This window comes from Pseudomonas sp. HN11 (genome assembly GCF_021390155.1).
Classification (GTDB): Bacteria; Pseudomonadota; Gammaproteobacteria; order Pseudomonadales; family Pseudomonadaceae; genus Aquipseudomonas.
Genome location: NZ_CP089985.1, coordinates 3,461,131 through 3,912,668, shown reverse-complemented (window position 1 = coordinate 3,912,668; position 451,538 = coordinate 3,461,131). Strand labels below are relative to the sequence as shown.

Sequence of the window (451,538 nt, the reverse complement as noted above, 5' to 3'; positions counted from 1 at the left end):
ACCGCACGGTGGCCGTCGACGCGCACAATGTTGGTCTGCGGCGGCGAGCCGTCACGCACGTGGGCGACTTGGCCGATGGTGATCAGCGCGCCGTCGACGGTCTTGATCGGCAGGTCATTCAGCTCATCGATGGCCTTGGGGCTGTTGTTGAGCAGGATCGTATATTCATTGGGACCGAGTTTGGCGGTGCCCACCGGTATGATCTGGTTCTGCAGGGCCAAGGCGTTGCCCACGTCCTGGGCCGACAAACCTTTAGCGGCCAGCGCCTGCGGGTCAAGGTCGAGAGTGATCTGGCGTTGCTTGCCGCCCATGGGCGTCGGCATGGCCAGGCCGGGCAAGGCGCTCAGGGGCAGGCGAATATTGTTTTGCACCAGGTCGCGGATTCTGGCTTCCGAGAGGCTGGGGCTGGAGAACGCCATTTCCAAAATCGGCACCGTGGAGGCGCTGTAGTTGAGAATCAGCGGCGGCGTGATACCCGGTGGCATCTGCTTGAGCACGGTTTGTGACACCGCCGTCACCTGGGCGTTGGCGGTGCGGATATCCACGCCAGGCTGGAAGAAGATTTTCACGATGCCCATGCCGGGCAGGGATTGCGATTCGATGTGTTCGATGTCGTTGACGGTGGTGCTCAGGGAGCGTTCGTAGGTGTAGATCACCCGACCGGCCATGGCGTCCGGCGACAGGCCGTTGTACTGCCAGACCACGGCGACCACGGGGATGCCGATATCCGGGAAAACGTCAGTGGGGGTACGCAGGGCCGCCATCGGCCCGATGATGCAGATGAATATGGCCAATACGATAAACGTGTACGGCTTTTGCAGTGCGGTCTTTACCAGCCCGAGCATGCGTGAAACCTCCGAAAGGAGCAGGATTGCAAACCCCGGCAGTCTCACGCGACCCACCTAACACGCACCTTTCAGCCAGGTGAAGGAACATTTAGGTAGGGGCTGAAGATCGTTTCATATGGATTCATTTGTTCTACAAAGGGGGGCTCCTCAAGCTTGGAGCCCATCAAACACATCGTCCCTATTGGAGCCCTGCCATGTCACTCAAACCTCTGTTATTGATCCCTGCCCTCGGTGCTGTGCTGTTGTTGTCGGCGTGCGCTGGTCCGATCCCGAAGGCGGATCCGAGCGAAGCGTGGATCGGCTTGAAAGAAGAAGCGCCCAACGACCTGATGGCCGAACGCGTGGACGGCAAGCGCGTGGATGACGGACGTTTCTTTGAGGTAACGCCAGGAGATCATCAGCTGGATGTGACGTTGTTCGAGGAAGAGCCCGGCGACGACAACCAGCAGGACTGCCAGGGCCGTGTCGAATACAAGAATTTCAAAGCGGGTGAACACTACACGCTGGTGGAGTCGAGCCTGGGCACCACCGTGCGCGCCTCCCTGGAGGATGGCCACGGTAAGGAAGTCGCGGCGACTCAGGACTTCAATTGCATGCCTGGCTAGGCGTGATGCACCACCGCCTTATGGGGTTTGGCGGGCGCAGCGGGCTTGACGTGGGGGTGATGGTGCCGACGGGTAACGCGCAACACCCCCCATAACATGGCGCCGGCTACCGCCAGCCAACCGCAGATCAACAGGAAAATCGTTGTTGCAAGGCTCATCTGGGCCTCCTTTCGCCCCGCAGGGGGCACACACAGTCTTCTCAATGGACAGTCTAGCTACCTGGCGGTTGCCTGATATTGACCAATGGTCGTGTCTGTCCAACTTCTTTGCTCTATCCGCGTCCTTTACTAAGCCTGCAGGCTATACCCGCGTGGCAGAGCGCCCTATGATCATGGCCCTTACCGGCAGTTGATCAAGAGAGTAGAAAATTGCGGTTACGGTCGAACCTGAAAACATCCTTGTTCCTCGCGTGTGCCCTGGGCCTTGCCGCGTGTTCCTCCACCCCGTCGAGACTGGCGGGCCTGCCGGAGCGCGTCGAGCTCAACGGCGTGCCGACCTTTCGCAGCGAGGCATATCAGGGCGGTCCTACGTCTTTAGCCAGCATGCTGTCGCAACAAGGCATTGTCATGACACCGGGACTATTGGATAAGCCGCTGCATTTGCCGGGAGGCGAAGCGGATCTTGAGCGCAATATGCAGGTACTGGCCCGCGAATACGGGCTGATGGTGTATCCGCTGGATGCCCAGCTAACGGCGGTGCTGGCCCAGGTGGCGGCGGGTTATCCGGTGATGGCGCGGATTGGCGGCGGGCTGTGGTCCGATGCGCACTACGTGGTCGTGGTGGGGTTCAACCAGCAGAAAAGCACGGTGTTGTTGCGCTCGGGGATGGAACGACGCCTGTTGATGAGCTTCAGCGACTTTGTGTCCAAATGGAAAAGCGCCGGCAACTGGGCAATCCTCACCCAGCGGCCGAGTCAGTTGCCGGCGAATGTGGATGCACAGCGTTGGCGGGATTCGGCTAATGCGACCGCCCAGGCCGGGCAGGAGCGGGCGGCGGCGCAGGCGCTGAAGGTGTTGGCGGAACGCAAATAAACAAAACACCAGCGCTCCCACATTAAGATAACTGTGCTTAGCGACGTACTTCGGCGGCGTTAGGTCGGTTCTTCAGGTTCTTGTCGGCCTTGTAGCGCAACGCCACATCCGGTACCGAACCACTCTTGCCGGTCTCGACCCAATTGCGGATACGGCTGGCATCGGCAAAGTGGGTGAATTTGCCGAAGGCATCCAGGATCACCAGCGACACCGGGCGGTTGCCCATGCTGGTCACCAGCACCAGGCAGTGACCGGCCTGGTTGGTGAAGCCGGTCTTGGTCAGCTTGATGTCCCAGTTGGCGCGGTTTATCAGGTGGTCAGTGTTGGAGAAGCCCAGGGTGTAGTTGGGCTTGCGGAACGACACGGTCTTTTCCTTGGTGGTGCTCAACTGGCTCAGCAAAGGGTAGTGACGCGCGGCAGCCAGCAGTTTGCTCAGGTCGCGGGCGGTAGACACGTTGTGGATCGACAGGCCGGTGGGTTCGACATAGTGCGTGCTGGTCATGCCCAGCGCCTTGGCCTTGGCGTTCATCGCGGCGATGAAGGCTGCGTAACCACCCGGATAGTGGTGGGCCAGGCTCGCGGCGGCGCGGTTTTCCGAGGACATCAGGGCGATCAGCAGCATTTCCTTGCGCGGCATCTGACTGCCGATCTTCACGCGCGAGAACACGCCTTTCATTTCTGGCGTGTCGGTGATGTTGATGTCGATGTACTCATCCATGTTCTGCTTGGCTTCGAGCACGATCAGGCCGGTCATCAACTTGCTCACCGAGGCGATGGGCACTACCACGTCCGGATTGCTGGAATAGATAACCTTGTTGGTTTGCAGGTCTACCAGCATGGCGCTGCCGGAAGCGATTTGCAGTTTGGAGGTGTCACGCGGGGCCAGGGTGGTTTCGGCGGCGTGCGCAAAGGTGCCCGTGAAAGCAAAAAATAGGCTGACAAGAGAAAGACGAATTTTCACGCGGATGAACTCGCTAAAAAGTAAGGAAATACCGTTCGGGAACGGTTTTTTGATAAATGCCGTTACATTTTAGGAGTATGGATCAGAAACTGTCGAATGTTCTTCCAGAACCCGATGAAAGTTCTTAAAAACTAAGAAAAAAGAGGGTTTATTGCGGGCAATAAAAAACCCTGCGATAAAGCAGGGCTTTTTCAGTACGTCTGGTTATTAAACGTGCAGGGTCTCTGCGGCGTACAGAGTGTTTTCCAACAGGCATGCCCGCGTCATCGGGCCGACGCCACCGGGTACCGGGGTGATCCAGCCTGCGCGGGGCAGGGCGGTTTCGTACACTACGTCGCCGACCAGCTTGCCGTCATCCTGGCGGTTGATGCCCACGTCGATGACGATCGCACCTTCCTTTATCCATTCACCTTTGACCAGGCCCGGCTTGCCGGCGGCCACCACAACCAGGTCGGCACGACCGACGTGGCCGGCGAGGTCTTTGGTGAAGCGATGGGTGACAGTCACCGTGCAACCGGCGAGCAGCAGTTCCATGGCCATCGGGCGGCCAACGATGTTGGAGGCGCCGACCACGACTGCATCGAGGCCGTACAGGTCGACACCGGTGCTTTCCAGCAGGGTCATGATGCCTTTGGGCGTGCATGGGCGCAGCAGCGGGATACGCTGGGCCAGGCGGCCGACGTTATAAGGGTGGAAGCCGTCGACGTCTTTGTCGGGGCGAATGCGCTCCAGCAATTTGGAGGCGTCGAGGTGTTCCGGCAATGGCAATTGGAGCAGGATGCCATCGATCTTCGGGTCGTCGTTGAGGCCGTCGATCAGGTCTGTAAGGGCCTGTTGGGTGGTCTCGGAAGGCAAGTCATAGGCCTTGGAAATAAAGCCGACCTCTTCACAGTCTTTACGCTTGTGCGAGACATAAACCTGAGAGGCAGGATCGCTGCCGACCAGGATCACCGCGAGGCCAGGCGTGCGCAGGCCTTGTTGGCTGCGCTCGTTGACCCGTTTGGCGATCTGCTGGCGCAGGCTGGCGGCGATTGATTTGCCGTCGATAAGTTGTGCAGTCATTACGCGTGATTAACCATCGAGAGGGGGAAGAAAAGTGCGCGCATTCTCGCATGCCAAGACGTGAGGGCAAAGGCGCTTGGTCTGCAAATTGCCCTAACCCCTTAAATAAAATCAGTTTTTTTCAAAAAAGATTTGACGGGTTTCGAGGGCGTCTATACTATTCGTCGCACTTGTCGGGCACAGCCTAGCACTGGTTAAGAAGGTCGAGCAGAATAGCGTGTTGTTCTGCAAGGCTGGAAGCACTTAGTTTGTAATCCTCCAAGAGTACAGATTAATAAGGCGCCCGTAGCTCAGCTGGATAGAGCATCCGCCTTCTAAGCGGATGGTCGCAGGTTCGAGTCCTGCCGGGTGCGCCATTAGGCAGCTTTGGCACAAGTAGCGCTATATGGTGGGCGTAGCTCAGTTGGTAGAGCACGGGATTGTGACTCCCGTTGTCGAGGGTTCGATCCCCTTCGTCCACCCCATATTTTAAAAAGGCGCCAGATTAATCGTCTGGCGCCTTTGCTTTAAGAGCTTCAAGCGCGGATGTGGTGGAATTGGTAGACACACTGGATTTAGGTTCCAGCGCCGCGAGGCGTAAGAGTTCGAGTCTCTTCATCCGCACCAAATAAAGCTTGGCCCCGTTGAAAAACAGGCTAGGCCTCAACAAAGAAGAAGTGGTTTGGTTTCTTTGTTAACGCAATATGGTGGGCGTAGCTCAGTTGGTAGAGCACGGGATTGTGACTCCCGTTGTCGAGGGTTCGATCCCCTTCGTCCACCCCATATTCGAAAGGCGCCAGATTTAACAGTCTGGCGCCTTTTTTGGTTTCAGCGGTTCGAAATATCCAGCGGCTGCAGGTAATGGGGCGCGACGGCAGGGCGTTTTGTCGTATTTGTGTATCTCGATGATGCTGCACTGCCTGCCCGCCCTGTTTGCAGGGTTGGCCGTCAGGGAGGTGGTTGGCGACTTCTTCTATATATAGAAGGGGCGGCGCAGAGCCCTGGCGTGATGGGTTGTATTTGTCACCGGGGCGAAGTGCATCAGTGCCTTCGTACCGATAAATTGCCGGCTGTTTTCGAGCGTATTTGCAGTAGGGTGACTTCTTGAGTTTGACCCACTAGAATGCATGCCCTTGATTGGGGTCGGAAATGGCCGGCTAACGTCTGTGCAACGAGGAATATCCATGCAAGTTTCTGTTGAAAATACTACTGCTATCGAGCGTCGCCTGAGCATCTCCGTGCCGGCTGAGCGCGTCGAGACTGCGGTCAACAAGCGTCTGCAGCAGACTGCCCAAAAGGCCAAGATCGCTGGTTTCCGTCCAGGCAAAGTGCCAATGAGCGAAATCAAGCGCCGTTTTGGTGCCGATGCGCGCCAGGAAGCTGTGGGTGACGTGATCCAGGCTTCTTTCTACGAAGCGGTCGTTGAGCACAAGCTGAACCCGGCTGGTTCGCCGTCGATCGAGCCTAAGTCGCTGGAAGCTGGCAAAGACCTGGAATACGTTGCCGTATTCGAAGTGTTCCCTGAGTTTGAAGTGGCCGGTTTCGACGGTATCGCCATCGAGCGCCTGAGCGCCGAAGTGGCTGATTCGGACCTGGACAACATGCTGGAAATCCTGCGCAAGCAGAACACTCGTTTCGAAGTGGCCGACCGTGCTGCCCAGAACGAAGACCAGCTGAACATCGATTTCGTTGGCAAGGTTGACGGCGAAGTGTTCGCTGGTGGCTCCGCCAAGGGCACTCAGCTGGTGCTGGGTTCCAACCGCATGATTCCGGGCTTCGAAGACGGCCTGGTTGGCGCCAAGGCTGGCGAAGAGCGCGTTCTGAACCTGACTTTCCCTGCTGACTACCAGAACCTGGACCTGGCTGGCAAAGCCGCCGAGTTCACCGTGACCGTCAACAGCGTGTCCGAGCCTAAGCTGCCAGAGCTGAACGAAGAATTCTTCGCCCAATTCGGCATCAAGGAAACCGGTATCGAAGGCTTCCGCACCGAAGTTCGCAAGAACATGGAGCGCGAGCTGCGTCAGGCCATCAAGTCCAAGGTCAAGAACCAGGTCATGGACGGTCTGCTGGCCGCCAACCCGATCGAAGTGCCTAAGGCTCTGCTGTCCAACGAAGTGGATCGCCTGCGCGTTCAAGCTGTTCAGCAGTTTGGTGGCAACATCAAGCCTGACCAACTGCCGGCCGAGCTGTTCGAAGAGCAAGCCAAGCGCCGCGTCGTGCTGGGCCTGATCGTGGCTGAAGTGGTCAAGCAGTTCGACCTCAAGCCTGACGAAGACCGCGTTCGCGAAATGATCCAGGAAATGGCTTCGGCCTACCAGGAGCCTGAGCAGGTCGTGGCTTGGTACTACAAGAACGATCAGCAACTGAACGAAGTGCGTTCGGTTGTGCTGGAAGAACAAGTTGTGGATACTGTTCTGCAGAAGGCTAAGGTGACCGATAAAGCGGTCTCTTACGAAGAAGCAGTCAAACCGGCGGAAGCAGCACAAGCCGACTGATTGTCCAACTCGTTGGAAATTCAACCATAAGCCAGCCTCGCGCTGGCTTATGCGTTTTCAAGACATGACTATTTGGGAGTAACTGCAGAGCATGTTCCGTAATTCCTATATTCAGCAGAACTCTGATATCCAGGCCGCTGGCGGCCTGGTCCCGATGGTTGTCGAGCAGTCCGCTCGTGGCGAACGCGCCTACGACATCTACTCGCGCCTGCTCAAGGAGCGAGTGATCTTTCTGGTGGGTCCCGTAGAGGACTACATGGCCAACCTGATCTGTGCGCAGCTGCTGTTCCTTGAAGCGGAAAACCCGGACAAGGACATCCATCTCTACATCAACTCGCCGGGTGGTTCGGTGACAGCAGGCATGTCGATCTACGACACCATGCAATTCATCAAGCCAAACGTGTCGACTACCTGTATCGGCCAAGCCTGCAGCATGGGCGCGTTCCTGTTGACCGCGGGTGCCGAAGGCAAGCGTTTCTGCCTGCCGAACTCGCGTGTGATGATTCACCAGCCACTGGGCGGTTTCCAGGGCCAGGCGTCGGATATTGAAATTCACGCCAAGGAAATCCTCTTCATCCGCGAGCGTCTCAACACGCTGATGGCCAAGCACAGCGGACGCACCCTGGAAGAAATCGAGCGCGATACCAACCGTGACAATTTCATGAGCGCTGAAGCCGCCAAGGAATACGGGTTGATCGACGCAGTGATCGACAAGCGCCCCGCTTAATATAAGCCGCTCAAAATAGGGCTGGTCGGCATGTCCGACCACTGGCGGGCTTGAAAAAGCCCGCATAAGCCTTCATCTTGTGTTGCAAGCCTATCGGATTTGGATCGAACGAATGACTGACACCCGCAACGGCGAGGACAACGGCAAGCTGCTCTATTGCTCCTTCTGTGGCAAAAGCCAGCATGAAGTACGCAAATTGATTGCCGGCCCCTCGGTCTTTATCTGCGACGAGTGCGTCGACCTGTGCAATGACATCATCCGTGAGGAGGTGCAGGAAGCCCAGGCCGAAAGCAGCGCGCATAAATTGCCTTCGCCTAAAGAAATCAGCGGTATCCTTGACCAGTATGTGATTGGTCAAGAGCGTGCAAAGAAGGTTCTGGCCGTAGCGGTGTATAACCACTACAAGCGCTTGAACCAGCGTGACAAGAAAGGCGACGAAGTTGAACTCGGCAAGAGTAATATCCTGCTGATCGGTCCTACAGGCTCGGGCAAGACCCTGCTTGCAGAAACCCTCGCCCGCCTGCTGAACGTTCCGTTCACCATCGCCGACGCTACCACCCTCACCGAGGCTGGCTACGTGGGTGAAGATGTCGAGAACATCATTCAGAAGCTGCTGCAGAAGTGCGACTACGACGTAGAGAAAGCCCAGATGGGTATTGTCTACATCGACGAAATCGACAAGATTTCGCGCAAGTCGGACAACCCGTCGATCACCCGGGACGTTTCCGGTGAGGGCGTGCAGCAAGCCCTGTTGAAACTGATCGAAGGCACGGTCGCTTCCGTACCGCCACAAGGCGGCCGCAAGCACCCGCAGCAGGAATTCCTTCAGGTTGATACGCGCAACATCCTGTTCATCTGTGGCGGTGCGTTCTCTGGTCTGGAAAAAGTTATTCAGCAGCGTTCGACCCGCGGCGGCATCGGCTTCAGTGCCGAAGTGCGCAGCAAGGAAGAGGGCAAGAAGGTGGGCGAGTCCCTGCGTGAAGTCGAGCCTGACGATCTGGTCAAGTTCGGTCTGATCCCGGAATTCGTTGGCCGTCTGCCGGTCTTGGCCACGTTGGACGAGCTGGATGAGGCTGCTCTGATTCAGATCCTCACCGAGCCAAAAAACGCCTTGACCAAGCAATATGCCAAATTGTTCGAGATGGAAGGTGTAGACCTCGAGTTCCGTACCGACGCACTCAAATCAGTGGCCAAGCGGGCACTGGAGCGCAAGACCGGTGCCCGTGGCCTGCGTTCGATTCTTGAAGGCGTCCTGCTCGACACCATGTACGAAATCCCCTCGCAGTCCGAGGTGAGTAAAGTGGTGATCGACGAAAGCGTCATAGAAGGTAAGTCCAAGCCACTGTATATCTACGAAAACAGTGAGCCGGCTGCCAAGGCTGCGCCCGACGCGTAAGCGTTTCGCAGTTTCGGTATAAACAAGGGGCCTCCAGGGGCCCCTTTGTTTTTACGGCGTTTTTTACCCTAAAGCGTTTACTGCGTTTAACTGCTGGCAATAAGCTTGTTTTTTTTGCATGCAGCCCCCATCTTGGTTTCAAGCTTATTTTTCATCTGTCATAGAGGCGAAATCATGAAGACCACCATCGAATTGCCTCTCCTGCCGTTGCGTGATGTCGTCGTCTATCCGCACATGGTTATCCCGCTGTTCGTGGGGCGCGAGAAGTCTATCGAAGCCCTCGAGGCCGCGATGACGGGCGACAAGCAAATCCTGCTGTTGGCCCAGAAGAATCCTGCTGACGATGATCCAGGCGAAGACGCCCTGTATCGTGTCGGCACCATTGCTACCGTACTGCAATTGCTCAAGCTGCCTGATGGCACCGTCAAGGTGCTGGTGGAAGGCGAGCAACGCGGTGCGGTTGAGCGTTTCATGGAGGTGGACGGCCACCTGCGTGCAGAAGTGGCGCTGATCGACGAAGTCGAAGCCCCGGAGCGCGAGTCCGAAGTGTTTGTGCGCAGCCTGCTCTCGCAGTTCGAGCAGTATGTGCAGTTGGGCAAGAAGGTCCCGGCTGAAGTGCTGTCCTCCCTCAACAGCATTGATGAGCCGAGCCGCCTGGTCGACACCATGGCCGCGCACATGGCGCTGAAGATCGAGCAGAAGCAGGACATTCTCGAAATCATCGACCTGCCGGCCCGTGTCGAGCATGTACTGGCACTGCTGGATGCCGAGATCGACCTGTTGCAGGTCGAGAAACGTATCCGTGGTCGTGTGAAGAAGCAAATGGAGCGCAGCCAGCGCGAGTACTACCTGAATGAGCAGATGAAGGCCATTCAGAAAGAGCTTGGCGACAGTGAGGAAGGCCACAACGAGATCGAAGAGCTGAAAAAGCGCATCGATGCTGCCGGTCTGCCGAAAGACGCCCTGGCCAAAGCCACCGCCGAGCTGAACAAGCTCAAGCAAATGTCGCCGATGTCGGCGGAAGCCACTGTGGTGCGCTCCTACATCGACTGGCTGGTGCAGGTGCCGTGGAAGGCTCAGACCAAAGTACGCCTGGACCTGGCGCGCGCTGAAGACATCCTCGATGCCGACCACTACGGCCTGGAAGAAGTCAAAGAACGCATCCTCGAATACCTCGCCGTGCAAAAGCGTGTGAAGAAGATTCGTGGTCCTGTGTTGTGCCTGGTAGGCCCGCCAGGTGTCGGTAAAACCTCTTTGGCCGAGTCGATTGCCAACGCGACCAACCGTAAATTCGTGCGTATGGCCCTCGGTGGCGTGCGCGATGAGGCGGAAATTCGTGGTCATCGCCGGACGTACATCGGTTCGATGCCAGGAAGATTGATTCAAAAGATGACGAAGGTGGGGGTGCGCAACCCGCTGTTCCTGCTCGATGAAATCGACAAAATGGGCAGCGACATGCGTGGCGATCCAGCCTCGGCCTTGCTGGAAGTGCTCGATCCTGAGCAAAACCATAATTTCAACGACCATTACCTGGAAGTCGACTACGACCTGTCCGACGTGATGTTCCTGTGCACCTCGAACTCCATGAATATCCCACCAGCGCTGCTGGACCGGATGGAGGTGATTCGTCTGCCGGGTTACACCGAAGACGAGAAGATCAACATCGCCGTCAAATACCTCGCGCCCAAGCAGATTTCGGCCAACGGCCTGAAGAAGGGTGAGATCGAATTCGAGGTCGAGACGATCCGCGATATCGTGCGTTATTACACTCGCGAGGCCGGTGTACGGGGCCTGGAGCGCCAGATCGCGAAGATCTGCCGCAAAGCGGTCAAGGAACATGCACTGGAAAAACGCTTCTCCGTGAAGGTCACTGCCGACTCGCTGGAGCACTTCCTGGGCGTGCGTAAGTTCCGTTACGGTCTGGCCGAGCAGCAGGATCAGGTAGGACAGGTGACTGGCCTGGCGTGGACTCAGGTGGGCGGCGAATTGCTGACCATCGAGGCTGCGGTTATCCCGGGCAAGGGCCAACTGATCAAGACCGGCTCTCTCGGTGACGTGATGGTCGAGTCCATCACTGCCGCACAGACCGTCGTGCGCAGCCGCGCCAGAAGCCTGGGGATCCCCCTGGACTTCCACGAGAAGCACGACACCCACATCCACATGCCGGAAGGGGCGACCCCGAAGGACGGCCCTAGCGCAGGCGTAGGCATGTGCACGGCCCTGGTGTCGGCACTGACCGGGATACCGGTGCGCGCCGATGTCGCCATGACCGGGGAAATCACCCTGCGTGGCCAAGTATTGGCTATCGGTGGTTTGAAGGAGAAATTGCTTGCCGCGCACCGGGGTGGTATCAAGACGGTGATCATTCCTGAAGAGAATGTTCGCGACTTGAAGGAAATTCCTGACAACATCAAGCAAGATCTGCAGATTAAACCCGTTAAATGGATTGACGAGGTCCTGCAAATTGCGCTGCAATACGCGCCGGAGCCCTTGCCGGATGTGGCTCCGGAGATAGTTGCAAAGGACGAAAAACGCGAGTCTGATTCCAAGGAAAGAATTAGCACGCATTAATGCGATTAAGCCTGGGGGCTTCCTTGACAGCTTTTTAGAGCCCTTGTTATAAAGCGGCTCTTAAGTGTCTGTAGGCCATTCAGCACTGGTTTTTGCTTTCACCAAAAAACTTAGAATCATACTCAATAGATATGTAAGGGGACTTAGAGTGAACAAGTCGGAACTGATTGATGCTATCGCTGCATCCGCTGATATCCCGAAAGCTGCTGCTGGCCGTGCGCTGGACGCAGTAATCGAATCCGTCACTGGCGCTCTGAAGGCCGGCGACTCCGTGGTACTGGTAGGCTTCGGTACTTTCTCTGTGACTGACCGCCCAGCTCGCACTGGCCGTAACCCACAGACTGGCAAAGCACTGCAAATCGCTGCTGCCAAGAAACCAGGTTTCAAAGCCGGTAAAGCCCTGAAAGAAGCCGTTAACTAAGCTTCGATCCAGCCTTTACCTACCCGGGCCGAACGCAGGTTCGACCTGGGAGCGGAGCGGCAGTTGACCCACGTATATCGGGTCGCCAAGCCGGGGAGAACTAGAGCCCCCATCCGCTCCGCCAGTTGCGAGAAGGCGCATCCTTGGATGCGCCTTTCTTATATCCGTACTCTACCCACGCTCCACGGTTGCCCATTCTTGAAGTTCAACCGTTTCTGGGGGACGCATGCTGCAAAATATCAGGGACAATTCACAAGGCTGGATTGCCAAGACCATTATCGGGATCATCGTCGCATTGATGGCGTTCACCGGTATCGAAGCCATTTTCCAGGCTTCGGGTAACAATAAGCAGGACGTGGCCAAGGTCAACGGTGAAGAAATCACCCAGACCGAGCTGAGCCAGGCCGTCGACATGCAACGTCGCCAGCTGATGCAACAGCTGGGCAAGGATTTCGATGCTTCCCTGCTGGACGAAAAACTATTGCGCGAAGCGGCCCTCAAAAGCCTGATCGATCGCAAGCTGCTGCTGCAAGGTGCTGCCGATTCCAAGTTTGGCTTCTCTGAAGCTGCACTCGACCAGGTGATTTTGCAGACGCCGGAATTCCAGGTGGAAGGCAAGTTCAACGCCGAGCGCTTTGATCAGGTGATCCGCCAGCTGGGCTACAGCCGTATGCAATTCCGTCAGATGCTGACTCAGGAAATGCTGATCGGCCAGATTCGCGCAGGTATCGCCGGCAGCGGTTTTGTCACCGACGCCGAAGTGCTGGCATTCGCTCGTCTGGAAAAACAGACCCGCGACTTTGCCACCGTCAACATCAAGGCCAACCCTGGCGCGGTGAAACTCACCGACGACGAAGTCAAGGCTTACTACGACCAGCACGCCAAAGAGTTCATGACCCCTGATCAAGTGGTCATCGACTACCTGGAACTGAAGAAGTCTTCTTTCTTCGACCAGGTTACCGTGAAGGACGATGAGCTGCAGGCTGCCTATCAGAAAGAAACCGCCAACCTCGCTGAACAGCGTCGTGCCGCGCACATCCTGATTGAAGTCAACGACAAGGTCACCGACGCGCAAGCCAAGGCCAAGATCGAAGAAATCCAGGCGCGCCTGGCCAAGGGTGAGAAGTTCGAAGCCCTGGCGAAGGAGTTCTCCCAGGATCCGGGCTCGGCCAACAGTGGCGGCGATCTCGGCTTTGCTGGCCCTGGCGTCTACGACCCGGACTTCGAAACCGCGTTGTACGCGTTGAACAAGGACCAGGTTTCGGCACCGGTACGCAGCACCTTCGGTTGGCACTTGATCAAGCTGTTGGGCGTTGAGGCACCGCAAGTGCCGACGTTTGCCAGCCTGAAAGACAAGCTGACCAAAGAGCTGAAGACCCAGCAGGTTGAGCAGCGTTTTGTCGAAGCGACCAAGCAATTGGAAGATGCTGCATTCGAAGCCTCCGACCTGGCCCAGCCGGCGTCCGACCTGAAGCTGACCGTGCACACCTCCGCGCCGTTTGGCCGTGAAGGTGGTGAAGGTGTTGCGGCCAACCGTGCCGTGGTCACCGCTGCGTTCAGCCCGGAAGTGCTGGATGAGGGGGCCAACAGCACCGCCATCGAGCTGGATCCGGAAACCATCATCGTGCTGCGTGCCAAAGAGCACCTGAAGCCTGCGCAACTGCCGCTGGAAAGCGTTTCAGCAGCGATTCGCACGCAGATGGCCAAGGAGCGCGCCAGCGCGGCTGCCAAGGCTCACGCTGACGAGTTGATCGCTAGCCTGCGTGATGGCAAGACCCCGCTGAACCAGCCGGTCGACGGCCAGGCGTGGAAGGTCACTGAAGCGGCTACCCGTAGCCAGGACGCGATCGATCCTGCCGTGCTGCAAGCCCTGTTCCGCATGCCCAAGCCTGCGGCCAAGGACAAGCCGACCTTCACCACTGTGACCCTGTCCGATGGTAGCCTGGTGATCGTGCGCTTGAACGGTGTCAACGAAGCCGCTGCTCCAACGGACGAAGAAAAGGCGCAATACCGCCGCTTCCTCGCTTCCCGTGTTGGTCAGCAGGATTTCGCGGCTTACCGTAAGCAGCTGGAAACCAAGGCTGACATCAAGAAGTTCTGATGTCGGTTTGAATGAAAAACCCCCGGGCTGAACAGGCCGGGGGTTTTTTTATGGGCGCTGGAGTGCGCTGCCCGGTGGTGTACGTATGACCCTGCTTCTTTTCAGGGCGCCGGCGGCGACCTTGAGCAAGCGCTGGAAATTCGGGCATTGCCCATGGTCAGGTGCCGGGCAGGCCGCGGCATGCCGCAAGCCCTGGCTCATCGCTTTCAAGCGCTTGATGGTCGCGTCGATGCTGTCGGCCTTGTCCAGCAACAGCTGTCTGTCCACCTGCAATGCGCCCTTAAAGGGCAGCATGCTGCGGATTTCATCCAGCGACAGGCCGCCGGCTTGTCCGAGGGCGATCAGCGCCAATCGATCGAGCACGTCGGGCCTGAAGTGGCGCCGTTCCCCTGGGGCACTGGTCGCGGTGATCAACCCGGCCTTCTCGTAAAACCGCACGGTGGAGGAGGGCAGTCCCGTACGCCGGGCCACTTCCGAGATATCCATGATGCCTCCCTTGACTTGAAGTTGACTTCAACTTCTATCCTGCCTGTGAACGAAGGTCTCATCAATCAGAGGACAGGCAATGTTGTCGATGGCAGAAGGCGTAAGGTTGGTATTGGTCGGGGTGGGTGCGACCGTCTTGATGGACGTGTGGTCAATGCTCCTGAAAGCGTTGGGTGTTGCAACGCTTGACTATGCGATGGTGGGTCGTTGGGCGGGCCACCTCTGTCGCGGCACGTTCACCCATGCCAGCATCGGCAAGGCGGCGCCGGTACGCGGGGAAGCTTCCCTGGGGTGGGCGATTCACTATGCCGTCGGGATTGCCTTTGCAGCGCTGCTGGTAAGCCTCTACGGTGTGCAATGGTTGCGGGGGCCGACGTGGTGGCCTGCGCTGGTGGTGGGAGCGGTCACGGTAGTTTTCCCTTACTTCGTGCTGCAGCCCGCCATGGGCGCGGGTGTGGCGGCGTCTCGTACGGCCACGCCCTGGAGAAATCGCCTGCGAAGTTTGGTGTCCCATTGCGTGTTTGGCGGCGGCTTGTACCTTTCGGCGGTGGCGCTTGCACGGGCAGTGGGTTAGGTAGGCGGCAGTATTGTGTGATGGGGACTTGTGTCAGTCGGGTTTGACACAGATGCTAGAGGACCACTGACGAAGGAGTGTCCAAACATGTGGATTCAAGGAAGCAACAGCCTGGTGATCCGTCGTGCCGGCGCGGGAGATGCTGCTGCTGTACTGCAGGTGTTCGACGAGGTGATTGCCTGGTTTGTCGCCATCGGCAACCACGGTCAATGGGGCACCGAGCCCTGGTCGACGTCACCCCGGCGGATCGTGCAGGTAACTGAAGCTTGCGCGATGCCCGACGCGTGGGTCGTAGAAGGCCCTGACGGGCGCATTCACGCGGCCTTGGTACTGGGTGAGCCCATGCCTTACGTTCCTCCGGCAACTGAGCCGGAGGTGTACGTGCGTCTGCTGATCGTTGCACGAGATGAACGTTTACGTGGCCTGGGTCGGCGTCTCATGGCGTTCGCCGATGAGCGCGCCGGCGCCCTGGCTGTGCAGCGCTTGCGTGTGGATTGCTACGGTGGTGGGAGCGGCGATCTGGTGCGGTTTTATGAGTCTTGTGGGTATGAACGCCTGTCAACGTTTGACGTGGAGGGGTGGCCGGGCCAGTTGTTGGGGCGCAGTCTTGAGCCCAGCGGCAAGGGCCAGCAGCATCAGCCGCATGACGGTCCAAGCAAATGCGGCGACGGCCCAGCCCTGCAGTAACACACCGCCCTGTCTCGGCCAAAGTGCGCGTTTTTATTGATCATATGTGTGCAAGGAGGTTTCCTACGGACGGTGTCGTGTAAGGCTGTGACGTTTTACCGACAGGAATGCGCGCGCCAAGGCAGCGTTCTGTTGCACAATACCGCCCGGACCGTTTTCCTCAGGATTTTCAATGTCGACATCATTTCACTTGCGTAGCCTCGGGCTGGCGCTGGTGCTGGCGGGCGCCGCGGGCTGCTCGTCACCCAAGACCGCCATTTATGAACATGAGAATTTCGACGACTCCGGTACGTTTTCCCGGGATTACCCGGTCACTGACGTCGCCGCGTGCGAAGCCGCACGGCGCGCCTTGCTGAGCCAGGGCTACATTATCACCAGCAGCGACCCGAAACTGGTGGTGGGTAACAAGAGCTTCCAGCAGACTGGCGAAACGCACCTGCAGATCAGCTTCAACGTGGTGTGTGCCGATGATGGCAAAGGCACCAACCATTCGACGATGTTCGCCAATGCCTTGCAGGATCGCTACGCGCTGAAGAAGGTCAACAACTCCGCGAGCCTGGGCGTGGGCGTACTGGGCTCGGTGTCGATGCCGATCGGGTCCACCGATGACTCCATGGTGAAAGTGGCGAGCGAGACCGTGTCTGCGCCGAAGTTCTACGAGCGTTACTTTGCACTGGTGGACGTGTTCCTGCCGCAAGAGGTGAAGAAGGCCGAGAACATCCCCGAGAAGCCCAAGGCTGACCTCGGCATGCCGGAACCCAAAGCTGCGCCCACTGCCGAAAAGGTCGAGCCACCGAAGGAAGAGCCTGCTGTGTCACAGCCGGTGGCACCTCCTGTCGAAGCTGCGCCGATTGCGCCGCAGGCCGAGCCTGCACCTGCGCCAACCAATCCCGAGCTGCCACCGCCGACAGAAGCCATTCCGCCGCTGCCGACGCCTGCGCAGTAACTCAGACCGCTACGGGATTCGCCTTGTCGACGTTGATCCCGTAGCGGCTGATGGCTTCGCTGACTTTTTCGCGACCCATCACGCCGTCATCCGCCAAGGCCTTCAAGGCCGCCAGCGCGATGAAATGCCGGTCCACTTCGAAGAATGCACGTAGGGTTTCACGGGTATCCGATTGCCCGAAACCGTCCGTGCCCAGCGTTACAAAACGCCGACCGGGAATGAAGGCGCGAATCTGATCGGCGAAGAGCTTCATGTAGTCGGTCGCCACCACCACCGGCCCGGTTTGCCCGGCCAGACATTGCTCCACATAGCTCATTCGTGGGTCGCTATCCGGGTGTAGCAGGTTCCAGCGTTCTACCTCATGCCCCTCACGGCGCAATTCGGTGAGGCTCGTTGCGCTCCATACATTGCTGCGCACGCCGAAGTCCTTTTCCAGCAGGTCAGCCGCAGCCATCACCTCGCGCAGGATTGAACCACTACCCATCAGTTGCACCTGCGCCTGGTTGCTTCCACTCATCCGGTACATGCCCTTGAGAATGCCTTCTTCAGCACCCTCTGGCATTGCCGGGTGCGGGTAGTTTTCGTTGAGCAAGGTGATGTAATAGTAAATGTCCTCCTGTTGCTCATACATCCGCCGCATGCCCTCGCGAATGATCACTGCCAGCTCGTAGGCAAACGTCGGGTCGTAGGACACGCAGCACGGGATCACCGACGACAGGATATGACTGTGCCCATCGTCGTGCTGCAAGCCTTCACCCATCAGCGTGGTGCGTCCGGCCGTAGCGCCCAGCAGGAAACCGCGCGCACGCGCATCGCCTGCCGCCCAGGCGAGGTCGCCGACCCGCTGGAAGCCGAACATCGAATAGAAAATATAGAACGGCACGGTCATCAGGCCGTGGTTGCTGTAGGACGTACTGGCCGCAATCCAGGAGGAAATGGCGCCGGACTCATTCAGACCTTCCTGCATGATCTGCCCGTCTTTGCTTTCCTTGTAGTAGCTCAGTTGCCCTGCATCCTGTGGGGTATAGAGCTGGCCCACGGCGGAGTGGATACCGATCTGACGGAACAGGCTTTCCATACCAAAGGTGCGTGACTCGTCTGGCACGATGGGCACGATCAGTTTGCCCAGTTGCGGATCTTTGAGTAGGGTGCCGAGGATACGCACAAAGGCCATGGTGGTGGAGATCGAGCGCTCGCCCGTGTCCTTGAGCTGGGTAGCAAAGGCGCTCAGCTCAGGGATTTGCAACGGTTCGACCGCACTGTGTCGTGCCGGTACATAGCCGCCCAAGGCCTGGCGGCGTGCAGCGAAGTAGCGGGCTTCTTCGCTGTCAGCGGCGGGTTTGATGTACGGAATGTCGGCAAGTTGGTCGTCGGCCACTTCCAGGCCGAAGCGGTCGCGGAAAGCTCTTACAGCCTCTGCACCCATCTTCTTGAGCTGGTGGTTGATGTTCTGACCTTCGCCGGCTTCACCCATGCCGAAGCCCTTGACGGTTTTTGCCAGGATTACGGTGGGCTGGCCGCTATGGCGCACGGCAGCCGCATAGGCGTTGTAGATCTTGTCCGGGTCATGTCCGCCCCGTGAAAGTTTCCAGATTTCGTCGTCGGACATATCCGCAACCAGCGCGAGTAATTCCGGGTATTTGCCGAAGAAATGTTCGCGCACATAGGCGCCGTTCTGTGACTTGTAGTTCTGATAATCGCCGTCCACGCATTCCATCATGCGCTGGCGCAGCAGGCCGCTCTGGTCTTTATCCAGCAAGGCATCCCAGCCACCGCCCCAGATTACTTTGATCACGTTCCAGCCGGCGGCGCGGTACAGGCTTTCGAACTCCTGGATCACCTTGGCGTTGCCGCGCACCGGGCCGTCCAGGCGTTGCAGGTTGCAGTTGACCACGAAGATCAGGTTGTCGAGTTTCTCGCGACCGGCCAGGGAGATGGCCGCCAGCGATTCCGGTTGGTCCATTTCGCCATCACCGAGGAAGGCCCACACCTTGCGTCCTTGGTGCGACTTGAGGCCACGCAATTCCAGATAACGCATGAAACGCGCCTGGTAAGCGGCAGTGATCGGGCCAAGGCCCATGGACACGGTGGGAAATTGCCAGAAGTCCGGCATCAGCCTGGGGTGCGGGTAGGATGAAATACCTTCGCCACCGGCTTCGCGACGGAAGTTGTCGAGTTGCGCTTCGCTGATGCGGCCTTCCAGATAGGCGCGGCCATAGATGCCAGGAGAAGAGTGGCCCTGGATGTACACCAGGTCGCCATCAAAGCTGTCAGTACGCCCACGGAAGAAGTGATCGAAGCCTACGTCATACAGCACCGCGGCTGACGCATAGGTCGCAATATGCCCGCCGACACCCGAGTGCTTGCCTGCGCGCAACACCATCGCCATGGCATTCCAGCGGATGTACGCGTTAGTGCGACGTTCGATGGCCAGGTTGCCGGGATAGGGGAGTTGGCGCTCCACCGGGATGGTGTTGACGTATGGGGTGGTGACCCGCCCGTAGAAATCGCCATGGCGCGCCACATCGAAATCCAGCAACTGATCGATCAGGTAATGCGCGCGCGGGCGGCCTTCGGTGGACAACACCGATTCGATGGACTCCAGCCATTCGCGGGTTTCCTGTGGATCATCGTCGCGTCTGACTGCGTTGTTCGGGGTCATGTGAGGCTCCAGGGTCGGCGGATTTCAAGTGGCGGACTCCTTGTGGGAGTACCGACTAAAGTGATTGCAATTGCAACTACATAGCCGAATCTAGCGCGAGATGAGCTACTATTGCAACCTTCTTGAAATTCCTCGGATGGTGTTGCATGTCGTCGAAAGAGCCTGATGTATGGTTCCGTTTTGTCAGGGCTCACAGGACGGTCATCCGTGAAATCGAGCGTCGTCTGGCCGAGGCGGACCTGCCGCCGTATGCCTGGTATGACGCACTGTGGGGCTTGGAAAGCGGCCCCGACGGCACTCGCCGCATGCACGAGTTGGCTGATGTGCTGGCCATTGAGCGCTACAACCTGACGCGTTTGGTCGACCGCCTGGAAAAGGACGGCCTGGTCGTGCGTTCCCGCTCCGACGGCGATGGCCGGGCGGCCTTTGCCTCGATCACCGATGCGGGGCGGGTGCTGCGTAAACAAATGTGGAAGATCTACGAAAGCACCGTGGATGAGTTGTTTTTGTCGCAGATCGAACCGGAGCAGCGCCAGGGGTTTGCGGATGCGCTGGAGCGCACGGCGGGGTTGGCGATGGAGGCCGGTGTGCAGGTCCGGGGGCGGCGCAAGGGCTGATTCATTTAAGCTGATAGCGCAACAGGGCGCGTTCGACATGCAAGGCATCCAAACGGCCTTCATCGGCCAACGCTCGCAGCGCCGCTACCACGATCCAACAGCAACTCGGCGTCGATGCCTGCACCGAGCCTGCACCCAACGCGACAAAGGGTGCGTCAATGTAGCCTGCCAACTGATCGACAATCGGCTGCGCGTAACCAGTGACGGCAATCACCGGCGTCGCATTCCCGGCCAGGCAATCCTGCAGATGGCAGCTGCGTTTGGCGGCGGTGGGGTGCAGACGATTCCAGCGCTCGGCGGTTGCTGCTTCGCGCGCCAACCGCGTGTAACTGGGGCAACTCCACACCTGTGCCGTCACGTCCCATTCCTGTTCCAGCCGTTGCGCCGCCTGGATGACTTGCGCGAGCGCCTGGCCGGCGCCGAGCAATCGCACATCACTCGTCCGATCGCGCTGTATCGCATACATGCCCTTGAGCGCGTCCTCACGATTTTCTTCACTCAACGCCACGGTGCAGATCTGGTCATGCAGCGCCAGGTAGTAAAAGCCGGGCTTGCCTTGCACATACAGCGCGTTCAAGCCAGCCATTACGATTGCTCTGGCTTCTGCGCCGGAGGCAGGGTCATACGGTGTGCAGTGTGGATGGGTCGTTAGCCATAACGGCAGAGAGGGTTGAGTGCCCTTGGGCCAGGGAGAGGGCTGATTTTCGATATCGTTGCAGAGGATGCCCCGCTGCTGCGTCGCGTCCGCCAGTGCTGACAATTGCGCGGACGATTGCGCGCTGTGTAAGTACAGCATGGGTTTTTCCCCCGTGTTACGGGCGAACCACGTGGGCCAGTTGCCCTTGCGCGTGGAGCGTGACTGACCGCGAATGACCCACGCCTGCCGACTGGATTCGAGGGTGTGGGCCATGGTCATGACGGTGTAAAGCGGCGAGCTTTGTGGGTGTTCGATAAGGTTCAGTGCATCGATGCAGCGTTGCGCGGAGTGCACGGTAGAGGCAGGCATGAGTCGATCCCCGGATAACGGATGCGCTCACCCTAAAGGAAATGACCATGTGATTGCAATTGCAACTATAAGTCCGGATGCTAAATCTCCACAACGCTGCTACGTTTAATTCTGGAGTGCAGGAACGTCGTGGCGCAGACATTTTTTCGTCATGACGGCACTTTAGGCTGGCTGTGCAGGTCATTTATCTGCAGCCACTCTTAACTCAAGAAGGAGTCCAGCATGGACGATTACCAGGAAGAACTGCTCGAGTACCACGCGATTGAGCTGGACCCGCTGGAACCGGCTGACGACGCTACAGAGCTGTAACACCGACTTCAGGCGGAATGCCGCTGACTGCGGCGAAATTCCCCTGGGGTCTGGTTGTTCCATCGCCTGAAGGCCCGTTGAAACGCCTGGGCCGAGGCAAAACCGAGCAAGTAGGCGATCTCGCCGAACGCCAGTTCCGTATCGCGAATGTAGGTCATGGCCAGGTCGCGGCGGGTATCGTTGAGAATCGCGCGGAACTGAGTGCCTTCTTCGGCCAGTTTGCGGCGCAGTGTCCAGGTGGGCAGTTTCAAGCGTGCCGCCACTTCTTCCAGGTCGGGTTCCCGGCCGCCATTGAGCATGGGCCCGAGCAACCGGGTAATGCGCTCGCGCAGGCTGCGGGTGCGGGTCAATTGCTCCAACTCTCGCTCACAGAGTTGTAACAACAGATTCCAGGTGCTGGGGCAATGCTGTGGATTGCGCAAGGCCAGGGTCTGCTGGTTGAGGCGCAATTGGTTGGCTTCGGCACCAAAGTGGATGTCTCCCAGCGCGCCGTACTGATCGATGTATTCCGGCGCCTCGAACTCGATGTCGATACGCTGCGCCTGCACGGGTTGCTGGGCGAGGCTCGACAGCTGGTGCAGCCAACCGGCGATGATCGAGTCCACCACAAAGCGGTTGTAGGCGTTGTAGGGGCTGATGGAGTAGAAGCGCAGCCAGGCGCCTTCGGCATCTTCGACAAAGCTCGACTGTCCACGATAATTGGAGCCGTACAGCGCTTCGAAGCGGGTGAGCGCGCGCGCGGCTTCGCGCACGTTGGGGGCCTGAGCGGCGGTGACGCCCGCCAGACCGCCTTGGCTCAAGCGGCTGAACTGGCCCATACGCAGACCCAGCCCCGGATCGCCGGTGAGTTGGATGGCGGCATGGCCAAGACGCATGTAGCGCGGGATCGACAAACGCGCACCGGCTTCGGCCAGGCGCGCCGGGTCGAGGCCGTATTGCAGCAGCAAGGGTTGTGGGTCCCGGCCGTGGCTGTGGACGGCGTCGGCCAGGGCGTGCACGAAACCCACCGACAGATCCCCCAGCCGTACGGGCTTCACAGCCAGATATTCAACAAACGCGCGCCACGGGCCTCGCCATCAGCGCTGATTTGCCCGTTGCTGCTGAGAAAGCTATGCCCGGCCGTGCCCAGGTCCCAGAACTGGCCACGCAGGAACACGCTCATGCCGGCGTTGGCCTGGCTGACGGGTTGTTGGCTGATCAGCGTGAGCCGACGCCAGGCTTCGCCCTCGCTGAGCTCTTCGGGCTTGAGGCTGATTTCGGTCGGTGTGGACACGCTTTTGAAGCCGCGCCAAGGACGGTCCCAGGTTTCGCGACCCAGCACAAAGGCCGGCACAGCAATCAGCTGCGCGCCGTGTTCGTTGAGCTTGCGGTAGTTGTCCGGATACCAGCTGTCGCTGCCGACCAGTACGCCCAATCGGCCAGCCGGGGTGTCGACCACGCTGACGACGTTTTCATCACCAGGTTCGATAAAACCGCGTTCGTCGTAGATTGGATAAAGCTGGCGCTGCGGATCACCGATCGGTAAGCCATCGGCGGCAAACACCACGCTGGCGTTATACAAAGCGCCATGGCCGATCTGCAGTTGGCCCTGGCTGACACTCGGGTTGGGCAGGGTGATGGAGCCGGCTACCAGCGTGACGCCGAACTCCTTGGCCAGGCCACCGAACAGGACTTGGTAGTCCCGCGCCATGCCATCGGCTTTCATGCGCAGGTAGGCGTCGTCGGTGCGGTTGTCGCCGGTGGCGCTGATCCAGGCGCGGACGAACAGCAGCGGGTTGCTCACCGACAGCCAATTCATCGCATCTTTGGCGTGGAGGGCCTGGTACACCTCGTTTTTTTCGCCGGTGAGCATCAGCCAGGTACCAATATGTTCTGGCAGCACCACGATGGTCTTGTCGTTGATCAGCCCCTGGTCGCGGGCTTTTTGCAGGTAGGCCGCGAGTTTCAGGTGCAGGCGTTCCAGGCTTTGGTAGTCGGCGGGAAACAGCTCCGGCTGGATGCCCAGCAGGTTGCCACGGTCGGCCGGAAGGCCTTCGTTGACGGCCAGGGTGATACGCAGGTCCGACAGGTAATGCGCCACGGGGCGCTCCTGGGTCCAGACCAGATACGCGGCGACGGCGGCAACCAGGGCCATGGTGACGGTAAAAGCTAGAAGTTTACGCATGGGGCAACAGACAACAGACCGTGTGCAGGGTTCGCCGACTAGGGTAGGGCCCATGGGCCTACTTGCCAAGGGGCGCTGTGCATTTGGATCAATAAGTTGTCAGTTTCAGTCATTGAGCCGTCGTCCACCGCCTCTTAGTCTGTGGGACATAAACCGATGGCAGGCCATTCGAGCCTTCCACGTCCCGTGATGATCCGTTGTGGAGCTTGACCATGACCGCTGTTGTTTATCCGCACCTGCTGGCCCCGTTGGACCTGGGTTTTACCACCTTGCGCAACCGTACCCTGATGGGTTCGATGCACACCGGCCTGGAAGAAAAAACCGGCGGTTTCGAGCGCATGGCGGCCTATTTTGCCGAGCGCGCCCTGGGTGGCGTTGGCCTGATGGTCACCGGCGGCATCGGCCCGAATGACGAGGGCGGTGTGTACGCTGGCGCGGCCAAGCTGACCACCGACGAAGAAGCGCAAAAGCACAAGATCGTGACCAGGGCCGTGCATGAAGCGGGCGGCAAGATCTGCATGCAGATCCTCCACGCCGGCCGGTATGCCTACAGTCCCAAACAGGTTGCGCCAAGCGCGATCCAGGCGCCGATCAATCCGTTCAAGCCCAAGGAATTGGATGAAGAGGGCATCGAAAAGCAGATCCAGGATTTCGTCACCTGCTCATTGCTGGCCCAGGTCGCCGAGTACGACGGCGTGGAAATCATGGGCTCCGAAGGCTACTTCATTAACCAATTCCTCGCGGCGCACACCAACCACCGCACCGACCGCTGGGGCGGCTGCTACGAAAACCGTATGCGCCTGGCCGTGGAAATCGTGCGTCGCGTGCGTGAAGCCGTGGGCCCGAACTTCATCATTATCTTCCGCCTGTCGATGCTCGACCTGGTGGAAGGCGGCAGCACCTGGGAAGAAATCGTACAGTTGGCCAAGGCGATCGAAGGCGCTGGTGCCACTATCATCAACACCGGGATCGGATGGCACGAAGCGCGTATCCCAACCATCGCCACCAAAGTGCCGCGTGGCGCGTTCAGCAAAGTCACCGCCAAGCTGCGCGGTGCGGTGAAGATTCCGCTGATCACCACCAACCGCATCAACACCCCGGAAATCGCCGAGCAGATCCTCGCGGAGGGCGATGCCGACATGGTGTCCATGGCACGCCCATTCCTGGCCGACCCGGACTTCGTCAACAAGGCTGCCGCCGGTCGGGCCGATGAGATCAACACCTGCATCGGTTGCAACCAGGCGTGCCTTGACCACACCTTCGGCGGCAAGTTGACCACGTGTCTGGTCAACCCACGAGCGTGCTACGAGACTGAACTCAATTACCTGCCCGTCAAACAGATCAAGAAGATTGCTGTGGTGGGCGCCGGCCCTGCAGGCTTGGCGGCTGCCACGGTGGCGGCAGAGCGCGGTCATCAAGTGACGCTGTTCGATTCCGCCAGCGAAATCGGCGGCCAGTTCAACATCGCCAAACGTGTGCCGGGAAAGGAAGAATTCTTCGAAACCCTGCGCTACTTCACACGCAAATTGCAGACCACCCACGTGGAACTGTGCCTCAACACCCGCGTCGACGTGGCGCAACTGACGGCAGGCGGTTACGACGAGATCATCCTCGCCACAGGTATCGCACCGCGTACCCCGGCGATTCCAGGCGTCGACAACGCCAAGGTGCTGAGCTACCTGGATGTGATCCTGGAACGCAAACCGGTGGGCAAGCGTGTGGCGGTGATCGGCGCGGGCGGTATCGGTTTCGACGTGTCGGAATTCCTCGTGCATCAGGGCGTTTCCACCAGCCTCGACCGTGAAGCGTTCTGGAAGGAATGGGGCATCGACAGTCAACTGCAAGCCCGTGGCGGCGTGGCGGGCATCAAGCCTCAGCCGCATGCTCCGGCGCGTGAAGTGTTCCTGCTGCAACGCAAGACTTCCAAGGTCGGTGACGGCCTGGGTAAAACTACCGGCTGGATCCACCGCACCGGTTTGAAGAACAAGCAGGTGCAGATGCTCAACAGCGTCGAGTACCTGAAGATCGATGATGAAGGCCTGCACATCCGCCTCGGCGCCGAGGGTGAACCTCAGGTGTTGGCGGTGGACAACATCGTCATCTGCGCCGGCCAGGACCCGCTGCGCGAATTGCAGGAAGGCCTGGTCGCGGCCGGCCAGAACGTGCACTTGATCGGCGGCGCCGATGTGGCGGCCGAGTTGGACGCCAAGCGCGCCATCAACCAGGGTTCGCGCCTCGCGGCCGAGCTGTAAGACCCGAAGCGGGGCGGTGTTAGACTACCGCCCCGTTTTTCATGCAGGTCCCCCCCCGATGGGTCCCTTCGAATGGCTTCCCTACGCACCGCTTGAACCTTTGCGCCTGGATTGGCTGAACGGTGTCGAGCTGGCCGTGTTGCGCCTGGACCGTATCGACCCGCTGATCAGCGGTAACAAGTGGTTCAAGTTGACCGGGCATCTGGCGCAGGCGCAAAACGCTCGCGGCATCATCAGCCTAGGCGGTGCTTATTCCAATCATCTGCATGCGTTAGCGGCGGCGGGGAAACGCTTCGGTTTTCCTACGGTTGGCCTGCTGCGCGGACATCCTCAAGACAATCCCACCGCCCACGATCTCAAAGCCTTCGGCATGCACCTGCATTGGCTGGGTTATGGCGACTATCGTGCGCGGCATGAGCCGGGTTTCTGGCAACCTTGGCGCGAGCAGTATCCCCACCTTCATCCTGTGCCCGAAGGCGGTGGCGGGCTTGCCGGTGCGTCAGGCTGTAGTGTGCTGGTGGAGCAGGCTCGCGCGCAGTTGCCCGCACTGGGCTGGGCTGACTACGACGCTTGGTGGTTGGCGGCGGGCACCGGCACCACTTTGGCGGGGTTGGTGCTGGCAGAGGCGGGCGCGCACCCGGTGTACGGCGCCCTGGCGGTGCCGGATGACCACGGCGTGGCCCAGAACGTCGACGCCATCGTGCAAGGCGGCTATGAACTGCTGGACGCCAGCCGAGGGGGCTTCGCCAAAGTCGACCCGGTGCTGCTCGACTTCATCGACACCACGCAACAGGCCTGTGGCCTGCCCTTGGAGCCGCTCTACACCGGCAAGGCGTTACTGGCCTTGAAGGCGCAGATCGAGGCCGGGCGTTTTACCCCCGGCACTCGCCTGATCTTCGTTCACACTGGCGGCCTTCAGGGCGGCCGAGGCTTCACGGGTTAGCGCGCTTGCCTGGCATCATGCGCAACGCCGTGTTGTCCCGCAGGATGTAATGGTGAGCAATCCCCGCCAGCGCATGCAGCCCGATCAGCCAATAACCGACCTTGCCGAACCACACATGCCAACCTTCGATCTGCTTGGCCAGCTCTTTGTTCTCCCCGATCAACGGTGGCAATTCCATCCCGTAGAACATCACTGAATGCCCCTCGGCACTGACGATCAGCCAGCCGGCGATCGGCATGCCGATCATCAACGCGTACAGCGCAATGTGCATCAGCGTCGCCAACAGGCTCTGCCATTGCGGCGGCGCCGGCACGATCTTTGGCGCCACCCCCAGGCTGCGGGCGAATAACCGCAGCCACACCAGCACAAACACGGTGAGGCCAAACATGAAATGCATCTCGACGATCAACGTTCGCGCTCCGCTGCCTTTGGGGAACTGGCCGCGTAACTCAATGCAGGCGTAAACCACCGCCAGCAGCACCACCATCAACCAGTGCAGCGCGATCGACATAGTGCTGTAGCGTGTATCGGAGTTTTTCCACGGCATCGCTGGGGTCCTCACTCATCAGGGCAAATCTCCATTCTTTGGTGACGGAGTCCTCTTACTGTATGCCGGTTTTGAGCGGTTTGCCTGACGTAAATGCCCTGGTTTTGACCTCGGTCAGTGGCTTTGCGGCATTTCCCCACGGGCCAGGCGCGCGTTGATGTCGGTGATGACCGCAGGCAGGTCATTGAGGGTGTCGATCAGGTAGTGCGGGCGCGAGCCTTCGAACATTGCCTCGATACGCTCGCGCTCGCTGGCTAAGGCGGCGGCGTCCAAGGCACGGAACTGCGCGTAGGTCAGGCCCAGCGCATTGCCGGAGCAGGTCAGGGCCACGGTCCACATGCCGGCGCGGCGGCCTTCGAGGATGCCCGGCACGGTGTCGTCGACCTTCAGGCACGCCGCCACATCGTCGATACCCAGTGCTATCACGTTGGCCAGGGCCTGGGCCGGCCATGGGCGACCGTTTGGCACCTCGTCGGTGGCGACCACGTGGTCGGCGATGTAGCCGTTAGTGGCGGCCAGGGCGACGACTTTATCCATGACTTGCTTGGGATAGCCGGAGCAGGAGCCGATCTTGATGCCTTGCACGCGCAGCCGGGCGATGGTGTCGAGGGCGCCGGGAATCAGCGCCGAGTGTTCGGCGATCTTCTCGATCTGCAACGGCATGAAGCGCTGGTAGATGGCAGTCACGTCGTCATCGGTCGGCGTACGCCCGAAGGCTTTGCGATAGCGTTCGGCAACTTGCGGCTGGTCGCACAGGGTTCGAATGTGATCCCACTTGCCCATGCCCATCGGGCCACGGGCTTCTTCGATGGAGACTTGCACGTCGAACTCGGCAAAGGCTTCGACAAAAATCTGAGTGGGAGCGAAAGAGCCGAAGTCGACCACGGTGCCGGCCCAATCGAGGATCACAGCCTGAAGGGTGTTGGGGTTCTGATAGTTCATGCGTGTGCTCCGGAAGCAGAAAGGGTGATGCCCATGGTTTGCAGTACGTCGGCAATGGCGGTGACGGCGGCGTGCATGTCGGCTGTGCCCACATGTCCGATGCAGCCCACGCGGAAGGTTTCCACCTGAGTCAATTTGCCCGGATACAGGATGAAACCCTTGGCCTTGACCTGTTCGTAGAAGTCCTTGAACCGATAGCGTGGGTCTTGTGGCGCGTGGAAAGTGACGATGATCGGTGCCTGGATGTCAGCCGGCAGGAAGCTGCGCAGGCCCAGTTCGGCCATGCCGTCCAGCAGCGCCTTACAGTTGCGGGCGTAACGCTCATGGCGGGCGGGTAGACCGCCTTCCTCGGCGTATTGCAGCAGTGCCTCGTGCAGCGCCGCGACCACATGCGTCGGCGGGGTGAAACGCCATTGGCCGGTCTTGGCCATGTAGGCGTGTTGATCGAACAGGTCCATGGCCAGGGAGTGGCAGTTGCCTTGGGCGGCGGCCAGCGCCTGTTTGTCGGCAAACACAAAGCCCATGCCCGGCACACCTTCCAGGCATTTGCCGGAGGCTGCAATCAGCGCGTCGAAGGGCACTTCGCGGGCATTGATCGGCAGCGCACCGAAAGAGCTCATGGCGTCGACGATCAGGCGCTTGCCATGGCGTTTTACGATCTGCGCGATTTCCGCCAGGGGGTTGAGAATGCCGGTGCTGGTTTCGCAGTGGATCAGCGCGACGTGGGTTATTGCCGGGTCCGCGTGCAAAAGGCGGTCAACATCGGTCGCCGTGGTGGGTTCGTCCTCGGCGGTTTCAAACGTGCTGAACTCGCGGCCAAGCACTTCACAGATTTTCGCCAGACGCTTGCCGTAGGCGCCGTTGATCAATACCAGCACCTTGCCATTGCGCGGTACCAGGGTGCCGATGGCGGCTTCGACGGCAAAGGTGCCGCTGCCTTGCAAGGGCACGCAGTGGTGGCTGGCGGCGCCCTCGATGATTGCCAGCAATTGCTCGCAGACGCTGGCGGTGAGCTGGTTGAAGGGGGCGTCCCATGAACCCCAGTCCACCAGCATCGCCTGGCGGGTGCGGGCGGACGTGGTCAGCGGACCGGGGGTGAGCAGGAGGGGCGTCGTCATTACAAATCCTCGCGAAGCATCGGTTGAATCTACGGCGCCTAAATTGCAGTTTGGCTTGTCATCAATCAAATTGTTTGTTGTTATGCGAGCTATCAGTGAGGCCGATAGCTATGAATCTATTCCAGTTGCGTGCATTCGATGCCGTAGCTCGCGAGGGCAGTTTTACCCGTGCGGCGGCGCGGTTGTTTATCAGTCAGCCGGCGGTGACTGGGCATATCAAGGCCCTAGAGGAGCACTACCAGATTCCACTGTTGCGCCGCACCGCCAGACGCGTGGAGTTGACGGAAGAGGGCGCGCGACTGGCGGCGATCACCCGGACCATCTTCGGCTTGGTTGACGAGGCGCAAACGATGCTGGAAGCCAACCGCCAATTGCTCACCGGGCGCCTGGAAGTCGCGGCCGACGGCCCACACCTGGTGATGCCGATGATCGCCAACCTGCGCGTGCGTTACCCCGGCATCACCGTTAACCTGCGCCTGGGCAATGCCCAGGAAACCTTGGCGGCGTTGCTATCGGAGCATGCAGATGTGGCAGTGCTGACGGAGGTGGAACCGCGCAACGGTTTGCATCTGCAGCCCCTGAGTGAGTCGCGGATCTGCGCGCTGCTGCCGGCCAGCCACCCGTGGGCGGCGCTGCCCAAAGGGATTCACCTGGCACAACTCAATGAGGTGATCATGGTGCTGCGCGAGCCGAGTTCCATCACCCGGCGCACCTTTGATGACGCCTGCCTGGCAGCCGGGGTGCAGCCCAAGGTGCTGCTGGAACTGGACAGCCGTGAGGCGGTAACTGAGGCTGTTGCCGCCGAATTGGGGGTGGGCGTGGTGTCGTCTATGGAGGTCAGCCCGGACCCTCGGGTGCGGGCGATTCCCTTGCAGGGCGACAAGCTGGTCAACCGGCATATGCTCGGCTGCATGGAGCGACGCCGCGCATTGCGCTTGATTCAGGCGTTTTTCGAGTTGGCGCCCTGAGGGTTTTTTGGTGGAACGTTGCGTTTTTGCCCTATAAACTCTGCCCCCAAAGCGCCGGCCAGTAGACGTTTCGGCGCGATGGACAAAAGAGAGTGAGTCATGGGCGCACAGTGGAAAGTCAAACATAAAGAAGCGGCAGCCAATGCCAAGGGCAAGATCTTCGGCAAGCTGGTGAAAGAAATCACCATCGCCGCGCGCAACGGCGCCGATACCTCCACCAACGCCCACCTGCGTCTAGTGGTGGAACAGGCCAAAAAGGCCTCGATGCCCAAGGAAACCCTGGACCGCGCCATCAAGAAAGGCGCCGGTCTGCTCGGCGAAACCGTGCAATACCACCGCGTGACCTATGAAGGGTTCGCGCCGCACCAGGTACCGCTGATCGTCGAGTGCGTGACCGACAACATCAACCGCACCGTGGCGGAAATCCGTGTGGCATTCCGCAAGGGCCAACTGGGCGCTTCCGGTTCCGTGGCCTGGGACTTCAACCACGTCGGCCTGATCGAAGCCTCGCCGGACAGCCCGGACGCCGATCCGGAAATGGCTGCCATTGAAGCCGGTGCCCAGGATTTCGAAGAGGGTGAAGAAGAAGGCACCACCCTGTTCATCACCGAGACCACCGACCTCGATGCCGTACAAAAAGCCTTGCCGGAGCAGGGCTTCACCGTGCTGTCGGCCAAGCTGGGCTACATCTCGAAGAACCCGGTAAGCGGTTTGAGCGATGAGCAGATGGCTGAGGTTGAAGCCTTCCTGGAAGGTTTGGACAACCATGATGACGTGCAGGATATGTTCGTCGGCCTGGCTGGCTGATATCCGGCAGAATATACGCGGTCAAAATGTGGGAGCGGGCTTGCCCGCTCCCACATTGGTTTAGTGGTGCTGGATAGAACCCAGCAAGGTTTCGATTTCGTCGAACCCCGGCCGCGCCAATACATCGGGCTGACAGCATCTTTGCTGCAGTGCCAGTAAGGTTGCGTCACTTGTCTCAACCCGCTCCAGCAACTCCCCCAACAACACCCCGAACGCCCTCACTTCAATCCGCTGCAACGCCCTGGTTTCCACGCTATCCGCCGTGGTATGGAACGACGCCGCGCCAAAATCCCCCAGCAAGCAATCGCCCGCTTCATTCCACAGAATATTGTGGCCGTAGAGGTCGCCGTGGGTAATGCCGTGCCGGTGTAGATGCGCCGCGACCGACGCGATGCCCCGCGCCATGCGCAGTGCCACTTCAAGGCTGAAGCGAGCACTCGGGTCATAGATGTCACGGGTGCACGAAGCGAGGCTCGGCAAGGCCGCGAGGTTGCGGTAGCTCGGGTCGATCAGGTCCATCACCAATGCAGCCTGATCATCCGGGTGGCCGACAACGCGGCCCTCGACCTTGATCAGGTTGGGGTGCAATCCGGCGGCGATGCAGGCCTGCATTTCGTGCAGCGGCGAGCCATCACTGGTGATGGTACCTTTATAGAGTTTGACCGCGACGGGTTTGCCTGACGGTTTCCACAGAGCCTTGCGGATAACGCCGGAAGCGCCTTCGCCGAGCACTTCGGCCAGTTCCAGTTCGGACCAGAGAACAGTTGCGGTGGTGTCATCGCCATTCACCTCTATGTCCATTTCCACCGGGTTACCAGCATAGGCCAGCCACGTCAGGCTCGGCAGTGTCAGCAGCCACTGCGGCAGGCGAGTGAAGCGGTTGGCCGCGATGCGAAGTAATTCAAGATTGTGGCAGTTGGCCAGGCTTTCCGGCAGGTCCGCCAGTTGGTTACCCGCGAGCATCAGTTTTTGCAGCAGCGGTCGTTTGCCCAGTTCGTCGGGCAACTGGCTGATGCGGTTATCGGTCAGGATCAACCAGCGCAACATCGGCGGCAGCGCGGCGGCAGGCACGTGGCTGATCTGGTTGGCCTTGAAGCCGATCATGCTCAGTTTGGCGCACTGGCCCAGGCAGGCCGGCAGCGCGGTGAACCGGTTGTCCGAGCAGAACAGCACGCGCAGGTGCGGCAGGCGGTGCAGGTCGTCTGGCAGATGGCTAAGGGCGTTACCGCTGAGGTTGAGGATTTCCAGGGAATCGGCCAGCTCGAAGATTTCCCGCGGGAATTCGGTCAGCCCGCAGGACAGGTCCAGGCGCGTGATACCGGCCAGTTGGCCGGCCTTGAGTTGGGCTAGGGTATGCATGAACGGCGCAGTCACTCGGCAAGGGGGCGTAAATGGCGCTCATGATAGCGGGTCGGGCGCGTGTTGCGGGTTGGCCTGTTGCAATTGTCCGAGACGGCTGGCGGTGCGGGCGAGGTCGATGGCCTGGCCGCCGAGGGCAATGTCGAGGGGTTGCTCGCCAATCAGGATCAGGTGCTTGTCCCGGTCGTAGAGCACATCCACCAGGTTGATAAGGCGTTGCTGCACGGCGATCGGGCAGGCCGCCAGTTGTGGCAGGCCGTCGATGATCCAGTGATCGTAGTCCTGGCACAGCAGCAGGTAGTCCATCACCGCGGTCAACTGCTCGCAAAGATCGTTGAAGGTGAAAACGATGGAACGGCCTACGTGGCGGCGGCAGCTTAACGTCCGATTGCCGACGGCCAGGGGTTGTGGCGGGCAGTCGGCAGCGGGAAGCCCCAAGGCTTCGCGCTGGCGCGCAGTCCCCGGCCAAACGTACTGACCGCTGGTAAAGCGTTGCGCGCTCTGGGACTGGGGCAGGCTGCGAAAATCCTGGGGCGAACTGACTTCCAGCACCTCCATGCGCGCATCGATCAGGTCGATCACCGGCTTGAAGCGCTCGTGGTACAGCGGGTTGGGCAGCAGCCCCTGCGGCGCATAGTTGGACGTCACCAGCACCAGCACGCCGCGTTCGAATAAGGCTTTGAACAGCCGCGTGATCAGCATGGCGTCGCCGATATCGTGGACGTGGAACTCGTCAAAACACAGAACGCGGCAGTCCGTCAGCAGTTCATCGAGGGTCACGGCCAGGGCATCGTTCTGCTCACGATGGGTGAACATGCCGCGATGCAGGCGCGCGAAAAAGTCATGGAAGTGCACGCGCTGTTTCTCGGCAATTGGCAACGCCTGGAAAAAACCGTCCAGCAACCAGCTTTTGCCGCGCCCCACCGGCCCGTGCAGGTACAGGCTACGGGTGGGCTGCCCGGCGAGCAGGTGCTGGGTTTCTCGGGCCAGGGCAGCGATGGCTCGGGTTTGGCCGGTGCTGAGGGTATAACCCTGACGGTCGGCTTTTTGCTGAAAGAAGGCGGGGATAGGCGAGGCGTCGAGGGTGTCGGGCTTTTTGCCGAGCAGGCGACGGATCAAGGAAAGCGCGGCCAATGCAAGTCACTCTATGTTCCAGTGGTCGCCCACTTTAGGGCGGCAGCGGCGTTTTGACCAATAGAGAAAGGCGCTGCCAGCTATCTCGCAAAGGCAGGTCACGGTGGTCAACCTGTCCAGACTGGCAGTTTCTCGCAGAGTGACTAGTCTTCTACACAGCAGTCACCCCTGTACAAGGATTTGGGGCAGTGAAGGAACGAGCAGTATTGGCAGTCATGGGCGCGATGCTCTGCAGCACGACTTACGGTGCACAGCTCCAGGTGGAGGTGCGTATCGATGTGCAGCGGGGCTGCCAGCTGGTGGGCACCACCCGCAGTGCTGGCATCGAGCAGCTTGGCGTATTGGATTTCGGCAGCGGCCCGCGTCTGGATGACCCGGCCGGGCCCCTCAGTGCGGCACTGATCAGCCAGCGCCAGCCGCGCCTGGAGTGTAACCCCGACACGCCGTACCAGGTGCGCGTGGATGGGGGCCTGCATGGCGGCACCGGTGAAGTACGCTACCTCAGTGCTACCCCTTCGACCCGACCCATTCCCTATCGTATTTATGCCGACGCTGCGCGGCGCGTGCCGCTGCCGGTGGACGTGCCGCTCAGTGGCCGCGTGCCGGATGCCGGTTTCGTCGACCTGCCGCTGTATGGCCGCATCGAGCCGCTCAAAGACATTCCCGCCGTCGGCCGCTACACCGACCTGCTCAAGGTGACGGTCACATGGTGAGCCGCTGTCTGGCCGTGGTGGCCATGGGTGGCCTGCTGGTGCTGGCGGATGACGTGCAGGCGGCTGTCGCCAGCGGGTTTATCCAGGCGCGGCTGGTGATCACCGCCAGTTGCGAAGTGAGCAAAGGCGTCGAGAGCGCCCCGGTCAACCCTACGGGCGGCACGGCGATGCTCGACTTCGGCAGCCAGGGCCCGACCTGGAGCAACACGCTGGGCGCAGCGGTTTCCAATGGCGACAAGGCGCCGCTGGCAGTGTCGTGCAACCCTTCGGTCTCAAGCTTTACCGTGACCATCGACGGCGGCGCCAATGGCGATGGCACTACGCGGCGCTTGAGCAACGGGCGTCAGATGATTCCGTATCGGCTATCCGCCGACCCACAGGGCCGCAGCTCCTACAGCATCGGCCAGCAACGCAATTTTGTCGTGGCCAAGGGCACCCAGATACCGATCCCGGTGTTTGGCTCCGTGGTGGCAAATACCAGTGCCTTACCGGCAGGGATCTACACCGACACGTTGACGGTGACACTGGACTGGTAACTCAAGAGGATGAAAACCATGCATGTACTTGTTTCGCGATTAGGCGCTTGTGCGCTGGGGCTGGCGATGGCTTCCAACCTCAATGCGGCAACCACGGTCACCGGCCAGATCACGTCCAGCCTGATACTGATCGCCAGTTGCCAGGTCAACGGCTCCGGCGCGGCGACCGGGCTGAACTTCGGTAGCTTGAACTTCGGCACCACCAACAGCCTGTTCACCAACGCCGATGCCCAGTTGCTCGGCGGTACTGGCACTGGTGGCGCATTGTCGATCCTGTGTTCCAGCGGCACCACGCCAGCGGTCAAGGTGCGTGCCGGCGCCCATGACGGTGCGTCTGCCGGTGGCAGTCGTGCATTGGCCGATGGTGCGGGCAACTTCGTGCCCTACGACTTCTATACCGACAGTGGCCACTCCGCGCTGCTGGCGATTGACGGTGTGATCACGCTTGCCACCAGTACCGGCGTAGCGCAGACCGTCAACCTCTACGGTCGGGCGGTGGGCAAGGCGGGGCTGCCAGCCGGTACTTACACCGACACCGTAGCCGTGGAACTGACGTTCTAGCGATGTGGCTCCGAGCGTTGCTGGCCTGTGGGCTGGCGGTGCCGCTGCCGTTGTCGGCGGTGACCAGCCAGAGCTTCCAGGTGAGCGCCACCATCACGCCGGGTTGCCTGATTGTGGGCGGGGGCTCCAATTACGGTGCGCTGACCTACGGCAGTTACTCGGCCCTGGCCACCAACACGGTTACGGCGGCGTTGACGGGAGGCGTCACGTTGCAGTGCACGCCTGGGGTGACGCTGAGCATGAGCGTCGACGGTGGCCTGCACAGCGGCACCGGGCGCAACCTGCAGCTCAACAGCGGCAGCGCGCGGGTGGCTTACCAGTTGTTTCGGGATGCGGCGTTCAGCCAGAGCCTGGGGATCGGCCAGAGCGTCAACGTGGCGTACAGCGATGCCAATAACATCAACCTGCCCATCTACGGGCGGGTGCAATTGCCGGGCAATCAGCCTGGGGGGACATACAGCGACACGCTGCAGGTGCAGCTGACGTGGTAAGGCTATCGGTATAAGGAGTGGGGGTTATGCGTTCACCTTTCCGGCGGCTGTGGGCCGCGGGTATTGCATTGAGTGCGGCATGCGCGGCGGGATTCGTGCAGGCGGCCAGCTCGGTGTTGATCTGGCCCATCGACCCGGTGCTGGAGGCCGATCAACAGGCCAGCGCATTGTGGCTGGAAAACCGTGGGAGCGAGACTGCAAGCCTGCAGATTCGCGTGTTCGCCTGGAGCCAGAGCGGCTTTGACGAGCAATACCAGAATCAGCGCGATGTGATCGGCAGCCCGCCCGTGGCGCGGATCGAGCCTGGCCAAAAGCAACTGGTGCGCCTGACCCGCACCCGCGAAGTACCGCCGGGGCAAGAGTTGGCCTACCGCATCATCATCGATGAAATCCCGTCGCCCCTGCAGGTGCCCACGCCGCCGGAAGGCAAGAACACCGCAGCGGCGATCCGCTTCCAGATGCGTTATTCGGTGCCGCTGTTCGCTTACGGCACGGGTTTGTGGAGCAAGGAAGACAGCACGCGTCAGCGCGATCCCAAGGGCGCCGGCAAGCCCGACCTGAGCTGGCACAAGGTCACGGTGGCGGGGCGTAATTACATCGAAGTGCGCAATCAGGGCGCTGTGCATGCACGCCTCACCGATGCAGCATTCAAGCAGGGCGGGCAGACGCGGCCATTGGTGGACGGCCTCTTGGGTTACGTATTGCCGGGCGCGACCATGCGCTGGCCGGTGCCGGATACGGTATCGGCTGATCAGCCGTTACAGGTCAGAATCAATGGTGCGCCGCAGTTGGAGAGCCTCGCGCCGAAACGTTAGCCGTGTAGCGGGGCGCGGACGGCCCGGGTTTTGAACGGATGGAGATGTCCATGGAGGGACACAACGCCAAGGTGAGCCGTGGTCGGGCTCGGAGTATTTGGCTGTCGGTGGTAAGCGGGCTTGGAGGCGCGATGATTACGCTTCCGGGCGTGGCGGGCGACCTGCCACCGCCCCCGAGCAGTATGGAGGCTGTCGCCGATGCACAGTTGTTTCTGGAATTGGTGGTCAACCAGATGGACACCGGCCGCGTTATTGCGGTCGATCAACGCGCTGGGCAACTCTACGTGCCTGCCAGTGCGTTGCAGGATGTGGACATGAAGCTGCCCGGTGAGCTGAGCGGTAGCGTGGCGCTGGACAAGATCCCAGGGCTGCACAGTGACTACGACAGCAATGGCCAGCGCCTGCTGCTGGATGTGCCGCCTGCATGGCTCAAGGAACAGTTCATTGGTAACCGCAACACCTACCCGCGTACCCAGGCAATGAGTAGTTTCGGCGCCTTGCTCAACTATGACCTGTACTTCAACGACACCGACGAAGGCGGCAGCTATCTCGCCGCCTGGAACGAAGTACGGCTGTTCGACACCTGGGGCACCTTGTCCAATACCGGGCAATACCGCCAGACCCTGGCCGATGGCGTCAGCAGCAGTACCTTCAACAACGGCTACCGACGCTACGACACGACGTGGCGTTTCTCTGATGATGAGCGGCTGCTCACCTACGAGGCCGGCGACGTGATCAGTGGCGCCTTGCCCTGGAGCAGTTCGGTACGCCTGGGGGGCGTGCAGTTTTCACGGGATTTTGCCGTGCGCCCGGACCTGGTGACTTACCCCTTGCCGCAATTTGCCGGTGAGGCCGCGGTGCCGTCGTCGGTGGACCTGTTTATCAACGGCTACAAGTCCGACAGTGCGCTGCTGCAACCGGGGCCCTACACCCTGACCAACGTGCCGTTCATCAACGGCGCAGGTGAAGCGGTGGTGGTGACCACCGACGCCCTGGGTCGCCAGGTGTCGACCACGGTGCCATTTTATGTAACGAGTACGTTACTGCAAAAAGGGTTGACGGATTTCTCGGTGGCCGCCGGTTCCTTGCGTCGGGAATACACCTTGAGGGATTTCGCCTATGGGCCTGGCGTTGCCAGCGGCACCTTCCGTTATGGTTATTCCGACAACCTGACCTTGGAGAGTCATGTCGAAGCCTCCAGTGACCTGACTCTCGGCGGCCTGGGGGGCAACCTGCGGCTGGGCAACTTCGGCGTGCTCAATACCGCCGTCAGCCAAAGCCGATTCGAAGGTCGCAGCGGCCAGCAACTGAGCCTGGGCTATCAATACAACAGCACGCGTTACAGCCTCTCATACCAGCGCGTGGAGCGACGCGACGAGTACGCCGACCTGACCCTGGTCGACACTCCTTATGCCAGCCTCAGCAAACGCAGCGAGCAGGTGACCTTGAGCCTCAACCTTGAGCGGTTCGGCAGTCTGGGCGTGGGTTATTTCGACGTGCAGGCGGCGGACGATTCGCGCACGCGTTTGCTCAACCTGAGTTGGAGCAAGCCGTTGTGGCACAACACCAGTTTCTACCTGTCGGCCAACCGCGAGATCGGCGACCGCAATTGGGCGATGCAGGCGCAGTTGGTCGTCCCGTTTGACCTCAACGGCAGCGTGGCCTTGAGCACCGAGCGCAGCAAGGATGGTGCCAGTCGCCAGCGTCTCAATTACAGCCGCGCGGTCCCCAGCGAAGGCGGGGTGGGCTACAACCTCGGTTATGCCCAGGGCGATGGCCCGGCGTACCGGCAGGCCGACCTGACCTGGCGCTTGCAGTCTGTGCAGTTGCAGGCGGGCGTGTATGGCAGCAGCGATGCCGAGACGCGTTGGGCAGATGCCAGCGGTTCATTGGTGTGGATGGGCGGCGATACCTTTGCCGCCAACCGTATCAATGATGCCTTTGTGGTGGTGAGTACTCAGGGCTTCGCCGGGATTGCGGTGCGCTATGAAAACCAGCTGGTGGGTGAAACCGACCGCAATGGGCACTTGCTGGTGCCGTGGAGCAGCGCCTACTACCGCGCCAAGTATGAAATTGATCCGCTGAACCTGCCGCTCAACGTGCAGAGCCCGAATGTTGAGCAGCGTGTGTCGGTGCGCCGTGGCAGCGGCTACCTGCTGGAGTTTCCATTGCGCCGGGTGCTCGCGGCCAGCGTCACCCTGGTGGACACTCAGCATCAGGAATTGCCCTTGGGCAGCCTGGTGGTGCACGAGCAAAGCAACCAGCAGGCGGTGGTCGGCTGGGACGGCCTGGTGTACCTGGAGAATCTCTCGGCGCATAACACCTTGCAAGTGACGCTGGGTGAGGGGCGCACGTGCCAGGCGCGTTTTGATATGGAAGAGCAGCAACAAGGCGTGCCGTTGATCGGGCCGTTGGTATGCCAATGAGAGGGAAAAGCTGGCTGGGTGTTCTGGGCGCATTGTTTGCGGGCCAGGCAATGGCGGCATGTTCAGTGGTGACCACGGCCCCCGTGAGTTTCGGTTCGATCAGTTCGATGACGGTGCGCACAGCGGCGCAAGCCAGTTCCACGGCCAACTCAGGGTTGAGTTGCACCTCGGCATTGATTTCCGTGTTGGTGTCCTCCGACCACTTTTACGCGACGATCACCTCATCCAAGACTGGAATGGTCGGGCCTACCGGGGATGTCATCGGCTACACACTCTATGGCACCAACAGCACCAGTTTTCCGATAACCAGAGGCACGCAATTCGACTTTGGCGGTGCCGGTGGCATTGCCCAGAGCATCGGGTTAATCGCCGGGCCCGGTTCAAAAAACGTACCGCTGTACGTGAGTAGCATCGCCGGCAGCAATGTGGCCGCGGGGTTGTACAGCGAGACCTTGAACATCGCCTGGAGCTGGAACTATTGCTCAGGGGTCGGCATTGGCGGTATCTGCCTGGGACGTGACATTGGCAGTGGTACAGCAGCGTTGACCGTGAGCATGACCGTCACCAACGACTGTCAGATCACGGCGCCCAATATCAGCTTTGGCAGTGCCCCGGTTGTCAGTGGTTTCGCCACGGTGACCGGCCAAACCAGTATTTCCTGCACCAAGGGCAGTGCCTACAGCGTGGGGTTGAGTGACGGCCAGAACCCGCTCGGCGTAGGCGGACGGCGGCGCATGGTGTCGGGTAGCAATTACCTGGCCTATGACATCTTCAAAAGCGCCGGCACGACCCGTTGGGGCAGCGTCGGTGCGGCGCGGCGCGCGAGCAGTACCGCCGAGGTCAACCCTGGCAATGGCCTGGGCATCGGCAGCCAGGTGTTCAACTACAACGCCCGGATCTACACCGACCAGCCCACGCCGTCCGCCGGCACTTACTTGGACAACGTGGTGCTCGACGTCGGCTTCTAGAACTTCAGCAGTGGCGGGGTGGGCTGATCCACCGGGCTGACCACCGCATAGTTGTAGCCGGCACCCGACCAGTATTGCGCCTGCAAGCCATCGGCGCTGCGGCTGCCCCTTGGCAGGAAGCCGTTTTCCGGGCCTGGTGGCCGGATGTAGAAACTGATACGCCGCCCTTGCGGGTCCTCGTACAACACCATGGCGGCAGCGCCTTGCTCAGTGGTGAGCAAACGCCCACTGACCGGTGTGAACCCGGAAGCGCTCAAGTCCGGCAGGCGGTGCGCCTGATTGAAGTAGCGATCGAGCCAGGCCTGCATCGTGCCGCTACCTTGCACCTTGTAGTCGGCGGGCATGATGCCGTCCTGGGCAAACAAGCGGAATGCCTGCATCGCATCGGCCATGGGCAGTTGGGTGGGGTGGGTGGTTTCACGGGCATGCCAGCCGCCGACACCGCCGAGGCTGACGGCGATCAGCAACACGGCCGCCGTGGCGAAGTGGCGGCGCGACTGGTGCTTGATGCGCTGGCGAATCAGCGCCGGGTCCAAGTCTGGGTTGGTCGGCTGTTGCAGGGCACCGCCCAGCGCGGCACGCAGCAACTGCGCGTCATGCTGCCAGGCGTGGACCTGCGCCGCGACGTCCGGGTGGGTCGCCAAGTAGGTTTCAAGCGCCCGCCGATCACTCTCCAGCAGTTGGTGATCGACGTAGGCATGCAAATCGCGTTCGCTGGGGGGCAGGCTGATCATTTGAGTATCCGCAGGGAAGGGCCGGTAATTTCGCCATCACTGAGTTGACGCAGGGCTTGGCGTGCCCGCGACAGGCGCGACATCACGGTGCCGAGGGGCACATCGAGGATTTCGGCGATTTCCTTGTAACTCAAGCCTTCGACCGAGACCCACAACAGCAGCGCGCGCTGTTCGGTGTTGAGTTGGTCGAAGGCTTGCAGGGTCGATTGGGCAATCACCGTACGTTCGACCGAAGGCTGCACATCGTCACGCCCGGTGAAGAACTCCAGCATGCGTGCATAGCGCCGGGTGCGGCGATGGGCATCGAGGAACTGTCGGTAGAGAATCGAGAACAACCAGGCGCGCAAGTCGCCTTCGACGCGTTTGTCGGCCCAACTGATGATCGCCCGTTCCAGGGTCGACTGCACCAGGTCGTCGGCGCTGCTGGCGTTACGGGTCAGGGACAGGGCAAAGCGCCGCAGCCTGGGGATGAGTTCACGTAACTGTTCGTCGAGTTCATGCATGGGAATCTGGCTGGTCACTACGCTGGGACTAGAGAGACGTGCGGCGTTGAGGGTTATTCCCCTCGCTTGAAAATAAATCCAAGGCCAGGGAATAGAGCCGACCGGCGTTCGTCTTAATGCTCCGACCTTATGTTCATCCCTAAGGCCTTTGGCCCTGGAGTTCCTTCATGGTAGATCACTCATCACCGCCCCGTCCCCCGTTGAGCACTGCGAGCCTGATCGCGCGCCTGGCGGGTATCGGTACCGTGGTTGCGGTTGTGGCGGGGGCATTTGCCTACGTCAATGGCACCCTCGACCCACAGCGCCTACGCCCTAAAACCCTGGTCAATGCCCTGGAAACCAACAATGGCGTGCACCTCGGCTTCCGACGTAACCATGCCAAGGGTGTATGTGTCGCGGGGTATTTCGAGAGCAGCCCCGAAGCCCGTGCCTACTCCAGCGCCCAGGTGTTCAGCGAGGCCAAGACCCCGCTGATCGGCCGGTTTGCCTTGCCCAGCGGCAACCCCTATGCGCCCGACAGCAGTGTGCCGATCCGCAGTTTTGCCGTGCAATTCACTCAGGCCAACGGCCAACAGTGGCGTACGGGCATGAACAGCATGCCGGTGTTCCCGGTGGGTACGCCTGAAGCGTTCTACCAGATGCTCAAGGCCGGTGCACCGGAGCCGGCCACTGGCAAACCGAACCCGGCGAGCATGCCGGCGTTCTTTGCCGCTCATCCCGAGACCGCGCCGTTTCTGGCGTGGGTCAAGACCGCCAAGCCATCGGCCAGTTATGCGACTGAAACCTACAACGGTATCAACGCGTTTTACTTGGTGGGTGCCGATGGCAAGCGTCAGGCAGTGCGTTGGGGGGTGGTACCGCAGCTTCAGGATGCGGCGGGCGATGTTGCGCCGGCCGGGAGTGACTTCCTCGAGAAAGACCTGATGCAGCGCCTGGCGGCAGGACCGTTGCGCTGGCAGTTGAACATGACCCTGGCCAACCCCGGCGACCCGCTGGACGATGCGAGCAAGGCCTGGGGCGGTGAGCATAAGGTCATCAACGCCGGCACCCTGGTGTTGCAAAGCAGCCAGCCGCAGGCAGACGGCGATTGTCGCGATATCAACTTCGACCCGCTGATTTTGCCCAGTGGCATCGAAGCTTCCAATGACCCCTTGCTGGCGGCACGTTCGGCGGCGTATGCCAGTTCTTATCTGCGCCGCGCCGGTGAAGTCAGCCCGTTGCACAGCGCCCCTCAGGAGTCGAAGCCATGAATGCCCAACCACGGTTTTTCGCGCCGCTGGCGCGCCTGTTGCACTGGCTGATGGCGCTGATGATCATCGCCATGCTGTTTATCGGTGCGGGCCTTGCGGCTTCTGTGTCGGAGCGGCATGAATGGCTGATTCACCTGCACAAACCCCTGGGGATCGCGATTCTGGCGTTGGTGATCGTGCGCCTGGCGGTGCGGTTCTCCACGCGCCAACCGCCGCTGCCCGTCGACTTGCCGTTGTGGCAAATGTTGGCGGCCAAGGCGTCCCATGTGGTGCTGTATGCCTTGATGCTGGTGTTGCCGCTGCTGGGCTGGGCGATGATTTCGGCGGCAGGCGACCCGGTGATGCTCAGCAGTTCGGTGCAACTGCCGGCGCTGGTAGGCGCGAATGCACCGTTGTTCGCGGTGCTGCGCAAGGCCCATGGCTATCTGGCCTACCTGCTTTTCCTGACGGTACTGTTGCACCTGGCGGCGGCGTTGTTCCATGGCCTGATCCGCCGCGATGGCGTATTGCAGAGCATGACCGGCACCCAAGAGTGATGCCAGTGGGCGAGGGCGTCAGCGCAGTACGGTGACGATATCGGCCAGCGTGCTCAGGACGTCCTTGCCCAATTGCTTGGAGCGCTCGCCTGACCAGCCGGTCTTTGGGTTGGGCGCGTCGTCGTTATCCTTGAAGGGCATCTCCAGGGTCAGTGACAGGCAGTCGTATTGCTGGCCGACCGCGTTGCACGCCAGGGTCATATTGGCCTCGCCGGGCAAGTCGCGGGTATAGCCGTAAGTGGTCTGGAAGTCGCGGGTCAGGGCGCTCAAGTGGCTGCGGAAGTGCTTTTCCAGCGCCTCGATGCGTGGGGTGTAGCCGGGGTTGCCTTCGCAGCCAGCTGTGAAAACGTAGGGGATTTCCTCGTCGCCGTGGATATCGAGGAACAGATCGACGCCGTACTTTTCCATCTGTTGCTGGACGAACATTACTTCCGGGCTGCTCTCCTGGCTGGCGCTTTGCCAGGCACGGTTGAGGTCCTGGCCCATGGCATTGGTGCGCAGGTGGCCGTGAAAGGCGCCGTCCGGGTTCATGTTGGGCACCAGGTACAAGTCGGCGACTTTCAGCAGTTTTTTCAGCTCGACGTCGCCGTCCTTTTGCAGGCGTTCGATGATGCCCTCCATGAACCATTCGGCCATGTGTTCGCCAGGATGCTGTTGGGCGATGATCCAGATCTTGCGCCGACCTTCGCCGCCTTTGCCGCGACGCAGCAGCTGGATGTCACGGCCTTCGGCACTTTTGCCGGTGGCCAGCAACCGGGTATTGGCGCAACTCAGGGCCTGCTCGATCAGCCAGTCGTGGCGCTCACGGCTATAGGGTTCGAAATAAGCGAACCAGGCATGCTTCTCTTGGGTTTCGAGGCTGATATGCAGGATTTCCCCATCAAAGCGTGTAGGCACCCGGAACCAATTGATATGGTCATAGGACGCCACAGCGTTGTAGCCGCTCCAGGCGTGTGGGTAGGAAGATTTGCCCGCGTTGCTCAGGCGGAAAGTGTGGGTATGGCCCACATGCATGCCTTCGGCCTTGAAGTGGAACCATTGGTAATGTTGGCTGCGGGTGTCGGGTTTGATTGCCAGCAGCAACTGATAGGCGTCGTGGGCGTCCAGTACCTGGATATTGCCACTGTCGAAATCGGTGCTGATCCTGATGGAGGTCAAGGCCGCGGTCATAGTCTGGTTGCCTGAATATGATTGTTATGGCGGCTATATTACACAGGAGTCTGGTAAAGACTGGATGCAAAATTGTTGCGCAAGGAAGGGGGGCGTCATCCATGACGCCGCCGCAGCTTAGAATCTATGAGATTGATTCTCAAGCGCTATTTCGCAAAGATGAGGGCTAGAGCGTTCGACTGGCTTTCTTTGGGCGATAGTCTTTTGCTACCATGCGCGCCATCGAGCAACACACAGTCTTCATTAGCCTGAAGCCATGCCAGGGAAACTGGCAAAAAAAGACCCGGCCAAAGAGCCGGGTCAAAAACCGTGATTAGCCTGATGAGGAGATATTCCAAGAGTCCGACCTAAGGTCTCTTGGTCTATCGACTGATCTTGCGATCAGCTGGGTCCAATAATAATCATTATCATTTGCAAGTCAAATGTTTTTATCCCTGAGATAGAAATATTTTCTCTGCGCGCCTGTTATCCGTTCGCGTGAGCCTCATGTGCTTGCGACGACCGCTCTACCATCGCCTTCGCCATATCGATCAAATACACCACTGAAAACGCCAGGTCACGGTGATTGCCCTGATGGCTGCTCGCTGATTCATAGGCTGTGGCTGCAGCGCAGCGTAACAGGTCCGAAGCGTGCACCAGGGCTTCTTCCTGGCTGATACCAGGGTTGATAACGAACAGGGCGTCGTCAGGCACCGATGCCGACATATCTTCTTTCAAGTAAAAGTCCAATGCGCGCTGGGCGGCTCTGCTGCTGCGCAGGTCGTGAAGTTCAGTCTCTTCGGTGATTTCAGGCGGGAGGTACGGGGTGGTCGTCATAAGGGCGGTACTCTGGCGTGGGTGTCGAAAACCTTATGTCCGATGATAGTACGTATCGTATTTATGTCGTTTTATGGATTACTACAAACTGTTTATTGCCCTGAAAACTGCGTGACGTATTGTTTGTGCCCATGGATAACTGGATTGCGTTGGTCAAGGCCAACATGGAAGACCGCAAGGTCACGCAGGGCGAACTGGCGGAGCGCTTGGGCATGTCCCAGGGCGGGGTGGGGCACTGGCTCAACAAGCGTCGTGCGCCAAGCCTGGTGGACATGAACCGGGTGCTGGCGGCGCTGGGGTTAGGTTACCTGGAAGTCGCGCTGGATATTCGCGAGCGCACCGATGACGCGCCTGTGGAGAAAAACTACAACCCGTATTTCCGCTACCCGGTCAGCGATTGGAAAGGGTTGTGCGAAGTCCGCGAAGAGCGAGCGTCCTATGGCGCATCCCGCTTCGAATTGACGGATTATCATGCTCAGGGCGACGCCTTCTGGCTGCCGGTGACAGGCGACGCCATGACCGCCCCAAGTGGCCTGAGTATCGGTGCTGGCATGATGATCCTGGTTGATCCGGCCATTGCCCCCAACCCCGGCAAGCTGGTGGTCGCACAATGGGCCGACAGCCCCCACGCGACCTTCCGCCAACTGAGGGAAGAGAGCGGCCAGCTCTACCTGGTGCCCCTCAATCCCACCTACCCAAAACAGTTGTTCACCGACAATTGCCGCATCCTCGGGGTTGTCGTTCAAGCCATGGCGAAGTTTTAGCCAGCCGTTTCCAGCTCTACCAATGCGCAACCCTCCGCAACCATTTCACCTTCCTGACAAAACAGCGCCTTGACCACCCCGGCTTGGGGCGCGCGGATGCTGTGTTCCATCTTCATGGCCTCCAGCACCACCAGTTGCGTGCCGACTTCGACGTGCTGGCCCACCTCTACCAGCACGCGCACGATGCTGCCGTTCATCGGCGCCGTCAGGCCGCCCTGGTGGGACTGGTTAGCCTCGACCGCGGCAATCGGGTCGAACAGCGTTACGCCATGCATTTCACCGTCCCAACGCAGGTACATCGTGCGGTCATGGCGTACCGCCAAATGGCTGCAGCGTACGCCCTGTTGCTCGATCAATAATTGCTCGCCTCGCAACTGTGGCGCCTCAGGCGCCAGCGTCACCAATCGATCCTGGCCATTGCAGCTCAAGTGCAACGACACCTCGACAGGTAACCCGGCACGAAAGCCTCGTTTGTCAGCCCAAGGCCCATCTTCCTCTGGCAAACTCTGTATGAATGCCGATCCCGCTGCCTGCCAGAAATCATCACTCAGCTCCCCAGGCACCGGCAGCAGCTCTTCTTGATAACGCGGAATAAAGCCGGTATCCAGCTCGGCCGCCGCAAACGCCGGATGACCGATAATGCGCCGCAAAAATCCCAGGTTGGTCTTGAGTCCACCGATGGCAAACTCATCGAGCATGGCCAGCAACCGCAGTCGTGCCTGTTCACGGTCCTCGCCCCAGGCAATCAGCTTGCCGAGCATGGGGTCATAAAACGGCGACACGCTGTCCCCTTGCGCGACACCGCTGTCCACGCGACGGCCCGGCCCCGGGTTGGATTCTCGATACAGCGCCAGGTGCCCGGTGGCGGGCAGGAAGTCATTGGCGGGGTCTTCGGCATACAGTCGCACTTCGATCGCATGGCCGGTCAACGGCACCTGCTCTTGGGTGATCGGCAGCGCCTGGCCCTGAGCGACACGAATCTGCCAGGCCACCAGGTCCAGGCCAGTAATCGCCTCGGTTACCGGATGCTCCACTTGCAGCCGCGTGTTCATTTCCATGAAGAAGAACTCACCACGCGCGTCGAGCAAAAACTCCACGGTGCCGGCACCGACATAACCGATGGCCTGGGCGGCACGCACGGCGGCTTCACCCATGGCTTTGCGCTGTTCAACACTCAACCCCGGTGCTGGCGCTTCCTCGACCACTTTTTGGTGGCGACGCTGGATCGAGCAGTCCCGTTCATTGAGGTACAGGCAATGCCCATGTTGATCGGCAAACACCTGGATCTCTACGTGACGCGGCTTGAGCAGGTACTTTTCCACCAGCATCTGCCCATTGCCGAAGGAAGACAGCGCCTCACGCTGCGCAGAAGCCAGGGACTCAGCCAGTTGATTGACGTTCTCCACCACCTTCATGCCTTTACCACCGCCACCGGCCGTGGCCTTGAGCAGCACGGGGTAGCCGATGCGCTCGCAGGCCGCGCGGAACGTTTCCAGGTCCTGGGCTTCCCCGTGATAACCCGGTACCAAAGGTACGCCGGCGGTTTCCATCAGTGCCTTGGCGGCCGATTTGCTGCCCATGGCATCAATTGCGGAGGCGGGCGGGCCGAGGAAGATCAACCCGGCGGCTTCAATAGCGCGGGCGAAAGCGGCGTTCTCCGACAAAAAGCCGTAACCCGGATGGATTGCCTGGGCGCCGCTGGCTTGAGCCGCGGCGATCAGTTTGTCGATTTGCAGGTAGCTGTCACTGGCCTTGCTGCCACCCAGGTCGACACGAATGTCCGCCTCACGGCTGTGGCGCGCATCGCGGTCGGTGGTGCTGTGCACCGCCACGGTGGTCAGGCCCATGGCCTTGGCGGTGCGCATCACCCGGCACGCTATCTCGCCACGGTTGGCCACCAGCAGGGTCGTCAATGTGCTCATGAACGTGGCTCCTGGGGCTGCCAGCTGGGTGGACGTTTTTGCAGGAAGGCGCGCAGGCCTTCCTGGCCTTCAGCGCTGACACGGATGCGCGCGATAGCATTTTCGCAATAGCGGCGCAGGGCCGGCGTGAGGGCACCATTGCCCACTTCACGTAGCAAGTCCTTGCTGGCGCGCATCGCCGCCGGGCTGTTTTGCAGCAAGTTGGCGAGCCATTGTTCGACTTGTTGATCCAGCTCGCCGATGGGATAGCTTTCCGCCAACAGACCGATCTCGCGTGCGCGCTGGCCGCCAAAGCGCTCAGCGGTCAGCGCATAGCGCCGTGCCGCACGTTCGCCGATTGCCTGCACCACGAACGGGCTGATCACCGCCGGAGCCAGGCCGATGCGCACTTCCGACAGGCAGAACTGCGCATCGTCCGCGCCAATCGCCATGTCACAGCAACTGATCAACCCCAGTGCGCCGCCATAGGCCGCGCCTTGCACCACCGCCAGGGTCGGGATCTTCAGCTTGGCCAGGTTGTACATCAACTCCGCCAACTCGCGCGCATCGTCCAGGTTGGTGTGGTAATCCAGCTCGGCGGATTGTTGCATCCAGGCCAGGTCGGCCCCGGCGCTGAAATGCTTGCCGCGTCCGCGCAGCACTAGAAAACGCAAGGCCGGGTCGCCCTGTACCTGGTCTAGGGCGATGATCAGTTCGCGGATCATCTCGGCGTTGAACGCGTTGTTCTTGGCTTCGCGACTGAGCCACAGCGTGGCAAAGCCACGGCTGTCGGTAACCAGTTCGAGGGTGTTGAAATCGCTCATGGGATACAGCTCCATTTACATGCGGAACACGCCGAAGCGGCTCGGCTCGATGGGGGCATTCAGCGAAGCGGACAAGGCCAGGGCCAGCACGTCGCGGGTCTGCAACGGGTCAATCACACCGTCGTCCCACAGGCGCGCGCTGGAATAGTAGGGGTGACCCTGGGTTTCGTACTGGTCGAGGATCGGCTGCTTGATCGCCGCCTCCTCCTCGACGCTGAATCCGTTGCCGGCCCGTTCAGCCTGTTCGCGCTTGACCTGCACCAGCACACCGGCCGCTTGTTCGGCGCCCATCACGCCAATGCGTGCATTCGGCCACATCCACAAGAAGCGCGGGTCATAGGCGCGGCCACACATACCGTAGTTACCGGCACCAAAGCTGCCGCCGATGATCACCGTGAACTTCGGCACCTTGGCGCAGGCCACTGCCGTGACCAGCTTGGCGCCGTGCTTGGCGATGCCGCCGGCTTCATATTTCTGGCCAACCATGAATCCGGTGATGTTCTGCAGGAACAACAGGGGAATCCCGCGCTGACAGGCCAACTCGATAAAGTGCGCGCCTTTTTGCGCGGCTTCGGCGAACAGGATGCCGTTGTTGGCCAGGATCGCAATCGGGTAGCCGTGCAGGTGCGCAAAACCGCACACCAGCGTGGTGCCGAACAGCGCCTTGAACTCATCGAACACCGAAGCGTCCACCAGGCGGGCGATCACTTCGCGCACATCAAAAGGTTGTTTGGTGTCGGTCGGAATGACGCCGTAAAGCTCTTCGCTGTTATACAGCGGCGCCACGGGCGGGCGTTGCAATAACTCGCCCTGTTTGCGCCAATTGAGGTTGGCCACGCTGCGTCGGGCCAGGGCCAGCGCGTGTTCATCGCTGTCGGCATAGTGGTCGGCCACGCCCGAGATCTTGCAATGCACATCGGCACCGCCAAGGTCTTCGGCACTCACCACTTCACCGGTCGCGGCCTTCACCAGCGGCGGCCCGGCGAGGAAGATGGTGGCTTGCTGGCGCACCATGATCGCTTCGTCGGCCATCGCCGGCACATAGGCACCACCGGCGGTGCACGAGCCCATCACCACCGCGATCTGCGGGATGCCCTGGGCGCTCATATTGGCCTGGTTGAAGAAGATCCTTCCGAAGTGCTCGCGGTCGGGGAACACCTCGTCCTGACGCGGCAAGTTGGCGCCGCCAGAGTCCACCAGGTAGATGCACGGCAGGCGGTTCTGCTCGGCAATGGTCTGAGCGCGCAGGTGTTTCTTTACGGTGAGTGGGTAGTACGAGCCGCCTTTCACTGTGGCGTCGTTGGCGACGATCATGCATTCGACGCCTTCCACCCGGCCGATCCCGGCAATCACCCCGGCGGCCGGCACATCTTCGCCATACACCTGATGGGCGGCCAGTTGGCTCAGTTCAAGAAACGGCGAGCCGGGATCGAGCAAACGATTGATGCGCTCGCGGGGCAGCAGTTTGCCGCGTGACGTATGCCGCTCCTGGGCCTTGGCGCCGCCGCCTTGCTGCACATGGGCAAGCAGGGTATGCAGGGCGTCGACATGTTGGCGCATGGCCGCGCTGTTGGCGGCAAACTCCGCCGAACGCGGGTTGAGCTGGGTGTGCAAGGTGGCCATGTTGCGCTCCTTCAGCGGGTTTCGTTGAAGAGTTCGCGACCGATCAGCATCCGGCGGATCTCACTGGTGCCGGCGCCGATTTCATACAGCTTGGCGTCCCGTAACAGGCGCCCGGCCGGGAACTCATTGATGTAGCCGTTACCGCCAAGAATCTGGATCGCGTCGAGGGCCATCTGCGTGGCACGTTCGGCGCTGTAGAGGATCACTCCGGCGGCGTCCTTGCGTGTGGTCTCGCCGCGTTCGCACGCCTGGGCCACTGCGTAAAGATAGGCGCGGCTGGCGTTGAGCTGGGTGTACATGTCCGCGACCTTGCCCTGGATCAGCTGGAATTCGCCGATGCTCTGGCCGAACTGCTTGCGGTCGTGGATGTAGGGCACGATCAGGTCCATGCAGGCCTGCATGATCCCTGTCGGGCCGCCGGAGAGCACAACGCGTTCGTAGTCCAGGCCACTCATCAGCACTTTTACGCCACCGTTGAGCACGCCGAGGATGTTTTCTTCCGGTACTTCGACGTCATCGAAGAACAGCTCACAGGTGTTGGAGCCGCGCATGCCCAGCTTGTCGAACTTGTTGCTGCGGCTGAAGCCCTTCCAGTCGCGCTCGACGATGAAGGCGGTGATGCCGTGAGGCCCCTTCTCCAGGTCAGTCTTGGCGTAGATCACGTAGGTGCTGGCGTCGGGGCCGTTGGTGATCCAGGTCTTGCTGCCGTTGAGCACGTAATGATCGCCGCGTTTATCGGCACGCAGTTTCATCGAGACCACATCGGAGCCGGCGTTCGGCTCGCTCATGGCCAGGGCGCCGACATGTTCGCCGCTGATGAGTTTGGGCAGGTACTTGAGTTTTTGCTCGTGGTTGCCGTTGCGATTGATCTGGTTCACACACAGGTTCGAGTGCGCGCCGTAGGACAACGCCACCGAGGCCGAGCCGCGGCTGATCTCTTCCATCGCCACCACATGGGCCAGGTAACCCAGGCCGGCACCGCCATATTCTTCCGGGACGGTGATGCCCAGCAGGCCCATGTCGCCGAACTTCTGCCACAGGTCGGCGGGGAACAGGTTGTCGCTGTCGATCTGTGCCGCGCGCGGCGCGATTTCCTTGCTCACGAAGGACTGCACCTGGTCGCGCAGCATGTCGATGGTTTCACCAAGGGCGAAGTTCAGGGACGGGTAACTCATGGACAGGCACCTTAATGTGAGCTTTGTTGTTGTGTGGAGGGCGAGCCAGGAGAGGGTGCTCACCTTTACGTTAACGTAAACTTGCGTTAAGGCGCTGTCAATCGTAGTTTACGTTTACGTCAACCTACAAAAAAGACAACAGGGGTCGTTATGGATCAGCCGAACCAGAGCTACAGCCGTGGCTCTCAGGACAAGACCTTGCTGGCGATGACGATTGGCCAAGCCTTTGACCGAACCGTCGCGCAATTCCCCGACGGCGAGGCCCTGGTGGTGCGCCACCAGCAGCGCCGCTACACCTGGCGCCAACTGGCCGAAACGGTCGATTTGCACGCCCGTGCGTTTATCGCCCTGGGCATGCAGAGTGGCGACCGCCTGGGGATCTGGGCCCCCAACTGCGCCGAGTGGTGTATCAGCCAGATCGCCAGCGCCAAGCTTGGCGTGATCCTGGTCAATATCAACCCGGCGTACCGCAGCAGTGAATTGGACTACGTGCTCAAGCAATCCGGCTGTCAGTGGCTGGTATGCGCAGGATCGTTCAAGACCTCCGATTACCACGCCATGTTGCAGGCGCTGAAGCCAGAAATGCGCGGCCTCATCAGCCTGGATTCCAACCCGCCAGAAGGCTTTATGCCCTGGTCGCAGCTATCAGCCCTCGGCGCAGGTATCCCGCCTGAACACCTGCACACCCGCCAAGCCAGCCTGCACTTCGACCAAGCCGTTAATATCCAGTACACCTCCGGCACCACCGGCTTCCCCAAGGGCGCCACCCTCAGCCACCACAACATTCTCAATAACGGTTACATGGTCGGCGAAAGCCTGGGCCTGACCGAGCAAGACCGCCTGGTGATCCCGGTGCCGCTCTATCACTGCTTTGGCATGGTCATGGGTAACCTTGGTTGCATCACCCACGGCACCACCATGATCTACCCGAATGATGGCTTCGACCCGCTGCTGACTCTCACTGCCGTCGCCGAAGAGCGCGCCACCGGCCTGTACGGCGTGCCCACGATGTTCATCGCCATGCTCGATTATCCGCAGCGTGGCGACTTTGATCTGTCCACCCTGCGCACCGGCATCATGGCCGGTGCCACGTGCCCCATCGAAGTGATGCGCCGGGTCATCAGCGAGATGCACATGAGCGAGGTGCAGATTGCCTACGGCATGACGGAGACCAGCCCGGTGTCGTTGCAAACCGGGGCGGATGACGACGTGGAACGCCGCGTGACCACCGTTGGGCGCACCCAGCCGCAATTGGAAAACAAGATCATCGACGCTGACGGCAACACCGTGGCACGCGGTGAAATCGGTGAGCTGTGCACCCGTGGCTACAGCGTGATGCTTGGCTACTGGAACAACCCCGACGCCACCCGCGAGGCCATCGACGACGCCGGCTGGATGCACACCGGCGACTTGGCAAGCATGGACGCCCACGGTTACGTGTGCATCGCCGGACGCAACAAGGACATGATCATTCGCGGCGGCGAGAATGTGTACCCGCGTGAGCTGGAGGAGTTTTTCTTCACCCATCCGGCGGTGGCGGATGTGCAGGTTATCGGTATACCGGACGAGCGTTACGGCGAAGCCATCGTCGCTTGGGTCAAGTTCCATCCGGGCCAGGTGGCCAATGAACTTGAGCTGCAAACCTGGTGCAAGGGGCGCATCGCACACTTCAAAACGCCCAAGCACTTCAAATTCGTGGATGAGTTCCCAATGACGGTGACGGGCAAAATCCAGAAATTCCGTATGCGCGAAATCAGCATCGAGGAGTTGCGCAAAGACGGCTGAAGTACAGTGCATGTCTACAGCTCTGTGTTGAACTGCGATGCCTAGAGTGGCGGATTATTTCGCCACTTGTAGGTCATGGCCATGACAAGCACCACCATTGATCCCCCCGCGCGTCCGGCGGTTGAGGACGAGCAGAGCCCACATGGGCGGGTGATCAAGGACAACACCCCCGACTGGTACACCGATGCGCTCGATGAGCGCAAAACCGAAATGGCGTCGTTGACGCTGAGCATTCCAGACTGGTTCAAACAGGCCTCGGCGGCTGCGAAAGAGCGTTTGAGAGCGGTCCATGTGCGCAGCAGAAGGTCCTTGAATCAGCTCGATGAGATGTTCAGGGATTTGAAAGGACCGGCGGCGTATGCCGAGCCGCTGTTGGTGGCTGCCATTGAAAATAAGTTCGGGCAACGCTTGGATACCAGGAAGGTATTTTATGCCCGCAAGATGGAACAGAAAGAGTGCGAAGTCGGTCCCTCGGAGCTCTCGACTACCCACACCAGCGCATTGGCGCCACAGTTCTATTTCTACAGAGGTATGAGCCTGCTGGAGGCAGCGCTGAACAACTTCACTCAGGACGAGGCGAGCACGCCGGTTTGCGGGGACTGCCACCTGATCACCGCTTACAACTTTTACCGCTATCCAGGCACAAGGCTGCATTCTCCAGGCAACGTTCAGTCGTTCGAGTTGAGTATTCAGGCGCATGAGTTCGCTACGCTGTGTCGGGAACTGGATCTGGGCAGTTCTTACTATGAGTATGTGCGAACCTTCATCAATAGCCGGATCCGGATAACTACCACGGAAGCGGGCATTGGCAAGCTTTACAGTCATCTGATTACCAGCCATCGAAACCAGTTGGAACTGGCCGCTGAGATTGCCTTGATGAAGGGCGACATTGCGTCTGATGGTCACCAGTTGATCGGTGATCTTTTGCGAAACCAGTCGCAGGGGAAGTGGGCAGGGGAGTCCGTGAGGTTCTCGCCATTGCGGTTATTCAGCTTTGATATCGAGAACATCCTGATCATCGGTCCGGTCAAGTGGCGGGAAAATGTGAGAAACGCCGAACTTGTCCCCCACCGGTGCATGGCCTATATCCCTGGTGACCCCATTCATCCGCTCAAGGCCTATGACAATATTGGCGCTTTTACTGACCACCTGACGACGCGCCTGTGTCGTGTCCAATATCGGAAATTCTTCAGCCAGTTTGTGCCGCTTGCCAGCCAGGATGCATTCTTCAGCCAGCTCAAAGCCTTGCTGGATCCAAACGGCCAGTACGCTGACGACCAGGATTTTGCCGTGGTACACAAAGGCCGGATTTATCGCCAGGGTACCTACGCACCGCCATGGCGGGATGTCTGGGCGGATTGCGCGATACGGCGCATGCGGTCGACCATGGAGAATGCTCGCACCAGCGTAGTGTCCACCCAGGATGTCGACGAACGTGTCTACAACGCCTGGCTCTGGTCGTTCGGCAGCACGGCGCTGGACATTCTGAATCTTGCCTCGTTCGTGGTGCCGTTTCTGGGTGACGTCATGCTGGTCGTCGCCGCTGTGCAGATGGCCTACGAGATAGGCGAAGGCATTGAGGCATGGTCGCACGACGATGCCCGGGTGGCGTGGGCGCATTTTTCGGCGGTGGGCCTCAACCTGGCAGGGTTGGCAGTGCCAAAAGTGCTGGCGGCAGCCAAAGACACCCCTTTCATCAAGCGCCTGGTGCATGTGCAATTTGGTGGGCAAACACGTTTGTATGATTTCAATCCGCGACACTACCTGCACCAGGTCGAGTTGGCCCAAGGGAGCCGGCCCAACGCACATGGGTTGTATGGTCATGACGGTGGGCTGTACCTGCCAGCAGAGGGCGGCGGTCACTACAAGGTTCAGGTCAGTCGTACTGAAAATGAATTCAAGCTTCTGCACCCCGAGGGCGATTCACGCTATGCGCCGTGGGTCCGACACAACGGTGAGGGCGCCTGGGTGCATGAGTTCGAACAACCTTTGACCTGGGACCGCAAGACGCTACTGCGCCGCATTGGCCATAGCGTCGATCACCTGAGCGACAGTCAGCTTGAGCAAGCCAGGGCGATCAGTGGTGTGACGGATGAGGAGCTACGCCGGGTATTCATTGAGCACAGAGCGCCTGCACCCCTGTTGAAAGACATGCTCCGCCGGTTTGAATGCGCCCAAAGGCACCAGGCGTTCGTCGATCAGCTCAGGCATCCGGACCCTGCGGTTTTTGGCGGTGTCGATTGGTTCATGCAGGTACAGTTATTGATGGAAAGCGGGATGTGGCCGAAGTCACGGGTATTGGTGGCGTTGGATGCGGAAGGCAATCAGATATGGCGTTCAGCTGTTCCGAAAGCTGATTCCCAAGTGGTCACGCTGGAGCATGGACAACTTGAAAGTGGCCTGCTGTTTCCGGCATTTACCCGGCAATTGACTGAGCCTGAGCTTCGTCAATTATTGAGCGAGCGTACGTTTACGGAGCGGGAGATGGTTGACCTTTACCTGCGCACCAGAGACGTTTCGGACGATGCTTCTTTTTCCTCTGTCTCCGAATCGGACGGCGAAGACTCTGATCCGATGTTGCAACATTTGCGCAGGCCTTATGCACGGATCGTGAGGTACCGGGACTGTTTGCTGGACGCTGCCAACAGCACCCTAGGCGAACTGTTCAATCGCGAGATCGCCGCCGGTGATGTTTCCAGCGACCCCCATGTACAACTGGTCCAGCGTCACTTTCGCGGGCTGCCTAAATTGGCGGCCGAAGACATAGTGGCCCATGCCAACAGCCAGGAGCTGGTGCGCATGCAATCCACGTCGAGTCTGCCGATGCGCTTGGGCGAGGAGGCGCGTGTCTACTTGCAGAAAGCACGTGTGATGCGGGCACATGCGGACTTGCTGTTCGATAATCAACTCACAAGGGACGGAGTGCGCTTGTCGCTGCACAAGATGGCTTCCCTGCCTGGGCTTCTGGAGGGTGTGTGTATAGAGCTTCGCGCGAATACGTACGATGGCCCTTTACTCGAGCGTGTAGGAGACGCAGGTGCACTCAGGCAACTGCGCCTTATCCAGACCGACATGAAAGAGTGGAAGTTATACCGCGTGCCCGAAACAGTAGAGTATTGGCGCAGAGATAAAGACGCCTTTTTCAACGCGCTCTGGATGGCCAGTAGCGGAAAATTTACCGGTTGGTCTGCGTTCAACGCGGCAGCACAACGCCTGAAGAACCAGCTTGCGCAACAACCTCTGGGTGAGCAGGCGAGCCGTCGCGCACTGGGATTGCAAGCGATTAAACCCGGCTTCAGATCACCCATGCGTCTGGCGGACGGACGCATAGGGTATCCCCTCAGCCCGGGGGGCAGCGATGCCGAGCGTCCTTCTGTTTGTAGAATGAAGGCCATGTCTCTTTATCCGTCAAAGTCCATGGATGAGGTCGAGATCATGCTTGAGCTTCGAGGCGCTGGCGACGCGGTGCTTCTGGCGAAGTTGATCCAGCTCGAAGAGGAGTTTTCAGAACTCGACAAGGCACTGGTCAACTGGCAGCAGGAGGGCGGATCAGGCTACGCACGCGCCAGGCGCAGAGTATCGGGTACCCTCAAGGCCGCTTGGCGTAGAGGTTCCGCACAGGTATTCGCGGGGGACCAGACACCCATCGGCCACGTCCTGGACTTATCGGATGAAGTGATCGGCGAATTACCCGCGATTACGGCAAATATGGACCACGTAGGCAGCCTGGTTTTACGTCGCATGGCGCTTTCGGACAGCTCACTGCCTTTTCTGAATGCATTCGGCGGCTTGCGCTGGCTGAACATGAGCGACAACAACCTCACGCAATTTCCGGAATTCGCCAATGGCGGGGCCGGGCTGACCAAACTCAATTTGAGTCGAAATGACATCCAACTGACCGAACCGAGTCGCCAGCGCCTGGAGGGCATGCAGAGTTTGAAGATTCTGAACCTGGCGGATAATCGTCGCCTGGGATGGCAGGCCGACCTGCGCCGCCTGCGCCACTTGAACCAGCTTTATCTGGCGGGCACCGACACCGCCACCTTTCCCGTCGGTGCAGAACAATTGCCAAACCTGGCCCGCATCGACCTGCATTCAAACCGGATCACGACCTTACCTGAGTACGCTTACCGGCATGTTGAACGCATTAATGTGCATGAAAATCCCTTGTCGGCAGCTACGGTTGCCCGACTGGGTGAGCCTTTCAATCCGGTGCAATGGGGTGAACATATTGCCGTGGACGAAGCGCGTGGCCTGTGGTTGGACGGGATGCCGCCCACGGATTTGGCGCGGCGCGGCGCGATCTGGGATGAGCTGAAGAGTAGTCCGGAATCGGCCGCTTTTTTCGCCGTCGTGGCTGATCTCACCCGAAGTGCCGAGTATGTCAGCGACGTAGCCCGCCCGGTATTGGCCGAGAGGGTGTGGGACATGCTCGAGGCCGTGAGCCAAAGCCAGGACATTCGTGAGGCATTATTTACAGCCGCCGATGATCGCGTAACCTGTGGTGACGGCAGCTCGGTCGAGTTCATGAACCTCGAGAGTGAATGGCTGGGTGCAAGGGCACTTGAGCTGGCAGGAACGGAAAATGCCGAGGGCGCACTGATTGCCACCGCAAGGAAACTATTTCGTCTCATGCTGGTGGACGCTATTGCCATGCAGGATGTTGCGGCGAGAGGGCCTGGATTCACCGAGCAGGCGGAAGTCGTCCTGGCCTACCGCACGCGGCTTGCAGACCGATTGGAGTTGCCGGTCAAATCCCGCGATATGGTGTTTCCCCAACAGGCAAATGTGGGCCAGGCGGCAATCGATGCCGCTTATGAGCAGGTGCTCAGGGACGAGGGCAACCCCGCTAATGAGGAGGCTTTTTTTGTCGGGCGCATGTTCTGGGAGAAGCACCTTCGTCAGCACTACCCACAGGAGCTCAGGGCGCTGATGGCGCCGGACCTTGAGCGAATTGATGAGAAAAGCGCTGCACTTTTCGAACTCTCGGATTTGCAAGGCCCGCATGGCGCAATAGCCGATTGGCAGACAAAGTATGATGCGGCCGTCGATCGGCTGGCAGGCCTGTTGGGCAAGCGCAAGGATGAAATCCTGGTGAACGGCTTGATGCAAAGTGCGTTTTACGAGCGGGAGCTCAATCAGCTGGGGGCCGAGCGGTATGCGCTGGAGCAGAGATCGCTGAAAGTGTTGACGCGCAGGGTGCTGAATAACTTCGCGGCTACAGGTGACACATTGGTCTAAACGGTAAGTGCAGACAGCACAAAGGGGACCCGAGGGTCCCCTTTAATTTGTCGTTGCGTGCTCTTTTTTATTATTGAGGGGCGGCCTATTGTTGTTTTTGGCAACCGTTACCCTTTACCGCTGTTTTTGGCGACCCCCATCCGAGGGTCAAGAGCAAACGTATTTTTTTGAGCGCTGATCTGCTTCTTCGTAATCGATCCAACCAGTGGGTAGCTACCTGAGGTAGTTTTATTTTTCTCTAACCGGTTGCGGGTTGCGGCATGCCGTACCCTGCGAAGCACATCTTCTCCAAAAAAATCTGTTAGCTGCGTCTCTGCCGTGTTGTTTTTGTTATGTCAGAGTCGTTTCGTCTTATTTTTATTAGGTTTGGCGCTTTTTATTCTTGTTATGCCATAGAGATAGCAGAAGCCATGCCAACTTTTAAAAGTCTTTTAAAATCAAAGTCTTAATTTTTATGTAGGATTTAAGCTGCAGAAAACACGACAAAATATGTTCCCGTGTTACTCGATGTGTAGGTGTGCGGTAACACATTGTCACGGCTAAGTGACTCAACCGGCGTTACGCGCCTTTGCCACACGCGATCCGGTAGCACGACCCAGCACATTGCTGATTTGCTGGCCCGCACGAATCAATGCCTCCAGGTCGATGCCTGTCTCGATGCCCAGGCCGTTGAGCAGGTACACCACGTCTTCGGTGGCGACGTTACCGCTGGCGCCCTTGGCATAGGGGCAACCGCCGAGGCCCGCGATTGAGCTGTCGAACACCCTGATCCCTTCCAACAGGCTGGCGTAGATATTCGCGATGGCCTGGCCATAGGTGTCATGGAAGTGCCCAGCCAGCTTGTCCAGTGGTACCTGAGCGCCAACCACCTCGAACAGCCTGCGCGTCGCGCCCGCCGTGCCGGTGCCGATGGTGTCGCCCAGGGATACCTCATAGCAGCCCATGGCATACAACTCCCGCGCGACCGCCGCCACTTGCGCCGGCGCGATCTCGCCTTCATACGGGCAACCCAACACGCACGACACATAGCCCCGCACGCTGATGCCGTGCTGCTTGGCCGCCGCCATGATCGGCGCGAAGCGCTCCAGGCTTTCATTGATGGAACAGTTGATATTGCGCTGGGAAAACGCCTCGGACGCGGCCGCAAACACCGCCACTTCTTTAACGCCGGCCGTCAGCGCGTCCTCGAAACCGCGCAGGTTCGGCGCCAGGGCGCCGTAGGTCACGCCGGGCTTGCGTTGAATCTGCGCAAATACTTCAGCGGAGCCAGCCATCTGCGGTACCCATTTGGGCGAGACAAAACTGCCGACTTCGATATAGCTCAAGCCAGCCGCGCTGAGCGCGTTTACCAAGTGGACTTTGTCCGCCACGCTGATGGGCTGGGCTTCGTTCTGCAAACCGTCGCGCGGGCCGACTTCCACCAGGCGTACGTGAGAGGGGAGGGACATGGCAGTTACCTTCTGATCAATGGCCGGCCTGGTGCATGGTATGGGTCAGGGCCTGGATGCAGCGCTCTTCGGCGGTGTCCAGTTCCAGCTTCATCTGTTCGATATCCAGCAATTGCTGCTCAAGCTGCTCGCGGCGTTCAGTGATCTTGGCCAGCATGCTGTTGAGTTGGACGTGGTTGCCGCTGGTGGGGTCGTAGAGTTCGATGAGTTCTCGGCATTCGGCCAGGGAAAAACCGATGCGCTTGCCACGCAGGATCAGCTTGAGGCTGACTTTGTCCCGTGCCGAGTAGATGCGCTCCTGGCCCCGGCGCTCCGGGGCCAGCAGGCCTTGTTCTTCATAGAAGCGAATGGCGCGGGTGGTGATGTCGAGCTCGCGGGCGAGGTCGGAGATGCTGTAGGTGGTACTCATGGTTGTGCCCGAGAAGAGGTCTTGGGCGCTAAGCTAATGGTTGGTTGACGTTAACGTCAAGTTGCGCGTCATTGTAGTGAGCGAGGTAAGCGCGCTCATCACAACAAGCTCCTCCACCATAGGTCAGGCCTGCTTGCCATCCAGCTTCTTCTCATGGGCCGTCACCTGCTGGCACAACTCGATCATCTGCTCGCGCATCCAGCGGTTGGCCGGGTCCTGGTCGGTGCTTTCGTGCCAGTACAGGTGGGTTTCCACCGGTGGCACGTCGTTGACAGGCAGGTTGAACCAGTGCAATTCGTGGCGCCGGGCGAAGCGCTCGGGCACGGTCATCACCATGTCGGTTTGCTGCAACACCTGCGAAGCCATCAGATAATGCTGAGAGCGCAAGGCGATTTTGCGTTGCAGGCCCATCTTGCCCAAGGCCAAGTCGACGTGGCCCAAACCGTTGCGCCGGCTGGAGATATGAATGTGGGTCAGCCCCAGATAGTCATCCAGGGTCAGCTTGTCCTTACCCGCCAGCGGATGACCCTTGCGCATCGCGCACACGTAGCGATCTTCCATCAGCTTGACGTGGCGCACCTGGGGGTCGGTGTTCAGCGGCGCATCCACGGCAAAGTCCAGGCGCCCGGCAGCCAGTTCTTTGGTGGTTTCGCGGCGTTTGGACAGGAAACTCTCGATCACCACGGTAGGTGCCAGGCGACGCAGGCGCTGGAACAACAGCGGCAGAATCACCGCTTCGGTGAGGTCGGTCATGCTGATGCGGTAAGTCTTGGCCGCCTGTTGCGGGTTGAAGATGCGGCTTTCCTGTACCGACACCCGCAGCAACGACAACGCATTGCGCACCGGCCCGATGATGTTCTGCGCCATCGGCGTGGGCACCATGCCTTGGGCGGTGCGCACGAACAGCGGGTCATTGAAGGTCTCGCGCAGGCGTGCCAGAGCGTTGGACACTGCCGGCTGGGTGATACCGACAATCTGCCCGGCGCGGGTCAGGTTGGCTTCGGTGTAAATCGCGTCAAAGACGATAAACAGGTTGAGGTCGACCTTGCTCAGATTCATTTCGTTGCGCTCTTATTGTTAGGTGGCCATACGTCGATCATATATCGGTGATGAATGTTAATACACGCCGAGAATAGGCTAGGTAAATTATCAACGCTGTTCTAGCATCGATCGCATGACCTAAACAACCTCTCAGAGAAGGGAGCTGCTCATGGATTTCGCCTATTCGCCCAAGGTTCAGGAACTGCGTGAACGCGTTACCGCGTTCATGGACGCTTACGTTTATCCGGCCGAACCGGTGTTCGAACGCCAGGTCAGCGAAGGCGACCGCTGGCAGCCCACCGCAATCATGGATGAACTGAAGGCCAAGGCTAAAGCCGAAGGCTTGTGGAACCTGTTCCTGCCGGAATCCGAGCTGGGCGCCGGCCTGACCAACCTTGAATACGCGCCACTCGCCGAAATCATGGGCCGCTCATTGCTTGGCCCGGAGCCGTTCAATTGCTCTGCCCCCGACACTGGCAACATGGAAGTGCTGGTGCGCTACGCCAACGAAGAACAGAAACAACGCTGGTTGCAGCCCCTGCTACGCGGCGAGATCCGTTCCGCGTTCGCCATGACTGAACCGGATGTCGCGTCTTCGGACGCCACCAACATGGCGGCCCGTGCCGAGCGTCAGGGTGAGGAGTGGGTGATCAACGGCAAGAAATGGTGGACCTCCGGCGCCTGCGACCCGCGCTGCAAGATCCTGATCTTCATGGGCCTGAGCAATCCGGACGCGCCGCGCCATCAGCAACACTCGATGATCCTGGTGCCGGTGGACACTCCCGGTGTGAAAATCGTGCGCCCGCTGCCAGTGTTCGGCTACGACGACGCGCCCCACGGCCATGCCGAAGTGCTATTCGACAATGTGCGCGTCCCTTACGAAAACGTGCTGCTGGGTGAGGGCCGTGGCTTTGAAATCGCCCAAGGCCGCCTTGGCCCAGGCCGTATCCACCACTGCATGCGGTCCATCGGCATGGCCGAGCGCGCGCTGGAGTTGATGTGCAAGCGTTCTGTCAGCCGGACTGCATTCGGCAAGCCGTTGGCGCGCCTGGGCGGTAACATCGACAAAATCGCCGACTCACGCATGGAAATCGATATGGCGCGCCTGCTGACCTTGAAGGCGGCGTACATGATGGACACCGTGGGTAACAAAGTGGCTAAAAGCGAAATCGCCCAGATCAAAGTGGTCGCGCCGAATGTGGCCTTGAAGGTGATCGACCGTGCGATCCAGATCCATGGCGGCGCGGGTGTTTCCAATGACTTCCCGTTGGCTTACATGTACGCCATGCAACGCACCCTGCGCCTGGCCGATGGCCCGGATGAAGTGCATCGGGCGGCGATCGGCAAGTTCGAGATTGGCAAGTATGTGCCTAAAGAGCTGATGCGCAGCGGGCAATAAATTGAAATAGGGGGAGGTTGGTTGTTCAGTACACCCAAACCTCCACCCGCCGATTCTTGATCCGGCCTTCATCCGCCGCATTCGTCGCCACCGGCATCTGCGCGCCAAACCCGCGAATATCCCGCAGTACCACGCCGTTCTTGACCAACTCCCGACGCACCGCCATCGCTCGCAACTTTGACAGCAACGCCGCCCGCTGCGGATCATTCTTGGCATCACCAAAGCCCACCAGCGTCACCTGTTTATCCAGCTTGTTGTGGCTTTTGAGATACGCCACCACCCGCTGCAGATCCTGGCGGGCCTTGTTGTCCAGGCTGGCACTGCCTTCCTCGAAACGAAAGTTAACCGTCAAACGCTGGGCCTCACGCGCGATAGCTTGATAGTCCCCAGGCATCGACGCGCGCGGCTCCACGGCCATCGCCTGTACCTGCTGGGCGATAAAGCCGTTGGCGGCCACAATCGCCTGACCCTTGCTGCTCTGGCTGAAATCCACCAGTGCCTTGGCCCACGGGTTGCGGCTCGATGGCGGCAGGTAGAAGAACAACCGACGTGACAGCGGATAATCCTCAGTGGCAATCAGGCTGTTCAACGGCAACATGGGCTGCGAGTCGCCATCCACAATCGCCACCGCCTTGACCCGGCGCACGTAGGGCAGGCCAATAAAGCCGATGCCCTGGGGATCCTGGCTGACCGCATCGGACAGTTGCTCGCTGGACTCGAAACGTTTGGCGCCCGAGGCGAGCGGCGTGCCACGCAGGCGCAGCACCAGTTCCTTGAAGGTGTCGTAAGTGCCGGACTGGTCATCCCGCGCGTATAAATGAATCGGCCCACCGACACCACCCAAGGCCTCCCACGTACTGATCTCGCCATTGAATATCTGCGCCAACTGCTCGGTATTCAGGCTGTTCAGCGGATTTTGCGGATGGAGGATGATGGCCAGCCCATCGATGGCGATGACCTGTTCGGCTTCGGGGCTTTTCAGGTCGCCGAGGGGCTCGAGGTCGACCAGTTCACTGTCCTTGATCGGGCGAGACGAGGCGGCCAGGTCCGCGGTGAGTTTTTTCAGTGCAGTGAAACCGGTACTGGAACCATGGGCTGCGACCTCGATAGTCACCGTTTTGCCCTGGCGCGTCTTGCCGATCACCCGCTGTTCATTGGCACCTTCCGCCGGTTCGCTGTGCGCTGCCTGCAAACCCTGATGCTCCATCAAACCCTTGACCAGTGCGGGCCCCAGCGCCGCGCCAATGGTATTGGAACCCTGGATGCGCAAAGCAGGGCCTTGATCAGGAATGGGAAGGGGGGCGCAAACAGCAAAAAGGGGGAAAAGCACCAGCAGGAACAGAACGCGCAGCCTCATGCCGCCACCTTCTCAAGCCAAAGGGAGTGCCGCGAGAATAAGTCAGGCAGGTTGCATGAATATGACGGGGCCGAGGGTTCGGCCCCGTCAGGCATATCAGCTCAATTCAAGCCAGATCGGCGCATGGTCCGAAGGCTTCTCCAGCCCACGCAGCTCGTAATCCACCCCGGCATCCTTGACCCGCGACAGCAGGCCATTGGAAGCCAGGATCACGTCAATCCGCAGCCCGCGCTTGGGCTCGTCTTCAAACCCACGGCTGCGGTAGTCGAACCAGCTGAAACGGTCGGCCACGGTCGGGTTGAGGTAACGGAAGCTGTCCACCAGGCCCCAGTTCTTCAGGCGGGCCATCCACTCGCGCTCTTCCGGCAGGAAGCTGCATTTGCCGGTCTTGAGCCAGCGCTTGGCGTTTTCGGCACCGATGCCGATGTCGATGTCTTCCGGGGAAATATTGATGTCGCCCATCACCACCAAGGCCTGATCATTGCTGAACTGGCTTTCCAGCAACTGTTGCAGGTCTTCATAGAAGCGCTGTTTGGCCGGAAACTTGGTAGGGTGGTCGCGACTTTCGCCTTGGGGGAAGTAACCGTTCATGAGGGTGACCGGCTGGCCGTTTTCATCGGCGAAGGTGCCCCAGATAAACCGGCGCTGGGCGTCTTCTTCGTCACTGGCGAAGCCTTTGTGCAGGCTCAATGCCGGCTGACGCGAGAGTAGGGCCACGCCGTAGTGACCTTTTTGACCGTGGTAGTACACGTGATAGCCGAGGGCCTGTACTTCGGCCAGCGGGAATTGGTCATCGTGGACCTTGGTTTCCTGCAGGCCGATCACGTCGGGCTGGTGCTTTTCAATCAGCGCCGCCAGCTGATGAGGGCGGGCGCGCAGCCCGTTGATATTGAAGGAGACGATTTTCATGGTCGGCGGTCCAGTCCTGGCAAAAGGGCGATGCTAGCGGACAAGTCGGACGGGGGCCAGCGTGGCGGTAGGGCAGTTGCACTGCTAATGTCTTGGAACGACTGGTGCTGCACAGGTTCGTACCCATAAGAACGCTGCCTTTTGAGCAGCGCCCAGGGAGATTGACGGTATGCCGGACACTTCAACTGCTAATGCTGAAATTCGCCTGCTCAACAGCGGTTATTCCCGCGAAGCGCGTTCCTTGCTGTACCAGGCTTATCGGCATGAGCCGACATTCGCCTACATCTTCGAAGCGGAACGCCCAGGCTATGAACAGCGGGTACGCGCCACTGTGCGTGAACTGGTCAAGCAGCACTTCTTTCAGAAACTTCCCGCCATCGGCCTGTTCGTCAACGACCGCCTGATTGGCATCGCCCTGATCGCGCCACCGCAGCGGCGCCTGGGAATTACCGAGAGCTGGGCCTGGCAGCTGCGCATGTGGCTGAGCACGGGCGTGCGCGGCACACGGCGTTACCTCGACTACCATCACGCGGTGCTGGCGTGCCTGCCCAGTGAGTCGGTGCATGTGCTGCCGCTGTTGGGCATTCACCCGCAGTTCCAGGGTAAACATTACGGCGAGCAGTTGTTGGAGGCCGTGCACAACTGGTGTGCCGAAGACCGGCATTCATCCGGTGTGGTGTTGGACACGGGGAATTCTCGCTATCTGGAATTCTATAAGCGTCAGGGCTATGAGGAGATTGGTGAGGTCGCTGTAGGACCTGTCCTGGAGCATGTGTTTTTTCACCCCAATCCCCAGTCGTTACATGTTGCAACGGCTTAACGCAGAATTTTTCAGAATCGTCTGAGTTCTAAGTTTCTCCCCAGCTCGTGTAGCATCCGCGCCTATGAAGTTTTCAGGAAGATTTACCAGCGGCTTGATTCTGCTGTTCACAAGCTGCGGCGCCTTGGCGCAAAGCGAATTGGACGTGCGGATCAAACCTTCAAACGACGCGTTGAAAGCCAACATCGAAGGCTATATCGGCGGGGTGGGCGATCGTGATGAAGAGGCCCTGCTGCGGTTCAGCCGTGGCGCCGAGGAGCAGGCGCGCAAAGCCGCCCAGGCCCTAGGCTTCTATCAGCCACAGATCGAGAGTGACGTGAAGGGCGGCAAGAACCCGCGCCTGATCCTCAACATCGACCCCGGCGAACCGGTGCATTTGCGTAACGTGACCATTCGGGTCGACGGCCAGGCCGCCGACCTCAAGGCCTTTCGCGTGCCCGTCAGCAACGACCTCAAATCCGGCGCCGTACTCAACCATGGCCATTACGAAGACGCCAAGCGTCTGATCCAGAACCAGGCCTCGCGCTACGGCTTTTTCAGCGGGCGCTTCAAAAGCCAGAAACTCGCGGTCGACCCCAAGGCCGGCGTCGCCGATATCGAACTCATCTACGACAGCGGCCCGCGCTACACCCTCGGCAAAGTCAGCTTTGCCGGTGATACGCCGTTTGACGAAGAACTGCTGCAACGCATGGTGCCGTTCAAAAGCGGCACTCCTTACGACTCCGAACTGATCGCCGAACTCAACCAGAACCTGCAAGCCAGTGGATTTTTCGAAGGCGTGCGCTTGGACGCAGCACCGGCAGCCTCGACCAATGACATCATTCCGGTGGCCGTGCGCCTGGAAACCCGCAAGCCGCGCACCATGGGGCTGGGCCTGGGTTTTTCCACCGACGTAGGCCCGCGCGGCAAAGCCAACTGGACCCGCCACTGGGTCAACCCCCAGGGCCACAGTTATGGCTGGGAAGCCGAGCTGTCGGCGCCCCGGCAGAACGTTGGCCTGTGGTATGACATCCCGCTCGATCCGCCGCTCACCGATAAGCTGCGTTTTGCGGGTGGCTACCAGAACGAAGAAATCGCCAACACCGATACAATCAGTAAATTGCTGACCCTCGGCCCTGAATGGCACAGCAAATTGCCCAGTGGCTGGACGCGGGTTATTTCGCTCAAGTACCAGCGCGAAGAGTATCGCCTGGGCAATGACTCCGGCCTGAGCAACCTGGTGATGCCGGGCGTCAGCTACTCCTACCTGCGCAGTGATAATCGCATCGACCCGCACAACGGCTACCGCCTGCAATTCGACACCAAGGTAGCGAAAGAAGGCCTGGGCTCCGATACCAACTTGCTTTACGGCACGGCCATGGTCAAAGGCCTGACCACCTTGTGGGACAACCACCGTTTCCTGGCCCGGGCACAGGTCGGCGGCAGTGCCACCAATGGCTACAAATCGGTGCCACCGTCGCTGCGCTTCTTTGCCGGTGGTGATCAAAGCGTGCGCGGTTACGAGTACCAGACGCTATCGCCCGAGAACGATCGGGGCGACCGCATCGGTGGCCGCTACATGGTCGCCCTGAGTGCCGAGTATCAATATTCCATTGCCGAAAAATGGCGGATCGCGACCTTTATCGACCAAGGCAACTCCTTTAACAATCTGGATCGGCCCAGCCTGAAAACCGGCGTCGGCGTCGGCATCCGCTGGGTCTCGCCGGTCGGCCCGATTCGTCTCGACCTGGCCCATGCCCTCGAAGATCCGGGCGGCATTCGATTGCACTTTTCCATGGGGCCTGAGCTGTGATGCGTGGTGTGAAAATAGCGGGGCTGGCTCTGGTGGCCGTTGTTGTCGTGTTGTTGCTGGCACTGTGGGCGGTGCTTGGCACCCAGACGGGCAGCCGTTGGGCCCTGGGCCGGGTCCCGGGTTTGAGCGTTGAAAATTTCCAGGGGCATTTGGGCGGTCAGTGGAGCGCCGATCATCTGCTGTGGCAGCAGGACAGCAGCCGTGTCGAACTCCGGGCGCCCCAGTTTGATTGGTCGCCGGCGTGCCTGTTGCGCATGACCCTGTGCATCGATCAAGTGGATGTGGAGCAAGTCAGCCTGCAATTTCCGCCAAGCGCCGAGGAAAGCAGCGGGCCGATCCAACTGCCCGATTTGAACCTGCCGGTCGCCATCCAGTTGGGCGACATTCGCGTTGGTCGCCTGCTGTTCAACGGCAGCGAAGAACTCAAGGGCCTGCAACTGGCGGCGCATTGGACGGCCGCCGGCATGCAGATCGACTCGGTGCACCTGCAACGCGACGACCTGGTGCTGGACCTCGTCGGCCTGCTGCAACCCACCGGCAACTGGCCGTTGAGCGCCACCGGTAACCTGAGCCTGCCCTACGCACCGGGCGGCGCGGCGTGGACGGTGGCGCTCAAGATTGACGGAGACCTGCTCAAGACCCTCAAGCTAGACGCTGACAGTACGGGCTACCTACCGGCCAAACTCACCGGTGAACTGCAACCCTTGGCGGAAAATCTTCCGGCCCGATTGCACATCACGGCAGACGGCTTCAAACCCAGCGCCGACCTGCCCGACACCCTGCAACTCAATCAACTGGACCTCACCGCCAACGGCGATTTGAACCGCGGCTACCAACTGCAAGGCAAAGCTGTATTGCCCGCGGAAAAAGGCCCGGTGGATTTGCTGCTGCAAGGCCGGGTCGATGCCAAGGGCGCGCAGATCGCCGGCCTGGATCTGAATGCCGGTGACAAACAAAGCCTCAAGCTGACAGCCCAGTTGGATTGGCAGCAGGGTTTCAGCGCCGACGCCAAGATCGATTGGCTGGACTTCCCTTGGCACCGGCTCTATCCGGTGATCGACGAGCCGCAAGTCGCGCTGCGTAGCTTCAATGGCGAGATTGCCTACAAGGACGGCAACTACCTGGGCAATCTCAAGGCCGACCTCGACGGCCCGGCGGGCAAGTTCAACGTGGTCACGCCGTTCAGTGGCGACCTCAAGCAGATCTTCCTTCCGGAGCTCAAACTCACCGCCGGCCAGGGCAAGGCCGAAGGGCACCTGAATGTGCAATTCGCCGACGGCATTGCCTGGGACACCGCGCTGGACCTGTCGGCGCTGAACCCGGCGTACTGGGTCGCTGAATTGCCCGGCACCCTGGCCGGACCGCTGCGCAGCAAAGGCGAGTTCAAGAATGAGCAACTCAAGCTCAATGCCGACCTCGACCTGAAAGGCCGGCTACGTGGGCAAACCGCCGTGTTGGCGGCCAAGGCTGAAGGCGCGGGCGAGCAGTGGACCCTGGCCAACCTGGATATCCGCCTGGGTGACAACCGCATCAACGGCAGTGGCAGCCTGCAACAGCGTTTGGCCGGGCAGATCGATATCAAGCTGGCGCGTCTGGCTCAGCTCTGGCCGCAATTGCGCGGGCAGGTCAACGGCCGACTTGACGTGGCCGGCAGCCTCAATGCCCCTCAAGGCAAAATCGGCCTCAAGGGCCAGCAACTGGCGTTTGCCGATAATCGCCTGCAAAGCCTCACCCTCGACGCCAACCTCGACAGTGCCCAGCGCGCCAAGATCGACTTAAAAGGCAGCGGCATCCAATCCGGCGACACCCAGGTCGGCACCCTGACCGTCAGCGCCCAGGGCAATATCAAGAATCAGAAAGTCCAACTGGATCTGGTCGGGCCGCTGGTCAAACTCGCCCTGGCGCTGGATGGCAACTTCGACAAAGGCAATTGGCGCGGGCGCCTGGCCAGCGGGGATGTCCAAGCCGGTGGCCAGGACTGGAAGCTGCAAGCTCCGGCGAAGATTGAACGCATGGCCGATGGCAAGCTGACATTTGCCGCGCATTGCTGGGTGTCCGGCCCTGCCAGCCTGTGCGGCGAAGACCAGCGCTTGATGCCCGAGCCGAAGCTGCGCTACCACCTCAAGCAATTCCCCATCGACAGTTTGGCGGCGTTCCTGCCCAAGGATTTCGCCTGGCAGGGCAAGCTCAACGCCGACCTGCAACTGGACCTGCCCGACAGCGGCCCCAAAGGCGTGATCGCGGTGGATGCCAGCGGCGGCACTTTGCGCGTCAGGGACAAGGACCAGTGGCTGGATTTCCCCTACGACACGCTCAAGCTGGAAACCACCCTCACCCCCAAACGAATCGACACGCAGCTGAATTTCCGTGGCGGCAAGCTTGGCGAATTGACAGTGCAGGCGCAGATCAACCCGTTGCCGAAGAACAAGCCGGTCACCGGCAACTTCAGCCTCGTCGGCCTCGACCTCGCGGTGGCGCGCCCGTTTGTGCCGATGGTGGAAACCCTCAGCGGCAAGCTCAATGGCAACGGGCGTATTTCTGGTGGCCTGTTGGCGCCTCAGGTCAACGGCGACGTGAATCTGGTGGGCGGCGAAATTTCTGGTCCGGAACTGCCGATCAGCCTGGAAGGCCTGAACGTGCAGGCTCTGATCGCCGGTGAAAGCGTGCAGCTCAACGGTGGCTGGCGCAGTGGCAAGGCTGGGCAGGGCAGCCTCAAGGGCCAGATCGACTGGGGCCAGGCGCTGGTGGTGGACCTGAGTTTGCAAGGCTCGCAACTGCCGGTCACGGTGGAGCCTTATGCCGTGCTGGAAGTGGCGCCTGACCTGAAAATCAGCCTGAAGAACGACAAGCTGGCCGTCGCTGGCAAAGTGCACATCCCGCGCGGTGATATCACCGTACGCGAGCTGCCGCCGTCCACCGTCAAGGTCTCGGATGACACGGTGATCATCGGCAGCCAGACCGAAGAGGGTAAGCCGCCGATGGCGATGGCCATGGACATCGACGTGGTGGTGGGCGAAGACAAGCTCAATTTCTCGGGCTTCGGCCTCACCGCCAAGGTGCAGGGCCAGGTGCATATCGGCGACAACATGGACACCCGTGGCGAGCTGTGGCTCAACGATGGCCGTTACCGCGCCTACGGGCAGAAGCTTGATGTGCGCCGTGCACGGTTGCTGTTCGCCGGGCCCCTCGACCAGCCGTACCTGGACATTGAAGCGATCCGCAAGACCGACGATGTGATCGCCGGGATCCGCCTGAGCGGTAGCGCCGAGCAGCCCACGACGCAAATTTTCTCCGAGCCGGCGATGGCCCAGGAGCAAGCCTTGTCTTACCTCGTGCTGGGGCGCCCGCTGAGCTCCACGGGGGAAGACAATAATATGCTGGCCCAAGCCGCGTTGGGCCTGGGGTTGATGGGCAGCGCCGGAGTGACGTCGGACCTGGCGAAGAACCTGGGCATCCAGGACTTCGAACTCGACACCCAGGGCAGCGGCAATAACACCGCCGTGGTGGCCAGCGGCAAGATCACCGAAAAACTCAGCCTGCGTTATGGGGTAGGCGTATTCGAGCCGGCCAGCACCATCGCCTTGCGTTATCTGTTGAGCAAAAGGGTGTACCTGGAAGTGGCCAGTGGCGTGGCCAGCTCACTGGATATCTTCTACAAGCGGGATTTCTAACCCCTTACTTGGTAATAACTGTGGGAGCGGGCTTGCTCCCACATTTGCCTGCATTCAAAACCGCTTATCGTGAAACTACCAAGCAAGCTAATAATTCCATTTGACATTCGCTGCCTAAGCAGTAACATCTTGTCATACATTCACTGCCTAGGCAGTAATAAGGTGACTTCCGATGCCCCATTTCACCCCTGACAGCTTTCGCAACTGCCACCTTGGCCTGCTTCTGGGCCGTGCGGCGCTGCTCAAAGACCGCATTATCGACACCCATATGGAGCCGCACGGCGTGACCGCCGCGCAGTTCAAGGTGTTGATCATCATTGCCCAGTTCGACGTCGATACCCCGGCGGAGCTGTGCCGCAACCTGTCTCTGGACAGCGGTTCCATGACCCGCATGCTCGACCGCCTGGAGCAGAAGGGTCTGCTGGCTCGCCAGCGTTCCGAGCAGGACCGGCGCCAGGTGCGGCTGGTGCTCACCGAAGACGGCCAGCGCCTGGCGGACATGCTGCCGCACATCGGCGCGCAGTCGATGAACGAGTTGGCCGGCGCCCTGGAGCCTGGCGAGTTGCAAACCCTGGAACGCATCCTCAAGAAAATTCTGGTAGCTGCCGGTGACGCCATCGTCATCCAGCGGGTAGGTAACCAATGAACACACGCGCACTTAGCCTGGTGCTGGTGGCCATGAGCATGGCCGGTTGCGCCAATTACAGCGGCCTCGACACCCAAGGCCAACGCCTTGATGCCAACACCCTGCAAACCGGTAAATCCCTGAGCGGCATGACCCTGTCGAACGCCGCCTGGCCCACCGCCGACTGGTGGAAAAGCCTCGGCGACCCACAGCTCGACGGCCTGATCCAGGAAGCCCTGCAAAACAGCCCCGACATGCAAGTCGCCAGCGCCCGTGCCCACCAGGCCGAAGCCGCTGCCTATGCCGCCAACGCCGAGCGCATGCCGACCCTGGATGCCAGCGCCGGTGTCAGCCGCTCGCGGCTGGCCAAAGACCAGGACCCACGGGGCGAAGGCGATGCCTATTCGACCGTGCGCAACATCGGCGCCAGCTTCAACTACAACTTTGACCTCTGGGGCGGCCAGCGAGCTGCCTGGGAAGCCGCGCTGGGTGAGGCGCGTGCTGCCCAAGTCGACCAGCAGGCGGCGCGTCTGACCCTGGCCGCCAACGTGGCCAAAGCCTACAGCGACCTCGGCCAGGCCCATATCGTGCGGGACCTGGCCAATGACGACCTCAAGCGCACCCGGCAGATGCTCGACCTGGGCAAGCGCCGTTTGAACTCGGGCATCGACAGCCACTACCAGTACCAGCAGACCGAAAGCCTGGAAGCCAGCGCCCAGTCGCAACTGATCGACGCGGAAAAACAGCTGCAAAGCGCCAAGATCGCCCTGGCAGTGTTGCTCGGCAAAGGCCCGGACCGGGGCAGTGAACTGGCCCGGCCCAACGTGCTGAAACCCAGCGCCGTCGCCGTGCCGTCGGTATTGCCCGCAGAGCTGCTGGGCCGCCGCCCGGACCTGATCGCCGCGCGCTGGCGCGTCGAGGCGGCCGGCAAAAACATCGATGCGAGCAAAACCCGCTTCTACCCCAATCTCAACCTGAGCGCGAGCGCTGGGGCCGAATCGTTGCTGGGGGATGCGATGTTTGGTTCGGCCAGCCGTTTCTTCAACATTGCGCCGACGATCTCGCTGCCGATCTTTGACGGCGGCCGCCTGCGCGCCGACCTTGATGCCCGCGACGCCGACTACGACCTGGCCGTGGCGCAATACAACAAAACCCTGGTGCAAGCCCTGGGCGATATCGGCAACACCCTTTCACAACTGCGCGACACCGGCCGGCAGATCCAGGCCCAGCAGCATGCCGCGGACATTGCCCAGCAGTCCTACGACACCGGCGTGCAGCGCTACAGCTCCGGCATCGGCAACTACCTGGATGTGCTCAGCATCGAGCAGCAACTGCTGCAGGCCCAGCGTCAGCTGGCGACGCTGAATGCCGCGCAGATCGATCTGTCGATTCAATTGATGCAGGCCCTGGGTGGCGGATACGACGCCAGGAACATGGCCGCGACCACCCCAGCCACACGCTCGGAATAATTTGAGGTATTTGTCATGGCCACTGCCGAAAACACCAACACAACTGAACAACCCCAAGACAACAACCCACGCAAACGCAAAGTGATGCTGATCGGCCTGGCGCTGATCGTCATCCTGGCGGTAGTGGGCGTGTGGGGCTGGTACGAACTCTATGGCCGCTTCAACGAAAGCACCGACGATGCCTACGTGAACGGCAACGTGGTGGAAATCACGCCGCTGGTCACCGGCACCGTGGTCAGCATCGGCGCCGACGATGGCGACCTGGTTCACGAAGGCCAGGTACTGGTCAACTTCGACCCGAACGACGCCGCGGTCGGCCTGCAAAGTGCCCAGGCCAACCTGGCCCGCACCGTGCGCCAGGTGCGGGGGTTGTACAGCAACGTCGATGGCATGAAGGCCCAGGTCAATGCGCAGAAAGCCGACGTGCAAACCGCTCAGGACAACTTCAACCGCCGTAAAACCCTGGCCCAGGGCGGGGCGATTTCTCAGGAAGAACTGTCCCACGCCCGTGACAGCCTGACGGCGGCGAAAAACGCGCTGACCAACCTTGAGCAGCAACTGAAAACCACCAACGCGTTGGTGGATGACACCGTGATCTCGTCCCACCCGGACGTGCAAGCCGCCGCCGCGCAGCTGCGCCAGGCCTACTTGACCAATGCGCGCAGCACCTTGATCGCTCCGGTCACCGGCTACGTGGCCAAGCGCACCGTGCAACTGGGCCAGCGCGTCCAGCCTGGCACCGCGTTGATGGCGGTGATCCCGCTGAACCAGCTGTGGATCGATGCCAACTTCAAGGAAACCCAACTGCGCGATATGCGTATCGGCCAACCGGTGGACATCGAGTCGGACATCTATGGCAGTGACGTGAAGTACAGCGGCACCATCGACAGCCTGGGCGCCGGTACCGGCAGCGCGTTTGCCCTGCTGCCGGCGCAGAACGCCACCGGTAACTGGATCAAGATCGTGCAACGGGTGCCGGTACGTATTCACATCAACGCCGACGAGTTGGCCAAGCATCCGCTGCGCGTGGGCTTGAGCACCCAGGTCAATGTCGACCTGCACGACCAGAGCGGCCCGGTACTGGCGCAACAGGCACCGCAGAAAGCCTCGTTCACCACCAACGTGTACGACCGTCAACTCGCCGAAGCCGACGCCATGATCAACCAGTTGATCCATGACAACAGCACCGCCGCGCCCAAGGCTGCGCAACGCTGATGAGCAATAACGCCTCCTTCACGCCACCCAGCCTGTTGATGGCCACCATCGGCCTGTCGCTGGCGACCTTCATGCAGGTGCTCGACACCACCATCGCCAACGTGGCGTTGCCGACCATTTCCGGCAACCTCGGCGTGAGTTCGGAGCAGGGCACCTGGGTAATTACCTCGTTTGCGGTGAGCAACGCCATTGCCTTGCCGTTGACCGGTTGGCTGAGCCGTCGTTTTGGCGAGGTGAAGCTGTTTTTGTGGGCGACTATGCTGTTTGTGCTGGCGTCGTTCCTCTGCGGTATTTCCACGTCGATGCCTGAGCTGATCGCCTTTCGGGTCATACAGGGCCTGGTGGCCGGACCGTTGTACCCGATGACCCAGACCCTGCTGATCGCGGTCTATCCACCGGCGAGGCGCGGCATGGCCCTGGCGTTGCTGGCGATGGTCACGGTGGTGGCGCCGATTGCCGGGCCGATCCTCGGCGGTTGGATCACCGACAGCTATAGCTGGCCGTGGATCTTCTTCATCAACGTACCGATCGGCATCTTTGCGGTGATGGTCGTGCGTTCGCAGTTGAAGAAACGCCCAGTGGTCACTAGCCATCAGCCGATGGACTACGTGGGACTGTTGAGCCTGATCGTCGGCGTCGGCGCCTTGCAGATCATCCTCGACAAGGGCAATGACCTGGACTGGTTCGAGTCCAACTTCATCATCATCGGCGCGGCGATTTCAGTGATTGCGCTGGCGGTGTTCATCATCTGGGAACTCACCGACAAACACCCGGTGGTCAACCTGAAACTGTTCGCCTACCGCAACTTCCGCATCGGCACCATTGTGTTGATCCTGGGTTACGCGGGCTTCTTCGGTATCAACCTGATCCTGCCGCAATGGCTGCAGACCCAGATGGGCTACACCGCCACCTGGGCGGGACTGGCGGTGGCGCCGATTGGTATCTTGCCGGTACTGATGTCGCCGTTTGTCGGCAAGTACGCGCACAAGTTTGACCTGCGCCTGCTGGCGGGCCTGGCGTTCCTGGCAATTGGCTTGAGCTGCTTTATGCGGGCGGGCTTTACCAACGAGGTGGACTTCCAGCATATCGCCTTGGTGCAGTTGTTCATGGGCATCGGCGTGGCGCTGTTCTTCATGCCGACCCTGAGCATTTTGATGTCCGACCTGCCACCGAACCAGATTGCCGACGGCGCGGGTTTGGCCACGTTCCTACGGACCCTGGGCGGTAGCTTTGCGGCGTCGCTGACCACCTGGATCTGGATCCGCCGGGCGGACCAGCACCATGCGTACATGAGCGAGAACATGACCACTTACGACTCCGCGACCCGCGATGCCTTGCAGGCGCTGGGCGGGGCGGGGCAAAAGGCCTACACGCAGTTGGACCAGATACTCACCAGCCAGGCGTACATGATGTCCACCGTGGATTATTTCACGTTACTGGGGTGGATGTTCATGGGGTTGATGTTGCTGGTGTGGTTGGCGAAGCCGCCGTTTGGGGCCAAGGCTGGGCCGGAGGCATCCGGGCACTGATTTCAGGATATGCGCGGTCAAAAATGTGGGAGCGGGCAAGCCCGCTCCCACATTTTGATCTCTGTTCACATTAAAACAGTGGTGTTTGAGGCTCAGGCGCCAGGCAACGCCAACTGTGGGTTCACAAAATCAAACGCCGCCAACTGAAACCCTTGCTCATCCACCTGCAACGCCCAACCCTGCTTGTCCCAATCCCCTAGCACAATGCGCTTGGCCGCCTGGTCACCAATCTGCAACTTATGAATGGCGGGGCGGTGGGTATGGCCGTGGACCAGGGTGCGCACGCCGAACTGCTGCATCACCCGCGGGACTTCTTCCGGGGTCACATCAACAATATCGTTGGCCTTCATGCGCGTCTGCGCACGGCTTTCGCTGCGCAACTTGCGCGCCAGCTTGTGGCGGGTACCCAAAGGAAGATGACGCAGGATAAACAGCACAATCGGGTGACGCAGGATACGCCGCAGCTTCATGTAGCCGACGTCGCGAGTACAGAGGCTGTCGCCGTGCATCAACAGCACGGGCTCGCCATGGAGCTGCACGACACTCGGGTCCTTGAGCAAGGTGGCACCTGCAGCTTTGCAGAACGCCTTGCCGATCAGGAAATCGCGGTTGCCGTGCATGATGAAAATCGGGGTGCCACTGTCGCTCAGCTCGCGCAGAGCCTCGCAAATCGAACGCTGGAAGGGGGTCATCCCATCGTCGCCAATCCAGGCTTCAAAGAAGTCCCCCAGAATGTACAACGCCTGGGCGCCACGAGCGCGGCCGTGGAGCAGATCCAGAAACGCCCGGGTGATATCCGGGCGCCCCTCTTCCAGATGCAAATCTGAAATCAGCAATATCACCCAACGATCTCGGCTTTCTCGACGATCACGTCTTCTACCGGAACGTCCTGGTGACCGGCTTTACCGGTGGTCTGTACGCCTTTGATCTTGTCGACGACGTCCTGGCCTTCGGTCACTTTACCGAACACCGCGTAGCCCCAACCTTGCACGTTCTTGCCGCTGTGGTTCAGGAAGGCGTTGTCGGCGACGTTGATGAAGAACTGCGCAGAGGCCGAATGCGGCTCCATGGTACGGGCCATGGCGACGGTATACTTGTCGTTGGAAAGGCCGTTGTCCGCTTCGTTCTGGATGCTTGGGCGCTTGTCTTTCTTTTCTTTCATGCCAGGTTCGAAACCGCCGCCCTGGATCATGAAGTTGCCGATGACACGGTGGAAAACAGTGTTTTCGTAGTGGCCGGCTTTCACGTATTCGATGAAGTTGGCGACGGTGATCGGCGCTTTCTCGGCGTTCAGCTCGATGACGATGTCACCGTGGTTGGTGGTCAGTTTGACTTGAGTCATGTTCACTACTCTTTTCAGGGAATTCGTGGGTTTGGGTGCCTGGGCACCACGACCGGTATGGCGAAACTGCGGCCAAGGCGCGCAGTTTAGCGTGCCCTGCAGGAATTTCGAGGTGGTTTTTTACCACTGGTGCGTTAAATGCACCTCAACCCTGTCAGCGGCTTGACAGCATCAGCTATGATAAGCCCTTTGTTTTGTCGGCCTAGCCCGGCCACGTACTTGTCTGTTCAAGGATCCTATGAGCAAGCCCACTGTCGACCCTACCTCGAATTCCAAGGCCGGACCTGCCGTCCCGGTCAATTTCCTGCGCCCGATCATCCAGGCGGACCTGGATTCGGGCAAGCACACGCAGATCGTCACCCGCTTCCCGCCAGAGCCCAACGGCTACCTGCACATCGGTCACGCCAAGTCGATCTGTGTGAACTTCGGCCTGGCCCAGGAATTCGGCGGCGTCACGCACCTGCGTTTCGACGACACCAACCCGGCCAAGGAAGACCAGGAATACATCGACGCCATCGAAAGCGACGTGAAATGGCTGGGCTTTGAATGGTCCGGTGAAGTGCGCTATGCCTCGCAGTACTTCGACCAACTGCACGACTGGGCCGTCGAGCTGATCAAGGCCGGCAAGGCCTACGTTGACGACCTGACCCCGGAACAGGCCAAGGAATACCGTGGCACCCTGACCGAGCCGGGCAAGAACAGCCCGTTCCGCGACCGCTCGGTGGAAGAGAACCTCGACTGGTTCGCCCGCATGCGCGCCGGTGAGTTCCCGGACGGTGCCCGCGTGCTGCGCGCCAAGATCGACATGGCCTCGCCGAACATGAACCTGCGCGACCCGATCATGTACCGCATCCGCCACGCCCATCACCACCAGACGGGCGACAAGTGGTGCATTTACCCGAACTACGACTTTACCCATGGTCAGTCGGACGCCATCGAAGGCATTACCCACTCCATCTGCACCCTGGAGTTCGAAAGCCATCGCCCGCTGTACGAATGGTTCCTGGACAGCCTGCCGGTGCCGGCACACCCGCGTCAGTATGAATTCAGCCGCCTGAACCTGAACTACACCATCACCAGCAAGCGCAAGCTCAAGCAACTGGTTGACGAGAAACACGTACACGGCTGGGACGACCCGCGCATGTCCACGCTGTCGGGCTTCCGTCGCCGTGGCTACACGCCTGCGTCGATCCGCAACTTCTGCGAGATGGTCGGCACCAACCGTTCCGACGGCGTGGTCGACTACGGCATGCTCGAATTCAGCATCCGTCAGGACCTCGACGCCAACGCTCCGCGCGCCATGTGCGTGCTGCGTCCGTTGAAAGTCGTGATCACCAACTACCCGGAGGACAAGGTCGACAACCTCGAACTGCCACGTCATCCGCAGAAAGAAGAACTCGGCGTGCGCAAGCTGCCGTTCGCCCGTGAAATCTACATCGACCGCGATGACTTCATGGAAGAGCCGCCAAAGGGCTACAAGCGCCTGGAGCCAAATGGCGAAGTGCGCCTGCGCGGCAGCTACGTGATCCGTGCCGATGAAGCGATCAAGGACGCCGATGGCAACATCGTCGAACTGCGTTGCTCGTACGATCCGGACACCCTGGGCAAGAACCCTGAAGGCCGCAAGGTCAAGGGCGTGATCCACTGGGTGCCGGCCGCTGCCAGCATCGAGTGCGAAGTGCGTCTGTACGATCGCCTGTTCCGCTCGCCGAACCCAGAAAAGGCCGAAGACAGCGCCAGCTTCCTGGACAACATCAACCCTGACTCCCTGCAAGTACTTACGGGTTGTCGTGCCGAGCCATCGCTTGGCGACGCACAGCCGGAAGACCGTTTCCAGTTCGAGCGCGAAGGTTATTTCTGCGCGGATATCAAGGACTCGAAACCTGGTCAGCCGGTATTCAACCGTACCGTGACCTTGCGTGATTCGTGGGGCCAGTGATTAAGTCTTAAGGGATTCATCGTGCTAACGATCTACAACACGCTCAGCAAGACCAAAGAAGTCTTCAAGCCGCTGGATGGCAACAAAGTGCGCATGTACGTGTGCGGCATGACTGTGTACGACTACTGCCACATCGGCCACGGCCGCAGCATGGTTGCCTTCGACCTGGTGACCCGTTGGTTGCGTTTCAGCGGCTATGACTTGACCTACGTGCGCAACATCACCGACATCGACGACAAGATCATCAACCGCGCCAACGAAAACGGCGAGTCGTTCGACGCGCTGACCGAGCGCATGATCGCCGCGATGCACGAGGACGAGGCCCGCCTCAATATCCTCAAGCCGGACATGGAACCGCGTGCCACGGACCACATCCCTGGCATGCACGCGATGATCCAGACCCTGATCGACAAGGGTTACGCCTACGCCCCAGGTAACGGCGACGTGTACTACCGCGTCGCCAAGTTCATGGGTTACGGCAAGTTGTCGCGCAAGAAGATCGAAGACCTGCGCATCGGCGCACGCATCGAAGTCGACGAAGCCAAGCAGGATCCGCTCGACTTCGTGCTGTGGAAGGCTACCAAGCCGGGCGAGCCAAGCTGGGAATCGCCGTGGGGCGCCGGGCGTCCGGGCTGGCACATCGAATGCTCGGTGATGTCCACCTGCTGCCTGGGCGAGACCTTCGACATTCATGGCGGCGGCAGCGACCTCGAGTTCCCGCACCACGAAAACGAAATCGCCCAGAGCGAAGCCGCCACCGGCAAGACCTACGCCAACGCCTGGATGCACTGCGGCATGATCCGCATCAATGGCGAGAAGATGTCCAAGTCCTTGAACAACTTCTTCACCATTCGCGACGTGCTGGAAAAGTACCATCCGGAGGTTGTGCGTTACCTGCTGGTGTCCAGCCACTACCGCAGCGCCATCAACTACTCGGAAGACAACCTCAAGGACGCCAAGGGCGCCCTGGAGCGGTTCTACCACGCGTTGAAAGGCTTACCTTCCGTGGCTCCGGCCGGCGGAGAAACCTTCGTGGCACGCTTTACTGAAGTCATGAACGACGACTTCGGCACGCCGGAAGCCTGCGCGGTGCTGTTCGAGATGGTGCGCGAAATCAACCGTTTGCGTGAGAGTGATCTCGATGCGGCGGCAGGCCTGGCGGCGCGCCTGAAAGAACTGGCCAGCGTGCTTGGGGTTCTGCAAATGAAACCTGAGGACTTCCTGCAAGCCGGCGCCGAAGGGCGCGTGGATGCGGCCGAGGTGGATGCGCTGATCCAGGCGCGTTTGACGGCGCGTGCCAACAAGGACTGGGCGGAATCCGACCGTATCCGCGATCAACTGACCGCGATGGGTGTGGTGTTGGAAGACGGGAAGGGTGGGACAACGTGGCGGTTGGCTGATCAGGCTTGATTGGTAAACGCTGAATGAAAAACGCCCCGACTGGTTTGGGGCGTTTTTTTGCAAAGCAAAATAGCGATACCCCCCTTAACGTTTCCACCACCAGTTCAAATCATTCTTTACCGGAAGCGCCAGTGTGTGCAGGAAGAAACACACGAGCGCGAACCAACCGATTGACGGGTAGGTATCAATGAGTTCGGGGCAACTTCCAAAATAGATGTAGTTATCAAATTTAACAGCCTCCAAGAGTGTGACCATGAAAAATATATTTATTGCAAAGCCTAAGTAGAACTTGGTGTATCCGAGGGTTTTGCTGGAAAGGATTACTTTTATGCTGTAAGCAAATAGCAGACCCAGAATTGAAAATGCTGGAAAGGCCCACAGAATCATTTCTTCAACTCTTGGTGTATTTGTTTGAGTGTCAGAGTGTCTACGGCCGCCTCAGTCGTCAATGAAATGGGATGCATGCGTTTATAGGCTCTAATACGGTCTGTATCGATGTATCTGAACAAACGCCAAGCGTCTGGTTTTAGTACACGCCTCGCAACGCTAAAGGCCGACAGTCCAATATCCACTGCACTATAGGTTATGTTCGCTTCTCGCTCGCCATGACCCATGGCGGATGCTGCTGCCTGGTAGGCGTTACGAACAGGGCCGGAAGCATCTGATTGCCCTGTCATCAGGTTACGCCCACCCTCATATACGTTGTTTGCACCATGCGCCATCAGCGGCACCCCCGCGATAAGGCAGAGCGTGCCAACGGATGCATAGCAAATTCCAGCCCCCGTGGCCATTTGAAATGCGCCAGCGACAACGCCTATTCCTTTTTGCCCGATTTCCATTGACTGATTCAGCAGGCTACGTTGCTCTTTCTTTATCTCAATCAGCCCCTCTGCGACTGTCTTTTTTCCCTGCTCCACATCGTTAACAATGCTACGAGCGTAATAGGCCACTTCCCTATTGAATATTGAGCGAGTAACACCATCCTGCAGATGACGAGCACTGATCGTGCAAGCCTGGCTGGTAAGGTTGCCTGCGGCTTGGCTGACTACCCATAAGTCATAAAAGCTCGGCGTTTGATTCTTGTTCTTTGATTTCATCGCCCGGTTTCCCATGAGCCATAGCCACTGGTGCCCGCGAGATGATGTGTCCAGATGATTTCCCGATAACGAATCGACAGATGTTCCTGTGCGTCTACATCGTTCAGCAGGACGGAGTGGGGGACCTCGACGGTCAGGCTGGCGATGATGCAACCCCTGATATCGACGGTGTAGTATTTTTGATGCTGGCCGAATTGTGAAATGCGATAAAAGTTGATCACGCAGTTCAGTTCTTCTCGGTTGGATAACGCTACGGCCAACAAGGGTGAGGATTTATCAATGTTTTTTGTGATGATCACCGGGCCATGGGTGGAAGCTCTGACATTGCCCGTGTTGAGCATATTGTGGTTGAAGGACATCACCATGATTTCGTCCCGATGCCTCTCCTGGCACTTGTTGCCGATGGAGTCTTGGGTTGAGCAGCCAGCCGAGATCAAACCTTGAGATTTTCCGTTAATGGACATGTAGCCGTGGTTAGCCATGGACGTTGGTATCCTGATTTATTCACCATAAACATACGGAGAAATGTAAATGGGAAATATCGGATGTTTCGTTTTTTGTCGTGTGAGCGGGATGTAGGATTATTCGATTTTGTGCGAGAAGAAAAACGCCCCGTTATGCCGGGGCGTTTTGCTGCGACGGTGAGAATGAATAGAGCGACGGAAGTCGCCTGCTACTTTCCAGTTTTTACGCAATGTTCATTGAGCGCTTCATTTACCAGAAGCTGAATAGCTTCCACCATTCGGCAGATCCCTAGAGCCACGCTGCGCGCGGTTCCATCAATCTCAAAGGCCTAAATGACTTGCCAGTGCTTGAACTGAAGCGAGGTCCTCCGAAGCATTGACCAGTAATGTCTCGGCATCCAATCCTTTACGTACAGTAAAAAGACCTTGCCCGTCATCAGGTGACCCAGGCGTTGAGGGCGGATTTAAATGATGGTTAATCGCTCGATCAGCACAAGCGTGAAGCGAAGATGAATCCAGCGGCGGATTCGAATTGTCTTTAATCATGGCGAAGCTCCAGAGTATTGGAGTCACCTAGAGTTTAATCGGGCTGCGAAACCCGGTCGCTGAGTTTTCAGCGACCACCGAAGATTAGGCAGCCATCTTCCGAGCGACAACCCTAAAACGCTGTCGGAAATTTCCTTGCTGCGTTTACCCACCTGAAGTTTGCAATACCTGTGCTAGGTAGGGGGGCCTTGTACTGACTTCATAGGCGTTACTAGCTGCGTCGTTATAGGCCGTCTCGTGGTACTTGCCGTCCTTGAAATGCAAAGCGACGCCATCATCGACCGCGTAGGCGGGTCGTATCCCCTCATGCTGAACAAGTTCGACAAACGACGTTTCCCTTCCTGCTTCTGAGCTGAAATGCGGACACAGTGCTCCTGGCAGCAAGCCCAGGCCGTGAACCAGCGCAAACACTCCCCCTGAATCGGAATGCCCATGCTCGAACCAGCAAATGGCGCCTGCACTGACACCACACAGGACTTTGCCGTTTTCCCAGGCCCTCTTCAGATGGTCCACTACAGCAAATTCGCGCCAGATCGCCAACATGGCGCGAGTATTTCCGCCTGGTACGTAAATAATGTCGGCTTGCTCAAAGAGTGATGAAACATGATTGGCGTTGGGGAAGGGTGAAATGAAAAATGCCAGCGTGGTTACACGGCAGCCAGCGCTTTCATATTTGGCGGTGAAATCGGAAATCTTGATTCGGTCATCGCCATTGGCGGTGGAGATGTAGAGCACAGTAGGGTGCGTTTTACCTGATAACGCGACGATGTGTTTATCGATACGCGTCATACGCTGCATGTCTTCGGTGGACTCGCCGCCGATAACAATAATGTGCTTGGTCATCCTGACATCCTGTCCGTCTTGCGCGATATGAGTGTCTGCCGCCGCTATGAAGATTGCATCACTTGATACCGACTTTGAACAAAGCCATTGTCCGACTCATGCGTGCCGATATGGCGAAGCTCAAGAGTTTCGTACTCTGGTCGGTGCAACCACTCGATATCACCGTCCGGACGGGCAATAAAACCGTCGATGCTGGTTGCGATAAAAACGGAACCTTGGATATCCATGGCGGAAACTCCTTTTAGTGCGCGTGGACGCTAATATTAATTTAATCCTCGCGTGCAACAACCGGGCGTCTAGACACAGTCCTGATGCCCCTTTCTGCCGTGCGAGGATGTATGCGAAGTTGGTTGATCCGTTACCGTTACGCAATCATTTTCTGGATGTGCTTCGGCGTTTTCCGTACGTCCCTGGCCGACTGGAACCCCATTCCCTCTGGCTCCATGCGCCCGACCTTGCTGGAGGGTGATGTGGTGTTGGTGAACCGGGTGGCCTACGACCTCAAGCTGCCGCTCACGGACATTTCCCTGGCGAAGCTCGATAACCCCCAACGTGGCGATGTGGTGACGTTTTCATCGCCCAAGGACGGCATGCGCCTGATCAAGCGCATCGTCGGCATTCCCGGTGACACCCTGGAAATGAAAGATGAGGTGTTGTGGGTCAACGGCGAGCCTGCCACCTACAGTGACGCGCAGGACATCAGCGAACCCATCCTGCCCGGCCATGCGGTGCCAGGAATCAAGCTGAACGAACGGGCGGCCAACCGTCAGCGCACGGTGCAGTTCATGCCGACGGTGCGGGCAATGCGCAATTTCGGGCCGGTGGTGGTGCCGGCCGAGAGTTACTTCATGCTGGGGGACAACCGTGATAACAGCGATGACTCACGGTATATCGGCGTTGTGCCACGCCGGCTGTTGATCGGGCGGGCGCATCATGTACTGGCGTCGGCGCAGATCCTGGATCACTGGATGCCACGCCTGAACAGATTTGGCGCGCCGATCCTGTAAGGACGAGCCCCCATTACCCCTGTGGAGCCGGCAAGCCGGCTCCTACAGTTGGGTGTGTTACGAGGGCCCCTGAATCCAGACACTCACTTTTGGGTTAGCCCATTACCTTTTCGTGCGTTCTTGTGGGCTGTCCGCCCGGTTCCTATCCTGCGGTCTTCGTTCATCCAGGAGTAGGTTTCATGAGCTTTGAACTCGGACTAAAAGGCCTTCGTGCGCTGGTAACCGGTGGCACCAAAGGTATCGGCGCCGCCGTGGTGGCGGTGTTGCGTGAACAAGGCGCCCAGGTGATTTCGGTCGCGCGTTCGGCGGCGGATTCGACGCCCGAAGGCGTGCATTTCATCGCTGCCGACCTAGGCACTGCCGCCGGTTGTGCGAGTGCTACTGAGGCGGTGAAGGCTCGGCTTGGCGGTGTCGATATCATCGTCAATGTCCTCGGCGGTTCCAGTGCGCCAGGTGGTGGTTTTGCGGTGCTCGATGATGAGCAGTGGATGAATGCGCTGGGCCAGAACCTGATGGCGGCGGTGAGGGTGGATCGGGCGTTGTTACCGGGGATGGTGGAGCGCGGCGCCGGGGTGATCATTCATGTCACGTCGATCCAGCGGGAGTTGCCGTTGCCGGAGTCGACCACGGCGTATGCCGCTGCCAAGGCGGCGTTGGCGACATACAGCAAGAGCCTGTCGAAAGAAGTGACGCCCAAGGGCGTGCGGGTGGTGCGGGTTTCGCCGGGCTGGGTGGAGACGGACGCGGCGGTCGCGCTGGCGCAGCGTCTGGCTGATGAGGCGGGCACGGATTACGAAGGCGGCAAGCAGATCATCATGCAAGCGCTGGGCGGCATTCCGCTGGGCCGGCCGGCCAAGCCTCAGGAAGTGGCGGACTTGATCGCGTTCCTGGTCTCGCCCCGCGCCGGGTCGATCAGTGGCACCGAGTACGTGATCGACGGCGGCACCGTGCCCACGGTCTAGATCACAGGCTTGGTGGCCTGCCATTTGAGCAGGCCATCCAGCACCGGGCACAGGCTCTGGCCCCATTCGGTCATGCGGTATTCCACTTTCGGCGGCACCACCGGGTAGACCGTGCGCTGCACCAATCCATCGGCTTCGAGCTGACGCAATTGTTGGGCGAGCATCTTTTGCGAGATCTCCGGGATCAGCCGCTCAAGGTCGGAATAACGCTGCACCTGGCCGCCGAACAGATGAAACAGGATGATCAATTTCCAGCGCCCGCCGAGCCAGGCGAGGGTGGTTTCGATGTCGGCTGCGGCGGTGGCGGGGGTGTAGATTTTGCTCATCGCATACGTCCTTAGGACATGTCTGAAAGTTTCCATTTGTTTTGACGCCCGCCCGATCCTGGCTTTAGATGGTCGCCACGACCCAACTGGCGGAGATTCAAATGGAATGTATTTTCTGCAGCATTGTTCGAAAAACTTCCCCGGCGCACATCTCGTGGGAAGACGACCAGCATATGGCATTTTTGTCGATCTTCCCCAACACGCCGGGTTTCACCCGATGTAGCGCGTACCGGGATGATCTTGGAGGGGTATGGCGTGGATCATCTGCATGCGAAGTTGTTTCCCATGCATGCGACGGGTTCAGACAGTGCGTTCAAGCCGTTGAGTTCGAAGGTGCACAAGTTCTTTGAGGCCTATGAAGGCTATATCTCATCCCATGATCATGTGCGGGCGGATGATGCCGAGCTGGCAGAGTTGGCAGCGCGAATCCGATCCTTCGCGAGCAAGCCCGCTCCCACACGTTTAAATGAGTTTGCCTGAGAGATCAGCGGCGGCTGCTGACTTCGGCCGGTACGTCATCACCCGCCATACGCTTGCGGAACAACGCCGTGCGCGCCAGCAGCAGCGTGGTCACCGGCACGGTGATCGACAGCAAAATCGGAATCAACCACCCGTGCAACACCGGCCCGGACTTGAGCACCGAAAAGTAGATGATCGACGCCAGCGCCACACACCACGCCCCCAACGTCGAAGCCAATGCCGGTGGGTGCATGCGCTGGAAGAAGTCCTTCATTCGCAGTAATCCAATCGCGCCAATCAGCGCAAATACACTGCTCAGCACCAGCAGCACCGCCACGACGATTTCCATCCATAACGGCATCATTCAATCACCTCCCCACGCAGCAGGAATTTGGCCAGGGCAAACGAGCCCACGAAGCCGAACAGCGCGATCAGCAGCGCCGCTTCAAAGTAGGTGTCACTGGCATAACGAATGCCCAGCACCAGCATCATCAGCATCGCCAGGATGTACAAGTAGTCCAGCGCCAGTACCCGGTCTTGCGCGGATGGGCCTTTGAACAGGCGGATCAGTGTCAGCACCATGGCCAGCGAGAACAGGAACAGGCTGAACAGGATCGCATTGGAGAGCAGGGCGCTCATTCGAAGATCTCCATCAGGGGCCGCTCGTAGGTGGTTTTGAAGTGCTCGATGAAAGGCGCTTCATCCTCCAGATCAAACACGTGCAAGAGCAGGATGCTTCGGTCCAGCGCCAGTTCCGACCAGATGGTTCCGGGCACCACGGTGGTGATCATTGACAGCGCAGCCAGGCCGTTGGGGTCGCGCAGGTCCAGAGGGATCTTGATAAAACGCGAACGCGGCGGGCGGGAGCCGCACGTCAACACGCCCCAAGCCACTTGCAGGTTGGAGATGATCACATCGCGACCGACCAGAAAGAACAGACGAATGATCACCCCTGGGCGGCGAATGCGGATTGGCAGGGGCCGCAGCGGCGCCATCATCAGTGGCGCGAGAAAGCCCAGCAGCGCGCCCAGCAGCAGGTTGCCGGGGCTCACGGACAGGTTGAGCAACAGCCATAACAGCCACAGCGCCAGCGACAACCACGGGGCAGGGAACAGGCGTTTCATGGCTGCACCTCCAGCGCGGCGGTCTTGGCTTCAGGGCTCGGCACTGGGCGCGTCGCCATCACCGCCATCACGTAGTGTTCCGGGTTGTTCAAGCTGACGGCGGTGTCCTGGGTGTAGCGCATCAGCGGCTCGGCCTTGAAGGTCAGCAGAATGCTCAAACCCAGCAGGAAGAAGATCGGCACGCACTCGTTGCGACGCAGCAGCGGCGAAGGGCGTTCCTCCGGGGTCCAGAAACGCTGGATGCCCAGGCGCGCGAAGGCGATCAACGAGGCCAGGCCCGAGAGGATCAGCAGCGCCACCAAACCCCAGGCCGCCGGGCGGATTGGCGCGTCAACGCTCACACCCAGGCCCAGCGGATTGACCAGCGCACTCAACAAACTGAGCTTGCCGATAAACCCGGAAAGCGGCGGCATGCCAATGATCAACAGGGCGCAGGCGATAAAGCTCAAGCCCAGGAAGGCCATGGTCCAGGGAATCACCTGGCCGACCACGGCTTGTTGCTCATCATCGAGGTTCACGCCGGGTCGTGGGTGCAAGGACTCCATGGCTTTTGGTAGTGCATCGATCTCTTCATCCAGTGGCAGATCGTTGGCTGAGCGCGAGCGTTCGATCAATTCAGCCAGCAGGAACAGCGCACTCAACGCCAGCGTCGAGCTGACCAGATAGAACAGCGCCCCCGCCGTCAGGCTCGGCTGAGCGAAACCGACGGCGGACAGCAAGATCCCCGCCGACACCAGAATGCTCAAGCTTGCCATGCGCTCCAGCCGCTGCGCGGCCACCATCGCCAACCCGGCGCCGATGATGGTCGCCATGCCGCCGTACACCAGCCAGTCACCGCCAAACAGCGCCGAAGCACCGGCCTGGCCGGAGAACAACAGGGTCCACAGGCGCAGCACGGTGTACACGCCGACCTTGGTCATGATCGCGAACATCGCCGCCACCGGCGCACTCGCCGAAGAGTAGGCGGGCGCCAGCCAGAAGTTCAGCGGCCACATGCCGGCTTTGGCCAGGAACGCGGTCGCGAGGATGGCCGCACCCGCGTGCAACAGCCCGCGATCCGCCTCCGGCACCAGCGGGATCTTCAACGCCAGGTCAGCGAAGTTCAGCGTGCCGGTGACGCCGTAGATCATCGCCGCGCCAATCAGGAACAGCGACGACGCCAACAGATTGATTGCGATGTAATGCAGCCCTGCCGACACCCGTGCCCGGCCCGAGCCGTGCAGCATCAAGCCATAGGACGCCGCCAGCAGTACCTCGAAAAACACAAACAGATTGAACAGGTCGGCGGTGAGGAAGGCGCCGTACAGGCCCATCATCTGGATCTGGAACAGTGCATGGAAACTGGTACCGGCACGGTCCCAACGGGCCATGGCGAACAGCAGCGCGCTCACGCCAATAATCCCGGTGAGCACCAGCATCAGCGCCGACAGTTGGTCCACCACCAGCACGATGCCGAACGGCACTTGCCAGTTGCCGGGCAGGTACACGCCAATCGATCCGGGACCGCCTTTTTGCGTCCAGTACAGCAGCAAAATGGCCACGCTCAGGCCGAGTATGCTGGAGACCAGGTTGATCTGCGCCTTCAACGGGCGACGTTTTTCGCCAAGCATCAGCATCAGCGCGGCGGTCAGCAATGGCAGCAGGATCGGCGCGACGATCAGTTGATTCATCCACGTCATTCCTTGGGCTCCCGGCCGTCCACATGGTCTGTGCCGGTCAGGCCCCGCGACGCCAGCAACACCACCAGGAACAAGGCGGTCATGGCGAAGCTGATCACGATGGCCGTCAGCACCAGCGCCTGGGGCAGTGGATCGGTGTAGTTGAGCAGGTCTTGCGGCACGCCGTCCTTGATGATCGGCTCCTTGCCGATAAACAGGCTGCCCATGCTGAAAATGAACAGGTTGACCCCATACGACAACAGGCACAGGCCCATCACCACCTGGAACGTCCGTGGCCGCAGGATCAGCCAGACGCCGGAGGCCGCCAGGACCCCAATGGCAATTGCGATGACTTCTTCCATCAGGCGGCTCCTTCCGTAGCGGCAACCACTTTGGCCTGGTTGCTCGGTTTATGGGCCCGCACGGACTGGTGACCGAGGGCGGTGAGCATCAGCAACGTCGAGCCGACGACCATGGCGTACACGCCGACGTCGAAGAACAGGGCGCTGGCGATGTGAATGTCGCCGAGCACCGGCAGGCTCAAATGCCAGGTGTGGGTGGTGAGGAATGGATACCCGGCAAACAGCGCGCCCAGACCGGTCAGGGTCGCCGAGAACAGCCCGAAGCCCATCCAGCGCATCGGCCGCAGGCTCATCTGTGCCTCGACCCACTGCGTGCCGGCAACCATGTATTGCAGGATAAACGCGACCGACATCACCAGACCGGCGACAAAGCCGCCGCCCGGCTGGTTATGGCCGCGCATGAATAGGTAGAACGACACCACCAGCGCAATCGGCAATAACAGGCGCACCAGCACCGCCGGCACCATCATGAAGCCCAGCGCGGTGTCGCTGGCCTGGCGTGGGTTGACCAGGTCGGTGGCCACGTCCGGCGCCAACTGACGCTGTTGCGCGGGCAGTTGCATGCTTTCCTTGGACGGGCGGAAGCGCCGCAGCAAGGCGTACACCGTCAGCGCCACGGCGCCGAGCACGGTGATTTCGCCGAGCGTATCGAAGCCCCGGAAGTCCACCAGCATCACGTTCACTACATTGCTGCCGCCGCCTTCGGGCAGGGCGCGGCTTAAGTAGAACGAGGAGATATCGTTGGGCGTCTGGCGCGTCAGCATCGCGTAGGACAACAGCGCCATGCCGCCACCCACCACGGTCGACAACAGGAAGTCGCGTACCCGTCGAATCCGCGCCTTACGCAAGGTGTTCGGCAATGGCGACACCTCTTCGATCCGCCGTGGCAGCCAGCGCAGACCCAGCAGGATCAGCACGGTGGTGACCACTTCGACCACCAATTGGGTCAGCGCCAGGTCCGGCGCCGAGAACCACACAAAGGTCACGCAGGTCATCAGGCCACACACGCTGACCATGGTCAGGGCTGCCAGCCGGTGGTACTTGGCTTGCCAGGCGGCACCGAGGGCACAGGCAATCGCCAGCAGCCACAGGGTCACGAACACGATGGAGCCGGGGATCTTCGGCCGGTCGCCCCAACTGAGGCCACTGTTGAGCATCGGGATCATGCCGCCGATCACCGCCACCAACACCAGCAAGAAGAGTTGCGTCTGCAGGCGCTTGGTGCTGATGCGTTTCTCGATCCGGCGCACGCCGCGCATCATTACCACCAGGCTGCGCTCGAAGCCGCGCTTGCCGTTGAAGTAGCTGATCACGGGCGGGTATTTGAAGCGGCCGCGCTTGAGTTGCTTGCGCAGCAACAGGTACAGCACCACGCCACCGGACATGGCCACCAGGCTCATGATCATCGGCGCGTTCCAGCCGTGCCAGATCGCCAGGCTGTACTCTGGCAGTACACCGCCGACCACTGGCAGCGCAGCGGCGGCGAGGATCGAACCGACGACTTGCGCCGGGAAGATCCCCACCAACAGACAGGTGAACACCAGCAGCTCGACCGGTGCGCGCATCCAGCGCGGCGGTTCATGTGGGGTGTGCGGCAGGTTGGTCGCCGTAGGGCCGAAGAACACATCGACCGTGAAACGCAGCGCGTAGGCCACGCTGAACGTACCGGCAATCGTCGCGATCAACGGCAGGGCAAACTCTACCCAAGCGGTCGACGTGATGAACACGGTTTCGGCGAAGAACATCTCTTTGGACAGGAATCCATTGAGCAACGGCACGCCCGCCATGGACGCACTGGCCACCATCGCCAGGGTCGCGGTAAACGGGATCAACCGCACCAGCCCGCTGAGCTTGCGGATATCCCGCGTGCCGCTTTCGTGGTCGATGATGCCCGCCGCCATGAACAGCGAGGCCTTGAACGTGGCGTGGTTGAGGATATGGAACACTGCCGCGACGGCGGCCAGCGGGCTGTTCAGACCAAGCAATAAGGTAATCAGCCCGAGGTGGCTGATGGTGGAGTAGGCCAGCAGGCCCTTGAGATCATTCTGGAACATGGCGCAGTAAGCGCCGAGGAGGAGGGTGAGCGCGCCGGCGCCGCCGACGATCCAGAACCATTCTTCGCTGCCGGACAGCGACGGCCACAGGCGGGCCAACAGGAACACGCCGGCCTTCACCATCGTTGCCGAATGCAGGTACGCCGACACTGGCGTGGGGGCCGCCATCGCGTGGGGCAGCCAAAAATGGAAGGGGAACTGGGCGCTTTTGCTCAGGGCGCCGATCAGCACCAAGGCCAGCATGACCGGGTACAGCGAGTGCGCGCGAATCTGATCGCCCGCCGCCAGCACCAGGTCCAGGTCATAGCTGCCGACGATATGCCCCAGCAGCATCACGCCCGCCAGCAGGCACAAGCCGCCGGCGCCGGTGACCATCAACGCCATATACGCGCCGCGTCGGGCATCGGCGCGGTGGTGCCAGTAGCCGATCAGCAGAAACGAGAACAGGCTGGTCAGTTCCCAGAAAAACACGATCTGGACCAGGTTGCCGGAGATCACCAGCCCGAGCATCGCGCCCATGAACGCCAGGAAAAACGCAAAGAAGCGCGGCACCGGATCATCCGGCGACATGTAGTAGCGCGCATACAGCGACACCAGCGTGCCGATGCCCAGCACCAGCATCGAGAACAGCCAGGCAAACCCGTCCATGCGCAACACGAAGTTCAGCCCGAGGCTGGGCAACCACATGAATTCTTCGCGGATCACGCCACCGTGGGCGATCTGGGGGTAGAGCAGGGCGACTTGAATGGTTGCGACCAAGGCCACAAGGCCGGCCAGCAGGGATTCGGTGTTACGTGCATTGTGCGGCAGCAAGGCCGCCAGACAGCTGCCAATGAACGGCAGAAGCAGTAGAACTATCAGGGACATAGGCTTCTAATCTGCGGGAGTTTGGGATGCATCATACGTGCCGCTTTCACGATCACCAAACGGCAAGATGTGGCAGGATCCTACAGCGGCAGTAGAAAGCAGCTACAGGTGGCTAGCTGCAAGAGAATAGCCGAGCGCATATTTCTTGCAGCTTGTGGCTGGCAGCTTAAGCATCAACCCTGATTTTCTGGCTCGACGGTGCTCTGCGTATCGACAACTTTCGAGCTGCTTCTCTTCATCTCACTGACAATCACCGCCGCCACAATCAACGCCGCCCCCAGCATCGCAATCGGCGGGAAGCGTTCCCCGGCGATCCGCCCGACCACGCCGGCCCACACTGGCTCACCGGCATAAATCAACGTGGCGCGGGTCGGCGAAACACTTTGCTGCGCCCAGTTCATCGCCACTTGTATGACCGCACTGGTCAAACCCAGGCCCACTGCACTGAACAGCAGCATCCACGAAAACCCCGGCAGCGCCTCGCCCATCGGCACCACCATCAGAAACGAAAGCAGCGACGCCGTGGCCAGTTGCACCACGGTCACCCGGCGCACATCCACCTGCCCGGCAAAGGCACTGATCAGGATGATTTCCGCCGCAATTGCCACCGCGCCGATCAACGTAGCGATTTCACCGGGACTGAAATTCAGCGAAGCCCCCGCCGGCCCGGTCAGCAGCATCAAGCCGGTAAACGCCAGCATAATACCGATGCTCGGCATCAACCCCGGGCGACGGCCCAGCACCAGCCATTGCAGCAACGGCACGAACGGCACATACAACGCGGTGATAAACGCCGACTGGCTGCTGAGGATCGTCTGCAGGCCGATGGTCTGCAAGCCGTAGCCAAACATGATCGCCACGCCGATAAATACCCCGGCTTTCAATTCGAACAGCGTCAGGTCGCGCAACGTGCGCAAGGAAAAGAACCCCACCACGATGGCCGCGGCGGCAAACCGCAAACCGACAAAAAACATCGGCCCGCTGACCGTCATCGCGTGCTGCACCAGCAAAAACGTGCCGCCCCAGATCATGGTGATCACCACCAGGATGCATTCGGCTTTGCTGAAACGGTTGAAACGAGGGGAGGCGGTCGGGGTGGTCATGGCGGCTCGGTCTTGCAAGGGAAAGGCACGGACCGCACAATGCGCCGCACGCTGGGCAGTATACTGCGCACACCCACCCATTGAGCAATATAGTGCACAAAGAAAATCCCCACCGGGCTTCGGTCCTGCAGCACGTCAGCCAGAATGTCCGTCGCCTGCGCCATGCCGCCGACCTGAGCCAGACCGCGCTCTCGGAAAAATCCGGAGTCAGCCGGCGCATGCTGGTGGCCATCGAGGCGGGGGAGAAGAACGTCAGCCTGTCTACTCTCGACCGCGTGGCCGAAGCGTTGGACGTGGCTTTCAGCGACTTGATCCAGGCGCCGGATGCGCGTGATCACAGCCGTATCAACGAATTGGCCTGGGCGGGGGAAATTGTTGGAAGTAAGGCGGTGTTGTTGGCCAAGGCCACGGCGCGGCGTGAAGTCGAACTCTGGGAGTGGCGCCTTGAACCCGGTGATCGGTACTGCCCGGACCCAGACCTTGAAGGCTGGAGCGAGCAGCTATTTGTCTTTGAGGGCTGCTTGACTCTGGTGTTGGCTGGTGAAGACAAGGCAATCGGCACGGGCGAATTTTTCATGTTTGCCAGCCATCAGCCTCACGCCTATCGCAATGATGGAGACGTCGCAGTAAAGTTTGTACGGAATGTCGTTATTTAGTTTGTCAACTGTCAAAGTTCACAGCTTACTTTTTTTGAGTGCCATGTTTATATTTTATGGGCGCTCTACTTTCGTTGCCTAAACTTTTTGTGCAACGATTTTAAAGTCCATATTCGTATCGAATACGGTCGGGGGTGCATCTTATACTTTAGTAAAAGAGGATTTACTGATGAACGGAATTCTAGTGTCTCGCTCAACCCTGCTTCCTGCACCCTCTATTGTGCCCTCTAGTAACAATGTTATTTCTCGCGCAGTAGTCGCGGGTAACAAAGCACGGCTCTGCATACCGCTGTATGCAGGGATTAAAGCTGGGGATGTGGTTGATGCTGAGGTCGCTACCGATGGCCAATGGATTTTCTTCGGGCAAGAGGTGGTCACTTCTATCGACATTATGATTGAATTTAAACTTTTTGATGCGCTATTTGCTTCTCCCGCAACCACCGCTACCGCCAGCTACAGCGTCAACAACGGTAACCGCTCAGAATTGGCGGTGTATACAATCGAGGATTAAGCCTTTGAAAAGGGTTAGTCCCACATTTTAATCAACAAGAGACTGTTGCTGGAGCAACACTTGTCGGGCAGTTTGTCGATTTTAGTTGTGTGTAGCTCCATTTTTTTGTCAGGCAATCAGCCGAGTTCACGGACTGTTACATTCAGGCACGACTCCTGCAATCACCCAGGTCACCCCCTCGGAGCCTGGAGTCGGCCATGTCAGCCCACCCTCAACACCCTGCCCATATCATCCGCTCGGACGCGGAAGCCATCGAGGTCGCCACGCGCCTGGCCGCGCGGTTTGCTGTCGAGGCCAGCGCGCGCGACCGTGAGCGTCGCCTGCCGGTGGCCGAGCTTGACGAGTTCTCCGCCAGCGGCCTGTGGGGCATCACCATTCCCAAAGCGTACGGTGGCGCTGGCGTGTCCTATGTGACCGTGGCCGAGGTGATCAAGCTGATCTCCGCCGCCGACCCGTCCCTGGGGCAGATTCCGCAGAACCACCTCGGTGTCGTCGACATCCTGTTGCAAACGGCGACCGAGGAACAAAAACAGCACTACTTCGGCAAAGTCCTCCAGGGCTACCGCTTCGGCAACGCCTTCTCCGAAGCCAAGAGCAAAAACGCCGGCACCTTCGACACGCAGATTCGCTTGCATGGCGATACCGCGCAAATCAACGGCGAGAAGTTCTACTGCACCGGCGCGCTGTTCGCCCATCTGGTGCCCACCGTCGGCAACAATGAAAACGGCCAGGCCTTTATTGCCTTTGTCGAACGCGACGCGCCCGGCCTGAACGTGATCGACAGCTGGGACGGTTTCGGCCAGCGCACCACTGCCAGCGGTGGTGTGACCCTGGATGGCGTCACCGTGCCCTTGAGCGCGGTAATCCCGGCCCACCTGGCCTTCGACCAGCCCACCGCCAACGGCCCGATCTCGCAGATCATCCAGGCGGCGGTCGATACCGGCATTGCTCTGGGCGCCCTTGAACAGGCCAAGATCTACGCCCGCCAGGCGCGACCCTGGATCGACAGCCAACAAGAGCACGGCTGGCAGGACCCATTCACCATCGCCGCCATCGGCGACCTGGAATGGCGCGTGCACGGCACCGAAGCCATCCTCGCCAAGGCCGGCCTGGCGGTAGACCGCGCCCTTGTCGAGCCAAACGAAGACACCGTCGCCAATGCTTCATTGGTGGTCGCCCAGGCCAAAGTCCTCTCTGCCGAAACCGCCTTGCTCGCCAGCAGCAAACTGTTCGAACTGGCCGGCACCCGCTCGGTCACCGGCAAGCACAACCTCGACCGCTTCTGGCGCAACGCGCGCACCCACACCCTGCATGACCCGGCCCGCTGGAAATACCACCTGATCGGCAACTACGTGCTCAACGGCGTAAAACCTGCGCGCCACGCCTGGAACTAAGGAACCTCACCCATGACTGCACTGAATCTTGCGCGCCAACTGCTGGACAGCACCCGCCGTCACGTTGAAAACAGCACTGACCCCTACGTGATCAGCCGTTTCGGCGACTTGCAGATTCGCGTCGATGTGGCCGCCGCTTTGTTTGAACGCGTCGACACCCACCCCAGCCCCGTCGCCGCCACCGAAGCGCAAATCGCCGCCGCCGAAGCCCTCATCGCCGCGAGCAACGCCGAGTTCGAACTCACCGGCCAACGCACCGTTCTGCCGTCGAGACTGGATGACCCCCTGCGTACGAAATACCAGGTCGTCGGCAACTACCATCTCAACGGAGTGCTTTGATGTCCCGTGAAATCCGCTTGAATGCCTTCGACATGAATTGTGTCGGCCACCAATCCCCGGGCCTGTGGGCGCATCCGCGTGACCGTTCGTGGCAGTACAAGGATCTGGAATATTGGACCGATCTAGCCAAGATCCTTGAACGCGGCAAGTTCGACGGCCTGTTTATCGCCGACGTGCTAGGCATTTATGACGTGTACAACGGCAACGGCAATGCGGCGATTCGCCAGGCGGCGCAAGTGCCGGTCAATGACCCGCTGTCGTTGATCGCACCGATGGCCTTGGTCACCGAACACCTGGGGTTTGGCCTGACCGCCTCGTTGTCGTTTGAGCATCCGTATCCATTTGCCCGTCGTCTTTCCACCCTGGACCACCTGACCAAAGGCCGCATGGGCTGGAACATCGTCACTTCCTACCTGGAAAGCGGCGCCAAGAACCTCGGCCAGAAGGCCCAGACCGAACACGATGCGCGCTACGACTACGCCGAGGAATACCTGGAGGTTTGCTACAAACTCTGGGAAGGCAGTTGGGAAGAGGGCGCCGTGCTGCGTGACCGCGAGCGGCGGATTTTCAGCGACCCGAGCAAGATCCACGAGATCCGCCATGTCGGCAAACACTTCCAGGTGCCCGGCATTCATCTGTGTGAGCCTTCGCCCCAGCGCACGCCGGTGTTGTATCAGGCCGGTGCGTCCAGCCGTGGCAAGCAGTTCGCCGCCGAACAGGCTGAGTGCGTGTTCGTCGCCGCGCCGTCCAAGGTGCTGCTGAAAAAGACCGTGGCCGACATCCGTCGGCGTGCTGCCGAGGCGGGGCGTGATCCGAAGAAAATCCTGATCTTCAACTTGCAGACGGTGATCGTCGGCGAGACCGACGCCAAGGCCAAAGCCAAGTTCGAGGAGTACAAATCCTACGTCAGCTACGAAGGCGCCATGGCGCTGATCTCCGGCTGGACCGGCATCGATTTCAGCCAGTTCAAGCCGGATGAGCCGCTCAAGCATGTGCACACCAACGCCATCCAATCGGCGGTGGAAGCCTTCTCCACGGCAGACCCGAACAAAGTCTGGACGCCCAACGAGCTGGCCGATTGGGTCGGCATCGGCGGCTTTGGCCCGTTGTTCGTTGGCGGGCCGGAAACCGTGGCGGACCTGCTGCAGGAGTGGGTCGAAGAAACCGATGTTGACGGCTTCAACCTGGCCTATGCACTGACCCATGAAACCTTCATCGACGCCGTGGACCTGCTGGTGCCGGAGTTGCAGAAGCGCGGGGTGTACAAGACTGAGTATGTCCAAGGCACGCTGCGCGAGAAGTTGTTTGGCGATGGCGCACGGTTGGGCGCCAATCACCCCGGCGCGGGCTACCGCGATTTGGCGGCCTTGCACTATTGCAATGTGGGAGCGGACTTGCTCGCGAATGCGGACTGACATTCAACATTAATGTCGCCTGATTCACCGCGTTCGCGAGCAAGTCGAATCGTCGCACCGTCGCTCCCACAGTTGATCGGTGTCGGTTCAAGTAATCCAGCCCAGCGGACCACCGCACGCACACAACCTGAATAGGAGAATCTCCCTATGAGCGTGCACGAACTCAAACGTCCGCTGGCCCTGGAATGGCCCGCCGAACTGCTCGGCAACCTACCCAAGGCGTTGGAACAACTGCATCACTGGGCGCAGGTCACGCCGTTGCACACCGCCTTGCGCCACAAACGCCAGGGCCAGTGGTACGCGTGGCGCTGGATCGACGCCTTGCGTGATGTGGAACGCCTGGCCGATGGCTTGCGCCAGCAAGGTTTCGACGAGCAGTCGCGGCTGGCCCTCTGCGGGTCGTTCGAGCCGAATCTGTTGCTGTTGGCGCTTGCGGCTCACGCCATTGGCGGGCAGGTCATGACCCTGGCTGACAATCTTGAAGTCGACGCGCTGCAACAATATTTGTGGCGCATTCGTCCCACTCATTCCTACACCCAGGACCGTCAGCAAGTGCGGCATTGGCAGTCCGCCAATCTGGTGGATTTCGCTCAGTTGCTCGGCCCGATCGACCCGGCGCAACACCTCGCGCGTTGGTGGCACTCCATGGGCGAAAACGCGTTGTGGAGCGAAGAGGGCACCCATTGGCAGGGCGGTCTGGCGATAGTCCTGAAGCAATGGCTGAACAGCGGCCATGGTCTGGCCTTCCCGGAAAGCCTGGCCTCGGCGCGGCGTGATCGCAGTGAAGTGGCGCCCACCGGCCTGCTGTTGTCGCCTGCGCGCTTGCAGCACCTGGCCGACGAGATTGAAAGCCGCCTGGCACCCCATGGCACCTGGCGTCGACGCCTGTGCGACTGGGCCATCGCCCACCCGCAAATCGGCCTGCGTCGCCTGTTGAAAAACCGTGTGCGCAAGCTGCTCGGCTTCCAGCGCCTGGCCTACATCTGGCAACCCCTCAAATCCACCCCTTCGCCGGTGTGGCTGGCGGAATTCAAACGGGACATCGCATGAGCCAGGCCATTCTCCAAGTGCGGGATATTTCGCTGTCGTTCAGGGGTGTCAAGGCGATCAACGCTTTGTCCTTCGACGTGGTGCGCGGCGAGATCTGCGCGCTGATCGGGCCAAATGGTGCCGGCAAGAGTTCGTTGCTCAACGTACTCAATGGCGTGTATCGCTTCGATGCCGGAGAGATCGTCTTTGAAGACCAGCACTTCCACCGCATCAACCCGTTGGGCGCTGCGCGCCGGGGCATTGGCCGCACCTTCCAGAACAACGCGCTGTTCAAGAAAATGAGCGTGCTCGACAACATCCTCACCGGCTTGTCGCGGCATATGCGCAGCTACTTTATCGAGCAGGCCCTGGGCCTGCCGCGCGCACGACGGGAAGCCGAGGCGTTCCGCCTGCGTGCCCAGGGCATTCTCGAATTCCTTGAACTGCAAGCCCACCGGGACATGTTGGTGGGCAACCTTTCTTACGGCCTGCAAAAGCGCGTGGAGCTGGGCCGGGCGCTGATCGCCGGTCCCAGTTTGTTGTTGCTCGACGAACCCATGGCCGGCATGAACGCCGAAGAAAAACAGGAAATGGCGCGCTTCGTCGCCGATGTGAACCGCGACCTCGGCACCACCGTGGTGCTGATCGAGCATGACATGGGCGTGGTCATGGGCCTGTCCGACCACGTGGTGGTGCTCGACTACGGGCGCAAAGTGGGCGATGGCACGCCCGCCGAAGTGCAGGCCAACCCCGAGGTGATCGCGGCTTACCTGGGAGTGGTGCACTGATGACGTTTTTCTTTGAAACCCTGCTCGGCGGCCTGCTCGCCGGCACCATGTACTCGTTGGTCGCCATCGGCTTCGTGCTGATCTACAAGGCCAGCGGAGTGTTCAATTTCGCCCAGGGCTCGATGCTGTTGTTCGCCGCGCTGACCTTCGTCAGCCTGCATGACCAAGACGTGCCGTTTGCCCTGGCGCTGATCTTGACCGTAATCGTGATGATCCTCGGCGCCTTGCTGATCGAGCGCCTGGTGCTGCGGCCGCTGGTAAACCGTTCGCAGATCACCTTGTTCATGGCGACGCTGGGTCTGTCGTTCATTATCGAAGGCCTGGCCCAGGGTTTGATGGGTTCGCAAGTGCGCGCCCTCGACCTGGGTATCGACGACGTGCCGCTGTTCGTTGGCCCGCTGATGCTCAGCCAGTTCGACCTTATCGCTGCCGCCGCTGCCGTGGTGCTGGTGACAGTGCTGGCGCTGCTGTTCAACAAGACCCGCATCGGTGTGTCGCTGCGTGCGGTGGCGGATGACACCACGGCGGCGCTGTCCATCGGCATCAACCTCAACCGCATCTGGCAGATCGTCTGGGCAGTGGCCGGCATCGTCGGGCTGGTGGCCGGGTTGCTGTGGGGCGCGCGCCAGGGCGTGCAGTTCTCCTTGTCGTTGGTGGTGCTCAAGGCCTTGCCGGTGCTGATCATCGGTGGCTTCACCTCGATTGGTGGGGCGATTGTCGGCGGCCTGATTGTCGGCGCGGCGGAGAACCTCGCGGAGGTGTACATCGGCCCGTTGATCGGCGGCGGTATCACGCCGTGGTTCGCCTACATATTGGCCCTGGCCTTCCTGTATATCCGTCCCGCCGGCCTGTTCGGCGAGCGTGCCATCGAGCGAGTCTGAAACCATGCCGATTCCTGTTGCTCAACAAACCGCGCCGTTGCTGCTGATTCAGCGGCGCATCCCCTGGGCCTGGATCGGCCTCCTGGCATTGGCCTTTATCGTGGTGCCGATGTGGGGCAATGACTATTGGCTGAACGCGATCCTGATCCCGTTCCTGGTGCTCTCCCTGGCCGGGCTGGGCCTGAACCTGCTCACCGGCTACACCGGGCAGACCTCGGTGGGGGCGGCCGGCTTCATGGCCGTCGGTGCGTTTGCCACCTATGGATTTTTGCTGCGCCTGCCGGAGTGGGGCTTGCCGGTCGCGCTATTGGGCGGCGGGATTATCAGCGCGTTGGTGGGGCTGCTGTTCGGTATGCCCAGTTCGCGGATCAAAGGCTTCTACCTGATGGTCACCACCTTGGCGGCGCAGTTTTTCCTGGAGTGGCTGTTCGTCAAATTCCCATGGTTCTACAACTATGGTTCGTCCGGGACCATCTCCGCGCCAAAGCTGGCGCTGTTCGGACATGACCTCAATACACCACTGGGGCGCTACCTGCTGACATTGGTTACAGTGCTGCTGCTGACGTGGACCGCGATCAACCTGGTGCGCAGCCAGGTCGGGCGCAACTGGATGGCGATCCGCGACATGGACACCGCCGCCGCCGTGGTCGGCATCCCGGTGGTGCGCTACAAGCGCCTGGCGTTTGCAGTCAGCTCGTTCTACTTAGGCATCGCCGGCGCGCTGTGGGCCTTTGCCTACCTGGGCACGGCCAGCGCCAGCAGCTTCGATATCAACCGCTCGTTCCAGATCCTGTTCATCATCATTATCGGCGGCATGGGCAGCATCGCCGGCAATTTTGTCGGCGCGGCCTTCATCAGTTTGCTGCCGATCTTTCTCAGTCATGCCGGGCAGGCGTTGTTCGGCGGCTCGGTGGATGCGGGGCAGTTGCAGAACCTGCAAAAAATCATTTTTGGCGTGTTGATCATCGTGTTCCTGATCAAGGAACCCGAGGGCTTGATTCGCCTGTTGCACAACCTGCGTGACCGTGTGCGGCAGTGGCCGCTGCGTTTCTGACATTCCCTTAAGAGAATCCCTATGCGTGCATCCTTGAAACGTTCCTTGATCGGCGCTGCGTTGACGCTGGCAACTCTGGCCGGCGCCGTACCCCAGGCGATGGCCTCGCCGGACCAGCAATTCATCCCCCTGGCGACCTATCGTGTGGGCGCGTATGCGTCCAGCGGCGTTCAAGTGTGGGCCGGGATGATCGACTACCTGCGTTACATCAACGAGGTCGAAGGCGGCATCAATGGCGTCAAGCTGGTGTGGCAGGAATGCGAGACCGAGTGGACGGCGGAGAAGGGCATCGAGTGCTACGAGCGCTTCAAGCATGGCCTGGATGGCGCGCCGGTTGCGGTGTACCAGCCCAACGGTGCACCCGCGGCGTATGCCTTGAGCGAGCGCGCCGAAGTGGACAAGATCCCGCTGATCACCCTCGGCTACGGCCGCACCGAAGCCACTGACGGCACAGTGTTCCCCTACAACTTCCCGGTAATGCTGACGTTCTACAGCGAGGCATCCACCCTGGTGAACTACATCGCCCAACGCGAGGGCGGTTTCGACAAGCTCAAGGGCAAGAAAATCGCCACGGTCTACCACGACTCGGCCTACGGGCGCGAAACCCTCGGCCCGCTGAAATTGCTGGCGGAAAAATACGGCTTCGAAAACATCCAGATCCCGGTGGCCGACCCCGGCAACGAGCAGTCCGCACAATGGCGCCAAGTGCGCCAGGCCAACCCGGACTGGGTATTCCTGCGCACCTGGGGCGTATCGACCCCGGTAGCGGTGAAGACCGCCGCGCGCTTCGGCTTCCCGGTCGACCACATCATCGGCGATATCTGGGCCAGCTCCAGCGAAGACGTATTGCCCGCTGGCGCCGCCGCCAAAGGCTACTTGGCCCTTACGCCGTACCCGGCCGGTGCGGACTTCGAGATCCACAAACGCCTCAAACAGTACATCCTCGACAAGGGCCACAGCGACCTGAAGGACCTGAAGAACTTCGGCAGCGTCTACTACAACTCCGGCCTGGTGAACGCCGCCGTGGCGGTGGAAGCGATCCGCACCGGCCAGGCCAGGTTCGGCAAGCGCCCACTCAATGGCGAGGAAGGCCGCTGGGGCCTGGAGCACCTGAATATCGACGACGCACGCTTGAAAGACATGGGCTACCTGGGCCTGATGCAGAACCTCAAGCTGTCGTGCCGCGACCACGAGGGTGGCGGTTCGGCGCGAGTGCAACAGTGGGACGGCGCCAACTGGACGCTGATCAGCGAGTGGATCGCCGCCGACCGTGCGTTGTTGCGCCCGTTGATCGATGAAAAGTCGGCAGCGTTCGCCAAGGAAAAAGGCCTGACGCCACGCACCTGCACCGGGGATGAATAAATCATGAGCCAGCCCGCCACCGATGCCGCGCATTCGTCGCTGCTGACGGTCAACGATATCGAAGTGATCTACGACGGCGCGATTCTTGCGGTGGCCGGGGTGTCGCTGAGCGTGCCCAAGGGCGCCATTGTGGCCTTGCTCGGTGCCAATGGCGCCGGCAAGAGCACCACGCTCAAGGCCATCTCCGGGCTGGTGCGTGCCGAGCGGGCGGAGGTCAGCCGAGGCACGATTGAATACGCAGGCGCCGACCTGGCCGGCATCGACCCCAGCCAGCGCGTGCGCCAGGGCATGGTGCATGTGCTGGAAGGTCGGCATGTGTTCGGCCAACTGAGCGTGGAAGACAACCTGCGCAGTGGCGGCTTCGTGCGACGCCTGAGTCGCCGGGACATGGAACACGATCTGGAGCGCCTCTACGCGTGGTTCCCACGGCTCAAGACCAAGCGCCACACCCGCGCCGGGCTCATTTCGGGCGGCGAGCAGCAGATGGTCGCCATCGGCCGGGCGTTGATGACGCGTCCTACTTTGGTACTGCTCGACGAGCCGTCCATGGGTCTGGCGCCTATGATCGTGCAAGAGATTTTCGCGATCATCGCGCAGCTCAACCGCGAGCAACAGGTGAGCTTCCTGATCGCCGAGCAGAACATCAACGTTGCACTGAACTATGCGTCCCACGGCTACGTATTGGATACTGGGCGCGTGGCCTTGAGTGGCAGCGCCGCTGAACTGCTGGCGCGGGGCGATTTGCACGACATTTACCTGGGCAAACAGTAAGGGCGACTCCGCATGACTGAATCCATCCGCAACGCTGATGTACTGATCATCGGCGGCGGCCTGAGCGGCACGATGCTGGCCGTGCAAATGCTGCGCCGGCCGGGGCGGCGCCGGGTGCTGGTGATCGAACCGCGTGCCGAGCTGGGCCGGGGCGAGGCCTACAGCGCCGTGGAACTGGGCCACACCCTGAACGGCAACGCGGCGCGCATGAGTGTCGACCCGGACAACCCTGACGACCTGACCCAATGGCTCACCGACTACATCGGTGCCGGCGGCTGGCCTGAGTCCGACCAGCAGCACGTGCCGGTCAGCGAATTGTTCCCGCCACGCGGGATATTCGGCTTGTATGTCCAGCAACGTTTGGCCGAGGCGAAGGCGCAGTCCGCGTCCAGCGTCGAGCATGTGCGTGGCGAAGTGGTCGACCTGCAAGTGGATGAAGGCTCAGCGCTGTTGACGCTCGATAACGGCCAGCAACTGCGCGGTGGGTTTGCGGTACTGGCCACCGGCATGTTCCCTGCGGCGCGTACGCCACAAACCGAATCCAGCGGGTTGAACGCGGCGGCGGTGGACCCGTGGGACGTGAGCGCGATGCGCCGTATCGACCCGCAGGCGCCGGTGCTGATCATCGGCTCCGGGCTCACCATGGTCGACGCCGTGGTGTCCCTGGAGCAGGCCGGGCATCGCGGGCCCATCGAGATTTTCTCGCGCCACGGGCTGCTGCCCCATGTGCGCCGACAACCGCCGAGCTGGGTGGATTTTCTCGGGGAAGACAATAGCCTGCGCAGCCCCTTGCAATTGCTGCGCGAGGTGCGTCGGCAATGCGGCGTCGCGCAAGCGCAGGGCATCGACTGGCAAGCGCCGTTGGACACCGTGCGTGCGCACATTGGCCGACTGTGGAGCCAGGCCAGTGAGCGTGAAAAGCGCCAGTTCGTGCGTCATGTACGGCCGTGGTGGGAAAGCCACCACCACCGCTCGCCGCCGTTGAGCGCGCAGTTGGTGGCGCGCTTGCACGAAGAGGGGCGGTTGCGGATCCGGGCGGCGTCGTTCAAGGGGCTGGAACCTTTGGATGAAGGGGTGACCATTCGTTTGCGTTATCGCGGCGAGCAAGGCATCACCCAGGTCTCGGGCGCAGCGCTGATCAACTCCAGCGGCATCGAATACGACTGGCGCCGCGTGGCCCGTCCGCTGCCGCAGCAATTGCTCAAGCGCGGACTGGTCCAGCCAGGGCCGCTGGCGTTGGGGATCGCGGTGGACGCGTCGGGCGCGGTGCTGGACGCGGAGGGCAATATCAGCCGGCGCCTGTTCGCCATGGGGCCGCCATTGCGTGGGATGTGGTGGGAAAGCACCGCAGTGACCGATGTAGCGCTGCAAGCCAAGGCACTGGCCGCACGACTCACCCTGTAGGCGCCGGCTTGCCGCCGAAAAACGTGAAAGCGCCGCATACCTTCTGGTTTTCCGCGTCATCGTTGACGACCATCGCCGGCAAGCCAGCTCCTACAAGGGGTTTGTCTTCACGAAACCCGGTTTAAGGCCGAACACTTCCACCCCTTGGGCCGTCGATTGCCCAGTGGTCACCTTCACCCGTTCCACCGGCTTATCCATGGCCTCGCGGTATTCGACTGTCTTGTCCGCCTGGATCGCCTGGCTCGGAATCACAATCGCCTGCGCATTGTTGTAGGTCACGATGGTCAACCGCGCGCTCATCCCCAGCCGCACCCGTTGCAACTGCTGCGGCGTGAGCTTGGGGATCGACAACGTCACCGGAAATTGCGCACTGCCCTGGCTGTCACTGGCAATCGCCAAGCCGCTCACCACGCTGACCGACCCGGTCAGTCGCTCGCCGTCAAAACCATCCCCCAGCACTTCCACCGCCTGGCCCTGATGCAACTGATTGATGTCCAGCTCCGAGACCTTGGCGACGATTTTAAGCCGTTCGATGTTCGCCAGGCCAAACAGCACCTGACCCTGGCTGACCTTGCTGCCGGCCTGTACCGGGGCCGTATTGTTGCCGCCCGCCTGGGGTGAGTTATTGCCAGGAGGCGGCACCACGATGCCGGAGAACGGCGCCTTGACTTCCTTGCCCTCGAGCAGCTTGTGCAGGGCGTCGTATTTCACCGTGGCATTGGTCAGTTCCATGTCGGCGATCTGGCGGTATTCACCCTTGCCCTGGTCGAGGGCCTGTTGCAGTTCGCTGCGCGCGGAGGCGAGGTCCAGTTGTTGCTGTTGGGTCTGTTGCCTGAGGTCGTCCAGTTCGTTGCGCGGGATGATGCCGCGCTTGAACAGGTTTTCGCTTTCGGTAAGTTTGCGTTGGGTGTTGCCGGCGGTCATTTCGGTGGTGCGCAGGCTGCGGCGCGCGCGGCTGACGGTGGGGCCGGAGTCCCAATCCTGCATCTCTTGCACAGTGCGCCGAGCCTTGAGTTGGGCGGAAAGGGCGTCGCGCAATTGCACCTCAAGCGTGGCTGGGTCCATGCGCAACAGCACTTGCCCGGCCTCGACCCGCTGGCCTTGCTCCACCAGGCTGGCTTGCACGTTGCCATCGAAAGGCGCAGTGAGGGTGATAGTGGTGTCGGGCTCGATCTTGCCCACCAGGCCGATCTGATGCACCAACGCCTCAGGCTTGACGGCCAGCCACTGTTCGGTGGTGCTCACCGGACTGGATGCCGGGCTGCGCAAGGCCAGGCCAACGCCGCCCAGCAATACGATCAATGCAGCACCCAGCAGGCGTTTCTGATTAGTAGTCATTGAGGGCGATTTCCCAACTTTCCAGCGTCATGCCCAGGGTCAAGTCGAGCTGGGTCTGGGCGTTCAAATAAGCGATCAGCGCATTGAGCTGCGCGTTTTCGGCGTTGCGCAGGTCGGTCTCGAAGCTCAGCACCTGGAAGTTGGTGGAGCGCCCGGCACTGAGTTTTTCCCGTTCGATCTCGATCTTGCGCCGCGACAGCTCTACGGCACGCTGGGAGATTTCATATTGGCGCCAGCGGGTACCGAGGTCGCGTATCACATCGTTGACGCTGCGTTCCAGCTCCTGGCGTGCGTCGGTGATGCGGATCTCTTGATCCTCCACATTCACCCGCGCACGCACTTCGGCCTGGCGCGTGCTGATGTCGCCGATGGGGATTTGCACTTGCACCCCAGCGTAGCTGTCCCAGGTGCGGTTGTTGGAGCGGCCGGCATCGTTATCGGTGTTGGCGCGTATCTGGTTGGCACCGGCCACCAGGTCTACCTGCCAGCGCCCGGAGTCCTTGGCGATCACCAGGTTGAGGTCGGCTTGCTGGCTGCCGAGCAGGGCGGCGAGGTATTCCGGCTGCTGGGTCTGCGCCAGGTTGAAGGCCTGGCGCTTGTCGATCTGCATCGGCCTGGCTTCCAGGGCTTCAGTGGCGCGAATCGGCGTGGACAGGTCCAGGGCCAGCAGGCGCAGGAGGGCCAGGCGGCTGATGTCCAACTGGTTCTGCGCTTCTTCCACGCCCAGTTGCTGAGTGGCGATATCGGCTTCGGTCTGCACGATTTCAAACTCAGCCATGCGCCCGGCACTGATCAGCGCCTTGTTCACCTCCAGCAAGGTGCTGGAGCGCTTGAGGGCCTCCTGCACGATGATGAGTTGCTCCTGGGCGCGCAGCAGTTCGCGGTAGGTGGTGATTATCTGGCTGATAGTCTGCGCCACCGTGGCCTTGAGGTTCAAGCGGTTGGCCTGCTCAGACAGACGCGACAGGCGCAGCGGCGCGGTGGTGGCGTCCCAGCCGGCGCCACGCAGCAGCGGTTGGATGATCGCCAGGTCCAGGCCGTCGCTGCGGTAGCGGCCGGCGCGGTCGGCGTTGTTCAACTGCTGGGTCCAGGCCATGCTCAGGCGTGTGCCGTACTCGCCGAGCAGGCTGGTGGCCGGCGCCACATTGGCATTGCGCGCGTTGTCGGCGGAGCCTCGGGTGGTGCGGTAATAACTGTTGAGGGTGAGCTTGGGGTTGAACACATCTTCGGCCACCCTCAGGTCGAACTTCTGCGCCACCCGTTGCAGGTACGCGCTGCGAATCGCCGGGTTGTTGCGCAGGCCCAGGTACACCGCATCGCCCAGGGTCAGGGTGGTGAGCTGGGCATTCAACGACACGCTCCGGTCGTAGCCGCTGCGCGTCGTACTCGGTGCCGACGGTTTGATCACCACGTCGGCGGCCACGCCCGGCAGGCTGATCAGTGCAAGCCATATGAACCATTTATTCATCGCGCAGGGCCTCCACCGGCTGCAACCGTGAGGCCGAGACCGCCGGGTAGATGCCAAAGAACAACCCCACCAGCAACGTACTGCCGACCCCCAACGGCAAGGCGGCGACCGCCAGGTCAAACGCCCAGCCCGACAGCCACGCATACAACCAGGCAGCGGTCATGCCCAGCACCGCGCCGCACAGCGCACCCACGGCCGTGAGGGTTACGGCTTCGAGCAGGAACAGGTTGCGGATGTCCCGTTGACGCGCCCCGAGAGCCATGCGAATGCCGATCTCGCGGCGGCGTTCCGAGACGTTCATCAGCATTACGTTCATCACCCCCACGCCGCCACCCACCAGGGAAATCGCCCCCAGCGCCAGCAGCAAGTAGGCGAAGGTGCGACTCTGGCGTGTCATGCCGTCGATCATTTGCTGGGGGACCTGGATGTCCACATCGTGGTCGGGCAGTTGGGGTTTCAAGACGGTGGCTGTGTCCTTGGCAATGCGTTCCATGTCCTGGCCGGACGTGGCGCGAATAATCACGTTGCCGATCTGCGGTGATGCATAGATGCGGCGCATGCCTTCGGCGGGGATGAACAGCGACTCGTTGGCTTGCACCGGCATCAGCATCGCTCGTGGCTGGCTGCGCAGGATGCCCACGATCAGGAACAGGTAGTCGTTGATGCGCACGCGGTCGCCCAGTTGCAGTGGGTCTCCTGGCGCTCCCAGGGCTTCGGCCACCTGGGCGCCGATCACACCGTAGGTTTCGTTGGCATCAAAGCCCGACAAAAAACGCCCCTGCTGCACCGCCAGGCGCATCGCGTCCTTTATACCCGGGGTGCTGCCGACGAAGTTGGCGTTGACGGTACGGCCATGGAACACGATGGGCCCGCTGAACAGGGTAAGGGCACCGATGTGGGCAATGCCTGGCACCGTCTGGCGCACGGCGTCCAGGTCGAGGCGGGCCGGCATCGGGGTACTGCTGCCGGCTTTGGGCGGAAACTGGGCGATCAGGGTGTCGGTGCCCATGTCCTTGAAAATCATCGCGGCATCCACCGCCGCGTTGTGTCCGATATTGATCAGCGCCACTACCGACGAGCTGCCGATCACGATCCCCAGCAGGGCCAGGATTGAACGCTTGCCCAAGGTGCGCAGGCTGATGAACGCTTCGTGCAGCAGTTGGCTCAGGCTCTGTTCGACCCGCAAGCTCATAGACCCGCGACCTCGCGCACCACGCCATTGCGCACCAGGATCTTGCGTTCCAGGCGTTCGGCGATGTGCGGGTCGTGGGTGACGATGATCAAGGTGACTTGTTGTTCGCGGTTCAGCGCCAATAGCAGGTCCATGATGTCCTGTGCCGTACTGCTGTCGAGGTTGCCGGTGGGTTCGTCCGCCAGTATTACCGAGGGTTTGCCCACCAGTGCCCGTGCAATGGCGACCCGTTGGCGCTGGCCGCCGGAGAGGTCGGCCGGGCGATGGTGCGCGCGGTCGGCCAGGCCGACCTGGTCGAGCATGCGCAGCGCCTGCTCCACCGATTCATGGCGTGAAACGCCGCGATAGCTCAAGGGCAAGGCGACGTTGTCCAGGGCACTTAGGCGCGGTAACAGGTTGAAGCTCTGGAATACGAAGCCGATCTGCTGATTGCGGATCGCCGCCAGTTCGTCCGGGGTGGCGTTGAAAATATCGTGGCCGGCGAAGTGGTACTGACCACAGTTGGGCAAGTCCAGCAGGCCGAGGATGTTGAGAAGGGTACTTTTGCCGGAGCCAGACGCGCCGAGAATGCCGCAACTGTCGCCGCTGGCGATGGACAGGCAGACATTATTGAGAATGGACAGCTGCTGACCGGCCAACTGATAGCGTTTGCCGATGCCTTGCAGGGCGATCAGCCCTGTATGCGCGGGGGTATCTGTCATCATGCCTACGCCTTCAGTCTCGACGGTGCCGCCATGCCCCGGTAAATCCTTGTAACAAGTTCGGGAGCTGCCTGGTAGGCGTCATGGACTGGTTTTATTTCTTGTTTTTAAAATATTGTTTGAATACTAACCGTGTTCCTGCGGCTTCGCCAGCCATGGATATAGAGCGGTTTCATCTTTTGAGATGATTTCCACCAGAGACCGGCAGGCCGGCAAAAAAACTTTCGGCAAGCCTTAGCGGGCCCGTCGGCAAAGGCTTTCGATAATATGGCGGTGTGTCACTACTTGCTTTCGGACGATGGCCCCGGTATAAAAAATCAAATTATTTTTTAAAACAATATTTCCCACGTGGAACTTCTATGGTCGCGAAGAAAGTCAGCGCTCCAAACATTACCAAGACTCGATTGCTGGATGCGACAGAGGCTCTCTTCATCAAGTACGGATACGACGCAGTTTTGTTGCGGCAGATTACCGAGCGTGCCCAGGTGAACCTGGCTGCGGTGAACTACCATTTCGGGGACAAGGATTCCCTGATGCAAACTCTGCTCAAGCAGCGCTTGGAGCCGCTCAACGAGCAGCGTCTGGAATTGCTCGCGCGCTGTGAGGCTGAGTCCGATGGCCCGCTGGACTGCGACACATTGCTAGGCGTGCTATTCGCCCCAGCCATGGGCCTGGAACGCAGCGACCCGGCCAGCGCCAGTGGGGAAGGGCGTTCGTTCATCCGCTTTCTGGGGCGGGTGTACAGCGACACGTCGCCATTTATCCAGGAATACCTCAAGGTGCATTATCAGCCGGTGTTTCAACGTTTCTTCGAAGCCTTTGCCTTGGCCTTGCCGGACCTGCCGCGCAATGAATTGGGCGTGCGCCTGCAATTTGCCCTCAAAGCGATTTCCGGAGTGATGGCCGGTACCGAGCTGCGCCTGTTGATGAACTCCATGAGCCTGGGCCGTCCGGCCACGGATGCCGAGGTGATGGCCAAGTTGATCACATTGGTGTCGGCGGCGATTCGTGTGCCGCAACAAAGCCCTGAGGCGGAACATGCCTTGGCCAAGGTGCTGGACACCCAGCGCGCCATTCGTGAGCAGGCCACGGCGCCTGCAAACAAGGCGGCGCGTTGACGCAAACCCCAGGCAAAAAAAAGCCCGCTGGGGCGGCGGGCTTGATGTGCAACATTTGTAACGGATGAGGCTTCACACTACGTTCCGGGATGTGAATAAAACGTGAAAACTTTGTAAGGGAAAGTGTGAAATTCTTGAAATCCGTAAATGCTTTGGAATTTGCCTTTTCCGCCCAAAAGATTCAGATTTTCCAACGGCCGGCGCTTTTGGCCAGGCGCTGGCGCATGGCATCCACATTCTGCGCCAATTGCAGCGTCAGCAGCCGATAACCGTCCAACGCGCTGTACACCGGAGCATCCAATGCAGGCTCGACGCCGGTATGGCTATGCCGCTCCAAGCGTTCGGTCACTCCCGACTTCAACGCCCGCGCCATCCCCACCAACTGCACGCGGATCTGCCGATGTTCGGCTTTCAACATCACCTGCATACGCGCCATCGCCTGTTCATCACGAGGGTCGGGCCGGGTGTTGCCGAGAATCTCCAGGGTGCTGATGCATAGGCGCAGATGCCGCTGGATCGCGTCCAGTTCGGTCATGGAGATGCGCACTTCCTTGGACACCGACGGCATCAGTGAACGCAACTGCAACATCGCCGCATTCAGGCGGTTGAGCAGCTTGAGGTGCTCATCACTGGTGACGGACTCGCCCTTGATGACCCGGCTATAGATCTCGGCGCAATCGCGTAACGCACTGGCCAGGTTGTAGCGCCAGGAGTACACCGCATACAACGGCAGGGCAAAGGAAAAGGCCAGGGCCAGGGCGATACCGATCAGGATGTCCACGGTACGCCACAACCCATCCGACAGCGGGTTGTCACCGTGGCCGGCAACGATAAACACTGTGATCGCTGACAACAGCGCGGTGTACCCCCCTTTGCCGATGGCGTGATAGGAAAAGAATCCGCACACCACCGACATCAACAGATAGGTCAGCAATGGCTGGCCCACGTACGCCTCCTGCACCACCAGCAACAAGCCGACACTGGCGCCGATCAAGGTGCCATAGGCGCGCTCCACGGCTTTCTTGCCGATATTGCCATGGTGCTGCAACCCGCCGATCACCACCAGCATGGTCACCGAGGCCCACTCACCGTGGGGCAGGTTGATGCCGGTGGTCAGCAGGATCGTCGCCAGCAAGCCGATGGACACGCGCACGGCGTGGATCAGCTTGGCATGGCGATAGCGGCGGTACGGGTCGAGCAGTGGGCGCAAGAGGCGCCGGGCAAACACAGGCAGATGCAGGTTGATCAACGACGAATCGTCCTCTAGAAAATGTAATCGGTGGTCAGGAAACTCGAATCGCGGTTACGCAGGATGTCGCTGACCAACGCCTTGTTACTCTCCTGGAACTTGGTCGCCACCAGGGTGCGGATCGAGAACACGCGCAATGCGTCATGTACCGACAGCGTGCCTTCGGCCGAGTTCTTGCGGCCGTTGAACGGGAACGTGTCCGGCCCGCGCTGGCACTGGGCGTTGATATTGATCCGGCCGACCTGGTTGGCGAAGGTGTCCACCAGGCGCCCGACTTGCACGGCGTTGGTGCCGAAAATGCTCAACTGCTGGCCGAAATCCGAGTCCAGCACGTAGTCGATCACGGTCTCCAGGTCGCGGTAGGGCACGATGGGTACCACTGGGCCGAACTGTTCTTCGTGGTACACCCGCATCTGCGGATTCACCGGGTACAGCACCGCCGGGTAGAAGAACGAACCGCGGCTTTCAGCGCCATGCTCATTCACCACCTTGGCGCCGTGTTGCGCGGCGTCAGCCACCAGGCCGTTGAGGTAATCCACCTTGCCCACTTCGGGCAATGGCGTCAGCGCCACGCCGTCATCCCACGGCATGCCGGGTTTGAGCGTGGCCAGCTTCTTGTTGAATTTTTCGATGAAACTGTCGACGACATCTTCATGCACGAAGAGGATTTTCAACGCGGTGCAGCGTTGGCCGTTGAACGACAAGGAGCCGGTGACGGCTTCATTGACGGCATTATCCAGATCCACTTCGGGCAGCACGATCCCTGGGTTTTTCGCATCCAGGCCCAATGCGGCGCGCAGGCGATGCGGCTTGGGGTGCAGTTTCTTCAAGTCACTGGCAGCTTTATTGGTACCAATAAACGCGAAGATATCGATCTTGCCGCTGGCCATCAGCGCGCTGACGGTTTCGCGGCCGCTGCCGTAGATCACATTGATAACCCCGGCCGGAAAGCTGTCGCGGAATGCTTCCAGCAATGGACGGATCAGCAGCACGCCAAGCTTGGCGGGTTTGAATACCACCGTGTTGCCCATGATCAGCGCCGGAATCAACGTGGTGAAGGTTTCGTTCAGCGGGTAGTTATAGGGGCCCATGCACAACGCCACGCCCAGCGGTACGCGGCGGATCTGGCCAAGGGTGTCCTGTTCCAGCTCGAAGCGGCTGGAGCGGCGGTCGAGTTCCTTGAGGGCGTTGATCGTGTCGGTGATGTAGTCGCAGGTGCGGTCGAACTCTTTCTGCGAGTCCTTGAGGTTTTTGCCGATCTCCCACATCAGCAGTTTGACCACTGCGTCGCGCTGATCACGCATGCGGCGCAGGAACGCTTCGACATGTTGGATACGTCCGGCCACGCGCATCGTCGGCCATTCGCCCTGGCCCCGATCATAGGCGCGCACTGCGGCATCCAGAGCGGTGAGGGCGGTGTCGGCATCCAGTAGCGGTGTGCTGCCGATATGCACACGTTCGTCGCCCAGTTGCACCGGGCTTTGCACCTTGGCCAAGGGGCCGTTCCATACCTGCAACTGGCCGTCGACCAGGTAATCACGCTGTTCAATGGGCGCTCCGAGTTGGAATTGCTCGGGAATCTCGGCGGCGGAGGCGGGAAACAGCTGGGTGAGCAGGTTGCTGGTGGTCATGTCGCTACCCCTGGAATAGTTGCAAAACATGACTAGAGAGTCACCCAACAACGGGCTCTATGGCAAGGCTTGCGCGCTTTCTTGTACGCAGCGCTGTGCCTGAAGGTTAAACTGCGCGGCTTTTCAGAAGGAGTTCACATGAGTCAGTACCAGCCGGGCATTCTTGCCGCACCGGTGCCGTTGCAGGCACGCCATCTGTTTTTTGCCGTGGACTCACTGGCAGCCGTGCCGGCTGCGTTGGACGCGCTGGTGCAGTTGGCCGATTCGGCGGCGGTGGTCGGTTTTGGCGAGCCGCTGGTAACCGCATTGAGTGCTCGGATTGATGGCCTGCGCGCATTCCCCACGGTCAGCGGGCCGGGCGCGCACAACCCATCTACGCAGCAGGCACTGTGGGTGTGGCTGCATGGCGTGGATCGCGGTGAATTGTTGTTGCGCAGCCGCGTATTCGAAAAGGCCCTGGCCCCGGCATTCCGCCTCGTGCAGATGACCGAAGGCTTCCGCTACAAGACCGGTTTCGACCTTACCGACTATGAAGACGGCACCGAAAACCCCCACGACGACGCAGCGGTTGAAGCGGCCCTGACCGACAGCGGCGCCAGCTTTGCCGCGATCCAGCAATGGCAGCATGACCTCGACGGCTTCGCCGCCTTGCCTGCGCAAGAGCGCGACCACATCATCGGCCGTCGCCATGGCGATAACGAAGAACTCGACGACGCCCCCGCATCCGCTCACACCAAACGTACCGCCCAGGAAAGTTTCACCCCGGAGGCCTTTGTGGTGCGCCGCTCCATGCCGTGGGCCGAGAACGGCCAGGCTGGGTTGATGTTTCTTGCGTTTGGCCATTCCTTCGATGCGTTTGAAGCGCAATTGCGCCGCATGAGCGGGTTGGAAGATGGGATTGTCGATGGCCTGTATCGCATCAGCACACCGTTGACCGGCGGTTACTACTGGTGCCCGCCGATCAAGGATGGGCACCTGGACCTGAGCGCGCTGGCTTAAATCACGCCGCACACCAGTCGCTCACCGCCACCGCCCAATGGCTTGGGCATGTCGGAATGGTTGTCGCCACCGGCGTGGATCATCAGCGCATGGCCCTTGATCTGCGCCAGGCTGTTCAAGCGGGGCGCCAGCACCGGGTTGTTCGAGGTGCCGTCCATGTTCACGTAGAGCGCCGGCAGGTCACCCAAGTGGCCGTCGGCGTAAGGGCCCAGGTGCTTGCCGGTCTTCTCCGGGTCGAAGTGCCCGCCGGCAGCCAGCGCCGCGACTTTCACACCATCTTTCACACCGGCTTCACAGCTGCCGTTTTCATGGATATGAAAGCCGTGCACGCCCATCGGCAGGGATTTGAGATCAGGGGTGAAGATCAGGCCGTAGGCCGATTCGCTGATGGTGATGCTACCGACCGGCTGCGGGGCGCCATCGGCACTCACCAGGTTGACCGGGACTTGCAGCGAAGCCGCTTGGGCGGAGCCGACCGCAAGGACACTGAGCAGGCCGAGCAGAAGAGAGCGATTCATAAAAGCGTTCCTGAGGGTTATGGATGTTGGGCAGTCTCAGGAATAACAACGATTGGGTCACGCCAAACATTCCGTTGGAAAAAACATTTTTTTCCAACGGAATAACCTCAAGTCATCAGCTGTTCTGCATACCCATCTGCGCAAACAGCGGCACGCTCCCGCCACCACGACAATGGCGGCAGCCGTACACACCCAGCACTACCGGTTCCTTCACCCGCGGTTGCGGTGTTCGTTCAAACCAGGTCGGCGCAACAAAGCGATAACCCAGGCCTGGTGCCGTGGCGATATACCGCGCCTCATCGTCACCCAGTGTACGGCGCAGGGTCTTGATCTGCGTGCGCAGGTTGCATTCCTCCACCACCAGTTTCGGCCAGGCGATGTCGAGCAATTCGGTTTTCTGCAGCAATTCGCCGGGTCTTGAGGCAAGGGCAATCAGCAGCGTCAGTGCACGGTTGCCCAGGCTCACGGGCTGCCCATGCTTGAGCAGTTGATGGCGCTTGGGCAGTAGTCGATAAGGGCCGAAGTGAATCTCAGCGCAACCGTCGTCTTCGAGGAGAGTTGTGGGTGAATAATTCATGTCGGTCATAGATCACCTGGAAGTTTATATATAGCCGGCCTGTGAGCTAGTCCTTTGGTTATTAGTGCAGTTGCACTAACAGGCGCGGAGGAAAGTTGGTCACCCAGCAATAAGGCTGCTTGGGAGGGGCTATCAAACGCGATGATTAAGTCGCTTCTGTTACAAGTTGAAATATTTGGGAAGTTGGGCGAAAGGCTACTAGTGAAAAATGTGAAGGCGTCGCGAAAATAAAGCGCAGTGCAGGCACGTAGACGATGTAAAGGGAGACTTACTATTCACCATTTTTCAGGTGATAAGTGTCAGGAACCCTGTAAACATTGGGCTGTGGCGTGTTTTTGTTTTTGTCTAAAAGTTCCGTGCCCTATGGTCGATGAGTTTTTTTCAACGCCAGGTTGAGCCAGTCTTTCACAGCGTCTCCTTGAAACGTTTCACAAGCTTTCACAGCGGAGGCGTTTTGATCCTGAGTAGTATGGATTCCATGCAAACCAACGGCAGTTCGAACGCTCACTGTCTGACGTTTTGGGCATTCACCGGTTTGCATACTTTCAGCTTGCTGTTGCGCAACTGAATAACTTCCCTATCGATGCAAGGAGATGAACATGGCTGATGTCCCACCAGTAAAAGCAGGCGGCGCCGACGACGCTATCGCGAAGATGGAAGCGACCTTCAACATGGCTATCGAGAAGTCGGCCAAGATCACCGAGATCAGCACCGCGAAAAAAGCGGAGCTCGACGCCACCAAACAGCGTCCGCAGAACTGATTCGCCAAACGGGCGGCGCCGGCGCTGCCCGTTTACCTTTCCAGGTCCGTTTTTATCCTGATTCTTGACCCCGTTGCACATGCTCAAGGGGGCAAACCCAACCATGACAGCCTTGATTTCCTTGGGGCCGGTCGCCGGCACTGGCGCACCGACCTTGACCGTGACCAGTGGCTTGCATCAGGGCAGTTCCCTGGTGCTCGACCAACCGGTCTACACCCTCGGCGCCGACCTGGTTGCCGATCTGGTACTTAGCGATCCCGGCATTGCCGGCCTGCACCTGCGCCTGCGGTTTGAAGGGGGGCAGGTAGCGGTTGAAGCGCTGGGCGGTGATGTACTGCTCGCCGGCAACGTGCGCATTCCCCACGGCAGTGGCCATCGCGCGCGACTGCCGCTGCAATTGCGGATCGGCACGGCGGGTGTGAGCCTGGCACTGCCTGGTGGCGCTGAAAAAACCTCGGACGCCCCACGCAAATTCACCCCCTGGATTGTCACAACCGTCCTGCTGTTTATCTGTGCAGGGGCGCTGGCGTTTCGTAACGAAGCGCCACTTCTCCCCGCAACGGTTGCGGCCGACGAGGTTACGCCGCTGAAAAAGCCGTCCCGTGAGCAAGCCAAAGCCTGGCTGGAACAGCAACTGCAAGCCGCCCATCTGGACACCGTGAAGGTCAGCGACAGCAACGGCCAATTCAGCGCCATCGGCACCTTTGAACAGTCGCAAAAACCCCAGTGGCTGGCCCTGCAGCAGGCCTTCGACCAGCGCTACGGCCAGCAGATCGTGCTCAACCCGCATGTGGCCGTCCGCGCCGACGCCGCTGCGCCGCGCGTGCGTTTTCAGGCGGTGTGGTTCGGCGCCCAGCCCTATGTGATCAACGACAGCGGCAAACGCCTGTACCCCGGCGCCGCCCTGGCGGACAACTGGGTGCTGGAACGCATCGAAAACAACCAAGTGATCCTCGCCCGTGGCGAGGAGCGCTTCACCTTCACGCTGTGATTACGCTTTTAAGCTAAGGCCCTGGGATGAAAGTCGAACCCCGCCCGTTGGTTCCCAGTGATGTGCGCAGTGCGCCGATCGAAGCGGTTCGCCCGGTCAACTCACGTCAGGCCACCGCCTTCGAAGCGGTGCTCAAGACCCGCAAGACCCAGACCCGCCGCTCTCTGCGCAGTGACCTCGAAGCACTCACCGCGGCCGCCGGCGTTGACTCGCTGCTGTTCGGCGGCGCTCGCTCCCTGGAGCTGCTGGAGCATGTGATGGAACACATCCTGCCCGGCCTGGACGCGGAGCCGCACATCAAGGCACTGGCGGTCGAGCTGATCGGCGAAGAGATCCAGATGCGCCGCACCCTCGAACAGCAACGCTCGGAGGTCCATACCTGATGGCCCGCAATAACGACGACGCCGTGCAACTGCTCAAGGGCATTGGCGAACTGTACCGGCGCAACGGCCAGTCCCAGCGTGCCCTGGTGATGTTGCTGATCGCTGTCAGCGTCGCGCCCCATGACGGCGTGTTGCTGCGCTCGCTGGTGCTGGCCTTCACCGACAGCGGCGATGCCGCTCGCGCCCTGAGTGCCCTGGACCGCCTGGTGACGCTGGAAGGCGAATCCGCCAGCCTGTTGCTGCTGCGCGCCCGCGCCTTGTGGTACGGCGAGCGCAAAGACGAAGCGCGCCAATGCTTCAAACGCTACCTGGCCGCACGCAGGGCCGGCGCATGAGTGCACTCAACCGTCTGAACAACCTGGCGCGCCTGGCTGCGCAGCGTACCGACGTGATTATTGTCGCGTTCATGCTGATGGCGATTGTGATGATGATCATCCCGCTGCCCACCTACCTGGTGGATGCGCTGATCGGCCTCAACATCGCCTTGAGCATCCTGATCCTGATCGTGGCGTTCTACATCGGCCACTCGGTGGAGTTCTCCGCGCTGCCGCCGCTGATCCTGCTCAGCACATTGTTTCGCTTATCCCTGTCGATCACCACCACCCGTTTGATCCTGCTGCACGGTGACGCCGGGCATATCGTCAAGGCCTTCGGCGACTTCGTGATCGCCGGGCAAGTGGTGGTCGGCATGGTGGTGTTTTTGATCATCACCGTGGCGCAGTTCGTGGTGATCACCAAGGGTGCCGAGCGCGTCGCAGAAGTGGCCGCGCGCTTCACCCTGGACGCGATGCCCGGCAAACAGATGAGTATCGACAACGACTTGCGCAACGGCGATATCGACCAGAGCGAGGCCCGTCGCCGGCGCTCGCGCCTGGAGCGCGAAAGCCAGATGTTCGGCGCGATGGACGGCGCCATGAAGTTCGTCAAAGGCGATGCCATCGCTGGCCTGGTGATCCTCGCGGTCAACCTGCTCGGCGGCATGCTGATCGGCATGATCGAACGCGACATGCCCTTCGGCGTGGCGGTGCACACCTACTCGTTGCTGACCGTAGGTGATGGCCTGATCGCGCAGATTCCGGCGCTGCTGATTTCCGTGGCGGCGGGCACCGTGGTCACTCGCGTCAACAGCGACGGTGAAGCGGGAGACCTGGGCAGCGAGATCATCAAGCAATTGGGCGCCAGTTACCGGGCGCTGGGTTTGACCGCGCTGATCATGATTGGCGTGAGCCTGTTGCCGGGGTTTCCGACCTGGGTCTTTCTCGGTCTGTCCCTGGTGTTTGGCGGTGCGGCGTTCATGATGTATCGCCGCCATAACCGTCAGCCAGAACTCGAAGTGCTGGTCGAGACGCCGGAGCCAGTGGTCGAAGTGCAGGCCGAACTGGATGACAACCTGCTGCCCGATACCCGTGTGTTGCTGACCCTCGGCAGCGGCGTATCCCAGAGCGCGCCACGCCAACTCCTGCGTCAGCGCATCGAAGCGCTGTGTCACGACCTGCGTACCGAGCTCGGTGTGGACGTGCCGGTGCCAGGCATCTACATGGAGGCCAAGGCCACTCCGGGCAGTTTCCGCGTGTCCCTGGAAGGCGTGCCGGTGAGCGAAGGCGAATTGCCGATCAACTGCCTGCTGGTGCAGGACGATCCTGTGCATGTGCAGTTGCTGGATATCGCCACGGTGCAGGCCGATTCACCCCTCAATGGTCGCAGTGCCCACTGGATCGAACGCCAGCACGAAGACGCGCTGCGCAACGCCGGCATCGGCTTCCTGCTGCCCGACGAGGTTTTACGCGGCGTGCTGGAACGCAGCCTGCGTCGCTACGCGGCCGACTTTCTCGGCATCCAGGAGACCCGCCTGCTATTGGAACGTACCGAGGCCACCTATGGCGAACTGGTCAAGGAAGCCTTGCGCCTGGTGCCGTTGCAACGCGTGGCCGAAACCTTGCGCCTGCTGGTTGGCGAAGGTGTGTCGATCCGCAACCAGCGCGCTTTGCTCGAAGCCATGGTGGAGTGGGGGGCGCGCGAAACCGACGCCGGGCGTCTGGCCGAACATTTGCGTGCAGCGCTGGCGCGGCAAATCAGCCATCAATACGCCGACCGCAATCGGGTAATCGGCGCGCTGGTGCTGGCGCCAGGTCTGGAAGACCAATTGCGCGCATCCCTGCGTCGCCAGGAGCCGCAGCGCGAATTGATCCCCGAAGAAGTCAGCCGCGCCTTGCTTGCCCAACTGCGTCAGGCCTGTGACAACACCCGTGAGGTCAACAGCGTGGTGTTGCTGGTGCACCCCGAACTGCGCCGCAGCCTGCGCCGCCTGGTACTGCGCGGTGAGCTGGAACTGGCGGTGTTGTCGTTCCGCGAGTTGGCCACCGAGTACAACCTGCAAGCGCTGGTGACCATCAGCCTCACCGAAATCTCCAACCGCCGCGCGCCTGCCGCGGCTTCCGTCACTCCCCTGGCGTCTGCCTCATGATGCGTTTTTGTGTGCTGCTGCTGACTGTGTTTTCGTGCGTGAGCCAGGCTCAGGAAATCGCTTCCGGCGCCGGGGGCTCGATTGCCCTCGCCTCCGGTGAAGGGCGCATCCTGCATTTTGTCGCACCGGTGGATTCGGTGCTGGTGGCCGAGCCGAATGTGGCCGACCTGCAAGTGGTGTCACCGGGCACCATTTATATCTTCGGCAAGGCGCCTGGCAATACCAGCCTGATCGCCCTGGGCAGCGACGGCAAACAACTGGCAAGCCTGACCCTGGCCGTCAGCAGTGGCAGCCAGGCGGTGACTACGCCGATGCAGGCACTGCACCCCGGCAACGGCGCGCAGATCAGCGGCGCCGGTAACCGCCTGGTCGCCAAAGGCACCCTGGGTTCGGTGGCGGAAGCGACCGACCTGAACGCCTTGCTTAACCCCCAGGGCCAGGGCTTCCAGAGCGCGATCAACACCACCGAATACGCAGGCTCCGCCCAAGTGAACCTGCGCGTGCGGTTTGCCGAGGTGTCCCGCTCGGAGTTGCTGCACTACGGTGTGAACTGGAATGCCATGTTCAACAACGGCACGTTCTCCTTCGGCCTGATCACCGGCGGGCCGCTGGCCGCCGCCACGGCGGGGGGATTGGCGGCGGCGGGCGCCGGCTCGGGTAATGTGAATATCGATGGCATGCTCGATGCGCTGCAGGCCAACGGCGTGCTGCAGATCCTCGCCGAACCGAATATCACCGCCATGACCGGCCAGACCGCCAGCTTCCTCGCCGGTGGTGAAGTGGCGATCCCGGTGCCGGTCAACCGTGACCTGGTGGGCATCGAGTACAAGTCGTTCGGTGTGTCGTTGCTGTTCAACCCGACCCTGCTGCCCAACGGCCGCATCGCTCTGCAAGTGCGCCCGGAAGTCAGTAGCGTGGTGAGTGGCGGCACGGTGGATTTCGGCAATTTCCATGTGCCGTCCTTCAGCGTGCGCCGCGCCGATACACGGGTGGAAGTCGGCAGTGGGCAGACCTTCGCCATTGCCGGGCTGTTCCAGCGTGAAAGCAGCCAGGACATCGAGAAGTTGCCGCTGCTGGGCGACCTGCCGATTCTTGGCAACCTGTTCCGCTCCAAGCGCTTCCAGCGCAATGAAACCGAATTGGTGATCCTCATTACGCCGTACCTGGTGGAGCCGGTGCGCGGTCGCACCCTCGCCACGCCCCTCGACGCACAACCGGCGACCGCAGCGGCCACCGGACCGCGCAGCGGCGGGGCGTTCGGTTTCTACATGAATTGATCAGGGGGACTGCCATGACTGCTTTACGCGTATTGATGCTGTTGCCCCTCGCGCTGATGGGTTGCCAGACCCACTTGGCGCCGATGTATTACTCGTCCGAATACCGTGCGGATGGCTTGCCGACCCAATGCCAACAACGATCAGCGACGGACACCATCGGATTGGGCGAGGATTTCAAGCCGACCCTGGCGTTGGGCTGCGCGAATAACCTGAACCTGATGCAGATGGTCGAGCGCAAGCAAGACCTGACCCAAGGCCGCACGACCGGCCCGGTGATGGCTGCGCCCGTGGGGCGTGCGGCGCAGGTGTACATCGAAGGGTTCGACCGCGAGCAATTGCAGCGGCGCAAGGATCAGCAAGAAGCCAAGGCCGGCGCCGCAGGAGGCCAGCAATGAACGGAAGTACGCCGATTCATTGTGGGAGCTGGCTTGCCTGCGATGGGGGCCTCAATGGCAACCCATCCCACGGATCAGGGCGCCCTTCAGCGCGGATCCACCAACCCCAGCTCCCGTGCCTGCACCACCGGATCACTGATGCCCTTGATGCGCTTGGCCTCGCTCACCAATCGCTCCCGCTCGGCAGCTGGAATGTCATCCAGAGGCAACCCCGCCGCCCGTTGCTCATACCCCGCCAACACCATCACCAACAACTCATTGCGCTGGTGTCGGGGCAATGCACGTGGCGACTGCGCGACCGGGGCGATGGTGTCCAGCGCCTGCTGCGACTGCCCACCCAACGCGTAAGCCAGGGCGAGGTTGCAACGGTTGTCGAGGTCGTCGGGCTTGAGGTTCAGGCTCTTGGCGAAAGTACTCTGCGCCGCAGCCGCCTGGCCATTGAGGATCTGCGCGACACCCAGGCGGGTGTAGGCGACTGGCAAGCCGCTGATATCGGCGGCCTGTCCGAGGGCGGTGACAGCGCGCGGGGTCTTGCCCAACTGCAATTGCGCGGTACCCAGGCCGAGCAGGGCGTCGGCATTGCGTGCATCGAAACCCAGGGCTTGCTGGAAGGCTCGTTCGGCACCCTGCGCATCCCTGGCATCAAGCTTGGTTTGGCCCAGCTTGAGCCACAACTCGATGCCTGCACCGGGTTGCTGCGCCGCTCGCTCGTACAGCGCTGCCGCACTGGCATAGTCACCGCGTTTGCTCAGGTCATTGGCCAGTTGCAGGGACTTGTCGGAATCGGTCGCGGGTTTGCTGGCGCAGGCGGCCAGCAGCAGGGTACTGGCGAGCAGAAAATTCTTGGACATCGTCACAACTCGTCTGGCGAAGGCGGACGCCATGTAAGCATATTTTTGTTGGCTGTCCTATGCCTGTTCGGCAGCTGTTTTGCCAACGCCGCCGAAGAACCCGCATGGTTCTCCCAACCCTACGCCTACGTGCTGGTGGACCAGGATGTGCGCAGCGCCCTGGAAGAATTCGGCCACAACCTCGACGTGCCCCTGGTGCTCTCCGACAAGGTGCGCGGCAAGGCGCGCAGCACGATTCGCGGCGCCACCGCCGGTGAGTTCCTGCAGACCCTGTGCAGCACCAACGGCCTCACTTGGTACTTCGACGGCAACCTGCTGTACCTCAACGCCAGCGACGAGATCGCTACCCGGCTGTTCAAGGCCAGTGCCCTGGACCTCGACCAGTTGCAGGCCTACCTCAGCAACCTCGATGTGTTCGGCCAGCAGCTGTCCATGCGCAACGGACCCGAGGGCGACGAAGTGTTTGTGTCCGGCCCACCGCCGTACCTGGCGCTGGTGCAGCAACATGTGGATCACCTGCAACCCAAGGTCGTGGCCGCCCCGGTGGCACGCGAGCGCGGGGTACGGGTGTTCCGTGGCGCGCAAGTCAGTACCGAAACCCCAACCCAGTAAAGGAGCAGCACCATGTCCGTAACGGCCGTAGACAGCAATCTCGCCCCTGGTGGCGCCAGCCCTGAAGCCAAGTTCAATGCCGCGGTGGATAATGCCAAGGCCGCTAACAAACCCAACGAAGCCGATGACCCCGAGTTCACCGATGCGTTGATCACCCAGGCCGTCACCATCGGCGGTCAGTTCATCATCATGCCGAAGATGCAGGAACTGCTGAACGACGCCATGTCCGATGACGACGAAGAGTAGGAAGCGCCTATGACTATCAGTCTCGCCGCCGGCGCTTCGGCGTTGCCGCCGTCTGCCGGCGCGGGGCCCGCCGGGGCCTCGCAGAACCTGTTCGAGCACATGGCCAACACCGCCAAGGGCATGCCCGAAGGCGCCAGCCCGCACCAGATCGGCACGGGTCTGATGGAGCGCATGAACAGTTTCATCGATCGTACGCGGGCGTTTTCCGAGCGCGCCGACCTGCTCACCAATAACCCGTCGGCGCCGCCACCGGCCTCGGCAGAAATCCGCACCGCCAGTGCCTCGCCTCAAGGTGAGCCGGGGAAAAAAGTCGGCGAGCAGCAGGTCGACCAGATCGTCCACTCCCTGGGCAAGATGTTCGACTACTCCATCGAAACCCAGATGGTGGTGCGCGGTGCGACGCAGATTTCCGGTTCCGCCAACACACTGCTCAAGGGCCAATAACGCCATGCCAAGCCCCAACCGCGCCCTGCGCCTGCTGCTGATCGGCCTGCTGGCCAGCCTGTTGCAAGCGTGCAACACCGACCTCTATACCAACCTCAGCGAGCGCGACGCCAACGCCATGGTCGCGGTGCTGCTGCGCGGTGGCATCCCGGCGGAACGCAAGGCCCAGGACAACGGCCAGCTCAAGGTGGTGGTTGATGAGTCGCGCTTTGCCGAAGCCATGACCCTGCTTGATAACGCCGGCCTGCCGCAGCAGAGCTTTTCCAACATGGGCGAGGTGTTCAAGGGCAATGGCCTGGTGTCGTCGCCGGTGCAGGAGCGGGCGCAGATGATCTATGCGCTGAGCGAAGAGCTGTCCCACTCGGTGTCGCAGATCGATGGCATCGTCGCCGCCCGCGTGCATGTGGTACTGCCGGATAACGATTTGCTCAAGCGCGTGATCTCGCCGTCTTCGGCCTCAGTACTGGTGCGCTACGACCCAGGTACCGACATCAATACGCTGATCCCGCAGATCAAGACCCTGGTGGCCAACGGTATTTCCGGGCTGAGCTATGACGGCGTATCGGTGACCGCTATCAAGGCCGCAGTCGCCATCAGCCAAAACCCCGCGCAACCGCGTCTGGCCCGCTTCATGGGCCTGTGGCTGCTGGAAGACAACCTGCCCCAGGCGCGGCTGATGTTTGGTGCCTTGTTATTGATCGCGCTTGGCGCCCTGGGTGTGCTGGCCCGTCAGCAATGGGCACGTCGCCAGTCTCAGGCGCTGTATGTGCTCAAGGAGGGTGAATGAGCTTGTTCGAACGCTTGCAGGGGCTGATCGCCGAGCCCTTGCAGTTCGTGCGCGGGCCTAGCCTGGGCGCGTGTTTTGCCGATGAATTGCCCGACGCCGTGCTGCAGGCGATGCAGGGCCAGCCGCGTTTTCAACAGCGCCTGGAGCAGTTGCTCGTCAGCCATTATCAACTGGCTCCCATGGACCAATTGGTCACGCCGTTGGCGGCTGATCTGTCGGTACTGCTGCTGTCGCCCGCGCAGTTTGCTCGCTTGCCAAGGCTGTGCGGGGCGATCTGGCATGCCGCGACCCTGAGCCGGGAGATCCGTCGCGAAGTGGTCAACGAGCTGCGTGAAGGGCTTGGCGAAGAAGTCTTCGTTTCGGCACTGTCCCTGCGCCCACTCGGAGGCGCAGCGGATTTACTGCGTGATCCTGCCGAATTGATCGAGGCCATCGACCGCGATGGCCAAGGCTGTGTCGCCGCCTGGCTGCACGCCCAGCATGCCGACTGGCAAGGCTGGTTGCATTTGCGGTTCGCCTTCCCCCAGGACCACAGCGCCCGAGTGCCCCGTGATCTGGAAATCGTCCAGGCCGCCGCCGCGTGCCTGCTGGCCGAGGACATTGCCTCATGAGTGAATTGCCGAGCCGTCCCACTGCACGCATCCTGCGCGCTGAAGAAGCCGCGTTATGGAGCGACGGTTTTGCCTTCCTGCAAGCGGCCAAGCACCAGGCCGAGCAGATCAAAGCCGACGGCGAGCAATGGCTGAACAGCGCCCGCGCCGAAGGCTTCGAAAGCGCCCGGCAAGCCGGGGCTGAACAGGTGGCGCAATTGCTGCTGAACACCCAGTCCCAGGTGCAGCACTACTTGAGCAGCCTGGAGGCGTCCCTGGCCGACCTGGCCCTGGGCATCGTGCGTGAAGTACTGGGCGAGCTGGACAACGCCGACCGTGTGGTGCGCAGTACCCGCCAGGCCTTGAGCGCGTTCCGCCAGGACCAGGCGTTGACCCTGTGGGTGCCGCCGGCGGAGGTCGATGCGCTGCGCCAACGCCTCAAGCTGGAGGGACTGGCGATTGCGGTGGACGCGGATGAGCAACTGAGCGCCGGCCAGGCTCGCCTGAGCAGCCCGGCGGGCTCCGTGGAGTTGGGCCTCGAAGCCCAATTGCAAAACCTGCGGCGCAGCCTGTTGCCCTTCGCCGAAGAGGGTGTGGCATGAACCTGGACCAGCTATTGCCACGCCTCTGCGGGCGCCTGGCCCAGGCACGCTTGCGACCCATGCACGGCACGGTGTTGAGCATTCGCGGTGTGCTGTTGCGGGCCAGTGTGGCCGGGGCGAGCATCGGTGAGCTGTGCCAACTGCGTGATCCCGGCAGCGCCCGCAGCCTGAGTGCCGAGGTGATCGGCTTTGACGGTGACGAGGCGATTCTGTCGCCCATCGGCTCCATGGAAGGGCTGTCCACGCGCACTCAAATTACCGCCACCGGCGAGACCCTGGGCGTAGCAGTGGGTGATGCGCAGCTGGGGAGGGTGATCAGCCCCATGGGCGATTTCCTCGACGGCGACGGCATCCCGCCGACCGTGGCGCTGCAGCATTACCCGCTGCACGCCGAACCCCCGGCACCGTTTTCCCGGCAGTTGATCGTGCGTTCCATGGCCCTTGGCATTCGCTCCATCGATGGCCTGCTGAGCCTGGCCCAGGGCCAACGCATGGGCATCTTTGGTGAGCCTGGCGTGGGCAAGTCTTCGTTGCTCGCCAGCATCATTCGCAACAGCGAAGCCGATGTCATCGTGATCGGGCTGATCGGTGAGCGGGGCCGGGAAGTGCGCGAATTGCTCGACGTCCAACTCGACGCCCTGGCCCGTGCACGCACCGTGGCGGTGGTTGCCACCTCGGACCGCCCGGCGGCCGAGCGGGTGCGCGCGGCGTTCGTTGCCACCGCCCTGGCCGAATACCACCGCGATCAGGGCCGCAACGTGTTGTTGTTGATGGACAGCCTGACCCGCTTCGCCCGCGCCCAGCGCGAGATCGGTCTGGCCGTGGGCGAACCGCCGACCCGCCGTGGTTATCCGCCGTCGTTCTTCTCGGCTTTGCCGCGCCTACTGGAACGCGCCGGCCCCGGCCCCACCGGCAGCATCACCGCGTTGTACACGGTGCTCACCGAGGGCGATGCCGCCAGTGATCCGGTGGCCGAGGAGGCCCGTTCAATCCTCGACGGGCACATTGCCCTCAGCGCCGAACTGGCCCAGCGCAACTACTTCCCGGCGGTGGATGTATTGCGCAGCCGCAGCCGTTTGATGGAGCAGGTGGCCGGTGATGAACACAAGCGCCTGGCGATGCGCATCCGCGAATTGATGGCGCGGTATGGCGAGATCGAAATGTTGATCCGCGTCGGCGAATACTCCGCCGGCAGCGACCCGCTGGCCGACGAAGCGATCAACCGCCACGCCGCCATCGAAGCCTTCCTGCGCCAGAACGCAGGCGAGCCGAGCAACCTGGAACAGACCCTGGCCCATATGCGCCGGGTGTTGGCATGAACAAGGAGAACATCGGATGAAAACCGAGCAACTGCGTACCCTGCAAACCCTGCGGGTCTTGCGTGAACAACGCGCCGCCAGCCAACTGGCCGCGCAGCAACAGCGCTGCGAACAGACTCATGGCGTGCTCACCGATGCCAAGGAGCAACTGCGCCTGCACCGTGAAGCCATCGCCGAGGAAGCGCGCCAGGTGTATGCCTCGCTCACCGAAGGCCTGTCGGTAGCCAGCTGGCAGGCAGCCCAGGACCGTTTGCGCGGGCTGTCGGACGATCAGCAGCAACTGGAAAACGACGTGACCCATGTGTCCACCACGCTCGAAAGCCAGGAGCGCGAGCGCGACCTGTTCCGCCAGGAACGCCTGAGCCGCCAGCGTCAGTCCGACGCCTGGAAAAGCCTGCTGGAAGGCCGTGAATGCGATGAACGTCGCGTCGGCGAGCTGCGTGATGAAGGCACCGGCACATGATTCCAGCCCTTGCCGATCCATTGTCGCCGTGGCTGACCCACTACGACCCGGCGTTACTGACGCTGCATAACCAATTGCACCGCCGCCGCCGAGCCTGGCAAGGCCGTTGCGCCGGGCAGGAGCTGCGTGTGAGCTGGGCTGGCGAACCCCAAGCCCTCGCGGCACCGCGCGATGTGCTGTTGTTAATCGGCCGCGCCCCGGTACGCCTGCGTTTGTCCGCTGCTGCGCTGGAGCAACTGCTGCTGCCGCTGGCGTTGCCTTTTGACGTGCAGCAACTGCCCGCGTTGCCACGTTCGCTGTTGTTGGAATTGGCGCTGCTGGACCTGATCGAGACCCTGGAGCCATTGCTCGGCCAGCCGGTGCAGTTGCTCGATGCGGGCGAGAGCCATGACCTGTTCGCCGTGCAGTTGGCGCTGCAGCTGACCTTCGCCAACCAGCCCCCAATGAGCGCCCAACTAGACCTGAGCGAAAGCGCAGCCGTATTGGTGGCGCAGTTACTCGCGCAGTACGCCCAACCCGAACCCGCCCCGTTGCTGGCCCTGCACCAGACCCTGACGGTTACAGCGGGGTGGCAGTGGTTGAGCCTTGGCGAACTGCGCAGCCTGCGCTGGGGCGATGTGCTGATGTTGGAACAAGGCCCCGGCCTGTTGCTCGACCTCGACGGCCGCCTGCAGGCTCGCTGCCAATACCAGGGCGAAGTCCTGCGCCTGCAGGAAGCCTTGAAAGCCCCCTTTCTGGAACCGGAGAACACCATGACCGATGTTGATGCCGCCACGGCGCTGGATGACCTGCCATTGAAACTGGTGTGCCAGGTAGGCAGCCTGGAGTTGACCCTGGCGCAACTGCGCGAATTGGGCGCGGGCAGCCTGTTGCAGCTCAGTACGCCGGGCGTGGACAGCGTCGACCTGATGGTCAACGGGCGCCGCGTGGGCCAGGGCCAACTGGTCAAGATCGGTGACGGCCTGGGTGTGCGCCTGCTGAGTTTCGCCACCCCATGACCGGTTATCAGCCGAACCTGATCGAGATCATCCTGGTCGTTGCAACGATCGGGCTGATCCCGTTGGCGGTGGTGACCCTCACCGGGTTCATGAAGATCTCGGTGGTGTTGTTCCTGATCCGCAACGCCCTCGGCGTGCAACAGACCCCACCGAACCTGGTGCTGTATGGCATCGCGCTGATCCTCTCGGTGTACGTGACCACGCCGTTGATTGGCGACATGTACCGGCAGGTGGAGGGGCGTGACCTCAACATTGAGCATGTGGAGCAACTCAAGGATTTGGGCGACGCCTTGCGGCCACCGCTGCAGGCGCACCTCAAGCGTTTCGCGAATGAATCCGAGCGCGGCTTTTTCGTGCAGGCCACCGAGACCATCTGGTCGCCGGAGGCCCGCGCCGACCTGCGTGATGACGACCTGGTGGTGTTGATTCCGGCATTCGTCAGTTCGGAACTGACTCGCGCCTTCGAGATCGGCTTCCTGCTGTACATCCCGTTCCTGGTGGTGGACTTGCTGGTGTCCAACGTGCTGATGGCGATGGGCATGTCGATGGTCTCGCCAAACCTTATATCCATTCCGCTGAAGATTTTTTTATTCGTGTCTTTGAGCGGCTGGTCGCGCTTGATGCACGGTTTGATTCTGAGTTACGGCTGAGGCACGCCCCATGGGCCAGGACGTATTCCTGTCATTGATGAAACAGGCACTGATGACGGTGCTGATGCTCTCCGCGCCGGCGCTGGGGGTGGCAATTGTCGTGGGGTTGAGCGTGGGCCTGTTCCAGGCGCTGACGCAGATCCAGGACCAGACCCTGCCCCAGGTAGTGAAGCTGGTGGCGGTGCTGCTGACCATCGTGTTCCTGGGCCCGGTGCTGGCTGGGCAGGTGGCGGAACTCGGTGGCCAGGTGCTGGACAATTTTCCGATGTGGACGCGCTGACCGCCCATGGACGCCAGCCTGACCGCGCAATTCCTGGAGGTCGCCTACCCGGTGATCAGTTCCGCTTCGCTTGCCGCCTGCCGCGCCATGGGCGTGGTGGTGATCACCCCGGTGTTCAATCGACTCGGTCTCACCGGCATGATTCGCGGCTGCGTGGCCGTGGCCATTTCCATCCCGATGTTCTTCCCGGTGTTCGAAGCGCTGACCTCGATGCCCGAACACGGCAGCGTGTTTATCGCTGGGTTGCTGATCAAGGAATTCCTCATCGGCATTTTGATCGGCCTGCTGTTCGGCATTCCGTTCTGGGCCGCCGAGGTGGCGGGGGAGTTGATCGACCTGCAACGTGGTTCGACGATGGCCCAACTGGTGGACCCGCTGTCTTCCGGGGAATCCAGCGTGATGGCGACGTTGCTCACGGTGATGCTGATCACGCTGTTCTTCATGTCCGGCGGGTTCATCCTGATGGTTGACGGGTATTACCATAGCTACCAGCTGTGGCCGGTCACCTCGTTCACCCCGGTGTTCGCCAGCTCGGCGTTATTGGCGGTATTGTCGATCCTCGACCAGATCATGCGCGTCGGCGTGCTGATGGTCTCGCCGTTGCTGATCGCGCTGTTGGTGACGGACCTCATGCTTGCCTATTTGTCGCGCATGGCGCCGAACCTGCACATCTTCGACCTTTCGCTACCGGTGAAGAACCTTTTTTTCACGATCCTGATGGTGATCTACATCGGCTTTCTGATCCCGCTGATGCTCGACCAACTGGCGGAATTTCGCGGCACCGTCGAACTGCTCAAGACCCTGGCCGGCATGGAGTAGCCCATGGCTGATACCAGCGAAGAGAAATCCCAGCCGGCCACGGACAAAAAACTCCAGGACGCGCGCAAAAAAGGCCAGGTCGCCAAAAGTCAGGACCTGGTGTCGGGTATGGTCATCCTGTTCTGCACCCTGTGCATCTCGATCCTCGCGCCGCGGGCCAAGGCCCAGGTCACGGCGCTGATCGACCTCACCGCGCAGATCTATATCGAACCGTTTGCCACGGTGTGGCCACGGGTGCTCGACCATGCCGAGCAATTGGTGATCGGCATCACCCTGCCGGTGATGGCCGTGACCACCGGCGTGGTGATCCTGACCAATATCATCACCATGCGTGGTTTTGTGTTTTCGGTGGACCCGATCAAACCCGAGTTCAAGCGCATCAACCCGGCGGAGGGCATGAAAAAGATCTTTGCCCTGCGCAACCTGGTGGAATTCATCAAGGGCCTGATCAAGGTGCAAGTGCTGGCAATCGCGTTCTATGTGGTGGGCAAGCATGCGTTGCAGGCGCTGATGGAGTCGTCGCGCTGCGGTGCCGAGTGCATGGAATCGACGTTTTTTCTGGTACTCAAGCCGCTGGTGTTCACCGTGCTTTGCGCATTCATTCTGGTGGGCGGGGTGGACGTGATGATGCAGCGCTGGCTGTTCGGTCGCGACATGAAGATGACCCGCAGCGAAACCAAGCGTGAACGCAAGGACATCGACGGCGACCCGCTGATCAAGAGCGAACGCCGGCGCCAGCGCAACGAAATGCAGGCGCTGGCCACCAAACTGGGTTTGAACCGCGCCTCGATGATGATCGGCACCACCGATGGCTGGGTGATTGGCGTGCGCTATGTGCGCGGGGAAACGCCGGTGCCGGTGATCGTGTGCCGGGCATCGCCGGAGGAGGCATTGTTGATGTTGCAGGAGGCGTATGACCTGGGGATTCCCCATGCGCCGGACAAGGCCCTGGCGGCGGAAATTGCACGCAAAACCGTGCCTGGCGACCCGGTGCCGGATGCCTCCTTCCAGGCTGTGGCGGATTGGCTGGTGGCTGCACGCCTGATCTGATCCAGCACCTGTCGAATAGTGGGAGCGGGCTTGCTCGCGAAGGCGGTTTGTCAGTCAACGGATTTATCGACTGATCTACTGCATTCGCGAGCAAGCCCGTTTCCACGTTGGTTTTGGGGTGTGTCAGTGCGTCATGGTTTGTCTACATCGTGGTATTCGCCACCGTAACCATCCCCCACCCGCCAGATAATGTCGTGGTTGTCATTGGTCCACTCCGACGGTTTCAATGAGTATTTGTAGTCCTCTGAATTGCGGTTGTTTCCGTCGCCGATGTAATCCGGGTGAGCACGCCGATGATCGCCACCACGAATACTCGAGCGCGCATCCCATTCCTCCTTGCGAAAATCAAAGATGCTCTGGTCCTGCGGCGCATCGCGCTGGCCCCAGTCGGACAGGTAGGTCTGCAGCCACACATAGGCTTCATCACCGTTTGGCTTGAGCAGCCCGTCCTGCTTGAAGTCCTGGATCTGGTTCCAGTTCTGCATCGAGATCTTGTGCAGCTTGTGCGACTGCACGGTGCTGAGGATTGCGCCGACGAACGATAGCGCGCCGGAGATCAGGAACCCTACGGGCCCCAGGAATGGAATGATGCGACCGGTGACGCCGAGAGTGGTAAGCACGCCGCCACCTGCCGCCACCAGGCTGCTGACACCGCCGGCCATGGACAGCGAGCCGGAGGCGATTTTCACCGGGTCTTTTTCACGCACACCATCGCGCAGGGTAAAGGCGGCCTGGACCACGCTGATCACACCGCCCACGACGTCGGTGGCCGCGCCGATGACCTTGATCGCACTGCTGGCGAACTTGGCGCCAAAGCCGGCACCGGCCACGCCACCACGGCTGGCGATGCCTTTTTCGATGCCTTCCTGGACCTTCTTCGCGCCTTCATCACTCCAGCCGCCGCTGTTGAGCACTTTGCCCACGTCCTTGCCGTCGTCCATGGCCTGGTCGACGATCTCGAAGTACTTCTTCTGCACCGCCTCGGCGTCCTTGGGCAGGGCGTGGTAACCCTCGCCGGGCTTGGCCCACAGGTCGGGCAGCGAGCGGTCGAAGCCCATCAGTTTGTAGGCGTTGGTGCCGCGCAGCTTGTCGTAGACCTTCAGGCCCAGGGTGGCGAAGTGCGAGCCGGTGCCGAGGAAACCGAGGAAGTCGTTGGCTATCCCCAGGCGCTTCATCGGCGTGTCGGCCAATTTGCCGCCCTGGCCCGCCAGTTGGTAGACGATGCGGCCCATGCCGATGGCACCGCCCACCGAGCCGAGCACACCGTTGTCCTTGAGGAAGGTCAAGTTCTTCACGAACGCGCTGCGGTTCTCTTCGCTGAGGCTTGGCATGATCTCCTTGCTTACCGCGTGTTCGATGTCGCTGAAGCTGATCACGCCGTTTTTCTGCCAGGTGTCGCCCAGGGAAATCATCGCTTTGCCGAAGTCGGCAGCGGCTCCCTTGTCCTTGAGCAACTGGTCGACGAACTTGGAATACACCCCGAGCGCCTGGCGCGGTAGGCCATCGGCACCGCCCTTGAGCATCGAGAGGATGGCCAGGGTGTTGTCGGTGGTCGCCAGGGCGGTGTTGTCGTCGCTGATCTTGCTCGGGTCATCCATCAGCTTTTCAACGGCATCGGTGTAGCCGTCGATCTGCAGGTTCTGCAGGAAGTTGTCGGCCTTGGCCGGGTCGATATCCGCCAGCGCGGCGTAGGCGCTCTGGATTTCCTGGGTGGCCAGTTCGGTCTTGCCGTCGTCCTGCAAGGTCTTGATGTATTTGGTGAAATTCTCCGAGGAGGTGCTGTCGATCAGCTTCTGGTGCACCTCGTCGACCTTGGCCTGTCCTCCATCGACTTTACCCAGGGCCGCATCGTGGTTGGCCTTGATGTCGGCCTGGATGGTCGAATCGCCCAGCAGCTCGCTGATGGTCTTGTCGATGGACTGGGTGTCGAAGATGTTGTCGCGCACATCCCGCGAGGTTACGTCGATAGGCGTGGTGGCGATGCCGTGGTTGCCGAAGCCATGCTCGGGAATGATCGACATGCCGTTGTCAGCCATGCTCTTGGCTTCCACCGCGCGCAGGAATTTGGCGCGCGGATCGTCCTTGCCGATGCTGCCGTCCTTGACCCCGGCGCGGTAGCTGTCCACCAGGGTTTTCATCGACAGGTCCTGCACGCTCAACGGGTTGCCGCTTTCGTCTTTTTCGGTGGTGGCGAGGTTGTCGACGGATACGTCCTTGAGCGGCGGCAAGCCGTTGTCGGCGCGCAGTTTGTCGACGTCGGTGGTCTGCTGGGCGATGTCGGTGCGATAGCCGGAGATCTGTTCGAACATCTGCGGATTGGTGTCTTCGCTGACGACGATTTTTTCTTCCGCGCCACCCGGTTTGTGTTGGGTGAAGGCGATCAATCCAGGGCCGTAATCGCCCGCGCCGCCAACGCTCATGATGTCTTCGGTGGACGCCAGGTAGGCATCCGGCCCGGCCAGGCTGTAGCCGTCGCCCTTGGCCTTCTCGATACCGGCCAGGGTCTGGCCCTTGGTGGTGTAGGCCGCGAAGGCGTCGGGGGTGATGTCCTTGGACACCACCAGCAGTTTGCCGTCAGTTCCATTGACCACCAGGATGCCGTCCATGGGCGCATCGACCTTGCTGATATCGCTGAGCTTGAGGCTGGCTTCGTCTTTGCGCAGCAGTTCCTGGCCGGGCAGGGATTGGGCATTCTTGATGTAGTCGAAGGCCTGTGAACCTTCGCTTTTGTGTACCGCATGCAGGAAGTTGTAGAGGCTGCTGCCGGCGTTGGGGTTGGGGTTGCTCAGGTCCGCGCCGGGCTGCGGCAACGCGGCTTCGGACTGGCTGATCATGTATTTCTTGCCTTGGTGCTCGAACAGGATTACCCCGGATTTGGGGTCTTCGGACACCACGTTGAGCTGGCTGAAATCCAGGTCGCCGGGTAGGCTGGTGACTTCCTCAAAGCCCTTGGCCTTACCGTCGTCAAGTGCCTCTTTGGTCACGCCGGCGCTGTTGTAGCTGGCAAAGGCCTCGGGCGTGAGCGTCTCTGAAATGACCAGAGTCTGGCCGTTTTCCAGGGTGACCTTGACCACGCCGTCCTTGGCTTCGCCCACCGACTTGATGTTAGCCAGGCGCACGGTAGGGTCATCTTCGCGCAGCAGCTGTTGGTCGGGGTTGCCAAGGGCCTCGCGGATGGCCTTGCCGGCCGGTGTGTTCTGGGTTTCGGCGAGCGTGTGCAGCAGGTCGTACAGCGGCGTGCCTTCATCCGGCCCGCCCTGATTGACCGGCGCCACGGCGTGGCCGAAGTGCAGGCCCTTGAGCAGATCGAAGCCTTCCTGGACCTTTTCCGCGCCTTCGCGGGTGATCTTGAATTTGCTGCCGTCCTGCTCGAAATAGATCACCCCGGCGTCCTTGTCTTCGGACACTACTTTGAGCGTGTCGATATCCAGCTTGGCGGGCAGGGCGGTGACCTCCTTGTAGTCGTCCGGCTTGGGCTGTTTGTCGCCGGCCCCAGTGGCTGCCAGGGTCTTGGCCTTGTTCAGCGCAGCATCAAAAATACGTTCCGGCGCACGGGTTTCAGCTACGCGGGGCGAGGCGGCTTTCTCGGGTCGGTTGATCATTCTTCAGTCCATGTGAGTGGGGGCGCACGAGGACTCGATATTAGACGTTGGCGCGGGATGAAAAGGCGGTTTTTGGCAAGATCGCACAAGCTTTCACAGCTGTGAAATGACCTTGTCACTTTCTGTAGTGAGCGGGGCAAGCCCGCTCACCATAACAGTCGGTTATTTCAGATCTACGTTTCTATCGGTGCTGGAAGCGGGGCAGGGAAGCAATGCGCAATTTGGGTTCCTGCAATCGCGCCAGATCCGTCGCAATCTGTGCCCGCCAGAAGTGCGCGCCCGCCAATTGCGCGTCCACCCACGCTTGGCGCAGCAGCACTTTGGCTTTGTCCACCGAGCCATAGTGAGCCTGGCGCAGGGTCAGTTGCGCCTTGATCCGCAGCATTTGCGGCACGAACCAACGTTCATGCCGGCCGAGGGCCAGTTGCAGGGTGTCCTCCAGCACTTCCAGGGCGAGTTTTTCCAGGCCCAGGCGCGCCAGGCCGAGGGCGTACTCACAGCGCAGCAGGCTGTAGAGCTGACTGTCGCCTTGGCCTTGCAGGTGGTGCAGGGCTTCGCCCAGTTGCGGCACACCGGTTTCCGGCGAGCCTTCGCGGATCAGCAGGATGCTCTCGAAACACAGGCGAAATTGCCGCCAGATGTGCAGGTCCTGGCCGGTGGTGCTGTCTTGCAGCAGCCCCAGGTAATAGCGCACTTTCGGCAGGTTGGACGCCAGCAGGGCCAGGGGAATTGCGCCCAGGCACAGGGTGTACCAGAGGGTGGCGGGATGGTCGAGGGAGATGGCTTCGTCGACGCAATGGCCGATCAGGCCCAGCGCCGGTTCGACATCGCCTTCAAGCAGTTGCACCTTGGCCTTGAGGCAGCGAGCGGCGATGCGTTGGTCGAAGTGAACGTCGATGATGTGCGAGCGCGGCGCCGACGGCGAGCCGAGGGCTTCGTCGATGTTCAGTCGTGCGCCAAACAGGTCGCCCATATGGAACAGCGACACGGCGCGCATGCGTTTGCCGAGCAGTTGGTGGCTGCTGTTGCTGCTCAAGGCGATGTAGCGTTCGGCCAGTTCCAGCGCTTCGGCATACTGGTTGCAGCCGCAGCGGTCGGTCCACAAGCCCCACAGGGCACGCAACTTGTGCTCGGCGTCGCCCAGGTCACGTGCGTCTTCGCGCACCTGGCGCCAGGCTTCACGCATTGCGACGCCGGTGCCATACGTGAGCATCAGCACGCTGGCCAGGGCGGTCTGCAACAGCATGCGCTGACGCAACGGTAGCGGGATAAGGGCGTCGCTGGCCAGGCCTTTGTCGACCCAGGTACGGCACTCGCTTACCAGGGACACACGCAACCACAATGGCACGCCGCCCAGGGTCAGCTCGATGGCCAGGGGCAGGTCGCCGGAGGGTGAGTAGGCCCAGTCGAGTGCCGTACGGATGGTGTTGATCTCCGGGCCGTAGAGGGCCAGCCACGTTTGCGGGGACAGCCCGTCCAGAGTCTGCCCGGCTTCCTGCAACACGCCGAGGGCATAGCGTGCATGCCGTTGGCAGGTGGAGGTGGTTTCGCCCTGTTCGCTGAGTTTTTCCAGGGCGTAGGCACGCGTGGTTTCCAGCAGGCGATAACGCTTGAGCGCCTTGGATTCACCGGCGATCAGCAGCGACTTGTCCATCAGGCTTTCAAGCAAGGGCAGGGCGTTGCGTGGGTCGAGGCTGCTGCTGGCGGTCATGGCCTTGACCGCATCCAGGGTGAAGGAGCCGGTGAACACCGCCAGTTGGCGCAGCATCGCTTGCTCGTCGCCACTGAGCATGGCGTAGGTCCAATCCAGGGTCGCGCTCAATGAGCGATGCCGGGCGAGGGCGGTACGGCGGCCGGTCATTTGCAGGCGGAAGCTGCCATCGAGCAGGCCCACCAGGTCCTGGATGCCAAAGGTGCGCACCCGTGCGGCGGCAATCTCGATGGCCAGGGCGTTGCTGTCGAGTTTGCGGCAGATCGCGCAGACCGCTGCAACATCGGCATCACCGAACACAAAGTCGGGGTCAAGCGCACGCACGCGGTCCACAAACAGCCGCACACCAGACCAGGCCAGGGCTTCGCTGGCGCTGAGGCTGGCGCGTTCGTCGGGCACCTCCAGCGGCGCCAGGTCGTGCACCCGTTCGCCTTCAGCGCGCAGCGGTTCTCGGCTGGTGGTGAGCACATGGCATTGGGGGGCGCTGCGCAGCAGGATTTCCACGGCGGCGGCGGTGGCCGGCAGCACGTGTTCGCAGTTATCCAGTACCAGCAGCAAACGCTTGTTGGCCAGGCTGGCGGCCACGCAATGCAGCGGGTCTTCGCTGACGGTTTGAATACCCAGAGCGCTGGCAAGCATACCGGCTACCCATTGCCCGCTCGTGGCCGGGGCCAGGTCGACAAAACAGCTGCTCAGGTTGAGCTCTGCGGTCAAGCGTTGCGCAACGGCTATGACCACGGTGGTCTTGCCGATACCGCCGGGGCCTGTAAGGGTGACGAAGCGCTGGCTCATGACCTGGTCGGCCAGGCTGGCGATCAAGGTATCGCGGCCGATGACCTCGGCTGTCGGCGTCGGCAGGCTGGGCTCTTCCACTCGCACATAGGGCCCCGGCAGGTTCTCTTCACCGGCCACCTGCACGGTCACCGGCGCGACGAAGCGATAGCCTCGCCCAGGCACGGTGACGATATAGCTGAAGTTGCCATCGTCGCCCAAGGCTCGGCGCAACGCGACGATCTGCGCGCGCAGGTTGCATTCCTCCACGACCACCTTGGGCCATGCGAAGGAGATCAGTTCGGACTTTTCCAGCAATTCGCCGGCACGGGTCACCAGCGCAATCAACAGGTAGAGCGCGCGGCTGCCCAGGTTCACGGGCTCGCCATTGCGCAACAACACATGCTGCCTTGCCAGTAATAGAAAGGGACCAAAGCCAATGGTGCTGTCGGGGGTGGCCGGCGCGGGGTGGTCTGCGTCCAGGAAGGACACTGCGTGGTTCTTGCTCGAGCTCATCAAATCGTCCTTTTTATAGTCGGGCTTGTTATCGGCGATCTGGCCGTTCGCCCTTTTTGGGGTGCAGATGTGCAGCAGCAGTCTTGGAAAGTTGATGTCGATCAAAGGCCTGAATGGCCGCCCTCCTTTGGGGCATGGTCGTTTTTATGGTGAGGTCGCGAATCTTGTTTCAGGGGATGAGACTGTCTCAGAGCTGAAACATTTTATTACTAGAAATAGGGATAAAGCAGAATGTATGCCAGTTGGCATGTAACAAACATGACAACAACCGCATGAAATTTATGGTGATTTTTGCGGTCGCCGGCGACCTGAAACAACCTGCGTTCGGAAAGGCGAATATTTCTAATTGTGTCGTTCGGGATGCCGAATAAATCGCCGGGGTTTTGGCATTGTTTTATTGACTGTGTATCGAACTGTATCCCCGCACCATTCTGATACACCCGCATGATGTTCTATCGCGTTCGCGACACAGACCGGATACACGCCTGGCTTTAACTCTGTTCACCAGCTGGCGCAGGCGGTCACGGACCCCAAGGCGCCCTGGCCACAATCAGTCAAGCCAGGAGACTCACCCCATGAAGCGTCCTTACGCAGCCCTCGCGGCAACCCTCGCACTGTCCCTCAGCGCCTTCGCGGCCGTGGCCCATGCCGATGAACCCAAGCCCCAGGAAAAATGCTTCGGCGTGGCCCTGGCCGGTGCCAACGATTGCGCCGCAGGCGCTGGCACCTCGTGCGCCGCCACCTCCACCACCGACTACCAGGGCAACGCCTGGGTGCTGGTGGACAAAGGCACCTGCACCCAGATCAAGACCCCTAAAGGCTTCGGCAGCCTCACGGAGCAGCCGTGATCCAGCGCCTGCTCCCCGAAGCCCTGCTGTTGCTGGTGGCTCGGGTGGCGATCGCGGCGGTGTTCTTCCTGTCGGGGCGCACCAAGGTCACGGGGTTTCTTGAACTCAAGCCGTCGACCTACACGCTGTTCCGTTCGGAATACGCCTTGCCGCTGATCCCGCCGGACTGGGCCGCGCACCTGGCGACTTACGCCGAACACCTGTTCCCGTTGTTGCTGGTGCTGGGCCTGCTGACCCGTCCGGCCGCGGCTGCGCTGCTGGGCATGACCCTGGTGATCGAGGTGTTTGTGTACCCCGCCGCCTGGCCGGTGCACCTGACCTGGGCGGGCCTGTTGTTGCCGCTGTTGGCGTACGGCGGTGGGGCCTGGTCGTTGGACCGCCTGATCTTGGGCAAACGTTCTTAACTTTGATGGAGTTTTCCAATGCGTATGCTTTCTTCCCTGGCCATTGCCGTGGCCCTGACGGTTCCGATGCTGGCCCAGGCGGCAGATACCCCGCAGCCCGGCACCGGTAAAAGCGTGGTGATCGTGCCCGGTTCGTTTGTCGACGGTTCCGGCTGGCGTGTGGTGCACGACATCCTGATTCACAAGGGCTACAAGGTCACCGTGGTGCATCAGGGCCACGAAAGCCTGGCCGCCGATGTGGCCGAGGCGCGTGAAGTGCTGGAGCAGCAGGTCGGCCCGGTGGTGCTGGTGGGCCACAGTTCCGGTGGCGGGGTGATCTCGATTGCCGGCGACCGCGACAAGGTCAAGTCGCTGGTTTACGTCTCGGCGCTGCAGCCGGAAGTGGGCGAGAACATGGCCCAGTTGATCGGCTCCATGCCGGCGCCCAGCGATGACATCAAGGCCAGCCGCGACGGTCACCTGTTCTTCGACCGCACCAAGTTCAACGCCGACTTTGCCGCTGACCTGACCACCAATCGCACCGACTTCATGGCCGCCTCCCAAGTGCCGGCCACCACTGCCTTGTTCGGCGGCACCGTGTGGGCTGCGGCCTGGCACAAAAAGCCGACTTACGCGGTGGTCTCCACCGAAGACCGTGCCCTGAGCCCGGACCTGCAGCGCTGGATGTACAAGCGTGCCGGTTCCAAGGTCACCGAAATCAAAGCCAGCCACTCGGTGTACATCTCCCAGCCTGAGGCTGTGGCGAAAGTCATCGAAGACGCTGCTTCTGTCATCAAGTAATTCACCCCAACCCCCGGAGAAACACCCATGAACACTGCACTCAAATCCCGTCTGAGCCTCGCTGCCGCTGCTGCCCTGATCGCCATGGCCTCCGCTTCGTTCGCCACGGCCGCCAGCGCCGCCGACCAGCAGGAAAAACCCGGCCGTTGCTACGGCGTCAACACCTGCAAAGGCACCAGCCTGTGCGCCACCGCCAAGAACGACTGCAAAGGCCTCAACAGCTGCAAGGCCGAAGGCGTGATCGTCAAGACCCCGTCCGAGTGCCTGAAGGCCGGCGGCACCTTGACTGAGCCGAAGTAATCTACCCGGCGAGCCCCTTGCGGGCTCGCCACTTATTCTTTGCGGAGATCCGTCATGTCGACATCCAACCCTCACTTTTCAGGCTACGGCCTGGGGCTGCGCAAGGAGCACTATTGCGACTTCCTGGAGACCTTGGTGCCCGTGGATTTCGTCGAAGTGATCTCCGAAAACTTTATGGTCGCGGGCGGCCAGCCCCGACACATCCTGCGTCAGGTCCGCGAGCGCTACCCAGTGGCGCTGCACGGTGTGTCCATGTCCATCGGCACCGCCGAAGGGCTGGATGCGGATTACTTGAAGCGACTCAAGTCGCTGGTGGATGAAATTGACCCTCTGTTTGTCTCTGACCACCTGAGTTGGTCGCGCAGTGGGGGCTTCAATTCCCATGACTTGTTGCCAGTGCCGTACACCGACGAAGCACTGGACCGGGTCTGCGCCAATATCCACCAGGCCCAGGATGTGTTGGGCCGCACGATGCTGTTTGAAAATCCGTCGAGCTACCTGGCGTTTGAGGGCGCCTCCATGACCGAGTGGGAGTTTATTGCGGCGATGACCAGGCGCACCGGCTGCGAATTGCTGCTGGACGTCAACAATGTGTTTGTCAGTGCCAGCAACCACGGTTTCGATGCCCTGGCGTTTCTTGATGGCCTCCCTGCTGAACGCGTACGCCAGGTGCATTTGGCTGGCCATAGTCAGGGCCGGGACATCTTGATCGACAGTCATGACAGTCCGGTGTGCACGGGCGTCTGGGAGCTGTACGCCCAGGCCATGACCCGGCTGGGCCCGGTGGCGACCATGATCGAGCGCGATGATGAGATTCCGCCGCTTGCCGAGTTGCTCAAGGAATTGGCGATGGCCCGAACCCTGGGAGCGCAGCGATGAACCTGGCCGAATTGCAGCAGACGTTTCGCAGCTGGTTGGTCAGCGCGTCGGACGAATCCGCGCAGTTGCTCGGCAATCACCACGCAGGTCTGGCGGTGTACCAGAACAACTACCGCGCGCAGTTGGTGGGCTGCCTGGAACAGGCGTTTCCTAACCTGCGCCGTTGGATCGGTGAGGAAGCCTTCCTGGCCGCGAGCATCACCCACATAGACAGTCATCCGCCCCACGCGTGGACGCTGGACGCGTATCCGGAGGGGTTTTACGCCACGTTGAAAAACGTGTTCCCGCGCAACCCGGATGTGCATGAGCTGGCCTGGATCGAGTCGGCCTTGAATGAAGCCTTTGTCGCCGCCGACGCACAGCCTTTGGCGCTGGAGGCGTTGGCCGAGCTGGATTGGGACGCTGCGGTGCTGCAACTGACGCCTTCATTGCGCTGCCACGGCCTGACCACCAATGCTGAAGCCATCTGGTCGGCGTTGTGGCAGGAAACGCCTGCGCCCGAAGCGGTGATGCTGGAACACCCGGGCGGCGTGCTGGTATGGCGGCGCCAGTTCACTTCGCGCTTGCGCGAGGTGGATGCGCTGGAGTTTCAGGCATTGCAACGTCTGCAGGTCGACGGCAGTTTCGCCGGGCTGTGTGAGTTCCTGGTGCTGCGCCTGGGGGAAGAAGCGGGCGTGATGCAGGCAGGTGAATACCTGGCCAGTTGGCTGGGCAGTGAATTAATTGTGGGGGTAAGTCATGTTTGATCGTCGTGGTTTTTTGCTGTTGGCCTCGGTTGTGATAGCCGCGCCGGCGTTTGCAGTGCAGCAGGTGAGCATCGATGATGGGGAGCTGCGTTATGAAGCGTTCGGGCCGGAGGACGGCCGCGCAATCATTTTATTGGCGGCGCAGGTCAACGCGTTTGCAGCGGTCAGCGGACCGTTGGCAGCCCAGGGTTTCCGGGTGATCGTCCCGTACCTGCGCGAGCAGGATGAGGCGGTGCAGGGCCAGGATGTGCTGGAACTGATGAACGCGCTGCATATCCCCGAGGCTGTTCTGGCGGGTGTGGAGGCGGGTGGGCGAGTGGCCACGCGTACAGCGGCGTTAAAGCCGAGCCGCTGTGTGGGTCTGGTCACTTTGAACACTGCACCCCAGGCCGGTTTTGCCGATGCGGTGGGCGTCATGGCGAAAACCGGACACTGGCGAACATGAAAATCCTGACAGCCAGCCAATCCACCCCTGAAAAAAACCGTCGCAGCCTTTAATCTAAACGCCTTTGTCACCTGCGCGGACCGTCCATGTCTTCTGTTGCCGATGGGTTACCCCCCAATAAACGCCTGCCGGCCGTGATCGCGATCTCCCTGGGGATCGGCATGGCGACCCTGGACACGGCCATTGTCAACACGGCGTTGCCGACCCTGGCCGAGGGGATTGGCACCGATTCCGCCTCGGTGATCTGGGTGGTCAATGCCTACCAGTTGGCGATTATCGCCACGGTGCTGCCGTTTGCGTCCCTCAGTGATGTGCTGGGGCATCGTCGGGTGTATCTCGGCGGGTTGTTGCTGTTTATCGTGTCGTCGCTGTTTTGCGGCTTGGCCGGTTCGCTGCTGACCCTGACGGCGGCGCGGGTGGTGCAGGGGCTGGGCGCGGCGGCGATCATGAGCGTGAATACGGCGCTGCTGAGGCACATCTACCCGTCAAAAATGCTGGGGCGGGGCCTGGGTTATAACTCACTGGTGGTGGGGCTGGCGTTCACGCTCGGGCCGACCGCCGCGTCGGCGATTCTGTCGGTGGCGACCTGGCACTGGCTGTACCTGATCAACGTGCCGTTGGGTTTGCTGGCGCTGGGGTTGGGCCTGCGCTCGTTGCCGACCCTGCCGATGACCGGGCATGCCTTCGACCGTCTCGCCGCCGTGTTATGCGCTGGGTTGTTTGCCTTGCTGGTGCTGGGTTTGGGTACGGCGGTGCACGGCGCCCAGGGCGCGCTGACCTTGGGCCTGATCGCCGTGGCCTTGGTGTGTGGTGCAATGTTGCTGCGGCGCCAGGCCGGGCACCCGGCGCCGATGCTGGCGCTGGACCTGTTCAAGCGCCCCGTGTTTGCTTTGTCCTCGCTCACTGCGATTTGCGCGTTCAGCGCTCAGGGCTTGGCGTTTGTGTCGCTGCCGTTTTTGCTACAGGCGGTGCTTGGCCATAGCCAGGTGGAAACCGGCTTTCTAATGACGCCGTGGCCGGCCGTGGTAGCAGTGATGGCGCTGGTGGCGGGGCGCCTGGCTGACCGAGTGAACCTCGGTGTGCTGTGCGGCATCGGCCTGCTGATGCTCAGCGTGGGCATGGCCGCGCTGGCGACATTGGGCAGCGGCGCTTCGGCGTTTGATATTGGTTGGCGCATGGCATTGTGCGGGGCCGGGTTCGGGTTCTTCCAGTCACCCAACCTCAAGGCGTTGATGACCAGCGCGCCGTTGGCCCGTAGCGGCGGGGCCAGCGGTATCGTGGCGATTTCGCGCTTGCTGGGGCAGACGTTGGGCGCATCGTTAGTGGCCTTATGCTTCCATCTGTCCATGGGCAGCGGGCCGTACTATGCACTGTGGCTGGGGTGTGGATTTGCCTTGGTAGGCGCCGTGGCCAGTGTTTTACGGTTGTTACCCTATGGGAAAAAGAGCTGATTAACGCTACCGTGGCGGCCTGAGTATTTCGGGATGTTTCAGATTTATGTCCAGCCTGGCCCTCCGCACTGCTGATACCCACTCCCGTCGCGCCGCACTGACCTTGGCTTTATGCCTGCCCAGTGACGTGTTGCTCTATCTGCTGCTGCCCATGGAATCCCAGGCCTTCGGTATCACCCTGGTTCAGGCCGGGGTGTTGCTGGCAGCCAATCGCCTGGTGCGGATTTTCGGCTACCGGCATGTGCTTAACTTCTACGCGCGCAATGGCGATCGCCTGACCTGCATGATTGCTGCCGGCGCTGCAACGCTGTGCGCGCTGGGCAACTCGTTAGTGTCCGGCTTCGCCGCCTTGCTCTGCCTGCGTCTGGTGTGGGGCTTGTGTTTTGCCGCGCTGAACCTGTCGACCCAAGTGTTGGCCACTTCGGAACCGGCCGGTGCCGCACGCCGGGCCGGGCGTTCCCGCGCATTGATCGCCCTGGGGCCGATGCTGGCGTTGCCGTTGGGCGGCTGGCTGACGCTGTGGGCCGGGCCGCGTCCGATCTTTCTGATTCTTGCAGGCGCGTGCCTGGTGGGCTTGTGGATGGCGCGCGGCCTGCCTACGGTAGGGCATGATTTGCACAGCACGCCAGGGCGCCGCTTCAAATGGCCGGACAGTGTGGCGCTGTGGTCGTTTATCGAGGGTGTGGCGCTGGACGGTCTGTTTATCTTCGGCCTGTCGATCCAGACGCAGAAGCTGCTGGGCGGTAACGCGGTGCTGATTGCCGGCGGCCTGATGGCGCTGCGGTATGTCTCGGAAATGCTCTTGAGCCCGTTGGGTGGTCGTGCGGCCCAGCGCTTTGGCGCCACCTCGATGCTGTTGCTGTTTTCGTTTTTAAGTGCCGTGGCCCTGACCGCGTTCGGCAGTCACTGGGTGATTATCGGCGCGGCGGCGGTGCTGGTGCTGCGCGCGCTGCAGTTGCCGCTGGTGACCACCCTGGTGGCGGAGCGCAATCCAGGATCGACGCGCGTGTCGGCCCTGGCCTCGAATGCCGTGTGGCGGGATATCGGCGCCGGCCTCGGGCCGTTGCTTGCTGGCCTGCTGCTGCCGATCGCCTCGGCGCCCTGGGTGTTTGGCCTGGCCGGTGCGGCCATTGCGGTGAGCGCGGTGTTCTGCTGGCGGGCAAAGATTTCCAACTGACGATGTGAGGCTGTGTGTGTCCCTTCAAGAAGACTTCGTAAGCGTACTGGATGAAGCGTATCGACATTGGACCGGCCAGGGACTGCCGGCCCCCGAACACCTTGACCCGCAACAGCGCCTGGCCTGGCTGCACAGTGAAGCGCCCTACAGCCTGCTCGCCCATGACGGCGCCGCAGACCCGCGCTTTACCTACGTGAACGACTGCGCGTTGCAGTGCTTCAAATACCCGCGCGAACGCTTCATCGGCATGCCCTCACGCTTCAGCGCCTCGGAACTCGACCGCGCCGCGCGCCAAGTGCTGCTGGAACACGTTACCGCCAACGGCATTGCCAGCGGCTACAGCGGCTGGCGCGTAGATGCCCACGACCAAGCCTTCATGATCCACGCCGGCGTGGTGTGGACCCTGCTCGACGATGCAGGCCAGCCGTGCGGCCAGGCCGCGCTGTTCTGGCCCGACGAGCAGCGCATCGGCGTATTGGCTTAAGCGGTTTCAAGGGCCTTCAGCCAGATGGGATCGAACCGGGCCTGCTCGGTGTCGATCCCCAGCGCCTGCATTTTCGCCTTGTGCGCCTCCATCTCAGCGACCAGTTGCACCTGCGCGCTGGAGTTGGCATCCAGCTCATGCATCTGCGTCAGGCCCAAGTGATAAAAGCGCAGCACCTTGACCGCCGTCGGGTCATTGGCTTGCACCCGCTCGGTGACCTTGTGCATCACATTGGTCACGCTCATCAGGTTGCGCTTGAGTTGCCAGCCATACACCGCCGACGCCAGCCAAGGCTGAGTCCAGAACGGGCCGCGCACCAGCGCCACCGTGATCAGCACCCCGGCGAACACGCCGCCGACATTGAAGCGGAAATTATCACCACCGGGCTCGCCAAATAGCACCACCGCCAGGCTCGACAGCAACATGGCCAGGGCGAGGAACAGCACCGCCACGATCAACGTGCTGCGCCGGGTCTGTTGGCGGAAGGTGACAGGATCGCAGGGTTTGAGCTCGAACATCCGGGTCATGCCTCCAGAAGGGGCCGGCATCATCTCATGTCTGGGTAAACAAGTTGAACGATGGCGCACAGCGGTTTCTCTAAACCTGTGTCGACCCTTTGAGGTAAGCCATCATGTCCGACTACAACCAACCACCCCCCGGTACCCCGAACCCTGACCGCACACCCGGTGAAGAGGAGCGCGACAATGATGCGTTGCGCCCCAACGACCCGGCGGAGCGTCAGGACGATGACGTTGAACGCGTCGATGAAGACCTGGAAAACCTGCATGACAAGGCCCGTCCGCTTTGAATAAGGAGAACGCCATGAGTAATACGCCGAAAGGCCCGGCTTCGGGCGAGCATTCCAGTGGTAAGGATGAATTGGGGTTTGACCCGGATTCGCCGGATGTGGCAGATCCGCAGGTTGACCCTATTGGACCGGCCATTGCGCCGTTGGATAAGGAAAAGAAAGACAAGGATGAAAAGAAGCCGCCCTATGATCCGTTGGGCGACTTGAAGCCATAAGTCGGGTGTTTTTGGTTTGAAGAAGAGGTGCCAGGGAGCAGTGGTATGGCGCGTGAGTGTCTCGAGTTTTCAAACTTCCAAATCTATTCAGGTAAGGCACAGCGCAATGGATAAGACAATCACGGTTGATCAACTGGCTACCACAGACCTTGGGGCAATCAACGAAATATGGCTCGGCGGGACTCATACCGATCTATGCCTATGGCGTGGCGAACAAGTCTTCAGCCACGAGATGATGAGCGAGGGCACTCACGATCAGAATGTCCAACGCCTGTGCTTGCAGTTGGTCAACGCTGACAATCAATCCACAGTGGCCCGTGTTGAGGTGATCCTGCGCGAACGGCTGAAAAAGATAGGCAAGGAGGGTGAGTTTTATCCCGCTGAGGAGGCGGACACTCATCAGACGGAAAAGCAGGCCAGCGCCGCCGTGTCACCCCCGAAAACAAATATAAACACCCCGATCTAGACGTGCATAAGCATAAAAAGTGCAAGTAAGCCATAAAGCCCCGCTTCAGCCAGCGGGGCTTTCCCCCCTCACTTAGGCGCTACCCACTTCACCTCGGTAATCCCATACTTTTCCGCCCAAGGCCGGGTCGTCTTCTTTACCTGCTCATGCCCGACCCGGCCCACGCGACTCACGTGTGCAATGTCGGCATCGACCGCTGCCCAATGCCAGGCCTCGGCGTTGTTCATCACTTCGGCACGCACCACAAAGGACTTCGGTTTGCCATGCAGCTGGTAGTGGATGGTGTAGATTTTTGCGGTACTCATGTTGCCTCCCTGTGTTGTTATAGATGGATACGGGAGCGTTCAAAAAGGTTCATTCAAAATGACAATCTGCACGGTGGCGCGGCATAGTGTCGCCTTCACTCAGCGCCCAAGGATTGCGCCATGCCTCTGTTGACCCATAGCCGTCTGTATCTGCAACGCCTGGGCTATGACACGCCGCCCGCGCCGACCCTGCAAACCTTGCAGGCGCTGCAACTGCGCCACGTGTGCACCTTTGCTTTCGAGAGCCTGTCGACCTTGATGCATTGGCCGGTGCCTATCGACCTGGCCAGCGTCGAGCAAAAAGTGCTGCTGGAGGGGCGTGGCGGGTATTGCTATGAGTTGAACCAGATGTTTTTGGCGCTGTTGCAGGAACTCGGCTTCGACGCGCGCGGTATCACCGGTCGGGTGGTGATGGGGGGGCCGCCAGATGCGCACACGGCGCGTACCCATCGTTTGAGCCTGGTGACGCTGGATGGCGTGCGCTATATCACCGATGTCGGCTTTGGTGGAATGGTGCCCAGCAGCCCGTTGCAGTTGGACACTGAGACGGCGCAGGCCACGGCACACGAGCCGTATCGCCTGAGCTTCGACGGGCAGGGCAGTTACACCCTGTGGGCGCAGGCGGCCGGGGAGTGGCGTGGTTTGTATGTGTTCGACCTGCAAGAACAGGCGACCATCGACTATGAAATCGGCAATTGGTATGTCTCCACGCACCCCGATTCGCCCTTCGTTGGCCAACTGAAAGTCGCACGCTTGGCGCCGGGCAAACGCTATACCTTGAACAACGCCCACTACGCGGTTCATTCGCTGGATCGCCCGAGCGAAAAGCGCATGCTCGACAATGCCGATGAGCTGTTGCAGGTGTTGACCGAAACCTTCGGGATTCGTGTGCCGGCCACGCTGGAGCTGCGGGCAGTCGTTGATGGCTTGGTAGTGGCTAATTCATAAGCGTATCGGGGTAGAGCCTTCGCTGAACCGTTTTATCTCCAAATCAACGCAAATTAATTCGAACCTTTGGCGCCCGCTGAGGTTCGAACCGGTTCCTGAATAATTTGCTCACCAGACAAGGAGATGTAAAACGATGTCCAAGCTATTCGGAAAATTCCTCAAGGGTTCCTCGCTGCTGGCGCTGGTCGCTGCGCCTGCCGCGGTGTTCGCCGCACCGTCCACTGACCCGATTTCCACCTTCGGGATCCTGGGCAGCTATAACGATTTCAAATTCGAAGGCGGCAGCGAAAGCGACAAGAGCCACATGCCTGAAGCGGGCCTGTTCTATAACTTCGGCAACAAGCTCACCGCCGAATCCGGCTTTATCTACCAGGCCGGTATCGAAGCCAAGTACGGTGAAAAGAGCGACAACAAGCTCAAGGAAGGCCAGGCTGACCTGGACCTCGGCTGGCGTGCCGCGCTGGATGCGCGCAACTTTGTCGACGTGATCGTCGGTGGTGGTTACAGCTGGACCCGCTACGAGCCAGAGATCAACGACCTCGATGTGAAGCTCACCAACAAATCGCCGTTCGCCAAGGCGGCCCTAGGCTATAACCACCAGTTCGATGACATGACCCTGCGTGTCGAAGCTGGCGCCCGTCGTACTATCGATGGCCGCACCAAGCTCAAGGTCGATGATTTTGGCAGCGACACCGTGGACCTCAAGGACCGCACCAATCCCTACGCTGAAGTCAGCCTGCTGATGAATCAGAAGGGTGAGCTGCCGGTGGTCGCAAGCCTGTACTACACTCGCACCGAGTATAAGCTCGACGGTGATTCCGAAGTGGCCGACAACACCAAGCTCAAGCGTGACGAGTACGGGTTCAAGGTCGGTATCGCGTTCTAAGCGCATCGCCCGGACGTGGGTGGCCAACGCCCACGTTCAACTGTCCGTAACAGCTCCCTTTGTGTCCGCCAAAACCTTAACTGCGCGCCCGCATCGCCTGTCTATTGGTTGCACTCGGCCTGCTCACGGCCTGTGACGCCCCCCCAGACACTCCCCCGAACGCGCCACGGCCGCTAATGCTATGCCCGCTGACGCGCCGATGTCGCGCATGGGCCCGGCGCTCAAAAAGATGGGTTACAGCGATGTGCGCGGTTTGCGGCGGGCGTTCAAGCGGTGGACGGAGCAGGGTCCCAGTGCATTTCGCGGGGAGGGGTTGCGTAGTCCTCGGGGGGCATTCAGGAGGCCGTTTCAGAGCAGTTTCAGTTCGCCGATGAGCTTTGCGGTCGAGCGCGCAAAGGTTTGCTTTTCGGCGAATCAAAAAGCGCGCCGATCGCCTGACGCGCACGAGACAGTCGGCTCATGATGGTGCCGATCGGCAAATCGAGCATTTCGGCCGCTTCCTTGTAGCTGAAGCGCTCCACGCCCACCAGCAGCATCACTTCGCGCTGGCCGTCGGGGAGTTTTTCCACTGCTTCGATAATCTGCCGGTGCATCAGGTCGGACTCCGGGTTGGGTGCCTCGGGGTCGCTGACGGTTTCGAGGAATTCGTCGTTCCAGTCCATACGCGAACGGCTGCGCACTTTGCGTGAGCGCAGTTCGTTGATCCAGGTGGAGTGCACAATCGAGAACATCCAGCTCAGTACCGACGTATCGGGCTGCAGCTGATGGGCGCGTTCCAGCGCGCGGACACAGGCGAGCTGAACCAGGTCCTCGGCATCATGCTTGTCGCCAGAGATGCGCAACGCAAAGGCCCACAGGCGTGGCAACAGGTCTGGAAGCAGTGCGGGTAAATCAGCACCGGTGATCGACATATTTCCTCTTATTATTTCTTGATGCCTAAAATGGAGCGGTCAGGCTACGAGGTCGATACCGTAGCGGATGCCTGTGTCGCGGCGTCCTTTTTGCGGTGCTGAGGGTCCTGGGTGACGAAGAATTGTATCAATATGCTGACAAGTGTATCGATTTGGCGCGTTATTGAAAGGTTAACGACAGCATATGCAGGTTACAGGCCAATGATTCTGACAGCAGTGCCAGGAAAAATACCCTGACACGGAGTGAAACATATAAGATTTATCAGGCCCTGGGAATATTTTCGATTCCAGCGTGTTCTCTTAAAGTATTTGTGCGTGTCACTGAGTGTTCGTCGCTTGCTTTAAAGTTTTTTGACCTGTTGCAACAATTTAGATGATATCAATATGATGGCTTGCCGCTACCCGCTGGCTCGCCGCTTCGGCCCACAAGGCTGAGAATCAACCAGCAGAACTTGATGAATACAAACGGAGAGAAAAACCCATGGTAGCGGATGATGCCTTGCTAATGGCCTATGTTGACGGCGAGCTTTCGTCGCAACAGAACCAAGAGCTAGAGCGGCTCATAGACGCTTCACCGGACCTGGCTGAAAGAGTCTCCCGGTTGATGGCTTCGTGCCTGCCTTATGAGGAAGCCTTTGCCCGGCAGAATCTGCCGCCGGTCCCAGAAAGTCTCAAGCTCAGCATCGCGGCGTTGGCGGCTCAGCACACGGTTGAACCTGCTCGTGCCAGCAACGCTAAAGTTTCCGACGAAAAGACAGACAGCGTTTTCTCCCGACTGTTCGCATTCTTCCAACCTAAATTTGCATGGCCCGCGCTGACGTTCGTTGCGGGTGCAGCATGTTATGCCCTGGTGCTTCAAGTTGGTGCGTTCAATGGAGCCCTCAAGCCCGGTATCGATACCGCCGCGCCAGCCGTTGCCCAGGCCTCGCCATGGGTTCAACAGGCCGCTGCCTACCAGCATTTGTACACCCGTGAAACCGTGGCCTACGGCGCGCAGCCTACGGATGCAATCACCAAGACCCTCGCCGATATCCGTGATATCGACGGCCTGGCCTTGCGCGTTCCTGACCTCAGTTCCGCTGGCCTGACGTTCAAGCGTGTGCAGCGCTTGCGTTTCAACAACAAGGCGCTGATCCAACTCGTGTACCTGCCGGCCAATGGTGCGCCAGTCGCGCTGTGCGTGATGAAAGAGCCCAAGCCCGATCAGTCGATTACTCAGCAAAGCGTTGCGCAAATGAACGTAGTGACGTGGCGCCAGTCTGAACTGGGCTACGCCCTGATCGGCGAGCCCGAAGGTGTGGACCTCAACGCCGTTGCCCGACTTGTCGCCGACCGAAGTGCCGCCCAGTTGTTCACCGGGGCGCCGTCACCGATGTGGATCGCCGCTCTCCAGAAATAACCGTGCTGGGGTCGGGCATTGGTTCCCGATGCCGTGATCCCAGATAGCGTGATGAAAAGAACTTTTCCGCTGCAAAAACACCTCCTTTTATCCCTCGCCCTGGCGGCTGCCGTCATCGTCGGCACTTGCGTGTGGCTGCTGTATTCGCCGTCACCCTCCGCTGTGCAGATCGTCGATGCAATGGAAGCGGCCGCGGGCGGTGTCCATCCCGGGTTTCGGCGTAACCACGCCAAGGGCCAGTGCATCAGCGGCCACTTTGAAAGCAACGGCAATGCGGCTGAGGTTTCCCTTGCCGCCGTATTGCAGCGTGGCACGGCGCCGTTCATTGGTCGCCTTTCCGCTGCCGGTGGTGACCCAGCCCAGGCCGATGTGCATGGCATGATCCGTAGCATGGCGCTGCGACTGGCGAGTACGGAGGGCGATGCCTGGTACATGGCGATGAATTCCGTGCCGGTGTTCCCGGTCAACACGCCCGAAGGTCTGTACCAGCAGTTGCGCGCCTCAATGCCGACCTATGGCGATAATGCTCCTGACCCGCAAAAGATGCTGGCCTTCAAGCGCGCCCATCCAGAGATGCGACCATTCGAACAATGGCTCGCTGACCATCCAGGCTCTTCCGGTTTTGATAACACCACCTACTACAGCGTCAACGCCTTTCGCATGATCAACGCCCAGGGCCAGGAGCGTTTCGTGCGCTGGAGCATGGTGCCCGAGGCGCCGTACAAGGCGATGACCGCCGCGCAGCGCAGCGACCCCGACTTCCTCGCGTTTGGCCTTGCCACGCAGCTTGAGAAGGGGCCGGTGCGCTGGCACCTGATCATCACCTTGGCGGACCCTGGCGATGTCACCACTGATGCCACTGTCCGTTGGCCCGAGGGGCGCCGGCAGATTGATGCAGGCGTGCTGGTGATCGATGACCAGCAAGCCCAGGTCGACGGTGCATGCCGCGATATCGACTTCAACCCGCTGGAGCTGCCACCGGGGATTGCCCCTTCGGATGATCCGCTGCTGCTGGCGCGTAAGGCGGCGTATGCCGAATCCCATCGTCGCCGTATCAGCGAAGGACACCTGCATTAAGAATTTTTCCAAACCTGCGGAATAAATCATTTCCCTCGCTTGTTCTATCTCCAGAACAACTTGAACGAGGGATATGCGATGGGCCTGCCCACCGACGCTCAGCCACTGGATTTCGCCACCTTTGCCTTGCCTCTGAACGAGGCGAACGGCGGTGGCCTGAACGTCGAATACGACCCCGAGTTCCTCGAGCTGGAAGAAGAAGCGCTGGGCAAGCCCGAAGTGCAATACGGCGACATCATCACCCAAGCCATCGAACCCAACTGGAAGCGCGTGATGCTGCTGGCCTTGCCGCTGCTGGAGCGCAGCCGCGACCTGCGCCTGGCGATCTGGTTGACCCGCGCCCAGCTCAACCTGCACGGTATTCCCGGCCTGGCCGCCGGCCTGCAATTGATCCATGGGTTGCTGGAACAGTGTTGGGATGGCCTGCACCCCCAACTCGACCCCGATGACGACAACGACCCGCTGCTGCGCATCAATATCCTGGCGTTTCTCTGCGAGCCATCCGGGCTGCTGCGCGATCTGTTGAGCGCGCCGCTGGTCAGTGCGCGCAGCCTGGGTACGTTGAATCTGCGCCAGATCGAGCAGGCCGCCACCGAGCAGGCCGGTGACGTGAGTCTGGCCGTGATCGAAGGTGCATTGGCCGAAGCCGATCCGCAGGAGCTGAGCGCTATCGAAGATGCGCTGGCACGAGCCCTGGTGCTGAGCGTACAGATCGAGCAGTTGCTCACGGAAAAAGTCGGCGTGGGCCGCGCCATTGACCTGAGCAGCCTGGCCACGCTTTTGCGACGCGCCGGTGAAGTGATCCGTCGCCCGCAGCTGGAAGTCGCAGCACCGGGTATTACGGTCAATGCCCCCGCGTCACAGCCGCAGCCCAGCCGGGGCGAGATCAACAGCCGTGAAGACGCGCGTCAAACCATCGAGCGCCTGTGCACTTACTTCCAGACCCACGAACCGGCCAGCCCCGTGCCGTTCTTGCTGCAACGGGCGAAGAAGCTGATCGACAAGAATTTCATGGAATTGCTGCAAGACCTTGCTCCCGATGGTCTTGCGCAACTGGCGCTGGTCAGCGGTATTCGCAACAGCGACAACTGACCCTTTTGTATCAACCTCACTCACCGGAGCTAGTCCTGTGGCCAAAGAAAGCAGTCAGAAGTTTATCGCTCGCAACCGGGCGCCACGTGTGCAGATCGAATATGACGTGGAGATCTACGGCTCGGAAAAAACCGTGCAGTTGCCCTTTGTGATGGGGGTGTTTTCCGACCTCTCCGGCAAGCCTGCCGAGCCGTTGCCACCGGTGGCCGAGCGCAAGTTCCTGGAAGTCGACATCGACAACTTCGACGAGCGCCTCAAGTCCATGAAGCCGCGCGTGGCATTCCAGGTGCCCAATACTCTGAGCGGCGAAGGTAACCTGCCGGTGGAGATCACCTTTGAAACCATGGACGACTTTAGCCCGGCCGCCATCGCTCGCAAGGTGCCGAGCCTCAACCAACTGCTCACCGCACGCAGCCAATTGTCCAACCTGCTGACCTACATGGACGGCAAGGTTGGTGCCGAGGAATTGCTGGCCAAGCTGCTCGCCGACCCGAGCGTGATGCAGGCCTTGAGCACTGCGCCCAAACAGCCTGAATAACTGAATAACCGCTGACTCTGCCGGTGCCTCGTTTGCCCCGGTACGGGGACGCTTTGCCCAAAATTCGAGGAAACCGTCATGTCCACTCCGCAATCGGAACAGGCCGGACAGCCGCTGGCCACCACCGCGTTCGACGCCGGCGACTTCGCCAGCCTGCTGCAAAAAGAGTTCAAGCCCAAGACCGACAAAGCCAAGGAGGCGGTGGAAACCGCCGTACGCACCCTGGCCGAGCAAGCGTTGCAAGGCACCCAACTGATGCCCCACGACGTGCTGGGCACCATCGAGGGCCTGATCGCCGCCCTCGACCAAAAGCTCACCGAGCAGGTCAACCACATCCTGCACCACGAGGAATTTCAGGGCGTGGAAAGCGCCTGGCGCGGCCTGCATTACCTGGTCAACAACACCGAGACCGACGAGTCGCTGAAGATCCGGGTCATGAACATCTCCAAGAACGAAGTGCACAAGACGTTGCGCAAGTTCAAGGGCGTGGCCTGGGACCAGAGCCCGATCTTCAAGAAACTCTACGAAGAGGAATACGGCCAGTTCGGCGGCGAGCCCTATGGGGCGTTCGTCGCCGACTACTACTTCAACAACAGCGCGCCGGACGTGGAACTGTTGACCCAGATGGCCCGCGTCAGCGCTGCGGCCCATTGCCCGTTGATCACTGCTGCCGATCCCAGCGTGATGCTGATGGAGTCGTGGCAGGAACTGGCCAACCCGCGTGACCTGACCAAGATCTTCCAAACCCCGGAACACGCGGCCTGGCGCAGCTTTCGCGCCAGTGAAGATTCGCGCTACGTGGGCCTGGCGATGCCGCGTTTCCTGTCCCGTGCGCCTTACGGTGCCAAGACCAACCCGGTGGAAGAATTCGACTTCGAAGAAACCACCGACGCTGCCGGCGCCAAGGACTTCACCTGGGCCAACGCCGCGTATGCCATGGCGGTGAACATCAACCGCTCGTTCAAACACTACGGCTGGTGCTCGCAGATTCGCGGCATCGAATCCGGCGGTGTGGTGGAAGGGCTGCCGGTACACACCTTCCCGACCGATGACGGCGGCGTCGACATGACCTGCCCGACCGAAATCGCCATCAGCGACCGCCGTGAAGCGGAGCTGGCGAAGAACGGTTTCATGCCTCTGGTGCACAAGAAGAACAGCGACCTGGCGGCCTTCATTGGCGCGCAGTCGATGCACAAACCGGCCGAATACGAAGACCCGGACGCCACCGCCAACGCCAATCTGGCTGCGCGCCTGCCGTACCTATTCGCTACTTGCCGCTTCGCTCACTACTTGAAGTGCATCGTGCGCGACAAGATTGGCTCGTTCAAAGAACGCGACGACATGCAGATCTGGCTCAACAACTGGATCGGCCGTTACGTGGAACACAACCCGGCCACCGCCACCGATGCCGACAAAGCGCGCAAGCCACTGGCTGGCGCCGAAGTGGTGGTGGAAGAAATCGAAGGCAACCCCGGCTACTACGGTGCCAAGTTTTTCCTGCGCCCGCACTACCAGCTCGAAGGTCTGACCGTGTCCCTGCGCCTGGTCTCCAAGCTGCCGTCCACCAAATCCAATTGATCAACCCTGAAAGGTAACCACCATGATTTTGCTGAACTTCAAAGGCACCCAGATCAAAGGCACCTCCACTGTCGATGGACACAAGGACTGGATCACCATCGACGCGATCCAGATGGGTGTCGGCCGGGCGATTTCCACCAGCGGTGGCGGCGCCGACCGCGACACCAGCAACCCGTCGTTCTCGGAAATCTCCATGACCAAGGTCACCGACCTGGCCTCCGCCGACCTGTTCATGCAGGCCGTGTGCGGCAAGAGCCTGGGCGATGCCGAGATCCACTTCATCCAGACCGGCGGCCCTGACAAGAAGCAACAGGTGTTCCTCACGTTGATCCTGGGCAGCGCGATCATCAGCTCCTACTCCGCCAGCAGTAACGGCGAGCGCCCGAGCGAAACCATCTCGATCAACTTCACCACCATCAGCTACGAGTTCGACTCCTTCACCGGCGACACCGTGATCACCGGTACGCCGAAGAAGTGGGACTTGGAAAAGAACCAGAAGATCTGATGCCGCCAGGCCCGGTTTGTCTGGAGAGTGGGCTTGTTGTGGTGAGCGGGCTTGCCGCGCGCTGGGCTGCGCAGCAGCCCCATCAAAGGTACCCCGTTCTGCCAGACAAAACGCGGCTGCAGTTTTGGGGCCGCTTCGCAGCCCAGCACGGGGCAAGCCCGCTCATTACAGAGGTCAATAACCTATGGCTGAACTCATCAGTCGCGAACGCCTGCAGCCGTCCTTGCTCGACCGCCTGAGCGATGACGACACCGAACATGCCGTGGAGCCACGGGACAAGCGCGTGCTCTCCATGCGCGGCTTGCGCCAGGCGGTGTTGCGGGACCTGGGGTGGCTGCTCAACAGCACCAGTCTGGGCAGTTTTCGCGACCTGAGCGCACATCCATTGGCAATGCAGTCGGTGGTCAATTTTGGTCTGCCGGACCTTGCCGGCAAGACCGCCGCCGGTTTGGACCGAGAAGAGCTGGGGCGGCGCATCCGTCAGGCGATCTGGGATTTCGAACCGCGGATTTTACGCAACAGCGTGCGGGTGGTGCCGGTGGCACCCTCGGGCACTACGGCCAGTCCCAACCAAATGGCCTTTGAAATTCATGGCGAACTCTGGGGCCAGCCGTTGCCCGAGCGCCTGTACCTGAAGACCGAACTCGACCTGGAAGCAGGCGAGGCCAGGGTCTTCGATATCGAGACAAGGGACGTGCGGTGAACGCGAAACTGCTGCGCTATTACGAACGTGAACTGGCTCACCTGCGGGAAGTTGGCGGTGAATTCGCCCGCGACTACCCCAAGGTCGCCGGACGCCTGGGGCTGGAAACCTATGCCTGCGCCGACCCCTATGTGGAGCGGTTGCTGGAGGGGTTCAGCTTTCTGGCCGCGCGGGTGCAGTTGAAGATCGACGCCGAGTTCCCACGTTTTACCAACCACTTGCTGGAGTTGGTCTACCCGCAATACCTGGCGCCCACGCCTTCGATGGCGGTGGTGCAGTTGCAGCCGGACATGGGTGAAGGCAGCCTGGCTGCCGGGTTCAAGGTGCCGCGCGACACTGCATTGCACAGCCAACTGGGTAAGGGCGACCAGACCGCCTGCGAGTTCCGTACCGCCCATGAGGTGACGCTGTGGCCGGTGGAGCTGGTTGAAGCGCGCTACTTCGCCTGCGGGGCACAAGTGGCGGGTGTTGACCTGTCGCGCCTCGGCGGGGTCAAGGCAGCCTTGCGTTTGCGTTTGCGAGTGGGCGCCGGCCTGACCTTCAGTGACCTGCCCCTCGACAATCTGCCGATGCATATCCGTGGTGGCGAAGCCATGCCGTCGCGCATCCTTGAACACCTGTTGGCCCAGTCGGCCGGGGTACTGGTGATGCCGGTGCAGGAGCATGTGGACTGGCACCAGTTTCTGCCCAAGAGCGCGATTCGCAGCCTCGGCTACAGCGACAGTGAAGCCTTGCTGCCCACCGGCCCGCGTCAGTTCCAGGGCTATCGGCTGCTGCAGGAATACTTTGCCATGCCGCAGCGCTTCATGTTCGCCGAGGTAGCGGGGCTGGCAAATAGCGTGAGCCGCTGCACCGCCGAACAGCTCGACGTCATCGTGCTGTTCAAGAAGCTCGACCCCGTGTTGGAACAAAGCCTCAGCGCGGCCAATTTCGGCCTGTACTGCACCCCGGCGATCAACCTGTTTCCGATGCGCGCCGAGCGTGTGCACCTGTCCGATCAGCAAGCCGAATACCACGTGATCCCCGACCGCACGCGGCCGATGGATTACGAGATCTACCAGATCGAAAACGTGACCGGCTACGGCAGTGGCGCCGAGGCCAGCCAGACCTTCGAATCGTTCTACCGCGCCAATGACCTGCATGCGCGCAAGCCACCGAACGCGTATTACCAGGTGCGCCGTGATGCGCGGGTGCTGTCCGAACAACAACGGCGCCAGGGCCCGCGCTCCAGCTACATCGGCAGCGAACTGTTCCTGTCCCTGGTGGACGCCCAGCAAGCTCCACACCGAAGTGACCTGCGCCAACTGGGCATCGACACCCTGTGCAGCAACCGTGACCTGGTGCTGAGCATGCCGGTGGGCAGTGGTCGTACCGACTTCAACGTCGAGTCCGGCGCGCCGGTGCAGGCGGTACGTTGCGTGGCCGGGCCCACCGTGCCGGCGCCATCCTTTGCCGAGGGCGAAACGGCGTGGCGGCTGGTCAGCCACTTGTCCCTCAACTACCTGTCGCTGTTGGATCAGGACAAGGAGCAAGGCGCCAGCGCGTTGCGCGACTTGCTGCGCCTGTACTGCCGTATCGACGACGAAGCCGCCCACAGGCAGATCGAAGGCCTGCGCTCGGTAACCGCCGAAAGCATCGTGCGGCGCCTGCCGCTGCCGGGGCCGATCACCTATGGCCGGGGCTTGCAGATCAGCGTGACCCTGGATGAAACGGCGTTCGAAGGCGCTGGGGTCTTTGTGCTGGGCTCGGTGTTGGAGCAGTTTTTTGCCAAGTACGTGTCGCTCAACTCATTCACCGAAACGGTGATCAAAAGCACCACGCGTGGCGTGATCATGCAGTGGCCGGCGCGGGTGGGCAGATGCGAGATCCTCTGACTTTGCTCGGCGCCCTTGAGGCGCATCCGGCACGCTTCGATTTCTATGCGGCGTTGCGTCAGCTGGAGTGCGCGTTCCCGCACTTGCCACGCATCGGCCAGGCAGCGCGCCCAGCCGATGAGGCGGTGCGTTTCGGGCAGCAGCCGTCGCTGGCATTCGAGCCGGCGATGGTCGCTGCGCTGACACCGGGTACCGCGCCCAAATTGCTGTTGAATTTCTTCGGCCTGATGGGCGCCAATGGCCCGTTGCCGATTCACCTCACCGAATACATCCGCGACCGCCAGCGCAACCGCAACGACCCGACGCTCGCGGCATTTTGCGATGTATTCCATCACCGCATGATCAGCCTGTTCTACCGCGCCTGGGCCAGCGCTCAACCAGCGGTGAGCCTGGACCGGCCGGGAGCGGACCGTTTTGCCCAGTACCTGGGCTCATTGATCGGCATCGGCCAGGCCTCGTTACTGGGGCGCAACGCGGTGCCGGATGTGGCCAAGCTGCACTTCGCCGGACGCCTGGGCCCACAGACGCGCAACGCCGAAGGCTTGGCGGCGTTATTGACCGACTACCTCGGCGTGCCGGTACGGGTGGAGCAGTTTGTGGGCCACTGGATGAAGTTGCCCAGCGACGGCCTGTGCACCCTGCGCAGCGGCCCCGCCGCCGCCGTGCTTGGCCAGACCACGGTGATGGGCAAGAAGGTCTGGAACACCCAGCACAAGTTCCGCCTGCTGATCGGCCCCCTGGACCTGGCGCAAACCCGTCGCCTGCTGCCAGGTGGCGACAGCCTGCAACGCGTGCAGGACTGGGTGCGCCAATACGTCGGCCTGGCGATGGACTGGGACGTCAACCTGATCGTCAAGAAAGAACAACTGCCTGGCTTGCGCCTGGGTTCTGCGCCCTTGGGCTGGACCAGTTGGCTGAGCAGCAAGGCCCCCGAGCAGGATGATCGCCAGTTGCTGATCAACCCGCGCATTTCTATTACTACACAAGGACCTGCCCATGGCTGATATCAGTCGCGTCGCGCTTTTCGGCAAACTCAACAGCCTGTGCTACCGGGCGATTGAAAGCTGTACCGTGTTCTGCAAGATGCGCGGCAATCCTTATGTGGAGCTAGTGCATTGGTTGCAGCAGATCCTGCAACTGACCGACTCGGACCTGCTGCGGCTGATCCGTCATTACGGCATCGACCCGGCCGTGCTGGCCCGTGACCTGACCGCTGCCCTTGATCGCTTGCCCCGTGGCTCGACCTCGGTCACCGATCTGTCTTCGCAAGTCGAAGAAGCCGTCGAACGTGCCTGGGTCTACGCCACGCTGATGCTCGGCGAATCCCAGGTGCGCTCTGGCCATTTACTGCTGGCATTGCTCAAAACCCCTGGTCTGCGCAACGGCCTGTACGGTGTCTCCCGCGAATTCAACAAAGTCGGTATCGATGATTTGAGCGAACAGTTCGACGCTTTGCTCAAGGATTCACCCGAAGCACGGATGGGCGCCAGCGACGGTTACCAGGCGCCCGGCGAAGACCTTGGCGCACTGGCCCCGACCCAACCGCAGGCAGCCCTGAAGCGCTTCACCGTCGACCTCACCGAGCAGGCGCGCACGAACAAGATGGACCCGATTGTTGGGCGCGATGAGGAGATCCGCCAGGTGATCGACATCCTTATGCGTCGCCGTCAGAACAACCCGATTCTGGTGGGCGAGGCGGGTGTCGGCAAGACCGCTGTGGTCGAAGGTTTTGCCCAGCGCATTGCCCGTGGTGACGTGCCGCCAAGCCTCAAGGACGTGCAATTGCTGGCCCTCGACGTGGGCCTGTTGCAGGCCGGCGCGAGCATGAAAGGCGAGTTTGAACAGCGCCTGCGTTCGGTGATCGACGAAGTGCAGGCCAGCGTCAAACCGGTGGTGCTGTTCATCGACGAGACCCACACCCTGGTGGGCGCGGGTGGTGCCGCCGGCACCGGCGATGCGGCCAACCTGCTCAAGCCGGCGCTGGCCCGTGGCACCTTGCGCACGGTGGGCGCCACCACCTTTGCTGAGTACAAAAAGCATATCGAGAAAGACCCGGCGCTGACCCGGCGTTTCCAGACCGTACAAGTGGATGAACCGGACGAAGCCCGCGCGCTGCTGATGCTGCGCGGCATTGCCGAAACCATGCAGAACCACCACCAGGTGCACATCCTCGATTCGGCGCTGGAAGCGGCGGTGCGCTTGTCCAACCGTTACATCCCGGCGCGGCAGTTGCCCGACAAGGCCGTCAGCCTGATCGACACCGCGTGCGCCCGCGTTGCCATCAGCCTGCACGCCACCCCGGCCGAGGTGGATGACAGCCGGCGGCGGATCGAGTCACTGGAAACCGAGTTGGCAATCATCGAGCGCGAAACGGCGATTGGTGTGGAAACCGCAAGCCGTCGCGTCTCGGTCGACGCGTTGCTGGCCAGTGAACGGGAGCGTCTGGATGAAGTGGAAGGGCGCTGGGATAACGAGCTGGCGCTGGTGGAGCAGATCCAGCGCCTGCGCAGCCAACTGGCGCAGTCCGATGACCATGAGGCCCGCCTGGCCGAGTTGCGCCAACTGCAGGACGAATTGACCGAGCTGCAGGGTGAACATCCGCTGGTATTGATCAGCGTCGACGAACAGGCGGTGGCCTCGGTGGTGCAGGACTGGACCGGCATCCCCGTGGGCCGCATGGTCAAGAACGAGATCGAAAACGTCCTGCGCCTGGCCGACCGTCTGGGCCAGCGCATCATCGGCCAGGACCACGCGCTGGAGATGATCGCACGGCGTATCCAGACCTCCCGCGCCGGCCTCGACAACCCTGGCAAGCCTGTAGGCGTGTTCATGCTTGCCGGTACTTCCGGGGTGGGCAAGACCGAAACCGCGTTGGCCCTTGCCGAGTCGCTGTATGGCGGCGAGCAGAACGTCATCACCATCAACATGAGCGAGTATCAGGAGGCGCATACCGTCTCCACGCTCAAAGGCGCGCCACCGGGTTACGTGGGCTATGGCGAAGGTGGCGTGCTGACCGAAGCGGTGCGGCGCAAACCCTACAGTGTGGTGCTGCTGGACGAGGTGGAGAAGGCCCATCCGGATGTGCACGAGCTGTTTTTCCAGGTGTTCGACAAGGGGTGGATGGAGGACGGCGAGGGCCGGATCATCGACTTCAAGAACACCCTGATTCTGCTCACCACCAACGCTGGCACTGCGCTGATCAGCCGCCTGTGCCGTGATCCGCAGAATACGCCCGCGCCGGATGACATCGCCAAGGCGCTGCGCGAACCCTTGCTGGACGTATTCCCGCCGGCCCTGCTCGGGCGTCTGGTGGTCATCCCGTATTACCCACTGAGCGACGCCATGCTCGGCAGCATCATCCGCCTGCAACTGGGGCGTATCGAGAAGCGCATCACCGACGGCCACAAGCTCCCGTTCACCTACAGCGAAGAGGTCGTGCAACTGATCGCCAGCCGTTGCACCGAGCTGGAAAGCGGCGGGCGGATGATCGACGCGATTCTGACCAATTCGGTCTTGCCGGCCATCAGCAGCGAATTTCTCAACCGTCTGTTGCGCGCCGAGCCGCTGCGGCGGGTGGACATCGGCGTCCACCAAGGCGAGTTCAGTTACCAATACGACTAAGCCGATGTTCCCGATTTCTCCACTAATCAGCCTGAAGGAAATAAGCCCATGCCCGCTGCACGAAACTACAGTCTTACTGAAGTCGACAATATTCTGATGGCCAGCGAAGGACGCTTGAGCCCGGTCAGCCTGCAGCCTGGGCATGCGATGAACCTGCATGTGAATGCACGGGGCGAGCAGATCTCCGACCGGCTGATGCGCACCGGCGCATCCAGCTCCCATGGTCGCGGTTTTATCGTCGGCGCCAACGGTGAAATTGCCAACGAGAACCAGACCAAAAAGTCTTGGGAGAACTTCGACAACCTTGCCTCGGTTTCTACCGGGGTCATCCCCACGCCGCAACAGCGCAATGCGACCTATCGCCAGAACGCGGGCTCGAGTGTGTCCACCTCGGGAGCGTTTGCCGATCGCCAGGATGCGGTGCAGGTGGCCCAGACCTTGCTCAACTCGGCGGTTGGCCAGGCGGAGCTGGCCAAGTTGGACAACGGCACCGAACGGCGCGTGGCGATCACACTGCCGATCCCTGCGCTGGCCAACGGGGCGCCGGCCACCATGTACGTCGCACGGCGCGCGGCCAGCCTGCCGGGCGCTGATATCTCCAGCCTCACCAATGTGACGTCGGCGACCATGATCGTGGATATGCAGTTGAACAATCAGATCCATATTCAGACGTTTTTCCCGGTCGCTTGAGCCATGGCGACTATTCAAGCTCACCGCGAAATCCAGCTCACCAGTGTGTTGGGCGCCGACGTCCTGCTGTTCCGGCGCATGCAGGCCCGTGAGGGCTTGTCCCAGCTCAGCGAATACCGGTTGGAGCTGTACAGCGAGCGCGCCGACCTGAATGTCGACGACCTGCTGGCTACCCAGATGACCATCGCGGTGGACCTGCCCAAGGGCGGCAGCCGCTATTTCAACGGGCATGTCAGCCACTTTGCGTTCACCGGTCGCCAGGGGCGCTACGCCACCTACACGGCGGTGCTGCGGCCGTGGCTGTGGTTCCTGACGTTGGCCAGCGACTGCCGGATTTTCCAGGAACTGAGCGTGCCGGACATCCTCAAGCAGGTGTTCGCGCCCTACAGCATCGCGGATATCGACACCTCGGGGCTGAGCGCCAGCTACAAGGCGCTGACTTACTGCGTGCAGTACCGCGAAAGCGATTTCAATTTTGTCAGCCGCCTCATGGAACAGGAGGGCATCTACTACTTCTTCAAGAGCGCGGCCGGGCGCCACACTCTGGTACTGGCCGATTCCTACGGTGCCCATTCACCGGCGCCCGGGTATGCCCAGATGCGCTTCATGCCCGCCGAAGACCACGCGATGCGCGAAAGTGAAGTGATCTACGACTGGCGCATGAGCGGCGAGGTGGAGCCGGGCGGCTACACCCTGCAGGACTTCGACTTCGAAAAGCCCAGCGCCAACTTGCTCGCCAAGTCAGTCCTGGCCGGCAGTTACCCGCAGTCACGTCATGAACGTTACGACTACCCCGGCAAATACACCGAGCGCAAACAGGGCGAAACCTATGCGCGCACGCTGATCGAAGCGCTGCACACCGGCACCCAGCGTGTCACCGGTGCCACGCGTGCGCGGGGGTTGTTTCCGGGCGCTCTGATGACCCTGACCGAGCATCCGCGCAGCGAGCAGAACGCGCAGTTCCTGTTGCTGGAGGCGCGCTACAGGTTGTCATCGGACACCTACGAACCGACGCCGCCGGACCATCCGGAGCCCGTGCTGACTTGCGAGTTCGTCGCCCTGTCGCGCCAGCAGCAATTCCGTGCGCCGTGTGTGTCACGCAAGCCGCTGATGCACGGTCCCCAGACCGCCATGGTGGTGGGCAAGCAAGGCGAGGAAATCTGGACCGACAAGTACGGGCGAATCAAGGTCCAGTTCCACTGGGACCGCGAAGGCAAACGCGATGAAAACAGTTCGTGCTGGATTCGCGTCGCCCAAGGCTGGGCCGGCAAACGCTGGGGTGCCCTGTACACGCCGCGCATCGGCCAGGAGGTGGTGGTCAGCTTTATTGAAGGTGATCCCGACCGACCGCTGGTGACCGGCAGCGTCTACAACGCCGAGACCATGCCGCCTTATGCGCTGCCGGAAAACGCTACGCGCTCGACTCTCAAAAGCAATTCGTCCAAGGGCGGCGGTGGCTACAACGAACTGCGTTTCGAAGACAAGAAGGGTGCGGAACAGGTGTTCCTTCACGCGCAGAAGAACCTCGACCAGCGGGTGCTCAAGGACTCCCTGGACTGGGTGGGCGGTGATCGCCATTCCAAGGTGGATAACGACCTGCGCGAGAAAGTCGGCGGTGACCGGCATTCCTCGGTGGGCGGTAATCGCAACGAGAAAGCCACGGGCGCCGTGTCGATGGCGGCCGGCACCAACATGATTATCGATGGCACGTTGAAGACCGGTGTGACCGCCGGCCTCGACGTGCACATCAAGGGCGGCATGAACGTGGTGATCGAGGCCGGGGCGACCATCACCATGAAGGTCGGCACGACCTTTCTCACCATCACCCCGGCGATGATCCTCGCCTCGACCATTCCCATCCCATTGCCCCAGGCCGGCACCGCCGCGACCGCGCTGGCGCTGTCGGCCGCCACGGGCCCTGCCGGCGTGCCGCTGCCGCCCAAGGAGGCCGACGATGGCAAATAACACGTACAGGAGCCCGCTATGAACCTGATCCTGCTGGTCAAAAGCTATCGTGACCAACCCATGCCCGGAGATGTGATCTGCCGGTTTACCGAGGTCGGTGGCTCCATCGGCCGAGGACCGGACAATGACCTGACCCTGGACGATCCAGGCAAATATATCTCGCGCGTGCATGCACGCATTGAACTGCGTGGCGGTGAGTTTTACCTGACCGACACCGGCAGCAACCCCAGCCTGGTCAATGAACGCCCGCTGGGCAATGGACGCGAGCGCGTGCTGGAGGAGGGGGATCGCTTGGTCATCGGTGATTACGGCCTGCAAGTGCGCCTGGAACAACCCGTTGCCGTCGAGCCGGAAGACGACGCCCTGGCCACGCGCATTCTACCGCCGTTGTTTGTACCACCACCGCCACCTGTGGCCGCGCCGTTGCCACCCCTGGAAGTGCCGCAGCCGTTGGTAAGCGATCCGGAAGTGGTGGTGCCGGTGTTGCTGCATGATGACCTGGCGGGAGCGCGCATCCTGGAGGGCGGTTCGTTGTTCGACGGGGCGATGCCGTTGTCGGATCCGCTGGGATTGAATCCGGCGCTGACGCCGGCGTTTCGAGGCACCGAGAGCGACCATGTCGCGCCGCAGTTGCAGGCGTTCAACAAGCCGTTGTGGCAGACGGAGCCTCAAGTCATCCCGGAGGATTACAACCCGCTGTTTGGCCTGTCCTCCCAACCCACGGTTGCCCCGCAACCCAATGTGGGACCGGGCTTGCTCGCGAAGAACGATAACGCGGTCCTCCAGGAGCAACCGGTTCTCCTGGAGACTTTCGCGAGCAAGCCCGCTCCCACATTGACCGCGCCCAACAGTGATGACGCGGTGTTGAATGCGTTGCTTCAAGGCCTTGGCCTCCCGGACCTGCACACTACCCGCCCGCCCACGGAACTCGCCCAACTCATCGGCGAAATGCTTCGCGCCACCACCGCCGGCACCATGGATGTGCTCATGGCACGTGCTCTGACCAAGCGCGAAAGTCATATCGACATGACCATGATCGGCGCCTATTCCAACAATCCGCTCAAATTCTTCCCCGACGCCGACAGCGCCCTGACCCAGATGCTCGGTGGTGATTCGCCGGCCTATATGCGCCCGGTCAAGGCGATGAACGCCTCGTTCGAAGACCTCAAGGCCCATGAACTGGCGGTGATCGCCGGCATGCGCGCGGCCCTCGGCGCAGTGGTGCAGCGCTTTGATCCGGCGCGGGTCGAGCAACGCCGCACCACCCATGGCGCGCTGGACAAATGGATGCCCGCGCGGCGCAAGGCGCGGCTGTGGGACCGCTTGGTGGAACGCTACGAAGACCTGGCACGGGATGCTGATGAGGATTTGCAGCGGTTGTTTGGTGAGCTGTTTTCCAAGGCTTATAAGGAACAGGTGGCGCGGATGCGCTCCTGACCCCAGGTCTCTGTAGTGAGCGGGCACCAGAAACGCATTCAATTGATGAGAATAATTCATGTCCTGGAATAACAAAGTAGTCTGGTCCGAAGGCATGCTGTTGCAGCCTCAGCACCTGCAACAACACGATCGTTTCCTGCAGACCCAACTGGAAGCCCGCGTCAGTGCCCTGCGTGCTTACGGCTGGGGCTTTTCGAGGTTGGAAATCGACCCGCAGCAGTTGGCCATGGGCAAGTTGTCCTTGCTGTCCTTCAGCGGCGTGTTGCCCGACGGCACGCCGGTTGGGTTGCCCTTTGGCGATGAAATGCCGTTGCCCCTGGAGATCCCCGGCGATGCCCGCGACCTGAAAGTGGTGCTCGCACTGCCCAGCCTGCGCCCCGGCGTATCGGAGGTGGACGACAATCCCAGCTTTGAAAACTTCGCCCGCCATCGCAGCAATGAGTACGAAGCCTGGGACAGCAATGGCCTGGACAGCAGCGCGTTGATGAGTATCGGCAAGCTGCGCCTGCGCCTGGCGTTTGAAGGCGATGTGGCAGATGCCTACACCACCCTGGGCATCGCCCATGTGGTGGAAAAACGTGCCGATAAAAGCGTGTTGCTTGATCGTGATTACTGCCCACCGTGCCTGGACATGCGCGCTGCTGAACGCCTGGGCGCATTTGTCGATGAACTGCTGGGGCTTATGCAGCAGCGCGTCGAAGCCCTGGCCTCGCGCCTGACCCAGCCCGATGGCAGCGGCGCGGCAGAAATCGCCGATTTCCTGCTGTTGCAGGTGCTCAATCGTAACCTGCCGTTGGTGCGTCACTTGGCGGCGATGACGGGGCTGCATCCGGAGCAGTTGTACCGCGACCTCGCGAGCCTGGCGGGTGAGTTGGCGACCTTTACCCGCGATGACAAACGCGCCGCCGTCTACCCGGCGTATCGCCACGCCGCGCTGGCAGAAACCTTCGCCCCGGTGATGCTCGACCTGCGCCGTGCACTGTCCACGGTGATGGACGCGCGCGCCATCGCCATCCCTTTGGAAGAGCGTCAGTACGGCATCCGCGTGGCGGTGCTGCCCGACCAGGAGCTGCTGCGTTCGGCCACCTTCATCCTCGCGGTACAGGCGCAAATGTCTACCGAGAGCGTGCGCAACGGCTTCCCTCCGCAGGTCAAGATCGGCTCGGTGGAGAAGATCCGCGACCTGGTCAACCTGCAACTGCCGGGTATCGGTCTGCGCCCGTTGCCGGTGGCGCCACGGCAATTGCCGTTCCATGCAGGCTTTACCTATTTCGAACTCGATCGCAGCAGCGAATATTGGCAATTGCTGAGCCAGTCGGCCGGGTTTGCCATGCATATCGCCGGGGTGTTTCCGGGATTGGACTTGCAGTTCTGGGCGATCCGCAACTAAAGCAGGGTGAACGACGTGAACGACACTTTTGAAGGCGACCCGGATCGCACCTTGCTGATCCCCACCCCGGGCGGGCGGCGCCCGGCTTCACCTGTTACGCCGGTACCGCGTGCGGCACTGGTGTTGCACGGGCAAGGGTTGAACCCGCTGGTGCGTGCGGCCAACCCGTTGCTCGACCTGGTGGTGCCGCTGCGCAGCCTCACCGCCATGCCGGACATGGAAAGCCTGCGCCAGCGCCTGATCCTGGCGGTGCAAGCCTTCGAATCCCAGGCCCGCGCCAGCCAGGTGGACGTGGAAACCGTGGCCGCGGCGCGCTACGCGTTGTGCACCCTGGTCGACGAAACCATCGCCAGCACTCCCTGGGGGGCGGGCGTGTGGGGCAGCCGCAGCCTGTTGGTGACCTTTCACAACGAGGCGTGGGGCGGCGAGAAGTTCTTCATGATCCTGCAGCGCCTGAGCCAGGATCTGCGCACCCATATTGACGTGCTGGAATTGATGTATCTGTGCATGGCCTTGGGCCTGGAAGGACGCTATCGCGTCCTGGATCGCGGCCTGGATCAGCTGGGGTTGCTGCGTGAACGCCTGCTGCAATTGATCAACCAGCAACGCGGCAACCGGGAACAGGACTTATCACCCCGCTGGCGCGGCGCGCAGGCGCCGCAAACGTCGATGTTACGACGAGTGCCATTGTGGGTATTGGCGTCAGTGGCGGCGGTGCTGCTGTTGAGTGTGCAGTTGACCTACAGTTGGCTGCTCAACCGCGCGTCCGATCCGGTATTTGCCCAGCTCGGCTCGATCCGTGTGGTCTCGCCGCTCAAAGTGGCGGTGCCGGCCACTCCTGCGCCCGTGCGCCTGGCCGGGTTCCTCGCGCCGGAAGTGGCCCAGGGGCTGGTAGCCGTGAAAGACAGCGCCGACCGTTCGGTGATCACCTTGCGTGGCGACGGTGTGTTTGCCTCCGGCAGCGCCGAAGTGTCGAGCAACTTTGACGGCCTGCTCGCGCGCATCGGCGATGCCCTGGCCACAGTGCCGGGGGATGTGGTGGTGGTCGGGCATACCGACAACATAAGGCCGTCAGCGACCTCGCGATTGGGTTCCAACTTCGACCTGTCCCAGGCACGGGCCAAGACCGTCGCGCGTTTGCTGGCGCAACGGGCCGGGCCGGTAGAGCGTTACCGCAGCGAAGGCCGTGGCGAAACCGAACCCCTGGTGCCCAACGATTCAGCGGCGAATCGTGCGCGTAACCGTCGCGTGGATATCACCGTATTGATCCCTTCCCAGGCGCAATAGCCATGAATTTATCGACGCTGCTTTCGTTGTTATGGTCCCCGGTGGAGCGCTTTATCCTGTGGCTGCTCAAGCCCTGGTTGCTGTCGCTGATCGGCGTGGCTTTGCTGTCGCTGCTGGTGTGGTACGAGGGCCCGCTACTGGCCTTCAATGGCAGTGAACCGTTGGCGCCGGAGTCGCGGCGCTGGGGGTTGATCGCGCTGTTTGTATTGATCTGGGCCGGTTATTTTGCCTGGCGTCTAGGGCGGGCCTGGCGTGCCAACCGTGGCTTGATGGCCGGCGTGGCTGAAGCGCCAGTGGTGGCGCCAGGTGTGCGTGAGTCCCAGGCCGAAGTGGCTGAACTGGGCGAGCGCATGCGTTCGGCCATGGCCGTGCTGCGCAAGGCCAATCCTGGCTGGAAAATGAGTGGGCAGTACCTGTATCAGTTGCCCTGGTACATGTTTGTCGGCGCGCCAGGCAGCGGCAAGACCACCGCGCTGACCCATTCCGGCCTGCAATTTCCTCTGCGTGAGGCCATGGGCAGTGGTGCCATCGGCGGCGTCGGCGGCACGCGACATTGCGACTGGTGGTTCACCGATGAGGCGGTACTGCTCGATACCGCCGGGCGCTACACCACCCAGGACAGTTACACCGAGGTGGACAAGGCCGCGTGGGGTGGCTTCCTCGACCTGCTGAAAAAGTACCGCCGCCAACGGCCGGTCAACGGCGTGATCGTGGCCTTGAGCGTCAGCGACCTGCTGCAACAGACCGAAGCCGAGCGCCAGGCCCAGGCGGTGGCGATTCGCGCGCGCATCAATGAGCTTTATGAGCGCCTTGGTTTGCGGTTTCCGGTGTATGTGATCATCACCAAGTGCGACTTGCTCGCGGGCTTCTCTGAGTTCTTTGAGACCTTCGGCCGAGATGAGCGGGCGCAGGTGTGGGGCGTGACCTTTCCGTTGGCACAGTCACCCCAGGCGGATGCTGGCCTGGCGTCGTTCCCGGGCGAGTTCGAGGCCCTGGAGCGCCAGTTGCAACAGCGTGTGCTGGAGCGCTTGCAACAGGAACGCGACCTGTCGCGGCGCGCCTTGCTCTACAGCTTCCCGCAACAGTTCGCCAGCCTGGGCGACGGCCTCACGCGTTTTCTCAATACGGTCTTCCAAGCCAACCGCTATCAGGAGCCGGCGCTGCTGCGCGGCGTGTATTTCACCAGCGGCACTCAGGAAGGCAGTCCGATTGATCGGGTGTTGACGTCGCTGGCGGCGTCCTTCGGTCTGGGCCGCAAGGTGCTGGCGCCGAATGTGGCCAGTGGGCGCAGTTACTTCATCACCCGACTGCTGCGCGAAGTGATCTTCAAGGAAGCCGGGCTGGCTGGGGTCAATCACCAGGAGCAACGGCGCCGTCGGTTGCTGGGCAGGACTGGACGGATCGCCGCGGGCGTGGCGTTCGTGCTGCTGCTGGCGGGCATGACCGTCAGCTATAACCGCAACCTGCAACTGATCGCTGATGCCTCCAGCGCTGCCACCAACGTCGCACAATTGGCCAAGACGCTGCCGGCCGAGGGCGATGTGCTGGTGACTTTACCGCTGCTCAATGCGGCGCGTGCGTTGCCCAGCGGCTACGGTGATGGCGACCGCAATGTGCCGCTGCTCAGTCGCATGGGGCTGTATCAGGGCAATAAGCTCGGTGCGGGTGCGGTGACCCTGTATCGACGCTTACTGCGCAGCACCTTGTTGCCGCATATTGTCGGCAACATGGAAAATGCATTGCGCCGTGGTGATGCGAGTAATCAGGAGTTTCTTTACGAAACCCTGCGCGCCTACCTGATGCTGGGTGAGCGACAATTCTTCGATGCACCGTCGGTGCAGGCGTGGGTCGATGTGGACTGGCGTCGTGAATTGCCCCAGGCCACCCCTGCGCAGTTGCAGCAGCTGTCGGATCACGTCGCGGCGCTGCTGGAGGCGGACGACGAGGCCGAGCCGGTGCAACTGGACAGCGCGCTGGTCGCCAAGGTGCGCCTGGCACTGGCCGGCATGCCGCTGTCCCAGCGCATCTATAACCGTGTGAAGCGCCAGGTCGATCAGCAGCACCTGCCGCAGCTGAGCGTGAACAGCGCGGTGGGGCGGGATGTCTCGTCGCTGTTTACCCGTGCCAGTGGTGAACCGTTGTCCCGCGGGGTGAGTGGTATCTACAGCCTCGCGGGTTACCGTGAACTGACCAAAAAAGCCCCCCAGGCCGTGGCCGACATGGCCAAGGACAGCTGGGTGCTCGACCGCCAGGAGTCGGCGCAGATTGCCGGCGCTAACCCAGCCATGCAGGCGGCGGTGCTGGAGCTGTACTACGCCGACTATATCCGCCAATGGGACACCTTCCTCGCGGATGTACACCTGGTGCCGTTGACCAGCCTGGGCCAGGCGTCGCTGGTGACCAATGCGCTCGCCGCCAGTGATTCACCGCTACGCGCGTTGCTGGTTGCGGTGTCGAAGGAGACCACCCTCGAAGGTGCCCTGACTTCGGCGACCAGCAAGGATGCCGATCAGCGTGTTCGCGACGAGATCGCAGCGGCCACGCAAAAGCTGCAGTCGGTCCTGGGCGGTGACAGCCCGGCGTCGGTGGCGGATGCGTCGGCCAATCCGGTGGATCAGCATTTTGCCGCGCTGCATCGCCTGGCGGGCAGCGGCACCGGCCCGCAACCGATGGACGAGGTGTTGACGTCGTTGAAGGACGCCGGGCAATTCTTCGATAGCGCTGACGCGGCGCGCCGCAGTGCTGCGCCGGCACCTTCCAATGAGGTGCTGGCGCGCTTGAAACGCTCGGGCGACACGCAGCCTGCGCCGTTGTCGGCGCTGCTGCGGGATGTGGAGTCGGGCGGTACAGCGCTCACTCTGGGCAATGAGAAAGCGCGCTTGAATGCATTATGGGAAGCGGCGGGTGCGCCGTTCTGCCGAGCGGCCATTGATGGGCGTTATCCGTTGGTGCGCAGTTCGGCCCGTGATGCCACCGCCGATGACTTCGGCAAGTTCTTCGGCCCCGGTGGGCTGATGGATGATTTCTTCAGCAAGAACCTCGCGGCTTATGTCGACATGAGCGCCAGCCAATGGCGCTGGCGTTCAACCGGCGTGACACCGCTGAACATCTCCCAGGATGTGCTTAATCAGTTCCAGCGCGGCGCCAGGTTGCGGGACATGTTTTTCGTGGCCGGTGCGCGTCAGCCTTCTATGCGCTTTGACCTGAAACCCCTGGGTGCCGACCCGGCGCTGAGCACCGTCACGCTGGATATCGACGGTCAACCGGTGGTGTTTGACGCCGGTACGGTGCCCGACTTCACCAGCCTCTCACTGCCCAGCGGCAAGTCCGGCGGCCTGGTGCGCCTGGACGCCACGCCAGGGCTGGCCAGCCCGCTGCGCACCGAGGGTCCTTGGGGCTGGCTGCGCATGATGGACAAGTCTGTTGTGAACACCCAGGGCGAACAGCTGCAACTGACCTTCAACCTGGAAGGCCATCGGGTGGCGTATCTGCTGCGGGCCAGTAGTGTGATCAACCCGTTCCGCCGCGACAGCCTCGAGCAATTCCATTGCCCGGGCAGCTTTTAGGAAACCGCCATGAATGGATTTTTCGGCAAGGTTCCCAGCCTGGGGGATTTTGTCAGCCGGCGTTTGCCGTTGGCGTTCTTGAACCCGTGGGACGCTTGGTTGCAGGTCGGCTTGCAGTGCAGTCGTGAGCGGTGGGGTGAGCAATGGCTGGAGGTGTACCTGTGCAGCCCGATCTGGCACTTTGCGCTGGCGGCGGGTGTGTGTGGTGAAGAGGGGTGGGCGGGGGTGATGATCCCCAGTGTGGATCGGGTGGGGCGTTATTTTCCGCTGACCGTTGCTGCGGCGCGTGGAGAGGTGCTGCTGTTGGATGCGGCCTGGCATAGCGAGGTGGAGCGCTTGGCGCTGTCTGCGTTGGGCGAGGCGTTATCACTGGAGGTTTTCGATGATTCGGTGCAGGCGTTGCCAATGCCGGCGCCTAACGAATGTATGGAACCCGGTTTGCGGGTATTGTTCTGGACCGATGGTTCACCCCGCGTTGCGCCGACGCGTTGGGAAGGGGAGGGATTGCCCGATGCTGAAACCTTTGCCGACATGCTCGGCGGCCCGTAGCACTGAATGAAAAAGCACCGGCAGGTACGGGGCTTTGCTGATCAACCTAATGCAGCGAGTTGCGCCACGGTTTCCGGGAAACGTGCCACCAGGCGAATCAGCGTGGCAGCCTGGGCATTCGGCTTGGCTCGGCCTTGCTCCCAGTTTTCCAGGGTGCGGGTGTTGGTGCGCAGGTACATGGCGAACACCGACCGGGAGAGGTTGAGTTGTTGGCGCACGGCGACCACTTCCTCAGCGGTGAGTGGCGCCAGGTTTTTGAGGTGAACCTTGAGGGTCCGCAGGGTGACTTTGCCTTGGCGTTCGTCTGCCAGGGCGTCGGAGCCCTCGACCAGTTCGGAAAAGATTTCACGTTTCATGATGTGTTCTCGCTTTGATTTCCCTGTCCAGCATGTGTTTTAGGGCTTTTTTGTGCTGTGGTGCCAGGTCATCCTGTTCGTGCTTGCCGTACAGGGTGAACAGCCAGAATTGCGTGCCGCCCGACCACCAGTAGTAAATGTCCCGCAGGCCACCGCGCTTGCCTTTGTTGCGTCGCTCATCGATGAAGCGAACTTTGCGCAGTCCGCCTGTTCCCTCGATCACCTCTCATGCTTCCGGGTTCTTCATCAACTCTTGTTGAAAACCCTGGAAAAGCTCGTCACTCAGATAGTCCTTGCGATGCCGCTCGAAGGCTGGCACTTCGATAAATAGAGCATCCATGTTCTGTACGTAGACTGCGTATAGTTTGGTGGCCCACTCGCGATGGGTCAAGTGACCCTGCCGTGGGAACTTTCCTAAAACGCAGACACCATACGGCGGCCTTCATCGAGTAGATGCCGGATGGGGAGGCAGGCGGGCGAGGAAATTTCGTAAGCGTCCCGCTAATACACGTTGATTTAAGATATAGCACGAGAAGCAGTGCTCGCTTCTTGATAGATGCTTAGTTCAAGAGATCAGTAGTTATCGTGTCGGTAATGCTGGCTCGGCGGGTCGTGTCACATTTCGCACGACTGATCTCTCCATCTCTTTGTTTTCAAGCATGATCCCGAATCGGCCAGACAGCTCCTTTCGCCCCTTGGATGTCAATGCAAGTGCCCGACTATCAAGGTCTTGGATAACCCACTTGCGGCTTATGACCGTCTGTAGAAAAGCCGCTCCGAGTGCTCCGGCAAGATGAGGGCGCCGCATGCTCCAGTCCAGGCATGAGCACGCGAAACGACGTCGCTGTGCCCTTACCTTTTCTATCTCGATACCGAGACCGGTCATCGCTTTTTCGCCGCTCACCGTAAGCTGATACATACCGTCCCCAGCGACCGGCACGGTTAACCAGCCTGACTCCATGAAATGGTCGTGTAGTTGTACAGCCAATGTTCCTGCCATGTGGTCATAACAGGTACGCGCGAACTGCAATCGGGTTGGGGTCGTTGAAACATACCGTGTATCCGCGTTTTGGCTGATCACCATGAGGGCCTCAATAGCCTGGGCCACTTGCGAGTCCGCCAGACTGTAGTAGCGATGCCTGCCCTGCGTGTGCAGCCTTACCAATCCGTCCTCTTTTAGTCTTGCCAGATGCGCGCTCGCCGTGGATGCACTCACGTCGGCGATGACGGCCATTTCGGTACTGGTACGGGCGTGGCCGTCCATCAGCGAACAAAGCATTTTCGTCCTCGCAGGTTCGGCAATAGCGCCGGCTACCCGAGAAATGGCGGTGTCATTGCTTTGAGCGTCCATATTTCGTTCCTGAGCGAATCGTCGGCATGAAGGGTGTTCGATAGTAGCCGTTCTTTGTGAACAGGACTCCCGGAATGACGCCGTTTGAAGCAGCTACCCATGCTGATCCCTACGTTTATTACTCAGGCCTCAGGCGACAAAACGACCTGTTATTCGATGCAGATCTTCGTTTATGGATTGCAAGTGGTGCCAAAGCTGTCGAAGCCATTCTGGGGCATCCCGACTGTCGGGTGCGTCCGCTAAACGAGCCGATTCCTCCTGCCATTGCACAAGGCGTCGCAGGAATGATTTACGGTCGTTTGATGCGCATGAACGAGGGCCCGCAGCACCTGTGCCCCAGGATGACTATCGAACCTGCCTTGGCCTCTATCGAGACAGAAAGTATCGCAGACATCGTGTCACGCGTGGCCGAGACCCTCGATAACCCGGTCGATAACCTGGATGAGTTGATGTTCACGTTACCGGTTTCCGTCATTGCAACCTTGATAGGCCTCCCATCCAGCCGGCTACAGGAAGTCGCGAGGCTGACACGGGACTTTGTCGCCTGCCTGTCGCCGTTAAGCGACGAAATTCAACTCGGTAAAGCCAATTCCGGGGCCACTCGGCTAAGCCAATTATTCAGCGCGCTGCTGAGTAACGACGATGAAAGTAGCCGCTTCTTGAGCCATATCTGGAGTGGATGCGAAGCCACCGCCTGGGGAGATCATGACGCGTTGATCGCTAACCTGATCGGCCTGTTGTCACAGACCTGCGAAGCCACCGCAGGCCTGATCGGAAATACCGTCGTAGCGCTCCATCGCAACCCTGATCTGATTGAAGACATGCAACCTACGCCGATGCTCGTCGCAGACCTGGTGGCAGAGGTAGCGCGCTACGACTCGCCAGTGCAAAACACCCGGCGATTCGTTGCAAAGCGATGCACTATTGGGGGCAGCGTCCTAGAGGCGGGCGATACTGTTCTATTGTTGCTTGCTTCAGCCAACAGGGATCCCTGCGCGAACCCAGACCCCGATAGCTTCTTGCTCAAACGAACTCAACGACGAACCTTCAGCTTCGGCTCAGGAAGACATGAATGTCCAGGCCAGCAACTCGCATTGACTATCGCCTCTGAGGCGATTTTGGCATGGCTGCATCGAAAGCCGGCTTCATCCGCTCGTCTTTATCGGTGGCATTATCTGCCCTCCCTGAATGGTCGCATCCCTCAGTTCTATCGTGATCGGGAAACTCAGCAATGATCGCAGTTATTTTTGAAGCATGGCCACACGAGGAGCAATACCAGCGCTATCTTGACCTTGCGGCTGAACTGAAACCATTACTAGCAGAGCTGGATGGCTTCATTTCAGTTGAGCGTTACCAAAGTCTAAGTGAACCAGGAAAGGTTCTATCACTGTCATTTTGGCGTGATGAGGAAGCTATCAAGCGGTGGCGCGGCCTTGAGCTGCATCGTGCGGCCCAATTAGCAGGCCGTAGGCAGGTTTTCGATGACTACCACCTGCGCATTGCCCAAGTAGTGCGAGATTATAGTCTTGAGGATCGTGTTCAAGCGCCGAGCGATAGCAAACAAGCTCATGAATGAAAGAACTACTTCGTGATTTTTTCCACTTCAAAGGCAGTGTGACGGAAGCCAGTTATGTGGCAGTAACTTTGCAATCTCACTCGCGCGCTGAGTTGGCAGACGCGTGAGTACATCCTTCAAATAGGCATACGGATCATGCCCATTCAACCGCGCAGACTGGATCAAGCTCATGATCGCCGCCGCCCGTTTTCCGCTGCGTGGCGACCCTGCAAAGAGCCAGTTCTTGCGTCCCAAAGCCCAGGGCCGGATCTGATTCTCGCACCAATTATTATCAATGGGTACGGCCCCGTCATCGGTCGGCCAGTTCACTTTGACGGTACCGCGTGAGTGTGGGATTTCGAGGCAGATCATGGCCGGGGTGATATCCGATCGTGACGCCGACGACGGTAATGCCACCTGGATAAATGCAGGTTGCAGGGCGACATTTTTCTGCGATTGCAACCGAATCCATTTGTGGACGAGGTTCGCGTTGAGGCTGTGGCTCAGCGCGCCTGGCAATCGACGCGCTGGGCTGGGCGCATTCTTGAATGACCTGGGCCTTGAAGGATTTGGAGTAGGAACGGCGTTGTGGCTGCATAAAATACCCGCTTAAAAGGCTAGAACTGGTGCCCACTTAAATTTAAGTGCACACCATGTCTTGGCTTTGGGGGGCTGCGTAGATGACTTGGCCGGACGGATACGAAATTTCCGTGAATAGGGGAGGGTAAAAGCCCCTGCCCCTGAAACGCAAAACGGCGCCCGAAGGCGCCGTGTTGTTTACTGCATCCAACTAAGCGATCAAACGCCCAGCACCGCGTGCTGCACCAGGGTGAGCAACGGCTGTGGGTACACGCCCAGGAAGAACGCGAGCAGGGCGATGGCCAGCAGCATCACGCCGCCTGCCTTCTGTTCCCAATGCAGCTCGGCATCCACACGGCGCAGGTTTGGCTCGATCAGGTACAGGGTAACCATCACGCGCAGGTAGTAGAACACGCCGATGGCGCTGCCCAGTACCAGGGAGGCAACCAACCACCATTCGTGGGCTTCAACACCGGTGGCGACGATGTAGAACTTGCCGATGAAACCTGCCGTCAGCGGGATACCAGCCAGCGACAGCATCATCACGGTGAGCACGGCGGTCAGGTACGGACGGCGCCAGAACAGGCCGCGATACTCGTACAGGGCGTCGGCGTCACGGCCTTTGAATGGTGAGGACATCAGCGTGATCACGCCGAATGCGCCAAGGCTGGTGATTACGTAGGTGACCAGGTACACGCCCATGGCTTCCACGGCCAGGCCTTTGCTCGCCACCAGGGCGATCAGCAGATAGCCGAAGTGCGCGATGGAGGAGTAACCCAGCAGACGCTTGAGGTTGTTCTGGGTCAGGGCCAGCAGGTTACCGAACAGGATCGACGCAATGGCGATCACGGTCAGAACGGTGCTCAGCACGCCGGTGTTGGCAGCAGGGGAGATCTGGAACAGACGCACCATCACCGCAAACACAGCAACCTTTGACGCGGTCGCCAGGAACGCCGCCACCGGCGCCGGGGCGCCTTCGTACACGTCCGGCGTCCACAAGTGGAACGGCACCAGGGAGAGCTTGAACGCCAGGCCGATCAACATCATCGCCAGGCCCAGTTGGGCAATCGGCGCAGGCATGTTGGTGCTGGCCAGGGCGTGACCGATACCGGTGAAGCTCAGGCTGCCGGCTTCGGCGTAGAGCAGGGCCATACCGAACAAGAGGAACGCCGAACCGGCCGCCGACAGCACCATGTACTTGATGCCGGCTTCCAGGGAGCGCTTGTTGAAGAAGGCGTAAGCCACCAGGCCGTAGGTCGGGATCGACAGCAGTTCCAGGCCGATGAACAGGCCCGCCAGGTGCTGTGCGCTGACCAGCACGATACCGCCGGCCGCAGCCAGCAGGATCAGCAGGTACAGCTCCTCCTTGTTGCCTGGGTAACCGGTGCCGCCTTCGCCCATGTAGGCGTGGGCGAGGGTGACGCAGGCCAGGGTCGCGACCAGGATCAGCGCGATGTACAGCAGCGCGAAGTCATCGACCATCATCAATGGCGTGACCGCCAATGGCGCGACCTTGAGGGCCGGGATGATCGACAGCAGGGCCAGGTTGAGACCGGCACAGGACAGCAGGAATGTTTGCGAATGATTGCGGCGCCAGGCGATTGCCAGCATCACCACCACGATGGTGAGGCTGGTAATCAGCAGCGGCGCAAGCGCGATAAAGTGTTGGATCGTGAATTCCATAGCGCTCTTACCGGGCCGAAGCGAGTTGAGAGAAGGCGGTGCCGAACCACTGCTGCACGCCATGCATCGTCGCGGCAGAAGTATCCAGGAACGGTTGCGGGTACACGCCGATGTAGATCAGCAGCACCGCAAGGCCGAGCACCATGATCAGTTCGCGAGCATCCATCCCTTGCAGGACGGTGTCGGACTTGGCCGGGCCGAAGTAGGCGCGGTGGATCATGATCAGCGAGTACACCGAACCGAACACCAGGCCGGAGGTAGCAATGGCGCTGATCCACGGCGTTTGCACGAAGGCACCCATCAGTATCAGGAACTCGCCGATGAAGTTGCCGGTGCCTGGCAAGCCTAGAGACGCGGCGGCGAAGAACAGGCTGATCGCCGGCAGGTACGCGATACGTGACCACACGCCACCCATTTCACGCATGTCACGGGTGTGCAGGCGCTCGTACAGCTGGCCACTCAGGATAAACAGGGCAGCGGCCGAAACACCGTGGGCCAGCATCTGGATCACTGCGCCTTGCAGCGCCAGTTGGCTGCCGGAGTAGATGCCGATCAGTACGAAACCCATGTGGGAAACGGACGAGAAGGCGATCAGGCGCTTGATGTCGGTTTGCGCGAACGCCAGGAACGCACCGTAGAAGATCCCGATCAGACCCAGGGTCATGGCGATCGGCGCGAACTCGGCCGAGGCATTCGGGAACAGCGGAAGGGCGAAACGCAGCAGGCCGTAGGCTGCCGTCTTCAGCAGGATACCGGCCAGGTCCACGGAACCGGCAGTCGGCGCCTGGGCGTGAGCGTCAGGCAACCAGGAGTGGAACGGCACCACCGGCAGCTTCACCGCGAAGGCGATGAAGAAGCCCAGCATCAGCACGTACTCGGTGGTCAGGGACATCTTGGTCTTCAACAGGTCGGCGTAGTTGAAGGTAATCACGCCGGTGTTGTTGAAGTTGACCAGTACCAGGCCCAGGATCGCCACCAACATGATCAGGCCGGAAGCCTGGGTGAAGATGAAGAACTTGGTCGCCGCGTAGATCCGGGTTTTCTTGCCGTCCGAAGAACTGTGACCCCAGAGCGCGATGAGGAAGTACATCGGCACCAGCATCATTTCCCAGAAGAAGAAGAACATGAACAGGTCGAGGGCGAGGAACACACCGACGACGCCGCCCAGGATCCACATCAGGTTCAGGTGGAAGAAGCCCACGTGACGCTGGATCTCTTTCCAGGAGCAGAGTACCGAGAGGATACCCAGCAGGCCGGTCAGCAGGATCATCAACAGCGACAGGCCGTCGAGGGCCAGGTGCACATTGATGCCGAAGCGCTGGATCCACACGTGCTTGAATTCAAGCGCGAAAGTGGGATCGACACCCGGTGCCGGAGCAAATGAATAATCGCCATGGGCCCACAGCCAGAGGCCGAGTGCGAGTTCCAGGGACATGGTCAGCAACGCAATCCAGCGGGGGAGGGTGGCGCCGAAGCGTTCACCCATCCAGCAGAGCAGGCCGCCGATAAAGGGGATCAGGATTAGCCAGGGCAGAATCATGACGGGCTCGTTTCCTTTCGCAAGTTCGCAAAGTACGCAGTGCACTTAAACATAGTCAGGCCGCAACCACGACGATGGCGCCGATCACCAGCACGGCACCAGCAGCCATGGAAGCTGCATACCAACGCAATTGGCCGGTCTCGCTGCGGCTAAGGGCGGTGTGACCGGCCTTGGCGGCACGCGGGATCAAACCGATGGTCTGGTCGAGCGGGTCTTTACGCAGAATGTGGCTGATGGCCAGGTAAGGCTTGACGAACAGTTTGTCGTAGAGCCAGTCGAAGCCCCAGGCGGCGAACCACCAGGCCGAAAGGAAACGGCCAATGCCACTGTTGGCCACGGCGGTCACGAAGCGACGCTTGCCAAGGAACAGCAAGGCTGCCAACAAGATACCGGCGATGGCAATGGCGCCCGAGGCGAGTTCCAGGCTGTGCTGGGCGTCGCCGCCGGCATGGCCGACGCTTTGTGGCAATACACCGTGCAGCGGCGGGGTGATCATGGCGCCGACGAAGGTCGACAGGATGATCAGTACCGACAAGGGCAACCAGTGCGAGATGCCATGGCCTGCGTGCGCTTCGGTCTTGGCTTCACCGTGGAAGGTGATGAAGATCAGGCGGAAGGTGTACAGCGAGGTCATGAACGCACCTACCAGGCCTGCGTACAGCAGGTTCTGGTTACCGCTGGCAAAAGCTTCCCAGAGGATTTCGTCTTTCGAGTAGAAACCGGCGGTCACCAATGGCAAGGCTGCGAGCGCGGCACCACCGACGATGAAGCTGGCGTAGGCCAGTGGCAGTTTCTTCCACAGGCCGCCCATCTTGAAGATGTTCTGCTCGTGGTGGCAGGCCACGATCACCGCACCGGAAGCGAGGAACAACAGGGCCTTGAAGAAAGCGTGGGTCATCAGGTGGAAAATCGCCGCGTCCCACGCACCCACGCCCAGGGCCAGGAACATGTAGCCGATCTGGCTCATGGTCGAGTAGGCGAGGATACGTTTGATGTCGGTCTGCACCAGGGCGGCAAAACCGGCCAGTACGAGAGTCACGCCACCGACGATGCCGACAAGATGCAGGATGTTCGGCGCCAGGGTGAACAGGCCGTGGGTACGGGCGATCAGGTAGACGCCGGCGGTAACCATGGTTGCGGCGTGGATCAGTGCGGAAACCGGGGTAGGACCGGCCATGGCATCCGCCAGCCAGGTTTGCAGTGGCAGTTGCGCGGATTTACCCACGGCGCCGCCCAGCAGCATCAGGGTCGCCAAGGTGATCCAGAAGTCACCGACCTGGAATTTCTGCGGCGCCAGCACCAGCAGTTCCTGGATGTTCAGCGTGCCCACCTGTTGGAACAGGATGAACAGGCCGATAGCCATGAACACGTCGCCGATGCGGGTCACGATGAAGGCCTTGAGTGCCGCGTTACCGTTGTTGCGGTTGCTGTAGTAGAAACCGATCAACAGGTACGAGCACAGGCCCACGCCTTCCCAGCCGAAGTACAGGAACAACAGGTTATCGCCCAGCACCAGGAACAGCATGCTGGCGATAAACAGGTTGGTGTACGAGAAGAAGCGCGAGTAACCGGCCTCACCGCGCATGTACCAGGACGCGAACAGGTGGATCAAAAAGCCCACACCCACTACCACGCCGAGCATGGTGATCGACAGGCCGTCGACGTAGAGGGCGAAGTTGGGCTTGAAGCCTTCCACCGACATCCACTGCCACAGCACCAGGGTGTAGTGGCCGCCTTCCGGCGGCGCCACGTTGAATTGCCAGATGACGTAGGCGGCAACGATCGCCGACAGGCCAATGGAACCCACGCCCACCAGGGCCGACAGGTTTTCCGACCAGCGTCCACGGGAGAACGACAGCAGCAGGAAACCGATCAGGGGGAATACGAAAGTCAGAAAGATCATGTTCATCCGCGCATCTCACTGGCAGCGTCGATATCAAGCGTGTGGAAGCGACGATACAGCTGCAGCAGGATCGCCAGGCCAATACTGGCTTCGGCGGCTGCCAGGCTGATCACCAGGATGAACATGACTTGTCCATCCGGCTGACCCCAACGTGCACCTGCAACGATGAATGCGAGTGCCGCGGCGTTCATCATGATTTCCAGGCTCATCAACACGAACAGAATGTTACGGCGCACCATCAGGCCGACCAGGCCAAGGCAGAACAGGATGCCGGCGACCGCCAGACCATGCTCCAAAGGGATAGCAGGCATCGTCATTGCTCCTTGGCTTCGTTGCGGCCCAAGTGGAAGGCGGTGATGGCTGCGGCGAGCAGCAACATCGAAGCCAGTTCGACCACCAGCAGGTACGGGCCGAACAGGCTGACGCCCACGGCTTTCGCGTCCACGGTGGTGTGGCCGATGGCCTGGCCGCTCTGGTGAGCGAACAGCACATACAGCAGTTCACCCAGCAGCAGCGCTGCGAGGACAACCGGGCCGAGCCAGATACCGGGCTTGAGCCAGACGCGCTCCTGGGCGACCGAAGCCGGCCCCAGGTTGAGCATCATCACCACAAACACGAACAGCACCATAATGGCGCCCGCGTAGGCGATCACTTCCAGCACGCCGGCGAACGGTGCGCCGAGTGCGAAGAAGGTCATGGCCACGGCGATCAGCGAAATGATCAGGTAGAGCAGGGCGTGCACGGGGTTGGTGTTGGTGATCACGCGAAGCGTGGACACAACCGCGATACCCGATGCGAAATAGAAAGCGAATTCCATCTTTCTTCCTTAAGGCAGCAAGCTCTTCACGTTGATCGGCTCGGCTTCGTTTTGTGCGGCGCCTTTCGGCTTACCGGCAACGGCCATACCTGCAACACGATAGAAGTTGTAATCAGGGTTTTTACCGGGACCAGAGATCAGCAGATCTTCTTTCTCGTACACCAGGTCCTGACGTTTGAACTCGGCCATCTCGAAATCCGGTGTGAGCTGGATCGCGGTGGTCGGGCAAGCTTCCTCGCAGAGGCCGCAGAAAATGCAGCGCGAGAAGTTGATGCGGAAGAAGTCCGGATACCAGCGACCGTCTTCGGTTTCAGCTTTCTGCAGGGAGATGCAACCCACCGGGCACGCCACGGCGCACAGGTTGCAGGCTACGCAACGCTCTTCGCCATCGGGGTCGCGGGTCAGTACGATGCGGCCGCGATAACGCGGCGGCAGGTACACCGCTTCTTCCGGGTATTGCAGGGTGTCGCGTTTGCGAAAGCCGTGACCGAACACCATCACCAGGCTTCGCAACTGGGTACCGGTACCCTTAACGATGTCGCCAATATATTTGAACATGGGTCAAATCCTCACTGAACCGCGCCGGCTGGCGTGTTCAACAACACAACGGCAGCCGTCACCAGCAAATTGATCAGGGTCAGCGGCAGGCAGAATCGCCAGCTGAAATCCATCACCTGGTCATATCGTGGACGCGGAATGGAAGCGCGCAGCAGGATAAACAACATGATGAAGAACGCGGTCTTCAGGAAGAACCAGAAGAACGCCAACTGCGGCAGGATGCCGAACGGACCGTGCCAGCCGCCAAAGAACAGCGTGACCAGCAGGGCCGAGATCAAGATGATGCCGATGTACTCACCGACGAAGAACATGCCCCATTTCATGCCGGCGTATTCGATGTGGTAACCGTCGGCCAGTTCCTGTTCCGCTTCCGGCTGGTCGAACGGGTGACGGTGAGTCACGGCGACGCCAGCGATGAAGAAGGTACAGAAACCGAAGAACTGCGGAATGATGAACCACAGGTTCTGCGCCTGGTACTCGACGATGTCGCGCATGTTGAACGAGCCGACCTGCACCACGATGCCCATCAGCGCCAGGCCCATGAACACTTCGTAGGACACGGTCTGGGCCGAGGCCCGCAAGCTGCCCAGCAGGGCGAACTTGTTGTTGCTCGACCAGCCGGCGAACAGCACCGCGTAGACCGACAAGCCGGCCATGGCGAAGAAGAACAGCAAGCCGATGTTCAGGTCCGCCACGCCCCAGGTCGGGGTGATCGGGATGATCGCGAAGGCGATCAGCAAGGCGCTCATGGCCACGACCGGTGCCAGGGTGAAGATCACCTTGTCGGCAAACGGCGGAGTCCAGTCTTCCTTGAAGAACATTTTCAGCATGTCGGCGGCGATCTGGAACATACCGAACGGGCCAACGCGGTTCGGACCGTAACGGTCCTGCCACCAGCCCAGCAGGCGACGTTCGACGAAGCTGAGCAGGGCGCCCGCAACGACTACCGCCAACAGGATCACGATGGCCTTGACGACCGAGATGATCACGTCGATCACTTCAGGGGTGAACCAGGTCATTGCGCTGCCTCCTGCAGACCGTCAACGGTTTTGCCAAAGATTGCAGGTGGAATGCCGGCGAAACCTTTCGGCAGTGCAACCAGGCCTGCGCCCAACTCTTCGTTGATGCGCAGCGGCAGACGCAGGGTCTGGCCGGCCACGTCCAGGCTGAGCAAGGCACCGTCGTTGACGCCCAGGCGGTCGGCTTCGGACTTGGCCAGGGAGACGTAGGCGGCTGGGATGCGCTCTTGAACCGGTGCGGCTTTCGAGGAATTCTCCTCGCTGCCGAACAGGTGGAAGAACGGAACAACCTGCCAGGTGCCCTGGGCCGGGTTGAACGGACGCGGTACGGCGGCGAACCAGTTCAGCGAGTCACCGGTGCTTTCGATCAGGCGGGTGCCTGGGTCGCCAGCGCGAATGTGACCGCCGACTTCGTCCTGGAACTTGTTCCAGGCCTGCGGCGAGTTCCAGCCCGGCGACCAGGCGAACGGCACCTGTTGGCGCGGTTCGGCAGAGCCCGAGTAACCTTCCATGGAGAAGGCGAACGCGGTGTCGATGTCTTGCGGGGTACGCGGTTCGTGCACGCTGATGTCGGCGCGCATGGCGGTACGCCCGGAATAACGCAGCGGTTCACGTGCCAGTTTCAGGCCCTTGATACGGAACGTTGCGGACGGCGCGGCATCGACGATGCGTGCCAGCTGCGGCGCGCTGGCGGCGGTGGCGGCGGTCACGTGATCAAGCTGGGTCCAGTCAATCGGCTGGTTCAGCAGGGTAGCGCGCAGGGCATGCAGCCAGCGCCAGCCTTCGTGAACCAGGATGCTGGCGTCCATGTACTTCGGATCGAACACCTGGAAGAAGCGCTGGGCGCGGCCTTCCTGGCTGACCAGGGTACCGTCGCCTTCGGCAAAGGTGGCGGCTGGCAGGACCAGGTCGGCACGCTCGCTGGTGGCGGTCTTCTGGTGGTCGGCAACGATCAGGACTTTGCTGGCGTCCAGTGCAGCGTCAACCTTGGCGGCATCGGTGCGGGTGTACAGGTCGTTTTCCAGTACCACGATGGCGTCGGCATTGCCGTCGATCACCGCTTGCAGGCCAGCGTCCAGGGACTCGCCACCGAGCATGGCCAGGCCAAGGCTGTTGGCCTCTGGCACGACCAGGCTGATGGAACCGTTCTTGTCGCGCAGCTTCAGGGCCTTGGCGATGTTGGCGGCGGCTTCGATCAGCGCCTTGGAAGCCAAGGAGGTGCCGGCAATGATCAAGGGGCGCTTGGCGGCCAGCAGGGCGTCGGCAATGCGCTGGGCCAGCTCACCGGCTTCAGCGTCCAGGCCGTCGACGGCCGGCGCGCTGGCGTCGAGGGCGTGGGCCACGGCGAAACCGAGGCGGGCCAGGTCATCCGGTGCCGCGTGCACACATTCTTCGGCGATGTCGTCGAGCTTGGTTTCAGCGATGCTTGCGATAAACAGCGGGTTCAGCGCGTGCTGGCCGATGTTTTTCACCGCTGCGTCGAGCCAAGGCTGCACGCGCATGGCGTCGGCCATGTCTTCGGCCTTGCCTTTGACCGACTGGCGCAGCGACAGGGCGATGCGCGCGGCGGTCTGGGTCAGGTCTTCACCGAGCACGAAGATGGCGTCGTGGTCTTCGATGTCGCGCATGTTCGGAACCGGCAGCGGGCTGTCGTTCAGCACTTGCAGGACCAGGCGGATGCGCTCCAGCTCACCGGCTTCGATGCCGGAGTAGAAGTGCTCGGCGCCGACCAGCTCGCGCAACGCGTAGTTGCTTTCGAGGCTGGCACGCGGCGAACCGATACCGACGATGTTGCGCCCGCGCAGCAGCTCGGCGGCTTTATCCAGCGCGGCGTCCAGGCTCAGCTTGGCGCCATCGGCCAACAGTGGCTGGCGAGGGCGGTCTTCGCGGTTGACGTAGCCATAGCCGAAACGGCCGCGGTCGCACAGGAAGTACTGGTTGACCGAACCGTTGAAGCGGTTTTCGATGCGGCGCAGTTCGCCGTAGCGCTCGCCCGGGGAGATGTTGCACCCGCTGGAGCAGCCATGGCAGATGCTTGGCGCGAACTGCATGTCCCACTTACGGTTGTAGCGCTCGGAGTGAGTCTTGTCGGTGAACACACCGGTCGGGCAGACCTCGGTGAGGTTGCCGGAGAACTCGCTTTCGAGCACGCCGTCTTCAACGCGACCGAAGTACACGTTGTCGTGGGCGCCGAAGACGCCCAGGTCGGTGCCGCCGGCGTAGTCTTTATAGAAGCGCACGCAGCGATAGCAGGCGATGCAGCGGTTCATCTCGTGGGAGATGAACGGGCCGAGGTCCTGATTCTGGTGGGTACGCTTGGTGAAGCGATAACGGCGCTCGTTGTGGCCGGTCATCACCGTCATGTCTTGCAAGTGGCAGTGACCGCCTTCCTCACAGACCGGGCAGTCGTGGGGGTGGTTGGTCATCAGCCATTCGACAACGCTGGCGCGGAACGCCTTGGATTCTTCATCGTCGATGGAGATCCAGGTGTTGTCGGTGGCTGGGGTCATGCACGACATGACGATACGACCACGGGTGTCGTTCTCGTCGGTGTATTGCTTGACCGCGCACTGGCGACAGGCACCGACGCTACCAAGCGCGGGGTGCCAGCAGAAATACGGGATGTCGAGGCCTAGTGAGAGACATGCCTGTAACAGGTTGTCTGCCCCATCGACTTCGAGCGCTTTGCCGTCTACGTGGATAGTGGCCATGGTTCAAAGTTCTTCGTTGGCCCGTTGTCAGCGGGCGTGGCTAATGGAATCTTGTTATTCATGGGCATCAACACAGCCTTTACGGCGTCAGCCCATGAGAAAGCGAAGGGCACGGACCCTTCGCCTTTTAAAGCGTTACGCGCCGACTACGATCGGCCTTGCCAGAGGCGGGACGGCGGCGCTGGTAGGCGCGATGCCGGCTTCGAACTCCGAGCGGAAGTATTTGATGGCGCTGCCCAATGGCTCCACGGCGCCCGGTGCGTGGGCACAGAAGGTCTTGCCTGGGCCGAGGAAACCGACCAGACCCAGCAGGGTTTCGATATCACCCTCGCGGCCTTCACCGTTTTCCAGGGCCATCAGCAGCTTGACGCTCCACGGCAAACCGTCGCGGCATGGGGTGCAGAAACCGCACGATTCACGGGCAAAGAACTGCTCCATGTTGCGCAGCAACGAGACCATGTTCACGGTGTTGTCGACCGCCATCGCCAGGCCGGTACCCATCCGGGTGCCCACCTTGCCGATGCCGCCGGCATACATTTGTGCGTCCAGATGCTCGGGCAGCAGGAAACCGGTGCCAGCGCCGCCTGGCTGCCAGGCTTTCAAGGTGTAGCCGTCGCGCATGCCGCCGGCGTAGTCCTCGAACAGCTCGCGTGCGGTCACGCCGAACGGCAGCTCCCACAGGCCAGGGTTCTTGACCTTGCCGGAGAAGCCCATGAGCTTGGTGCCCATGTCTTCGCTGCCTTCGCGGGCCAGCGATTTGTACCAGTCCACGCCGTCGGCGATGATCGCCGGCACGTTGCACAGGGTCTCGACGTTGTTCACGCAGGTCGGCTTGCCCCACACGCCGACGGCGGCAGGGAAGGGCGGCTTGGAGCGGGGGTTGGCGCGGCGGCCTTCGAGGGAGTTGATCAGTGCGGTTTCTTCACCGCAGATGTAACGCCCGGCGCCGGTGTGCACGAACAGTTCGAAGTCAAAACCCGAACCGAGGATGTTCTTGCCCAAAAGACCGGCGGCCTTGGCTTCTTCCACGGCACGGTTGAGGTGCTTGGCGGCGGTGGTGTATTCGCCACGCAGGAAGATGTAGCCCCGGTAGGTTTTCAGCGCGCGGGCGCTGATCAGCATGCCTTCGATCAGCAGATGGGGCAGTTGCTCCATCAGCATGCGGTCTTTCCAGGTGTTCGGCTCCATTTCATCCGCGTTGCACAGCAGGTAGCGGATGTTGATGGATTCGTCCTTGGGCATCAGGCCCCACTTCACGCCCGTGGGGAAGCCTGCGCCGCCGCGGCCTTTGAGGCCGGCGTCTTTCACGGTCTGGACGATGTCGTCCTGGGCCATGTCGGCGAAGGCTTTGCGCGCCGCGGCGTAACCGTTCTTGGCCTGGTACTCGTCGAACCATACGGGTTCGGCATCGTCACGCAGGCGCCAGGTCAGGGGATGGGTCTCGGGCGAACGCTTGATCAGGTTGGCCGGGCCGAAAGAAGTCAGGGTCATGGGTAGCCCTCGAGCAATTGGGTCACGCCAGCAGGCTGCACGTCACCGAATGTGTCGTCGTCGATCATCAACGCCGGCGCCTTGTCGCAGTTGCCCAGGCAGCACACCGGCAGCAGCGTGAAGCGGCCGTCCGGGGTAGTCTGGCCGAGGCCGATGCCCAGCTTGTCCTGGATTTCACTGACCACCGATTCGTGACCACCGATGTAGCAGACCATGCTGTCGCACACGCGAATGATGTGGCGGCCCACCGGCTGACGGAAGATCTGGCTGTAGAACGTGGCCACGCCTTCAACGTCGCTGGCGGGGATACCGAGGATCTCGCCGATGGCGTAGAGGGCGCCATCCGGCACCCAGCCACGTTCCTTCTGGACGATCTTCAAGGCTTCGATCGACGCCGCGCGTGGGTCTTCGTAGTGATGCAGCTCGTGCTCGATGGCCGAGCGCTCGGTTTCACTCAAGGTGAAACGGTCTGTCTGGATAAGCGTGCTGTTCATGCTTAGCGGTCCACGTCGGCCATAACGAAATCGATACTACCCAGGTACGCAATCAAGTCCGCGACCATCTCGCCTTTGATCACCGAAGGGATCTGCTGCAAGTGGGCAAAGCTTGGGGTACGAATCCGGGTACGGTAGCTCATGGTGCCGCCATCGCTCGTCAGGTAATAACTGTTGATACCCTTGGTCGCTTCAATCATCTGGAAGGACTCGTTGGCCGGCATGACCGGGCCCCACGAAACCTGCAGGAAGTGCGTGATCAGGGTTTCGATGTGCTGCAGCGTGCGCTCTTTGGGCGGCGGCGTGGTCAGCGGGTGATCCGCCTTGTACGGGCCTGCCGGCATGTTGCGCATGCACTGCTCGATGATCTTCAGGCTCTGGCGCATTTCTTCGACGCGCACGATGCAACGGTCGTAGGCATCGCCATTGGCCGCCAGCGGGACTTCGAATTCGAAGTTTTCGTAGCCCGAGTACGGACGCGCTTTACGCAGGTCGAAGTCGCAACCGGTGGACCGCAGGCCAGCACCGGTGACGCCCCATTCCAGGGCCTCTTTGGTGTTGTACTGGGCGACGCCGATGGTACGGCCCTTGAGGATGCTGTTGTCCAGCGCAGCCTTTTGGTACTCGTCCAGGCGCTTGGGCATCCAGTCGATGAACTCCTTGACCAGTCGCTCCCAACCATTGGGCAGGTCGTGGGCCACGCCGCCGATGCGGTACCAGGCCGGGTGCAGGCGGAAACCGGTGATGGCTTCGATGACCTTGTAGGCGCGCTGACGGTCGGTGAAGGTGAAGAACACCGGGGTCATGGCGCCGACGTCCTGGATATAGGTACCCAGGAACAGCAGGTGGCTGGTGATCCGGAAGAACTCGGCCATCATGATGCGGATGGTGTCGACGCGGTCCGGCACCTTGATGCCAGCCAGCTTCTCGACCGAGAGCACGTACGGCAGGTTGTTCATCACGCCGCCGAGGTAGTCGATACGGTCGGTGTACGGGATGAAGCTGTGCCACGACTGACGCTCGGCCATCTTCTCGGCACCACGGTGGTGGTAGCCGATGTCCGGCACGCAGTCGACGATTTCTTCGCCGTCCAATTGCAGGATGATACGGAAAGCACCGTGGGCCGAAGGGTGGTTCGGGCCCAGGTTGAGGAACATGTAGTCCTCGTTGGTGCCGGAGCGCTTCATGCCCCAGTCTTCCGGACGGAAGCGTGCAGCCTCTTCTTCAAGCTGTTGCTTGGCGAGGTTGAGGCTGAACGGATCGAATTCGGTGGCGCGGGCAGGGAAGTCCTTGCGCAGCGGATGACCTTCCCAGGTCGGCGGCATCATGATGCGCGTCAGGTGCGGGTGGCCCGGGAAGTCGATCCCGAACATGTCCCAGACTTCGCGTTCATACCAGCTGGCGTTCGGCCAGATACCGGTCACGGTCGGTACGCTCAGGTCGCTCTCGGACAGGGCGACCTTGATCATCACGTCGCTGTTACGTTCGATCGACAGCAGGTGGTAGAACACGGTGAAATCGGCGCCGCTCGGCAAGCCCTGGCGCTTGGTGCGCAGACGCTCGTCCACGCCATGCAGGTCATAGAGCATGACGTACGGCTTGGGCAGGTTGCGCAGGAAGGTCAGGACTTCGACAAGCTTGGCACGCGCCACCCACAGCACCGGCATACCGGTACGTGTGGCCTGGGCGGTGAAGGCGTCAGGGCCAAAACGGTTATTGAGTTCGACGACCACATCCTGGTCGTCTGCCTTATAAGGCGGGATGCGTCGAGCACTGCCTGTAGTCATGTTTTTTTATCGCTTTCGGTCAACGTAAAGAATGAAGCCAGGTTTTCGTTCTATAAAAGAAGCGGTGCTGGATCAGACTTCGTCGGGGCTGCGCAGATTGGTGACTGCGATTCGCTGTTCGCGACGCTCTTCCTTTTGCGAAGGCATCTCGGCGCGGTACACGCCTTGATCGCCGACGACCCAGGAAAGCGGGCGACGCTCCTTGCCAATCGATTCCTGCAACAGCATCAAGCCTTGCAGGAATGCTTCAGGGCGGGGCGGGCAGCCAGGCACGTAGACGTCCACGGGCAGGAACTTGTCCACCCCTTGAACGACGGAGTAGATGTCGTACATGCCACCGGAGTTGGCGCACGAACCCATGGAGATAACCCACTTTGGCTCGAGCATTTGCTCGTAGAGACGCTGAATGATCGGCGCCATCTTGATAAAGCAGGTTCCGGCGATAACCATGAAATCCGCCTGGCGCGGCGATGCCCGGATAACTTCGGCGCCAAAGCGCGCGATGTCGTGGGGCGCCGTGAAGGCGGTGGTCATTTCCACGTAGCAGCACGAAAGACCGAAGTTGTACGGCCACAGGGAGTTCTTACGTCCCCAGTTGACCGCGCCACTCAGCACGTCTTCGAGCTTGCCCATGTAGATGTTTTTGTGGACTTGGTCTTCTAACGGGTCGGAAACGGTTTCCCGTTCGCCGATGGGGTACTGCTCGTTAGGAGCATCCGGGTCGATCCTGGTGAGATTGTATTGCATCGCCAAAGCCTCATTGTTTCAGCTTCGCTTGCCGCTTACGACGAGCTTCCGGAGCCCAGTCAAGGGCGCCTACTCGGAATAGGTAGACAAGACCTGCCAACAGAATTGCTATGAAAACGAGGGCTTCGACGAATCCGGTCCAGCCGCTTTCGCGGACGGACACAGACCAGGCAAAGAGAAAAAGGGCTTCGATATCGAAGATCACGAACAGCATCGCGACCAGATAGAATTTGGCTGAGAGCCGCAAGCGGGCGCCACCTGTAGGCAGCATGCCGGACTCGAACGGTTCATTTTTGCTGCGGCCCCAGGCTTTTGACCCGAGGAGGCTGGAGACACCAAGCATGAAGGCGCAAAGGCCGACTACACCGAGAAGGAAAATGGCAAAGCCCCAGTTGTGGGCCATGAGTCCTGTCGCTTCGGTCATGCTGGAAATCCTTAACAGAGAGCAAAAGTCTCTGAGCTCGAAAAAGTAACGATGCAGTGACGATATGTCGCACTGCAATCAATCGCGGTGATTTTATGGCTAAACACCGGGCAAGTAAAATTCCCAGGGCGAAATTATTCGATGGAATAAGGACATAGTGCACCTTCGTGGGGCTGTAGCCCTTGTGTGACGGGCATTAGCGGGCATTTAATCAAATGTGTTTTGTTTGACCGGTAACGAAGTTTTTGTCGGCTAAATGATAATGAATATTGTTTGTGCGAGGTTTAAGCGAATGGTTCTCGTGTGGCGCGGGAAGTTGCCGTTACTTGCCTTGATTACCGCTAGTTGCTGGAACAGATCTTTTAACCGATTTGAATCAGGCGAATAGCGCTCTGGATCAACGTTTTGCGCAAAATCTTCAAGCTGCACGCATTACTCCTGCGGGAGCGTTGTGCCGATCAAATTTCCATCCGAGCAAAAAAATGCCCCGAACCAGTCGGGGCGTGATTGCTGTGCGGCACTGCGGTTAGGTCTTCCTTGGGGCCGCAGTGGCCGTGTACTCGATGCTACTTAGTGGAACTGCTCTTCTTCGGTCGAACCGGTCAGCGCGGTCACGGACGAGGTGCCGCCCTGGATCACGGTGGTCATGTCGTCGAAGTAGCCGGTGCCCACTTCCTGCTGGTGCGCCACGAAGGTGTAACCCTTGGCGGCGTCAGCGAACTCCTGCTCTTGCAGTTTCACGTAGGCAGTCATGTCGTTGCGGGCGTAGTCGTGCGCCAGGTTGAACATGCTGTGCCACATGTTGTGAATGCCGGCCAGGGTGATGAACTGGTGCTTGTAGCCCATGGCGGACAGCTCGCGCTGGAACTTGGCGATGGTTGCGTCGTCCAGGTTCTTCTTCCAGTTGAAGGACGGCGAGCAATTGTAGGACAGCAGCTGGTCCGGGTATTCCTTCTTGATCGCTTCGGCGAAACGACGGGCTTCGTCCAGGTCCGGCTTGGCGGTTTCGCACCAGATCAGGTCGGCATACGGTGCGTAGGCCAAGCCGCGAGCGATGGCCTGGTCGAGGCCGGCGCGTACTTTATAGAAGCCTTCCTGGGTGCGCTCGCCGGTCACAAATGGCTGGTCGTATGGGTCGCAGTCCGAGGTCAGCAGGTCAGCGGCGTTGGCGTCGGTACGGGCCAGAATGATGGTGGGTGTGCCGGCGACGTCGGCGGCCAGGCGGGCAGCGGTAAGCTTCTGTACGGCTTCCTGGGTAGGAACCAATACCTTGCCGCCCATATGGCCACATTTTTTCACCGAAGCCAGCTGATCTTCGAAGTGCACGCCGGCGGCGCCAGCTTCGATCATGCTCTTCATCAGCTCGTAGGCGTTCAGGACGCCGCCGAAACCGGCTTCGGCGTCAGCCACGATTGGCGCGAAGTAGTCGATGTAGCCTTCATCGCCCGGGCCTTTACCAGCTTTCCACTGGATCTGGTCGGCACGGCGGAACGAGTTGTTGATGCGCTTGACCACGGTTGGAACCGAATCCACCGGGTACAGCGATTGGTCGGGGTACATGGATTCAGCGGAGTTGTTGTCCGCCGCCACTTGCCAGCCGGACAGGTAGATCGCCTGGATACCGGCTTTCACCTGCTGGACTGCCTGGCCGCCAGTGAGGGCGCCCATGCAGTTGACGAAATCTTTGTCGGGGCGGAAAGAAGGCTTGGCACCTTGGGTCACCAGGTTCCACAGCTTCTCGGCGCCGAGTTTTGCAAAGGTGTGCTCAGGCTGAACCGAGCCACGCAGGCGGACGACGTCAGCAGCGGAATAAGCGCGGGTCACGCCTTTCCAGCGTGGGTTTTCAGCCCAGTCTTTCTCGAGGGCTGCAATTTGCTGTTCGCGTGTCAGTGCCATGGGAGTAAACCTCGTCGCGTCTTCTTGTGGTGGAAAAATCCATTTGCCAGCCCTGCATTCAAATGCGTGGGCAGGGCTGCTCGCTGACCAGAAGCGTAGGCGGTCATGTCGGGTCTGGCGGGGAATGCGACGGGATGAATGATTGGCGAGAGGGGCGGTAGGTAAAGGCAGGCCGCGAACAGTCTGAGGGCGTCGTGGGCCCTTGGGTGTTCAACAGCGTGTAGCCGGGTTACCTGGTTAGCTTCCGTCCCTCGGGACAACTTCGTTCCAGTCGCAACCTCGTCAAACACGCCTTGTGGGCGGTACAGACACGAATCGGCTCGGGTGGGTAGCTTGGAGCGGCGATCCGAAGGCCCTTGCCAGGGCCCCTGATTAGCGGGAGCGAGGCCATCATGCCCATGCTTTTTTAGATCGTCAAATGTTTTGTAGTGCTTTTTTTAAAGCACTACATCTTTAGTCTGATACGACTCATCAGTCAGTTTTTGGTGCTTCAGTTCAGGGTATCGACCTTAACCCGCAAAGTCAGGTCATCGCGGCCCTGAGTAGAGTAGCTGCGGGTTGTAGAGGATTTGTCGGCCTGGGTTTCGCGATTGATACCGGCCAGGGGAATCCACTCGCCCAGTCGCCCGCTGACGGTTGTGTCGGTACTTTGCACATTCACTACATCGGGACGTTCCTGGCTCATGCGGTCACGGTTGGTACTGATCGCCAGGTGCACAGTCTCGCCGGTGACGCTTGCAGTTACATAGAAACCCTGGGTGACGTTGCGGTATTGGGTCTGATTCTGCAGGCGGCCGTAACTGTCTTGCTGGGTGGTGGTCAGCGGTACGCTCTGGCCGACCTGGATCAGTGCGGGCACACCTTCGCTGGCCTGGATCTGCTGGATGCCGCCGTCGCGGCTGGCGGTGCCGTAGCTGATGATGCGGGTCTGGCTGTCGCCGCTGTTTTGTTGGTTGTTTTCGTTGGTGTCGACGGTGATCAGCAGACGTTTGGCGGGTATGTCCAGCTGAGACAGCAAGGCGCGCAGGTCCTGGATCTTGGCGGGGTCGGCGTTTACGATCAGCTGGTTGCCATAAGCACTGACAGTGCCGTCCTTGCCGATGAAGTTCTGCGCCACGGGCAGCAGGTCGGCACTGGTGCGGTTGCTCAGGTTGACGACTTCGGTGTCGGCCGCGGCTGAAACGCTGGCGGTCAGGAGGAGGGCGGTGAGCAGCGTGCGTAGGGACATTTCCGTTATCTCTGCGAGTCATTTAGGCTGGATAGTGCCAGTTTGTCGGCCTGGCAGGTCGCAAATTGAATCCTGGACGGCAAAACACCCTGACATCGGAAGATGGCAGGGTGCTTGTTTGCAGCAGATGGAAGGCTTAACCCTCGCGCACCATATCCACGTGCGGAATCCCGACTTCGAGGAATTCGTCACTGACGATCTTGAAGCCCAACCGCTCATAGAACGGCGCTGCATACACCTGTGCACTCAGGAACTGTTTGGCCTGGCCGCGCTTCTCGGCCACGCCGATAACGGCTTCCATCAGCTTATCGCCGACCTTCAGCCCGCGCCAGTCCTTGAGCACCGACACGCGCCCGATCTCGCCGCTGGGCAGCAGACGCGCGGTGCCGATCGGAAAGTCGCCCTCGAACGCGAGGAAATGTACGGCACCGGCGTCGTCCGCGTCCCACTCCAGCTCCGGTGGAACCGATTGCTCAGCGATAAACACCGCTTCACGAATGCGCCGAATATCGGCGATATCCTTTTGCCAGTCCGCGACACTTACGTGAATCTTATTCATCGGCAAATCCCAGGCTTCCTTGCTTGACCAGTTCGCACAGCAGGTCACGCCCGTCTTCGTCCGCCAGCCACGGGCCGAGGTTTTCGGCGTGCAGGGCGTCGGCAGCGCAGATCAGCTTGAGCAATTCGCGCAACTTGCCCGGTAGGTAACGGCTCTGGCCGCTGGCGAACAGCAGCACATCGTCGTCGACTTCCGACCAAGCCAGGCGTGCGCTTGGGTTACGCACCAGGATCGCGCCGTCTTGCAGACTGTTGACGAAATCTTCTTCCCCCAATTCTTCACCGGCTACCAATTCAGGGTAGCGTGGCTCGGTCATGAACTGACCGAACCAGGTCAGCAGCATGCGCTCGTCGCTCATGTGCTCGGCCAGCAGGCTCTTGAGGCGATCGAGGGCGTCGCCCTGGATTTGGTGCGGGTCGCTGACCGGCTGGGCGTCGGCGTCGGTGTAGCGCTCTTCGTCAGTCAGGTACTGGCTGAGGAAGTCGGTGAAGTGGGTCAGCACTTCAGCGGCGCTTGGCGCGCGGAAGCCGACGGAGTAGGTCATGCAGTCATCTTCGGCAATGCCGAAATGCGCCAGGCGCGGCGGCAGGTAGAGCATGTCGCCTGGTTCCAGGACCCATTCGGCGCTTTCTTCGAATTCAGCCAGGATGCGCAGGTCGGCGTGCTGCAGCAATGGGCTTTCCGAGCTGCACATCTGGCCGATCTTCCAGTTGCGCTTGCCCTGGGCCTGCAGCAGGAACACGTCGTAGTTGTCGAAGTGCGGACCGACGCTGCCGCCGGGTGCGGCAAAGCTGATCATCACATCATCGATGCGCCAGCTTGGTAGGAAGCGGAACTGCTCCAGCAGCTCGGCCACTTCCGGTACGAACTGGTCAACGGCCTGCACCAGCAGGGTCCACTCGCGCTCAGGCAGGGTGCTGAATGCATCTTCAGCAAATGGGCCGCGACGCAATTCCCACGGACGCTCGCCGTGTTCGATCACCAGGCGCGATTCGACTTCTTCTTCCAGGGCCAGGCCGGCCAGTTCGTCGGCGTCGATCGGGCTTTCGAAGTCAGGGATGGCCTGGCGGATCAGCAGCGGTTTTTTCTGCCAGTAGTCGCGCAGGAATTCCCGTGCCGTGATGCCGCCCAGAAGTTGAAGAGGGATATCAGGATTCATGTGTAACCTATTGAAAAAAAGCATTTTTCAGACTGAAATAAAAACGCCCGGCGCGGCCGGGCGTCTCAAAGGGTCGAGCGACGATCAGATGCGCTTGGCTTGCTCTACAGCGTTACCGATGTAGTTGGCCGGGGTCAGCAGTTTCAGCTCGGCCTTGGCCGCGGCTGGCATGTCCAGGCCGTCGATGAAATTTTGCAGCGCTTCTGGGCTGATGCCCTTGCCGCGCGTCAATTCTTTCAGCTTCTCGTACGGGTTTTCGATGTTGTAGCGGCGCATCACGGTCTGGATCGGCTCGGCCAACACTTCCCAGCACGCGTCCAGGTCAGCGGCAATCTTCTGCTCGTTGAGTTCCAGCTTGCTGATGCCTTTAAGACTGGCTTCGTACGCGATCACACTGTGGGCAAAGCCCACGCCGAGGTTGCGCAGTACGGTGGAGTCGGTCAGATCGCGCTGCCAGCGGGAAATCGGCAACTTGCTGGCCAGGTGTTGGAACAGGGCGTTGGCAATGCCGAGGTTGCCTTCGGAGTTTTCGAAGTCGATCGGGTTGACCTTGTGCGGCATGGTCGACGAACCGATTTCACCGGCAATGGTGCGCTGCTTGAAGTAGCCCAGGGAGATGTAGCCCCAGATATCGCGATCGAAGTCGATCAGGATGGTGTTGAAGCGCGCAATGGCGTCGAACAGCTCGGCGATGTAGTCGTGGGGTTCGATCTGCGTGGTGTACGGGTTGAAGCCCAGGCCCAGCTCGTCTTCGATGAAGGCGCGGGCGTTGGCTTCCCAGTCGATCTCAGGGTAGGCCGAGATGTGTGCGTTGTAGTTGCCCACGGCGCCGTTGATCTTGCCCAGCAGTGGTACGGCTGCGACTTGAGCGATTTGGCGCTCCAGGCGGTACACCACGTTGGCCAGCTCTTTACCCAGGGTGGTCGGCGACGCCGGCTGGCCGTGGGTGCGCGACAGCATTGGCACGTCGGCGAAGCGGGTGGCCAACTCGCGGATGGCATTGGCGGTCTGGCGCATCAGCGGCAGCATGACGTCATCACGGCCTTCGCGCAGCATCAGGGCGTGGGACAGGTTGTTGATGTCCTCGCTGGTGCAGGCAAAGTGGATGAACTCGCTGACCTGGGCCAGTTCCGGCAGCTTGGCCGCCTGCTCTTTGAGCAGGTATTCGATGGCTTTTACGTCGTGGTTGGTGGTGCGCTCGATCTCTTTCACACGCTCGGCGTGCTCCAGGGAGAAGTTTTCCGCCAGGGTGTTGAGCACAGCGTTGGCTTCGGCGGAAAACGCCGGTACTTCGCTGATAGCGGGGTGAGCGGCCAGGCGCTGGAGCCAGCGCACTTCAACCAGAACGCGAGCACGGATCAAGCCGTATTCGCTGAAAATAGGGCGCAGGGCCTGGGTTTTGCCGGCGTAGCGGCCGTCAACAGGGGAAACCGCAGTGAGCGAAGAGAGCTGCATGGGGTGTTCTCGGACAGTCGGGCAACGAAATGGGGCGCGTATCATACATGAAAAAATCCGCCGGTCCGTCGCCAACTGACCGGCGTATTACGCGTAACGCACGAAAAAATGCGGTTGCTGCGACTTATTCGTTGCGCATCAACGGGTAAAGCTCTTTGAGCAATTTGCGGCGGCTGATCACCAATTGCCAACGATGACCGCCCAACTGACGCCACAACCGCGCCGAACGAATACCGGCCAGCAGCAGGGCGCGGATTTTCGAGGCGTTGTTCGGTTGTTGCAGGTTGCGCATGTCGCCGTGCACCTGGATGCGCTGGCGCAAGGTGCTCAAGGTGTCCTGGTACAGCGCGCCACAGGCCGCGATCACGTTTTCGTGGGCCGGACCGAAGTGTTCCACCTGGGACTGGATCTGCGGCAGGCGCTTGCCGATGACCTCGAGCATGTCGTCACGCTTGGCCAGTTGACGCTCCAGGCCGAGCATCGACAGGGCGTAGCGCAACGGCTCGCGCTGCAAAGTGCTCGGATCACGCTCCAGAGCACCGATCAGGGCACGATAGCCTTCGCGCAGGGCGAGATCATCGCCGCCGTAGACTTCCAGGGTGTCCTTGGGGTCGCGGATCAACAAGCTGCCGAGCATGCAGGTCAGGCCCGCTTCAGTGACTTGGCCGGTCTTGGCAATTTTGTCCACCAGTACGGCGGCGAGGAAAACCCCGCCCAATGCCGTCAATTGCTCCTGGGTCGGGCTCATGCCGATTTGCTCCAGGCTTCTGCCACTTCAATCACGCCGCCGCCCAGGCAGATTTCGCCGTCATAGAACACTACGGACTGGCCAGGTGTGACCGCGCGTTGCGGATCATCAAACGTGGCGCGATAGCCTGTAGCGGTTTTTTCCAGCGTGCAGGGCTGGTCGCTCTGGCGATAACGCACCTTGGCGGTCAGGCGGCGCGGGGAGCTCAGGTCGATCGGGTTGACCCAATAGATCTCGGAGGCAAGCAGGGCGCCGGAGAACAGCAGCGGGTGCTCGTTGCCCTGGCCGACGATCAGCTCGTTGTTCTCAAGATCTTTGATCAGCACGTACCACGGCTCTTCACCAGCGTCTTTCAAACCGCCGATGCCCAGGCCCTGACGCTGGCCGATGGTGTGGTACATCAGGCCATGGTGGCGGCCAATGACGTCGCCTTCCGTGGTTTTGATTTCACCCGGTTGCGCCGGTAGGTACTGCTTGAGGAAGTCGCTGAATCGGCGCTCGCCGATAAAGCAGATTCCCGTGGAGTCCTTCTTCTTGGCAGTGGCCAGGCCGTGTTGCTCGGCGATCTTGCGCACTTCGGGTTTTTCCAGCTCGCCCACCGGGAACAACGTCTTGGCGATCTGTTCACCGCCGACGGCGTGCAGGAAGTAGCTCTGGTCCTTGTTCGGGTCCAGGCCCTTGAGCAGTTCGGTGCGACCATCGATATCGCGGCGGCGCACATAGTGGCCAGTGGCGATCAGGTCGGCGCCGAGCATCATGGCGTAGTCGAGGAATGCCTTGAACTTGATCTCGCGGTTGCACAGGATATCCGGGTTCGGCGTGCGGCCTGCCTTGTATTCGGCCAGGAAGTGCTCGAACACGTTGTCCCAGTACTCGGCGGCGAAGTTGGCGGTGTGCAGCTTGATACCGATCTTGTCGCACACGGCCTGGGCGTCAGCCAGGTCGTCCATGGCGGTGCAGTATTCCGTTCCATCGTCTTCTTCCCAGTTCTTCATGAACAGGCCTTCCACCTCATAACCCTGCTCCATGAGCAGAACGGCGGAAACGGAAGAATCCACGCCGCCGGACATGCCGACGATGACGCGCTTCTTTTGTATGTCAGAAGGGGCTGGATCACGCATAGGGTTTCAACGGGTGTCTTGAAAAAGGACGCGATTCTATCAGGCTCAGGCCTTCAAGGCTAAAGAGAAGGGCGGATCAATTCGAGGCTGTGGCAGTGGCCGGCCAGATAATCATCGATACAGCGGATGATCAGCTCGCTGCGCCAGTCGTCGCGCAGGTCCATCAGTTCGTCACGGGTCAGCCAGCGGGCACGCAGGATGCCTTCGTCGAGTGGGTAGTCCGAACGGTGTTTCAGGGCTTTGGCAATAAAGCAGACTCTTTGATAGGTCACGCCATTGCTGGGGGCGGTGTACAGGTAAATGCCGAGGATACCGGTGGCTTCGACGTCCCAGCCGGTTTCTTCGAGGGTCTCGCGCACGGCTGCTTCGGTCAGGGTTTCATTTGGATCCAGGTGGCCGGCGGGCTGGTTGAGCACGGCACGGCCGCCCTTGAGTTCCTCGACCATCAGGAAGCGGCCGTTGTCTTCGACAATGGTGGCGACGGTGATGTGGGGTTGCCAGGTCATGGAAAGCCTCAGTGAAGAATGCGACGCGGTCTTTGGGCAGGATTGCAGTCAATGTGGCAGCGGGCTTGCTCGCGAATGCAGGATGTCAGTCGCTGCAGGTGTAGGCCGACCCACCGCATTCGCGAGCAAGTCCGCTCCCACATTTAGATTCGGTTTTTTTGTTGAAAAGTAAAAACAGAAACCCCGGCACAAGGCCGGGGCTTCTTTGCATCCTTACAACCTTACTTCAACTTGGCAATCGCCGCATTGAGGGTGTTGCTCGGACGCATGGCCTTGCCTGTCAGCTCCGGGTTCGGCGCGTAGTAGCCGCCAATGTCCACTGGCTTGCCCTGGACGGCGTTGAGTTCGGCAACGATGGTTGCTTCGTTCGCGGTCAGGGTCTTGGCCAGTTCGCCGAACTGCGCTTGCAGTGCAGTGTCTTCAGTCTGGGCGGCCAGGGCTTGAGCCCAGTACAGCGCCAGGTAGAAGTGGCTGCCACGGTTGTCGATGTTGCCGACTTTGCGCGATGGCGACTTGTTGTTGTCGAGGAACTGGCCGGTGGCCTGGTCCAGGGTCTTGGACAGTACCAGGGCTTTCGGGTTGTTGTACGTCACACCCAGGTGCTCAAGGGAAGCGGCCAGGGCCAGGAACTCGCCCAGGGAATCCCAGCGCAGGAAGTTCTCTTCAACCAGTTGCTGCACGTGCTTCGGTGCCGAACCGCCGGCGCCGGTTTCGAACAGGCCACCGCCGTTCATCAGTGGCACGATGGACAGCATCTTGGCGCTGGTGCCCAGTTCCATGATCGGGAACAGGTCGGTCAGGTAGTCACGCAGCACGTTACCGGTCACCGAGATGGTGTCCAGGCCCTTGCGGGTGCGCTCCAGGGTGAACTTCATCGCTTCGACTGGCGACATGATGCGGATGTCCAGGCCTTCGGTGTTGTGATCTTTCAGATAAGCCTGAACTTTCTCGACCACGACCCCGTCGTGTGCACGCTTGGGGTCCAGCCAGAAAATGGCCGGGGTGTTGCTGGCGCGGGCGCGGTTGACGGCCAGTTTGACCCAGTCCTGGATCGGCGCGTCTTTGGTCTGGCACATGCGGAAGATGTCGCCGGCTTCAACTTTCTGTTCCATCAGCAGGTTGCCCTTGCTGTCGGTGACGCGCACTACGCCGTCAGCCTTGATCTGGAAGGTCTTGTCGTGGGAGCCGTACTCTTCGGCTTTCTTCGCCATCAGGCCAACGTTCGGCACGCTGCCCATGGTGGTCGGGTCGAAAGCGCCATTGGCCTTGCAGTCTTCGATGACCGCCTGATAGATGGTGGCGTAGCAGCGATCCGGGATCACGGCCTTGGTGTCGTGCAACTGGCCATCGGTGCCCCACATTTTGCCGGAGTCACGGATCATGGCCGGCATCGAGGCGTCGACGATCACGTCGCTCGGCACGTGCAGGTTGGTGATGCCTTTGTCGGAGTTGACCATCGCCAGGGAAGGGCGAGCCGCGTAAACGGCCTGGATGTCAGCTTCGATCTGCGCTTGCTGCTCGGCCGGCAGGGCCTTGATGCGCGCGTACAGATCGCCGATGCCGTTGTTCAGGTTGAAGCCGATCTGCTCCAGCACGGTGGCATGCTTGGTCAGGGCGTCTTTATAGAACTCGGCAACGATCTGGCCGAACATGATCGGGTCGGAGACCTTCATCATGGTGGCTTTCAGGTGAACCGACAGCAGCACGCCTTGTTTCTTGGCGTCTTCGATTTCAGCGGCGATGAACGCGCGCAGGGCTTTCTTGCTCAGTACAGCGGTGTCGATGATTTCGCCGGCCTGTACCGAAGTCTTTTCCTTAAGGACAGTGGCGGTGCCGTCCTGGGCGATCAGCTCGATTTTGACAGTGTCAGCCGCTTCGATCTGTACGGCTTTTTCGCTGCCGTAGAAATCGCCAGTGTTCATGTGGGCAATGTGCGACTTGGAGTCGGCAGCCCAGGCGCCCATTTTGTGCGGGTGCTTGCGTGCATAGTTCTTGACCGACAACGGTGCGCGGCGGTCGGAGTTGCCTTCGCGCAGTACCGGGTTCACGGCGCTGCCCTTGACCTTGTCGTAACGTGCACGGGTTTCTTTTTCCGCGTCGGTGGTTACGGTTTCCGGGTAGTCCGGCAGGGCGTAGCCCTGGGCCTGCAGTTCCTTGATCGCGGCTTGCAACTGCGGGGTCGAGGCGCTGATGTTAGGCAGCTTGATGATGTTGGCTTCAGGCGTAACGGCCAGGTCGCCCAGTTCGGCGAGGTGGTCCGGGATAGCCTTGGCGCCCAGTTGCTCGGGGAAGCTTGCGAGGATGCGCGCGGCGAGGGAGATGTCGCGGGTTTCCACGGCAATATCAGCGGAAGCGGTGAAGGCCTCTACGATAGGCAGCAGTGAATAGGTGGCGAGGGCCGGGGCTTCGTCGGTGAAGGTGTAGATGATCTTCGAGCGGGTGGGCATATTCGGATTAACTCTCTTCTTTGCTGAAAGCGTGCGCAGAAACTCGAGATGCGCCGGGTGGAGCGCGTTCGTTCAAAGTCATCCATGAGCGAAATGTCGAGGTTTCTTCGCGGTGATGTTGGGTTGCATCAGTCGAGCGTCAAGCGTTTGGACTATTGTAATAATCCTGCTTTCTGGCTGAAGGCTACTGTCTAGAGCGGTCAGCCGTCGTGACTCTTGGGTCAGCGGCGGCATTATACATAGGTCGCTATGCTTACGCCGAGCCTTCATACAAAAGGTGTGTCGTCCATTGGTCTAAAGGTCGCAGGGCCCAGGTTGCGACCAAGGTTGCACGATGTGCTCAAGATTGGCGATTTTGCCTTTGCTTTCAGGCTTGTAGACGACAAATTATGCTGTTTTCGATGCAAATGAGCATGGCGTGAGGTTTCAGTCGCCATTTATCTGGAGTAGGCTCGAACGCAGCCAGATGTTCAATCCATAGATGGAGTTCAGCATGGGATACAAGAAGATTCAGGTTCCGGCAGTCGGCGATAAAATCACCGTCAATGCAGACCATTCTCTCAATGTTCCTGACCAACCGATCATCCCTTACATCGAAGGTGACGGTATCGGCGTCGACATCAGCCCGGTGATGATCAAGGTGGTCGACGCAGCTGTTGAAAAGGCCTACGGCGGCAAGCGCAAAATCTCCTGGATGGAGGTGTATGCCGGCGAAAAGGCCACTCAAGTCTACGACCAAGACACCTGGTTGCCCCAGGAAACCCTGGATGCGGTCAAGGACTACGTGGTTTCAATCAAGGGTCCGCTGACCACTCCCGTCGGTGGCGGCATCCGTTCGCTGAACGTGGCCCTGCGCCAACAGCTCGATCTGTATGTGTGCCTGCGCCCGGTGCGCTGGTTCGAAGGCGTGCCCAGCCCAGTCAAAAAGCCTGGCGATGTGGACATGACCATCTTCCGTGAAAACTCCGAAGACATTTACGCCGGTATCGAGTGGAAGGCCGGTTCGCCCGAAGCGATCAAGGTGATCAAGTTCCTGAAGGAAGAAATGGGCGTCACCAAGATCCGTTTCGACCAGGATTGCGGGATTGGCGTGAAGCCGGTCTCCAAGGAAGGGACCAAGCGCCTGGCGCGTAAAGCCCTGCAATATGTAGTGGATAACGACCGCGACTCACTGACCATCGTGCACAAAGGCAACATCATGAAGTTCACCGAAGGTGCCTTCAAGGAATGGGCCTACGAAGTGGCGGCCGAAGAATTTGGCGCCACACTGCTCGACGGCGGCCCTTGGATGCAGTTCAAGAACCCGAAGACCGGCAAGAACGTGGTGGTCAAGGACGCCATTGCCGACGCCATGCTCCAGCAGATCCTGCTGCGCCCCGCTGAATATGACGTGATCGCGACCCTCAACCTGAACGGCGACTACCTGTCTGATGCCCTGGCGGCAGAAGTGGGCGGTATCGGTATTGCGCCGGGGGCCAACCTGTCGGACACCGTGGCGATGTTCGAGGCGACACACGGTACTGCGCCCAAGTATGCGGGCAAGGATCAGGTCAATCCGGGATCGTTGATTTTGTCGGCGGAGATGATGCTGCGTCACATGGGATGGACCGAAGCAGCGGATTTGATCATCAAGGGCACCAATGGCGCGATTTCTGCCAAGACCGTGACGTATGACTTCGAGCGTCTGATGGACGGTGCCACCTTGGTATCTTCGTCAGGCTTCGGTGATGCGCTGATTTCACACATGTAAACAATGGGTATAAAACCGGCCATACCGTAAACGAAATGGCCGGTTTTTATTGAGCGCCTGCTCGTCGGCCGCTTAGGCCAATTGCTCTTTTGATTTTTGAGCAGCGCCATCTTTTGCTGTGCCGATGGTGACTGGCGCACTGATTTCAACTGCGTGCTTGCCTTTGGGCCCCTGAATAATCTCAAAGGAGACCGGCTGCCCCGCCTTCAGCGTTTTATAACCTTCCATTTTGATCGCTGAGTAATGCGCAAAAAGGTCTTCATTCTCGCCGTCTGCATTAATGAAGCCGTACCCTTTGGCATTGTTGAACCACTTGACCTTACCGCTTGCCATACCCATATCCCTCTGCACCAGACTCCATCACTGGAGTATCATCCAGTTTATCCGTCCTAACCCGAATAAATAAGGTTGACTGCGCGGACCTTTTTTACCCACTGTGGGTTCTATTGGTTGTAACACCGTTTCGCCGATAGTCAAGGCGACCAGTCGGTCAGAGTTGAAATTCTGACAGGTCGCCCCCACCACTGTAATTGAACCACTGACGAACCTTTCTTTCCATGCATGCAAACAGCCAGATTCGACTAACATTCAATCAGGATCGACCGGATCAGGAACATGATGACGACGGTTCTGCAGGCATTGCTGTTCAGGAGGCCAAGCCTGCTCTACAGGCGCCGCCGATGTACAAGGTGGTTTTGTTCAATGATGACTACACACCGATGGATTTCGTGGTCGAAGTGCTCGAGGTGTTTTTTAACCTGAACCGCGAGTTGGCGACCAAGGTAATGCTGGCCGTTCACACAGAAGGACGGGCAGTATGTGGAGTGTTTACCCGCGACATCGCCGAGACAAAGGCCATGCAGGTCAACCAGTACGCCAGGGAAAGCCAGCATCCGCTACTCTGTGAAATCGAGAAGGACGGTTAACGCCGACCACTTGGGTATGAGGTGAAGCTATGTTAAACCGCGAGCTCGAAGTCACCCTCAATCTTGCCTTCAAGGAGGCTCGTTCGAAGCGTCATGAATTCATGACCGTCGAGCACCTGCTGCTGGCACTTTTGGACAATGAAGCTGCCGCCACCGTTTTGCGTGCGTGTGGCGCCAACCTCGACAAACTCAAGCATGACCTGCAGGAGTTTATCGACTCCACGACGCCACTTATTCCAGTCCACGATGAAGACCGTGAAACCCAGCCAACCCTGGGTTTCCAGCGGGTGCTTCAGCGTGCCGTGTTCCATGTTCAGAGCTCCGGTAAGCGTGAAGTCACAGGCGCCAATGTGCTTGTGGCGATTTTCAGCGAACAGGAAAGCCAGGCAGTGTTCCTGCTCAAACAGCAGAGCGTTGCCCGTATCGATGTCGTCAACTACATCGCCCACGGTATCTCCAAGGTGCCTGGGCACGGCGATCATTCGGAGGGTGAGCAGGATATGCAGGACGACGAAGGTGGTGAGTCTTCTTCTTCGGGCAATCCACTGGATGCCTATGCCAGCAACCTCAACGAACTGGCGCGCCAGGGGCGGATCGATCCGTTGGTGGGGCGTGAGCTTGAAGTTGAACGCGTGGCGCAGATCCTTGCACGTCGTCGCAAGAACAACCCGTTGCTGGTGGGTGAGGCTGGCGTGGGTAAGACCGCGATTGCCGAAGGCCTGGCCAAGCGCATCGTCGACAACCAGGTGCCGGACTTGCTGGCCAACAGCGTCGTCTACTCTCTTGACTTGGGCGCCTTGCTCGCCGGGACCAAGTACCGTGGCGATTTCGAGAAACGTTTCAAGGCGTTGCTCGGTGAGTTGAAGAAACGCCCGCAGGCGATCCTGTTCATTGATGAAATCCACACCATCATCGGTGCCGGTGCCGCGTCGGGTGGGGTGATGGATGCCTCCAACCTGCTCAAACCGCTGCTGTCGTCGGGTGATATCCGTTGCATTGGTTCGACTACGTTCCAGGAATTCCGTGGGATCTTTGAAAAAGACCGTGCCCTGGCGCGCCGCTTCCAGAAGGTTGACGTGTCCGAGCCTTCGGTTGAAGACACCATCGGCATCCTGCGCGGGCTCAAGGGGCGCTTTGAAGCGCACCATGGCATCGAGTACACCGATGAGGCCCTGCGTTCAGCCGCTGAGCTGGCGTCACGCTACATCAATGATCGTCACATGCCCGACAAGGCCATTGACGTGATTGACGAGGCGGGTGCCTATCAGCGTCTGCAGCCGGTTGAGAAGCGTGTGAAGCGCATCGACGTGCCTCAGGTCGAGGATATCGTGGCGAAGATCGCGCGGATTCCGCCTAAACACGTCAACAGTTCCGATAAGGAGCTGCTGCGTAACCTGGAGCGTGACCTCAAGCTCACCGTATTCGGCCAGGATGCGGCCATCGACGCGTTGTCCACCGCGATCAAGTTGTCGCGTGCGGGCCTCAAGTCGCCGGACAAGCCTGTCGGCTCGTTCCTGTTCGCAGGCCCGACCGGCGTCGGCAAGACCGAAGCGGCGCGGCAGTTGGCCAAGGCAATGGGTATTGAGCTGGTGCGTTTCGACATGTCCGAATACATGGAGCGTCACACCGTGTCGCGCCTGATCGGTGCGCCTCCGGGCTATGTCGGTTTCGACCAGGGCGGCCTGTTGACCGAGGCGATCACCAAGCAGCCGCATTGTGTATTGCTGCTTGATGAAATCGAGAAAGCGCATCCTGAAGTCTTCAACTTGCTGCTGCAGGTGATGGACCACGGAACCCTCACCGACAACAACGGGCGCAAGGCGGACTTCCGCAACGTGATCGTGATCATGACCACCAACGCGGGTGCCGAAACGGCCGCGCGGGCCTCGATCGGCTTCAGCCATCAGGATCACTCTTCCGATGCGATGGAAGTGATCAAGAAGAGCTTCACGCCAGAGTTCCGCAACCGCCTGGACACCATTATCCAGTTTGGTCGTCTCAGTCATGAGGTCATCAAAAGCGTGGTGGACAAGTTCCTCACCGAGCTTCAGGCGCAGCTGGAAGACAAGCGCGTGCAGTTGGATGTCACGGAAGCGGCGCGCAGTTGGATCGCCGAGGGCGGCTACGATGCGGCAATGGGCGCACGCCCAATGGCACGTCTGATCCAGGACAAGATCAAGCGGCCACTGGCCGAAGAGATCCTGTTTGGCGAGCTTTCCGACCATGGTGGCGTGGTACACATCGACCTGAAGGACGGCGAGCTGACCTTCGAGTTCGAAACCACGGCTGAAATGGCCTGATCGAGCTGCGATAAAGCAAAGGCGCCGAAAGGCGCCTTTTTGCTGCTTCGCAAACGAGGGGGATCAAGCCCGCTCCCGCAGGAGATTTGTGGTGCCAGGTAAATCGCACATACAAAAACGCCCGGCATAGCCGGGCGTTTTGTATTGACTTGCTTAGCGAGCGCGGTAAGTGATGCGCCCTTTGCTCAAGTCATAGGGCGTCAGCTCGACGCGCACTTTGTCACCGGTAAGAATACGAATGTAGTTCTTGCGCATCTTGCCGGAGATATGCGCGGTTACGACGTGCCCATTTTCCAACTCCACACGAAACATGGTGTTGGGCAGGGTGTCGACGACAGTGCCTTCCATTTCGAAGCTGTCTTCTTTCGACATGCAGTAAAGCCCTCGGTATCCAGTGAATGGCCCGGTGCAACTGCGCCAGGCAAAAGCGGCGTGCATTGTGCCCGAAAAAGGGTGTTCAAGCCAAGGGGTTCTAGTTAACCACGACCCATCTTTGATTAATCAGCAGTTCTATGGGCCGATATTGGGTCTTGTAGTTCATCTTTTTGCAGTTCTTGATCCAGTACCCGAGGTACACCGCTTCCAATTCCAGGCGCAAAGCTTCGCCAATTTGCCAGAGGATTGCGTAGCGTCCAAGGCTACGACGTTCTTCGGTCGGCTCATAGAAGGTGTAGACCGCCGACAAGCCATTAGGCAGCAAATCGGTTACGGCTACCGCCACCAACCGGCCGTCGGCGCGAAACTCATAGAAGCGCGAGAAGGGCAGGTCACGTACCAGGAATGTGGAAAACTGGTCGCGGCTGGGCGGGAACATATCGCCATCCGCGTGTCGCTCCTCGATATAGCGCTGGTAAAGGTCGAAGTATTCTTCGGTGAACCGTGGCTTGGTCGGCGTCACCGTCAGGTCGGCATTGCGCTTGAGGATGCGTTTCTGATTACGGTCCGGTAGAAACTGCGCCACGGGGATGCGTGCCGGTACGCAGGCATTGCAGTTCTGGCAATGGGGCCGGTACAGATGATCACCGCTGCGCCGAAAGCCCATCTCCGACAGGTCGGCATACACATGCACGTCCATAGGCTGGCTGGGGTCGAGGAACAGTGTGGTGGCCTGCTCGTCGGGCAGATAGCTGCAAGAGTGGGGTTGAGTGGCATAAAACTTCAAACGCGCCAACTCGGTCATGATCAACCCTCGGATAAGCTTTGAAATAAGTGTAAGCCAGGAGCGCGGAAGTCGCCTAGGAAACCCACGGTCCAGTGCTGGGTTGATCCAGATGGTCGCGCAGGAAACCTGCGAAGTCGTTGCGGGATATGGCGCGAGCGCCCAGGCTGTGCAGATGATCGTTGGGCATCTGGCAGTCGATCAGTACAAAGCCCCATTCTTGTAATTGGTGGGTCAGCGTGGCGAAGCCGAATTTCGAGGCATTGTCGGCGCGGCTGAACATGGACTCGCCAAAAAACAGCTGGCCCATCGCCAAGCCATACAAGCCCCCCACCAGATTGCCGTCTTCCCAAACCTCCACCGAATGCGCGTAGCCCCGCTGGTGCAGTTCCAGGTAGGCGCTTTGGATGCTTTCGGTGATCCAGGTGCCGTCGGCATAGGCACGCGGTGCGGCGCAGGCCTGGATGACGGCGGCGAAGTCCTGATCGAAGGTCACCGTGTAGCGCTGCTGGCGCAACAGCTTGCCCAGGCTGCGCGATACGTGCAGTTCGTCGGGGAATATGACGGTGCGCGGGTCGGGCGACCACCAGAGGATAGGCTGTCCCTCCGAAAACCACGGGAAGCAGCCATGGCGATAGGCTTGTACCAGCCGCTCGGCCGATAAATCGCCACCGGCGGCGAGTAGGCCATTGGGTTCACGCATGGCCTTGGCCAATGGAGGGAACGTCAGAGAATCGCGTTGTAACCAGGTCAGCATGGTATCCAGGCTTATGGAAGGGGAGGGGAGTGGCAGGTATGACACCTGCTGGCGCAGTGCTGATTATTGTCGACATGGCGCCATCGGGCCAGCCCGAATCAGCCATTGGGGTGGATTAGCGTGAGCAGGTGTTTCTGCAACTCTGTGCCAGGGAAGTGGTCGTAATCGGGTCTGTACCATGAAGGCCATTTGCCAAGTTGGCCTGGATTGATAAAAACAGCGCATAAGCCTTTGTCAGCAAAGACAATGCATGCTCAAATTGAACAGGGTATGACACTCTACTGGCTATGCTGCCGAGTGAAGGGCAAGGGCGTGGCATCGTCGGCACAAACCCGTACAATGCGGGCATTGTGGTGCTTTCGTCATTTCATCCAGCAATCGCCCGATGTTAAAAGTAGATTCAACGACGCACGTTCATTTTTCAGCTGCTCGGATTGGGCAGTATTTGCAGTCATTCAACAGATGGACGCGCTAACGGCGCAGGAAAAGACCCGTTTTGAAGAAATCCGCCGCAACACCTAAAGCAGCAGTCGTGCCGGCCTGGCGCCAGCACCTGCATTATCGTCTCAAGGAAGGTGCGCTGATCGCGATCGGCGCGCTGTGCCTGTTCCTGATGATGGCCTTGCTCACTTACGGCAAGGATGATCCGGGCTGGAGCCACAACAGCAAGATCGAAGACGTGCAGAACTTCGGCGGGCCTGCCGGTTCCTACAGCGCCGATATCCTGTTCATGGTGCTGGGTTACTTCGCCTATATCTTCCCCTTGCTGCTGGCGATCAAGACCTGGCAGATCTTCCGTCAGCGCCACGAGCCATGGCAGTGGAGCGGCTGGCTGTTCTCCTGGCGCCTGATCGGCCTGGTGTTCCTGGTGTTGTCCGGCGCTGCGCTGGCGCATATCCATTTTCATGCACCGACCGGCCTGCCGGCGGGCGCGGGCGGGGCGCTGGGCGAAAGCCTGGGCGACCTGGCGCGCAGGTCCCTGAATATCCAGGGCAGCACGCTGATGTTCATCGCACTGTTCCTGTTCGGCCTCACAGTGTTCACCGACCTGTCGTGGTTCAAGGTGATGGACGTGACCGGCAAGATCACCCTCGACCTGCTGGAGCTGTTCCAGGGTGCCGCCAACCGTTGGTGGGCAGCCCGAGTCGATCGCAAGCGTATGGTCGCCCAGTTGCGCGAGGTGGATACCCGCGTCAATGAGGTAGTGGCTCCGACCACACCGGATCGGCGCGAACAGGCTAAGGTCAAGGAACGCCTGATCGAGCGCGAGCAGGCCTTGAGCAAGCACATGTCGGACCGCGAGAAGCAGGTGCCGCCGGTGATCGCCCCGGCACCGCCCAAGGCCCCCGAGCCGAGCCATCGCGTGCAGAAAGAGAAACAGGCGCCGCTGTTCATCGACAGCGCCGTCGAAGGCACCTTGCCGCCGATCTCGATCCTCGATCCGGCCGAAAAGAAACAACTCAATTACTCACCGGAATCCCTGGCGGCCGTCGGCCATCTGCTGGAAATCAAGCTCAAGGAATTCGGCGTCGAAGTGTCGGTGGATTCCATCCATCCCGGCCCGGTGATCACCCGGTACGAAATCCAGCCGGCCGCCGGCGTGAAGGTCAGCCGCATCGCCAACCTGGCGAAGGACCTGGCCCGTTCCCTGGCCGTGACCAGCGTGCGTGTGGTCGAGGTCATCCCCGGCAAGACCACCGTGGGTATCGAGATTCCCAACGAAGACCGCCAGATCGTGCGCTTCTCCGAAGTACTGTCGACCCCGGAGTACGACAACTTCAAATCGCCGGTCACCCTGGCCCTGGGCCACGATATCGGCGGCAAGCCGGTGATCACCGACCTGGCGAAAATGCCGCACTTGCTGGTGGCCGGTACCACCGGTTCCGGTAAGTCGGTGGGTGTGAACGCGATGATCCTGTCGATCCTGTTCAAGTCCGGTCCGGACGACGCCAAGCTGATCATGATCGACCCGAAGATGTTGGAGTTGTCGATCTACGAAGGCATTCCACACCTGCTCTGCCCGGTCGTCACCGACATGAAGGACGCCGCCAACGCCCTGCGCTGGAGCGTCGCCGAGATGGAGCGCCGCTACAAGCTGATGGCGAAGATGGGCGTGCGGAACCTGTCGGGCTTCAATGCCAAGATCAAGGAAGCCCAAGAGCGCGGCGAGACGATCGATGACCCGTTGTACAAGCGCGAAAGCATTCACGACGAAGCGCCGAAACTGACCAAGCTGCCGACCATTGTGGTGGTGGTCGACGAATTCGCCGACATGATGATGATCGTCGGCAAGAAGGTCGAAGAGCTGATCGCGCGTATCGCCCAGAAGGCGCGGGCTGCGGGTATTCACTTGATCCTCGCCACCCAGCGTCCGTCGGTGGACGTGATCACGGGTTTGATCAAGGCCAACATTCCGACGCGCATGGCGTTCCAGGTGTCGAGCAAGATCGACTCGCGGACCATCATCGACCAGGGCGGCGCCGAACAACTGCTCGGCCACGGTGACATGCTCTACATGCCGCCGGGCACCAGCCTGCCGATCCGCGTCCACGGCGCGTTTGTTTCCGACGATGAAGTCCATCGTGTAGTAGAAGCGTGGAAGCTGCGTGGCGCGCCGGAATACAACGACGATATTCTCACGGGTGTTGAAGAGGCCGGCAGTGGCTTCGACGGCGGCAGCGGCGGCGGCGACGATGATGCCGAAACCGACGCGCTGTACGACGAGGCCGTGGCCTTCGTGCTGGAAAGCCGTCGCGCCTCCATTTCGGCAGTGCAGCGTAAACTGAAGATCGGCTACAACCGCGCCGCCCGTATGATCGAAGCCATGGAAAACGCCGGCGTCGTGACCGCAATGAACACCAACGGCTCGCGCGAAGTGATTGCCCCTGGGCAGATGCGCGACTGATCCCGTGCCGCGTGGCAGCACGTGGCGCGCCCTGAACACTCAATGAGGACTCCCATGCGCCTTATCCGCATGCTGTTGTTGCCGGCACTGGCCCTGACTGCTGTTTCGGCCCACGCTGACCCGGCCTCCGTGGCCAGCCTGAAGAACCTGTTGGACAAATCCCAGACCCTGACCGCGCGCTTCTCGCAGTTGACGCTCGATGCTGGTGGCACCCAGTTGCAGGAAACTGCAGGCGAAATGGCCGTGCAGCGTCCTGGCCTGTTCTACTGGCACACTGAAGGCAAGGCTGAACAGACCATCGTGTCTGATGGCCAGAAGGTCACGCTGTGGGACCCGGACCTGGAGCAGGCCACCATCAAGAAGCTCGACCCGCGCCTGAACCAGACCCCCGCGTTGTTGCTGTCGGGTGATGTGTCGAAGATCAACGACAGCTTCGACATCACCTCCAAGCAAACCAGCAACGTGATCGAGTTCACCCTCAAGCCGAAATCCAAGGACACGCTATTCGATACGCTGTCCCTGTCGTTCGGCAATGGCGTGATCAACAACATGCGCCTGGTCGACAGTGTCGGCCAACGCACCGATATCCTGTTCTCCGGGGTCAAGGCCAACCAGCCGGTGCCTGCCTCCAAGTTCAAGTTCGACATCCCCAAGGGTGCCGACGTGATCCAGGAATAACACGCTGCCCATGGACCTGTTTCGAAGTGACCCGATTGCCCAGCCATTGGCCGCGCGCTTGCGTTCGACCAACCTGGATGAGTACGTCGGTCAGGAACACCTGCTGGCTCGCGGCAAGCCTTTGCGCGAAGCCCTGGAGCAGGGTGCGCTGCACTCGATGATTTTCTGGGGGCCGCCGGGGGTGGGCAAGACCACCTTGGCGCGGTTGCTGGCAAAGGTCTCGGATGCGCACTTTGAAACAGTCTCGGCGGTCCTGGCAGGGGTCAAGGAGATCCGCCAGGCGGTGGAAGTTGCCAAGCAACAGGCCGGTCAATACGGCAAGCGCACTATCCTGTTTGTCGATGAAGTGCACCGCTTCAACAAATCGCAGCAGGATGCGTTTTTGCCCTATGTGGAAGATGGCACGCTGATCTTTATCGGCGCCACCACCGAAAACCCTTCGTTCGAACTGAACAACGCATTGCTCTCGCGGGCGCGGGTCTATGTGCTGAAAAGCCTGGACGAGGCCGCCATGCGGAAGCTGTTGCAGCGGGCCCTGAATGAAGACAAGGGCCTGGGTAAGCGGCAACTCAGCGTCAGCGAGGAGGGCTTCAAGATCCTGCTGGCCGCCGCCGATGGTGATGGTCGCCGCTTTCTCAACCTGGTGGAGAACGCCTCCGACCTGGCCGAAGACGGCAGCGAGATTGGCGTCGACCTCCTGCAAAGCCTGCTCGGCGACACGCGGCGGCGTTTCGACAAGGGCGGTGAAGCCTTCTACGACCAGATCTCGGCCCTGCATAAATCCGTGCGCGGCTCCAACCCGGACGGCGCGCTGTACTGGTTCGCGCGCATGATCGACGGTGGTTGCGACCCGCTGTACCTCGCCCGCCGCGTCGTACGCATGGCCAGCGAAGACATCGGCAACGCCGACCCGCGCGCATTGAGCCTGTGCCTTGCCGCCTGGGACGTGCAGGAGCGCCTCGGCAGCCCGGAAGGCGAGCTGGCGGTGGCCCAGGCCATCACCTATCTTGCCTGTGCGCCGAAGAGCAACGCGGTGTACATGGGCTTCAAGTCGGCCCTGCGTGCCGCCGCCGAATACGGCTCCCTCGAAGTGCCGATGCACCTGCGCAACGCGCCGACCAAGCTGATGAAACAACTGGGTTATGGTGATGAATATCGCTACGCCCATGATGAACCGGACGCCTATGCGGCCGGTGAAGACTACTTCCCCGATGAACTTGAGCCACTCCCGCTCTATCAGCCAGTGCCCCGTGGCCTGGAACTGAAGATTGGCGAAAAGCTCAGTCACCTCGCACAACTCGATCGACTCAGTCCCAAACAGCGGAGAAAGTAGTGTTCAAGACGATTCTTGCCGTGTCCGCAGCCGGCATCGCTGGTACATTATTGCGTTTCGCCGCCGGCACTTGGGTCAGCGCCCATTGGCCGAAGCATTTTTATGCGGCGACCCTGGCGGTCAACCTGGTGGGTTGCCTGATTATCGGCTTGCTGTACGGCTGGTTCCTGTTGCGCCCGGAAGTGCCGATTGAAATTCGCGCCGGCTTGATTGTCGGCTTTGTAGGCGGTCTGACGACCTTTTCATCCTTTTCACTGGATACGCTACGCCTGCTGGAAAGCGGGCAGGCCCTGACCGCCTTCGGGTACCTGGGCATCAGCGTGTTCGGCGGGCTGCTCGCCACCTGGGCCGGCCTGTCCTTGACCAAACTTTGATAAACGAGAGACCGACATGCTCGATTCCAAACTGTTACGTAGCAACCTTCAGGACGTAGCGGACCGCCTGGCATCCCGTGGCTTTGCCTTGGATGTCTCGCGCATCGAAGCGCTGGAAGAACAGCGCAAGACCGTCCAGACCCGCACCGAAGCACTGCAGGCTGAGCGTAATGCGCGTTCCAAATCCATCGGTCAGGCCAAGCAGCGCGGCGAAGACATCGCGCCGCTGATGGCAGATGTCGAGCGCATGGGCACCGAGCTGTCCGAAGGCAAGGTCGAGCTGGACAAGATCCAGACCGAGCTGGATTCGATCCTACTGGGCATCCCCAACATCCCCCACGAATCCGTGCCGATTGGCGCAGACGAAGACGGCAACGTCGAAGTGCGTCGTTGGGGCACGCCTAAAGCCTTCGATTTCGAGATCAAGGACCACGTCGCCCTGGGCGAATTGACCGGTGGCCTGGATTTCGAAACCGCCGCCAAGATGTCCGGCGCGCGCTTTGCCTTGCTGCGTGGCCCGATCGCGCGCATGCACCGTGCCCTGGCGCAGTTCATGATCAACCTGCACACCGGCGAACACGGTTACGAAGAAGCCTACACCCCTTATCTGGTGCAGGCGCCGGCGCTGATGGGTACCAGCCAGCTGCCGAAATTCGAAGAAGACCTGTTCAAGATCAGCCGCGACGGCGAAGCCGACCTTTACCTCATCCCCACCGCCGAAGTGTCGCTGACCAACATCGTCGCTGGTGAGATCCTCGACGCCAAGCAACTGCCGATCAAGTTCGTCGCCCATAGCCCGTGCTTTCGCAGTGAAGCCGGCGCGTCGGGTCGCGATACCCGCGGCATGATCCGCCAGCACCAGTTCGACAAGGTCGAGATGGTGCAGGTGGTCGAGCCGTCGATGTCCATGGAAGCCCTGGAAGGCCTGACCGCCAACGCCGAACGCGTCCTGCAACTGCTGGAGCTGCCATACCGCGTACTGGCGTTGTGCACTGGCGACATGGGTTTCAGCGCTGTGAAGACCTATGACCTTGAAGTGTGGGTGCCGAGCCAGGACAAGTACCGCGAGATTTCGTCGTGCTCCAACTGCGGTGATTTCCAGGCCCGTCGCATGCAGGCGCGCTTCCGTAACCCGGAAACCGGCAAGCCGGAGCTGGTGCACACCCTCAACGGTTCCGGCCTGGCTGTAGGCCGTACCCTGGTGGCGGTGCTGGAAAACTATCAGCAGGCCGACGGTTCGATCCGCGTACCGGAAGTGCTCAAGCCGTACATGGCGGGCGTTGAGGTCATCCGCTAAATGGAATTTCTGCCGCTGTTTCATAACCTGCGCGGCAGTCGTGTGTTGGTCGTCGGTGGTGGGGAGATTGCCTTGCGCAAATCCCGGCTGCTGGCCGACGCCGGTGCGTTGCTGCGGGTGGTTGCTCCCCAGATCGAAGACCAGCTCACGGCGCTGGTACTGGGCAGTGGCGGAGAACTGATATTGCGCGGTTATCAGGAGGCGGACCTTGACGGTTGCACCCTGATCATCGCGGCAACCGACGACGAGCCGCTGAACGCGCAAGTGTCCAGCGATGCCAAGCGCCGCTGCGTACCGGTCAATGTGGTGGATGCGCCAGCCTTGTGCAGCGTGATCTTCCCGGCGATTGTCGATCGCTCACCCTTGGTGATCGCGGTGTCCAGCGGCGGTGATGCGCCGGTGCTGGCGCGCTTGATCCGCGCCAAGCTAGAAACCTGGATTCCGTCCACTTACGGTCAATTGGCCGGGTTGGCGGCGCGTTTTCGTGCGCAGGTCAAAGGTTTGTATCCGGATGTGCAGCAACGTCGGGCGTTCTGGGAAGAGGTTTTCCAAGGCCCGATTGCCGACCGTCAATTGGCAGGTCAAGGCGATGAGGCTGAGCGTCTGTTGATCGAAAAGGTCAATGGCGCGCCGCCCTATGCGCCGGGTGAGGTTTACCTGGTAGGTGCGGGCCCCGGTGACCCGGACCTGCTGACTTTCCGTGCCTTGCGCCTGATGCAGCAGGCCGACGTGGTGCTCTACGACCGTCTGGTCGCCCCGGCGATCCTGGAGCTCTGCCGCCGTGACGCCGAGCGCGTGTATGTCGGCAAGCGCCGCGCCGACCATGCCGTGCCTCAGGACCAGATCAACCAGCAACTGGTGGACCTGGCCAAGCAGGGCAAGCGCGTGCTGCGCCTCAAGGGTGGCGATCCGTTCATCTTTGGCCGGGGTGGCGAAGAGATCGAAGAACTGGCGGCCCACGGCATCCCGTTCCAGGTGGTGCCGGGGATCACCGCGGCCAGCGGTTGCGCGGCGTATGCCGGGATTCCGCTGACCCATCGCGATTATGCGCAGTCGGTGCGGTTTATCACCGGGCATCTGAAGGACGGGACATCGGACCTGCCTTGGCATGATCTGGTGGGGCCTTCGCAGACCCTGGTGTTCTACATGGGGTTGATTGGCTTGCCGATCATCTGCGAGCAACTGATCAAGCATGGGCGTGCACCGGATACCCCAGCAGCGCTGATCCAGCAGGGCACCACGTCCAACCAGCGCGTGTTTACCGGCACGCTGGCGGACCTGCCGCGCATGGTGGCGGAGCATGAAGTGCATGCGCCGACGCTGGTAATCGTGGGTGAAGTGGTGGTGTTGCGCGAGAAGCTCAAGTGGTTTGAGGGCGCTCAGTCCCAAATCTGAACGTGTCGCCTGCTTTTGTGGTGAGCGAGCTTGCCTCGCGCGACGCAAGTCCGTTCACCACAAATACTACTGGGCGACAAATACAGATTTGCCGCTCAACCTTTCTCGATCATGCTTTTCATCAAACTTCTGCAACGGCCCCTTCGGCACAATTCCCGTCGGATTGATTGTCCGGTGGCTGGCATAGTAATGCCCCTTGATGTGCGCAAAATCCACCGTCTCGGCCACACCCGGCCATTGATACAGTTCCCTTAACCAGCTCGACAGGTTCGGATAATCCGCAATCCTGCGCAGGTTGCATTTGAAGTGGCTGTAATACACTGCATCAAAGCGGATCAGTGTGGTAAACAACCGCACATCGGCTTCGGTCAAGTACTCGCCGGCCAGGTAGCGATGGTCGCCCAGATGCTGTTCCAGTTGATCCAACTGCGCGAATACATCCTCAAATGCACTCTCATATGCCTGCTGCGACGTCGCGAAGCCCGCGCGGTACACGCCGTTGTTCACAGCAGGGTAGATGCGCTCGTTCAGCGTGTCGATGGTCGCGCGCAGCGGCTCGGGGTAGAAGTCGAGGGTATTGCCGGTCAACTCATTGAACGCACTGTTGAACATGCGGATGATCTCCGCCGATTCATTGCTGACGATGCGCTTGAGCTTCTTGTCCCACAGTACCGGGACGGTGACGCGCCCGGTGTAGTCGGCAGTGTCGGCGGTGTAACGCTGGTGCATGAAGGCAAAGTCGTCGAGTTTGTCGCCGGTCGAGCCGTGGGCCTTATCGAAGGTCCAGCCGTTTTCCAGCATCAGCCAACTGACCACGGACACATCGATCTGGCTTTCCAGGCCTTTGAGCTTGCGCAGGATCAGGGTGCGATGGGCCCAGGGGCAGGCGAGAGAAACATAGAGGTGGTAACGACCGGCTTCGGCTTTGAAACCACCCTCACCACTCGGGCCAGGCGCACCGTCGGCGGTCACCCAGTTCCGGCGTTGCGCCTGTTCCCGTTGGAATGCGCCGTCTGCGCTACTTTCGTACCACTGGTCTTTCCAGTGTCCTTCGATCAGCAAGCCCATGACTGGCTCCTCAACTAATAAGCATTGGAGGCCAGTCTAAAGGGCTGAGTTCGATTTAAAAGCGCAAAGACCGGGCGATAATGATCGATTAAATCGATTTGTCCCGCGCATCCCAATATTGCTGGGCCATGGCGAACGCTTGTTCCCGTGGATGGCCCAGGCCGCGCAAAGCCAGGGCCATGGTCGCGATCAATGCCAGTTGCGGGTAACTGTCTTCGACATCACCGCGCCACAGCGCCTTCAGGTGTTCCGGTTCGAGTGTGGCCGGTTTGACGTGGCGCTGGATGGAGAGGGCGGGCCACGCTTCGTCCCAGCTTTCGCCGCCGGTGGTGCCGTAGAGATGGCTGGCCGAGTCGGGGTTGATCTCGATCTCGCCGCCATCGCCCTTCACCACGATCACGTTGTCGCCGAGCAGGCCGCTGGCATCGCGGTGCACACCCTGATAACCCGGATGGAAGATACTCTGCAGGCCCAGGCGCGCACTCAAGGGATTGAGCAAACGCGCCAGGGAGTGAATCGGCGAGCGCAGGCCCAGGGTGTTGCGCAAGTCGATCATGCGTTGCAGTTGCGGCGCCCAATCGCCCAGCGGGATAAATGCCAGGTTGCCTTGCGCGTAAGCCGCCTCGACCTGTTGCCAGTTCCGGCACAGGGGGATCTGCAAGCCTTCCAGCAATTGTTCGGTGTACAACCGGCCTGCCGTGTGCGTGCCGCCGCCGTGCATAAGGATGCGCACGCCATTTTGCGCCAGGCACTTGGCGGCCAGCAGGTACCACGGCAAATGGCGCTTCTTGCCGGCATAGGTCGGCCAGTCGACGTCCACGTTCAGCGCCGGGGCATCCAGGCGTTCACGCACGGCTTCGGTGAAACCGGCGAGTTCTTCCGGGCTTTCTTCCTTGTGGCGCAGCAGCATCAGGAAAGCGCCGAGCTGGGTGTCTTCGACTTTTTCGTCGAGCAACATGCCCATGGCTTCGCGGGCCTCCTCGCGGGTTAGGTTGCGCGCGCCGCGCTTGCCTTTACCCAAGATGCGCACGAACTGCGCAAACGGGTGTTCGGCAGGGGGTTCGAGGGTCAGCGGGGCAAAGTCGGTCATAAGCAATTCGTCGGCCTGGGCAGGCCCGCCAGCTTGGCGGCGAGTTTGGCGGGAGTGCCGTTGAACAGTTTGTTGAGGTGCAGGCTGTTGCCCTTTTCCGGGCCGAGTTTCAAGGCGGTGTACTTGATCAGCGGACGCGTGGCCGGGGACAGCTGGAATTCGGCATAGAACTGGCGCAGCAGTTCGAGAATTTCCCAGTGGGCCGGGGTCAGCTCCAGCGCCTCGGCGGCAGCCAGGGCCTGCGCGACCTCAGTGGACCAGTCGTTCAGATCAGCCAAATAGCCGTCCTTGTCCAGTTCCAGGGTGCGTGCGCCTACGGTCAGGGTGTTCATAGCCAGGTGTTGACCTTGTCGTAGTCGATCGACAGCTGCACGAAACCTGGGTAGTCCACGCTGTCGGCCCAGTCCGGCAGCGGCAGGTTGCGCGCCTGCATGTCTTCGGCCAGCACAAACACCTTCACGCCCTTGGTGTGCAGGGCCGGGGCGTGCAGCCCATAGGCGCCGTCGCCGCACAGCAGGATCGCGTCCTCGGCGCCGCAGATACGCAGGCAGCTGTCGAGGCGACTGTCGGAAAACGGGGAGTGAGACACCACGTGTAAAGTCGACATCAGAGGGTAATCACCTGGTCGTAACGGTCAATCAATTGGGAAATAGCTTCGTTGCTCAACGGTTGCGCCTCGGTGGGCGGCGTCAAGCCACGCACGGCCATGCTGTGACGGCAGACAAATACATCGTCGATGCCGAACAGCCCCAGTGCCTGCAGGTTGGCACTGAGGTCCTTTTGTTGCACGGCCTTGGCGTTCTGGTGCGCAGCGAGCTGGAACACGCCGTCATCCATGAACAGCAAGCCGATGGGCAGATCGAACGCGCCACCGGCCAGCACGATGTCCAGCGCTTCCCGTGCGCTCGGCCCTGACCATGGAGCCTGGCGGCTGATCACCAATAAGGATTCAGACATCTCACGGCCCTCCAAAACAGATCAGGCGGTCGGCATCCTGGATCGCATCATGTAATTGCCCCAGGCCAGACAGCGCCCAGGGCGCCTCCAGATTCACCGCTGTACGCTGATACCGTGTGGCTTCCTCCTGGTTGAGTACGCCACGGCGTAACGCGGCGGCGATGCACACCACGCCATCAAGCTGGTGCTGGCTGACAAACTCACGCCATTGGCGGGCAATGTCTTGCTCATCCTGGGGCGCAACGATGTTGTTGGACGCGCTGTGCACGCCGTCCTGATAGAAAAACAGCCGCACAATCTCATGCCCGCCGGCCAGCGCCGCCTGGGCGAACAGCAGGGCGCGGCGCGAGGAGGGCGCGTGGGCGGCGGAAAACAGGGCAATCGCAAACTTCATGGAACACTCTGCAAGCAAACGTGAGCCAATGATAAAGCCGCCGCCACGAAAAAGCCCGCCGTGATCAAAACGGTCACCTTTGCTGACTGTTTCGGCGATTGCCGGCAAGCGTACTGCTGCCTAGTCTGTGGGCAGTCGAAACGAAAATGGAGTGCCCATGTCAGGTCCCTTGGCGTCCCTCAAAGTGCTGGACTTTTCCACCCTGCTGCCTGGCCCGTTTGCCTCTCTGATGCTGGCGGACATGGGCGCCGAGGTGCTGCGCATCGAGTCGCCCACGCGCCTGGACCTGTTGCGCGTGCTGCCGCCCCATGATCAGGGCACGTCGGCCAGCCACGCCTACCTCAATCGTAACAAACGCAGTCTGGCGCTGGACCTCAAGCAGGCCGAGGCGCTGGAGATTGTGCGGGCGCTGGTGAAGGGCTACGACATCCTGCTCGAACAATTCCGGCCGGGGGTGATGGAGCGCCTGGGTTTGGGCTATGAGGCACTGAAAGCGATCAATCCCCGGCTGATTTATGTGTCGATAACCGGTTACGGCCAGACGGGACCCTATAAGGACCGCGCCGGGCACGATATCAATTACCTGGCGCTGGCCGGGGTGGCCAGTTACACCGGGCGCCAGGACAGCGGGCCTGTGCCCCTCGGCGTGCAATTGGCGGATGTGGGCGGTGGTTCGCTGCATGCGGTGGTGGGGTTGCTGGCGGCGGTCATCGCCCGGCAGCAGAGCGGAGTCGGCCAATACCTGGATGTGAGCATGACTGACTGCTCGTTCAGCCTGAACGCCATGGCCGGCGCGGGCTACCTGGCGTGTGGGGTAGAACCGGAGCGGGAGGGGCATGTGCTCAATGGCGGCAGTTTTTACGATTACTACCGCTCGCGGGATGGGCGCTGGATGTCAGTGGGCAGCCTGGAGCCTGGGTTTATGCAGCAGCTCTGCGACGCGCTGGGACGGCCGGAGCTGGCGGCACTGGGGTTGTCGCCCAAGCTCAAGATTGCGCTGCAAGTCGAGTTTGAGAAGCGCAGCTTTGATGAGTTGTGCACGTTGTTCGCCGGAGCGGATGCCTGTGTGGAGCCGGTGTTGAGCCTAAGTGAAGCGATGGAGCATCCACAGCTCAAGGCGCGGGCACTGGTCAGCCAGGTGCCGCGCGGCGATGGTTCCACCCAACCGCAACTGGCCTGCCCGTTGAAGTTTTCGGAAGGTTTACCGGCACCGCGACATGTGGGTGTCGCGGTGGGGGCGCACAGTGATGAGGTGTTGACGGAGTTGGGCCTGAGCCGCCGGCGAATCAGCGAGCTGCGCACAGCTCGCGTGATTGCCTGAGGTCTATTCGACGCGGGTTTCGCCGGTAAACACCAAGGTCTGCCGACACCGCCTGCACAAATACCGCCGCCCTCGAGCCACCATGCCATGGCGTTGTGAGGAGAACGGAAAGTCACTGTCCGCGCACGGGCATCGGTAGATATAGCGAGTCACCTGGCGACGCTTCACCTCATAGGTGTGGCAACGGTCCGGCGGTAGTTCGTAGACCCCACGCATGATCAATTGCCATTCCTCGCCATGGGGCTGGATACGCTCGCCAAACAACTGGTGGGCAATCAGATGCGCCACCTCATGGGCCACGGTCTGTTTCAGGAAATGTTGGCTGTTTTCACGGTACAACTGTGGGTTGAAACGCAGCAGGTTCTCGTGCAAATGCGCGACACCGGCCTTCTGGCCCCGTAGCTTGAGGCTGACCTGGGGGCGTTTGAAGCTTCGTTTGAAAAAGGATTCGGCTTGCAGGAAACAATCTTCGACGCGGGTATTGAGTTGCTCGGGCATGCTGTACATATCTCCAGAGACGTCCAGTATGCCGCAAAGCTGGGTGTTTCCGAATCTGTCAGGCGCCGAATGGTCATGCATGATGCACAAAGCCACCTTGCGGTGGCTTTGCCCAAGGGTTAAGAGGTCAGTTGGTGTAGATCGGGCCCACGCCCAGGCCCCAGACGATCACGGTAAACGCCATGATTGCCACCAATACCACCAGGCCCACGGCCAGTACCGAGCTGGAAAACAGGAAACCTTCATCCGGGTCGATATTCATGAAGGTCGGCAGCCCCACATAGAGCAGGTACACCGTGTAACAGATGGCCGCCGTACCCACGACCATGCCCAGCCACATATGCGGATAGAGTGCGGCCAGCCCGCCGATAAACAGAGGCGTAGCGGTGTAGGTGGCAAAGGCCACGCAGCGCGCCATGCTGGGGTTGGCGTCGTAAGTGCGGGCCATCCAGTGGATGAACGCGCCCATCACCGCCACGCCGCCGAGCATGGCGGCGTAGGACATAAGAGTCATCCACAGGGCGCTTTCCTGGGTCAGCATCACCGGCGCGCGATTGCCGATGACCCAGCCGACCTGGGTGGTGCCGATAAAGGCGGAGACGGCAGGGATCGCCGCGAGAATCAGGGTGTGAGTGAGGTACATGTGGCCGATGCTTTCTTCTTTATCGCCACGGATTTCCCGCCATTCCTGGTCGGGATGGGTAAACAGCCCCACGACGTGATGGATCATGCCTGTCACTCCTGTCGTTGTTACCATCGCCCCCCATCGGAGCGCCCACGGGCCAAATGGCCTCAAAGGTCTGGATAGATGTGCGACCTCTAGTGGCAGTATAGAAAGTGATGACCTGAATAACTGTAGGGCCTTTAGAGCAAATTGCGCTGTAAACATTGGGCTTAATCGCGGTGGGGTCTTTTACCACTAGCCCTTTTGATGTTTTTTTTGCGTAAAATACCCGGCTTTTCGTCACACACCTCTAGCGGATCCAAGCGCCATGGGCACTCTTACGGTCAACCAGAACAAACTGCAAAAACGCCTGCGTCGCCTGGCCGGTGAAGCGGTCGCCGATTTCAACATGATCGAGGATGGCGACAAGGTCATGGTTTGCCTCTCCGGCGGCAAAGACAGCTACACCATGCTTGACGTGTTGCTGCACCTGCAAAAGGTCGCGCCGATCAAGTTCGAGATCGTCGCCGTCAACATGGACCAGAAGCAACCGGGCTTCCCCGAGCATGTGCTGCCGGCGTACCTCAAGGAGCTGGGCGTCGAGTACCACATCGTCGAAAAAGACACGTACTCGGTGGTCAAGGAGCTGATTCCGGAAGGCAAGACCACCTGCTCGCTGTGCTCACGTCTGCGCCGTGGCACGCTGTACACCTTCGCCGATGAGATCGGCGCGACCAAGATGGCCCTGGGTCACCACCGCGACGACATCGTCGAGACCTTCTTCCTCAATATGTTCTTCAACGGCTCGCTCAAGGCCATGCCGCCCAAGCTGCGCGCCGATGACGGACGCAACGTAGTGATCCGCCCGCTGGCGTATTGCAACGAGAAGGACATCCAGGCCTACTCCGACCTCAAGCAGTTCCCGATCATCCCGTGCAACCTGTGCGGCTCCCAGGAAAACCTGCAACGCCAGGTGGTCAAGGAAATGCTGGTGGACTGGGAGCGCAAGACCCCGGGCCGTACCGAAAGCATCTTCCGCAGCTTGCAGAATGTGCAGCCGTCGCAGTTGGCCGACCGCAACCTGTTTGACTTCACCAGCTTGAAAATCGATGAAACCGCCGCCCCGCGCTTCGTCAATGTGGTGAACCTCTGAGCCATTTCAACGCTCTGACATACGGCGCTTGCGGGCGCCGTTTTCAATTAAATTGCCAGGAGAGGGCATGCGCGATTACAAGTGGCTGCACGAATACTGTCTGAACCGCTTCGGTTCGGCAGCCGAGCTGGAAGCCCATTTGCCTGTACCCAAGACCCCAGCGCAATTGCGCAAGATCAAAGATGATCGCTACCTGTCGACCCTGGCGCTGCGCGTGTTTCGCGCGGGCTTGAAGCACAGCGTGGTGGATGCCAAGTGGCCGGCCTTCGAGCAAGTGTTCTTCGGCTTCGACCCGGAAAAGGTCGTGCTGATGGGCGCCGAGCACCTGGAGCGGCTGATGCAGGACACGCGCATCATCCGTCACCTGGGCAAGCTCAAGAGCGTGCCGCGCAATGCGCAGATGATCCTCGATATTGAGCAGGAGAAGGGCAGCTTTGGTGCCTTTGTCGCTGAATGGCCGGTGACCGATATCGTCGGGCTGTGGAAATACCTGAGCAAGCATGGCCATCAACTCGGCGGGTTATCAGCGCCGCGCTTCCTGCGCATGGTCGGCAAGGACACCTTTGTGCCGAGTTATGATGTGGTGGCGGCGCTGAATGCACAGAAGATCGTCGACAAGGCGCCGACCAGCCTGCGCGATCTGGCGACGGTGCAGGGCGCGTTCAACCAGTGGCACGCCGAGAGCGGGCGGCCGATGTGCCAGTTGTCGATGATGTTGGCTTACACCGTCAATCATTAAGACCGAGGTGAGGCCTTCGCGAGCAAGCCCCACATTTGGAATGCATTCCCCTGTGGGAGCGGGCTTGCTCGCGAAGACTGACTTTCAGGCGACCCGGGCTTCAGCCAGGCGGCGATTCAACTGATGCCGCCAGCGCACATACAGCAACGCGGTGCAAAACACCGCCAAGCTCGCCAGCATCTCCAACACCCCGAACCACTGCCGGTTCGGGTCATACGCCGCCAGCGCGCCCTTGATGAAATACAGGTTCACTACAAAGCACATCCACGAATGCCCGCGCGCGCTGCCCAGCAGCATGCCCGGCGCGAGCACCAGCAGCGGCACCAGTTCGATCAGCAGGATCACCCACGGCCGTGCGCCGTGCAGGTCGGCGACGAACAGGTAGTACACGCAGAGCAGCCCCACCAGCCCAAAAAACGCCAGCAGGCTCAGCACGCGTGCCAGCTTCACCCGTGGCTCCAGCCACGCCTGGGGTGGCAAGACCTTAGGCTTTCTGGCCACTGCCGCTCTCCAGCAAGGTCGCGGTAGTCGCTAGACGCAGACCAAGGGCACGGCACAGAGCGATTTCATGTGGATCGAGCATGCGCTTGCCATCGGGCCCGGCATGGTGGCTGGCGCCATACGGCGTGCCGCCACCCTGGGTATCCAGCAACGCCTGTTCGCTGTACGGCAGGCCGGTGATCAGCATGCCATGGTGCAGCAGCGGCAGCAGCATCGACATCAGCGTGGTTTCCTGACCGCCGTGGAGGCTGGCGGTGGAGGTGAACACCCCGGCCGGCTTGCCGACGAGGGCGCCGGTAAGCCACAGGTTGCTGGTGCCGTCGATGAAGTATTTGAGCGGCGCGGCCATGTTGCCGAAGCGGGTCGGGCTGCCCAGGGCCAGGCCTGAGCAGTGCTTCAGGTCATCCAGGCTGGCATACAGCGCGCCTTCGTCCGGGATGCTCGGCGCCACGGCTTCGCACTCGGTGGAGATCGCCGGCACGGTGCGCAAGCGCGCTTCCATGCCGCCTTGCTCGATGCCCCGGGCAATCTGCCGGGCCATTTCGCTCACCGAGCCATTGCGGCTGTAATACAACACCAGCACATAGGGCGACGTCACGGCAGGATCTCCAGTACGTTTTCCGGCGGTCGGCCAATGATGGCTTTGTCGGCGGTTTCCAGGATCGGGCGTTCCATCAGCTTCGGATGCTCAGCAATGGCGGCAATCAACTGTGCTTCGCTGAGGCTGGCGTCGGCCAGGTTGAGGGTCTTGTATTCGTCTTCGCCGGTGCGCAGCAGTTGGCGGGCGCTGAACCCCAGTTTGCCCAGCAACGCCTTCAATTGCGCAGCGTCCAGCGGGGTTTCCAGGTAGCGCACCACGTTGGGCGAAAGGCCGCGGGCTTCGAGCAGTTCCAGCGCACCGCGGGATTTCGAGCAGCGCGGGTTGTGATAAAGCGTCAGATCGGTCATGTGCGGGTCGCATCTTGCGTAAGGTGGCGGGTATTCTACCCGCGCAGCGACCTGTCCTTAAACCGTAAGAGGCGATAGGCCGCAGCCAACGTTCATTTTTGCGAAGGATTACCCCATGACAAGGCGACTGATCGGTGCATTGGCGATCATCACAACCCTGCTGCTCAGCGGCTGCGGTAACGATTACGGCGTTGACCAATACGGCAAGAAGGTAGCGTCCGAACGCTTGGACAAGCAGTGGTTGGTGGTCAACTACTGGGCCGAATGGTGTGGCCCGTGCCGCACGGAAATCCCCGAACTCAATGCCTTGGCCGAGCAGTTGAAGGCGCAGAACGTTGGCGTGTTCGGGGTCAACTTCGACAATGTGCAGGGTGAAGAGCTCAAAGCCGCCAGCGACAAGCTGGGCATCAAATTCACAGTGCTGGCGCAGAACCCGGAAGATATTTTCGATATTCCACGCAGCGAAGCCTTGCCGGTGACCTACATCATTGATGACAAGGGCAAGGTGCGCGAGCAGTTGATGGGTGAGCAAACGGCGGAAGGCGTATTGGCAAGACTCAAGGCCCTGCGCGGCTAAAGCAACAACTCAAAACAAATGCGGGAGCGGGCTTGCTCGCTCCCACACTTGGATCGCGAGAAGCCAGGGTTAACCCTCTTCGAGCCACAGGCGAATCGGCAGGCCCTCGGCCGGCCAGAAGCGCGTCTGTTCGATCGGCGAGATATCCCAGCGCTGCACCCCTTGCAAGGCCTGGAAGAAGCGATGTTCCTGCTCCATCAAGGCTTCGGCGCAGAGTTTGCGGGTGCTGCCGATTTTGCCGAAAGTGAGCGTATTGCCCTCGACGGTGTACGGCGCAAACCAGTGGTTGCACCCGCCATTGCCGTAGGCGCGGCCATCGGCACCGAGGGTGACGGTCAGGTGCGCGTAGTCCATCAGTGGCCGTTCACCAATCCATTCCACCACGTAGCTGTGATCCTGCTTGAGCTTGACCGAGTCCCCAGCGCAACCCGTCAAGGCCGCCCCGAGGGCGGCGAGCAGAAGCAGGCCTTTCATTGCGCGGCCTTCTGGCATGTCGGGCAACGGTGTTTGTCGCCCTCGCTGGCCCAGCCCAACTCGGCAATGCGCGCGTTGGCGGCGGGTTGCAGCGGTTCTTTGCTCAGCTTGGTTTCCACCGCAAATTCGAACTCCAGCACCGCATCGCAGCTGTCGCAGTTGACCTTCCAGGTGTGAATCTCCAACTCGCCGAACTTCGGCCCCTGGGCCATGGCGACCCACTGGCCCGCCGGGCGGATGGAGTAGCGCGCGTCACCTTCGACAGTGAGGCGCATCGACAGGGTTTTACTGCCGCGCAGGGAGACGATCAAAATGTCACCATGCTTGATCGAACCACCATTGCCAGTGACTTGGTAACGGCCAGGCACCAGGGCGCGGCATTCGATCAGGGTGTGTTGCGGGCTCAGCAAACTGAAGCGGAAATCGTGTTCGGCCATGGATCCTCCAAATAGGCGCGGCATCCTATCACGGGTGCTGGCTCATCATGAGCCTGGTATGTGACCGCTGATCATCCTTCGACGAGGTTCTGCGCCTGCCCATCAGCCCACGCTGCAATGTTGGCCAGGGTGGTGCCGGCAATCGCCGCCAGGGCTTCGCGGGTGAGAAACGCCTGGTGGGCGGTGATGATTACGTTGGGGAAGGTCAGCAGGCGGGCGAGTACGTCGTCCTGCAGGGGCAGGTCGGAGCGGTCTTCGAAAAACAGCTGGGCTTCTTCTTCATACACGTCCAGGCCCAGATAGCCGAGCTGGCCGTTCTTGAGCCCCTCGATCAGTGCCGGGGTGTCGACCAGGCCGCCACGACCGGTGTTGATCAGCATCGCACCCGGTTGCATCTGCGACAGTGAGCGGGCGTTGATCAGGTGTTTGCTGTCGGCGGTCAGTGGGCAGTGCAGGCTGATGATCTGCGCCTGGGTCAGCAGTTCGGGCAGGCTCACGTAGCGCGTCCCGAGCACCTGCACCTGTGGGTTGGGGAAAGGATCGTAGGCGAGCAGTTGGCAGCCGAATCCGGCCATGATCTTGGCGAAGGTAGCGCCGATCTGGCCGGTGCCGACCACGCCGACGGTCTTGCCCGCCAGGTCGAAACCGGTGAGGCCATGCAGGCTGAAATCGCCATCGCGGGTACGGTTGCAGGCGCGGTGCAAGCGGCGGTTGAGGGCGAGGATCAGCGCGACTGCATGCTCGGCCACCGCATGGGGAGAATAGGCCGGCACGCGCACGATGATCAGGCCCAGGCGCTTGGCGGCGACCAGGTCCACATGGTTGTAGCCCGCCGAACGCAAGGCGATCAACCGAGTGCCGCCCTTGGCCAGATGCTCCAGCACCGGAGCGCCGAGATCGTCGTTGATGAAGGCGCAGACCACTTCGTGATGCTTGGCCAGGGCCACGGTGTCCAGATTGAGGCGGGCGGGCTGGAACTGAAGTTCCAGGCCTGGCGGCAAGGGTTCGCCGAGAAAACTGTCGCGGTCGTAGGTCTGGCTGCTGAAAAGAATGACGCGCATCAAAGGCTTCCTTTCTGGTGAGTTCAGGCGTTGACCCTCGCTTCGCTGGCGAGCCGGGCGATGGCCATGTCCAGTTCCTCCAGGGCATGCTGGGCCTTGGCGTCGTCCTGCTTGAGCAGGGTTTCGGCGCGGTGACAGGCGGCACGCAGTTGCGGTACGCCGCAATAACGGGTGGCGCCGTGCAGCCGGTGTACGCGTTCGATCAGCGCGTTGTTGTCATGGGCGTCACGGGCAATGGTGATGGCGAGCCGGTCAGCTTCCAGGGAAGCCAGCAGCATCGCCAGCATGTCGGCCGCCAAGTCAGCCTTGCCGGCGGCCAGGCGCAGACCTTCCTCGTGGTTCAGCACCGGCAGTTGTATGCCGGGGCCGAGACCATCCGTTGCGCGTTCCGGGCCTTGATTACGCAGGGCCAGACCCGTCCATTTCAACACCACCTGCGCCAGTTGCCGCTCGCTGATGGGTTTGGTCAGGTAATCGTCCATGCCGCTTTGCAGCAAGGCGCGTTTTTCGTTGGCCATGGCGTGGGCGGTGAGGGCGACCACCGGCAGTGGCGTGCCACTGCGTTCGCTTTCCCACTGGCGGATGGCCTCGGTGCTCTGGCGGCCGTCCATGCCGGGCATCTGCACGTCCATCAGCACCAGGTCGAAGGTGTCCTGTTTCACGGCATCGACGGCGGCATAACCGCTTTCCACCGCACGCACCCGTGCGCCCATGTCTTCCAGCAGGGTCTGCACCAGCAGCAGGTTGGCCGGGTTGTCGTCCACGCACAACACGCGCGGTGCACGGCTGGACAGTGGCTCGCCGGGCTCACTGCGCAATGGGCGCGGGCTGATCAGGTCGGACAGCGCACGGCGCAGTTTGCGCGTACAGGCGGGCTTCGCCTGCAACTGGCTGTTGGGGTTGGGTACCGACTGGTTGAACAGCATCTGTTCAGTGGTGGGGCACAACACCAGCACCTTGCAGCCCAAATGTTCGAGGTCCCAAAGGTGCTGGTTGAGGCGCTCGGGCGGAATGTCATTGGCTGTCACGCCGAGCACCGCAAGGTCGATGGCCTGCTCGGTCTGATGGGCGCTGGTGATGCCGTTGGTCAGGCTTTCCAGGCTATTGAACGGCGTGACTTCCAGACCGCAGTCTTCCAATTGATGCTGCAACGCCTGGCGTGCCAGCTCGTGATTTTCCAGCAGCGCCACGCGATGGCCCAGCAGCGGCGCGCAAGGCAGGTCTTCGACATCGTCGCGGGTCTTGGGCAGGTTCAGGCTGATCCAGAATTCCGAGCCTTCGCCCGGCGTGCTGTCGACGCCGATTTCGCCGCCCATCTGTTCAATCAGGCGCTTGGAAATCACCAGGCCCAACCCCGTGCCGCCCGGTTGACGCGACAGTGAGTTGTCGGCCTGGCTGAAGGCTTGGAACAGTGCGCGTACGTCCTGGTTGGACAGGCCGATGCCGGTGTCCTGCACGCTGATGCGCAATTGCACGCTGTCTTCCTGTTCGTCCTCGATCATCGCCCGGGCCACGATGGTGCCTTCGCGGGTGAACTTGATCGCGTTGCTGATCAAGTTGGTGAGGATCTGTTTTAGCCGCAGCGGGTCGCCCACCAGCGCCAGCGGCGTGTCGCGGTACACCAGGCTCACCAGTTCCAGCTGCTTGGCATGGGCGGCGGGCGCGAGGATGGTCAGGGTGTCTTGCAGCAAGTCGCGCAGGTTGAACGGGATGCTGTCGAGCACCAGCTTACCGGCTTCGATTTTCGAGAAGTCGAGAATCTCGTTAATGATGCCCAGCAGGTTGTCGGCGGACTTTTCGATGGTGCCCAGGTAGTCCAGCTGGCGTGGAGTCAGCTCGCTTTTTTGCAGCAAGTGGGTGAAACCGAGGATGCCGTTGAGCGGCGTGCGGATTTCATGGCTCATGTTGGCCAGAAACTCCGATTTGATGCGGCTCGCCTCGAGGGCCTCTTTGCGCGCCAGGTCCAGCTCGATGTTCTGGATCTCGATGGTTTCCAGGTTCTGGCGCACGTCTTCGGTGGCCTGGTCGATGCTGTGCTGCAGTTCTTCCTGCGCATTCTGCAGGGTCTCGGCCATGCGATTGATGCCTGAAGCGAGTTGGTCCAGTTCCTGGCTGCCCAATGGGGGTAAGCGGGTTTCCAGATTGCCGTCCTTGAGCTGGGCCACGGCTTGCTTGATCTGGCCGATCGGCGAATTGATCGTGCGGCTGATGCGCAGCGCCAAGGCCGCGGTGCAGATCAGGCCGATGGCGATCAGCAGCAGGCTGGCGAACAAGCTGCGATAGCCGCGCAGCAACATGCCATTGTGGGACAGTTCCACCTCTACCCAGCCCAGCAGGCGGTCGGCTTCATCCGGGATCAGCTCGCCTGCGAGGTTGCGATGGCGGCCAAACACCGGCAACAAATAGCGGGTGGCGTCATTGCCGGTGCGCTGCAGCAGGTGGGAGCTGTTGCCGACCGGCGGCTGGTTGAGCATGGTCGGGCCGGCGTGGGCGAGGGACGCACGGTCCGGGCTGAGGAACGACACGGCGCGTACGTCCGGCTGTTCCAGGGATTGAGTGGCGATGCGTTCCAGCAAGTCGGTGTTGCGCGCGCTCAGCGCGGGCGCCACCAATGGCGCCAACTGCTCGGCAATCATTTCGCCGCGTTGCAGCAATTGGGTCTGCAGTTCCGAGAGCTGCATCCAAGTGAAATAGCCTCCCAACAACGAGGCCATCAGGCTGGTCGGTAATAAGGTCAGCAACAGTACGCGGCCTTTTATCCCCATTCTTGTCAGCACGCCACTCTCCTGCTACCACATTGATATCTACGGAATTGCGCGGGCATCCGGCCCGCGCCACCTGCGCAGTGTAGCCATTTGCGCGGCGAGGAATCTTGCAAATTGATGACATGCGGCAATCTTCAGGTCATTTGGCGCTCGATGGCGATTGCCGGGCGACGGTGGCTTCGGCCTAGGCTTGAGCATTGCGCGCAATGCCGTGCAACGCCAGGACGGCAGCCCGTGGGCGGAAAATACCGGGCTGCGCTTGCGGGCCGGTTAGGCGCGACGCTGTTTGCGCTTTTTCCACTGATGCGCCACCCACCAGCGCCAATAGCCCATGGTCAGGCAATAGGCGAGGGCGCCCAGCACCAGCCCCAACACCACCGAACCCAGCAGGAACGGCTGCCACAATGTGCTCAGTTGGCCGCTGATCCATTCCCAGGTCAGGTCATCGGGCAGGCTGCGCGGTGGCACATTCATCAACCATGCGCCGGTCATGTAGGTGCAGATAAACACCACCGGCATGGTGATCGGGTTGGTCAGCCAGACCAGGCTGACCGCGATGGGCATGTTGCCACGCACCGCAATGGCCAGGACCGCCGCCAGCAGCATCTGCAACGGAATCGGAATAAAGGCTGCGAACAAACCCACGGCCATTGCGCGCGCAACCGAGTGCCGGTTCAGGTGCCAGAGGTTTGGGTCATGCAGCAACGTGCCCAGAAACTGTAATGACTTGTGTTCCCTGATACTGCTGGGGTCGGGCATGTACCGTTTGAATAAGCGCCGGGGCATAAGGGGTCCAGGTCAGTTCGTGGGGCAAGTATGCCCGCATTCTATAAACAGAAAATTCAGACTTTGTGACAAAACATCATAGGCAGTATTGAACACCCAGCTAAGACTGAGTGGATCACTTGAAAAGGATGATTCATGAGGACAGGGATGTTCGCGTTTGCGCTTGGGTTACTGGCCTTGCGCTTTTTACCAGCGTTGCCGGCGACGGGATGGCTCATCGCCTTGTTGGTGCTGGCCTTGATGCTGTTGCCGTTTCGCACGCACCCACTGGCGTTTTTCCTGCTGGGGATCAGTTGGGCGTGCATCAGCGCGCAGTGGGCGCTGGATGATCGGCTGAGGCCGGCGCTGGATGGCCAGACACGCTGGGTGGAAGGGCGGGTCAGCGGGCTGCCGCAACAGACGGGCGACGGTGTGCGTTTCGTACTGACCGACAGTCGGTCACGTAACGCCGCGTTGCCTGAACGCATCCGGGTGTCTTGGCGAGGCGGACCGCAGGTGCGCGGCGGTGAACGCTGGCGCCTGGCAATTACCCTCAAGCGGCCGGCTGGGTTGCTGAACTTCCATGGGTTTGATCAGGAAGCCTGGTTGCTCGCCCAGCGCATCGGCGCCACGGGCACAGTAAAAGACGGCGAACGTCTTGCACCGGCCCGGAACGCCTGGCGCGACAGTGTGCGTCAGCGTCTGATGGCGGTGGACGCCCAAGGCCGTGAGGCCGGCCTGATTGCCTTGGTGCTGGGTGACGGTTCCGGATTGGCCGCCGCCGATTGGCAGGTGTTGCAGGGCACCGGCACTGTGCACCTGCTGGTGATTTCCGGCCAGCACATTGGGTTGCTGGCAGGCTTGATTTACGGTTTGATCGCCGGACTGGCGCGCTATGGTTACTGGCCGCGCACCTGGCCATGGGTGCCCTGGGCGTGTGGGCTGGCATTCACCGCTGCTATGGGCTACGGCTTGCTGGCTGGGTTTGGTGTGCCGGTGCAGCGCGCCTGTGTGATGGTCGGGCTGGTGCTGTTGTGGCGGCTGCGTTTCCGTCATTTGGGGCTGTGGTGGCCGTTGCTGCTGGCACTCAATGGGGTATTGGTGCTGGAACCGTTGGCAAGTTTGCAGCCGGGATTCTGGCTGTCATTTGCAGCGGTAGCGGTAATGATCCTCGCGTTTGGTGGTCGGCTGGGGCCGTGGAGCCTATGGCAGGCATGGACCCGGCCGCAGTGGTTGATTGCCATCGGGTTGTTACCGGTCTTGCTCGTGCTGGGGTTGCCCATCAGCTTGAGTGCGCCGTTCGCTAACCTGGTGGCGGTGCCGTGGATCAGCCTGGTGGTGTTGCCGTTGGCCTTGTTGGGCACTGCTTTGCTGGCGCTGCCGTTTGTGGGTGAAGGCCTGTTGTGGTTAGCGGGTGGAGCACTGGATGCCTTGCTCAACGGCTTGGCGTGGCTCGCCGAGCAGATGCCGGCCTGGATTCCGGCCGACGTACCGCTGGGGTATTGGCTGGTGAGTCTGTTGGGCGCCGTGCTGCTCCTGCTGCCCAAGGGCGTGCCGTTTCGTGTGCTGGGCTGGCCGATGCTGTTGCTGGCGGTGTTTGCGCCGCGAGCGCTGGTGCCCGACGGACAGGTGGAGGTGACGCAGCTTGACGTCGGCCAGGGCCAATCGCTGATTCTGCGCACCCGACACCACACCTTGCTCTACGACGCCGGCCCGCGCTCCGGCACCTTTGACCTGGGCGCGCGCGTGGTACTGCCCTCTCTGCGAAAACTCGGGGTAGGGGAGCTGGACATGCTGTTGCTCAGCCACGCCGACGCCGATCACGCCGGTGGCGCGCAAGCCATTACCAAGGGCATGCCGATCAAGCGTGTGGTGGGCGGAGAAACCGAGGGTCTGCCGCTATCGCTCGGCACCCAGCCTTGCGTCAGTGGCGAACGCTGGACCTGGGACGGTGTGACCTTCGAACTGTGGCGGTGGCCGGACGCCATTAGTGGCAACGCGAAGTCCTGCGTCTTGCAGGTGCAGGCCAATGGCGAGCGCTTGCTGCTGACCGGTGATATTGACCGCGCCGCCGAGCAGGCTATGCTCGCGTCCCCCCTGGCGGTGCCTACCGATTGGCTGCAAGCGCCGCACCATGGCAGTCGCAGTTCATCGTCCTGGCCCTTTGTGGAACGGCTTGCTCCACGGTCCGTGCTGATCTCGCGGGGGCGCAACAACGCGTTCGGACATCCCCATTCGCAGGTGATGGCGCGTTACCAGCAACTGGGCAGCCAGGTGTATGACAGCGCCGAGCAGGGCGCCGTGCGTCTGCAACTGGGGGCTTTTGCGCCGCCGGATGTTGCGCGCAGTCAACGCCGGTTCTGGCGCGAGCGGTTACCTTAGGCGCGGCCGATGGGGTCTGTAGTCGACGCACCTATATGGTAAAGTGACGCACTTTTTCAAGGGGATGTTCACTGTGTGGGAATTGGTCAAATCCGGCGGCTGGATGATGTTGCCGATCATCATGAGCTCTATCGCCGCACTCGGCATCGTCGCCGAACGCCTGTGGACCCTGCGCGCCAGTCGCGTCACCCCCGAGTATTTGCTGGGACAGGTCTGGAGCTGGATCAAGAACAAGCAGCTGGACAAGGATAAACTCAAGGAACTGCGCGCCAACTCCCCATTGGGTGAAATCCTCGCCGCCGGCCTGGCCAACTCCAAGCATGGCCGCGAGATCATGAAAGAGTGCATCGAAGAAGCCGCTGCCCGGGTCATCCATGAACTGGAGCGCTATATCAATGCGCTCGGCACCATCGCGGCCATGGCGCCGTTGCTTGGCTTGCTCGGCACGGTGCTGGGCATGATCGATATTTTCAGCTCGTTCATGGGCTCCGGCATGACCACCAACGCGGCGGTACTGGCCGGGGGTATCTCCAAAGCGCTGATCACCACAGCCGCGGGCCTGATGGTGGGTATTCCTTCGGTGTTCTTCCACCGTTTCCTGCAACGGCGCATCGATGAATTGGTAGTCGGCATGGAGCAGGAAGCCATCAAGCTGGTCGAAGTGGTGCAGGGCGACCGTGACGTGGACCTGGTCGGGGGCAAAGCGTGAAATTTCGCCGCAAGCAACGGGAAAACGTCGATATCAACCTTGCGTCTCTGATTGACGTGGTATTTATCCTGCTGCTGTTTTTTGTCGTCACCACCACCTTCACCCGGCAAACCGAGCTGCGCGTCGACCTGCCCGAAGCCGTCAGCGGCTCGCCTGCCGAAGACCAGGAAGTCAACCAACTGGACATCGCCATCAGCGCGGACGGGGTGTTTTCAGTGAATAACCAGTTGCTCGAAAAGAACGACCTCAACAGCTTGATGGATGCTTTGCAGAAAGCGTCCGGCGGCGACACCCAGTTGCCGCTGTCCATCAGCGCCGATGGCAAGACCCAGCACCAGGCTGTGATTACCGCGATGGACGCCGCCGGTAAGCTCGGTTTCAGCCATTTGCGCATGACCACCGTCGAGGCGGCGGGCCAACCCTGATGGCCATGTCCGATCGTTTGCTCAAGGCGTGGTACGAGGGCCATCCGGCGCTCGCGCTGTTGCGGCCGTTGGAGTCCCTGTACCGCCGAGTGGTGCAGCGTAAGCGCGCACGGTTTGTGGCGGGTGAGGGCGAAATTTTTCAGGCGCCGGTGCCGGTGGTAGTGGTCGGGAATATCACCGTAGGTGGCACTGGCAAGACGCCGTTGATCCTGTGGTTGATCGAACACTGCCGACGCAGCGGCTTGCGTGTAGGTGTGGTCAGCCGGGGTTACGGGGCCAAACCGCCGCAGTTACCATGGCGGGTCGAAGCCAGCCATAGCGCCGAAGTGGCGGGTGATGAACCTTTATTGATCGTGCAACGCTGCGGCGTACCGCTGATGATCGACCCCGACCGCAGCCGCGCGGTGAAGGCTCTGCTGGCGAGTGAACCCCTGGACCTGATCCTCTCCGACGACGGCCTGCAACATTACCGCCTGGCCCGTGACCTTGAACTGGTGCTGATTGATGCCGCCCGTGGCCTGGGCAACCGCCGCTGCCTGCCAGCGGGGCCGTTGCGTGAACCGGTGGAGCGCCTGCAGAGCGTCGATGCGCTGCTGTATAACGGCGCCGCCAGTGACCGTAATGACGGCTTTGCCTTTCGTTTGCAGCCCACCGCGCTGGTCAATCTGCAGACCGCCGAGCGCCAGCCGGTGAATCACTTTGCGCCGGGCCAGCCACTGCATGCGGTCGCGGGCATCGGCAATCCGCAACGTTTCTTCAACACCCTTGAAACGCTACACTGGCAGCCGATACCCCACGCGTTTGCCGACCACGCGCCGTACAGCGCCGAGGTCCTGAATTTTACACCGTCATTGCCGCTGGTCATGACCGAGAAAGACGCGGTGAAGTGCCGCGCTTTTGCCCAGCCCGACTGGTGGTACCTTGCGGTGGATGCGCTGCCGTCGCCGGCGTTTGTCGCCTGGTTCGACACGCAGCTGATGCGTCTGTTGCCTGCCCGTCTTTTGCCTTAAACCGCTGCTTTCCAGGAAACACTCATGGACACCAAATTGCTCGACATCCTCGCTTGCCCGATCTGCAAAGGCCCGCTCAAGCTCAGCGCCGACAAAACCGAGCTGATCAGCAAAGGCGCCGGCCTGGCGTACCCGATCCGTGATGGCATCCCGGTAATGCTCGAAAGCGAAGCCCGCACCCTGACCACCGATGAGCGTCTGGATAAATGACCACCGCCTTTACCGTTGTCATCCCTTCCCGTTACGCGTCGACCCGCCTGCCAGGCAAGCCGCTGCAACTGATCGGCGACAAACCCATGATCCAGTTGGTATGGGAGCAGGCCTGCAAGAGCAGTGCCGAGCGCGTCGTAGTGGCCACCGATGACCCGCGCATCATCGAAGCCTGCAAAGGCTTTGGCGCCGAAGCAGTGCTGACCCGCGAAGACCACAACTCCGGCACCGATCGCCTGGCCGAAGTTGCTACCCAGCTTGGCTTGGCGCCGGACGCCATCGTGGTCAACGTGCAGGGTGACGAACCCCTGATCCCGCCGGGCGTGATCGACCAGGTGGCCGCCAACCTGGCCGCCCATGGTGAAGCGCGCATGGCCACCCTGGCCGAGCCGATCGAAGACATCCAGACCCTGTTCAACCCGAACGTGGTGAAGGTGGTCACTGACATCAACGGCCTTGCGCTGACGTTCAGCCGCTCGACCTTGCCTTGGGCGCGTGACGCCTTTGCCAAGCAACCTGATGTGTTGCCAGAAGGCGTGCCTTACCGTCGCCATATTGGCATCTACGCCTACCGCGCCGGCTTCCTGCATGACTTCGTCAGCTGGGGCCCGTGCTGGCTGGAAAACACCGAATCCCTGGAGCAACTGCGGGCGCTGTGGCATGGCGTGCGCATCCACGTCGGCGATGCGCTGGAAGCGCCGCCGGCTGGTGTCGACACCCCGGAAGACCTTGAGCGCGTCCGTCGCCTGCTGGGGGCCTGATGGAGGTTCTGTTTGTGTGCCTGGGCAACATCTGCCGCTCGCCCACCGCAGAAGGCGTGCTGCGCCATAAGCTGCGGGAAGCGGGGTTGGCGGGGCAGGTGGATGTAGCGTCCGCCGGTACCGGTGAGTGGCACATTGGCAACCCGCCAGACCAACGCAGTCAGCGTGCCGCGTTGGTGCGCGGCTATGATTTGTCGGCCCAGCGGGCCCAGCAGGTCTCCCGCGCCGATTTTGCGCGTTATGATCTGATCCTGGCCATGGACCACAGCAACCTGCGCAATCTCAAGGCCATGCAGCCAGGCCAGGGCAAGGCGGAGCTGGACCTGTTCCTGCGTCGTTACGACGCCGAAGTGGACGAAGTGCCAGACCCGTATTACGAAGGTGAACAAGGTTTCGAACGGGTCCTGGACTTGATCGAACGCGCCTGTGATTTATTGGTGACTGAATTGAAGGGGCGGTTATGACCTTGCAGGTGCTTGCGCAGGTTTCGCTCAAGCCATTCAACAGCTTTGGCATTGACGTGCGTGCCCAACTGTTCGCCGAGGCCCACAGCGACGATGATGTCCGTGAAGCCCTGGCCTATTCAGCCGCGCACGCGGTGCCGCTGCTGGTGATCGGTGGCGGTAGCAACTTGCTGTTGACTCAGGATATTCCGGCGCTGGTGTTGCGCATGGCTACCCAAGGCACTCGTGTATTGCGCGACGACGGCACGCAGGTGGTGGTCGAAGCTGAAGCGGGCGAAGCCTGGCACCCGTTCGTGCTATGGACTCTGGAGCAGGGTTTCTGCGGCCTGGAAAACCTCAGCCTGATCCCCGGCACCGTCGGCGCAGCCCCGATGCAGAACATCGGCGCCTACGGTGTGGAAATCAAGGATGTATTCGCCGGCCTGACTGCACTGGATCGCCATACCGGCGAGCTACGCGAGTTCAGCCTGGAAGAATGCAACTTTGCCTACCGTGACAGCCTGTTCAAGCACGAGGCCGGGCGCTGGCTGATCTTGCGGGTGCGTTTTGCCCTGAGCCGCACCAGCCACCTGAAACTCGATTACGGCCCGGTGCAGCAGCGCTTGGCGGGGCAGGGGATCACCGACGCCACGCCGAGCGACGTCAGCCGGGCCATCTGCAGCATTCGTCGGGAAAAGCTGCCTGACCCGGCAGAGCTTGGCAATGCGGGTAGTTTCTTTAAAAATCCTTTGGTGTCCCTGGTGCTGGCGGCTGAGTTGAAGACGTTGTACCCGGACCTGGTGGCCTACCCACAGGTCGACGGGCAAATGAAACTCGCGGCCGGCTGGCTGATCGATAAGGCGGGTTGGAAGGGCTTTCGTGACGGTGATGCCGGCGTACACAAGTTGCAGGCACTGGTGCTGGTCAACTACGGCGACGCCACGGGGCATGATATTGCGAACCTGGCCCAGCGTATCCAGCGCGACATCGCTGAGCGTTTCAAGGTTCACCTGGAAATGGAGCCCAACCAGTATTAAATCCATGAAAACAAAAATGCCCCGCATCTTTCGATACGGGGCATTTTTTATTGCGCTAGCGATCAGTCATCGCGGCTCATGATGCCGAAAATCTGCAACAGGCTGATGAACAGGTTGTAGATCGACACATACAGGCTGATGGTCGCCATGATGTAGTTACGCTCACCACCGTGGATGATTGCGCTGGTCTGGAACAGGATGCACACCGAGGAGAACAGCACGAAGCCTGCGCTGATCGCCAGTTGCAGGCCGCTGATATGGAAGAACATGCCTGCAACCACCGCCGCCAGCAACACGAAGAAGCCTGCGGTGATGAAACCACCGAGGAAGCTCATGTCCTTACGGGTGATCAGCACGTACGCCGATAGACCACCAAACACCAGGGCCGTCATGGCAAACGCCGAGCTGACCACTTCCGCGCCGCCGGCCATGCCGAGGTAACGGTTGAGGATCGGGCCGAGGATAAAGCCCATGAAACCGGTCAAGGCAAATGCCGACACCAGGCCCCAGGCCGAGTCGCGCAGCTTGTTGGTCAGGAAGAACAGACCATAGAAGCCGATCAACACAACAAAGATATTCGGGTAGCCGATGCGCATCTGTTGGGCCACGAACGCCATCACGCCGCTGAATGCGAGGGTAAGGGCGAGCAAGCCATAGGTGTTGCGCAACACGCGGCTGACTTCAAGCTGCTCAGCCTGCGCGTTGCCATTCACTGCGTAATTCTGTTCGCGCATGGCGACACTCCTTCGGTTTTGAAACGTTCAGTCGCAAAGATCATAACAGACGCTCTGTAACAAGCGATGGCGAGAGTTTGACAGTGTGTTTCATTCGGGTATTATGGCGCCCGCTGAGACGGGATAGGCTACTATAATCCTGTGATGCACAAGGGAAATTGGCAGAGTGGTTGAATGCACCGGTCTTGAAAACCGGCGGACGTTAATAGCGTCTCCAGGGTTCGAATCCCTGGTTTCCCGCCAAGATTCAAACAAAAGCCCCGCGAATGCGGGGCTTTTGTGTTTCTGACGGTCCGTTCCTCCCTGGCAATGACAATTGTCTTATCTCGGGCATCGTCAAAGCGCAGTCGCAGCATGTGCTTAGTCACCTGTCTCCCGTCCTCAGTGACGATCAGATAAGGGTTACGAACTCCACGGACGCATCTCTGCGCAATCATGCGCTCAACCAGTACGCCCAAGTCATTCAGCGCACCCCCATGAAGCCCGGTGCAGATGAAAGCTGGCAAGCCGCTGTCACAGGGAAGCTGCGATCGCCTGGGCCAGTTGAATGTCCGACATCAACGGCGAGGCGTAGGTTGAGCGGTAGTGCCGGGAGGCTTGCTCAAACTGGGCGCCCCGTATCACGGGCTTCGATGCAACAGCGTCAGAAACTAACGATGCTTGTTCTTGTGTTTATGCTTGTTGTTGCCTTTGTGCTTCTTACCATCCGACCGATGATTGCTCTCATCATCCGCCAGGTTGTTGCCTAGCGCGCCACCCGCAGCGCCGCCGAGACCCGCACCGATAGTCGAGCCAGTTGTGCCGCCGAGACGATTACCAATGAGTGAGCCGCCCGCCGAGCCGATACCGCCACCTAATGCAGCTTCCGCTCTGTTGCCTCTTTGAGCGCCGACAGCACTGCCGGCGGCACCACCTACGCCTGCACCTACCGCAGCGCCAGTCGATCCGCCAAGCTGTTGGCCTACGATATTACCGAGTGCACCACCAACGCCGCCTCCTAAAGCGGCTGTGCCATCTCCGGCTGCCATCGCTCCTTGCGAAATTAGGACACCCAGAACCAGGGCGGGTAGTGTCATTTTCATTTTGTGAACCTCTATGGGTTGTCAGCAGGCGCTCACGGTTTAAAGCACGCCTTGCATTAGGACTAGGACAAAAGTTTGAAGTTCTTTATGGGCGGTGCCTACGGGTGAATGGTTGTAACAAGATATGCCGTGATGGATCCTGCTGCGAAGGACGGACTTGAGCAGGTGCTATTTCGCGATACGCCTTAACTAGCTCGGGCTTGCTTTCTTCGGTGGTCCTGCAATGAAGAGGGCATCTTTTGCGAGCGAGCAGCTTTCCAAGCTGGCGCTCTAAAACCGCTTCCTGATAACTCCTTAATAGCGTCTTCAGGGTTCGAATCCCTGGTTTCCCGCCAAGGTCCAAACGAAAGCCTCGTGAATGCAGGGCTTTGGTGTTTCTGGGGTTGACATGCGCAGTATGGGCTTACAGCAATTGTCCCACTTGATATGTGGATTTTCTGACGAGCTTTTTCTCGTCATGTCTTTGTTTTTTTACTATTATCGTCCATCTGTGCGCTCAAGGAAGAGAGGCTGAGCGCCTTGAGTCTGGTAGAAAACTTACGCTCGATTATTGAGCGAGTTATTACTTTTACCCAGAACCTAACGACTCAGCCAACCATAATGACCTCTTGGTGAAACCGATGGATAAAATGTGTGGCATCGTTGTAGTGGTAGGACTTGCTCTCGCAGGATGCGCTACGAAAACTCCAGAAAAAACACCTGAAGTGACTCCACCTCCTGCCGTCGTCCATGAAGCACCATCTGAAGTCGCCCCTTCGTCGTCACCCAATTACACTGTGCGATATGAGGCTGCACCTGCGAACGCCAGTGCTGACCCCCTAGGCCACGCCTCTCCAGAGGCCGCTCAGCCAGAATCAGAAACAAGTCGCGCTGAGCAATGCCGTAAAGAGCTGGATGTTTTGAAGGTTTACAACAAGCCGTCTTACGTTAAATACGAGGCGGAGTACCAAGCCATTGCTTCCAAGACCGCTAAATATATGGAAATCAAGGATTCCTTGGGTCCTGATTTGAACTATATGGTTATGCCCGCTTATCAATTCCAGATTCGTGAGTTCTGCTTCCGAGTTAAGACCCGTCTGTCGGAGCTCGTGCTTCGCCAAGCCAAATAAAGCAAATGCCCCGCTATGTCGGGGCATTTGCTTTTAAAGGATGAGAAATCGTATGCCACCTAGCGCCTCGACCCTGTTTACAGGGCTGGCCACATTGCTCGCCTGCCTGGTGATGGCGGGGTGTTCAACCCCGCAACATTCAGAACCGCTATCAAGCCCTGCAGGCGCACAAGGCACGCTCAAGCTCGCCGCACAGGCCATTTCGGCATATGAGCAAGGAGACCAGGCGCGATGGCAGTCCCTGCTATGCCTCAAGTCCGCGGACTACCCATTGATTGGATGGAATCAGGTCCGATCTCTCGTGGGGGATGTTTCAAATGTCCGGCTGGTGAAGGTTTCTGAGGCTTCGAACGCGGGTAACGGAGCTGACGCAGATAGTTTTACCAACGTGACTTATGAAGTTCAGTCGCAGCATTACCCTCTTAAAACACTTCTCCTCAAGTTTTTTCCTGTCGAAAACGATCAATGTGTTGGGCTGGTTTATTGACTCCGTGGATTGGCGCAGCCGCGGGTTTGCCGCGTCACTGCGGTTCCAACTGGGTGTGAAGTTGGCGATCAGGCCGCGTACGTCATCGGGTCGCTGAGACTCACCGCTATACAAGGAAATGAGCATGCAAAAGCACTTCGGTAATTCAGGTCTGTTCAAGGCTGCTTCGTATCACTGCAACGACACTCTGGGTCGCGGTATCGCTGGCTGGGAGTTGAAAAATATTGCGTTGAATACGAAGGAGTTTTTGATATGTCCAAAGAACTACTCGGAGTTTCTGCTCTAGGATTGATGGTCTTGGGTGAGTTTTGTGCAATCTACAGTGAGGTGGTGACCGCCAAGCTGGCCCAAGCCAGCGATGGCTCATGGCAGGCGTTCATCATGCCGGTGGTGGTGATGTGTTTTGCCGGGCTTTGTCTACTGGGCGCTTATTGGCTGGGGTATCTGGCGGTCGGTGATATCTGGGTGGTCACGGTGGTTTCCGTGACGTCGTTATTGCTGCTGGAACCTATTGTGATCTGGGTACTGTTCCAGGAGTTTCCCGGACGGGGCGCATTGATCGGCTTTTGCCTGGGCGCATTGGGCATGTTGGCCACTGTCTTGCTGTAGCTACACGTTCTGGCCCGGCATTCGAGTGTCGGGCCGGATTATGATTTTTGGCGGGCAATACTTGCCACCGCCGCTACTGCGGCTGACTTTTAACACCGAGACACTAGGCTCAGCAAAAAAGCTGTGCCACCGACAGCAGGCAAATCACCTGAACAACCATTTGCGCGCGAATTGGATGTTTCATTGCCGTCACCCTCAAGTACAGCTGCTGGTGAGTATGCCGGGGCGATGTAGGCAAACGCACCAGACCCTTCAAAGTCGAAATACTGCCCTGAATCGCCAACAACACACGCAGCTGTTACAAACAGTATAGACCCTGAAAAAAAACCGTCACGATGCGCCTTTTCACCGCCCCGGCGGCCTTTGCTTACAACTATCTGCGCAGCACCATTGCACTTTTCTGGATTTCTCCGCTCTATCCTTGTCCCAGCCCCGCCGATACCTCGTGTGGGCAGATGAATCAGATCGGGTGTCGATGGACCGCACGTTTGCTTGTTTCAACCTTCGACGGATGCGTCGGCCAGTGCTGCTGGCTGGCTTACTGATGCTCTGTGCCAGCGGTTGCAGTCAGCAGCAGGGGCGGGATATCGCCAGGCAATTCAGCAATGGCAAGCCTGACGAGTTCTTTCAGACCAGTGTCGATCGCATGGCGACGTTGGGCATGCGCGACAATCTGCAAAGCCTGTATTTGATTATGAACAAGCTCTATCTGCGTAATCCCAACCAGTGGCGTCAGTCAGGTTATCCAGACGCGGTCACCGCTGCGCGCGAAATTCGCCAGGCCATCGAGTTGCGTCAAGCGTTGCCTGCCCTTGGGGATCGCCGTGATCTGGTCGCACTGAGCTACTCGTTGAGTCCAGAGTTCAAGGGCGACCGGGTCGGTGCGTTTATCTACGCCATCGGCAGCATGATTGTGACCGCTCACGGGGGACGCACTGAGTTCTATATCACCAACGCGATCAACCCTGAATTCGTCAGCAATGCCGCGCGCAACATCGAGAAGGCCACCTGGCTGCTGAGCAAGCGCCAGGATGCCAATGGCGTGCTGTTGTTGTTCTCCAACGAGATATCGGAGGAGGGCAGTAACCTCAGTTTTGCGGTGGAATTCGGCAAAGTCGTGGCACGCCTCGATCTGCTCACTCAGATGCTCGACGAACGCTACCGGCGCATCGGTCTCAACTACGCGCAGAGCTTGTTGCTGATGAACTTTCTGCCGGTGCAGTAAACGGGTCGGCATCAGCATATAAGTAAGGTGTTTCGTTTTCCTATGTAGGATTCTGCCTATCTTGCGACCCTGTGCTTGAAACGCCTCTCGGTCATCAATAGCCTCGGATTTTTCCGTAATGCGAGGCCTTAACCATGGGTAAACGAAAAACGGTTTGGCCTACTGAACGAGAAATACGTTTGCGTTTTATGCTGTTTGCCGTAATCGATGCGGCGAGTGGTCAGGATGTTTCTCCCGAACGGTTACTGGCCGCACACAAACTCCTGCGTGACGCGCCGACCGAGGCGCAATTGCTCGATGTCCTGCGCGAGATCCTTGCGACGGATGAAATGTATGGTTTCAGGCTTGCGCCAGGGTCGGAAGCCGATGAACTACTGCAAATGCTGATGCGACCTGAAAAGGGGAAGGGTCTGGACTGTAAATAAGGAGTGACTTCGCGCAGGTCCATGCCTTCCCACCACGTGCCCCCTGAATTCCAAGGACCTGTTTGATGCTGTTGCGCCACCCTCCGTTCCTGTTTGCTGCCCTGACGTTCAGCTCGCTGGTGCACGCCGAAGGCCTGCAATTGGCCCCGGTCGAAGTCACCAGCAGCGAAGCCAGCGTCGGTGAAGTGGCCGAGGCGCAGCTCAAGAGCGTGCCCGGCGGCGCCAACTTCATCGACATGAACAGCGTGCACCAAGGGCGCGTGAGTACCAACGAAGACGTGTTCAAGTACCAGGCCGGGGTGTACGCCAAGGCGGCGAACAACGAAGGGGTGAAACTCTCGATTCGCGGTTCGGGCCTGAACCGCAGTCCCGGTTCCCATGCCTCCGGCTTGTACGAAATGTTCGACGGCCTGCCGCTGACGGGCCCTGGCGGTACCCCCTATGAGTTGAAAGACCCCTTGTGGCAAAGCCGCGTCGAAGTGCTGCGTGGCGCCAATGGTTTTGACCAGGGCGCATTGGCCCTGGGCGGCGCGGTCAACTACGTGACCCGCACCGGTCACGACGCACCCAAGCTGCAACTGCGTTATGAAGTCGGCAGCAAAGGCTATGCCCAGCGCGAGATCAGCTCGGGCCAGGTGCTGGGGGACGCCGACTACTACATCAGCCTCACCGACTCCGAATCCGACGGCTACCAGCGCCAGAGCGCCGGCACCGGCAAAGGCGTGGCAGCCAATTTCGGCTACCGGTTCAACCCGGACCTGGAGACCCGCTTCTATTTCCGCTACCGCGAAACCACCAACGACACCCCCGGCAAACTCACGCGTAGCCAGATCAGCCATGACCCACGCGCGGCCAACAGCCTCAACGCCGCCCGCGACTCCAAGCGCCTGCAACCCGGCTCCACCTGGATCGCCAACAAGACTGCCTTGCAGTTGGATGACAATTCCCGAGTGGAAGTCGGGCTGGCGTACCACGACTACCCGATGGACCTGCGCGAAGGCACCAACCGCCTGAAAGTCGCCTACACCGATATCAGCAGCACCTTCAATTATATCCGCCAGGACACGCTGTTCAGCCACGACAGCAAGACCACCGTCGGCCTGCGCACCACCCAGGCGATGCCCAATAACGGCGCATCGGAATACGTGCGCACGCCTGCCGGCAACACGGCGATCTACGCGCCTGGCACCAAGACCCGCGACTACAGCTACCTGGGTTCCGATACCGTGCTGCATATCGGTAACGACCTGGAATTGGCCTCCGACCTGTGGCTGACCACCGGCCTGGCCGCGATCTACACCCGACGCGAAACCCAGGTCACCTTCCCAGAAGGCCAGGCGCCACTCAGCCAGCACGATTGGGACTATGCGCCGCGCATCGGCCTGCGTTATGACGTCACCCCGCAATTGCAGGTGTACGGCAACCTGAGCCGTTCGGTGGAGCCGCCCCATGCGTGGTCGATGATCTGGGGTTCCAACAAGTATTTCCCCGCTGGCAGTGGCGCGGCCACAGGCCTGCAGCGGGAAGGCGTGAGCCTGAAAAACCAGACCGCCACCACCCTGGAAATCGGTGGGCGTGGGGAAGCATGGCTCGGCCAGTGGGACTTGGCGCTGTACCGCTCCGAAGTGCGCCATGAGTTGCTCACAGTAGAAACCCAGGCCCAGACGTCGTCCAGCAACGCCATCGTTGCCGAAAACAACGCCAGTCCCACGATTCACCAGGGCATGGAACTGAGCCTGCTCAGCCCATTGTGGGACGGTGGCCACAACGGCCAGCTCAGCCTGCGCCAGGCCTACACCTTCAGCGACTTCCACTACCGCGACGACGACCGTTTCGGCGACAACACGCTGCCGGGCATCCCCAAGCACTACTATCAGGCGCAAGTACGCTACAACCATCCGACCGGTTTCTACACCAGCCTCAACACCGAGCATTCATCAAAAGTGGCGGTGGATTACGCCAATTCCTACTACGCTGCCTCCTACACGATCTTCGGCGCTACCTTCGGCTACGAGGCACCCCAGCAGGATTGGCAAGCCTGGGTCGACCTGCGCAACCTCAGCAACCGTCGTTACGCCAACACCGTCACGCCGGGATATGACGATAAAGGCCTGGATGTCGCGCGTTCCACTCCGGCCGATGGCCGTGGCATCTATACCGGCGTCTCTTGGAGCTGGCGCTGAGGCCCTTGCCCTAACACCGTTTTACTGGCATTGTCTGCGCAATTGGTAACTCTTCCCATTTGAGATCTTTTTGCGCATGCATGACATTCCGGCCGCGCTGGATGACTCCGTCCGGCAGCAGACCCTTACGGCGATGTACAGCGAGCACCATGGCTGGTTGCACGGTTGGCTGCGCAGAAAACTCGGGTGTTCCCAGCATGCGGCGGACCTCGCCCATGACGCCTTCATTCGCGTATTGATGCTGGCCGAACCCCAACAGATCCAGGAGCCGCGCGCATTCCTGGCCACCACGGCAGGGCGGTTGTTGATCGATGGTGCCCGTCGTCGTCGCATCGAAAAAGCCTACATGGAAGCGCTGGTGATCCAGTGTGAAGACGCCGGTATGCCCGATCCAGCGGCGATTCATGTGGCGCTGCAAGCCCTGGAACGCATCGCCGAGATGCTCGCCGGCTTGCCTGCCAAGGCCCGCGAAGCGTTCCTGTTGAGCCGCCTCGATGGCCTGACCTACAGCGAAATTGCCACGCGCCTGGACGTGTCCCCCAGCACCGTCAAAAACTATATCTCCAGCGCCCTGGTGCACTGCTACCACAGCCTGCACCCGGCAGACCCGCTGGCATGAGTGCCGAACAGATCATCCAGCAAGCGGCGCAGTGGTTGACCCGCCTGCACGACGAAGACGTCAGCGACGCCGACCGCCAGGCATTCAACACCTGGCGCCAGGCCGATCCGCGTCACGACGTGGCCATCGAACGCATGGGCGCGTTGTGGGGCAGCCTCGATACGTTGCCGGCCAAACCGGCACGCATGGCCCTGAATCGTGCATTCGCCCCACGACGCCCGCGTGGTGCGCACGTGGTAGGCTTGCTCGGCATGGTCTTGTGCGGCTGGGTGGGCCTGCAACACCTGCCGGTCTGGATGGCCGACCAGCGTACCGGCGTCGGCGAGCGCCGGCAGATCGCCCTCGAAGACGGCAGCCAGTTGCAGCTCAACAGCAATTCGGCCGTGGATGTGAAATTCGACGGCCATCAACGGGTCATCGAACTGCTGCAAGGCGAACTCTGGGTGAACGTGGCCAAGGATGCGCAACGGCCCTTCGTGGTGCGTACCGACCAAGGTACGGCCACGGCATTGGGCACGCGTTATCTGGTCAAACGCGCGGCGGATGGCACCACGGTGGTCACGGTGATCGAGTCCACCGTTGCGGTCAAAGGCGACACCCGTGATGGCGTCAAGGTCAGGGCCGGCCAGCGCTCGGTACTCGACCACGGCCGCGCGCAACCGCCGCAGGCCATTGGTAACAGTGACCCTGACGCCTGGACCCGTGGCCTGCTCAAGGTCAACGATCAACCCCTGAGCGAGGTGCTGCAAACGCTGGCCAGCTACCGCCATGGCATGCTGCGCTTCGATCCCCTGGCTCTGCAAGACCTGCGGGTGTCCGGCGTGTTCAAGCTGGACGACACGGCGGCGGCACTGTCGTCGCTGGCGGACAACCTGCCGATCCAGGTGGAGTATTTCACCGACTTGTTGGTAGTGGTCAAGCCACGTTAGGGTTGGCGCAGGCGCTTGTACAGGGTGTTGCGGCTCACCCCCAGCTCCCGCGCCAGGTGGGAGATATTTCCACCGGCGGCTTTCAGGCGTTGGTTCAAGTCGAGGCTGTCATCCAGGAATTCACTGCTCGACAGCGGTGGCTGCACCTTCAAGTCCACAAAAAAATCATCCGGCAGATGCTCAGGGCGGATCGGCTGTTCTTCGGCCATGGCCAGCGCGACCTGCAACACGCTGCTCACCTGACGCAGATTCCCCGGCCACGGGTGCTGTTCGAACAGCGCCAGCACTTGCGCGCTCAAACCCGCCCATTGCGTGGGTTCGCGGTGTTGCTGCCACAGTTGCTGGAACAGCGCCTGCTTGTCGGTACGCTCGCGCAACGGCGGCAACTCCAGGGTCAGGCCGCCGATGCGGTAGTACAAGTCCTCACGAAAACGCCCGGCTTGAACCAGCTCGCGCAACGCGCGATTGGTGGCCGAGATGATGCGCAAATCCACCGGGAACAACTCGCTGCTACCCACCGGCTGCACGCAACGCTCCTGCAACACCCGCAGCAAACGGGCCTGGGTCGGCAGCGGCATATCGCCGATCTCGTCGAGAAACAGCGTGCCCTTATCGGCCTTGCGGATCAGGCCGATGCTGCCTTTCTGATTGGCGCCGGTGAAGGCGCCTTTTTCATAGCCGAACAGTTCCGATTCCACCAGCTCCGCAGGAATCGCCGCACAGTTCACCGCGATAAACGCCTTCTGGCTGCGCGAGCTGGCCTGGTGCAGGGCTTTGACGAACACTTCCTTGCCCACGCCGGTTTCACCGTGGATCAGCAGCGGAATGTCTTTTTCCAATAACCGCTCAGCCTGGCGCACGGCTTTCTCTACGCGTGCGTCGCCGAAGTGCAAGGTCTTGAGGCCAATGGGTACTGGCTTTGGCGGTGTCGGCTCGGTGAACACACGCGCCTGCACCGGCATCTGTTTGGGGCGTCTCAATAAACACTGGAAACGGTTGCGTCCCGCTGCTTGCAGGGAGAAGGGCAGCCCTTCCGGCTGGTTCAACAACTCCAGCAATGACACCTTGAACAAACTATCGATCATCACCCGCGACAAGCTGATGCCCAGCAAGTTGTCGGCACGCCGATTGGCCGACAGCACCTGGCCGCTCTCATCGAAAATCAACAGGCCTGCCCACTGACTGTCGAGGTTGTTCAGGCCGGTGTTGAAGGTCAGTTGGAAGTGCTCACCGCGAAACAGGTTGAGGATCAGCCGGTTTTCCACGGTCTGGCTCATCATCTTGACCATGCCCAGGGTGTGGGAGGGCGGCAGGTAACTGTCGCTGGACACATCCAGCACCGCGATGATCTCGCGCTGTGCATCAAAGATCGGCGCCGCCGAGCCGGTCATGAAACGGTTGGCCTTGAGGAAGTGTTCATCGTGTTCGATATGCACGGCCTGGGCACACGCCAGCGCAGTGCCGATGGCATTGGTGCCGCTGGAGCGCTCCCTCCAGTTGGCGCCAGGGTTGAAGCCGCGCGCCAACTTGGGCTCGATAAAGCGTTGGGTGCCCCAGCTGGTCAGCACCTGGCCCTGGTTATCGGCCAGCATGATCAGGCAATTGGAGTTGCTGAGGATGTTCTCGTAGTAAGGCAGCACTTCCTGATGGGTGGTCTGCACCAGCGAGTGCTGGCTTTCGAGCAATTGGCTGATGCCCTCGGCGGGGAGCTGGTCGAAGCTGGGCGTGCTCTGGTGATCCAGGCCGAAGGCGCGGCAACGGCGCCAGGATTCCTGGATAAGGGTGTCGTGAGCCAAGGGTTCGGCCATGGGCGACCTTCTGCTTTTATTGTTTTTATGGGGCCCCGCAGGCGCGGGAGCCTAATTAGTGTTGTTCAGTACTGTTCATTGTCAACCCCCTGAGTGTTCAGTTGTTCAGTCAGGGTTGTTCATTTCTGTTCACGCCTGAACATCGCACACTCGTCATTTCCTTGTGGATCAAGCACCTGCCAGTTCTGGCACGAAACTTGCTCTAGCGGATTGCCAGATTCATTCCAATAATAAAAAGGTCGTGTCATGTCATTGACCCTGGAAAATGTCTCCCGCGTTGTCGAAGGCCAGACCTGGATCGACGACGCCACCCTGCGTTTCGAAGCCGGTTCCTTCAACGTCTTGCTCGGCCGCACCCTGTCCGGCAAGACCAGCCTGATGCGCCTGATGGCCGGCCTGGACAAGCCCAACAGCGGCCGCATCCTGATGAACGGCGTGGATGTCACGCAAAAACCGGTGCGCCTACGCAATGTGTCGATGGTGTATCAGCAGTTCATCAATTACCCGACCATGACCGTGTTCGAGAACATCGCCTCGCCGTTGCGCCAGGCCGGTGTATCCAACGAAGTGATCCAGAGCAAGGTGCTGGAAACCGCCAGGATGCTGCGCATCGAGAAGTTCCTCCCGCGCCATCCGCTGGAGCTCTCCGGCGGCCAACAGCAGCGCACGGCCATGGCCCGCGCTCTGGTCAAGGACGCCGAGCTGATCCTGTTCGATGAGCCGCTGGTGAACCTGGACTACAAACTGCGCGAAGAGCTGCGTCAGGAAATGCGCGAGCTGTTCGCCGCGCGCCACACCATCGCCATCTACGCCACCACCGAACCCAACGAAGCACTGGCCCTGGGCGGCACCACCACGATTCTGCACGAAGGCCGGGTGATCCAGAGCGGCAAGGCGGCCGAGGTGTATCACCAGCCGCAGACGGTGCTGGCCGCCGAGCTGTTTTCCGAGCCGCCGATCAACCTGATGCCGGGCCGCATCAGTGGTAATGAAGTGAGTTTCGCCAATTTCGTGCATTTCCCGCTGAACGTCGACCTGCGCCCGATTGGTGAAGGCGAGTTCCGTTTCGGCGTACGCCCCAGCCATATCAGCCTGGTGCCGAGCAACGATGACGACCTGGAGCTGGCGGTCACCGTGGAAGTCGCGGAGATCAGCGGTTCAGAAACCTTCCTGCATGTGCGCAGCGAGCATTTCCTGCTGGTGCTGCACCTGCCGGGGGTGCACGAATACGATGTCGACGCGCCGATCCGCGTGTATATCCCCACCCATAAACTGTTTGTGTTCGATGGTCAGGGCCGTTTGGTCCAGGCCCCCGGGCGCCGTGTCGCGAGGGTTGCCTGATGGCCGAGATCCATTTGCAGAACCTGGCGCACAGCTACAGTCCGACGCCAAGTGGTCCTGAGGACTACGCCATCCGGGAAATGAACCACGTATGGGAGCAGGGCGGGGCCTACGCTTTGCTCGGGCCGTCCGGCTGCGGCAAGTCGACCTTGCTCAATATTATCTCCGGCCTGCTCAGCCCGTCCGAGGGCCAGGTGTTGTTCGATACCAAAGTGGTCAACGACCTCACGCCAGAAAAGCGCAACATCGCCCAAGTGTTCCAGTTCCCGGTGGTGTACGACACCATGACGGTATTCGACAACCTGGCGTTCCCGCTGCGCAACCAGGGCATGGCCGAGGCGAAGATTCACAGTAAGGTGCAGGAAATTGCCGAAGTCCTCGACCTGCAAAACCTGCTGACCAAAAAGGCCCGTAACCTGACCGCCGACGAAAAGCAGAAAGTCTCCATGGGCCGTGGCCTGGTGCGTGATGACGTGTCGGCGATCCTGTTCGACGAACCGCTGACCGTAATCGACCCGCACCTCAAGTGGAAACTGCGGCGCAAGCTAAAGCAGATCCACGAGCAGTTCAACATCACCATGGTCTATGTGACCCACGATCAGTTGGAGGCTTCGACCTTCGCCGACAAGATCGCGGTAATGTACGGCGGCCAGATCGTGCAGTTCGGCACGCCGCGGGATCTGTTCGAACGGCCCAGCCACACCTTTGTCGGCTACTTCATCGGCAGCCCAGGGATGAATCTGATCGAGGTACAGGCGGAGGCGGGCGGGGTGCGCTTTGCCGGCACTCATCTGCCGTTGTCCGAGGCACTGCAACAGCGCATAGCCAATACCGACTACAAGAAATTGCAGGTCGGCATCCGCCCGGAGTTCATCCACGTCTGGGACGAGTACAACCCTGACGCCCTGCAGGCCGATGTCACACATCTCGAAGACCTTGGCACCTACAAGATCATCACCCTCAAGCTGGATGGCGCATCGCTCAAGGTGCGCCTGGCCGAAGACAAACCCGTGCCTGAAGGCACGGCCTCCATCAGTTTTCCCGCGCAGTGGCTGATGGTGTATGCCGACGACTATCTGCTGGAGGTGCATCCATGAACAAGGTGCAGAACAACAAGGCCTGGTGGCTGGTGTTGCCGGTGTTCCTGCTGGTGGCGTTCAGTGCGGTCATCCCGATGATGACCGTGGTCAACTACTCGGTGCAGGACATCTTCGACCAATCCAGCCGCTACTTCGTGGGTGCCGACTGGTACAAGCAGGTGCTGCTCGACCCACGGCTGCATGACTCGCTGCTGCGTCAGTTCATCTACTCGGCCTGTGTGTTGCTGATCGAAATCCCCCTGGGTATCGCCATCGCCCTGACCATGCCGACCAAGGGCCGCTGGTCGTCGTTGGTGCTGATTATCCTCGCCATCCCGTTGCTGATCCCGTGGAACGTGGTGGGTACGATCTGGCAGATCTTCGGCCGCGCCGATATCGGCCTGCTGGGTTATAGCCTCAACGCCATGGGCATCAGCTACAACTACGCGGCCAACACCATGGACGCCTGGGTAACGGTTTTGGTGATGGACGTGTGGCATTGGACGTCGCTGGTGGCGCTGCTGTGCTACTCCGGCCTACGGGCGATTCCGGACGTGTACTACCAGGCCGCGCGGATTGATCGTGCATCGCCCTGGGCGGTGTTCCGACATATCCAGTTGCCGAAGATGAAAAGCGTGCTGCTGATCGCCGTGATGCTGCGCTTCATGGACAGCTTCATGATCTACACCGAGCCGTTCGTCCTCACCGGCGGTGGACCGGGTAACGCCACCACCTTCCTGAGTCAGACGTTGACCCAGATGGCTGTAGGCCAATTCGACCTGGGCCCGGCCGCGGCGTTCTCGCTGGTGTATTTCCTGATCATCCTGTTGGTGTCCTGGCTGTTTTACACCGCCATGACCCACTCCGACGCCAACCGCTGAGGCCGCCAACATGAACAAGCGCAAGGTTATTCCGCTGCTGATCTACATCCTGTTCCTGCTGGTGCCGATCTACTGGCTGCTGAACATGTCCTTCAAGAGCAACACCGAAATCCTCGGCGGGCTGACGCTGTTTCCGCAGGATTTCACCCTGGCCAACTACAAGGTGATCTTCACCGACCCAAGTTGGTACACCGGCTACCTCAACTCGCTGTACTACGTGAGCCTGAACACGGTGATCTCCCTGAGCGTGGCGCTGCCGGCGGCCTATGCGTTTTCGCGCTACCGCTTCCTCGGTGACAAACACCTGTTCTTCTGGCTGCTGACCAACCGCATGGCGCCGCCGGCGGTGTTTCTGCTGCCGTTCTTCCAGCTGTATTCGTCCATCGGCCTGTTCGACACCCATATCGCGGTGGCGCTGGCTCACTGCCTGTTCAACGTACCGTTGGCGGTGTGGATCCTGGAAGGTTTCATGTCCGGGGTGCCCAAGGAAATCGACGAAACCGCCTACATCGACGGCTACTCGTTTCCTAAGTTTTTCGTGAAGATCTTTATCCCGCTGATTGGCTCCGGCATTGGTGTGACCGCGTTTTTCTGCTTTATGTTTTCCTGGGTCGAACTGTTGCTGGCGCGCACCCTGACCTCGGTCAACGCCAAGCCCATTGCGGCGGTGATGACGCGCACGGTCTCGGCCTCGGGTATCGATTGGGGCGTGCTGGCGGCGGCGGGGGTGTTGACTATCCTTCCCGGCATGCTGGTGATCTGGTTTGTTCGCAACCACGTGGCCAAGGGCTTTGCCCTGGGCCGGGTCTGAGGAGTCGATGATGGAATGGATGGCCTGGACCACCCCCACCGCACTGTTCTTTGGTGCCATAGCCCTGATCCTGGCGGGCATGACCACTTGGGAACTGCGCTCGCCGAGCATTCCTCGGCGCGGTTTTTTACCGATCGGTACCACCCGTGGTGATCGTTTGTTTATCGGTCTTCTCGGCAGCGCCTACCTGCATTTGCTGGTGATCGGCGTTACCGACTGGAGCATCTGGGTGGCGTCCGCGCTCTCCCTGGTATGGCTGTTGAGTGTGATGCGTTGGGGCTGATGCCCTGGTGAATAAACAACCTGGAGGTCTCTATGTTGAATAAGAACAATAAGCTGCGACATAGCATTTCATTGGCCGCCGTACTGGCCCTCAGCGGTTTGAGCGCTTCGGCCTGGGCCGATGCGTACGAAGATGCCGCGAAAAAATGGATCGGCAGCGAATTCAAACCGTCCACCCTCACGGCTGAACAGCAGCTTGAGGAACTCAAGTGGTTTATCAAGGCGTCGGAACCGTTCCGTGGGATGAAGATCAACGTGGTGTCGGAAACCCTCACCACCCACGAGTACGAGTCCAAGGTGCTGGCCAAGGCCTTCAGCGAAATCACCGGGATCAAGCTGACCCACGACCTGTTGCAGGAAGGCGACGTGGTGGAGAAGCTGCAAACCCAGATGCAGTCCGACAAGAACATCTATGACGGCTGGGTCAACGACTCGGACCTGATCGGTACGCACTTTCGCTACGGCAAGACTGAATCCATCACCGACCTGATGGCCAACGAGGGCAAGGATTACACCTCGCCGACCTTGGATCTGAAGGACTTTATCGGCCTCTCATTCACCACCGCGCCGGACGGCAAGATCTATCAGTTGCCCGACCAGCAGTTCGCCAACCTCTACTGGTTCCGCGCCGACTGGTTCGAGCGTCCGGAGCTGAAAGCCAAGTTCAAGGAAAAATACGGCTATGAACTCGGCGTGCCGGTGAACTGGTCGGCCTATGAGGACATCGCCAAGTTCTTCAGCGAAGACGTCAAGGAAATCGACGGCAAGCGCGTGTACGGGCACATGGACTACGGCAAGAAAGACCCGTCCCTGGGCTGGCGCTTCACCGATGCCTGGTTCTCCATGGCCGGTGGTGGCGACAAGGGCCTGCCGAACGGCTTGCCGGTGGACGAGTGGGGCATTCGCGTCGAGGACTGCCACCCGGTCGGCTCCAGCGTCACCCGTGGCGGCGACACCAACGGCCCGGCCGCCGTTTACGCCACCCAGAAATACGTGGACTGGATGAAAGCCTACGCGCCACCGGAAGCGGCGGGCATGACCTTTTCCGAATCCGGCCCGGTGCCGTCCCAGGGCAACATTGCGCAGCAGATCTTCTGGTACACCGCGTTTACCGCCGACATGGTCAAGCCGGGTCTGCCGGTGGTGAATGCCGATGGCACACCGAAATGGCGCATGGCGCCGTCGCCCGTCGGACCTTACTGGGAAAAGGGCATGAAGAAGGGCTATCAGGACGTAGGATCCTGGACCTTCCTCAAGTCGACCCCTGAGAAACAGAAACTCGCGGCCTGGCTCTACGCGCAGTTCGTGACCTCTAAAACCGTGTCGCTGAAGAAAACCATCGTTGGCCTGACGCCGATTCGTGAGTCCGACATCAACTCCCAGGCGATGACCGACATGGCGCCGAAACTGGGTGGCCTGGTGGAGTTCTACCGCAGCCCGGCGCGTACCGAATGGTCGCCGACCGGCACCAACGTGCCGGACTACCCACGCCTGGCACAACTGTGGTGGAGCAACATCGCTGCTGCTGCCAGCGGCGAGAAAACTCCGCAGCAAGCGCTGGACAACCTAGCCAAGGAACAGGACGCCATCATGACGCGCCTGGAACGCTCCAAAGTGCAACCGGTGTGCGGCCCGAAAATGAACCCCGAGCGTGACGCGCAATACTGGTTCGACCAGCCGGGTGCGCCGAAACCGAAACTGGCCAACGAAAAGCCGAAAGGCGAGACGGTGGGTTACAACGATCTGCTCAAGCAATGGGAGGCGGCGCGTAAATAATTGCGTTGAGTGGGGAAGGGGAGAACGGCACGCTTGCGTGCCGTTTTACTGTCCGCTGCCTGCCGCCACCAGGCTGTGCTGAATCGCGCGCGTCAGCATGGGGTCGAAGGCGTCATGCCCGGCTCGCAACCGCCGGCATTTCAACGGTGTACGTTGGCGCAGCCACCGCAGGCTCGACAACCCGATCAGGCCATTGATGCCCTGTATCACCATCCGCTGCGTTGACGGCATGTCATACCGAAGGGCGAGTGAGCTGGTAAAACTGGAACAATTCAAGCTGGCCTGGTCGGGCCGCGACGCAAGACTCCACGGTGATGTCCAATGCTTGTGCGATCCAGCGAACGGCCGGCAGCACCGGCGTATGGCCAAAGACCAGGGCCAGGCCACCCGGCTTGAGGCTACCGAGCAGCGAGCGCAGCAAGGTGTCGGCGGTGTGCCGGGTGACTACTTCGGCATTGAGAAAACGCAGGATCAATGCATCACAGGCTGGGCTTTCACGTGCAGCATCCGCTTGCCTGAAGCGCACGGGCGAACCGGCATGGCGCTGCGACGCATAGCGGATCATCGAAGCCGAAAGGTCCGAGCCCAGGCACAGACAGCGGGGGAGCGCCTGGGCCAGGCGAGCGATCAACTCGCCGGTCGAGCATGCCGGATCATGGATCAGCGCTCCCGGCTTGAGGCGTTCACGCAGTACAGCGACGCAGCGTTCGCGAAAGTGCGCTTCATCGATGTTCAACTGCGCGGCCCGTTCATCGTCGCATTCCCAGAAGGCTGGCGGGCAGATGAACTCTTCGCCATGCGGCCCCAGCGGTGGATAGGGGAAGCACACTTCGCTGCGGGCATCGCGGCTCGCTTCGACAAATGCCAGGTGCTTGGCGGCGGGGGTCACGGCTTGATAAAACAGCGCAACGCCTTCGTTGCTCCACTGGTGGTCGGTGAGTGGCCCCAGCAGCATGGCCGGGCGCAGGATGCTGCCCAGGCGGCGTTGCCCCTGGTGGTCGGGCAGCGGCCTGTTGCGGCCTGCCCAGCGAACGCCTGCGATATCCAGAACAAACAGCTGAGCGAGCCCGACCCCCCGCGGCTCCTGATGGCATTGCAAAGTGGCAGTGCTCATGACGAGGTACTCTGCGGCTCACCGCACAGGCGTCGGCCGCGCTGTTGCGGCACCACGACATTGCCGGTGGAGACCAGGAAAAACCGTTCCAGCCCCGGGATCACGACGTGCACGAGCGTAGTGCCGAGCCGGCTTTGAAATAGATTGCACACACCGGGCGTCAGGTTATGGCTGGCCATGTCGTCCACCAGGCGGGTGATCTGTTCTCCAGGATCCGGTAGGGGCTTGTGCTCATGCAGTTGCACCCATTCGACGGGTTGCGCCATCAGGCGATCAGGCGAGAATTGCAGGCAGCGTCGCAGGCGTGCGAAGGGGGCAAGATGGCGCTGGGCATTAAGCAAGTGGCGGATCAAGGGCGGTTCAGCCGCCAACGCCTGCAACTGCGCAAGCTCTGCCAGCGCGCGCCAGGCCGCATGGGTGGGCGACAGGGAAGTGCCGCTGCCGTACACCAAGGGCATTGTCGAAGGCGCATTGATGAACGCCAGGCAGGTGGTCGCACAGAACTCACGACTGATGTCCAGCACAACCACTTCGGCGTTGAACTGTTGATGCAGTGCGTGCAATGCGGTCCTGGCTTCGGGACCGAGGCTGTGTGGATCGACCCGGCGCAGACCGGATGAATGCTGATAGTAAAAATGCTCCAACAGGAACAGTGACAGGGCATCCCGTTCAATATTTTCATTCACGGCATGGAGCAGTGCCTCGTCGCCGGTGGCACCGATGGCGGTTCCGCTGTTGCTCGAATAACGACGCAGAGCGCGCAGGTCGGTAGGATCGTCGTGCAGCGGCTGCTCGCAGTAGCGCGGACACGTCAACGCCAGCGGGTAAGAAAATAGCTGATCATCCACCAGGCTACGGTAAGTGCGGCAGACGATGGCGCCTTCTTGTTGTGCCGTCAGCATTGCCAGCGCGCCGTCATCGTCAAACCGTGAGTGAGCGGCGAAGTAACTGGACGCCTGGCGATGAAGAGGCGACGCCTGCAGGTCGTCGCTCAAATAATGCTCCAGTGCTTCATAGAGTGCGCCGACACGCGCCGCGGCCAGATGGCCCTTGCCTGCGCCGCGTGACACTTCGGTTGATTGCGCGTCATACACGCTGGCCTGTACGCATAGCGCGTGATGACCCACGGTGCGCAGACGTGCGCGCAACTTGAGCGCACTCAATTGAGCGAGTATTTGTTGCTGCGCATTCGCCAGGGACTGGCTGCGTTCAGGGACGACGTGGTTGGTATGCATGACGATGACTCCCGTGAAGGAGGAGAGGCAGTGCCTCTCCTTGACTCACTTACTCGGCTTCCAGCTCCGCTTTCTCCGTGTCAGTGAGTTGCAGGGCCTCGATGAAGTCATCCGCGTGCTCCTGTTCCAGTTGCTCCAGCTCGGCGATTTTGTTTGCGTTCATGCTAGCCATGTATCCCATGTCTGAAACCTCTCTTCTTGTTTGATAGGGTCGAGTCACGTGTTCTCGATGAACACGGCTAAAACCTAATAAAAAGGGAGGCGGCCAGGCAAATGTGAGCAACTGTTGCGACAGCCACGGCGCAGGGTGTTGGAAACAAATCCATTCACTCTGGTTGTTGCCAGGTGCCAAAAGGTGTTGTGCCCGAAAACCGAGGGCTGCGCCGACGTTGATAGCCATCATCAGGCGAGGCGCCTATAGGACGTTGTCATGTGGAGCGGTTGGATAGGCTTTCGGCTGCGTTGATTTTTCGCGCTGTTGAAGTGGTTTGAGCGTCCGGGGAGGTGATCGTAGCGGCGTGTACTACTGAGCCTGTCGACAACCTTTACAAAAATCCACGCGGGCACATCGACTTCATCCATCCGCGCACTGGCTGATGGCCACCCGGGCAACGACCGCCGATCCGCACCTTTCCAACCCTGATTGAATTTTCTGCCTACTCCGATGCTCTTCACTGTAGAAGCGCGCGGTTTTGAGCGCTCTCGCGGGGCCGTCCTTGTTGGAAGGCCTGGTTGTATCGGACTTTGCGGAAACTGCCATCATGACGCTTTTCACAGCCCTGTCAGGCCAGCCGGCCTCTATCATCCACTCGGCGCCCGGCCCGTATCAGGGGCTTTATCAGCTGCTCTATGGTGAAGCCCAGGGCGCACAGGAAGCCGCGCGGGATTTCCTGCAGGCGCAGTTGGCGCAGGTGCAAGACGCGTCCAGCGAATTGCCGGCGCTGCCCGAGCAACTGCCCGCCTGGATCGAACAGCGCTGCACCGAGGTGGCTCAAGCCTATGCCGATTATCTGCAGCAACGCCAGCAAGGCCGGCCACGTCGCTACTTCCAGAACAAGGCCCATGCGCTGTACTTCTTGCAGCGCGTGGCTCCCACCAAACAAGTTGACGGCGCCTGGCTCAATGGTCTGTTGCGCCATTGGCAAGACCCACGTTTTGACGGCCTGCTCACCACCTACCTTGAAGAGCTGGGTGACGGCGAAGCCGCGCAGAACCATGTGGTGATCTACCGAAAATTGCTCAGTGAACACGATGCCGACAGTGATGCCGGCCTCCAGGACGCGCATTACCTGCAAGGTGCCCTGCAAATGGCCCTTGGGCTGTGCGCCGAAGACTTCTTACCGGAGATCATCGGCTACAACCTCGGCTACGAACAGTTGCCCCTGCACCTGCTGATCACCAGCTATGAGTTGAGCGAGCTGGGCATTGACCCCTATTACTTCACCCTGCACGTGACCATCGATAATGCCAGCAGCGGCCACGCCTGCAAGGCGGCGCAGTCGGTGTTGAACCTGCTGCCGCTGGGCGAGAGCAGGGCTGACTTCTACCGCCGCGTGGCCGAGGGTTATCGCCTCAACGACCTTGGCCCGGGGACAACGGCCGTCATCAATGGCTTCAGCCTGCAGGACGAGGTGGTCGCCATGCTCGAGCGCAAGCGTACCTTCGGCCAGCACATGCATTCGGACTATTGTCGCTTTGAAGGCAAGACCGTCAACCAATGGCTGGGTCAGCCTGGGCAGATTGGCGCTTTTCTGCAGGCACTGGAAGACAAGGGCTGGATCAAGCGCAACCAGGCCCCGGCCGATAGCCGCTTCTGGCAACTGATTGAAGGCGCGGGGGCGGCGATGTTCGGGGTGTTCAGCGGCTATGAGAAACAGGTGCTGCACGACTGGATCGCCGGTGATTGGATCAGTGACCAGCGCGTGTCGCCTGTACGGCCTGGGCGCGGCAGCCGATGCTCCGGCGAGCAGCATCGCCCGGCGGATCCGGACACCCAGGTGCTGGTCGATTCGTTGTGGAACCTGCCTGATGAGCAGCAGCTCGACGCACTGATCCCATGGCTGTCGGCGCGACGCCATTGCACGCCCGCCGGGTTGTACGCGACCCGCCGCTTTATTCAACTGCGCGCGCGTTTGCGCTAAGGAACGCCCCCATGTCTGCACAACAACTCGCCGACCGCGCCCTGTTGAATTTGGGCCGGGGGTTGAAGGAGAGCGGCTACCGTTTCATCACCCCGACGCCTTTGACCCACGAACGCGTCTATCAGCGCCGGGCAGCTGCGCTGGCGGTGGACCTGCGCGATGTGTTCGGCTGGTCGATGCCGTTTGACAACGGGCTGTTGCCCGAAGCGTTCCATGAGCAATTGCGGCAAGCCGATGTCATAGAAAAGCACGACTCGCTGTGGCGCAGCGCCGTGCGTTGGTCGAGCCTGGACAGTCTGCTGTTTGCGCATTCCGCGTACCCTACCACCCAGTCCGACGCGGTGTTCTTCGGCCCAGACAGTTACCGCTTCGCCCAAGTGATCGAAGCCCATCTGCAACAGCGCTTCGAACCGGTCAAGCGCGCCGTGGACATTGGTTGCGGCGCAGGTGTCGGTGCGTTGGTGATTGCCCGAGCGCGGCATGACGCGCAGGTGCTGGCGGTGGATATCAACCCGCGCGCTTTGCGCATGACCGCAGTGAACGCCGAACTGGCTGGGTTGACGAACGTCAGTGCCTACCACAGCGACGTGCTGGCGAGCGTGGAGGGCGAATTTGACCTGATCGTCGCGAACCCGCCCTACATGAATGATGACCGTCAACGTGCCTATCGCCATGGAGGCGGGGCCCTGGGTGAGCAGTTGTCGGTGCGTATCACCGGTGAGTCGCTCGGGCGCCTGGCCCTTGGCGGCAGCCTGGTGTTGTACACCGGCGTGGCGATTGTCGCCGGAGAGGACCCGTTCCTGACGGCGGTCAAGCCATTGCTCGAAAACGATGCCTTCGGCTGGACCTACCGTGAACTGGACCCCGACGTATTCGGCGAAGAGCTGGTCAAGCCAGGCTACGAGCGCGTGGAGCGGATTGCAGTGGTCGCGCTCACTGTCACCCGGTTGCGCTGACAGCCATGCTCACCTTTGGTATCGAAGAAGAATATTTCATCACCGACCTGCATACCCGGCGTATGGTCAGCCAACCCTCGGCTGCGGTGTTGGCGGCCTGTCGGCAAGCCATTGGACCGGGCTTTGCGTATGAGATGTTCCAGGGCCAGATCGAGGTGGCCTCTCCGGTGTTCAAGAGCGGTAACGAGGCGGCCGATTACCTGGCCACGGTGCGCCGTAATTTGAGCCGGTCGCTGGCGGACTTCGGCCTGGGTGTCGTGTGTGCCGGCAGCCATCCCCTGGCGGCATGGCGTGAGCAATGGCCAACGGATCGTGCGCATTTCCAACAGTTGTTCGACGACATCCAGTACGTGGCGCATCGTAGTGTGCTCTGCGGGTTGCATGTGCATGTCGAGGTGCCGGCCGCTGTCGATCGCATTGCGGTGATGAACCAAGTCTCGCCCTGGCTGCCGTTGTTGTTGCTGCTCAGTTGCTCTTCGCCGTTCTGGGACGGAGCGCCCACGGGCTTTATGAGCTATCGCCAAGCTGCCTGTGATGAGTGGCCGCGTATGGGCGTGCCAGAGCACTTCGCGGATTGGGCGGCGTATGTACGCTACCTGGCCTTGTTGCAACGTGTCGGTGCAATCAAGGCCGATGGCAATGGGTGGTGGGGCATCCGCCCGGCGGCGCGCTATCCCACCCTTGAATTGCGCATGACCGATGCCTGCCCCAGGCTGGCGGACGCTTTGGCCTTGGCAACCTTGTTCCGGGTGATGGTCACCCATGCCTGTGGCCTGGAACATCCCGGTGCCACCTTCACTGCCGAGGCACGCTGGCTGCTCAAGGAAAACCGCTGGCAGGCCAAGCGCCACGGCGCGGCGGGCAACTTTTCGCTGGATGATCAAGGGACGATGGCGACTGCTGAGCAATGGCTGCTACACGCGCAAAAGACCTTTGCGGCCACCGCCGAAGCCATGGGCGAGCCACAGTTGTTCGGCGACTTGCACACGTTGCTGGTTTCGGGCAACAGCGCTGTCGATCAATTGCGTTGCCATGCCGCCGCCCGAGCCAGTGGCGCGGGTGAGCTGGGCAGTCTCCAGCAGGTGGTCGACCGGCTCTTGACTCAGAGTCGCGACGACCATTGATCGGTGGATGGTCGACATGAAATGAACGCTCATCTCAATAGCAGCCCTTAATGAGTAGTCCCCTTTCATTAGCAGGAGTGCAGAGCATGCGAGCGATGACTTTTCAGGGCGCGCACAAAGTGCGGGTCGACACGGTGCCCGACCCCATCATCGAGCAACCCGACGACATCATTTTGCGCGTCACCGCCACCGCGATCTGCGGTTCGGACCTGCACCTTTATCGTGGCAAGATCCCGACTGTCGAACACGGCGACATCTTCGGCCACGAGTTCATGGGCATCGTCGAAGAAACCGGCCCGGCAGTCACGGCGGTGCAACGCGGCGACCGCGTGGTGATCCCATTCGTGATTGCCTGTGGCGATTGCTTCTTCTGCCAGCTCCAGCAGTTCGCCGCCTGTGAAACCACCAATGACGGACGTGGTGCGATTCTGAATAAAAAGGCGATCCCACCGGGTGCGGCACTGTTTGGCTACAGCCGCTTGTACGGTGGCATTCCCGGTGGCCAGGCCGAACTGGTGCGAGTGCCCAAAGCCAATACCGGGCCGTTCAAAGTACCAGGCACCTTGGCGGATGAGAAAGTCTTGTTTCTCTCCGACATCCTGCCTACCGCCTGGCAGGCCGTGACCAATGCCGGCATCGGCCAAGGCTCCAGCCTGGCGATCTACGGTGCCGGCCCGGTCGGTCTGCTCAGTGCCGCTTGTGCGCGGATGCTCGGTGCCGAGCAGATCTTCATGGTCGACGACCATCCCTATCGCCTGGCCTATGCGCAGAAAACCTACGGTGTGATCCCGATCAACTTCGAGGAAGACGATGACCCGGCCGACACCATCATCCGTCAGACCGCCGGCATGCGTGGCGTCGATGGCGTCGTGGATGCGGTTGGCTTCGAGGCCAAAGGCAGCACCACCGAAACCCTCCTCACCACCCTCAAGCTCGAAGGCAGCAGCGGCAAGGCTCTGCGCCAATGCATCGCCGCCGTGCGCCGGGGCGGGGTGGTCAGTGTAGCCGGGGTGTATGCCGGGTTTATCCATGGCTTCATGTTCGGCGATGCGTTCGACAAAGGGCTGACCTTCAAGATGGGCCAGACCCACGTGCAGCGCTTTTTGCCTGAGCTGTTGGAGCACATCGAACTGGGTCACTTGAACCCTGAGGCAATCGTGACTCATCGCCTGTCCCTGGAGCAGGCCGCGCGAGGTTATGAGCTGTTCGACAAAGGCGAGGAGGAGTGCCGCAAGGTGATCCTGTTGCCGGGAATCGATGAGCGGCCCTTGGTCGAACCGCTGGATGAGCTGACGCCGGAGATCACCCTTCGCGGCGCACATCCGGCGTAGGTGGACGCATCAGGTCAAGGCTTGTGGCAGCAGGTGCATCTCGCCGTCCGCTTCCTTGACCAGCCCACTGGCCATGAACAGGGGCGCCAGGCGTTTGTGCAACTGCGGCTCGACGAACTCCTTAACGGTGTCCAACGCCAGTACACCGCTCAGTGGCAACTCGGCTTTGGTGTACGACAACCAGGCCTTCTTCAGCGCTTGCAACACATCGCTGCCGGCCGTGGACGCGAAGCGTCGGTGGGTGGGTTTGCCGTCGAAGATAAAGGTGTGCTGGAACTCATAGCCGGTTTCATCGCCTTGGCTGGCCGTGCAACGGATGCAACTGCACGGGCCGTCGCCGAAGGCGCTGCGCAGGTAGGTGTTGAAGTCCACCACGGGTTTGAGTGACAGGCGCTTATCCACCTCGAACAGGTCTCCAGTCATTTTTTCGTCAGTGTTCAACGTCCATTTCCTCGCAGGTTCGGCAGTTTTTCTAAGCGCGGCACAATACCAGCCGAGCGTCTGTTTGTGGGTTATTTGCATAACAATAGATCCCGATATTCTTTTCCTGCCTTAAAAATCGCCGCTAGGCTCCATCACCTTCTTAAAAACGCGGCAGACTCCTATGACTATCAAGCGTTCCTCCCTGACCCTGCTGGCTGCTGCGACGGCCTTGATCAGTATCGGTGCCCAGGCCGAAGGCAAGATCAGCATCGCTCAGCAATTCGGCATCGGGTATCTGATCCTCGACGTGGTGCGCGACCAAAACCTGATCGAAAAGCACGGCAAGGAACAGGGCCTGGATATCAAGGTGGAATGGAACAGCATTTCCGGCGCCACCGCGATGAACGAGTCGCTGCTGGCGGGCGCCCTGGATGTGGTCTCGGCCGGTGTACCGCCGATGCTTACCCTGTGGGACCGCACCAAAGGCAAGCAGAACGTCAAGGCCATCGCCTCCCTCGGCTCGATGCCCAACTACCTGCTGACCAATAACCCCAACGTGAAGACCCTCAAGGACTTCACTGAGAAAGACCGCATTGCCGTGCCCGCCGCTGGTGTGGGCTTCCAATCGCGCACCCTGCAGATTGAGACTGCCAAGCAGTTCGGCGATGCCAACTATAAGAAGTTCGATGACATCTCGATCAGCCTGGCCCACCCCGACGCCACCGCCGCCTTGATTGCCGGGGGGTCGGAGATCAACTCGCACTTCTCCAGCCCGCCGTTCCAGTACCAGGAACTGTTGAGTCCCAACGTGCACAAGGTGCTCAGTTCCTACGATATCCTGGGCGGGCAGGCGACGTTCAACGTGCTGTACACCACACAGAAATTCCATGATGAAAACCCCAAGACCTACAAGGCGTTCTATGACGCGCTGGCCGAGGCCGAGAAGATCATCAAGGCCGACAAACCTGCCGCGGCCAAGGCGTACATTCGCGTAGAACAGTCGAAATTGCCGTTGGACTTGGTGGAAAAAATCGTTCAGGACCCGGAAATCGACTTCGCTATCGTGCCGCAGCGTACCTATATCTACGCCGAGAAATTGCAGGAACTCGGCATACTGAAAAACAAGGCCGCCAGTTGGAAGGACTACTTCTTCGAAGAAGCCCATGGCGGCAACGGCAGCTGATTGGTGACATACGGGTTACTGCGGTGTAAAGCGCTCCCACATTGGATCTTCATTGTCTGTGATATCAGCGGAAAAATTCGCCCGGCGTCGCCTCGAACTGCTGACGAAACGCATTGATAAACGCTGACGTCGACTCATACCCACATCCCAATGCCACATCCGTCACCCGCTCGCCTTGCTCCAGGGCGGGCAGGGCGGTGAGTAATCGCAAGCGCTGGCGCCAGGCGCGAAACGTCAGTCCGGTATCGCTCAAGAACAACCGACTGAGCGTCTTCTCACTCACCTCCAGTTTCTGGCTCCACTGGCCCAAGGTGGTCTGTTGTTCCGGGTGCAGGTTCAAGCTGCGATAAATCTGGCGCAAGCGCGGGTCCAACGGCAGCGGCAGCATCAGATCGACTTGCGGTGCCGCTGCCAGTTGATCCAGCACTACTTGGGCCAGACGCCCATCCGGCCCATCCTCGGCATATTCCACCGGCAGTTCACTGAAGCTGCGGATCAACTCGCGCAGCAGGCTGCTCACCTCCAATACGTGACAACGTTCGGCCGCCCACGCCGTGACGCTGCAATCCAGGTACAAACTGCGCATTTCCGTATGGGGCGAACTGAACACACGGTGCGGCACGCCTGCTGGGATCCATACCGCACGTTGCGGCGGCGCCACGAAGCGACCGATGCTGGTCTGGATCTCCAGCACCCCGGAGATCGCGTAGGACAATTGCACCCACGGGTGGCTGTGCCGACGGGTCAACGCACGATTGGGCAAGGATTCGGTGCGCCCATACACCGGGCGTGGCAGGCTGGAAAGCCCGGGAACACTGCGGCGAACGGTCTTCTCATGTCCTTTAGGCGGCATTTACTGGCTCGTTGGCGTTAGTCGGTAACAAGTCGTTACGTTAGAGTCGTGATGACGCTCTTGGCAACCCCCGGAAGATCTCGCTTATGACTCGCCCCCGTTTTTTGCCCGACAACTTCACCCTGACCCTGATCGCCACGGTGATCCTTGCTTCCCTGCTACCCGCCAGCGGCCAGACCGCCGTGGCGTTTGGCTGGGTCACCAACCTGGCGATTGCTCTGCTGTTTTTTTTGCACGGCGCCAAGCTGTCGCGCCAGGCCATCGTCGCCGGTGCCGGCCACTGGCGCCTGCACCTGTTGGTATTCAGCCTGACCTTTGTGCTGTTTCCGCTACTGGGTTTGGCGCTCAAGCCAGTGCTGTCGCCGCTGATCGGCAAAGACCTGTACATGGGGATGCTCTACCTCTGTGCCTTGCCGGCCACGGTGCAATCGGCGATTGCCTTCACATCCCTGGCGCGGGGCAATATTCCGGCGGCGATTTGCAGTGCAGCGGCGTCCAGCCTGTTCGGGATCTTCCTCACGCCCTTGCTGGTCACGTTGTTGCTCAATGTGCACGGGGAGGGCGGTTCCACCGTCGATGCGATCCTGAAAATCAGCGTGCAACTGCTGCTGCCGTTTATCGCCGGGCAGATCGCGCGTCGTTGGATCGGCGAGTGGGTCGGCCGCAATAAATCCTGGCTGAAGTTCGTCGACCAAGGCTCGATCCTGCTGGTGGTCTACGGCGCGTTCAGCGAAGCGGTCAACGAAGGCATCTGGCACCAGATTCCACTGTGGGAACTGGGCGGGCTGGTGGTGGCGTGTTGCGTGTTGCTGGCGTTGGTATTGGTAGCTTCGACCGTGCTGGGCAAGGCTTTTGGCTTCAATCAGGAAGACCGCATCACCATTCTGTTCTGCGGTTCGAAGAAGAGCCTGGCGACCGGGGTGCCGATGGCCCAGGTATTGTTCGCCGGGGCAACCATGGGTGTGCTGATCCTGCCGCTGATGCTGTTCCACCAGATCCAGCTGATGGTCTGCGCAGCGTTGGCACAGCGTTATGCCAAGCGGCCGGAAAGCATTCCGCAAATGATGGGGCAGGTGGATCCTTGATCGACGTCATAGCCTTCGCCGAATAAGCTCAAGTTAACGCCCGGCCAGACGACTTAGTGGTTAAGAGCCCAGTAAGGAGCGTCGGCATGAGCATAAAAGGTACCTCGGTGTTTACCAGCCTGCTGTGCCTATGGGCGGGAGCGTGCGGCGCGGCGCAAACCGCAGGGCAGGGCACCCTCGAATTCAGGGGCAGTATCGTCGAGTCTGGGTGTGCGACAAATACGCACAGGGGCTCGGTCGTGGAATTGAGCGACTGTGCCGAGGCCAGTCGTGGCAGTCGCCTTGAGGTACGTCAGATAGCTCCGGTGGCCAGCGCCCTTGCAGCCCATGTGCTGCTGGTGGCGGACAGCGGCAATGGGCGTTATTACGATCAGCAATATGTGCTGGTCGACAGCGCCGGCGAGCTGATTCAGTCGGGTAGCTACATCATAACGCTGACCTCGCCTTGAACCGCCGGGCGACGATCCGCGTCAACAGGCTGGCCAGAAACCTATAGAATGCTCGGCGGCGGCGCTTGTCCTGGGTGGCCGCTTGATCATCGTCAGAGTACCGCGCCGTTCCATGAGCATTTCAGCCGCAACCCCCCAAGCCAATTGGCAACCGGTCATCGCCCTCGCGCTGGCCGCCTTTGTGTTCAATACCACCGAATTCGTGCCCGTCGGCCTGCTCAGCGCCATCGGCACCAGCTTCGACATGCCCGTGTCCAGCGTCGGGCTGATGCTCACCATCTACGCCTGGATTGTGTCCCTGACGTCGCTGCCGGTGATGCTGCTGACCCGCAACGTCGAACGGCGCAAGCTGCTGATCGTGCTGTTTTGCATGTTTATCATCAGCCATATCCTTTCCAGCGTCGCTACCAGTTTCGGTCTCTTGATGCTGAGCCGTATCGGCATCGCGTTGTCCCATGCGTTGTTCTGGTCGATCACCGCATCGCTGGCGGTGCGCCTGGCGCCGGAAGGCAAGCAGGTGCAAGCTCTCGGCCTGCTGGCCACCGGTACTTCCCTGGCGATGGTCCTGGGTATTCCCCTGGGCCGCCTGCTCGGCGAAGCCATGGGCTGGCGCACCACGTTCCTGGTGATCGGCGCCTTTGCTGGCGCCCTGGTGTTCTGGCTGGCGCGCACCTTGCCACTGCTGCCGAGCCAGAACTCCGGCTCCCTGCGCAGCTTGCCGCTGCTGTTCAAGCGCCCGGCGCTGGTGGCGTTGTATGTGCTCACCGCCATGACCGTGACCGCGCAATTCACCGCCTACAGCTACATCGAACCCTTCGTCGAAGGTGTCGCCGGCATGAGCGGGAGCGCGGTGACTTTGATCCTGCTGGTATTTGGCGGCGCGGGCATCATCGGCTCGCTGCTGTTCAGCCTGGTGCACCGTTTCAACCCCCATTTGTTCGTGGTCGGCGCGGTATTCATCCTCGCCGCCTGCCTGACGCTGCTGCTGCCGTTGAGCGGCGCAGAATCCTACCTGGTGGTGCTGAGCATTTTCTGGGGCATGGCGATCATGGGCTTTGGCCTCGCGATGCAATCCAAGGTGCTGGTGCTGGCGCCGGATGCCACCGACGTGGCCATGGCGATGTTCTCCGGCATCTACAACATCGGTATCGGCGGCGGCGCCCTGATGGGCAGCTGGGTGGGCAGCCAGTTTGGCTTCGCCTGGATCGGCGCGGCGGGTGGGTTGCTGGCGGCGGTGGCGTTGATAGGGTACTGCCTGGCGATTCGCCGGTTTGGGCAGGGTGTTGTAACCCGATAAAACAGGACAAGTCTTACACAGCAATTTGAGACCCATTGCTACCGTCGCCCAGGACCGCCCACGGCCTGTGGTGACGGCACTTGAACCGCAATGGAGTCGATTGTGCAAAAGCGTTTGACCGCCGAGTTTATCGGTACATTCTGGCTGACGTTCGGTGGCTGTGGCAGCGCCATTCTGGCGGCGGCTTTTCCGGAATTGGGCATTGGGTTTGTCGGCGTTTCGCTGGCGTTCGGGCTCACGGTGCTGACCATGGCCTACGCGGTAGGCGGTATTTCCGGCGGGCATTTCAACCCGGCGGTAACCCTTGGTTTATGGGCGGGACGCCGCGTGGCGGGTGGTGATGTGCTGCCGTATATCGCGGCGCAGGTGGCTGGAGCAATTGGCGCCGCGGCGGCCTTGTACCTGATTGCCAGCGGGCAGCCGGATTTCTCAGTGGGTGGTTTTGCCGCCAACGGCTACGGCCCATTGAGTCCAGGCCTCTTTGACATGAAGGCCGCATTGCTTGCGGAATTCATCGCCACGTTCTTCTTCTTGTTCATCATCATGCGTGTCACCGCACCGGGCGCGGTGCCTGGCTTCGCGCCCATTGCGATCGGCCTGACCCTGACCTTGATTCACCTGGTGCTGATCCCGGTGACTAACACGTCAGTGAACCCTGCACGCAGTACCGGGCCGGCGTTGTTTGCTGGCGGTGAATACCTCTCGCAGCTTTGGTTGTTCTGGGTAGCGCCGATGGTGGGCGGGGTGATGGGGGCATTGGCGGCGCGTTCATTGGGTGAATGCGCAAAAAAAACGCCCGCCTAAACATCGTCGGCGGGCGCTCGGGAATGACCGGGTCAGCAAGGAGTGAGCTGGCCGGTATAGGGAGTGCGGGGAATCAGGCCACTGGAATCAACGGGTCTGCCGCCGCCAGCGCGACGGCACGATCAGCGGCCGGTGGGTAGATCCACACGGTGTTGATCTGGTGCTTGAGGTCCTTGGCTTCCTGGCCGACCAGTTTCAACTGGCGGTCCCAGCCTTCGGTGAACACGGCGCCCCAGGCGCCAAGGTCGAGGCAGGTCACGTATTTGGGCTGGCTGTAGGTCATCGGCGCGACGCCGATCAGGTCGGCGGCCACGTTGTTGCCGGCATAGCGGCCCAGGGCGATGGCGTGCTGGCAGGACATGCTGGCGAAATTGCCCAAATCATCGGTGGCGGCGTAGGCCACGTCACCGGCGGCGAACACGTCGGCCTGGCCTTTGACCTTGAGGTTGCCGTCCACATGCAGGCGGCCCTGGGGATCACGGGTGCCGCTGACTTGTTCGGTAAGCGGGTTGGCGCGAAAGCCGATGGTCCAGATCACCGTGCTGGATTCGATCCGTTGCCCATTCGCCAGGGTCACGCCGTCGGCATCCACCGAGGCCACCGAGGTGTTGAGCACCCATTCCAGGCCCAACGCCGTACTCGCTTCGATGATCGAGGGACGAATGCCATCGCCCATGGACGCGGCGATCTGCGGGCCACGGTCCACCACGACGACGCGAATATCAACCTGGTCACCCAGTGCTTCACGCAGGCGGGTCGGCATTTCGGTGGCAGTCTCGATACCGGTAAAACCACCACCCGCTACCACCACGGTATTGCGCGCGGCGCTTTCAGGCAGGTTCTTCAGGGCCTTGATATGGGCTTCAAGGCGCGTGGCATCTTCAATCTGGTCCACATCGAACACATGCTCGATGCCTGGCATCTGCGGGCGATTCAGGCGGCTGCCGGCGGCAATGACCAGGCGGTCGTACGTGACCGTGGTCGATACACCCGCCGCGTTGCGGTAGGTCACTTGTTTGCCATTTTCATCAATGCTGTCGGCCGCACCTTCAATGAACTTCACGTTCACCGCGTCGAACAACGGGCCCAGCGGCGCCATCATGGTGTGCACATCGGGCTCGTAGAAACGTGGGCGGATACGCAGTTCCGGCTGCGGGGCGAGCAGGCTGATCTGCACGTCGTTGCGGTCATGTTTGTCCAGCAGACGGGCCGCGCTCAATGCGCTCCAGACACCACCGAACCCTGCGCCAATAATAAGAATGTGCTGTTTCATGGTTTGCTCCTGGAGAGACGTTGTTGCATGAGTGGGACTGTGTGTAGCCAGACTATCCAGGGCGTCTGCCGCAAACACTTCTACCTGGGGTCAGTGCAGGCATGCGTAGGTGTGAGGTGGCTATACCAAGGTATTAACGGCCCAGCACATCGGCGAGGCAGGCCATCAGTTGGGCGCAGGAAAACGGCTTGGGAAAGAAGGCAATGGGCGGCGGCAATGCCGGGTCGATACTGGGCGGCGGGCCGGGGTAGCCGGTGATGAAAATCACCGGCAGTGAGAGGCCTGCGGCGTGCAGGGTTTCGTGGAGCTGGATGCCGCTGAGGCCAGGCATCTGGATGTCGCTGATCAGGCAGGCAGTGAAGCCTGGGCCGTCGGAGGCGAGGAAGGCTTCGGCATCCGCGTAGAGACGGACGTTGTAGCCGTTGGAGCGCAGCAGCCCATCCAGTGCCATACGAACGGATTCATCATCATCGACGATGGCAATTATCTTCGTGTCGGACATTTCGTTACCTGGAGGCGATCGGGCTGCACATGGAAGCATCCCGCCATCACCTCAAGATACGCCGTCCACGCCGGCAACATACTATACGTGCGTATACCCGACTTGCTGTTTGACCGGGATGTCGAGGGCCTGGGCCATACGCACCAGGTCGGCGAACGAACGCGCGAGCATCTTGCGCATCGCCTGGCCGCGGTGGATCTTCACGGTGATTTCGCTCAGGCCGATTTCGCCGGCAATCTGCTTGTTCATCAGCCCGGAAACCGCCAGTGCCATCACCGTTCGTTCGCGGGGGGTGAGGGTGGCATATCGGGTGCGCAGTTCATCATCGCCGCGCTCGGTTTCACGTCGTGTCTTGTCTTTTGCGTGGGCGGCGCACACCGCGTCGATCAGGTCCTGTTCACGAAACGGCTTGGACAGGAAGTCCACCGCGCCCGCTTTCATCGCACGCACGGTCATGGCGATATCGCCGTGGCCGGTCATGAATACGATCGGCAGGTGGATCCGCGCCGTCACCAATTCATTCTGAAAATCCAGGCCGCTTGTGCCTTGCAGACGTACGTCCAGCACCAGGCAACTGGGCAGGTCGGGGCGCGGGAAATTCATGAACTCCGCCGCCGAGCCGAACAACTGGACCTGCAGGCCCACCGAGCGCAACAAGCTGCCGAGGGACTCGCGCAGGGGGCGATCATCGTCGACGATATACACCCAGGGTTCATGGTTGATCACGCGGTTCATCGGGTGAAGGTCGTTCATGGGGCCTCCTTGGCCAATAGAGGCAGTGAGCAAGTGAATGAGGTGCCCTGGCCTGGCGTGCTGGTGGCCCAGAGTCGGCCGCCATGGAAGTCGATGATCGAGCGGCAGATCGACAGGCCCATGCCCAGGCCCTCGGGCTTGGTGGTAAAAAAGGGTTGGAACAAGGTGGGCAGGTCCTTGGCGTCAATACCGATGCCTTGGTCGGCAACTTCGAGCAAGACGTTATCGCCGTCCACCCAGGTCCGCACCCGCAGCAGGCGTTGGCGCGGGGCGGTGGTTTCCATGGCGTGGCAGGCATTGATGATCAGGTTGATCAGCACCTGTTGCAGTTGCACGCGGTCGGCGTTGATCTGCGCATCCAGCACGTTCAACTCCACACGGCTCCGGACTTTATGGCGCGACAACTCGTGCTGCACCAGGCTCAGGGTTTCGTTGACAATGGCATCCAGCGATTCGGGTTTGCGCAGCGGGTCGCATTTGCGTGACAGCGCGCGAATTCGACTGATCACCTCACTGGCGCGGCAGGCGCTGGAGACAATGCGGTCGAGGGATTGACGCGCTTCATTGAGGTCTGGTTCCGCGCGGTCGAGCCAGCGACGGCAGGCTTCGCCGCTGCTGGTGATGGCGGTCAGCGGCTGGTTCACCTCGTGGGCAATCGAGGCAGCCAATTCGCCCAGAGAGGTGATACGGGTGACGTGGGCCAATTGGCTCTGCGCATGGAACAACGCCTCTTCGGCGAGCGTGTCGGCGGTGACATCCTTCACCGCGCCCAGGTACTCGAAATGCCCACGGGTCTCGACGGGGCTAGCGATCATATGCAGGTGCTTGACGCGTCCATCGGGCATCAGCAGGCGGTGCTTGACTTCGATCAGCGGCTCACGGTTCCGGGCCTTGGCGAAGACCTCGCGGGCCAAATGTCGGTCGTCGGGATGGGTACGGTCCAGCACCATCACCGCCGTGGGCGCCTGATGATGTGGGTATTCGAAGATCCGTGCCAACTCCTCGGACCAGGACATGGCATCACTGTCGCCACGAAAACTCACGCTGCCGGTCTGGCTGAGGCGCTGGGCGCCCACCAGGTAGGCCTCGTTGTGCCGCAGGCTGTCCGCCGCGTACTTGCTGCGCAGGGCAAGAAAGGTGATGGCGGAGAGCGCCGTGAGGCAGCGGAAGAAACCGGTGATCGAGTCCCAGCGCTCATAGTTGCCGTTGTACAGGAACAGCGCCATGAGCAGCGCAATGGAAAACAACGCGACACCAATCACCACATTGATCGAAAAAAGATTCGCCGCCATCAACAGCAGCGTGATGTACAGCAGCGTCGGTGCCCAGTCGGTATGGGTCTCGGAATTGATCACGAAGATGCCGCATGCCACGACCAACCCAACGACCCAGCCCAAGGCGTTGATCGCCGGTGTCGGGCTGATCTGGGTCTGGCGCGCGGTGAACACCCGCCGGTCCCAAAGGCCGGCCAACCATGAATGCTCGCGACGCGCGCTCGCGGGAACGGAGATTTTCATGGCGTTCAACCACTCCATTGTCATTGTCGAAGGTGGAGCATTGGACGCTTACTTTAAAAGCATCCGTTCTCACCGAGTAGGACACAAAACCCTGAAATCCTGCCAAGCCCTATCGGCCTGTCCGACGACGTAGAATACGCCTTGCTGCCGAGGGCTAAGGTCTCGATCAAAAGCTCGCAGCTGGAAATCAATGAGTACGAACTCAAGGGCTTCGCCTCTCGCTCGGCCCGCAGCGGCGTGCACGGGCGCGCAGTTGCAGCACGGCAGCGATTGGTTGATGGCGTTGGACAGGTTGCAGCATCAGCGGGAAAATCGCTCCCGGTACTCACGCGGCGAAATCGTCAGGTGACGATGGAAGGTATACCGCATCCGCTCCTCATCCCCAAACCCACACAGCCGGGCGATCTGGTCGATATTGCGGTCCGAATCCTCCAGCAGGCGGCGCGCCGCTTCCATGCGGAATAACTCGACGGCCTTGGCCGGTGTGCGCCCGGTGCGTTGTTTGTAGACCCGTGCAAAGTTGCGCGGGCTCATCTGTGCCTGTTGCGCCAGACGCTCCACGGACAGGTCCGAGTCCTGCAAGTTATCGGCGACCCAAAGGTGCAGTTCATCGAAGCCTGCGCTGTCATCGGTCTGTGCCTGCAGCAGTTGACTGAACTGCGCCTGCCCACCGGGGCGCTTGAGGAATACCACCAGCTCCCGCGCCACCTGCAATGCCACATCGCGGCCGCAGTCGATCTCCACCAGGGCCAACGCCAGGTCGATCCCGGCCGTCACGCCGGCCGAGGTCCACACATTGCCCTGTTGGATAAAGATCGCGTCCATGTCCACCGCGATGGCCGGGAAGCCATGCTTGAGCATGTCGCACATGGCCCAGTGGGTGGCGGCGCGGCGCCCGTCGAGCAGGCCGGCCATGGCCAGCAGGAAGGTGCCGGTGCACACCGAGGCGGTGCGCGCCGCGGTGCCGGACGCCACGCGCAGCCATTCCACCAAGTCAGTGTTGGCTGCCATCGCCTGTTGAATGGCCGGCGCGCCGGGCACGATCAGGGTGTCGATAGCGGTGTCGGCCAGTTGCCCGAGTGCAACTGTGTGCACACTCAAACCCTCGGCGGTCTGCATCAATCCACCCGCCAGGCTGGCGGTGTGCATGACGTAACCCGGCAAGCCGCGTTCGGCCATGGCTTTGGTGGCGGCCCAGAACACGGTCTGGGCGCCAGTCAGGTCGAGCAGGCCCATTTGCGGATAGGCCAGGAACACCAAGGTGCGTGGCTGGCCGAGCGGGTTCATGCGCGGCTCAACAGTTTTTCCAGTTTTTCCTGGTCCCGCGCGAACTGGCGAATGCCTTCAGCGAGTTTCTCAGTGGCCATCGCATCTTCATTCGACGCCCAGCGGAACTGCGCCTCGTTCATCGGCAGACGCGGTTCTCCCGCCGCTCCCGGCACCAGTTTGCGTTCCAGGGTGCCGTTGTCGTCGGCGAGCTTTTGCAGCAGGTCCGGGCTGATGGTCAGGCGGTCGCAGCCGGCCAGTTGTTCGATCTGGCTAAGGGTGCGAAAGCTCGCGCCCATCACCACGGTCGGGATGTCATTGGCCTTGTAGTAGTTGTAGATGCGGGTTACTGACTGCACGCCCGGGTCATCCACGCCGGTGTAGTCCTGGCCGGTGCTCTTGCGGTACCAGTCGTAGATACGACCCACGAACGGTGAGATCAGGAACACCCCCGCGTCGGCGCAGGCCACGGCCTGGGCGAAGGAGAACAGCAGCGTCAGGTTGGTCTGGATACCGGCTTTTTCCAGACGCTCGGCCGTGCGGATGCCTTCCCAGGTGGACGCCAGCTTGATCAATACGCGGTCGCGGCCCACCCCGGCCTGGTCGTACAGGGCGATCAACTGATTGGCCTTGGCCCACAGCGCTTGTTCGTCAAAGGACAGGCGTGCATCCACTTCGGTGGAAATACGCCCTGGAATCACCTTGAGAATGCCCGCGCCCACCGAAACCGCGAAGTGGTCGCAGGCTAGGTCCACATCACCCTTGGCGTGGCTCACGGCGCTGCGCAACAGGTCGGCGTATTCGGGGATGTCGGCGGCCTTGAGCAGCAGGGACGGGTTGGTGGTGGCGTCCACCGGGCGCAGGCGGCTGATGGCATCCAGGTCGCCGGTGTCGCAGACCACGGTGGTGAACTGCTTGAGTTGTTCGAGCTTGGACGTCATGAGCGGCGGTCTCCAAAAAAGGTTATTGGTTGAGGGCCTGCGCGGTGTCGAGGTCGGTGATCAGGATGTCCAGGTAGCCGCCCTTGAGTGCACCGCGAATGGCCTGGACCTTGTTCAACCCACCGGCCAGGCCGAGCACCCGTTGGATCGAGCGCAATTTTGTCAGCGCCACCGACACCACGAATTCTTCGTCTTCTTCCAGCACCGGCTTGCCCTGGGCGTCGAAGTAGCGCAGGCAGATATCGCCCACGGCACCGCGTTCAGCGAGCAGGCGCAGCATGTCTTCAGTGTAGTAGTTGCCGCTGTTGCGCAGCAGTTGCGAGGGCTCCAGGTCGCCGATGCCGACAATCGCCAGGGTGATACTGTCGAAGCGTTGCAGCACCTCCTTGACCTCTTCCATCTGCACGATGCGCTGCTTGCTTTCCACCGATTGCTCGATGCTCTGCGACGGCAGCAAAAACGCCGGGCAATTGAGCAGGGTGGCCAGGCGTTGGGTGAGCAACGTGGCTTCAAACGCACCTTTGTGGCCCACACCGCCCAATAATTGCACGACTTCCTGGGCGGCCTGTTTGCCCGGTTGCGCATGCAGGTGGCCCACCATGGCGCGAATGGTGCTGCTCCACGACGAGATACCGATATGGTCCTGGGGCGAAAGGCTGGTCTCCAGGTAATGGGCGGCCGCCGAACCGATGGCCTGCTTGATGCTTTCATCGTTGCCGGGGTCGGTGGCTTCCACCACGATCACCCGGCGTACGCCATAGCGGCGCTGCAACTGGGTTTCCAGCTCCAGGTGCAGGCCTTGCAGGCGCATCACGCTGATTTTTACCACGCCTTCCTGCAGTGCCCGGCGCAGCGCACGGCTGATAAAGGACTGCGACAGGTCAAGCTGCGTCGATATTTCAGACTGCTTGAGCCCTTCTTCGTAATAGAGGCTCGCGATCTTGGTGATCAAGCGCTGTTCTTCGATCTGGCTCATGAAAGCCTCGGTTGTTGACACAATGGCCGTGAGGATACCAAACCCTTACGACATGATCAGGCCGCCGTCGATATTGATCGCCTGGCCGGTGAGGTAAGCGGCGTCATCGGAGGCCAGGAACGCTACCAATCCGGCGACATCCGAGGGTTTGCCGGCGCGGCGCAGAGGGATGTTCCTGACCCATTCGGCCATCAGTTCACCTTTGCCGTAGCGTTTCTCGTCGGTGCTCAAGATCTCGCCCCAGACGCGGTCGTTGTAGTCCCACATTTCGCTTTCGATAATGCCGGGGCAGAAGGCATTCACGGTGATGTCATGCCGCGCCAGCTCCAGCGCCAGGCTTTGGGTGATGCCGATCACACCCATTTTGCTCGCGGCGTAGTGGGGCGTATAGATAAAGCCCTGGCGTCCCTGGCCGGACGAGGTGTTGATCAAGCGTCCGCTGCCTTGCTTGACCATGTATTTGGCCGCTTCCCTGCAACCCAGCCATACCCCGGTGGTGTTCACTTGCAGCACCTTGTCGAAGTCGGCGCGGGGCATTTTATCGTAGTGGTCGATGGTGATGATGCCGGCGTTCTGCACCGACACGTCGATGCTGCCAAAACGTGCGTGGCCTTCGCGGTAGAGCTTTTCGATGTCACTTTCGTTGGTGACGTCGATGCCCAGGGCCAGGGTGTCCACGTTGTATTCCTGGGCGAGCTGGTTGGCGGTAAATGTCACGCGCTCCAGATCATTGGAGGCCAGCACCAGGTTGGCACCCTCCTGGGCGAAGCGCTCGGCAATGCCGGCGCCGATGCCACGGCACGCGCCGGTGATGACGATGGTTTTACCGCTGAAACGTTGAGACATGATGAACTCCTACCAGCACACAAAGCCGCCATCGACCAGCAGGTCGACACCGGTGCAGAAAGACGAAGCCTGGCTGACCAGGAAAATGGCCGGGCCAACCATTTCTTCCACGCTGGCCATTCGGCCCATGGGCGTGGTCTGTTCAAAAATCTTCACTTGGTCGGCCACTTCCGGCCGGGAATTCATCGGCGTGGCGGTGTAGCCGGGGCTGATGCAGTTCACGCGCAGGCCTTTGTCGGCCCATTCCATCGCCAGGCTCTTGCTCAGGTGAATAACCCCGGCCTTGGACGTGTTGTAGTGTGCCTGCAGCAGGCCACGGTTGACGATGCTGCCGGACATGGAAGCGATATTGACGATGGCGCCCTTGCCACGCGGCAGCATCACCGCAGCCTGGGCCTGGCAACTGAGGAAGATACCGGTGAGGTTGATGTCGAAGGTGGTCTGCCAACGTTGCAGTTCCAGGTCCTCGGCGGCCTGGGCATTGGCGATGCCGGCGCAGTTGACCGCGACGCTCAATTCACCGAGTTCTTGCTCAGTGCGTGCTACTGCTGCATCCAGTGCGGCGCGTTCGGTGACCGTGCCGCTCAAGGCCAGGGCGCGACGGCCCAGGGCCTGGATGCGTTCGACGGTGCTGGCGATACCGGGGCTGCCCGGTAGATCGAAACAGGCCACATCAGCGCCGGCCTCGGCCAGGCCGACGGCAATCGCCTGGCCAATGCCGCTGCCTGCGCCGGTGACAAAGGCCACTTGGCCCTGAAGACTAAAAAGCTGCATGAACGACTCCCAATAGTGAACACACCACAGATCAAAACTGTGGGAGCGGGCTTGCTCGCTCCCACATGGATTCTTCGTTGTTTATGAGGGCAGGGCACTGGCACTTACGCAGTGGCCATTTCCATTACCGACACCGGGGTGGCCTCGCCACGCGCCAGGATTCCGATCTGCCGGCCCCGGCTCATCACCATCACCCGATGGGACAACCCCAGCACCTCATCGAGGTCCGAACTCACCACAATCACCGCCATGCCTTTAGCCGCCAGGTCCGCGATCACTTCATAGATCGCTGCCCGCGCACCCACGTCGATACCCCGCGTCGGCTCATCCAGGATGAACACCTTGGGATTGCGCGCCAGCCATTTGGCAATGATCACCTTCTGCTGATTACCGCCCGACAAACTGGAAATCCGCGACTGCGGCGCGCCTTTCACACCCAATCGCGCCACCGCCGAGCGGGCGAATTCACGCAGCGGGGCAGGGAACACCCAACCGCGCTTATCCAGCAGGTCGGTGTTGCCGTAGATCAGGTTGTCTTCGATGCGGTGCTCTACCACCACGCCTTGCTGCTTGCGGTCCTCGGGCACCAGTACCACGCCGGCCTGGATCGCCTCGTGCGGCGAGCGCAAGTGACGCACTTGACCATCCAGCACCATATGCCCTTGGATACCCTGCGCCGCACCGGCAATGGTGCGCACCAGCTCGGTCCGCCCGGCGCCGACCACACCGGCAATGCCGAACACCTCACCGGCGCGCACGCTGAAATCGATGCCGTGCAGGGCGAATTCGCGGCAGCTCAAATCCTTGACCTGCAACATCACCTGTTCCTGCGGAGCCTGCAGCGTCGGGAAAATCCGTTCCAGGCTACGCCCGACCATCTGCTCCACCAGCTCGCGCACCGGCACCTGGGCCGTGGCGTGCAAGGCGATCTGGCGACCATCACGCAGCACCAGCACGCGGTCGGCAATGCGCGCGATTTCTTCCAGGCGGTGGCTGATATAGATAAACGAGACGCCCTCGGCCTTGAGCCGTTCCACCTGTTTGAACAACAACTCGGTTTCCTCCCCGCCCAACGCGGCGGTGGGTTCATCGAGAATCAACAGGCTGGCCTTGAGGGTCAGCGCCTTGGCGATTTCCACCAATTGCTGGGCCGCCACGCTCAGGCCTTCCACCTTGCGCGACGCCGGCACATGGAGGCCCAGGCGTTCCAGTTGGATCTGCGCCTGGGCCTCCATGTGCTCGCGGTCCACCTTCCCGTAACGCATGGGCAGGCGACCGACGAAGATGTTTTCGGCGATCGACAATTGCGGCAGCAGGCGGATTTCCTGGTGGATCAGGCCGATCCCGGCGGTCAACGCGGCCCCCGGCGAATCGGGAGAGTAGGGCGCGCCGAGCCAGGTCATGCTGCCCCCGGCTTCAGGCTGTACAAGCCCGGCGATGATCGACGACAAGGTCGACTTGCCCGCACCGTTTTCGCCGAGCAAGGCCAGCACTTCGCCGGGACGGACATCCACATTGACCTGCGACAGCACCTGCACCGGGCCATAGGCCTTGCTGATGTCACGCAGGCAGAGCACCGCCTCGGCGGTGTTATCCAGAGCGGCTGCTCTCATGACGACCTCCAAGGCTTACGGGTGCTGTTGCAGGAACGGCGCGACATTGTCTTTGGTGGTCAGCACGGTGGGCAGCAGTTGTTCCTTGGGCACGTCTTTGCCGGCTTTGAGGTCAATGGCCGAGGCCACGGCCAGGCGTCCCATTTTTTGCGTCTGCTGGGTCATGGTTGCGTCGAGCACGCCACTTTGCACGGCCTTGAGCCCGGCGACGTCACCGTCAAAACCGACCACCACGACCTTGTGATCCAGGTTGCCGACCTTCACCGCCTGCGCAGCGCCGAGCGCCATGGCGTCGGCCCGGCCGAAGAACACGGTGATGTTCGGGTCACGCTGGAGCAAGTCCTGGGCCACGGCGAAGCCTTTGTCCTGGGCCCATTCGGCCGGTTGCTGGGCGACCACCTTGAGGTCCGGGAAGGCTTTCAACCCTTCTTCGAAACCCTTGGCTCTATCGTTTTCAGGGGTAGTGCCGAGCTGGCCTTGCAGGATGGCGATGCGACCTTTGCCGTCGGTGATCTTGCCGACGTATTCGGCCAGGGTCTTGGCACCGGCCACGCTGTCACTGGCGATAAAGGTATCGCCGGGTGCGTCGGGGGCGTTGCGGTCGACGGCGATCACCGGAATGCCGGCGGCCTTGGCGGCTTTCACCGGCACACCGGCGGCGGTCGCACCGGCGGGGATGTAGATCAGCACGTCGATCTGACGGGTGATCAGGTCTTCAATCTGGCTGACCTGGGTGGAGGAGTTGCCCTGGGCGTCCACGGTGATCACTTTGATCCCCTTGGCCTTGCCCTCGGCTTCCACCGATTGTTTGATCTGGTTGAAGAAGTCGGCCTGCAGGTTGGCTACGGCCAGGCCAATGGTCAGGTCCTTGGCCCAGGTGGTGCCGGCAGCGGTAAGGGTGGCAGCGGCGAGAGCGGTGGCCAACAGCAGTTTCTTGGGGCTGAACATGTCGGTGACTCCTGGTTTTATTGTTGGAGGGTGTCAACTGTCGAACAGGTTTTAACGGGCAGTGCTGGAGCGGCGTCGCAGGGTGTCGATGGTGACCGCGAGGGCGATGACCACGCCGATCACCACTTGTTGGATAAAGGGCGAAACGCCCAGCAGGTTCAGACCATTGCGCAACACGCCAATGATCAGCACGCCGACCAGGGTGCCACCGATGCTGCCGACGCCGCCGTTGAGGCTGGCGCCGCCAATTACCACGGCGGCGATGGCGTCCAGTTCCAGGCTCAGGCCGGCGCTGGGTTGGGAGGAGTCGAGGCGCGCGGCCAGGGTCACGGCGGCGATACCGGCGAGGGCGCCGCTGATGGCGTACACCCACAGCGTGATCGCTCGCACCTTGATGCCTGACAGCCGCGCCACTTCAGGACTGCCGCCCATGGCATACAGGTTGCGGCCACCGGCACGGAAGCGCAGGAACACCCAGGCGACCAGCAGCATCACCAGGAACAGCCCGACGGTTGCCGAGAGGAAACCGAAATGCCGCACCGTGGCCAGGCTGGTGAACCACTCCGGGTAGCCGACGATCTGCCGACCTTCGGTGAGGATATTCGCCAGGCCGCGGGCCACCGACATCATGGTCAGCGTGGCAATGAACGGCGGCAGCTTTGCGTAAGTGATCAACCCGCCGGACACCAGCCCGGCGAGCATGCCGGTGGCGATCGAGATGGGAATCGCAAAGCCCAGTGGTACGGCCTGATCCTGGTAGAGCCAGCCGAGCATCATCATCGAAAACGCGAGTACCGACCCTACTGAAAGGTCGATGCCGCCGATCACGATCACGGCGGTCATGCCGATCGCCAGGATGCCCAGCACTGTGACCTGATCCAGGATGTTCAGGCCATTGCGCAAGGAAAAGAAGAATTCGGAACTGAAGGAGAAGACCAGTACCAGCAGCACCAGCCCGATCAGCGGGCCGCCGATGTTGCTGGGGAGCAGTTTCACCAACCGTGGGCGGTGGGGCGGCTTGAGTTCGGCCGGATGCTGGACAGTAGCTTTGGCGTCCACAGTGTTCTCCTGATTTATTTTTTTGGAGTGGTTTCAGCGGCGTGAATATTTATGCGTGCTTGACTGTTAATTCAGATTCCAGTGACACCGTGGCAAAGTCAAGCGCTTAATTTTTCAGGTATGCCTCTAGCACGCCGCTTTCACAAGGCGCAAAGCCACGGGATAGATGAGCTCGCGTAGGATTTTGGCCGTTTGTCCGAGGGTTTTATTTCATTTTTCCACTCATTGCTCACTTGACCTGCTAGGCATTCAGCGTCTAAATAGAAATATATTGTCACTGCTGAATAAATATTCAAACACAGCTTTCGGCACTTTCAACTCGCGTGGTCAGCCCACAGGAGCCGCTGCATGAATGCCTTCCAGTACGACGCCCACCAGATCCAAGAACAGGCCCGCCTGATCCGGCGCCACGTGATCCGCCTGAATGCCGACTCACCGGCCGGCGGCCACACCGGGGCCGATCTGTCGGAAACCGACATCCTGGCCACCCTGTATTTCCGCATTCTCAATACCGGACCGGAACGCACTGAAGACCCTGAGCGCGATATCTATATCCAGAGCAAGGGCCACGGTGTCGGCGGTTTGTATTGCTGCCTGGCCCAGGCGGGCTACATCCCCACTGAGTGGCTGCCGACTTATCAGCATTTCAATTCTCATTTGCCCGGTCACCCCGTGCGCCAGAAAACCCCCGGCATCGAACTCAACACCGGCGCCCTTGGCCACGGTTTGCCGGTGGCGGTGGGGCTGGCGCTGGCGGCGAAGATGTCCGGCAGCAAAAAGCGCATTTATGTACTGACCGGTGACGGTGAACTGGCTGAAGGCTCCAACTGGGAAGCGGCGATGGCTGCGGCCAAGTACGGCCTGGATAACCTGTTTGTGATTGTCGACAAGAACAAACTGCAGTTGGCGGGGCTGACGGCCGAGATCATGCCGCTGGACCCGCTGGACGTGAAATGGGCCGCCTTCGGCTTCCGCGTCAGCGAATGCGATGGCAACGATGTGGGCCAGTTGATCGACGCCCTGGAAGGTATGCAGGCCAAGACCGGCGCGCCCCAGGTGTTGATCGCGCACACCATCAAAGGCAAGGGCGTGTCATTTATCGAAGCCCGCCCCGAATGGCACCACCGCGTGCCCAAGGGTGATGAAATCAACGCAGCACTGGAGGAGTTGAGTCATGGCGAGTGAACATCTGGCGAGCGTGATGGTTGAGGCGTTTATTGCGGCCGTCGATGCTGGGCTCGACGTGGTTCCGGTGGTCAGCGACTCCACCTCCACGGCCAAGATCGGCCCCTTCGCCCAGCGTTTTCCCGAGCGCCTCATCAACGTCGGTATTGCCGAACAATCGCTGGTCAGTGTGGCGGCAGGCCTGGCATTGGGCGGCAAGATCGCCGCTACCTGCAATGCGGCGCCGTTCCTGATTTCGCGGGCCAATGAACAGATCAAAGTCGACGTTTGCTACAACCAGGCCAACGTGAAGATGTTTGGCCTGAATGCCGGCGCCAGTTATGGCCCGTTGGCCAGCACCCACCACAGCCTGGACGATATTTCGGTGATGCGCGGCTTTGGCAATGTGCAGATCTTCGCGCCGGCCGATGCGATTGAGTGCCGTCAGATCGTCGATTACGCGTTGCGCCATGAGGGCCCGGTGTATATCCGTCTCGATGGCAAGGCGTTGCCCGACGTGCATGCAGCTGACTATCAATTCAAACCCGGTCAGGTGGATATCCTGCGCCAGGGTGCGGACCTGAGCATCGTCGCCTTGGGCTCGGTGGTGCATGAGGCAATGGACGCGGCGGCTTTACTGGCGCAGCAGGGCATCCAGGCGCAGGTGATCAACCTGTCGTCCATTCGGCCGCTGCAGCGCGACGTATTACTCAGCGCCTTGAGGGGTACAGACGCGGTGATTACCGTTGAAGAACACAACATCAATGGCGGCGTTGGCAGCCTGGTTGCTGAAGTGCTGGCCGAAGCCGGCCTGGGCATTGCGTTGACCCGACTGGGTATCGGTGATGGCGAATACGCCGCCGCCGGTGCACGGGAACCGACGCGCGCCTTGCATAACATCGACGCGGCTGGGATTGTGGCGGCTGCCACTCGTTTGCGGTGAACTGCATGAAGAACGATACGCCGCTGATCCTGGCGATAGATGAGGGCACCAGCAACGCCAAGGCGGTGTTGGTCAACGAACTCGGCCAAGTGATTGCTCGTGGATCTCGTCCCTTGAGCATCACCCATCCGCAGCCTGGCTTTTCTGAACAGGACCCGCTGCTGATCTGGCACGGCACCCTGGCGGCCATCGAAGAATGCCTGGCCCAGGTGGATCGGCCGATCACCGCATTGGCCATCAGCAACCAGCGTGAATCGGTGGTGGCCTGGGATCGGCGGACGGGTGAGGCGCTGTCGCCGTGCATCAGTTGGCAATGTCGGCGCTCCGCGGGGCTATGTGCCGAGTTGCATGCGCAAGGCCATGAGGCGCTCATTCTGGAAAAAACCGGGCTGGCCCTCGACCCGATGTTTTCCGCCGGCAAATTCCGCTGGATCCTCGACCACCTGGAGAACGGCCACGCCCGCGCCGTTGCGGGTGAGATCTGCCTGGGCACGGTCGATAGCTGGTTGCTGTGGAAGCTCAGCGGCGGCCAGGTGTTTGCCACTGACTATTCCAATGCGGCACGCACGCAACTGTTCAACCTGCATACCTGCGCCTGGGATCCCGAGCTGCTGGCGCTGTTCAAGATTCCGCTTGCCGCACTGGCACCCATCCAGCCCAGTGCTGGGTATTTTGCCGATACCGTCGCCGCCGGCGGCTTGCCTGCGGGCATCCCGGTGATGTCGATGATCGGCGACTCACACGCGGCGCTTTACGGGCAGGGCGGTTTTGCGCCGGGGCTGGTGAAAGCCACGCTGGGCACGGGGTCATCCTTGATGACCCCCATGAGCGGCCCGATTGCCTCCACTCACGGTCTTTCCACTACCCTGGCCTGGCACGACGGCATTCAACCTACCTTCGGCATGGAAGGCAACATCGTCCATACCGGCGCCGCCGTGCAATGGGCCTCACGGCTGGTGGCCGGGGAGTCGCTGGATGCCTTGACCGAACAGGCTGCGCAGTTGCCGGATAACGGTGGCGTGTACTTCGTGCCGGCGTTGTCCGGGCTGGGGGCGCCGCATTGGAAAGCTGACGCAGGTGGGTTGATCTGCGGGCTGAGCGAAGCCACCTCCGGTGCGCATATCCTGCGGGCTTCGCTGGAGTCCATTGGTTATCAGATCCGCGACGTGTTCGAAGCGATGCAGCAGGACATCGCCAGCCCATTGAAGGAACTGTGGGTGGACGGTGGCGCGACGCGCAACCGCTGGCTGATGCAGTTTTTGGCCAACCTGCTGCAACGTCCGGTGGTGCGCAGCCTGTCGCCGGAAGTGTCGGCGCTGGGCGCTGCCCATCTGGCCGGGCGCGCATTGGGGGTGTGGGCGAACGATCAAGCGCTGGGCGCGTTGGGGCGTCAGCGTGAGCGGTTCGAGCCGCAGGACGATCCAGCGATGGCAGGGCGTTACACCGAATGGAAAAAGGCTTTAGCCCGCACACTCCTCTAACGGCTTAAAATCAAAAATGTGGGAGCAACTGTCTTGATGACCATAACTTGGCCATCGATTTCAAAGACAGCCAAACTCCCACAGCTTCAAGCCGTGTGACCTTCAACGACACATCGCTGCCGATCTAGGCAGCGTGTTCTTTCCATTCAGTCCTATCACGCAGCATTGCGTTCAGCCGGATTAACAAAACACGCATGCATGCGATTAGCGCAACTTTTGCGCATTTTCCTTTGCCACGCAGTGCTTTATAGCGGGCCTGGAATTCAGGCTGGTCCCGAATGACTACCCAGCAGGCCATGTATAGCGAGCGACGTGCGGAAAACCTTCCGCCACGAATGTGACGCGCGCCTATGTGCTTCCCACTGTCGTTGTTATACGGCGCGAGGCCCGCTAGGGCCGCGATCGGACGCTTGCCAACCTCACCCAACTCCGGCAGGTATGCCATAAGGCTAGCCGCCGTAATGAGCCCGATGCCCTTAACTGAACACAGGCGTTCGACTTTTTCGTGGTCTAGCACGTTGGCGCTTTGACGAATCAACTGGTCTATCGCGTTCACAGCTTTGATCAGGTAGTCGATATGACTCTGCAACGCTGGCTTTACTACGTCACATGAGGCCGTTTTCAGGCGCCTTTTGTCATCGTCTCTCTGCTGAATAAAGTTTTCTCGCTGTTGGACTAACGCGCGCAACTCGTCATGTTTCGGGCTGGTGATTCGGCTGTTAGGCGAGTCGAGTACCGCTGCGAACTGCGCAAGGGACTTTGCATCTATCGGGTCGGTTTTGGCTTGTTGGCCCATCGCCGTGGAAAAACTCTTGGCTCGACGGGGATTGATGCAGATAACGTTGAGGCCCGCAGCCTGGAGCGCCTTCATGACTTTGCGCTCGTAACCGCCAGTGGCCTCCAACAGCACGCGACCGACCTGGTGAAGCAATAGCCACCCAATCAACCCAGGGAAATCATCTTCGGCGTTAGCGCAACTTACCCCAACGTCAATCAGATTAACTCGAGCCTCAAGGCTGTCCTTGGAAACATCAATGCCTGCTGGATAGGAAAACATAGCCAAACCCTCTTACACTCAAAGTGAGAGCGCTCTGGCTTGGCCCACGCTTGTAACTGTTCGAGGTGGGCTCGTTCAACTGTTCGGGCTCATGTCCAGAGCGGAGAAGTGAGTGGCAGCATGGGCTCCCACACGTGCTTTAAGCACTTCGGGCATTCAGCTTGCCACTCACCCTCTCACCTTCAGCTTAATCCTGTCTCAAGACACAAGCGGGCTTGCTCCCACACGTTTCTTGCCCGTGTCAGGCCTCAAGGCTTCCAGGTCTGCACATCCTTGGCATCCACCGCTTTAGGCAACAACCCCGCCTCAAAGAACGCATCGGCGATCTTTTGCTGTTCGCCCAACTGGTCGAGCGTCACCGGCTGCACCTGATAACTGCGGTGTGCATTGGCGGCTTTCACCGTAGCCACATCCAGATTGCCCCACAACGGGCCGAGGATCCTGGCCGCGTCTTGCGGGTTGGTTTTCACCCATTTTCCGGCCTTTTCCAGCTGTTCATACACCACCTTCAACACCTTAGGGTGCGCCTTGGCGTAGGGCGTGCCCGTCAGGTAATAGCGCTTGTAACTGGCCAGACCTGCGCCGTCGGCCAGGGTGCGCGTCGGCAGTTGGCGTTGCACACCGGTCAGAAAAGGTTCCCAGGTGACCCAGGCGTCCACCTTGCTGTTCTCGAACGCCGCACGACCGTCTGCCGGTGTCAGGTAAGCCGGTGTGATATCTGAAAATTCCAGGCCGGCCTTGGCCAACGCGGCAATCAGCAAATAGTGCGTGCCGGCAGCCTTGGTCACGGCGATTTTCTTGCCTTTGAGGTCCGCCAACTGTTGGATCGGTGAGTCCTTGCGCACCACGATGGCCTGGGCGGAAGGCGAGGGTGCTTCCTGGGCGAAGTAGGTGAGCTTGGCCTGGGCAGCCTGGGCGAAGATCGGCACGGTGTCGGCCACGTCGGCGCTGATGTCCACGTTGCCCACGTTCAGCGCTTCGAGCAGTGGCAGGCCGCTGGGGAACTCGTGCCAGCTCACGTTGATGTTGTCGGCCTCGAGGGCTTTTTCCAGGGTGCCCTGGGTTTTCAGCAAGGTGATCAGGGTTGAGGATTTCTGGTAGCCGATGCGTACGGTTTCCTGGGCGTCAGCACTGACCGCTACAGAGAGGGCCAACAACCCGAGTACTGCGGCGAGGGAACGAGATATAGACATGGCAAGCTCGATCTTCAACGAAATAGTGTCGAGCTTAAAGTTCTAAAAACTATTCGTTAAATACTCTTTCGATCTTAGCTTAAGGTGCTTTTCCCGCGATCCGACGAATTAGGCATAACCATAGAATTATAAGATTCTTTCATCATTTCTCATCGTTAATATAATCGAATCAACTTTAGTGCCACGCCTTACGCGGTTTTTCGGCATATGCAACTCCCTTCTTTTCTCCTACGCCAAGGCCTTCCATGACGTTCAAGAAACTTTTCGGTGCCGCCAGTCTGCTATTCGCCGCAGCGACAGTCCAAGCCGAGCAGGCTCTGGATATCAGCTATCAGCGCTCCTCCAGCCTGTGGATCCTGCTCAAGCAAAACGGCCAGTTGGAACAGCGTCTCAAGCCCTTGGGTTTCACCGTCAACTGGCATGAGTTCAGCACCGGCCTGCTCAGTTCCTTGAACGCTGGCAGCGTCGATCTGCACGCGGATGTGGCCGACGCCTTCGCCCTGTTCACCCAGGCCGCCGATGCACCGCTGACCTATTACGCCCAGGAAAACTCATCGCCAGGCGCCCAGGCGATCATCGTCCAGGATAACTCCCCGATCCACAGCATCGCCGACCTCAAGGGCAAGACCGTCGCCGTGTCCAAGGGCTCCGGCAGCAACTTCCTGCTGGTCTGCGCGCTGAAAAAAGCCGGCTTGACCCTGGCCGATATCACCCCGCGTTACCTGGAAGCCCCCGATGGGGGCGCTGCCTTCGCCAATGGCAGCGTGGACGCCTGGGTTATCTGGGACCCGTTCCTCGCCACCCAGCAACTGGATCACCACGTGCGTGTGATCGCCGACGGCAAGGACGGCCTGGCCGACTACAACCGTTTCTACCTGGCGACCACCAAATTCGCCAACGCTCACCCGGACGTGTTGCAAGTGACCTTCGACACCCTGCGCGAGACCGGCCAATGGGTGAAGGCCCACCCGAAGGAAGCCGCCGAAATCCTCGGCCCACTGTGGGGCAACATCGCCCCGGCCACGGTAGAGCGCGCCAATAGCCGCCGTAGCTACGACATCATCCCGGTCAAGCTGGACAACCTCACCGAACAACAACGCATCGCCGACACCTACTACGCCGCCAAGCTGATTCCCAAGCCGTTGAAGGTCAGCGCGATCACCCTGTGGACGCCAAAATCATGAGCCGCCAGATTCATTTATCCGCATTCCTGTTGAGTGGGCCGGTGGTGCACAGCCACGCGGTGTGGCGCCATCCGGAAACTGTCGGCAATTACCTAGATCCCGAGTACTACGCTCGTGTGGCCAAGGTAGTGGAGGAGGGGTTGTTCGACTTTCTGTTCTTCGCCGATCGCCTGGCGGTGGGCGACCAGATGGGCGGCTCCCGCGAGTTCGCCTTGCGCTACGGCGCCCAGGACGCCACACGCCTGGACCCGTTGCCGATCCTCTCTTACCTGGTCGGTAAAACCACCAGGCTGGGGCTCGGTGCGACCCGTTCCACCACCTATTACGAACCGGCACACATCGCCCGTGAATTCGCCACCCTCGATCACCTGTCCAAGGGCCGTGCGGCGTGGAATATCGTCACCTCGATGAACGACAGCGAAGGGCGCTTGTTCGGCAAGGACAAGCACCTGCAGCACGATCTGCGTTATGACCGCGCCGATGAGTTTGTCGAAGTCGCACTGAAGCTCTGGAACAGCTGGGGCAAGGACGCGCTGAAGCTGGATCGTGAGAGCGGTGTGCTGGCGGACCCCGAGTTGATCCGTTCAGTGCGGCATCAGGGCGAGTGGTTCCGGGTTGAAGGCCCGTTGAATATTCCGCGCACGCCCCAGGGCCGACCGGTACTGATTCAGGCTGGTTCATCCGGGCGTGGCCGGCGCTTTGGCGCGCGGTGGGCCGAGGCGATTTTCACCATCCACCCGCACTTGGCGGCCATGCGCGCGTTCCGCGCTGACGTGCGTGCGCAGGTGGTGCAGCAAGGCCGTGAGGCTGACAGTTGCAAAGTGCTGACGGCGGTGATGCCGTTCATTGGTGGCAGTGAGGCAGAAGCTCGCGCCAAACGCGACCAGCACAACGCCCTGGCACGGCCGGAGTTGGGGCTGGTGACCTTAGCCTCGCAGTTGAATGTCGACCTGTCGCCATTCCCGCTTTGCGCAACGCTGGCCGAGATCGCCCAGTCGCCACTGATCCACCCGGCCGCCGCTGAAAAGCTCCTGATGCAAGGCCCGGAAACCACCCTTGAACAACTCGGACGCATCTTCGCCAGCAGCGTGCGCGTGCCGCAGCTGGTGGGCACGGGCGCGCAGGTGGCCGACCAGTTGGCTGAGCTGTTCGAACAGGGCGGTTGCGATGGGTTCGTGATTTCACCGGGGTACCTGCCGGGTTCGTTCACCGAGTTTGTCGAGAGCGTGATTCCGCATTTGCAGCGCAAGGGGTTGTTTCGCACGGCGTATGAAGGTTCGACGTTGCGTGAGCATTTGGGGTTGGCTGATCTCAATGACTGAACGGATAAAAGGGATATTTTGCATGGCTGATTTCGATCATTTAACCCGCCGCCGCCTGCTCGGCCTGGCTGGCATCACCCTGGCCAGCCTGTCGCCATCGCGTCATCGTGTTCAGTGACCGTCCGGCGAAAATCCAGGCGCAATTGACCATCGATCGACCGTATCCTCGGCACTGGGATGATCCTTACCTGGTAGACCTGCGGCGGCGGATACTGGGCCTGCTGGGGCTGGGAGAAAGCTGGTAGCCAGCGCGCTCAGTTGAGTGTAATCGTTGCCGGCGCGAGGGCGTTCAAGGTCCCGGCACGGTCCGCCAGATAACGTGCTGGCGGCTGACCCACCGCCTTGCGGAACATGGTGATAAAGCCGCTGGCGTTCTCATAGCCCAAATCCAGGGCCACTCGTTGCACACTCTCACCTTTTGCCAGCCGTTGCAGTGACAAGATCACATGCAACTGTCGGCGCCAGCGGCCAAAACTCAACCCCAGTTCCTCCAGCAGCAGGCGCGTCATGCTGCGTTCACTCATGCCGATGCGCACGGCCCATTGGCCGAGGGTGGCCTTGTCCCCCGGTTCGGCCAGCAGGCTGTTGGCCAGGCGTCGCAGCCGCGGGTCCTGGGGCATCGGCAGGTGCAAGGCTTCGACAGGCGCAGCAGCCAGTTCATCCAGCAACGTGCTGATCAAGCGGCCCTGGGCTCCGCCTTCGTCATAGAGCAGCGGGAAGCTCACCGCCTTGCTGATCAGCTCATGCAACAGACCCGACACCGCCAGTGTGCAACATTGCGCGGGCAGGGCGCAGGCGGCATCCGGGTCGATCAACAGGCAATAGACTTCCGCTTCGCCCGAACCGCGTGCCGCGTGGGATGTACCGCCGGGAATCCACAGTGCGCATTGCGGCGGCACGATCCAGATACCCGCTTCGATCTCGCAATAGATGACCCCACGCAGTGTGTACATCAACTGACCCTTGCGGTGGGCATGCTGCTCATGTTCCCAGGTGTTCGAGGTGCTGGTAGCACCGACGGCTACTATGGCGCGGGGGAATACATCCGCATCCTTGACCATCGAACGGTCATGCATTTCAAGGCGATGGTGTTTCATGTCGGGTTTCAGAAGTTGGCTGGATTGCGAAACAGTCTGGCTATTCTGTGTAATGCAGTCCAGTGGCTTGAATCTTATAGTGAGATACATTTCGACAGCACAACATTCCCGGTGGTGAAAATCGTTTTCGACGCGCCCAACGAGGGTGGGTCGCAGGATGCTTTCCTGATGTTTGAAAGCCTGCTGGCCCGCCAGCAACCCTTTCTGCTGCTGCACGAAAAATCGGTGGACGAAAACAATCACGAACATTCCCACGAGGAGCGCAAGCAAGCATCGATCTGGATGAAGAAAAACAAGCAGGCGCTGCGTACCTACGTCCGGGGCATGATCCAGGTGGAACCGAGCGCCGCACAGCGCCTGGCGCTCAAGCCGTTTGCCGTGATGTTCGGCAAGGCCTGGGGCTATCCGTTGTTGGTGGTGGAATCCAAGGACAAGGCCTGGGCATTGGCACGGGATGTGCTGGATGAGCGGGTGTCGGATGTGGCGCACTTTTGAACGGAAAGGTAGAACGAAAAATGTGGGAGCGGACTTGCTCCCACATGTGTTCGGTGTCGAGTCTCAATCTACGCAGATTGCCCGGCCCAGCTTGCCTTTCTCCACCGTCGCCGAGCAGCCGAAGTGGCTGTTATCCACCTGGCACGCGCCTGTCACCGGGCCGTTGCCGGACTGGGTGGTGACGCTGGTCTGGCACTCGCCTTCACACTGGCTCGAATCGGTACAGGCCTTGCCCGCGTCCTTGTACGGCGTGATGCATTTCCAGCTTTGCAACTTCCCGACCTGTTTCATGGTGCCACCACCGGCCAGGCACTCGGACGCTGCGGCATTTTGGGCAGGCGGGGTGGTGTGGGAGGCAGTGGAGCAAGCTGATACCAACAGCAGGGCGGCCAGGCCGATCATCAATTTCATGTAAAAGTCCTCGTGGAATAAGCGCAACGGTGCAGTGTACGGGCATTTGGACTACTTTGAGTGACGAGCGATCCCTACCCGGTACTTGCCATGCGCACGTTATGGAAACGGTATATGGCGTTGTTGGAGAACGATCTGAGCACGCAGATCTTCGACAACGTGAAAAACCTGCTGGTGTGTGCGCTGCTATTTGCGGCGGGGACCAACACATTGCTTGGGCAGCGTGATTTGTTCATCGGGGTTTTCGCCTCCAACGTGGCCGGCTGGGGCCTGATCATCCTGTCGACGCTGCTGATGCTCTTGAATGTCAGCGACGGCATCCGTCGGCTCGCCAAGCTGCGTTATCACCTGGCGCTGCAGTTACTGTTGATCCTGGTTTACCTGGTGATCGCCGAGCGGGTGGTAGAGATTGTGTGGGGCTTCCGCGCGCATTGAAGTATCCTCCGCGGCCCGCTTTCCACTGATTCAAAGACAGATGACAGGACAAGACATGCAGGCGATGCTCTCGTCGATCCTTGACGAAGTGCGCCCCCTGATCGGCCTCGGCAAAGTTGCCGATTACATCCCCGCGCTGGCCGACGTGCCCGCCAACCAACTCGGCATCGCCGTGTACGGCAACGATGGCGCGGCCTACTGCGCCGGCGACGCCGATACGCTGTTCTCGGTGCAGAGCATTTCCAAGGTGTTCAGCCTGGTGCAGGCCATCGACCACGGTGGCGAAACCATCTGGGAACGCCTGGGCCATGAGCCTTCGGGGCAGCCGTTCAATTCCATGGTGCAACTGGAATTCGAACGCGGCCGCCCGCGCAACCCCTTCATCAACGCGGGTGCGCTGGTGATTTGCGACATCAACCAGTCGCGTTTTGCCGTACCGATCCTGTCGATGCGCGACTTTGTGCGTCGCCTGTCCGGCAACCCACAGATCCTGGTCAACAGCGTGGTCGCCGAATCCGAAGCCCAACACGGCGCGCGCAACGCGGCCATGGCCTATCTGATGAAATCGTTCGGCAACTTCCACAACGATGTGGACGCGGTGCTGCACAGCTATTTCAACTACTGCGCGTTGCAGATGAGCTGCCTGGATCTGGCCAAGGCATTCAGCTTCCTGGCCAACGAGGGCGCGAGCGCCCACAGCGGCGAGCAGATTTTGACGGCGCGCCAGACCAAGCAGGTCAACTCGATCATGGCCACCAGCGGGCTGTATGACGAGGCGGGTAATTTTGCTTATCGCGTGGGCTTGCCTGGCAAGAGCGGGGTCGGCGGCGGGATTGTCGCGGTAGTGCCGGGGCAGTTCACGGTGTGCGTGTGGTCGCCGGAGTTGAATGCGGCAGGGAACTCGCTGGCGGGGATGAAGGCGTTGGAGTTGTTGAGTGAGCGGATTGGGTGGTCGGTGTTCTGAAGTTATACGCCTTATCAGGAAAGGCTCTAAAAAACTGTCAATTCCTACAGGTGATATTTTGACGTGCCCATCAAAAAATACGTGCCTGAAGGTGCCATGCAGTGCGTTGGCAAGGAGGTATCAAGCAGGAGGAACCTGAGATGTCACCCCGTACGGTGCTGAGCGCGTTTAACCAGCAGGTCGCCATCAACCCCCAGCGTCTGGCGGTGGTGGGGCTGGACCAGCAGCTCACCTATGCTGAACTTGACCGTCAGAGCAGCATAGTCGCTGCACAGTTACAGGCGCGAAACGTGGGGTCCGGCGACTTGGTGCTGGTGCAGGCCGAGCGCTCAGTGGCATTGATTGTCGCGCTGTTGTCCGTGCTCAAGACCGGGGCCGCGTACGTGCCACTTGATCGCGGTCTGCCGCAAAACCGCAAGGACTATATCGCTCGGCAATGTGCTGCGTCCCTGGTGCTTTGCACTCAGCCCGATGATCAGGCATCGCTGCCCTGTTGTGAGCAGGCCACGATCAGTGAACTGTTGGCGGTGCCGCAAGCCACGCTGTTCCATCCCGTCGAGGTGGGGCCGCGCGACGTGATGTATGTGATTTTCACCTCCGGGACGACCGGCAATCCAAAAGGTGTCGTCATCGAACATCGCTCGGTGATCGAATTGTTGCTGGTGCACAACGCCAACCTGCGTATCAACGCATTCAGCCGCTCCACGTTGATGGCCGCAGTAGGGTTCGACCTGAGCCAGGCCGAGATCTGGTCCAACCTGATCGCAGGCGCATGCCTTTTCGTGGTTGATGAAGCGTCTGCGCTGGACGCTGGGACGTTCCTCGCGTTTTGCGTGACCCATCACATCACGCATGCGTTTGTGCCAACGTTAAGAATCTATGACGTGGTCAATGCCCCACAGCCGGACGGCTTGAAACTCGAATTTATCTACACCTGCGGGGAGAAGCTGCATCCGATCGAGGTGGAGCATTTACCTTATCGGTTGGTGGATTGCTATGGCCCCACAGAAACGACGATTTTCGTGACGTCGCACGTGGTGCAGAGCAAGCGGTTGAAGCGGCCGGACACCATTGGGTTGCCCATCGGCGCCTGTAGGGTGTACATCCTCGACGAACACCAAGAGACCGTCCCGGCAGGAGAGGCGGGGGAGTTGTGCATCGGCGGCCATTGCCTGGCCCGAGGCTATCTTGGGGCGAATGAGCTGACCGCACAACGTTTCATTCATTCCCAATCCCTTGGTTGCCGCCTGTATCGAAGTGGCGACCAGGCACGAATCCTGAGCGATGGCCGTATTCAGTTCCTGGGGCGACTCGATGGGCAGGTCAAGATACGGGGCTACCGCGTCGAGCTGGGCGAGGTTGAAGCACGCCTGCTCAAGGAGCCCAACATTCAAAGCGCCGCAGTGGTGGTCGTCGACGAGGGCACGCAGGCGCAAAAGCGACTGGTGGCATTTGTCGTGTCCAGCGGTCGAACGTTGCATCCGATGCAGCTGTCTGCCAACCTGCGCCGCAGCCTGGAGGCCGATCTGCCGGATTACATGATTCCCTTCGAGTACCACCGCCTCGAGGTGTTGCCGAGCAATGCCAATGGCAAGACGGATAAGGTCGCCCTGCTTGAAGGATTGAAGCGCCAGAAGCCCGAGGCCCTGACCGTTGAGCGATTCACTGATGAGTATCAGCTCGAGGTGGCACAGGCTTGGGTCGAGTTGTTGGGGTACGCGGAATTTTCACCGGACGACAGTTTTCATGAAGTGGGTGGCCACTCATTGCGTGTGGCTCAAATGGCCCATCTGCTGACGTCACGTTTTGGCCTTGCGGTGTCGGTCCGCGACATCTATGAGCATGGCGTGCTCAAAGACTTGGCCGCCGAATTGAGGCGCCGTGCAGAGGAGGGTGGAGCAGGAGGCAACCAACCGGAAAGTGACTTTGAAACGGATGTGTACCTGGACCCAGGCACGGAATTCACAGGACACTTTGACGAAGCCCAACTGCGTCATCCCAAGCACACCCTGCTGACCGGCGCGACAGGGTTTGTCGGGATCCATTTATTGAAGGAGTTGCTGGAAACCAGCACGGCCTGTATTCACTGCCCGATCCGTTGCGAGCATCCGGCGGCCGGCCTGGCGCGGCTCCAGCAGATCAGCGAGCGTTATCAGGTCGAGATCTCGCATCAGGACTGGGCGCGCGTCCGGGTTTACGTCAGCGACCTGGCCCACGCCCATATGGGGCTTGACCCTGCGGCGTATGCGCAGCTCTGCGAGCTGATCGACTTGGTGGTGCATTCGGCCAGCGCCGTCAATTTCATCCGGCACTATTCGCACATGAGGACTGATAACGTCGAGGGCTTGAGGCGTATCCTGCGTTTTTGCGCGATGGGTAAGACCAAGGCCTTGATGCTGATGTCGACTATCTCGATCTACAGTTGGGGGCACCGTTACACCCATAAGCGCCGTGTGTTCGAGGGGGATTCCATCGATGAGAACCTGCCAGCCATCAGGCGCGACCTGGGCTATGTGCAAAGCAAATGGGTGATGGAAAAGATCGCTGATCTGGCGGCCGACAAAGGCCTGCCACTGATGACGTTCCGCCTGGGATACGCGACTTGCCACAGTCGCACCGGGGTTTGTGCCGAGTATCAGTGGTGGGGTCGGTTTATCAGAACCTGCCTTGAAACAGGCGCAGTGCCGGACCTGCATAAAATGCGCGAGGGCCTGACCACCGTCGACTATATGACCCGCGCCGTGGCTCACATTGTCCGTCAACCTGCGGCACTGGGCCAGAAATTCAATCTGTGCCAGACGAGCCGTACCGATCTGGATCTCCAACAGTTCTGCGCACGGGTTGGTCGTTATTACGGACGACGCTTGGCGGTCGTCCCCTATAAGCAGTGGGTGGCGCTGTGGGAGCATGACCTGGACGCACTGCTTTACCCGCTACTCGGGATGTTCAAGGATGATATGCATAACGGCGAAACCATCCTCGAACTCTACCAGCACAATTACGCTTGGGACCGCACCAACACCCGCATGTTTTTACGGGGCAGCGGTATTCGCGAATCCGAATTTTCCGGTGAGGTGTTAGCGCGCTACCTGAATCGGCTGCAGCGCAAGGCCTGAAATACAAACAGTCCCCACGCTCCGAGTGGGCATGCCGCCCACGGGGGACTGTAGTGAGCGGGCTCGTCACGTTGTCAGCTCACATTGAGCCGATCCAGCAAGCTATACCACGCCACCCCCGCGCCGATGTAGAAGCGCTGCAACCCATGCATCGGCAAGCGCTGCAACGGCGTTACCGGGTAGGCGAACTCGGCGCTGCTGTCGCACAACCGCCCAGCCAATTGCTGGCCCAGGCTGGTACACAGTGCGATCCCACGGCCATTGCAGCCCAGCGCCAACGTGAGTCCCGGTGCCGGTTCGTGGACATGGGGCATGAAGTCCCGGGTGATCGCAATGCGCCCGGCCCAGCGATACTCGAATTCCAATGGCCCCAACTGTGGAAACAGCAACGCCAACGAACGTTCCAAGTGTGCGAAATCCGTGGGCGAAGTAGGATCGTTGAACAGCCCGCGTCCACCCATCAGCAAGCGGCCATGGCTGTCTTTGCGAAAGTACAGCAGCAGCCGTTGCGCGGTTGAAACGGTTTCCTGGCCCGGCAAAATGCTCTCCGCCGCACGCCCGGTCAAAGGCTTGGTCGCGACGATAAAACTGTTGGCCGCCAGGATGCTCTGCGCCATGCCCGGCCACAGGTTGCCGCTGTAGCCGTTGGTCGCCAGTACCACTTGGTCGGCGGTCACCTGCGCACCGGAAGCTGTCTGCAATTGCCAACCGGAACCCTGGCGCTGCAAACCCGTCACCGCGCTGTGCCCATGAATGCGCACACCCGCCGCCAACGCCGCGCCCACCAATCCACGGGCATACGCCAACGGTTGAATCGCCCCGGCGCGACCATCCAGCCAACCGCCGGCAAAGGCCTCACTGCCCATACGCGAAGCCACCGCCGCCGCATCCAGGCGCTGCACCGGCACATCACGCCTGGCCCACTGATCCGCCCGTGCATGTAACCCGTCGACACCTTTTTCGGTGTACGACACCTGCATCCAACCCTTGCGCACCGGCGCGCAATCGATGCGGTGCTTTTCGATGAGCCTGAACACCAGGTCGGCGGAATTCGACACGGCCGAGATCAACGGTTCGGCGCGCTCAGCTCCATACATCTGCACCAGTTGCTCCGGGTCGTATTTGAGCGTCGGGTTGACCTGCCCGCCGTTGCGTCCGGATGCGCCCCAGCCCGGTTCGTTAGCTTCCAGCACACACACGCTGACGCCGCGCTCGGCCAAATGCAGTGCCGTCGACAGGCCGGTATATCCCGCGCCGACAATCGCCACGTCCACCTTCACCGACTCGTTCAACGCAGGCGTCGGCACCACTGAGGGCGCAGTCGCTGACCACAATGACTTCATGACAGGCTCCGCGGATTACCGGTGGGGTGCAGCACGCGCCGCAGGAAGTCCTGGGTACGCGCATGCTGCGGGTTGCCCAGTACCTGTTCGGCGGGCCCGCTTTCCACGATGTAGCCACCATGCAGGAAGCACACGCGGTCGGCCACTTCGCGAGCAAAGCCCATTTCGTGGGTGACCACGATCATGGTCATGCCTTCGTCAGCGAGGGTACGCATCACCGCCAGTACGTCGCCCACCAGTTCCGGGTCGAGGGCGGAGGTGGGTTCGTCAAACAGCATGGCTTCAGGTTTCATCGCCAGGGCGCGGGCGATGGCCACGCGTTGTTGCTGGCCGCCGGAGAGTTGCTCCGGGTACGCATCGGCCTTAGCGCTCAGCCCGACTTTTTCCAGCAACACCAGGGCTTCTTCGCGAGCCCGCTTGGGCGGCTCGCCCTTGACATACACCGGGCCTTCCATAACGTTTTCCAGCACGGTGCGATGGGGAAACAGGTTGAAGCGCTGGAACACCATGCCCATGCGGCTGCGCAGGGCGTGCACGGTCTTGCTTCCGCGCTGCACGGTTTCGCCGAACACGTGGATGTGTCCGCCGTCATAGGCCTCCAGCGCGTTGATGCAGCGCAGCAGGGTGGATTTGCCCGAGCCCGAGGGGCCGATCAGGCACACCACTTCACCCTTGGCCACGTCCAGGTCGACACCGTGCAGCACGCGGTGGCTGCCGTAGTGTTTTTGCAGTTGGCGAATCTCGATCATGCTTTTTTCCTCCGGCCCAGGTGCTGTTCCATGCGACGCAGGCCATACACCAGCGGCAGGCTCATCAGCAGGTAGAGCAGGGCGACCAGGGTGTAGACGGTCATGTTCTGGAAGGTCGACGAGGCAATGAGTTGGCCCTGGCGGGTCATTTCGGCCACGGTGATGGTCGATACCAGGGACGAATCCTTGAGCATCATCACCAGGGTGTTGCCATAGGGCGGCAGGGCGATGCGAAACGCCTGCGGCAGGATCACCCGGCGCATCATCAGTGCCGAGCGCATGCCCAAGGCTTCGGCGGCCTCGCGCTGACCTTGTTCCACGGCAATGATGCCGGTGCGGAAATTCTCGGCCTGGTACGCCGAATAGGCGATGCCCATGCCGATCACGCCCGCGTAGAACGCAGTGAGGTGCACGCCCATGTCGGGCAACACGAAGTAGATGTAGAACAACTGCACGATGATCGGCAGTCCACGAATCACGTTGATGATGGTGCTCGCCGTCCACGACAGCGCACGAATCGGCGACAGCTTGAGCAGCGCCAGCACCAGGCCGATGGCACTGCTGAGCAGGAACGACAGCACGGTGATCTGGATCGTCACCCACGCGCCTTGCAGTAAAATCGGCAGGAAGTCCTGGGCGTTTTGCAGGAACTCAGCCGGGTTCATGGGCGCACCTGGGTATCAAGTCCCCACTTCTTGAGGATACTGTCGAGGGTGCCGTCCGCCTTGATGCTGGCGATGGCGATGTTCAGGCGTTCGAGGGTCTGTGCGTCGCCCTTGCGCACCACCAGGCACACTTCGCCGACGTTGGTGGGCTTGTAGTCCGGGGCGAGTTTCACGCCTTTGAACAGCTTCTGGCGGATCTGGTAGGCCACCACCGGCTGGTCGCCCACGGCGGCCTTGATGCGGCCCAGGGACAGGTCACGGACCATCTCGCCGATGGAGTCGTAGGTGCGGATCTCCTTGAAGATCCCGAGCTTGTTCAACTGGTCGTAGAAGATGGTACCGGCCTGTACGCCGACCACCTGGTCCTTGAGGGGCGTGAGATCGGGGTAGGCCGCGTTGTCGTCGGCGTTGATGATCAGGCCTTCACCGTAGGCATACACGGGAGCGCTGAAGTCGACGACCTTGGTGCGCTCTTCGGTCTTGAGCATGCCGGCGGAAATGAAGTCGAGCTTGCCGGAAGTAAGGGAGGGGATCAGCGCAGCGAAGTTGGTTTGCTCGATCTGGCTGGTGAAACCGCTGGCCTTGCCCACGGCCTCGGCCACGTCGACCATCACGCCCTGGATGCTGTTGCTCTTGATATCGAGGAAGGTAAACGGCGAGCCACTGGCGGTTGCACCGACTTTGTACGAGGACGCACTTTCAGCGTGCACGGCGCTGACACAGAAGGTTGCGCAGAGACCAAAGGCAAGGCGGCGAAACAAGGGCGAAAGACTGTTCATCGGGTTACTCCAGAAGGAAAACGGAAAGTCAGTACCGCAAGCGGCTGCCGATGAAATCGCAAGCTCTGTGCCATTTCGATTAGTAGAAATCGTATATCGGTATAGAAAATCGAAAAAATAAATAATTCGTATCGATATGCGATATTAAGTGGTCTGTTTTTGTGATTTGAGGTAGAAATATCGCCACGCCTGATCGACCTGACCGTGAGTCCGCCATGTCCGAAGAACGCAACAGTCTGCACAACCAATCCCTGGAAAAAGGCCTGTCGGTGCTCAAGGCATTCAGCGCCCAGCGCCGCAGCATGAGCCTTGCAGAGGTGGCCGAGGCCGCCGGCATGACCAAAAGCTCGGCCCAGCGCATGGTGTTTACCTTAGAAAGCCTGGGTTACCTTCGGAAACACTCCCGCACACGGCATTACCAACTCACACCTCGGGTGCTGGAGTTGGGCTTCAGTTACCTGGATGCGCATTCGTTGATCGAGGTGGCCAATCCGTTTTTGTCGGAGCTGACGCGACTGACCGGCGAGACGTCGTGCCTCACCGAGCCGGCGGGATATGACATGACCTATATTGCGCGGTTCGTCAGCTCAGGATTCGTGCCCGTGCACATGCCGATCGGCTCGCGGGTGCCGATGTATTGCACGGCGTCGGGGCGCGCGTATTTGAGTGCGTTGCCGCAGGAGGAGGCGTTGGTGTTGATCGAGAACAGTCAGCGCATTGCGCACACCAGCCAGACATTGACTGAGGTCGACAAGATCCTGGAGTCGCTGCAACAGGTGCGCGAACAGGGTTATGCAGTGAACGGCCAGGAGCTGTTCCTGGGCGACATGACCATCGGCGCGCCGGTACTGGGCGCCAACGGCAGGCCGGTGGCGGCGGTGCATGTGGTGGCGCCGACCAGTCGGTGGAGCAGGGCGGATGCGCAGAAGCAACTGGCGCCGGCGTTGTTGCAATGTTCAAGGGCATTGAGTAATTCAGCCCGGAACCTGGAGTAACAGACGCAGGCAGTCAAAGTGTGTGAGCTTGCTCGCGAAAGCGGTGTATCAATATCGGATAGGTTGACTGACACATTGCATTCGCGAGCAAGCCCGCTCCCACATTTGGATCTTCACTGTCATGGGAATTCTATTTATCCAAACAAACAATGCGCCCAGGGGGCGCATTGTTTTTCGGCCAGCTATCGCCTGATCAGGCAATCGTATCCCAAGCCCGATCACCGTTCTCGTCCTTAATCCGAGTCGGCAACCCCATCACGTCCAGCGCCTTCAGGAACGGCTCAGCCGGCAGTTCCTCGACGTTGGCCATGTGCTTCACATCCCACTCGCCTCGGGCGACCAGCAGCGCAGCGGCCACCGGTGGCACGCCAGCAGTGTAGGAGATGCCCTGGCTGTCGGTTTCGGCAAAGGCTTCTTCATGGCACGCCACGTTGTAGATGAACATCTCGTGGGGCTGGCCATTCCTGGTGCCTTTGACCAGGTCGCCGATGCAGGTCTTGCCGGTGTAGCCAGGCGCGAGCGAAGACGGGTCGGGCAGCACGGCCTTGACCAGTTTCAACGGCACGACTTCCAGGCCTTCGGCGGTGGTGACCGGTTTTTCGGAGAGCAGGCCGAGGTTTTTCAGCACGGTGAACACATTGATGTAGTGTTCGCCGAAGCTCATCCAGAAACGCACGTTGGGCACGTCGAGGTTTTTCGACAGCGAGTGCACTTCATCGTGGCCGGTGAGGTAGAGGTTCTGCGAACCGACGACCGGCAGGTCATCGGTGCGTTTGACTTCGAACATGGTGTTGCTGGTCCACTGACTGTTCTGCCAGCTCCACACCTGTCCGGTGAACTCGCGGAAGTTGATTTCCGGGTCGAAATTGGTGGCGAAGTACTTGCCATGGGAGCCGGCATTGACGTCGAGGATGTCGATCGAATCAATGCGGTCGAAATGCTGTTGCTGCGCCAGCGCGGCGTACGCGTTGACGACACCCGGGTCGAAGCCCACGCCAAGGATGGCGGTGATGTTCTTCTGTTTGCACTCTTCCAGGTGGTTCCATTCGTAGTTGCCGTACCACGGCGGGGTCTCGCAGACCTTGCCCGGCTCTTCGTGGATGGCGGTGTCGAGGTACGCAACGCCCGTGTCGATGCAGGCACGCAGTACCGACATGTTGAGGAACGCGGAACCCACGTTGATGACGATCTGCGATTCGGTCTCGCGGATCAGGGCCTTGGTCGCTTCCACGTCCAGGGCGTTCAGCGCGAAGGCTTGGATGTCGGCGGGAACCTTGAGGCTACCCTTGGCCTTGACGCTGTCGATGATGGCCTGGCATTTGGAGATGTTGCGCGACGCGATAGCAATACGACCGAGTTCGTCGTTGTGCTGCGCGCACTTGTGGGCCACCACCTTGGCGACACCTCCTGCACCAATGATAAGAACGTTCTTTTTCAATTGCTTTATCTCTCCTTTATCCGCCAGCTCAGGAAAGGCTGGACAGGTAGTCGTCGTAACCAAATTCACGAACCACCTCGACTGTACCGTCGAGTTGTTTCACTACGATGGACGGCATTTTCAGGCCGTTGAACCAGTTTTTCTTGACCATGGTGTAGCCTGCGGTGTCGATGAACGACAGCCGATCGCCGATGGTCAGCGGACGATCAAATTGATACTCGCCGAAAATGTCCCCGGCCAGGCAGGATTTGCCACACACCATGTAGGTGTGTTCGCCCTCGCTCGGTGCCAGCTTGGCATTGAGGCGATAGATCAGCAGGTCCAGCAGGTGGGCTTCAATGGAGCTGTCCACTACGGCGAGGTTCTTGCCGTTGTAGAGGGTGTCGAGCACGGTGACTTCCAGCGAGGCGCTGTTGGTGATCGCCGCTTCGCCGGGTTCCAGGTACACCTGCACACCGTACTTTTCGGAGAACGCCTTCAAGCGCGCGCAGAACGCATCCACGGCATAGTCTTCACCGGTGAAATGGATGCCGCCGCCGAGGCTGACCCACTCGACTTTGTGTAGCAGCGCACCGAAGCGTTCTTCGATGGTGCCGAGCATCTTGTCGAACAGGCTGAAATCGCCGTTCTCGCAGTTGTTGTGGAACATGAAACCGGAGATCTGCTCGATCACGCCTTCGATCTTCACCGGGTCCCATTCGCCCAAACGGCTGAACGGACGCGCCGGGTCGGCCAGCAGGTAGTCGGAACTGCTCACCTGTGGGTTGACGCGCAGGCCACGGGTCTTGCCTTCGGAGCGCTCAGCAAAACGCTGCAGTTGGCTGATCGAGTTGAAGATGATCTTGTCGCAGTTATCCAGCATCTCTTCGATTTCATCGTCGGCCCAGGCCACGCTGTAGGCGTGCGCCTCGCCTTCGAACTTCTGGCGACCGAGCTTGAGCTCATACAGCGACGACGAGGTGGTGCCGTCCATGTATTGCTGCATCAGGTCGAACACCGACCAGGTGGCAAAGCACTTGAGCGCCAGCAGAGCCTTGGCGCCGGACTGTTCGCGCACGTAAGCAATCTTCTGCATGTTGACCAGAAGCTTCTGTTTATCGATGAGGTAGTACGGCGTTTTGATCATTTTTGAGAGCCTGCGGCGGTGCCTGCCAAAAAAGGACACGCATTGTGCCCGCACTTGGATCAGATCGAAAGGTTAGTGGGCGGATTTTGCTGCCCTTGGTTTTTAAGGATACCTGCAGTGTATGACTATCTATAGGCATACCTCGGCTCGGTGTGTCTCTGGGTGAAAGGACGCTGACTGCCATCAAACGGTCATCTCTTTACCGCCGAACTGCCACATTCCCCCGCTACTGTCCTCGCCAATGAGATCGATCTCAAGCGAGTGACAATGACTGATCTGAAAGATGTAGCCCGGCTGGCGGGCGTATCCCGTGCCACCGCCGCCCGCACTTTTGCTTCCCCTGATCAGGTGCGACCGACCACCCGTGAGCAGGTGTTCGCTGCCGCCCGTGAGCTGGGTTTTCGCCCCAATCTGCTGGGCCGTCAACTGCGCCTGCAAACTACCCAATTGATTGGCGTGGTGGTGCCTAACCTGCTCAATCCGGTGTTTGCCGAGCAGTTCCAGGCCATGGAGCGGGCCGCTCGGGCGCGGGGCTACAGCCTGCTGCTGGCGACCACCGACTACAGCAGCGAACGCGAGTGCATTGTGGTGGAAGAACTGCTGCGCCAACGTGTCGACGGCCTGGTGCTGACGGTCACCGATGCCGAAAGCAACAGCGTGCTCAGCAGCTTGAATACCGAGCAAACCCCGTTTGTGCTGGCCTACCACCAACCGAGCAATCCCAACTACAGCGCCGTGTCGGTGGACAACCGCGCCGGCATGGCCTTGGCCACGCGCTACCTGCTGGAGGCCGGCCACCGGCGCATCAGCATGGTCGCCGGCCCTGCGTTGCAGTCCGACCGTGCTCGTCTGCGCTACGCGGGCTACTGCGATGCCATGCAGGACTACGGTCTCAAAGGCCGCCCGGTGATCGAAATGCCGGCCCACACTCAGGCCGAATTCGTCGCCATCGAGGCCGTCCTTCAGGGCCCCGAGGCACCCACTGCTCTGGTGTGCTCCAACGATTTCCTGGCGATCAGCCTGATCGCCGAACTGCGCCGCAACGCCTGGAACGTGCCCGAACAGCTGTCGGTGATGGGCTTCGACGGCATCAGCTTAGGCACCCAGATGCACCCGACCCTGTGCAGCGTGGTGCAGCCCATCGCCTTGCTGGCCAGCACCGTGATTGACCAACTGCTGGCGCAAATCGCCGGCAATGCCCCGACGTCCCATTGCCTGCCTTGCCACATCCGGCCGGGCGACAGTACTCAACCCCACGAGGAAACCCTTGATGCGCGCACTCAGTAAAACCCTGGCAGCCGTGCTGCTGTGCGGTGCGGCCAGCCTGGCCCAGGCCGCCGAAACCGCAATCTGCTACAACTGCCCGCCGGACTGGGCCGACTGGGGCACCCAGCTCAAGGCCATCGCCGCCGGCACCGACGTACAGGTGCCGCTGGACAACAAGAACTCCGGCCAGTCCCTGGCGCAATTGGTGGCGGAAAAAGCCGCACCGGTCGCCGATGTCGTGTACTACGGCGTGACCTTTGGTCTGCAGGCGCAAAAAGCCGAGGTGGTCGACACCTACAAACCCAAGGCCTGGGACCAGATTCCTGCGGGTTTGAAAGACCCGGCCGGCCACTGGTTCGCGATCCACTCCGGCACCTTGGGCATCATGGTCAACGTCGATGCGCTCGGTGGTTTGCCGGTACCGCAAAGCTGGGCGGATCTGCTCAAGCCGGAATACAAAGGCATGGTCGGTTACCTCGACCCGTCCAGTGCTTTCGTCGGTTACGTCTCGGCCGTGGCGATCAACCGCGCCCTGGGCGGTGACCTGGACAACTTCGCGCCGGCCATCGACTACTTCCAGAAGTTGGCGAAGAACGCGCCCATCGTGCCCAAGCAGACTGCCTATGCGCGGGTGCTGTCCGGTGAGTTGCCGATCCTGGTGGACTACGACTTCAACGCCTACCGCGCGCGCTACAAAGACAAAGCCAACGTCGCCTTCGTGATCCCAAAGGAAGGCAGCATCAGCGTGCCCTACGTGATGAGCCTGGTGGCCAACGCACCGCACCGCGCCAATGCGCAAAAGGTCCTCGACTTCGTGCTGTCGGACGAAGGCCAGGCACTCTGGGCCAAGGCCTACTTGCGCCCCGTGCGCCCGATGAAAATGCCGGCGGATGTGGCCACACAGTTCCTGCCCGACAGCGACTATGCCCGTGCCGGTGTGGTGGACTACGAAAAAATGGCTGCTGTGCAGGAAGCCTTCGCCGCCCGTTACCTGAGCGAGGTCAAGTAAGTGGCAGCATCGGCAAGACATGCAGCCTGGGCGCTGGCCCCGGCCTTTGCGGTGCTGCTCGCGTTCTGGCTGCTGCCGCTGGCGCACTTGATGGTGCTCGGCGCCGAGAGCCGCGACAGCAACGGCAGCGGTTACTGGCAAGTGCTCAGCAGCGCGCAGTACCTGGGCAGCCTTGGGCAAACCTTGATCCTGGCGGTGGTGGTGACGCTGGTCGCGTTGGTGATCGGCGGCATCAGCGGCGTGTTCCTCGCCCGGCACCAGTTTTTCGGACGCTCGGCGCTGGTCGCATTGCTCACTTTTCCTTTGGCTTTTCCCGGTGTGGTGGTGGGCTTCCTGGTGATTCTGTTGGCAGGCCGTCAAGGCCTGCTGGCCTCACTGGGCCTGCAACTGGCCGGCGAGCGCTGGATCTTTGCCTACTCGTTGGCGGGGCTGTTCGTGGGCTACCTGTACTTCTCGATTCCACGGGTGATCCTTACCGTAATGGCGGCGTGCGAAAGCCTTGACCGCAGCCTGGAAGAAGCCGCGCATTCCCTGGGCGCCGGGCACTGGCGCGTGGTGTGCGACGTGATCGTGCCGGGCCTGGCACCCGCGTTGGCGTCCTGCGGGGCGATCTGTTTTGCCACGTCCATGGGCGCCTTCGGCACGGCGTTTACCTTGGGCACGCGACTGAATGTCACTCCGGTGGCGATCTACAACGTATTCACCAACTACGCCAACTTTGCCGTCGCCGCTGCGCTGTCAGTGGTGCTGGGCGGGGTGACCTGGGCGGTGTTGCTGCTGACGCGGCGCCTGGTAAAAAACGCGGGGACTGTGCTTTGAAGCGCTCATCGTTGTTTGTGCTGCAACTGCTGTTCACCTTGCTGGTTTGCGCCTTCATGTTGGTGCCGGTGCTGATGTCGTTGCTGGCGGGTTTGACCCGCAACTTCTTCGTCGGTCTGTCCAGTGGCTTGACCTTCGATTGGTTGATCCAGGTGTGGCAGGCCTATTCGCCCACGGTGTGGTTATCGCTGCAATTGGCGCTGGCCTGCGCGGTGTGTGTCTGCGTGATTGGTGTGCCGGCGGCCTACGCCCTGGTGCGGATGAACAACCGCTTCAGCCGCGCCTTCGAAGAGTTGATGGTGCTGCCGGTGGCGATGCCGGGGTTGGCCAGTGCGCTGGCCTTGTTGCTCACCTACGGCCAGTTCGGCAGCTTTCGCAGCAGTTGGTTGTTCATTCTGGTCGGGCATGTGCTGTTCACCTTGCCGTTTTTGGTACGCCCGGTGATGGCGGTGATGCAACGCCAGCAACTGCCGGTGCTGGAAGAGGCGGCTGCCAGTCTGGGTGCAGGTCCCATCAAGCGCTTTTTCAGTGTGGTGGTGCCCAACTGCCGCGCGGGAATCCTGGCCGGCGTGCTGATGGTGGTGACCTTGTCATTGGGTGAATTCAACCTGACCTGGATGCTCCACACGCCGATGACCAAGACCCTGCCCGTGGGCCTGGCCGACAGCTACGCCTCGGCGCGCCTGGAAATCGCCAGCGCCTACACCCTTATCTTTTTGCTGATGATCGTGCCGCTGCTGATTGCGTTGCAGGCCATCAGTGCCCGTTTGTCCCGTGGAGAGCGTCGATGACCGCTATCACTATCCGCCTGCAAGGCTGTCGCAAGGCATTCGCCGACGGCACCGTGGCCGTGCATGACTTGAACCTGACCGTCGAAGGCGGCGAAACCCTGGCGATTCTCGGCCCGTCGGGCTGTGGCAAAACCACCACCTTGCGCCTGATCGCCGGCTTGGAGCGGCCGGATGTGGGTCATGTGTTTTTTGGCGATCAGGACGTAACGCGCTTGCCCATCGAACGCCGCGATGTGGGCATGGTGTTCCAGAACTATGCGTTGTTCCCCAACCTGGATGTGGCGGGGAATATCGGCTACGGCTTGAAAATTCGCGGGATGTCGGTAGTGGAGCGCAACAAGCGCTGTGAAGAGCTATTGGAGCTGGTGGGCTTGCAGCATCACGGCAAGCGCGGCATTCAAGAACTCTCCGGCGGCCAGCGTCAGCGCGTGGCACTTGCCCGCGCTTTGGCACCGCGCCCGAAAGTGCTGTTGCTGGACGAACCTCTGGCGGCCCTTGATGCACAATTGCGCGAGCGCCTGCGCAGCGAACTGAATGACCTGCTGCGCGGCCTCGGCATCACCTCGGTGTTCGTCACCCACGACCAGGGCGAAGCCATGGCCCTGGGCGACCGCATCCTGGTCATGGAACACGGGCGTGTCGCGCAACTGGCCAGCCCGCGTGACATCTACCAGAAACCCGCCAACGCTTTCGTCGCCGGCTTCGTCGGCAACCTCAATGCCTTCGCCGTGATCGCGCCGTCGGCCCATGGCTTGAAAGTCTGCGGCGGCGAGTTGCCGTGGCACGCCGCCGAGTTGCCCAGCACGGTCTATTGCCGCCCTGAACACCTGAAGGTGATGGAGGGTGAAGGGCACTTGCGCGGCCATCTGATGGCGCAGTTTTTCCAGGGCGCACAAAGCCGCCTGCTGGTGGATGTGGGCAGCCCGCAACCGTTGCTGGTCGACAGCAGCGACAACCAGCTGTACGCCGTCGGCGCGCCGATTGCCCTGGCGATTGCGCCGCACATGTTGTTCACCCTGAATGCTTGAGAATCTATTGTGAATCGTCCGTTTCTTGTCGCGCAGATCAGCGACCTGCATCTTAAAGCCGGCCAGCGCCTTACTTATGGGATTGTCGACACACTAGGCGCACTGCGCCGCGCCGTCGACCACCTGAACGCCAGCTACCCGCGCCCCGATATCGTGGTGATCAGCGGTGACCTGGTGGACTTCGGCCGCGCGGATGAATACGCCGTGCTGCACCCTGAACTCGCCCGCCTGCACATGCCGTGCTATCTGGTGCCCGGCAACCACGACAGCCGCGGGCCGTTGCTGCAGGCGTTCCGTGACCACGCGTATTTGCCTTTATCCGCAGAGGGACCATTGGACTGGGTGGTGGACGAGCATCCGCTGCGCCTGATCGGTCTCGACTCCACCATCCCCGGCGGCCACGGCGGCCAGTTGCTCGACAGCCAATTGCAGTGGCTCGACGCGCAATTGTCCCTGCGCCCGCAAGCGCCGACCTTGCTGATCCTGCATCACCCGCCGTTTATCAGCGGCATCGGCCATATGGACCGCGAACCCTTCATCAATGCGGCTGCGCTGGAGCAGGTGGTTGCCCGTCATCCGCAAGTCGAGCGCTTGCTCTGTGGGCATTTGCACCGTCCGATGCAGCGCCGTTTCGGCGGCAGCTTGAGTTGTGTGTGCCCCGGCACCTCCCACCAGATCGTGCTGGATCTACAAGAAGCGGCGCCCGCGCATTTCAACCTGGAGCCGGCGGGCTATCTGTTGCATCGCTGGGAGGCGCAACAGGGTTTGATCAGCCACAACGGCGTATTCGGGGACTACCCGGGGCCGTATCCGTTTTATGACGCCCATGGGTTAATTGACTGAGGTTGTGATGAAAGCCACTTTGAATGTGTTAAGCGTGTTGACCGGCGGCCTGGGCATTGCCCTGAGCCCTTTGGCGTCGGCTGATTTCTTGAGCGACAGCAAAGCCAACTTGAGCCTGCGCAATTTCTACTTCAACAACGACAACCGGGACGGCACCGCCGCACCGTCGAAGACTGAAGAATGGGGCCAGGCGTTTATCCTCAACTACCAGTCGGGCTTCACCGACGGCACCGTGGGGTTCGGTCTCGACGCCATCGGCATGCTCGGTATCACCCTCGACAGCGGCACCGGCCGCCATGTGGGCAGCTCGATGATCCCCACCGATGACGGCAAGGCCGCCGACAACTGGGCCCGAGGCGGCGCCACGGCCAAGGCCCGTTTTGCCAAGAGCGAAGTGCGCTACGGCTACCTGCGGCCGAACCTGCCGATCCTGGTGAGCAACGACGGCCGCCTGTTGCCGCAATCGTTCGAAGGTGGGCAAATCACCAGCAAGGACATCGACAACCTGACCTTGATCGGTGGCCAACTGCAACACACCACCGGCCGTGGCTCCAGCGACCGCAGCGGTCTTGCAGCGGCGGGCGGCACCCAGGAAAGCAACAAGTTCAACTACGCCGGTGCCGATTACCAGGTGACCAAGGACCTGATGGTCCAGTACTACTACGCCAACCTCGAAGACTATTACCAACAACACTTCGCCGGGCTGATCCACGTATTGCCCTTGGGCGACTACGGCTCGGTGAAAACCGACCTGCGCTACTTCAGGACCACCTCCGACGGCAAGAACAGCACCGCTTCGGGCCGTGCTGAAGGTTACAAACTCGGCGGCTATACCAAGAACGGCACGGGTGAAATCGACAACAACACCTGGAGCGCGGCATTCATCTATTCCCTGGGCCCCCACGCGATCACCGCCGGTTACCAGCAGGTCTCGGACGACAGCAACTTCGCGCAGCTCAACCAAGGCGGTCTGGTCAATAAAGGGGAGGGCGGTTCCAGCCTGTACCTCTACACCGACCGTACCGTGCAAACCTTCATCCAGGCCGGCGAACGCACGGCCTTTGCGCAATACGCCTATGACTTCGCGTCACTCGGCGTGCCGGGGTTGAAGGCGTCGGTGATGTACTTGAAGGGTGACCACATCCTCACTGCCAGCGGCAACGATGCCAGTGAATGGGAGCGCGACATCTCGCTGGATTACGTGGTACAGAGCGGCACCTTCAAGAACGTCGGCTTCGGCTGGCGCAATGGCGTGTCGCGAAGTGAAGTGGCGCGGGACCAGGATCAGAATCGGGTGTTTGTGAATTACTCGATTCCGTTGATGTAAGACCTGTACCGGAGCGAGCTTCCTGTGGAGAGGGAGCTTGCTCCCGCTGGGATGTGCAGCATCCCCATCCAGTCCAACCACAAACGTACAAGAATCCGTCCAACCCGCCTCAGTAGACTCGCCGCACTCTTTCTACTGCAGGTTTTCCATGGACATCTTCCTCTACGCCTTCAGCGTCATGTACAGCCCCGGCCCCGTGAATTTCATGGGCCTCCACGCGTTCTATGTGCACCTGGTCGCAACATGAGTGGGTCTTGCCACCTCGGTGGGTTTCTATAGGTACTTGAGCCAGGCCAGGTCGCGGCGTCGCGCCTTGAGCCCGGCAAACCAACGTACCGGCGGGTACAGCGCCAGCGGCAGCAGCAACGCGACCAGCCAGATGGCCCCCATACCGTCGAAGCCGAAGTAGTTGCCGTGATTCAGGCCAAACAGCGCCACACAGGCTACGTAGAGGATTTTCAGCACATACAGGTGCAGCAAATAAAAGAACATCGGCACCGCCCCGAAGGTGGCGAGCATGCCGATCCAGCGCTTGTGCCCAGCTTTTTCAAACGCCAGCAGCAACAACAACCCGATCCCCAGCGTCAGTGCCAGAAACAACAACGAAGGCGGGTACTTGGTGATGTTGAAAAAGCTCATCAATGTCTGCACGCCACTGTCATAGGCCTGCCAGGGTTTCTCACCATAGCCATTGACTGTGCGCAACACCACGAATCCGATCAATGCACCCATGCCGCCCAGCAATAGATAACGCTGACGCAGCGCCGGCTGCATGCTGTTGGCGAACCACGGGCCGAGGCCATAACCCAACGCAATCACGCCGATCCATGGCAGCACCGGATACGTGATGCGCAGGCGCAGCGAGTCACCCACTTCGATCCAGCTGCGTTCATGCAGGATCGTCCATGGAATATGCAGTGCCGAACCTGCCTCGAAGTGCAGCCCGTCCAGCAGGTTGTGCCCGGCAATAATCACCACCGCCAATAGGATCAGCAGCGCACGCGGCAGCCACACCAGCACGGCAAGGGCGATCATGCTCACGCCAATCGCCCAGATCACCTGCATATAGATCACGCTGGGCGGCAGTTGAAAGGTCCACGCAAAGTTGACCAGGGTAAATTCCAGCACCACCAGGAACAGCCCGCGCTTGCACAGGAACGCCGACACATCGCGTCGCCCCTGATATTTCTGGCCATACAGCCACGCCGATAAGCCTGTGAGCAACACAAACACCGGCGCGCACAGGTGGGCAAGGGTGCGGCTGACGAACAGCGCGGGCTCGGTGCTGTCGATGGTCATCGGGTCGCTGACCTGGCGGTGCAGCAGGAAGGTTTCGCGCACATGGTCCAGTAGCATGAACAGAATCACCAGACCGCGCAGGGCGTCGATGGACAGGAGGCGTTGGCGCAGGGGAACAGCATCAATCATGGGCGACGTCACAGGGCAGGGCGGAAGTGGGGCGTTATCCTATAACATTAATTTGCGCGTTGCCGCGATTCGTTGCTCCGATTAGAATGCGATCAATTCTTAATTACTCCGTGGCGCTCGCGCCGGTGATTCGCATGTCGTCCCCCCTACATCTGCCTATTCAGGACCTGTACTGCGAACACCACGGGTGGCTGTACCGCTGGCTCGATCGCAAGGTGGGCAATGCCAGCGATGCGGCCGACCTGGCTCACGATACTTTCATGCGCCTGCTCACCCGCCCAAACAGCGCCGGGTTTGGCAGCGAGCCGCGCGCGTTGCTCACCCATATCGCCAAAGGCCTGATGATCGACAACTGGCGCCGCCAGGACGTCGAGCGTGCGTACCTGGAAACCATCGCCCACCTGCCCGAGCAGGAAGTGCCGTCGCCCGAAACCCGTTGGCTGATCCTTGAGGCGCTGTACCGCATTGAAGCCATGCTGCGTGATTTGCCGGAAAAGACCCGTCAGGCCTTCCTGATGTCGCAGATCGACGGTTTGACCTATCAGCAGATCGCCGACGAGCTGAAGGTGTCGCTGGTCTCGGTCAAACGCTACATGCGCGATGCGTTTCTTGCGTGCCTGAGCGTGGCATGAACCCGTCCATCGACCCGCTGATCCTCGGTGAAGCCGCCGACTGGATGGTGCAGTTGCAGTCCGGCAGCGCGACCGACGAAGATCGCCGCGCCATTGCCCAGTGGCAAGGCCGCAGCGCTCAGCACGCCCAGGCCTGGCAACGGGCGCAGGCGATTCTGGGGGATTTCAACAGCGTGCCTGCAGCGATTGCTGGCGACACGCTCAAACGCATCGGCCGCAAAAAATCCCTCGGCCGCCGCCAGGCCCTTGGTCTGTTGCTGCTGGCGGGCCCGGCGACCTGGCTGGCCTACCGGCACAAACCGTGGCAACAATGGACCGCCGACCAGTACACCGCTGTCGGCGAGCAACGCAACCTCACGTTGCCCGATGGCACACGCCTGCTGATCAACACAGCCAGCTCGTTGAATATCAAGTTCACCGAGCAAATGCGGCGTATTGAGTTACTTAAGGGCGAAGTCATGATCACCACCGCCAAGGACCCCGCGCCGACCCATCGGCCGTTTGTCGTACAGACCCGCCACGGTAACGCCCGTGCCTTGGGTACGCATTTCAGCGTGCGGGTGGGCGAGCAGAGCAGTCGCGTGGCTGTGCTCGATGGCGCGGTAGAAATGCTGCCGCAGCATGCCAGCCGTGGGCTGATCCTCAAGGCCGGTGAACAAAGTGCCTTTGGCAGTGACAGCGTGGCAGCCGTTCAGCCGCTGGAGATCAGCGCCACCACCTGGCAAAACGGCATGCTGCTGGCCCAGCAGATGCGCCTGGCGGACTTGCTCGATGAGCTGGGACGTTACCGCCATGGCGTGTTGCGCTGCCACGACAGCGTCGCCGGGCTGACCGTGTCCGGGGCGTTCCCGCTGCGTGATACCGACGCCAGCCTGCGCCTGTTGCAGGAAACCCTGCCGATCAAGGTCAGCAGCCTGACCGGCTACTGGGTGACCCTCGAACCGCGCTGAATTTTTTCGCTTTTCGCTGATACCTTTTCAGTTGTCGCGCGGTGTAGGGGAGAACCCTCAACGTTGCACCGTGCCGACAGGAACCCCCATGACCTTCACACCGCACCCCATTCGCCCCTTGAAGGCCTTGAGCCTGGCTGTCGCGCTGGCGGCCATCGCGCCCTGGCACAGTGCCGTTGCAGCGGAGGCAGCATCGACCAGCGCGACGCGCAGCTACAACATTGCACCAGGGCTATTGGGTAATGTGCTGGCGCAATTCGCGGCGTTGTCCGGGGTGCCGTTGTCGTTTGATTCCAACCTGCTCAATGACCAGCAAAGCTCCGGTTTACAGGGCAGCTTCACTGCGCAAGCCGGCTTCATGCAGTTACTGCAAGGCAGCGGATATGCCTTGCAAAGTACCGGCGCGAATGGCTACACCGTGGTGCCCCAGGCGACGGGTGATGCGCTGGAGCTGGGCGCAACCACCATCAGCGGCGAGAGCGGGACGCAGGCGGACACCTATGCTGGCGGCCAGGTCGCACGCTCGGCGCGTTTGGGGGTGCTGGGCAATCGTTCGATCAATGACGTGCCGTTCAGCGTGGTCAGCTACACCGCCAAGACCATCGCCGACCAACAGGCGCGCACCGTCGGGGATGTGCTGCTCAATGACGCATCTGTGCGCCAATCATCGGGCTTCGGCAACTTTTCCCAGGTGTTCACCATTCGCGGCCTGCCGCTTAATACCGATGACATTGCCTTCAACGGCCTGTACGGCGTGCTGCCGCGGCAGATCATCACTACAGAAGCCCTGGAGCGGGTCGAGTTGTTCAAAGGCCCCAACGCCTTCGTCAACGGTGTTTCGCCAGCAGGCAGTGGCATCGGTGGCAGCGTCAACCTGGTGCCCAAGCGCGCCGAAGATACGCCCATCCGCAGCGTCACCCTCGACACCACCACCGATGGTCAAAGTGGCGGTCATCTCGACCTGGGCCAGCGATTCGGCGAAGACAACCGCTTCGGCGCGCGAGTCAACCTGGCCAGGCATGGCGGCGACACGGCCATCGAGGATGAATTCAAAAGTTCACAACTGGTGGCCATCGCCCTGGATTACCGGGGTGATCGTCTGCGCGTGTCCTCCGACGTCGGCTACCAGAAAGAGCGTATCAACAACGGTCGTTCCGTGGTCTATCCCAATGGCAGCCAAGTGCCGAAGGCGCCGTCGGCCAAGCACAACTATGCCCAGGACTGGAGCTGGTCGGAGCTGGAAGACACTTATGGCATGTTCAACGCCGAATACGACCTGAATGACAGCTGGACGGCCTACGTGGGTGGCGGTGCCAAGCACACGCGGGAGAATGGGCAGTATTCTTCGCTGTATGTGGGCAACGATGGCAGTGGCCGCGTGGGCTTTTTATACTCGCCTCACGATGAGGACAACAAGAGTGCCATGGCCGGTTTGAACGGGCAGTTCAACACCGGCCCGGTGACCCATCAGATGAACTTCGGTTTGTCCGGCATCTGGGGGGAGCAGCGTTCGGCGTTTGAAGCGATCCTGCAAGCCAACCGCCGGCCGGGCAACCTCTACAACCCGACTCAGATCCCGCGTCCGACCGTCACTTACTTCGGCAGTGATATCCATGACCCACGCATTGTCGGCAAGAACCGCATCAAGAGCGCCGCTGTTTCCGACACCCTGGGCTTTGTCGATGATCGTGTGTTGCTGACCCTGGGCGTGCGGCGCCAGACCATTGAGGTGGACGCATGGAACACCACCACGGGCGTGCGCAACGCCAACTATGCCGAAAGCATCACCACGCCGGTGTATGGCCTGGTGGTCAAACCGTGGGAGCATGTTTCGTTCTACGCCAACCGTATCGAAGGGCTGGCCCAGGGGCCGACCGCGCCATTGACCAACGTGACTAACCCGGGCGAGGTCTTTGCGCCTAACCGCAGTAAACAGACCGAAGCAGGGGTGAAGCTGGATTGGGACAGCATTGGTGCGACCTTGGGTGTCTACCGTATCGAGCAGCCGAACAGCGCCACCAACACCAACGCCAATGGCACCAACACCTTCAGCGTCGACGGCGAGCAAATCAACAAGGGCGTAGAGCTGAACGTCTTCGGCGAACCGGTTGAAGGCCTGCGTCTGCTGGCGGGTGCGACCTGGATGAACACCGAGTTGAAGAGCACTTCCAACGGCCTCGGCGATGGCAACCGCGCCGCCGGCGTGCCGCGCTTCCAGTACAACGTTGGTGCGGACTGGGACATTCCCGGCCTTCAGGGCGCGGCTGTCAACGCGCGCATGCTGCGCACCGGCGGCGAGTACGTCAACGCGGCCAACACCCTGAGCATCCCCGCCTGGACCCGCGTCGATCTCGGCGCCCGCTATGGTTTCAAGGCAGACGACAAGTACATCACCTTGCGCGCCAACGTCGAGAATGTGGCGAACAAGGCGTATTGGGCGTCGGCGTCGACGGCCAACAATTACCTGACCCAGGGTGAGCCGCGTACGATCAAACTCTCCGCAACGGTGGACTTCTAACCGACGATGCCGATCAAATGTGTGAGCGGGATTGCTCGCGAATTCAGTGGTTCAGTCAATATCGATGGCGACTGACACACCGCATTCGCGAGCAAGCCCGCTCCCACACTGGTCCTTGTCTCACCAAGGATTCTGATACTGTCAGTGAAATCGCTTGTGCAGGCTCCTCATCATGACTACCCCACAATCCGTCCTCGACTTCTGGAGGCACGCCGGCCCCAAACGCTGGTTCGCCAAGAATAATGCTTTCGACGCCACCTTCCGCGACACCTTCCAAACTGCCCACCTGCAAGCCGCTCGGCGCGAACTCGAGCATTGGCTGGACTCGGCGGAAGGTGCCTTGGCGCTGCTGATCCTGCTTGACCAATACCCCCGCAACGCCTTTCGCGGCACCGCCCATATGTTCGCCACCGACCCGCTGGCGCGCCTGTATGCCAGGCGTATGGTGGACGCTGGGCTGGATCAGCAGATCGAACCGGTATTGCGCGCGTTCTGTTACCTGCCGTTCGAGCATTCGGAAGACCCGGCGGATCAAAAGCGCTCTTTGGTTTTCAATCAGCAACTGGACGCCAGCACCTACCATTGGGCCAAGGAGCACGCTGAGATCATTGAGCGCTTCGGGCGTTTTCCCCATCGTAATGAGGTGCTGGTCCGAGAGACCACAGATGAAGAGCGTGCCTTTTTAGACAAGGGTGGCTTTGCCGGTTAGCCCGGTATTCCGTCAAGGAATGCCCCCATAAAAACAGCGCATTGTCTTTCTCGCCGCACATCTCGTAGCGTGGTGTTCCACTCACGGAGAATCGTTATGAGCCAGCGTCCGTTGCGCCTGTATGTTGATCATTTGTATACCAGCCCCTACGCGATGTCGGTGTTCGTCACCCTGCGGGAAAAAGGCCTGGCGTTCGACACCTTGACCCTGGACTTGGATGCCGCGCAGAACCAGACCGCCGACTTCGCCCAACTGTCCCTGACCCAGCGCGTGCCGACCCTGGTAGAAGGAGACTTTGCGCTGTCGGAGTCTTCGGCAATTACTGAGTACCTGGAAGAGACTTACCCCGAGACGCCGGTCTATCCGACCGATCCCAAGCAGCGGGCGAGGGCGCGGCAGGTGCAGGCCTGGTTGCGCAGTGACTTGCTGCCGATCCGCCAGGAGCGTTCGACGATGGTGGTGTTCTACGGGCAGAAGATGCCGCCATTGTCCCCCGTGGCCGAAGTGGTGGCGCGCAAGCTGATCAGCGCGGCACAGACGCTGTTGGCGGGTAACCGGGCGTATCTGTTCGGCGCATGGTCGATTGCGGATGTGGACCTGGCGGTGATGCTCAATCGCTTGATCCTCAATGGCGACAGCCTACCCGCCCAATTGTTGGAATATGCGCAGCGCCAATGGCAGCGGCCCTCTGTCCAGGCCTGGGTGCAACAGCAACGCCCGGCGCAGTAGTCGACCATTCATCCTCTATGCGCGTTGACGCGCTTGACAGCCGTCACCCAGCGGACAAATACTCTCGGCATATTCATATATATGACTAAATAACAAAGTGAATGTGGCCCCATGAATACCTTGTCCAGCGATATCCGTCTGCCGCTTTATCAACGCCTGCGTGACCATCTGGTCGAGCAGATCGCCAACAATCGCTGGCGCCCTGGTGAAGCGATCCCCACCGAAGCGGTGCTGTCCGCCGAATATGAGCTGTCCACCGGCACCGTGCGCAAGGCCGTGGATGCGTTGGTGAACGAAGGTATTCTTGAGCGCCAGCAGGGGCGGGGCACCTTTGTGCGCCGCCCGCAATTCCAGTCCTCCCTGTTTCGATTCTTCCGTTTTCAAGGCCCTGCGGGCGAGCGTCAGGTGCCGGAAAGCCGCATCCTCACGGTTGAATCCCTGGTCGCGCCGTCGGCAGTCAGTGAGGCGTTGGGCCTGGCGCCCGAGGCCCAGGTCATCCGCATCCTGCGTACCCGTTTGTTTGATGTGCAGCCGCTGTTGGCCGAAGAGATCTGGCTGCCACGCACGCGCTTCCAGGCGTTGCTGGATATCGATCTGTCCCGGCAAGGCCCGTTGCTTTATCCGGTGTATGAAGACGTCTGCGGGCAAGTGGTGGCCTCGGCCGAGGAAACCCTGACGGCCGAATCGGTCAACGAGGTGTACGCGCGCTTGCTGCAGGTGCCGGTCAACAGCCCGGTAGTGGTGATCGAGCGCCTGGCCCGCGATTACGCCGGCCAACCCCTGGAGTGGCGACGCTCCCGCGGGCACGCCGAGCACTTCCGCTACCGCGTGGACATTCGCTGACCCGACACCCGTACCTCTAACTATTTGCCTAACACTGGCCCGGCTGCGGCACGGTTCGCGCCCGGCTGCCTCGCGTTTGACCTATAAGGATAACAATCATGTTCAGCTGGTATCGCCAAGTCACTCCTCGGGAGCGCAAAACGTTCTGGGCCTGCTTCGGCGGATGGTCCCTCGACGCACTGGAAGTGCAGATGTTCGGCCTGGCGATCCCGGCACTCATCGCCGCCTTCGCCTTGAGCAAAGGCGATGCAGGTTTGATCAGCGGCGTCACGCTGGTGACCTCGGCCATCGGCGGTTGGGTCGGCGGCACCTTGTCCGACCGCTACGGCCGGGTGCGCACGTTGCAGTGGATGATCCTGTGGTTTTCGTTCTTTACGTTTCTATCGGCGTTCGTCACCGGCTTCCACCAACTGCTGATCGTCAAGGCGCTGCAAGGCTTCGGCATCGGCGGTGAATGGGCGGCGGGCGCGGTGTTGATGGCCGAGACTATCAACCCGAAGTACCGCGGCAAGGTGATGGGCACCGTGCAAAGCGCCTGGGCCGTGGGCTGGGGCGTCGCGGTCGGGGTGTTTGCGCTGATTTATTCGTTTGTGCCGCAGGACATGGCCTGGCGTGTGATGTTTGTGGTGGGCCTGTTGCCGTCGTTCCTGATTATCTGGGTGCGCCGCAATGTCGAGGAGCCCGACAGCTTCCAGCGTCTGCAAAAAGAACAGGCGATTCCACAGAGCTTCTTCACGTCGCTGGCCGGCATCTTCCGTCCTGAGCTGATTCGCGTCACGCTGTTCGGCGGTCTGTTGGGCCTGGGTGCTCATGGCGGTTATCACGCGGTGATGACCTGGCTGCCGACCTTCCTCAAGACCGAGCGCAACCTGTCGGTACTCAACTCCGGCGGCTACTTGGCGGTGATCATCTTTGCCTTCTGGTGCGGCTGCATCGCCAGTGGTTGGCTGATTGATCGCATCGGCCGGCGCAAGAACATCGTGCTGTTCGCGCTGTGCTGCGTGATCACTGTGCAGGCTTATGTGTTCCTGCCGTTGACCAACACGCAGATGCTGTTCCTCGGCTTCCCGCTGGGCTTTTTCGCGGCCGGTATTCCGGCCAGTCTCGGGGCGTTGTTCAACGAGCTGTATCCGGCGGATGTGCGCGGTGCGGGCGTGGGCTTTTGCTACAACTTCGGGCGCGTCTTGTCCGCAGTGTTTCCGTTCCTGGTGGGGCATATGAGCGACTCCATGTCCCTCGGCTCGGCCATCGGCATAGATGCCGGGATTGCCTACGGCGTCGCGGTGATCGCCGCGCTGTGTCTGCCCGAAACCCGTGGCCGCGTGCTGGAAGCTGCGCCCGTCGACAACGTGGTGACCGGCCAGCGCGCCCAGGCTTGATCCTTTTTTACTCTTGAAAGACGAACCCTATGCTTGATAACTGCTCCATCACCGGCATCGACGCCCACGCCCATGTGTTCAGCCGCACACTGTCCCTGGCCGGCGAACGTCGCTACACCCCTGGCTACGACGCTACGCTGGCGGATTATCTCGACCACCTGCGCGCCAATGGCTTGAGCCATGGCGTGCTGGTGCAGCCCAGCTTCCTGGGCACCGACAATCGTTACCTGCTGGCCGCCTTGCAGCAGGCACCCGATCGGTTGCGCGGCGTGGTGGTGGTTGAACGCGATATCCCGCGCGACGCTCTGTACGCCATGGCGCGTTCAGGTGTCGTGGGCGTGCGGCTGAACCTGGTGGGCCGGGCGCTGCCGGATTTTGCCGAGTCGGGCTGGAGGGCGTTCTTCGAGCACATCGTCGAGCTGGGCTGGCATGTGGAATTGCACCGCGAGCTGGACGATCTGCCGCAGTTGGTGCGGCAACTGCTACCGTTCGGGATGAAGTTGGTGATCGATCATTTCGGGCGCCCCGACGCGCGACTGGGCGTCGAGCAGCGTGGCTTTATCGAGTTGCTGGAGCTCGGGCTCGACGGCCGTCTGTGGTTGAAAGTTTCGGGTATCTATCGTCTCGCTGGCAGCGCGGCGCAGAACCTTGAATTTGCCCACCAGGCCATGCCGTTGCTGCAACAGAGCGTCGGCCTGCATCGGTTGGTGTGGGGCAGTGACTGGCCGCACACCCAGCATGAAGCGTCTATCGGCTATGCCGCAGTGATTGAGCAACGCCAAGCCCTGGGTTGGTCGGCAGCGGTCGAGCAGGCTTTGCTGATCGACACGCCCCGCCAGCTATTCGGCTTCCACCACGCGTAGCCAATCCTCCTCCACACGGCGGTCCAGGTCTTCCCAGTCGGCCATGCCCAGTACCCGCATGGTGTTCAGGCCGCGCAGGTAACCACGTAATTGTTGGGCGCTGGCGCTGATTTGATCGGCGTCCGCTGTCTTGTCCTGCAGCACGCTTTCATAGTCGACCAGGTAATCGGCGACCCGCTCGCGAAACTCCGGTAGTACGGCTTCGCGGATGCGGTCGAAGGTTTTCTGGTAGGGCTTCATGGCGGGGTCCTTATAAGTTTTATGTCAGCACTATCGGTTCAGATAATAGTCACCATCAAGGATCGCAAGTTCTGTTTTTGCGGGAAAAGCGGAAAATCACCCCATCGAGACGCTGTTCAAGGAAATGCGCGATGAGGACGTTTATTCAGCTGGCTTTGATGGCTTTGATGCTTGGCACGGTTGCTATCAATAACGCGGCGATCGCCGATGATCTGCGTACGAGCCATTTGCTACCTATCAACGGTAGCGTAGACTCCCTGCAGCACGCGCAGTCGGTGGGTGTGTTGCTGAGTGACAACACTCGCGACAACCTCAGCTACCTTGAACGCTATCATGACGTGGCCTTGAATGGCGCCAAAGATGCCCTCGATGAGCGTATCCGCCAGGCGTTCGTCAATAGCTCCGACCCTGAACTGGCCATCGATTGGTTGATGAGTTCGCTGCAAGGAACCTTTTTGTCGGTGACTGTCTACGACAACCTGGATGCCTTGGTGCAGGCTCACCCCGATGTAGTGGTAATGCTCGATACCCATAACCAACTGCTGACCCAGCGTAACGATCAGGTCGAGGCGCGTTTCATTGCGCGGTTCTACGACGCGAACCTGCAATACATCGCCAAGGCCGAGGGTTCAGTGCACAAGCAGGTGCCGTCGGTGTGGGTGCATGACAAGGCTGCACCGGAGATTGCCGCGCAGATCGAGCAGCAGCGCGATGTGCAACTGGATGCCTTGAAGCAGTTCGATGCGTCGCTCAAGGCACTGGTCCGTGCGGGTTGATGTGAACCTTTATTTTTATCGTCAGGAATTTTTCATGCGCGCTTTTTTCGCCCCGGCCTTGGCCTTTGCTTCTCTGCTGCTGGCCGGTTGTGTTTCCGCCCCAAACGCTCCAACCCTGACCTTGCAGACCAGCAAAACGCCTGAAGCCTATGTGCAGTGCGTGCTGCCCAAGCTGGAAAAACACAAGATCACCTCCACCGTGACGCAGAACTCGCGCCACGCCAAAGTGGTGCTGACCAGCAAGATTGCCGCCGATGATGTGCTGGAAGCCTACAAGTCCCAGGACGGTGGCAAGGTTTTCCTGTATGAGCGCAAGCCGCTGGCGTCAACGATTACGCCGTCGCGGCTTGAGCTTGCCGCCAAGGAATGCCAATAATTCCAGGCGACGCATAACCGAATGTGGGAGCGGGCTTGCTCCCCCATTTTGATTTGTATTCGGCTTAAGGCTTGGCTTCGTTGCTGAAGGCATTGACCGTCTTGACCAACCCCTGCGCCGCCAACGCCACCAACTCCCCACCTTTCTCAACCGTCGCCAGCGCGGGGTCTGATCCCATGCGTCCATCCGGGAAGCGCGCGCGGAAGTCCAGGGCTTCACGGATTGGCCCGGTGTTGGCGATTCGCGGCGAATAATCGGCCGTCTTGACCGAGTCCGGGTACGCCCACTGCGTCACCGCAATCTCCGACGGCGTGGCATGGCTGCCATGGCCCACCGGGAATTGGCGTTGGGCCAAATCGTTCACACCCTCCAGGTCCCACCAGTTCACCAGTTTCAAGGCAAACCCGGCCGGACGGCGGGCGAAGCTGGCTTCGGCGTACAGCTCGGAAAAGGCCGCCTCAATGGTGGCGATATTGCCGCCGTGGCCGTTGAGGAACAGGATCTTCTCGAAACCATGCCCGGCCAGCGAGCGCACCCAATCGCCAATCGCGGCGATAAAGGTGGAAGGGCGCAGGGAAATGGTGCCGGGAAAACCCAGGTGATGCTGGGCCATGCCGATATTGAAGGTGGGGCCGATCAGGATGTCGGCGTTCTTTTGCGCTTCATGGGCGATGATTTCCGGGCACATCCAGTCGGTGCCCAGCAGGCCGGTCGGGCCATGCTGTTCGTTGGAACCGATGGGAATCACGACCGTGCGGTTGCGTTCCAGAAACTGCCCGATCTCGATCCAGGTGGATTTGTGTAGAAGCATGCGACGCTCTCTTATCTATGGGGACAGGCTATCCGCCACGGATTGTACGACTACTCGCCACCTGTTGGGGTTTGCAATTGAGGTACGTCGACGACTTCAGCCAGCGCTGGTCGGGGTACCACGAAAACATGAACTGCCCATCCTTGAGCTTGTCCACTACCTGGCGTGCCACCTGCGGGCGTACCGCCGGGCAACCCTGGCTGCGGCCGATACGGCCTTCGCGCTTGCTCCACAAGGGGCTCACGTAGTCGGCGGCATGAATGACGATGGCGCGGTCGCGGGCCAGGTCATTGAAGCCCGGCTCCAGGCCATCCATGCGCAGCGAGTAACCGTGGGTGCCCAAGTAGCTTTCCTGGGTGCGGAACAGGCCAAGGCTGGACTGGTGGCTGCCTTCCAGATTGGAGAACTGGGTGGCGAAGTTTTCCCCGGACTTGGCGCCATGGGCGACAAGGTCGCGCAATACCAGGGTCTTCTTGCGCAAATCGAAGATCCACAGCCGACGGGCGGTCGAAGGCTGGGAATAGTCAATAACCGCCAGGCGGTCGGAACGTTCCTCGCCATTATTGACCGCGCACTGCACCGCGTTCAGGGCGCTTTTGAGTACAGTGGGATTGAGTTCTGGAGCCGAGCGCGCCAGGCTGCTATACAAGTTAGGAGAGGTCTGATTGGCGGCGAGCGCAAAATTGCTCAGCGTAGCCAACGTCACGGCGATCAAGCCGAGGCGGCGCATGAAAGTCAGCATCTACAAAGTGTCCCCGGTGTGGATTGGAGCCAAGTCAATTGTTCAAAAAACACGCATGTTACTTGAGCATTTGCCTGCTCGTTGCACCATTGGTCGCGACAGCCGACGCGCTACCGGTCGAGCCGTTGCCGGTGACAACGCCCGCGCCGGTCGATCTGGCGCCCGTGCAGCAGGCGTTGGCGCAACTGCCCAGTGTCTGCCCAAGCCTGGCGCCGCAACTCGACGCCGCCGCCCAACTGCGCCTGCAAGCCTTCTATCAGCAACAGGGCAACGTGCCGCTGTGGTCCACCGATGAACGTCGACAAGCCCTGCAATCTCAGTTGCTGATGCTCGCCGATGACGGCCTGGACCCCACCCACTATAGCTTGCCTGTGCCGGATGCCACGGCCAACGTGCTGTGCAGCGATATCGCCGTCAGCCAGCATTATTTGCAAGCCCTGCAGGATCTTCATTACGGGCGCCTGCAACAATCGCGCTTCGAACCGCTGTGGCATTCCCAGCCACCCACTCGCGACCCCAACCTTGACGTGCTGGCCTTTGCCGCCACGGGCTTGCAAGACATGGCCCAGGCGTTCGATCAGGCGCGGCCCAGTGCCGATTTGTATCGCAGTCTGCGCAACGCCTATTCCACTGTGCGCCAGCAACCGTTGCCCCATTGGGACCCCGTCGCCAACGGGCCGCTGCTGCGTCCCGGCATGGAAGATCCGCGTGTGCCGGAATTGGCGCAGCGCCTGATCAGTGGTGGCTACTTGGTCAAGGCGCCCAGCGGCAAGCAATACCGCGACGAACTGGTCAAGGCGGTCAAGGCGTTCCAGCTCAGCCATTCCTTGCAGGCCGACGGCGTGATCGGCGCCGGTACCGTGGCCGAACTGAATATCAGCCCGGCGATCCGTCGCGAACAGTTGCGCATCAACCTCGAACGCTTCCGCTGGCTGGCCCAGGACCTGGAGCCCGAAGGCGTGCTGGTCAACGTCGCCGCCGCACAACTTAGCGTGTACCAGAGCGGCATCCCGGTATGGCAAACCCGCCTGCAAGTCGGCCGCGCCGAACGTCAGACGCCGCTGCTCAAATCGCGCATCACCCGCTTGACTCTCAACCCCACCTGGACCATCCCGCCCACCATCATGCGTGAGGACAAACTGCCGGCCATCCGCCTCAACCCGGAATACCTGCGCCAGCAGAACCTGCAAGTGCTCGATGCCGAAGGCCACCCGCTGACGGCCGAACAGGTGGACTGGGCACGCCCCGGCAATATCCTGCTGCGCCAGCAAGCCGGTCCGCGCAACCCGTTGGGCAAGATCGTGATGCGTTTCCCCAATCCGTATTCGGTGTATCTGCACGACACACCGAGCCAACCGCTGTTCACCAAAGGGCCGCGGGCATTCAGTTCGGGCTGTGTGCGGGTCGAGCAGCCATTGCTTTTGCGGGATTTGCTGGTGAGCCCGGCCGAACGCACCCGTACCGATGAATTGCTGGCCACCGGCGTGACCCATGAGTTCAGGCTGGCTACGCCGGTGCCGGTGCTGTTGAGTTACTGGACGGTGGAGGTCAATCGCGAGGGCGGCTTGGTGTATGCCCCGGATATCTATGGGCGGGACCTGGTGTTGATGAAGGCGATGGGGGCTGTGCTGTAGTGAGCGAGGCAAGCCCGCTCAACACGGAGCCAGGATTTGCCATAGAGGTAAGTCTCTTCAAAATCATCGCGATTGCCTGAGCAGGCGTCGTTAAGGCGGTGTCAACCGTCCATGGCACTTCATCCCAGTCTTCGTACTCATGCGCCAGCACCGACTCCCAAGTAGGTGGAACCAAGCCGGGAATATCCCCCATTCGGCTTTCCACCCGACGTTGATGTTCTTGCCGGTCAGCGCAAACCACCCGAATATCCAGCAACTCAACACCTGCCATTGCAGCGGATGCTTTCCACGCTTCCCGGCTTTCCTTGACCGGGTTCACGCAGTCAGCCACCACCGTCTGCCCCACTCGCAGGTTGCTCAACGCCAAGGCGCTCGCCACCCCATAACCGCTGGCGCCCACATCGCCCGCCAACACGCCTGCATCACGGATCGCCTGTTCAATCACATCAATGCGCAGGTACACCGCGCCGATCTGGCGCGCCAGTGCCTGGGCAATGGTGGTCTTGCCCGTGCCGGGCAGTCCGCTGAAGACAATTAGCATAGGTGGCTCTCGATAAGGTTGGGCCGGTTCAGGGTATCCTTCAGTTCCCCACTGGTCGACCACAGGACAGCCCATGCGCTTGCCGTTCGTGAAAATGCACGCCCATGGCGACGATTTCATCATCATCGACCGCCGTGGCCTGGACGATCCGATCACCGCGAAAGTCGCCCGCCAACTCGGCAACCGCCACACCGGTATTGGTTTCAACCAACTGGCCGTGGTGCTCGATTGCGAAGACGCCGTTGCGCGCGTCACATTCTGGAACCCCAACGGCACGCCACTGGCCGCCTGCGGCAGTGCTACCCGAGGTGTGGCTGATCGCTTGATGCATGAGGCGGGCACGGATTCGGTGGTGCTGCGTACTGACCGGGGCTTGCTGACGTGTGTGCGGGCAGCGGGGCGGCAAGTCTCGGTGAATATGGGCGAGCCGTCGCTGCACTGGTCGGCGGTGCCGCTGGCCGAGGCCATGGATACCTATCGCTTGCCTATCGATGGCGACCCGGCGGCGTGCAGCATGGGCAACCCGCATTGCACGTTTTTCGTGGAAGACATCACGGCTGTCGACGTGGCGGCCGTCGGCCCGGCGCTGGAAAATCACCCGTTGTTCCCGGCCAAGACCAATGTGCATTTCGCGCAGGTACTCGACCGTGGCCATATCCGCCTGCGCATCTGGGAGCGCGGCGGTGGCGTGCCGTTGGGCTCCGGTTCGTGCTGTTGTGGTGCGGTGGTCAATGGAATTCGGCGTGGGTTGCTGGACGCCACGGTGCAGGTGCAATGTGACGGCGGCACGGTGACGGTGCATTGGGCGGGCGAGGGCGGCGTGGTACTGACGGGCAGTGTGGAGCCGGTGCTGCAGGGCAGCGCCTATGTAGACTGAAATTTAACGGTAAAGGTGGTGCCCCCAGTGGCGCAGGAGCTTACCGCCACATCCCCGCCATGCACCCTGGCCAGCTCGCGCACGATATAGAGGCCCAAGCCCACACTGCGCACGTCACTGCCCTGGTCGGTGCCGCGGGTCATGGGCTCGAATAATCCGGCCAATAGTGTTTCGGGAATCGTATCGCCATAGTTGTGCACTGACACTTCACTGGCATCGCCACCCAACCGTGACGTCACTGTGATCGGCTGTTGCGGGTCGCCATAGGCCACGCTGTTGGCCACCAGGTTGCCGATGATCTGCTGTACGCGATCCGCGTCCAGGCTGGCGTCGCCATTGCCCTCGGCGTGGTGCTTCAGCGTCGCCTTGGGAAACGCCACGCGCAGTTCATCCACGGCGTGATGAATCACCTCATGCAGATCCAGCGGCGCTGCCTTGATGGTGATGCCCTGGCCGACGCGCGCCTGGGTAAAGTCCAGCAGGTCGGCGATCATGCGTTGGGCACGCTCGGACGACTGGCCGATATGCCCCAGGAGTTGGCGTTCCTTGGCGGTGCGGTCGCCTCGGTGGAGAAAGTCCGACGCCATGCGAATCGCCGTGAGCGGGTTCTTCAAGTCATGGCTGACAATTGCCACCATTTGCTCAGCGAATAACGCGCGGCGCTGGGAGATGGCATAGGCCTCGCGCAATTTGGCCTGGGCCTGCTGCAAGGCGACTTCGGTGGCAGTCTTTTCCTGCAACAGCGCTTCAGCCAGGTTGCGAGCGTTAAGCAACTCGCGTTCGTACTTATCGCGGTCGGTGGTGCCGAACAGCGCCAAATCGTATACCGCGCCGTCGCCGTGTTCCCGCTTGAGGCCGTTGAGCAGCACGGTGACCTTGCGGCCATCGTGGTGCACCATGTCGAGCTTCACTTCGGTGACGCTGCCATGCATGCGCAGCATCGGCGCCAGGTGGGTCTGGTGGAAGATCCGTCCGCCCATGGTCAGCAAGTCCTGGAAGCGCCTGCCGCACAGCTCGGTGGTGCTGAACCCCAGCCAGTCGCTGAAACGGACGTTGGCTTGCAGGATCGTGCCGTCTTCCGAGGTGACGGCCAAGGCGCAGGCGGCGCTGTCGAACAGGTCAGCTGGCACGAGCAACCGCCCAAGGTGCCAGGAAACTGTCCATGGCCGCCGCGCAGGCCTGCGGCGCGCTCATGTGCGGGCAGTGGCCGACGTTGTCCACCAGGCAATAGGTGCTGTTGGGCAATACGCTGTGCAGGTAGTCACCCACGGCGACCGGGGCAATCAAGTCATCACTCGATTGCAGGATCAGCACCGGGGTGGTCAGGCCGATCACGTCCTGGCGGTTGTCCGACATGAACGTCACTCGCGCGAACTGCTTGGCGATTTCGGGTTCAGTGCGGCAGAAACTCTCGGTCAATGCCTCACTTAGCGCTGGTTGACCGGGCGCGCCCATGATGACCGGGGCCATGGCGCTGGACCAGCCAAGGAAATTGCTGTCGAGGGTGTCGAGCAAGTCGTCGATATCGGCGCGTTTGAAACCACCGACGTAGCCATCATCGTCAATGTAGCGCGGCGAGGGACCGATCATCACATGCGCCGCGATGCGGCCCGGTGCCAGGCGGTCGGCGAGGGCGCCGATCATTGCGCTCACCGAGTGCCCCACCAGAATCACGGAGCCGATGGCATAGGTGTCGATGATTTCATTGAGATCCCGGGCATAGCCGTCCAGTGTGCTGTATTTGGTCTTGTCGAAGGCGGTCAAGTCAGAAAGGCCGGCACCCACCAAGTCGTACATCACCACGCGAAAGCGTTCCAGGAAGTGCGGTGCCAAGTAGTTCCACATGGCCTGGTTGCAGCCGAATCCATGGGAAAACACCAGGGTCGAAGACCCCTTGCCCATCACACTGACATTGTTGCGCTGACGTAGGTCCATGGGCTTCCCGGTTATGGCGTTTTGCTATGCGTGAAGGCAGTTTAGATAGTCAACGGCGCGGGGTCACGCGTTATAGCGCCGATAAGGTAAAGTCGCCTTCTTCAGGATGAAACTTCAGGTAACCAAGCATGATGGCGATTTTGCGGCAATCCGTCTTGAGTCTGGTAGCGCTGGTATTCCTTGGTCTATGGGGCGCTGTACAGGCGGACACTTCGCCCATCGGCGTGGCCCTCGATCAGCGTGTGATTGACCTCACCAATACCCTGGACGCCGCCACCGCCACCCGTCTGAAAAACCAGCTCGCAGACCTCGAACAGCGCAAAGGCGCACAAGTGGCCGTCTTGCTGGTGCCCTCCACCGGCGGCGTGAGCATCGAGGATTACGCCAACCAACTGTTCCGCGCCTGGAAGTTGGGACGCAAGGACGTCAACGACGGCATCCTGCTGGTGGTGGCCAAGGAAGACCGCAAAGTGCGTATCGAAGTGGGCTACGGCCTGGAAGGCACGGTCACGGATTTGCTGGCGCACCGTATCATCGAAGAACACATCACCCCGGCATTTCGTCAGGGGGATTTTATCGGCGGTGTTTCCCAGGGCGTGAACGACCTGGTGGTGCTGGTGGACGGCGGTGATTTGCCCAAAATCGCCGGGCCGGGGATCAACCCTCAGTTCATTGCGATACTGCTGGCGTTTGTCATCGGCGCCATCGGCGGTGTGCTGATCAGTGCCGGCAAATTGCATTGGCGCCGCGCGCTGATTGCCACGGTGTCGATCACCGTACTGTTGGCTATCTTCGGCGGCGGCCGTGACTGGCTGGTGTTCCTGCTGGTCATGCCGCTGACGATGCTGATCGGCGGCGCTACCTTCGGCGCATTGTGGATGGCGCGCTCGGTGTTTTACTGCGTGGTCGGGCTGCTGGCTTACATCCTGGGCTTGGTGGTGGTTGATCAACGGTATGCCGATGTCAACTTCATCCACTGGCTGGTGTTTCCGCTGGGGGCGTTGCTGACACTGGGGTTGTACCTGGTGCTGCTGGTGATCATGAAAGATGCGTGGAAGCAAAGCCGCGTTGGCTTTATCGCACGGCTGCTGGCAGCGGTGGGGGTGTATGTGGCGGCGGGAGTGCTGATGGAACTCGGCCGTAACGGCTGGCTGTACGCGTTCCCGATTGCCTCGTTTGCGGCGCTGTTCATCTTTGGCAAGACCAGCGGCGGGTCGGGGTCTTCGGGCAGTGGATCGAGTTCGAGCTCCAGCCGCTCCAGTTCCAGCAGCAGTTCCTCCGGCGGCGGTGGTTCCAGTGGCGGCGGCGGGGCGTCCGGGAGCTGGTAAAACATCACAGCGGCTTAGATAGAAACACCCGGCTGCTGCCCTCAGGCTCACACGGTATCTCGCCAAAACGTACCCAGCCATGCTTCTCGTAAAACCCCGGCGCTTGAAAGCTGAGGGTGTACAGCACAGCATTGCGACAGCCCCGGCGCCGGGCCTCTTTTTCAAAGGCATGCAGCAGCTGACTGCCCAGACCCGAGCCGCGCAGCGTGTCGGGCAGGTGGAACAGATCGAGAAACGCCGTGCCCAGCGTGGTTTTGCCGGTGATACCGCCAAGGATTTGCCGGGTGTCAGGATTCTTGATCAGCACCGCCAGCAAGCGCCGGTCGTTATAGCCCGTGATGGCTTCATTGAATGCTGCCAAACCATCCCCCAGGACACGCTCGGCGTCGGGATGGAGTTGGTCGCTGACTTCAATGTGTAGGGCTGTCATCACGGGTTCTCGTCTGGCTTATGCGCGCCGTTATCCTCCCATGTTATCGGCCCTGATCTCAAAATCTATTGCTTCGCGGTAAGGATCTCCGAGCGAAGTATGTTGGCCTTTTCCCGCCGCCTGGGTGGGTTGCCAGCTTTGGGTATTGGGATCGAATACTTCGGCGTCGTCCCCGGCGGTGTCATCCAGGGGGTTGTGGCGTGGCTGGTCGTTGTCGATGTGCGTTGCAAGCGCTTGATACGCAGCGGGGTAAGGATTGAAGCCGTTGATTGAAGACATGGCAATACCTCTCTGATAGTGAAAGAACTAACCCGTCAGGACCTGTCTGGCGGGTTGCGTCAGAGGCTACAGAGCGTGGAAAGGCCTTTCAATCAGGCGGTTTGCGGTGGATGTAACGGGGTGAAACCGCCACCGGGTGCACTCATGCAATGGCTGTTGTGGCTGTACGATATCTCCCGTTTTTTTGCTTGTCGATGCAAGTGAAATGTCAGAGGTGGTGCACGTAGATCAGGTGTTTGCATACTGAAATACATTGGCGTCTTTTACTGCCCGTGACTGGTTTACGTCCGCACACATAAATGCCGCCTTAACCCTGAGGCCTAAAACACCCTCACCATTTCATGCCACGCCATGCCACCGTGATCCGACGGCGACGGCTGCACATATTGGTAACCCATGCGTTCATACAGCGGCACATGCTGTTCCTTGCACATCAGATGAATCGTCTGCTTGCCCATGCCGCGCATGCGTTGCACAAATTCAGTCATCAACGCTTTTGAGTAACCCTTGCCCTGGTGCGCCGGGTCGACCACCACCGACATGATCACCACATTCGGCGCGTCGGCCGAGTGGCCCACCAACTCCTTGAACGCCTCATCCGACATCACCACTTGGTGGGCACAACCGCAATTGATGAAACCCACCACCTCGCCAGCCGCTTCCAGGATCAGAAAGCCTTGCGGGTATTGCGCAATACGCGTGGCGATCTTTTCCAGTGTGGCGGCTTCGTCGCCTTCGTAGGCGCTGGTCTCGATCTCAAAGCAACGGGCGGCGTCGGTGGGGAGGGCGTTGCGGAAGGTGAGGGCGGGCATAGGGTTTCCTGGGGTGTTGACTGAAAGGTGACATCTTAGGTATCAGGCAACCGCATAGCCACAGGACGGCGTATCAATGTGCGTTTTCTACGCCTTCATGACGAAGCGTCTGCGCGAACTGTTCCTTGAAACGGTTGATCTTTTGTTGGAATTCGGTGGTGTAGGTGCCGTCAGGCCCGTCCGGGCGGAAGTCAAACTTGATCGGATAGCCGTTCCCCGGCGTCTCGAAATTCGCAGGTTGCGGGCCGCCAACTTCCGCATTCGGAAATGCCATGCCCGTCGTTTCGGCGATCCTGAAGGCAATGTTCATGGTTTTATCGACATCACTGGCCTTGACCACCACCTCGATTTTTTCCCTGGCGGGAGGCGCGGTGTTGACAATGTTTTGAAGTTCGCCAACCCGTGACTGAGAGACAGCCGATGATGCCGGCAGGAACTGAGGTTGAATAGTCGACATGTTGGGGCCTCGCTAATGGAATGGATAGAGCGATTGAAAATTCGCCAGGCTTTGTGGCGACTCGCGTCAGTCTGGTTCCAAACGGGGGGATCGTTTAGGGCGCGACGCCCTGTCGCCAGCCAATGTCGGCGACGGGGCGAACTATAAAGCGCACTGAGTCAGGGCATAACCAAGAGCGCTTATCAGACCCCACCCACCAACTTGCCCCCCTCCATCCGGCGCTTATACGCACTGTCCCGACTCGCTAACCAGAAATACAACGGCGAAGTCACCAGCAACCCCACCACCCAGGACAGATCCGCCCCGTTGATGTGTTCCGAAATCGGCCCCACATACAGCGGTGTGTTCATGAACGGGATCTGCACCACAATCCCCACCCCATACGCCAACAGTGCCTGCGGGTTATACCGCCCATAGATCCCGCCATCCACGCGAAAGATCGAAGCGATGTCGTACTTGCCTTTATGGATCGCATAAAAGTCGATCAGGTTGATTGCCGTCCACGGCACCAGTACCACCAGCAGCACCAGCACCATGTCGACGAAGTGGCCGATGAAGTCTTTCGAGGCGAACACGGCTGCAATCGAACAGGCCGCCAAAACGATGACTGAAATCACCGCACGGCTTTTCGCAGTCGGAATCCAGCGATACGCGAAGGTCTGCACCAAGGTGATGATCGACAGCACGGCGCCATACAGATTGAGCGCGTTATGGCTGATCACGCTGAGCAAGAACAGCACCAGCATCAACGGGCCGATAGCGCCGGTAGCGAGCTTGACCGCATCCATGGTGTCCATGCCCACCGGAGTCGCCAATACGGCGACGGCGCCGAAGATGAACGACAGGCTTGAACCCAGGGCTGAGCCGAGGTAGGTAGTCCAGAAGGTGGACGCGACCGGCACGTCGGCCGGCAGGTAGCGTGAGTAATCTGACACGTAGGGGGCAAACGCGATTTGCCACAGGGCTGCCAGGGACACGGTCGCCAGCCAGCCTGAGATGTTGAAGCTGCCGCGTGTCAGAAAGTCTGTGGTCTGCACGTGGGTGAAGATATAGCCAAACCCGAGCACGATCCCCGCGCCCAGCACCCAGGTACCGATGCGGTTGAGCACGTGGATGAAACGGTAGCCGATGATGCCGATGATCCCGGAGCCGATGGCACCGATCACGATGCCCACCGGGACTGGAACCGCGTCGACCACGCCATGCAGGGATTTACCCGCGAGTACGATGTTGGAGGCGAAGAAACCGATGTACATGACGCCGGCGATCACCACCACCAGCAAGGCACCGAGGGAGCCGAACTGGGCGCGGCTCTGGATCATTTGCGGGATGCCCATTTGCGGACCCTGGGCCGAGTGCAGCGCCATCAGCACGCCGCCGACCAGGTGGCCGACGAGGATGGCGACGATGCCCCAGATGAGGTTGAGGTGGAACAGTTGCACACCCAACGCACCCGTGACGATCGGCAGCGGCGCGATGTTGCCGCCGAACCACAGGGTGAACAGGTCTCTTACCTTTCCATGGCGATCTTCCGGGGGCACGTATCCAATCGTGTGTTTTTCGATAAGCGGGGCGGAGGATGTTGCAGTGGTAACCATGACGAGCTCCAAGGCAAGGTGAGTACGTTGACGTACTTCGCTGTGCGACGCGTGGGCGGCGCTTTGTTGTTGGAGTGATGATCTGCAATGGGCGCGGGGAGGTAAATTAGTAAGTTTGTTGCTATAGACCTTAAAAAATATAGCTCGCCCGCTTTTTTGCTCCGGTATGTTGCATGGGCTTCAATTGTTAAAAAAAGCGGCTTTTTTTCGCACCGGTATGGGGCGGATTCCCGCATTGATGGAGGCCCCGATGGCTGCCTATAACCTGCGCCAACTCAGATATTTCGTCACCACGGCCGAGTGCGGCAGCGTGGCCGAGGCCTCGCGCAAGCTGTATATCGCGCAACCGTCGGTCTCCACGGCGATCAAGCAGTTGGAAGACAGTTTTGGCGTGCAACTGTTTATCCGTCATCACGCCCAGGGCGTGTCGCTGACGCCCAGCGGCGCACGCTTCTATCGCAAGGCGTTGGAGCTGCTGCGGGTGGCGCATGAGTTCGAGCAGAACGCCCTGGCGGACAATGACGTGGTGGCGGGGCAGATCGATATCGGCTGCTTTGAAACCGTGGCGCCGTTATACCTGCCGCGGCTGATCGCTGGCTTCAAGGCGCGTTGGCCGGGGGTGGAAATCCGCATCCGCGATGGTGAGCAACAAGAATTGGTGCAGGCGCTGACGGCAGGCAGCATCGACGTGGCGATGCTGTTCGAGCACGACCTGGGCGCCACCATCGAGACCACGCCGTTGATGCCGCCGCAGCAGCCTTATGCGCTGTTGCCGGCCGATCATCGTTTTGCGCAACAGGCCAAGGTGTCGCTGGCAGATCTGGTGCTGGAACCGATGATTCTGCTGGACGTACTGCCGAGCCGCACTTACTTCGTAAGCATCTTTGAAGAGCGTGGGTTGACGCCGAATATCGTGTTCAGCTCGCCGTCGATCGAGATGGTGCGGGGGATGGTGGGGCGGGGGTTCGGGTTTTCGATTCTGGTGACCAAGCCGTTCACCGAATACACCTACGATGGGCAAAAGGTGGTGTGCGTGCCATTGGCCGAAACTGTCACGGGTTCCGGCTTGTCGGCGGTATGGCTGCGCCGCGCACCGCTGACCAAGCCGGTGCAGTTGTTCGTTGACCACTGCCGAGAAGAACTCGCCCGTTTACTAGGCTGACACACACATTGTCTCATTCGGCGGGGCCGACATTAACATTGCGTCGGTGCTGCAGTTGATCTTCAATTTGCTGGGCTGCACGGTTTATTTTTTGCGCCAGGCTCGGTTCCTGACCATCGGATAAAGAATAGTTTCAAGTGTTTACTCTTGTTCAGAAGAGGGATACTTCAGCTCGGACGTACGACAGCAATGTTGCCAGCATCCCACCTTGACTCTCCCCAGGACGCAGTGCGCCCTGGGGGAACGAGTCACCTGCGCGACGGCGAGGGCCGGCAAACGTGTCTGACCGATGGCGGCCCGAGCCGGGCAATCATTAATCTTCTGGGCCGTAATTCCTGATGCCTTCTATCCGTAGCCAGTCATCAAATGTCTGTGTCGTCTTGTTTACTCGCGATAGGTATTCTTGACTATAGGTGCCATCGGTCTTGTCTGGATGGAAGTTGTAGCTGAAGGTCATTGAGTTCATTGGCCCATCTCCGTAATCCAGATCGCTGGATTCCGGTTGCCCAATTGTCACTTGGACATCGTTGCGCCTGGCGGCTTCAGAGAGCAGGTCGATGACCCTGGGATAGGCTTCTTCTCTAACAGTAATACGGGCGGATTCTTTGTTCGGTGTCTCGGTGGGGGAGGCCAAGCGCAATGCTTCAGGTGTCGCTTGAAGTGCGAAGGTAGAAAAAGAGGAATGAATGTTGGTCATAGATATACCTGAGCGTGAAGTGGGTAGGGTGAAAATTTATATACGTTTGACAGGGCAAGCATGTGCAGCACTGAATGATTATTCAGTGAATGCTTCAATTGCGCTGAAGTATTATTGGGCCGGTGCGTAGTTTTGGATTCCCGCACTTCTCATCCTACCTTCGAACATTCGCTTTGCACTTTCTGTTTTTTTCAAATAGTCGGGGCTGAAGGTGCCATCGGCCCGGTCCGGAAGGAAATTGAATTTAATAGTGTTGTAGGTCCCTTCTCCGCCGCCATAGTCACCCACCGTGCTTTGATCGAATTCTTGTTCAACTTTGACGCGGTTCCACCTGGCGGCATCTTCGAAAAAATCCAATGCATCAGCTCGGTCTTCCTGCTTTACAGTGAATTGGTGGAAGGTGGATTGGGGGTGCGGCGCGCTTGAGCGAACGGCACGCACCTGGCTCTCTGTGTCAACCCACGAAGTAGGCGATGAAGTTGAAATGCTACTCATGTTAAATACCTGATGATCAATTAGGATGTGCGGCTCAATTGGTCGCCTTCATGAGTGGTGTACAAGTTTTGTGGGTTCCGGGAGATTAATTCACAATTATGTCGGAATATTTATTTGATGGTGATCAGCAAGTTTTTTATATTTGAAACGCCAGACGGCTACATCATCATTGGTTAGTCTGGCGTATGTGCGCTCGATTCAATTGCGAAGTGCGTTCAGCATCCGTTGCAGCATGACGTTGCAGCTCTCAAGTTGCTCAACACTGACAAACTCATCCGGCTTATGCCCCTGGTCCATGCTCCCAGGCCCGCACACCACCGTGGGAATGCCCACTGCATCAAACAACCCGCCTTCCGTACCAAATGCCACCGTGCCGAACTCCCGCGAACCGGAAAACGCCGCAATCAACTGCGCCGCCTGACTGCGTTCATCGGTGACCAGCCCAGGGTAGGCCGACAACTCGGTAAAGCGAATCGCACTCTGCGCATTCACCACCTGCATGCGCGGCAACACCTGCTGTTCGGCGTAGGCCTTCAACTCGTCAGCCACTTCGGCCGGGTCCTGCGACGGCAACGCTCGCACCTCAAAATCAAACCGACAATCCGCCGGTACGATATTCAGTGCTTTGCCGCCGCTGATCACGCCGGTTTGCACCGTGCTGAACGGCGGATCAAACCGCGCATCCTGGGTCTCCCGCAGGCGCTGGCCTATCCGACCCAGCTCACCGATCAGCTCGGCAGCATGCTCAATCGCATTCACTCCATAGGGGGCATAGGCCGAATGACACGCCTCGCCGTGCACGTCGCAACGCATCGCCAGCTTGCCCTTGTGGCCGAGCACGGGCTTGAGTTCGGTGGGTTCGCCGATGATGCACAGCATCGGTTTCACTGGCCGCTCTTCAAGCACCTTGAGCAACGAACGCACGCCCAGGCAACCGACTTCCTCGTCATAGGACAAGGCGATGTGCACCGGCATACGCAACGGCGCCGCGACCAACGCCGGCACCAGTGCCAACACGCAGGCAATGTAGCCCTTCATGTCAGCGGTGCCCCGGCCGAACAGCTTGCCGTCGCGCTCGGTCAGCTCGAACGGCGGCACGGTCCAGGGCTGGCCGTCCACCGGCACCACGTCGGTATGCCCCGACAGCACAATCCCCGGCAGCTCAACCGGACCCACGCTGGCAAACAGGTTGGCCTTGCTGCGCTCTTCGTTGTAGACCAACTCGCTGGCCACGCCGAAACCCGCCAGGTAATCGCGCACAAACTCGATCAATTGCAGGTTGGACTCGCGACTGGTGGTATCAAACCCCACCAGCGTCTGCAGCAGTTCACGGCTGGTGCTCATCGGTCGTCTCCGGCCACGCCGTAGCCAGGCGAGCGGTCCGGGGCGAGGGCGCGGTCAATGTAGTCCTGTACCTGTGGGCGATAGGCGTCCCAGAGTTTTTGCAGTTCAAGGATCGGCTGTTCATCGGCCCAATCCACGCGCAGGTTGATAATCGGCCAGGTCAGTTCGCCCACCACCACCAGTGCGGCGGAATGCACCGGGCCGGCTTCGCCGCCAGCAGCGATGGCGCCGTGCATCGCCGCCAGCAGCCGGTCCGCCAATTGGCCTTCGCCGTGCTCAAAAGCCGTGACCATCGCCTCGATCACCGCACGGTCGGCGAGCATATTGCCCGCTGCCACGCACTGTTCGCCCGACACGGCATTGTGGGTGCCGAGGGTTTCGCTGCCGCTGAAATGCACGCTGCGGCCCAGGTGATCAATCGCCGTCAGTTGCCGGTACTGGCTGTAGCCGTTGCGCGTCAGCGCCTTGTCGATCGCGTCGGCGGGTGCGAGGCCTTGCTCCAGCAGGTCCAGTACGTCCGGGCCCAGCGCCGGTAATGTGATGTTCTGGGTCGACACCGCACCCACGCCGGGCCGCAGCCACGGGCACCGGGCGCCCACGGCAATGCTCGATGAGCTGATGGCAATGCCCAGCTGGCCGGTATCGGCGCAACGGCCGACGATTGAAAAGGTCATGTTCGGCTCCTTACTCGGGAATAACGGCGATCACATCGATTTCCATCAACCACTGCGGCTGGCCCAGGGCCGACACCACCAGCCCGGTGGAAATCGGGAACACGCCCTTGAGCCACTTGCCGACTTCCTGGTACACCGGTTCGCGGTAGCGCGGGTCGATCAGGTAAGTGGTGGTCTTGACGATGTGCGACAGGTCGCTGCCGGCTTCTTCCAGCAGTTGCTTGACGTTTTTCATGGCTTGCTCGGCCTGGGCGCGCGGATCGCCCAGGCCGATCAGGTTACCCTCGAAATCCGTACCGACCTGGCCGCGCACATACACGGTATTGCCGGCGCGCACGGCCTGGCACAGGTCGTTGTCCAGGCTCTGGTTGGGATAGGTTTGCTTGGTGTTGAACATGCGGATGCGAGTGTGAGTAGGCATCAAAAAACTCCGGCAATAAAAGGGGTCAGGCGCTGACAGGGGATGGGCGAACCACTGGCACGGCTTCGCGGTATTCAAGGTATTGACGCTGGATGGCGATGTGGTCGGCCACGTATTTTGCGTCGTGCCAAACTCCCCAGATAAACGACGAGCCCCGGCGCGATTGCCACGGCAAGCCGAGGAAGTAGACCCCGGCTTCGCTGGACACGCCGCGCTGGTGCTGGGGCTTGCCGGCTTCGTCGAAGGCCGCGACTTTCAACCAGCTGTAGTCCACGGCGAACCCGGTGGCCCAGATGATCGAGGTGACCCCGGCCTTGGCCAGGTCCAGTTCCAGGATCGGGTGCTTGATGCAGTCCGCATCGGGGAATACGCGGCGGGCTTCGGGCTCCAGCGGCAGGTCCAGGCCGTTACGCTCGATATAGGCATCGGCGGCATCCAGCAGGGCCAGGTAGTTTTCATCGCCGCGTGCCAGGTTTTCCACCAGGTTCGGTTGGAAGCTCGCGACGCCACCGTTGAAGGCTTGGGTCAGGCCGACCAGGGTCATGCCTTGCTGGGCCAGCTCACGGAAGTCGATGGTCTTGCCGCCGTGTGCGCCGCTGACCGCAATGGTCACATGCTCCCGCCCAGGTTTCATGGCGGCCTGGTCCCACTCGCCCAGCACGCCCAGCCACCAGCAGAAGTCACGGTTACGGTAGGCGCGGGGCGGGCGGTCGTGGGCACCGACCGAGAGGTATACCTGGCGCCCGGAGCGCTGCAATTCATCGGCGATCTGCACGCCGGAGGAACCCGCGCCCACTACCAGTACGGCGCCGGCCGGCAGTTGCGCGGGGTTGCGATAGTCAGCTGAATGGATCTGATGCAGCGCAGTGTCTTTCGGCGCGATGGCCGGGATCACGGGTTTCTGGAACGGTCCGGTGGCGGCGACCACACGGTTGGCTTCGATGACCCCTTCGCTGGTGTGCACGGTGAAGCCAGGGCGCCCGACATTGCGTACCACGGACAGCACATCCACGCCGGTTCGGATCGGCGCGTTGAACTTGCGGGCATAGGCTTCAAAGTAATCCGCCACGCACTCTTTTGGCGCAAAACCATCCGGGGCGACGGTGTCGAATTCCAGCCCTGGAAAGCGGTCATGCCAGGCCGGCCCGTTGGCCACCAGTGAATCCCAACGGCCGGTGCGCCAGCGCTCGGCAATGCGGCTGCGCTCCAACACCAGGTGGGGCACGCCTTGCTTGCTCAAATGTTCGCTCATGGCCACGCCAGCTTGACCGGCGCCTACCACCAGCGTGTCTGTTTTTGTTATTGCTTCAGTCATGTCTCTGTCCTTGCGTAATGCAGTTGGATTCAGCGTTGGCATGACTTCAAGGCTAGGGGGAGGGGGGTTATAAATAAAATATTATTAAGCTGGGAAGTGAGCATAAATATCGGATGCAGAGATGACCAAGAGACTGGCGAGCTGCCTGTGCGGCAAGCCCGCTCACCACTAGAACTCCCCGGAATACTTCACTGCCGCCGCTGCCCGCGACGGCACATCCAGTGTGCGCAACAGCGACGACACATGGATGCGCACCGTAAACGGTGAGATATCCAGGGCCTTGGCGATTTCCTTGTTGGTCTTGCCCTGGGCGATCAGACGCAGCACGTCCTGCTGGCGGGCGGTGAGGGTGTGAGTGCCCAGCGGCAGCAGGCCGGAAGGGGCGAATTTGACCAGCACCTCGCCTTCGCGGATGGCCAGCAGGGCCTGACCGATCTCGTCGGGGGCGATGTTCTTGCCGATGAAGCCGTCTGCGCCCAGGGCCATTACTTGGTCGATCAATGCCGGGTCATCCACCATCGACACGACGATCAACGTGGTGCGCCGCAGTTGCTGGCGCAGTTCGACCAGTTGGCTCATGCAGGTCAGGCCGGGAAAGCGCAGATCGAGGATCAGGGTATCAACCTCGCCGCCTGCGCGGATCAGCGCGTGCACTCCCTCAAGGTCCCCGGTTTCCTGCACCACGGCATCCGGCAGCAAGCGCTGCACCGTGCGCAGCATGGCTTCGCGAAACATCGGGTGGTCGTCGGCGATGATGATACGGCCGGTCATGTGGGTGCTCCTTCCTGGGGCAAGGGTGTGCAGTTGCATGCTACCTTACCACCGCGCCCAGGGCCTGCCTGCGGTGTGTGAAGGAATTGATGACTGCCGCACAAGGATGTAACCCCATGAGTCTTGAGACCAACTCCGAACTCGACCAGGCCAACCTGCGCATCGTGGTGGCCAGCATCGCGATTGTCTACATCGGCGCACTGGGCTTCCTGCCCGGACAGTCGGTGGACACCTACCTGCCGGTGATCCTGTATATCTTTCTGTTCCTGCTGGCCTCCATCGTATTGCGCCAGGTGATTGTACGTTGGCCGGGGCATTACCCGGCGCGGCGGATCTTCGGGATGATCCATGACTACACCGGCACCTCGTTCGGCATGGTGGTCGGTGGCGAGGCGGCGTTGCCGCTGTATGCGGTGATGGTGTGGGTCAACCTGGGCAATGGCATGCGCTACGGCTCGCGTTACCTGGCAATTGCCACGGCGTTGGCGTTGCTGGCATTGTTGGTTGTGTATCGGCTGACACCCGTGTGGCAGGCGCAACCCTTCATGGTGCTGATGCTGATGATCACCAGCACGGTGATCCCGGTATATGCGCACATTCTGCTGGAGCGCACGCGCAAGGCGTCCGAGCAAGCCATCGCCGCCAACCTGGAAAAATCCCGTTTTCTCGCCCAGGCCAGCCACGATCTGCGCCAGCCCATCCACTCTATCGGCCTGTTCACTGCCTGCCTGCGCGAAGCCCGGCTGGGCGATGAAGAACGTCGCCTGGTGGACAATATCGACCGTTCCCTGCTTAACGTATCGCAGCTGTTCCGCTCGATTCTGGACCTCTACACCCTCGACAATGGCCGCCTGATGCCCAAGTACCAAGCGGTGCATTTGGGCGAGTTCCTCGTCGATCTGGTGCGCCAGAACGCCGAGGCCGCGCGTTGGGCGGGCGTTGAGCTGCGCCTGCGCCCGTGCGCGCACTGGGTGCTGGTCGACCCGGCGCTGCTGGCGACCATGGTTCAGAACGTGCTGTCCAATTGCTTCAAGTACGGCGCGCAGCGTCCGGTGCTGATCGGCGTGCGCATTCGCGGCGGCGGCTTGGCGGTGGAGATTCATGACCGGGGGCGGGGGATTGCCGAGGAGCATCTGTCAAAGGTCTTCGAGGAGTTTTATCGGGTACGCCACCTGCGTGACAAAGACGTCGAAGGCGTGGGCCTCGGGCTGTCCATCGTCAAGCGCCTGGGGCAGTTGATGGGTGTGCAAGTGAGCCTGCGCTCACGGGTGGGCCACGGCACTTCCGTGAGCCTGTATGGCCTCACCCTGGCCACCGCGCCGCGTGCACCTGCACCGCGCGATGACACGCGCCAGGCCGGGTTGCTCACCGGTTTGAAGGTGTGCTTGGTCGAAGATGACCACAACGTGCTGCTCGCCACTCAGGCGCTGCTGGAGCGTTGGGGCTGCGAGGTTCAGGGCGAATCTTCGGGGCGTGACCTGGTCAGCGACTGCGACATCATCGTCGCCGACTACGACCTGGGTAACCACGCCACTGGCATCGAATGCATCGATGCCCTGCGCAAACAACGCGGCTGGGCCGTCCCGGCGCTGATCCTCACCGGGCACGATGTGGAGAAAATCCAGGCCGCGTTGCACGACCGTCAGATCGCCATTCTCTCCAAACCCGTGCGTCCCGCTGAACTGCGCGGAGTTCTGCGGGACCTGAGCCAGGGGACGGTTACTGGGTGAAGCCCTGCAGTGGGTTGCCGCGTGCGCCTTTGGGCTGGCAGTAGGCGGCAGGTTTCATCATGCCGAAGCTGGCCACGGCAAACATGCCTCCGCTGGCACCGCTGGGCACCGAGCAGTTGTACTCGCCAGATGCTGCGCTGGCGACGTAGTAGGTGGTCATCGAATCGCTGCGTACATTGGAGATACGCTTAACGGGTTCGCCCAGGTTGGTTTCCGACAAGGTCTTGAGGTGGTCTTCGGTAGGCTTGATGTTGCTGCAGCCGGCCACACCAATAATCAGGGCGCCCAGCAGGGTGAGGCGGGTAACGCAGGATTGCAGTTTCATGGTACTTCTTCCTTGGGGTTGTTATGGTTTTTCCAGCGCACAACACGCCCACGCGCAAGAGATGCACGGTGCCGGAAGAGCGTTGGAAGTGCCGGGGAATATAGCGCCGCAGGGGGGAGGGGTCGATTAGCACAAGTGTGCTAATGGCACGATGATTTCATGGAAGGAGCGTCAAATGCTGGAGATAAAACGAGCGACCCCAGAGGATACCCAAGTGGCGTTCGACGTCCGCTTGCAGGCCATTCGCAGCCAATGCATTGGCGCCTATACGTGCGAGCAAATGCTGCTGTGGACACGGGGCAAGGCCGAGTTGCGCGGGTACTGGCGATGCAGACCGTGGTGCTGGATGCGACGTTGAATGCGGCGAGTTTTTATCGGGCGTGTGGGTATGTGGGGGATGAACAAGCGGTTTATCACTCGCCGTCGGGTCTGGAGTTGGCGTGTATCCCGATGACAAAGCACCTGATCCCTGAACCGCTCATTATTGACCGGCGAAAGCTGCGTGCAACCGCTCAATGACTTGATGCACAGTGTCTCCCTGAACGTCCGGTGGGGTGAGACTTTCGCCAAACTCACGCCAGACCGACAGCCTTCGTGCCACGGTCGAGCTGCTCAGCGAGCGTTTTCACCTGATGACGCAGCCACCGGCAAGTGGCCTGATCCTTTGCGATACACCCCACCCAACTCCCGCGCCAACCCAATGAAATTCTGCAACGGCGCCGAGGGATTGAACGTGCGCCGCACCAGTGTGATCGGCGCCAGCAGCTTGGGCTGTGCGTCCTTGATCCGGCAATACACCACGCTTTCGCGGTGCACATCACGCATCGACGCCGGCACCACCGAAATGCCTTCACCGGCCGCCACCAGGCTGACGTTGGTGAGCATGCGTTCCACCTCAAAGGCGATTTTCGGTTCGAAACCGGCGTTCTGGCAGGCCTTGATCAGGTTGGCGTACATGCCCGGTGCGCCAGGGCGGCGTACCAGGATGAAGCGCTCATCCTTGAGGGCCGTGAGAGCAATGGCGCTGCCGGAGGTGTTCAGCAGCGGGTGGCCGATGGGCAGGGTCAGCAGCATTTCTTCATTGAGCAGTCGATGGAACGTCAGGCTCTGGTGGGTGCTGACCGGGGCGCGGAGAATGCCGATGTCGATGCGTTTTTCGACGCTGTCTTCGGTCACTTCGCGGGCACTGCCTTCGTTGATCGACAGTTCCACACCGGGGTAGCGCTCACGGTAGGCGCGGATGATCCGCGGGATCAACGGGTGGGCGGCGGCGGAGCTGGTGAAGCCGATCACCAGTGTGCCTTCTATACCCTGGGCGGCGCGGGAGGCTTTGAGCGAACCCTGTTCGACACGCGCCAGGATGATCCGTGCTTCGTCGAGAAACACCAGGCCGCCGGCGGTGAGATCGACACCCTTGGGGTGACGCTTGAACAGGTCGAACCCCAACTCGGTTTCGAGGGCGCGGATCTGTTGGCTGAGGGGCGGTTGCTGCATGTTCAGGCGCGCGGCGGCACGGGTGAAATGTCGCTCTTCAGCCACCATGATGAAATAGCGTAAATGGCGAAGTTCCATGGTGGTATATCCCGTGACAAGACTTTATTATCTGCGGCCGGCAGTGACCGTGGCGCCCAATATGCCCAAAGCGGCAAGAGGCGACAATAACAATAAATAAAAACACGCTGGAGTACTGATGCCGACCCGATATGCCAAGAATGGAACCCTGCCTATTCTGATTGCCATCGCACTTGGCATGGCGTTGGGCTTGGTTTATCCGGACCTGGCGATTGATATGAAAGTGCTCAGCGACGCTTTTATCAAGATGGTCGGTTGGTTGATGCCCTTCCTGTTGTTTGTGCTGGTGTCTACCGGTGTCGCCGGTATCAAGCGCGAACCCCATCACCGCCATGTCGTACGGCGGATCATTGTGTATTTCCAGTTGATGTCCTGCGCCGCGCTGATGCTGGGCATGGCCACCGGCTGGGTGTTCAACCTGGAGCACAACGCGCTGCCGACGCCGCCGGTGCCGTCGGAAAGCTTCCTGCATGAGCTGTCGCTGCTGTCTGCCTCCTCGACGTTGTACCGTGTGTTTACCCAGAGCCTGGTCTTGCAAGTGATGTTCGCCGCAGTAGTCTGCGGGTTGCTGCTGGGGCGGGGCAGTGCGCTCGGCAATCGTTGCTTGGGCCCACTGGAGACGGGGGTGCAAGGGCTGTTCTACCTGCTGCGCATTATTCTCACGTTTGCCCCGTTGGCAGCGTTTGGGGCGATGGCATTCGTGGTGGGTAAATACGGTGTGAGTTCAGTATTGCCCCTGTTGAAGTTTGTCGTGGTTATTTATCTGGTGAGTGCACTTTTTGTGCTGTTAGTGTTTGCCACGATTACCCGTTTGGTGGGCGTGAAGTTATCCCGATTGATTGTGTATTTAAAAGAAGAGTTCTTGCTGGTGACATTTACCGGCTCTTCTGTCGCCGCACTTGCAGGCTGCGTGAATAAACTTGAAGCGCTGGGCTGCGACCGTCAATTAGTGCGCCTGGTGCTGACTACCGGCTACACCTTCAACCTGGCCGGCACCAACCTGTACCTCACCACCGCGATCATGTTCCTGGCCCATATGGCCGGGGTCGAGATTGCCTTGTCGACGTTGCTCGCAGTGCTGGTGATCTGCCTGGTGACATCGCTGGGCGCCACCAGCGTGGCGGGCTCGGCGCTGTTCACTTTGATCGCCACCTTGAACATCCTGCAACTGGTGCCGCTGGAAGGGGTGGGGTTGCTGCTGGGCGTTGAACGTCTGATGAAGTGCCGCTCGCTGACCAATGTGCTGGGCAACTGCGTGGCGTGCCTGGCGATTTGTGGGTGGCAGCGATCGATTGATCGAGAAGCGCTGCACACCCAACTGACCCATCACTCTCTATAGGCGCCGCGTCAGCCTTTTAGTTTATCGAACGCCTTATCGAGGTTGTCCTCAGCCCCCTTGAGCTTCTCACGCCGCTCTTTCAACCACTGCTGATCCCCCTCCAGCGTCTTGCGTGCCTCCACCAGCATGCGCTTGACCTCCTGCGGCTGCGGCCCACCCGTGCCTTTGCGGGTCTGCACCATGGTGGTCGGCGACAGCGCCGCACGGAAGCCTGCCTCATCCAGCGGCAGGGTATTTGGCGTCCACTTGTACTTGTCCGCTGCTTGGCTATACAGCTTCTGCGCGTCGGCGTATGGGAAGGTTTTAGGCGTGGTGCCGTTGCTGCGCGCCTCGGTGACGATCAGCGAGGCAAAGCTGTGACCAATCCGGAACGGCACCTTGAACTGGCGCTCCAGGGTGTCGGCCAGTTCCATCGAGGTGGTCCATTCCGACTCCAGCTCTTCCAGCGCGCGCTGCGGGTTGATCTGCAGCGCGTCGAGCACGGCATCCAGGCTTTCGAACATTTCCTTGGTGGAGCGGAAGACGCCGAGGGAATCAAACGCAAATTTGTAGTCGGTCATACCGGTGGTGACGTTGTGCGCGCGCAAGGTCACCGCCTGGGCCAGGCCAACCACATCCGAGGCGTTTTCGCGGGCACGCATCAGCAGGCCAGGGTTGCGTTTTTGCGGCATCGCGCTGCTGGTGTAAGTGGCTTCTTCATCCAGCAGTAACCACGGACGGATCTGGTGATACTGGGTGTGGATGTCGCCAATCATGGCGCCGACGCGAATGGCCGATGACGACGCGAGGTTGGCCGCTTCGATCGGAATGTCATAGGTGGATACCTGGCTGGAATCCAACGAATTCTCGCGCACGCCATCAAAGCCCAGCAACTCGGCCAGGCGCTCGCGGTTCAGCGGGTAAGCCGAGTTGGCCAGCACGGCGGTGCCCATCGGGCTCTTGTTCAACCGGGTGTACAGCTCGCGGATGCGCTGGCCGTCGCGGTCGAACGCGGCTTCAAATGCCAGCAGGTAATGCGCATAGCTGATCGGCATGGCCTGCACGCCGTTGGTGTAGGCGGGCACCAGGGTGTCGATGTTTTTGTCGGCAATGTTCAGCAAGCGCAGACGCGTGGCGTTAAGGGCTTCGCTGTAGGCCAGCACTTGGCTGCGCAGGACAGCCAGGCGGTAGGTGGCGAGCATGTCCTGACGGCTGCGGCCGGAGTGGATCAGCGAGGCTTCGGGACCGACCTTGTCGGTCATGATTTTTTCCAGTTGCAGCACATCGCTGGGACGCGTGCCGCCGGGCTGGTCGGCCTGGGCAATTGCGTAGCGCACGCCGCCAGCGATCTTCTGGCCCATCTCGGGTTTGACGATGCCTTCTTCGGTGAGCATCACGATCGAGGCTTTGTTGATGCGGTTGAGCCAGGCGAATTGGGTCTGGGTGGGATCGCTTTTCGCCTTGTGCGCGGTTTGCGAGCTGTCCGGCGTGGCCCCGACTTTTGCTGCTTGGGCCGCGCATTGTTCGGTGGTTGTGCAGGGCAGCTCGCTGGTGTTGGCCGCATAGGCGCCAACGCTGGTGAACAGGGCAAAGGCCACGGCCAGGTGCAGCAGGCTTTTAAGAGCGCGGGGGGATGTGTTCACAGAAATACCCGATTTATTGTTGGAATTGTGAGCCGTCAGGCTATCGAGTCTGTTTTCAGATTGAAAATATAGAGTAAGTGTTGATGGCAGAGCTTTTAGATATGGTTCAAAAGCTCATGGGGTGGGCAGGCTTGTTGTCGCCAGCCTGCTCATCACACAGGTTCCATGCCTCAATGCATCTTGCTGTGATCCATCCCATCCACGCCACGGGCCGGGGCCTTCACTTCAATCGCCTGCTTTTCGCCCTTGGCATTTTGTACGGTGAGCGTCAGCGGTACCTGGTCGCCTTCCTTGATCTGGCCGGTCAGGCCCATCAGCATCACGTGGTCACCATTGGGGTCGAGGGTCACGGCCTTGCCGGCGGGCAGGGCGACCGAGTCCACTGGGCCCATGCGCATTACATCGTCTTTCATGCTCATTTCATGGATCTGCACGTCCTTGGCCACCGGTGAGGCCACGCTCAGCAGCTTGCTGTCGCTGTCGGCAGTGACGGTCATGAACGCACCGCTGGATGGCTGGCCCGGCACGGTGGCGCGTACCCAGGCGTCGGTCACTTGCACCTGTGCGCTGGCGTGCGCTGCAAGGCCCAGCAGGGTCATGCCGATGAGGGTGCGTTTGAGGGGTTGAACGGCAGTCATTAGCAGACCTCCATAACGGTGAGCAGGTCTTCTGCGCACTCTTTAGCGGTAAGGGATGCCTGCAGGCCCAGGCGCAGGTTGCCACGGGTGTCGAACACAAAACTGGTGGCGGTGTGGGACAGGGTGTAGGTATCGCCGGCGGGGATCTTTTCATAAAAGATCCCGAATTCCTTGGCGGCCACGGCGATTTCTTCCGCAGTGCCGTACAGCGCTTCGAAGCTGGGGTCGAAGGCCTTGACGTACTTGTCGAGAATCTCGGGGGTGTCGCGCTCCGGGTCCAGGGTGATAAACACCACCTGCATGATTTCGCCGTCGCGGCCCATCAACTTCTTGGCTTGGGCAGCGCGCGCCAGGGTGGTCGGGCACACGGCCGGGCACTGGGTGAAACCAAAGAACACCACCGGCATCAGGCCACGGAACGAACTCAAGGTGACGGTCTCGCCGTCGGTGTTCTTGAGCTTGAAGGTGCGACCCATGATCTTGTCGCTCAAGTCCTTGCCGTACTTGAAGTTCAGCTTGGGGCTGTAGTCACAGCCGCCCAGCAGGCTGCCCAGGCCCAGCAGGCCCATTCCGGTCAGCACTTTGCGGCGGGTGAATAAGGTACTCATCAACTGTGCATCCTGTGAAACGCCTGCATTGCTCTGGATCAATACGTCAGGCTTTGAGGGCGCCCAGTCTACCAACCCTGGGAAGTGCACGTAATCTGCGACGTTCTGCCACAGGGGCCTGTGGCACTTCATCCTTTTGCACCTCGGGTGGTAGAGTCGACGCCATGAAATTGAGTCACACCGACCGTTCCCTGATCGCCTGGACCCTGTACTTCTGCGTGCTGATGAACCTGTTCGTCTGCGGTTTGGGACATGGCCAGATGACGGGCCAGGCGTTGAATGGCATCGGCGGGGCATTCTGTTCGGTGGACGGCAAGCAGGCGCCACTTTCCGACAAAGGGTTGGGCAGCCCTTCTTTCAGCAACATTTCGAACTACTTTGCATGCCCGGTCTGCAACGCATTGACGGTTGCCCTGGTGTTTCTGGTGGGGCTGGCCTGGCTACTGGGCCTGGGGCGAACCCCGCGACCGGCCCATGAACGGCGCAACAAGGCGCCGCCGCGTTATTCATGGCCATCGGCCAACCCCCGCGCTTCCCCTGCATTCTGACGTATGCCTTGGGTCTCCTTTGACAGGGAGGCATTCCATCGTCATGACTATGAGTGCGTTTCATGAACCACCTATTGCCCGCAGGCGCCAGCCGCTTGGTCAGCAAGGCGTCGCGCCGCCTGCACGCCGAACCAGCGCCGCCTGAATACCCCAGTAATTGCCGCAGCTTCGTGCACTTGGATGCGCGTCTGTTGCCGTATTGGCACACCCTGTTCGATATCTGCCCGGCGCTGCTCAAGCTCGACCCGCCCGAGGGGCTGAACCTGTTTCGCAGTTTCATGACCTGGGCCTATCGTAACCGGCCGCCGCGGGACTGGACCTATCACTTGAATGTCTGCCGCTGGCTGCTGGGCTCGCCTTATCGGTTGCAGATCGACGACGAACCGATCGAGGCCTTCATGGCGGCAGCTGCCGCGCGTTGGGTCAATACGGATGAAAGCCAGGCCCACGGCGTAGTGCTGGCGTGGCAATCATCACGGGTGTTCGATTGGAAAGACGCGCACCTGGCCGTGGCCGAACATCAGGCGCTGCCACCGCCGCCCGGGGACTTCGTCTGGTGCCCATTGAGGGCGCCAAGTCACTTCACTGGGTGGTTACCGGTGCCTTGAGGTTCTTGCTTGAGCGAGGTTTATCTTCGCCGGGCTTATGGGTCTCAGCAGGCTTGGCTGGCTTGGGCGACTGTTTGTCGGCGCCTTTGCTTTTCTTGTCGCTGTCGGCGGGGCTGCTAGGGTAAGTCCCCGGTGGCAGGGCGGAACCGGCTGCACCACTACCATTCAAAGCGTTCGCAGCCGGTTCTGGGTTATCGCCGAATGCGGCGAGGGCAGGGCCGGTAAGCAGGGCTGACAGGCCGACGACGAGTAAAATCCTTTGGGACAATCTGGTCTTCATGACGCAATCCCCTATCGTGTGCATCAAGAGCCTGGACCACTTACCGGTTACCGGCTATGGCAGGCTCTGGTCATGCCTCGATCAAGCCGCCATGGGCTTGGTCGACTGCAATTTTTTATGTGCTGCTTTCATCGCTTCCATTTCAGCGCCCAGCTCTTCAAGTAGCGCTTTACCCAACAGTTTCTTGGCCTGCGGGAACATCTCGGCTTCTTCTTCCTCGATGTGGTGCTCCAGCAGCTCTTTGACTACTTTGACGCGACCAGAAAACTCCGTTGTCGAAGGTTCGGTCTGCTTCAAGTCCGGCAGAACCAGGGAGTCGACGGTGCGGTGCTCTTCCTTGGCCTCGTGGTACATGATGTCCTGTTCCTTGCCGCCCGCCTTCCTGAACGCCGGGTAGAGGATTTCTTCTTCCAGTTTGGTATGCAGGCTGATTTCCGCTTCAAGCTTGGCCAACAACTCAGTGCGTTTTTTTACCCCACGTTCGGTGGACTCACTCAACTGAGTCAGCAGGGCCTTTACGCGTTCATGGTCGGCTTTGAGCAGGTCAATCGCATTCATGGGTGACACCTCACGGGGAAATCAGGGCGTGTCGAAATGCACGCCTCGTCCACTATAAGAGTGCATCAGTTGTACCAACTTCAGATATTTGTAATTTTCTAGTTAATTCAATGGTCTACGATAAGTAGTCGGTGGAGTTCGTCGTGCAGGTTGCATGGTTTGGCCCTTGGCGCGTTGCATTCCACAACCTCGCTACATTGGCGCAAATTTTAATGAACCCTCGCGCCCAATGCTTGACCTAACGCATACGACCTAGGAGGTGAAGCATGGAAATTCAATATATCTGGATCGGGCTGGCAGTGATTCTGCTGCTGCTTGAATTGTGGGCGATCAACACCGTATTGCGCAGCACGGGGGGCTGGGAGTCAAAAGGCTTGTGGCTGGTGGTGCTGATTTTTGTACCGCTGATAGGCTTGATTGCCTGGGCGATGTTCGGGCCGAAACGCGAAATGGCCGAACAGCGTAAAAGTTAGGCAGACGAAAAAAACAGGCGCCCGTTGAGGCGCCTGTTTTCGTTCAGGGCGGTAGAATCAACGGGTCAGGGCTCTGGCAATCGCTTCATTGAATGCTGGCAAATCATCCGGTGTGCGCGAAGTGATCAGGGTCCAGCCATTGGCCTGGCATTCCTTGACTTCGGCATCGACCCAGCCGGCGGCGCCAGCGTTTTCCAGATCGATACGCACGCTCTTGTAGGAGGTCAGGGTCTTGCCCTTGATTACACCTGCATCAATCAATGCCCAGGGCCCGTGACAGATCGCTGCCACGGTTTTCCCCGCCTGCACGAACGCGTTGATCAGCTTCAATGCGGCCGCATCCTGGCGCAGCGTATCGGCATTCACCGTGCCGCCCGGGATCACCAGCGCGTCGAAATCAGCACCGGAGAGTTCTGACAGTTTCGCGTCGGATTCCACAGTCCGGTCCTTCTCGGTGTCACCGACAAAGGTTTGGGTGGTACCGCCTTCACTCGATCCATGGGTGACGGTGGCACCACGATCCCGCAGCGCTTCCAGGGGCTTGAGCAGTTCGTCGCGCTCGATGCCGGTGTTGGACGTGATGATAAGGATTTTTTTGCCGTTGAGTTGCGAACTCATGGTCGAGTGTCTCCTTTGTTCAACAGAAATTTAGTGGGCGTGCTTGGCTTGCAGCTCCTTGGCCATTTTCAAATGCGCTTCCAGGGTTGGCAGCGTCTTGGTCGCGAAAGCTTTCAACTCGGCATTATCCGAGGAGGCGGCTTCCTTCTTGAACAGTTCGACGGTTTTTTCATGGGCAGCCACTTGGTTGTTGGCGTAAGCCTTGTCGAACGATTCGTCACGCAGCTCCAGGATGGCCTTTTTGGCCTTGTCCGTCAGGGCCGCATCGTCCGGGACTTCGATGTCGAGCTTTTTCGCCAGAGCTACCAGTTCCTGGTTGGCCTTGGTGTGGTCGGTGACCATGTGCTGGGCAAAGGTCTTGACGTCGGCAGAGCTGCTTTTTTCCAAGGCCAGTTTGCCCGCCTCGACCTCGGTGATTCCACCTTGGGCGGCATTGTCGACGAAGTCGTTGGAAGTGGCAGCCATCGCGGCGGAAATCGAGCCGGCAACCAGTGCGAATGTCAGGCCCATCTGTTTCATCAGCGAAGTAGTCATAGTGGTGCTCCTTGAGAATGGCGAGATGCCGTTACCCCACAGTTGAGCCAGTAGCTGTGCAAAAGGTTTAAATTTTTTCTCGGTTATTTTGCGCGTGCAATTACCTTGAACTATCCAAACCCAACGGCCTCTGCTGCATAAGTGGCCGCGCTGCTTTGTGGCTTCAAATCACTTGGAGATAGACCATGACTGTCGATAAAACCCCAGCCCCTATCAGCTCCGAAGAAGCCCAGAAAGGCACTGATAAAGCCACCAAGGGCCAGACCCTGGAACGTCCGAACCCCAAGACTGGAACCGTCGACAAAGTGGTGACGCCCACCTCGATCAAAGACACCGAGCGCCAGACCGATGCCATCAACGAACAGGCCGCCAAGGCCGAGCGCAAGCTGGGCCACTGAACATGGCCCGTTCAATCACGGCGTCCGAGTTGGGCATTGAACTCAGCCCCGACGATGACAGCAGCCTGTTCAAGTGGTTTATCGCCAGTTTCTTGATGGGTAAGCGCATCCAGGCACCGATTGCCGCGCAGGCCTACAAGGTGATTGTCCAAGAGCAGGGCCGCGACACGGCGCGCAAGCTGCAGCACTGCACATCGCGTGAGTTGGTAGCGATGCTCGGGCGCGCGCATTACGTGCGCTATGACGAAACCACCGCGCAACGTTTACTCGACCTCAGCGCCAAGTTGAATGCTGATTACGCGGGCAAGATCACCCTCATGCGCAGTGCGAGCGAGAGTCGAGAGGCGTTCGAAAAGCGCCTTGGGGAATTCGACGGTGTGGGGCCCAAGACCATCGAGATTTTCATGCGCGATGCCGCTAAGGTGCTGTTTTGACGGCAGCGCTGTTTGTGGGATGTGCCGGCTGGAGTTTGCCGCGGGAGTACTGGGCAGCATTTGCCGATGAGGGCACACATTTGGAGCGCTATGCTTCGCGCTTCAATGCAGTGGAAATCAACAGTTCGTTCTATCGCCCGCACTTGGCGAAAACCTACGAGCGTTGGGCGCAATCGGTGCCATCAGGGTTTCGCTTTTCGGTCAAGGTGCCCAAACGCATCACCCATGAATTGCGCTTGCATGGCTGCGAGGCCGCACTTGACGAGTTTCTTGGGCAATGCCTGCAACTGGGGGAAAAGCTCGGTTGTCTGCTGGTGCAACTACCGCCTTCGTTAAAGTATGAACCGATCATCGCCAACGCATTCTTCACAGCGTTGCGCCAACGTTTTACAGGCGCCGTCGTGCTTGAGCCACGACACGCGAGTTGGTTGGCGGCTGAAGGAATACTGCAGGATCTGCAGGTCGGGCGAGTGGCTGCCGACCCGCCAGTGATAAAGGCGGGAGATGTCCCGGCCGGCTGGCAGGGCGTGCGATATTGGCGCCTGCACGGAACACCGCGTATCTACCACAGTGCTTATGGGCCTGAACGAATTCAGGCGTATGCGCGTTTGTTGAGCGCGTCTGTAGAGGCTGGCATTCCCACCTGGTGCTTCTTTGATAACACTGCCAGCGGCTTGGCCACGCCCGATGCGCTGTCGCTACTCGACGTCCGCTCGCAGCACTTCCAACCCTAGCTGCTCATACGCCTCCACACTGGGTACATGCCACTGCGTAATCAGCGTGTGAATGCGGCTGCAGGGCGCCACCACAAAGGGTTCTACTGCGCCGAGCTTGTCGGCCGTGGTCACCGCCACCACATGGGCCGCGCTGTCGAGCAAGGCTTGCTTGACCGCCACCTCATCAAAATGCAGCGAGCTGATGCCCACTTGCGGGTGCAGCGCACACACGCCTGTAAACAGCAAGTCGGCCTTGATGCCCTGGATCAGGCGCACGGTTTCATGACCGCTCGTGGACAGCGTCGCCGGGTTGAGCTGGCCACCGGTGAGGATCACTTTTACATCGGGATGCTCGGCCAAGGCGATGGCGATCATTGGCGACGTGGTGACCACAGTCAGGCGAATTGAACGCGGCAATGACTGGGCAATCTGCAGCGTGGTAGAGCCGGAGTCGAATAGCACGATTTGCCCATCTTTCACACGGTCGGCAGCCAGCCGCGCAAGATGACGCTTGGCCTCATTGGTCTCGCCGACGCGGGTGAAGAAGTCTTTACCGGTGTCCTTGGGCCGGGGCAGGGCGCCGCCGTGTACGCGTTGCAGCAGGCCGGCGGCAGCGAGTTCGCCGAGGTCGCGGCGGATAGTGTCCGGGGACACGGCAAAGTGTTCTACCAGTTCTGTGGCAGTGACTTTGCCATCGCGTTCCAGCAGCAACAGAATCTTCTGTTTGCGCAAAGAAGGCAGGTCGATAGCTTGATGAGTGTTGTGCATGTTTGTGCGCTTTTATGCTGGTTTGTGCGAGGTTAGCTGCGCAGCTTTATAAACGCAATGGCTGGTTGCGTAGCCGATGGGCGGTTACTCTCAGCATTCAGTTCAGGGAGAGGTGACCTAGATGTCGTTGATTACCACCATCGAAGACTTACGCAAGCTCGCGCAAAAACGTGTCCCGCGCATGTTCTATGATTACGCCGATTCCGGCTCCTGGACTGAGAGCACTTACCGGGCGAATGAAAGCGATTTTGCCAGCATCAAGTTTCGCCAGCGGGTGGCACGCAATATTGATGAGCGCTCGATCCGCGCCACGATGATCGGCCAGGAGATGGCCATGCCGGTGGCATTGGCACCCACCGGGTTGGCCGGCATGCAGCACGCCGATGGCGAGATTCTGACCGCGCGCGCCGCTGCCGCCTTTGGCCTGCGCTACACCTTGTCGACCATGAGCATCTGCTCGCTGGAAGACATCGCCGAGCAGGTCGGCCAGCCATTTTGGTTCCAGTTGTACGTGATGCGCGACCGCGCCTTCATCGAACAACTGATCGAGCGCGCCAAAGCCGCCGGCGTGGATGCGTTGGTGCTGACCCTCGACCTGCAGATCCTCGGGCAACGCCACAAAGACCTGATCAACGGCCTGTCGGCGCCGCCGAAACTGACCCTGCCGAATATCCTCAACATGGCCACCAAGCCGCGCTGGGTGATGGGCATGCTCGGCACTAAACGTCGGGGTTTCGGCAATATCGTCGGGCACGTGAAAGGCGTTGCGGACATGAGTTCGCTGTCGTCCTGGACCGCCCAGCAATTCGACCCGCGCCTGAGCTGGGACGATGTGGAATGGATCAAGAAGTGTTGGGGCGGCAAGTTGATCATCAAAGGTATCCTCGATGTGGAAGATGCGCGCCTGGCCGCGAATGCCGGTGCGGACGCACTGGTGGTGAGCAACCACGGTGGTCGTCAACTGGACGGTGCGCCTTCGAGCATCAGCCAGTTGCCGGCGATTGTCGAAGCAGTGGGTGAGCGTATTGAGGTGTGGCTGGATGGTGGCATTCGCTCCGGCCAGGACGTACTCAAGGCGATAGCGTTGGGTGCAAAAGGCACCATGATCGGTCGGCCGCATTTGTATGGTTTGGGCGCAATGGGCCAGGCGGGGGTCACCAAGGCGCTTGAGATCATCGCCCGTGAGTTGGACGTGTCAATGGCGCTGTGTGGGTATAACGATATACGTGATGTGAATCACGAGATTTTGTTGCCCGGCACATTTCCTGAAAGAGTTTGCTGAGCAAAAAAAACGTAAAATTATAAAAAGAGTTGTCCACGAAAACCGTGGGTATCTCTGTGGATAACTTTGCGAAGCCCTGGCAGGGTTGGCGATTTAAGCCGAGATCAATATTTGATCAACTTCTGTTTAGGCCCAGCATGGGCAGGGTTTGCGCTTGACACGCAAGCGCGGACCCAGTGCCGAAAAACGTTTTTATGAGTCGCCGCTACGGCCTGTGGAGTGCGTGACGACCTGGGTTGGCATCGTCGATTGCATCAGTTTCTCCAGTGCCTGGCCATAACTGCGACCGGCCAGGCTCATGCTGTTGTTATGGCTGGCTCCTGGCACCAGTAACAGGCGCTTGGGTTCCTGGGCGGCGTCAAACAGTTGCTGGCTGAAGCGCGGCGGTACGTAACGATCATCAAGGCCATGCACCACCAGCAGCGGCATGTGGATATCGGCAATCTTGTCGATGGAATCGAATTTCTGCGACAGCAACCAGCGCACGGGCAACGAGGTATTCGCCACGGCCGTGGCCACGTCCGCCAGCGACGTGAAGGTGGACTCGATCACCAGGCCGCGCACCTGCAGTGGTGTTTGCCTGCCCAGTTCGGCGGCCAGGTCGATGGCCACCGCGCCGCCCAGGGAATGTCCGTAGATCAGGCGTTTATTCGGGTCGGGTTGCAGCACCTGGAAACGCTCCCAGGCGATGCGCGCGTCTTCATACACGGTGGTTTCCGACGGCAGTTCGCCGTGGCTCTGGCCGAAGCCGCGGTAGTCGATGGCCAGCACCGAATAACCCAGCGCGTGCAGTTGCTCGATGCGAAACAGTTGTCCGGTGAGGTTCCAGCGCACGCCGTGCAGGTAGAGGATCGCGGGGGCGTCCTTGTTGTCTGCCGGGTACCACCAGCCATGAATGTTCTGCCCGGATTTGAAACTGGCAGGCTTGATTTCGAATTCCTGCACCGCCTCTGGCAAGCCGCTGTACCAGCTGGCGGTGCCCGGCTCGATGCGAAAGACCAGCTCGCGCTCCTTGTGTTGCAGCACGGCACAGCCTACCGGCAGGCCGACGATCACCAACGCCATGCACAGCATAGGAAACCAGCGCAGGCTCAGGCGCGAGAAGAAACGAGAGGACATGAAGGTTCCAGGAAAAAGGTGAAGCAGGGGTTTTACCAGATGGCCCACCCAGGCAGGAATTAATTCGACAGTCGCCCATGGGTATTCCTTGCAAAGTGTTACAGCATTGAACAAGGCGTGCCGAGGTTGTTAGGGTGAGCGGCCGAACAGGAGAGCAAGCACATGGATTTTACTGGCAAAACCGCAATCGTCACTGGCGGCGCACGCGGGTTGGGGCTCAGCTATGCACGGGCCTTGGCCCTGGGTGGTGCGCGGGTAGTGATCAGCGATATCGGTGCCGACAGTGCCGGCACCGGGTGTGATGAAGCTGTCGTCCAGTCGGCGGCGCAGGCTTTGCAGGCCGAAGGCCTGACGGTAATTGCCCATGGCGGTGATTTGTCCACGAACGAAGGCTGCCAGCAACTGATCGCCTACACCATTGAGGCATTCGGCCAACTCGATATTTTGATTCATAACGCCGGCTGGGTGGGTTACCAGAACATCGCCGACCTCGACGCCGCATTCCTGCAACGCGCCATGGACATCAACCTCTATGCGCCGTTGTGGCTGTGCAAGCACGCCTGGCCGCACCTGCTGCGCTCATCCGCGCCGCGCATCATCCTCACCACCTCAGACCGCGCGATGTACGCTCAATATGAGCAGACCGGTTTGGTGGCCTACAGCGCGGGCAAAATGGCACAGCTGGGGATCATGAACGCATTGAGTCATGAGGGCGCAGAGGCTGGGATCAAGGTCAATGCGATCTCACCCGTCGCCAAGACGCGCATGTGGGGCGTGACCGAAGAACCAGACGAGCTCAAGCCAGAGTGGGTGACGCCGGGCGTGTTGTTCCTCGCCTCTGAGCAGTGCCAGGACACGGGTTATATCCTGCGCGCCAGCAATGGCCAATTCACCGCCACGCGCTTCACCGAAAACCCAGGGGTGGACTACCCGCGCAACCTCGCACGGATCAAGGCGAGTAGCGCAGAAGCAGTGGCCGCCGCCTGGAACAGCATCAAACAGGCACAACCCCTTTCTTGAGAAACCCGAGCATGGACAACAGCCCCGTTCGCATCACCGCCGAAGAGACCCTTTCGGAAAACTGGTACCTGCTGAAAAAATACAGCTTCGACCTGCGTCGCCGCGACGGTAGCTGGCAAGCCCAGACCCGCGAGGTGTACGACCGCGGCAATGGCGCGACTATCTTGCTGTACAACCGCGAGCGGCGCACGGTGTTGCTGATCCGCCAGTTTCGCATGCCGACGTTCGTCAATGACTACCATGGCTACCTGATCGAGGCGGCGGCGGGCTTGCTCGACAACGCCAGTCCTGAAGAGCGTATTCGCCTGGAAGCGGAAGAAGAAACCGGGTATCGCGTGGGGCATGTGGAGAAGATCTATGCGGCGTTCATGAGCCCGGGGTCGGTGACGGAGCGGATTCACTTTTTCATGGGGGAGTATCAGCCGGGGGATCGGGTGGGGAGCGGAGGCGGTTTGGAGGAGGAGGGTGAGGATATCGAGGTGTTGGAACTGGGGTTTGAGCAGGCGCTGGGGATGGTGCAGAGCGGTGAGATTGTGGATGGGAAGACCATAATGCTGTTGCAGCATTTGGAGTTGCGGATGCTCAAAGAGGGGTGGTGAGTTGGCTGATTAGCGGGTGAATACGATCATTGTGGTGAGCAGGCTTGCCCTGCGTTGGGCTGCGGAGCAGCCCTAGAAAGTGCAAAGCAAATCTACTTGATTGCTACTCCTGCACCGATTCCGCCCAGCGTAGAGAGAAGTCATGTTGCTCCTGTATGTCGTTAGTTAGATCACATTCTTCATATGAAAAAATATGAACAAGTTCACCTTCGGGTTCTCCCATTGTCAGTTCATAGGCGACAAGGCCGTTTGACATATGGGATGACATTCCAGATGTATGGACATTGATTTTGGCTCCTTTGCATAAAAACTTTATGTCTTTCAGGTCGGCTCTCAATAAGCCGAAGCTGTCGTACAGATCTAGGGCGGTATAGGTTTTTCGCACACCATTGCTCAGCAGTAGATTAAGGGTTGGCTTGCCCCCTTCGTATTCGATCACTGCGCTCTCACGTAGACCGTTTTTGAGGATGGTGATTTCACGTGACTTCATGGGTATTCCCTATTCGGGTTCAAGATTGTGTATCCCTTGAAGGTGCCATCTTCATTGACTGGTGAGGCACCCAAGATATCTTTAGAGTCTATACGTCCGGGAATTGCTATTTCTGCTTCATTTTTGTGCTTGGAGCGTGTTCCCAATTCTTTGTTTACATCTCTCCCAGGGATTCTTTTTAGTGTGTAAAGAAATCCTTCTTCAAACCCGTAGTTAGAAGCAAATACCAAGGCTTGTTTCCTTAAGGTAGACGTCGGAACGTAGTTGCTGGGAGGGCTGGCATTGTTTAAAGCATGCAGGTACAGATCTGTACTCGTGCCTCTGCTTTCGAATCCTTTTTCAAATATTTCATCTGGCTCTCTTGAGTCTCCGCGATATAGATAGCTGCGCTTTCGCAGTGATGTCGGAGGTGATGGCGCTTGTTCATCTGCCTTCACTTGCTCGGTTGGGCTTTCTACCGTTGACTGCGGCGTGCATCTGTCTCCGCCTGGACACGTGCTCAATCCCAGCGGATCCACCCATCCCGTAGGATTGGGCACGTACTGGTACGCATTGATCCCACCCGCCAACTTCACCGGGTCCGGGGTCAGGTAACGACCAATATCCGGATTGTAATAGCGATGACGGTTGTAGTGCAGCCCGCTTTCTTGATCGAAGTATTGGCCCTGGAAACGCAGCGGGTTGTCGACTTTTCCTATGTCGAGACGGGTGATTTCGCCGTAGGCGCGGTAATGGGCGGACCAGACGATTTCACCATCCGGGGCGGTGAGTTCCTGTGGGGTGCCCAGATGGTCGAGTTGATAGTGGTAGGCCTGGGTTTCCTCTGGGCCGAAGCCTTCCAGCAGGGCCAGTGGGCGGAAGCTGTCCGGTTCGTAGAGATAGCTGCGGTGACGGTCCGCGTGGTGCTCGGCGATGAGTTTGTCGCCGAGCCAGAAAAACTCGGTGGTTACACCGTCGACGGTTTTGCTGATGCGCCGTCCAAATGGGTCGTAGCGGTAACTAGCTTTTTTGCCATTGGGGCGGGTGATGCCGGTCAGACGGTGCTGGCAGTCATAGCGGTATTCAGTAACGAGTTGATGGCCTTTGCCACGCCGTTCGCGGATAAGGTTGCCGAAGGCGTCGTAGTCGTAATGGTGGTCGCCCTGGATCATCAGGCGGTTGCCGGCGACGATGTCGGGGCCGGGGCGGTTTTGCATCAGCAGGTTGCCGGCCGGGTCGTGGGCGAAGCGTTCTTGCTCGCCTTGGGAGTGGTCGGCGCGGGTGAGGCGGTTGAGTGGGTCGTAGTGGTAGTTATGTTCGCCTTTGCGGGTGTCGAGCAGGCGGGTGAGGTTGCCGGTGTTGTCGTAGTCGTAATGACGGCGGTACACCGGGCCTTCGGCATCGCCAATGTTTTGGTTGAACAGGCGTCCTTGGTCGTCGTGTTGGTAGTGGCTAAGCAGTGTTCCTTGCGCGCGTTGCTGTTCGCGTCCGGCGTGGAACAGGTGCGAGGTGAGAACGGTGCCGTTCAGGTCGACGGTGGCGAGGTGGCCGCCTTTGTCGTGTTTGAAGGTGAGACGGTTGTTGTCCGGCAGGCGTAGGTTTTGCAGCTGACCGCAGGCGTCGTAGCCATAGCGCAGGGTGCCCCAGCCCTGGTGTTCGGCGGTGAGGCGGTTTTGGCTGTCGTACTCGTAGGCTAAAGACCAGTGGCCGTCCTCGACGCTGAGGAGGTTGCCCTGGCGGTCGTAGGTGTAATCGACGGTGTTGCTGTCGGGCAGGGTTTTTCTGATGAGGCGTCCGGCGTAATCGCGCTCGTAGCGGGTAACCAGCTGACTGTCGTCATCGCCGTGTTCGGTCTTTTCCCGAAGGTTGCCGTTGAGGTCGTAGAGGTAAGCCGTACGCTGGCCGTCAAAACCGATTTCCTGCTGGATCAGGCCGTTGCTGTGGTACTGGAGCCGGTAGGTTTCGCCCACCTCGTTTTCGATTTCGGTCAGCAACAAACGTACGTTGTCGTAGCGGTATTTGACCTGGCTGCCATCAGCATTGATGCGGCGGCTGATCAGGTGCAATCCGTCGGCATATTCGTAGCGGGTGACGTGGCCCAGTTCATCCCGCTCGGAGGTGATTTTTCCGTAAGCGTTGTAGGTATATTTACGCGTGTCGCCGCTCGGCAAGACGATTTGAACTAACCGCCCAACGCCGTTCCACTCAAATTGTGTGAGCGAACCGTGCTCGTCTTCCTGGGTGATTTTTCGCCCGAGGTCGTCATAGCGATAACGCTTGACCCCGCCATTCGGCAACTGCTCCTCAAGCAGCTGCCCACGCTCATTCCACACCAGCCGATGACAGCTGTGATCCGGGTACCACACCCCAACCAGCTGGCCGCATTTGTTGTAGCTGTAGTCAGTAGCATTGCCGTCTGGATCGATCTTGCGAATAACATCGCCCTGATCATTGCGCTCATACTTCCAAACCGCTTCCCCACGTCGCACAACCCGTACGAACCCGTTGTCATGCTCGTAGGACGTTGGCTCGTCATCCCCCGGAAACACCGCCACCAAACGCCCGGCTTCGTCGTACTGGTAGGCCGTGATCGCCCCCAGCGGATCCTGCTCAACCGTCAGCCGACCTTTGTCATCGTAGGACTTGAAGTGCTCGGCCCCATCCGGATCCACCCGCTGCACCAGCCGCGCCCGCTGGTCATGCACATAGACTTCCCGGCTGCCATCGGCGTTAAACACCGTGACCTGGCCGTTGTCATCCCAGGCGTAGCGTGTGTCCATCTGCGAGAAACTGGCCCAATGCCGGACACACCGCGCCGTCTTGCCAGACTTTTCCCACTCCCAGAAGAAACTCGCCCCACCGGCCAAGCCACGTTCAAGAATGACGTGCTGCTCGTCGTACCGATAAACCTCGCTTTCGCCGACAGCATTGGTCGCTGAAACGAGTCGCCCAAGGTCGTCATAGGCGTAGGAAACAACCGTCTGCTCCGTCACCCAAACAAACGGCCCCTCATCCACGACGCGATGAATCTGATAGTCCACCGCCACGATCCGCCCCGAGGCATAGCGCAAACACAGCGAGCGCCCGACACCGTTATCCACCCGCTCAATGCGCCCCAGAAAATCCCGGGAAATGCGCAGCCGGTTGTCATACGCATCGCTGATCGCTGTCAGCACACCGTCGCGAAAGTGGTAGAACCGTGACGCCTGAGCCAGCACCAACTCATCAGGCAATGAACCCAGATAGATCGCCGCTTCGGCCAGGCTGTTGGTGATCGCAGGTCGAGCAGCCGTAGGCAAGGGCAGGGTGGTCGAGCGATTCTCATGATCGGTCCACACCACCGAATCCCCGGAAACACTCAAGCGATGCGCCAGCGAGTGACTCCAGCCAAACCCCAACCCACAATCCACTTCCACCGCACTGGTGCGATACAAGCGGGTCCACTCAAACGGCAAAACTCCGTCCAGCGCTCCATCGGTCAGGGTCAGCAGTTCTTCGCCCGTGACCATCGACACCGGGCAACCGTTAGTGGCGGTCTTGTCCGAAGGCGCCGCCGCATCCCCAGCCGGATTCTTCGCAACAGCCGGCACGTCATCCACAGGCTCCGCTTGCTTCAGCACCGCGTTCTGCCGCGCCTTCCAGCGCATCTGCAGCCTGCCTTGCTTCAACCCACCAACCACCCCGCGAACCGCGACTGCCTTATAGCGATCCACGGCCTGCATAAACTTCGTCAGAATCCCCAAAAGCCCCCTGACAAAACCCACCGCCGCATCAAGAATCTGCCCGCCATACTTGACCAACCGCAGGCTCAAATACGCTACACCCGCCGCCGGTAGCGCGATGGTCAACACCACGCCAATCACCAGATCAATCAACAGCGACACTACAAAACCAGCCGCCATCTCAGCCATTACACCGGGCGGCAATGCGTCCAGCCAGATCATCGCCGTGCGCAGCATCAGGAACAGCGCCGCCTCATCACTGGCGAGCAGCATCGCTTGTTCCATGACTTTGGGCGCATCGGTGGCGAGCTGCGCCAATTTGGCCGCTTCTGCGCCTAGCTGTTCGACGTACTTCAGCGGGTCATCAAGAATCGCCTGCACCAGCTTGATGCTGTCCCACACATCACGAATCGCCGCCCAACTGCCCGCCAGTAGGCCGCCGCCAATCGCGCTGGCGGTGGACTGCTCCCAGCGCGGTTTAAAATCCGACCACTGCGCCCGAAGCCACTGCTCCAGATCCCCGGTCAGCCCAGCGTAAGACGCAAACAACGCGTCCACTTGCTCGGCAGAGACGCCCCCCTGCACCCGCACTTGATAGCGCCCGCCCGCCGCGCAGTGGTGCGAACCCTTGCCCTGTTCATCCAGCATGACCACGGTGGAACTGCCATCATCCAGCCCGATCACCTCCACCGGGATGTTGCCGATCGGCACGTCATACACCGACTCGAACAGGCTCTCGATCTTCAGCTCGCCGCCCACCGGACACTGGGCCACGGTCGAAAAGTCAGCATCTGAAAGGCTTACCGAACGCTGCGAATTCCCCACCCGCAACACCCGATCCATCCCCAGCAGCGATGGCATGTCCAGCCCATGGCTCACCGAATCCAGCGCACGCGAATACCACGCGTCCATCTGCTGGCGATAAATCACCAGGCTCTGATGAAAGCCATCCAGTTCAAATTCGATAAGGGCAATATGGGAGGGGTGGGTCATCGGCGCCGACTCCCTGCAGCTGATGCCCAGAAAGCCGACGCACCCGATAGAAAATTCATCTGCAATCCTTCGCACTGTGTGATCAGGCGAAGGACTTTGCAGAGGTTTTCAGGTGATATCTGTAGAGCTTATCCCGCTGTCACGTGGGAGGTTTCAGCAGCTTTCGTGCGCGTTCGGCCAAGCACCAGGCTGCAAAGCGCCGGCAGGAACAACAATGTCAACAGCGTGCCCACCAGCACGCCGCCAATCAGCACAAAGGCCAGAGACGACCAGAACACCGACAGCGTCAGCGGTATGAACGCCAGCGCCGCCGCCAACGCGGTCAATATCACCGGCCTGGCTCTGCGCACCGTGGCCTCGACGATCGCCTCGCGAATCGCCATCCCGTGGTCCTGGTTCTGGCGAATCTGGTCGGTAAAGATCAGCGTGTTGCGCATCAGGATCCCGCCAATCCCGATCAAGCCCAGGATCGCGTTGAAGCCGAACGGCTGGTTGAACAGCAGCAAGGTCGGCACTGCCCCAATCAGACCCAGCGGCGCCGTGGCAAAGACCATGAACATCACGCCGAAGGAGCGTACCTGGAACATGATTACCGTGAGGGTCAGCAGGATCATGATCGGAAACAGCGCGGCCAGGGCGACGTTGGCCTTGGCGCTTTCTTCCACCGGGCCGCCGATGTCGATCTGGTAACCCACGGGCAGCTTGGCGATCAGTGGTTGCAGGTCTTTGTACACCGCCATTTCCACGTCGGGCGGTTGCACGCCGTCGATGATGTCGGCGCGCACCTCCACGGTGGTTGCGCGGTTGCGGCGCTTGAGGATGGGTTCTTCCATCACTGCCTGGAAATGCCCGACCTGAGCCAGCGGCACTGAGGTGCCGGCGCTGTTGGTGAGGGTCATGTTGTTGAGGTTGCCGAGGTCTTCGCGCTGGCTGCCCTGGGCACGGGCGACCACGGAGACGGTGCGATTGCCTTCACGCACTTCGGTGATCGGGTTGCCGCTGAGCAAGGCATTGAGCTGGGATTTGACCTCGTTGGGGGTGAAACCCAGCAGACGCAGACGGTCTTGATCCAATACCAAGCGATAACCGCTGGTGCGCTCGCCCCAATCGAGGAAGGCGTCCTTGGTCAACTTGTTAGCGGCGACCACTTTGCGCACGTCTTCGCAGACGCCGCGCAGCACATCCACATCAGGGCCGGACACACGGAACACCACTGGGAACGGCACGGGCGGACCGAACAGCAACTGCGTCACGCGCACCCGCGCAGCAGGAAACTCGCCGGCAGCAATGCGTTCGCGCATGCGCAGTTTCAACGCGTCGCGGGCGTGGGAGTCCGGGGTCTGCACGATCAGCTTGGCAAATGCCGGGTCCGGCAGTTCGGGGTTCAGCGACAGGAAAAAGCGCGGCGCGCCGCCGCCCACGTAGGTGTCAACCATGCTGGTTTGCGGCTCTTGCAGCAGGGCTTTTTCCAACTGCGCGGCCACCGCTTCGGTGCTTTTGAAGGCACTGCCGGGCGGCATATACACCTCAAGAATCAGCTCGGAGCGGTCGGAATTGGGGAAGAACTGCTTCTTCACCACGCCCATGCCCAGCACGCACACTACAAACGCGCCCACTACCAACCCAGTCACCAGCCAACGCCCACGTACGCAGGACTCGACCAGACTCCGCAATGTCTGATAATAGCGCCCGGCGTAAATCGCATCATGGCCGCCGGGCACTGGCTTGATCTGCGGTAGCAGTTTCACGCCCAGGTAAGGCGTGAACACCACCGCCACCAGCCAGGACGAAATCAGTGCAAAGCCGACAATCCAGAAGATATTTCCGGCGTACTCCCCAGCACCGGAGCGCGCAAAGCCCACGGGCAAGAAACCGATGATCGTCACCAGCGTTCCGGTCAGCATCGGTGCCGCCGTGGAGCTCCAGGCAAAGGTGGCGGCGTGAATCCGGTCGAAACCTTCCTCCAGCTTCACCACCATCATCTCGATGGCGATGATGGCGTCATCCACCAGCAAACCCAGGGAAATGATCAGTGCGCCGAGGGTGATTCGGTCGAACTCACGCCCGGTCAGCAGCATGATCACAAACACCACCGACAAGGTCAGCGGCACGGCAGCGGCCACCACCAGGCCTACGCGCAAACCCAGGGTCAACAGGCTGATCACCATCACCACCGCGAGGGCGACGAAGAACTTGAGCATGAACTCGTTCACCGCCAGGCTGATGTTTTTCGCCTGGTCGGAGACCTTGGCGAAGTTAACTCCCAGAGGCAGGTCGGCCTGGATCTTGGCTTCCTGGGCCTTGAGGCTCTTGTCCAGCTCCAGGCCGTTCCAGTGTTTCTCCATGATCACGCCGAGCATCAGCGCCGGGTCGCCCTGGTGGCGGATGCGGTAACTGGGCGGGTCTTCATAACCCCGGCTGACGGTGGCCACGTCGGCGATGCGCAGTACGCGGCCGTTGACTTCCAGCGGCACGTTTTCGATGAGGGACAGGCTGTCAAAGGCACCGTCGATACGGATGTAGGCGCGGGTCCCTGCGGTCTCGACGAAACCCGACGGGGCCACGGCGTTTTGCGCAGCTAATGCGGAGAAAATCTGATCCGGTTTGATGCCCAGGGTCGCCAGGCGCTCATAGGAAAACTCCACAAACACCCGTTGTGCCTGCTCGCCGAGGATATTGACCTTCTTCACCCCCGGCAGGTTGAGCAAACCTTGACGCAGCTCTTCGGCCATCTGCACCTGTTGCCGATGAGGCAAGTGTTCGGCTTCCAGGGCGTACAACGCGAAATACACATCGGAATATTCATCGTTGAAGAATGGCCCGATTACGCCCTTGGGCAGTTTGGCGGCTTCATCGCTGAGCTTTTTGCGGGTCTGGTAGAACAGGTCCTGGATTTCGCTGGGGCGCGTGGACTCCTTGTAGGTCATGCGCATCGACACGAAGCCCGGTTGGGCGATGGTTTCGACGCGGTCGTAGTAGTCCAGTTCCTGCAGGCGTTTTTCCAGGCGGTCGGCCACCTGCTCCTGCATTTCCTGGGCGGTGGCGCCAGGCCAGGCGGCGGTGATGGTCATCACCTTGACGGTGAAGGAGGGGGCTTCGGCGCGACCCAGCTTGCCGAACGAGAAGGTCCCGGCAGCCAGGATCGCAATGATCAGGAACAACGTGACTGCGCGATGCTTGACCGCCAGTTCGGAGAGGTTGATACCGCGCATGCTCAGTTGTCCTGTTTGCGGTTGAGGGCCAGCACTTGGGCGGGCAGCAGACGTACCGCGTCACCGTTGTGCAACAGGTGCGCGCCGAGGGCCACGATGATCTGGCCGGGGGCAACGCCGCTGTCAAGCAGGGCGTCTTCCTGGCCGAGGCTGGCGACTTTTACCGGGGCGAAACTGACCTTGTCGTCCGCGCCGATCAGCCAGACGCCGGTGCCTTGTCCCGAGTCCTGCAGGGCGCCGATGGGCACTCGGGTTTGTTGCGCCTGGCCGTCGCCTTGCAGGCGCACGGTGATGGTCGAGCCGAGGGCGAAACGCTCGACTGCGCCATGCAAAACGTAGCGTGCGCGGTAGGTGCGGGTGGTGGGGTCGGCGCTGGCAGAGAGCTCGCGCAGGGTGGCGGTCACGGCCTGGTCAGGCGCGCCGAAGGGGAAGGCCAGGGCTTTCTGTGAGGCCCGGTCGCGCTGGTTTTCCGGTAGGTTGACGATGGCTTCGCGCGCACCGTCATGAGCCAGGCGCGCGACGATCCGCCCTTCGGCGACCACCTGGCCGCGATCCACGCGCACGTCGGTGATGATGCCGTCGCCATCGGCCTTGAGCACAGAGTAGGTCCGGCGGTTTTCGATCTGGCTGGCGTCGGATTGTGCGGAGGCCAGCTCGGCTTCTGCGACGCGCAGGTTGGTCGCCGACTGGTCGAAGATCTGCCGCGACACGGCGCCGGTGCTGGCCAGGCGCTGGTAGCGGTTTTCGTCGTCACGGCGCTGGCGCAGTTGTGCCTGGGCGGCGTTGACGCGGTTTTTCGCCGAGCGCAGGGCCAGTTCGAAGTCGCCGATGTCCAGCACCAGCAGGGTGTCGCCACGGGACACGTGCTGGCCAGGATCGACCTTGCGTTCGATGACCTTGCCGCTGACCCGGAAGCCCAGGTCGCTTTCGGTACGTGCCGCGACCACGCCGGTATAGGCGCTCTGTTGGGTGCCGGCGGCTTCGACCTTGGCCGCGAGGATCGGGCGCGGTTGGGGCACTTCGGCGGCGGTGTCGGCCTTGCTGTCGCAACCATTGAGGGCGATCAACAGGGCCAGTGGCGTGAGAAGGCGCAGGGGAAGAGGGTGCATGACGGGCTCCGGGGGGTAACCATTGGGCAAAAAATTATGGACATAATTTTTTGTGCATATTATGGTCGAAATATAAATTAATCCAGCCCCCGGATGCTCCTCATGACAAACGCCCCGGTCCCCTCGCGAAGCCTGCTGTTTTTACTGGTGGCCCTGACGGCACTGGGTGAGGTTTCGACCCAGTTGATCATCCCCGGCCTCGGCGCCATCGAGCAGGCATTGGTAGCGCCAGTCGGTTCTGCGTTGATGGCGCTGTCGGCATTTGTCGGTGCCTTTGGCCTCGGGCAATTGCTGTTCGGTCCGCTGTCGGACCGCATCGGCCGTCGCCCGGTGCTGATCGGCGGCCTGGTGTTGTATGTGTTGGCGACCTTGTCGATGCTGCTGGTCCATGACATCCACCAATTTATCGCCGCCCGTGTGCTGCAGGGGTTGGGTGCCTGTGCCGCGTTGGTGCTCGCGCGCACGGTGGTGCGGGATGTGTGGAGGGCCGAGGCGGGGCCCGCGCTGGCACTGACCATGATCGGCATGCTCTACGCCATCGTGGTGGCGCCGATGATCGGTGGCCTGCTGATCAAACTGTTCGGCTGGCGCGCACCGATCCTGCTGGCGCTGGCGATTGGCAGCGTGGTGTTGCTGTTGGCCTTGCTGTTCTTTCGCGAGAGCAACCACTTCCTCGATCCCAAGGCCGGTCACTGGCGCACCCTCGGCGGGCAATACCTGGATCTGCTCAAGGGCCGCCAATACCGTGCGTTCGCGGTGGCCCTGGCGTGCACCTATGGTGCGATGTTTGCGGTGATTGCCGGATCCTCGGCAGTCTTTATCAACCTGCTGGGCTTCAGCAGCCTTGAGTACGGCATCAATTTTGGTGTGATCGTGTCGATGCTCATCGTCGGTTCCACTTACACCCGACGCAACATCATGCGCCTCGGCCCGCAGCGGATTGTGGCGATGGGCGTGACAATGGTGGCCGTGGGCGGAATTTCGGCGGTGGTCATTTATGAGCTGTTTGGCCTGTCGGTACTCGGCCTGGATATTCCGATTGCCCTCGTCATCCTCGGCGGCGGTCTGGTCTTGCCGGGCTCGGTCACTGGCGGGGTTATGCCCAATGCGCACCGCGCAGGTCTGGCGGCGGGGCTGATGGGGTTTGCGCCGATGTTCGGCGCGACGTGCAGCGGTGTCTTGTTGAGCCAACTGCGCGATGGCAGTGCCGCGCCAATGATCATCATCCAGGCTTGTTTTGCGGTGACGGCCTTTATCGCCTTTCACCTGCTGCGTCAGCGGCAGGTCAATGGACTGTCCTATACGTAGGACGATCCAGGCCGCTTTTGCCGGCTAGTGCTTAACAGCCAGCGGCCTTATGGTGTATCCACTTTGGAGGTACACCATGAAAAAGCTTATCGGCATCTACACCAGCCCCCGTGCCCATTGGGTCGGCGATGGTTTCCCGGTGCGCACGCTGTTTTCCTACGACACCATGGGCAAGCACATCAGCCCATTCCTGCTACTGGACCACGCCGGCCCGGCAGATTTCACCCCGACCGAACAACGTCGCGGCGTCGGCCAACACCCCCATCGCGGCTTTGAGACCGTGACTATCGTCTACGACGGCGAAGTCGAACACCGCGATTCCACCGGCGCCGGCGGCACAATCGGCCCCGGCGACGTGCAATGGATGACCGCCGCCAAAGGCATCCTCCACGAAGAGTTCCACTCCGAAGCCTTCGCCCGCAGTGGCGGGGCGCTGGAGATGGTGCAACTGTGGGTCAACCTGCCGGCCAAGGACAAAATGGCCGATGCCGGTTACCAGACGATTGTGGATGGCGATATTCCGGTACTGCCCCTGGCCAATGACGCCGGGCAGCTGCGCCTGATTGCCGGTGAGTTTGCCGGCACTCGAGGGCCGGCGCGTACCTTTACGCCGATTGACGTGTGGGACCTGCGCCTCAGCCCTGGCAAGCCCGTCACCCTGGACCTGCACGAAAGGCGCAACACCGCCCTGGTGATCCTGCGCGGTACGGTGCTGGTCAATGGCGAGGAAGTTGCGCGCCAGGGGCAATTGGCGTTGTTCGAGCGCGATGGCAGCCAGCTCACCCTGGAGTCCAACGACGATGCGAAGGTGTTGCTGCTCAGTGGCGAACCCATTGACGAACCTATCGTCGGGCATGGGCCGTTTGTGATGAATACCGAGCAGGAGATTCATCAGGCGTTTGCTGATTTCCAGTCCGGTAAATTCGGCCAGATGCAAAGCTAACGGCTTGTGGTATTCCCCTGTAGGAGCGGGCAAGCCCGCTCCTACATTTCGTTTTGCGCTATACCCGATACCTCCAATTCATGCGATCTTCTCGGCATGTACCTTGGAGTCGTCTGGATGCCCTCATTTATCGCTGATCACCCGATGCTGTGCGCCCTGGCGCTGATCTTTATCGACATCGCCGTGTGGCGCCTTATTTCCGTCAACCTCGCCAACTGGAAGCTGGCGGCGCGGTTGGCGATCTTTGCCGTGTACAGCGCCGTGCTGTTCAACGACGGCATGAACCCCATGCAAGTGGCCCCCTATGCGGACAACACCGCCTTGCACCTGGCGGCCACGGCCCTGCAGATCGGCTGGTGGCTGTTTGCGGCGCGCACGCTGACGGTGTTGCTCGGTGCGGTGATGATGCAGAGGGTGGGCCACACCGGGCGCCTGTTGCAGGACCTGGTGGGCGCCGTGATTTTCCTGATCGCGATCATCGCGGCCATGGCCTATGTGCTCGAGCTGCCGGTCAAAGGCGTGCTTGCCACCTCCGGCGCGGTGGCGATCATTGTCGGCCTGGCGTTGCAAAGCACGCTGAGCGATGTGTTTTCCGGGATCGTGCTCAACACCACCAAGCCGTATCAGATCGATGACTGGATCTCCATCGACGGCACTGAAGGCCGGGTGACCGACATCGACTGGCGCGCCACGCGCCTGCAAACCTCCCAGGGCAGCCTGGCGGTGATCCCCAACTCCCTGGCGGCCAAGGCCAAGATCATCAACTTCTCGCGCCCGGCGGACATGTTCGGCCTGGCGGTCAGCCTGCAGGTCAGCCCCCACGCGCGCCCGCAAACCGTGATCGAGGCGCTGGAGCGGGCGATGCAGGGGTGTCGGCCACTGCTGGGCAAGCCGGCGCCGAGCGTGGCGTTCAAGACCTCGGCCAGTGGCGGCGTCGAGTATGAAATCAGCGGTTTCGTGCCGGCCATGGCCCTCAAGCGCGAAGTGCGCAACCAGCTTTACGACTTGGCCTTCCGTCACCTGCAAGCGGCAGGCGTCGGCTTACTGTCGGCCACGGAGAGCAGCGCGCCCCCGGCGATGTCCGCCGCACGTGCGTTGCTGGAGCGCTCGTCGATTTTCTCCACCCTGCGCCAGGAAGAGAAAGACACCTTCAGCCAGAACATGACCCTGCACACCTACCGCGCCGGCGAGATGATCTTGCCCGCAGGGGAGGTCAGCGACCATTTGTTTATCGTCGAATCCGGCGTGATCTCGGTGATGCTGACCAAGGGCGGGCACAAGTTCGAAGCCGGGCGCATGGGGCCTGGGGAGGTGATCGGCGAGGCGGGGATCCTGTCGGATCAGGCGGCGCTGGCGGATTTCTCGGCCAAGACCTTTTGCACCCTGTACCGTATCGAGAAGGAATACTTGAAGCCGTGCCTGGATGCGCGGCACGACATCAGCGAAGCCATGAAAACCCTGCTGGATTTCCGCCTGCACGCCGCGCAGGCCTTGACCCAGGAGGTGCCAGTGGTGCCGGTGAAGAAAGGCTTTCTGCAGTGGCTACGCCAGCGCGGCCTCTGAAGGTAAATACCGACTAACCTGCGTTTTTCGCACGTTACCCCACGCAATAAATCGTTTGTCCAACGGCTGGCCGATGACAAGACTGCATGTCATTCGGATAACAACAACGTTGGGCAAACCACATGCAACTCGAGCGCAATTTTTTCAACGGTCACTTTGTCGAACCTGCCAGTGATGCACTGATCGCCGTCTACAACCCGGCCACCGAAGCCCTGGTCGGCCACGTCAGTGCTGCCACCGCCGATGAGGCGATTGCTGCCGTCGACGCCGCCGCGATCGCCCAGAAAGCCTGGGGCAAACTCACCAGTATCGAACGCGCCGAACACCTGCGCGCCTTTGCCGATGCCCTGGACAGCTGCGCTGAAGCGATCGGCACGGCGCTGGCCAGCGAGTCCGGCAAGAGCGTCAGCGACGCCAGCAACGAAGCGCGCTACGCGGCGCAGATCACTCGTTACCACGCGGAATGGGCTCGCCGGATCGAAGGTGAGATCATCCCCAGCGATACCCCGGATGAAAACCTGTTCCTGCAACGCGAGCCGATCGGCGTCGTGGCTTGCCTGATCCCGTTCAACTACCCGGTCTACACCCTGCTGCGCAAGATCGCCCCGGCGCTGATCGCGGGCAATACCGTGGTGGTGCGGCCGAGCAACAACACACCGCTGTCGGCGTTTGAAATCGCCAAGGCCGTGGTCAAGGCCGGGATTCCGGCGGGCGTCATCAATATCCTGACCATGGACCACGCCACTGCCGCCAGCGTCTGCACCCACAAGGCCGTTGGCCTGATTACCCTCACCGGTAGCGTGAATGCCGGGCGCATGGTGCTGGATTACTGCAAGACCAACATCGCCAAGCCCTCTCTTGAACTGGGCGGCAAGACCCCGGCGATCATCGAGGCTGACGCCAACCTGGAACACGCGGCCAGCGCCATCGTCGCGTCCAAGACCACCCATTGCGGCCAGCTGTGTACGGCGGTGGAGCGCGTGTATGTGCACGAAAGCGTCTACGCGCCGTTCCTCGCCTTGCTGAAAAGCAAAATCGGCGCAGTGAAGTTCGGCGACCGGGCAATCGATGCCAACCTGATGGGCCCCCTGGTCAACGCCAGCGCGCAAAAGAGTATTCACGCCATGGTCGAGCGCGCCGTCGCCGCCGGTGCTGTACTGGAAGTGGGCGGCGTATTGCCAGAAGGCCCCGGCCATTTCTACCCGCCAACCCTGCTCAGCGGCTGCCGCCAGGACATGGAAATCATCAGGGAAGAAATCTTCGGCCCGGTGCTGCCGGTGCTCAAGTACCGCGACATCGATGAAGCACTGGCCATGGCCAACGACCACCAGTTCGGTCTGTCGTCGGTGCTCTACACCGAGAACTACCGAACGGCGATGAAAGTGGCAAATGCCATCGAAGCCGGCGAGTTGTACGTCAATCGCACACCGGCGGACCCGTACCAGGGCTTCCACGCCGGCTGGAAACGCTCAGGGCTGGGCGGCGATGACGGTAAGCACGGGATGCTTGAGTTCACCCAGACCCGCTTGGTGGTCATGAAGTATTAGAAAAGCAGCTACTAGTTTGAAGCTGCAAGCTACAAGTTTCGAGCGCGCAAGGTCTGCTTGCCGCTTGTAGCTTGTCACTTGCCGCTGCCTCTATAACAACAATTATCGGGGCACCCGTGCATCGGGTGCCTGAGGTCCGAATGATGTCCAAGCCTGCATCCGTTGCCCAGGTTTCCGTTGCCGTGCCCGCGGCTAACGACACCGCCAGTCGCTACTTCCAATTGATGTTGCTGGTACTGGCCGCAGGGGCGATCTACCCGATCCTTTACCTGCGCCAGGTCTATCAGACCACCATGCTCGAAGTGTTCCAGATCAACCACAGTGAGTTGGGCTATCTGTATTCCATGCTCGGCACGATATTCCTGCTCAGTTATTTGCCCAGCGGATGGCTGGCCGACCGTTTGCCGCCGCGCTTCCTGATCTTCTTCTCGCTGGTTGCCACTGGCGCGTTAGGCCTGTGGTATTCCACCGTGCCTTCGATGACCGGCCTGATGATCATCTTCGGCTGCTGGGGGCTCACCACCGGCCTGACATTCTGGGCCTCGGTGCTCAAGCGTGTGAAAATGATTGCCCATCAGAGCGAGCAAGGTCGGTTCTTCGGCATCCTCGATGGTGGTCGCGGGCTGGTCGAGGCGCTGTTGGCCACCGTCGCCCTGGGCCTGTTCGCCTATGCCACCGAGACCCGTAGCCAAACGGCGGCCGAGGGCTTCAAGCAGGTGGTCTACCTGTATTCCTTTGTGTGCATCGCCATCGGCTGCGTGCTGGTGCTGCTCAAGGACCCCAAGTCCATGGCCGAGACCGCAGCGGTGGAGAAGGGCACGTTCAACCTGATCGCCGACCTGACCACCCTGGTGAAAATTCCCGAGCTGTGGCTGGTGACCGCCATCGTGTTCTGCGGTTACCACATGTTCTGGGCCACCTACAGTTTCTCCGACTACCTGCAAGGCAGCGGCATGACTGCGGTGATGGCCGGTACCATCACCACCATCAAGCTGTGGATGCGCCCCATCGGTGGCATCGGCGGCGGCTGGCTGGGGGACAAGTTCTCCAACATCTCTGTATTGATCGTCGCGTTGGCGCTGGTGACCCTGGCAATGGTCGGGCTGATCCTGTTCCCAGCCTTCAACAGCCTGGGCCTGCTGATCGGCACGGTGATTTTTATCGGCCTGATGACGTATGCGATCCGTGGCCTCTACTGGGCGATCCTCGACAGCTGCGACATCCCGCTGCGTATCACCGGCCTGGCCATCGGCATCGTCTCGGTGGTGGGTTATCTGCCGGACACCTTTATCCCGTTGATCAACGGCTACCTGACCGACACCTACCCAGGCAAGGCGGGTTACAACCTGTACTTCGGCTACATCGCCTTTGTCGGTGTGCTCGGCACCCTTGCGGCCTTGACCCTGCGCGCCCGAATCAACCGTAAAAAATTCAACCAGACAGGTGCCTGAGATGAAAGTCGTCGCCCTTGAAACCCATATCGTTGCCGTCCCACCGCCGCACATCGGTGGCATGTACTGGCTGTTCGTCAAACTCAAGACCGATTGCGGCATTGAAGGCGTTGGCGAGATCTATGCCGCGACCTTCGGCCCCAAGGCCATGCTGCCGATCATCGAAGACGTGTTCGAGCGCTACCTGCTCAATCACGACCCGCACCATATCGAGCGCTTCTTCCGCCAGGCCTATTCCAGCGGTTTCACCCAGCGCCCGGACCTGACCATGATGGGTGTGGTCAGTGGTCTGGAAATGGCCTGCTGGGACATCATCGGCAAGGCCGCGAACAAACCGGTCTACGAGTTGCTCGGCGGCAAGGTCAACGAGCGACTGCGTTCCTACACCTACCTGTACCCGGTCAACAGCCAGGGCGAGTACGACTACGACGACCCGGACCTGGCCGCCGAGTGTGCTATCGAGAACATGAACAAAGGCTTCACCGCCGTGAAGTTCGACCCGGCCGGCCCGTACACCGCGTACTCCGGCCACCAGATCTCCCTTGAGGTGCTGGAACGCTGCGAAACCTTCTGCCGCAAGATCCGCGAAGCGGTGGGCGACAAGTGCGATCTGCTGTTCGGCACGCACGGGCAGATGGTGCCGTCGTCGGCGATCCGCCTGGCCAGGCGCCTGGAAAAATACGACCCGCTGTGGTTCGAGGAACCCGTACCACCCGGCCAGGAAGACGCTATGGCCCAGGTCGCGGCCAAGACCAGCATCCCGATTGCCACCGGCGAGCGCCTGACCACCAAGTATGAGTTCTTCAAGCTGCTGCAGGCCGGCGGGGCGTCGATCCTGCAGATGAACGTAGCGCGCTGCGGCGGGCTATTGGAGGCGAAGAAAATCGCGAGCATGGCCGAGGCCTACTACGCGCAGATCGCGCCGCACCTGTACAACGGGCCGATTGGCGCGGCGGCGAGCTTCCAGCTGGCCACCTGTACACCGAACTTCCTGATCCAGGAAAGCATCATGACCTGGGGCGGTTTCCATGCCGAAGTACTGACCAAACCGCTGCAATGGGAGGACGGCTACATCATCCCGTCCACCGAACCCGGCCTGGGCGTGGAACTGAACATGGACGTGGTGCGCAAGCACACGCCCTACACCGGTTCACGCCTGCACCTGCAAATGGCGCCGACCCCGGCTGACGTAAAAGACACTTCGCCCGCCAAGGGCTAATAAAACGACTGATGCGGTAACCGTGAATGACATATGACTACATCATCGCCGGCGCTGGCGCCGCAGGCTGCATTCTTGCCAACCGGCTGTCCGCCTCGGGCGAACACTCCGTGTTGCTGCTGGAGGCCGGCGGCAAGGACAGTTCCTGGTGGTTCAAGATTCCGGTCGGTTTCGCCAAGATGTATTACAACCCGACCTTCAACTGGATGTACTACAGCCAGCCGCAAAAGCAACTGGCCGGGCGTGAAATCTACGCGCCGCGTGGCAAGGTGCAGGGCGGCTCGGGCTCGATCAACGCGATGATCTACGTGCGCGGCCAGGCCCATGACTTCGATGACTGGGCTGCCAACGGCAACGAAGGCTGGAGTTTCAAGGACGTGCTGCCGTACTTCCGCAAGCTGGAAAACCACCCGCTGGGCGACACCGAGTACCACGGCGGCAGCGGCCCCATCAGCATCACGCCGATGAAGGGCCAGACCCACCCGATCTGCGACGTGTTCCTCGAGGGCTGCGAACAGCTGGGCTATGCCCACAGCGACGACTTCAACGGTCCCAATTTTGAAGGTGCGGGGCTGTATGACGTCAATACCCGCAATGGCGAGCGCTGCTCCAGCAGCTTTGCGTACCTGCACCCGGCGCTCGGTCGTTCCAACTTGACCGTTGAACTGCATGCGCTGGTGGATCGCGTGTTGTTCGACGAGAAGCAGCGCGCCACCGGGATTGCGGTCACCCAACACGGTGGTTCCCGTATCTTTACGGCACGCAAGGAAGTGATCCTGTGTGCCGGTGCGGTCGACACGCCGAAGATCCTGCAACTGTCCGGCGTGGCTGACCAGCAGCTGCTGGCCGATCACAACATCCCGCTGGTCAAGCACCTGCCGGCTGTGGGTGAAAACTTGCAGGACCACCTGTGCGCCAGCTACTACTACAAGGCCAATATTCCGACGCTGAACGACGAACTCAGCTCGCTGTTCGGTCAACTCAAACTCGGTTTGAAATACCTGCTGACCCGCAAGGGCGCGCTGGCGATGAGCGTCAACCAGGCGGGGGGGTTCTTTCGCGGTAACGACGAACAGAAAGACCCGAACCTGCAGCTGTACTTCAACCCGCTGTCCTACCAGATCCCGAAAAACAACAAGGCCAGCCTCAAGCCCGAGCCGTATTCCGGCTTCCTGCTGTGCTTCAACCCGTGCCGGCCGACCAGCCGCGGCACCATCCGCATCGCCTCGAAGAACCCACGGGACGCGGCCTTGATCGACCCCAATTACCTGAGCACCCAGAAGGACATCGACGAGGTGATCCAGGGTAGCCGGTTGATGCGCAAGATCATGCAGGCGCCGGCGCTCAAGGGCATCACCGTGGCCGAGGTGCTACCGGGCGCGACGGTGCAGACCGACGAGCAGATGCTGCAATACTTCCGCGAAAACAGCGGCTCGATCTACCACCTGTGTGGCTCCTGCGCCATGGGCTCGGACCCGCAGGTATCGGTGGTGGACAAACGCTTGAAGGTGCACGGGCTGGAAGGGCTGCGCATTGTCGATGCGTCGATCTTCCCCAACGTGACGTCGGGCAATACCCATGCGGCGGTGTTGATGGTGGCGGAGAAGGGCGCCGAGCTGATCTTAGAGGATGCCCACTGACCCTGTGGTGAGCGAGCTTGCTCGCGCAGGGCTGCGAAACGGCCCCACCATGAGTGACAGTGCTATGGGGGACAGCGCTGAAATTGACGCCCTGTCCAGGACTGGATATGTTGTCTTGCATGAAAAACACCTCTCCCGATGATACTCACCTGATCAGCCAGCTCGAACAGATTGCCGAAGGCTTGAGCAAGACCTTCAGCCCATTCTGCGAAGTGGTGCTGCACGACTTGCGCGACCCGCAGCACTCGATCCTGGCGATACACAACAACCTCTCCGGGCGCACGCCGGGAGACCCGACCACCGAACTGGGTCTGGCGCGGATTGCCGACCCGGACTACCCGCAAGTCATCGCCAACTACCAGAACCAGTTCAGCGACGGTCGCCAGGTCAAGAGCACATCGATCGGCATCAAGGGCGTCGGCGGCGAGTACGTCGCGGCCTTGTGCATGAACGTCGATCTTTCGTTGTTCCGGGGCTTGCAGGGCATGCTTGAGCAGTTCGGTTCGGTCAGCGGCGACAAGCTCATCGAGTCCCTGGACCCTTCCGGGGCCGATATCATCCGTGCCCGCATCGACCAGTTCGCCGCGCGCTTGGCTACCACCCCGCGTGCACTGAAGACGGCGGACCGACGTGTGTTGCTGCTGGAACTCAAAGACTCGGGCTGCCTGGACATTCGCCGGTCCATGGAAACCGTGGCCTCGCACCTGGGCGTGTCGCGCGCGGCGGTCTACACCTACGCCAAGTAGCATGCCTGGATGATAGTCATGAGGTCTCACCGAGCAGGGCGGTGTACTTCTGAATATCGACGTTGCCACCGGTGACGATAATGCCCACGCGCTGGCTCTTGAACCGGTCGCCCTCGTTGAGCAATGCCGCCAGCCCCAGGCAACCGGTAGGCTCGACCACCAGTTTCATGCGTTGCATGAAGAACTTCATCGCCTCGACCAACTGGGCATCTGACACGGTGAGGATGTCATTCACCTTGTCGCGAATGATGGGGAAGGTGTAATCGCCCAGGTGTTGGGTCTGAGCGCCATCGGCGATGGTTGTTGGCGTGTCGATATGCACAATGCTGCCGCTGCGCAACGAGCGTTGGCCGTCATTGCCGGCTTCAGGCTCGACGCCATACAGCAGGCAGTCAGGCGCCAGGGCGCGGGTGCTCAGCGCGGTCCCCGAGAGCATGCCACCGCCGCCGAGGCCAACGAACAACGCATCCAGCGGGCCGATGGCCTCCAGCAATTCCTTGGCGGCCGTGCCTTGCCCGGCGAGGATGTGCGGGTGGTCGTAGGGTGGGATCAGGGTCAGGCCGTGCTCACTCGCCAGGGTACGGCCGATCTGCTCGCGGTCCTCGGTGAAGCGGTCATACAGCACCACGCTGGCGCCATATTCGCGGGTGGCCGCGACCTTGGCGGCCGGCGCATCGGTGGGCATCACGATGGTCGCCGGTATGCCGAGCAACTGCGCCGCCAGGGCAATCCCCTGGGCGTGGTTACCGGAGGAAAACGCCACCACGCCGGCCTTACGCTGCTGATCATCGAAGCGCGACAACGCGTTGAAGGCTCCGCGAAACTTGAACGAACCGGCGCGTTGCAGGTTTTCACACTTGATAAAGACCTGGGCGCCGGTCAGCGCGTCGAGGGTGCGTGAGGTGAATACCGGCGTTTGGTGGGCAATACCTTCCAGCTGCTGGGCGGCGGCGATAACGTCTTGGTAAGTCGGCAAATGCATGGGGGGTGAACCTCATTGGCTTGTCTAGATAAAATATCCATAATAAGACAAATGGTAAAGGCTCGTTTGCCCATGTTAGCGTTCGGGCTTCTCTGACTGTTAGAGGATTCGACGTTGATCCGACTCACCGATTATATCGCCCCTTTCTCTCAGTCCCGCCTTGCGCCGTGGGCCGACCTGACGCCTTGGGCACTGGTCAGTCAGGCACCTGCCATCGTTCGACAGTTGCTGGCCGAACTGCCGGCCGACGAATACGGTATCGAGGATGAAGTCGCCATCCATCGTACGGCTACTGTCGAGCCTGGAGCATTGCTCAAGGGCCCTCTGATCATCGGTGCCCACTGCTTTATCGCCAACGGCTCGTTGCTGCGTGGCGGTTGCTGGCTGGATGCACACTGCATTATCGGCCCCGGTGCTGAATTGAAGACTTCTTTCATGTTCAGCGCCAGCAAGCTGGCGCACTTCAACTTTGTCGGCGATTCAGTGCTGGGGCAGGGGATCAACCTGGAGGCGGGGAGCATCGTCGCCAACTACCGCAATGAGCGCGATGACAAGGAGGTGCAGGTGCGAGTCGGCAACGTATTGCAGCGCACCGGTTGCGACAAGTTCGGCGCGCTGCTCGGTGATCAGTGCCGAATCGGTGCCAATGCAGTGTTGGCGCCGGGGGCCGTGCTCAAGCCTGACAGCGTGATAGGGCGCGGGCAGGTATTTGACGCAGAGGCTTGCGAATAAACACAACGTTGAAAAGACCATGGTGTGTCGGCACGATATTAAATAGAATTAATCTCATTTGAGACTCACTCGCGCCGCGCAGGTCGCTTGCCATGAATGATGTTGTTGTTCCGACCCTCGCCCCCGAACTGACGCTGTCGAGCCTGTACCGTGACCATCGCAGTTGGCTGGAAAGCTGGCTGCGCCGGCGCCTGGGCAATGCCTGGGATGCGGCCGACCTGAGCCAGGATACGTTCTTGCGGGTGCTGGCCACTGCTCAGCCGATTGCGCAGATTCAGGAGCCGCGCGCCTACCTGGTGACCGTCGGCAAGCGCCTGCTGGTGAATTTCCATCAGCGGCGCAGCCTTGAGCAGGCCTATCTGAATGCCTTGGCGAATCTCCCGCAAACCTGCGTGCCGTCGCCCGAACAGCGCTGGCTGGTACTGGAGACCCTGCAAGCGCTGGATGAGTTGCTCGATGGTTTGCCGGTACTGGTTCGCCGTGCCTTTTTGTGGAGCCAACTGGAAGGGCTGGGTTATCGGGAAATCGCCGAACGCCTGGATGTGTCGGAGCGCACGGTAAAACGTTACATGGCCCAGGCTTACGAACACTGCCTGCTGGTGGACCTGTGAGCCGCGACGTTGCCCGCGCTGCCGCCCAGTGGCTGGCGCTGCTCGAATCCGGCGGGGCGACTGAGCGTGATCACGCCGCCTTGCAACACTGGCGTGACAGCCATCCCCAGCACGAACAGACCTGGCAAAAAGCCCAGACCCTGCGCCAGCGCTTCAGCGACTTGCCCCAGGCGCTGGCGATGGCCAGCCTCGACCGCCCGCAACCTGGGCGCCGCGCGGTGCTCAAGCGTGCTTTGGGTACCGCGGCGCTGGTACCGACCGCCTGGCTGGTCAGCCGTCAATTGCCCCTCGAGGCCTGGCGTGCTGACTTGCATACCGTCACCGGCGAGCGCAAGCGTATAGAGCTGGCCGATGGTGTCAACTTGCAGCTTAATACGGCGACGGCGGTAGACGTGGACCTGGCGCAACGTCGCATCAGCCTGGTGGAGGGCGAGCTGGCGCTGGATGTGCCAGGCACGGCGGCGATGACCGTGCAGACGCGCTACGGCGAGCTGCGGGTCAGCCAGGCTGAAGTGTGTGTACGGCAGCTGGCCGCCGATTGTCTGGTGTCTGTGCTTAAAGGCTCCGTCCAGGTGCGCGACTTGAACGGGCAAATGGCGACTTTGCAAGGTGGGCAGCAAGCGCCGCTCATAGCCAGCGGACTAGGGGCCTGGGTGCCTTTCGATGTGTTGCAACTAGGCTGGCGCGATGGTGTGCTGACCGCGCAGAACCAGGCGCTGGGTGACGTCCTGCGGGAGCTGGAGCGTTATCGACCGGGTGTGTTGCGCTGGGAGCCGAGCCTGGAATCGTTGCGGGTCACCGGCAGTTTCCGCCTGGACGACACCGACCGCATCCTCAGCCTGCTGGCCTCGACCCTGGGGCTGAAGGTGCAGACGCGAACGCGGTATTGGGTGACCTTGCGCAAGGTCGTCTAGATCACGTGGGCACGTTGCAGCTCAGTCAAGGATTGCGCCTTGAGCTTCGCCAGCAATGGGTCACGCCGGTCCCGCGGGTGCGGCAGATTGACCGCCAATTCCTGGCGAATGCTGCTCGGTCGGTTGTCCATCACCAGCACCCGGTCACTCAGGTACAGTGCCTCGTCCACATCATGGGTCACCAGCAACAAGGCGATGGCATGATGTTCGGCCAGCTGCAGCAGCAAATCCTGCAGCTTCATACGAGTAAACGCATCGACTGCGCTGAACGGCTCATCCAGCAGTAACACTTGCGGCCGTGAATACAGCCCCCGCGCAATCGCTACCCGCTGCGCCATGCCGCCGGACAGCGTCTTGGGCAGCGCCTGGGCAAAACCCTTCAGGCCGACTTCCTCGATCAACTGCGCGACCCAGGCCTTGTCGTAGTGGCTGTCATCGCTGAAGCCGATGTTCTGTTCCACCGTGAGCCAGGGCATCAACCGTGGTTCCTGGAACACAAAGGCTACTTCGCCATCGGGGCTGCGCAGTTCGCCCTGGAAGTCCTGTTCCAGGCCGGCGACGATGCGCAGCAAGGTGCTTTTGCCACAGCCACTGGGGCCGAGCAGGCTGACGGCTTCCCGCGGTTGCAGCACCAGGCGCACGTCTTTCAACACGGTGGTGCTGGCGAAGCTTTTACGCGCGATGTGAATATCCAACAGCGGTTCTACGCTCATTGTCCTGCTCCCTGGAACGTGTCGCGCCAGGCCAGGCAGCGCCTCTCCAGCGCCGCGAGCAGGCCATCGCTGACCTTGCCCAGTAACGCCAACACAATAATTGCTGCCAGCACGATATCCGGCCGCGAAGTTTCCCGCCCATCACTGAGCAGGTAACCCAACCCCATGGTGGCCGCGATCAACTCCGCCGCCACCAGAAACATCCACGCCAGGCTGGCGCCAATGGCAAAGCCCAGCAGCACCCGGCCCAGACTGGCGCTGATGTGCTTCCACAAGGCGCCTTCAGCCAGGTCGGTGAGCGTCACGGCAATCTCGCTGGGCGCCGGCATCTGGTAGGACGGCAGCCAACCTACGCGCACCACCACCTCCAGCACCAGCAGGATCAGCACCGGCAACACCAGGCCCTTGAGCCGTCTCGGCCAGGCACTGCGGTTGATCACCACCGGCGCGGCGAGGGGCAATGCGTGGGTTTTGCTGGTCATCACGCGCTCCTTAGTGGCCGAACGAGGTGTCGATCAACTGGTCGATCACTTGGTCCACATTTACCCCTTTGCGCACCAGTTCTTCGGACACCAGGATCGGAGCGGCCGCCTTGGACGCCACCACATCCTTGCTGCTCAGGAATGGCGTACTCAAGTCGGTACGCGAGAGTTGCAGCTTGGCCACTTCCAGCGGCAGGCCGGATTCGTCGGCCAGCAGTTTGGCGAATTCATCCGGGTGTTTGACTGCCCAATCCCGGGCTTTTTCATAGGCGCCGAGCACCTTGGTGATGGTTTGCGGATGCGCCTTGGCGAACTTCTCGGTGACGCTGACCACGCCGTAGCTGTTGAAGTCTTTGTTGCGGTACAGCAGGCGCGACCCAGCCTGGATTTCGCTGGCGGCCATGTGCGGATCAAGGCCGGCCCAGGCGTCCACATCACCTTTTTCCAACGCGGTGCGGCCGTCTGGATGTTGCAGGTGCACCAGTTCCACATCGTCTTTTTTCAGCCCGGCCTTTTGCAGGCTGCGCAGGGTGAACAGGTACGGGTCGGTGCCTTTGGTGGCGGCGATTTTCTTACCCTTGAGGTCGGTGACGTGCTTGAACGGTGAGTCTTTGCGTACCACGAGGGCGGTCCATTCGGCACGGCTGTACACGTACACCGACTTGATCGGGCTGCCATTGGCGCGGCTCAATACTGCCGACAGGCTGGCCGACGAAGCAAAGTCCACGCCGCCACTGTTGAGGTACTCCAGCGAACGGTTACTGCCCTGGCTCAGCACCCAACCGACCTTGGATTGCGGCAGGGCTTGTTCCAACCAGCCGAAGTGCTTGAGCACCAGGCTCACGGGCGAGTAATAGGCATAGTCGAGGTTGACCTCGGCGGGATCGGATTCGGCCGCCTGGGCCAATGGTTGCAGGCACAGGGCGAGGGCGCAGGCGCCGAGTAAGCGTTGGGCGTAGGGTTTCATGGAACAGTTCCGGCAAGGCGTTGAGAGAAGGCTTTTCTTATATTCAGAAAAATTAAATTTCATGCTCCATCATGTCTTTAAGGAATATGCAGTCTCTGTGCCATCTCTTTAGGACGCGTGTTTACTGGATTTCAGGGAGATTGGGCTGTAGCGGGATTGGGAAAACTGTTGATCAACCGTCGTATGTGCAACAGTTGGTATATACCGATATCGAATAAACAAAGAGTTATATATTTCTTTTAATGTTTTGGTAGGTGGCGCATTTTGAGGGCCTGCGCATTCGTGCGGATTGACCCAACAGCCAAAAGGAAAGCCGACATGACCATTAAAGCGATCAACGTGCGCAACCAGTTCAAAGGAGTGATAAAGGAAATCCTGCTGGGGGAAGTGGTGTCGGAAATCGACGTGCAGACCGCGTCCGGCATCGTTACGTCGGTGATCACCACCCGCTCGGTGCGTGACCTGGAATTGAAAGTGGGCAGTGAGGTGATTGCCTTTGTGAAATCGACTGAAGTGTCCATCGCCAAATTGTGAACCCAATCCAAATGTGCAAGCGGTCTTGGGCGGCGTGCGGGAATAAAATAAAAGATGAATGCCTGGAACTAAGTGAGAGGGTGTTGCAAGGGTGACTATTCAGATAAGTCCGATACTTGCACTCTCTGCAGGTTTGTACGGTTAACGATCTTGGAGAGCTACAGTTGCAGGGATAGTCGACAACGACATTTGTCTTAGGAAAGAATATGCAATTACTGTCTTCTGCTGCGGGCTCACCCAACTCGGCCTATCTCCCTGCCAATGACTATCCAGGCGACATTCGGCAGAGTCGTACCCGGCGGGAGGCTTCATATAATTGAGCGCCAACTGCTACTCCGCCCTCTGCCGTTGTCAAGGATAACGATGTGCCAATGCGCTTTGTGGAAGAGATGAGTAAGGTCAACGTCGGGCCTGATAGTGAAGCGTTCATGAAAGGCTATAAAAATCCCTCTGCCGTCACGCTGCCAGGTTATTTTAAAACCATGAGCGATACAGCGCTCATGCGACTTGCTGTTGATCAACAGTTAAGCCCAGAGCAAATGGGGGCTTTGAAGTTTATGGTGGAAAATCGCCTTAATAAAGATACTTTGCAAAGTGTCAGCACCTTCACGAAGGTGGTGACGGAACCTGGCGTGAAAGTGACCCCTGCGCCTCAAGGTTTTTATCTTAATGTGATCAACCAATTGTGTGACGGGCAATGTGCGGGGATTACACACGTGTTGTCGCTGGCCATTGCGAAGGGTAAACAGGATATTTTTCTGGGCAATATTTTTCAGGCGCTTGCTAATCCCGATGCCCCTGAGTCCCAAGTGTTTTTTAAAAGTTTGGCTCAAGTGCAACGACAAACCGGGGATCCAGATGTAGCCCATGATCCGGCGACCGTGAGGCTTGCACCCTATTCCGAAATTGCGCGACAGCTCACTGATTCGCCTACCACCAAGACACTCTTGATCAGTGCTGAAGGGCACCGCATTTCAGCCGGTGTGATTGTTGATCCCGACAAAGGGCGAACCTACTATTACAATGATCCGAACATAGGGTTTGCTACTTTTTCTTCCAAGGAGTTATTTAAAAAAGGTCTGCAGAGAATATTTACACACCCTGATTTGCGTCACTTGGTTACGCGGGTTAATAATGATAGTGAAAATCCCGCTTTCAAGATGAGTGTATTTAATTCTGATCATCTGCCGATCATTTCGGGCCAGTCAAGTGCGATGAAGTATATGTATGATGCCCCTCTCGCTGGGCTGGATAATATCAAAGTGGTTGATGCTACGCGTGTGCCGACACCAGATAGTTTGCGAGCGCTGGGACCCACACCTTCAGCTGGAGAGTTGGCGGATTTTGACAGCACTTTGAAGGAAGTCGGAAAGTTACACGAAACCAAAGGGATGTCGCAGTTCCACAAGGCGGTAGACGCATTGAAGGCTACCCGGAATTTTATGGCGAGTCACCCAGGTTCCCCGCTACTTTTTCGCATGCTCGCGCTTGAGTCGAAATTGATAGATGTTATTAATGAGGCCCGCCCACCGGCTGACTATCCCTTTGCCTTTGAGCGTATGGAACAACAACGTGCCTATCTGGCTGAGGATAAACTCGGTGCAAAAAGAAAGGAATATGGCAAGCAGTTCCAAGGGAAAGATTTTTATATATATCATCATGCCGGTACCGAAAGCGCCACGTTAAAAAGTGTGCATGAAGCCATCGACAAGGCACTGCTGAAACTTCAACAAAGTGATCCGAAAGCAGCGAGTTCAGTTGGCGAAATTACCAATGTGATTATTGCCAAACCGGGAGATCAACCCGAAACACACCTGTTTTTGGGGAGCCCACCTACCTTGATCATCGGTGATGATTTTATCACCCCGCCTCCTGCCAGCGGTGGTACGGTCGCTGATCGACTGGGGCGTGAGGCTCAAAGCAAGGGTGACGACCCCCTTGCCGCCAAGCAGGCCGCGATGCTTGCCGGCAAGTTCGGGATGCTGGGCTACTACAAGGCCGATTCCACCGGGTTCCTGGAGGTCGCCAGCAACAAGGAACCGTTTCGCGATGGCGGCATAGAGCTCGGTTCACGTGCAACCCGAAGTTCATCGGATTTTATGGAGCAGGCCTACACCGCACGTCTCCATGACGGCAGACTCGACGCTCAGACCAGCGCCGCACTCGGCAGGCTTTTCGCTCCTGCAGCAGACGCCTTGCCGCCCGCCACGACACAGGCACCCGATCGGCAGCCGCCAACGCCTGTGGTGACACCCCCAACCACCGCGGTGGCGCCGATTGATCCGGCCGAATTAAGGCGTCTGCAAGCACTTGATGCTAACAATCCACTTATCCGAATCGGGGAGCTGGAAGTCAGTCGTGCCGAACTTTACCGAATGGGGTTGCATATCGGCGGCAAACCGATTGAAAGCGCACTGGCCACCGATTCGAGTGGTCGTATAACAAGTAAAGTAGAGATCGACTACGACCGTCTTGTGGTGTATCTGAAGTCGACGTCACCTGAAGTCGGCGTGCGTACTACAAGTATTGTCAATGAAATTGCGGCCAAGCGCAGTCCCGCTTCTGGACCTTTGGCCACCCGCGGCGAAGGCCGTCTTGTTCCGGAGCAGTTCCAGAAATACCTGCATGACACATCGAAACACGCTGCTGCTATAAGTGAGTTGCAGAGTAGCGGTAAGCCGTTGCCTGCAGGTTTTTTCGCTCCGGAAGAAACGCCGGGTAGGTCTGGGGGGAAATCCAAAGCCGCTGGTCTCGGCTTCCAGGCGTTCAGCACATTCCAGGGATTGCGCGCGTCTATAGATAGTTTTCAGCGTGGCGATACGACGGCAGGCGCCATCATCGCGGGCGGTGTAGTGTCTGACTATGTCGGCATGGGCGTAGAGGCCGGTCTCAACAAACTGGCGCGGACCGCAATCACCCAAGCATCGCCGACGATATTAGGCTTCCAGTCCTCCACTATCGGAAAAATGATTGGCAAGGTCGCGGGGGGGGCCGGCGCAGCGATCAGTGTTCCTTTTGATATCTACAATGCCGTCGATTCGTTCAAAAAAGCGGCTGGCAGCACCGGTAAAGAAGCGCAGGATCACTACGTCAACGGCGCATTCGCCGTTACCAATGCGGTGACCTCTATAGGTTTGAGCGCTGCATTTCTAGCGGGTTTCAGCGCTGCCGGTCCGGCGGGGCTTGCGGTGGCGGCAATATTGATGAGCGCGCAAGCAATTTACTCGGCGGTGCGCACTGTGGAGGAGATTAATGAATACACGCCGCTGTCCGGTACGAAGAAGTTCGAAGTCGGCCTGAAATCATTCCTGGGGTTTGAGCCGGGCTTTGAAGTCATAAAGCCTTATCTGGAAGCGAAATATGCCAAGGAGTACGACACGCAAAAGCGGGAATACCATCAAAAATTCCTGAACGGACCGGGCAAAGACATTTTTGAACGTGTTGTATTTGGTTCCGCGCAAGTAGTTGCATCACAGGTTCCGGGAAAGGTGGGTCTGACCGGCAAACACTGGTGGGCGCCGATCACCTTTTTGCTGAATCTGATCAAAGTGGATGGGAAAGTCCCTTCAGTCAGCATCAGAGGTGGGAATGATCGTATTAATGCGCCTGCTGATTCCTGGAACGGCATGAAGGTTAAGCCGGTAGACGGTGCGCAGGGATCAGGAAAGGCTACGCTTTGGGATCTGGGCGATGGCGATGACCAAGTGGCAGGAGTCTTCAGCAAACCCAATTATTTTATGACAGGGGGAGGGAAAAAACTGATCAGCGGTGGAGAGGTCGACGATACGGTTATTTTCACCGCCGATGCACGTCAAACGCTGCAGCAGGCAGAGCAGGTCGAGAATACTCAAAACGAGAAACGGTTCAGTAAACATGCTACTGAACTCTGGGGCGGTGAAGGCCGCAATACACTGGTTTTTTCCGGCAGTTTGAACACTTCCTATACCGAAGGCAAAGACACTAAAACCGCCAGCTATTCAGGGCATGTCATTGACTTCAGAACCGGAATGGTTTCAGTAAATACGGCGAAATCGAGCAAGGAAGGTGTTTCTCCGATAGCGTATTTTCATGAGTTTTCAAATGCGGCCACAGTTGAAAATGGCGAAAGTTATATCGTGGGCGATGATCAGAGCAGTCTGTTTACCCTGAACGGCAAGAAAGATGTGGTTCTGACCGGCAAGGGCAGTAACGTTGTCGTGATCAATGGCGGCGCCACTGTAGTCGGTGAGGGCGGTCCCAATACCTACATCGTCAACAAAAGCAACAAAGGTGTGACCATCAAAGACCCGAACGACAGTGTTATCAAGCTGGACTACAGCGCGGCACAGGTGTCGGGATGGAGCGTGTCACCCACGGGGGACCTGACCGTGAACCTGAAGGGTGATGAACCTGGAAGCGAACGTAAACTGGTCATCCAGAATGCTTTTTCCAGCAACTCCACAGGTGATAAGGCACGGCCTGCATTTATCACCAATGACGGTGTAATGTTGGCAATCAGCGCGCCACGCCAGCCTGGTTCGGGCAAACGTGTCGTGCAGGTGAACAGTGTCAAAGTCGAGGTTCCCAAGACTCAGGCCTAAGTGAGTGTGCAAGAGCAACATCATGGGTTGAATGGCACTGGGACTCGGTGCCAGTCAATCTCAGCGTTTTTGCAGACTGCGCTCCATGCGCTGTAAACCTTCTTCCAGCATCGCCCGTGGGCAGCCGAAGTTCAGACGCACGAATTGCTGGCTGTCGTCACCGAACTCGATACCGGCGCTCAAGCCGACCTTGGCCTGTTCCAGGAAGAACTGCTGCGGGTCATCCAGGCCCAGGGCGCTGCAATCCAGCCAGGCCAGGTAGGTGCCTTGTGGCGCGTGCATCACCACGCCAGGCAGGCGGGTTTGCACGGCGTCGAGCAGGTAGTCACGGTTGCTTTGCAAGTATTGCACCAGCGCGTCAAGCCAATCACTGCACTGGCTGTAGGCCGCGCGGGTGGCTTCCAGGCCCAGTGGGCTGACGCTGTCGACCATGCCGCAACGGGCATTGTTGAAGCGCTCGCGAATCTCGGCGTTCTGGATCACGGCAAAGCAGGTCTTCAGGCCCGCCACGTTATAGGCCTTGCTCGCCGACATCAGGGTGATGGTGCGCTGGGCGATTTCATCGCTGAGGCTGGCGGTGGGGGTGTGGCGGCGGCCGTCGAAGCACAACTCGGCGTGAATTTCGTCGGAGATAATCAGCGCGCCGTGTTCCAGGCAGGCGTTGGCCACGGCCAGCAGTTCTTCGCGAGGGAAGACTTTGCCGATGGGGTTGTGCGGGTTGCTCAGCAACAGGGCGCCGGCGCCGGTCAGCGCCTGGCGCATGGCGGGCATTGGCGTGAGGTACTCACCGTTGACCCGTTCGAAGGGGACTTCGATGCGCGGCAGGTTCCAGTGGCCCGGTGCCAGGCGAATCGGCCGGTAGTTGGGGGTTTGCAGCACCACCGGTTGGCCCGGCTGGACAAACGCGTGCAGCGCCATATTGAAGCCGGGCTCGACCCCAGGCAAAAACAGCAGGTCTTCGGGCTGTACGCGCCAAGCGTATTTGGTCCACAGGTCAGCGACGATGGCTTCGCGCACATCTGGACCCGCCACGCTGTAGCCGAGAATCTGCTGGTCGAGACGCGCATGCAAGGCCTGCAGTACGGCGGGTGGGGCGGCGATGTCCATGTCCGCGATCCACATCGGCAAAACGTCTTGTGGGTAGCGGTTCCACTTGGTGCTGCCGGTGCCGAGGCGGGGGTGGATCGTGTCGAAATCAAAGCTCATGGGGGGCTCGTATCAGGAAGTCGGGCGCAAGAATGGCGCTGATTCTAGCGCCATTATTTTTATAGGCCAGAGCTGATTGCCACCGCGAGTTGCCGGTGTGCCTGTTCCAGGGCGCGACTGACCGCTTCTTCACCGCGCACCATGGCCGGCAGGTAGACGAAGTCCACCGAGTGGATGCCCACCGTAGACAGGATGGCGCTCATGTACGGCGTTAGAAAGTCCGGCTCATGGCCCTTGCGGGCGTTACCTGAGCTGACCAGCACAAAGGTGCGCCGGTCTTGCAGTAAACCGACTTTGGCGAACTGTTCATTCACCGTAAAACTGCGCTGGATGCGCACCACGTGGTCGATCCAGGCCTTGAGCGCCGCCGGCACGGTGAAATTATGCACGGGGGGCACAGGATCAGCAGGTCGCGCAACAATGCGCGGTCACTCAGGTAACGGATATGTACTCAAAACCAGCCTCATACCCAATCAGTGCTTAACCGGCGTCGGCAAGGTTACAAGGTTGACGTAGCCATCCCAGAATTTCTTCTGGTCCACGCCGAACACTACCTTGGCCTTCTGCGTGCCAGTCGGGGCGCCTTTCTGGTAGCCCAGTGCGCGGCCGTAGTCGGCGCCGAAGGTGGCATCCACATCGACCCACAGTTCCCGGGATTCGGTGACGATGTCCGGATTGACCAGGTACAGCGCCGGCAAGCTGTCCCAGGTAAAGCTGTGGTAGCTCGGGTCCTTGTCGAACAAGGGGCCGAACGCGTGCTTGTACAGATCGGCAATCGCGCCTTTCTGGGCAATCACGCGCTGGTACACCGTTTTGTCGAAGGTGACTTTCTCGCACACATCATTGGGGAAAATCACGTGTTCGATCGGCGAGCGCAACACGATCTTCGCGGCCTCCGGGTCGAACCACCAGTTGAATTCCGCCGCCGGCGTGGTATTGCCCGGAATCTCCAGGGCACCGCCCATGTACACGATGCGTTTGATCAGCGGCACGATATCCGGCGCCGAACGGATCGCCAGGGCGACGTTGGTCAGTGGGCCGACCGCGAGAATGGTCACTTGATGCGGGTTGGCGCGCACGCTGTCGACGATGAATTGCGCGGCGGTTTCCTTGCGCAATTGGGTGTGTGTCGCCAGGCCATCGGGTGGCGCGATCAACTGCTTGGGCGAAGTAGGGCGGGGGTTCTTGAATGCCCCCGGCCAGCCGGAGCCGAACAATGCCTTTTCCGCCTCGTAGGTGGCGTAGTCATGCAGCAGCGGGTAGGCGGCGCCGGAGTAGACGCCGACCGCTTTCTCCACGCCCATGCGTTCCACTGCCTTGAGCGCATCGACCTGCTCCTGGTCGACCCAGGCGTTGCCGCTGACCAGGGTCATGCCCAGCAGTTCGATGCGTTTTTGCGCGTGGAGCTGGGCGAGCATGATGAAGGCCTGGCCGTCATCGTTGAGCACGTTGAAGTCGGTATCAAAAATGACTTTCTCTGCGGCCTGGGCGGTGCCGGCACACAGGCCGACGGCAACAAGCAGCGCGCAGCTTTTCAGGAATCCTTGCATGGTGGCTTATCCGATAAATTGTTGTTGTTAACGGTTCACCAGTTTCGCCGGCAAGGCGATGACCAGGAAGCTGCTGAGGATCAGGCAGCCGGCGAAAAACCACAAGGCACCCGCACTGCTGCCCGTGACGTCGATCGCAACGCCCATCAACGAGTTGCTCACCAAGCCTGCGATATTTGCCACCGAACAGGCCAAAGCAAAGCCGGTGGCCGCCGCGGTGCCTTTGAGAAAGGTCGCTGGCAGGCTGAAGAACACCGGCACCGCGCCGATGATCGCCGCCGAAGCAATCGCAAACAGCGTCACCGTGGCTGCCACGTTATGGGTGAAGAAGGTGCTGGTGGCCATCGCCGCTGCGCCGATGAAAAACGGCACGATGATGTGCCAGCGGCGTTCGCGGTGTTTGTCCGAACTGGCGCCAATCAGCAGCATGCCGAGCAGGGCGGCGACGCTTGGCAATGCGGTGAGCACGCCGATATGAAAGGTGTCGGTGACCCCGGCGTTACGGATGAAGGTCGGCATCCAGAAGCCCATGGCGTAGGCGCTGAGCAGGATCGAGAAGTCGATTCCGCCGAGCATCCATACCTTGAGGTTGAAGAAACCATCGCGGAAGCTGTGCTTGCTGGCGGCGCCATCGGCGTCATCCTTGCGCAATTGGGTTTCCAGCAGGGCTTTTTCCTCGTCTGACAGCCATTTGGCTTGCTGGTAGGTATTGGGCAGGGCCCAGAAGGTCAGCACGCCAAGCAACACGCTAGGCACCGCTTCGATCAGAAACAGCCACTGCCAGCCACGCAGGCCGCCCATGTGGTCGAAGTGGCCCATGATCCAGCCGGACAGCGGGCCACCGATCACGCTGGAGAGCGGCAGGCCGATCATGAATAACGCGATGATGCGCCCACGTCGATGGGTGGGAAACCAGGTGGTCAGGTAGTACAGCACGCCCGGCAGAAAACCCGCTTCGGCCGCGCCAAGCAGAAAACGCAGGATATAGAACTGAGTCGTAGAGGTGACCAGCATGGTGCAGGCCGAGAGCAGGCCCCAGGTGATCATGATGCGCGCGATCCAGATCTTCGCGCCGACCCGCTCCAACACCAGGTTGCTTGGGACCTCAAAGATGATATAGCCGACAAAGAACAGCCCGGCGCCGAGGCCGAACGCGGTTTCGCTGAACTGCAACTGGTCGAGCATCTGCAACTTGGCGAAGCCGATGTTGATGCGGTCCAGGTAGGCGGCCAGGTAGCAGAAGCACAGGAAGGGAATCAGCTTCCAGGTGATCTTGTGGTAAAGCGTGTTGACGGGGTCTGCGACCGTGGTCGCGGGCGCTGCATTCGCAATGGGCATTGGGTGTCTCCTGGCGGTGACTTATGGTTTTTATACAGCCGCTTTTGTTCCAGCACTTCGGAGTGCTGTAGAAGCGACTTCCAAAGGCAGTGTCAGAAGACTGGGGTGCGAGCCCCAGTTTTATGCAAGACCGCACTCTATGGCGCAGTTCTTAATAACGCTTATTGCTCCCTGAACTTACGCATCGCCTCCTGTTTGCTCACCACGTCGCCATACTTGCTGTCGATATCGAACAGGTTGGCTTCATGGGGCGCCGGGTGTCGATCGCCGACGCATTCGCGCACGACGATGGTGCGAAACCCGTGTTGCACCGCATCCACCGCCGTGGCGCGGATACAGCCACTGGTGGAGCAGCCGGCCAGCACCACGGTGTCGATACCCTGGGCATGCAGCATCGGCGCCAGGCTACTGCCGAAAAACGCACTGGCGTACTGTTTGGTGATCACTACTTCATCGGCCTGGGGCAACACTTCGGCGCAGAACGCGGCCAGTGGGTTGCCTTCGACCATGTCTTTCATCACCGGGGCTTTTTTCACCCAGATCCCGCCATCGACGAAATGGCCGGGATGGTAGCGGATATTGGTGTGCACGACCGCAATCCCGTGGTGGCGCGCGGTGGCCAGCAGCTCGACGCTTTCTGTCACGGCCGTGACCACGCCGGATGCGAACAGCGGCGCGCCTTCGGTGGTGTAGCCCTGCATGAAGTCGATCATCAGCAACGCGGACTTTTTGCCAAAGCCGATGCGGTTGCCCCACACGCCCTGGTAGTTGGCGTCGGCGGATTGTTCACTCATCTTTCAACCCCCTCAGTAGGCACCGGAAAGCAGGGCGCCGGCGCCGGGCACGATGGGCTCCAGGTCCAATGCCTTAAGCATCGCGTAGGTGGTGGCAATGGCGGCGGTCAGCACCGGTTTGCCGGTTTGTGCCTCGACCTTGGCCACTACCGGCAGCGACTGCATCTGCACGCAGGCCGACAGCACGATCACGTCGACGCCTTCCAGGTTCATGCCGGCGACGATGGCTGGCAGGTTGGCCGGGTCGTGGCGGGCTACTTCAAGGTTGTCGGGGATCTCCAGGGCACGCCAATCCACGACTTCAAAGCCTTCTTCACGGATGTAGTTCACCACCAGCTCAGTCAGCGGTTTCATGTACGGCGCGACGATGGCGATGCGCTTGGCGCCCATCACTTTCAGGCCTTCGATCAACGCGCCGGCGCTGGTGATCACGGGCGCGTTGGCGTCGTTGTCGGCAGTAGCTTTGCGCAAGCGCTGTTCGGAGTTGCGGTGGTAGCCCAAGCCCATTGCCATGATCGCCACCAGGCACGCATAGCCCAGCACATCGACTTTGGCGTCGGACAGCTCGACGGCGCAACGGTCGGATTCGCCGTCCATGGCCGCCAGTTCTTCCTTGCGCACTTGCTTCATGCGCATGCGGCTGGAGTGAAAGGTGAAGCGCTCGGGGCGAATCGCCTGGCGCGCGGTGAGCATCGCCGGGATCTCGGTTTCCATGGTGGTGTTGGAGCTCGGCACGATCTGGCCGATGCGGTAAGGCTTCTGCATGGTGGTCTCCAGGGTTATTGTTCGAGGAAGTCGCCGAGGGCGTGGAAGAAACCGTCGAAGTCATCCCACGGAATCATGTGCCCGGCATTCGGTACGCGAGCGACTTGGGTGCTCGGTTGCAGCTCCTGAATCTCGGTAATGTCCTTATCGAGGATCACGCCGCCGCGCCCGGCCACCATCAACAGGGCTGGGGCTTTGAGGTGGGGCAGGTCCTGATGGAAATCCACTTCGTGGAAGTCATTGAAGGCACGCACGATGGCGGGCTCGTAGCAGGTGTGCAGCCATTCGGCGCGCAGTTGCAGTTGTTCCTGGGTCCAGGTGGCGCAAAAGGCGCGCATCGCTTCCGCGTCCATACCGACCAGGGATTGGCGGATGGAGTCGACGTACCACGGCAGTTTGCTCGGGTATTCGCGTCGGCCCGGACCGGAGACCGGCGGGTCGATCAGCACTACGCGTTTCACACCTTGAGGGTGTTTGACTGCACTACGCACGGCAAAGCGTGCGCCCATGGAGTGGCCCATCAGGTGGTAGTCGTTCAGGTTCAGCGCATCGGCGAAGGCACCAATGTCTTCGGCGCAGGTGTCCGCGCTGTAATCCAGCTCGGGGCCTGTCGATGACAGGCCCCGACCGCGCACATCCAGCACATAAGTGTCGAACTGCGCCCCCAGGCGCTCGGCCACGAAGCCCCAGGTGATCGCCGGGCTGGTGATGCCGGGGATCAGGATCAACGCAGGCCCCTTGCCGCCATAACGCAGGTAGTGCTGGCGAATGCCGTTGGCCTGCACGTTGCCACCATAGAGAAAGGTGCTCACGCGGCCACCCCCGATTTCAGCGCCTGGGCGTACAGGTCATAGCCATAGACCCAGGCCGGATCTTCCTGGGTGCGCAGCCAGGTGTTGGCGTTGGATACGGCCTGTACGCGGGATGCACGTTCCTTGCGGTTGGCCTCATAGAGTTCAAAGGCTGTGCGGTAGTCGCTGATGCCGGTTTCCTGCAGGCAGCGAGTGAGCATCGCGGCATCTTCGATGGCCATGCCGGCGCCCTGGGCCATGTGCGGCTTCATCGGGTGGCAGGCGTCGCCGAGCAGCACCAGGCGACCACGGCTCCACAACGGCAGCGGATTGCGGTTGCGCAGCGGCCATTTAGTCACGCTTTCGGTGGATTCGATCAGGGCCTGGACGGTGGGGTGGTAGCCCTTGAAGGCGTCGAACATCTCTTCGCGGCTGCTGTCGACGAACGCGCCCTGGAAGTCCCATTCGGCATGGGGCACGCCGGTCACGTAGTAGTACTCGTCGCGCTTGGCGGTGGTGTAGTAGACCATCATGTGGCGGTCTTCGGTCCACCACTTGATGCAGTCTTCGAACGCGAGGTCGTACTTGGCGAGCTGATCGCCACGGATCAGCGCACGGTGCGCGACCCAGCCGCTGTACAGCGGTTTTTCCACGCCGAGCAGTTCTTCGCGGATCCTGGAGTTGATGCCGTCGGCGCCGATCACGATGTCGGCGTAGGTCACCTGGCCGTCAGCGAAAGCCAGGCGTACCTGGGTGTCGGTTTCTTCGAGGGTTTCCAGGCGCTTGTTGAAGTGCAGGGTGCCGGGCTTGAGGGTAGACATTTGCAACGCATGCAAGTCGCCACGGTGCACGGTGATGTAGGACGCACCGTAGCCGGTGAGCGGGATGCGCGACAGGTAATCGCCGCTTTCGCCGCAACGGCTGAACCAGTGCTTGGGGTGCGAGCCCATCAGGTCCAGCTGCTTTTCGATGCCCATGCGGCGGAAGATTTTCATGATGTTGGGGCCCATGTGGATCCCCGCGCCCAACCGGGAAAATTCCGGCGCCTGCTCGTAGACATCCACGTCAAAGCCCGCTTGCTGCAACAGGGTGGCAGCGGCGGCACCGCCCAGGCCCGCGCCGACGATGGCGATTTTTTGAGTGCTTCCCATGGGGCGTGTCCCTCTCTCTTTGATTTTCGGCGGTATCTGTCCGCAAGGTTTTTAAAGTGTATACGCTCATTTTTTGAAATGGGAAGCTCAACCTCATAAAATTATTTTTGGCCATATTTATCCTGTGTAACGCTATTTTGTCTGTAAAAGCTGGGTATGTTTCGATAGGTAACGTTTTTGTACGCCGCTTGCAGTCTGTCTGTAATTCGGGTCTTATCGTCATTAAATGGCGTATACGCTATAAGATCGCACTAGAGTGAAGCGCAGTGCCTGAACTTGGTGCAGGCCCACAGGAGACAGGAAAATGCCGGTAAGCGATTGCGAACTGACCCAGATGTTTGAACACGTGCTGACGCTGTCCAAGGTCGACTCGACCCAGAGCGTCGCCGTGCTCAAGAGCCATTACTCCGACCCGCGCACCGTGCGAGCCGCGATGGACGCCGCGCAGCGCCTGGGGGCCAAGGTGTATGCGGTGGAGTTGCCGTCGTTCAACCATCCCAGGGCGATGGGCAACGACATGACCGCCTACTGCGGCGACACCGCGCTTACCGGCAATATCGCCGCCCAGCGTGCCCTGGAGGCCGCCGACCTGATTGTCGACACCATGATGCTGCTGCACTCGCCGGAGCAGGAGCAGATCCTCAAGACCGGCACGCGAATTCTGCTGGCGGTGGAGCCGCCGGAAGTGCTGGCGCGCATGCTGCCGACCGAGGAGGACAAGGTGCGTGTGCTGGCAGCCGAGCAATTATTGAAAAAAGCGCGTTCGATCCACGTGAAGTCTCGCGCCGGCAGCGACTTCCGTGCTGCCTTGGGGCAATACCCCTCGGTGACCGAGTACGGATTTGCCGACGAGCCGGGGCGCTGGGATCATTGGCCAAGTGGCTTCCTGTTCTCGTGGCCTAATGAAGAAACTGCCGAAGGCGTGCTGGTGCTGGACATCGGCGACATCCTGCTGCCGTTCAAGACCTACACCCGCGAAAAGATCACCCTGGAGATCGAAAAGGGCTTCATCACCCAGATCCACGGGGGATTCGAGGCTGAATACTTGCGCGACTACATGAAGTATTTCAATGACCCCGAGGTGTACGGCATCTCCCATATCGGCTGGGGCCTGCAGCCACGGGCGCAGTGGACGGCCATGGGCTTGCACGACAAGAACGACGGCATGTGCATGGACGCGCGGGCATTCTATGGCAACTTCCTGTTCTCCACCGGGCCGAATACCGAAGTGGGCGGGGCGCGCAAGACACCCTGCCATATGGATATTCCGCTGCGTAATTGCGATGTGTACCTGGATGATGAGGCCGTCGTGATCGCGGGGGATGTGGTTGCGCCGCAAGCCTCCCTCGCACGCTGATCATCGGTGTGGGGATGGAGTATCATGCCTCCCCACCTCAACCACCCACCGAGCTGCGCCGTGCCAGATTCCTACGTCTTTTCTGAACAAGTCGGCCACCTGCTGCGCAAGGCCTACCAGCGCCACCTGGCGATCTTTCAGCAGAATGTCGGCGACTCCCAGCTCACCGCCGTGCAGTTCGTCACCCTGTGCGCCTTGCGCGATCACGGTGCAAGTTCCCTGACGGAACTGGTCAAGGCCACCGCTGTGGACCAGGCGACCATTCGCGGCATCGTCGAGCGGCTCAGGGCCAAGGAACTGATCAGCCTGGAACCGGACCCGCAGGATAAACGCAAAGTGGTGGTCGACCTGTCCCCGGCAGGCGCCGAACTGGTTGCCCAGACCGCGCCGCGTGCCGCTCAGATCAGCGAATTGACCATGAGCAACCTCAACCCGGCCGAACGGGTTGCGGTGCTGTTCCTGTTGCGCAAGATGATCGACGACCCGCAGGAATAATCCCGGCTGGCATCGATCTTGCTCTGAGTTCATGTAGTAGCCACTTCATCCGTCAAGTGTGTCGTGAGACCCCAGGTCCGCGACGCTTTTTTTTGACTGCTTGATGAAGTGATTACTTCACCAACTGTTACGGGCGAAGCGAATGATCAGCCAGCACATCACGGTAACGCTTGAGGTCAATGGGCAAAAAAGCGACGTCAGCGCCATGGCGGACACGCCGCTGTTGCTGGTGCTGCGCAATGACCTGCAACTCAACGGCCCCAAATACGGCTGCGGCCTTGGGGAGTGCGGTGCCTGCACCGTGATTATCGATGGAATGGCCGCGCGGTCCTGCGTGTTTCCGCTGTCGGGTGCCGTAGGCCGCGAAATTGTCACCCTCGAAGGCCTGGGCTCGCGCCAGACGCCGCACCCGGTGCAACAAGCCTTTATAGATGAGCAGGCCGCGCAATGTGGTTACTGCCTCAACGGCATGATCATGACCACCAAGGCCTTGCTTGACCGTAATCCCAACCCCAGCGAAACCGAGGTGCGCAACGAGCTGTCGGGCAACCTCTGTCGTTGCGGCACCCATGTCGAAATCCTGCGCGCCGTGCTGCGTGCGGCCCGCCTGATGACTATGGATGGACGACCATGACCCACACCCCCCTTTCTCGTGACCAATGGCTGGCCAAGGCCGGCGTTTTGTTGATTGTCGATGATGTAATGCCGCCTTCTGGGCCGGTGGCCAAGGGCGATACACCTACGGTGAAGCCCAAGGAGCTGGGGCTGTTTATTGCGGTGAACGATGATGGTTTGGTGTATGCGTTCAATGGTCATGTGGACCTGGGCACCGGCATTCGCACCTCGCTGGCGCAGATCGTCGCCGAGGAACTCGACCTGACGATGGAGCAGGTGAAGATGGTGCTCGGCGATACCGAGCGTGTGCCTAACCAAGGGGCGACCATCGCCAGTGCGACATTGCAGATATCCGCGGTGCCCCTGCGTAATGCGGCAGCCGAAGCACGGCGCTTTTTGCTGAACCGAGCGGCGGGGCGCTGGGGTGTAAGCACCGCCAGTCTCAAGGTCGACGCCGGCGTCATCCTCGCGGCAGACGGGCGCACCACTACGTATGCTGAACTGGTGAGCGGCCAGCACGACCAACTGCGCATCAGCGGTGAAGCACCGCTGAAACCCATCGAAGATTATCGACTGGTGGGCAAGGGCGCCGCACGCGTGGACATCCCCGGTAAAGCCACTGGCGAGCTGACTTATGTGCACGACATGCGCGTGCCGGGCATGCTGCATGGCCGGGTGATTCGACCGCCGTATGCCGGTCTTGATTGCGGGGACTTCGTCGGCAATAGCCTGCTGAGCGTGGATGAATCGTCCATCGCCCATATCCCCGGCATCGTCGCGGTGGTGGTGATCCGCGATTTTGTCGGCGTGGTGGCGCTGCGGGAAGAACAGGCGGCCAAGGCTGCCAACGAATTGCAGGTGCACTGGAAACCCTGGAACAACGCTTTGCCGGACATGAGTGATGTCGAGCAGGCCATCCGCGATAATCCCCGCGTACGCCGCACCGTGCTTGATCAGGGCAATGTCGACGAAGCCCTGGCAAGCGCCAGCCAACGCATGCCGCGCACTTACCTCTGGCCGTACCAGATGCACGGTTCGATCGGCCCCTCCTGCGGCGTGGCGGATTACTCTCCGGCCGGCAGCCGGGTGTGGTCGGGCAGCCAGAACCCGCACCTGCTAAGAGCCGACCTGGCGTGGTTGCTGGAGTGCGACGAAGCGCTGATCGATGTGATCCGCATGGAGGCAGCCGGTTGTTATGGGCGCAATTGCGCGGATGACGTCTGCGCCGATGCCTTGCTGCTGTCCCGCGCCGTCGGCAAGCCGGTGCGCGTGCAATTGACCCGCGAACAGGAACATCTGTGGGAGCCCAAGGGCACTGCACAGCTGATGGATGTCGACGGTGGCCTCAACGCCGACGGCAGCATTGCCGCCTACGATTTCGAAACCAGCTATCCGTCCAACGGCGCACCGACTCTGGCTTTGCTGCTGACTGGACGTGCGGAGCCGGTGGCGGCCATGTTCGAGATGGGCGACCGCACCTCGATCCCGCCCTACGACATCGACAATATGCGTGTGACCATCAATGACATGGCGCCCATCGTGCGTGCCTCGTGGATGCGCGGCGTGTCGGCCTTGCCCAACACCTTTGCCCACGAGTCCTATATCGACGAACTGGCATTCGCCGCCGGCGTCGACCCGGTGGAATACCGCCTGCGCTACCTCAAGGACGAGCGCGCCATCGACCTGGTGAAGTCCACCGCCGAGCGCGCCAACTGGGCGCCGCGGACCGCGCCGATGCAAACCCCCAATGAGGACCATCTGCTGCGTGGCCGTGGTTTTGCCTACGCGCGTTACATCCACAGCAAGTTCCCCGGTTTCGGCGCGGCCTGGGCGGCCTGGGTGGCGGATGTGGCCATCGACAAGCAGACCGGCGATGTGTCGGTGACCCGCGTGGTGATCGGTCATGACTCGGGGATGATGATCAACCCGGCCGGAGTGCAGCATCAAATCCACGGCAATGTGATCCAGTCCACCAGCCGCGTTTTGAAGGAGCGGGTGACGTTTGAAGAGTCGACGGTGGCGAGCAAGGAGTGGGGCGGTTACCCGATACTGACCTTTCCCGAAGTACCAAAGATCGATGTGATGATGATGCCGCGCCAGGACCAGCCCCTCATGGGCGCGGGCGAGTCGGCGTCGGTACCCAGTGCGGCGGCGATTGCCAATGCGATCTACGACGCCACTGGCATTCGCTTTCGCGAGTTGCCGATCACCCCGGAGCGGGTATTGGCGGCATTGAATGCGGGCACCTTGGGCGAACCTGCCAAGTCGTCAGAGAAACGCCGCAAATGGTGGTTCGGCGCGCTGTTCGCCACATTGGGCGCGTTGCTGGCGACGGCTTGGCCGTTTCATCCTGAAATTGCACCGATTGCGCCACCCAGCGTCGGCACGTGGTCCAAGGCCACCTTGGAGCGCGGGCGCTTGCTGGCGGCGGTGGGCGATTGCGCGGTGTGCCATACGGCGCCTGGCGGCGCGACCAATGCCGGCGGGCTGGCGATGCAGACACCGTTCGGCACGCTGTATAGCAGCAATATCACCCCGGATGTAAAGACAGGCATTGGCGGTTGGTCGTATCCGGCGTTTGAGCGGGCGATGCGTGACGGTATTGGCCGTGACGGCCGCAATCTGTATCCGGCGTTTCCCTACACGGCGTTTCGCAATATCAACGATGCGGACATGCAGGCGTTATATGCCTATTTGATGTCCCAGGCGCCAGTGAGTCAGGCGCCAACGCCCAATGCGATGAACTTTCCGTTCAATCTCCGACCGTTGATGGCGGGTTGGAATGCCCTGAACCTGCGGCGCGGTGAGATCTCGCCCCAGCCTGAGCGCAGCGAACAATGGAATCGCGGCAATTATCTGGTCAACGGCCTGGGCCACTGCGCCGCCTGCCATTCGCCGCGCAATCTGATGGGCGCGGAGAAGGGTGGTAAGTCCTTCCTCGCCGGTGGTGTGGTCGATGGTTGGGAGGCACCGGCCCTCAATGGTTTGTCCAAGGCGCCGACGCCGTGGACCGAGGACCAACTGTTCACCTACCTGAGCACCGGCTATTCCGATGCCCATGGCGTGGCAGCGGGGCCGATGGGGCCGGTGGTGAGTGAATTGTCGAAACTGCCCAAGGCGGATATTCGCGCGATGGCGGTGTACCTGGCGTCGCTCAACGGTCATGCGGCGGCCGAGGCCCAGGTGGTGATGGCGGCCAGCGTGCCGAACCCTGACGGTCGACGTGTGTTCGAGGGTTCCTGCAAGGCGTGCCATGCGGATGGCCTGGGGCCGAAGCTGTTTGGGGTGAGCCCGTCGCTGGCGACCAATACCAACGTGCACAGCGATCGGCCGGATAATTTGATCAAGGTGATTCTGCAAGGCATCAGCAACCCGGCGACCCAGGAGCTGGGGTACATGCCGGGGTTCAAGGACAGCTTGTCGAATAGCCAGGTGGCGGATTTGGCGGCGTACCTACGCGGCAAATTTGCGCCGCATGCGCCGCAGTGGAAGGGCTTGGAACAGAAGGTCGCCCACCTGCGCGCCAACCCTGGTACGCACTGACACTGCGCGGTAAAAACTGTGGGAGCGTTTCTACAGGGGTACGGGCGATACCCCGCGCAGCACCAGGTCACTGATAAATCTCAGCCAATCCTGCTGCTGCCCCTTGTTCGCCAGGTCTTCACCGAGGAACGAGCTGAGGGTATGGCGGTTGGAGTTATAGAAGTAGCACAGCGAGGCAATCATCAAGTACACGTGCTTGAGGTCCACATCCTGACGGAACACGCCTTGGGCCTGACCCGCCTCGATGATCGGGCGCAGTACGCCGACGGCTTCCCCCGACAGTCTGCGCATCTCGCTGGACTGCTGCGCATGCTTGCCCTGGTGCAGGTTCTCGATGCTCAGGATCGCCACGAACTCCGGGTGCTTGACGTAGTAATGCCAGATGAATGCCACCAGGTCGCGCAGTGCCTGCTCGGGTACATCGAGGTTCAGCTTGAGTTTGCTTTCGGCTTTGTTGAATTGCTCGTAGATGTGCTCCAGCACGCAGACGAACAGGTGTTCCTTGCTGCCGAAGTAGTAATAGAGCATGCGGTCGTTGGAGTCGGCTTCTTTGGAAATGGTATCGACACGCCCGCCGGAATAACCGTCGCGGGTGAACACCTTGACCGCTGCCTGAAGGATGCGCGCGCGGGTCTGGTCGGCCTGTTGGGCGCGGATACCGGTTTTCTTGATCGCCATATCAGAGCGCCTTGCGCGACAGTCAGGGCGCGAAATATAGCATGGGCCTTTTCGCGTCCGTTCTATGACCGACAAGTTCTGTAATAAAAACGCCATTGCGCTGGGGATTAAATTCGCGGCGGGCTATTTTGGTGCGTCTCAATAACTAGAGTAGCCATGGATGAAATACCAACCCTTCAGCCGTACCTTGATAGCCGCCGCCCTGGTGTTGACGGTCAGTGGTGTGCAAGCCGCTTCACAGGCCCCGGTGGCCGGTGAAAACGGCATGGTGGTGACGGCCCAGCACTTGGCAACTCATGTGGGCGTGGATGTGCTCAAGGCCGGCGGCAACGCGGTCGATGCGGCCGTGGCCGTGGGCTACGCGCTGGCCGTGGTGTACCCGGCGGCGGGTAACCTGGGCGGCGGCGGTTTCATGACCGTGCAACTGGCCGACGGGCGCAAGACCTTCCTCGACTTCCGCGAAAAAGCCCCGCTGGCGGCCACCGCCAATATGTACCTGGACAAGGACGGCAACGTCATCGAGGGCCTCAGCGCCAAGGGACACCTGGCCGTCGGCGTACCCGGCACCGTGTCGGGCATGGAGCTGGCTCTGAGTAAATACGGCACCCTCAAGCGCGCCCAGGTCATTGCTCCGGCCATCAAACTGGCGGAAAACGGCTTTGCCCTGGAGCAAGGGGATATCGACCTGCTGCACACCGCTACCGGTGAGTTCGAAAAAGACAAGGACATGCGCGGGATCTTCCTGCACAACGGCCAGCCGATGCAGGTCGGCCAGAAGCTGGTGCAGAAGGACCTGGCCAAGACCCTCAAGGAAATCTCGGCCAAGGGCAGCGACGGTTTCTATAAAGGTTGGGTCGCCAAGGCTTTGGTGGATTCCAGCCAGGCCGGCAAGGGCATCATTACCCAGGCTGACCTCGACAAATACAAGACCCGCGAACTGGCGCCCATCGAGTGCGACTACCGTGGCTACCACGTGGTCTCGGCACCGCCTCCCAGCTCGGGCGGCGTGGTGATCTGCCAGATCATGAACATCCTCGAAGGCTACCCGATGGCCGACCTCGGCTATCACTCGGCCCAAGGCCTGCACTATCAAATCGAAGCCATGCGCCACGCCTACGTGGACCGCAACAGCTACCTCGGTGACCCGGACTTCGTGAAGAACCCGATCGAGCACCTGCTGGACAAAAACTACGCGACGAAACTGCGCGACGCCATCGAACCGCAAAAAGCCGGTGACTCGCAGGCGATCAAACCGGGCGTGTCGCCCCACGAAGGCAACAACACCACCCACTATTCCATCGTGGACAAGTGGGGCAACGCAGTGTCGGTTACCTACACCCTCAACGACTGGTTCGGTGCGGGTGTGATGGCAAGCAAAACCGGCGTGATCCTCAACGATGAAATGGACGACTTCACTGTCAAGGTCGGCGTGCCGAACATGTACGGGCTGGTCCAGGGTGAAGCCAACGCCATCGCACCGGGCAAGGCGCCGCTGTCGTCGATGAGCCCGACCATTGTGACCAAGGACGGCAAGGCCGTGATGGTGGTCGGTACGCCGGGCGGCAGTCGCATCATTACCGCGACCTTGCTGACCATCCTGAATGTCATCGACTACAAGATGAACATCCAGGAAGCCGTGGACGCGCCGCGTTTCCACCAGCAATGGATGCCGGAAACCACCAACCTTGAAACCTTCGCGGTGAGCCCGGACACCCAGAAGATTCTCGAAAGCTGGGGCCACAAGTTTGCCGGTCCGCAGGATGCCAACCACTTGGCGGCGATTTTGGTGGGGGCGCCGTCCTTGGGTGGTAAACCGGTGGGTAACAACCGTTTCTACGGCGCGAATGACCCGCGGCGTAACACGGGGCTGTCGCTGGGTTACTGAGGCCTGACGCGATAAAAACTGTGGGAGCGGGCAAGCCCGCTCCCACAGTTGTATGTAGGTTGGATTGAACATCCGTGCCGCTCCTGGGCTCTACCCCAGGAACCCTGGCAGGACCCCACCCATGAAAGCGCTGAAAATCGCCACCTTCAATATCAACGGCATTCGTGCTCGACTGCCGAACCTGCTGCAATGGCTGGCGCGGGACCAGCCAGACGTAGTGTGCCTGCAGGAACTCAAGGCCCCGGAAAGTCTGTTCCCCTATGCTGACTTCGAAGCTGCCGGCTATGGCGCGATCTGCCTGGGGCAAGCGTCCTGGAACGGGGTGGCGATTTTGGCGCGTGACGCCCAGCCGCTGGAAAGCCGCCGTGGCTTGCCCGGCGATGACGGCGACACGCAAAGCCGCTATATCGAAGCCGCCGTGCATGGCGTTTTGATCGGCTGCTTGTATTTGCCCAACGGCAACCCACAGCCCGGGCCGAAGTTCGACTACAAACTGGCTTGGTTCGAGCGGCTGATCGCCTATGCGAAGGCGCTGCACGCCAGCGAACATCCTGTGCTGCTGGCTGGGGACTTCAATGTGGTGCCCACTGACCTGGATATCTACAACCCCCGCTCCTGGCTCAAGGACGCCTTGCTGCAACCGCAAAGCCGCGAGGCTTACCAGCGTCTGCTGGACCAGGGCTGGACCGATTCCGTGCGCCATCTGTATCCCGATGAGCGTGTCTATACCTTCTGGGATTACTTCCGCCAGCACTGGCAGAAAAACTCCGGCCTGCGTATCGACCACCTTTTGCTCAACCCGACGCTCGCGCCTTATCTGAAGGATGCGGGCGTGGATGCCTGGGTGCGCAATGAACCCCACGCCAGCGACCATGCGCCGACGTGGATTCAACTGGGGACGCGAAAAAAGCGTTAACGGCGGCGAATCAGTTCAAGGGCTTCTGCCTTGCCCAGCGGTTGCTGCATACGTTGTGACAGACGCGCCATTGCTTGTTGGTGCTCGCAGGCGATCACCGCTTCAACCTGATCGTCATGGCAGAGCAGGGCGATGAAGTCATGCTGTTGCAGGTCGCCCTCCACATGCAGCCGGTTCCAGTGCTGTGGGTGCCCGAGCACTTCGAAGGTTTTGCCGAAATGGTAGGTCCAGAAGAACGGCACATTGGCATACGGCAGGGCTTCACCAAGCATATTGCGTGCTGCCAGCACGCCGAGTTGCTGGGCCAGGCGCCAGTGTTCGATGCGCATGGGCTGGCGTTGCCAGGGAAAGGTTGCGTTGTCGCCGGCGGCCCATAGTCCGGGTGCAGCCAGCAGGCTATCGTCGACTCGCAGCGAATGGTCTTCGGCTCTGGCGACGCCGTCGATAAAGTCAGTGGCGGGTGTTACGCCGACGCCCATCAGCACCAGGTCGGCTGCCAGGCGATTGCCGTTTTTAAGCAGCACGGTACTCACGGCGCCATACCCGTCCAGGCGCTCGGGTTCGGTGTTGCTGTGGAAAATCACGCCGTTGTCCTCGTGCAATTGGCGCAGGGCGGCACCGATGCGCTTGCCCAATGGCGCCGCCAGTGGGATCGCGTGACGGCTGACCACTTGCACCACCAGGCCGCGTTGACGCAGGGCCGAAGCCGCCTCCAGGCCGATGAAGCTGTCACCGATGATCACCGCGCAGGTGGCCGATGCTGCGGCCGCGCTGATGCGTGCGGCGTCTTCGCGGCTGCGCAGCACGAATACGTTGTTCAGCGCGGTGCCGGGTATGTCCAGTGGCTTGGCGTTGCCCCCGGTGGCGACCAGAGCGGCGTCGTAGTTGAACTGCCGGCCGTCAGTCAATTCGATGCGCTTGGCGATGGCATCCAGGCGCTGCACTTCGCCATGAACGTTCACCGTCAAGTCCAGCAGAGCCGGGGTGTCGTTGGCCGCCATTTCGCCGGCAATCACGAATTTGCTCAAGGCAGTGCGGTCGTAGGCAGGCTGCTGTTCTCGGTCAACCCACAGCAAGCGTCCGGCAAACCCGTGGCGTTTCAGGGCAGCCACGGCGGCGGCACCGGCGGCACCGGCGCCGATCACCACAAAACAGCGCGAGTCTTCACGGGGCGGTGTGAACGTGGCAGTGAGAGGTGCGTCGCCGACACTCACCACGCCATCGTGAACCTGCACCGGGTATTGCGTGAGCCCGGCCAGTGCCGGCGGTTCGCACACGGCGCCGCTGTCCACGGCGAACGCCGCTTTGTGCCAGGGGCACACGATGCGGCCTTGGCAGATGACGCCTTCTTCCAGCGGCGCGCCCGCGTGCGGGCAGTCTGCCTGGAAGGCCCGCACTTGGTCGCCAGTGCGAACCAGCAACAAGGGATGCGCCGCCGTCTCGACACGAACGCCCCGGTTTTCAGGCAAGTTAATCAGGCGGGCAACGATGCGCATATTCATGGGCCAGTCTCCTTTAGTGGGTTGACTGGCGGGCAGGGCGATAGACTGCGTTGACCCGATGGTCGGTCGCTAGGCCAGCAACTTCGCCACAGCGGAGAAAGCTGTGGCGCGGCGTTGTGTCCAGTCTCCACCGACCACCACCACTGGCTGCTGGTGCTGGCGCATCCAGTTCAGACTGGCCTGGAAAAACGCCTGGCGATCCGCGAGGTCCGGTTGGCAGCGTTGGCCGTCTGCGGTCCATTCCACATCCTCCGGCGATAGCAACAGGTGCAGGTCGTAGTGGCGCGCCAGCAATTCGCTGTCGAGCCAGGCCGGGTAGGCGCCGAACAGGGTCTGGCTCCAGAGTTTGTTGGTCAGCAGGTGGGTATCGAGGATCAGCAGTTCAGGCTGCCGGGCGCGAGCGGCGTCTTCCCAGGCCAGTTGGCCACGGGCGATGGCCGGGATGTCGGCCAGAGTGGTGTCACGTTGATGATCATCGATGAAATAGCGTACGTATTCACTCACCATCAATCCACCGAAATGGGCCTGCAACTCCGACGATAGCCAACTTTTACCGCTGGACTCGGGGCCGGCCAACACTACCACCTTCATGCGTGCAACGCCGGGTCGGCGCGCCATTCGCGCCAGCCTTGCACGGCGATCACGGTGAACAGCGCATAGAGCGCGGCGGTGAGGTAGAGGCTTTTGTAGAGGAACAGCCCGACGAAAATCACGTCCACTGCAATCCAGAGAGGCCAGCACTGCACGCGTTTTTGCGCCATCCACATCTGCGCCACCAGGCTGAAGCCGGTGAGGGCAGCGTCGAGCCAGGGCTGGGCCGCGTCCGTCCAGTGGGCCATGGCAGCACCGAGCAGCAGGCTGCCGACTGCGCCCACCGCCAGGCTGGCCATGATCGCCGGGACACCGAGGCTGGTGACCTGACGTCCTTGCTTGACCTCGCCGGCACGGGTCCACTGCCACCAACCGTAGACTTGCAACGCGGCGTAGACCACCTGCAACAACATGTCGGAATAGAGTTTCACGTCGAAGAACACCCAGGTGTACAGCAACACCATCACCAGCCCGATGGGCCAGCACCAGGGGTTTTGCTTGACGGTCAGCCACACGGCAATCACCCCGAGGGCGGCGGCGAACAGTTCAAGCCCGGACATGGTGATTCCTTGGGAGAGTGGGAGAGGGCGGTGATTGTAAACAAATCACCGCCGTTGCGCTCAGACCTTGAACTGACGCAGAAGGCCGTCGAGCTCTTCGCTCAGGCCGTGCAAATGCGCACTCGCCACACTCGACTGCTCCGCCGCCAGCGCCGTGCTGTGGGACAACCCGGCAGCCTGGGTAACGTTCTGATTGATGTCTTCCACCACGTGAGCCTGTTGCAGGGTGGCGCTGGCAATCGAGGCGTTGAGGCCATTGAGGTTGTGCAGCGCCTGACCGATGGCGGTCAGGCTGGCGCCGGCCTGGCCGGCTTGTTCGATGGTCAGTTGCGAGGCGCTGTGGCTATCGCTGATCACCTTGACCGCGGCTTCCGAGTGGCCCTGCAGGCGTTCGATCATGCCCTGGATTTCGGCCGTGGATTTTTGCGTGCGCTGGGCCAGCAGCCGCACTTCATCGGCCACCACGGCGAAGCCGCGGCCTTGTTCGCCGGCGCGGGCTGCTTCAATCGCAGCGTTAAGCGCGAGGAGGTTGGTCTGGTCGGCAATGGAGCGGATCACTTCGAGCACGCTACCGATCTGGGTGCTTTCGGCAGACAGGGTTCGGATGACTTCCACCGCCTGACTGATGGTGCCGGAGAGCTGGTCGATCTGCTGCAGGCTGCTGTCGATATTTACCTGGCCTTGTTGGGCCTGGGCCTGGGCGTCGCGCATTTCGCTGGCGGCGTGCTCGGCGTTCTTGGCCACGTCCTGCACACCGTAGGTAACTTCATTGATGGCGGTGGCCACCAGCTCCATCTGCTGCGACTGTTGCTGGCTGCGGTCATGGGCCTGGGTCGCGTTGCTGCCCAGTTCCTGGGAGGACTGCCCCAGGGCGTTGGCGCACACCTGCAATTGGCCCACCACCTGGCGCAACTTGGCGGTAAAACTGTTGAAGTGCTGGGCCAATTGAGTGACTTCGTCCCTGCCGTGGGTATCGAGGCTGCGGGTCAGGTCGCTTTCGCCGCTGGCGATATTACCCATGGCGTTCACTGCATCCTGCAAGGGACGCACGATGCTGCGCGCAATCAGTAAGACCAGCAGCGCCATTACCAGCGCGATCCCCAGTCCGATCAATGAGGCTTTCCAGACCTGGCCGCTGAACTCGGCCTGCACATCATCCACGTAGACGCCGGAACCGATGATCCAGCCCCACGGCTCGAACAGTTGGATATACGAGGTCTTGGCCACCGGCGCTTCGGCGCCCGGCTTCGGCCAGCGATAGTTGACGATGCCAGCGCCCTTGGCCTTGGCCAGGATCACGAACTCGTTGAACACGGCAAAGCCGTCGGGGTCGCGGATCGCCGAGAGGTTCTGGCCGTCGAGCTTTGGGTTGGCCGGGTGCATGATCATCACGGGGGTGAGGTCATTGATCCAGAAATAGTCGTCATGGTCGTAGCGCAAGCTGCGTACCACGCTCAAGGCTTGTTTCTGGGCGGCGTCGCGGGTCATCACGCCAGTGGTTTCGAGGCTGTGATAAAACGTCAGGATCCCGCTGGCGGTCTGGACCACATGTTGAGTCTGCTGGCGCTTGGCCTGGTACAGGTCGTCGTGGATCTGTTTGAGCATCAGCAAACCCAGGGCCAGCAGCATCAGCACGGCGACTATCAGGATCAGCCACAGGCGCCGGCTGATCGACATATTGCGCAAACTGTTCATCGTCCTGTCACTCCGTGCTTTTTATAATTGTGGGTGCTGCATCGACTTTTCCGACTTGTCTGATAGGCTTTCGGCCTGTATTCGGAAAACCTGAGTACTGTCTGATTTTTCACAAGATTTTTGCAGGCCAGGGTTGAAACTCAACACCGTGTCTTGTCGTCAGTGAACCATTAAAAAGATCAACAAGGCTTGCCATAGAGCAAGACCTTTGGGGGAAGCATGGATTTTTGGACCGCCATACAGGCTTTGATTCTTGGCGTTGTGGAGGGGCTGACCGAGTTCCTGCCGATTTCCAGCACCGGCCACCAGATCATCGTTGCCGACTTGCTCGACTTTACCGGCGACCGCTTCAACGCGTTCAATATCATCATCCAGCTGGGCGCGATCCTGGCGGTGGTGTGGGAATTTCGTGGCAAGATTTTCGAAGTGGTCAGCGGCCTGCCGACTCAGCGCAAGGCCCAGCGCTTTACCGGCAATCTGTTGATCGCCTTCGTGCCTGCGGTGGTACTGGGGGTGATTTTCGCCGACCTGATTCACCATTACCTGTTCAACCCGATCACCGTGGCCACGGCGCTGGTGGTGGGGGGCATCATCATGTTGTGGGCCGAGCGCCGCGAGCATGAAGTGCACGCCGAAACCGTGGATGACATCACCTGGAAAGATGCGCTCAAGGTTGGCCTGGCCCAGTGCCTGGCGATGATCCCCGGCACTTCGCGTTCTGGCGCGACCATTATTGGCGGCCTGCTCTTTGGTCTGTCACGCAAGACCGCCACCGAATTCTCGTTCTTCCTGGCAATGCCGACCATGGTCGGTGCGGCGGTGTATTCGGGCTACAAGTACCGCGACCTGTTCCAGCCTGCGGACCTGCCGGTGTTCGTCATTGGCTTTGTGACTTCGTTCATCTTCGCGATGATCGCGGTGAAAGGCCTGCTCAAGTTCATTGCCAGCCACAGCTACGCCGTGTTTGCCTGGTACCGCATCGCGTTCGGCCTACTGATCCTGGCGACCTGGCAGCTCGGCTGGATCGACTGGGCGGCGGCCAAGGCATGATGATCCAGCACCCACGCTTGAAGGCGGCGTTCTTTGTGCTGCTGTGTGCGGCGCCGTTGTTGGGTTCGGTATTGGTGTGGCAGCGCGGCGAGACCGTGATCCCGCTGGCGGCCTATGGCCTGGTCAGTGTGATCGCATTCTTCTTGTACTGGAGTGACAAGCGCAAGGCGCGCACCGACAGTTGGCGCACCCCGGAAAATATTCTCCATGCCGTAGAGCTGGCAGGCGGCTGGCCGGGTGCGTTGATTGCCCAGCAGGTGTTCCGGCACAAGACGCGCAAGGTGTCTTATCAGGTGTTGTTCTGGCTGATCGTGTTGCTGCATCAGGTGTTCTGGCTGGACCAGCTGTTCCTCGGTGGCACCTTGCTCTCAGTGCTCTAGCAACAACCCGATCTGCGTGCGCTTGGGCAGCTTGCGCACTACCAACTGGTGGGAACGCAGCAGCAAGCCACGCAATTCCTCAGCGCCCAGCGGGTAGGGCGTATTCATGATGATCCACTGCGCCCGCGCCAAATACGGCGCCGGGTGAATGCCGGGGCGGTCCACATGGCCGAGGAACAGCTCCTTGTCGACCTTGAACGCCAGCGACTCTCCGCGCAGGTTCTGCAATGCGAACATCTTGTTGCCTGCAATCGAAAACACCCGTACGCCACCCCATTTGTAGTCTTCCCGCGCGCCCGGCAGGCTCAGGCAGAACGTGGCGACGTCTTCGTCGGTCATCCTCATAGCAGTCGATCTCCACAGCCTTTGAAACCTTCTTCCAGGTAATCGATCCAGGCCCGAATGGCCGGCAATACGCCCCGGCGATGCGGATACACCGCTTGCAGCCAGCCGCCTGGCAAGGACCATTCCGGCAGCAGTTGCACGAGCCGGCCGCTGGCCAATTCCTCTTCGCAGTACATCATCGGCAGAACGGTGAAGCCCAGGCCCATGATGGCGCTGGCTTTGCGCACGATAAAGTCGTCGATACCCAGACGAGCTTCCATCGCCAGGTCGTGGGCGTTGCCATGAGGGTCGAGAATGCGTTGATGCACCAGGCGATCCGCCTCCAGTGCACCGAGGATCGGTAACTGCCTGAGGTCCTCCAGGGTCGCCACCTGGCGCCCGATCATCAGCGCAGGGCTGGCCACCAGCACGGTCTGGGCCTGGCGCAGGCGTTTGGTCACCAGCAACGGGTCTTCATCGCCCAGTTCGCGCACGCGAAGGGCGACATCGATGCCCTCGGCGACCAAGTCGACACGGCGGTTGACCAAGGTCATTTCCAGCTGCACCTGGGGATGAGCCGCAAGAAATCCAGCCACCATCTCCGGCAGAATGTGCTGAGCCATGCCGACCGGGCAGCTCACCCGCAGTCGCCCGCGGGGTTCACTGGACATGCTGGCCACGGCCTCATCGGCCATTTCCGCTTCCAGCAGCATCGCCTGGCAGTGACGCAGGTAGCGTTCGCCGACGGCAGTGAGGGTCAATTGGCGAGTGGTGCGTTGCAGCAGGCGCGCGCCGAGGCGTTCCTCCAGCTCGGCGATGCGCCGCGACAGCCTGGACTTTGGAATGCCCAACATACGCCCGGCCGCCGCGAAACCGCCGGCTTCCACGACTTTAGCGAAATAGTAGAGGTCGTTGAGGTCTTGCATGATCAACCTAGTGTCCTGTCAGTGGGACGAACTATCCGCGTCTGGCGTGTGCAAATCCACCAGAAAAAAAGCCAGCACCTGGTGGGTGCTGGCTTTTTTCGGCAGGTCTGCCTAGAACTGTGCGCCGGCCATCAACACATACTTCACATGCACGTACTCTTCGATCCCGTAGTAGCTGCCTTCCCGGCCATAACCGGACTGTTTGATCCCGCCAAACGGCACGGATGCCGTGCCCACCGACCCGGAGTTGAGAATCACCATACCGGCCTCCAACTGGCGCGACAGACGCAACGACCGCCCCAGTGCGCGGGTGTAGGCGTAGGCGACCAGGCCGAATTCAGTCTGGTTGGCGCGGGCGATTACTTCCTCTTCGTCCTTGAACGAATAGATTGCGAACACCGGCCCGAAGATTTCCTCGGTCGCCAGGGGGGAATCATCCCGCAAGCCAGTCAACACCGTCGGCTCGTAGAACAGGCCGCCCTTGGCGTGGGGTTTGCCGCCCATCAATACCTTGGCGCCAGCGGCCTTGGCGTCTTCCACCAGGCGCACGACCTTGTCGAAACCCAGTTGATTGACCAACGGGCCGACCACAAAGTCTTCACGCAGGCCTTGGTCCACTTCGATCATGGCCACGGCGTGCTTCACGCGCTTGATGAAGTCTTCGAGGATGCTGTGCTGCACAAAGATCCGGTTCGGTGAGATGCACACCTGGCCCGAGTTACGCAGCTTGGCGCTGACCAGCCCTTTCACCGCCTCATCCAGGTTGGCATCCTGGAACACGATAAACGGCGCGTTGCCCCCCAGTTCCAGGGTCATCTTCTTGATGCTCGCCGCGCATTGTGCGGCGAGCAGTTTGCCGACGCCGGTTGAGCCGGTGAACGAGATTTTGCGGATGCGCGGGTCGCCCGTGAGGATCAGGCCGATTACCTTGGGGTCGCCCACCACCACCTCCAGTACGCCTTCCTCTATCCCGGCCTTGCGTGCGTATTCCAGCAACTTGAAGGCGGTCAGTGGAGTATCTTCGGCGGGCTTGATCACCATGGTGCAACCGGCCGCCAGGGCTGTGGCGACCTTGCGGGTGATCATCATGAAGGGGAAATTCCACGGCGTGATAGCGGCGACGGGGCCGATGGCTTCCTTGGTCACCACGATGTTGGCATTGCGGTCGTGGGTGGGGATGGTGTCGCCGTATACGCGCTTGGCTTCCTCGGCGTACCACTCGATAAAGCCCAGGCCGTAGTCGATTTCGCCGCGGGCTTCGCTGAGGCATTTGCCGTTTTCGCGACAGAGCAGTTCGGCGAAGGCTTCCTTGTCGGCCTTAACTGCGTCGTGCCAGCGGCGCAGGATGTCACTGCGGTCCTTGGCGAGCCTGGACGACCATTGCGGGAAAGCGGCGCAGGCACGGTCGATGGCGGCTCTGACGTCGTCCGCGGTATTCTTGTCGACACGGCCGACTTCTTCACCGGTGGCAGGGTTGTAGACGATAAGCATGCGTAATCTCCGAGGGCTGAACGTGCTGTTTCAGGCTACGGAACTGCGCGGGTTGAACGAATATCCATTCCAATGTGCTGATTGCCTATTCCTATAAGTCCGTAGCATCGACACAGGTTGCGAGGTACCGTGAGGTTTTACCCTGAGGCCCGCCACCATGGACCGTACAGACAGAATCATTGAGTTGATGGGCCGCCTGGCGCCTGTCGAGGGCTATAACCTGAGCGCCCTCGATGACGTGCGCTTCCTGCGCTCAAACCGGCCGTTGCATCGGGTGCCGGTGCTGTACGACCCCGGCATCGTGATCGTCTGCCAGGGACGCAAGCGTGGTTATCTGGGGGACGAAATTTACCTCTACGACGCTCAGCACTACTTGGTGGTGTCGGTGCCGGTTCCCTTTACCATGGAGACCGACGCAAGCGACGCCGAACCCATGCTCGCGGTGTACCTGCGGTTGGACTTCACCCTCGCGGCGGAGCTGATGGTGGCGCTGGATGAGTGTGCGGAACTGGTCGAGGCCAAGCCGCGAGGCATGTACTCATCGCCCATGGATGATTTACTCAGCGAGTCGTTGCTGCGCTTCCTGGAGGCCATGAGCGTGCCGATGGATGCGCACATACTGGGTCGGGCGCTGATGCGCGAGATCTACTACCGGATCATCACGGGCGAACAAGGAGGTTCGATGCGCGCCGCGTTGAATCGCCAGGGCCAGTTCGGCAAGGTGGCGCGGGCAATTCGCAAGATCCATGGATGCTATGACCAGCCCCTTGACGTAGAGGCGTTGGCCAATGAAGCGATGATGAGCGTGCCCAGTTTTCACGCGCATTTTCGCACTGTCACCGACACCTCGCCGATGCAGTACCTCAAGTCCACGCGCCTGCACCAGGCGCGCCTGCTGATGCTGCGCAGCGACATCACCGCCGCTTCGGCCTGTGCCAAGGTCGGCTATGAAAGCGCGTCGCAGTTCAGTCGAGAGTTCAAGCGTTTCTTCGGGCGTACGCCACAGGAAGAGATCCAGTGGATGAAGCGTACCTATGCGCTGCCTGCACCGACGTCGGCATCGATCTATGTGTCGTCTCATTAGGCGCTGTCCTGCCAGCAGGACAAACAGTCGCATTTCAGCCGTCTAATCGTTTATTCGAATCACCTGTAGGATCAACCCCACTTGATCGCCACGTTGCGATCCTCACTTGGAGATCCCGCATGAAACTGTTGCATATCGATTCCAGCATCCTCGGCGACAACTCGGCGTCCCGTCAGCTCAGCGCTGGTGTGGTCAAGGCCTGGCAAGCGGCGGAGCCAGGTGTGGAAGTGACTTACCGTGACCTGGCCGGCGAAGGCATCAACCACTTCTCTGGCGCGACTTTGGGCGCTCTGGGCACCGCCGCAGAATTGCGTGATGCCGCGCAAAAGCATGAGGCTGAACTGAGCGCGTCGTCGCTGGCAGAATTTCTCGCCGCCGATGCAGTGGTTGTCGGCGCACCGATGTACAACTTCACCATTCCCACTCAATTGAAAGCCTGGATCGACCGCATTGCCGTCGCCGGCCAGACGTTCCGCTACAGCGAAGCCGGCCCGGAAGGCCTGTGCGGCAACAAGAAAGTCATCATCGTGTCCACGGCCGGTGGCCTGCACGCAGGTCAAGCCTCCGGTGCCGCCCATGAAGGCTATCTGAAACTGCTGTTCGGCTTCCTTGGTATTACCGACATTGAAATCGTACGTGCCGAAGGCCTGGCTTATGGTGATGAGGTTCGCAGCAAATCCCTGAGCGACGCCAACGTACTGATCAACGAACAATTGTTCGCTGCCGCGTAAGGCTTGTGTAAATTTCGCCTTTGCCCGGTTTCAATCTGAAACCGGGCGCCTAAACTCTGTATTCTGCTCGCCTCAAGGCGCTGGAGTACGGAGTTTTTTCGTTTGCCCGCTGTCTTTTCAATGTAGCCCAAGTTGTGCAGGCACGGGTTTGACACCCAGGATTTTTCTTTCGAAATGTCGGTTCTCACGCAGCAAAGGTGGACATCCCCATGATGCGTCTTTGTGCTGTTATGGTTCTTTCCCTGCTCGGCGGCCTGATTTCAGTGCACGCCGCGCCGGCGCCGCATCCGCATTGGAGTGTGGGCTTCCATCGCATGACATTTCTTGATCCGCTCGATCTGCAGCCGATGAAAGCCGTTGCGTTTTACCCGTCCACCGGCCTTGAGCACACCACGCAGTTAGGTGCCTATCACGTCGCCGCTACCGAAGACTCCAAAATCGCCATCGGCCGTTTTCCAATGCTGATGCTGTCCCACGGCAACACTGGTACACCCCTGGCCCTGCATGACCTGGCCACATCCTTGGCACGTAAAGGCTTTGTGGTGGTGGCAGTGTTGCATCCCGGCGACAACTATAAAGACCACAGCCGCCTGGGCACGGTGAGCAACCTGTATGGCCGGCCGATCCAGATCTCCGAGGCGATCACCGCCACCTTGGGCGACCCGATGCTGTCGCCGTTCGTCAACGTCGATCAGGTGGGGGTCATCGGTTACTCCGCCGGCGGCGAAACTGCGTTGATCCTGGCCGGTGCCAAGCCGGATTTCGACCGCCTGCGCCGTTATTGCCAGGAACGCCCGGAAGACCGGGACGCCTGCACCACCAAGGGCGAATTGGTCGTGGACCGAGACGATCTGCAACCGCAACCCGATCCGCGCATACATGCCTTGATGTTGATGGCGCCGCTGAGCTTGATGTTTGGTCGTCACACCCTGGCTGACGTGCATGTGCCGGTGCTGCTTTACAGTGGCGACGGCGACAAACTGGTGGCCGTGGACAAGAACGCTGCCGCCCTGGCGCGCAAACTGCCTGAGCCTCCAGATTTCAAACTACTGGCTGGGGCAGGGCACTTCGTGTTCATGGCGCCGTGCGACAGTGACCAGTTGGCAGCAATGCCGGCGATTTGCACGGATGCCGATGGCGTCGACCGTGAAGGCATCCACCGCGACCTGATCTCTGAGGCGGGGCGTTTTTTCAGCCACACCCTCGGCCAAGCCACCCGCGCCGGCATGCAGACGGCTGATCAATAAGCGCGACGCTTGAGCATAAGGGTCACGCCCAGTGCCGTGACCGACAACAACGCAGCGCAGAAGAAGATCCAGCCGTAGCCGAGGTTCAGCGCCACGGCGCCCATCAAAGGTCCGGCAATCGCCAGGGCCAGGTCAAAGAACACCGCGTAAGCACTCAGCCCCGCGCCACGGCTGCTGTTGGGCACCTGCTTGATGGCTTCCACACCCAGCGCCGGGTACACCAGCGACAAGCCAAAGCCGGTCAGTCCGGCACCAATCAATGCCACGCCGGTGGACGGCGCCAGCCATAGCAGCGTCAGGCCGAGGGTCTCGATGGTCATGCAGGCGATTGCGGCACTAAAACCGCCAAATCGACTGATTGCAGAAATAAACACCAGTCGCGACAGGATAAAGCACGCGCCAAACACCGTCAGGCAGTAAGCCGCACCGGCCCAGCCGCGATTGAGGTAGTACAGGGTGATAAAGGTGGTGAGGGTGCCATAGCCGATGGAAGCGAGGCACAGGCTGGCGCCAAAGGGCGCGATACGCCCGAACACCGCCCAGAATGGCAAGCGCTCACCACGCACCACCGGCACCGAAGGTTTGTTGCGGATCAGCACCAGGCCCAGGGCGGACAACACCGTCAGGGCAATGCCGAGACTGTTGTAGCCGTACTCGGCCACCATCACCACGCCCAGCGGAGCACCAATGGCGATAGCGCCGTAGGACGCTATGCCATTCCAGGAGATCGACCGCGCCGTGTGTTCGGCCCCGACGGCGCCCATGCACCAACTGATGGTGCCCACGCCGATCAGCCCTTGGGCTACGCCGAGCAACAGTCGGCCGACGATCAAAATGCCCAGGCTCAAGGTGGGCATGCTCTGTAGCAATGTCGCAAATAACGTGAGCACGCCGCTGACCAGAATCCCCGCCAGCCCCAACACAATGGCGCGCTTGGTGCCCACGTTGTCCGACATGCGCCCGGCCATGGGGCGGCTAAGTAACGTGGCGAGGTATTGAGAACCGATGGTGACCCCAGCCACCACGGCGCTGAAACCCAGTTGCTCGTGCACATAGCCAGGAATCACCGCAATCGGCAGGCCGATGCAGATAAATGCGATGAAGGTGTAGAAGACGATGGAGACGATCTGCAGGGTGATCGACATTGAACTGGGGACGGCGGCAGGCATGGGCACTCGTTCGCGGGCGGGCGGTGAGGGCATCATGGCAAGGGCGTGGGGGAAAAGGAAGCAGGCTATCTATTTATTAGGGGGGCGTCATTCACATGCAAAAAGCCCCGTCACATAGGACGGGGCTCTAACTTGCCGCTGCTCTTAAAACACCACGCCTTGGCTGCGCAGGTAGTCATCATAGGTGCCGCTGAAGTCGATCACGCCAGTGGCGCTCAATTCGATGATGCGGGTGGCCAGGGACGAGACGAACTCACGGTCGTGGCTGACGAAGATCAGCGTGCCCGGGTAGTTTTCCAGCGCCAGGTTCAGCGCTTCGATGGATTCCATGTCCAAGTGGTTGGTCGGTTCATCCATGATCAGCACGTTCGGCTTTTGCAGGATCAGCTTGCCGAACAGCATGCGGCCTTGCTCACCACCGGAAATCACCTTGACCGACTTCTGGATCTCGTCGTTGGAGAACAGCATGCGACCCAAGGTGCCACGGATCATCTGTTCGCCCTGGGTCCACTGGCCCATCCAGTCGAACAGGGTGACGTCGTCTTCGAAGTCATGCGCATGATCCTGGGCGTAGTAGCCCAGTTCTGCGGCATCGGTCCACTTGATGCTGCCGGCGTCCGGGGTCAGTTCGTTAACCAGGGTGCGCAGCAGGGTGGTCTTGCCAATACCGTTCGGGCCAATGATCGCCACGCGCTCGCCAGCTTCAACCTGGAAGCTGAAGTCCTTGAACAGTGGCTTGCCGTCGAAACCCTTGGCCATGCGCTCGACGATGACCGCCTGACGGTGCAGTTTTTTGTTCTGCTCGAAACGGATGAACGGACTGACGCGGCTCGAGGGCTTGACCTCGGCCAGCTGGATCTTGTCGATCGCCTTGGCACGGGAGGTGGCCTGCTTGGCTTTCGAGGCGTTGGCCGAGAAACGGCTGACGAAGGATTGCAGTTCGGAGATCTGTGCCTTCTTTTTGGCGTTGTCCGACAGCAGTTGCTCGCGGGACTGGGTCGCCACGGTCATGTACTCGTCGTAGTTGCCCGGGAACAGGCGCAGCTCGCCGTAGTCCAGGTCAGCCATGTGGGTGCACACGCTGTTCAGGAAGTGCCGGTCGTGAGAGATGATGATCATCAGGCTGGAGCGCTGGGTCAGGATGTTTTCCAGCCAACGGATGGTGTTGATGTCCAAGTGGTTGGTCGGTTCGTCGAGCAACAGCACTTCAGGATCGGAGAACAGCGCCTGGGCCAGCAATACACGCAGTTTCCAGCCTGGGGACACTTCGCTCATCGGGCCAAAGTGTTGTTCCAGGGGAATGCCCAGGCCCAGCAGCAGTTCACCGGCACGGGATTCGGCGGTGTAGCCGTCCATTTCGGCGAACTCGGTTTCCAGCTCGGCCACGGCCATGCCGTCTTCTTCGCTCATTTCCGGCAGCGAGTAGATACGGTCGCGCTCGGCCTTGACCTTCCACAGCTCTTCGTGGCCCATGATCACGGTGTCGAGCACGGTGAATTCTTCGTAGGCGAATTGGTCCTGGCGCAGTTTACCCAAGCGTACGTTCGGTTCCAGCATGACCTGGCCGCCGGACGGGTCGAGGTCGCCGCCGAGGATTTTCATGAAGGTCGACTTGCCGCAACCGTTGGCACCGATCAAGCCATAACGGTTACCGGCGCCGAACTTGACCGAGACGTTCTCGAAGAGCGGCTTGGCGCCGAACTGCATGGTGATGTTAGCTGTGGAGATCAATTACTTTACCTATCAATGAGTTGCGCGCGTGACGGCAGGAGCCATCAGGCATGCGTCAACAGCGACATCAAGGCGCGAAACCCGGTCGCTGAGCAGAAAATTTTGGATGTGTGTTGGAATTTGGCGCGCATTGTCGCATATGTCAGGCGACAGTTGTATGTCGAGCGAAGGAAGGTTTCGCCAGCGTCTCCGGCATCGCCAGCCATAACAGTGCCAAGGCCAGTGCCGCGACGCCGGCCAGGGTCAGGAAGGCCGCGTTGTAACCGGCCTGTTGCACCACGAAACCGGCCAGGCTGCTGCTCAACGCCGCACCCAGGCCAAACACCGTGGAGAGGGCGCCCAGGCTGACGTTGAAGCGCCCGGTACCCTGGGTCAGATCCTTGACGATTACCGGGAACAGCGCGCCGAAAATGCCTGCGCCAATGCCATCGAGCATCTGCACTGCCACCAGCCAGTAAGGATCATTGGACAGAGTGTAGAGCACCCCACGCAGCGGCAGGATCATGAAACCGGCCATCAGCAAGGGTTTGCGTCCCCAGATGTCAGCCTTGAGCCCGACCAGCCAGGCCATCGGCACCATCACCAATTGCGCGGCGACAATGCATGCCGAGGTCAGTGGCGTCGCCATTTGCAGGTTGATCTGCGACAGCTTCTGGCTGACCAGCGGCAGCATCGCGGCATTGGCCAAGTGGAACAGGGCGCAGCAGATGGCGAACAGCAGCAATGGGCGGTTCGCCAGCAACACCTTCATGCCGGAGGGTTGTTCATGATCGGTGTGGTGCTCGGGGTCGAAGCCCCGGGCGACTTCGTGGTCGATCGCCGCTGCCGACACACACGTGATCGCGACGATACTGGCCACCGCCATGAACGCCATCAAGTAGAACACCACCACCGGCCCGAACAGGTAGGCCAAGCCGCCCGCCAGTAGCGCAGCGACGGCATTACCCGCATGGTTGAAGGTTTCGTTGCGCCCTGTACGGCGGGTGAACGCGCGCGGTCCGGTGATACCCAGGGAGATCGCGCTGATCGCCGGGGCGAATACGGAGGCGGCAACGGCACTGGCGGCCTGGGTCAACGCCACCAGGCTGAAAGAACTGACAAAGGGCAGCAGCAGGCAACTGCCGGTCACCACAATGGCGGCCAGCGCGATCACCGCGCGCTTGCTGCGGGTACGGTCGATCAGAGCGCCCGCCGGACCCTGGGTAAGCAGCGCGGCGATCCCCGCCAGGGTCATGACCACGCCGATACTGGCGGGGTCCCATTTGTGCACGGCCAGCAGGTAAATGGCGAGATAGGGGCCGAGGCCGTCGCGCACATCCGCCAGGAAGAAATTCAGGCTGTCCAGGGACAAGGTATTGCGTAGGTCGGAATGTTTGGCCACGGCGCAGACTTCGGAGGCGGCGTTCAAGGGCTGAACACGCATTGCGTTAATGACCTGCACGCCTTGCGTTAAGTTTCGTGTGCTGTCCGAGGTTTTAATCCGTGAAAACTTGGCTTATTTACTGTGCCCCGCTGGCGAAGGGATTTTCCACCGGCAAAAAAAAGCCCGCGAGGAGAGGCGGGCCAAGGGATTTACTGGAGTAGGTGAGCTTTACCCTATAGGCCCGAAAGTGAAGGCTTTGTGAAAGTACTGTCGTGAGTTCGGATGTGGCTCGGTCAGATGCTGCGTACGAACGTGCGCATGGTTTGACCTGGGCCTGTACTGAATGCAATAGGCCGGGGCAGGCCTTCATCGGCTGCAATGAACACAAATTCATCCTCATCAAGGCGATAACTGGCGAGCAAGGGTTTGCCGGCGTCATCGCCGATGGAATCGATCCAGGTAATGCTTTTAGGTACGGTGCTGCTGTCCAGGACAAACCGGCCGGCCAGTAACACCTCACCACCGATTGTCTTCACTTCAAAGCAGTTGCCGGTAATTGTGGTCAGTGCCCCGGGGGCGCTGTGGGCGTCAACGGGGTTGAGCACGCCACTGTCTTCGAGTGAGATCTGTTCCCATGCACCTTGAAGGGCTTGAAGATCCGGGTCTGAAACGGCTGACATAAACATTCCTTTTGTTTGAGTTTGGACGCATGGCCATGAAGGCGAGGCGATGGCTTTTATCATTGCACTTGGCCATTGGCTAGCGTCCGGAGGGTCTGACCCACCCCATTTACACGACAGCTTTTCACAATTCTTAGTTAACTTTTGGTTACAACCTGTGGCTAAATAACTGCAAAGGGCCACGAACTGAGTTGTCACTCAGTGGTCGTGCCGATTGTGTGAATTGTGATTTCAGGTGCTGCTATCCAACCTCGGCCGTTGTGGGCGCGCAGGAGCAGCCTGTTCTCTTCTGACGTGTGACGAAATCCCTTGAAACTCATCATTGTTGTTCTCTACGTTGCCTCGATTGCGTATGTACACCTGCGCGGCCGGGTGCGGCATAAGCTGGGGCGCCAGCTCAGCGATCATTCGACCTTCCTGGCTCCGATCAACTGCTTTCTCTACCTTTTCTCCAAGCTGCCCAGCCGACCTTACCTGTCACCCAGCGATTTTCCGGACCTGAGCCCGCTCCAGGAACATTGGGAAGAAATCCGTCTGGAAGGCCAGAACCTGATGCGCGCCGGAGAGATCAAGCGCTCCGACCAATACAATGACGTGGGTTTCAACTCGTTCTTCAAATCGGGTTGGAAGCGTTTTTATCTGAAATGGTATGGCGACAGCCATCCGTCGGCGATGAAACTGTGCCCCCGTACCACTGAGTTGGTGCAGAGCATTGGCTCGATCAAGGCCGCGATGTTTGCTGAACTGCCACCAGGCTCCAAGCTGGTGCGCCATCGCGATCCGTATGCCGGCTCCTACCGCTACCATCTGGGCCTGGATACCCCGAATGCTCCAGGCTGCTACATCAACGTGGATGGCGAAAACTATTACTGGCGTGACGGTGAGCCGGTGATGTTTGATGAGACCTATATCCACTACGCCGAAAACACGACTCAGCAGAACCGCATCATTCTGTTCTGCGATATCGAGCGCCCAATGAAGTACCGCTGGGCGGCCGCGTTCAATCGCTGGTTCAGCCGTAATGTGATGGCGGCTGCCGGTTCGCCTAACGATGACGGTGACAAGACCGGTGGGCTCAACCGCGCCTTTACTCGCTTGTACAAGATCCGCCTGCGCGGTAAAGAGTTGAAAAAGCGCAATCGCACACGTTACTACCTGGAAAAGTGGGCGATTTTCGCTGCACTCGCCGCGATCTTTCTGCTGATCTGAGCCCCTCCAAGGGCGCCTTCTATTTCGGTGGCTGGGCGCCCAGTCTGTCCCACATCTTCTTGCTGATCTTCTGCCGGTTGGCATACCCGGCCCAGGGATCCGTCTTCAAACCTTCCAAGCGCTCCTGCAAATTGGCGACCGTCCATTGCTGGGCCCCGCGTAATGCCTTTAGCTCTTCACGACTGACCGGCACTGACACCGGCAAACCGGGGCGCGCCCGCACGGAGTACGCTGCCACAGTGCTGGCACCGCGCGCATTACGCAGGTAGTCGATAAAGATTTTGCCGACCCGGTTTTTAGGCCCTGACGTCGCGGTAAAACGCTCTGGCAGTTGCTCGGTTATGAATTGGGCGATGGCTTTGGCGAATGCCTTGACGGTGTCCCAATTGTCTCGACGCGCCAGCGGCACAACCAGGTGCAGACCCTTGCCGCCGCTCGTCTTGACGAACGCTTGCAGCCCCAATTCATCCAATACCGATAGCGTCAGCTGCGCCGCTTCCAGCATGGCCTTCCACGGCAGGGCCGGGTCTGGGTCAAGGTCGAGCACGAACAGATCCGGGGTTTCGATCTTGTCCGAGGTAGCGCCCCATGTGTGAAATTCCACCGCGCCCATTTGCACGGCTCCGATCAACGCGCCGACGCTGTCGATCTCCATCAGGCGCGCATGGCCGGGGTCGAGTGCCTGGTCCAACTGCTTGATATTGGGAATAGCCAGGCGTTCAGCGTGTTTCTGGAAGAACTGTTCCCCGTCGATGCCTTCCGGCGCCCTTAACAGTGATACAGGGCGATGATGCAGAAAGGGCAGTATCCATTCGCTGATGCTGTCGTAGAATTGCGCCAGCTGCTGTTTTTGCGTGCCGCTTTGTGTGTCGATCACGCGTTCGGGGTGGGTGATATTCACTTTGCCGCTGGTCTTTTTTGCAGGTTTCATGGATTTGGCAGTACGCGGTTGCTCAAGAATGATCTGCGTCGCCGGTTTGTCGGTGCGCAGCCCGACGAACGCGGCTTGGCGGACCACCCCTTCACGGGTCCATTCAGTGAATTGAACCTCGCCGACCAACGTTGGCTCTACCCAGTGCACGCCGCGGGCCTGGGCGCTGGTCAGCGGTTTGTCCAGGGGCGACGCCTTACGCTCAAGGCGCACGAGTTGCGCGTAGATCGCTTTCAGTGACGCCTGGTCAAAACCTGTCCCCACACGGCCGGCGTACACCAGCCCGGAGTCGTCGTTCACGGCCAACAACAGCGCCCCGAAACCACTGCGTGAACCCTGCGGTCGCGTGTAGCCGACGATCACGAATTCCTGGCGCAAGCGGCATTTGAGCTTGATCCAATCGGCACTGCGACTGGAAACGTACGGGCTGCCCAGGCGCTTGCCGATCACCCCTTCGAGTGCCAAGTCGCAAGCGCTCTCAAAGATATCTCGATGGTGGGCGGTGAAAGCGTCGGAGAATCGCAATAATTTGCTTCGGCCGCCGGCCAGCACATCCTTCAGAGCGGCACGGCGCTCCTCGACGGGCAATTGCCGTAGATCCTGGCCATTAAGGAACGGTGCATCGAACAGGTAATAGACGATGTCCAGACTGCGCCCGATATCAAAAGCGTTCTGCAGCGCCTGGAAATCCGGCAGGCCGTCGCCGTTAAGGCTGACTACCTCGCCGTCGAGCCAGCTGTCCTTGAGCTTGAGCGCTTGCAGGGCCTTGGCCTGGCGCGGCAGACGTTCGGTCCAGTCGTGGCCGTTGCGCGTGAACAAACGCACCTCGCTGTCGCGAATGCGCGCAAGTATGCGGTAGCCATCGAACTTGATTTCGTATTGCCAGTCGCCTTCGGGGGCACGATCCACCAGCGTGGCCAATTGCGGCGTAAAATGTTCGGGGAGGGCGGTGCTGGGCTTCCTGGTTTTGCCCCGGCGTTTAGGCTTGCCCACCGAGGCGTCGCTGAGCACGCTGTTGGGCTGGGCCTGGACGATATCGTAGTCTTCGGCCTTGCGTGCCTGCGGGTCCTTTTCCTTGATCAACAGCCATTGCTCTTTATCGCCGCTGCCTTTGAGGCGGGTACGTACCAGCGTCCAGTCGCCGGAGAGTTTTTCGCCGACAAGGGTGAACTTGAGTTTGCCGGCGGCGTAGGCCGCGCGGGGATCCTCATGGGGTTGCCATACACCACGGTCCCACACAATGACATCACCCGCGCCGTATTGGCCCGCCGGAATGCTGCCTTCGAAGCCGCCGTAACTCAGGGGGTGGTCTTCCACATGAACGGCCAGGCGCTTCTGGCTGGGATCCAGGCTCGGGCCTTTGGGTACCGCCCAACTGAGCAGAACGCCATCCAGCTCGAGGCGAAAGTCATAGTGCAAATTGCGCGCGTCATGCTTCTGGATAACAAAGGACAGCGCCGACCCTTTGCGCTTGCCGGCGGGTGCGCTGCCTGACGGTTCGGCGGTAATCCCGAAATCGCGCTTGCGGTTGTACTCGCTGAGAGGCTTTGGCATGACTTAGGAGGCCTTGGTGGATTTCTTCGCTGCGGGTTTTTTGGTGGTCTTGCCGGCCAGGCTGCGCTTGAGCAGTTCGGTCAGGTCAATCACATCGGCGGACTTACGTTCTTCACTGTCATTGCGGGTTTCCACGTCTTCTATCTTGCCTGCCTTGGCCTTCTTGGCCACCAGCGCCATGATTTTTTCCTGGAAGCTGTCGCGATAATCCTCGGGTTGCCAGTCGGCGCTCATGTCGTCCACCAGGCGCTTGGCCATGTCCAGCTCGCCTTTGGCCAGGCTGGGTTTGGTCACGTCACTGCCCAGTTCCAGTTCGTCCAGGCTGCGTACTTCGGCGGGCCAGCGCAGCATCACCAGTACAAGGGCAGAGTCCAGTGGCATCAATGCCGCCAGGTGCTGCTTGGTGTGCAGCACCACGTTGGCCAGGGCGACCTTGCGGGTTTTCTTGAGTGTTTCCCTCAGCAGTGCATAGACCTTGCCGCCACGTTTGTCCGGCGCAAGGAAGTAGGGGGTGTCGATGTTTTGCAAAGGGATCTGGTCGCTGGCGACAAACGCGATGATTTCGATGGTCTGAGTCGACTTGGGGTGGGCCGAGCGGATTTCCTCTTCGCTGAGCACCACGTAGCGACCTTTCTCGAACGCAACGCCCTTGACGATGTTGTCTTTGGTGACCTCCTTGCCGGTGGTCTTGTTGATGCGCTTGTAGCCCACCGGGTCCATGCTGCGCTTGTCCAGCCAGTCGAAGTCAACGCCTTGGGAAGAAGTGGCCGAGACCAGTGATACCGGTATATGCACCAGGCCAAAGCTGATGGCGCCTTTCCAGATTGCCCGTGGCATAAGTGCGACTCCTTGATAAGTGGCTGTGTTCTGGTGACTCGAACGCTGCGGGAAAAGTTTCCCTCGGCAGATGCGCGGACAGATCGTGTTACACCTGATGAGAAACTATTTAGTGTCGAAAGCCGAACCCAAGGCGTAGCGTGTTATCGAAAGCACGTACTCCTCGCCCCAGAGAGGCTTTGTCATGAACAGTCGTATGCGTCACGTTGCAGCGTTACTGTTGGGTTTGGCCCTTATTCCCATGGCCCAGGCGCAAAATCTGACGGGTAATAACAATCCCAACAACAGCCCGATCCACCGTGCCAATCCCAACAGCATGCAGGGCACGCAGCCCAATGCGCCGGCCATTCGCGGTATCCAGACCGGGCCGACCACGCGTACGCCGACCCTGGAAAACGGCGGTATCGGCAACAGTTACCCCAAACGCAATGCCGCTCCCAGCCGCCCGGCCACTGAAACCAAAGCCCCCACCTATGATGCCAACGGCAATCGCCGGTAAGGATCCAGCCTTATGTTTCTACGCAAAACCCTGCTAGCCGCACTTTGCGCAACCACGCTGCTGCCGATGACGGTCGCTTTCGCCGCCGATGCCCAGCAGTTCCCCAGCGAACAAGGCAGTATCACCGTCGCCACGGTCGCCAAAGGCCTTGACCACCCATGGGCGGTGGCCTTTTTGCCGGACAAGCAAGGCTTCCTGGTCACCGAGCGCCCGGGAAACCTGCGTTTTGTCAGCCCGGACGGCAAGCTTTCCGCGCCGTTGAAGGGCGTTCCTGAAGTGTGGGCAAAAGGCCAGGGCGGTTTGCTGGACGTGGTGCTGTCGCCGGATTTCAAAGAAGACCGCTTGGTGTACCTGTCCTACGCCGAAGGCGGCGGCAAGGACGGTACCGCCGGCACGGCTGTGGGCCGAGGACGCCTGGCGGCTGACCTCAGTGGCTTGACCGACTTCAAGGTGATCCTGCGCCAGGAGCCGAAGCTGTCGACCGGCAACCACTTCGGCTCGCGCCTGGCCTTCGACCGCGATGGCTATCTGTTCGTGACGCTGGGAGAAAACAACGATCGCCCGACGGCCCAGGACCTGGACAAGTTGCAAGGCAAGGTTGTGCGCATCTACCCGGACGGTCGCGTGCCGGAGGACAACCCCTTCGTCGGTCAACAAGGCGTGCGTCCGGAGATCTGGTCTTATGGCCAGCGCAATCCCCAGGGGCTGGCGCTGAACCCTTGGAGCGGCACGATCTGGGAAAACGAACACGGGCCGCGCGGGGGGGATGAGATCAACATCATCGAGCGAGGCAAGAACTACGGTTGGCCGTTGGCAACCCACGGCATCAACTATTCCCTGACACCGATTCCCGAAGCCAAGGGCAAAACGGTAGAGGGCACCGTACCGCCGCATCACGTGTGGGAAAAATCACCGGGCATCAGCGGCATGGCTTTTTACGATGCTGATCGCTTCAAGTCCTGGCAGCACAATGTGTTTATCGGTGCGCTGGCCAGCCAGGAGCTGATCCGGTTGCAGTTTGATGGGGACAAGGTGATCCACGAGGAACGTTTGCTGGGAGGCCTGAAGGCGCGGATCCGCGATGTACGGCAGGGGCCGGATGGCTTTTTGTACGTGCTGACGGATGAGGATGATGGCGTGCTGTATCGGGTTGGGCTGAATCAGGATTAAGCATTGGGGCCGGCAAACCGGCCCCAGCTGTTTTACAGATTTACAGACCTAACTCGGACAACCCCGGATGATCATCCGGGCGGCGTCCCAGCGGCCAGTGGAACTTGCGCTCGCTTTCCTTGATAGGCAGATCGTTGATGCAGGCAAAACGGTTGGCCATCAGGCCGTTCTCGTCGAACTCCCAGTTCTCGTTGCCGTAGGAACGGAACCAATTGCCCGAATCGTCGTGCCACTCATAGGCATAACGCACCGCAATGCGGTTGTCGGTGAATGCCCACAACTCTTTGATCAGTCGGTAATCCAGTTCCTTTGCCCATTTGCGGGTGAGAAAGCCTTTGGCTTCTTCGCGGTTATGCGCGAATTCGGCGCGGTTACGCCATTTTGTGTCCAGTGTATAGGCCAGGGACACGCGCTGCGGATCACGGGAGTTCCAGCCGTCTTCTGCCAGGCGGACTTTCTCTATGGCCGACGCGCGAGTGAACGGCGGCAGGGGCGGACGTGTTTCTACAGTCGATGACATTGGGCAGTTCCTCAATGAATAAGGATTTATCGGAAGTTGCGCCTACCTGCGGGTTCAAAGTCCCAATAACGTTCGCGCCATGCATTGCGCATTATCGGCAGCTGTTGAATCGCCCATCACCAGGGCAACGGTAATGGCACCATCGATCAGGATCAGCAGTTGCGCGGCCTGCCGTTCAGGGTCGGGGGTGCCATGTGCTTGACACAGTTCAAGTGCGTACTCGAACAGTTTCTGTTTATGGGCTTTGGCCAACAGGCGCACTGGGTCGTGTCGGTCGCCGGTTTCGCCACTGGTGTTAATGAACGCGCAGCCACGGAAGTCGGCAGTGCCGAACCAGTCCTTGAGCGCGCTGAACAGTGCCAGCAGGCGTTCTCCCGTGTTTTCGCGGCGTTCCACTTCATCGCGTAGCCACTGCATCCAACGCTCGTCGCGACGTCGCAGGGCAGCCATTACCAACTCGTCTTTATTGGCGAAGTAGCGGTAAACACTTTTTCGCGAGACACCGGCGGTCTTCACCAGAAAGTCCATGCCAGTGGCGGCGATGCCATGGCGGTAGATCAACTTTTCAGTGACGTCGAGAATGATGTCGCGGGTTTCATTGTGGGTCATGTCGTTCATGTTGCGAACAGTAGAACGATCGTTCTTCTTGGTCAATTAAAATTTTTCCATGCGTCGCGACGAGACCTGAGCCCCCCCATGGTGTAAGCTCGGGGCCTCTTCGGATTCGACCCATTGCGAGCCTTATGCCGTCGTTCTTCAAACGCTCCCTGTTGCCCAAACTGCGCGGTTTCCCCCTCACGCCCGATGCCCTTGAGGTGCTGTCCGGCGCCGACGCCTATCGTCGCTGCCTGCTGGAGAAGATTGCCCAGGCTACTCGGCGCATCTATATCGTCGCGCTTTACTTGCAGCAGGACGAAGCGGGGCAGGAGATCTACGATGCGCTGCACGCCGCCAAGGCCGCACGGCCACAATTGGAAATTGTGGTGGTGGTCGATTGGCTGCGCGCCCAGCGGGGCTTGATCGGGGCCGGCAAGCAGCCAGGCAACAGCGCCTGGTATCAATCCATGACCCAAAGTCACAGCACTGAAGTGCCGGTGTACGGCGTGCCGGTGCAAACCCGCGAGCTGTTTGGCGTGCTGCACCTCAAAGGCTTTGTGATCGACGATACCGTGCTGTACAGCGGCGCCAGCCTGAACAATGTGTACCTGCACAAATTCGACAAGTACCGCTTCGACCGCTACCACCTGATCCACAGCAAAGCCCTGGCGGACTCGATGCAACACCTGGTGGAACATGGACTGGTCGCCTCCAAGGCGGTCAATCGCCTGGACCTGCCCAATCCGCCCACTACGCGCAGCCTGCGCAACGATATCGGCGACTTGCGCAGCCGCCTGAAACACGCGGCCTATGACACCACCATGGGGCAATTGCCCAATGAACACCTGTCGGTCAGCCCATTGCTCGGGGTCGGTAAGAACAACCCCTTGAACCGGGTGATCCTTGAACTCATCGCCAGCGCCCAGCACCAACTGACCATCTGCACGCCGTACTTCAACCTGCCGCTGCCGGTGACCCGCGAAATCAACCGTGCCCTGGCGCGCGGGGTGAAGATCGATATCATCGTCGGCGACAAGACCGCCAACGACTTCTACATCCCGCCGAGCGAGCCGTTCAAGGTCATTGCAGCACTGCCTTACCTGTACGAAATCAGCCTGCGCCGCTTCGCCAAGCGCCATCAGCCAATGATCGACAGCGGCCAGTTGAACCTGCACTTGTGGCGCGACGGTGACAACACTTACCACCTCAAGGGCATGTGGGTCGACTTGCGTTACACCTTGCTGACCGGTAACAACCTCAACCCGCGCGCGTTCCGCCTCGACCTGGAAAACGCCTTGTTGATCGATGACCCCAAAAGTGAGTGGCAGGAGCCGAGACGCACGGAGCTGGCACAGATTTTCCAGCACACCACGCGTATTGAACGTTATCAGGACTTGCAGGCGTTGCCGGACTATCCCGAGGCGGTCGGCAAGTTCCTGCGACGTGTCAGCCGGGTACGAATCGAACGGTTGTTGTATCGAATTCTCTAGGACCTCTTCTCGATTTCATCGCTGGCTTTAGGCGTCCGCTTATAGAACGGCTGCCTTTTCTCCTCTTACAGTGGCTTCCAACCGTTCAAGGAGGCACGGCTTTTCCCCAATGGAATCTGCCATGAAGAGGAGAGCAACATGCCATCAGTCCGTGCCCAAGGTGGTCCGATCCTATTCGCATCGGCCACTGTGGCGTCTGACCAGACGCCCATTTCCCAACCTTCAATTTCCCTTGTTCCATCCACCCCCTCCGTTCCTGTCCCCCAACTCCCCGATACGCAGGCAATTCCGGCTCCTGACTGGACGCTGCCCATGTCGCCCAGTGACAACGCCAGCGCCGGCGACGCCACGTTGGCCGAGCGTCTGGCACACGCCCTCGCCAGCGGCCAGAACAGCGTAGCAATCCCCAAGGACAGCAGCCTCGGAGGGGCTTTGATCCTCTATCGTCAGTTGCTTGAGCAAGCGTCTTCTCAGTCCTGGTTCTCGCGTAAAGGCTTGGCAACGGACACCCTGACACTACGCAAGGATCGCGTAGAGGGCTTCACCACCGTGGGTGGCGTACGCACCGCCGTAGCGTCCAGCGTTACTGACGACAGTGACTGGGGGGAGGCAAGCCGGCATCTGCGGGCGATGCGCAATCTGCTTGACCCCGACGACAAGGGCTTGCCCTACGTCAGTACCGACGAACCCCGTATGCCTCTCCACGTCGTGTTGAATGCCTACGGTCTCGACCCTGGCGAGTCCACTGAACAGAAGCGGGCACTTAAAGATCAGGTGGCGGCGAATGGCTTGACGGCGGCCCCTCGGTTTTTTGCAGCGCTCGACGACGTTCGCAGCGTCATCAGTGACCTGGATGAGCGGGCTTTCCTGGCTGACTTGCTCGGCGAGCAGGTGCAGAACCTGGCGGATGGCAGTGCTACCGACTGGTCGACACTGAAGATCCAGATATCGCCGGCCTCAGCCAAGGGCATTGGGCCTCACCCCAGCTACGATGTTGCCCAGTTGCTTGAGCATAAGGGGTTGGGCGTGCCCCGTACGGCTGCAGCGACCCGCAACGTCATTCGGTGGTTGCGCACAGTCCTGCCACCGGCTCCGCCCTTGGGTGATTATTCTGGGTTGATCCCGCGACAACCGGGTGATCCGGACTACAAATCGCTGGTGACGCTTGCGTTGTACACCCCGGCAACACTGAGTGCCGATCCCGACGCTCACCTTAGGAGGTTGAGCCAGGGGCCGGACGCTGTAGCATTTGGCAACATCCTTGCCACGGTATTGGACGGCCCCGCCGGTTCGATAGGCGGTTACGCGCTCTACAGCCCCCGCAACGCGGGACGCACCTTGGGTGAAGTCCGCCAGGCCCTGGAACAGCACTTGCGTGACACCCAGTTGATGCACCCCAACTTCGCGCTGCTGGTGGCCCATGTCGCGCTGGCGCGGGTAGCCCCCGAGTTTCTGGTCCGGGACGTACCCGAGGGCATCAAGATCGGCACATCGGCCTGGACGGAACTGCGGCTTGGCTGCGCGATGGCTGAATGCATGTTGCCAGGCACCTCTCGGATGATGGATGAGGAGCAGGTTTGCGCACTGACGGGCCTGGAGTTTACGTCTGAAGGCCAACGCACGCTCATGCAGGAGAAAGCCCTTGGCATATTGCTCGACTGGGGAGTGCTCAATGGCGTCATACCGGACAAGCCTCAAGGCCAGCATACTCAGGAGGATCTCAAGAAAGCGTCGAGTGTGTTCTCGCGGCAACGGGCACTGTCGGTTCGTTCGTTCAATCGCTTGAGCACCGTCCTGCCGTCGCGCAGGCAGGTGGCTACCCAGGAGTTGCTCAAGGCCATGCCTCAGACCAGCCTCAGCCAATTGGAGGCCATGACGGTTCATCTCCACGACTCCGACGAACGCCGCAATCTGAGGCGCTCCGAACCGCGTACCCGCTCGCTGATCGAGACGTACATGAGCGGTGATCTGATCAAGGACAGATGGGTCTTGACCACCGATATGACCAGCCCCGTCAAACGTCCGGACACCCCCTATAGCAACGTTAACGAGTCCCCGACCATTTCGGCCACAGCTCGAGAAAAACTCAACGAAATCATCGAACGGCTTCCCGCCTTGGACCCTTTATTGGAACGAGTGGTTTCCCGTCACCACGCCGATCAACAGATGGGCTTTGTCACCAAGCTCAAACTGATGTTCGCTGGCTTGCCATTGGCCGATCGCCAGCGCATCGAGCTGGGCAAGGTGGAGCTGTTCACGCTGCGCAAGGCCACCGGCAAGCAGCAGGTGTGGGAGTCGGATCTCGACCGAGAGGCGGTCACCGCGCGGCAGGGGACATTGATGCGTGTGCTTCACGACAATACTGTCACGTATTACGAAGTGCTATACAGCGGAAACATCATCAAGCACGACAGCCTCGAAGTAACGACTGCGCTGGACAAGGTGGCCTACGATAGAAGCCACCTGGCCAAGTACAAATTGCTTGCAGACAAATACATCCGTCGCGGTCACGAGGTCGGCTTGGATTTCAATGCATATTCCAGCGGTGCGCCAGCACGCGAAGGTGACAGTTCTTCCGACGTCATTCTCGATAAAGTCGGCGTTACCAAAGGTCCCCGCCCACTCCCCGACAGTGTGACCAAGGAATCGTTTGTTCCTGATACCTATCAGTCAGACCGTATCGAGGACATTGCCGTTGAGATCACCGAACACAATTTCTACGAAAGTGCGAAGGACATGCTTGCACGGGCAAAGGGACAGTTACCCGTGGAAAAAAGCCGCGAGGCCCATGCGCGGGATCTGAACCTGCTGCTATCGCTGGTTCCCTTCGTCGGGGCCTATCAGGATTTTCGCGATGGTGATTTTGGTAAAGGCCTGCAAAGCCTGGCATTGGACGGCGCAGGCTTGATGATTGGCGCGGGGGGCCAGGCACGGTCGTTGATCCGTTCGCTCAAGACCCTGGTAAAACACAGCAGCCGGCCGAGCATTGGCAGATTCAGCGCTCGCGTTGCGCCACACACTCCCAAGGGCGCCTGGTCCTGGAATGAACCTAAGGTGCGCTTCAGCGACGCCGCGTTTGACCTTTCCAAGCAGACGGCGCTGTTCTGGAGCGCGGTCCTCAATCCGGTGGATGGTTATCCGCGCCTTATCAGTGCCGCGTCCAAGGGCCTGTCCAAGCTGCCCAGCCTGAGGACTGTCAGTACGGGCTTGAGCAAGGCAATGCCTCACCTGATGACGATAGAGGAAAAAATGCGTTGTTATTTTCTGGTCGGTACAGGCCTGGTTGATCCTACCAAGCCGCCCGGATCGCAAGCTGCATGAGCATAGCGGCCGCTCCACCAAGGGTGGCTGAGCGGTCGCCAAGCCGTGGGGTCAGTTCAGACCCAACTTGCCGCGCAGTGTCGAGAGGTCTTCCGCGAGGGTGTTGACCGGACCCACCAGTGCCTTGCGATCGTTTTCCTTGACCTTGTCGTAGGTCTCGAAGCCGCCGTCCTTGGTCTTGTATTTGGCCAGGATCTTATCCACGGCGGCGAAGTTCTTGTCGACTTTGGTCAGGAAGGCCTTGTCCTGTTTCTCGATCTGGCCACGGAACAAGTCGACGATTTTCTTCGCGCCGTCGATGTTGCCCTGGAAGTCATACAGGTCGGTGTGGCTGTAGCGGTCTTCTTCGCCGGAGATCTTGGTGGCGGCGACTTCTTCGAGCAGGGCTGCGGCACCGCCGACGACTTTTTCCGGCGGGAAGGTCAGGCCATCGACGCGGGTCTTGAGGTCGTTGACGTCGGTGTTGAGTTTGGCGGTCAGGGTTTCCAGGCCCTTGGTGGTGTTCTGGGAAAACAGTGCGTATTCGATGCGGTGGAAGCCGGTGAAGTCTTCGGCGGTCACGCCTTTTTCATGATCGTCGACGCGGGAGTCGATGGAAGCGTCGAGGTCGCTGAACAGCTCGGCGATCGGCTCGATGGACTCATAATGCACGCGGGTCGGCGCGTAGAGTTTCTTGGCGGTGGCCAGATCGCCCTTGTTGATGGCGTCGGTGAAGGCTTGGGTCTGGGTGACCAGCTCGCCGATCTCTTCGGTGACGTAGATTTTGTAGTCCGACACCGGCCCTACCAGGTCCAGCGGCGCGGCAGCGGCGAAGGCTGCCAGCGGCGAAAGGGTCAGCAATAACGACAATGCGATAGACGACTTTTTCATGGGACGATTTCCGCTCTGGGGTCTGTTTTAGGTATGGGCAGTGGTTTGAGGGTGCGTTGCAGCCAATAGCGTGCGCCCAATGAAATCTTTGGGCCCGACGACCCCTGGCAAGGTGAAGAAGTACCCACCGCCAACCGGCTTGAGGTATTCCTCCAGGGGCTCACCGTTGAGCCGGGTTTGCACACTGATGAAGCCTTTCTCCAGGTCGGCCTGGTAGCAGATGAACAGCAGCCCCATGTCCAGCTGACCGTTTTTGTTCACGCCGTTGGAGTAGTTGAACGGCCGACGCAGGATCAGATTGGCCTGCGTCTGCGGGGTGCGCGGGTTGGCCAGGCGGATGTGGGCATCGAGTTTGGTCAATTTGCCTTCAGGGTCCTTGCTGTAGTCGGGCACCTGGGTTTCGTTGTGGCCATCCATCGGCGCGCCGGTGGGTTTGACGCGGCCGATGATGCTTTCCTGTTCTTGCAGCGGGGTGCGATCCCAGCGTTCGACGAAATTGCGGATGATGCGCACGGCCTGATAGCTGCCGTTGGCCGCCCATGCCGGTTCGTCACTGCCAGGCTGCACCCACACGATCTGGTCCATGGCCTTGGCGTCGTTGGAGTCCGGGTTGGCCGAACCGTCACGGAACCCCAGGAAGTTACGCGCGCTCTGCGCCGGCTCTCCGGGTTTGCTCGGCGCCTGGGGCGGCACACTGCCTTCTTGCTTCCAGCGCACCAGCAACAGGTCGGGCAGGTTCTTCACGATGTCGCGCAAAGCGTGGATATTGGTGTCCGGGGTGTTGGAGCTGAATTGCAGGCTCAGGTCGCCGTGGCACTGCGCCGGCTCCAGCGCATCGTTGGGGAACCCAACCATGCGGCTCAGGCGCTTGGGTTTGACTGCCGTGAGGCCGAAGCGCTCATCGAACAGCGATTCGCCGACGGATACGGTGACGGTCAGGTTGTCGGGCGTGACCACCGGGCCGAGGATGCCGGAGTCGGTGGGCGGCAGTTTCGGGTCGACCTGCGGCACGGTGCCGCCGGTCATCAGAAAGGCGATGCGTTCGTTCAGGGTACGGAACAGGCGCTCCAGGTCGTCACGGTCGCTGGCCAGTACGTCGAACGCCACAATCATGCCGCACGCCGGGCGTGGGGTGACGATACCGCTCTGGTGCTTGCCGTAGAAATCGTGATGGTCCTGGGTCTTGTCACTGCGCGGCGCGGTGGTGACTTGCTCGGCCGCGGCGGCCATGGCCGGGCAGGTCAGCGTGCTGCCGGCAATCGCGGCGCCGGTGGCGGCCATGCCCAGCAGGACGCGGCGGCGTTGGAGGTCAAATTGTGCGGAATCACTCATGTGTGCGGTCGTCTTCACTGCAGGCCGGAAAGGCCAAGGGCGGGGTCGATTCCATCGAGTGCAGCGGCCAGAGCCTTGGCCTTGTGGGCGATCTGCTGACGCTGATCGGCGGTCACGTTGTCATAGGTGGCGTAGCCCTTGTCGACCTTGAAGCCCTGGAGTTCGGCATCGAAGGCGGAGAGGGCGCTGTCGACTTTGGGCAACAGGTCGGCGGCGGATTTTATCAGCAGCGGTCGCATCAACTCGACGACCTTGTGGGCGGCTTCCAGGTTGGCGGCGAAACCATTCAGGTCGACATGGCTGTAGCGCTCCTCTTCACCGCTGATGGCGCGCACATCGGCGAGGCTGTTGAGATTGCGCACCACGATGCTCACCAGTTGTTCCGGCGGCAGGGACTGGGCGAGCAATTGCTGCTTGAGTGTGGTGACGTCGGTCACCAGGCGCTGTGCAACCGGGCCCAGGCCGTCGAGGCTACGTTGCTGGAACAGGCTGTATTCCAGGCGATGGAAGCCGCTGAAGGCCGGGTCCTGCTCGCGCTTCTCGAAATAGTCGGCGCGGGCATTGATCGCGTTGTCCAGCTCGGCCAGGCGTTGCGATGCGGGGGCCAGGCGTTGGTAAGCCTCGCGCGCCGGAACATAGAGCGCTTGAGCCTGGGCCAGCTCGCCGGCGTCGACGGCCTGTTGCAAGGCGGTGACGGCCTTGATCAATGCGCTGCCTTGGCTGCTCAGGTACACGCGGAATTCCGACAGTGGCCCGATAAACGCCACCATCGACGGTTTGGCCTTGGCCTGGGCATCGGACTCGGCGGTCGGTGTCACGTGCAAGGTGCCGCGCGGGTTGCTCAGCAGGCCGCAGGTGATCGCGTAGTCGCCGGGCAGCAGGTTGGCGTTGATCACCTGACTCAGGCCGGGGGCGATGTTTTCGCGCTCTTCGACCACCAGCACGCCGTCGAGGATTTCCCATTCCACCGCACGGTCGGAGCGGTTGATGATGCGAAAGCTCGCGCGGCCGGCGGGCACGCTGAGTTCATTCGGTTCGCAGGCGTGATCATGGATGGTCACGGCGATTTCATTGTGGTTGGTCTGGCGCTTGCTCGCCGCCAGTTGCGAGGCGTAGTAGAACAGGCCACCGGCGGCGATCATCACGACCACCGAGCCCGCCACGGCCCAGCGCAGGGCGCGGGGTGGCGAGGACGGTTGAGGAGTAGGGTTGGACAAGAGGCGGTCCTTACTGGTTGGCAACAGAAGAAGGTGAGGCGGCAGGCTTGGACGGTGCGGTGGGCAGGAAGAACATCACCAGGGCTACCACCAGGTAAATCAGGTAGGCGCCGAGGGTGCTGATGGTGGGCGCTTCCTGATAACCGAACATCCCGGCCAGCACCGAGCCCAGCGGGCTGTCCATGGGCAGCGCGGTGCTGAAGTCGAACAGCACGGTTTGCAGGTGATTCCATACCCCCGCTTCGTGCAGGGCTTGCACCGAATTGGCCAGGATGCCGGCGGCCACCACGAGGATAAAGAGGCCGGTCCAGCGGAAAAACGCGCCCAGGTTCAGGCGCATGCTGCCGGTGTAGATCAGGAAACCGACGATGATCGCCAGGATCAAGCCGAGCAGGGCGCCAATCGGCGCGCCTGGGCCTTCACTCTGCTGGAACACGGCCAGCAGGAAGAACACGGTTTCCAGGCCTTCGCGGGCCACGGCGAAAAACACCATGAGGATCAACGCGGTCACCTGGTGCTTGGAACCGGCCAACGCGTGATCGAGGGATTCGTGCAGGGAATGCTTGATGGAGCGCGCCACCTTGCGCATCCAGAACACCATGGAACTGAGGATGCCTACAGCGACCAGGCCGACGATGCCTTCGAACAATTCCTGCTGTTTTTGCGGAAACTCGGCGCTGACCAGTTCCAGGCCTCCACCGACCAACAGGGCCAATGCGGCGGCGAGAAATACGCCGATCCATACGGCCGGCATCCACTGGCCACGGCCGGTCTGTTGCAGGTAGCTGGCGATAATGCCAACGATCAATGCGGCTTCAATGCCTTCGCGCAGCATGATGAGGAAAGGAACGAGCATTCGGCACCGCATGACAACTAGATAGGGTGCTAAGTTGTAACATAATGATACTCATTGCTAAACAACAATTCTTGACGTTTGCTGAACAATGGCTGAACGGTGGTGGCAATGCGCATCCGCCCTTATGATGCGTGCCATTCTTTGCGCAGCTCTGGATACGCGGTCCACCATGTCGGAAAAAGACACCATTTCTATTCACCTTGTGCGCGAAGCCTTGCTGCAAAGCTGCGCGCCGGGGGCGACGAGTGCCGAAGTGCTGCACAAGGCCGGGATTGACCCGCAGTGGCTGGCCGAGCCTGCCGCGCGGGTTTCGGCCACCACCTACGCACGGCTGTGGCGCCTTTTGGCACGGCGCACCGATGATGAGTTCTTCGGTATGGACCCGCGCAAGCTCAGGTCCGGCAGCCTGGCGTTTCTCTGCCGCGCTGCAATGGCGCAGCCAACGCTTGCCACCGCCCTGAAGGCCGGGCTGGAGTTCCTGTCACTGATGCTGGAGCGACTGCCCGCTGAGTTGGTGCGTCAACAAAGTCTGGCGGAGATCGTATTGGTCGAGCCCGAGGCTGAACCTAATCGGGCCTTCACTTACTTCACTTACTGGATGATCGTCCACGGTGTCGTGTGCTGGTTGGCAGGACGACGTATTCCAATCCTGGCGATTGAGCTGCGCTGCGCAAAGCCGGAATTCTGTCACGACTACCAGGTGATGTTTTCCGACAACCTGCGTTTCGACCGACCCCGCACGCGGATGATCTTCTCCGCCGACTGCCTGGACCTGCCGATCAAGCGCACCCCGGAAGAACTCCAGCGCTTCCTGGCCCACGCGCCCGCCAATATCCTGGTCAAGTACCGCGACCCCGACAGCCTCGCCATGCGGATCAAACACGATTTGCGCCAAATGCCCCCCGAAACCTGGCCGGAAACCGAAGGCCTCGCGGTCAGCCTGTGCATCTCGGCCTCAACCTTGCGCCGTCGCCTGGCAGAAGAAGGGCAGACCTATCAAGGGCTCAAGGACAGTGTGCGTAAGGAATTGGCGATTGTGTGGTTGGCGGAGCCACAGATAAGTTTCGCGCAAATCGCGGAGCGGCTGGGGTTTGCTGATACGAGTTCGTTTTATAAGGCGTTTCGTAAGTGGGCGGGGTCGAATCCGGGGCATTATCGGAGTTTGATTCTGGGTGAAGCTGATTGATCAAGGGCCCAAAAAAACCCCGTGACCGAATGGACCACGGGGCTAAAAATTGGTTGGATGCGACCAACCAAAGGAGCTCTTTACCTCACTTGGCGCTGGCGACCACCGTATCCGGCTGCCAGCCACCGCCCAACGCCTTGTAGATCGCGACGATACCGCGATACAAATCCACTTCGGCCTGGGCCTGGGAGTCTTCGGCGGCCAGGCGCTCACGTTGCGCGTCCAGTAGCACCAGGAAGTCCACGGTGCCCTCGCGGTAGCGGATCGCGGCCAGGTCGGCGGCGGCGCGGCTGGATTCGCTCTGGCGGATCAGTGAAACCAACCGTTGCTGACGCTTGCCGTAGTCGCTGAAGGCGTTCTCGGACTCTTCCAGTGCCAACAACACTTGCTGCTCGTAGGTTGCCAGGGCGCCATCCGCCTCGGCATCGGCGCCGCGCAAACGGGCGCGCACACTGCCCAGGTCAAAGGCTGCCCAGGTGATGCTCGGGCCAAGGGCCCAGGCATTGGCGGCGGACGAACCGATCTGCGAGCCACGCCCGGCGGTAAAGCCGAGGAAGCCGCTGAGGCTGACCCGTGGGAACAGGTCGGCCTTGGCCACGCCGATACGTGCAGTGGCAGCGGCCAGTTTGCGTTCGGCGCTGAGAATGTCCGGGCGACGTTGCAGCAGTTGCCCCGGATCGCCAATCGGCAAGGCCTTGGCAATCGCCGGCAGGTCTTTCGGGCTCAGGTCGACTGTCAATTTGTCGGGACGCTGGCCGAGGAGGGTAGCGATGCGGTTACGCTCGCGCACTTGTTCGGCTTGCAGTTGCGGCACGCTGGCTTCAACCGCCGCGAGGCGTGCGTCGGCACGCTCCACGTCGAGCTGGTCGCCCACACCGGCATCGCGCAGGCTTTCGGTGATGGTGCGCGATTCCTGCTGGTTCTTCAGGTTGTCCAAGGCGATGCGTTCACGCAGTTGCGCGCCACGCAATTGACCGTAGGCATCCACCAGTTCGGCGATCAGGGTGACTTGCAGCTGGTACAAGTCAGCCTCGGCGGCTTGTTGGTCGGCGTCGGTGGCTTCCAGGTTGCGCTGGATGCGACCGAACAGGTCCAGTTCCCAGGCCATGTCCAGGCCGAGGTCGTAACGCTCACTGTTGACACGCTTGGTAGTCTGGCCCGGGATTTGCCCTTTGGCCAGGTCACTGCTGGCACGGCTGGTGATGGTCGGCATGGCGTCATTGCTGGCGTCATCCCGGATCGCCCGTGCCGCACGCAGACGGGCAAAGGCGACACGCAGATCCCGGTTGCCTTGCAGCGACTGGGTTACCAACTGGTTGAGGGTCGGGTCCTCGAACTGCTGCCACCAGATGCCTTCGAACTTGGCGTGGTCATACTGCTTGGCATCGGCAGCGGCCGTGATATTGGCCGCCTCCGGGGTCTGGGCTTTGTAGTCCGGGCCTACGGCACAGGCGCTCAGCGCCAGTACCAGCAGGCTCGGCAGGAATACTTTCACACTCATTGCTGTGTCTCCAGCTTCAAGGCCTTGGCCGCTTTGCGCGCTTCGCTGCGTTCCACATAGCGACGGATCAGTACGTAGAACACTGGCGTCAGCAACAGACCGAAGAAGGTCACACCGATCATCCCGGAGAACACCGCCACGCCCATGGCATGACGCATCTCGGCACCGGCACCGCTGGACAACACCAGTGGCACCACCCCCATGATGAAGGCGAACGAGGTCATCAGGATCGGCCGCAGACGCAGACGGCAGGCTTCCAGCACCGCCGCGAGCGGGTCGAGGCCTTCTGCCTGTTTGTCCTTGGCGAACTCGACGATCAGAATCGCGTTCTTACACGCCAGGCCCACCAGTACGATCAGGCCGATCTGGGTGAAGATGTTGTTGTCGCCGCCCGAGATAATTACCCCGGTAATCGCCGACAGCAGCGTCATCGGTACGATCAGGATCACTGCCAGCGGCAGGCTCCAGCTTTCGTATTGAGCCGCCAGTACCAGGAACGCCAGCAGTACGCAGAGCGGGAACACGAACAGCGCGGTGTTACCCGAAAGGATTTGCTGATAGGTCAGGTCAGTCCACTCGTAGGTCATGCCGTTGGGCAGTTCTTCTTTCAGCAGTTTCTCGATCGCCGCTTCAGCCTGGCCGGAGCTGTAGCCCGGTGCAGCGTTGCCGTTGATTTCAGCGGTGATGAAGCCGTTGTAGTGCATCACGCGGTCCGGTCCCGAGGTGTCGCTGACCTTGATGAAGGTCGCCAGCGGGATCATCTCGCCTTTGTTGTTGCGCACTTTCAGCTGGCCGATCTGGTCTTCGTCCAGGCGGAACTGTTGCTCAGCCTGTACGTTGACCTGGTAGGTCCGGCCGAAGCGGTTGAAGTCGTTGGCATACAACGAGCCCAGGTAGATCTGCAGGGTGTCAAAGATGTCGCTGATCGCCACGCCGTGGGTCTTGGCCTTTTCACGGTCGATGGCGGCATCGACCTGGGGCACGTTGACCGTGTAGCTGGTGAACAGGCCGAACAGCTCCGGCGTGGTGCGGCTCTTGGTAATGATGTTCTGCACTTCTTTGTACAGCTCGTCGTAACCCAGGTTGCCACGGTCTTCGATCTGCAGGCGGAAACCACCAATCGTGCCCAGGCCCTGTACCGGCGGCGGTGGGAAGATCGCCATGTAGGCTTCCTGGATCTCGCTGTATTTACCGTTCAACGCACCGGCAATTGCACCGGCTGACATGCCCGGGTCTTTACGCTCGTCGAAAGGCTTCAAGGTCACGAACACAATGCCGCTGTTCGGGCTGTTGGTGAAACCGTTGATCGACAGGCCGGGGAACGCCACGGCGGCTTCCACACCTGGCTGTTTCAGCGCGATGTCGGACATGCGCTTGATCACGTCTTCGGTACGATCCAGGCTCGCGGCGTCCGGCAATTGGGCGAAGGCCACCAGGTATTGCTTGTCCTGGGCCGGTACGAAACCGGTCGGGGTGTGGGCAAAGCCCAGCCAGGTCAGGACCATCAAGCCGGCGTACAGGAACAGTGCGATACCGCTGCCTCGGATCACGCGGCGAACGGTGCCGACATAGCCATGGCTGGCCTTGTCGAAGAAGCGGTTGAACGGTTTGAACAGCCAGCCGCCCAGCAATTTGTCGAGGAACTTGGAGAAACCATCCTTCGGCGCATTATGGCTCTTGAGCAATACGGCAGCGAGGGCAGGGGACAAGGTCAGCGAATTGAAGGCCGAGATCACCGTCGAAATCGCAATGGTCAAGGCGAACTGCTTATAGAACTGCCCGGTCAAGCCGCTGATGAAGGCCGCTGGAACAAACACTGCACAGAGTACCAACGCCGTGGCGATGATTGGCCCCGTCACTTCGCTCATGGCTTTTTCGGTGGCGGGGAACGGCTCCAGGCCCAGCTCGATGTTGCGCTCGACGTTCTCCACCACCACGATGGCGTCGTCCACCACGATACCGATGGCCAGTACCAGGCCGAACAAAGACAGCGCGTTGAGCGAGAAGCCAAACAGGTGCATCACCGCAAACGTACCAATCAACGATACCGGCACGGCCACCAACGGAATGATCGAGGCGCGCCAGGTTTGCAGGAACAGGATTACCACCAGCACAACCAGGATCAGCGCTTCGAACAGGGTATGCACCACCGCTTCGATGGAGCCACGCACGAAGATGGTCGGGTCATAGACGATGCTGTAGTCCATGCCTTGCGGGAAGCTCTTTTTAAGCTCTTCCATCTTGCCGCGCACTTCATTGGAGATCTCGATCGCGTTGGAACCTGGGCGCTGGAAGATCGGGATTGCCACGGCCGGCTGGTTGTTCAGCAACGAGCGCAGGGCGTATTGGCTGGAACCCAGCTCCACCCGCGCGATGTCTTTGAGGCGAGTGATTTCACCATTGTCGCCGGAACGAATAATGATGTTTTCGAACTCTTCCTCAGTCACCAGGCGACCTTGGGTGTTCACCGACAACTGAAACGCGGTAGCGGTCGGCGCAGGTTGTGCACCCAAGGCACCGGCCGCCACTTGACGGTTCTGCTCACGAATTGCCGTCACTACGTCAGTGGCCGTCAGGTTGCGCGAAGCGGTCTTGTTCGGGTCCAGCCACACACGCAGGGAGTAGTCGCCCATGCCGAACAATTGCACGTCACCCACACCGCCCAGGCGCGCCAGCTCATCTTTCACGTTGAGCAAGGCATAGTTGGACAGGTACAGCATGTCGTAGCGCTGATCCGGTGACGTCAAGTGCACCACCATGGTCAGGTCGGGGGAGGCCTTGTCCACGGTGATACCGATGCGCGTCACTTCCTCAGGCAGTTTCGGCTGAGTCCGGGTCACACGGTTTTGCACTTGCACCTGCGCGTTGTCCAGGTCGGTGCCCAAGGCGAAGGTGATGGTCAGGGTCAGCTTGCCGTCGGCGGTCGACTGCGAGGACATGTACAGCATGTTCTCGACGCCGGTGATGGCTTGCTCCAGCGGGGCAGCCACGGTTTCGCCGATGACTTTGGGGTTGGCGCCCGGGAAGTTGGCGCGTACCACCACGGTCGGCGGCACCACTTCCGGGTATTCGCTGATCGGCAATTGGAACAGCGAGATCGCGCCGGCGATCAGGATCAACAGCGAAAGTACCGCTGCGAAGATCGGCCGAGAAATGAAGAACTTGGAAAAATTCATCTGAGGTCGTATCCCTTAACCGCGTGGAGTCGCAGCGCTGGCAAGTTTGGGCGCGGCTTTATCCGGCGCCACTTGTTCCAGGTTGCTGGCTTCAAGCGCTTGTCGTTGTTGGGCCAAGGCGGCGAGGGTTTCCTTGCTGGCCATCGGAATGGTTTCCGGGGCGACCGGCGACCCTGGGCGCACGCGCTGCAGGCCCTTGACGATAATGGTGTCGTCCTTGTTCAGACCGCTGCGCACAATGCGCAAACCTTCGATCTTCGGCCCCAGCTCCACCGCGCGATAGGCCGGCTTGTCGCCGTCCATCACCAGCACGAACTTCTTGCCGAGGTCGGTGCCGACGGCTTCGTCATTGATCAACACGGCGGAGTAGGTGCCGCTGCCGACCAGCTTCAGGCGTGCATACAGGCCAGGGGTGTATTCGCCCTTGCTGTTATCGAACACGGCGCGACCACGGATGGTGCCGGTCGCCGGGTTGACCTGGTTGTCGACGAAGTTCATCTGGCCCAGATGCGGGTTGCCGGTTTCGTTGGACAGGCCCAGGTAAACCGGGGTGGTCGCACCGCGACGGCCTTGGCGAGCCAGTTCGGTGTACTTGAGGAACACACGCTCATCGGCGTCGAAGTAGGCGTAGACCTTGTCGGTGGAGACCACGCTGGTCAGCGCAGTAGTGTCAGCGGTCACCAGGTTGCCGGCGGTGATTTCGGCACGGCTGACGCGGCCACTGATTGGCGACGTCACACGGGTGAAGCTCAGGTTCAGCTTGGCCAGGTCCAACTGCGCCTGGATCCCGGCGACAGCGGCGCGGGCTTCCTGGGCGGCGGTGGTGCGCGAGTCGGCCAGTTCGGCGGAAATCGCATTGCTCTGGCGCAGGCGTTCGCCACGCTGGGCTTCATTATCACTGCGGGTAGCCGCGGCGCGGGTTTGTTGCAACTGGGCTTCCAGGCGACGCACTTCAGCCTGGAACGGACGCGGGTCGATCTGGAACAGCAGGTCGCCTTTCTTGACCAAAGCGCCTTCGGTGAAAGCGACTTGGTCAATCTGGCCAGAGACCCGAGGACGGATCTGCACAGTTTCCGGGGCTTCCAGGCGACCGGTGAATTCATCCCACTCGTTGACCGGTTGTTCCAGCACCTTGGCCACGCTGACTTTGGCAGCTGGCATGGCGGCCGCTTGATCCGGGGTCTTGCCGCACGCGCTCATCACCACCACGGCCAGAATCGCCAGGGGGAAGCGCAAATGTTTGAGTGACTGTTCCATGAGGTGCATCCGCCAATGTATTTGAGATGGGCGGATCATGCGCGGCGATGTGCTATGTCACGAATCGAATGAAGCAAAGGTAACTATCATTCGGAATGATATAAGCGTGAGGTCAGCCCTCTAGCATGGGCGTTTAGTTAGGGGGCTATCAATGGGCGTGATGACAAAGGACTGTTGCAAGGGATGCAAGGAACTCGCGCCCACCTGTGTTCTGGCGAGCGCGGCTTGATTATGCCGCCCTTGTGATGACGTGCCGCCCCGGGATCGCCGCAATCAATTCACGGGTGTAATCGCTGCCGGGGTCGTTGAAGATCCGTTCCACGCTGCCTTGTTCGACTACCTTGCCATTGCGTAACACCAGCACCTCGTGGGCAAAGTTGGCCACCACCGACAGGTCGTGGGACACCAGCACATACGCGATGCCCATCTCCCGTTGCAGCTCTTCCAGCAGGTCCAGAATGTGCGCCTGCACCGATACATCAAGTGCGCTGACCGGCTCGTCCAGCAGCAACAGGTCCGGCTTCAACGCCAGTGCCCTGGCGATGGCGACGCGCTGGCATTGGCCGCCGGACAATTCGCGCGGCAGGCGGTCCAGGTAGCTGACCGGGAGGTGGACACGACTGATCAACTCCCGTGCCGCCTGTTCCAGGGCCGGGCCCTTGAGTATGCCGAACGACACCAGCGGCTCGACAATGCTGTCGAACACGGTAAAGCGTGGGTCGAGGGCGGCAAATGGGTTTTGCTGCACCAGTTGCAGGCGCTGGCGCAGCGGGCGGAAGTCGCGCCAGCTCAGGTCGGTGACGTCCCGTTGCTCGAACCAGACCCGACCCTGTGTGGGTTTTTCCAGGCCGAGGGCGATACGCAGCGCGGTGCTCTTGCCCGATCCGGACTCGCCCACGATGGCCAGGGTCTGGCCGGGAAAGACCTGCAGGTTGAGGTCTTCGAGGGCGACGAACGTCGAGGCCTCACCCTTGACCTTGGGCAGCGCGAAGGTCTTGCCCACGTTGTGCAGGCTCAGTATTGGTTGTTGCGCCGGATCAATGCGCACCAAGGGCTCACGGCGCTTGGCGAACGCGGGCGCCGCGGCAATCAGCGCGCGGGTGTAGTCGTGTTGCGGCGCGCTGAGGATCTGGCGTGGCGGCCCCTGCTCGACAAGTTCGCCTTGCTGCATCACCAGGATCCGATTGGCACGGTCGGCAGCCACGCCCAGGTCATGGGTGATGATCAACAGCGAAATCCCACGCTCACTGACCAGGCGTTGCAAGTGGTCGAGAATCTTGCGCTGCACCGTCACGTCGAGGGCACTGGTGGGTTCGTCGGCGATGATCAAGCGTGGGTTGCCGGCCAGGGCGATGGCGATCAGCACGCGCTGGCGCATGCCGCCGGAGAGTTCATGGGGGTACTGGCGTGCGCGCAGCACGGGCTTGTCGATGCCCACCTGTTGCAGCAGTTCGACAATGTCGGCATCCACGGCGGGGTAGCGTTTGCCCTTGGCCAGGATCAGCGCCTCGGCGATCTGCTGGCCGATGCGCAGGGTCGGGTTGAGACTGACCATCGGGTCCTGGGGCACCAGGCCCACTGTGCGTCCGCGCAGGCTGCGTTTCTGGCGCTCGTTGGCGTGGGTGAGGTCGTTGCCGTCCACCCAGAGTTGGCCGGTGCTGATCTGCGCATTGTCCGGCAGCAGGCCGAGGATGGCATTGGCCAGGGTCGACTTGCCCGAGCCGGACTCGCCGACAATCGCCACCGTCTCGCCTTGGGCGATGGCGAACGACAGCGTGCGCACCGCTTGATTGACGTGCCCGCCGGAGCGATAGCTGACACTGAGTTGGCGAACATCCACTAAAGCGTTCATCGCTGGATTTCCTCGAAGGTGCGGGCGATATGGTTGAGGCTGAACACCACGGCCACCAGGAACAGGCCGGGCAGCAGCGACACCCACGGCGCAGTGATCAGAAAGTGCCGTCCGTTGGCGATCAAGGTGCCCCATTCGGCGGCCGGTGGCGCGGCGCCAAACCCCAGAAAACTCAGGCCGGCAGTCGCCAGGAT

425 protein-coding genes, 5 tRNA genes and 9 pseudogenes (2 of these 439 only partly in view) are annotated in these 451,538 nt (G+C 60.6%); 234 read left to right on the top strand and 205 right to left on the bottom strand.

The features are described from left to right. Positions 1 to 845 carry the 5' end (the start) of an efflux RND transporter permease subunit gene (locus LVW35_RS17680; protein ID WP_233891326.1) on the bottom strand. The gene continues 2,377 nt to the left of window position 1, outside the view, so the window shows 845 of its 3,222 coding nt (coding positions 1-845); the start codon lies at positions 843 to 845; its stop codon lies off the left edge, out of view. Between the two features lie 197 nt (positions 846 to 1,042). Here LVW35_RS17680 and LVW35_RS17675 point away from each other — a divergent pair, with 197 nt between their 5' ends. After that, positions 1,043 to 1,453 (top strand): DUF2057 domain-containing protein, encoded by a 411-nt coding sequence (locus tag LVW35_RS17675; RefSeq protein ID WP_233891325.1) that lies wholly within the window; start codon positions 1,043 to 1,045, stop codon positions 1,451 to 1,453. Here the strand turns inward: LVW35_RS17675 and LVW35_RS17670 are convergent. After that, the gene (locus LVW35_RS17670; protein ID WP_233891324.1) at positions 1,450 to 1,611 is read right to left on the bottom strand and encodes a hypothetical protein; all 162 of its coding nucleotides are present in this window, start codon (positions 1,609 to 1,611) and stop codon (positions 1,450 to 1,452) included. The two genes, LVW35_RS17675 and LVW35_RS17670, sit on opposite strands and share 4 nt — an antisense overlap. Before the next feature lie 210 nt (positions 1,612 to 1,821). Here LVW35_RS17670 and LVW35_RS17665 point away from each other — a divergent pair, with 210 nt between their 5' ends. Further along, entirely contained in the window at positions 1,822 to 2,484 is a 663-nt protein-coding gene (locus LVW35_RS17665; protein ID WP_233891323.1) for a C39 family peptidase, read from the top strand. Positions 2,485 to 2,521: 37 nt separating this feature from the next. Here the strand turns inward: LVW35_RS17665 and pbpG are convergent, their stop codons facing one another. Beyond that, positions 2,522 to 3,445: a D-alanyl-D-alanine endopeptidase gene (gene pbpG, locus LVW35_RS17660; protein WP_233891322.1), complete on the bottom strand. Its 924-nt coding sequence runs from the start codon at positions 3,443 to 3,445 to the stop codon at positions 2,522 to 2,524. 207 nt (positions 3,446 to 3,652) lie between these two features. Next, positions 3,653 to 4,507, bottom strand: coding sequence for a bifunctional methylenetetrahydrofolate dehydrogenase/methenyltetrahydrofolate cyclohydrolase FolD (gene folD / locus LVW35_RS17655; RefSeq protein WP_233891321.1), 855 nt, complete (start codon positions 4,505 to 4,507; stop codon positions 3,653 to 3,655). 279 nt (positions 4,508 to 4,786) lie between these two features. On the opposite strand from folD, the gene LVW35_RS17650 reads away from it, so the two are divergent. The 10 genes from LVW35_RS17650 (at position 4,787) to LVW35_RS17605 (ending at position 14,197) form a co-directional block, all read left to right on the top strand. Beyond that, positions 4,787 to 4,863 (top strand) — tRNA-Arg (locus LVW35_RS17650). 32 nt (positions 4,864 to 4,895) lie between these two features. Further along, positions 4,896 to 4,971 (top strand) — tRNA-His (locus LVW35_RS17645). A 57-nt stretch (positions 4,972 to 5,028) separates the two neighbouring features. Beyond that, a tRNA-Leu gene (locus LVW35_RS17640) sits at positions 5,029 to 5,113 on the top strand. An 80-nt stretch (positions 5,114 to 5,193) separates the two neighbouring features. After that, positions 5,194 to 5,269 (top strand) — tRNA-His (locus LVW35_RS17635). Between the two features lie 401 nt (positions 5,270 to 5,670). Next, on the top strand, positions 5,671 to 6,981 hold the full coding sequence (gene tig, locus LVW35_RS17630) for a trigger factor (RefSeq protein ID WP_028616936.1): 1,311 nt from the start codon (positions 5,671 to 5,673) through the stop codon (positions 6,979 to 6,981). Positions 6,982 to 7,072: 91 nt separating this feature from the next. Then, on the top strand, positions 7,073 to 7,708 hold the full coding sequence (gene clpP / locus LVW35_RS17625; RefSeq protein WP_003192255.1) for an ATP-dependent Clp endopeptidase proteolytic subunit ClpP: 636 nt from the start codon (positions 7,073 to 7,075) through the stop codon (positions 7,706 to 7,708). A 112-nt stretch (positions 7,709 to 7,820) separates the two neighbouring features. Next, positions 7,821 to 9,104, top strand: a complete 1,284-nt coding sequence (clpX, locus tag LVW35_RS17620; RefSeq protein WP_010209414.1) for an ATP-dependent Clp protease ATP-binding subunit ClpX — start codon at positions 7,821 to 7,823, stop codon at positions 9,102 to 9,104. Between the two features lie 174 nt (positions 9,105 to 9,278). Then, entirely contained in the window at positions 9,279 to 11,675 is a 2,397-nt protein-coding gene (gene lon / locus LVW35_RS17615) for an endopeptidase La (RefSeq protein WP_233891320.1), read from the top strand. 148 nt (positions 11,676 to 11,823) lie between these two features. After that, positions 11,824 to 12,096 (top strand): HU family DNA-binding protein, encoded by a 273-nt coding sequence (locus tag LVW35_RS17610; RefSeq protein WP_003174819.1) that lies wholly within the window; start codon positions 11,824 to 11,826, stop codon positions 12,094 to 12,096. 226 nt (positions 12,097 to 12,322) lie between these two features. After that, positions 12,323 to 14,197 carry a SurA N-terminal domain-containing protein gene (locus tag LVW35_RS17605; protein WP_233891319.1) on the top strand — a complete coding sequence of 625 codons (1,875 nt, stop codon included), beginning with the start codon at positions 12,323 to 12,325 and terminating at the stop codon, positions 14,195 to 14,197. A 48-nt stretch (positions 14,198 to 14,245) separates the two neighbouring features. On the opposite strand, the gene LVW35_RS17600 is transcribed toward LVW35_RS17605, so the two are convergent. Beyond that, a complete protein-coding gene (locus LVW35_RS17600) occupies positions 14,246 to 14,683 on the bottom strand; it encodes a helix-turn-helix domain-containing protein (RefSeq protein WP_233891318.1) in 438 nt (145 codons plus the stop codon). Between the two features lie 79 nt (positions 14,684 to 14,762). Here LVW35_RS17600 and LVW35_RS17595 point away from each other — a divergent pair, with 79 nt between their 5' ends. The 3 genes from LVW35_RS17595 (at position 14,763) to LVW35_RS17585 (ending at position 16,890) form a co-directional block, all read left to right on the top strand. After that, positions 14,763 to 15,257 carry a DUF2938 domain-containing protein gene (locus tag LVW35_RS17595; RefSeq protein WP_233891317.1) on the top strand — a complete coding sequence of 165 codons (495 nt, stop codon included), beginning with the start codon at positions 14,763 to 14,765 and terminating at the stop codon, positions 15,255 to 15,257. 87 nt (positions 15,258 to 15,344) lie between these two features. After that, complete coding sequence (locus LVW35_RS17590; RefSeq protein ID WP_233891316.1) at positions 15,345 to 15,944, top strand: GNAT family N-acetyltransferase; 600 nt, start codon at positions 15,345 to 15,347, stop codon at positions 15,942 to 15,944. A gap of 172 nt (positions 15,945 to 16,116) precedes the next feature. Beyond that, complete coding sequence (locus LVW35_RS17585; RefSeq protein WP_233891315.1) at positions 16,117 to 16,890, top strand: DUF2242 domain-containing protein; 774 nt, start codon at positions 16,117 to 16,119, stop codon at positions 16,888 to 16,890. A 1-nt stretch (position 16,891) separates the two neighbouring features. Here the strand turns inward: LVW35_RS17585 and aceE are convergent, their stop codons facing one another. Then, entirely contained in the window at positions 16,892 to 19,552 is a 2,661-nt protein-coding gene (aceE, locus tag LVW35_RS17580) for a pyruvate dehydrogenase (acetyl-transferring), homodimeric type (protein ID WP_233891314.1), read from the bottom strand. Positions 19,553 to 19,698: 146 nt separating this feature from the next. On the opposite strand from aceE, the gene LVW35_RS17575 reads away from it, so the two are divergent. Next, on the top strand, positions 19,699 to 20,169 hold the full coding sequence (locus LVW35_RS17575; protein ID WP_233891313.1) for a MarR family winged helix-turn-helix transcriptional regulator: 471 nt from the start codon (positions 19,699 to 19,701) through the stop codon (positions 20,167 to 20,169). Between the two features lies 1 nt (position 20,170). On the opposite strand, the gene LVW35_RS17570 is transcribed toward LVW35_RS17575, so the two are convergent. The 3 genes from LVW35_RS17570 to LVW35_RS17560 form a co-directional block, all read right to left on the bottom strand. Further along, positions 20,171 to 21,175, bottom strand: coding sequence for a transketolase-like TK C-terminal-containing protein (locus LVW35_RS17570; RefSeq protein ID WP_233891312.1), 1,005 nt, complete (start codon positions 21,173 to 21,175; stop codon positions 20,171 to 20,173). 317 nt (positions 21,176 to 21,492) lie between these two features. After that, entirely contained in the window at positions 21,493 to 22,521 is a 1,029-nt protein-coding gene (locus tag LVW35_RS17565; protein ID WP_233891311.1) for an AraC family transcriptional regulator, read from the bottom strand. After that, a complete protein-coding gene (locus tag LVW35_RS17560) occupies positions 22,518 to 23,648 on the bottom strand; it encodes a carbon-nitrogen hydrolase family protein (RefSeq protein ID WP_233891310.1) in 1,131 nt (376 codons plus the stop codon). Before LVW35_RS17560 ends, LVW35_RS17565 begins: the two co-directional genes overlap by 4 nt. 212 nt (positions 23,649 to 23,860) lie before the next feature. Here LVW35_RS17560 and LVW35_RS17555 point away from each other — a divergent pair, with 212 nt between their 5' ends. Both LVW35_RS17555 and LVW35_RS17550 read left to right on the top strand, forming a co-directional pair. Next, the gene (locus tag LVW35_RS17555) at positions 23,861 to 25,900 is read left to right on the top strand and encodes an NADPH-dependent 2,4-dienoyl-CoA reductase (protein ID WP_233891309.1); all 2,040 of its coding nucleotides are present in this window, start codon (positions 23,861 to 23,863) and stop codon (positions 25,898 to 25,900) included. Positions 25,901 to 25,958: 58 nt separating this feature from the next. Further along, the gene (locus LVW35_RS17550) at positions 25,959 to 26,843 is read left to right on the top strand and encodes a 1-aminocyclopropane-1-carboxylate deaminase/D-cysteine desulfhydrase (protein ID WP_233891308.1); all 885 of its coding nucleotides are present in this window, start codon (positions 25,959 to 25,961) and stop codon (positions 26,841 to 26,843) included. Here the strand turns inward: LVW35_RS17550 and LVW35_RS17545 are convergent. The 3 genes from LVW35_RS17545 to LVW35_RS17535 form a co-directional block, all read right to left on the bottom strand. Next, positions 26,833 to 27,390 (bottom strand): cytochrome b, encoded by a 558-nt coding sequence (locus LVW35_RS17545; RefSeq protein ID WP_233891307.1) that lies wholly within the window; start codon positions 27,388 to 27,390, stop codon positions 26,833 to 26,835. The two genes, LVW35_RS17550 and LVW35_RS17545, sit on opposite strands and share 11 nt — an antisense overlap. A 114-nt stretch (positions 27,391 to 27,504) precedes the next feature. Continuing rightward, on the bottom strand, positions 27,505 to 28,332 hold the full coding sequence (gene phnX, locus LVW35_RS17540) for a phosphonoacetaldehyde hydrolase (protein WP_233891306.1): 828 nt from the start codon (positions 28,330 to 28,332) through the stop codon (positions 27,505 to 27,507). Beyond that, a complete protein-coding gene (locus LVW35_RS17535) occupies positions 28,329 to 29,450 on the bottom strand; it encodes a 2-aminoethylphosphonate--pyruvate transaminase (RefSeq protein WP_233891305.1) in 1,122 nt (373 codons plus the stop codon). The genes phnX and LVW35_RS17535 overlap by 4 nt, the downstream gene beginning before the upstream one ends. Positions 29,451 to 29,560: 110 nt before the next feature. On the opposite strand from LVW35_RS17535, the gene LVW35_RS17530 reads away from it, so the two are divergent. Next, positions 29,561 to 30,418: a LysR substrate-binding domain-containing protein gene (locus LVW35_RS17530; RefSeq protein WP_233891304.1), complete on the top strand. Its 858-nt coding sequence runs from the start codon at positions 29,561 to 29,563 to the stop codon at positions 30,416 to 30,418. Between the two features lie 99 nt (positions 30,419 to 30,517). Next, positions 30,518 to 31,225 (top strand): YebC/PmpR family DNA-binding transcriptional regulator, encoded by a 708-nt coding sequence (locus LVW35_RS17525; RefSeq protein WP_010209440.1) that lies wholly within the window; start codon positions 30,518 to 30,520, stop codon positions 31,223 to 31,225. A gap of 60 nt (positions 31,226 to 31,285) precedes the next feature. Here LVW35_RS17525 and LVW35_RS17520 read toward each other — a convergent pair whose 3' ends face one another. Both LVW35_RS17520 and zapE read right to left on the bottom strand, forming a co-directional pair. Beyond that, positions 31,286 to 32,584, bottom strand: coding sequence for a protein kinase (locus LVW35_RS17520; RefSeq protein WP_233891303.1), 1,299 nt, complete (start codon positions 32,582 to 32,584; stop codon positions 31,286 to 31,288). A 39-nt stretch (positions 32,585 to 32,623) separates the two neighbouring features. Further along, positions 32,624 to 33,718, bottom strand: a complete 1,095-nt coding sequence (zapE, locus tag LVW35_RS17515) for a cell division protein ZapE (RefSeq protein ID WP_233891302.1) — start codon at positions 33,716 to 33,718, stop codon at positions 32,624 to 32,626. A 215-nt stretch (positions 33,719 to 33,933) separates the two neighbouring features. Between zapE and LVW35_RS17510 the strand changes: the two genes are divergently transcribed. The 7 genes from LVW35_RS17510 to LVW35_RS17480 are packed head-to-tail and all read left to right on the top strand — an operon-like array spanning position 33,934 to position 40,228. After that, positions 33,934 to 34,431 (top strand): Csu type fimbrial protein, encoded by a 498-nt coding sequence (locus LVW35_RS17510; protein ID WP_442799687.1) that lies wholly within the window; start codon positions 33,934 to 33,936, stop codon positions 34,429 to 34,431. Continuing rightward, the gene (locus LVW35_RS17505; RefSeq protein WP_233891301.1) at positions 34,425 to 34,967 is read left to right on the top strand and encodes a Csu type fimbrial protein; all 543 of its coding nucleotides are present in this window, start codon (positions 34,425 to 34,427) and stop codon (positions 34,965 to 34,967) included. Before LVW35_RS17510 ends, LVW35_RS17505 begins: the two co-directional genes overlap by 7 nt. An 18-nt stretch (positions 34,968 to 34,985) precedes the next feature. Beyond that, a complete protein-coding gene (locus LVW35_RS17500; protein ID WP_233891300.1) occupies positions 34,986 to 35,528 on the top strand; it encodes a Csu type fimbrial protein in 543 nt (180 codons plus the stop codon). 2 nt (positions 35,529 to 35,530) lie between these two features. Next, positions 35,531 to 36,019 (top strand): Csu type fimbrial protein, encoded by a 489-nt coding sequence (locus LVW35_RS17495; protein WP_233891299.1) that lies wholly within the window; start codon positions 35,531 to 35,533, stop codon positions 36,017 to 36,019. Positions 36,020 to 36,045: 26 nt separating this feature from the next. After that, positions 36,046 to 36,834, top strand: coding sequence for a fimbrial biogenesis chaperone (locus tag LVW35_RS17490; protein ID WP_233891298.1), 789 nt, complete (start codon positions 36,046 to 36,048; stop codon positions 36,832 to 36,834). A 38-nt stretch (positions 36,835 to 36,872) separates the two neighbouring features. Continuing rightward, positions 36,873 to 39,260 carry a fimbria/pilus outer membrane usher protein gene (locus LVW35_RS17485; RefSeq protein ID WP_233891297.1) on the top strand — a complete coding sequence of 796 codons (2,388 nt, stop codon included), beginning with the start codon at positions 36,873 to 36,875 and terminating at the stop codon, positions 39,258 to 39,260. Next, positions 39,251 to 40,228 carry a Csu type fimbrial protein gene (locus LVW35_RS17480; protein WP_233891296.1) on the top strand — a complete coding sequence of 326 codons (978 nt, stop codon included), beginning with the start codon at positions 39,251 to 39,253 and terminating at the stop codon, positions 40,226 to 40,228. Before LVW35_RS17485 ends, LVW35_RS17480 begins: the two co-directional genes overlap by 10 nt. Here the strand turns inward: LVW35_RS17480 and LVW35_RS17475 are convergent. Further along, complete coding sequence (locus tag LVW35_RS17475) at positions 40,225 to 40,962, bottom strand: anti-sigma factor family protein (protein ID WP_233891295.1); 738 nt, start codon at positions 40,960 to 40,962, stop codon at positions 40,225 to 40,227. The genes LVW35_RS17480 and LVW35_RS17475 overlap by 4 nt on opposite strands. Then, positions 40,959 to 41,465 (bottom strand): RNA polymerase sigma factor, encoded by a 507-nt coding sequence (locus LVW35_RS17470; RefSeq protein WP_233891294.1) that lies wholly within the window; start codon positions 41,463 to 41,465, stop codon positions 40,959 to 40,961. The genes LVW35_RS17475 and LVW35_RS17470 overlap by 4 nt, the downstream gene beginning before the upstream one ends. 167 nt (positions 41,466 to 41,632) lie before the next feature. On the opposite strand from LVW35_RS17470, the gene LVW35_RS17465 reads away from it, so the two are divergent. Beyond that, the gene (locus LVW35_RS17465) at positions 41,633 to 42,715 is read left to right on the top strand and encodes a catalase family peroxidase (RefSeq protein WP_233891293.1); all 1,083 of its coding nucleotides are present in this window, start codon (positions 41,633 to 41,635) and stop codon (positions 42,713 to 42,715) included. Next, the gene (locus tag LVW35_RS17460; protein WP_233891292.1) at positions 42,712 to 43,251 is read left to right on the top strand and encodes a cytochrome b; all 540 of its coding nucleotides are present in this window, start codon (positions 42,712 to 42,714) and stop codon (positions 43,249 to 43,251) included. Before LVW35_RS17465 ends, LVW35_RS17460 begins: the two co-directional genes overlap by 4 nt. A gap of 18 nt (positions 43,252 to 43,269) precedes the next feature. Here LVW35_RS17460 and LVW35_RS17455 read toward each other — a convergent pair whose 3' ends face one another. Beyond that, entirely contained in the window at positions 43,270 to 44,421 is a 1,152-nt protein-coding gene (locus tag LVW35_RS17455) for a M14 family metallopeptidase (protein ID WP_233891291.1), read from the bottom strand. A 465-nt stretch (positions 44,422 to 44,886) separates the two neighbouring features. Beyond that, on the bottom strand, positions 44,887 to 45,237 hold the full coding sequence (locus LVW35_RS17450) for a DUF6124 family protein (protein ID WP_233891290.1): 351 nt from the start codon (positions 45,235 to 45,237) through the stop codon (positions 44,887 to 44,889). Positions 45,238 to 45,368: 131 nt separating this feature from the next. Here LVW35_RS17450 and LVW35_RS17445 point away from each other — a divergent pair, with 131 nt between their 5' ends. Beyond that, a complete protein-coding gene (locus tag LVW35_RS17445) occupies positions 45,369 to 46,001 on the top strand; it encodes a LexA family protein (protein WP_233891289.1) in 633 nt (210 codons plus the stop codon). On the opposite strand, the gene LVW35_RS17440 is transcribed toward LVW35_RS17445, so the two are convergent. The 4 genes from LVW35_RS17440 to LVW35_RS17425 are packed head-to-tail and all read right to left on the bottom strand — an operon-like array spanning position 45,998 to position 51,524. Next, a complete protein-coding gene (locus tag LVW35_RS17440; protein WP_233891288.1) occupies positions 45,998 to 47,923 on the bottom strand; it encodes an acetyl/propionyl/methylcrotonyl-CoA carboxylase subunit alpha in 1,926 nt (641 codons plus the stop codon). The two genes, LVW35_RS17445 and LVW35_RS17440, sit on opposite strands and share 4 nt — an antisense overlap. Continuing rightward, positions 47,920 to 48,726, bottom strand: coding sequence for a gamma-carboxygeranoyl-CoA hydratase (locus tag LVW35_RS17435; RefSeq protein WP_233891287.1), 807 nt, complete (start codon positions 48,724 to 48,726; stop codon positions 47,920 to 47,922). The genes LVW35_RS17440 and LVW35_RS17435 overlap by 4 nt, the downstream gene beginning before the upstream one ends. A gap of 15 nt (positions 48,727 to 48,741) precedes the next feature. Continuing rightward, the gene (locus LVW35_RS17430) at positions 48,742 to 50,349 is read right to left on the bottom strand and encodes a carboxyl transferase domain-containing protein (RefSeq protein ID WP_233891286.1); all 1,608 of its coding nucleotides are present in this window, start codon (positions 50,347 to 50,349) and stop codon (positions 48,742 to 48,744) included. An 11-nt stretch (positions 50,350 to 50,360) separates the two neighbouring features. Beyond that, complete coding sequence (locus LVW35_RS17425; protein ID WP_233891285.1) at positions 50,361 to 51,524, bottom strand: isovaleryl-CoA dehydrogenase; 1,164 nt, start codon at positions 51,522 to 51,524, stop codon at positions 50,361 to 50,363. A 150-nt stretch (positions 51,525 to 51,674) separates the two neighbouring features. Here LVW35_RS17425 and LVW35_RS17420 point away from each other — a divergent pair, with 150 nt between their 5' ends. Then, entirely contained in the window at positions 51,675 to 53,309 is a 1,635-nt protein-coding gene (locus LVW35_RS17420; protein WP_233891284.1) for an AMP-binding protein, read from the top strand. Between the two features lie 81 nt (positions 53,310 to 53,390). Then, on the top strand, positions 53,391 to 58,550 hold the full coding sequence (locus LVW35_RS17415; protein ID WP_233891283.1) for an NEL-type E3 ubiquitin ligase domain-containing protein: 5,160 nt from the start codon (positions 53,391 to 53,393) through the stop codon (positions 58,548 to 58,550). 548 nt (positions 58,551 to 59,098) lie between these two features. On the opposite strand, the gene LVW35_RS17410 is transcribed toward LVW35_RS17415, so the two are convergent. The 3 genes from LVW35_RS17410 to LVW35_RS17400 form a co-directional block, all read right to left on the bottom strand. Further along, a complete protein-coding gene (locus LVW35_RS17410; RefSeq protein ID WP_233891282.1) occupies positions 59,099 to 59,998 on the bottom strand; it encodes a hydroxymethylglutaryl-CoA lyase in 900 nt (299 codons plus the stop codon). A gap of 16 nt (positions 59,999 to 60,014) precedes the next feature. Continuing rightward, a complete protein-coding gene (locus LVW35_RS17405; protein ID WP_233891281.1) occupies positions 60,015 to 60,407 on the bottom strand; it encodes a MerR family transcriptional regulator in 393 nt (130 codons plus the stop codon). 123 nt (positions 60,408 to 60,530) lie between these two features. Then, on the bottom strand, positions 60,531 to 61,466 hold the full coding sequence (locus LVW35_RS17400) for a LysR family transcriptional regulator (RefSeq protein ID WP_016974062.1): 936 nt from the start codon (positions 61,464 to 61,466) through the stop codon (positions 60,531 to 60,533). A gap of 151 nt (positions 61,467 to 61,617) precedes the next feature. Here LVW35_RS17400 and LVW35_RS17395 point away from each other — a divergent pair, with 151 nt between their 5' ends. Then, positions 61,618 to 62,847, top strand: coding sequence for an acyl-CoA dehydrogenase (locus tag LVW35_RS17395; protein WP_233891280.1), 1,230 nt, complete (start codon positions 61,618 to 61,620; stop codon positions 62,845 to 62,847). 25 nt (positions 62,848 to 62,872) lie between these two features. On the opposite strand, the gene LVW35_RS17390 is transcribed toward LVW35_RS17395, so the two are convergent. Beyond that, positions 62,873 to 64,204 carry a substrate-binding domain-containing protein gene (locus tag LVW35_RS17390; RefSeq protein WP_233891279.1) on the bottom strand — a complete coding sequence of 444 codons (1,332 nt, stop codon included), beginning with the start codon at positions 64,202 to 64,204 and terminating at the stop codon, positions 62,873 to 62,875. Between the two features lie 96 nt (positions 64,205 to 64,300). Then, positions 64,301 to 65,113, bottom strand: coding sequence for an exodeoxyribonuclease III (xthA, locus tag LVW35_RS17385; RefSeq protein WP_233891278.1), 813 nt, complete (start codon positions 65,111 to 65,113; stop codon positions 64,301 to 64,303). 169 nt (positions 65,114 to 65,282) lie between these two features. On the opposite strand from xthA, the gene LVW35_RS17380 reads away from it, so the two are divergent. From LVW35_RS17380 to LVW35_RS17350, 7 genes are all read left to right on the top strand, one after another. Beyond that, on the top strand, positions 65,283 to 65,933 hold the full coding sequence (locus tag LVW35_RS17380; RefSeq protein WP_233891277.1) for a GNAT family N-acetyltransferase: 651 nt from the start codon (positions 65,283 to 65,285) through the stop codon (positions 65,931 to 65,933). A 64-nt stretch (positions 65,934 to 65,997) separates the two neighbouring features. Next, positions 65,998 to 67,725, top strand: coding sequence for an autotransporter assembly complex protein TamA (locus LVW35_RS17375; protein ID WP_233891276.1), 1,728 nt, complete (start codon positions 65,998 to 66,000; stop codon positions 67,723 to 67,725). Continuing rightward, on the top strand, positions 67,725 to 71,396 hold the full coding sequence (locus LVW35_RS17370; RefSeq protein ID WP_233891275.1) for a translocation/assembly module TamB domain-containing protein: 3,672 nt from the start codon (positions 67,725 to 67,727) through the stop codon (positions 71,394 to 71,396). The genes LVW35_RS17375 and LVW35_RS17370 overlap by 1 nt, the downstream gene beginning before the upstream one ends. Positions 71,397 to 71,568: 172 nt before the next feature. Further along, positions 71,569 to 72,042, top strand: a complete 474-nt coding sequence (locus LVW35_RS17365; protein WP_233891274.1) for a MarR family winged helix-turn-helix transcriptional regulator — start codon at positions 71,569 to 71,571, stop codon at positions 72,040 to 72,042. After that, positions 72,039 to 73,490 (top strand): efflux transporter outer membrane subunit, encoded by a 1,452-nt coding sequence (locus LVW35_RS17360; protein WP_233891273.1) that lies wholly within the window; start codon positions 72,039 to 72,041, stop codon positions 73,488 to 73,490. Before LVW35_RS17365 ends, LVW35_RS17360 begins: the two co-directional genes overlap by 4 nt. 15 nt (positions 73,491 to 73,505) lie before the next feature. Next, a complete protein-coding gene (locus LVW35_RS17355; protein ID WP_233891272.1) occupies positions 73,506 to 74,705 on the top strand; it encodes an HlyD family secretion protein in 1,200 nt (399 codons plus the stop codon). Continuing rightward, a complete protein-coding gene (locus LVW35_RS17350) occupies positions 74,705 to 76,234 on the top strand; it encodes a DHA2 family efflux MFS transporter permease subunit (RefSeq protein ID WP_233891271.1) in 1,530 nt (509 codons plus the stop codon). The genes LVW35_RS17355 and LVW35_RS17350 overlap by 1 nt, the downstream gene beginning before the upstream one ends. Positions 76,235 to 76,326: 92 nt before the next feature. Here the strand turns inward: LVW35_RS17350 and lpxH are convergent, their stop codons facing one another. Together lpxH and LVW35_RS17340 are read right to left on the bottom strand one after the other, a co-directional pair. Further along, positions 76,327 to 77,076, bottom strand: coding sequence for a UDP-2,3-diacylglucosamine diphosphatase (lpxH, locus tag LVW35_RS17345; protein WP_233891270.1), 750 nt, complete (start codon positions 77,074 to 77,076; stop codon positions 76,327 to 76,329). Then, entirely contained in the window at positions 77,073 to 77,576 is a 504-nt protein-coding gene (locus LVW35_RS17340; RefSeq protein ID WP_233891269.1) for a peptidylprolyl isomerase, read from the bottom strand. The genes lpxH and LVW35_RS17340 overlap by 4 nt, the downstream gene beginning before the upstream one ends. 238 nt (positions 77,577 to 77,814) lie before the next feature. On the opposite strand from LVW35_RS17340, the gene LVW35_RS17335 reads away from it, so the two are divergent. Together LVW35_RS17335 and cysS are read left to right on the top strand one after the other, a co-directional pair. Then, entirely contained in the window at positions 77,815 to 79,515 is a 1,701-nt protein-coding gene (locus LVW35_RS17335; RefSeq protein WP_233891268.1) for a glutamine--tRNA ligase/YqeY domain fusion protein, read from the top strand. A 21-nt stretch (positions 79,516 to 79,536) separates the two neighbouring features. Beyond that, positions 79,537 to 80,925, top strand: coding sequence for a cysteine--tRNA ligase (cysS, locus tag LVW35_RS17330; RefSeq protein WP_233891267.1), 1,389 nt, complete (start codon positions 79,537 to 79,539; stop codon positions 80,923 to 80,925). 374 nt (positions 80,926 to 81,299) lie between these two features. Here the strand turns inward: cysS and LVW35_RS17325 are convergent, their stop codons facing one another. The 5 genes and pseudogenes from LVW35_RS17325 to LVW35_RS17305 all read right to left on the bottom strand — a co-directional run bounded on the left by LVW35_RS17325 (position 81,300) and on the right by LVW35_RS17305 (position 84,093). After that, complete coding sequence (locus tag LVW35_RS17325) at positions 81,300 to 82,013, bottom strand: DUF4225 domain-containing protein (protein WP_233891266.1); 714 nt, start codon at positions 82,011 to 82,013, stop codon at positions 81,300 to 81,302. After that, positions 82,010 to 82,495 carry an Hcp family type VI secretion system effector gene (locus LVW35_RS17320; RefSeq protein WP_122729105.1) on the bottom strand — a complete coding sequence of 162 codons (486 nt, stop codon included), beginning with the start codon at positions 82,493 to 82,495 and terminating at the stop codon, positions 82,010 to 82,012. The genes LVW35_RS17325 and LVW35_RS17320 overlap by 4 nt, the downstream gene beginning before the upstream one ends. A 191-nt stretch (positions 82,496 to 82,686) precedes the next feature. Continuing rightward, a pseudogene (locus LVW35_RS17315) lies at positions 82,687 to 83,023 on the bottom strand (DUF6124 family protein). Positions 83,024 to 83,167: 144 nt separating this feature from the next. Further along, entirely contained in the window at positions 83,168 to 83,866 is a 699-nt protein-coding gene (locus LVW35_RS17310) for a peptidase E (protein WP_233891265.1), read from the bottom strand. 44 nt (positions 83,867 to 83,910) lie between these two features. After that, entirely contained in the window at positions 83,911 to 84,093 is a 183-nt protein-coding gene (locus LVW35_RS17305) for a dihydrofolate reductase family protein (RefSeq protein WP_233891264.1), read from the bottom strand. 111 nt (positions 84,094 to 84,204) lie between these two features. Between LVW35_RS17305 and lepB the strand changes: the two genes are divergently transcribed. Beyond that, entirely contained in the window at positions 84,205 to 84,873 is a 669-nt protein-coding gene (lepB, locus tag LVW35_RS17300) for a signal peptidase I (protein ID WP_233891263.1), read from the top strand. 179 nt (positions 84,874 to 85,052) lie between these two features. Then, positions 85,053 to 85,835 (top strand): SDR family oxidoreductase, encoded by a 783-nt coding sequence (locus LVW35_RS17295; protein WP_233891262.1) that lies wholly within the window; start codon positions 85,053 to 85,055, stop codon positions 85,833 to 85,835. Here the strand turns inward: LVW35_RS17295 and LVW35_RS17290 are convergent. Beyond that, entirely contained in the window at positions 85,832 to 86,161 is a 330-nt protein-coding gene (locus LVW35_RS17290) for a winged helix-turn-helix transcriptional regulator (RefSeq protein ID WP_233891261.1), read from the bottom strand. The two genes, LVW35_RS17295 and LVW35_RS17290, sit on opposite strands and share 4 nt — an antisense overlap. Before the next feature lie 101 nt (positions 86,162 to 86,262). Between LVW35_RS17290 and LVW35_RS17285 the strand changes: the two are divergent. Beyond that, positions 86,263 to 86,641: pseudogene (locus LVW35_RS17285) on the top strand (HIT family protein). Between the two features lie 4 nt (positions 86,642 to 86,645). Here the strand turns inward: LVW35_RS17285 and LVW35_RS17280 are convergent. The 7 genes from LVW35_RS17280 to LVW35_RS17250 form a co-directional block, all read right to left on the bottom strand. Then, positions 86,646 to 86,984: a Na+/H+ antiporter subunit G gene (locus LVW35_RS17280; RefSeq protein ID WP_028616866.1), complete on the bottom strand. Its 339-nt coding sequence runs from the start codon at positions 86,982 to 86,984 to the stop codon at positions 86,646 to 86,648. After that, the gene (locus LVW35_RS17275) at positions 86,981 to 87,259 is read right to left on the bottom strand and encodes a K+/H+ antiporter subunit F (protein ID WP_005789171.1); all 279 of its coding nucleotides are present in this window, start codon (positions 87,257 to 87,259) and stop codon (positions 86,981 to 86,983) included. The genes LVW35_RS17280 and LVW35_RS17275 overlap by 4 nt, the downstream gene beginning before the upstream one ends. Further along, entirely contained in the window at positions 87,256 to 87,744 is a 489-nt protein-coding gene (locus tag LVW35_RS17270) for a Na+/H+ antiporter subunit E (protein ID WP_233891260.1), read from the bottom strand. The genes LVW35_RS17275 and LVW35_RS17270 overlap by 4 nt, the downstream gene beginning before the upstream one ends. Next, entirely contained in the window at positions 87,741 to 89,423 is a 1,683-nt protein-coding gene (locus tag LVW35_RS17265) for a monovalent cation/H+ antiporter subunit D (RefSeq protein ID WP_233891259.1), read from the bottom strand. Before LVW35_RS17265 ends, LVW35_RS17270 begins: the two co-directional genes overlap by 4 nt. Beyond that, positions 89,420 to 89,764 (bottom strand): Na+/H+ antiporter subunit C, encoded by a 345-nt coding sequence (locus LVW35_RS17260; protein WP_003192163.1) that lies wholly within the window; start codon positions 89,762 to 89,764, stop codon positions 89,420 to 89,422. Before LVW35_RS17260 ends, LVW35_RS17265 begins: the two co-directional genes overlap by 4 nt. Beyond that, entirely contained in the window at positions 89,764 to 92,685 is a 2,922-nt protein-coding gene (locus LVW35_RS17255; RefSeq protein ID WP_233891258.1) for a monovalent cation/H+ antiporter subunit A, read from the bottom strand. Before LVW35_RS17255 ends, LVW35_RS17260 begins: the two co-directional genes overlap by 1 nt. 173 nt (positions 92,686 to 92,858) lie before the next feature. Next, on the bottom strand, positions 92,859 to 93,788 hold the full coding sequence (locus tag LVW35_RS17250; RefSeq protein WP_233891257.1) for a DMT family transporter: 930 nt from the start codon (positions 93,786 to 93,788) through the stop codon (positions 92,859 to 92,861). Positions 93,789 to 93,880: 92 nt separating this feature from the next. On the opposite strand from LVW35_RS17250, the gene LVW35_RS17245 reads away from it, so the two are divergent. The 12 genes from LVW35_RS17245 to LVW35_RS17190 all read left to right on the top strand — a co-directional run bounded on the left by LVW35_RS17245 (position 93,881) and on the right by LVW35_RS17190 (position 105,392). After that, on the top strand, positions 93,881 to 94,444 hold the full coding sequence (locus LVW35_RS17245; RefSeq protein WP_233891256.1) for a helix-turn-helix domain-containing protein: 564 nt from the start codon (positions 93,881 to 93,883) through the stop codon (positions 94,442 to 94,444). Between the two features lie 169 nt (positions 94,445 to 94,613). Continuing rightward, positions 94,614 to 94,955, top strand: coding sequence for a hypothetical protein (locus LVW35_RS17240; RefSeq protein ID WP_233891255.1), 342 nt, complete (start codon positions 94,614 to 94,616; stop codon positions 94,953 to 94,955). A 197-nt stretch (positions 94,956 to 95,152) separates the two neighbouring features. Beyond that, positions 95,153 to 96,349, top strand: a complete 1,197-nt coding sequence (locus LVW35_RS17235) for an SfnB family sulfur acquisition oxidoreductase (protein WP_233891254.1) — start codon at positions 95,153 to 95,155, stop codon at positions 96,347 to 96,349. Positions 96,350 to 96,361: 12 nt separating this feature from the next. Beyond that, on the top strand, positions 96,362 to 96,688 hold the full coding sequence (locus LVW35_RS17230; protein WP_233891253.1) for an acyl-CoA dehydrogenase: 327 nt from the start codon (positions 96,362 to 96,364) through the stop codon (positions 96,686 to 96,688). Further along, positions 96,688 to 98,103, top strand: coding sequence for an LLM class flavin-dependent oxidoreductase (locus tag LVW35_RS17225; RefSeq protein ID WP_233891252.1), 1,416 nt, complete (start codon positions 96,688 to 96,690; stop codon positions 98,101 to 98,103). The genes LVW35_RS17230 and LVW35_RS17225 overlap by 1 nt, the downstream gene beginning before the upstream one ends. Positions 98,104 to 98,250: 147 nt before the next feature. Next, positions 98,251 to 99,153 carry an AMP-binding protein gene (locus LVW35_RS17220; RefSeq protein WP_233891251.1) on the top strand — a complete coding sequence of 301 codons (903 nt, stop codon included), beginning with the start codon at positions 98,251 to 98,253 and terminating at the stop codon, positions 99,151 to 99,153. Beyond that, entirely contained in the window at positions 99,150 to 99,920 is a 771-nt protein-coding gene (locus tag LVW35_RS17215) for an ABC transporter ATP-binding protein (protein WP_233891250.1), read from the top strand. The genes LVW35_RS17220 and LVW35_RS17215 overlap by 4 nt, the downstream gene beginning before the upstream one ends. Continuing rightward, positions 99,920 to 100,801, top strand: a complete 882-nt coding sequence (locus LVW35_RS17210) for a branched-chain amino acid ABC transporter permease (protein ID WP_233891249.1) — start codon at positions 99,920 to 99,922, stop codon at positions 100,799 to 100,801. The genes LVW35_RS17215 and LVW35_RS17210 overlap by 1 nt, the downstream gene beginning before the upstream one ends. A gap of 4 nt (positions 100,802 to 100,805) precedes the next feature. Continuing rightward, complete coding sequence (locus tag LVW35_RS17205) at positions 100,806 to 101,855, top strand: branched-chain amino acid ABC transporter permease (RefSeq protein WP_233891248.1); 1,050 nt, start codon at positions 100,806 to 100,808, stop codon at positions 101,853 to 101,855. Between the two features lie 21 nt (positions 101,856 to 101,876). Next, positions 101,877 to 103,217 carry an ABC transporter substrate-binding protein gene (locus LVW35_RS17200; RefSeq protein WP_233891247.1) on the top strand — a complete coding sequence of 447 codons (1,341 nt, stop codon included), beginning with the start codon at positions 101,877 to 101,879 and terminating at the stop codon, positions 103,215 to 103,217. A 3-nt stretch (positions 103,218 to 103,220) separates the two neighbouring features. Next, positions 103,221 to 103,988, top strand: coding sequence for an ABC transporter ATP-binding protein (locus tag LVW35_RS17195; protein ID WP_233891246.1), 768 nt, complete (start codon positions 103,221 to 103,223; stop codon positions 103,986 to 103,988). A 12-nt stretch (positions 103,989 to 104,000) separates the two neighbouring features. Continuing rightward, positions 104,001 to 105,392 (top strand): FAD/NAD(P)-binding protein, encoded by a 1,392-nt coding sequence (locus tag LVW35_RS17190; RefSeq protein WP_233891245.1) that lies wholly within the window; start codon positions 104,001 to 104,003, stop codon positions 105,390 to 105,392. Between the two features lie 90 nt (positions 105,393 to 105,482). On the opposite strand, the gene LVW35_RS17185 is transcribed toward LVW35_RS17190, so the two are convergent. The 4 genes from LVW35_RS17185 to LVW35_RS17170 are packed head-to-tail and all read right to left on the bottom strand — an operon-like array spanning position 105,483 to position 110,094. Then, positions 105,483 to 106,730: an efflux RND transporter periplasmic adaptor subunit gene (locus tag LVW35_RS17185; protein ID WP_233891244.1), complete on the bottom strand. Its 1,248-nt coding sequence runs from the start codon at positions 106,728 to 106,730 to the stop codon at positions 105,483 to 105,485. Beyond that, complete coding sequence (locus tag LVW35_RS17180) at positions 106,720 to 108,198, bottom strand: TolC family protein (protein WP_233891243.1); 1,479 nt, start codon at positions 108,196 to 108,198, stop codon at positions 106,720 to 106,722. Before LVW35_RS17180 ends, LVW35_RS17185 begins: the two co-directional genes overlap by 11 nt. Next, positions 108,191 to 109,390, bottom strand: a complete 1,200-nt coding sequence (locus LVW35_RS17175) for an ABC transporter permease (protein ID WP_233891242.1) — start codon at positions 109,388 to 109,390, stop codon at positions 108,191 to 108,193. The genes LVW35_RS17180 and LVW35_RS17175 overlap by 8 nt, the downstream gene beginning before the upstream one ends. Further along, positions 109,387 to 110,094: an ABC transporter ATP-binding protein gene (locus LVW35_RS17170; RefSeq protein WP_233891241.1), complete on the bottom strand. Its 708-nt coding sequence runs from the start codon at positions 110,092 to 110,094 to the stop codon at positions 109,387 to 109,389. Before LVW35_RS17170 ends, LVW35_RS17175 begins: the two co-directional genes overlap by 4 nt. 356 nt (positions 110,095 to 110,450) lie before the next feature. On the opposite strand from LVW35_RS17170, the gene LVW35_RS17165 reads away from it, so the two are divergent. After that, positions 110,451 to 111,209 carry a TetR/AcrR family transcriptional regulator gene (locus LVW35_RS17165; RefSeq protein WP_233891240.1) on the top strand — a complete coding sequence of 253 codons (759 nt, stop codon included), beginning with the start codon at positions 110,451 to 110,453 and terminating at the stop codon, positions 111,207 to 111,209. 181 nt (positions 111,210 to 111,390) lie between these two features. Here LVW35_RS17165 and LVW35_RS17160 read toward each other — a convergent pair whose 3' ends face one another. Next, a complete protein-coding gene (locus LVW35_RS17160) occupies positions 111,391 to 112,449 on the bottom strand; it encodes an FUSC family protein (RefSeq protein ID WP_233896503.1) in 1,059 nt (352 codons plus the stop codon). A gap of 23 nt (positions 112,450 to 112,472) precedes the next feature. After that, on the bottom strand, positions 112,473 to 114,089 hold the full coding sequence (locus LVW35_RS17155; RefSeq protein WP_233891239.1) for an NADP-dependent glyceraldehyde-3-phosphate dehydrogenase: 1,617 nt from the start codon (positions 114,087 to 114,089) through the stop codon (positions 112,473 to 112,475). Positions 114,090 to 114,227: 138 nt separating this feature from the next. On the opposite strand from LVW35_RS17155, the gene LVW35_RS17150 reads away from it, so the two are divergent. Further along, positions 114,228 to 115,088 (top strand): Dyp-type peroxidase, encoded by an 861-nt coding sequence (locus tag LVW35_RS17150; protein ID WP_233891238.1) that lies wholly within the window; start codon positions 114,228 to 114,230, stop codon positions 115,086 to 115,088. Here the strand turns inward: LVW35_RS17150 and sodC are convergent. Together sodC and LVW35_RS17140 are read right to left on the bottom strand one after the other, a co-directional pair. Next, positions 115,085 to 115,606: a superoxide dismutase [Cu-Zn] SodC gene (gene sodC / locus LVW35_RS17145; RefSeq protein ID WP_233891237.1), complete on the bottom strand. Its 522-nt coding sequence runs from the start codon at positions 115,604 to 115,606 to the stop codon at positions 115,085 to 115,087. The two genes, LVW35_RS17150 and sodC, sit on opposite strands and share 4 nt — an antisense overlap. 115 nt (positions 115,607 to 115,721) lie before the next feature. Then, a complete protein-coding gene (locus LVW35_RS17140; protein WP_442799686.1) occupies positions 115,722 to 116,183 on the bottom strand; it encodes a winged helix-turn-helix domain-containing protein in 462 nt (153 codons plus the stop codon). 599 nt (positions 116,184 to 116,782) lie between these two features. On the opposite strand from LVW35_RS17140, the gene LVW35_RS17135 reads away from it, so the two are divergent. From LVW35_RS17135 to LVW35_RS17105, 7 genes are all read left to right on the top strand, one after another. Then, positions 116,783 to 116,944, top strand: a complete 162-nt coding sequence (locus LVW35_RS17135; RefSeq protein WP_016969018.1) for a hypothetical protein — start codon at positions 116,783 to 116,785, stop codon at positions 116,942 to 116,944. A gap of 103 nt (positions 116,945 to 117,047) precedes the next feature. Continuing rightward, a complete protein-coding gene (locus LVW35_RS17130) occupies positions 117,048 to 117,935 on the top strand; it encodes a SctD/MshK family protein (RefSeq protein ID WP_233891235.1) in 888 nt (295 codons plus the stop codon). A 26-nt stretch (positions 117,936 to 117,961) separates the two neighbouring features. Continuing rightward, positions 117,962 to 118,318, top strand: coding sequence for a hypothetical protein (locus tag LVW35_RS17125; RefSeq protein WP_233891234.1), 357 nt, complete (start codon positions 117,962 to 117,964; stop codon positions 118,316 to 118,318). Next, on the top strand, positions 118,318 to 118,653 hold the full coding sequence (locus LVW35_RS17120; protein WP_442799563.1) for a tetratricopeptide repeat protein: 336 nt from the start codon (positions 118,318 to 118,320) through the stop codon (positions 118,651 to 118,653). The genes LVW35_RS17125 and LVW35_RS17120 overlap by 1 nt, the downstream gene beginning before the upstream one ends. After that, positions 118,650 to 120,782 (top strand): type III secretion system export apparatus subunit SctV, encoded by a 2,133-nt coding sequence (gene sctV, locus LVW35_RS17115; RefSeq protein ID WP_233891233.1) that lies wholly within the window; start codon positions 118,650 to 118,652, stop codon positions 120,780 to 120,782. The genes LVW35_RS17120 and sctV overlap by 4 nt, the downstream gene beginning before the upstream one ends. Next, positions 120,779 to 122,059 carry a type II and III secretion system protein family protein gene (locus LVW35_RS17110; RefSeq protein ID WP_233891232.1) on the top strand — a complete coding sequence of 427 codons (1,281 nt, stop codon included), beginning with the start codon at positions 120,779 to 120,781 and terminating at the stop codon, positions 122,057 to 122,059. The genes sctV and LVW35_RS17110 overlap by 4 nt, the downstream gene beginning before the upstream one ends. Before the next feature lie 14 nt (positions 122,060 to 122,073). Next, complete coding sequence (locus LVW35_RS17105; protein WP_233891231.1) at positions 122,074 to 122,454, top strand: hypothetical protein; 381 nt, start codon at positions 122,074 to 122,076, stop codon at positions 122,452 to 122,454. Between the two features lie 86 nt (positions 122,455 to 122,540). Here LVW35_RS17105 and LVW35_RS17100 read toward each other — a convergent pair whose 3' ends face one another. Next, the gene (locus LVW35_RS17100) at positions 122,541 to 123,305 is read right to left on the bottom strand and encodes a tetratricopeptide repeat protein (protein ID WP_233891230.1); all 765 of its coding nucleotides are present in this window, start codon (positions 123,303 to 123,305) and stop codon (positions 122,541 to 122,543) included. Between the two features lie 48 nt (positions 123,306 to 123,353). On the opposite strand from LVW35_RS17100, the gene LVW35_RS17095 reads away from it, so the two are divergent. From LVW35_RS17095 to LVW35_RS17035, 13 genes are read left to right on the top strand one after another with little or no spacing between them, the layout of a single operon-like run. Then, positions 123,354 to 123,917, top strand: a complete 564-nt coding sequence (locus LVW35_RS17095) for a type III secretion protein (protein WP_233891229.1) — start codon at positions 123,354 to 123,356, stop codon at positions 123,915 to 123,917. Positions 123,918 to 123,929: 12 nt separating this feature from the next. Beyond that, positions 123,930 to 124,163, top strand: a complete 234-nt coding sequence (locus LVW35_RS17090) for a hypothetical protein (protein WP_233891228.1) — start codon at positions 123,930 to 123,932, stop codon at positions 124,161 to 124,163. A 9-nt stretch (positions 124,164 to 124,172) separates the two neighbouring features. Next, positions 124,173 to 124,607 (top strand): hypothetical protein, encoded by a 435-nt coding sequence (locus LVW35_RS17085; protein WP_233891227.1) that lies wholly within the window; start codon positions 124,173 to 124,175, stop codon positions 124,605 to 124,607. Positions 124,608 to 124,611: 4 nt separating this feature from the next. Further along, a complete protein-coding gene (sctJ, locus tag LVW35_RS17080) occupies positions 124,612 to 125,394 on the top strand; it encodes a type III secretion system inner membrane ring lipoprotein SctJ (RefSeq protein ID WP_233891226.1) in 783 nt (260 codons plus the stop codon). Further along, positions 125,391 to 126,005, top strand: coding sequence for a type III secretion protein (locus LVW35_RS17075; RefSeq protein WP_233891225.1), 615 nt, complete (start codon positions 125,391 to 125,393; stop codon positions 126,003 to 126,005). Before sctJ ends, LVW35_RS17075 begins: the two co-directional genes overlap by 4 nt. Beyond that, positions 126,002 to 126,586, top strand: a complete 585-nt coding sequence (locus tag LVW35_RS17070; protein WP_233891224.1) for a FliH/SctL family protein — start codon at positions 126,002 to 126,004, stop codon at positions 126,584 to 126,586. Before LVW35_RS17075 ends, LVW35_RS17070 begins: the two co-directional genes overlap by 4 nt. Further along, positions 126,583 to 127,905 (top strand): FliI/YscN family ATPase, encoded by a 1,323-nt coding sequence (locus LVW35_RS17065; RefSeq protein ID WP_233891223.1) that lies wholly within the window; start codon positions 126,583 to 126,585, stop codon positions 127,903 to 127,905. Before LVW35_RS17070 ends, LVW35_RS17065 begins: the two co-directional genes overlap by 4 nt. A gap of 16 nt (positions 127,906 to 127,921) precedes the next feature. Next, positions 127,922 to 128,368, top strand: coding sequence for a hypothetical protein (locus LVW35_RS17060; RefSeq protein ID WP_233891222.1), 447 nt, complete (start codon positions 127,922 to 127,924; stop codon positions 128,366 to 128,368). Beyond that, positions 128,365 to 129,366, top strand: coding sequence for a type III secretion system cytoplasmic ring protein SctQ (gene sctQ, locus LVW35_RS17055; protein ID WP_233891221.1), 1,002 nt, complete (start codon positions 128,365 to 128,367; stop codon positions 129,364 to 129,366). Before LVW35_RS17060 ends, sctQ begins: the two co-directional genes overlap by 4 nt. Continuing rightward, a complete protein-coding gene (gene sctR / locus LVW35_RS17050) occupies positions 129,363 to 130,016 on the top strand; it encodes a type III secretion system export apparatus subunit SctR (RefSeq protein ID WP_017137580.1) in 654 nt (217 codons plus the stop codon). Before sctQ ends, sctR begins: the two co-directional genes overlap by 4 nt. 10 nt (positions 130,017 to 130,026) lie before the next feature. Then, positions 130,027 to 130,296, top strand: coding sequence for an EscS/YscS/HrcS family type III secretion system export apparatus protein (locus LVW35_RS17045; protein WP_233891220.1), 270 nt, complete (start codon positions 130,027 to 130,029; stop codon positions 130,294 to 130,296). Between the two features lie 6 nt (positions 130,297 to 130,302). Then, positions 130,303 to 131,115: a type III secretion system export apparatus subunit SctT gene (gene sctT, locus LVW35_RS17040; RefSeq protein WP_233891219.1), complete on the top strand. Its 813-nt coding sequence runs from the start codon at positions 130,303 to 130,305 to the stop codon at positions 131,113 to 131,115. 3 nt (positions 131,116 to 131,118) lie between these two features. Continuing rightward, positions 131,119 to 132,165 (top strand): EscU/YscU/HrcU family type III secretion system export apparatus switch protein, encoded by a 1,047-nt coding sequence (locus LVW35_RS17035; protein WP_233891218.1) that lies wholly within the window; start codon positions 131,119 to 131,121, stop codon positions 132,163 to 132,165. A 131-nt stretch (positions 132,166 to 132,296) separates the two neighbouring features. Here LVW35_RS17035 and LVW35_RS17030 read toward each other — a convergent pair whose 3' ends face one another. Both LVW35_RS17030 and LVW35_RS17025 read right to left on the bottom strand, forming a co-directional pair. Then, complete coding sequence (locus LVW35_RS17030; RefSeq protein ID WP_233891217.1) at positions 132,297 to 135,767, bottom strand: hypothetical protein; 3,471 nt, start codon at positions 135,765 to 135,767, stop codon at positions 132,297 to 132,299. A 181-nt stretch (positions 135,768 to 135,948) separates the two neighbouring features. Then, the gene (locus LVW35_RS17025; protein ID WP_233891216.1) at positions 135,949 to 138,765 is read right to left on the bottom strand and encodes an ATP-binding protein; all 2,817 of its coding nucleotides are present in this window, start codon (positions 138,763 to 138,765) and stop codon (positions 135,949 to 135,951) included. Between the two features lie 575 nt (positions 138,766 to 139,340). Here LVW35_RS17025 and LVW35_RS17020 point away from each other — a divergent pair. The 10 genes from LVW35_RS17020 to LVW35_RS16975 all read left to right on the top strand — a co-directional run bounded on the left by LVW35_RS17020 (position 139,341) and on the right by LVW35_RS16975 (position 146,279). Further along, on the top strand, positions 139,341 to 139,613 hold the full coding sequence (locus LVW35_RS17020; protein WP_010209548.1) for a BufA1 family periplasmic bufferin-type metallophore: 273 nt from the start codon (positions 139,341 to 139,343) through the stop codon (positions 139,611 to 139,613). Further along, on the top strand, positions 139,610 to 140,017 hold the full coding sequence (locus LVW35_RS17015) for a DoxX family protein (RefSeq protein WP_033901356.1): 408 nt from the start codon (positions 139,610 to 139,612) through the stop codon (positions 140,015 to 140,017). Before LVW35_RS17020 ends, LVW35_RS17015 begins: the two co-directional genes overlap by 4 nt. An 18-nt stretch (positions 140,018 to 140,035) precedes the next feature. Further along, positions 140,036 to 140,797, top strand: a complete 762-nt coding sequence (locus LVW35_RS17010) for an alpha/beta fold hydrolase (RefSeq protein WP_233891215.1) — start codon at positions 140,036 to 140,038, stop codon at positions 140,795 to 140,797. Between the two features lie 27 nt (positions 140,798 to 140,824). Beyond that, positions 140,825 to 141,097, top strand: a complete 273-nt coding sequence (gene bufA2 / locus LVW35_RS17005) for a BufA2 family periplasmic bufferin-type metallophore (protein ID WP_233891214.1) — start codon at positions 140,825 to 140,827, stop codon at positions 141,095 to 141,097. Between the two features lie 54 nt (positions 141,098 to 141,151). Continuing rightward, positions 141,152 to 141,976 (top strand): MNIO family bufferin maturase, encoded by an 825-nt coding sequence (gene bufB / locus LVW35_RS17000; RefSeq protein ID WP_233891213.1) that lies wholly within the window; start codon positions 141,152 to 141,154, stop codon positions 141,974 to 141,976. Continuing rightward, positions 141,973 to 142,722 (top strand): HvfC/BufC N-terminal domain-containing protein, encoded by a 750-nt coding sequence (locus tag LVW35_RS16995; protein WP_233891212.1) that lies wholly within the window; start codon positions 141,973 to 141,975, stop codon positions 142,720 to 142,722. The genes bufB and LVW35_RS16995 overlap by 4 nt, the downstream gene beginning before the upstream one ends. Continuing rightward, entirely contained in the window at positions 142,715 to 143,167 is a 453-nt protein-coding gene (locus tag LVW35_RS16990) for an alpha/beta fold hydrolase (protein WP_233891211.1), read from the top strand. Before LVW35_RS16995 ends, LVW35_RS16990 begins: the two co-directional genes overlap by 8 nt. An 86-nt stretch (positions 143,168 to 143,253) precedes the next feature. Then, positions 143,254 to 144,618, top strand: a complete 1,365-nt coding sequence (locus LVW35_RS16985; RefSeq protein WP_233891210.1) for an MFS transporter — start codon at positions 143,254 to 143,256, stop codon at positions 144,616 to 144,618. 46 nt (positions 144,619 to 144,664) lie between these two features. Then, positions 144,665 to 145,795: an MFS transporter gene (locus LVW35_RS16980; RefSeq protein WP_233891209.1), complete on the top strand. Its 1,131-nt coding sequence runs from the start codon at positions 144,665 to 144,667 to the stop codon at positions 145,793 to 145,795. A 16-nt stretch (positions 145,796 to 145,811) separates the two neighbouring features. Further along, positions 145,812 to 146,279 carry an MEKHLA domain-containing protein gene (locus LVW35_RS16975; protein WP_233891208.1) on the top strand — a complete coding sequence of 156 codons (468 nt, stop codon included), beginning with the start codon at positions 145,812 to 145,814 and terminating at the stop codon, positions 146,277 to 146,279. Here LVW35_RS16975 and LVW35_RS16970 read toward each other — a convergent pair. Beyond that, a complete protein-coding gene (locus LVW35_RS16970; protein ID WP_233891207.1) occupies positions 146,276 to 146,797 on the bottom strand; it encodes a DUF3087 family protein in 522 nt (173 codons plus the stop codon). The two genes, LVW35_RS16975 and LVW35_RS16970, sit on opposite strands and share 4 nt — an antisense overlap. Positions 146,798 to 146,910: 113 nt before the next feature. Here LVW35_RS16970 and LVW35_RS16965 point away from each other — a divergent pair, with 113 nt between their 5' ends. From LVW35_RS16965 to LVW35_RS16955, 3 genes and pseudogenes are all read left to right on the top strand, one after another. After that, positions 146,911 to 147,087: a hypothetical protein gene (locus tag LVW35_RS16965; protein WP_233891206.1), complete on the top strand. Its 177-nt coding sequence runs from the start codon at positions 146,911 to 146,913 to the stop codon at positions 147,085 to 147,087. Positions 147,088 to 147,101: 14 nt separating this feature from the next. Beyond that, positions 147,102 to 147,302, top strand: coding sequence for a DUF6021 family protein (locus tag LVW35_RS16960; RefSeq protein ID WP_016979665.1), 201 nt, complete (start codon positions 147,102 to 147,104; stop codon positions 147,300 to 147,302). 106 nt (positions 147,303 to 147,408) lie between these two features. After that, positions 147,409 to 147,705 (top strand): annotated as a pseudogene (locus LVW35_RS16955) (hypothetical protein); the annotation flags it as partial. 131 nt (positions 147,706 to 147,836) lie between these two features. On the opposite strand, the gene LVW35_RS16950 reads toward LVW35_RS16955, so the two are convergent. Next, on the bottom strand, positions 147,837 to 148,073 hold the full coding sequence (locus LVW35_RS16950; protein WP_233891205.1) for a DUF6555 family protein: 237 nt from the start codon (positions 148,071 to 148,073) through the stop codon (positions 147,837 to 147,839). A 120-nt stretch (positions 148,074 to 148,193) separates the two neighbouring features. On the opposite strand from LVW35_RS16950, the gene LVW35_RS16945 reads away from it, so the two are divergent. Both LVW35_RS16945 and LVW35_RS16940 read left to right on the top strand, forming a co-directional pair. After that, complete coding sequence (locus LVW35_RS16945; RefSeq protein ID WP_233891204.1) at positions 148,194 to 149,021, top strand: arylamine N-acetyltransferase family protein; 828 nt, start codon at positions 148,194 to 148,196, stop codon at positions 149,019 to 149,021. A 133-nt stretch (positions 149,022 to 149,154) separates the two neighbouring features. Continuing rightward, on the top strand, positions 149,155 to 149,907 hold the full coding sequence (locus tag LVW35_RS16940) for an outer membrane beta-barrel protein (protein ID WP_233891203.1): 753 nt from the start codon (positions 149,155 to 149,157) through the stop codon (positions 149,905 to 149,907). Between the two features lie 359 nt (positions 149,908 to 150,266). Here the strand turns inward: LVW35_RS16940 and LVW35_RS16930 are convergent, their stop codons facing one another. Further along, positions 150,267 to 150,818, bottom strand: a complete 552-nt coding sequence (locus tag LVW35_RS16930; RefSeq protein WP_233891202.1) for an RNA polymerase sigma factor — start codon at positions 150,816 to 150,818, stop codon at positions 150,267 to 150,269. Positions 150,819 to 151,299: 481 nt separating this feature from the next. Here LVW35_RS16930 and LVW35_RS16925 point away from each other — a divergent pair, with 481 nt between their 5' ends. The 17 genes from LVW35_RS16925 to tagF all read left to right on the top strand — a co-directional run bounded on the left by LVW35_RS16925 (position 151,300) and on the right by tagF (position 174,089). Then, on the top strand, positions 151,300 to 152,217 hold the full coding sequence (locus tag LVW35_RS16925) for an anti-sigma factor family protein (protein WP_233891201.1): 918 nt from the start codon (positions 151,300 to 151,302) through the stop codon (positions 152,215 to 152,217). A 51-nt stretch (positions 152,218 to 152,268) separates the two neighbouring features. Beyond that, the gene (locus LVW35_RS16920; RefSeq protein WP_233891200.1) at positions 152,269 to 153,294 is read left to right on the top strand and encodes a catalase family peroxidase; all 1,026 of its coding nucleotides are present in this window, start codon (positions 152,269 to 152,271) and stop codon (positions 153,292 to 153,294) included. A 78-nt stretch (positions 153,295 to 153,372) separates the two neighbouring features. Next, a complete protein-coding gene (gene tssA, locus LVW35_RS16915; protein WP_233891199.1) occupies positions 153,373 to 154,386 on the top strand; it encodes a type VI secretion system protein TssA in 1,014 nt (337 codons plus the stop codon). Between the two features lie 37 nt (positions 154,387 to 154,423). Beyond that, a complete protein-coding gene (gene tssB / locus LVW35_RS16910; protein WP_033896857.1) occupies positions 154,424 to 154,924 on the top strand; it encodes a type VI secretion system contractile sheath small subunit in 501 nt (166 codons plus the stop codon). A gap of 78 nt (positions 154,925 to 155,002) precedes the next feature. Continuing rightward, positions 155,003 to 156,502: a type VI secretion system contractile sheath large subunit gene (gene tssC, locus LVW35_RS16905; protein WP_233891198.1), complete on the top strand. Its 1,500-nt coding sequence runs from the start codon at positions 155,003 to 155,005 to the stop codon at positions 156,500 to 156,502. Positions 156,503 to 156,524: 22 nt separating this feature from the next. Further along, positions 156,525 to 157,007 (top strand): type VI secretion system tube protein Hcp, encoded by a 483-nt coding sequence (locus tag LVW35_RS16900; RefSeq protein ID WP_233891197.1) that lies wholly within the window; start codon positions 156,525 to 156,527, stop codon positions 157,005 to 157,007. Between the two features lie 184 nt (positions 157,008 to 157,191). Continuing rightward, positions 157,192 to 157,710 carry a type VI secretion system baseplate subunit TssE gene (gene tssE, locus LVW35_RS16895; protein WP_233891196.1) on the top strand — a complete coding sequence of 173 codons (519 nt, stop codon included), beginning with the start codon at positions 157,192 to 157,194 and terminating at the stop codon, positions 157,708 to 157,710. Next, the gene (gene tssF / locus LVW35_RS16890; RefSeq protein WP_233891195.1) at positions 157,707 to 159,584 is read left to right on the top strand and encodes a type VI secretion system baseplate subunit TssF; all 1,878 of its coding nucleotides are present in this window, start codon (positions 157,707 to 157,709) and stop codon (positions 159,582 to 159,584) included. Before tssE ends, tssF begins: the two co-directional genes overlap by 4 nt. Next, a complete protein-coding gene (tssG, locus tag LVW35_RS16885; protein ID WP_233891194.1) occupies positions 159,569 to 160,588 on the top strand; it encodes a type VI secretion system baseplate subunit TssG in 1,020 nt (339 codons plus the stop codon). Before tssF ends, tssG begins: the two co-directional genes overlap by 16 nt. Continuing rightward, on the top strand, positions 160,581 to 163,205 hold the full coding sequence (tssH, locus tag LVW35_RS16880; RefSeq protein WP_233891193.1) for a type VI secretion system ATPase TssH: 2,625 nt from the start codon (positions 160,581 to 160,583) through the stop codon (positions 163,203 to 163,205). The genes tssG and tssH overlap by 8 nt, the downstream gene beginning before the upstream one ends. A 48-nt stretch (positions 163,206 to 163,253) precedes the next feature. After that, positions 163,254 to 163,895 carry a hypothetical protein gene (locus tag LVW35_RS16875; RefSeq protein WP_233891192.1) on the top strand — a complete coding sequence of 214 codons (642 nt, stop codon included), beginning with the start codon at positions 163,254 to 163,256 and terminating at the stop codon, positions 163,893 to 163,895. A gap of 3 nt (positions 163,896 to 163,898) precedes the next feature. Then, on the top strand, positions 163,899 to 165,860 hold the full coding sequence (locus LVW35_RS16870; RefSeq protein WP_233891191.1) for a type VI secretion system Vgr family protein: 1,962 nt from the start codon (positions 163,899 to 163,901) through the stop codon (positions 165,858 to 165,860). A gap of 18 nt (positions 165,861 to 165,878) precedes the next feature. Beyond that, on the top strand, positions 165,879 to 167,297 hold the full coding sequence (gene tagH, locus LVW35_RS16865) for a type VI secretion system-associated FHA domain protein TagH (RefSeq protein ID WP_233891190.1): 1,419 nt from the start codon (positions 165,879 to 165,881) through the stop codon (positions 167,295 to 167,297). 58 nt (positions 167,298 to 167,355) lie between these two features. After that, entirely contained in the window at positions 167,356 to 168,687 is a 1,332-nt protein-coding gene (gene tssK, locus LVW35_RS16860) for a type VI secretion system baseplate subunit TssK (RefSeq protein WP_233891189.1), read from the top strand. Between the two features lie 15 nt (positions 168,688 to 168,702). Continuing rightward, the gene (gene icmH, locus LVW35_RS16855) at positions 168,703 to 169,974 is read left to right on the top strand and encodes a type IVB secretion system protein IcmH/DotU (protein WP_233891188.1); all 1,272 of its coding nucleotides are present in this window, start codon (positions 168,703 to 168,705) and stop codon (positions 169,972 to 169,974) included. Positions 169,975 to 169,976: 2 nt separating this feature from the next. Next, positions 169,977 to 173,540, top strand: coding sequence for a type VI secretion system membrane subunit TssM (tssM, locus tag LVW35_RS16850; protein WP_233891187.1), 3,564 nt, complete (start codon positions 169,977 to 169,979; stop codon positions 173,538 to 173,540). Between the two features lie 9 nt (positions 173,541 to 173,549). Beyond that, entirely contained in the window at positions 173,550 to 174,089 is a 540-nt protein-coding gene (gene tagF, locus LVW35_RS16845; protein ID WP_233891186.1) for a type VI secretion system-associated protein TagF, read from the top strand. Between the two features lie 41 nt (positions 174,090 to 174,130). On the opposite strand, the gene LVW35_RS16840 is transcribed toward tagF, so the two are convergent. The 3 genes and pseudogenes from LVW35_RS16840 to LVW35_RS16830 form a co-directional block, all read right to left on the bottom strand. After that, positions 174,131 to 174,445 carry a helix-turn-helix domain-containing protein gene (locus tag LVW35_RS16840; RefSeq protein WP_233891185.1) on the bottom strand — a complete coding sequence of 105 codons (315 nt, stop codon included), beginning with the start codon at positions 174,443 to 174,445 and terminating at the stop codon, positions 174,131 to 174,133. After that, positions 174,435 to 174,785, bottom strand: a pseudogene (locus LVW35_RS16835) (toxin). The gene LVW35_RS16840 and the pseudogene LVW35_RS16835 overlap by 11 nt, the downstream one beginning before the upstream one ends. Positions 174,786 to 175,025: 240 nt before the next feature. Continuing rightward, the gene (locus LVW35_RS16830) at positions 175,026 to 175,796 is read right to left on the bottom strand and encodes an ArsR/SmtB family transcription factor (RefSeq protein ID WP_233891184.1); all 771 of its coding nucleotides are present in this window, start codon (positions 175,794 to 175,796) and stop codon (positions 175,026 to 175,028) included. 74 nt (positions 175,797 to 175,870) lie between these two features. Between LVW35_RS16830 and LVW35_RS16825 the strand changes: the two genes are divergently transcribed. After that, positions 175,871 to 177,031 carry a cytochrome P450 gene (locus LVW35_RS16825; RefSeq protein WP_233891183.1) on the top strand — a complete coding sequence of 387 codons (1,161 nt, stop codon included), beginning with the start codon at positions 175,871 to 175,873 and terminating at the stop codon, positions 177,029 to 177,031. Continuing rightward, entirely contained in the window at positions 177,028 to 177,372 is a 345-nt protein-coding gene (locus tag LVW35_RS16820; RefSeq protein WP_233891182.1) for an antibiotic biosynthesis monooxygenase family protein, read from the top strand. The genes LVW35_RS16825 and LVW35_RS16820 overlap by 4 nt, the downstream gene beginning before the upstream one ends. A 27-nt stretch (positions 177,373 to 177,399) precedes the next feature. Here LVW35_RS16820 and LVW35_RS16815 read toward each other — a convergent pair. The 24 genes and pseudogenes from LVW35_RS16815 to LVW35_RS16700 all read right to left on the bottom strand — a co-directional run. Further along, positions 177,400 to 177,666, bottom strand: a pseudogene (locus LVW35_RS16815) (transposase domain-containing protein); the annotation flags it as partial. A gap of 483 nt (positions 177,667 to 178,149) precedes the next feature. Further along, on the bottom strand, positions 178,150 to 179,613 hold the full coding sequence (gene nuoN / locus LVW35_RS16810) for an NADH-quinone oxidoreductase subunit NuoN (RefSeq protein ID WP_033896841.1): 1,464 nt from the start codon (positions 179,611 to 179,613) through the stop codon (positions 178,150 to 178,152). A gap of 7 nt (positions 179,614 to 179,620) precedes the next feature. Then, positions 179,621 to 181,153, bottom strand: a complete 1,533-nt coding sequence (nuoM, locus tag LVW35_RS16805) for an NADH-quinone oxidoreductase subunit M (protein ID WP_025858974.1) — start codon at positions 181,151 to 181,153, stop codon at positions 179,621 to 179,623. 55 nt (positions 181,154 to 181,208) lie between these two features. Further along, positions 181,209 to 183,062, bottom strand: a complete 1,854-nt coding sequence (gene nuoL / locus LVW35_RS16800; RefSeq protein ID WP_233891181.1) for an NADH-quinone oxidoreductase subunit L — start codon at positions 183,060 to 183,062, stop codon at positions 181,209 to 181,211. Further along, positions 183,059 to 183,367, bottom strand: a complete 309-nt coding sequence (gene nuoK, locus LVW35_RS16795; RefSeq protein WP_003174727.1) for an NADH-quinone oxidoreductase subunit NuoK — start codon at positions 183,365 to 183,367, stop codon at positions 183,059 to 183,061. The genes nuoL and nuoK overlap by 4 nt, the downstream gene beginning before the upstream one ends. A gap of 2 nt (positions 183,368 to 183,369) precedes the next feature. Continuing rightward, positions 183,370 to 183,873 (bottom strand): NADH-quinone oxidoreductase subunit J, encoded by a 504-nt coding sequence (gene nuoJ, locus LVW35_RS16790; RefSeq protein WP_065884950.1) that lies wholly within the window; start codon positions 183,871 to 183,873, stop codon positions 183,370 to 183,372. A 9-nt stretch (positions 183,874 to 183,882) separates the two neighbouring features. Further along, a complete protein-coding gene (nuoI, locus tag LVW35_RS16785; RefSeq protein WP_003174725.1) occupies positions 183,883 to 184,431 on the bottom strand; it encodes an NADH-quinone oxidoreductase subunit NuoI in 549 nt (182 codons plus the stop codon). An 11-nt stretch (positions 184,432 to 184,442) separates the two neighbouring features. Further along, positions 184,443 to 185,450, bottom strand: a complete 1,008-nt coding sequence (gene nuoH / locus LVW35_RS16780) for an NADH-quinone oxidoreductase subunit NuoH (RefSeq protein WP_017137518.1) — start codon at positions 185,448 to 185,450, stop codon at positions 184,443 to 184,445. Next, a complete protein-coding gene (gene nuoG, locus LVW35_RS16775) occupies positions 185,447 to 188,161 on the bottom strand; it encodes an NADH-quinone oxidoreductase subunit NuoG (protein WP_233891180.1) in 2,715 nt (904 codons plus the stop codon). The genes nuoH and nuoG overlap by 4 nt, the downstream gene beginning before the upstream one ends. A 135-nt stretch (positions 188,162 to 188,296) precedes the next feature. Beyond that, on the bottom strand, positions 188,297 to 189,652 hold the full coding sequence (nuoF, locus tag LVW35_RS16770) for an NADH-quinone oxidoreductase subunit NuoF (RefSeq protein ID WP_025858970.1): 1,356 nt from the start codon (positions 189,650 to 189,652) through the stop codon (positions 188,297 to 188,299). Continuing rightward, positions 189,649 to 190,146: an NADH-quinone oxidoreductase subunit NuoE gene (nuoE, locus tag LVW35_RS16765; RefSeq protein WP_233891179.1), complete on the bottom strand. Its 498-nt coding sequence runs from the start codon at positions 190,144 to 190,146 to the stop codon at positions 189,649 to 189,651. The genes nuoF and nuoE overlap by 4 nt, the downstream gene beginning before the upstream one ends. A gap of 2 nt (positions 190,147 to 190,148) precedes the next feature. Further along, positions 190,149 to 191,933 (bottom strand): NADH-quinone oxidoreductase subunit C/D, encoded by a 1,785-nt coding sequence (gene nuoC / locus LVW35_RS16760; RefSeq protein WP_233891178.1) that lies wholly within the window; start codon positions 191,931 to 191,933, stop codon positions 190,149 to 190,151. A 72-nt stretch (positions 191,934 to 192,005) separates the two neighbouring features. Continuing rightward, complete coding sequence (locus LVW35_RS16755) at positions 192,006 to 192,680, bottom strand: NuoB/complex I 20 kDa subunit family protein (protein WP_016969249.1); 675 nt, start codon at positions 192,678 to 192,680, stop codon at positions 192,006 to 192,008. A 10-nt stretch (positions 192,681 to 192,690) separates the two neighbouring features. Then, complete coding sequence (locus LVW35_RS16750) at positions 192,691 to 193,104, bottom strand: NADH-quinone oxidoreductase subunit A (RefSeq protein WP_003219575.1); 414 nt, start codon at positions 193,102 to 193,104, stop codon at positions 192,691 to 192,693. Between the two features lie 252 nt (positions 193,105 to 193,356). Beyond that, positions 193,357 to 193,533 (bottom strand): hypothetical protein, encoded by a 177-nt coding sequence (locus LVW35_RS16745; RefSeq protein WP_233891177.1) that lies wholly within the window; start codon positions 193,531 to 193,533, stop codon positions 193,357 to 193,359. Positions 193,534 to 193,674: 141 nt separating this feature from the next. Further along, a complete protein-coding gene (gene aceA / locus LVW35_RS16740; RefSeq protein ID WP_025858968.1) occupies positions 193,675 to 195,000 on the bottom strand; it encodes an isocitrate lyase in 1,326 nt (441 codons plus the stop codon). 490 nt (positions 195,001 to 195,490) lie between these two features. Further along, positions 195,491 to 196,228, bottom strand: coding sequence for a secretin N-terminal domain-containing protein (locus LVW35_RS16735; RefSeq protein ID WP_233891176.1), 738 nt, complete (start codon positions 196,226 to 196,228; stop codon positions 195,491 to 195,493). Positions 196,229 to 196,364: 136 nt separating this feature from the next. After that, positions 196,365 to 196,787 carry a GNAT family N-acetyltransferase gene (locus tag LVW35_RS16730; protein ID WP_233891175.1) on the bottom strand — a complete coding sequence of 141 codons (423 nt, stop codon included), beginning with the start codon at positions 196,785 to 196,787 and terminating at the stop codon, positions 196,365 to 196,367. Then, the gene (locus LVW35_RS16725; RefSeq protein ID WP_233891174.1) at positions 196,780 to 197,946 is read right to left on the bottom strand and encodes a ribosomal protein uL16 3-hydroxylase; all 1,167 of its coding nucleotides are present in this window, start codon (positions 197,944 to 197,946) and stop codon (positions 196,780 to 196,782) included. The genes LVW35_RS16730 and LVW35_RS16725 overlap by 8 nt, the downstream gene beginning before the upstream one ends. An 84-nt stretch (positions 197,947 to 198,030) precedes the next feature. After that, a complete protein-coding gene (purB, locus tag LVW35_RS16720; RefSeq protein ID WP_233891173.1) occupies positions 198,031 to 199,401 on the bottom strand; it encodes an adenylosuccinate lyase in 1,371 nt (456 codons plus the stop codon). Positions 199,402 to 199,525: 124 nt separating this feature from the next. After that, the gene (gene hflD, locus LVW35_RS16715) at positions 199,526 to 200,149 is read right to left on the bottom strand and encodes a high frequency lysogenization protein HflD (protein ID WP_028616800.1); all 624 of its coding nucleotides are present in this window, start codon (positions 200,147 to 200,149) and stop codon (positions 199,526 to 199,528) included. Then, the gene (mnmA, locus tag LVW35_RS16710; RefSeq protein ID WP_233891172.1) at positions 200,146 to 201,270 is read right to left on the bottom strand and encodes a tRNA 2-thiouridine(34) synthase MnmA; all 1,125 of its coding nucleotides are present in this window, start codon (positions 201,268 to 201,270) and stop codon (positions 200,146 to 200,148) included. Before mnmA ends, hflD begins: the two co-directional genes overlap by 4 nt. A gap of 59 nt (positions 201,271 to 201,329) precedes the next feature. After that, positions 201,330 to 201,776 carry an NUDIX hydrolase gene (locus LVW35_RS16705; protein ID WP_233891171.1) on the bottom strand — a complete coding sequence of 149 codons (447 nt, stop codon included), beginning with the start codon at positions 201,774 to 201,776 and terminating at the stop codon, positions 201,330 to 201,332. Positions 201,777 to 201,997: 221 nt separating this feature from the next. Next, a complete protein-coding gene (locus tag LVW35_RS16700; protein ID WP_233891170.1) occupies positions 201,998 to 204,223 on the bottom strand; it encodes an NADP-dependent isocitrate dehydrogenase in 2,226 nt (741 codons plus the stop codon). A 493-nt stretch (positions 204,224 to 204,716) separates the two neighbouring features. Between LVW35_RS16700 and icd the strand changes: the two genes are divergently transcribed. Beyond that, positions 204,717 to 205,973, top strand: coding sequence for an NADP-dependent isocitrate dehydrogenase (gene icd / locus LVW35_RS16695; protein WP_028616796.1), 1,257 nt, complete (start codon positions 204,717 to 204,719; stop codon positions 205,971 to 205,973). A 72-nt stretch (positions 205,974 to 206,045) separates the two neighbouring features. Here icd and cspD read toward each other — a convergent pair whose 3' ends face one another. Then, positions 206,046 to 206,312, bottom strand: coding sequence for a cold shock domain-containing protein CspD (cspD, locus tag LVW35_RS16690; protein WP_326489586.1), 267 nt, complete (start codon positions 206,310 to 206,312; stop codon positions 206,046 to 206,048). 218 nt (positions 206,313 to 206,530) lie between these two features. Here cspD and clpS point away from each other — a divergent pair, with 218 nt between their 5' ends. Together clpS and clpA are read left to right on the top strand one after the other, a co-directional pair. Then, positions 206,531 to 206,899, top strand: a complete 369-nt coding sequence (gene clpS / locus LVW35_RS16685; RefSeq protein ID WP_005789091.1) for an ATP-dependent Clp protease adapter ClpS — start codon at positions 206,531 to 206,533, stop codon at positions 206,897 to 206,899. 29 nt (positions 206,900 to 206,928) lie between these two features. Continuing rightward, entirely contained in the window at positions 206,929 to 209,199 is a 2,271-nt protein-coding gene (gene clpA, locus LVW35_RS16680) for an ATP-dependent Clp protease ATP-binding subunit ClpA (RefSeq protein ID WP_033896823.1), read from the top strand. A 153-nt stretch (positions 209,200 to 209,352) separates the two neighbouring features. Here the strand turns inward: clpA and infA are convergent, their stop codons facing one another. The 3 genes from infA to aat all read right to left on the bottom strand — a co-directional run bounded on the left by infA (position 209,353) and on the right by aat (position 211,115). Beyond that, the gene (gene infA / locus LVW35_RS16675) at positions 209,353 to 209,571 is read right to left on the bottom strand and encodes a translation initiation factor IF-1 (protein WP_002553999.1); all 219 of its coding nucleotides are present in this window, start codon (positions 209,569 to 209,571) and stop codon (positions 209,353 to 209,355) included. A 100-nt stretch (positions 209,572 to 209,671) separates the two neighbouring features. Then, positions 209,672 to 210,379, bottom strand: a complete 708-nt coding sequence (locus tag LVW35_RS16670; RefSeq protein ID WP_233891169.1) for an arginyltransferase — start codon at positions 210,377 to 210,379, stop codon at positions 209,672 to 209,674. A gap of 55 nt (positions 210,380 to 210,434) precedes the next feature. Further along, positions 210,435 to 211,115, bottom strand: coding sequence for a leucyl/phenylalanyl-tRNA--protein transferase (aat, locus tag LVW35_RS16665; RefSeq protein WP_233891168.1), 681 nt, complete (start codon positions 211,113 to 211,115; stop codon positions 210,435 to 210,437). Between the two features lie 270 nt (positions 211,116 to 211,385). On the opposite strand from aat, the gene LVW35_RS16660 reads away from it, so the two are divergent. From LVW35_RS16660 to cysG, 7 genes are read left to right on the top strand one after another with little or no spacing between them, the layout of a single operon-like run. Continuing rightward, positions 211,386 to 211,637, top strand: a complete 252-nt coding sequence (locus LVW35_RS16660; RefSeq protein ID WP_233891167.1) for a hypothetical protein — start codon at positions 211,386 to 211,388, stop codon at positions 211,635 to 211,637. Further along, positions 211,612 to 214,020 (top strand): DNA translocase FtsK, encoded by a 2,409-nt coding sequence (locus LVW35_RS16655; protein ID WP_233891166.1) that lies wholly within the window; start codon positions 211,612 to 211,614, stop codon positions 214,018 to 214,020. Before LVW35_RS16660 ends, LVW35_RS16655 begins: the two co-directional genes overlap by 26 nt. Positions 214,021 to 214,074: 54 nt before the next feature. After that, positions 214,075 to 214,698 carry an outer membrane lipoprotein chaperone LolA gene (gene lolA / locus LVW35_RS16650; RefSeq protein ID WP_016975527.1) on the top strand — a complete coding sequence of 208 codons (624 nt, stop codon included), beginning with the start codon at positions 214,075 to 214,077 and terminating at the stop codon, positions 214,696 to 214,698. A 10-nt stretch (positions 214,699 to 214,708) separates the two neighbouring features. After that, positions 214,709 to 216,031: a replication-associated recombination protein A gene (locus LVW35_RS16645; protein WP_233891165.1), complete on the top strand. Its 1,323-nt coding sequence runs from the start codon at positions 214,709 to 214,711 to the stop codon at positions 216,029 to 216,031. Next, on the top strand, positions 216,031 to 216,405 hold the full coding sequence (gene crcB / locus LVW35_RS16640) for a fluoride efflux transporter CrcB (protein ID WP_233891164.1): 375 nt from the start codon (positions 216,031 to 216,033) through the stop codon (positions 216,403 to 216,405). The genes LVW35_RS16645 and crcB overlap by 1 nt, the downstream gene beginning before the upstream one ends. 16 nt (positions 216,406 to 216,421) lie before the next feature. Beyond that, positions 216,422 to 217,702, top strand: a complete 1,281-nt coding sequence (gene serS, locus LVW35_RS16635) for a serine--tRNA ligase (RefSeq protein WP_233891163.1) — start codon at positions 216,422 to 216,424, stop codon at positions 217,700 to 217,702. Then, positions 217,703 to 219,097: a siroheme synthase CysG gene (cysG, locus tag LVW35_RS16630; RefSeq protein WP_233891162.1), complete on the top strand. Its 1,395-nt coding sequence runs from the start codon at positions 217,703 to 217,705 to the stop codon at positions 219,095 to 219,097. A 66-nt stretch (positions 219,098 to 219,163) separates the two neighbouring features. Here the strand turns inward: cysG and LVW35_RS16625 are convergent, their stop codons facing one another. The 6 genes from LVW35_RS16625 to tusD all read right to left on the bottom strand — a co-directional run bounded on the left by LVW35_RS16625 (position 219,164) and on the right by tusD (position 222,606). Continuing rightward, positions 219,164 to 220,165 carry a glutathione S-transferase family protein gene (locus tag LVW35_RS16625; RefSeq protein WP_233891161.1) on the bottom strand — a complete coding sequence of 334 codons (1,002 nt, stop codon included), beginning with the start codon at positions 220,163 to 220,165 and terminating at the stop codon, positions 219,164 to 219,166. An 88-nt stretch (positions 220,166 to 220,253) separates the two neighbouring features. Then, positions 220,254 to 221,255, bottom strand: coding sequence for a glycosyl transferase family protein (locus LVW35_RS16620; protein WP_233891160.1), 1,002 nt, complete (start codon positions 221,253 to 221,255; stop codon positions 220,254 to 220,256). After that, positions 221,252 to 221,587 carry a TusE/DsrC/DsvC family sulfur relay protein gene (locus LVW35_RS16615; protein WP_233891159.1) on the bottom strand — a complete coding sequence of 112 codons (336 nt, stop codon included), beginning with the start codon at positions 221,585 to 221,587 and terminating at the stop codon, positions 221,252 to 221,254. Before LVW35_RS16615 ends, LVW35_RS16620 begins: the two co-directional genes overlap by 4 nt. Then, positions 221,584 to 221,862, bottom strand: coding sequence for a sulfurtransferase complex subunit TusB (gene tusB, locus LVW35_RS16610; protein WP_028616783.1), 279 nt, complete (start codon positions 221,860 to 221,862; stop codon positions 221,584 to 221,586). Before tusB ends, LVW35_RS16615 begins: the two co-directional genes overlap by 4 nt. After that, on the bottom strand, positions 221,862 to 222,212 hold the full coding sequence (gene tusC / locus LVW35_RS16605) for a sulfurtransferase complex subunit TusC (RefSeq protein ID WP_233891158.1): 351 nt from the start codon (positions 222,210 to 222,212) through the stop codon (positions 221,862 to 221,864). Before tusC ends, tusB begins: the two co-directional genes overlap by 1 nt. 1 nt (position 222,213) lies before the next feature. Then, on the bottom strand, positions 222,214 to 222,606 hold the full coding sequence (gene tusD, locus LVW35_RS16600; RefSeq protein ID WP_233891157.1) for a sulfurtransferase complex subunit TusD: 393 nt from the start codon (positions 222,604 to 222,606) through the stop codon (positions 222,214 to 222,216). Positions 222,607 to 222,763: 157 nt separating this feature from the next. Here tusD and LVW35_RS16595 point away from each other — a divergent pair, with 157 nt between their 5' ends. Further along, positions 222,764 to 223,927 carry a CaiB/BaiF CoA transferase family protein gene (locus tag LVW35_RS16595; RefSeq protein ID WP_233891156.1) on the top strand — a complete coding sequence of 388 codons (1,164 nt, stop codon included), beginning with the start codon at positions 222,764 to 222,766 and terminating at the stop codon, positions 223,925 to 223,927. A gap of 3 nt (positions 223,928 to 223,930) precedes the next feature. On the opposite strand, the gene LVW35_RS16590 is transcribed toward LVW35_RS16595, so the two are convergent. Together LVW35_RS16590 and LVW35_RS16585 are read right to left on the bottom strand one after the other, a co-directional pair. Beyond that, positions 223,931 to 224,425: a SprT family zinc-dependent metalloprotease gene (locus tag LVW35_RS16590; RefSeq protein ID WP_233891155.1), complete on the bottom strand. Its 495-nt coding sequence runs from the start codon at positions 224,423 to 224,425 to the stop codon at positions 223,931 to 223,933. Positions 224,426 to 224,552: 127 nt separating this feature from the next. Then, positions 224,553 to 225,155, bottom strand: a complete 603-nt coding sequence (locus tag LVW35_RS16585) for a Yip1 family protein (RefSeq protein WP_177052079.1) — start codon at positions 225,153 to 225,155, stop codon at positions 224,553 to 224,555. 262 nt (positions 225,156 to 225,417) lie between these two features. On the opposite strand from LVW35_RS16585, the gene ttcA reads away from it, so the two are divergent. Then, entirely contained in the window at positions 225,418 to 226,242 is an 825-nt protein-coding gene (ttcA, locus tag LVW35_RS16580) for a tRNA 2-thiocytidine(32) synthetase TtcA (protein ID WP_233891154.1), read from the top strand. Between the two features lie 67 nt (positions 226,243 to 226,309). Beyond that, positions 226,310 to 226,981: a DNA-3-methyladenine glycosylase I gene (locus LVW35_RS16575; protein WP_233891153.1), complete on the top strand. Its 672-nt coding sequence runs from the start codon at positions 226,310 to 226,312 to the stop codon at positions 226,979 to 226,981. Between the two features lie 84 nt (positions 226,982 to 227,065). Here LVW35_RS16575 and LVW35_RS16570 read toward each other — a convergent pair whose 3' ends face one another. From LVW35_RS16570 to arsC, 3 genes are read right to left on the bottom strand one after another with little or no spacing between them, the layout of a single operon-like run. Beyond that, the gene (locus LVW35_RS16570; RefSeq protein WP_233891152.1) at positions 227,066 to 227,482 is read right to left on the bottom strand and encodes a DUF2069 domain-containing protein; all 417 of its coding nucleotides are present in this window, start codon (positions 227,480 to 227,482) and stop codon (positions 227,066 to 227,068) included. After that, entirely contained in the window at positions 227,466 to 228,080 is a 615-nt protein-coding gene (gene wrbA, locus LVW35_RS16565) for an NAD(P)H:quinone oxidoreductase (RefSeq protein WP_233891151.1), read from the bottom strand. Before wrbA ends, LVW35_RS16570 begins: the two co-directional genes overlap by 17 nt. Beyond that, positions 228,077 to 228,430, bottom strand: a complete 354-nt coding sequence (gene arsC / locus LVW35_RS16560) for an arsenate reductase (glutaredoxin) (RefSeq protein WP_233891150.1) — start codon at positions 228,428 to 228,430, stop codon at positions 228,077 to 228,079. Before arsC ends, wrbA begins: the two co-directional genes overlap by 4 nt. A gap of 115 nt (positions 228,431 to 228,545) precedes the next feature. On the opposite strand from arsC, the gene LVW35_RS16555 reads away from it, so the two are divergent. After that, positions 228,546 to 229,007, top strand: coding sequence for a TlpA disulfide reductase family protein (locus LVW35_RS16555; RefSeq protein WP_233891149.1), 462 nt, complete (start codon positions 228,546 to 228,548; stop codon positions 229,005 to 229,007). A 69-nt stretch (positions 229,008 to 229,076) separates the two neighbouring features. Here LVW35_RS16555 and LVW35_RS16550 read toward each other — a convergent pair whose 3' ends face one another. From LVW35_RS16550 to LVW35_RS16530, 5 genes are all read right to left on the bottom strand, one after another. Continuing rightward, the gene (locus LVW35_RS16550) at positions 229,077 to 229,481 is read right to left on the bottom strand and encodes an META domain-containing protein (RefSeq protein ID WP_233891148.1); all 405 of its coding nucleotides are present in this window, start codon (positions 229,479 to 229,481) and stop codon (positions 229,077 to 229,079) included. Further along, positions 229,478 to 229,918 carry a hypothetical protein gene (locus tag LVW35_RS16545; protein ID WP_233891147.1) on the bottom strand — a complete coding sequence of 147 codons (441 nt, stop codon included), beginning with the start codon at positions 229,916 to 229,918 and terminating at the stop codon, positions 229,478 to 229,480. The genes LVW35_RS16550 and LVW35_RS16545 overlap by 4 nt, the downstream gene beginning before the upstream one ends. A 71-nt stretch (positions 229,919 to 229,989) precedes the next feature. Further along, positions 229,990 to 230,979: a 2-hydroxyacid dehydrogenase gene (locus LVW35_RS16540; RefSeq protein WP_233891146.1), complete on the bottom strand. Its 990-nt coding sequence runs from the start codon at positions 230,977 to 230,979 to the stop codon at positions 229,990 to 229,992. 23 nt (positions 230,980 to 231,002) lie between these two features. Beyond that, entirely contained in the window at positions 231,003 to 233,756 is a 2,754-nt protein-coding gene (locus tag LVW35_RS16535) for a response regulator (RefSeq protein WP_233891145.1), read from the bottom strand. A 258-nt stretch (positions 233,757 to 234,014) separates the two neighbouring features. Then, positions 234,015 to 234,530, bottom strand: a complete 516-nt coding sequence (locus LVW35_RS16530; RefSeq protein ID WP_233891144.1) for a DUF2062 domain-containing protein — start codon at positions 234,528 to 234,530, stop codon at positions 234,015 to 234,017. Positions 234,531 to 234,665: 135 nt separating this feature from the next. Here LVW35_RS16530 and LVW35_RS16525 point away from each other — a divergent pair, with 135 nt between their 5' ends. From LVW35_RS16525 to murB, 8 genes are all read left to right on the top strand, one after another. After that, positions 234,666 to 236,891 carry a DNA internalization-related competence protein ComEC/Rec2 gene (locus LVW35_RS16525; protein ID WP_233891143.1) on the top strand — a complete coding sequence of 742 codons (2,226 nt, stop codon included), beginning with the start codon at positions 234,666 to 234,668 and terminating at the stop codon, positions 236,889 to 236,891. Between the two features lie 73 nt (positions 236,892 to 236,964). Beyond that, on the top strand, positions 236,965 to 237,600 hold the full coding sequence (locus tag LVW35_RS16520; protein WP_233896499.1) for a MotA/TolQ/ExbB proton channel family protein: 636 nt from the start codon (positions 236,965 to 236,967) through the stop codon (positions 237,598 to 237,600). After that, on the top strand, positions 237,597 to 238,025 hold the full coding sequence (locus LVW35_RS16515; protein ID WP_233891142.1) for an ExbD/TolR family protein: 429 nt from the start codon (positions 237,597 to 237,599) through the stop codon (positions 238,023 to 238,025). The genes LVW35_RS16520 and LVW35_RS16515 overlap by 4 nt, the downstream gene beginning before the upstream one ends. Further along, the gene (lpxK, locus tag LVW35_RS16510) at positions 238,025 to 239,035 is read left to right on the top strand and encodes a tetraacyldisaccharide 4'-kinase (RefSeq protein ID WP_233891141.1); all 1,011 of its coding nucleotides are present in this window, start codon (positions 238,025 to 238,027) and stop codon (positions 239,033 to 239,035) included. Before LVW35_RS16515 ends, lpxK begins: the two co-directional genes overlap by 1 nt. Positions 239,036 to 239,059: 24 nt before the next feature. Next, a complete protein-coding gene (locus tag LVW35_RS16505) occupies positions 239,060 to 239,245 on the top strand; it encodes a Trm112 family protein (protein WP_003174668.1) in 186 nt (61 codons plus the stop codon). Continuing rightward, positions 239,242 to 240,006, top strand: coding sequence for a 3-deoxy-manno-octulosonate cytidylyltransferase (gene kdsB, locus LVW35_RS16500; RefSeq protein WP_233891140.1), 765 nt, complete (start codon positions 239,242 to 239,244; stop codon positions 240,004 to 240,006). Before LVW35_RS16505 ends, kdsB begins: the two co-directional genes overlap by 4 nt. Further along, a complete protein-coding gene (locus LVW35_RS16495) occupies positions 240,006 to 240,470 on the top strand; it encodes a low molecular weight protein-tyrosine-phosphatase (protein WP_233891139.1) in 465 nt (154 codons plus the stop codon). The genes kdsB and LVW35_RS16495 overlap by 1 nt, the downstream gene beginning before the upstream one ends. Then, positions 240,467 to 241,486, top strand: coding sequence for a UDP-N-acetylmuramate dehydrogenase (gene murB, locus LVW35_RS16490; RefSeq protein ID WP_233891138.1), 1,020 nt, complete (start codon positions 240,467 to 240,469; stop codon positions 241,484 to 241,486). The genes LVW35_RS16495 and murB overlap by 4 nt, the downstream gene beginning before the upstream one ends. A gap of 62 nt (positions 241,487 to 241,548) precedes the next feature. Here the strand turns inward: murB and LVW35_RS16485 are convergent, their stop codons facing one another. Further along, positions 241,549 to 242,220 (bottom strand): Bax inhibitor-1/YccA family protein, encoded by a 672-nt coding sequence (locus LVW35_RS16485; protein WP_233891137.1) that lies wholly within the window; start codon positions 242,218 to 242,220, stop codon positions 241,549 to 241,551. 152 nt (positions 242,221 to 242,372) lie between these two features. On the opposite strand from LVW35_RS16485, the gene LVW35_RS16480 reads away from it, so the two are divergent. After that, a tRNA-Ser gene (locus LVW35_RS16480) sits at positions 242,373 to 242,463 on the top strand. A 270-nt stretch (positions 242,464 to 242,733) separates the two neighbouring features. On the opposite strand, the pseudogene LVW35_RS16470 reads toward LVW35_RS16480, so the two are convergent. Beyond that, positions 242,734 to 242,859 (bottom strand): annotated as a pseudogene (locus LVW35_RS16470) (DUF2388 domain-containing protein); the annotation flags it as partial. Positions 242,860 to 242,870: 11 nt separating this feature from the next. Continuing rightward, the gene (locus LVW35_RS16465; RefSeq protein ID WP_201124372.1) at positions 242,871 to 243,302 is read right to left on the bottom strand and encodes a hypothetical protein; all 432 of its coding nucleotides are present in this window, start codon (positions 243,300 to 243,302) and stop codon (positions 242,871 to 242,873) included. Positions 243,303 to 243,913: 611 nt separating this feature from the next. Here LVW35_RS16465 and LVW35_RS16460 point away from each other — a divergent pair. The 8 genes from LVW35_RS16460 to LVW35_RS16425 all read left to right on the top strand — a co-directional run bounded on the left by LVW35_RS16460 (position 243,914) and on the right by LVW35_RS16425 (position 250,888). Then, positions 243,914 to 244,411, top strand: coding sequence for a hypothetical protein (locus LVW35_RS16460; RefSeq protein ID WP_233891136.1), 498 nt, complete (start codon positions 243,914 to 243,916; stop codon positions 244,409 to 244,411). Positions 244,412 to 244,463: 52 nt separating this feature from the next. Further along, complete coding sequence (locus LVW35_RS16455; RefSeq protein WP_233891135.1) at positions 244,464 to 244,898, top strand: hypothetical protein; 435 nt, start codon at positions 244,464 to 244,466, stop codon at positions 244,896 to 244,898. Between the two features lie 291 nt (positions 244,899 to 245,189). Continuing rightward, a complete protein-coding gene (locus tag LVW35_RS16450; protein WP_233896497.1) occupies positions 245,190 to 245,507 on the top strand; it encodes a hypothetical protein in 318 nt (105 codons plus the stop codon). A gap of 511 nt (positions 245,508 to 246,018) precedes the next feature. Then, entirely contained in the window at positions 246,019 to 246,732 is a 714-nt protein-coding gene (locus LVW35_RS16445; protein ID WP_233896496.1) for a hypothetical protein, read from the top strand. A gap of 134 nt (positions 246,733 to 246,866) precedes the next feature. Next, positions 246,867 to 247,157, top strand: a complete 291-nt coding sequence (locus tag LVW35_RS16440; RefSeq protein ID WP_233891134.1) for a hypothetical protein — start codon at positions 246,867 to 246,869, stop codon at positions 247,155 to 247,157. 65 nt (positions 247,158 to 247,222) lie between these two features. After that, positions 247,223 to 249,340, top strand: a complete 2,118-nt coding sequence (locus tag LVW35_RS16435; RefSeq protein WP_233891133.1) for a TonB-dependent receptor family protein — start codon at positions 247,223 to 247,225, stop codon at positions 249,338 to 249,340. A gap of 76 nt (positions 249,341 to 249,416) precedes the next feature. Then, positions 249,417 to 249,959, top strand: a complete 543-nt coding sequence (locus LVW35_RS16430; protein ID WP_233891132.1) for a sigma-70 family RNA polymerase sigma factor — start codon at positions 249,417 to 249,419, stop codon at positions 249,957 to 249,959. Beyond that, positions 249,956 to 250,888: a FecR family protein gene (locus LVW35_RS16425; RefSeq protein WP_233891131.1), complete on the top strand. Its 933-nt coding sequence runs from the start codon at positions 249,956 to 249,958 to the stop codon at positions 250,886 to 250,888. The genes LVW35_RS16430 and LVW35_RS16425 overlap by 4 nt, the downstream gene beginning before the upstream one ends. Here the strand turns inward: LVW35_RS16425 and LVW35_RS16420 are convergent. After that, entirely contained in the window at positions 250,885 to 252,696 is a 1,812-nt protein-coding gene (locus LVW35_RS16420; protein ID WP_233891130.1) for a sigma-54-dependent Fis family transcriptional regulator, read from the bottom strand. The genes LVW35_RS16425 and LVW35_RS16420 overlap by 4 nt on opposite strands. Before the next feature lie 246 nt (positions 252,697 to 252,942). Here LVW35_RS16420 and LVW35_RS16415 point away from each other — a divergent pair, with 246 nt between their 5' ends. Genes LVW35_RS16415 through LVW35_RS16390 form a run of 6 tightly spaced genes read left to right on the top strand, consistent with a single transcriptional unit; the run spans position 252,943 to position 258,866 of the window. Continuing rightward, a complete protein-coding gene (locus LVW35_RS16415; protein WP_233891129.1) occupies positions 252,943 to 254,037 on the top strand; it encodes an ABC transporter ATP-binding protein in 1,095 nt (364 codons plus the stop codon). Continuing rightward, the gene (locus LVW35_RS16410; RefSeq protein ID WP_233891128.1) at positions 254,037 to 255,134 is read left to right on the top strand and encodes an ABC transporter ATP-binding protein; all 1,098 of its coding nucleotides are present in this window, start codon (positions 254,037 to 254,039) and stop codon (positions 255,132 to 255,134) included. Before LVW35_RS16415 ends, LVW35_RS16410 begins: the two co-directional genes overlap by 1 nt. Next, positions 255,131 to 255,997, top strand: a complete 867-nt coding sequence (locus tag LVW35_RS16405) for a carbohydrate ABC transporter permease (protein ID WP_233891127.1) — start codon at positions 255,131 to 255,133, stop codon at positions 255,995 to 255,997. The genes LVW35_RS16410 and LVW35_RS16405 overlap by 4 nt, the downstream gene beginning before the upstream one ends. 10 nt (positions 255,998 to 256,007) lie before the next feature. Then, complete coding sequence (locus LVW35_RS16400) at positions 256,008 to 256,808, top strand: carbohydrate ABC transporter permease (RefSeq protein ID WP_233891126.1); 801 nt, start codon at positions 256,008 to 256,010, stop codon at positions 256,806 to 256,808. Positions 256,809 to 256,818: 10 nt separating this feature from the next. Further along, a complete protein-coding gene (locus LVW35_RS16395; RefSeq protein WP_233891125.1) occupies positions 256,819 to 257,091 on the top strand; it encodes a DUF2160 domain-containing protein in 273 nt (90 codons plus the stop codon). Between the two features lie 32 nt (positions 257,092 to 257,123). Then, entirely contained in the window at positions 257,124 to 258,866 is a 1,743-nt protein-coding gene (locus tag LVW35_RS16390) for an ABC transporter substrate-binding protein (RefSeq protein WP_233891124.1), read from the top strand. 45 nt (positions 258,867 to 258,911) lie between these two features. On the opposite strand, the gene LVW35_RS16385 is transcribed toward LVW35_RS16390, so the two are convergent. From LVW35_RS16385 to LVW35_RS16375, 3 genes are read right to left on the bottom strand one after another with little or no spacing between them, the layout of a single operon-like run. Beyond that, the gene (locus LVW35_RS16385; RefSeq protein ID WP_233891123.1) at positions 258,912 to 259,097 is read right to left on the bottom strand and encodes a hypothetical protein; all 186 of its coding nucleotides are present in this window, start codon (positions 259,095 to 259,097) and stop codon (positions 258,912 to 258,914) included. Between the two features lies 1 nt (position 259,098). Further along, positions 259,099 to 259,980, bottom strand: coding sequence for a class I SAM-dependent methyltransferase (locus tag LVW35_RS16380; RefSeq protein WP_233891122.1), 882 nt, complete (start codon positions 259,978 to 259,980; stop codon positions 259,099 to 259,101). Further along, complete coding sequence (locus tag LVW35_RS16375) at positions 259,977 to 261,215, bottom strand: YcaO-like family protein (protein WP_233891121.1); 1,239 nt, start codon at positions 261,213 to 261,215, stop codon at positions 259,977 to 259,979. Before LVW35_RS16375 ends, LVW35_RS16380 begins: the two co-directional genes overlap by 4 nt. A gap of 761 nt (positions 261,216 to 261,976) precedes the next feature. Between LVW35_RS16375 and LVW35_RS16370 the strand changes: the two genes are divergently transcribed. The 4 genes from LVW35_RS16370 (at position 261,977) to LVW35_RS16355 (ending at position 266,767) form a co-directional block, all read left to right on the top strand. Next, entirely contained in the window at positions 261,977 to 263,356 is a 1,380-nt protein-coding gene (locus LVW35_RS16370) for an iron-containing redox enzyme family protein (RefSeq protein WP_233891120.1), read from the top strand. A gap of 11 nt (positions 263,357 to 263,367) precedes the next feature. Continuing rightward, positions 263,368 to 264,312 (top strand): methyltransferase, encoded by a 945-nt coding sequence (locus LVW35_RS16365; protein ID WP_233891119.1) that lies wholly within the window; start codon positions 263,368 to 263,370, stop codon positions 264,310 to 264,312. A gap of 5 nt (positions 264,313 to 264,317) precedes the next feature. Continuing rightward, on the top strand, positions 264,318 to 265,436 hold the full coding sequence (locus tag LVW35_RS16360) for a carboxylate-amine ligase (RefSeq protein WP_233891118.1): 1,119 nt from the start codon (positions 264,318 to 264,320) through the stop codon (positions 265,434 to 265,436). Between the two features lie 86 nt (positions 265,437 to 265,522). Continuing rightward, positions 265,523 to 266,767, top strand: a complete 1,245-nt coding sequence (locus tag LVW35_RS16355) for a zinc-dependent alcohol dehydrogenase (RefSeq protein ID WP_233891117.1) — start codon at positions 265,523 to 265,525, stop codon at positions 266,765 to 266,767. Positions 266,768 to 266,776: 9 nt separating this feature from the next. On the opposite strand, the gene LVW35_RS16350 is transcribed toward LVW35_RS16355, so the two are convergent. Next, positions 266,777 to 267,208, bottom strand: a complete 432-nt coding sequence (locus LVW35_RS16350; protein ID WP_233891116.1) for a hypothetical protein — start codon at positions 267,206 to 267,208, stop codon at positions 266,777 to 266,779. 163 nt (positions 267,209 to 267,371) lie between these two features. Here LVW35_RS16350 and LVW35_RS16345 point away from each other — a divergent pair, with 163 nt between their 5' ends. Beyond that, positions 267,372 to 268,373 carry an ABC transporter substrate-binding protein gene (locus LVW35_RS16345; RefSeq protein ID WP_233891115.1) on the top strand — a complete coding sequence of 334 codons (1,002 nt, stop codon included), beginning with the start codon at positions 267,372 to 267,374 and terminating at the stop codon, positions 268,371 to 268,373. 64 nt (positions 268,374 to 268,437) lie between these two features. On the opposite strand, the gene LVW35_RS16340 is transcribed toward LVW35_RS16345, so the two are convergent. After that, positions 268,438 to 269,226: an AraC family transcriptional regulator gene (locus LVW35_RS16340; RefSeq protein ID WP_233891114.1), complete on the bottom strand. Its 789-nt coding sequence runs from the start codon at positions 269,224 to 269,226 to the stop codon at positions 268,438 to 268,440. A gap of 86 nt (positions 269,227 to 269,312) precedes the next feature. Here LVW35_RS16340 and LVW35_RS16335 point away from each other — a divergent pair, with 86 nt between their 5' ends. The 4 genes from LVW35_RS16335 (at position 269,313) to aqpZ (ending at position 272,861) form a co-directional block, all read left to right on the top strand. Continuing rightward, entirely contained in the window at positions 269,313 to 270,311 is a 999-nt protein-coding gene (locus tag LVW35_RS16335; protein ID WP_233891113.1) for a bile acid:sodium symporter family protein, read from the top strand. 86 nt (positions 270,312 to 270,397) lie between these two features. Further along, positions 270,398 to 270,760, top strand: a complete 363-nt coding sequence (locus tag LVW35_RS16330; RefSeq protein WP_233891112.1) for a type 1 fimbrial protein — start codon at positions 270,398 to 270,400, stop codon at positions 270,758 to 270,760. A 112-nt stretch (positions 270,761 to 270,872) separates the two neighbouring features. Then, complete coding sequence (locus LVW35_RS16325) at positions 270,873 to 272,057, top strand: sugar transporter (RefSeq protein ID WP_233891111.1); 1,185 nt, start codon at positions 270,873 to 270,875, stop codon at positions 272,055 to 272,057. A 102-nt stretch (positions 272,058 to 272,159) separates the two neighbouring features. Beyond that, the gene (gene aqpZ, locus LVW35_RS16320) at positions 272,160 to 272,861 is read left to right on the top strand and encodes an aquaporin Z (RefSeq protein WP_233891110.1); all 702 of its coding nucleotides are present in this window, start codon (positions 272,160 to 272,162) and stop codon (positions 272,859 to 272,861) included. Between the two features lie 73 nt (positions 272,862 to 272,934). Here aqpZ and LVW35_RS16315 read toward each other — a convergent pair whose 3' ends face one another. From LVW35_RS16315 to LVW35_RS16260, 12 genes are all read right to left on the bottom strand, one after another. After that, positions 272,935 to 274,134 (bottom strand): NAD(P)/FAD-dependent oxidoreductase, encoded by a 1,200-nt coding sequence (locus tag LVW35_RS16315; protein ID WP_233891109.1) that lies wholly within the window; start codon positions 274,132 to 274,134, stop codon positions 272,935 to 272,937. A gap of 133 nt (positions 274,135 to 274,267) precedes the next feature. Next, positions 274,268 to 274,636 (bottom strand): response regulator transcription factor, encoded by a 369-nt coding sequence (locus LVW35_RS16310; RefSeq protein WP_233891108.1) that lies wholly within the window; start codon positions 274,634 to 274,636, stop codon positions 274,268 to 274,270. A gap of 81 nt (positions 274,637 to 274,717) precedes the next feature. Further along, complete coding sequence (locus tag LVW35_RS16305) at positions 274,718 to 275,389, bottom strand: response regulator transcription factor (protein WP_233891107.1); 672 nt, start codon at positions 275,387 to 275,389, stop codon at positions 274,718 to 274,720. Next, positions 275,386 to 276,906, bottom strand: coding sequence for a sensor histidine kinase (locus tag LVW35_RS16300; protein ID WP_233891106.1), 1,521 nt, complete (start codon positions 276,904 to 276,906; stop codon positions 275,386 to 275,388). The genes LVW35_RS16305 and LVW35_RS16300 overlap by 4 nt, the downstream gene beginning before the upstream one ends. Positions 276,907 to 277,206: 300 nt before the next feature. Further along, positions 277,207 to 278,193: a GlxA family transcriptional regulator gene (locus tag LVW35_RS16295; RefSeq protein ID WP_233891105.1), complete on the bottom strand. Its 987-nt coding sequence runs from the start codon at positions 278,191 to 278,193 to the stop codon at positions 277,207 to 277,209. Then, positions 278,190 to 279,113, bottom strand: coding sequence for a transaldolase (gene tal, locus LVW35_RS16290; protein WP_233891104.1), 924 nt, complete (start codon positions 279,111 to 279,113; stop codon positions 278,190 to 278,192). The genes LVW35_RS16295 and tal overlap by 4 nt, the downstream gene beginning before the upstream one ends. Before the next feature lie 22 nt (positions 279,114 to 279,135). Next, complete coding sequence (locus LVW35_RS16285; RefSeq protein WP_233891103.1) at positions 279,136 to 280,089, bottom strand: sugar-binding transcriptional regulator; 954 nt, start codon at positions 280,087 to 280,089, stop codon at positions 279,136 to 279,138. 45 nt (positions 280,090 to 280,134) lie between these two features. Beyond that, complete coding sequence (locus LVW35_RS16280; RefSeq protein WP_233891102.1) at positions 280,135 to 280,935, bottom strand: SDR family oxidoreductase; 801 nt, start codon at positions 280,933 to 280,935, stop codon at positions 280,135 to 280,137. A gap of 9 nt (positions 280,936 to 280,944) precedes the next feature. Further along, entirely contained in the window at positions 280,945 to 281,709 is a 765-nt protein-coding gene (locus LVW35_RS16275) for an SDR family oxidoreductase (protein ID WP_233891101.1), read from the bottom strand. Between the two features lie 104 nt (positions 281,710 to 281,813). Beyond that, the gene (locus tag LVW35_RS16270) at positions 281,814 to 283,322 is read right to left on the bottom strand and encodes a sugar ABC transporter ATP-binding protein (protein ID WP_233891100.1); all 1,509 of its coding nucleotides are present in this window, start codon (positions 283,320 to 283,322) and stop codon (positions 281,814 to 281,816) included. A 15-nt stretch (positions 283,323 to 283,337) separates the two neighbouring features. Then, the gene (locus tag LVW35_RS16265; RefSeq protein ID WP_233891099.1) at positions 283,338 to 284,270 is read right to left on the bottom strand and encodes a sugar ABC transporter substrate-binding protein; all 933 of its coding nucleotides are present in this window, start codon (positions 284,268 to 284,270) and stop codon (positions 283,338 to 283,340) included. Positions 284,271 to 284,321: 51 nt separating this feature from the next. After that, positions 284,322 to 285,329, bottom strand: coding sequence for an ABC transporter permease (locus LVW35_RS16260; RefSeq protein ID WP_233891098.1), 1,008 nt, complete (start codon positions 285,327 to 285,329; stop codon positions 284,322 to 284,324). Positions 285,330 to 285,677: 348 nt separating this feature from the next. On the opposite strand from LVW35_RS16260, the gene LVW35_RS16255 reads away from it, so the two are divergent. From LVW35_RS16255 to LVW35_RS16245, 3 genes are read left to right on the top strand one after another with little or no spacing between them, the layout of a single operon-like run. After that, positions 285,678 to 286,514 carry a transketolase gene (locus LVW35_RS16255; RefSeq protein ID WP_233891097.1) on the top strand — a complete coding sequence of 279 codons (837 nt, stop codon included), beginning with the start codon at positions 285,678 to 285,680 and terminating at the stop codon, positions 286,512 to 286,514. Then, positions 286,504 to 287,436, top strand: coding sequence for a transketolase family protein (locus LVW35_RS16250; protein WP_233891096.1), 933 nt, complete (start codon positions 286,504 to 286,506; stop codon positions 287,434 to 287,436). Before LVW35_RS16255 ends, LVW35_RS16250 begins: the two co-directional genes overlap by 11 nt. 5 nt (positions 287,437 to 287,441) lie before the next feature. After that, positions 287,442 to 288,917, top strand: coding sequence for an FGGY family carbohydrate kinase (locus LVW35_RS16245; protein ID WP_233891095.1), 1,476 nt, complete (start codon positions 287,442 to 287,444; stop codon positions 288,915 to 288,917). Between the two features lie 124 nt (positions 288,918 to 289,041). Here LVW35_RS16245 and LVW35_RS16240 read toward each other — a convergent pair whose 3' ends face one another. Both LVW35_RS16240 and LVW35_RS16235 read right to left on the bottom strand, forming a co-directional pair. Further along, entirely contained in the window at positions 289,042 to 289,974 is a 933-nt protein-coding gene (locus LVW35_RS16240; protein WP_233891094.1) for an IS110 family transposase, read from the bottom strand. A 248-nt stretch (positions 289,975 to 290,222) separates the two neighbouring features. Beyond that, a complete protein-coding gene (locus LVW35_RS16235) occupies positions 290,223 to 291,167 on the bottom strand; it encodes an aliphatic sulfonate ABC transporter substrate-binding protein (RefSeq protein WP_233891093.1) in 945 nt (314 codons plus the stop codon). Positions 291,168 to 291,412: 245 nt separating this feature from the next. Here LVW35_RS16235 and LVW35_RS16230 point away from each other — a divergent pair, with 245 nt between their 5' ends. From LVW35_RS16230 to LVW35_RS16220, 3 genes are all read left to right on the top strand, one after another. Then, positions 291,413 to 292,351 (top strand): aliphatic sulfonate ABC transporter substrate-binding protein, encoded by a 939-nt coding sequence (locus tag LVW35_RS16230; protein WP_233891092.1) that lies wholly within the window; start codon positions 291,413 to 291,415, stop codon positions 292,349 to 292,351. Beyond that, positions 292,348 to 293,673, top strand: a complete 1,326-nt coding sequence (locus LVW35_RS16225) for an LLM class flavin-dependent oxidoreductase (RefSeq protein WP_233891091.1) — start codon at positions 292,348 to 292,350, stop codon at positions 293,671 to 293,673. The genes LVW35_RS16230 and LVW35_RS16225 overlap by 4 nt, the downstream gene beginning before the upstream one ends. 107 nt (positions 293,674 to 293,780) lie before the next feature. Further along, positions 293,781 to 293,918, top strand: coding sequence for a hypothetical protein (locus tag LVW35_RS16220; protein ID WP_233891090.1), 138 nt, complete (start codon positions 293,781 to 293,783; stop codon positions 293,916 to 293,918). 9 nt (positions 293,919 to 293,927) lie between these two features. On the opposite strand, the gene LVW35_RS16215 is transcribed toward LVW35_RS16220, so the two are convergent. Further along, complete coding sequence (locus LVW35_RS16215) at positions 293,928 to 294,770, bottom strand: AraC family transcriptional regulator (protein ID WP_233891089.1); 843 nt, start codon at positions 294,768 to 294,770, stop codon at positions 293,928 to 293,930. 84 nt (positions 294,771 to 294,854) lie between these two features. Here LVW35_RS16215 and LVW35_RS16210 point away from each other — a divergent pair, with 84 nt between their 5' ends. Then, a complete protein-coding gene (locus LVW35_RS16210; RefSeq protein ID WP_233896494.1) occupies positions 294,855 to 295,265 on the top strand; it encodes a hypothetical protein in 411 nt (136 codons plus the stop codon). 63 nt (positions 295,266 to 295,328) lie between these two features. Here LVW35_RS16210 and LVW35_RS16205 read toward each other — a convergent pair whose 3' ends face one another. After that, positions 295,329 to 295,676: a hypothetical protein gene (locus LVW35_RS16205; RefSeq protein ID WP_233891088.1), complete on the bottom strand. Its 348-nt coding sequence runs from the start codon at positions 295,674 to 295,676 to the stop codon at positions 295,329 to 295,331. Positions 295,677 to 295,766: 90 nt separating this feature from the next. Between LVW35_RS16205 and LVW35_RS16200 the strand changes: the two genes are divergently transcribed. The 3 genes from LVW35_RS16200 (at position 295,767) to LVW35_RS16190 (ending at position 300,191) form a co-directional block, all read left to right on the top strand. After that, a complete protein-coding gene (locus tag LVW35_RS16200; protein WP_233896492.1) occupies positions 295,767 to 296,111 on the top strand; it encodes a hypothetical protein in 345 nt (114 codons plus the stop codon). A gap of 55 nt (positions 296,112 to 296,166) precedes the next feature. After that, complete coding sequence (gene glsB, locus LVW35_RS16195) at positions 296,167 to 297,075, top strand: glutaminase B (protein ID WP_233891087.1); 909 nt, start codon at positions 296,167 to 296,169, stop codon at positions 297,073 to 297,075. A 140-nt stretch (positions 297,076 to 297,215) separates the two neighbouring features. Then, positions 297,216 to 300,191 (top strand): amino acid adenylation domain-containing protein, encoded by a 2,976-nt coding sequence (locus LVW35_RS16190; RefSeq protein WP_233891086.1) that lies wholly within the window; start codon positions 297,216 to 297,218, stop codon positions 300,189 to 300,191. A 74-nt stretch (positions 300,192 to 300,265) separates the two neighbouring features. On the opposite strand, the gene LVW35_RS16185 is transcribed toward LVW35_RS16190, so the two are convergent. From LVW35_RS16185 to LVW35_RS16170, 4 genes are read right to left on the bottom strand one after another with little or no spacing between them, the layout of a single operon-like run. Continuing rightward, complete coding sequence (locus tag LVW35_RS16185; RefSeq protein ID WP_233891085.1) at positions 300,266 to 301,534, bottom strand: NAD(P)/FAD-dependent oxidoreductase; 1,269 nt, start codon at positions 301,532 to 301,534, stop codon at positions 300,266 to 300,268. After that, the gene (locus tag LVW35_RS16180) at positions 301,531 to 302,283 is read right to left on the bottom strand and encodes an amino acid ABC transporter ATP-binding protein (RefSeq protein ID WP_233891084.1); all 753 of its coding nucleotides are present in this window, start codon (positions 302,281 to 302,283) and stop codon (positions 301,531 to 301,533) included. The genes LVW35_RS16185 and LVW35_RS16180 overlap by 4 nt, the downstream gene beginning before the upstream one ends. After that, on the bottom strand, positions 302,280 to 302,948 hold the full coding sequence (locus LVW35_RS16175) for an amino acid ABC transporter permease (protein WP_034106261.1): 669 nt from the start codon (positions 302,946 to 302,948) through the stop codon (positions 302,280 to 302,282). Before LVW35_RS16175 ends, LVW35_RS16180 begins: the two co-directional genes overlap by 4 nt. Next, on the bottom strand, positions 302,945 to 303,727 hold the full coding sequence (locus LVW35_RS16170; protein ID WP_233891083.1) for an ABC transporter substrate-binding protein: 783 nt from the start codon (positions 303,725 to 303,727) through the stop codon (positions 302,945 to 302,947). The genes LVW35_RS16175 and LVW35_RS16170 overlap by 4 nt, the downstream gene beginning before the upstream one ends. A gap of 215 nt (positions 303,728 to 303,942) precedes the next feature. Here LVW35_RS16170 and LVW35_RS16165 point away from each other — a divergent pair, with 215 nt between their 5' ends. Next, positions 303,943 to 304,722 carry an IclR family transcriptional regulator gene (locus tag LVW35_RS16165; RefSeq protein WP_233891082.1) on the top strand — a complete coding sequence of 260 codons (780 nt, stop codon included), beginning with the start codon at positions 303,943 to 303,945 and terminating at the stop codon, positions 304,720 to 304,722. A 193-nt stretch (positions 304,723 to 304,915) separates the two neighbouring features. Here the strand turns inward: LVW35_RS16165 and LVW35_RS16160 are convergent, their stop codons facing one another. Next, positions 304,916 to 306,160, bottom strand: a complete 1,245-nt coding sequence (locus LVW35_RS16160) for a saccharopine dehydrogenase family protein (RefSeq protein WP_233891081.1) — start codon at positions 306,158 to 306,160, stop codon at positions 304,916 to 304,918. Positions 306,161 to 306,188: 28 nt separating this feature from the next. Next, positions 306,189 to 307,286, bottom strand: a complete 1,098-nt coding sequence (locus LVW35_RS16155; protein WP_233891080.1) for a carboxynorspermidine decarboxylase — start codon at positions 307,284 to 307,286, stop codon at positions 306,189 to 306,191. A 267-nt stretch (positions 307,287 to 307,553) separates the two neighbouring features. Here LVW35_RS16155 and LVW35_RS16150 point away from each other — a divergent pair, with 267 nt between their 5' ends. The 8 genes and pseudogenes from LVW35_RS16150 to LVW35_RS28990 form a co-directional block, all read left to right on the top strand. After that, entirely contained in the window at positions 307,554 to 308,573 is a 1,020-nt protein-coding gene (locus LVW35_RS16150; RefSeq protein ID WP_233891079.1) for a LacI family DNA-binding transcriptional regulator, read from the top strand. After that, a complete protein-coding gene (locus LVW35_RS16145) occupies positions 308,557 to 309,561 on the top strand; it encodes an ABC transporter substrate-binding protein (protein ID WP_233891078.1) in 1,005 nt (334 codons plus the stop codon). The genes LVW35_RS16150 and LVW35_RS16145 overlap by 17 nt, the downstream gene beginning before the upstream one ends. Further along, complete coding sequence (locus LVW35_RS16140) at positions 309,562 to 310,380, top strand: ABC transporter permease (RefSeq protein WP_233891077.1); 819 nt, start codon at positions 309,562 to 309,564, stop codon at positions 310,378 to 310,380. It abuts the gene before it with no gap. After that, positions 310,377 to 311,171, top strand: coding sequence for an ABC transporter permease (locus tag LVW35_RS16135; protein WP_233891076.1), 795 nt, complete (start codon positions 310,377 to 310,379; stop codon positions 311,169 to 311,171). Before LVW35_RS16140 ends, LVW35_RS16135 begins: the two co-directional genes overlap by 4 nt. Then, entirely contained in the window at positions 311,168 to 312,199 is a 1,032-nt protein-coding gene (locus LVW35_RS16130) for an ABC transporter ATP-binding protein (RefSeq protein ID WP_233891075.1), read from the top strand. The genes LVW35_RS16135 and LVW35_RS16130 overlap by 4 nt, the downstream gene beginning before the upstream one ends. A gap of 9 nt (positions 312,200 to 312,208) precedes the next feature. Further along, entirely contained in the window at positions 312,209 to 313,042 is an 834-nt protein-coding gene (locus LVW35_RS16125) for a phosphodiesterase (RefSeq protein ID WP_233891074.1), read from the top strand. Positions 313,043 to 313,049: 7 nt separating this feature from the next. Continuing rightward, entirely contained in the window at positions 313,050 to 314,369 is a 1,320-nt protein-coding gene (locus tag LVW35_RS16120) for an OprD family porin (protein ID WP_233891073.1), read from the top strand. Between the two features lie 148 nt (positions 314,370 to 314,517). Further along, positions 314,518 to 314,589 (top strand): annotated as a pseudogene (locus LVW35_RS28990) (LysE family translocator); the annotation flags it as partial. 53 nt (positions 314,590 to 314,642) lie between these two features. Here LVW35_RS28990 and LVW35_RS16115 read toward each other — a convergent pair. Beyond that, the gene (locus tag LVW35_RS16115) at positions 314,643 to 315,797 is read right to left on the bottom strand and encodes a DUF1624 domain-containing protein (protein WP_233891072.1); all 1,155 of its coding nucleotides are present in this window, start codon (positions 315,795 to 315,797) and stop codon (positions 314,643 to 314,645) included. A gap of 134 nt (positions 315,798 to 315,931) precedes the next feature. Here LVW35_RS16115 and LVW35_RS16110 point away from each other — a divergent pair, with 134 nt between their 5' ends. The 8 genes from LVW35_RS16110 to LVW35_RS16075 all read left to right on the top strand — a co-directional run bounded on the left by LVW35_RS16110 (position 315,932) and on the right by LVW35_RS16075 (position 324,420). Then, the gene (locus LVW35_RS16110; RefSeq protein WP_233891071.1) at positions 315,932 to 316,429 is read left to right on the top strand and encodes a sigma-70 family RNA polymerase sigma factor; all 498 of its coding nucleotides are present in this window, start codon (positions 315,932 to 315,934) and stop codon (positions 316,427 to 316,429) included. After that, positions 316,426 to 317,379, top strand: coding sequence for a FecR domain-containing protein (locus LVW35_RS16105; protein WP_233891070.1), 954 nt, complete (start codon positions 316,426 to 316,428; stop codon positions 317,377 to 317,379). Before LVW35_RS16110 ends, LVW35_RS16105 begins: the two co-directional genes overlap by 4 nt. Before the next feature lie 88 nt (positions 317,380 to 317,467). Continuing rightward, entirely contained in the window at positions 317,468 to 319,897 is a 2,430-nt protein-coding gene (locus LVW35_RS16100) for a TonB-dependent receptor (protein WP_233891069.1), read from the top strand. Between the two features lie 172 nt (positions 319,898 to 320,069). Then, positions 320,070 to 320,606 carry a DUF924 family protein gene (locus tag LVW35_RS16095; protein WP_233891068.1) on the top strand — a complete coding sequence of 179 codons (537 nt, stop codon included), beginning with the start codon at positions 320,070 to 320,072 and terminating at the stop codon, positions 320,604 to 320,606. A 96-nt stretch (positions 320,607 to 320,702) separates the two neighbouring features. Further along, positions 320,703 to 321,335, top strand: a complete 633-nt coding sequence (gene yfcF / locus LVW35_RS16090; protein ID WP_233891067.1) for a glutathione transferase — start codon at positions 320,703 to 320,705, stop codon at positions 321,333 to 321,335. A gap of 111 nt (positions 321,336 to 321,446) precedes the next feature. After that, positions 321,447 to 322,178, top strand: a complete 732-nt coding sequence (locus LVW35_RS16085) for a GntR family transcriptional regulator (RefSeq protein WP_233891066.1) — start codon at positions 321,447 to 321,449, stop codon at positions 322,176 to 322,178. 98 nt (positions 322,179 to 322,276) lie between these two features. Beyond that, complete coding sequence (locus LVW35_RS16080) at positions 322,277 to 323,557, top strand: MFS transporter (protein WP_233891065.1); 1,281 nt, start codon at positions 322,277 to 322,279, stop codon at positions 323,555 to 323,557. A 29-nt stretch (positions 323,558 to 323,586) separates the two neighbouring features. Next, complete coding sequence (locus LVW35_RS16075) at positions 323,587 to 324,420, top strand: amidohydrolase family protein (RefSeq protein ID WP_233891064.1); 834 nt, start codon at positions 323,587 to 323,589, stop codon at positions 324,418 to 324,420. Here LVW35_RS16075 and LVW35_RS16070 read toward each other — a convergent pair. After that, positions 324,397 to 324,660 carry a hypothetical protein gene (locus LVW35_RS16070; RefSeq protein ID WP_233891063.1) on the bottom strand — a complete coding sequence of 88 codons (264 nt, stop codon included), beginning with the start codon at positions 324,658 to 324,660 and terminating at the stop codon, positions 324,397 to 324,399. The two genes, LVW35_RS16075 and LVW35_RS16070, sit on opposite strands and share 24 nt — an antisense overlap. Positions 324,661 to 324,791: 131 nt before the next feature. Here LVW35_RS16070 and LVW35_RS16065 point away from each other — a divergent pair, with 131 nt between their 5' ends. Together LVW35_RS16065 and LVW35_RS16060 are read left to right on the top strand one after the other, a co-directional pair. After that, the gene (locus tag LVW35_RS16065; RefSeq protein ID WP_233891062.1) at positions 324,792 to 325,436 is read left to right on the top strand and encodes an ATPase; all 645 of its coding nucleotides are present in this window, start codon (positions 324,792 to 324,794) and stop codon (positions 325,434 to 325,436) included. 34 nt (positions 325,437 to 325,470) lie between these two features. Then, positions 325,471 to 325,812 (top strand): hypothetical protein, encoded by a 342-nt coding sequence (locus LVW35_RS16060; RefSeq protein ID WP_033896691.1) that lies wholly within the window; start codon positions 325,471 to 325,473, stop codon positions 325,810 to 325,812. Between the two features lie 64 nt (positions 325,813 to 325,876). Here the strand turns inward: LVW35_RS16060 and LVW35_RS16055 are convergent, their stop codons facing one another. Both LVW35_RS16055 and LVW35_RS16050 read right to left on the bottom strand, forming a co-directional pair. After that, complete coding sequence (locus LVW35_RS16055; protein WP_233891061.1) at positions 325,877 to 326,623, bottom strand: creatininase family protein; 747 nt, start codon at positions 326,621 to 326,623, stop codon at positions 325,877 to 325,879. A gap of 28 nt (positions 326,624 to 326,651) precedes the next feature. Further along, a complete protein-coding gene (locus LVW35_RS16050) occupies positions 326,652 to 327,365 on the bottom strand; it encodes a murein L,D-transpeptidase catalytic domain family protein (protein ID WP_233891060.1) in 714 nt (237 codons plus the stop codon). Positions 327,366 to 327,403: 38 nt separating this feature from the next. Between LVW35_RS16050 and LVW35_RS16045 the strand changes: the two genes are divergently transcribed. Further along, positions 327,404 to 328,999: a L,D-transpeptidase family protein gene (locus tag LVW35_RS16045; protein WP_233891059.1), complete on the top strand. Its 1,596-nt coding sequence runs from the start codon at positions 327,404 to 327,406 to the stop codon at positions 328,997 to 328,999. On the opposite strand, the gene LVW35_RS16040 is transcribed toward LVW35_RS16045, so the two are convergent. Beyond that, a complete protein-coding gene (locus LVW35_RS16040) occupies positions 328,914 to 329,540 on the bottom strand; it encodes an AAA family ATPase (protein ID WP_442799562.1) in 627 nt (208 codons plus the stop codon). The two genes, LVW35_RS16045 and LVW35_RS16040, sit on opposite strands and share 86 nt — an antisense overlap. A 73-nt stretch (positions 329,541 to 329,613) precedes the next feature. Here LVW35_RS16040 and dapF point away from each other — a divergent pair, with 73 nt between their 5' ends. Continuing rightward, positions 329,614 to 330,417 (top strand): diaminopimelate epimerase, encoded by an 804-nt coding sequence (dapF, locus tag LVW35_RS16035; RefSeq protein WP_233891058.1) that lies wholly within the window; start codon positions 329,614 to 329,616, stop codon positions 330,415 to 330,417. Here dapF and LVW35_RS16030 read toward each other — a convergent pair. After that, complete coding sequence (locus LVW35_RS16030; protein ID WP_233891057.1) at positions 330,405 to 331,547, bottom strand: PAS domain-containing sensor histidine kinase; 1,143 nt, start codon at positions 331,545 to 331,547, stop codon at positions 330,405 to 330,407. The two genes, dapF and LVW35_RS16030, sit on opposite strands and share 13 nt — an antisense overlap. Beyond that, on the bottom strand, positions 331,537 to 332,352 hold the full coding sequence (locus tag LVW35_RS16025) for an alpha/beta fold hydrolase (RefSeq protein WP_233891056.1): 816 nt from the start codon (positions 332,350 to 332,352) through the stop codon (positions 331,537 to 331,539). Before LVW35_RS16025 ends, LVW35_RS16030 begins: the two co-directional genes overlap by 11 nt. A 128-nt stretch (positions 332,353 to 332,480) precedes the next feature. On the opposite strand from LVW35_RS16025, the gene LVW35_RS16020 reads away from it, so the two are divergent. After that, a complete protein-coding gene (locus LVW35_RS16020) occupies positions 332,481 to 333,680 on the top strand; it encodes a TPM domain-containing protein (RefSeq protein WP_233891055.1) in 1,200 nt (399 codons plus the stop codon). 4 nt (positions 333,681 to 333,684) lie between these two features. On the opposite strand, the gene LVW35_RS16015 is transcribed toward LVW35_RS16020, so the two are convergent. From LVW35_RS16015 to LVW35_RS15995, 5 genes are all read right to left on the bottom strand, one after another. After that, complete coding sequence (locus tag LVW35_RS16015; protein ID WP_233891054.1) at positions 333,685 to 334,110, bottom strand: GNAT family N-acetyltransferase; 426 nt, start codon at positions 334,108 to 334,110, stop codon at positions 333,685 to 333,687. A 30-nt stretch (positions 334,111 to 334,140) separates the two neighbouring features. Continuing rightward, a complete protein-coding gene (locus LVW35_RS16010) occupies positions 334,141 to 334,389 on the bottom strand; it encodes a hypothetical protein (protein WP_233891053.1) in 249 nt (82 codons plus the stop codon). A gap of 320 nt (positions 334,390 to 334,709) precedes the next feature. Further along, positions 334,710 to 335,201 (bottom strand): GNAT family N-acetyltransferase, encoded by a 492-nt coding sequence (locus LVW35_RS16005; RefSeq protein WP_233891052.1) that lies wholly within the window; start codon positions 335,199 to 335,201, stop codon positions 334,710 to 334,712. Positions 335,202 to 335,274: 73 nt separating this feature from the next. After that, positions 335,275 to 335,658, bottom strand: coding sequence for a hypothetical protein (locus LVW35_RS16000; protein WP_233891051.1), 384 nt, complete (start codon positions 335,656 to 335,658; stop codon positions 335,275 to 335,277). Positions 335,659 to 335,840: 182 nt separating this feature from the next. Continuing rightward, a complete protein-coding gene (locus tag LVW35_RS15995) occupies positions 335,841 to 337,256 on the bottom strand; it encodes a purine-cytosine permease family protein (RefSeq protein WP_233891050.1) in 1,416 nt (471 codons plus the stop codon). A 250-nt stretch (positions 337,257 to 337,506) separates the two neighbouring features. Between LVW35_RS15995 and LVW35_RS15990 the strand changes: the two genes are divergently transcribed. Beyond that, complete coding sequence (locus tag LVW35_RS15990) at positions 337,507 to 338,418, top strand: LysR substrate-binding domain-containing protein (protein ID WP_233891049.1); 912 nt, start codon at positions 337,507 to 337,509, stop codon at positions 338,416 to 338,418. A gap of 313 nt (positions 338,419 to 338,731) precedes the next feature. Here LVW35_RS15990 and LVW35_RS15985 read toward each other — a convergent pair whose 3' ends face one another. From LVW35_RS15985 to LVW35_RS15955, 7 genes are all read right to left on the bottom strand, one after another. Continuing rightward, on the bottom strand, positions 338,732 to 339,115 hold the full coding sequence (locus tag LVW35_RS15985) for a hypothetical protein (protein ID WP_233891048.1): 384 nt from the start codon (positions 339,113 to 339,115) through the stop codon (positions 338,732 to 338,734). Between the two features lie 111 nt (positions 339,116 to 339,226). Continuing rightward, complete coding sequence (locus tag LVW35_RS15980) at positions 339,227 to 339,610, bottom strand: hypothetical protein (RefSeq protein WP_233891047.1); 384 nt, start codon at positions 339,608 to 339,610, stop codon at positions 339,227 to 339,229. Between the two features lie 198 nt (positions 339,611 to 339,808). Further along, entirely contained in the window at positions 339,809 to 340,954 is a 1,146-nt protein-coding gene (gene argE, locus LVW35_RS15975; protein ID WP_233891046.1) for an acetylornithine deacetylase, read from the bottom strand. Further along, positions 340,951 to 341,628, bottom strand: coding sequence for a DUF1028 domain-containing protein (locus LVW35_RS15970; protein ID WP_233891045.1), 678 nt, complete (start codon positions 341,626 to 341,628; stop codon positions 340,951 to 340,953). The genes argE and LVW35_RS15970 overlap by 4 nt, the downstream gene beginning before the upstream one ends. A 10-nt stretch (positions 341,629 to 341,638) precedes the next feature. Further along, complete coding sequence (locus tag LVW35_RS15965) at positions 341,639 to 342,049, bottom strand: RidA family protein (protein ID WP_233891044.1); 411 nt, start codon at positions 342,047 to 342,049, stop codon at positions 341,639 to 341,641. A gap of 25 nt (positions 342,050 to 342,074) precedes the next feature. After that, on the bottom strand, positions 342,075 to 343,406 hold the full coding sequence (locus LVW35_RS15960) for a flavin-containing monooxygenase (protein WP_442799561.1): 1,332 nt from the start codon (positions 343,404 to 343,406) through the stop codon (positions 342,075 to 342,077). Between the two features lie 126 nt (positions 343,407 to 343,532). After that, positions 343,533 to 344,135, bottom strand: a complete 603-nt coding sequence (locus tag LVW35_RS15955; protein WP_233891042.1) for a LuxR C-terminal-related transcriptional regulator — start codon at positions 344,133 to 344,135, stop codon at positions 343,533 to 343,535. 116 nt (positions 344,136 to 344,251) lie between these two features. Here LVW35_RS15955 and LVW35_RS15950 point away from each other — a divergent pair, with 116 nt between their 5' ends. Beyond that, positions 344,252 to 345,865, top strand: a complete 1,614-nt coding sequence (locus tag LVW35_RS15950; protein WP_233891041.1) for an ATP-binding response regulator — start codon at positions 344,252 to 344,254, stop codon at positions 345,863 to 345,865. Here the strand turns inward: LVW35_RS15950 and LVW35_RS15945 are convergent. Continuing rightward, entirely contained in the window at positions 345,855 to 346,190 is a 336-nt protein-coding gene (locus LVW35_RS15945; RefSeq protein WP_233891040.1) for a hypothetical protein, read from the bottom strand. The two genes, LVW35_RS15950 and LVW35_RS15945, sit on opposite strands and share 11 nt — an antisense overlap. A gap of 175 nt (positions 346,191 to 346,365) precedes the next feature. Here LVW35_RS15945 and LVW35_RS15940 point away from each other — a divergent pair. After that, positions 346,366 to 346,709 (top strand): annotated as a pseudogene (locus LVW35_RS15940) (hypothetical protein). A gap of 93 nt (positions 346,710 to 346,802) precedes the next feature. On the opposite strand, the gene LVW35_RS15930 reads toward LVW35_RS15940, so the two are convergent. Beyond that, positions 346,803 to 347,762: a LysR substrate-binding domain-containing protein gene (locus LVW35_RS15930; protein WP_233891039.1), complete on the bottom strand. Its 960-nt coding sequence runs from the start codon at positions 347,760 to 347,762 to the stop codon at positions 346,803 to 346,805. 118 nt (positions 347,763 to 347,880) lie between these two features. On the opposite strand from LVW35_RS15930, the gene LVW35_RS15925 reads away from it, so the two are divergent. After that, complete coding sequence (locus tag LVW35_RS15925; protein WP_233891038.1) at positions 347,881 to 349,101, top strand: cation:dicarboxylate symporter family transporter; 1,221 nt, start codon at positions 347,881 to 347,883, stop codon at positions 349,099 to 349,101. An 8-nt stretch (positions 349,102 to 349,109) separates the two neighbouring features. Here the strand turns inward: LVW35_RS15925 and LVW35_RS15920 are convergent, their stop codons facing one another. The 3 genes from LVW35_RS15920 to LVW35_RS15910 form a co-directional block, all read right to left on the bottom strand. Next, on the bottom strand, positions 349,110 to 350,723 hold the full coding sequence (locus LVW35_RS15920) for an argininosuccinate lyase (RefSeq protein WP_233891037.1): 1,614 nt from the start codon (positions 350,721 to 350,723) through the stop codon (positions 349,110 to 349,112). 170 nt (positions 350,724 to 350,893) lie between these two features. Further along, positions 350,894 to 351,361, bottom strand: coding sequence for a copper chaperone PCu(A)C (locus tag LVW35_RS15915; protein ID WP_233891036.1), 468 nt, complete (start codon positions 351,359 to 351,361; stop codon positions 350,894 to 350,896). Continuing rightward, entirely contained in the window at positions 351,361 to 351,969 is a 609-nt protein-coding gene (locus LVW35_RS15910) for an SCO family protein (protein ID WP_233891035.1), read from the bottom strand. The genes LVW35_RS15915 and LVW35_RS15910 overlap by 1 nt, the downstream gene beginning before the upstream one ends. 164 nt (positions 351,970 to 352,133) lie before the next feature. Between LVW35_RS15910 and LVW35_RS15905 the strand changes: the two genes are divergently transcribed. Next, a complete protein-coding gene (locus LVW35_RS15905; RefSeq protein ID WP_233891034.1) occupies positions 352,134 to 352,517 on the top strand; it encodes a DUF2946 domain-containing protein in 384 nt (127 codons plus the stop codon). Between the two features lie 62 nt (positions 352,518 to 352,579). Beyond that, positions 352,580 to 353,125, top strand: coding sequence for a putative natural product biosynthesis protein (locus LVW35_RS15900; protein ID WP_233891033.1), 546 nt, complete (start codon positions 352,580 to 352,582; stop codon positions 353,123 to 353,125). On the opposite strand, the gene LVW35_RS15895 is transcribed toward LVW35_RS15900, so the two are convergent. Then, entirely contained in the window at positions 353,100 to 353,405 is a 306-nt protein-coding gene (locus LVW35_RS15895) for a hypothetical protein (protein ID WP_233891032.1), read from the bottom strand. The two genes, LVW35_RS15900 and LVW35_RS15895, sit on opposite strands and share 26 nt — an antisense overlap. Before the next feature lie 81 nt (positions 353,406 to 353,486). Next, positions 353,487 to 353,963 (bottom strand): hemerythrin domain-containing protein, encoded by a 477-nt coding sequence (locus LVW35_RS15890; RefSeq protein ID WP_233891031.1) that lies wholly within the window; start codon positions 353,961 to 353,963, stop codon positions 353,487 to 353,489. A gap of 266 nt (positions 353,964 to 354,229) precedes the next feature. Between LVW35_RS15890 and LVW35_RS15885 the strand changes: the two genes are divergently transcribed. Continuing rightward, positions 354,230 to 354,436: a PLDc N-terminal domain-containing protein gene (locus LVW35_RS15885; RefSeq protein ID WP_233891030.1), complete on the top strand. Its 207-nt coding sequence runs from the start codon at positions 354,230 to 354,232 to the stop codon at positions 354,434 to 354,436. A gap of 57 nt (positions 354,437 to 354,493) precedes the next feature. Here the strand turns inward: LVW35_RS15885 and LVW35_RS15880 are convergent, their stop codons facing one another. Together LVW35_RS15880 and LVW35_RS15875 are read right to left on the bottom strand one after the other, a co-directional pair. Next, entirely contained in the window at positions 354,494 to 355,054 is a 561-nt protein-coding gene (locus LVW35_RS15880; RefSeq protein ID WP_233891029.1) for a type 1 glutamine amidotransferase domain-containing protein, read from the bottom strand. Positions 355,055 to 355,084: 30 nt separating this feature from the next. Further along, positions 355,085 to 355,588 (bottom strand): DUF4142 domain-containing protein, encoded by a 504-nt coding sequence (locus LVW35_RS15875; RefSeq protein WP_233891028.1) that lies wholly within the window; start codon positions 355,586 to 355,588, stop codon positions 355,085 to 355,087. Between the two features lie 185 nt (positions 355,589 to 355,773). On the opposite strand from LVW35_RS15875, the gene LVW35_RS15870 reads away from it, so the two are divergent. From LVW35_RS15870 to LVW35_RS15860, 3 genes are read left to right on the top strand one after another with little or no spacing between them, the layout of a single operon-like run. Further along, entirely contained in the window at positions 355,774 to 355,986 is a 213-nt protein-coding gene (locus tag LVW35_RS15870) for a hypothetical protein (protein WP_233891027.1), read from the top strand. A gap of 2 nt (positions 355,987 to 355,988) precedes the next feature. Continuing rightward, on the top strand, positions 355,989 to 356,420 hold the full coding sequence (locus LVW35_RS15865; RefSeq protein ID WP_233891026.1) for a DNA methylase: 432 nt from the start codon (positions 355,989 to 355,991) through the stop codon (positions 356,418 to 356,420). Next, a complete protein-coding gene (locus LVW35_RS15860) occupies positions 356,417 to 357,154 on the top strand; it encodes a DUF72 domain-containing protein (protein WP_233891025.1) in 738 nt (245 codons plus the stop codon). The genes LVW35_RS15865 and LVW35_RS15860 overlap by 4 nt, the downstream gene beginning before the upstream one ends. Here LVW35_RS15860 and LVW35_RS15855 read toward each other — a convergent pair. After that, entirely contained in the window at positions 357,119 to 357,904 is a 786-nt protein-coding gene (locus tag LVW35_RS15855; protein WP_233891024.1) for a DeoR/GlpR family DNA-binding transcription regulator, read from the bottom strand. The two genes, LVW35_RS15860 and LVW35_RS15855, sit on opposite strands and share 36 nt — an antisense overlap. Before the next feature lie 121 nt (positions 357,905 to 358,025). On the opposite strand from LVW35_RS15855, the gene LVW35_RS15850 reads away from it, so the two are divergent. Then, positions 358,026 to 359,186, top strand: a complete 1,161-nt coding sequence (locus tag LVW35_RS15850) for an alpha-hydroxy acid oxidase (RefSeq protein WP_233891023.1) — start codon at positions 358,026 to 358,028, stop codon at positions 359,184 to 359,186. Positions 359,187 to 359,378: 192 nt separating this feature from the next. Here the strand turns inward: LVW35_RS15850 and LVW35_RS15845 are convergent, their stop codons facing one another. Continuing rightward, complete coding sequence (locus LVW35_RS15845) at positions 359,379 to 360,305, bottom strand: alpha/beta hydrolase (RefSeq protein ID WP_233891022.1); 927 nt, start codon at positions 360,303 to 360,305, stop codon at positions 359,379 to 359,381. A gap of 162 nt (positions 360,306 to 360,467) precedes the next feature. On the opposite strand from LVW35_RS15845, the gene LVW35_RS15840 reads away from it, so the two are divergent. Together LVW35_RS15840 and LVW35_RS15835 are read left to right on the top strand one after the other, a co-directional pair. After that, positions 360,468 to 361,325: an SDR family NAD(P)-dependent oxidoreductase gene (locus tag LVW35_RS15840; protein WP_233891021.1), complete on the top strand. Its 858-nt coding sequence runs from the start codon at positions 360,468 to 360,470 to the stop codon at positions 361,323 to 361,325. Positions 361,326 to 361,336: 11 nt separating this feature from the next. Continuing rightward, a complete protein-coding gene (locus LVW35_RS15835; RefSeq protein ID WP_233891020.1) occupies positions 361,337 to 361,924 on the top strand; it encodes an NUDIX domain-containing protein in 588 nt (195 codons plus the stop codon). Positions 361,925 to 362,027: 103 nt separating this feature from the next. On the opposite strand, the gene LVW35_RS15830 is transcribed toward LVW35_RS15835, so the two are convergent. The 4 genes from LVW35_RS15830 to LVW35_RS15815 form a co-directional block, all read right to left on the bottom strand. Continuing rightward, positions 362,028 to 362,414 carry a hypothetical protein gene (locus tag LVW35_RS15830; RefSeq protein ID WP_033901879.1) on the bottom strand — a complete coding sequence of 129 codons (387 nt, stop codon included), beginning with the start codon at positions 362,412 to 362,414 and terminating at the stop codon, positions 362,028 to 362,030. Next, the gene (locus LVW35_RS15825; protein ID WP_233891019.1) at positions 362,411 to 367,108 is read right to left on the bottom strand and encodes an RHS repeat-associated core domain-containing protein; all 4,698 of its coding nucleotides are present in this window, start codon (positions 367,106 to 367,108) and stop codon (positions 362,411 to 362,413) included. Before LVW35_RS15825 ends, LVW35_RS15830 begins: the two co-directional genes overlap by 4 nt. 128 nt (positions 367,109 to 367,236) lie before the next feature. Beyond that, a complete protein-coding gene (locus LVW35_RS15820) occupies positions 367,237 to 370,320 on the bottom strand; it encodes an efflux RND transporter permease subunit (RefSeq protein ID WP_233891018.1) in 3,084 nt (1,027 codons plus the stop codon). A 2-nt stretch (positions 370,321 to 370,322) separates the two neighbouring features. Next, positions 370,323 to 371,429: an efflux RND transporter periplasmic adaptor subunit gene (locus LVW35_RS15815; protein ID WP_233891017.1), complete on the bottom strand. Its 1,107-nt coding sequence runs from the start codon at positions 371,427 to 371,429 to the stop codon at positions 370,323 to 370,325. 102 nt (positions 371,430 to 371,531) lie between these two features. Here LVW35_RS15815 and LVW35_RS15810 point away from each other — a divergent pair, with 102 nt between their 5' ends. The 8 genes from LVW35_RS15810 (at position 371,532) to LVW35_RS15775 (ending at position 381,846) form a co-directional block, all read left to right on the top strand. Then, a complete protein-coding gene (locus LVW35_RS15810; RefSeq protein ID WP_233891016.1) occupies positions 371,532 to 372,737 on the top strand; it encodes a multidrug effflux MFS transporter in 1,206 nt (401 codons plus the stop codon). Positions 372,738 to 372,813: 76 nt separating this feature from the next. Continuing rightward, positions 372,814 to 373,680 carry a pirin family protein gene (locus tag LVW35_RS15805; protein ID WP_233891015.1) on the top strand — a complete coding sequence of 289 codons (867 nt, stop codon included), beginning with the start codon at positions 372,814 to 372,816 and terminating at the stop codon, positions 373,678 to 373,680. 117 nt (positions 373,681 to 373,797) lie between these two features. Beyond that, on the top strand, positions 373,798 to 375,243 hold the full coding sequence (locus LVW35_RS15800) for a mechanosensitive ion channel domain-containing protein (RefSeq protein WP_233891014.1): 1,446 nt from the start codon (positions 373,798 to 373,800) through the stop codon (positions 375,241 to 375,243). A gap of 122 nt (positions 375,244 to 375,365) precedes the next feature. Beyond that, entirely contained in the window at positions 375,366 to 376,790 is a 1,425-nt protein-coding gene (aldA, locus tag LVW35_RS15795) for an aldehyde dehydrogenase (RefSeq protein WP_233891013.1), read from the top strand. Between the two features lie 143 nt (positions 376,791 to 376,933). Then, positions 376,934 to 378,241, top strand: coding sequence for an MFS transporter (locus LVW35_RS15790; RefSeq protein ID WP_233891012.1), 1,308 nt, complete (start codon positions 376,934 to 376,936; stop codon positions 378,239 to 378,241). 1 nt (position 378,242) lies between these two features. After that, positions 378,243 to 379,460, top strand: coding sequence for a mandelate racemase/muconate lactonizing enzyme family protein (locus tag LVW35_RS15785; RefSeq protein WP_233891011.1), 1,218 nt, complete (start codon positions 378,243 to 378,245; stop codon positions 379,458 to 379,460). Positions 379,461 to 379,486: 26 nt separating this feature from the next. Beyond that, positions 379,487 to 381,100, top strand: a complete 1,614-nt coding sequence (locus LVW35_RS15780) for a GMC family oxidoreductase (RefSeq protein ID WP_233891010.1) — start codon at positions 379,487 to 379,489, stop codon at positions 381,098 to 381,100. A 119-nt stretch (positions 381,101 to 381,219) separates the two neighbouring features. Next, positions 381,220 to 381,846, top strand: a complete 627-nt coding sequence (locus LVW35_RS15775) for a helix-turn-helix transcriptional regulator (RefSeq protein ID WP_233891009.1) — start codon at positions 381,220 to 381,222, stop codon at positions 381,844 to 381,846. Positions 381,847 to 381,862: 16 nt separating this feature from the next. Here LVW35_RS15775 and LVW35_RS15770 read toward each other — a convergent pair whose 3' ends face one another. Next, positions 381,863 to 382,828, bottom strand: a complete 966-nt coding sequence (locus LVW35_RS15770) for a threo-3-hydroxy-L-aspartate ammonia-lyase (protein ID WP_233891008.1) — start codon at positions 382,826 to 382,828, stop codon at positions 381,863 to 381,865. Positions 382,829 to 382,942: 114 nt separating this feature from the next. Here LVW35_RS15770 and LVW35_RS15765 point away from each other — a divergent pair, with 114 nt between their 5' ends. The 3 genes from LVW35_RS15765 to LVW35_RS15755 all read left to right on the top strand — a co-directional run bounded on the left by LVW35_RS15765 (position 382,943) and on the right by LVW35_RS15755 (position 385,085). Further along, positions 382,943 to 383,560 carry an LpxA family transferase gene (locus tag LVW35_RS15765; protein ID WP_233891007.1) on the top strand — a complete coding sequence of 206 codons (618 nt, stop codon included), beginning with the start codon at positions 382,943 to 382,945 and terminating at the stop codon, positions 383,558 to 383,560. Positions 383,561 to 383,652: 92 nt separating this feature from the next. Continuing rightward, complete coding sequence (locus LVW35_RS15760; RefSeq protein WP_233891006.1) at positions 383,653 to 384,171, top strand: sigma-70 family RNA polymerase sigma factor; 519 nt, start codon at positions 383,653 to 383,655, stop codon at positions 384,169 to 384,171. Continuing rightward, the gene (locus LVW35_RS15755; RefSeq protein ID WP_233891005.1) at positions 384,168 to 385,085 is read left to right on the top strand and encodes a FecR domain-containing protein; all 918 of its coding nucleotides are present in this window, start codon (positions 384,168 to 384,170) and stop codon (positions 385,083 to 385,085) included. Before LVW35_RS15760 ends, LVW35_RS15755 begins: the two co-directional genes overlap by 4 nt. Here LVW35_RS15755 and LVW35_RS15750 read toward each other — a convergent pair. The 3 genes from LVW35_RS15750 to LVW35_RS15740 are packed head-to-tail and all read right to left on the bottom strand — an operon-like array spanning position 385,082 to position 387,247. Beyond that, positions 385,082 to 385,798, bottom strand: a complete 717-nt coding sequence (locus tag LVW35_RS15750; protein WP_233891004.1) for an ABC transporter ATP-binding protein — start codon at positions 385,796 to 385,798, stop codon at positions 385,082 to 385,084. The genes LVW35_RS15755 and LVW35_RS15750 overlap by 4 nt on opposite strands. After that, a complete protein-coding gene (locus tag LVW35_RS15745) occupies positions 385,795 to 386,280 on the bottom strand; it encodes an ABC transporter permease (protein ID WP_233891003.1) in 486 nt (161 codons plus the stop codon). The genes LVW35_RS15750 and LVW35_RS15745 overlap by 4 nt, the downstream gene beginning before the upstream one ends. 10 nt (positions 386,281 to 386,290) lie before the next feature. After that, positions 386,291 to 387,247 carry an aliphatic sulfonate ABC transporter substrate-binding protein gene (locus tag LVW35_RS15740; RefSeq protein ID WP_233891002.1) on the bottom strand — a complete coding sequence of 319 codons (957 nt, stop codon included), beginning with the start codon at positions 387,245 to 387,247 and terminating at the stop codon, positions 386,291 to 386,293. Between the two features lie 318 nt (positions 387,248 to 387,565). Between LVW35_RS15740 and LVW35_RS15735 the strand changes: the two genes are divergently transcribed. After that, positions 387,566 to 387,781, top strand: coding sequence for a TOBE domain-containing protein (locus tag LVW35_RS15735; protein WP_003173733.1), 216 nt, complete (start codon positions 387,566 to 387,568; stop codon positions 387,779 to 387,781). 371 nt (positions 387,782 to 388,152) lie between these two features. Further along, complete coding sequence (locus LVW35_RS15730; RefSeq protein WP_233891001.1) at positions 388,153 to 392,361, top strand: hypothetical protein; 4,209 nt, start codon at positions 388,153 to 388,155, stop codon at positions 392,359 to 392,361. A 60-nt stretch (positions 392,362 to 392,421) separates the two neighbouring features. Here LVW35_RS15730 and LVW35_RS15725 read toward each other — a convergent pair whose 3' ends face one another. From LVW35_RS15725 to LVW35_RS15690, 8 genes and pseudogenes are all read right to left on the bottom strand, one after another. Next, positions 392,422 to 393,567, bottom strand: coding sequence for a MalY/PatB family protein (locus LVW35_RS15725; protein ID WP_233891000.1), 1,146 nt, complete (start codon positions 393,565 to 393,567; stop codon positions 392,422 to 392,424). Positions 393,568 to 393,626: 59 nt separating this feature from the next. Beyond that, a pseudogene (locus LVW35_RS15720) lies at positions 393,627 to 393,979 on the bottom strand (NAD(P)H-dependent oxidoreductase); the annotation flags it as partial. A 61-nt stretch (positions 393,980 to 394,040) separates the two neighbouring features. Next, positions 394,041 to 395,117: a nucleoside hydrolase gene (locus LVW35_RS15715; protein ID WP_233890999.1), complete on the bottom strand. Its 1,077-nt coding sequence runs from the start codon at positions 395,115 to 395,117 to the stop codon at positions 394,041 to 394,043. A gap of 27 nt (positions 395,118 to 395,144) precedes the next feature. Continuing rightward, on the bottom strand, positions 395,145 to 396,455 hold the full coding sequence (locus LVW35_RS15710; protein WP_233890998.1) for an MFS transporter: 1,311 nt from the start codon (positions 396,453 to 396,455) through the stop codon (positions 395,145 to 395,147). Positions 396,456 to 396,616: 161 nt separating this feature from the next. Next, positions 396,617 to 397,249, bottom strand: a complete 633-nt coding sequence (locus tag LVW35_RS15705) for an N-carbamoylsarcosine amidohydrolase (RefSeq protein ID WP_233890997.1) — start codon at positions 397,247 to 397,249, stop codon at positions 396,617 to 396,619. Between the two features lie 12 nt (positions 397,250 to 397,261). Continuing rightward, positions 397,262 to 398,014: a maleate cis-trans isomerase family protein gene (locus LVW35_RS15700; protein ID WP_010210656.1), complete on the bottom strand. Its 753-nt coding sequence runs from the start codon at positions 398,012 to 398,014 to the stop codon at positions 397,262 to 397,264. A 14-nt stretch (positions 398,015 to 398,028) separates the two neighbouring features. Further along, the gene (locus LVW35_RS15695; RefSeq protein WP_233890996.1) at positions 398,029 to 398,826 is read right to left on the bottom strand and encodes an alpha/beta fold hydrolase; all 798 of its coding nucleotides are present in this window, start codon (positions 398,824 to 398,826) and stop codon (positions 398,029 to 398,031) included. Beyond that, positions 398,823 to 399,956, bottom strand: coding sequence for an FAD-dependent monooxygenase (locus LVW35_RS15690; protein WP_233890995.1), 1,134 nt, complete (start codon positions 399,954 to 399,956; stop codon positions 398,823 to 398,825). Before LVW35_RS15690 ends, LVW35_RS15695 begins: the two co-directional genes overlap by 4 nt. Positions 399,957 to 400,260: 304 nt before the next feature. On the opposite strand from LVW35_RS15690, the gene LVW35_RS15685 reads away from it, so the two are divergent. The 4 genes from LVW35_RS15685 (at position 400,261) to LVW35_RS15670 (ending at position 405,966) form a co-directional block, all read left to right on the top strand. Beyond that, a complete protein-coding gene (locus LVW35_RS15685; protein ID WP_233890994.1) occupies positions 400,261 to 401,313 on the top strand; it encodes a 2,5-dihydroxypyridine 5,6-dioxygenase in 1,053 nt (350 codons plus the stop codon). A 60-nt stretch (positions 401,314 to 401,373) separates the two neighbouring features. Then, positions 401,374 to 401,808 (top strand): MarR family winged helix-turn-helix transcriptional regulator, encoded by a 435-nt coding sequence (locus LVW35_RS15680; RefSeq protein WP_326489610.1) that lies wholly within the window; start codon positions 401,374 to 401,376, stop codon positions 401,806 to 401,808. Between the two features lie 142 nt (positions 401,809 to 401,950). After that, positions 401,951 to 402,442 carry a (2Fe-2S)-binding protein gene (locus LVW35_RS15675; RefSeq protein ID WP_233890992.1) on the top strand — a complete coding sequence of 164 codons (492 nt, stop codon included), beginning with the start codon at positions 401,951 to 401,953 and terminating at the stop codon, positions 402,440 to 402,442. Further along, positions 402,439 to 405,966, top strand: a complete 3,528-nt coding sequence (locus LVW35_RS15670; protein WP_233890991.1) for a molybdopterin cofactor-binding domain-containing protein — start codon at positions 402,439 to 402,441, stop codon at positions 405,964 to 405,966. Before LVW35_RS15675 ends, LVW35_RS15670 begins: the two co-directional genes overlap by 4 nt. A 30-nt stretch (positions 405,967 to 405,996) precedes the next feature. Here the strand turns inward: LVW35_RS15670 and LVW35_RS15665 are convergent, their stop codons facing one another. Next, positions 405,997 to 406,644, bottom strand: coding sequence for a TetR/AcrR family transcriptional regulator (locus LVW35_RS15665; protein WP_233890990.1), 648 nt, complete (start codon positions 406,642 to 406,644; stop codon positions 405,997 to 405,999). 160 nt (positions 406,645 to 406,804) lie between these two features. Here LVW35_RS15665 and ggt point away from each other — a divergent pair, with 160 nt between their 5' ends. Together ggt and LVW35_RS15655 are read left to right on the top strand one after the other, a co-directional pair. Next, complete coding sequence (ggt, locus tag LVW35_RS15660; RefSeq protein WP_233890989.1) at positions 406,805 to 408,529, top strand: gamma-glutamyltransferase; 1,725 nt, start codon at positions 406,805 to 406,807, stop codon at positions 408,527 to 408,529. A 121-nt stretch (positions 408,530 to 408,650) separates the two neighbouring features. After that, on the top strand, positions 408,651 to 409,445 hold the full coding sequence (locus LVW35_RS15655; protein WP_233890988.1) for an exodeoxyribonuclease III: 795 nt from the start codon (positions 408,651 to 408,653) through the stop codon (positions 409,443 to 409,445). Here the strand turns inward: LVW35_RS15655 and LVW35_RS15650 are convergent. The 4 genes from LVW35_RS15650 to LVW35_RS15635 all read right to left on the bottom strand — a co-directional run bounded on the left by LVW35_RS15650 (position 409,442) and on the right by LVW35_RS15635 (position 413,793). Next, on the bottom strand, positions 409,442 to 410,947 hold the full coding sequence (locus LVW35_RS15650; RefSeq protein WP_233890987.1) for an FAD-dependent oxidoreductase: 1,506 nt from the start codon (positions 410,945 to 410,947) through the stop codon (positions 409,442 to 409,444). The two genes, LVW35_RS15655 and LVW35_RS15650, sit on opposite strands and share 4 nt — an antisense overlap. Before the next feature lie 69 nt (positions 410,948 to 411,016). Beyond that, positions 411,017 to 411,538: an AAA family ATPase gene (locus LVW35_RS15645; protein WP_233896491.1), complete on the bottom strand. Its 522-nt coding sequence runs from the start codon at positions 411,536 to 411,538 to the stop codon at positions 411,017 to 411,019. Then, positions 411,535 to 412,098: a nicotinamide riboside transporter PnuC gene (pnuC, locus tag LVW35_RS15640; RefSeq protein WP_233890986.1), complete on the bottom strand. Its 564-nt coding sequence runs from the start codon at positions 412,096 to 412,098 to the stop codon at positions 411,535 to 411,537. Before pnuC ends, LVW35_RS15645 begins: the two co-directional genes overlap by 4 nt. Positions 412,099 to 412,158: 60 nt before the next feature. Further along, complete coding sequence (locus LVW35_RS15635) at positions 412,159 to 413,793, bottom strand: methyl-accepting chemotaxis protein (protein WP_233890985.1); 1,635 nt, start codon at positions 413,791 to 413,793, stop codon at positions 412,159 to 412,161. Between the two features lie 219 nt (positions 413,794 to 414,012). On the opposite strand from LVW35_RS15635, the gene LVW35_RS15630 reads away from it, so the two are divergent. After that, positions 414,013 to 414,843: an undecaprenyl-diphosphate phosphatase gene (locus tag LVW35_RS15630; RefSeq protein ID WP_233890984.1), complete on the top strand. Its 831-nt coding sequence runs from the start codon at positions 414,013 to 414,015 to the stop codon at positions 414,841 to 414,843. Next, on the top strand, positions 414,840 to 415,223 hold the full coding sequence (locus LVW35_RS15625) for a DUF1294 domain-containing protein (protein ID WP_233890983.1): 384 nt from the start codon (positions 414,840 to 414,842) through the stop codon (positions 415,221 to 415,223). The genes LVW35_RS15630 and LVW35_RS15625 overlap by 4 nt, the downstream gene beginning before the upstream one ends. On the opposite strand, the gene LVW35_RS15620 is transcribed toward LVW35_RS15625, so the two are convergent. The 3 genes from LVW35_RS15620 to LVW35_RS15610 all read right to left on the bottom strand — a co-directional run bounded on the left by LVW35_RS15620 (position 415,212) and on the right by LVW35_RS15610 (position 417,964). After that, positions 415,212 to 415,568 (bottom strand): MmcQ/YjbR family DNA-binding protein, encoded by a 357-nt coding sequence (locus LVW35_RS15620; protein ID WP_233890982.1) that lies wholly within the window; start codon positions 415,566 to 415,568, stop codon positions 415,212 to 415,214. The genes LVW35_RS15625 and LVW35_RS15620 overlap by 12 nt on opposite strands. Next, positions 415,565 to 416,473, bottom strand: a complete 909-nt coding sequence (locus LVW35_RS15615) for a LysR substrate-binding domain-containing protein (protein WP_233890981.1) — start codon at positions 416,471 to 416,473, stop codon at positions 415,565 to 415,567. The genes LVW35_RS15620 and LVW35_RS15615 overlap by 4 nt, the downstream gene beginning before the upstream one ends. 111 nt (positions 416,474 to 416,584) lie before the next feature. Next, on the bottom strand, positions 416,585 to 417,964 hold the full coding sequence (locus LVW35_RS15610) for an NAD-dependent succinate-semialdehyde dehydrogenase (protein ID WP_233890980.1): 1,380 nt from the start codon (positions 417,962 to 417,964) through the stop codon (positions 416,585 to 416,587). A gap of 157 nt (positions 417,965 to 418,121) precedes the next feature. On the opposite strand from LVW35_RS15610, the gene LVW35_RS15605 reads away from it, so the two are divergent. The 3 genes from LVW35_RS15605 (at position 418,122) to LVW35_RS15595 (ending at position 421,026) form a co-directional block, all read left to right on the top strand. Next, on the top strand, positions 418,122 to 419,048 hold the full coding sequence (locus tag LVW35_RS15605; protein ID WP_233890979.1) for an AraC family transcriptional regulator: 927 nt from the start codon (positions 418,122 to 418,124) through the stop codon (positions 419,046 to 419,048). A gap of 119 nt (positions 419,049 to 419,167) precedes the next feature. Next, positions 419,168 to 419,779 (top strand): FMN-dependent NADH-azoreductase, encoded by a 612-nt coding sequence (locus LVW35_RS15600; RefSeq protein ID WP_233890978.1) that lies wholly within the window; start codon positions 419,168 to 419,170, stop codon positions 419,777 to 419,779. 209 nt (positions 419,780 to 419,988) lie between these two features. After that, positions 419,989 to 421,026 carry an alpha/beta hydrolase family protein gene (locus tag LVW35_RS15595; protein WP_233890977.1) on the top strand — a complete coding sequence of 346 codons (1,038 nt, stop codon included), beginning with the start codon at positions 419,989 to 419,991 and terminating at the stop codon, positions 421,024 to 421,026. On the opposite strand, the gene LVW35_RS15590 is transcribed toward LVW35_RS15595, so the two are convergent. From LVW35_RS15590 to LVW35_RS15575, 4 genes are all read right to left on the bottom strand, one after another. Then, positions 421,020 to 422,195, bottom strand: a complete 1,176-nt coding sequence (locus tag LVW35_RS15590; protein ID WP_233890976.1) for an MFS transporter — start codon at positions 422,193 to 422,195, stop codon at positions 421,020 to 421,022. The genes LVW35_RS15595 and LVW35_RS15590 overlap by 7 nt on opposite strands. Positions 422,196 to 422,339: 144 nt before the next feature. Continuing rightward, entirely contained in the window at positions 422,340 to 423,926 is a 1,587-nt protein-coding gene (locus tag LVW35_RS15585) for an ABC-F family ATPase (protein WP_010210624.1), read from the bottom strand. Positions 423,927 to 424,068: 142 nt separating this feature from the next. After that, positions 424,069 to 425,307 (bottom strand): MFS transporter, encoded by a 1,239-nt coding sequence (locus LVW35_RS15580; protein WP_233896490.1) that lies wholly within the window; start codon positions 425,305 to 425,307, stop codon positions 424,069 to 424,071. A gap of 275 nt (positions 425,308 to 425,582) precedes the next feature. Then, positions 425,583 to 425,969 (bottom strand): TIGR03067 domain-containing protein, encoded by a 387-nt coding sequence (locus LVW35_RS15575; RefSeq protein ID WP_233890975.1) that lies wholly within the window; start codon positions 425,967 to 425,969, stop codon positions 425,583 to 425,585. A gap of 309 nt (positions 425,970 to 426,278) precedes the next feature. Between LVW35_RS15575 and lpxO the strand changes: the two genes are divergently transcribed. After that, the gene (gene lpxO, locus LVW35_RS15570) at positions 426,279 to 427,178 is read left to right on the top strand and encodes a lipid A hydroxylase LpxO (RefSeq protein WP_233890974.1); all 900 of its coding nucleotides are present in this window, start codon (positions 426,279 to 426,281) and stop codon (positions 427,176 to 427,178) included. A 19-nt stretch (positions 427,179 to 427,197) separates the two neighbouring features. Here the strand turns inward: lpxO and ligD are convergent, their stop codons facing one another. Then, positions 427,198 to 429,663, bottom strand: coding sequence for a DNA ligase D (ligD, locus tag LVW35_RS15565; RefSeq protein ID WP_233890973.1), 2,466 nt, complete (start codon positions 429,661 to 429,663; stop codon positions 427,198 to 427,200). Positions 429,664 to 429,666: 3 nt separating this feature from the next. Next, positions 429,667 to 430,500 carry a non-homologous end joining protein Ku gene (gene ku, locus LVW35_RS15560; RefSeq protein ID WP_233890972.1) on the bottom strand — a complete coding sequence of 278 codons (834 nt, stop codon included), beginning with the start codon at positions 430,498 to 430,500 and terminating at the stop codon, positions 429,667 to 429,669. Positions 430,501 to 430,684: 184 nt separating this feature from the next. On the opposite strand from ku, the gene LVW35_RS15555 reads away from it, so the two are divergent. Together LVW35_RS15555 and LVW35_RS15550 are read left to right on the top strand one after the other, a co-directional pair. Then, the gene (locus tag LVW35_RS15555) at positions 430,685 to 430,999 is read left to right on the top strand and encodes a hypothetical protein (RefSeq protein ID WP_233890971.1); all 315 of its coding nucleotides are present in this window, start codon (positions 430,685 to 430,687) and stop codon (positions 430,997 to 430,999) included. A 12-nt stretch (positions 431,000 to 431,011) separates the two neighbouring features. Continuing rightward, complete coding sequence (locus LVW35_RS15550; protein ID WP_233890970.1) at positions 431,012 to 432,169, top strand: PQQ-dependent sugar dehydrogenase; 1,158 nt, start codon at positions 431,012 to 431,014, stop codon at positions 432,167 to 432,169. A 40-nt stretch (positions 432,170 to 432,209) separates the two neighbouring features. Here the strand turns inward: LVW35_RS15550 and LVW35_RS15545 are convergent, their stop codons facing one another. After that, positions 432,210 to 432,689 (bottom strand): nuclear transport factor 2 family protein, encoded by a 480-nt coding sequence (locus LVW35_RS15545; protein ID WP_028616052.1) that lies wholly within the window; start codon positions 432,687 to 432,689, stop codon positions 432,210 to 432,212. Positions 432,690 to 432,743: 54 nt separating this feature from the next. Then, complete coding sequence (locus tag LVW35_RS15540) at positions 432,744 to 433,307, bottom strand: TetR/AcrR family transcriptional regulator (RefSeq protein WP_233896489.1); 564 nt, start codon at positions 433,305 to 433,307, stop codon at positions 432,744 to 432,746. Positions 433,308 to 433,432: 125 nt separating this feature from the next. On the opposite strand from LVW35_RS15540, the gene pssA reads away from it, so the two are divergent. Both pssA and LVW35_RS15530 read left to right on the top strand, forming a co-directional pair. Next, positions 433,433 to 434,776, top strand: a complete 1,344-nt coding sequence (gene pssA, locus LVW35_RS15535) for a CDP-diacylglycerol--serine O-phosphatidyltransferase (protein WP_233890969.1) — start codon at positions 433,433 to 433,435, stop codon at positions 434,774 to 434,776. Between the two features lie 312 nt (positions 434,777 to 435,088). After that, positions 435,089 to 438,097 (top strand): hypothetical protein, encoded by a 3,009-nt coding sequence (locus tag LVW35_RS15530; RefSeq protein ID WP_233890968.1) that lies wholly within the window; start codon positions 435,089 to 435,091, stop codon positions 438,095 to 438,097. A gap of 51 nt (positions 438,098 to 438,148) precedes the next feature. Here the strand turns inward: LVW35_RS15530 and efeO (LVW35_RS15525) are convergent, their stop codons facing one another. Genes efeO (LVW35_RS15525) through efeU form a run of 4 tightly spaced genes read right to left on the bottom strand, consistent with a single transcriptional unit; the run spans position 438,149 to position 442,372 of the window. Beyond that, on the bottom strand, positions 438,149 to 438,967 hold the full coding sequence (gene efeO / locus LVW35_RS15525; protein WP_233890967.1) for an iron uptake system protein EfeO: 819 nt from the start codon (positions 438,965 to 438,967) through the stop codon (positions 438,149 to 438,151). A gap of 27 nt (positions 438,968 to 438,994) precedes the next feature. Further along, complete coding sequence (efeB, locus tag LVW35_RS15520; protein WP_233890966.1) at positions 438,995 to 440,299, bottom strand: iron uptake transporter deferrochelatase/peroxidase subunit; 1,305 nt, start codon at positions 440,297 to 440,299, stop codon at positions 438,995 to 438,997. A 14-nt stretch (positions 440,300 to 440,313) separates the two neighbouring features. Next, positions 440,314 to 441,516, bottom strand: a complete 1,203-nt coding sequence (gene efeO / locus LVW35_RS15515; RefSeq protein WP_233890965.1) for an iron uptake system protein EfeO — start codon at positions 441,514 to 441,516, stop codon at positions 440,314 to 440,316. Between the two features lie 10 nt (positions 441,517 to 441,526). Continuing rightward, entirely contained in the window at positions 441,527 to 442,372 is an 846-nt protein-coding gene (gene efeU / locus LVW35_RS15510) for an iron uptake transporter permease EfeU (protein ID WP_233890964.1), read from the bottom strand. A gap of 169 nt (positions 442,373 to 442,541) precedes the next feature. Between efeU and LVW35_RS15505 the strand changes: the two genes are divergently transcribed. Then, positions 442,542 to 443,558, top strand: a complete 1,017-nt coding sequence (locus LVW35_RS15505) for an AraC family transcriptional regulator (protein ID WP_233890963.1) — start codon at positions 442,542 to 442,544, stop codon at positions 443,556 to 443,558. 85 nt (positions 443,559 to 443,643) lie between these two features. On the opposite strand, the gene LVW35_RS15500 is transcribed toward LVW35_RS15505, so the two are convergent. From LVW35_RS15500 to LVW35_RS15480, 5 genes are all read right to left on the bottom strand, one after another. Further along, positions 443,644 to 445,059, bottom strand: a complete 1,416-nt coding sequence (locus LVW35_RS15500; protein ID WP_233890962.1) for an efflux transporter outer membrane subunit — start codon at positions 445,057 to 445,059, stop codon at positions 443,644 to 443,646. Then, entirely contained in the window at positions 445,056 to 448,235 is a 3,180-nt protein-coding gene (locus LVW35_RS15495; protein WP_233890961.1) for an efflux RND transporter permease subunit, read from the bottom strand. The genes LVW35_RS15500 and LVW35_RS15495 overlap by 4 nt, the downstream gene beginning before the upstream one ends. Positions 448,236 to 448,250: 15 nt before the next feature. Further along, on the bottom strand, positions 448,251 to 449,492 hold the full coding sequence (gene mexE, locus LVW35_RS15490; RefSeq protein ID WP_233890960.1) for a multidrug efflux RND transporter periplasmic adaptor subunit MexE: 1,242 nt from the start codon (positions 449,490 to 449,492) through the stop codon (positions 448,251 to 448,253). 229 nt (positions 449,493 to 449,721) lie between these two features. Continuing rightward, complete coding sequence (locus LVW35_RS15485) at positions 449,722 to 451,344, bottom strand: dipeptide ABC transporter ATP-binding protein (RefSeq protein ID WP_233890959.1); 1,623 nt, start codon at positions 451,342 to 451,344, stop codon at positions 449,722 to 449,724. After that, positions 451,341 to 451,538 carry the end of an ABC transporter permease gene (locus tag LVW35_RS15480; protein WP_233890958.1) on the bottom strand. The gene runs 702 nt beyond the window's last position, so only the last 198 of its 900 coding nucleotides appear in the window; its start codon lies beyond the right edge, outside the window — the gene reads right to left on this strand; its stop codon occupies positions 451,341 to 451,343. The genes LVW35_RS15485 and LVW35_RS15480 overlap by 4 nt, the downstream gene beginning before the upstream one ends.

What these genes read in the sequence shown, in the direction of transcription:
- LVW35_RS17675 (WP_233891325.1), top strand. Translation starts at nt 1,043, where the DNA reads ATGTCACTCAAACCTCTGTTATTGATCCCTGCCCTCGGTGCTGTGCTG.
- LVW35_RS17670 (WP_233891324.1), bottom strand. Translation starts at nt 1,611, where the DNA reads ATGAGCCTTGCAACAACGATTTTCCTGTTGATCTGCGGTTGGCTGGCG.
- folD (WP_233891321.1), bottom strand. Translation starts at nt 4,507, where the DNA reads ATGACTGCACAACTTATCGACGGCAAATCAATCGCCGCCAGCCTGCGC.
- tig (WP_028616936.1), top strand. Translation starts at nt 5,671, where the DNA reads ATGCAAGTTTCTGTTGAAAATACTACTGCTATCGAGCGTCGCCTGAGC.
- clpP (WP_003192255.1), top strand. Translation starts at nt 7,073, where the DNA reads ATGTTCCGTAATTCCTATATTCAGCAGAACTCTGATATCCAGGCCGCT.
- clpX (WP_010209414.1), top strand. Translation starts at nt 7,821, where the DNA reads ATGACTGACACCCGCAACGGCGAGGACAACGGCAAGCTGCTCTATTGC.
- lon (WP_233891320.1), top strand. Translation starts at nt 9,279, where the DNA reads ATGAAGACCACCATCGAATTGCCTCTCCTGCCGTTGCGTGATGTCGTC.
- LVW35_RS17605 (WP_233891319.1), top strand. Translation starts at nt 12,323, where the DNA reads ATGCTGCAAAATATCAGGGACAATTCACAAGGCTGGATTGCCAAGACC.
- LVW35_RS17600 (WP_233891318.1), bottom strand. Translation starts at nt 14,683, where the DNA reads ATGGATATCTCGGAAGTGGCCCGGCGTACGGGACTGCCCTCCTCCACC.
- LVW35_RS17595 (WP_233891317.1), top strand. Translation starts at nt 14,763, where the DNA reads ATGTTGTCGATGGCAGAAGGCGTAAGGTTGGTATTGGTCGGGGTGGGT.
- LVW35_RS17590 (WP_233891316.1), top strand. Translation starts at nt 15,345, where the DNA reads ATGTGGATTCAAGGAAGCAACAGCCTGGTGATCCGTCGTGCCGGCGCG.
- LVW35_RS17585 (WP_233891315.1), top strand. Translation starts at nt 16,117, where the DNA reads ATGTCGACATCATTTCACTTGCGTAGCCTCGGGCTGGCGCTGGTGCTG.
- aceE (WP_233891314.1), bottom strand. Translation starts at nt 19,552, where the DNA reads ATGACCCCGAACAACGCAGTCAGACGCGACGATGATCCACAGGAAACC.
- LVW35_RS17575 (WP_233891313.1), top strand. Translation starts at nt 19,699, where the DNA reads ATGTCGTCGAAAGAGCCTGATGTATGGTTCCGTTTTGTCAGGGCTCAC.
- LVW35_RS17570 (WP_233891312.1), bottom strand. Translation starts at nt 21,175, where the DNA reads ATGCCTGCCTCTACCGTGCACTCCGCGCAACGCTGCATCGATGCACTG.
- LVW35_RS17560 (WP_233891310.1), bottom strand. Translation starts at nt 23,648, where the DNA reads ATGCGTAAACTTCTAGCTTTTACCGTCACCATGGCCCTGGTTGCCGCC.
- LVW35_RS17555 (WP_233891309.1), top strand. Translation starts at nt 23,861, where the DNA reads ATGACCGCTGTTGTTTATCCGCACCTGCTGGCCCCGTTGGACCTGGGT.
- LVW35_RS17550 (WP_233891308.1), top strand. Translation starts at nt 25,959, where the DNA reads ATGGGTCCCTTCGAATGGCTTCCCTACGCACCGCTTGAACCTTTGCGC.
- LVW35_RS17545 (WP_233891307.1), bottom strand. Translation starts at nt 27,390, where the DNA reads ATGCCGTGGAAAAACTCCGATACACGCTACAGCACTATGTCGATCGCG.
- phnX (WP_233891306.1), bottom strand. Translation starts at nt 28,332, where the DNA reads ATGAACTATCAGAACCCCAACACCCTTCAGGCTGTGATCCTCGATTGG.
- LVW35_RS17535 (WP_233891305.1), bottom strand. Translation starts at nt 29,450, where the DNA reads ATGACGACGCCCCTCCTGCTCACCCCCGGTCCGCTGACCACGTCCGCC.
- LVW35_RS17530 (WP_233891304.1), top strand. Translation starts at nt 29,561, where the DNA reads ATGAATCTATTCCAGTTGCGTGCATTCGATGCCGTAGCTCGCGAGGGC.
- LVW35_RS17525 (WP_010209440.1), top strand. Translation starts at nt 30,518, where the DNA reads ATGGGCGCACAGTGGAAAGTCAAACATAAAGAAGCGGCAGCCAATGCC.
- LVW35_RS17520 (WP_233891303.1), bottom strand. Translation starts at nt 32,584, where the DNA reads ATGCATACCCTAGCCCAACTCAAGGCCGGCCAACTGGCCGGTATCACG.
- LVW35_RS17510 (WP_442799687.1), top strand. Translation starts at nt 33,934, where the DNA reads ATGGGCGCGATGCTCTGCAGCACGACTTACGGTGCACAGCTCCAGGTG.
- LVW35_RS17505 (WP_233891301.1), top strand. Translation starts at nt 34,425, where the DNA reads ATGGTGAGCCGCTGTCTGGCCGTGGTGGCCATGGGTGGCCTGCTGGTG.
- LVW35_RS17500 (WP_233891300.1), top strand. Translation starts at nt 34,986, where the DNA reads ATGCATGTACTTGTTTCGCGATTAGGCGCTTGTGCGCTGGGGCTGGCG.
- LVW35_RS17495 (WP_233891299.1), top strand. Translation starts at nt 35,531, where the DNA reads ATGTGGCTCCGAGCGTTGCTGGCCTGTGGGCTGGCGGTGCCGCTGCCG.
- LVW35_RS17490 (WP_233891298.1), top strand. Translation starts at nt 36,046, where the DNA reads ATGCGTTCACCTTTCCGGCGGCTGTGGGCCGCGGGTATTGCATTGAGT.
- LVW35_RS17485 (WP_233891297.1), top strand. Translation starts at nt 36,873, where the DNA reads ATGGAGATGTCCATGGAGGGACACAACGCCAAGGTGAGCCGTGGTCGG.
- LVW35_RS17480 (WP_233891296.1), top strand. Translation starts at nt 39,251, where the DNA reads ATGCCAATGAGAGGGAAAAGCTGGCTGGGTGTTCTGGGCGCATTGTTT.
- LVW35_RS17475 (WP_233891295.1), bottom strand. Translation starts at nt 40,962, where the DNA reads ATGATCAGCCTGCCCCCCAGCGAACGCGATTTGCATGCCTACGTCGAT.
- LVW35_RS17470 (WP_233891294.1), bottom strand. Translation starts at nt 41,465, where the DNA reads ATGCATGAACTCGACGAACAGTTACGTGAACTCATCCCCAGGCTGCGG.
- LVW35_RS17465 (WP_233891293.1), top strand. Translation starts at nt 41,633, where the DNA reads ATGGTAGATCACTCATCACCGCCCCGTCCCCCGTTGAGCACTGCGAGC.
- LVW35_RS17460 (WP_233891292.1), top strand. Translation starts at nt 42,712, where the DNA reads ATGAATGCCCAACCACGGTTTTTCGCGCCGCTGGCGCGCCTGTTGCAC.
- LVW35_RS17455 (WP_233891291.1), bottom strand. Translation starts at nt 44,421, where the DNA reads ATGACCGCGGCCTTGACCTCCATCAGGATCAGCACCGATTTCGACAGT.
- LVW35_RS17450 (WP_233891290.1), bottom strand. Translation starts at nt 45,237, where the DNA reads ATGACGACCACCCCGTACCTCCCGCCTGAAATCACCGAAGAGACTGAA.
- LVW35_RS17445 (WP_233891289.1), top strand. Translation starts at nt 45,369, where the DNA reads ATGGATAACTGGATTGCGTTGGTCAAGGCCAACATGGAAGACCGCAAG.
- LVW35_RS17440 (WP_233891288.1), bottom strand. Translation starts at nt 47,923, where the DNA reads ATGAGCACATTGACGACCCTGCTGGTGGCCAACCGTGGCGAGATAGCG.
- LVW35_RS17435 (WP_233891287.1), bottom strand. Translation starts at nt 48,726, where the DNA reads ATGAGCGATTTCAACACCCTCGAACTGGTTACCGACAGCCGTGGCTTT.
- LVW35_RS17430 (WP_233891286.1), bottom strand. Translation starts at nt 50,349, where the DNA reads ATGGCCACCTTGCACACCCAGCTCAACCCGCGTTCGGCGGAGTTTGCC.
- LVW35_RS17425 (WP_233891285.1), bottom strand. Translation starts at nt 51,524, where the DNA reads ATGAGTTACCCGTCCCTGAACTTCGCCCTTGGTGAAACCATCGACATG.
- LVW35_RS17420 (WP_233891284.1), top strand. Translation starts at nt 51,675, where the DNA reads ATGGATCAGCCGAACCAGAGCTACAGCCGTGGCTCTCAGGACAAGACC.
- LVW35_RS17415 (WP_233891283.1), top strand. Translation starts at nt 53,391, where the DNA reads ATGACAAGCACCACCATTGATCCCCCCGCGCGTCCGGCGGTTGAGGAC.
- LVW35_RS17410 (WP_233891282.1), bottom strand. Translation starts at nt 59,998, where the DNA reads ATGTCCCTCCCCTCTCACGTACGCCTGGTGGAAGTCGGCCCGCGCGAC.
- LVW35_RS17405 (WP_233891281.1), bottom strand. Translation starts at nt 60,407, where the DNA reads ATGAGTACCACCTACAGCATCTCCGACCTCGCCCGCGAGCTCGACATC.
- LVW35_RS17400 (WP_016974062.1), bottom strand. Translation starts at nt 61,466, where the DNA reads ATGAATCTGAGCAAGGTCGACCTCAACCTGTTTATCGTCTTTGACGCG.
- LVW35_RS17395 (WP_233891280.1), top strand. Translation starts at nt 61,618, where the DNA reads ATGGATTTCGCCTATTCGCCCAAGGTTCAGGAACTGCGTGAACGCGTT.
- LVW35_RS17390 (WP_233891279.1), bottom strand. Translation starts at nt 64,204, where the DNA reads ATGAGGCTGCGCGTTCTGTTCCTGCTGGTGCTTTTCCCCCTTTTTGCT.
- xthA (WP_233891278.1), bottom strand. Translation starts at nt 65,113, where the DNA reads ATGAAAATCGTCTCCTTCAATATCAACGGGCTGCGCGCCCGCCCTCAT.
- LVW35_RS17380 (WP_233891277.1), top strand. Translation starts at nt 65,283, where the DNA reads ATGCCGGACACTTCAACTGCTAATGCTGAAATTCGCCTGCTCAACAGC.
- LVW35_RS17375 (WP_233891276.1), top strand. Translation starts at nt 65,998, where the DNA reads ATGAAGTTTTCAGGAAGATTTACCAGCGGCTTGATTCTGCTGTTCACA.
- LVW35_RS17370 (WP_233891275.1), top strand. Translation starts at nt 67,725, where the DNA reads ATGCGTGGTGTGAAAATAGCGGGGCTGGCTCTGGTGGCCGTTGTTGTC.
- LVW35_RS17365 (WP_233891274.1), top strand. Translation starts at nt 71,569, where the DNA reads ATGCCCCATTTCACCCCTGACAGCTTTCGCAACTGCCACCTTGGCCTG.
- LVW35_RS17360 (WP_233891273.1), top strand. Translation starts at nt 72,039, where the DNA reads ATGAACACACGCGCACTTAGCCTGGTGCTGGTGGCCATGAGCATGGCC.
- LVW35_RS17355 (WP_233891272.1), top strand. Translation starts at nt 73,506, where the DNA reads ATGGCCACTGCCGAAAACACCAACACAACTGAACAACCCCAAGACAAC.
- LVW35_RS17350 (WP_233891271.1), top strand. Translation starts at nt 74,705, where the DNA reads ATGAGCAATAACGCCTCCTTCACGCCACCCAGCCTGTTGATGGCCACC.
- LVW35_RS17340 (WP_233891269.1), bottom strand. Translation starts at nt 77,576, where the DNA reads ATGACTCAAGTCAAACTGACCACCAACCACGGTGACATCGTCATCGAG.
- LVW35_RS17335 (WP_233891268.1), top strand. Translation starts at nt 77,815, where the DNA reads ATGAGCAAGCCCACTGTCGACCCTACCTCGAATTCCAAGGCCGGACCT.
- LVW35_RS17325 (WP_233891266.1), bottom strand. Translation starts at nt 82,013, where the DNA reads ATGAAATCAAAGAACAAGAATCAAACGCCGAGCTTTTATGACTTATGG.
- LVW35_RS17320 (WP_122729105.1), bottom strand. Translation starts at nt 82,495, where the DNA reads ATGGCTAACCACGGCTACATGTCCATTAACGGAAAATCTCAAGGTTTG.
- LVW35_RS17310 (WP_233891265.1), bottom strand. Translation starts at nt 83,866, where the DNA reads ATGACCAAGCACATTATTGTTATCGGCGGCGAGTCCACCGAAGACATG.
- LVW35_RS17305 (WP_233891264.1), bottom strand. Translation starts at nt 84,093, where the DNA reads ATGGATATCCAAGGTTCCGTTTTTATCGCAACCAGCATCGACGGTTTT.
- lepB (WP_233891263.1), top strand. Translation starts at nt 84,205, where the DNA reads ATGCGAAGTTGGTTGATCCGTTACCGTTACGCAATCATTTTCTGGATG.
- LVW35_RS17295 (WP_233891262.1), top strand. Translation starts at nt 85,053, where the DNA reads ATGAGCTTTGAACTCGGACTAAAAGGCCTTCGTGCGCTGGTAACCGGT.
- LVW35_RS17290 (WP_233891261.1), bottom strand. Translation starts at nt 86,161, where the DNA reads ATGAGCAAAATCTACACCCCCGCCACCGCCGCAGCCGACATCGAAACC.
- LVW35_RS17280 (WP_028616866.1), bottom strand. Translation starts at nt 86,984, where the DNA reads ATGATGCCGTTATGGATGGAAATCGTCGTGGCGGTGCTGCTGGTGCTG.
- LVW35_RS17275 (WP_005789171.1), bottom strand. Translation starts at nt 87,259, where the DNA reads ATGAGCGCCCTGCTCTCCAATGCGATCCTGTTCAGCCTGTTCCTGTTC.
- LVW35_RS17270 (WP_233891260.1), bottom strand. Translation starts at nt 87,744, where the DNA reads ATGAAACGCCTGTTCCCTGCCCCGTGGTTGTCGCTGGCGCTGTGGCTG.
- LVW35_RS17265 (WP_233891259.1), bottom strand. Translation starts at nt 89,423, where the DNA reads ATGACGTGGATGAATCAACTGATCGTCGCGCCGATCCTGCTGCCATTG.
- LVW35_RS17260 (WP_003192163.1), bottom strand. Translation starts at nt 89,764, where the DNA reads ATGGAAGAAGTCATCGCAATTGCCATTGGGGTCCTGGCGGCCTCCGGC.
- LVW35_RS17255 (WP_233891258.1), bottom strand. Translation starts at nt 92,685, where the DNA reads ATGTCCCTGATAGTTCTACTGCTTCTGCCGTTCATTGGCAGCTGTCTG.
- LVW35_RS17250 (WP_233891257.1), bottom strand. Translation starts at nt 93,788, where the DNA reads ATGACCACCCCGACCGCCTCCCCTCGTTTCAACCGTTTCAGCAAAGCC.
- LVW35_RS17240 (WP_233891255.1), top strand. Translation starts at nt 94,614, where the DNA reads ATGAACGGAATTCTAGTGTCTCGCTCAACCCTGCTTCCTGCACCCTCT.
- LVW35_RS17235 (WP_233891254.1), top strand. Translation starts at nt 95,153, where the DNA reads ATGTCAGCCCACCCTCAACACCCTGCCCATATCATCCGCTCGGACGCG.
- LVW35_RS17230 (WP_233891253.1), top strand. Translation starts at nt 96,362, where the DNA reads ATGACTGCACTGAATCTTGCGCGCCAACTGCTGGACAGCACCCGCCGT.
- LVW35_RS17225 (WP_233891252.1), top strand. Translation starts at nt 96,688, where the DNA reads ATGTCCCGTGAAATCCGCTTGAATGCCTTCGACATGAATTGTGTCGGC.
- LVW35_RS17220 (WP_233891251.1), top strand. Translation starts at nt 98,251, where the DNA reads ATGAGCGTGCACGAACTCAAACGTCCGCTGGCCCTGGAATGGCCCGCC.
- LVW35_RS17215 (WP_233891250.1), top strand. Translation starts at nt 99,150, where the DNA reads ATGAGCCAGGCCATTCTCCAAGTGCGGGATATTTCGCTGTCGTTCAGG.
- LVW35_RS17210 (WP_233891249.1), top strand. Translation starts at nt 99,920, where the DNA reads ATGACGTTTTTCTTTGAAACCCTGCTCGGCGGCCTGCTCGCCGGCACC.
- LVW35_RS17205 (WP_233891248.1), top strand. Translation starts at nt 100,806, where the DNA reads ATGCCGATTCCTGTTGCTCAACAAACCGCGCCGTTGCTGCTGATTCAG.
- LVW35_RS17200 (WP_233891247.1), top strand. Translation starts at nt 101,877, where the DNA reads ATGCGTGCATCCTTGAAACGTTCCTTGATCGGCGCTGCGTTGACGCTG.
- LVW35_RS17195 (WP_233891246.1), top strand. Translation starts at nt 103,221, where the DNA reads ATGAGCCAGCCCGCCACCGATGCCGCGCATTCGTCGCTGCTGACGGTC.
- LVW35_RS17190 (WP_233891245.1), top strand. Translation starts at nt 104,001, where the DNA reads ATGACTGAATCCATCCGCAACGCTGATGTACTGATCATCGGCGGCGGC.
- LVW35_RS17185 (WP_233891244.1), bottom strand. Translation starts at nt 106,730, where the DNA reads ATGACTACTAATCAGAAACGCCTGCTGGGTGCTGCATTGATCGTATTG.
- LVW35_RS17180 (WP_233891243.1), bottom strand. Translation starts at nt 108,198, where the DNA reads ATGAATAAATGGTTCATATGGCTTGCACTGATCAGCCTGCCGGGCGTG.
- LVW35_RS17175 (WP_233891242.1), bottom strand. Translation starts at nt 109,390, where the DNA reads ATGAGCTTGCGGGTCGAACAGAGCCTGAGCCAACTGCTGCACGAAGCG.
- LVW35_RS17170 (WP_233891241.1), bottom strand. Translation starts at nt 110,094, where the DNA reads ATGATGACAGATACCCCCGCGCATACAGGGCTGATCGCCCTGCAAGGC.
- LVW35_RS17165 (WP_233891240.1), top strand. Translation starts at nt 110,451, where the DNA reads ATGGTCGCGAAGAAAGTCAGCGCTCCAAACATTACCAAGACTCGATTG.
- LVW35_RS17155 (WP_233891239.1), bottom strand. Translation starts at nt 114,089, where the DNA reads ATGACCACCAGCAACCTGCTCACCCAGCTGTTTCCCGCCTCCGCCGCC.
- LVW35_RS17150 (WP_233891238.1), top strand. Translation starts at nt 114,228, where the DNA reads ATGAGTCAGTACCAGCCGGGCATTCTTGCCGCACCGGTGCCGTTGCAG.
- sodC (WP_233891237.1), bottom strand. Translation starts at nt 115,606, where the DNA reads ATGAATCGCTCTCTTCTGCTCGGCCTGCTCAGTGTCCTTGCGGTCGGC.
- LVW35_RS17140 (WP_442799686.1), bottom strand. Translation starts at nt 116,183, where the DNA reads ATGAATTATTCACCCACAACTCTCCTCGAAGACGACGGTTGCGCTGAG.
- LVW35_RS17135 (WP_016969018.1), top strand. Translation starts at nt 116,783, where the DNA reads ATGGCTGATGTCCCACCAGTAAAAGCAGGCGGCGCCGACGACGCTATC.
- LVW35_RS17130 (WP_233891235.1), top strand. Translation starts at nt 117,048, where the DNA reads ATGACAGCCTTGATTTCCTTGGGGCCGGTCGCCGGCACTGGCGCACCG.
- LVW35_RS17125 (WP_233891234.1), top strand. Translation starts at nt 117,962, where the DNA reads ATGAAAGTCGAACCCCGCCCGTTGGTTCCCAGTGATGTGCGCAGTGCG.
- LVW35_RS17120 (WP_442799563.1), top strand. Translation starts at nt 118,318, where the DNA reads ATGGCCCGCAATAACGACGACGCCGTGCAACTGCTCAAGGGCATTGGC.
- sctV (WP_233891233.1), top strand. Translation starts at nt 118,650, where the DNA reads ATGAGTGCACTCAACCGTCTGAACAACCTGGCGCGCCTGGCTGCGCAG.
- LVW35_RS17110 (WP_233891232.1), top strand. Translation starts at nt 120,779, where the DNA reads ATGATGCGTTTTTGTGTGCTGCTGCTGACTGTGTTTTCGTGCGTGAGC.
- LVW35_RS17105 (WP_233891231.1), top strand. Translation starts at nt 122,074, where the DNA reads ATGACTGCTTTACGCGTATTGATGCTGTTGCCCCTCGCGCTGATGGGT.
- LVW35_RS17100 (WP_233891230.1), bottom strand. Translation starts at nt 123,305, where the DNA reads ATGTCCAAGAATTTTCTGCTCGCCAGTACCCTGCTGCTGGCCGCCTGC.
- LVW35_RS17090 (WP_233891228.1), top strand. Translation starts at nt 123,930, where the DNA reads ATGTCCGTAACGGCCGTAGACAGCAATCTCGCCCCTGGTGGCGCCAGC.
- LVW35_RS17085 (WP_233891227.1), top strand. Translation starts at nt 124,173, where the DNA reads ATGACTATCAGTCTCGCCGCCGGCGCTTCGGCGTTGCCGCCGTCTGCC.
- sctJ (WP_233891226.1), top strand. Translation starts at nt 124,612, where the DNA reads ATGCCAAGCCCCAACCGCGCCCTGCGCCTGCTGCTGATCGGCCTGCTG.
- LVW35_RS17075 (WP_233891225.1), top strand. Translation starts at nt 125,391, where the DNA reads ATGAGCTTGTTCGAACGCTTGCAGGGGCTGATCGCCGAGCCCTTGCAG.
- LVW35_RS17070 (WP_233891224.1), top strand. Translation starts at nt 126,002, where the DNA reads ATGAGTGAATTGCCGAGCCGTCCCACTGCACGCATCCTGCGCGCTGAA.
- LVW35_RS17065 (WP_233891223.1), top strand. Translation starts at nt 126,583, where the DNA reads ATGAACCTGGACCAGCTATTGCCACGCCTCTGCGGGCGCCTGGCCCAG.
- LVW35_RS17060 (WP_233891222.1), top strand. Translation starts at nt 127,922, where the DNA reads ATGAAAACCGAGCAACTGCGTACCCTGCAAACCCTGCGGGTCTTGCGT.
- sctQ (WP_233891221.1), top strand. Translation starts at nt 128,365, where the DNA reads ATGATTCCAGCCCTTGCCGATCCATTGTCGCCGTGGCTGACCCACTAC.
- sctR (WP_017137580.1), top strand. Translation starts at nt 129,363, where the DNA reads ATGACCGGTTATCAGCCGAACCTGATCGAGATCATCCTGGTCGTTGCA.
- LVW35_RS17045 (WP_233891220.1), top strand. Translation starts at nt 130,027, where the DNA reads ATGGGCCAGGACGTATTCCTGTCATTGATGAAACAGGCACTGATGACG.
- sctT (WP_233891219.1), top strand. Translation starts at nt 130,303, where the DNA reads ATGGACGCCAGCCTGACCGCGCAATTCCTGGAGGTCGCCTACCCGGTG.
- LVW35_RS17035 (WP_233891218.1), top strand. Translation starts at nt 131,119, where the DNA reads ATGGCTGATACCAGCGAAGAGAAATCCCAGCCGGCCACGGACAAAAAA.
- LVW35_RS17030 (WP_233891217.1), bottom strand. Translation starts at nt 135,767, where the DNA reads ATGATCAACCGACCCGAGAAAGCCGCCTCGCCCCGCGTAGCTGAAACC.
- LVW35_RS17025 (WP_233891216.1), bottom strand. Translation starts at nt 138,765, where the DNA reads ATGAGCTCGAGCAAGAACCACGCAGTGTCCTTCCTGGACGCAGACCAC.
- LVW35_RS17020 (WP_010209548.1), top strand. Translation starts at nt 139,341, where the DNA reads ATGAAGCGTCCTTACGCAGCCCTCGCGGCAACCCTCGCACTGTCCCTC.
- LVW35_RS17010 (WP_233891215.1), top strand. Translation starts at nt 140,036, where the DNA reads ATGCGTATGCTTTCTTCCCTGGCCATTGCCGTGGCCCTGACGGTTCCG.
- bufA2 (WP_233891214.1), top strand. Translation starts at nt 140,825, where the DNA reads ATGAACACTGCACTCAAATCCCGTCTGAGCCTCGCTGCCGCTGCTGCC.
- bufB (WP_233891213.1), top strand. Translation starts at nt 141,152, where the DNA reads ATGTCGACATCCAACCCTCACTTTTCAGGCTACGGCCTGGGGCTGCGC.
- LVW35_RS16995 (WP_233891212.1), top strand. Translation starts at nt 141,973, where the DNA reads ATGAACCTGGCCGAATTGCAGCAGACGTTTCGCAGCTGGTTGGTCAGC.
- LVW35_RS16990 (WP_233891211.1), top strand. Translation starts at nt 142,715, where the DNA reads ATGTTTGATCGTCGTGGTTTTTTGCTGTTGGCCTCGGTTGTGATAGCC.
- LVW35_RS16985 (WP_233891210.1), top strand. Translation starts at nt 143,254, where the DNA reads ATGTCTTCTGTTGCCGATGGGTTACCCCCCAATAAACGCCTGCCGGCC.
- LVW35_RS16980 (WP_233891209.1), top strand. Translation starts at nt 144,665, where the DNA reads ATGTCCAGCCTGGCCCTCCGCACTGCTGATACCCACTCCCGTCGCGCC.
- LVW35_RS16970 (WP_233891207.1), bottom strand. Translation starts at nt 146,797, where the DNA reads ATGTTCGAGCTCAAACCCTGCGATCCTGTCACCTTCCGCCAACAGACC.
- LVW35_RS16965 (WP_233891206.1), top strand. Translation starts at nt 146,911, where the DNA reads ATGTCCGACTACAACCAACCACCCCCCGGTACCCCGAACCCTGACCGC.
- LVW35_RS16960 (WP_016979665.1), top strand. Translation starts at nt 147,102, where the DNA reads ATGAGTAATACGCCGAAAGGCCCGGCTTCGGGCGAGCATTCCAGTGGT.
- LVW35_RS16950 (WP_233891205.1), bottom strand. Translation starts at nt 148,073, where the DNA reads ATGAGTACCGCAAAAATCTACACCATCCACTACCAGCTGCATGGCAAA.
- LVW35_RS16945 (WP_233891204.1), top strand. Translation starts at nt 148,194, where the DNA reads ATGCCTCTGTTGACCCATAGCCGTCTGTATCTGCAACGCCTGGGCTAT.
- LVW35_RS16940 (WP_233891203.1), top strand. Translation starts at nt 149,155, where the DNA reads ATGTCCAAGCTATTCGGAAAATTCCTCAAGGGTTCCTCGCTGCTGGCG.
- LVW35_RS16930 (WP_233891202.1), bottom strand. Translation starts at nt 150,818, where the DNA reads ATGTCGATCACCGGTGCTGATTTACCCGCACTGCTTCCAGACCTGTTG.
- LVW35_RS16925 (WP_233891201.1), top strand. Translation starts at nt 151,300, where the DNA reads ATGGTAGCGGATGATGCCTTGCTAATGGCCTATGTTGACGGCGAGCTT.
- LVW35_RS16920 (WP_233891200.1), top strand. Translation starts at nt 152,269, where the DNA reads ATGAAAAGAACTTTTCCGCTGCAAAAACACCTCCTTTTATCCCTCGCC.
- tssA (WP_233891199.1), top strand. Translation starts at nt 153,373, where the DNA reads ATGGGCCTGCCCACCGACGCTCAGCCACTGGATTTCGCCACCTTTGCC.
- tssC (WP_233891198.1), top strand. Translation starts at nt 155,003, where the DNA reads ATGTCCACTCCGCAATCGGAACAGGCCGGACAGCCGCTGGCCACCACC.
- LVW35_RS16900 (WP_233891197.1), top strand. Translation starts at nt 156,525, where the DNA reads ATGATTTTGCTGAACTTCAAAGGCACCCAGATCAAAGGCACCTCCACT.
- tssE (WP_233891196.1), top strand. Translation starts at nt 157,192, where the DNA reads ATGGCTGAACTCATCAGTCGCGAACGCCTGCAGCCGTCCTTGCTCGAC.
- tssG (WP_233891194.1), top strand. Translation starts at nt 159,569, where the DNA reads ATGCGAGATCCTCTGACTTTGCTCGGCGCCCTTGAGGCGCATCCGGCA.
- tssH (WP_233891193.1), top strand. Translation starts at nt 160,581, where the DNA reads ATGGCTGATATCAGTCGCGTCGCGCTTTTCGGCAAACTCAACAGCCTG.
- LVW35_RS16875 (WP_233891192.1), top strand. Translation starts at nt 163,254, where the DNA reads ATGCCCGCTGCACGAAACTACAGTCTTACTGAAGTCGACAATATTCTG.
- LVW35_RS16870 (WP_233891191.1), top strand. Translation starts at nt 163,899, where the DNA reads ATGGCGACTATTCAAGCTCACCGCGAAATCCAGCTCACCAGTGTGTTG.
- tagH (WP_233891190.1), top strand. Translation starts at nt 165,879, where the DNA reads ATGAACCTGATCCTGCTGGTCAAAAGCTATCGTGACCAACCCATGCCC.
- tssK (WP_233891189.1), top strand. Translation starts at nt 167,356, where the DNA reads ATGTCCTGGAATAACAAAGTAGTCTGGTCCGAAGGCATGCTGTTGCAG.
- tssM (WP_233891187.1), top strand. Translation starts at nt 169,977, where the DNA reads ATGAATTTATCGACGCTGCTTTCGTTGTTATGGTCCCCGGTGGAGCGC.
- tagF (WP_233891186.1), top strand. Translation starts at nt 173,550, where the DNA reads ATGAATGGATTTTTCGGCAAGGTTCCCAGCCTGGGGGATTTTGTCAGC.
- LVW35_RS16840 (WP_233891185.1), bottom strand. Translation starts at nt 174,445, where the DNA reads ATGAAACGTGAAATCTTTTCCGAACTGGTCGAGGGCTCCGACGCCCTG.
- LVW35_RS16830 (WP_233891184.1), bottom strand. Translation starts at nt 175,796, where the DNA reads ATGGACGCTCAAAGCAATGACACCGCCATTTCTCGGGTAGCCGGCGCT.
- LVW35_RS16825 (WP_233891183.1), top strand. Translation starts at nt 175,871, where the DNA reads ATGACGCCGTTTGAAGCAGCTACCCATGCTGATCCCTACGTTTATTAC.
- LVW35_RS16820 (WP_233891182.1), top strand. Translation starts at nt 177,028, where the DNA reads ATGATCGCAGTTATTTTTGAAGCATGGCCACACGAGGAGCAATACCAG.
- nuoN (WP_033896841.1), bottom strand. Translation starts at nt 179,613, where the DNA reads ATGGAATTCACGATCCAACACTTTATCGCGCTTGCGCCGCTGCTGATT.
- nuoM (WP_025858974.1), bottom strand. Translation starts at nt 181,153, where the DNA reads ATGATTCTGCCCTGGCTAATCCTGATCCCCTTTATCGGCGGCCTGCTC.
- nuoL (WP_233891181.1), bottom strand. Translation starts at nt 183,062, where the DNA reads ATGAACATGATCTTTCTGACTTTCGTATTCCCCCTGATCGGTTTCCTG.
- nuoK (WP_003174727.1), bottom strand. Translation starts at nt 183,367, where the DNA reads ATGCCTGCTATCCCTTTGGAGCATGGTCTGGCGGTCGCCGGCATCCTG.
- nuoJ (WP_065884950.1), bottom strand. Translation starts at nt 183,873, where the DNA reads ATGGAATTCGCTTTCTATTTCGCATCGGGTATCGCGGTTGTGTCCACG.
- nuoI (WP_003174725.1), bottom strand. Translation starts at nt 184,431, where the DNA reads ATGTTCAAATATATTGGCGACATCGTTAAGGGTACCGGTACCCAGTTG.
- nuoH (WP_017137518.1), bottom strand. Translation starts at nt 185,450, where the DNA reads ATGACCTGGTTCACCCCTGAAGTGATCGACGTGATCATCTCGGTCGTC.
- nuoG (WP_233891180.1), bottom strand. Translation starts at nt 188,161, where the DNA reads ATGGCCACTATCCACGTAGACGGCAAAGCGCTCGAAGTCGATGGGGCA.
- nuoF (WP_025858970.1), bottom strand. Translation starts at nt 189,652, where the DNA reads ATGACCCTGACTTCTTTCGGCCCGGCCAACCTGATCAAGCGTTCGCCC.
- nuoE (WP_233891179.1), bottom strand. Translation starts at nt 190,146, where the DNA reads ATGAACAGCACGCTTATCCAGACAGACCGTTTCACCTTGAGTGAAACC.
- nuoC (WP_233891178.1), bottom strand. Translation starts at nt 191,933, where the DNA reads ATGACTACAGGCAGTGCTCGACGCATCCCGCCTTATAAGGCAGACGAC.
- LVW35_RS16755 (WP_016969249.1), bottom strand. Translation starts at nt 192,680, where the DNA reads ATGCAATACAATCTCACCAGGATCGACCCGGATGCTCCTAACGAGCAG.
- LVW35_RS16750 (WP_003219575.1), bottom strand. Translation starts at nt 193,104, where the DNA reads ATGACCGAAGCGACAGGACTCATGGCCCACAACTGGGGCTTTGCCATT.
- aceA (WP_025858968.1), bottom strand. Translation starts at nt 195,000, where the DNA reads ATGGCACTGACACGCGAACAGCAAATTGCAGCCCTCGAGAAAGACTGG.
- LVW35_RS16735 (WP_233891176.1), bottom strand. Translation starts at nt 196,228, where the DNA reads ATGTCCCTACGCACGCTGCTCACCGCCCTCCTCCTGACCGCCAGCGTT.
- LVW35_RS16730 (WP_233891175.1), bottom strand. Translation starts at nt 196,787, where the DNA reads ATGAATAAGATTCACGTAAGTGTCGCGGACTGGCAAAAGGATATCGCC.
- LVW35_RS16725 (WP_233891174.1), bottom strand. Translation starts at nt 197,946, where the DNA reads ATGAATCCTGATATCCCTCTTCAACTTCTGGGCGGCATCACGGCACGG.
- purB (WP_233891173.1), bottom strand. Translation starts at nt 199,401, where the DNA reads ATGCAGCTCTCTTCGCTCACTGCGGTTTCCCCTGTTGACGGCCGCTAC.
- hflD (WP_028616800.1), bottom strand. Translation starts at nt 200,149, where the DNA reads ATGAGCCCGACCCAGGAGCAATTGACGGCATTGGGCGGGGTTTTCCTC.
- mnmA (WP_233891172.1), bottom strand. Translation starts at nt 201,270, where the DNA reads ATGCGTGATCCAGCCCCTTCTGACATACAAAAGAAGCGCGTCATCGTC.
- LVW35_RS16705 (WP_233891171.1), bottom strand. Translation starts at nt 201,776, where the DNA reads ATGACCTGGCAACCCCACATCACCGTCGCCACCATTGTCGAAGACAAC.
- LVW35_RS16700 (WP_233891170.1), bottom strand. Translation starts at nt 204,223, where the DNA reads ATGCCCACCCGCTCGAAGATCATCTACACCTTCACCGACGAAGCCCCG.
- icd (WP_028616796.1), top strand. Translation starts at nt 204,717, where the DNA reads ATGGGATACAAGAAGATTCAGGTTCCGGCAGTCGGCGATAAAATCACC.
- cspD (WP_326489586.1), bottom strand. Translation starts at nt 206,312, where the DNA reads ATGGGTATGGCAAGCGGTAAGGTCAAGTGGTTCAACAATGCCAAAGGG.
- clpS (WP_005789091.1), top strand. Translation starts at nt 206,531, where the DNA reads ATGCATGCAAACAGCCAGATTCGACTAACATTCAATCAGGATCGACCG.
- clpA (WP_033896823.1), top strand. Translation starts at nt 206,929, where the DNA reads ATGTTAAACCGCGAGCTCGAAGTCACCCTCAATCTTGCCTTCAAGGAG.
- infA (WP_002553999.1), bottom strand. Translation starts at nt 209,571, where the DNA reads ATGTCGAAAGAAGACAGCTTCGAAATGGAAGGCACTGTCGTCGACACC.
- LVW35_RS16670 (WP_233891169.1), bottom strand. Translation starts at nt 210,379, where the DNA reads ATGACCGAGTTGGCGCGTTTGAAGTTTTATGCCACTCAACCCCACTCT.
- aat (WP_233891168.1), bottom strand. Translation starts at nt 211,115, where the DNA reads ATGCTGACCTGGTTACAACGCGATTCTCTGACGTTCCCTCCATTGGCC.
- LVW35_RS16660 (WP_233891167.1), top strand. Translation starts at nt 211,386, where the DNA reads ATGACACTCTACTGGCTATGCTGCCGAGTGAAGGGCAAGGGCGTGGCA.
- lolA (WP_016975527.1), top strand. Translation starts at nt 214,075, where the DNA reads ATGCGCCTTATCCGCATGCTGTTGTTGCCGGCACTGGCCCTGACTGCT.
- LVW35_RS16645 (WP_233891165.1), top strand. Translation starts at nt 214,709, where the DNA reads ATGGACCTGTTTCGAAGTGACCCGATTGCCCAGCCATTGGCCGCGCGC.
- serS (WP_233891163.1), top strand. Translation starts at nt 216,422, where the DNA reads ATGCTCGATTCCAAACTGTTACGTAGCAACCTTCAGGACGTAGCGGAC.
- cysG (WP_233891162.1), top strand. Translation starts at nt 217,703, where the DNA reads ATGGAATTTCTGCCGCTGTTTCATAACCTGCGCGGCAGTCGTGTGTTG.
- LVW35_RS16625 (WP_233891161.1), bottom strand. Translation starts at nt 220,165, where the DNA reads ATGGGCTTGCTGATCGAAGGACACTGGAAAGACCAGTGGTACGAAAGT.
- LVW35_RS16620 (WP_233891160.1), bottom strand. Translation starts at nt 221,255, where the DNA reads ATGACCGACTTTGCCCCGCTGACCCTCGAACCCCCTGCCGAACACCCG.
- LVW35_RS16615 (WP_233891159.1), bottom strand. Translation starts at nt 221,587, where the DNA reads ATGAACACCCTGACCGTAGGCGCACGCACCCTGGAACTGGACAAGGAC.
- tusB (WP_028616783.1), bottom strand. Translation starts at nt 221,862, where the DNA reads ATGTCGACTTTACACGTGGTGTCTCACTCCCCGTTTTCCGACAGTCGC.
- tusC (WP_233891158.1), bottom strand. Translation starts at nt 222,212, where the DNA reads ATGTCTGAATCCTTATTGGTGATCAGCCGCCAGGCTCCATGGTCAGGG.
- tusD (WP_233891157.1), bottom strand. Translation starts at nt 222,606, where the DNA reads ATGAAGTTTGCGATTGCCCTGTTTTCCGCCGCCCACGCGCCCTCCTCG.
- LVW35_RS16595 (WP_233891156.1), top strand. Translation starts at nt 222,764, where the DNA reads ATGTCAGGTCCCTTGGCGTCCCTCAAAGTGCTGGACTTTTCCACCCTG.
- LVW35_RS16590 (WP_233891155.1), bottom strand. Translation starts at nt 224,425, where the DNA reads ATGCCCGAGCAACTCAATACCCGCGTCGAAGATTGTTTCCTGCAAGCC.
- LVW35_RS16585 (WP_177052079.1), bottom strand. Translation starts at nt 225,155, where the DNA reads ATGATCCATCACGTCGTGGGGCTGTTTACCCATCCCGACCAGGAATGG.
- ttcA (WP_233891154.1), top strand. Translation starts at nt 225,418, where the DNA reads ATGGGCACTCTTACGGTCAACCAGAACAAACTGCAAAAACGCCTGCGT.
- LVW35_RS16575 (WP_233891153.1), top strand. Translation starts at nt 226,310, where the DNA reads ATGCGCGATTACAAGTGGCTGCACGAATACTGTCTGAACCGCTTCGGT.
- arsC (WP_233891150.1), bottom strand. Translation starts at nt 228,430, where the DNA reads ATGACCGATCTGACGCTTTATCACAACCCGCGCTGCTCGAAATCCCGC.
- LVW35_RS16555 (WP_233891149.1), top strand. Translation starts at nt 228,546, where the DNA reads ATGACAAGGCGACTGATCGGTGCATTGGCGATCATCACAACCCTGCTG.
- LVW35_RS16550 (WP_233891148.1), bottom strand. Translation starts at nt 229,481, where the DNA reads ATGAAAGGCCTGCTTCTGCTCGCCGCCCTCGGGGCGGCCTTGACGGGT.
- LVW35_RS16545 (WP_233891147.1), bottom strand. Translation starts at nt 229,918, where the DNA reads ATGGCCGAACACGATTTCCGCTTCAGTTTGCTGAGCCCGCAACACACC.
- LVW35_RS16540 (WP_233891146.1), bottom strand. Translation starts at nt 230,979, where the DNA reads ATGCGCGTCATTCTTTTCAGCAGCCAGACCTACGACCGCGACAGTTTT.
- LVW35_RS16530 (WP_233891144.1), bottom strand. Translation starts at nt 234,530, where the DNA reads ATGCCCCGGCGCTTATTCAAACGGTACATGCCCGACCCCAGCAGTATC.
- LVW35_RS16525 (WP_233891143.1), top strand. Translation starts at nt 234,666, where the DNA reads ATGAGGACAGGGATGTTCGCGTTTGCGCTTGGGTTACTGGCCTTGCGC.
- lpxK (WP_233891141.1), top strand. Translation starts at nt 238,025, where the DNA reads ATGGCCATGTCCGATCGTTTGCTCAAGGCGTGGTACGAGGGCCATCCG.
- LVW35_RS16505 (WP_003174668.1), top strand. Translation starts at nt 239,060, where the DNA reads ATGGACACCAAATTGCTCGACATCCTCGCTTGCCCGATCTGCAAAGGC.
- kdsB (WP_233891140.1), top strand. Translation starts at nt 239,242, where the DNA reads ATGACCACCGCCTTTACCGTTGTCATCCCTTCCCGTTACGCGTCGACC.
- LVW35_RS16495 (WP_233891139.1), top strand. Translation starts at nt 240,006, where the DNA reads ATGGAGGTTCTGTTTGTGTGCCTGGGCAACATCTGCCGCTCGCCCACC.
- murB (WP_233891138.1), top strand. Translation starts at nt 240,467, where the DNA reads ATGACCTTGCAGGTGCTTGCGCAGGTTTCGCTCAAGCCATTCAACAGC.
- LVW35_RS16485 (WP_233891137.1), bottom strand. Translation starts at nt 242,220, where the DNA reads ATGCGCGAACAGAATTACGCAGTGAATGGCAACGCGCAGGCTGAGCAG.
- LVW35_RS16465 (WP_201124372.1), bottom strand. Translation starts at nt 243,302, where the DNA reads ATGAAAATGACACTACCCGCCCTGGTTCTGGGTGTCCTAATTTCGCAA.
- LVW35_RS16455 (WP_233891135.1), top strand. Translation starts at nt 244,464, where the DNA reads ATGCCACCTAGCGCCTCGACCCTGTTTACAGGGCTGGCCACATTGCTC.
- LVW35_RS16450 (WP_233896497.1), top strand. Translation starts at nt 245,190, where the DNA reads ATGGTCTTGGGTGAGTTTTGTGCAATCTACAGTGAGGTGGTGACCGCC.
- LVW35_RS16445 (WP_233896496.1), top strand. Translation starts at nt 246,019, where the DNA reads ATGCGTCGGCCAGTGCTGCTGGCTGGCTTACTGATGCTCTGTGCCAGC.
- LVW35_RS16440 (WP_233891134.1), top strand. Translation starts at nt 246,867, where the DNA reads ATGGGTAAACGAAAAACGGTTTGGCCTACTGAACGAGAAATACGTTTG.
- LVW35_RS16435 (WP_233891133.1), top strand. Translation starts at nt 247,223, where the DNA reads ATGCTGTTGCGCCACCCTCCGTTCCTGTTTGCTGCCCTGACGTTCAGC.
- LVW35_RS16430 (WP_233891132.1), top strand. Translation starts at nt 249,417, where the DNA reads ATGCATGACATTCCGGCCGCGCTGGATGACTCCGTCCGGCAGCAGACC.
- LVW35_RS16425 (WP_233891131.1), top strand. Translation starts at nt 249,956, where the DNA reads ATGAGTGCCGAACAGATCATCCAGCAAGCGGCGCAGTGGTTGACCCGC.
- LVW35_RS16420 (WP_233891130.1), bottom strand. Translation starts at nt 252,696, where the DNA reads ATGGCCGAACCCTTGGCTCACGACACCCTTATCCAGGAATCCTGGCGC.
- LVW35_RS16415 (WP_233891129.1), top strand. Translation starts at nt 252,943, where the DNA reads ATGTCATTGACCCTGGAAAATGTCTCCCGCGTTGTCGAAGGCCAGACC.
- LVW35_RS16410 (WP_233891128.1), top strand. Translation starts at nt 254,037, where the DNA reads ATGGCCGAGATCCATTTGCAGAACCTGGCGCACAGCTACAGTCCGACG.
- LVW35_RS16405 (WP_233891127.1), top strand. Translation starts at nt 255,131, where the DNA reads ATGAACAAGGTGCAGAACAACAAGGCCTGGTGGCTGGTGTTGCCGGTG.
- LVW35_RS16400 (WP_233891126.1), top strand. Translation starts at nt 256,008, where the DNA reads ATGAACAAGCGCAAGGTTATTCCGCTGCTGATCTACATCCTGTTCCTG.
- LVW35_RS16395 (WP_233891125.1), top strand. Translation starts at nt 256,819, where the DNA reads ATGGAATGGATGGCCTGGACCACCCCCACCGCACTGTTCTTTGGTGCC.
- LVW35_RS16390 (WP_233891124.1), top strand. Translation starts at nt 257,124, where the DNA reads ATGTTGAATAAGAACAATAAGCTGCGACATAGCATTTCATTGGCCGCC.
- LVW35_RS16385 (WP_233891123.1), bottom strand. Translation starts at nt 259,097, where the DNA reads ATGCCGTCAACGCAGCGGATGGTGATACAGGGCATCAATGGCCTGATC.
- LVW35_RS16380 (WP_233891122.1), bottom strand. Translation starts at nt 259,980, where the DNA reads ATGAGCACTGCCACTTTGCAATGCCATCAGGAGCCGCGGGGGGTCGGG.
- LVW35_RS16375 (WP_233891121.1), bottom strand. Translation starts at nt 261,215, where the DNA reads ATGCATACCAACCACGTCGTCCCTGAACGCAGCCAGTCCCTGGCGAAT.
- LVW35_RS16370 (WP_233891120.1), top strand. Translation starts at nt 261,977, where the DNA reads ATGACGCTTTTCACAGCCCTGTCAGGCCAGCCGGCCTCTATCATCCAC.
- LVW35_RS16365 (WP_233891119.1), top strand. Translation starts at nt 263,368, where the DNA reads ATGTCTGCACAACAACTCGCCGACCGCGCCCTGTTGAATTTGGGCCGG.
- LVW35_RS16360 (WP_233891118.1), top strand. Translation starts at nt 264,318, where the DNA reads ATGCTCACCTTTGGTATCGAAGAAGAATATTTCATCACCGACCTGCAT.
- LVW35_RS16355 (WP_233891117.1), top strand. Translation starts at nt 265,523, where the DNA reads ATGCGAGCGATGACTTTTCAGGGCGCGCACAAAGTGCGGGTCGACACG.
- LVW35_RS16345 (WP_233891115.1), top strand. Translation starts at nt 267,372, where the DNA reads ATGACTATCAAGCGTTCCTCCCTGACCCTGCTGGCTGCTGCGACGGCC.
- LVW35_RS16340 (WP_233891114.1), bottom strand. Translation starts at nt 269,226, where the DNA reads ATGCCGCCTAAAGGACATGAGAAGACCGTTCGCCGCAGTGTTCCCGGG.
- LVW35_RS16335 (WP_233891113.1), top strand. Translation starts at nt 269,313, where the DNA reads ATGACTCGCCCCCGTTTTTTGCCCGACAACTTCACCCTGACCCTGATC.
- LVW35_RS16330 (WP_233891112.1), top strand. Translation starts at nt 270,398, where the DNA reads ATGAGCATAAAAGGTACCTCGGTGTTTACCAGCCTGCTGTGCCTATGG.
- LVW35_RS16325 (WP_233891111.1), top strand. Translation starts at nt 270,873, where the DNA reads ATGAGCATTTCAGCCGCAACCCCCCAAGCCAATTGGCAACCGGTCATC.
- LVW35_RS16315 (WP_233891109.1), bottom strand. Translation starts at nt 274,134, where the DNA reads ATGAAACAGCACATTCTTATTATTGGCGCAGGGTTCGGTGGTGTCTGG.
- LVW35_RS16310 (WP_233891108.1), bottom strand. Translation starts at nt 274,636, where the DNA reads ATGTCCGACACGAAGATAATTGCCATCGTCGATGATGATGAATCCGTT.
- LVW35_RS16305 (WP_233891107.1), bottom strand. Translation starts at nt 275,389, where the DNA reads ATGAACGACCTTCACCCGATGAACCGCGTGATCAACCATGAACCCTGG.
- LVW35_RS16300 (WP_233891106.1), bottom strand. Translation starts at nt 276,906, where the DNA reads ATGAAAATCTCCGTTCCCGCGAGCGCGCGTCGCGAGCATTCATGGTTG.
- LVW35_RS16295 (WP_233891105.1), bottom strand. Translation starts at nt 278,193, where the DNA reads ATGAACCCGCTCGGCCAGCCACGCACCTTGGTGTTCCTGGCCTATCCG.
- tal (WP_233891104.1), bottom strand. Translation starts at nt 279,113, where the DNA reads ATGACGTCCAAGCTCGAACAACTCAAGCAGTTCACCACCGTGGTCTGC.
- LVW35_RS16285 (WP_233891103.1), bottom strand. Translation starts at nt 280,089, where the DNA reads ATGAGCCAGATCGAAGAACAGCGCTTGATCACCAAGATCGCGAGCCTC.
- LVW35_RS16280 (WP_233891102.1), bottom strand. Translation starts at nt 280,935, where the DNA reads ATGTCTCAACGTTTCAGCGGTAAAACCATCGTCATCACCGGCGCGTGC.
- LVW35_RS16275 (WP_233891101.1), bottom strand. Translation starts at nt 281,709, where the DNA reads ATGCAGCTTTTTAGTCTTCAGGGCCAAGTGGCCTTTGTCACCGGCGCA.
- LVW35_RS16270 (WP_233891100.1), bottom strand. Translation starts at nt 283,322, where the DNA reads ATGAGAGCAGCCGCTCTGGATAACACCGCCGAGGCGGTGCTCTGCCTG.
- LVW35_RS16265 (WP_233891099.1), bottom strand. Translation starts at nt 284,270, where the DNA reads ATGTTCAGCCCCAAGAAACTGCTGTTGGCCACCGCTCTCGCCGCTGCC.
- LVW35_RS16255 (WP_233891097.1), top strand. Translation starts at nt 285,678, where the DNA reads ATGAATGCCTTCCAGTACGACGCCCACCAGATCCAAGAACAGGCCCGC.
- LVW35_RS16250 (WP_233891096.1), top strand. Translation starts at nt 286,504, where the DNA reads ATGGCGAGTGAACATCTGGCGAGCGTGATGGTTGAGGCGTTTATTGCG.
- LVW35_RS16245 (WP_233891095.1), top strand. Translation starts at nt 287,442, where the DNA reads ATGAAGAACGATACGCCGCTGATCCTGGCGATAGATGAGGGCACCAGC.
- LVW35_RS16240 (WP_233891094.1), bottom strand. Translation starts at nt 289,974, where the DNA reads ATGTTTTCCTATCCAGCAGGCATTGATGTTTCCAAGGACAGCCTTGAG.
- LVW35_RS16235 (WP_233891093.1), bottom strand. Translation starts at nt 291,167, where the DNA reads ATGTCTATATCTCGTTCCCTCGCCGCAGTACTCGGGTTGTTGGCCCTC.
- LVW35_RS16230 (WP_233891092.1), top strand. Translation starts at nt 291,413, where the DNA reads ATGACGTTCAAGAAACTTTTCGGTGCCGCCAGTCTGCTATTCGCCGCA.
- LVW35_RS16225 (WP_233891091.1), top strand. Translation starts at nt 292,348, where the DNA reads ATGAGCCGCCAGATTCATTTATCCGCATTCCTGTTGAGTGGGCCGGTG.
- LVW35_RS16215 (WP_233891089.1), bottom strand. Translation starts at nt 294,770, where the DNA reads ATGAAACACCATCGCCTTGAAATGCATGACCGTTCGATGGTCAAGGAT.
- LVW35_RS16205 (WP_233891088.1), bottom strand. Translation starts at nt 295,676, where the DNA reads ATGAAATTGATGATCGGCCTGGCCGCCCTGCTGTTGGTATCAGCTTGC.
- LVW35_RS16200 (WP_233896492.1), top strand. Translation starts at nt 295,767, where the DNA reads ATGCGCACGTTATGGAAACGGTATATGGCGTTGTTGGAGAACGATCTG.
- glsB (WP_233891087.1), top strand. Translation starts at nt 296,167, where the DNA reads ATGCAGGCGATGCTCTCGTCGATCCTTGACGAAGTGCGCCCCCTGATC.
- LVW35_RS16190 (WP_233891086.1), top strand. Translation starts at nt 297,216, where the DNA reads ATGTCACCCCGTACGGTGCTGAGCGCGTTTAACCAGCAGGTCGCCATC.
- LVW35_RS16185 (WP_233891085.1), bottom strand. Translation starts at nt 301,534, where the DNA reads ATGAAGTCATTGTGGTCAGCGACTGCGCCCTCAGTGGTGCCGACGCCT.
- LVW35_RS16180 (WP_233891084.1), bottom strand. Translation starts at nt 302,283, where the DNA reads ATGATCGAGATTCGCCAACTGCAAAAACACTACGGCAGCCACCGCGTG.
- LVW35_RS16175 (WP_034106261.1), bottom strand. Translation starts at nt 302,948, where the DNA reads ATGAACCCGGCTGAGTTCCTGCAAAACGCCCAGGACTTCCTGCCGATT.
- LVW35_RS16170 (WP_233891083.1), bottom strand. Translation starts at nt 303,727, where the DNA reads ATGAACAGTCTTTCGCCCTTGTTTCGCCGCCTTGCCTTTGGTCTCTGC.
- LVW35_RS16165 (WP_233891082.1), top strand. Translation starts at nt 303,943, where the DNA reads ATGTCCGAAGAACGCAACAGTCTGCACAACCAATCCCTGGAAAAAGGC.
- LVW35_RS16155 (WP_233891080.1), bottom strand. Translation starts at nt 307,286, where the DNA reads ATGATCAAAACGCCGTACTACCTCATCGATAAACAGAAGCTTCTGGTC.
- LVW35_RS16150 (WP_233891079.1), top strand. Translation starts at nt 307,554, where the DNA reads ATGACTGATCTGAAAGATGTAGCCCGGCTGGCGGGCGTATCCCGTGCC.
- LVW35_RS16145 (WP_233891078.1), top strand. Translation starts at nt 308,557, where the DNA reads ATGCGCGCACTCAGTAAAACCCTGGCAGCCGTGCTGCTGTGCGGTGCG.
- LVW35_RS16130 (WP_233891075.1), top strand. Translation starts at nt 311,168, where the DNA reads ATGACCGCTATCACTATCCGCCTGCAAGGCTGTCGCAAGGCATTCGCC.
- LVW35_RS16120 (WP_233891073.1), top strand. Translation starts at nt 313,050, where the DNA reads ATGAAAGCCACTTTGAATGTGTTAAGCGTGTTGACCGGCGGCCTGGGC.
- LVW35_RS16115 (WP_233891072.1), bottom strand. Translation starts at nt 315,797, where the DNA reads ATGATTGATGCTGTTCCCCTGCGCCAACGCCTCCTGTCCATCGACGCC.
- LVW35_RS16110 (WP_233891071.1), top strand. Translation starts at nt 315,932, where the DNA reads ATGTCGTCCCCCCTACATCTGCCTATTCAGGACCTGTACTGCGAACAC.
- LVW35_RS16105 (WP_233891070.1), top strand. Translation starts at nt 316,426, where the DNA reads ATGAACCCGTCCATCGACCCGCTGATCCTCGGTGAAGCCGCCGACTGG.
- LVW35_RS16100 (WP_233891069.1), top strand. Translation starts at nt 317,468, where the DNA reads ATGACCTTCACACCGCACCCCATTCGCCCCTTGAAGGCCTTGAGCCTG.
- LVW35_RS16095 (WP_233891068.1), top strand. Translation starts at nt 320,070, where the DNA reads ATGACTACCCCACAATCCGTCCTCGACTTCTGGAGGCACGCCGGCCCC.
- yfcF (WP_233891067.1), top strand. Translation starts at nt 320,703, where the DNA reads ATGAGCCAGCGTCCGTTGCGCCTGTATGTTGATCATTTGTATACCAGC.
- LVW35_RS16085 (WP_233891066.1), top strand. Translation starts at nt 321,447, where the DNA reads ATGAATACCTTGTCCAGCGATATCCGTCTGCCGCTTTATCAACGCCTG.
- LVW35_RS16080 (WP_233891065.1), top strand. Translation starts at nt 322,277, where the DNA reads ATGTTCAGCTGGTATCGCCAAGTCACTCCTCGGGAGCGCAAAACGTTC.
- LVW35_RS16075 (WP_233891064.1), top strand. Translation starts at nt 323,587, where the DNA reads ATGCTTGATAACTGCTCCATCACCGGCATCGACGCCCACGCCCATGTG.
- LVW35_RS16070 (WP_233891063.1), bottom strand. Translation starts at nt 324,660, where the DNA reads ATGAAGCCCTACCAGAAAACCTTCGACCGCATCCGCGAAGCCGTACTA.
- LVW35_RS16065 (WP_233891062.1), top strand. Translation starts at nt 324,792, where the DNA reads ATGAGGACGTTTATTCAGCTGGCTTTGATGGCTTTGATGCTTGGCACG.
- LVW35_RS16060 (WP_033896691.1), top strand. Translation starts at nt 325,471, where the DNA reads ATGCGCGCTTTTTTCGCCCCGGCCTTGGCCTTTGCTTCTCTGCTGCTG.
- LVW35_RS16055 (WP_233891061.1), bottom strand. Translation starts at nt 326,623, where the DNA reads ATGCTTCTACACAAATCCACCTGGATCGAGATCGGGCAGTTTCTGGAA.
- LVW35_RS16050 (WP_233891060.1), bottom strand. Translation starts at nt 327,365, where the DNA reads ATGCTGACTTTCATGCGCCGCCTCGGCTTGATCGCCGTGACGTTGGCT.
- LVW35_RS16040 (WP_442799562.1), bottom strand. Translation starts at nt 329,540, where the DNA reads ATGCTAATTGTCTTCAGCGGACTGCCCGGCACGGGCAAGACCACCATT.
- dapF (WP_233891058.1), top strand. Translation starts at nt 329,614, where the DNA reads ATGCGCTTGCCGTTCGTGAAAATGCACGCCCATGGCGACGATTTCATC.
- LVW35_RS16025 (WP_233891056.1), bottom strand. Translation starts at nt 332,352, where the DNA reads ATGGACCTACGTCAGCGCAACAATGTCAGTGTGATGGGCAAGGGGTCT.
- LVW35_RS16020 (WP_233891055.1), top strand. Translation starts at nt 332,481, where the DNA reads ATGATGGCGATTTTGCGGCAATCCGTCTTGAGTCTGGTAGCGCTGGTA.
- LVW35_RS16015 (WP_233891054.1), bottom strand. Translation starts at nt 334,110, where the DNA reads ATGACAGCCCTACACATTGAAGTCAGCGACCAACTCCATCCCGACGCC.
- LVW35_RS16010 (WP_233891053.1), bottom strand. Translation starts at nt 334,389, where the DNA reads ATGTCTTCAATCAACGGCTTCAATCCTTACCCCGCTGCGTATCAAGCG.
- LVW35_RS16005 (WP_233891052.1), bottom strand. Translation starts at nt 335,201, where the DNA reads ATGCCCGCCCTCACCTTCCGCAACGCCCTCCCCACCGACGCCGCCCGT.
- LVW35_RS16000 (WP_233891051.1), bottom strand. Translation starts at nt 335,658, where the DNA reads ATGTCGACTATTCAACCTCAGTTCCTGCCGGCATCATCGGCTGTCTCT.
- LVW35_RS15995 (WP_233891050.1), bottom strand. Translation starts at nt 337,256, where the DNA reads ATGGTTACCACTGCAACATCCTCCGCCCCGCTTATCGAAAAACACACG.
- LVW35_RS15990 (WP_233891049.1), top strand. Translation starts at nt 337,507, where the DNA reads ATGGCTGCCTATAACCTGCGCCAACTCAGATATTTCGTCACCACGGCC.
- LVW35_RS15985 (WP_233891048.1), bottom strand. Translation starts at nt 339,115, where the DNA reads ATGACCAACATTCATTCCTCTTTTTCTACCTTCGCACTTCAAGCGACA.
- LVW35_RS15980 (WP_233891047.1), bottom strand. Translation starts at nt 339,610, where the DNA reads ATGAGTAGCATTTCAACTTCATCGCCTACTTCGTGGGTTGACACAGAG.
- argE (WP_233891046.1), bottom strand. Translation starts at nt 340,954, where the DNA reads ATGAGCACCAGCCGTGAACTGCTGCAGACGCTGGTGGGGTTTGATACC.
- LVW35_RS15970 (WP_233891045.1), bottom strand. Translation starts at nt 341,628, where the DNA reads ATGACCTTTTCAATCGTCGGCCGTTGCGCCGATACCGGCCAGCTGGGC.
- LVW35_RS15965 (WP_233891044.1), bottom strand. Translation starts at nt 342,049, where the DNA reads ATGCCTACTCACACTCGCATCCGCATGTTCAACACCAAGCAAACCTAT.
- LVW35_RS15960 (WP_442799561.1), bottom strand. Translation starts at nt 343,406, where the DNA reads ATGCCAACGCTGAATCCAACTGCATTACGCAAGGACAGAGACATGACT.
- LVW35_RS15955 (WP_233891042.1), bottom strand. Translation starts at nt 344,135, where the DNA reads ATGACCGGCCGTATCATCATCGCCGACGACCACCCGATGTTTCGCGAA.
- LVW35_RS15950 (WP_233891041.1), top strand. Translation starts at nt 344,252, where the DNA reads ATGAGTCTTGAGACCAACTCCGAACTCGACCAGGCCAACCTGCGCATC.
- LVW35_RS15945 (WP_233891040.1), bottom strand. Translation starts at nt 346,190, where the DNA reads ATGAAACTGCAATCCTGCGTTACCCGCCTCACCCTGCTGGGCGCCCTG.
- LVW35_RS15930 (WP_233891039.1), bottom strand. Translation starts at nt 347,762, where the DNA reads ATGGAACTTCGCCATTTACGCTATTTCATCATGGTGGCTGAAGAGCGA.
- LVW35_RS15925 (WP_233891038.1), top strand. Translation starts at nt 347,881, where the DNA reads ATGCCGACCCGATATGCCAAGAATGGAACCCTGCCTATTCTGATTGCC.
- LVW35_RS15915 (WP_233891036.1), bottom strand. Translation starts at nt 351,361, where the DNA reads ATGACTGCCGTTCAACCCCTCAAACGCACCCTCATCGGCATGACCCTG.
- LVW35_RS15910 (WP_233891035.1), bottom strand. Translation starts at nt 351,969, where the DNA reads ATGAGTACCTTATTCACCCGCCGCAAAGTGCTGACCGGAATGGGCCTG.
- LVW35_RS15905 (WP_233891034.1), top strand. Translation starts at nt 352,134, where the DNA reads ATGAAATTGAGTCACACCGACCGTTCCCTGATCGCCTGGACCCTGTAC.
- LVW35_RS15900 (WP_233891033.1), top strand. Translation starts at nt 352,580, where the DNA reads ATGAACCACCTATTGCCCGCAGGCGCCAGCCGCTTGGTCAGCAAGGCG.
- LVW35_RS15895 (WP_233891032.1), bottom strand. Translation starts at nt 353,405, where the DNA reads ATGAAGACCAGATTGTCCCAAAGGATTTTACTCGTCGTCGGCCTGTCA.
- LVW35_RS15890 (WP_233891031.1), bottom strand. Translation starts at nt 353,963, where the DNA reads ATGAATGCGATTGACCTGCTCAAAGCCGACCATGAACGCGTAAAGGCC.
- LVW35_RS15885 (WP_233891030.1), top strand. Translation starts at nt 354,230, where the DNA reads ATGGAAATTCAATATATCTGGATCGGGCTGGCAGTGATTCTGCTGCTG.
- LVW35_RS15880 (WP_233891029.1), bottom strand. Translation starts at nt 355,054, where the DNA reads ATGAGTTCGCAACTCAACGGCAAAAAAATCCTTATCATCACGTCCAAC.
- LVW35_RS15875 (WP_233891028.1), bottom strand. Translation starts at nt 355,588, where the DNA reads ATGACTACTTCGCTGATGAAACAGATGGGCCTGACATTCGCACTGGTT.
- LVW35_RS15870 (WP_233891027.1), top strand. Translation starts at nt 355,774, where the DNA reads ATGACTGTCGATAAAACCCCAGCCCCTATCAGCTCCGAAGAAGCCCAG.
- LVW35_RS15865 (WP_233891026.1), top strand. Translation starts at nt 355,989, where the DNA reads ATGGCCCGTTCAATCACGGCGTCCGAGTTGGGCATTGAACTCAGCCCC.
- LVW35_RS15855 (WP_233891024.1), bottom strand. Translation starts at nt 357,904, where the DNA reads ATGCACAACACTCATCAAGCTATCGACCTGCCTTCTTTGCGCAAACAG.
- LVW35_RS15850 (WP_233891023.1), top strand. Translation starts at nt 358,026, where the DNA reads ATGTCGTTGATTACCACCATCGAAGACTTACGCAAGCTCGCGCAAAAA.
- LVW35_RS15845 (WP_233891022.1), bottom strand. Translation starts at nt 360,305, where the DNA reads ATGTCCTCTCGTTTCTTCTCGCGCCTGAGCCTGCGCTGGTTTCCTATG.
- LVW35_RS15840 (WP_233891021.1), top strand. Translation starts at nt 360,468, where the DNA reads ATGGATTTTACTGGCAAAACCGCAATCGTCACTGGCGGCGCACGCGGG.
- LVW35_RS15835 (WP_233891020.1), top strand. Translation starts at nt 361,337, where the DNA reads ATGGACAACAGCCCCGTTCGCATCACCGCCGAAGAGACCCTTTCGGAA.
- LVW35_RS15830 (WP_033901879.1), bottom strand. Translation starts at nt 362,414, where the DNA reads ATGAAGTCACGTGAAATCACCATCCTCAAAAACGGTCTACGTGAGAGC.
- LVW35_RS15825 (WP_233891019.1), bottom strand. Translation starts at nt 367,108, where the DNA reads ATGACCCACCCCTCCCATATTGCCCTTATCGAATTTGAACTGGATGGC.
- LVW35_RS15820 (WP_233891018.1), bottom strand. Translation starts at nt 370,320, where the DNA reads ATGCGCGGTATCAACCTCTCCGAACTGGCGGTCAAGCATCGCGCAGTC.
- LVW35_RS15815 (WP_233891017.1), bottom strand. Translation starts at nt 371,429, where the DNA reads ATGCACCCTCTTCCCCTGCGCCTTCTCACGCCACTGGCCCTGTTGATC.
- LVW35_RS15810 (WP_233891016.1), top strand. Translation starts at nt 371,532, where the DNA reads ATGACAAACGCCCCGGTCCCCTCGCGAAGCCTGCTGTTTTTACTGGTG.
- LVW35_RS15805 (WP_233891015.1), top strand. Translation starts at nt 372,814, where the DNA reads ATGAAAAAGCTTATCGGCATCTACACCAGCCCCCGTGCCCATTGGGTC.
- LVW35_RS15800 (WP_233891014.1), top strand. Translation starts at nt 373,798, where the DNA reads ATGCCCTCATTTATCGCTGATCACCCGATGCTGTGCGCCCTGGCGCTG.
- aldA (WP_233891013.1), top strand. Translation starts at nt 375,366, where the DNA reads ATGCAACTCGAGCGCAATTTTTTCAACGGTCACTTTGTCGAACCTGCC.
- LVW35_RS15790 (WP_233891012.1), top strand. Translation starts at nt 376,934, where the DNA reads ATGTCCAAGCCTGCATCCGTTGCCCAGGTTTCCGTTGCCGTGCCCGCG.
- LVW35_RS15785 (WP_233891011.1), top strand. Translation starts at nt 378,243, where the DNA reads ATGAAAGTCGTCGCCCTTGAAACCCATATCGTTGCCGTCCCACCGCCG.
- LVW35_RS15780 (WP_233891010.1), top strand. Translation starts at nt 379,487, where the DNA reads ATGACATATGACTACATCATCGCCGGCGCTGGCGCCGCAGGCTGCATT.
- LVW35_RS15775 (WP_233891009.1), top strand. Translation starts at nt 381,220, where the DNA reads ATGAAAAACACCTCTCCCGATGATACTCACCTGATCAGCCAGCTCGAA.
- LVW35_RS15770 (WP_233891008.1), bottom strand. Translation starts at nt 382,828, where the DNA reads ATGCATTTGCCGACTTACCAAGACGTTATCGCCGCCGCCCAGCAGCTG.
- LVW35_RS15760 (WP_233891006.1), top strand. Translation starts at nt 383,653, where the DNA reads ATGAATGATGTTGTTGTTCCGACCCTCGCCCCCGAACTGACGCTGTCG.
- LVW35_RS15750 (WP_233891004.1), bottom strand. Translation starts at nt 385,798, where the DNA reads ATGAGCGTAGAACCGCTGTTGGATATTCACATCGCGCGTAAAAGCTTC.
- LVW35_RS15745 (WP_233891003.1), bottom strand. Translation starts at nt 386,280, where the DNA reads ATGACCAGCAAAACCCACGCATTGCCCCTCGCCGCGCCGGTGGTGATC.
- LVW35_RS15740 (WP_233891002.1), bottom strand. Translation starts at nt 387,247, where the DNA reads ATGAAACCCTACGCCCAACGCTTACTCGGCGCCTGCGCCCTCGCCCTG.
- LVW35_RS15735 (WP_003173733.1), top strand. Translation starts at nt 387,566, where the DNA reads ATGACCATTAAAGCGATCAACGTGCGCAACCAGTTCAAAGGAGTGATA.
- LVW35_RS15730 (WP_233891001.1), top strand. Translation starts at nt 388,153, where the DNA reads ATGCGCTTTGTGGAAGAGATGAGTAAGGTCAACGTCGGGCCTGATAGT.
- LVW35_RS15725 (WP_233891000.1), bottom strand. Translation starts at nt 393,567, where the DNA reads ATGAGCTTTGATTTCGACACGATCCACCCCCGCCTCGGCACCGGCAGC.
- LVW35_RS15715 (WP_233890999.1), bottom strand. Translation starts at nt 395,117, where the DNA reads ATGCAAGGATTCCTGAAAAGCTGCGCGCTGCTTGTTGCCGTCGGCCTG.
- LVW35_RS15710 (WP_233890998.1), bottom strand. Translation starts at nt 396,455, where the DNA reads ATGCCCATTGCGAATGCAGCGCCCGCGACCACGGTCGCAGACCCCGTC.
- LVW35_RS15705 (WP_233890997.1), bottom strand. Translation starts at nt 397,249, where the DNA reads ATGAGTGAACAATCCGCCGACGCCAACTACCAGGGCGTGTGGGGCAAC.
- LVW35_RS15700 (WP_010210656.1), bottom strand. Translation starts at nt 398,014, where the DNA reads ATGCAGAAGCCTTACCGCATCGGCCAGATCGTGCCGAGCTCCAACACC.
- LVW35_RS15690 (WP_233890995.1), bottom strand. Translation starts at nt 399,956, where the DNA reads ATGGGAAGCACTCAAAAAATCGCCATCGTCGGCGCGGGCCTGGGCGGT.
- LVW35_RS15685 (WP_233890994.1), top strand. Translation starts at nt 400,261, where the DNA reads ATGCCGGTAAGCGATTGCGAACTGACCCAGATGTTTGAACACGTGCTG.
- LVW35_RS15675 (WP_233890992.1), top strand. Translation starts at nt 401,951, where the DNA reads ATGATCAGCCAGCACATCACGGTAACGCTTGAGGTCAATGGGCAAAAA.
- LVW35_RS15670 (WP_233890991.1), top strand. Translation starts at nt 402,439, where the DNA reads ATGACCCACACCCCCCTTTCTCGTGACCAATGGCTGGCCAAGGCCGGC.
- LVW35_RS15665 (WP_233890990.1), bottom strand. Translation starts at nt 406,644, where the DNA reads ATGGCGATCAAGAAAACCGGTATCCGCGCCCAACAGGCCGACCAGACC.
- ggt (WP_233890989.1), top strand. Translation starts at nt 406,805, where the DNA reads ATGAAATACCAACCCTTCAGCCGTACCTTGATAGCCGCCGCCCTGGTG.
- LVW35_RS15655 (WP_233890988.1), top strand. Translation starts at nt 408,651, where the DNA reads ATGAAAGCGCTGAAAATCGCCACCTTCAATATCAACGGCATTCGTGCT.
- LVW35_RS15650 (WP_233890987.1), bottom strand. Translation starts at nt 410,947, where the DNA reads ATGAATATGCGCATCGTTGCCCGCCTGATTAACTTGCCTGAAAACCGG.
- LVW35_RS15645 (WP_233896491.1), bottom strand. Translation starts at nt 411,538, where the DNA reads ATGAAGGTGGTAGTGTTGGCCGGCCCCGAGTCCAGCGGTAAAAGTTGG.
- pnuC (WP_233890986.1), bottom strand. Translation starts at nt 412,098, where the DNA reads ATGTCCGGGCTTGAACTGTTCGCCGCCGCCCTCGGGGTGATTGCCGTG.
- LVW35_RS15635 (WP_233890985.1), bottom strand. Translation starts at nt 413,793, where the DNA reads ATGAACAGTTTGCGCAATATGTCGATCAGCCGGCGCCTGTGGCTGATC.
- LVW35_RS15630 (WP_233890984.1), top strand. Translation starts at nt 414,013, where the DNA reads ATGGATTTTTGGACCGCCATACAGGCTTTGATTCTTGGCGTTGTGGAG.
- LVW35_RS15625 (WP_233890983.1), top strand. Translation starts at nt 414,840, where the DNA reads ATGATGATCCAGCACCCACGCTTGAAGGCGGCGTTCTTTGTGCTGCTG.
- LVW35_RS15620 (WP_233890982.1), bottom strand. Translation starts at nt 415,568, where the DNA reads ATGAGGATGACCGACGAAGACGTCGCCACGTTCTGCCTGAGCCTGCCG.
- LVW35_RS15615 (WP_233890981.1), bottom strand. Translation starts at nt 416,473, where the DNA reads ATGCAAGACCTCAACGACCTCTACTATTTCGCTAAAGTCGTGGAAGCC.
- LVW35_RS15610 (WP_233890980.1), bottom strand. Translation starts at nt 417,964, where the DNA reads ATGCTTATCGTCTACAACCCTGCCACCGGTGAAGAAGTCGGCCGTGTC.
- LVW35_RS15605 (WP_233890979.1), top strand. Translation starts at nt 418,122, where the DNA reads ATGGACCGTACAGACAGAATCATTGAGTTGATGGGCCGCCTGGCGCCT.
- LVW35_RS15600 (WP_233890978.1), top strand. Translation starts at nt 419,168, where the DNA reads ATGAAACTGTTGCATATCGATTCCAGCATCCTCGGCGACAACTCGGCG.
- LVW35_RS15595 (WP_233890977.1), top strand. Translation starts at nt 419,989, where the DNA reads ATGATGCGTCTTTGTGCTGTTATGGTTCTTTCCCTGCTCGGCGGCCTG.
- LVW35_RS15590 (WP_233890976.1), bottom strand. Translation starts at nt 422,195, where the DNA reads ATGCCTGCCGCCGTCCCCAGTTCAATGTCGATCACCCTGCAGATCGTC.
- LVW35_RS15575 (WP_233890975.1), bottom strand. Translation starts at nt 425,969, where the DNA reads ATGTCAGCCGTTTCAGACCCGGATCTTCAAGCCCTTCAAGGTGCATGG.
- ligD (WP_233890973.1), bottom strand. Translation starts at nt 429,663, where the DNA reads ATGCCAAAGCCTCTCAGCGAGTACAACCGCAAGCGCGATTTCGGGATT.
- ku (WP_233890972.1), bottom strand. Translation starts at nt 430,500, where the DNA reads ATGCCACGGGCAATCTGGAAAGGCGCCATCAGCTTTGGCCTGGTGCAT.
- LVW35_RS15555 (WP_233890971.1), top strand. Translation starts at nt 430,685, where the DNA reads ATGAACAGTCGTATGCGTCACGTTGCAGCGTTACTGTTGGGTTTGGCC.
- LVW35_RS15550 (WP_233890970.1), top strand. Translation starts at nt 431,012, where the DNA reads ATGTTTCTACGCAAAACCCTGCTAGCCGCACTTTGCGCAACCACGCTG.
- LVW35_RS15545 (WP_028616052.1), bottom strand. Translation starts at nt 432,689, where the DNA reads ATGTCATCGACTGTAGAAACACGTCCGCCCCTGCCGCCGTTCACTCGC.
- LVW35_RS15540 (WP_233896489.1), bottom strand. Translation starts at nt 433,307, where the DNA reads ATGAACGACATGACCCACAATGAAACCCGCGACATCATTCTCGACGTC.
- pssA (WP_233890969.1), top strand. Translation starts at nt 433,433, where the DNA reads ATGCCGTCGTTCTTCAAACGCTCCCTGTTGCCCAAACTGCGCGGTTTC.
- LVW35_RS15530 (WP_233890968.1), top strand. Translation starts at nt 435,089, where the DNA reads ATGTCGCCCAGTGACAACGCCAGCGCCGGCGACGCCACGTTGGCCGAG.
- efeO (WP_233890967.1), bottom strand. Translation starts at nt 438,967, where the DNA reads ATGAAAAAGTCGTCTATCGCATTGTCGTTATTGCTGACCCTTTCGCCG.
- efeB (WP_233890966.1), bottom strand. Translation starts at nt 440,299, where the DNA reads ATGAGTGATTCCGCACAATTTGACCTCCAACGCCGCCGCGTCCTGCTG.
- efeU (WP_233890964.1), bottom strand. Translation starts at nt 442,372, where the DNA reads ATGCTCGTTCCTTTCCTCATCATGCTGCGCGAAGGCATTGAAGCCGCA.
- LVW35_RS15505 (WP_233890963.1), top strand. Translation starts at nt 442,542, where the DNA reads ATGTCGGAAAAAGACACCATTTCTATTCACCTTGTGCGCGAAGCCTTG.
- LVW35_RS15500 (WP_233890962.1), bottom strand. Translation starts at nt 445,059, where the DNA reads ATGAGTGTGAAAGTATTCCTGCCGAGCCTGCTGGTACTGGCGCTGAGC.
- LVW35_RS15495 (WP_233890961.1), bottom strand. Translation starts at nt 448,235, where the DNA reads ATGAATTTTTCCAAGTTCTTCATTTCTCGGCCGATCTTCGCAGCGGTA.
- mexE (WP_233890960.1), bottom strand. Translation starts at nt 449,492, where the DNA reads ATGGAACAGTCACTCAAACATTTGCGCTTCCCCCTGGCGATTCTGGCC.
- LVW35_RS15485 (WP_233890959.1), bottom strand. Translation starts at nt 451,344, where the DNA reads ATGAACGCTTTAGTGGATGTTCGCCAACTCAGTGTCAGCTATCGCTCC.